Source organism: Methylonatrum kenyense (genome assembly GCF_023195885.1).
In the GTDB taxonomy this organism is placed as follows: Bacteria; Pseudomonadota; Gammaproteobacteria; order Nitrococcales; family Aquisalimonadaceae; genus Methylonatrum; species Methylonatrum kenyense.
On the sequence record NZ_JALPKO010000003.1, the window covers coordinates 1 to 400101 of the forward strand.

At 63.2% G+C, this 400101-nt stretch carries 373 protein-coding genes, 16 tRNA genes, 2 other RNA genes and 1 pseudogene; 238 read left to right on the forward strand and 154 right to left on the reverse strand.

The window, feature by feature from the left end:
- Window positions 1–99 precede the first annotated feature (99 nt).
- Together M0534_RS04060 and folD are read right to left on the reverse strand one after the other, a co-directional pair.
- On the reverse strand, window positions 100–483 hold the full coding sequence (locus tag M0534_RS04060) for a PilZ domain-containing protein (protein ID WP_248567148.1): 384 nt from the start codon (window positions 481–483) through the stop codon (window positions 100–102).
- Window positions 484–522: 39 nt separating this feature from the next.
- The gene (gene folD, locus M0534_RS04065; RefSeq protein ID WP_248567149.1) at window positions 523–1389 is read right to left on the reverse strand and encodes a bifunctional methylenetetrahydrofolate dehydrogenase/methenyltetrahydrofolate cyclohydrolase FolD; all 867 of its coding nucleotides are present in this window, start codon (window positions 1387–1389) and stop codon (window positions 523–525) included.
- A gap of 200 nt (window positions 1390–1589) precedes the next feature.
- Here folD and M0534_RS04070 point away from each other — a divergent pair.
- From M0534_RS04070 to M0534_RS04130, 13 genes are all read left to right on the forward strand, one after another.
- Window positions 1590–1666 (forward strand) — tRNA-Pro (locus M0534_RS04070).
- Window positions 1667–1703: 37 nt separating this feature from the next.
- Window positions 1704–1780 (forward strand) — tRNA-Arg (locus M0534_RS04075).
- Window positions 1781–1820: 40 nt separating this feature from the next.
- Window positions 1821–1896, forward strand: a tRNA-His gene (locus tag M0534_RS04080).
- Window positions 1897–1955: 59 nt separating this feature from the next.
- A tRNA-Lys gene (locus M0534_RS04085) sits at window positions 1956–2031 on the forward strand.
- 185 nt (window positions 2032–2216) lie between these two features.
- A tRNA-Leu gene (locus M0534_RS04090) sits at window positions 2217–2304 on the forward strand.
- A 62-nt stretch (window positions 2305–2366) separates the two neighbouring features.
- On the forward strand, window positions 2367–3722 hold the full coding sequence (gene tig / locus M0534_RS04095; protein WP_248567150.1) for a trigger factor: 1356 nt from the start codon (window positions 2367–2369) through the stop codon (window positions 3720–3722).
- Complete coding sequence (clpP, locus tag M0534_RS04100; protein WP_282571288.1) at window positions 3722–4363, forward strand: ATP-dependent Clp endopeptidase proteolytic subunit ClpP; 642 nt, start codon at window positions 3722–3724, stop codon at window positions 4361–4363. Before tig ends, clpP begins: the two co-directional genes overlap by 1 nt.
- A gap of 267 nt (window positions 4364–4630) precedes the next feature.
- Entirely contained in the window at window positions 4631–5908 is a 1278-nt protein-coding gene (gene clpX / locus M0534_RS04105; RefSeq protein WP_248567151.1) for an ATP-dependent Clp protease ATP-binding subunit ClpX, read from the forward strand.
- Between the two features lie 159 nt (window positions 5909–6067).
- Window positions 6068–8518, forward strand: a complete 2451-nt coding sequence (gene lon / locus M0534_RS04110; RefSeq protein WP_248567152.1) for an endopeptidase La — start codon at window positions 6068–6070, stop codon at window positions 8516–8518.
- Between the two features lie 277 nt (window positions 8519–8795).
- On the forward strand, window positions 8796–9068 hold the full coding sequence (locus M0534_RS04115) for an HU family DNA-binding protein (protein ID WP_248567153.1): 273 nt from the start codon (window positions 8796–8798) through the stop codon (window positions 9066–9068).
- A 19-nt stretch (window positions 9069–9087) separates the two neighbouring features.
- A tRNA-Val gene (locus M0534_RS04120) sits at window positions 9088–9163 on the forward strand.
- A 12-nt stretch (window positions 9164–9175) separates the two neighbouring features.
- Window positions 9176–9252: transfer RNA gene (locus tag M0534_RS04125), tRNA-Asp, on the forward strand.
- 268 nt (window positions 9253–9520) lie between these two features.
- Window positions 9521–11440 (forward strand): SurA N-terminal domain-containing protein, encoded by a 1920-nt coding sequence (locus M0534_RS04130; protein ID WP_248567154.1) that lies wholly within the window; start codon window positions 9521–9523, stop codon window positions 11438–11440.
- Between the two features lie 105 nt (window positions 11441–11545).
- Here the strand turns inward: M0534_RS04130 and M0534_RS04135 are convergent, their stop codons facing one another.
- The gene (locus tag M0534_RS04135; protein ID WP_248567155.1) at window positions 11546–12346 is read right to left on the reverse strand and encodes an enoyl-ACP reductase FabI; all 801 of its coding nucleotides are present in this window, start codon (window positions 12344–12346) and stop codon (window positions 11546–11548) included.
- A 300-nt stretch (window positions 12347–12646) separates the two neighbouring features.
- Between M0534_RS04135 and M0534_RS04140 the strand changes: the two genes are divergently transcribed.
- The 4 genes from M0534_RS04140 to M0534_RS04155 are packed head-to-tail and all read left to right on the forward strand — an operon-like array spanning window position 12647 to window position 18231.
- Window positions 12647–14437, forward strand: coding sequence for an extracellular solute-binding protein (locus tag M0534_RS04140; RefSeq protein ID WP_248567156.1), 1791 nt, complete (start codon window positions 12647–12649; stop codon window positions 14435–14437).
- Between the two features lie 33 nt (window positions 14438–14470).
- Window positions 14471–15574 carry a microcin C ABC transporter permease YejB gene (locus tag M0534_RS04145; protein WP_248567157.1) on the forward strand — a complete coding sequence of 368 codons (1104 nt, stop codon included), beginning with the start codon at window positions 14471–14473 and terminating at the stop codon, window positions 15572–15574.
- Window positions 15575–15577: 3 nt separating this feature from the next.
- Window positions 15578–16615, forward strand: a complete 1038-nt coding sequence (locus tag M0534_RS04150; protein WP_248567158.1) for an ABC transporter permease — start codon at window positions 15578–15580, stop codon at window positions 16613–16615.
- Entirely contained in the window at window positions 16612–18231 is a 1620-nt protein-coding gene (locus tag M0534_RS04155) for an ABC transporter ATP-binding protein (RefSeq protein WP_248567159.1), read from the forward strand. The genes M0534_RS04150 and M0534_RS04155 overlap by 4 nt, the downstream gene beginning before the upstream one ends.
- Before the next feature lie 421 nt (window positions 18232–18652).
- On the opposite strand, the gene M0534_RS04160 is transcribed toward M0534_RS04155, so the two are convergent.
- A complete protein-coding gene (locus tag M0534_RS04160) occupies window positions 18653–18988 on the reverse strand; it encodes a putative 2OG-Fe(II) oxygenase (RefSeq protein ID WP_248567160.1) in 336 nt (111 codons plus the stop codon).
- Window positions 18989–19092: 104 nt separating this feature from the next.
- A complete protein-coding gene (locus M0534_RS04165; RefSeq protein ID WP_248567161.1) occupies window positions 19093–19437 on the reverse strand; it encodes a DsrE/DsrF/TusD sulfur relay family protein in 345 nt (114 codons plus the stop codon).
- A 103-nt stretch (window positions 19438–19540) separates the two neighbouring features.
- On the opposite strand from M0534_RS04165, the gene M0534_RS04170 reads away from it, so the two are divergent.
- Together M0534_RS04170 and M0534_RS04175 are read left to right on the forward strand one after the other, a co-directional pair.
- The gene (locus tag M0534_RS04170) at window positions 19541–20197 is read left to right on the forward strand and encodes an ArsR/SmtB family transcription factor (RefSeq protein WP_248567162.1); all 657 of its coding nucleotides are present in this window, start codon (window positions 19541–19543) and stop codon (window positions 20195–20197) included.
- A gap of 14 nt (window positions 20198–20211) precedes the next feature.
- Window positions 20212–21042: a sterol desaturase family protein gene (locus M0534_RS04175; protein ID WP_248567163.1), complete on the forward strand. Its 831-nt coding sequence runs from the start codon at window positions 20212–20214 to the stop codon at window positions 21040–21042.
- A 259-nt stretch (window positions 21043–21301) separates the two neighbouring features.
- Here M0534_RS04175 and M0534_RS04180 read toward each other — a convergent pair whose 3' ends face one another.
- Window positions 21302–22912, reverse strand: a complete 1611-nt coding sequence (locus M0534_RS04180; RefSeq protein WP_248567164.1) for a tetratricopeptide repeat protein — start codon at window positions 22910–22912, stop codon at window positions 21302–21304.
- Window positions 22913–23129: 217 nt separating this feature from the next.
- On the opposite strand from M0534_RS04180, the gene der reads away from it, so the two are divergent.
- Window positions 23130–24533 carry a ribosome biogenesis GTPase Der gene (gene der, locus M0534_RS04185; RefSeq protein WP_248567165.1) on the forward strand — a complete coding sequence of 468 codons (1404 nt, stop codon included), beginning with the start codon at window positions 23130–23132 and terminating at the stop codon, window positions 24531–24533.
- Window positions 24534–24580: 47 nt separating this feature from the next.
- On the opposite strand, the gene M0534_RS04190 is transcribed toward der, so the two are convergent.
- Window positions 24581–24667: transfer RNA gene (locus M0534_RS04190), tRNA-Leu, on the reverse strand.
- Between the two features lie 48 nt (window positions 24668–24715).
- On the opposite strand from M0534_RS04190, the gene queA reads away from it, so the two are divergent.
- The 5 genes from queA to secF all read left to right on the forward strand — a co-directional run bounded on the left by queA (window position 24716) and on the right by secF (window position 30591).
- On the forward strand, window positions 24716–25747 hold the full coding sequence (gene queA / locus M0534_RS04195) for a tRNA preQ1(34) S-adenosylmethionine ribosyltransferase-isomerase QueA (RefSeq protein WP_248567166.1): 1032 nt from the start codon (window positions 24716–24718) through the stop codon (window positions 25745–25747).
- A 5-nt stretch (window positions 25748–25752) separates the two neighbouring features.
- A complete protein-coding gene (gene tgt / locus M0534_RS04200) occupies window positions 25753–26859 on the forward strand; it encodes a tRNA guanosine(34) transglycosylase Tgt (RefSeq protein ID WP_248567496.1) in 1107 nt (368 codons plus the stop codon).
- A gap of 509 nt (window positions 26860–27368) precedes the next feature.
- Window positions 27369–27704, forward strand: a complete 336-nt coding sequence (yajC, locus tag M0534_RS04205; RefSeq protein WP_248567167.1) for a preprotein translocase subunit YajC — start codon at window positions 27369–27371, stop codon at window positions 27702–27704.
- Window positions 27705–27765: 61 nt separating this feature from the next.
- The gene (gene secD / locus M0534_RS04210) at window positions 27766–29628 is read left to right on the forward strand and encodes a protein translocase subunit SecD (RefSeq protein WP_248567168.1); all 1863 of its coding nucleotides are present in this window, start codon (window positions 27766–27768) and stop codon (window positions 29626–29628) included.
- A gap of 18 nt (window positions 29629–29646) precedes the next feature.
- Window positions 29647–30591, forward strand: coding sequence for a protein translocase subunit SecF (gene secF, locus M0534_RS04215; protein ID WP_248567169.1), 945 nt, complete (start codon window positions 29647–29649; stop codon window positions 30589–30591).
- A gap of 81 nt (window positions 30592–30672) precedes the next feature.
- Here the strand turns inward: secF and M0534_RS04220 are convergent, their stop codons facing one another.
- Entirely contained in the window at window positions 30673–31215 is a 543-nt protein-coding gene (locus M0534_RS04220) for a porin family protein (RefSeq protein ID WP_248567170.1), read from the reverse strand.
- 90 nt (window positions 31216–31305) lie between these two features.
- Here M0534_RS04220 and M0534_RS04225 point away from each other — a divergent pair, with 90 nt between their 5' ends.
- A complete protein-coding gene (locus M0534_RS04225) occupies window positions 31306–31560 on the forward strand; it encodes a Smr/MutS family protein (RefSeq protein WP_248567171.1) in 255 nt (84 codons plus the stop codon).
- A 98-nt stretch (window positions 31561–31658) separates the two neighbouring features.
- Here M0534_RS04225 and M0534_RS04230 read toward each other — a convergent pair whose 3' ends face one another.
- Entirely contained in the window at window positions 31659–31853 is a 195-nt protein-coding gene (locus tag M0534_RS04230; RefSeq protein WP_248567172.1) for a hypothetical protein, read from the reverse strand.
- 173 nt (window positions 31854–32026) lie between these two features.
- Between M0534_RS04230 and M0534_RS04235 the strand changes: the two genes are divergently transcribed.
- Window positions 32027–32371: a P-II family nitrogen regulator gene (locus M0534_RS04235; protein WP_248567173.1), complete on the forward strand. Its 345-nt coding sequence runs from the start codon at window positions 32027–32029 to the stop codon at window positions 32369–32371.
- Between the two features lie 12 nt (window positions 32372–32383).
- Here the strand turns inward: M0534_RS04235 and M0534_RS04240 are convergent, their stop codons facing one another.
- Window positions 32384–32938, reverse strand: a complete 555-nt coding sequence (locus M0534_RS04240; protein WP_248567174.1) for an acyloxyacyl hydrolase — start codon at window positions 32936–32938, stop codon at window positions 32384–32386.
- Window positions 32939–33299: 361 nt separating this feature from the next.
- On the opposite strand from M0534_RS04240, the gene M0534_RS04245 reads away from it, so the two are divergent.
- From M0534_RS04245 to M0534_RS04260, 4 genes are read left to right on the forward strand one after another with little or no spacing between them, the layout of a single operon-like run.
- Window positions 33300–33752: a GNAT family N-acetyltransferase gene (locus tag M0534_RS04245; protein ID WP_248567175.1), complete on the forward strand. Its 453-nt coding sequence runs from the start codon at window positions 33300–33302 to the stop codon at window positions 33750–33752.
- A 38-nt stretch (window positions 33753–33790) separates the two neighbouring features.
- A complete protein-coding gene (locus M0534_RS04250) occupies window positions 33791–35260 on the forward strand; it encodes a RimK family protein (RefSeq protein WP_248567176.1) in 1470 nt (489 codons plus the stop codon).
- A gap of 19 nt (window positions 35261–35279) precedes the next feature.
- On the forward strand, window positions 35280–36941 hold the full coding sequence (locus M0534_RS04255) for a L,D-transpeptidase family protein (RefSeq protein WP_248567177.1): 1662 nt from the start codon (window positions 35280–35282) through the stop codon (window positions 36939–36941).
- A gap of 25 nt (window positions 36942–36966) precedes the next feature.
- Entirely contained in the window at window positions 36967–37962 is a 996-nt protein-coding gene (locus tag M0534_RS04260) for a D-Ala-D-Ala carboxypeptidase family metallohydrolase (protein WP_248567178.1), read from the forward strand.
- A gap of 27 nt (window positions 37963–37989) precedes the next feature.
- Here the strand turns inward: M0534_RS04260 and suhB are convergent, their stop codons facing one another.
- On the reverse strand, window positions 37990–38787 hold the full coding sequence (gene suhB, locus M0534_RS04265; protein ID WP_248567179.1) for an inositol-1-monophosphatase: 798 nt from the start codon (window positions 38785–38787) through the stop codon (window positions 37990–37992).
- Window positions 38788–38942: 155 nt separating this feature from the next.
- Here suhB and M0534_RS04270 point away from each other — a divergent pair, with 155 nt between their 5' ends.
- The 12 genes from M0534_RS04270 (at window position 38943) to bamB (ending at window position 49300) form a co-directional block, all read left to right on the forward strand.
- The gene (locus tag M0534_RS04270; RefSeq protein ID WP_248567180.1) at window positions 38943–39707 is read left to right on the forward strand and encodes an RNA methyltransferase; all 765 of its coding nucleotides are present in this window, start codon (window positions 38943–38945) and stop codon (window positions 39705–39707) included.
- 55 nt (window positions 39708–39762) lie between these two features.
- On the forward strand, window positions 39763–40548 hold the full coding sequence (gene cysE, locus M0534_RS04275) for a serine O-acetyltransferase (RefSeq protein WP_248567181.1): 786 nt from the start codon (window positions 39763–39765) through the stop codon (window positions 40546–40548).
- A 1-nt stretch (window position 40549) separates the two neighbouring features.
- On the forward strand, window positions 40550–41740 hold the full coding sequence (locus tag M0534_RS04280; protein WP_248567182.1) for a cysteine desulfurase family protein: 1191 nt from the start codon (window positions 40550–40552) through the stop codon (window positions 41738–41740).
- A complete protein-coding gene (locus M0534_RS04285; protein ID WP_248567183.1) occupies window positions 41733–42125 on the forward strand; it encodes an iron-sulfur cluster assembly scaffold protein in 393 nt (130 codons plus the stop codon). The genes M0534_RS04280 and M0534_RS04285 overlap by 8 nt, the downstream gene beginning before the upstream one ends.
- Window positions 42126–42130: 5 nt before the next feature.
- Window positions 42131–42454 carry a HesB/IscA family protein gene (locus tag M0534_RS04290; protein WP_248567184.1) on the forward strand — a complete coding sequence of 108 codons (324 nt, stop codon included), beginning with the start codon at window positions 42131–42133 and terminating at the stop codon, window positions 42452–42454.
- A gap of 192 nt (window positions 42455–42646) precedes the next feature.
- Window positions 42647–43072 carry a nucleoside-diphosphate kinase gene (gene ndk / locus M0534_RS04295; protein WP_248567185.1) on the forward strand — a complete coding sequence of 142 codons (426 nt, stop codon included), beginning with the start codon at window positions 42647–42649 and terminating at the stop codon, window positions 43070–43072.
- Window positions 43053–44186: a dual-specificity RNA methyltransferase RlmN gene (gene rlmN / locus M0534_RS04300; RefSeq protein ID WP_248567186.1), complete on the forward strand. Its 1134-nt coding sequence runs from the start codon at window positions 43053–43055 to the stop codon at window positions 44184–44186. The genes ndk and rlmN overlap by 20 nt, the downstream gene beginning before the upstream one ends.
- A 2-nt stretch (window positions 44187–44188) precedes the next feature.
- Entirely contained in the window at window positions 44189–44953 is a 765-nt protein-coding gene (gene pilW, locus M0534_RS04305) for a type IV pilus biogenesis/stability protein PilW (RefSeq protein ID WP_248567187.1), read from the forward strand.
- The gene (locus tag M0534_RS04310; RefSeq protein WP_248567188.1) at window positions 44940–46013 is read left to right on the forward strand and encodes a RodZ domain-containing protein; all 1074 of its coding nucleotides are present in this window, start codon (window positions 44940–44942) and stop codon (window positions 46011–46013) included. The genes pilW and M0534_RS04310 overlap by 14 nt, the downstream gene beginning before the upstream one ends.
- A 186-nt stretch (window positions 46014–46199) precedes the next feature.
- A complete protein-coding gene (gene hisS / locus M0534_RS04315) occupies window positions 46200–47492 on the forward strand; it encodes a histidine--tRNA ligase (RefSeq protein WP_248567189.1) in 1293 nt (430 codons plus the stop codon).
- A 3-nt stretch (window positions 47493–47495) separates the two neighbouring features.
- A complete protein-coding gene (locus tag M0534_RS04320; protein ID WP_248567190.1) occupies window positions 47496–48140 on the forward strand; it encodes a YfgM family protein in 645 nt (214 codons plus the stop codon).
- Entirely contained in the window at window positions 48140–49300 is a 1161-nt protein-coding gene (gene bamB, locus M0534_RS04325; RefSeq protein ID WP_248567191.1) for an outer membrane protein assembly factor BamB, read from the forward strand. Before M0534_RS04320 ends, bamB begins: the two co-directional genes overlap by 1 nt.
- A gap of 93 nt (window positions 49301–49393) precedes the next feature.
- On the opposite strand, the gene M0534_RS04330 is transcribed toward bamB, so the two are convergent.
- Complete coding sequence (locus M0534_RS04330; protein ID WP_248567192.1) at window positions 49394–50074, reverse strand: pentapeptide repeat-containing protein; 681 nt, start codon at window positions 50072–50074, stop codon at window positions 49394–49396.
- 205 nt (window positions 50075–50279) lie between these two features.
- Here M0534_RS04330 and adk point away from each other — a divergent pair, with 205 nt between their 5' ends.
- From adk to pdxH, 3 genes are all read left to right on the forward strand, one after another.
- A complete protein-coding gene (gene adk, locus M0534_RS04335) occupies window positions 50280–50936 on the forward strand; it encodes an adenylate kinase (RefSeq protein ID WP_248567193.1) in 657 nt (218 codons plus the stop codon).
- A 106-nt stretch (window positions 50937–51042) separates the two neighbouring features.
- The gene (locus M0534_RS04340; protein ID WP_248567194.1) at window positions 51043–52509 is read left to right on the forward strand and encodes an NfeD family protein; all 1467 of its coding nucleotides are present in this window, start codon (window positions 51043–51045) and stop codon (window positions 52507–52509) included.
- A 69-nt stretch (window positions 52510–52578) separates the two neighbouring features.
- On the forward strand, window positions 52579–53172 hold the full coding sequence (pdxH, locus tag M0534_RS04345) for a pyridoxamine 5'-phosphate oxidase (protein ID WP_248567195.1): 594 nt from the start codon (window positions 52579–52581) through the stop codon (window positions 53170–53172).
- A 97-nt stretch (window positions 53173–53269) separates the two neighbouring features.
- Here the strand turns inward: pdxH and M0534_RS04350 are convergent, their stop codons facing one another.
- Window positions 53270–54475 carry a hypothetical protein gene (locus M0534_RS04350; RefSeq protein WP_248567196.1) on the reverse strand — a complete coding sequence of 402 codons (1206 nt, stop codon included), beginning with the start codon at window positions 54473–54475 and terminating at the stop codon, window positions 53270–53272.
- A gap of 375 nt (window positions 54476–54850) precedes the next feature.
- Here M0534_RS04350 and M0534_RS04355 point away from each other — a divergent pair, with 375 nt between their 5' ends.
- Window positions 54851–55165: an H-NS histone family protein gene (locus tag M0534_RS04355; protein WP_248567197.1), complete on the forward strand. Its 315-nt coding sequence runs from the start codon at window positions 54851–54853 to the stop codon at window positions 55163–55165.
- 136 nt (window positions 55166–55301) lie between these two features.
- Here M0534_RS04355 and M0534_RS04360 read toward each other — a convergent pair whose 3' ends face one another.
- Window positions 55302–56075: an ABC transporter permease gene (locus M0534_RS04360; RefSeq protein WP_248567198.1), complete on the reverse strand. Its 774-nt coding sequence runs from the start codon at window positions 56073–56075 to the stop codon at window positions 55302–55304.
- Window positions 56076–56080: 5 nt separating this feature from the next.
- The gene (locus tag M0534_RS04365; RefSeq protein ID WP_248567199.1) at window positions 56081–57079 is read right to left on the reverse strand and encodes an ABC transporter ATP-binding protein; all 999 of its coding nucleotides are present in this window, start codon (window positions 57077–57079) and stop codon (window positions 56081–56083) included.
- Between the two features lie 180 nt (window positions 57080–57259).
- Here M0534_RS04365 and M0534_RS04370 point away from each other — a divergent pair, with 180 nt between their 5' ends.
- From M0534_RS04370 to M0534_RS04380, 3 genes are all read left to right on the forward strand, one after another.
- On the forward strand, window positions 57260–57799 hold the full coding sequence (locus M0534_RS04370; protein ID WP_248567200.1) for a hypothetical protein: 540 nt from the start codon (window positions 57260–57262) through the stop codon (window positions 57797–57799).
- 106 nt (window positions 57800–57905) lie between these two features.
- A complete protein-coding gene (locus tag M0534_RS04375) occupies window positions 57906–58307 on the forward strand; it encodes a DUF2721 domain-containing protein (RefSeq protein ID WP_248567497.1) in 402 nt (133 codons plus the stop codon).
- A gap of 100 nt (window positions 58308–58407) precedes the next feature.
- Window positions 58408–59382, forward strand: coding sequence for a glutathione S-transferase family protein (locus M0534_RS04380; RefSeq protein WP_248567201.1), 975 nt, complete (start codon window positions 58408–58410; stop codon window positions 59380–59382).
- 122 nt (window positions 59383–59504) lie between these two features.
- Here the strand turns inward: M0534_RS04380 and M0534_RS04385 are convergent, their stop codons facing one another.
- Both M0534_RS04385 and xseA read right to left on the reverse strand, forming a co-directional pair.
- Window positions 59505–59702 (reverse strand): PA3496 family putative envelope integrity protein, encoded by a 198-nt coding sequence (locus tag M0534_RS04385; RefSeq protein WP_248567202.1) that lies wholly within the window; start codon window positions 59700–59702, stop codon window positions 59505–59507.
- A 158-nt stretch (window positions 59703–59860) separates the two neighbouring features.
- Complete coding sequence (xseA, locus tag M0534_RS04390) at window positions 59861–61234, reverse strand: exodeoxyribonuclease VII large subunit (protein ID WP_248567203.1); 1374 nt, start codon at window positions 61232–61234, stop codon at window positions 59861–59863.
- A gap of 146 nt (window positions 61235–61380) precedes the next feature.
- Between xseA and guaB the strand changes: the two genes are divergently transcribed.
- The 4 genes from guaB (at window position 61381) to tadA (ending at window position 65509) form a co-directional block, all read left to right on the forward strand.
- Complete coding sequence (guaB, locus tag M0534_RS04395) at window positions 61381–62841, forward strand: IMP dehydrogenase (protein ID WP_248567204.1); 1461 nt, start codon at window positions 61381–61383, stop codon at window positions 62839–62841.
- Between the two features lie 118 nt (window positions 62842–62959).
- Window positions 62960–64537: a glutamine-hydrolyzing GMP synthase gene (gene guaA / locus M0534_RS04400; RefSeq protein WP_248567205.1), complete on the forward strand. Its 1578-nt coding sequence runs from the start codon at window positions 62960–62962 to the stop codon at window positions 64535–64537.
- Window positions 64538–64575: 38 nt separating this feature from the next.
- On the forward strand, window positions 64576–65022 hold the full coding sequence (locus tag M0534_RS04405; protein ID WP_248567206.1) for a hypothetical protein: 447 nt from the start codon (window positions 64576–64578) through the stop codon (window positions 65020–65022).
- Between the two features lie 7 nt (window positions 65023–65029).
- Entirely contained in the window at window positions 65030–65509 is a 480-nt protein-coding gene (gene tadA / locus M0534_RS04410) for a tRNA adenosine(34) deaminase TadA (protein WP_248567207.1), read from the forward strand.
- Between the two features lie 102 nt (window positions 65510–65611).
- On the opposite strand, the gene mltF is transcribed toward tadA, so the two are convergent.
- Window positions 65612–67045: a membrane-bound lytic murein transglycosylase MltF gene (mltF, locus tag M0534_RS04415; protein ID WP_248567208.1), complete on the reverse strand. Its 1434-nt coding sequence runs from the start codon at window positions 67043–67045 to the stop codon at window positions 65612–65614.
- 85 nt (window positions 67046–67130) lie between these two features.
- Here mltF and M0534_RS04420 point away from each other — a divergent pair.
- Window positions 67131–67220 (forward strand) — tRNA-Ser (locus M0534_RS04420).
- Window positions 67221–67560: 340 nt separating this feature from the next.
- On the opposite strand, the gene M0534_RS04425 is transcribed toward M0534_RS04420, so the two are convergent.
- On the reverse strand, window positions 67561–67812 hold the full coding sequence (locus tag M0534_RS04425; RefSeq protein ID WP_345894698.1) for a metallothionein: 252 nt from the start codon (window positions 67810–67812) through the stop codon (window positions 67561–67563).
- Window positions 67813–67985: 173 nt separating this feature from the next.
- On the opposite strand from M0534_RS04425, the gene M0534_RS04430 reads away from it, so the two are divergent.
- The 5 genes from M0534_RS04430 to M0534_RS04450 all read left to right on the forward strand — a co-directional run bounded on the left by M0534_RS04430 (window position 67986) and on the right by M0534_RS04450 (window position 72334).
- A complete protein-coding gene (locus M0534_RS04430) occupies window positions 67986–68522 on the forward strand; it encodes a 4Fe-4S dicluster domain-containing protein (protein ID WP_248567210.1) in 537 nt (178 codons plus the stop codon).
- A gap of 2 nt (window positions 68523–68524) precedes the next feature.
- Entirely contained in the window at window positions 68525–70375 is a 1851-nt protein-coding gene (locus M0534_RS04435; protein WP_248567211.1) for an aldehyde ferredoxin oxidoreductase family protein, read from the forward strand.
- A gap of 34 nt (window positions 70376–70409) precedes the next feature.
- Window positions 70410–71687: an NAD(P)/FAD-dependent oxidoreductase gene (locus tag M0534_RS04440; protein ID WP_248567212.1), complete on the forward strand. Its 1278-nt coding sequence runs from the start codon at window positions 70410–70412 to the stop codon at window positions 71685–71687.
- An 87-nt stretch (window positions 71688–71774) separates the two neighbouring features.
- Window positions 71775–72029, forward strand: a complete 255-nt coding sequence (locus tag M0534_RS04445; protein WP_248567213.1) for a MoaD/ThiS family protein — start codon at window positions 71775–71777, stop codon at window positions 72027–72029.
- Window positions 72029–72334, forward strand: a complete 306-nt coding sequence (locus M0534_RS04450; protein WP_248567214.1) for a hypothetical protein — start codon at window positions 72029–72031, stop codon at window positions 72332–72334. Before M0534_RS04445 ends, M0534_RS04450 begins: the two co-directional genes overlap by 1 nt.
- A 45-nt stretch (window positions 72335–72379) precedes the next feature.
- Here the strand turns inward: M0534_RS04450 and M0534_RS04455 are convergent, their stop codons facing one another.
- From M0534_RS04455 to M0534_RS04465, 3 genes are read right to left on the reverse strand one after another with little or no spacing between them, the layout of a single operon-like run.
- Window positions 72380–73282 carry a DUF3299 domain-containing protein gene (locus M0534_RS04455; protein ID WP_248567215.1) on the reverse strand — a complete coding sequence of 301 codons (903 nt, stop codon included), beginning with the start codon at window positions 73280–73282 and terminating at the stop codon, window positions 72380–72382.
- A 9-nt stretch (window positions 73283–73291) separates the two neighbouring features.
- Window positions 73292–74542, reverse strand: a complete 1251-nt coding sequence (locus M0534_RS04460) for an FtsX-like permease family protein (protein WP_248567216.1) — start codon at window positions 74540–74542, stop codon at window positions 73292–73294.
- Window positions 74539–75189, reverse strand: a complete 651-nt coding sequence (locus M0534_RS04465; protein ID WP_248567217.1) for an ABC transporter ATP-binding protein — start codon at window positions 75187–75189, stop codon at window positions 74539–74541. Before M0534_RS04465 ends, M0534_RS04460 begins: the two co-directional genes overlap by 4 nt.
- Window positions 75190–75478: 289 nt before the next feature.
- Here M0534_RS04465 and M0534_RS04470 point away from each other — a divergent pair, with 289 nt between their 5' ends.
- The 3 genes from M0534_RS04470 (at window position 75479) to M0534_RS13715 (ending at window position 76658) form a co-directional block, all read left to right on the forward strand.
- Window positions 75479–75742, forward strand: coding sequence for a DUF3185 family protein (locus M0534_RS04470; protein ID WP_345894699.1), 264 nt, complete (start codon window positions 75479–75481; stop codon window positions 75740–75742).
- 160 nt (window positions 75743–75902) lie between these two features.
- Window positions 75903–76340, forward strand: coding sequence for a PAS domain-containing protein (locus M0534_RS04475; protein ID WP_248567218.1), 438 nt, complete (start codon window positions 75903–75905; stop codon window positions 76338–76340).
- A gap of 183 nt (window positions 76341–76523) precedes the next feature.
- Window positions 76524–76658, forward strand: a complete 135-nt coding sequence (locus M0534_RS13715) for a hypothetical protein (protein ID WP_282571290.1) — start codon at window positions 76524–76526, stop codon at window positions 76656–76658.
- A 40-nt stretch (window positions 76659–76698) separates the two neighbouring features.
- Here M0534_RS13715 and M0534_RS04480 read toward each other — a convergent pair whose 3' ends face one another.
- A complete protein-coding gene (locus tag M0534_RS04480) occupies window positions 76699–77079 on the reverse strand; it encodes a fluoride efflux transporter FluC (protein WP_248567219.1) in 381 nt (126 codons plus the stop codon).
- Window positions 77076–77447 carry a fluoride efflux transporter FluC gene (locus M0534_RS04485; protein WP_248567220.1) on the reverse strand — a complete coding sequence of 124 codons (372 nt, stop codon included), beginning with the start codon at window positions 77445–77447 and terminating at the stop codon, window positions 77076–77078. Before M0534_RS04485 ends, M0534_RS04480 begins: the two co-directional genes overlap by 4 nt.
- Window positions 77448–77717: 270 nt before the next feature.
- Between M0534_RS04485 and M0534_RS04490 the strand changes: the two genes are divergently transcribed.
- Window positions 77718–78128 (forward strand): PA2779 family protein, encoded by a 411-nt coding sequence (locus M0534_RS04490; protein ID WP_248567221.1) that lies wholly within the window; start codon window positions 77718–77720, stop codon window positions 78126–78128.
- A gap of 30 nt (window positions 78129–78158) precedes the next feature.
- On the opposite strand, the gene M0534_RS04495 is transcribed toward M0534_RS04490, so the two are convergent.
- Window positions 78159–78863 (reverse strand): GNAT family N-acetyltransferase, encoded by a 705-nt coding sequence (locus M0534_RS04495; protein ID WP_248567222.1) that lies wholly within the window; start codon window positions 78861–78863, stop codon window positions 78159–78161.
- Complete coding sequence (locus M0534_RS04500) at window positions 78805–80004, reverse strand: lytic murein transglycosylase (protein WP_248567223.1); 1200 nt, start codon at window positions 80002–80004, stop codon at window positions 78805–78807. The genes M0534_RS04495 and M0534_RS04500 overlap by 59 nt, the downstream gene beginning before the upstream one ends.
- A 346-nt stretch (window positions 80005–80350) precedes the next feature.
- On the opposite strand from M0534_RS04500, the gene M0534_RS04505 reads away from it, so the two are divergent.
- The 4 genes from M0534_RS04505 to M0534_RS04520 all read left to right on the forward strand — a co-directional run bounded on the left by M0534_RS04505 (window position 80351) and on the right by M0534_RS04520 (window position 83171).
- Window positions 80351–80683 (forward strand): hypothetical protein, encoded by a 333-nt coding sequence (locus M0534_RS04505; RefSeq protein ID WP_248567224.1) that lies wholly within the window; start codon window positions 80351–80353, stop codon window positions 80681–80683.
- Between the two features lie 122 nt (window positions 80684–80805).
- The gene (locus M0534_RS04510; RefSeq protein ID WP_248567225.1) at window positions 80806–81246 is read left to right on the forward strand and encodes a Fur family transcriptional regulator; all 441 of its coding nucleotides are present in this window, start codon (window positions 80806–80808) and stop codon (window positions 81244–81246) included.
- A gap of 15 nt (window positions 81247–81261) precedes the next feature.
- Entirely contained in the window at window positions 81262–81816 is a 555-nt protein-coding gene (locus M0534_RS04515; RefSeq protein WP_248567226.1) for a TRAP transporter small permease subunit, read from the forward strand.
- On the forward strand, window positions 81813–83171 hold the full coding sequence (locus M0534_RS04520) for a TRAP transporter large permease (RefSeq protein ID WP_248567227.1): 1359 nt from the start codon (window positions 81813–81815) through the stop codon (window positions 83169–83171). Before M0534_RS04515 ends, M0534_RS04520 begins: the two co-directional genes overlap by 4 nt.
- Before the next feature lie 69 nt (window positions 83172–83240).
- On the opposite strand, the gene M0534_RS04525 is transcribed toward M0534_RS04520, so the two are convergent.
- The 3 genes from M0534_RS04525 to M0534_RS04535 form a co-directional block, all read right to left on the reverse strand.
- Window positions 83241–84317, reverse strand: coding sequence for a TRAP transporter substrate-binding protein (locus M0534_RS04525; RefSeq protein WP_248567228.1), 1077 nt, complete (start codon window positions 84315–84317; stop codon window positions 83241–83243).
- A gap of 109 nt (window positions 84318–84426) precedes the next feature.
- Window positions 84427–85827: a dihydrolipoyl dehydrogenase gene (locus tag M0534_RS04530; protein ID WP_248567229.1), complete on the reverse strand. Its 1401-nt coding sequence runs from the start codon at window positions 85825–85827 to the stop codon at window positions 84427–84429.
- Between the two features lie 148 nt (window positions 85828–85975).
- On the reverse strand, window positions 85976–86719 hold the full coding sequence (locus M0534_RS04535; protein ID WP_248567230.1) for a glutathione peroxidase: 744 nt from the start codon (window positions 86717–86719) through the stop codon (window positions 85976–85978).
- Window positions 86720–86962: 243 nt separating this feature from the next.
- On the opposite strand from M0534_RS04535, the gene M0534_RS04540 reads away from it, so the two are divergent.
- Entirely contained in the window at window positions 86963–87778 is an 816-nt protein-coding gene (locus M0534_RS04540; RefSeq protein ID WP_248567231.1) for a hypothetical protein, read from the forward strand.
- A 31-nt stretch (window positions 87779–87809) separates the two neighbouring features.
- On the opposite strand, the gene M0534_RS04545 is transcribed toward M0534_RS04540, so the two are convergent.
- Genes M0534_RS04545 through M0534_RS04555 form a run of 3 tightly spaced genes read right to left on the reverse strand, consistent with a single transcriptional unit; the run spans window position 87810 to window position 91826 of the window.
- Window positions 87810–89702 (reverse strand): ATP-binding cassette domain-containing protein, encoded by a 1893-nt coding sequence (locus M0534_RS04545; protein ID WP_248567232.1) that lies wholly within the window; start codon window positions 89700–89702, stop codon window positions 87810–87812.
- Window position 89703: 1 nt separating this feature from the next.
- Window positions 89704–89916: a SlyX family protein gene (locus M0534_RS04550; RefSeq protein ID WP_248567233.1), complete on the reverse strand. Its 213-nt coding sequence runs from the start codon at window positions 89914–89916 to the stop codon at window positions 89704–89706.
- On the reverse strand, window positions 89913–91826 hold the full coding sequence (locus M0534_RS04555) for an ATP-binding cassette domain-containing protein (RefSeq protein WP_248567234.1): 1914 nt from the start codon (window positions 91824–91826) through the stop codon (window positions 89913–89915). The genes M0534_RS04550 and M0534_RS04555 overlap by 4 nt, the downstream gene beginning before the upstream one ends.
- Window positions 91827–91894: 68 nt before the next feature.
- Between M0534_RS04555 and recQ the strand changes: the two genes are divergently transcribed.
- The gene (gene recQ, locus M0534_RS04560) at window positions 91895–94090 is read left to right on the forward strand and encodes a DNA helicase RecQ (protein ID WP_248567235.1); all 2196 of its coding nucleotides are present in this window, start codon (window positions 91895–91897) and stop codon (window positions 94088–94090) included.
- Here the strand turns inward: recQ and M0534_RS04565 are convergent.
- Genes M0534_RS04565 through M0534_RS04580 form a run of 4 tightly spaced genes read right to left on the reverse strand, consistent with a single transcriptional unit; the run spans window position 94039 to window position 97536 of the window.
- Window positions 94039–94716, reverse strand: coding sequence for an ABC-type transport auxiliary lipoprotein family protein (locus tag M0534_RS04565; RefSeq protein ID WP_248567236.1), 678 nt, complete (start codon window positions 94714–94716; stop codon window positions 94039–94041). The genes recQ and M0534_RS04565 overlap by 52 nt on opposite strands.
- 2 nt (window positions 94717–94718) lie before the next feature.
- Window positions 94719–95657 carry an MlaD family protein gene (locus tag M0534_RS04570; RefSeq protein ID WP_248567237.1) on the reverse strand — a complete coding sequence of 313 codons (939 nt, stop codon included), beginning with the start codon at window positions 95655–95657 and terminating at the stop codon, window positions 94719–94721.
- Entirely contained in the window at window positions 95657–96421 is a 765-nt protein-coding gene (locus M0534_RS04575; protein WP_248567238.1) for an ABC transporter ATP-binding protein, read from the reverse strand. The genes M0534_RS04570 and M0534_RS04575 overlap by 1 nt, the downstream gene beginning before the upstream one ends.
- 5 nt (window positions 96422–96426) lie before the next feature.
- Window positions 96427–97536, reverse strand: coding sequence for an MlaE family ABC transporter permease (locus M0534_RS04580; RefSeq protein ID WP_248567239.1), 1110 nt, complete (start codon window positions 97534–97536; stop codon window positions 96427–96429).
- A 90-nt stretch (window positions 97537–97626) separates the two neighbouring features.
- Between M0534_RS04580 and M0534_RS04585 the strand changes: the two genes are divergently transcribed.
- Both M0534_RS04585 and M0534_RS04590 read left to right on the forward strand, forming a co-directional pair.
- Window positions 97627–98481 (forward strand): PHP domain-containing protein, encoded by an 855-nt coding sequence (locus M0534_RS04585; RefSeq protein WP_282571291.1) that lies wholly within the window; start codon window positions 97627–97629, stop codon window positions 98479–98481.
- A 56-nt stretch (window positions 98482–98537) separates the two neighbouring features.
- On the forward strand, window positions 98538–98918 hold the full coding sequence (locus tag M0534_RS04590; RefSeq protein WP_248567240.1) for a DUF2750 domain-containing protein: 381 nt from the start codon (window positions 98538–98540) through the stop codon (window positions 98916–98918).
- 1 nt (window position 98919) lies between these two features.
- On the opposite strand, the gene M0534_RS04595 is transcribed toward M0534_RS04590, so the two are convergent.
- Window positions 98920–99195: a hypothetical protein gene (locus M0534_RS04595; protein WP_248567241.1), complete on the reverse strand. Its 276-nt coding sequence runs from the start codon at window positions 99193–99195 to the stop codon at window positions 98920–98922.
- A 44-nt stretch (window positions 99196–99239) separates the two neighbouring features.
- Between M0534_RS04595 and M0534_RS04600 the strand changes: the two genes are divergently transcribed.
- Both M0534_RS04600 and M0534_RS04605 read left to right on the forward strand, forming a co-directional pair.
- Window positions 99240–100250: a TAXI family TRAP transporter solute-binding subunit gene (locus M0534_RS04600; RefSeq protein ID WP_345894700.1), complete on the forward strand. Its 1011-nt coding sequence runs from the start codon at window positions 99240–99242 to the stop codon at window positions 100248–100250.
- Window positions 100247–102979, forward strand: a complete 2733-nt coding sequence (locus M0534_RS04605; RefSeq protein WP_248567242.1) for a TRAP transporter permease — start codon at window positions 100247–100249, stop codon at window positions 102977–102979. The genes M0534_RS04600 and M0534_RS04605 overlap by 4 nt, the downstream gene beginning before the upstream one ends.
- On the opposite strand, the gene M0534_RS04610 is transcribed toward M0534_RS04605, so the two are convergent.
- The gene (locus tag M0534_RS04610) at window positions 102933–104744 is read right to left on the reverse strand and encodes a sensor domain-containing diguanylate cyclase (protein WP_248567243.1); all 1812 of its coding nucleotides are present in this window, start codon (window positions 104742–104744) and stop codon (window positions 102933–102935) included. The genes M0534_RS04605 and M0534_RS04610 overlap by 47 nt on opposite strands.
- A gap of 247 nt (window positions 104745–104991) precedes the next feature.
- Here M0534_RS04610 and M0534_RS04615 point away from each other — a divergent pair, with 247 nt between their 5' ends.
- Both M0534_RS04615 and M0534_RS04620 read left to right on the forward strand, forming a co-directional pair.
- Window positions 104992–108378, forward strand: a complete 3387-nt coding sequence (locus M0534_RS04615; protein WP_248567244.1) for a bifunctional diguanylate cyclase/phosphodiesterase — start codon at window positions 104992–104994, stop codon at window positions 108376–108378.
- Complete coding sequence (locus tag M0534_RS04620; protein WP_248567245.1) at window positions 108375–109169, forward strand: inositol monophosphatase family protein; 795 nt, start codon at window positions 108375–108377, stop codon at window positions 109167–109169. The genes M0534_RS04615 and M0534_RS04620 overlap by 4 nt, the downstream gene beginning before the upstream one ends.
- Here M0534_RS04620 and M0534_RS04625 read toward each other — a convergent pair.
- From M0534_RS04625 to M0534_RS04635, 3 genes are all read right to left on the reverse strand, one after another.
- Window positions 109151–110104 carry a substrate-binding periplasmic protein gene (locus M0534_RS04625; RefSeq protein WP_248567246.1) on the reverse strand — a complete coding sequence of 318 codons (954 nt, stop codon included), beginning with the start codon at window positions 110102–110104 and terminating at the stop codon, window positions 109151–109153. The genes M0534_RS04620 and M0534_RS04625 overlap by 19 nt on opposite strands.
- Window positions 110097–112499, reverse strand: a complete 2403-nt coding sequence (locus M0534_RS04630) for a bifunctional diguanylate cyclase/phosphodiesterase (RefSeq protein ID WP_248567247.1) — start codon at window positions 112497–112499, stop codon at window positions 110097–110099. Before M0534_RS04630 ends, M0534_RS04625 begins: the two co-directional genes overlap by 8 nt.
- 106 nt (window positions 112500–112605) lie before the next feature.
- Window positions 112606–113235 (reverse strand): hypothetical protein, encoded by a 630-nt coding sequence (locus tag M0534_RS04635; protein WP_248567248.1) that lies wholly within the window; start codon window positions 113233–113235, stop codon window positions 112606–112608.
- Between the two features lie 300 nt (window positions 113236–113535).
- Here M0534_RS04635 and M0534_RS04640 point away from each other — a divergent pair, with 300 nt between their 5' ends.
- Entirely contained in the window at window positions 113536–114636 is a 1101-nt protein-coding gene (locus M0534_RS04640) for a histone deacetylase family protein (protein WP_248567249.1), read from the forward strand.
- 98 nt (window positions 114637–114734) lie between these two features.
- On the opposite strand, the gene M0534_RS04645 is transcribed toward M0534_RS04640, so the two are convergent.
- Complete coding sequence (locus M0534_RS04645) at window positions 114735–115367, reverse strand: DUF3047 domain-containing protein (RefSeq protein ID WP_248567250.1); 633 nt, start codon at window positions 115365–115367, stop codon at window positions 114735–114737.
- A 168-nt stretch (window positions 115368–115535) separates the two neighbouring features.
- On the opposite strand from M0534_RS04645, the gene hemN reads away from it, so the two are divergent.
- On the forward strand, window positions 115536–116927 hold the full coding sequence (gene hemN / locus M0534_RS04650; RefSeq protein ID WP_248567500.1) for an oxygen-independent coproporphyrinogen III oxidase: 1392 nt from the start codon (window positions 115536–115538) through the stop codon (window positions 116925–116927).
- Between the two features lie 30 nt (window positions 116928–116957).
- Here the strand turns inward: hemN and fnr are convergent, their stop codons facing one another.
- From fnr to ccoN, 12 genes are all read right to left on the reverse strand, one after another.
- Complete coding sequence (gene fnr / locus M0534_RS04655) at window positions 116958–117716, reverse strand: fumarate/nitrate reduction transcriptional regulator Fnr (protein WP_248567251.1); 759 nt, start codon at window positions 117714–117716, stop codon at window positions 116958–116960.
- A 230-nt stretch (window positions 117717–117946) separates the two neighbouring features.
- Window positions 117947–120001, reverse strand: a complete 2055-nt coding sequence (locus M0534_RS04660; RefSeq protein WP_248567252.1) for a cytochrome c biogenesis protein ResB — start codon at window positions 119999–120001, stop codon at window positions 117947–117949.
- On the reverse strand, window positions 120001–120759 hold the full coding sequence (locus tag M0534_RS04665) for a sulfite exporter TauE/SafE family protein (protein ID WP_248567253.1): 759 nt from the start codon (window positions 120757–120759) through the stop codon (window positions 120001–120003). Before M0534_RS04665 ends, M0534_RS04660 begins: the two co-directional genes overlap by 1 nt.
- Window positions 120756–120929, reverse strand: a complete 174-nt coding sequence (gene ccoS / locus M0534_RS04670; protein ID WP_248567254.1) for a cbb3-type cytochrome oxidase assembly protein CcoS — start codon at window positions 120927–120929, stop codon at window positions 120756–120758. Before ccoS ends, M0534_RS04665 begins: the two co-directional genes overlap by 4 nt.
- A complete protein-coding gene (locus tag M0534_RS04675; protein ID WP_248567255.1) occupies window positions 120926–123391 on the reverse strand; it encodes a heavy metal translocating P-type ATPase in 2466 nt (821 codons plus the stop codon). Before M0534_RS04675 ends, ccoS begins: the two co-directional genes overlap by 4 nt.
- Entirely contained in the window at window positions 123388–123894 is a 507-nt protein-coding gene (locus tag M0534_RS04680; RefSeq protein WP_248567256.1) for a FixH family protein, read from the reverse strand. Before M0534_RS04680 ends, M0534_RS04675 begins: the two co-directional genes overlap by 4 nt.
- Before the next feature lie 32 nt (window positions 123895–123926).
- Window positions 123927–125303, reverse strand: a complete 1377-nt coding sequence (gene ccoG / locus M0534_RS04685; RefSeq protein WP_248567257.1) for a cytochrome c oxidase accessory protein CcoG — start codon at window positions 125301–125303, stop codon at window positions 123927–123929.
- Window positions 125303–125578: a hypothetical protein gene (locus tag M0534_RS04690; protein ID WP_248567258.1), complete on the reverse strand. Its 276-nt coding sequence runs from the start codon at window positions 125576–125578 to the stop codon at window positions 125303–125305. Before M0534_RS04690 ends, ccoG begins: the two co-directional genes overlap by 1 nt.
- Window positions 125579–125598: 20 nt before the next feature.
- Window positions 125599–126513 (reverse strand): cytochrome-c oxidase, cbb3-type subunit III, encoded by a 915-nt coding sequence (gene ccoP / locus M0534_RS04695; RefSeq protein ID WP_248567259.1) that lies wholly within the window; start codon window positions 126511–126513, stop codon window positions 125599–125601.
- Entirely contained in the window at window positions 126510–126692 is a 183-nt protein-coding gene (locus M0534_RS04700) for a cbb3-type cytochrome oxidase subunit 3 (protein WP_248567260.1), read from the reverse strand. The genes ccoP and M0534_RS04700 overlap by 4 nt, the downstream gene beginning before the upstream one ends.
- A gap of 13 nt (window positions 126693–126705) precedes the next feature.
- The gene (ccoO, locus tag M0534_RS04705; protein WP_248567261.1) at window positions 126706–127317 is read right to left on the reverse strand and encodes a cytochrome-c oxidase, cbb3-type subunit II; all 612 of its coding nucleotides are present in this window, start codon (window positions 127315–127317) and stop codon (window positions 126706–126708) included.
- A gap of 4 nt (window positions 127318–127321) precedes the next feature.
- The gene (ccoN, locus tag M0534_RS04710) at window positions 127322–128746 is read right to left on the reverse strand and encodes a cytochrome-c oxidase, cbb3-type subunit I (RefSeq protein WP_248567262.1); all 1425 of its coding nucleotides are present in this window, start codon (window positions 128744–128746) and stop codon (window positions 127322–127324) included.
- A 798-nt stretch (window positions 128747–129544) separates the two neighbouring features.
- Between ccoN and M0534_RS04715 the strand changes: the two genes are divergently transcribed.
- From M0534_RS04715 to M0534_RS04800, 18 genes are all read left to right on the forward strand, one after another.
- Complete coding sequence (locus tag M0534_RS04715) at window positions 129545–130966, forward strand: form I ribulose bisphosphate carboxylase large subunit (protein WP_248567263.1); 1422 nt, start codon at window positions 129545–129547, stop codon at window positions 130964–130966.
- 78 nt (window positions 130967–131044) lie between these two features.
- Entirely contained in the window at window positions 131045–131377 is a 333-nt protein-coding gene (locus M0534_RS04720) for a ribulose bisphosphate carboxylase small subunit (RefSeq protein ID WP_248567264.1), read from the forward strand.
- Between the two features lie 149 nt (window positions 131378–131526).
- Window positions 131527–134391 (forward strand): CsoS2 family carboxysome shell protein, encoded by a 2865-nt coding sequence (locus M0534_RS04725; RefSeq protein ID WP_248567501.1) that lies wholly within the window; start codon window positions 131527–131529, stop codon window positions 134389–134391.
- A gap of 23 nt (window positions 134392–134414) precedes the next feature.
- Complete coding sequence (locus M0534_RS04730; RefSeq protein WP_486875121.1) at window positions 134415–135959, forward strand: carboxysome shell carbonic anhydrase; 1545 nt, start codon at window positions 134415–134417, stop codon at window positions 135957–135959.
- Window positions 135960–135976: 17 nt separating this feature from the next.
- Entirely contained in the window at window positions 135977–136228 is a 252-nt protein-coding gene (csoS4, locus tag M0534_RS04735) for an alpha-carboxysome shell vertex protein CsoS4 (protein WP_248567265.1), read from the forward strand.
- Between the two features lie 3 nt (window positions 136229–136231).
- Window positions 136232–136564, forward strand: coding sequence for a carboxysome peptide B (locus M0534_RS04740; protein WP_248567266.1), 333 nt, complete (start codon window positions 136232–136234; stop codon window positions 136562–136564).
- A 47-nt stretch (window positions 136565–136611) separates the two neighbouring features.
- The gene (csoS1, locus tag M0534_RS04745) at window positions 136612–136905 is read left to right on the forward strand and encodes an alpha-carboxysome major shell protein CsoS1 (protein ID WP_248567267.1); all 294 of its coding nucleotides are present in this window, start codon (window positions 136612–136614) and stop codon (window positions 136903–136905) included.
- A gap of 66 nt (window positions 136906–136971) precedes the next feature.
- Window positions 136972–137286 (forward strand): alpha-carboxysome major shell protein CsoS1, encoded by a 315-nt coding sequence (gene csoS1 / locus M0534_RS04750; protein ID WP_248567268.1) that lies wholly within the window; start codon window positions 136972–136974, stop codon window positions 137284–137286.
- 10 nt (window positions 137287–137296) lie between these two features.
- Entirely contained in the window at window positions 137297–137740 is a 444-nt protein-coding gene (locus M0534_RS04755; RefSeq protein WP_248567269.1) for a ferritin-like domain-containing protein, read from the forward strand.
- The gene (locus M0534_RS04760) at window positions 137733–138014 is read left to right on the forward strand and encodes a 4a-hydroxytetrahydrobiopterin dehydratase (RefSeq protein WP_248567270.1); all 282 of its coding nucleotides are present in this window, start codon (window positions 137733–137735) and stop codon (window positions 138012–138014) included. Before M0534_RS04755 ends, M0534_RS04760 begins: the two co-directional genes overlap by 8 nt.
- Window positions 138015–138056: 42 nt before the next feature.
- Window positions 138057–138698 (forward strand): ParA family partition ATPase, encoded by a 642-nt coding sequence (parA, locus tag M0534_RS04765; protein WP_248567503.1) that lies wholly within the window; start codon window positions 138057–138059, stop codon window positions 138696–138698.
- Window positions 138695–138967, forward strand: coding sequence for a histone H1 protein (locus M0534_RS04770; protein ID WP_248567271.1), 273 nt, complete (start codon window positions 138695–138697; stop codon window positions 138965–138967). The genes parA and M0534_RS04770 overlap by 4 nt, the downstream gene beginning before the upstream one ends.
- An 81-nt stretch (window positions 138968–139048) precedes the next feature.
- Window positions 139049–139852 carry a CbbQ/NirQ/NorQ/GpvN family protein gene (locus M0534_RS04775; RefSeq protein WP_248567272.1) on the forward strand — a complete coding sequence of 268 codons (804 nt, stop codon included), beginning with the start codon at window positions 139049–139051 and terminating at the stop codon, window positions 139850–139852.
- Between the two features lie 36 nt (window positions 139853–139888).
- The gene (locus M0534_RS04780) at window positions 139889–142210 is read left to right on the forward strand and encodes a nitric oxide reductase activation protein NorD (protein ID WP_248567273.1); all 2322 of its coding nucleotides are present in this window, start codon (window positions 139889–139891) and stop codon (window positions 142208–142210) included.
- Between the two features lie 88 nt (window positions 142211–142298).
- Window positions 142299–143276: a LysR family transcriptional regulator gene (locus M0534_RS04785; RefSeq protein WP_248567504.1), complete on the forward strand. Its 978-nt coding sequence runs from the start codon at window positions 142299–142301 to the stop codon at window positions 143274–143276.
- A gap of 58 nt (window positions 143277–143334) precedes the next feature.
- Complete coding sequence (locus M0534_RS04790) at window positions 143335–143916, forward strand: SgcJ/EcaC family oxidoreductase (protein WP_248567274.1); 582 nt, start codon at window positions 143335–143337, stop codon at window positions 143914–143916.
- Window positions 143917–144167: 251 nt separating this feature from the next.
- Window positions 144168–145115, forward strand: coding sequence for a sodium-dependent bicarbonate transport family permease (locus tag M0534_RS04795; RefSeq protein WP_248567275.1), 948 nt, complete (start codon window positions 144168–144170; stop codon window positions 145113–145115).
- A 3-nt stretch (window positions 145116–145118) separates the two neighbouring features.
- Complete coding sequence (locus M0534_RS04800) at window positions 145119–145406, forward strand: P-II family nitrogen regulator (RefSeq protein WP_248567276.1); 288 nt, start codon at window positions 145119–145121, stop codon at window positions 145404–145406.
- Window positions 145407–145427: 21 nt separating this feature from the next.
- On the opposite strand, the gene M0534_RS04805 is transcribed toward M0534_RS04800, so the two are convergent.
- Entirely contained in the window at window positions 145428–146396 is a 969-nt protein-coding gene (locus M0534_RS04805; protein ID WP_248567277.1) for a threonine ammonia-lyase, read from the reverse strand.
- A complete protein-coding gene (locus M0534_RS04810) occupies window positions 146390–146803 on the reverse strand; it encodes a GIY-YIG nuclease family protein (protein ID WP_248567278.1) in 414 nt (137 codons plus the stop codon). The genes M0534_RS04805 and M0534_RS04810 overlap by 7 nt, the downstream gene beginning before the upstream one ends.
- 55 nt (window positions 146804–146858) lie before the next feature.
- Between M0534_RS04810 and M0534_RS04815 the strand changes: the two genes are divergently transcribed.
- Both M0534_RS04815 and M0534_RS04820 read left to right on the forward strand, forming a co-directional pair.
- Complete coding sequence (locus tag M0534_RS04815) at window positions 146859–147785, forward strand: META domain-containing protein (protein WP_248567279.1); 927 nt, start codon at window positions 146859–146861, stop codon at window positions 147783–147785.
- Between the two features lie 137 nt (window positions 147786–147922).
- Window positions 147923–148369 (forward strand): CopD family protein, encoded by a 447-nt coding sequence (locus M0534_RS04820; RefSeq protein WP_248567280.1) that lies wholly within the window; start codon window positions 147923–147925, stop codon window positions 148367–148369.
- A 14-nt stretch (window positions 148370–148383) separates the two neighbouring features.
- Here M0534_RS04820 and M0534_RS04825 read toward each other — a convergent pair whose 3' ends face one another.
- Window positions 148384–148896, reverse strand: coding sequence for a DUF2231 domain-containing protein (locus tag M0534_RS04825; protein ID WP_248567281.1), 513 nt, complete (start codon window positions 148894–148896; stop codon window positions 148384–148386).
- Window positions 148897–149034: 138 nt separating this feature from the next.
- Between M0534_RS04825 and coxB the strand changes: the two genes are divergently transcribed.
- Genes coxB through M0534_RS04845 form a run of 4 tightly spaced genes read left to right on the forward strand, consistent with a single transcriptional unit; the run spans window position 149035 to window position 153317 of the window.
- On the forward strand, window positions 149035–149628 hold the full coding sequence (coxB, locus tag M0534_RS04830; protein ID WP_248567282.1) for a cytochrome c oxidase subunit II: 594 nt from the start codon (window positions 149035–149037) through the stop codon (window positions 149626–149628).
- Window positions 149621–152140, forward strand: a complete 2520-nt coding sequence (ctaD, locus tag M0534_RS04835) for a cytochrome c oxidase subunit I (RefSeq protein ID WP_248567283.1) — start codon at window positions 149621–149623, stop codon at window positions 152138–152140. The genes coxB and ctaD overlap by 8 nt, the downstream gene beginning before the upstream one ends.
- Window positions 152140–152484, forward strand: coding sequence for a hypothetical protein (locus tag M0534_RS04840; RefSeq protein ID WP_248567284.1), 345 nt, complete (start codon window positions 152140–152142; stop codon window positions 152482–152484). Before ctaD ends, M0534_RS04840 begins: the two co-directional genes overlap by 1 nt.
- Before the next feature lie 17 nt (window positions 152485–152501).
- On the forward strand, window positions 152502–153317 hold the full coding sequence (locus M0534_RS04845) for a cytochrome c oxidase assembly protein (RefSeq protein ID WP_248567285.1): 816 nt from the start codon (window positions 152502–152504) through the stop codon (window positions 153315–153317).
- A gap of 12 nt (window positions 153318–153329) precedes the next feature.
- Here the strand turns inward: M0534_RS04845 and M0534_RS04850 are convergent.
- A tRNA-Val gene (locus tag M0534_RS04850) sits at window positions 153330–153404 on the reverse strand.
- A 104-nt stretch (window positions 153405–153508) separates the two neighbouring features.
- On the opposite strand from M0534_RS04850, the gene gltX reads away from it, so the two are divergent.
- From gltX to trxA, 6 genes are all read left to right on the forward strand, one after another.
- Window positions 153509–154933, forward strand: coding sequence for a glutamate--tRNA ligase (gene gltX, locus M0534_RS04855; RefSeq protein WP_248567286.1), 1425 nt, complete (start codon window positions 153509–153511; stop codon window positions 154931–154933).
- 49 nt (window positions 154934–154982) lie between these two features.
- A tRNA-Ala gene (locus M0534_RS04860) sits at window positions 154983–155058 on the forward strand.
- 104 nt (window positions 155059–155162) lie between these two features.
- Window positions 155163–155396 carry a hypothetical protein gene (locus tag M0534_RS04865; RefSeq protein WP_248567287.1) on the forward strand — a complete coding sequence of 78 codons (234 nt, stop codon included), beginning with the start codon at window positions 155163–155165 and terminating at the stop codon, window positions 155394–155396.
- A gap of 306 nt (window positions 155397–155702) precedes the next feature.
- Window positions 155703–155778, forward strand: a tRNA-Glu gene (locus M0534_RS04870).
- Window positions 155779–155815: 37 nt separating this feature from the next.
- The gene (locus M0534_RS04875; RefSeq protein ID WP_248567288.1) at window positions 155816–156220 is read left to right on the forward strand and encodes a gamma-glutamylcyclotransferase family protein; all 405 of its coding nucleotides are present in this window, start codon (window positions 155816–155818) and stop codon (window positions 156218–156220) included.
- A 64-nt stretch (window positions 156221–156284) separates the two neighbouring features.
- A complete protein-coding gene (gene trxA / locus M0534_RS04880) occupies window positions 156285–157148 on the forward strand; it encodes a thioredoxin (RefSeq protein ID WP_248567289.1) in 864 nt (287 codons plus the stop codon).
- Between the two features lie 207 nt (window positions 157149–157355).
- Here the strand turns inward: trxA and rrtA are convergent, their stop codons facing one another.
- Both rrtA and M0534_RS04890 read right to left on the reverse strand, forming a co-directional pair.
- The gene (gene rrtA, locus M0534_RS04885) at window positions 157356–157934 is read right to left on the reverse strand and encodes a rhombosortase (RefSeq protein WP_248567290.1); all 579 of its coding nucleotides are present in this window, start codon (window positions 157932–157934) and stop codon (window positions 157356–157358) included.
- The gene (locus tag M0534_RS04890; RefSeq protein WP_248567291.1) at window positions 157927–159318 is read right to left on the reverse strand and encodes a serine protease; all 1392 of its coding nucleotides are present in this window, start codon (window positions 159316–159318) and stop codon (window positions 157927–157929) included. Before M0534_RS04890 ends, rrtA begins: the two co-directional genes overlap by 8 nt.
- A 306-nt stretch (window positions 159319–159624) precedes the next feature.
- On the opposite strand from M0534_RS04890, the gene M0534_RS04895 reads away from it, so the two are divergent.
- Together M0534_RS04895 and M0534_RS04900 are read left to right on the forward strand one after the other, a co-directional pair.
- Window positions 159625–160095 carry an META domain-containing protein gene (locus M0534_RS04895; RefSeq protein ID WP_248567292.1) on the forward strand — a complete coding sequence of 157 codons (471 nt, stop codon included), beginning with the start codon at window positions 159625–159627 and terminating at the stop codon, window positions 160093–160095.
- Between the two features lie 5 nt (window positions 160096–160100).
- Complete coding sequence (locus tag M0534_RS04900) at window positions 160101–160559, forward strand: cryptochrome/photolyase family protein (protein WP_248567293.1); 459 nt, start codon at window positions 160101–160103, stop codon at window positions 160557–160559.
- A 1-nt stretch (window position 160560) separates the two neighbouring features.
- Here the strand turns inward: M0534_RS04900 and M0534_RS04905 are convergent, their stop codons facing one another.
- The 4 genes from M0534_RS04905 to M0534_RS04915 form a co-directional block, all read right to left on the reverse strand.
- Window positions 160561–161973 carry a serine protease gene (locus M0534_RS04905; RefSeq protein WP_248567294.1) on the reverse strand — a complete coding sequence of 471 codons (1413 nt, stop codon included), beginning with the start codon at window positions 161971–161973 and terminating at the stop codon, window positions 160561–160563.
- Window positions 161974–162054: 81 nt separating this feature from the next.
- Window positions 162055–162210: a DUF2256 domain-containing protein gene (locus M0534_RS04910; protein ID WP_248567295.1), complete on the reverse strand. Its 156-nt coding sequence runs from the start codon at window positions 162208–162210 to the stop codon at window positions 162055–162057.
- Window positions 162210–162335: a hypothetical protein gene (locus M0534_RS13720; RefSeq protein WP_282571292.1), complete on the reverse strand. Its 126-nt coding sequence runs from the start codon at window positions 162333–162335 to the stop codon at window positions 162210–162212. Before M0534_RS13720 ends, M0534_RS04910 begins: the two co-directional genes overlap by 1 nt.
- Window positions 162332–164155 (reverse strand): ABC transporter transmembrane domain-containing protein, encoded by a 1824-nt coding sequence (locus M0534_RS04915; RefSeq protein ID WP_248567296.1) that lies wholly within the window; start codon window positions 164153–164155, stop codon window positions 162332–162334. Before M0534_RS04915 ends, M0534_RS13720 begins: the two co-directional genes overlap by 4 nt.
- Window positions 164156–164179: 24 nt before the next feature.
- Between M0534_RS04915 and M0534_RS04920 the strand changes: the two genes are divergently transcribed.
- Window positions 164180–164578 carry an NfeD family protein gene (locus M0534_RS04920; protein WP_248567297.1) on the forward strand — a complete coding sequence of 133 codons (399 nt, stop codon included), beginning with the start codon at window positions 164180–164182 and terminating at the stop codon, window positions 164576–164578.
- Here the strand turns inward: M0534_RS04920 and M0534_RS04925 are convergent.
- Together M0534_RS04925 and M0534_RS04930 are read right to left on the reverse strand one after the other, a co-directional pair.
- Window positions 164544–165254 (reverse strand): histidine phosphatase family protein, encoded by a 711-nt coding sequence (locus M0534_RS04925; protein ID WP_248567298.1) that lies wholly within the window; start codon window positions 165252–165254, stop codon window positions 164544–164546. The genes M0534_RS04920 and M0534_RS04925 overlap by 35 nt on opposite strands.
- Window positions 165241–165915, reverse strand: coding sequence for a Bax inhibitor-1/YccA family protein (locus tag M0534_RS04930; protein ID WP_248567299.1), 675 nt, complete (start codon window positions 165913–165915; stop codon window positions 165241–165243). The genes M0534_RS04925 and M0534_RS04930 overlap by 14 nt, the downstream gene beginning before the upstream one ends.
- A 123-nt stretch (window positions 165916–166038) precedes the next feature.
- Between M0534_RS04930 and M0534_RS04935 the strand changes: the two genes are divergently transcribed.
- The 7 genes from M0534_RS04935 (at window position 166039) to M0534_RS04965 (ending at window position 176169) form a co-directional block, all read left to right on the forward strand.
- On the forward strand, window positions 166039–166959 hold the full coding sequence (locus M0534_RS04935; RefSeq protein ID WP_248567300.1) for a 5'-nucleotidase: 921 nt from the start codon (window positions 166039–166041) through the stop codon (window positions 166957–166959).
- A 155-nt stretch (window positions 166960–167114) separates the two neighbouring features.
- Entirely contained in the window at window positions 167115–167726 is a 612-nt protein-coding gene (thrH, locus tag M0534_RS04940; protein ID WP_248567301.1) for a bifunctional phosphoserine phosphatase/homoserine phosphotransferase ThrH, read from the forward strand.
- Between the two features lie 27 nt (window positions 167727–167753).
- Window positions 167754–168329 carry a metallophosphoesterase family protein gene (locus tag M0534_RS04945; protein WP_248567302.1) on the forward strand — a complete coding sequence of 192 codons (576 nt, stop codon included), beginning with the start codon at window positions 167754–167756 and terminating at the stop codon, window positions 168327–168329.
- A gap of 17 nt (window positions 168330–168346) precedes the next feature.
- A complete protein-coding gene (gene hrpA / locus M0534_RS04950; protein WP_248567303.1) occupies window positions 168347–172252 on the forward strand; it encodes an ATP-dependent RNA helicase HrpA in 3906 nt (1301 codons plus the stop codon).
- 458 nt (window positions 172253–172710) lie between these two features.
- Window positions 172711–173809, forward strand: a protein-coding gene (prfB, locus tag M0534_RS04955) for a peptide chain release factor 2 (RefSeq protein WP_248567304.1) whose coding sequence is annotated in 2 segments (ribosomal slippage) — window positions 172711–172785 and window positions 172787–173809 — 1098 coding nt in all. Because the reading frame shifts where the segments join, the coding sequence is not laid out codon by codon here.
- Window positions 173810–173874: 65 nt separating this feature from the next.
- A complete protein-coding gene (gene lysS / locus M0534_RS04960) occupies window positions 173875–175377 on the forward strand; it encodes a lysine--tRNA ligase (RefSeq protein ID WP_248567305.1) in 1503 nt (500 codons plus the stop codon).
- A gap of 30 nt (window positions 175378–175407) precedes the next feature.
- Window positions 175408–176169, forward strand: coding sequence for an IclR family transcriptional regulator (locus M0534_RS04965; protein WP_248567306.1), 762 nt, complete (start codon window positions 175408–175410; stop codon window positions 176167–176169).
- A gap of 37 nt (window positions 176170–176206) precedes the next feature.
- On the opposite strand, the gene M0534_RS04970 is transcribed toward M0534_RS04965, so the two are convergent.
- The 4 genes from M0534_RS04970 to moaC are packed head-to-tail and all read right to left on the reverse strand — an operon-like array spanning window position 176207 to window position 179541.
- Window positions 176207–176863: a LutC/YkgG family protein gene (locus tag M0534_RS04970; RefSeq protein WP_248567307.1), complete on the reverse strand. Its 657-nt coding sequence runs from the start codon at window positions 176861–176863 to the stop codon at window positions 176207–176209.
- Window positions 176860–178287 carry a LutB/LldF family L-lactate oxidation iron-sulfur protein gene (locus tag M0534_RS04975; RefSeq protein ID WP_248567308.1) on the reverse strand — a complete coding sequence of 476 codons (1428 nt, stop codon included), beginning with the start codon at window positions 178285–178287 and terminating at the stop codon, window positions 176860–176862. The genes M0534_RS04970 and M0534_RS04975 overlap by 4 nt, the downstream gene beginning before the upstream one ends.
- A complete protein-coding gene (locus M0534_RS04980; RefSeq protein ID WP_248567309.1) occupies window positions 178287–179057 on the reverse strand; it encodes a (Fe-S)-binding protein in 771 nt (256 codons plus the stop codon). The genes M0534_RS04975 and M0534_RS04980 overlap by 1 nt, the downstream gene beginning before the upstream one ends.
- Window positions 179047–179541, reverse strand: coding sequence for a cyclic pyranopterin monophosphate synthase MoaC (moaC, locus tag M0534_RS04985; RefSeq protein WP_248567310.1), 495 nt, complete (start codon window positions 179539–179541; stop codon window positions 179047–179049). Before moaC ends, M0534_RS04980 begins: the two co-directional genes overlap by 11 nt.
- A gap of 64 nt (window positions 179542–179605) precedes the next feature.
- On the opposite strand from moaC, the gene M0534_RS04990 reads away from it, so the two are divergent.
- Window positions 179606–181141 carry a hypothetical protein gene (locus tag M0534_RS04990; RefSeq protein ID WP_248567311.1) on the forward strand — a complete coding sequence of 512 codons (1536 nt, stop codon included), beginning with the start codon at window positions 179606–179608 and terminating at the stop codon, window positions 181139–181141.
- A gap of 62 nt (window positions 181142–181203) precedes the next feature.
- Entirely contained in the window at window positions 181204–181725 is a 522-nt protein-coding gene (locus M0534_RS04995; protein WP_248567312.1) for a C40 family peptidase, read from the forward strand.
- Between the two features lie 13 nt (window positions 181726–181738).
- Here M0534_RS04995 and arfB read toward each other — a convergent pair whose 3' ends face one another.
- The 4 genes from arfB to M0534_RS05015 all read right to left on the reverse strand — a co-directional run bounded on the left by arfB (window position 181739) and on the right by M0534_RS05015 (window position 184679).
- Window positions 181739–182149, reverse strand: coding sequence for an alternative ribosome rescue aminoacyl-tRNA hydrolase ArfB (arfB, locus tag M0534_RS05000; protein WP_248567313.1), 411 nt, complete (start codon window positions 182147–182149; stop codon window positions 181739–181741).
- Window positions 182146–182526 (reverse strand): MAPEG family protein, encoded by a 381-nt coding sequence (locus M0534_RS05005; RefSeq protein WP_248567314.1) that lies wholly within the window; start codon window positions 182524–182526, stop codon window positions 182146–182148. The genes arfB and M0534_RS05005 overlap by 4 nt, the downstream gene beginning before the upstream one ends.
- Window positions 182527–182602: 76 nt before the next feature.
- Entirely contained in the window at window positions 182603–183859 is a 1257-nt protein-coding gene (locus M0534_RS05010) for a DcaP family trimeric outer membrane transporter (protein ID WP_248567315.1), read from the reverse strand.
- A 262-nt stretch (window positions 183860–184121) separates the two neighbouring features.
- Window positions 184122–184679 carry a DUF2946 family protein gene (locus M0534_RS05015; RefSeq protein ID WP_248567316.1) on the reverse strand — a complete coding sequence of 186 codons (558 nt, stop codon included), beginning with the start codon at window positions 184677–184679 and terminating at the stop codon, window positions 184122–184124.
- A 156-nt stretch (window positions 184680–184835) separates the two neighbouring features.
- Between M0534_RS05015 and M0534_RS05020 the strand changes: the two genes are divergently transcribed.
- Window positions 184836–185420 (forward strand): Z-ring associated ZapG family protein, encoded by a 585-nt coding sequence (locus tag M0534_RS05020; protein ID WP_248567317.1) that lies wholly within the window; start codon window positions 184836–184838, stop codon window positions 185418–185420.
- A gap of 200 nt (window positions 185421–185620) precedes the next feature.
- Here M0534_RS05020 and M0534_RS05025 read toward each other — a convergent pair whose 3' ends face one another.
- On the reverse strand, window positions 185621–186466 hold the full coding sequence (locus M0534_RS05025) for a sulfurtransferase (protein WP_248567318.1): 846 nt from the start codon (window positions 186464–186466) through the stop codon (window positions 185621–185623).
- A gap of 148 nt (window positions 186467–186614) precedes the next feature.
- On the opposite strand from M0534_RS05025, the gene M0534_RS05030 reads away from it, so the two are divergent.
- Both M0534_RS05030 and M0534_RS05035 read left to right on the forward strand, forming a co-directional pair.
- On the forward strand, window positions 186615–187229 hold the full coding sequence (locus M0534_RS05030; protein ID WP_282571294.1) for a penicillin-binding protein activator LpoB: 615 nt from the start codon (window positions 186615–186617) through the stop codon (window positions 187227–187229).
- Window positions 187230–187255: 26 nt separating this feature from the next.
- Window positions 187256–187489 (forward strand): annotated as a pseudogene (locus M0534_RS05035) (hypothetical protein); the annotation flags it as partial.
- Window positions 187490–188539: 1050 nt separating this feature from the next.
- Here the strand turns inward: M0534_RS05035 and M0534_RS05040 are convergent.
- A complete protein-coding gene (locus M0534_RS05040) occupies window positions 188540–189016 on the reverse strand; it encodes a DUF1499 domain-containing protein (RefSeq protein WP_248567319.1) in 477 nt (158 codons plus the stop codon).
- 16 nt (window positions 189017–189032) lie between these two features.
- On the reverse strand, window positions 189033–189737 hold the full coding sequence (gpmA, locus tag M0534_RS05045; protein WP_248567320.1) for a 2,3-diphosphoglycerate-dependent phosphoglycerate mutase: 705 nt from the start codon (window positions 189735–189737) through the stop codon (window positions 189033–189035).
- Window positions 189738–189910: 173 nt separating this feature from the next.
- Here gpmA and M0534_RS05050 point away from each other — a divergent pair, with 173 nt between their 5' ends.
- The 7 genes from M0534_RS05050 (at window position 189911) to M0534_RS05080 (ending at window position 200369) form a co-directional block, all read left to right on the forward strand.
- Window positions 189911–190378, forward strand: a complete 468-nt coding sequence (locus M0534_RS05050) for a CYTH domain-containing protein (protein ID WP_248567321.1) — start codon at window positions 189911–189913, stop codon at window positions 190376–190378.
- Window positions 190379–190384: 6 nt separating this feature from the next.
- Complete coding sequence (locus tag M0534_RS05055; RefSeq protein ID WP_248567322.1) at window positions 190385–190903, forward strand: L,D-transpeptidase; 519 nt, start codon at window positions 190385–190387, stop codon at window positions 190901–190903.
- Window positions 190900–191937, forward strand: coding sequence for a beta-N-acetylhexosaminidase (nagZ, locus tag M0534_RS05060; protein WP_248567323.1), 1038 nt, complete (start codon window positions 190900–190902; stop codon window positions 191935–191937). The genes M0534_RS05055 and nagZ overlap by 4 nt, the downstream gene beginning before the upstream one ends.
- The gene (locus M0534_RS05065; protein WP_248567324.1) at window positions 191930–192925 is read left to right on the forward strand and encodes a serine/threonine protein kinase; all 996 of its coding nucleotides are present in this window, start codon (window positions 191930–191932) and stop codon (window positions 192923–192925) included. The genes nagZ and M0534_RS05065 overlap by 8 nt, the downstream gene beginning before the upstream one ends.
- Before the next feature lie 267 nt (window positions 192926–193192).
- Window positions 193193–194941, forward strand: coding sequence for an autotransporter assembly complex protein TamA (locus M0534_RS05070; RefSeq protein WP_248567325.1), 1749 nt, complete (start codon window positions 193193–193195; stop codon window positions 194939–194941).
- Window positions 194938–199653, forward strand: coding sequence for an autotransporter assembly complex protein TamB (gene tamB, locus M0534_RS05075; RefSeq protein WP_248567326.1), 4716 nt, complete (start codon window positions 194938–194940; stop codon window positions 199651–199653). The genes M0534_RS05070 and tamB overlap by 4 nt, the downstream gene beginning before the upstream one ends.
- Window positions 199653–200369, forward strand: a complete 717-nt coding sequence (locus tag M0534_RS05080) for a M48 family metallopeptidase (RefSeq protein ID WP_248567327.1) — start codon at window positions 199653–199655, stop codon at window positions 200367–200369. Before tamB ends, M0534_RS05080 begins: the two co-directional genes overlap by 1 nt.
- 35 nt (window positions 200370–200404) lie before the next feature.
- Here the strand turns inward: M0534_RS05080 and typA are convergent, their stop codons facing one another.
- Entirely contained in the window at window positions 200405–202228 is a 1824-nt protein-coding gene (typA, locus tag M0534_RS05085) for a translational GTPase TypA (protein ID WP_248567328.1), read from the reverse strand.
- Between the two features lie 224 nt (window positions 202229–202452).
- On the opposite strand from typA, the gene sixA reads away from it, so the two are divergent.
- Window positions 202453–202950, forward strand: coding sequence for a phosphohistidine phosphatase SixA (gene sixA / locus M0534_RS05090; protein WP_248567329.1), 498 nt, complete (start codon window positions 202453–202455; stop codon window positions 202948–202950).
- A complete protein-coding gene (ppx, locus tag M0534_RS05095; RefSeq protein WP_248567330.1) occupies window positions 202950–204476 on the forward strand; it encodes an exopolyphosphatase in 1527 nt (508 codons plus the stop codon). The genes sixA and ppx overlap by 1 nt, the downstream gene beginning before the upstream one ends.
- Before the next feature lie 18 nt (window positions 204477–204494).
- Here the strand turns inward: ppx and chrA are convergent, their stop codons facing one another.
- From chrA to ppk1, 3 genes are read right to left on the reverse strand one after another with little or no spacing between them, the layout of a single operon-like run.
- Window positions 204495–205670 (reverse strand): chromate efflux transporter, encoded by a 1176-nt coding sequence (gene chrA / locus M0534_RS05100; protein ID WP_248567331.1) that lies wholly within the window; start codon window positions 205668–205670, stop codon window positions 204495–204497.
- A complete protein-coding gene (locus M0534_RS05105; RefSeq protein WP_248567332.1) occupies window positions 205663–206532 on the reverse strand; it encodes a hypothetical protein in 870 nt (289 codons plus the stop codon). Before M0534_RS05105 ends, chrA begins: the two co-directional genes overlap by 8 nt.
- 16 nt (window positions 206533–206548) lie before the next feature.
- On the reverse strand, window positions 206549–208675 hold the full coding sequence (ppk1, locus tag M0534_RS05110) for a polyphosphate kinase 1 (RefSeq protein WP_248567333.1): 2127 nt from the start codon (window positions 208673–208675) through the stop codon (window positions 206549–206551).
- Window positions 208676–208855: 180 nt separating this feature from the next.
- Here ppk1 and M0534_RS05115 point away from each other — a divergent pair, with 180 nt between their 5' ends.
- A complete protein-coding gene (locus M0534_RS05115) occupies window positions 208856–210328 on the forward strand; it encodes a hypothetical protein (protein WP_248567334.1) in 1473 nt (490 codons plus the stop codon).
- A 214-nt stretch (window positions 210329–210542) separates the two neighbouring features.
- Complete coding sequence (locus M0534_RS05120; protein ID WP_428348352.1) at window positions 210543–212678, forward strand: TonB-dependent receptor domain-containing protein; 2136 nt, start codon at window positions 210543–210545, stop codon at window positions 212676–212678.
- 103 nt (window positions 212679–212781) lie between these two features.
- Here M0534_RS05120 and acnA read toward each other — a convergent pair whose 3' ends face one another.
- The 4 genes from acnA to M0534_RS05140 all read right to left on the reverse strand — a co-directional run bounded on the left by acnA (window position 212782) and on the right by M0534_RS05140 (window position 219198).
- A complete protein-coding gene (acnA, locus tag M0534_RS05125) occupies window positions 212782–215526 on the reverse strand; it encodes an aconitate hydratase AcnA (RefSeq protein WP_248567336.1) in 2745 nt (914 codons plus the stop codon).
- Window positions 215527–216339: 813 nt separating this feature from the next.
- Complete coding sequence (gene hflD / locus M0534_RS05130) at window positions 216340–216984, reverse strand: high frequency lysogenization protein HflD (RefSeq protein ID WP_248567337.1); 645 nt, start codon at window positions 216982–216984, stop codon at window positions 216340–216342.
- Window positions 216981–218117: a tRNA 2-thiouridine(34) synthase MnmA gene (gene mnmA / locus M0534_RS05135; protein WP_248567338.1), complete on the reverse strand. Its 1137-nt coding sequence runs from the start codon at window positions 218115–218117 to the stop codon at window positions 216981–216983. The genes hflD and mnmA overlap by 4 nt, the downstream gene beginning before the upstream one ends.
- A 61-nt stretch (window positions 218118–218178) precedes the next feature.
- Window positions 218179–219198 (reverse strand): LysR family transcriptional regulator, encoded by a 1020-nt coding sequence (locus M0534_RS05140; protein ID WP_248567339.1) that lies wholly within the window; start codon window positions 219196–219198, stop codon window positions 218179–218181.
- Window positions 219199–219792: 594 nt separating this feature from the next.
- Here M0534_RS05140 and aceA point away from each other — a divergent pair.
- The 3 genes from aceA to clpA all read left to right on the forward strand — a co-directional run bounded on the left by aceA (window position 219793) and on the right by clpA (window position 224106).
- A complete protein-coding gene (gene aceA / locus M0534_RS05145) occupies window positions 219793–221067 on the forward strand; it encodes an isocitrate lyase (RefSeq protein ID WP_248567340.1) in 1275 nt (424 codons plus the stop codon).
- Between the two features lie 261 nt (window positions 221068–221328).
- Window positions 221329–221649, forward strand: coding sequence for an ATP-dependent Clp protease adapter ClpS (gene clpS / locus M0534_RS05150; protein ID WP_248567341.1), 321 nt, complete (start codon window positions 221329–221331; stop codon window positions 221647–221649).
- A gap of 183 nt (window positions 221650–221832) precedes the next feature.
- Window positions 221833–224106 (forward strand): ATP-dependent Clp protease ATP-binding subunit ClpA, encoded by a 2274-nt coding sequence (clpA, locus tag M0534_RS05155; protein ID WP_248567342.1) that lies wholly within the window; start codon window positions 221833–221835, stop codon window positions 224104–224106.
- Window positions 224107–224150: 44 nt separating this feature from the next.
- Here clpA and infA read toward each other — a convergent pair whose 3' ends face one another.
- The 4 genes from infA to M0534_RS05175 form a co-directional block, all read right to left on the reverse strand.
- Window positions 224151–224369, reverse strand: coding sequence for a translation initiation factor IF-1 (gene infA, locus M0534_RS05160; protein WP_248567343.1), 219 nt, complete (start codon window positions 224367–224369; stop codon window positions 224151–224153).
- Between the two features lie 101 nt (window positions 224370–224470).
- Window positions 224471–225220: an arginyltransferase gene (locus tag M0534_RS05165; protein WP_248567344.1), complete on the reverse strand. Its 750-nt coding sequence runs from the start codon at window positions 225218–225220 to the stop codon at window positions 224471–224473.
- Window positions 225217–225915, reverse strand: a complete 699-nt coding sequence (gene aat, locus M0534_RS05170) for a leucyl/phenylalanyl-tRNA--protein transferase (RefSeq protein WP_248567345.1) — start codon at window positions 225913–225915, stop codon at window positions 225217–225219. Before aat ends, M0534_RS05165 begins: the two co-directional genes overlap by 4 nt.
- Window positions 225916–225932: 17 nt before the next feature.
- The gene (locus tag M0534_RS05175) at window positions 225933–227111 is read right to left on the reverse strand and encodes a GNAT family N-acetyltransferase (RefSeq protein ID WP_248567346.1); all 1179 of its coding nucleotides are present in this window, start codon (window positions 227109–227111) and stop codon (window positions 225933–225935) included.
- Window positions 227112–227711: 600 nt separating this feature from the next.
- Here M0534_RS05175 and M0534_RS05180 point away from each other — a divergent pair.
- The 4 genes from M0534_RS05180 to serS all read left to right on the forward strand — a co-directional run bounded on the left by M0534_RS05180 (window position 227712) and on the right by serS (window position 233472).
- Window positions 227712–230027 carry a DNA translocase FtsK gene (locus tag M0534_RS05180; RefSeq protein WP_345894701.1) on the forward strand — a complete coding sequence of 772 codons (2316 nt, stop codon included), beginning with the start codon at window positions 227712–227714 and terminating at the stop codon, window positions 230025–230027.
- A gap of 67 nt (window positions 230028–230094) precedes the next feature.
- Window positions 230095–230706 (forward strand): outer membrane lipoprotein periplasmic chaperone LolA, encoded by a 612-nt coding sequence (gene lolA / locus M0534_RS05185; protein WP_248567347.1) that lies wholly within the window; start codon window positions 230095–230097, stop codon window positions 230704–230706.
- A gap of 4 nt (window positions 230707–230710) precedes the next feature.
- The gene (locus tag M0534_RS05190; RefSeq protein ID WP_428348359.1) at window positions 230711–232051 is read left to right on the forward strand and encodes a replication-associated recombination protein A; all 1341 of its coding nucleotides are present in this window, start codon (window positions 230711–230713) and stop codon (window positions 232049–232051) included.
- Between the two features lie 143 nt (window positions 232052–232194).
- The gene (gene serS, locus M0534_RS05195) at window positions 232195–233472 is read left to right on the forward strand and encodes a serine--tRNA ligase (RefSeq protein WP_248567348.1); all 1278 of its coding nucleotides are present in this window, start codon (window positions 232195–232197) and stop codon (window positions 233470–233472) included.
- A 21-nt stretch (window positions 233473–233493) separates the two neighbouring features.
- Here the strand turns inward: serS and cysB are convergent, their stop codons facing one another.
- The gene (gene cysB, locus M0534_RS05200) at window positions 233494–234474 is read right to left on the reverse strand and encodes an HTH-type transcriptional regulator CysB (RefSeq protein WP_248567349.1); all 981 of its coding nucleotides are present in this window, start codon (window positions 234472–234474) and stop codon (window positions 233494–233496) included.
- Between the two features lie 128 nt (window positions 234475–234602).
- On the opposite strand from cysB, the gene cobA reads away from it, so the two are divergent.
- Window positions 234603–235700, forward strand: a complete 1098-nt coding sequence (cobA, locus tag M0534_RS05205) for a uroporphyrinogen-III C-methyltransferase (protein WP_248567350.1) — start codon at window positions 234603–234605, stop codon at window positions 235698–235700.
- Between the two features lie 12 nt (window positions 235701–235712).
- Here the strand turns inward: cobA and ribA are convergent, their stop codons facing one another.
- Window positions 235713–236864, reverse strand: coding sequence for a GTP cyclohydrolase II RibA (gene ribA / locus M0534_RS05210; RefSeq protein WP_248567351.1), 1152 nt, complete (start codon window positions 236862–236864; stop codon window positions 235713–235715).
- A gap of 165 nt (window positions 236865–237029) precedes the next feature.
- Between ribA and M0534_RS05215 the strand changes: the two genes are divergently transcribed.
- Window positions 237030–238835, forward strand: coding sequence for an ABCB family ABC transporter ATP-binding protein/permease (locus M0534_RS05215; RefSeq protein ID WP_248567352.1), 1806 nt, complete (start codon window positions 237030–237032; stop codon window positions 238833–238835).
- A complete protein-coding gene (locus M0534_RS05220; protein ID WP_248567353.1) occupies window positions 238832–239242 on the forward strand; it encodes an HIT family protein in 411 nt (136 codons plus the stop codon). The genes M0534_RS05215 and M0534_RS05220 overlap by 4 nt, the downstream gene beginning before the upstream one ends.
- 3 nt (window positions 239243–239245) lie before the next feature.
- Here the strand turns inward: M0534_RS05220 and M0534_RS05225 are convergent, their stop codons facing one another.
- Window positions 239246–239872 carry a hypothetical protein gene (locus M0534_RS05225; RefSeq protein ID WP_248567354.1) on the reverse strand — a complete coding sequence of 209 codons (627 nt, stop codon included), beginning with the start codon at window positions 239870–239872 and terminating at the stop codon, window positions 239246–239248.
- 94 nt (window positions 239873–239966) lie between these two features.
- Between M0534_RS05225 and M0534_RS05230 the strand changes: the two genes are divergently transcribed.
- The 12 genes from M0534_RS05230 to M0534_RS05285 all read left to right on the forward strand — a co-directional run bounded on the left by M0534_RS05230 (window position 239967) and on the right by M0534_RS05285 (window position 248840).
- On the forward strand, window positions 239967–240371 hold the full coding sequence (locus M0534_RS05230; RefSeq protein ID WP_248567355.1) for an SDR family NAD(P)-dependent oxidoreductase: 405 nt from the start codon (window positions 239967–239969) through the stop codon (window positions 240369–240371).
- 316 nt (window positions 240372–240687) lie between these two features.
- Entirely contained in the window at window positions 240688–241419 is a 732-nt protein-coding gene (locus M0534_RS05235; protein ID WP_248567356.1) for a hypothetical protein, read from the forward strand.
- Between the two features lie 84 nt (window positions 241420–241503).
- Complete coding sequence (locus tag M0534_RS05240) at window positions 241504–242352, forward strand: hypothetical protein (RefSeq protein WP_248567357.1); 849 nt, start codon at window positions 241504–241506, stop codon at window positions 242350–242352.
- A 100-nt stretch (window positions 242353–242452) separates the two neighbouring features.
- On the forward strand, window positions 242453–242647 hold the full coding sequence (locus M0534_RS05245) for a hypothetical protein (protein WP_248567358.1): 195 nt from the start codon (window positions 242453–242455) through the stop codon (window positions 242645–242647).
- Window positions 242648–242831: 184 nt separating this feature from the next.
- Complete coding sequence (locus M0534_RS05250; RefSeq protein WP_248567359.1) at window positions 242832–243374, forward strand: macro domain-containing protein; 543 nt, start codon at window positions 242832–242834, stop codon at window positions 243372–243374.
- Between the two features lie 728 nt (window positions 243375–244102).
- Window positions 244103–244585, forward strand: a complete 483-nt coding sequence (locus tag M0534_RS05255; protein WP_248567360.1) for a hypothetical protein — start codon at window positions 244103–244105, stop codon at window positions 244583–244585.
- 287 nt (window positions 244586–244872) lie between these two features.
- Window positions 244873–245271, forward strand: coding sequence for a hypothetical protein (locus M0534_RS05260; RefSeq protein ID WP_248567361.1), 399 nt, complete (start codon window positions 244873–244875; stop codon window positions 245269–245271).
- 324 nt (window positions 245272–245595) lie between these two features.
- Window positions 245596–246009 (forward strand): GFA family protein, encoded by a 414-nt coding sequence (locus M0534_RS05265; protein WP_248567362.1) that lies wholly within the window; start codon window positions 245596–245598, stop codon window positions 246007–246009.
- 61 nt (window positions 246010–246070) lie between these two features.
- Window positions 246071–246520, forward strand: a complete 450-nt coding sequence (locus tag M0534_RS05270; protein ID WP_248567363.1) for a GNAT family N-acetyltransferase — start codon at window positions 246071–246073, stop codon at window positions 246518–246520.
- Window positions 246521–247210: 690 nt separating this feature from the next.
- Window positions 247211–248167 carry a universal stress protein gene (locus M0534_RS05275; protein WP_248567364.1) on the forward strand — a complete coding sequence of 319 codons (957 nt, stop codon included), beginning with the start codon at window positions 247211–247213 and terminating at the stop codon, window positions 248165–248167.
- A gap of 170 nt (window positions 248168–248337) precedes the next feature.
- A complete protein-coding gene (locus tag M0534_RS05280) occupies window positions 248338–248580 on the forward strand; it encodes a type II toxin-antitoxin system Phd/YefM family antitoxin (protein ID WP_248567365.1) in 243 nt (80 codons plus the stop codon).
- Window positions 248577–248840 carry a Txe/YoeB family addiction module toxin gene (locus tag M0534_RS05285; protein WP_248567366.1) on the forward strand — a complete coding sequence of 88 codons (264 nt, stop codon included), beginning with the start codon at window positions 248577–248579 and terminating at the stop codon, window positions 248838–248840. Before M0534_RS05280 ends, M0534_RS05285 begins: the two co-directional genes overlap by 4 nt.
- Before the next feature lie 60 nt (window positions 248841–248900).
- Here the strand turns inward: M0534_RS05285 and M0534_RS05290 are convergent, their stop codons facing one another.
- From M0534_RS05290 to M0534_RS05300, 3 genes are read right to left on the reverse strand one after another with little or no spacing between them, the layout of a single operon-like run.
- Window positions 248901–249311, reverse strand: a complete 411-nt coding sequence (locus tag M0534_RS05290; RefSeq protein ID WP_248567367.1) for a secondary thiamine-phosphate synthase enzyme YjbQ — start codon at window positions 249309–249311, stop codon at window positions 248901–248903.
- Window positions 249312–249331: 20 nt separating this feature from the next.
- The gene (gene mnmM / locus M0534_RS05295; RefSeq protein WP_248567368.1) at window positions 249332–249919 is read right to left on the reverse strand and encodes a tRNA 5-(aminomethyl)-2-thiouridylate-methyltransferase MnmM; all 588 of its coding nucleotides are present in this window, start codon (window positions 249917–249919) and stop codon (window positions 249332–249334) included.
- Complete coding sequence (locus tag M0534_RS05300) at window positions 249916–250968, reverse strand: NAD(P)/FAD-dependent oxidoreductase (RefSeq protein WP_248567369.1); 1053 nt, start codon at window positions 250966–250968, stop codon at window positions 249916–249918. The genes mnmM and M0534_RS05300 overlap by 4 nt, the downstream gene beginning before the upstream one ends.
- A gap of 81 nt (window positions 250969–251049) precedes the next feature.
- Here M0534_RS05300 and rimO point away from each other — a divergent pair, with 81 nt between their 5' ends.
- Window positions 251050–252384 (forward strand): 30S ribosomal protein S12 methylthiotransferase RimO, encoded by a 1335-nt coding sequence (rimO, locus tag M0534_RS05305; RefSeq protein ID WP_248567370.1) that lies wholly within the window; start codon window positions 251050–251052, stop codon window positions 252382–252384.
- An 11-nt stretch (window positions 252385–252395) separates the two neighbouring features.
- On the opposite strand, the gene M0534_RS05310 is transcribed toward rimO, so the two are convergent.
- The 10 genes from M0534_RS05310 to M0534_RS05355 form a co-directional block, all read right to left on the reverse strand.
- Window positions 252396–252578: an NADPH-dependent FMN reductase family protein gene (locus M0534_RS05310; RefSeq protein ID WP_248567371.1), complete on the reverse strand. Its 183-nt coding sequence runs from the start codon at window positions 252576–252578 to the stop codon at window positions 252396–252398.
- Window positions 252579–252596: 18 nt separating this feature from the next.
- Entirely contained in the window at window positions 252597–253034 is a 438-nt protein-coding gene (locus tag M0534_RS05315; RefSeq protein ID WP_248567372.1) for a MarR family winged helix-turn-helix transcriptional regulator, read from the reverse strand.
- A gap of 129 nt (window positions 253035–253163) precedes the next feature.
- On the reverse strand, window positions 253164–253928 hold the full coding sequence (locus tag M0534_RS05320) for an alpha/beta fold hydrolase (protein ID WP_248567373.1): 765 nt from the start codon (window positions 253926–253928) through the stop codon (window positions 253164–253166).
- 90 nt (window positions 253929–254018) lie between these two features.
- Window positions 254019–254627, reverse strand: a complete 609-nt coding sequence (locus M0534_RS05325) for a histidine phosphatase family protein (RefSeq protein WP_248567374.1) — start codon at window positions 254625–254627, stop codon at window positions 254019–254021.
- Window positions 254624–256315: a thiol reductant ABC exporter subunit CydC gene (cydC, locus tag M0534_RS05330; RefSeq protein WP_248567375.1), complete on the reverse strand. Its 1692-nt coding sequence runs from the start codon at window positions 256313–256315 to the stop codon at window positions 254624–254626. Before cydC ends, M0534_RS05325 begins: the two co-directional genes overlap by 4 nt.
- On the reverse strand, window positions 256312–258021 hold the full coding sequence (gene cydD / locus M0534_RS05335) for a thiol reductant ABC exporter subunit CydD (RefSeq protein ID WP_248567376.1): 1710 nt from the start codon (window positions 258019–258021) through the stop codon (window positions 256312–256314). Before cydD ends, cydC begins: the two co-directional genes overlap by 4 nt.
- A gap of 58 nt (window positions 258022–258079) precedes the next feature.
- On the reverse strand, window positions 258080–259096 hold the full coding sequence (cydB, locus tag M0534_RS05340; protein WP_248567377.1) for a cytochrome d ubiquinol oxidase subunit II: 1017 nt from the start codon (window positions 259094–259096) through the stop codon (window positions 258080–258082).
- Window positions 259097–259154: 58 nt separating this feature from the next.
- A complete protein-coding gene (locus tag M0534_RS05345) occupies window positions 259155–260543 on the reverse strand; it encodes a cytochrome ubiquinol oxidase subunit I (protein ID WP_248567378.1) in 1389 nt (462 codons plus the stop codon).
- A 200-nt stretch (window positions 260544–260743) separates the two neighbouring features.
- Window positions 260744–260926 (reverse strand): hypothetical protein, encoded by a 183-nt coding sequence (locus tag M0534_RS05350; protein ID WP_248567379.1) that lies wholly within the window; start codon window positions 260924–260926, stop codon window positions 260744–260746.
- 135 nt (window positions 260927–261061) lie between these two features.
- Entirely contained in the window at window positions 261062–261574 is a 513-nt protein-coding gene (locus M0534_RS05355; RefSeq protein ID WP_248567380.1) for a hypothetical protein, read from the reverse strand.
- A 96-nt stretch (window positions 261575–261670) separates the two neighbouring features.
- Here M0534_RS05355 and M0534_RS05360 point away from each other — a divergent pair, with 96 nt between their 5' ends.
- Complete coding sequence (locus M0534_RS05360; protein WP_248567508.1) at window positions 261671–261997, forward strand: DUF1820 family protein; 327 nt, start codon at window positions 261671–261673, stop codon at window positions 261995–261997.
- Between the two features lie 92 nt (window positions 261998–262089).
- A tRNA-Ser gene (locus M0534_RS05365) sits at window positions 262090–262180 on the forward strand.
- 279 nt (window positions 262181–262459) lie between these two features.
- On the opposite strand, the gene M0534_RS05370 is transcribed toward M0534_RS05365, so the two are convergent.
- Window positions 262460–265177, reverse strand: a complete 2718-nt coding sequence (locus M0534_RS05370; RefSeq protein ID WP_248567381.1) for a cation-transporting P-type ATPase — start codon at window positions 265175–265177, stop codon at window positions 262460–262462.
- Between the two features lie 240 nt (window positions 265178–265417).
- Here M0534_RS05370 and ffs point away from each other — a divergent pair.
- The 4 genes from ffs to recR all read left to right on the forward strand — a co-directional run bounded on the left by ffs (window position 265418) and on the right by recR (window position 268353).
- An RNA gene (gene ffs, locus M0534_RS05375) (signal recognition particle sRNA small type) lies at window positions 265418–265514 on the forward strand.
- Between the two features lie 143 nt (window positions 265515–265657).
- A complete protein-coding gene (dnaX, locus tag M0534_RS05380; RefSeq protein WP_248567382.1) occupies window positions 265658–267349 on the forward strand; it encodes a DNA polymerase III subunit gamma/tau in 1692 nt (563 codons plus the stop codon).
- 70 nt (window positions 267350–267419) lie between these two features.
- On the forward strand, window positions 267420–267746 hold the full coding sequence (locus tag M0534_RS05385; RefSeq protein ID WP_248567383.1) for a YbaB/EbfC family nucleoid-associated protein: 327 nt from the start codon (window positions 267420–267422) through the stop codon (window positions 267744–267746).
- Between the two features lie 7 nt (window positions 267747–267753).
- A complete protein-coding gene (gene recR / locus M0534_RS05390) occupies window positions 267754–268353 on the forward strand; it encodes a recombination mediator RecR (protein ID WP_248567384.1) in 600 nt (199 codons plus the stop codon).
- Here the strand turns inward: recR and rsgA are convergent.
- Complete coding sequence (gene rsgA / locus M0534_RS05395; RefSeq protein ID WP_248567385.1) at window positions 268344–269231, reverse strand: ribosome small subunit-dependent GTPase A; 888 nt, start codon at window positions 269229–269231, stop codon at window positions 268344–268346. The two genes, recR and rsgA, sit on opposite strands and share 10 nt — an antisense overlap.
- A gap of 90 nt (window positions 269232–269321) precedes the next feature.
- Between rsgA and orn the strand changes: the two genes are divergently transcribed.
- Window positions 269322–269894 (forward strand): oligoribonuclease, encoded by a 573-nt coding sequence (gene orn, locus M0534_RS05400; protein ID WP_248567386.1) that lies wholly within the window; start codon window positions 269322–269324, stop codon window positions 269892–269894.
- 38 nt (window positions 269895–269932) lie between these two features.
- On the opposite strand, the gene M0534_RS05405 is transcribed toward orn, so the two are convergent.
- From M0534_RS05405 to ppsA, 5 genes are all read right to left on the reverse strand, one after another.
- Window positions 269933–270766, reverse strand: a complete 834-nt coding sequence (locus M0534_RS05405) for a sulfurtransferase (protein WP_248567387.1) — start codon at window positions 270764–270766, stop codon at window positions 269933–269935.
- Window positions 270763–271992 (reverse strand): glycolate oxidase subunit GlcF, encoded by a 1230-nt coding sequence (gene glcF, locus M0534_RS05410; protein WP_248567388.1) that lies wholly within the window; start codon window positions 271990–271992, stop codon window positions 270763–270765. Before glcF ends, M0534_RS05405 begins: the two co-directional genes overlap by 4 nt.
- Window positions 271993–272020: 28 nt before the next feature.
- Window positions 272021–273088, reverse strand: coding sequence for a glycolate oxidase subunit GlcE (gene glcE / locus M0534_RS05415; protein ID WP_248567389.1), 1068 nt, complete (start codon window positions 273086–273088; stop codon window positions 272021–272023).
- Window positions 273089–273172: 84 nt separating this feature from the next.
- On the reverse strand, window positions 273173–274666 hold the full coding sequence (locus M0534_RS05420; protein ID WP_248567390.1) for an FAD-linked oxidase C-terminal domain-containing protein: 1494 nt from the start codon (window positions 274664–274666) through the stop codon (window positions 273173–273175).
- 27 nt (window positions 274667–274693) lie between these two features.
- A complete protein-coding gene (gene ppsA / locus M0534_RS05425; RefSeq protein WP_248567391.1) occupies window positions 274694–277072 on the reverse strand; it encodes a phosphoenolpyruvate synthase in 2379 nt (792 codons plus the stop codon).
- Between the two features lie 262 nt (window positions 277073–277334).
- Between ppsA and ppsR the strand changes: the two genes are divergently transcribed.
- Both ppsR and M0534_RS05435 read left to right on the forward strand, forming a co-directional pair.
- A complete protein-coding gene (gene ppsR, locus M0534_RS05430) occupies window positions 277335–278162 on the forward strand; it encodes a posphoenolpyruvate synthetase regulatory kinase/phosphorylase PpsR (protein WP_248567392.1) in 828 nt (275 codons plus the stop codon).
- Window positions 278163–278196: 34 nt separating this feature from the next.
- A complete protein-coding gene (locus M0534_RS05435; protein WP_248567393.1) occupies window positions 278197–278673 on the forward strand; it encodes a DUF1249 domain-containing protein in 477 nt (158 codons plus the stop codon).
- 53 nt (window positions 278674–278726) lie between these two features.
- Here M0534_RS05435 and M0534_RS05440 read toward each other — a convergent pair whose 3' ends face one another.
- From M0534_RS05440 to M0534_RS05455, 4 genes are all read right to left on the reverse strand, one after another.
- Window positions 278727–280733 carry a transglutaminase TgpA family protein gene (locus tag M0534_RS05440; RefSeq protein ID WP_248567394.1) on the reverse strand — a complete coding sequence of 669 codons (2007 nt, stop codon included), beginning with the start codon at window positions 280731–280733 and terminating at the stop codon, window positions 278727–278729.
- Entirely contained in the window at window positions 280730–281701 is a 972-nt protein-coding gene (locus tag M0534_RS05445; RefSeq protein WP_248567395.1) for a DUF58 domain-containing protein, read from the reverse strand. Before M0534_RS05445 ends, M0534_RS05440 begins: the two co-directional genes overlap by 4 nt.
- Window positions 281701–282645 carry an AAA family ATPase gene (locus tag M0534_RS05450; protein WP_428348377.1) on the reverse strand — a complete coding sequence of 315 codons (945 nt, stop codon included), beginning with the start codon at window positions 282643–282645 and terminating at the stop codon, window positions 281701–281703. The genes M0534_RS05445 and M0534_RS05450 overlap by 1 nt, the downstream gene beginning before the upstream one ends.
- 105 nt (window positions 282646–282750) lie before the next feature.
- Window positions 282751–283530 carry a GNAT family N-acetyltransferase gene (locus tag M0534_RS05455; RefSeq protein ID WP_248567396.1) on the reverse strand — a complete coding sequence of 260 codons (780 nt, stop codon included), beginning with the start codon at window positions 283528–283530 and terminating at the stop codon, window positions 282751–282753.
- Window positions 283531–283852: 322 nt separating this feature from the next.
- Between M0534_RS05455 and M0534_RS05460 the strand changes: the two genes are divergently transcribed.
- Both M0534_RS05460 and M0534_RS05465 read left to right on the forward strand, forming a co-directional pair.
- Window positions 283853–285100: an efflux RND transporter periplasmic adaptor subunit gene (locus M0534_RS05460; protein ID WP_248567397.1), complete on the forward strand. Its 1248-nt coding sequence runs from the start codon at window positions 283853–283855 to the stop codon at window positions 285098–285100.
- Window positions 285101–285107: 7 nt separating this feature from the next.
- Window positions 285108–288254, forward strand: a complete 3147-nt coding sequence (locus tag M0534_RS05465; protein WP_248567398.1) for an efflux RND transporter permease subunit — start codon at window positions 285108–285110, stop codon at window positions 288252–288254.
- Between the two features lie 72 nt (window positions 288255–288326).
- Here M0534_RS05465 and ssrA read toward each other — a convergent pair.
- Both ssrA and smpB read right to left on the reverse strand, forming a co-directional pair.
- Window positions 288327–288696: a transfer-messenger RNA gene (gene ssrA, locus M0534_RS05470) on the reverse strand.
- Between the two features lie 90 nt (window positions 288697–288786).
- Window positions 288787–289272 carry an SsrA-binding protein SmpB gene (gene smpB / locus M0534_RS05475; protein ID WP_248567399.1) on the reverse strand — a complete coding sequence of 162 codons (486 nt, stop codon included), beginning with the start codon at window positions 289270–289272 and terminating at the stop codon, window positions 288787–288789.
- A 92-nt stretch (window positions 289273–289364) separates the two neighbouring features.
- Between smpB and M0534_RS05480 the strand changes: the two genes are divergently transcribed.
- From M0534_RS05480 to M0534_RS05490, 3 genes are read left to right on the forward strand one after another with little or no spacing between them, the layout of a single operon-like run.
- On the forward strand, window positions 289365–290735 hold the full coding sequence (locus M0534_RS05480) for an SLC5/6 family protein (RefSeq protein ID WP_248567400.1): 1371 nt from the start codon (window positions 289365–289367) through the stop codon (window positions 290733–290735).
- A 17-nt stretch (window positions 290736–290752) separates the two neighbouring features.
- The gene (locus M0534_RS05485) at window positions 290753–291190 is read left to right on the forward strand and encodes a type II toxin-antitoxin system RatA family toxin (protein WP_248567401.1); all 438 of its coding nucleotides are present in this window, start codon (window positions 290753–290755) and stop codon (window positions 291188–291190) included.
- The gene (locus M0534_RS05490) at window positions 291190–291474 is read left to right on the forward strand and encodes an RnfH family protein (protein ID WP_248567402.1); all 285 of its coding nucleotides are present in this window, start codon (window positions 291190–291192) and stop codon (window positions 291472–291474) included. The genes M0534_RS05485 and M0534_RS05490 overlap by 1 nt, the downstream gene beginning before the upstream one ends.
- An 11-nt stretch (window positions 291475–291485) precedes the next feature.
- Here M0534_RS05490 and M0534_RS05495 read toward each other — a convergent pair whose 3' ends face one another.
- The gene (locus M0534_RS05495) at window positions 291486–291833 is read right to left on the reverse strand and encodes an outer membrane protein assembly factor BamE (RefSeq protein ID WP_248567403.1); all 348 of its coding nucleotides are present in this window, start codon (window positions 291831–291833) and stop codon (window positions 291486–291488) included.
- Window positions 291834–291915: 82 nt separating this feature from the next.
- Between M0534_RS05495 and fur the strand changes: the two genes are divergently transcribed.
- Window positions 291916–292350 carry a ferric iron uptake transcriptional regulator gene (gene fur / locus M0534_RS05500; RefSeq protein ID WP_345894702.1) on the forward strand — a complete coding sequence of 145 codons (435 nt, stop codon included), beginning with the start codon at window positions 291916–291918 and terminating at the stop codon, window positions 292348–292350.
- Window positions 292351–292450: 100 nt separating this feature from the next.
- On the opposite strand, the gene recN is transcribed toward fur, so the two are convergent.
- Entirely contained in the window at window positions 292451–294124 is a 1674-nt protein-coding gene (gene recN, locus M0534_RS05505; protein ID WP_248567404.1) for a DNA repair protein RecN, read from the reverse strand.
- Between the two features lie 196 nt (window positions 294125–294320).
- Between recN and hrcA the strand changes: the two genes are divergently transcribed.
- The 5 genes from hrcA to dapB all read left to right on the forward strand — a co-directional run bounded on the left by hrcA (window position 294321) and on the right by dapB (window position 300291).
- Complete coding sequence (hrcA, locus tag M0534_RS05510) at window positions 294321–295373, forward strand: heat-inducible transcriptional repressor HrcA (RefSeq protein ID WP_248567405.1); 1053 nt, start codon at window positions 294321–294323, stop codon at window positions 295371–295373.
- A 129-nt stretch (window positions 295374–295502) separates the two neighbouring features.
- Entirely contained in the window at window positions 295503–296102 is a 600-nt protein-coding gene (gene grpE, locus M0534_RS05515; protein WP_248567406.1) for a nucleotide exchange factor GrpE, read from the forward strand.
- Between the two features lie 80 nt (window positions 296103–296182).
- Entirely contained in the window at window positions 296183–298108 is a 1926-nt protein-coding gene (gene dnaK / locus M0534_RS05520) for a molecular chaperone DnaK (protein WP_248567407.1), read from the forward strand.
- A gap of 225 nt (window positions 298109–298333) precedes the next feature.
- Window positions 298334–299464: a molecular chaperone DnaJ gene (gene dnaJ / locus M0534_RS05525; RefSeq protein WP_248567408.1), complete on the forward strand. Its 1131-nt coding sequence runs from the start codon at window positions 298334–298336 to the stop codon at window positions 299462–299464.
- Window positions 299465–299472: 8 nt separating this feature from the next.
- Window positions 299473–300291: a 4-hydroxy-tetrahydrodipicolinate reductase gene (dapB, locus tag M0534_RS05530; protein ID WP_248567409.1), complete on the forward strand. Its 819-nt coding sequence runs from the start codon at window positions 299473–299475 to the stop codon at window positions 300289–300291.
- A 6-nt stretch (window positions 300292–300297) separates the two neighbouring features.
- Here dapB and M0534_RS05535 read toward each other — a convergent pair whose 3' ends face one another.
- Window positions 300298–300645: an antibiotic biosynthesis monooxygenase family protein gene (locus M0534_RS05535; protein WP_248567410.1), complete on the reverse strand. Its 348-nt coding sequence runs from the start codon at window positions 300643–300645 to the stop codon at window positions 300298–300300.
- A 343-nt stretch (window positions 300646–300988) separates the two neighbouring features.
- Here M0534_RS05535 and M0534_RS05540 point away from each other — a divergent pair, with 343 nt between their 5' ends.
- A complete protein-coding gene (locus M0534_RS05540) occupies window positions 300989–301696 on the forward strand; it encodes an MgtC/SapB family protein (RefSeq protein WP_248567411.1) in 708 nt (235 codons plus the stop codon).
- Window positions 301697–301798: 102 nt separating this feature from the next.
- Here M0534_RS05540 and M0534_RS05545 read toward each other — a convergent pair whose 3' ends face one another.
- The 5 genes from M0534_RS05545 to purB form a co-directional block, all read right to left on the reverse strand.
- Window positions 301799–303964 (reverse strand): malate synthase G, encoded by a 2166-nt coding sequence (locus M0534_RS05545; protein WP_248567412.1) that lies wholly within the window; start codon window positions 303962–303964, stop codon window positions 301799–301801.
- Window positions 303965–304523: 559 nt separating this feature from the next.
- Window positions 304524–305021 carry a DUF7931 domain-containing protein gene (locus M0534_RS05550; RefSeq protein ID WP_248567413.1) on the reverse strand — a complete coding sequence of 166 codons (498 nt, stop codon included), beginning with the start codon at window positions 305019–305021 and terminating at the stop codon, window positions 304524–304526.
- 12 nt (window positions 305022–305033) lie between these two features.
- Entirely contained in the window at window positions 305034–305465 is a 432-nt protein-coding gene (locus tag M0534_RS05555; RefSeq protein WP_248567414.1) for a GNAT family N-acetyltransferase, read from the reverse strand.
- A complete protein-coding gene (locus M0534_RS05560; RefSeq protein WP_248567415.1) occupies window positions 305458–306585 on the reverse strand; it encodes a JmjC domain-containing protein in 1128 nt (375 codons plus the stop codon). The genes M0534_RS05555 and M0534_RS05560 overlap by 8 nt, the downstream gene beginning before the upstream one ends.
- Window positions 306586–306609: 24 nt before the next feature.
- The gene (gene purB / locus M0534_RS05565; protein WP_248567416.1) at window positions 306610–307977 is read right to left on the reverse strand and encodes an adenylosuccinate lyase; all 1368 of its coding nucleotides are present in this window, start codon (window positions 307975–307977) and stop codon (window positions 306610–306612) included.
- A gap of 135 nt (window positions 307978–308112) precedes the next feature.
- Between purB and M0534_RS05570 the strand changes: the two genes are divergently transcribed.
- A complete protein-coding gene (locus tag M0534_RS05570) occupies window positions 308113–309501 on the forward strand; it encodes a class II fumarate hydratase (protein WP_248567417.1) in 1389 nt (462 codons plus the stop codon).
- Between the two features lie 12 nt (window positions 309502–309513).
- Here M0534_RS05570 and M0534_RS05575 read toward each other — a convergent pair whose 3' ends face one another.
- A complete protein-coding gene (locus M0534_RS05575) occupies window positions 309514–310353 on the reverse strand; it encodes a RibD family protein (protein WP_248567418.1) in 840 nt (279 codons plus the stop codon).
- A 440-nt stretch (window positions 310354–310793) separates the two neighbouring features.
- Between M0534_RS05575 and M0534_RS05580 the strand changes: the two genes are divergently transcribed.
- The 7 genes from M0534_RS05580 (at window position 310794) to M0534_RS05610 (ending at window position 315817) form a co-directional block, all read left to right on the forward strand.
- Window positions 310794–312131 (forward strand): MFS transporter, encoded by a 1338-nt coding sequence (locus M0534_RS05580; RefSeq protein ID WP_248567419.1) that lies wholly within the window; start codon window positions 310794–310796, stop codon window positions 312129–312131.
- Window positions 312128–312796, forward strand: coding sequence for a uracil-DNA glycosylase (locus M0534_RS05585; RefSeq protein ID WP_248567420.1), 669 nt, complete (start codon window positions 312128–312130; stop codon window positions 312794–312796). Before M0534_RS05580 ends, M0534_RS05585 begins: the two co-directional genes overlap by 4 nt.
- On the forward strand, window positions 312793–314634 hold the full coding sequence (gene uvrC, locus M0534_RS05590; RefSeq protein WP_345894703.1) for an excinuclease ABC subunit UvrC: 1842 nt from the start codon (window positions 312793–312795) through the stop codon (window positions 314632–314634). Before M0534_RS05585 ends, uvrC begins: the two co-directional genes overlap by 4 nt.
- 18 nt (window positions 314635–314652) lie before the next feature.
- Window positions 314653–315225 (forward strand): CDP-diacylglycerol--glycerol-3-phosphate 3-phosphatidyltransferase, encoded by a 573-nt coding sequence (pgsA, locus tag M0534_RS05595; RefSeq protein ID WP_248567421.1) that lies wholly within the window; start codon window positions 314653–314655, stop codon window positions 315223–315225.
- A 57-nt stretch (window positions 315226–315282) separates the two neighbouring features.
- Window positions 315283–315358 (forward strand) — tRNA-Gly (locus M0534_RS05600).
- Between the two features lie 114 nt (window positions 315359–315472).
- A tRNA-Cys gene (locus tag M0534_RS05605) sits at window positions 315473–315546 on the forward strand.
- A gap of 184 nt (window positions 315547–315730) precedes the next feature.
- A tRNA-Leu gene (locus tag M0534_RS05610) sits at window positions 315731–315817 on the forward strand.
- A 74-nt stretch (window positions 315818–315891) separates the two neighbouring features.
- Here the strand turns inward: M0534_RS05610 and M0534_RS05615 are convergent.
- The gene (locus M0534_RS05615) at window positions 315892–316557 is read right to left on the reverse strand and encodes a CBS domain-containing protein (RefSeq protein WP_345894704.1); all 666 of its coding nucleotides are present in this window, start codon (window positions 316555–316557) and stop codon (window positions 315892–315894) included.
- A gap of 400 nt (window positions 316558–316957) precedes the next feature.
- On the opposite strand from M0534_RS05615, the gene M0534_RS05620 reads away from it, so the two are divergent.
- From M0534_RS05620 to M0534_RS05640, 5 genes are all read left to right on the forward strand, one after another.
- The gene (locus M0534_RS05620) at window positions 316958–317560 is read left to right on the forward strand and encodes a class I SAM-dependent methyltransferase (protein WP_248567423.1); all 603 of its coding nucleotides are present in this window, start codon (window positions 316958–316960) and stop codon (window positions 317558–317560) included.
- Window positions 317561–317667: 107 nt separating this feature from the next.
- Window positions 317668–319044, forward strand: a complete 1377-nt coding sequence (locus M0534_RS05625) for a sodium-dependent transporter (protein ID WP_248567424.1) — start codon at window positions 317668–317670, stop codon at window positions 319042–319044.
- Complete coding sequence (locus tag M0534_RS05630) at window positions 319044–319532, forward strand: DUF192 domain-containing protein (protein ID WP_248567425.1); 489 nt, start codon at window positions 319044–319046, stop codon at window positions 319530–319532. The genes M0534_RS05625 and M0534_RS05630 overlap by 1 nt, the downstream gene beginning before the upstream one ends.
- A gap of 45 nt (window positions 319533–319577) precedes the next feature.
- Window positions 319578–322010: a heavy metal translocating P-type ATPase gene (locus M0534_RS05635; protein WP_345894706.1), complete on the forward strand. Its 2433-nt coding sequence runs from the start codon at window positions 319578–319580 to the stop codon at window positions 322008–322010.
- Window positions 322011–322111: 101 nt separating this feature from the next.
- Entirely contained in the window at window positions 322112–322504 is a 393-nt protein-coding gene (locus tag M0534_RS05640; protein ID WP_248567426.1) for a hypothetical protein, read from the forward strand.
- Window positions 322505–322583: 79 nt separating this feature from the next.
- Here the strand turns inward: M0534_RS05640 and M0534_RS05645 are convergent, their stop codons facing one another.
- Together M0534_RS05645 and M0534_RS05650 are read right to left on the reverse strand one after the other, a co-directional pair.
- Window positions 322584–323267 carry a type 1 glutamine amidotransferase domain-containing protein gene (locus M0534_RS05645; protein WP_248567427.1) on the reverse strand — a complete coding sequence of 228 codons (684 nt, stop codon included), beginning with the start codon at window positions 323265–323267 and terminating at the stop codon, window positions 322584–322586.
- A 120-nt stretch (window positions 323268–323387) separates the two neighbouring features.
- Window positions 323388–324596: an NnrS family protein gene (locus M0534_RS05650; protein WP_248567428.1), complete on the reverse strand. Its 1209-nt coding sequence runs from the start codon at window positions 324594–324596 to the stop codon at window positions 323388–323390.
- Between the two features lie 142 nt (window positions 324597–324738).
- Between M0534_RS05650 and M0534_RS05655 the strand changes: the two genes are divergently transcribed.
- On the forward strand, window positions 324739–325059 hold the full coding sequence (locus tag M0534_RS05655) for a hexameric tyrosine-coordinated heme protein (RefSeq protein ID WP_345894705.1): 321 nt from the start codon (window positions 324739–324741) through the stop codon (window positions 325057–325059).
- 61 nt (window positions 325060–325120) lie between these two features.
- Here the strand turns inward: M0534_RS05655 and M0534_RS05660 are convergent, their stop codons facing one another.
- From M0534_RS05660 to M0534_RS05670, 3 genes are all read right to left on the reverse strand, one after another.
- Window positions 325121–325540: a hypothetical protein gene (locus tag M0534_RS05660; protein ID WP_248567429.1), complete on the reverse strand. Its 420-nt coding sequence runs from the start codon at window positions 325538–325540 to the stop codon at window positions 325121–325123.
- 50 nt (window positions 325541–325590) lie between these two features.
- The gene (gene fdxA / locus M0534_RS05665) at window positions 325591–325914 is read right to left on the reverse strand and encodes a ferredoxin FdxA (protein WP_248567430.1); all 324 of its coding nucleotides are present in this window, start codon (window positions 325912–325914) and stop codon (window positions 325591–325593) included.
- Between the two features lie 72 nt (window positions 325915–325986).
- The gene (locus M0534_RS05670) at window positions 325987–326373 is read right to left on the reverse strand and encodes a SirB2 family protein (protein WP_248567431.1); all 387 of its coding nucleotides are present in this window, start codon (window positions 326371–326373) and stop codon (window positions 325987–325989) included.
- 92 nt (window positions 326374–326465) lie between these two features.
- Between M0534_RS05670 and M0534_RS05675 the strand changes: the two genes are divergently transcribed.
- Genes M0534_RS05675 through M0534_RS05715 form a run of 9 tightly spaced genes read left to right on the forward strand, consistent with a single transcriptional unit; the run spans window position 326466 to window position 338350 of the window.
- Window positions 326466–327746 (forward strand): MFS transporter, encoded by a 1281-nt coding sequence (locus tag M0534_RS05675; protein WP_248567432.1) that lies wholly within the window; start codon window positions 326466–326468, stop codon window positions 327744–327746.
- Window positions 327743–329146: a NarK family nitrate/nitrite MFS transporter gene (locus M0534_RS05680; protein ID WP_248567433.1), complete on the forward strand. Its 1404-nt coding sequence runs from the start codon at window positions 327743–327745 to the stop codon at window positions 329144–329146. Before M0534_RS05675 ends, M0534_RS05680 begins: the two co-directional genes overlap by 4 nt.
- Before the next feature lie 27 nt (window positions 329147–329173).
- Window positions 329174–332929 carry a nitrate reductase subunit alpha gene (locus tag M0534_RS05685; RefSeq protein WP_248567434.1) on the forward strand — a complete coding sequence of 1252 codons (3756 nt, stop codon included), beginning with the start codon at window positions 329174–329176 and terminating at the stop codon, window positions 332927–332929.
- Window positions 332926–334497 (forward strand): nitrate reductase subunit beta, encoded by a 1572-nt coding sequence (gene narH, locus M0534_RS05690; protein ID WP_248567435.1) that lies wholly within the window; start codon window positions 332926–332928, stop codon window positions 334495–334497. Before M0534_RS05685 ends, narH begins: the two co-directional genes overlap by 4 nt.
- On the forward strand, window positions 334497–335189 hold the full coding sequence (gene narJ, locus M0534_RS05695) for a nitrate reductase molybdenum cofactor assembly chaperone (RefSeq protein ID WP_248567436.1): 693 nt from the start codon (window positions 334497–334499) through the stop codon (window positions 335187–335189). The genes narH and narJ overlap by 1 nt, the downstream gene beginning before the upstream one ends.
- A gap of 28 nt (window positions 335190–335217) precedes the next feature.
- A complete protein-coding gene (gene narI / locus M0534_RS05700; RefSeq protein ID WP_248567437.1) occupies window positions 335218–335910 on the forward strand; it encodes a respiratory nitrate reductase subunit gamma in 693 nt (230 codons plus the stop codon).
- 8 nt (window positions 335911–335918) lie between these two features.
- Window positions 335919–336683 (forward strand): peptidylprolyl isomerase, encoded by a 765-nt coding sequence (locus M0534_RS05705; protein WP_248567438.1) that lies wholly within the window; start codon window positions 335919–335921, stop codon window positions 336681–336683.
- 10 nt (window positions 336684–336693) lie between these two features.
- Window positions 336694–337104, forward strand: coding sequence for a hypothetical protein (locus M0534_RS05710; RefSeq protein ID WP_248567439.1), 411 nt, complete (start codon window positions 336694–336696; stop codon window positions 337102–337104).
- Complete coding sequence (locus M0534_RS05715) at window positions 337094–338350, forward strand: molybdopterin molybdotransferase MoeA (RefSeq protein WP_248567440.1); 1257 nt, start codon at window positions 337094–337096, stop codon at window positions 338348–338350. Before M0534_RS05710 ends, M0534_RS05715 begins: the two co-directional genes overlap by 11 nt.
- Window positions 338351–338415: 65 nt before the next feature.
- Here M0534_RS05715 and M0534_RS05720 read toward each other — a convergent pair whose 3' ends face one another.
- Window positions 338416–339099 carry a hemerythrin domain-containing protein gene (locus M0534_RS05720; protein WP_248567441.1) on the reverse strand — a complete coding sequence of 228 codons (684 nt, stop codon included), beginning with the start codon at window positions 339097–339099 and terminating at the stop codon, window positions 338416–338418.
- 219 nt (window positions 339100–339318) lie between these two features.
- On the opposite strand from M0534_RS05720, the gene M0534_RS05725 reads away from it, so the two are divergent.
- Window positions 339319–341352: a TonB-dependent receptor family protein gene (locus M0534_RS05725; RefSeq protein ID WP_248567442.1), complete on the forward strand. Its 2034-nt coding sequence runs from the start codon at window positions 339319–339321 to the stop codon at window positions 341350–341352.
- 133 nt (window positions 341353–341485) lie between these two features.
- On the opposite strand, the gene ubiT is transcribed toward M0534_RS05725, so the two are convergent.
- The 5 genes from ubiT to M0534_RS05750 all read right to left on the reverse strand — a co-directional run bounded on the left by ubiT (window position 341486) and on the right by M0534_RS05750 (window position 345887).
- Window positions 341486–341965: a ubiquinone anaerobic biosynthesis accessory factor UbiT gene (gene ubiT / locus M0534_RS05730; protein ID WP_248567443.1), complete on the reverse strand. Its 480-nt coding sequence runs from the start codon at window positions 341963–341965 to the stop codon at window positions 341486–341488.
- Complete coding sequence (locus M0534_RS05735; RefSeq protein WP_248567444.1) at window positions 341962–342882, reverse strand: U32 family peptidase; 921 nt, start codon at window positions 342880–342882, stop codon at window positions 341962–341964. Before M0534_RS05735 ends, ubiT begins: the two co-directional genes overlap by 4 nt.
- Before the next feature lie 23 nt (window positions 342883–342905).
- Complete coding sequence (gene ubiU / locus M0534_RS05740; protein ID WP_248567445.1) at window positions 342906–343904, reverse strand: ubiquinone anaerobic biosynthesis protein UbiU; 999 nt, start codon at window positions 343902–343904, stop codon at window positions 342906–342908.
- A 67-nt stretch (window positions 343905–343971) separates the two neighbouring features.
- On the reverse strand, window positions 343972–344706 hold the full coding sequence (locus tag M0534_RS05745) for a Crp/Fnr family transcriptional regulator (RefSeq protein WP_248567446.1): 735 nt from the start codon (window positions 344704–344706) through the stop codon (window positions 343972–343974).
- The gene (locus M0534_RS05750) at window positions 344703–345887 is read right to left on the reverse strand and encodes an NnrS family protein (RefSeq protein WP_248567447.1); all 1185 of its coding nucleotides are present in this window, start codon (window positions 345885–345887) and stop codon (window positions 344703–344705) included. Before M0534_RS05750 ends, M0534_RS05745 begins: the two co-directional genes overlap by 4 nt.
- Window positions 345888–346001: 114 nt before the next feature.
- Here M0534_RS05750 and M0534_RS05755 point away from each other — a divergent pair, with 114 nt between their 5' ends.
- The 8 genes from M0534_RS05755 to M0534_RS05790 all read left to right on the forward strand — a co-directional run bounded on the left by M0534_RS05755 (window position 346002) and on the right by M0534_RS05790 (window position 354679).
- Window positions 346002–346370, forward strand: a complete 369-nt coding sequence (locus M0534_RS05755) for a YbaN family protein (protein ID WP_248567514.1) — start codon at window positions 346002–346004, stop codon at window positions 346368–346370.
- A 217-nt stretch (window positions 346371–346587) separates the two neighbouring features.
- Window positions 346588–346908 (forward strand): c-type cytochrome, encoded by a 321-nt coding sequence (locus M0534_RS05760; protein ID WP_248567448.1) that lies wholly within the window; start codon window positions 346588–346590, stop codon window positions 346906–346908.
- Between the two features lie 6 nt (window positions 346909–346914).
- Entirely contained in the window at window positions 346915–349065 is a 2151-nt protein-coding gene (nosR, locus tag M0534_RS05765; RefSeq protein WP_248567449.1) for a transcriptional regulator NosR, read from the forward strand.
- 46 nt (window positions 349066–349111) lie between these two features.
- Entirely contained in the window at window positions 349112–351013 is a 1902-nt protein-coding gene (nosZ, locus tag M0534_RS05770) for a TAT-dependent nitrous-oxide reductase (protein WP_248567450.1), read from the forward strand.
- 54 nt (window positions 351014–351067) lie between these two features.
- The gene (locus M0534_RS05775; RefSeq protein ID WP_248567451.1) at window positions 351068–352372 is read left to right on the forward strand and encodes a nitrous oxide reductase family maturation protein NosD; all 1305 of its coding nucleotides are present in this window, start codon (window positions 351068–351070) and stop codon (window positions 352370–352372) included.
- Window positions 352369–353304, forward strand: a complete 936-nt coding sequence (locus tag M0534_RS05780) for an ABC transporter ATP-binding protein (protein WP_248567452.1) — start codon at window positions 352369–352371, stop codon at window positions 353302–353304. The genes M0534_RS05775 and M0534_RS05780 overlap by 4 nt, the downstream gene beginning before the upstream one ends.
- Window positions 353297–354121, forward strand: a complete 825-nt coding sequence (locus tag M0534_RS05785) for an ABC transporter permease (protein WP_248567453.1) — start codon at window positions 353297–353299, stop codon at window positions 354119–354121. Before M0534_RS05780 ends, M0534_RS05785 begins: the two co-directional genes overlap by 8 nt.
- 18 nt (window positions 354122–354139) lie before the next feature.
- Window positions 354140–354679: a nitrous oxide reductase accessory protein NosL gene (locus M0534_RS05790; RefSeq protein ID WP_248567454.1), complete on the forward strand. Its 540-nt coding sequence runs from the start codon at window positions 354140–354142 to the stop codon at window positions 354677–354679.
- 24 nt (window positions 354680–354703) lie between these two features.
- Here the strand turns inward: M0534_RS05790 and M0534_RS05795 are convergent, their stop codons facing one another.
- The 3 genes from M0534_RS05795 to M0534_RS05805 form a co-directional block, all read right to left on the reverse strand.
- Window positions 354704–355144, reverse strand: coding sequence for an RrF2 family transcriptional regulator (locus tag M0534_RS05795; RefSeq protein WP_248567455.1), 441 nt, complete (start codon window positions 355142–355144; stop codon window positions 354704–354706).
- Window positions 355145–355222: 78 nt separating this feature from the next.
- Complete coding sequence (locus M0534_RS05800) at window positions 355223–355795, reverse strand: hemerythrin domain-containing protein (protein ID WP_248567456.1); 573 nt, start codon at window positions 355793–355795, stop codon at window positions 355223–355225.
- Between the two features lie 183 nt (window positions 355796–355978).
- The gene (locus M0534_RS05805; RefSeq protein ID WP_248567515.1) at window positions 355979–356911 is read right to left on the reverse strand and encodes a LysR substrate-binding domain-containing protein; all 933 of its coding nucleotides are present in this window, start codon (window positions 356909–356911) and stop codon (window positions 355979–355981) included.
- Between the two features lie 115 nt (window positions 356912–357026).
- Between M0534_RS05805 and M0534_RS05810 the strand changes: the two genes are divergently transcribed.
- Together M0534_RS05810 and M0534_RS05815 are read left to right on the forward strand one after the other, a co-directional pair.
- Window positions 357027–357836: a DODA-type extradiol aromatic ring-opening family dioxygenase gene (locus M0534_RS05810; RefSeq protein ID WP_248567457.1), complete on the forward strand. Its 810-nt coding sequence runs from the start codon at window positions 357027–357029 to the stop codon at window positions 357834–357836.
- Window positions 357837–357853: 17 nt separating this feature from the next.
- Window positions 357854–358897 (forward strand): glutathione S-transferase family protein, encoded by a 1044-nt coding sequence (locus M0534_RS05815; protein ID WP_248567458.1) that lies wholly within the window; start codon window positions 357854–357856, stop codon window positions 358895–358897.
- Between the two features lie 184 nt (window positions 358898–359081).
- On the opposite strand, the gene gdhA is transcribed toward M0534_RS05815, so the two are convergent.
- Window positions 359082–360431 (reverse strand): NADP-specific glutamate dehydrogenase, encoded by a 1350-nt coding sequence (gene gdhA / locus M0534_RS05820; protein WP_248567459.1) that lies wholly within the window; start codon window positions 360429–360431, stop codon window positions 359082–359084.
- 482 nt (window positions 360432–360913) lie between these two features.
- The gene (locus M0534_RS05825) at window positions 360914–361669 is read right to left on the reverse strand and encodes a VIT1/CCC1 transporter family protein (RefSeq protein ID WP_248567460.1); all 756 of its coding nucleotides are present in this window, start codon (window positions 361667–361669) and stop codon (window positions 360914–360916) included.
- 156 nt (window positions 361670–361825) lie between these two features.
- Here M0534_RS05825 and M0534_RS05830 point away from each other — a divergent pair, with 156 nt between their 5' ends.
- The 4 genes from M0534_RS05830 to M0534_RS05845 all read left to right on the forward strand — a co-directional run bounded on the left by M0534_RS05830 (window position 361826) and on the right by M0534_RS05845 (window position 364043).
- Complete coding sequence (locus tag M0534_RS05830) at window positions 361826–362191, forward strand: DsrE family protein (protein ID WP_248567461.1); 366 nt, start codon at window positions 361826–361828, stop codon at window positions 362189–362191.
- Window positions 362192–362274: 83 nt separating this feature from the next.
- On the forward strand, window positions 362275–362739 hold the full coding sequence (gene bfr, locus M0534_RS05835) for a bacterioferritin (protein ID WP_248567462.1): 465 nt from the start codon (window positions 362275–362277) through the stop codon (window positions 362737–362739).
- 162 nt (window positions 362740–362901) lie between these two features.
- On the forward strand, window positions 362902–363504 hold the full coding sequence (locus tag M0534_RS05840) for a cysteine hydrolase family protein (protein ID WP_248567463.1): 603 nt from the start codon (window positions 362902–362904) through the stop codon (window positions 363502–363504).
- Between the two features lie 107 nt (window positions 363505–363611).
- Window positions 363612–364043, forward strand: coding sequence for a DUF488 domain-containing protein (locus tag M0534_RS05845; protein ID WP_248567464.1), 432 nt, complete (start codon window positions 363612–363614; stop codon window positions 364041–364043).
- Window positions 364044–364051: 8 nt separating this feature from the next.
- On the opposite strand, the gene M0534_RS05850 is transcribed toward M0534_RS05845, so the two are convergent.
- On the reverse strand, window positions 364052–365236 hold the full coding sequence (locus M0534_RS05850; protein ID WP_248567465.1) for a trans-sulfuration enzyme family protein: 1185 nt from the start codon (window positions 365234–365236) through the stop codon (window positions 364052–364054).
- Between the two features lie 521 nt (window positions 365237–365757).
- Here M0534_RS05850 and M0534_RS05855 point away from each other — a divergent pair.
- The gene (locus M0534_RS05855; RefSeq protein ID WP_248567466.1) at window positions 365758–367305 is read left to right on the forward strand and encodes an alpha/beta hydrolase family protein; all 1548 of its coding nucleotides are present in this window, start codon (window positions 365758–365760) and stop codon (window positions 367303–367305) included.
- A gap of 230 nt (window positions 367306–367535) precedes the next feature.
- On the opposite strand, the gene M0534_RS05860 is transcribed toward M0534_RS05855, so the two are convergent.
- The 6 genes from M0534_RS05860 to M0534_RS05885 all read right to left on the reverse strand — a co-directional run bounded on the left by M0534_RS05860 (window position 367536) and on the right by M0534_RS05885 (window position 374591).
- Window positions 367536–368636, reverse strand: coding sequence for an alpha/beta hydrolase family protein (locus M0534_RS05860; protein ID WP_248567467.1), 1101 nt, complete (start codon window positions 368634–368636; stop codon window positions 367536–367538).
- A gap of 183 nt (window positions 368637–368819) precedes the next feature.
- Window positions 368820–369398, reverse strand: a complete 579-nt coding sequence (locus M0534_RS05865) for a helix-turn-helix transcriptional regulator (RefSeq protein WP_248567468.1) — start codon at window positions 369396–369398, stop codon at window positions 368820–368822.
- 874 nt (window positions 369399–370272) lie between these two features.
- Window positions 370273–370695: a hypothetical protein gene (locus tag M0534_RS05870; RefSeq protein WP_248567469.1), complete on the reverse strand. Its 423-nt coding sequence runs from the start codon at window positions 370693–370695 to the stop codon at window positions 370273–370275.
- A 139-nt stretch (window positions 370696–370834) separates the two neighbouring features.
- Entirely contained in the window at window positions 370835–372601 is a 1767-nt protein-coding gene (locus M0534_RS05875) for an ATP-binding protein (protein ID WP_248567470.1), read from the reverse strand.
- Window positions 372598–373779 (reverse strand): SIR2 family protein, encoded by a 1182-nt coding sequence (locus tag M0534_RS05880; RefSeq protein WP_248567471.1) that lies wholly within the window; start codon window positions 373777–373779, stop codon window positions 372598–372600. Before M0534_RS05880 ends, M0534_RS05875 begins: the two co-directional genes overlap by 4 nt.
- A 233-nt stretch (window positions 373780–374012) precedes the next feature.
- Window positions 374013–374591, reverse strand: a complete 579-nt coding sequence (locus M0534_RS05885) for a hypothetical protein (protein WP_248567472.1) — start codon at window positions 374589–374591, stop codon at window positions 374013–374015.
- 257 nt (window positions 374592–374848) lie between these two features.
- Between M0534_RS05885 and M0534_RS05890 the strand changes: the two genes are divergently transcribed.
- From M0534_RS05890 to M0534_RS05955, 14 genes are all read left to right on the forward strand, one after another.
- Window positions 374849–377167, forward strand: coding sequence for a TerB N- and C- terminal domain-containing protein (locus M0534_RS05890; RefSeq protein WP_248567473.1), 2319 nt, complete (start codon window positions 374849–374851; stop codon window positions 377165–377167).
- Entirely contained in the window at window positions 377164–378594 is a 1431-nt protein-coding gene (locus M0534_RS05895) for an ATP-binding protein (RefSeq protein WP_248567474.1), read from the forward strand. The genes M0534_RS05890 and M0534_RS05895 overlap by 4 nt, the downstream gene beginning before the upstream one ends.
- 9 nt (window positions 378595–378603) lie before the next feature.
- A complete protein-coding gene (locus M0534_RS05900; RefSeq protein WP_248567475.1) occupies window positions 378604–380889 on the forward strand; it encodes a DEAD/DEAH box helicase in 2286 nt (761 codons plus the stop codon).
- A 336-nt stretch (window positions 380890–381225) separates the two neighbouring features.
- Window positions 381226–381855 carry a TnsA endonuclease N-terminal domain-containing protein gene (locus M0534_RS05905; protein ID WP_248567476.1) on the forward strand — a complete coding sequence of 210 codons (630 nt, stop codon included), beginning with the start codon at window positions 381226–381228 and terminating at the stop codon, window positions 381853–381855.
- On the forward strand, window positions 381852–383921 hold the full coding sequence (locus M0534_RS05910) for a Mu transposase C-terminal domain-containing protein (protein ID WP_248567477.1): 2070 nt from the start codon (window positions 381852–381854) through the stop codon (window positions 383919–383921). The genes M0534_RS05905 and M0534_RS05910 overlap by 4 nt, the downstream gene beginning before the upstream one ends.
- The gene (locus tag M0534_RS05915) at window positions 383921–384961 is read left to right on the forward strand and encodes a TniB family NTP-binding protein (protein WP_248567478.1); all 1041 of its coding nucleotides are present in this window, start codon (window positions 383921–383923) and stop codon (window positions 384959–384961) included. The genes M0534_RS05910 and M0534_RS05915 overlap by 1 nt, the downstream gene beginning before the upstream one ends.
- On the forward strand, window positions 384961–386622 hold the full coding sequence (locus M0534_RS05920) for a TniQ family protein (RefSeq protein WP_248567516.1): 1662 nt from the start codon (window positions 384961–384963) through the stop codon (window positions 386620–386622). Before M0534_RS05915 ends, M0534_RS05920 begins: the two co-directional genes overlap by 1 nt.
- 87 nt (window positions 386623–386709) lie before the next feature.
- A complete protein-coding gene (locus tag M0534_RS05925) occupies window positions 386710–387165 on the forward strand; it encodes a hypothetical protein (protein WP_248567479.1) in 456 nt (151 codons plus the stop codon).
- Between the two features lie 74 nt (window positions 387166–387239).
- Window positions 387240–388004 (forward strand): metallophosphoesterase, encoded by a 765-nt coding sequence (locus M0534_RS05930; RefSeq protein ID WP_248567480.1) that lies wholly within the window; start codon window positions 387240–387242, stop codon window positions 388002–388004.
- Between the two features lie 210 nt (window positions 388005–388214).
- Complete coding sequence (locus M0534_RS05935) at window positions 388215–388463, forward strand: type II toxin-antitoxin system Phd/YefM family antitoxin (protein ID WP_248567517.1); 249 nt, start codon at window positions 388215–388217, stop codon at window positions 388461–388463.
- A gap of 14 nt (window positions 388464–388477) precedes the next feature.
- Entirely contained in the window at window positions 388478–388681 is a 204-nt protein-coding gene (locus M0534_RS05940) for a hypothetical protein (protein WP_248567481.1), read from the forward strand.
- A gap of 153 nt (window positions 388682–388834) precedes the next feature.
- Complete coding sequence (locus M0534_RS05945; protein WP_248567482.1) at window positions 388835–389071, forward strand: type II toxin-antitoxin system Phd/YefM family antitoxin; 237 nt, start codon at window positions 388835–388837, stop codon at window positions 389069–389071.
- Between the two features lie 601 nt (window positions 389072–389672).
- On the forward strand, window positions 389673–390245 hold the full coding sequence (locus M0534_RS05950; RefSeq protein ID WP_248567483.1) for a hemerythrin domain-containing protein: 573 nt from the start codon (window positions 389673–389675) through the stop codon (window positions 390243–390245).
- A gap of 78 nt (window positions 390246–390323) precedes the next feature.
- Window positions 390324–390764 (forward strand): RrF2 family transcriptional regulator, encoded by a 441-nt coding sequence (locus M0534_RS05955; RefSeq protein ID WP_248567484.1) that lies wholly within the window; start codon window positions 390324–390326, stop codon window positions 390762–390764.
- Between the two features lie 73 nt (window positions 390765–390837).
- Here the strand turns inward: M0534_RS05955 and M0534_RS05960 are convergent, their stop codons facing one another.
- Window positions 390838–391209 carry a YbaN family protein gene (locus tag M0534_RS05960; protein WP_248567485.1) on the reverse strand — a complete coding sequence of 124 codons (372 nt, stop codon included), beginning with the start codon at window positions 391207–391209 and terminating at the stop codon, window positions 390838–390840.
- Between the two features lie 111 nt (window positions 391210–391320).
- Here M0534_RS05960 and M0534_RS05965 point away from each other — a divergent pair, with 111 nt between their 5' ends.
- From M0534_RS05965 to M0534_RS05995, 7 genes are all read left to right on the forward strand, one after another.
- Window positions 391321–392505, forward strand: coding sequence for an NnrS family protein (locus M0534_RS05965; protein WP_248567486.1), 1185 nt, complete (start codon window positions 391321–391323; stop codon window positions 392503–392505).
- Window positions 392502–393230 (forward strand): Crp/Fnr family transcriptional regulator, encoded by a 729-nt coding sequence (locus M0534_RS05970; RefSeq protein WP_248567487.1) that lies wholly within the window; start codon window positions 392502–392504, stop codon window positions 393228–393230. Before M0534_RS05965 ends, M0534_RS05970 begins: the two co-directional genes overlap by 4 nt.
- Window positions 393231–393332: 102 nt before the next feature.
- Window positions 393333–394016, forward strand: a complete 684-nt coding sequence (locus M0534_RS05975; protein ID WP_248567488.1) for a hemerythrin domain-containing protein — start codon at window positions 393333–393335, stop codon at window positions 394014–394016.
- 249 nt (window positions 394017–394265) lie between these two features.
- Window positions 394266–394652: a SirB2 family protein gene (locus M0534_RS05980; RefSeq protein ID WP_248567489.1), complete on the forward strand. Its 387-nt coding sequence runs from the start codon at window positions 394266–394268 to the stop codon at window positions 394650–394652.
- Window positions 394653–394735: 83 nt separating this feature from the next.
- Window positions 394736–395059: a ferredoxin FdxA gene (gene fdxA, locus M0534_RS05985; protein ID WP_248567490.1), complete on the forward strand. Its 324-nt coding sequence runs from the start codon at window positions 394736–394738 to the stop codon at window positions 395057–395059.
- A gap of 245 nt (window positions 395060–395304) precedes the next feature.
- Complete coding sequence (locus tag M0534_RS05990; RefSeq protein ID WP_248567491.1) at window positions 395305–395529, forward strand: hypothetical protein; 225 nt, start codon at window positions 395305–395307, stop codon at window positions 395527–395529.
- A gap of 98 nt (window positions 395530–395627) precedes the next feature.
- Window positions 395628–396836 (forward strand): NnrS family protein, encoded by a 1209-nt coding sequence (locus M0534_RS05995; protein ID WP_248567492.1) that lies wholly within the window; start codon window positions 395628–395630, stop codon window positions 396834–396836.
- Window positions 396837–396908: 72 nt separating this feature from the next.
- Here M0534_RS05995 and M0534_RS06000 read toward each other — a convergent pair whose 3' ends face one another.
- Window positions 396909–397241 carry a copper-binding protein gene (locus M0534_RS06000; protein ID WP_248567493.1) on the reverse strand — a complete coding sequence of 111 codons (333 nt, stop codon included), beginning with the start codon at window positions 397239–397241 and terminating at the stop codon, window positions 396909–396911.
- Between the two features lie 45 nt (window positions 397242–397286).
- Window positions 397287–400101 (reverse strand): efflux RND transporter permease subunit (locus M0534_RS06005; RefSeq protein ID WP_248567494.1); only part of this gene is annotated, 2815 nt, incomplete at its 5' end.

Consider the following 400101-nt stretch of genomic DNA (forward strand, 5'->3'; position numbering starts at 1 on the left):
CCACCGGCCCGGTAGCTACGGCTACCGAACCGGCACCGCGCCTTGCCAGATGACCAAAACCGGTCTCGGGCGCAGACGCGGGAATAAATCAGTGTTTCCCTAGTTGCCGACCCAGTCGTCCAGCAGTTGCTGCAGTTCGCGCTCGGTCAGATTCGGGTCCTGAAGGTTGAGCTCCAGCAGGCGTCTCAGATGCCCCAGGCTGTCGATGTCGATGCGGCGACAGTGGAAGCCGGCCCGGTCGGCGTGCCGATGCGCCAGTTCCACTTCCATGTCGATCTGCGCGGGTTCGCCCAGCCGCAGATGCAGGCGGCCGGCGTCGCCGGTATTTCCCTGCCAGTCGGCCGGCGGCTCCAGCAGTGCGCCCTTCAGGGACAGGTCCAGTAGTTGTACCAGGAATCGCTGGCCCTGCCAGTCCAGTTCTGCGCTTCCGTGGAAGTCGGCGCGCGAAAACCGACGCCGCTCGCTGTGCGAATTGCTTGGCATGACGGCGTCCTCCACAGGGCCCTCCGGCAGTATGACGCCTCAGCCGCCGATTGCGGAATCCCGTTGCTCGGCGGCGCGTAGCGTATTCCCCAGCAGCGTCGCAACGGTCATCGGGCCGACCCCGCCGGGTACCGGCGTAATCCAGGCCGCCTTTTCGGCCACCGGCTCGAAGTCGACATCGCCGCAAAGCTTGCCATCGTTGAGCCGGTTGATGCCGACATCGATCACGATGGCGCCGGGCTTGATCCAGTCCGCCTGGACGAAACGCGGTTTACCCACCGCCGCCACCACCAGGTCCGCCTGCCGCAACATGGCCGGCAGGTCCTGCGTGCGGCTGTGGCAAATGCTGACCGTGCAGCGTGCATTCAGCAGTTCCAGGGCCATCGGCCGGCCGACGATATTCGACTGGCCGATGATCACCGCGTGCAGGCCAGCCAGCGGAATCTCGGCCCGTTGCAACAGCGTCATGATGCCGTGGGGCGTGCAGGGCCGGAGACCCGGGAGTTTCAGCGCCAGTCGGCCCATGTTGACCGGGTGGAACCCGTCCACGTCCTTGTCCGGGTGAATGGCGTTAATGACCGCCTGGGCGTCGATTTGGTCCGGCAACGGCAACTGCACCAGGATGCCATCCACCGCGGCATCGGCATTCAGGGTTTCGATCAGTGCGAGCAGTTCCGCCTGCGGCACGTTGGCGGGCAGGTCGTGGCCGGTGGAGAGATAGCCGATCGCCTCGCAGGTTTGCCGCTTCTTGCGCACGTAGATCGACGAGGCCGGATTGTCGCCAACCAGGATGACCGCCAGCCCCGGCGCCCGGCCACCGGCCTCGCGTCGTGCCCGAACGGCGCTGGCAAGGTCCTCCTGGACCTGCCGTGCGCAGGCCTTGCCATCAAGTAAACGTGCTGCCATGGGGAACTCCTCTACCGAAAGCCGCCGGAGTGTCGCATGGGTTTCCGGGGTCGACAAGCCGCTTGCCGTAGTTAGGTGCCTGTTTCTGACCGGTTTTCCCATTGATCCTGGTGCCGGCCAGCCAGATTGACGGCTGCGGGTGCGCTGCGTAATATTGCGCTTCCGTCGCGGGGCCAGCGGATTAAGCACGCAGGCGGCAACGGGGTGTAGCGCAGCCTGGTAGCGCGCCAGCTTTGGGAGCTGGATGTCGGGGGTTCGAATCCCTCCACCCCGACCAAAGCGATTTGTGGCGCCCTGATTCGAAAGCGTATCATGCGCCCGTAGCTCAACCGGATAGAGCATCGGCCTTCTAAGCCGACGGTTGCAGGTTCGAGTCCTGCCGGGCGTGCCAGATCCGGATGCCCGTTGCAGGCGATAAAGCAGGTTCAATGGTGGGCGTAGCTCAGTTGGTAGAGCCCTGGATTGTGATTCCAGTCGTCGTGGGTTCGAGTCCCATCGTCCACCCCAGTTTTTAGGGAAACACCGAATTATCAGTGTTTCCTTAACGGGTGTATTGCGCCCGTGCCGGGCCGTTAGCTCAATTGGTAGAGCAGCTGACTCTTAATCAGTAGGTTCGGGGTTCGAGTCCCTGACGGCCCACCAGTTTCGATCCGCATGGGCGGGCAGGCGCGCTTGGTGCCGCTTCGCAGACATGCTGGAGGCAATGTCCGAGACGAGACCGGCAGCGTCACCAATGACTGGCTTACGGGCGATGTCCGTAGGCCATTTTCGTTTCTGGGAGCCGGTCTTGCGTCACCACGCGGTGCCGGCGTCGAGGGCCAGGACAGGCGAAAGTGGCGGAACTGGTAGACGCGCTGGATTTAGGTTCCAGTGGGGTAATCCCCCGTGAGAGTTCGAGTCTCTCCTTTCGCACCAACACCGGATTTCGGTCGATACCGCCGCAGGTGGCCGGACGATGACATGAAGAGGATGTTCAGATGCAAGTGACCGTTGAGACCACTGAAGGCCTGGAGCGCCGAATGAGCGTCCAGGTGCCGGCTGCCCGGCTTGACGACGAGGTGCGCAGTCGATTGCAGAACCTCGCCCGCACGGTGCGGCTGGATGGTTTCCGGCCGGGCAAGGTACCGCTGAAGGTCGTCGAGAAGCGCTACGGTGGCCAGGTTCGCAACGAGGTGCTGTCGGAGGTCGTGCAGCAGACCTATGGCGAGGCCTTGCAGGAACAGGCGCTGAATCCGGCGGGCGCGCCGCAGGTCGAGGTCAAGCAGGGGCTGGTGGAAGGCGACCTGCAGTACGAGGCGGTTTTCGAGGTCATGCCGGATATCGAGGTGCAGGGCATCGACAGCATGACCCTGGAACGCCCGCTGGCCGAGGTTACCGCGGCAGACGTCGACCGGGTGCTGGAGGACCTGCGCAAGCAACGGGCCGAATACGAGCCGGTGGAGCGCGCGGCCGACGAGGGTGACCGCGTGATCGTCGACTTCGAGGGCGCCGTCGACGGCGAGGACTTCCCGGGCAGCAGCGGCGAGGACCAGCCGGTGACCATCGGTTCCGGCACCATGCCGCCGGAGTTCGAGAATGCGCTGAAGGGACTCAAGGCGGGCGACGAGAAGGACATCGAATACAGCTTCGGCGAGGATTTCCCGACCCAGGAGATTGCCGGCAAGACCGCGGTGTTCAAGACGCGGGTCAAGGAAGTGCGGGAACCGCGCCCGCCGGAACTCAATGATGAACTGGCGGCCGCGATCGGCGTTCAGGAAGGAGGCCTGCAGGGCCTGCGTGACCTGATCCAGAAGAATCTGGAGAGCGAATCGGCACGGGCGACCCAGGCACGACTCAAGGAACAGGTCACGGAACACCTGGTGCAGTCGAATGAGCTGACGCTGCCGAAGGCGCTGGTCGACAGTGAAATCGAGGCGCTGCAGCAGCAGATGAAGCAGCGTCTGCAGCAGCAGACAGGCGCTGCAGATGACCGTGACCTGCCGGCCGAGATCTTCGAGGGACAGGCACGGCGCCGCGTGACCCTGGGGCTGATAATGAACCGGCTGATCGCCGACAACGATATCCGCCTGGATCACGAGCGGCTGAGCCAGCGCCTGCGGGAAATGGCGTCCGGTTACGAAAAGCCGGAAGAGGTGATCAAGCAATACACCCAGAATCGGCAACTGATGCAGGCGCTGGAGATCAACGTGCTGGAAGATCAGGTGGTGGACTGGGCCGTGGAACAGGCCAAGATCACCGATGTCTCCATGGAGCTTGAGGACCTTCTCAATCCGTCCAGGCGGCCGGACAGCGATGCCGCCACCGACGAAGCAGGCAGCGAGGACGACAAGTAATGAGTCAGAGCAGCGACGGCCAGGATCCCAACGCAGTGTTCGCCAACCTGGTGCCCATGGTGGTCGAGCAGACCTCCCGCGGCGAACGTGCCTACGACATTTTCTCGCGCCTGCTGAAGGAGCGGGTGGTGTTCCTGGTTGGTCCGGTGGAGGACCACATGGCGAACCTGCTGGTCGCCCAGCTGCTGTTCCTGGAGTCCGAGAACCCGGACAAGGACATCAACCTCTACATCAACTCGCCGGGTGGCTCGGTGACCGCAGGCATGGCCATTTATGACACCATGCAGTTCATCCGTCCGGATGTCAGCACCGTTTGTCTCGGCCAGGCGGCGAGCATGGGCGCGCTGTTGCTGGCGGGCGGTGCCGCCGGCAAGCGCTACTGCCTGCCCAACTCGCGGATGATGATTCACCAGCCACTGGGCGGCTACCAGGGGCAGGCCACGGACATCGATATCCATGCGCGGGAAATCCTCTCGATCCGCGATCGGCTGAACCGAATCCTGTCTCACCATACCGGCCAGGAGCTGGAGAAGGTCCAGCAGGACACCGACCGTGACAATTTCCTCAGCCCCGAGGCCGCGGTCGACTACGGCCTGGTCGATTCCGTACTCCAGGACCGCGCCTCGATGGCAGCAAGCTGAGGGGATCTCCGGCGCCCCGGCCGGGCCGCTTGCGCCCGGCCCTGCGACATGCTTCCGCCGGTCGGACCGGGCGGGCATATGCAGTTCGACCGAACGGTCAGCCGTGCCGCTTGTCTGATATCCGGAGTGTCCCGAAAGCGCGATGACGCGTGTTCCGGAACGTCGACCAATTCCTTGCGTGCCCCGGTAAATGCAGGCAAGGTTTGAATGACAGTGGGTGGCTCCGCGCCGCCATTGCAAGGCTCCGGAAACAACCGAGGATCGGTCATGAGCGACAGAGACAAGTCCAGAGGCGACGACAGTGGAAAGCTCCTCTATTGCTCCTTTTGTGGCAAGAGTCAGCATGAGGTTCGCAAGCTGATCGCCGGCCCGTCCGTCTTTGTTTGCGACGAGTGTGTCGAGCTGTGCAACGACATCATTCGTGAGGAAATGCAGGAAAAGGGCGGCACCGGGAACACCAAGCTGCCGAAGCCACAGGAAATCCATCGTGTCCTGGGCGAATACGTGATCGGTCAGGATCACGCCAAGAAGGTGTTGTCGGTTGCGGTCTACAACCATTACAAGCGGCTCGAGGCCAGCCAGGGCAAGGACGATGTCGAGCTTGCGAAAAGCAATATCCTGCTGATCGGGCCCACCGGTTCCGGCAAGACGCTGCTGGCCGAGACGTTGGCGCGCCTGCTCGATGTGCCGTTCACCATTGCCGATGCCACCACGCTGACCGAAGCGGGTTATGTGGGCGAGGATGTCGAGAACATCATTCAGAAGTTGCTGCAGAAGTGTGATTACGACGTCGAGAAGGCGCAGACCGGCATTGTCTACATCGATGAAATCGACAAGATCTCGCGCAAGGCGGACAACCCGAGCATTACCCGCGATGTGTCCGGCGAAGGCGTGCAGCAGGCACTGCTCAAGCTGATCGAAGGCACGATTGCCTCGGTTCCACCGCAGGGTGGCCGCAAGCACCCGCAGCAGGAGTTCCTGCAGGTGAATACCGCGGGCATCCTGTTCATCGTTGGCGGGGCCTTCGCCGGCCTGGACCGGGTGATTCAGGAACGCTCCGAGAAAGGCGGTATCGGCTTTTCTGCCCAGGTCAAGGGCGAGGAACAGCGCAAGAGTTTCGGCGAGACCCTGCAGGGGGTGGAACCGGAGGACCTGATCAAATACGGCCTGATCCCCGAGTTCGTCGGCCGTCTGCCAGTGGTGGCTACCCTCAACGAACTGGACGAGGATGCGCTGGTCGAGATCCTGACCCAGCCGAAGAATGCGGTGACCAAGCAGTACGCCAAGTTGTTTTCGATGGAGGGCTGTGAGCTCGAGTTTCGCGAGGATGCGTTGCGCGCCGTCGCCCAGAAGGCGATGGAGCGGAAGACTGGCGCTCGCGGCTTGCGCACGATCATCGAGAATGTGCTGCTCGACACCATGTACGAGATCCCGTCGATGGAGAACGTCAGCAAGGCCGTCGTCGATGACGCGGTGATCCGCGGTGAATCCGCTCCCTACCTGATCTACGACGGTCCGGAGCAGAGCAAGGCTGCCTCCGACTGAACGCAACGGAGTGATCCGGCGGCCGGGTTTGCCGTCGGGTCGCTCCGCCCCGGCTCCAAATCCAGCCCGCCCGCGTATTGAAAGGTCACAAGGCCGACCGCATATCACCCCTCAGACGCGGCTCCGACCGCAATCGCAGTCAAATGAGGAAGCTACTCCATGTCCCGGAACGAAGAGTCGTCCGACGTCCTTCAGGAATCGATGCACCATGCGCCAGTGCTGCCGCTGCGCGATGTCGTCGTCTACCCGCACATGGTGATCCCGCTGTTTGTCGGTCGCGACAAGTCGATCAAGGCGCTGGAAGCGGCGATGGAGGACGACAAGAAAATCCTGCTGGTGGCCCAGAAAAGCGCCGAGGTAGACGATCCGGCCGAGGATGATCTCTATGATCAGGGCACGGTGGCGACCATCCTGCAGATGCTGAAGCTGCCCGACGGTACGGTGAAAGTGCTGGTCGAAGGCCTGCACCGCGGGCGCCTGCTGAGCATGCACCAGGAGGGCGACTACTTCACCGCCAGCGTGGTGGTGCCGAACGAACGCGACTACAGCGCCGACCGCGAAGTCGAGGTGCTGGCCCGATCGGTGGTGAACCAGTTCGACCAGTACGTCAAGCTGAACAAGAAGGTGCCGCCGGAGATCCTGTCCTCGCTGGCCGGCATTGATGATCCGGGCCGCCTGGCCGATACCATCGCGGCGCACATGGCGCTGAAGATCGAGGGCAAGCAGAAGATCCTCGAGATCGAGGACGTACGCGACCGGCTCGAGCACCTGCTGGGCCTGATTGAGGGCGAAATCGATATCCTGCAGATCGAGAAGCGGATTCGCGGCCGCGTCAAGCAGCAGATGGAGAAGAGCCAGCGCGAGTATTACCTGAACGAACAGGCCAAGGCGATCCAGAAGGAACTGGGCGACCTGGAGGATGTGCCCAACGAGACCGAGGAACTCGAGCAGAAGATCGAGGACGCGGGCATGCCCAAGGAAGTGCATACCAAGGCCCGCAACGAGCTGAACAAGCTGCGCATGATGCAGCCGATGTCGGCCGAAGCCACCGTGGTCCGCAACTACATCGAATGGCTGACCTCGGTCCCCTGGAAGAAGCGGACCCGGGTCCGGCACGACCTGGACAAGGCCCAGAGCGTGCTCGATGCGGACCATTATGGCCTGGAGAAGGTCAAGGAGCGGATCGTCGAATACCTGGCCGTGCAGCAGCGGGTGCGCAAGCTGAAAGGCCCGATCCTGTGCCTGGTCGGTCCGCCGGGTGTCGGCAAGACCTCGCTGGGACAGTCCATCGCCAAGGCGACCAACCGGAAGTTCGTGCGCATGTCGCTGGGCGGTGTGCGCGACGAGGCCGAAATCCGGGGCCATCGCCGGACCTACATCGGTTCGCTGCCGGGCAAGATCGTGCAGAACATGGCCAAGGCCGCTGCACGCAATCCCCTGTTCCTGCTGGATGAAGTGGACAAGATGGCGATGGATTTCCGGGGCGATCCGGCATCGGCGCTGCTGGAAGTCCTCGACCCGGAGCAGAACGCCAGCTTCAACGACCATTACCTGGAAGTGGACATTGATCTGTCCCACGTGATGTTCGTGTGCACCGCCAATACCCTGAACATTCCCGCGCCGTTGCTGGATCGTATGGAGGTCATCCGCCTGCCGGGTTATACCGAGGATGAAAAGCTCAATATCGCCCAGCGCTACCTGATCCCGAAGCAGCTCAAGGCGAACGGGATTCGCGACGGCGAACTGGACATCAGTGAAGGTGCAGTGCGCGATATCGTGCGCTACTACACCCGCGAAGCCGGGGTCCGCAACCTGGAGCGCGAACTGGCCAAGATCTCGCGCAAGGTGGTCAAGGAACTGGTGACCAGCAAGCGGGCGAAGAAACTCAAGGTCACCGCGCAGAACCTGGACCAGTACCTGGGTGTGCGCCGCTTTCGCTACGGTATCGCCGAAGAGAAGGATCAGATCGGCCACGTCACGGGGCTGGCCTGGACCGAAGTCGGCGGCGAACTGCTGAACATCGAGTCGGCGGTGGTGCCGGGCAAGGGGCGTTCGACCCAGACCGGTCAGCTCGGCGACGTGATGAAGGAGTCGATCCAGGCAGCCATGACCGTGGTTCGCAGCCGGGCACGGCTGCTGGGGATCGATCCGGATTTCTATCACCAGAACGACGTGCACGTCCACGTGCCGGAGGGCGCGATCCCAAAAGACGGACCGAGTGCCGGTATCGGCATGTGCACGGCGCTGGTCTCTGCGCTGACCGGGATTCCGGTCAAGTCAACGGTGGCGATGACCGGGGAGATCACGCTGCGCGGTGAGGTCCTGCCGATTGGTGGACTCAAGGAGAAGCTGCTGGCCGCCCAGCGCGGTGGCATTCGCACCGTGATCATTCCGGAGGAAAACCGGAAGGATCTCACCGAGATACCGGATAACATTACCGGCAAGCTCGATATCCATCCCGTGCGCTGGATCGATCAGGTGCTTGAGCTTGCGCTGTTGCGGACGCCGACTCCGCTGCCGGAGAAAGCGGACGATGGCACGACGCCCGAGACCGACAAGAAGCGGGAAGGGCGCCGTGGCAAGAAGCAGGGCGGCGTGCGGGCGCATTGACACTGTTTCTGAGCGCTTGGTATAACGCCGGGACCGGTGGTTACGCTAAAAGGCGTACCACCGGTTGTTTACATTCAGACGGGGCAGGTCCGTGCTTGCCGACGTCCCTGAGGATCAAGGGACGCCACGCGGTCAGTCACCCTGGAAAATGCGGCGGATCCCACAGAATGGGCAAAACCTCCTTTCCGCGCGCAACCAAAGTTTGTACATTGGTCGAGTCGTCGACAACGGAACCGCAGTCGTTGTCCTTTCAGAACAACACCAAGGGGAATACAGGATGAATAAATCGGAACTGATCGAAGCCGTGGCACAGTCCGCTGATCTGTCGAAAGCCTCCGCCACCCGTGCGGTTGACGCGGTGCTCGAATCCATCACCGGCGCCCTGAAGGAGAACGACACCGTCAGTCTGGTGGGTTTCGGTACCTTTACCGTTCGCGAGCGCGCCGCTCGCTCCGGCCGCAATCCGCGAACCGGGGAAACCATCAAGATTCCGGCCAGCAAGGTGCCCGGTTTCAAGGCTGGCAAGGCGCTCAAGGATGCAGTAAACTAGCGCCCGCTCAGCAGGGGCAGGGTGGTTAGCTCAGCTGGTAGAGCGTCGCCCTTACAAGGCGAATGTCGGGGGTTCGATCCCCTCACCACCCACCAGCAACGCATTACGGAGCGGTAGTTCAGTTGGTTAGAATACCGGCCTGTCACGCCGGGGGTCGCGGGTTCGAGTCCCGTCCGCTCCGCCAGACATGAAGAAGGCGCCCAGCAGGGCGCCTTTTTTGTTTTCGGAAACCGGGACTGCCAGTCCGGGTCAAACAGGACGGGAAGCCCAGTGTTTCCTGACCGCCGAAAGCGAGCTTCCAGCTCGCGCGTGCGAATAAATCAGTGTTTCCTTAAACTGTTGCGCTTTACCGCGGTAGGCCCCACTTGGGGCTCTCCGGACAACTTTCATCATTGCTTTGCGCCCACGTCACAGCCTGAAGCGTGCCGGGGTAGCAGGAGACAGGACACGCCATGCTGCTTGCCATCAGAGAACGCGCCAAGGGGATCGTCGCCTGGGTAGTCATCATTCTGATCGCCGCGGCCTTCGCCGCCTTCGGTCTGGCCAATTACATGGAGCCGGCCGGCAGCCCGCGAGCGGTTGCGACCGTGGATGGCACGGACATCAGCCCGGATGAAGTGAATCGTGTCTACCGGCAGCAGCGCGCGGAGCTCGAGGAAATGCTCGGTGATCGCTTCGATCCCTCACTGTTCAGCGAGGAGGAGCTACGCCGGGATGCATTGGACCGGGTGATCGAGGAACGCCTGCTCGCCGAATTTATCGACAAGCACAAGCTTCGCCTCAGCGATGGGGATCTGGCAGTGGTCATTCGCAGCCAGGAGGTCTTTCACGAGAATGGACGTTTTTCCTCGGAACGCTACCAGCAGTTGCTGCAGGCCAACCGCCTGAGCAGCAGTCAGTATGAGCGCCAGGTGCGCCGCGGCGTGTTGATGGACCAGCTGCGGGGTGCCATCAGCGATACGGCCCTGGTGCCGGATCAGGAGCTGGATCGCCTGCTGGCGTTGCAGAACCAGGAGCGCGATCTTGCCTACCTGCGGATTTCCGGCGAGCGGCTGCTGGAGGGTGTGGAAATTGATGATGATGCGGTTCGCGGTCATTACGAGGCGAATCAGGACAACTATTTGTCGGATGAGCGGGTCCGGCTCGGCTACCTGGAGTTGCGCGAGGACCAGTTGCTGACGGACGTGGAAGTGGACGAGGAGGAGGTTCGTGCACGCTACGAGCAGTTCCGCGACACCCGCTTCACCGAAACCGAGACCCGCGAGGTGCGGCATATCCTGTTGAACGTTGATGCCGATGCCGACAGCGATACCGTGGAAGGGGCACGCGAGCGCCTGGAAGGGATCCGGCAGCGCATCGCGGATGGCGAATCGTTCGCCGAACTGGCCGAGGAATACTCCGAGGACAGTGGGACCGCTGGCCAGGGCGGGGACCTCGGTGAACTGGAAGCCGGCGATCTGCATGAGGACTTCGATGCGGTGGCGTTCGAGCTCGATGAGGGTGAGTTGAGCGACCTGGTCCGCACGCCCTTCGGCTTCCACCTGATCGAAGTCACTGCCATTCGTGGCGGTGAAACGCGGGATTTCGACGAGGTGCGCGATACGTTGGCGCGAGAACTGGCCGAGGAGCGGGTCGGTAACCTGTTCTTCGAACAGTCGTCGCTGCTTGATGAACTCATCTTTGACTGGCCGGATTCGCTGGAACCGGCGGCCGAGGAACTGGGCCTGGAGTTGCGCACGAGCGACTGGGTTACCCGTGACGGCGCCGAGGACGGTATCGGTGCGCATAGTGCGGTGGTCGAAGCCGCTTTCTCCGACGATGTGCTGGAGGCGCGGCAGAACAGTGAACTGCTGGAAATCGACGATGGCCACTATATCGTGGTGCGAATCGACGAACACGAACCGCCGGAGCAACTGGCCTTCGAGGAAGTCGAAGGCGAGATCCGCGAACAGCTTAAACGCCGCGCGGCGATGGACGAGGCACGGGAACTGGCTGATTCGCTGCGGCAGCGCTTGCAGGACGGGGAGGATCCGGAAAGCCTGGCGGACGAGTATGACGTGGTGCGCCTGGATGCGCCGGGTTTCGTGGACCGTGACAGCGGTGCGCCCTGGAGTGTGCTGGAAGCCGCGTTCACGCTGGAACGCCCGGTGGAGGGTGAGGTTCGCACCGGTCTCGCGGAGATGGGCGGTGGTGACCTGGCCGTGGTGATGGTCCGCGCCGTGCGCGACGGCGAAACCGAGGATCTGGACGCCGAAGACCGGGATCGCCTGAAGGATCAGCTGCGGATGGCCTATGGTGATGACGCATTGCTCGGGCTGGTACGCAGCCTGCGCGCCGAGGCGGATATCGAGATCTTCGAAGACAGGTTGTAGGCCTGCCGGCAAGGCGGCGCGGGCAGGATGGTTTGCGTCGTCTGAAAGGCTCGCATCTAAAAAAGCCCGGTCAATGGCCGGGCTTTTTTTCGGACAGGCGGATTCTCAGTCCGCGGCTTCTCCGCTATCCAGCCCGGGCAGGCCGACGATGTGGAAACCACCATCCACGTGGACTACCTCGCCGGTAATACCCCGCGCCAGGTCGGAGCAGAGGAAGGCGGCAACGTTTCCGACCTCGTCGATGGTGACATTCCGTTTCAGCGGCGCCGAACGGGCGTTGTAATCGAGCATCTTGCGGAAACTGCCGATGCCGGCGGCGGCCAGAGTCTTGATCGGGCCCGCGGACAGGCCGTTGACGCGGATGCCTGAGGGACCCAGGTCGTAGGCCATGTAGCGGACCCCGGCCTCCAGGCTTGCCTTGGCGAGGCCCATCACGTTGTAGGACGGCAAAGCGCGCTCGGCGCCCAGGTAGGTCATGGTCAGCAGGGCGCTTTCCTCCCGCATCAGCGGGCGCAGTGCCCTGGCCAGGGCGACGAAGCTGTAGCTGCTGATGTCGTGCGCGGTTCGGAAGCCCTCGCGCGAGGTGTTGTCGACAAACGAACCCTTGAGCTCTTCCTGCCCGGCGAAGGCGATGGAGTGAATCACCACGTCCACCCGGCCCCAGTGCTGTTCGAGCGAGGCCGCCAGGGCATCAAAATCCTCGTCCCGGGCCACGTCCAGTGGCAGCACCAGCTCGGAGCCGAGTTCGGCGGCGAGTTTCTCGACCCGCGGCTTGAGCTTGTCACCGACGTAGGTGAAGGCCAGTTCGGCGCCTTCGCGATGCATGGCCTGGGCAGTGCCCCAGGCGATGGAGCGGTTACCGGCAACACCGGTAACCAGTACCTTCTTGTTCGCGAGAAATCCCATCCCTTGCGTTCTCCCTGGTCGTTGGGGTTCATGACTGCCGGCTCTCGGGTCGACGATAACGGGCTGAATCGACGCAGAAAAGCATACCCCGTGCTGCCGTTGTGAAACCTGAGGCACTTTTGCCCGTCTAAGCCCCTGTCACTCGACGGCGGCCGGATTCCGAAATGCCCGGACAGAATGGCGCGGACTATAGCGTATTCTGTCTCGCCATGCGGCCGACCGGCGCTGTTATCGGGGCAGGGAGGGCCACCGCGACGTGGGCCTCTGCTGTCGCGGAATCATGGGGAAGGAGACGTCTGCATGCTTTTGTCCCGCGCAACGCGCGACCTGGCCCTGGTCGCCGGTCTGCTCGCACCACTGTCCGTCACTGCCGCCGATCACGGTCTTTCCCTCCACGGTGACCTCAAATACGGTCCCGACTTCACCCATTTTGACTACGTCAACCCGGATGCGCCCAAGGGTGGCAGCGTGCGGCTGTCGGCGCTGGGTACTTTCGATAACCTGAACCCGTACATCCTGCGCGGCACGTCACCGTCAGGCATGAGTGACGTGTTCGATACACTCACCGTGCAGTCGGCCGATGAACCGTTTTCCAGCTACGGTCTGATCGCGGAGACCATCGAGGTCGCGGATGACTCCAGCTGGGTCCGCTTCACCCTGCGCGAGGAAGCACGATTTCACGATGGCGAGCCGATCACCGTCGAGGATGTGATCTGGACCTTCGACACGCTGCAAAGCGACGGTCATCCGCAGTTCCGCATGTATTACAGCGAGGTGGAGCGGGCAGAGAAGGTCGGTGAGCGGGCGGTGAAATTCCATTTCACCAGCACCGAAAATGCCGAACTGCCATTGATTGTCGGCCAGATGCCGGTGCTGCCGAAGCATTACTGGGAGGACCGCGATTTCACCCGTACCACCACCGAACCGCCGCTTGGCAGCGGACCCTATCGTGTTTCGCGGGTGGATACCGGGCGTGCGATTGTCTACGAGCGGGTCGAGGACTACTGGGCCGCCGATCTGCCGGTAAACCGCGGCCGCTTCAATTTCGACCGCCTGCGCTTCGATTACTACCGTGACGCCACGGTGGCGGTTGAGGCCTTCAAGGCTGGCGAGTACGACCTTCGGCAGGAGAACATCGCCCGTAACTGGGCGACCCAGTACGACATCCCTGCCGTGCGTGACGGCCGCATCATCATGGAGGAGATCGACCACGAGATCCCCACCGGCATGCAGGCCTTCTTCTTCAATACCCGTAAGGACAAGTTCGCCGATCCGCGTGTTCGCAAGGCGCTGGGCTATGCCTTCGATTTCGAGTGGACCAATCGGACCCTGTTCAACGATTCCTACGCCCGCACCAAGAGCTTCTTCTCGAATTCGGAACTGGCCTCCGAAGGACTGCCGGAAGGCCGCGAGCTGGAGATCCTCGAGAATTATCGCGAGCAGTTGTCGGAGGCGGTATTCGACACGGTCTACGAACCGCCCACGACCGAGGGCCGTGGTGGCATGCGTGCCAATCTGCGGCGGGCACTGGAACTGCTGGGCGAGGCCGGCTGGGAGGTCGGCGACGACGGCCTCACTCACACCGAAACCGGTGAAGTGATGCGACTCACCGTATTGCTGGACAACCCGTCGTTCGAGCGCGTCACTTTGCCGTTCACCAACAATCTGGAGCGGCTCGGCATCGACGCCAACGTGCGAACCGTTGACAGCTCGCAGTACCAGAACCGGATGGACGAGTTCGATTTCGACATGACGGTGCAGCAGATCGGCCAGTCGATGTCGCCGGGCAACGAGCAGCGCAGCTACTGGAGCTGTGCCGCGGCCGAAACCGGTGGCAGCCGCAACTATGCCGGCATCTGCGACGAGGCTGTCGACAGCCTGATCGACCGGGTGATCTACGCCGCCGACCGCGATGAACTGGTGGCGGCCACACGCGCGCTGGACCGGGTGCTGCTGCACGGGCACTACGTGATCCCGCACTGGTACCTGCGCAGCTTCCGGCTGGTCTACTGGGACAAGTTTGAGCGCCCGGAGATCTCGCCCGACTTTTCGCTCGGCTTTGACACCTGGTGGAAGAAGGACACGGACTGACCGGCGCACCGTCAGCCGCCCGGTTCATCGCCCATGTACAACTACATACTGCGTCGCCTGCTGCTGATGATTCCGACCCTGCTCGGAATCATGCTGATCAATTTCGCCATCGTGCAGGTGGCGCCAGGCGGTCCGGTGGACCGGGCTATTGCCCAGTTACAGGGCCAGGCGGTGGACAGCACGGCCCGCTTTACCGGTACGGCCGCCGGCGACACCGGCGAGGCGGCCCGTTTTCTCGAGGCACGGGGAGATGACACCACGCGGGGCGCGCGGGGTCTGCCGCCGGACCTGATCGAGGAACTGGAGCGGATGTACGGCTTTGACCGGCCCGCCCATGAACGTTTCGGCATGATGCTGTGGAACTACCTGCGGCTCGATTTCGGCGAGAGCTTCTATCAGAGCCGCAGCGTCATGCAGCTGATCGGCGACAAGCTGCCGGTGTCCATCTCACTGGGCCTGTGGACCACGCTGCTGGTCTATCTGATCTCGATACCGCTGGGCATCCGCAAGGCGGTGCAGGACGGCAGTCGCTTCGATTTCTGGACCTCTGCGGTGGTCTTCGTCGGCTACGCGATACCGAGTTTCCTGTTCGCGATCCTGCTGATCGTGCTGTTCGCCGGTGGCAGTTTCTTCGACCTGTTCCCGCTGCGCGGGCTGGTCTCGGAAAACTGGGAGGAACTGTCCTGGCCCATGCGCATCGTCGATTACTTCTGGCACATTGCGCTGCCGGTGTTCTCGCTGGTGATCGGTGGTTTCGCCGGCCTGACCATGCTGACCAAGAATTCCTTCCTCGAGGAGATCAACAAGCAGTACGTGATGACGGCCCGCGCCAAGGGCGCCAGCGAACGCACCGTGCTCTACGGCCACGTATTCCGCAACGCCATGCTGGTGGTCATTGCCGGCTTCCCCGCAGCCTTCCTCGGCATCCTGTTCACCGGCGCATTGCTGATCGAGGTGATCTTCTCGCTGGACGGCCTCGGTCTGCTTGGCTTCGAGGCGGTGATCAACCGCGACTATCCGGTGGTTTTCGGCACGCTGTTCGTGTTCACCGTGCTGGGCCTGTTCCTGAACCTGATCGGTGACTTGATGTACGTGCTGATCGATCCACGCATCGATTTCGAGAAGCGGGAGGGCTGAGGTATGCAACTCAGCCCGATGAACCGTCGCCGGCTGCAGCAGTTTCGCGCCAATCGTCGTGGCTGGTGGTCGCTGTGGATCTTCCTGGTGTTGTTCACGCTGACCCTGTTCGCCGACATCCTGGCCAACGATCGGCCGATCCTGGTGCATTTTGACGGCGGCTGGTATTTCCCGATCGTGCAGGACTATCCGGAAACCACCTTCGGCGGCGATTTCCCGACCCGGACCGACTACCTCGACCCGTTCGTCCAGGAACTGATCGAGGAGGACGGCTGGATGCTCTGGCCGTTGATCCGCTACAACTACCGCACCGTGAACTACGACCTCGAGGTCCCGGCGCCGGCGCCGCCCTCGGCGGAACACTGGCTGGGTACCGACGACCAGGCCCGGGACGTGCTGGCGCGGCTGATCTACGGCTTTCGCATCTCGGTGCTGTTCGGGCTTGCCCTGACCATTGCCAGTTCCATCATCGGCGTGCTGGCCGGGGCAGTTCAGGGGTATTTCGGCGGTTGGCTGGATCTGCTGTTCCAGCGTTTCATCGAGATCTGGAACGGCCTGCCGGTGCTGTACCTGTTGATCATCATGGCCAGCTTCGTCGAGCCCAGCTTTGCCTGGCTGCTACTGATCATGCTGCTGTTCGCCTGGACACAACTGGTGGCCGTGGTCCGCGCCGAGTTTCTGAAGGTGCGCAACTTCGACTACGTGCGGGCGGCCCGGGCCCTGGGTGTGCCGGACCGCACCATCATGTTCCGTCACGTGCTGCCAAACGCCATGGTGGCGACGCTCACCTTCGTGCCGTTCATCCTCAGCGGCTCGATCACCACGCTGACCGCGCTGGATTTCCTCGGCTTCGGGCTGCCCCCGGGCTCTGCCTCGCTGGGGGAACTGCTGGCCCAGGCCAAGGCCAATCTGCACGCACCCTGGCTCGGAATCACGGTGTTCATGGTGCTGGCGGTGATGCTGACCCTGCTGATTTTCATCGGCGAGGCGATCCGTGATGCCTTTGACCCGCGCAAGACCTTCGGGAGCCAGATGCGATGAGCGAGCGGTTGCTGGAGGTCCGTGATCTGCAGGTTCGTTTCCGCACCGAGGCGGGTGAGGTGGAGGCGGTGAAGGGCGTCTCCTGGCGGGTGGAGCCGGGCCGCACGCTGGCCCTGGTGGGGGAAAGCGGCTCCGGCAAATCGGTGTCGGCCATGTCGGTGCTGCAGTTGTTGCCGTACCCGCGGGCCTACCATCCCGGTGGCAGTATCCGTTTTCGCGGCGAGGAGTTGCTGGGCGCGCCCGGCCCGATCATCCGGGCCTGCCGAGGCGGTCGCATCGGCACCGTGTTCCAGGAGCCGATGACCTCGTTGAACCCGCTGCACACCGTCGAAAAGCAGATCGCCGAGACCCTGCGGCTGCACAGCCGCCTGACCGGAGCCCGGGCCCGTGACCGCATCCTCGAACTGCTCAAGCTGGTGCGGCTGCCGGAGCCGGAGCGGCGCATGGGCAACCATCCGCATGAGCTCTCCGGTGGCCAGCGCCAGCGGGTCATGATTGCGATGGCGCTGGCGAACAACCCCGAATTGTTGATCGCCGACGAACCCACGACGGCGTTGGACGTCACGGTGCAGGCCCAGATCCTCGACCTGATCGGTGATCTGCGCGACCGCTTCCACATGGGCGTGCTGCTGATCAGCCACGACCTGAACGTGGTACGGCGCCTGGCCGATGACGTGGCGGTGATGCGCGACGGCCTGATCGTCGAGCAGGGGCCGGCGACGCAGGTGCTCGGCCAGCCGCAGCATGCCTACACCCGCAGCCTGATCGATGCCGAACCCTCGGGGCGGCCGCACCCGGCACCCGCCGATCGCGAACCGGTGCTGCATGCGGAGCAGATCAAGGTACATTTCCCGATCCGCGGTGGCTTCTTCCGCACCATCAAGGATCATGTGCGGGCCGTGGACGGGGTCTCGGTCAGGGTCGCACCGGGGCGCACCGTCGGCGTCGTCGGTGAGAGTGGCTCCGGCAAGACCACGCTGGCGCTGGCACTGCTGCGGCTGCAGGGTAGCCGGGGCAGAATCGTGTTCATGGGCCAGGACATCAGTCGGCTGGCACCGGCACGGTTGCGGCCATTGCGCAAGCAGATGCAGGTAGTGTTTCAGGACCCCTTCGGCAGTCTCAGTCCGCGAATGTCGGTGGAACAGGTGATTGCCGAGGGCCTGGAGGTGCATGCCCGCGAGATGCGCGGGCCGGAACGGCGTGCGCTCATTGCCGAGGCACTGCGCGAGGTGGGTCTGCCGGAGACGGTCATGGCCCGCTTCCCACACGAGCTCTCCGGCGGCCAGCGGCAGCGTGTGGCGGTGGCCCGCGCGCTAGTGCTGAAGCCGAAGCTGATCGTGCTGGACGAGCCGACATCGGCGCTCGACCGATCGGTGCAGGCCCAGCTGGTGAATCTGCTGCGCGAGCTGCAGGCCAGGCACCAACTGGCCTATCTGTTCATCAGCCACGACCTCGCCGTGGTTCGCGCCCTGGCCCACGAGATCATCGTGATGCGCGACGGCGTGGTGGTGGAGCAGGGCGAAGCTGACGCGATCTTCGACCGACCCCGCGAGCCCTACACCCAGCAACTCCTCGCCGCCGCCCTGGGTGGGCGGGAAAGCGCGATGTCGGATTGAGTACAAGCGGACGTCAATCGGGTGCGATGGTATTGGGGTTTTCTCAAGCCCGTGCCGGGTGAGGACAAGCAAGCTCGTTCCGTGAGTGCCCCCTTGGTCGGTTTCGAAAGGGTTGGGCCAGTGCAAGTTTTTGCTTGGCCTGACGTACCTTCGGTCCAACAGGGCCAAGCAAAATCTTCCACTGTCCCTGCCTCGCCGCTAATGCTGTCCCCTCGTCCGGACTTGAGCCACAGAGCCCGACTCCATCGGGACGACGAACGCCATCGAGTCTTGCGTTGAGTGCTGGGTGAGGACAAGTTTTTTCCGGACCTGTTGGACGAAGGTACGTCAGTCCGGAAAAAACTTGTCCTCACCCAGCACGGGGCTTGGCACCCGACACCCGGCGTCACCCGGTACCCGGCACTTATTCAGGTGCCGGTGATCAGTTCAGCGGTGCCGGCTTGACGTCGAAGGCGATGCAGATCCGCTCCTGGTCGGCCTGGAACGGGATGGTCCGGTGGAACACCGAGGACGGGAAGAAACACACATCGCCGACCTGCAGCGGTGCCAGCTTGGTGGGGAAGTCCTCGTGCTTCTGCGGATAGCGGTCGCCGTGCATGCTCAGTTCCATGCAGCCCTCTTCGCGGCTTGCCGAGCGCTCCGGGATCGCCAGGTAGACCGAGCCGCTGCTCCAGCCATCCTCGTGGATATGTGAATCCAGATAGCCGCCCTGGCGAATCGCCAGACGAAGGGTTGCCGAAGCAATTACGCAGCGCAATGGCCATCGCCTCGACCACCTCAGGCGCCACCGGGGTTGGGGGCGTTATGATCCAGATAAACAGGGGCTGGCATGGTGGAAGGCTCCTTATGACTCAGGTGGGACTAGAACACCAGCACCTTGTCGGCCTGCTTGGTGGCTTCAGCCAAGGCATCCATAGTGCTGCGCTCGGCGCCCTTCACCACCTCCTCATCGGTAAGCCCGCGGGCATCCATACAGGTGCCACACAGCAGCACGCGGCCCTTGGTAATAACGCGCCTGACCATGCGCTCGGCGTTGTAGAAGCCGTCCGGCGTCTTCTGTCCCGCCTTGGCACCGGACACCGCATCCCCCATCAGGAAGACGGTGACCTCTCCCTCGCGCTTCAGCAGCGCATGGGCCAGACGCAGGCCGTTGTACAGGCGTTCCGTACCGTAGGGGGGATCGTTGATGATGATGAGTGTCTGCATGGCATCTCCTTGCTAACAATCAATAAAACTATAGAATAATTGATAAAGAGATTATCGGCTGTCAAGTGGCATGCGTTCCGCTGACGCTCCTCGGAGAGACCTCATGACCTCGCAACAGGATCTTCTCGATACGCTGGCCCAGGTCGCCCGCGCTCTGGGTAACGGCCATCGACTGGCGTTGCTGGAGCGCCTGGCCCAGGGCGACGCCCCGGTCGAAACCCTGGCCAACACCACGGACCTGACCATCGGCAATGCCTCCCAGCACCTCCAACACCTGCGTCGGGCGGGGCTCGTCACTGCCCAGCGTTCCGGCAAGCAGATGATCTACCGCCTGACCGATGGGCGGATCATCAACCTGCTGGGCCTGCTCAGGCAGGTGGCCGAAACCAACCTGGCCGAGATGGAGCGGCTGGTCAGTCGGCTATTCCCGGAGAATGACGCCGATGGCGTTCTGGAGGCAGTCAGCCGGGACGAGCTGCTGGCCGGGCTTGCCAGCGGCGAGGTGGCACTGCTGGATGTGCGTCCCGAAGAGGAGTACGAGGCCGGCCACCTGCCCGAGGCGATCAATATCCCCCTGGCACAGCTGGAGGAAATGCTGTGCAAGCTGCCTCACGACAGGGAGATCGTCGCTTACTGCCGTGGCCCGTATTGCGTCCTGTCACACGAGGCCGTAAAGCGCCTGCGTCAACTCGGCTATCGAGTCCGACGCTTCGAGGAAGGGTATCCGGAGTGGAAAGCGGCGGGTCTTCCCATCGCATGACAGGAGGCGCCGCCATGTCCGATGCTCTCCTGGCTCATGAGCCGCTTATACGTGGGGGTGCCTTCGCCTTCGTTCTGCTGGCGATGGCACTGTGGGAGGTCGTTGCCAGGCGACGGTCCCAGAGGATTCACCGTCGTCAGCGCTGGCCAAGCAACCTGGCCATCGTGGTCCTCGATACCTTGGCGGTGCGTCTGTTCTTCCCGCTTGCCGCCGTGGGGGCTGCCCTGGTTGCCGCCGAGCAGTGCTGGGGCCTTTTTAACCTGGTTTCTGTCCCGATTTGGCTGGCCGTGGTCGTCTCCGTGGTCATGCTGGACGTGGCCATCTACTTCCAGCACCGCCTCTTCCATGCCGTTCCTTGGCTGTGGCGGTTGCATCGGATGCACCATGCGGACCTGGAATTCGATGTCACCACGGGGCTGCGTTTCCATCCCCTGGAAATCCTGATCTCGATGGGCATCAAGCTCGCCGTTGTGACCCTGCTTGGGGCGCCGGCGCTGGCAGTGCTGATCTTTGAGGTGTTGCTCAACGCCACCTCGATGTTCAACCACGGCAATGTCCGCCTTCCCGCCAGACTTGATCGCTGGCTACGCCTGGCCGTGGTGACACCCGACATGCATCGTGTCCACCACTCCATTGTCCGCTTGGAAACTGACAGCAACTTCGGCTTCAATCTGCCTTGGTGGGACCGACTGTTCGGTACATACCGGGACCAACCGGCCGCCGGACACCTCGGCATGACGATCGGCATAGAGGACTTCAGGGAAGCGCATGACCTGCGGCTGGATCGCATGTTGCTTCAGCCCTTCGTAAATCCTCGTCGGGACGCGAAGCGGCAGCGGCCCTGAGGCTTCTCCGTCGTCTCTGCCAACCAGAAAATTCGGATGGAACGATACGTGTGCAGGTGTTGGTAACACATCGGATACGCTACTAAATCCGGATGCCCGAAAAACTTCCACTGTCGCTACCTGGCTGCGCCTGGCCCAGCTTCGTCTGAACTGGGGGTGACGCGATCAGAAAACACCTGGCCCCGTGGCGGAGGAGCTCGCCGCCACGATCCGGCCGGAAAACCACCGGTCCGAGACCAAAGGAAAGGCCGGCGTGGCGTCAGCTCAACGGCGCCGGCTTGACGTCGAAGGCGATGCAGATGCGTTCCTGGTCGGCCTCGAACGGGATGGTCCGGTGGAAGACCGAGGACGGGAAGAAGCACACGTCGCCGACCTGCAGTGGTATCAGCTTGGTCGGGAAATCGTCGTGTTTCTGCGGGTAGCGGTCGCCGTGCATGCTCAGTTCGATGCAGCCCTCCTCAGGGCTTGCCGAGCGTTCCGGGATCGCCAGGTAGACCGAGCCGCTGATCCATCCGTCCTCGTGGATGTGCGAATCCAGATAGCCGCCCTGACGCATCTTCACATACCAGGAACTGCCGAACTCAATCTGCTCCGGGAACTGGCGAATGAATTCGCAATCCGCATCCGCATGCTTTGCGTAGTACTCGCGGATGGTCCGTTCCAGCAGGGTGGCCAATTGCTGGAACGAGGCCTCCGGTCGGCGCAGCAGATTGCCTGCCGACTGGGTGCCGTGGTGCAGCCGGCTCTGGCCGCGCTCGGCGATTTCGCGATGCCGGATATCCTGCAGCAGCTCCTGTAGCAGCGGATTGTCCGGATCGGCCAGCTCCGGGATTGCACCGTGATAGACGAAATCCAGCGGTGCTGGGCAGAAGCGGCAGGGATCCTCGACACCGAAGTTCAGCGCATGGTGGGAGGACAGAGTCGCCAGCAGCGGTGAGCGGCTGTTGTGTTGCAGCGCCTCGCCCAGTCCGGCGCGGAATTCATCGAAGCGTTCGCTCTTGTACAGGCAGTACAGGGCACGTTCGCGCCAGTCGTTCATCCGTGATGCCTGGAAGTGCGGGATGGCCTCCTCCAGCCGCTCGTTGTCATACAGGAATACGCCCAGATTGTAGTTGGCGAGCCGGTTGTCCGGTGCGATCTGCAGCGCCTGGCGGAAATGGGTTGCCGCCTCGTCCACCTTGCCCTGGTGCCAGAGCACATCGCCCAGGTTGCTCAGCGCCTCGGCGTGGCGCGGATCCAGGTCCAGGGCCTGGCGGAAACTCTCGGCGGCATCATCCAGCAGGCCGTGGTTGCGTTGTGCGGTGCCGAGGCTGAACCAGATCTTCGCGTCCGGACTGAGCTCCAGCGCCTGGCGGTAATGCCCGATGGCATCGTCGTATGCTCCCTGCTGCTGCAGCACCGTACCGATGCCTGCGTGGGCCTCGGCGAAGCGGGGTTCCCGGGCCAGCGCCTGGCGGAAACTGTCGACCGCCTCGGTCTGCTTGCCGGTATTTTGCAGCGCCAGCCCCAGGTTGACATGTGCCACCGCGAGCCCGGGCTTCAGGCGCACCGCCTTGCGGTAGTGGCGGATCGCCTCGTCCGGCTTGCCCTGCTGGTCGATGACCACGCCAAGGTTAAAATGGATCTCTGCGATGCTCGGATCGATTTCCAGAACGCGGCGATAGCTCTTGGCGGCCTCGGCGAAACGCTGCTGCCGTTCCAGCGCGACACCGAGCAGGTTCTGTGGCATCAGCGCCGCCGGATACTTTTTCGCCAGTTGTCGCGCCGCGACTTCGGCCTGTTCCGGGTAGCCGTCATTGAGTGCCTGAATCGCCAGCTGAACCTCGCCCTGGGTTGGCTGCGCCAGGGGATTACGCACCTTCTTTTTCATGCTGCCACCGGATTGTCATTCGTTTCTGGACACTGCGCCTGCGGGACGGGCAGGGCCCTTGACCGCGGCGGTGCTTGAGCGAGCCACCAAAGGTGCCTGCATGCGGTATGGCTTGCAAGGCGATGGACGGGGCCGGCCGGAGTCAATGCCATGTGCGTCAGTTTCCTGCAGCGCCGCGGCCGCGTATCATCGCGTCCTCTGACGGAGTCCAGACGCCATGCAGCCTGTGATCGCCCTGGTGGGGCGGCCCAATGTGGGCAAGTCCACCCTGTTCAATTACCTCACCCGTACCCGTGACGCCCTGGTTGCCGATTTTCCCGGCCTGACCCGCGACCGGCAGTACGGGCGTGGCCGTGTGGGCGACCGTCGCTACCTGGTGGTCGACACCGGCGGCCTGGGTGACGATCCGGATGGCGTCGAGGTGGGCATGGAACGGCAGGTGCTCGCCGCCATCGGCGAGGCCGACCTGGTGGTCTTTCTGGTTGATGCGCGTGACGGACTGAGTGCGGCCGACCAGGACATCGCCAGCCGTCTGCGGCGCCTCGGCAAACCGGTGTTGCTGGCGGTCAACAAGGTGGATGCCGTTGATCAGCGGCTGGCGACTGCCGAGTTCCATTCCCTTGGCCTGGGCCCGGCCCACGCCATTGCGGCCGCCAACGGCCGCGGCGTCGAAACGCTGTTGCAGGATGCCTTCGCCCGGCTGCCGGAGACGGACGGTGAGCCTGAGGACGCACCTGATCCGTCGCTGGGAGGGATTCGGGTGGCGGTCGTCGGGCGGCCGAATGTCGGCAAGTCGACGCTTGTGAATCGCATTCTGGGCGAGGATCGGGTGGTCGTGTTCGACATGCCGGGCACCACCCGCGACAGCATCTTCGTGCCGCTGGAGAAGGACGGCCAACGCTACACGCTGATCGACACCGCCGGCGTGCGCCGCCGTTCGCGGATCGAGGAAGCCGTGGAGAAATTCAGCATCATCAAGACCATGCAGGCGATCGAGGCGGCTAATGTGGTGATCATGGTGCTGGATGCGCGGGAGGGGATCACCGAGCAGGATGCGCATCTGGTCGGCCACATCATGGACGCCGGCCGGGGGCTGGTGCTGGCGGTCAACAAATGGGACGGCATGGATCCCTACGAACGGGATAACACCAAACGCCTGCTGGGCACCAAGCTCGGCTTCCTGGATTTCGCCAAGACCCATTTCATCTCCGCATTACACGGCTCCGGCGTCGGGCTGCTGTTCGAGGCGGTGCAGCAGGCCTACCACTCCGGCATGCGCGACCTGTCCACCGGTCGCCTGACCCAGATTCTGGAAGATGCCGTTGAGAGCCATCCGCCGCCGCTGGTGCGCGGACGGCGAATCAAGCTGCGCTATGCCCACCAGGGCGGCCGTAATCCGCCGATCATTGTCATTCACGGCAATCAGGCGGAGCGGGTGCCGAAGGACTACCGCCGCTATCTGGCGAATACCTTCCGCCGGGTGCTGCAGCTTGAGGGCACGCCGGTGCGGCTGGAGTTCCGTACCAGCGACAACCCCTACGCAGGCCGCGTCAACACGCTCAGCCAGCGCCAGATCCAGCGCAAGCGGCGCCTGATGAAGCATGTGAAAAGCAGGAAGTGACCGCCGGCCGGCAAACGGGGTGCCGGCAGGGCAAAGATAAGGAATGATGGTGCCGGGAGCGAGAATCGAACTCGCACTCCCTCGCGGGAACCGGATTTTGAGTCCGGCGCGTCTACCAGTTCCGCCATCCCGGCAACGGGACCCAGAGTATAAGGACGTGGCCTGCCCGCGCCAAGGATGTCATGCAACGCAGTGATTTCAGCTACCACCTGCCCGAGGACCTGATCGCCCAGGCTCCCCTGGACCGACGCAGCGATGCCCGCTTGCTGCACCTGGACCCGACCGGTGCCTGCGCCGACCGCCTGATTCGCGACTTGCCGGCCTTGCTTGATCCCAGGGACCTGCTGGTGTTCAACGACACCCGCGTGATCCCGGCGCGGCTGCATGGCGAGAAACGGGACACCGGTGGCCGTATCGAACTGTTGGTGGAACGGGTGCTGGACGATCATTGCGTGCTGGCCCATCTGCGTGCCAGCAAGGCGCCGGCGGCCGGCACATGGTTGCTGCTGGAAGGGCAGGTCAATGCCGAGGTCACTGGCCGACAGGAAGCCCTGTTCGAGGTCCGGTTCACCGAGCCGGTACTGTCGGTGCTGGATCGACACGGCCATATGCCGCTGCCGCCCTATATCCAGCGTGACGACACCACCGCCGATCGCGAACGCTACCAGACCGTTTTCGCCCGCGAACCCGGCGCCGTGGCGGCACCCACCGCCGGACTGCATTTCGATCAGGCGCTGCTGGATGCGCTGGCCGAGCGGGGTATCGCCCGCACCGCGGTAACCCTGCATGTGGGCGCCGGCACATTTCAGCCGGTGCGGGTGGAGCGCATCGAGGAGCATGTGATGCACGCCGAAATCGCCCAGGTCTCGGTCGAGACCTGCGAGGCGGTGGCGGCCTGCCGTGAACGCGGCGGGCGCGTGATCGCGGTTGGCACCACCAGCGTCCGCAGCCTGGAAACCGCGGCGGCGGGCGGCGTTCTGCAACCCTATTCCGGGGAAACCCGTCTGTTCATCACGCCCGGCTACCGCTTCCGGGTGGTGGACCGGCTTCTGACCAATTTCCATCTGCCGGAATCGACCCTGCTGATGCTGGTCAGCGCATTTTCCGGCCGCGAGGCCGTGCTGGCGGCCTACCGGCACGCGGTGGAACAGCGCTACCGCTTTTTCAGCTATGGCGATGCGATGCTGCTGGACCGGGTGGAGGCGCCGGCATGAGCTGCATGGGTTTCGATGTGCTGGCGCAGGATGGCGCCGCCCGGCGAGGCAGGCTGCAGTTCCCGCGGGGGAACGTCGAGACCCCGGCGTTCATGCCGGTGGGGACCTACGGTACGGTCAAGGCCCTGACGCCGGAGGAAGTGTCGGCCAGCGGCGCCGAGATCCTGCTCGGTAACACCTTTCACCTCTGGTTGCGTCCGGGGACGGACATCATCGCCGCGCACGGCGATCTGCACGATTTCATGCAGTGGCAGGGACCGATACTGACCGATTCAGGCGGCTTTCAGGTGTACAGCCTGGGCAAGCTGCGCAAGATCAGCGAGCAGGGCGTGACCTTTCGTTCGCCGGTGGATGGCAGCCGGGTGTTCATGGGGCCGGAGGAGTCCATGGCCGTGCAGCGGGCGCTGGGCAGCGACATCGTCATGATCTTCGATGAATGCACGCCCTATCCGGCGGATCATGACACGGCTCGGCAATCCATGGAGCTGTCCCTGCGCTGGGCGCAACGCAGCCGCAGCGCGCACGATAACAGCGATGCGGCGCTGTTCGGCATTGTCCAGGGCGGCATCTACCCGGACCTGCGCAGTCGTTCGCTGGACAGCCTGCAGGAGATCGGTTTCGACGGCTACGCGATTGGCGGCCTGGCGGTCGGCGAACCCGAGCATGAACGGGAAATGATCCTGGACCATCTGCAGGCGGCCCTGCCGGCGGACCATCCCCGGTACCTGATGGGTGTTGGCCGACCTCAGGACATCGTCGAGGCGGTGCGTCGCGGGGTCGACATGTTCGACTGCGTGATGCCGACCCGGAATGCCCGCAATGGCTACCTGTTCACGCGTAACGGCATGCTGCGCATCCGCAATGCCCGCTTTGCCGACGACACGCGTCCCATCGAGGAGGGCTGCGGTTGCTACACCTGCCGGCACTACAGCCGGGCTTACCTGAAGCATCTGGACAAGTGCAACGAGATGCTCGGCCCCCGGCTGGCGACTATCCACAATCTGCACCACTACCAGCAGTTGATGCAGGGGCTCCGCGAGGCGATCCGCGAACGACGGCTGGACGCCTTCGTCCGCGATTTCTACGAGGCGCTTGATACACCGGTGCCTTAAGGAAACACAGATTTATTCCCGCGCCCCGTGTTGACTGAGCAACACCAGACGCAGCCTTGCACTAGCCCTGATACTGTCGGACCAGTACCCGGCCCCGTGCCGAGGGAGGACAAGATTTTTCTCCGGACTGACGTACCTTCGGTCCAACAGGTCCGGAGAAAAACTTCTCCTCCCCCGGCACTCAGCGGCGACTGGCATGGTGGTGGTTGTCCGCAAAGCCACCGGCCGCGCGGTTTTGGCCCGAACGAAGCAACACAGTCTGCAGCCTGCTAGGGACAGTGGAAGCTTTCGGCCGGCCCTGTTGAACCGGAGGTTCGTCAGGCCGGGCGAAACCTTGCGCTGGCCCGAACACTCTCAGAAGGGCAACGGCCCATAGAACGGATCGGTTGGTCTGCGAGAGCGCGAGTCGGCGGAGCTATGCCATAATGCGCGCCGGACCGATTTGACCCCCCGCCCGCCGACAGGCATCGTCACGCGCCTTGGGTTGGCAGATTTAGAGAGGATGACTCATGGATTTCTTCATTTCGACTGCGCTGGCACAGTCCGGCGAACCGGCCGGTGCTGGCTGGACCGCGCTGATCTTCCCGATTGCCCTGATCGCCATCTTCTACTTCCTGCTGATCCGTCCGCAGGCCAAGCGCGCCAAGGAACACCGCAAGCTGGTGTCGGAGCTTGCCAAGGGTGATGAAATCGTCACTCAGGGCGGTCTGCTGGGCCGGATTACCGATGTGGGCGAGACCTTTGCCACCGTCGAAGTGGCCGACGGCATGAGTGTTCGCGTGCAGAAGAACGCCGTCATGCAGGTCGTTCCCAAAGGCACCATGAAGGGCAAGGACAACGGCTGAGAATCCGGGCCGGTCTCCTGCCGGCCCGTGAGTCGCGTTCCCCGCGGAGCAGTTTCAGGCAATGAACCGATATCCCCTCTGGAAGTACATCATTCTTGTCGTCGCCATCACGATTGGCGTGCTGTACGCACTGCCGAATGTGTTCGGTGAGGATCCCGCCATCCAGATCACCGCCAGCCGCGCCGCGGAATCGGTCGAGGATGTGCAGGACCGGGTCATGGCCCGGCTGGAGGAAGAGGGGATCGAGGCGCACTCGCCGGAGATCCTCGAGGATCGTTTGCTGATCCGGCTGACCAGTGATGACGACCAGCTTCGCGCCGCCGACCTGATGCGTGACTACCTGGGCAGCGACTTCGTGGTGGCGCTGAACCTGGCGCCGGCAACGCCGGACTGGCTGCGGGCAATCAATGCCGAGCCGATGTACCTGGGGCTGGACCTGCGTGGCGGGGTGCACTTCCTGATGCAGGTGGACCTGGATGCCTCGGTCAGTCAGACCCTGGAGCGCTACCAGAACGATTTCCGCACCCGGCTGCGACGGGAGCGCATCCGCTACAGCAATGTGGATGTCGAGGAAGGCCGCGTCCAGGCCCGCTTCAACGAAGCGGCGGATCGCGAGCAGGCGCTCAACCTGCTGCAGCCCGACTACCGTGGCGAGCTGGATTTCAGTCAGGAGGAACGCGACGACCAGTACTGGCTGATCGCCGAGATTCCGGACGACGTGATGCAGGAGATCCGGGTCGCCGCCCTGCAGCAGAACATCACCACCCTGCGTAACCGGGTCAACGAACTGGGCGTGGCCGAGCCGGTCATCCAGCGCCAGGGTTCTGACCGGATCGTGGTCCAGTTGCCGGGGGTGCAGGACACCGCCCGGGCGAAGGAGATCATCGGCGCCACCGCCACCCTCGAGTTCCGCATGGTGCACCGGGACAACGAAGAGTTCAGCGGCCAGGAGGACGCGCCGGTGCCACCGGGCACGGTCCGTTACCGGCACCGCGACGGTCACTATATGCTGCTGGAACGCGAGGTGATGCTGACCGGTGATTTCATCACCAGCGCCTCGTCGGGCATCGATCAGGATACCGGCGGCCCGCAGGTGAATATCCGGCTGAGCTCCGACGGCGGCAATATGTTCAACCGGGCGACGCGGGAGAACGTCGGCCGGCCGATGGCGGTGGTCTTCATCGAATCCCGCACCGAGACCCAGGAGCGGGACGGCGAGGAAGAACGCGTCCGGGTGGTCGAGGAAGAGGTGATCAACGTCGCCACCATCCGCGAGCCCTTGCACAGCCAGTTCCGGATCACCGGCCTGGACAGTACCACCGAGGCCCGGGACCTGGCGCTGCTGCTGCGTGCGGGCTCGCTGAGTGCGCCGATCGACATCATCGAGGAGCGCACCGTCGGCCCGAGCCTGGGCCAGGAGAACATCAACCAGGGCGTGATGGCGGTGATCATCGGTTTCGTGCTGGTGGTGCTGTTCATGGCGTTCTATTACAAGGTCTTCGGGCTGGTCGCCAACATGGCGCTGATGCTGAACCTGGTGTTCATCGTCGCCGTGCTGTCCATGCTGCAGGCCACGCTGACGCTGCCGGGCATCGCCGGGATCGTGCTGACAGTGGGTATGGCGGTTGACGCCAACGTGCTGATATTCCAGCGAATACGTGAGGAACTACATGCGGGGATGACACCGCAGAATGCGATCCACGCCGGCTATGCCAAGGCCCTGTCGACGATCGCGGATGCCAACATCACGACCCTGCTGGCGGCGCTGGTGCTGTTCCTGTTCGGCACCGGTCCGATCCAGGGCTTCGCCGTGACCCTGTCCATCGGCATCGTCACCTCCATGTTTACCGCGATCCTCGGCACCCGCGCCGTGGTGAATCTGATCTACGGTCGCCAGCGCCGCTTGCAGCGGCTGCCGATCTGAGGCGCGAGGGACTCTGTCATGTGGTTGTTCAAGAAAGATCCGAACATCGATTTCATGTCGCATCGGCGCCTGGCGCTGATTGCGTCCATCGTGCTGTTGTCGGTGGCTGTCGGTGCGCTGCTGATCCGTGGGCTGAACTTCGGGATCGACTTTACCGGCGGCACCGTGGTCGAGGTGGGCTATCAGGAAGCGGCTGAGTTGAGTTCCGTGCGCCAGGCGCTGAACGAGGGTGGCTTCGAGGATGCCGTGGTTCAGCATTTCGGCTCGGCGCGGGAGGTCATGATCCGGCTTGGTCCGCGTGATGACGTCGAAGCCGCCGAACTCAGCAATGAGGTGGTCGCCACGCTGCGCGAGCATGATTCCAGTGTCGATTTGCGGCGGGTGGAGTTCGTCGGCCCGCAGATCGGTGAGGAACTCACCCAGGACGGCATCCTGGCCATGCTCTATGCGCTCGGCGGGATCCTGATCTACGTCGCGTTCCGCTTCGAATACCGGTTTGCGGCCGGCTCGGTGGCCGCCCTGCTGCACGACATCACGCTGATCATGGGCGTGCTGGCCCTGTTCCAGATTACCTTCGATCTGACGGTGCTGGCGGCCCTGCTGGCGGTGGTGGGCTACTCGCTGAACGACACCATCGTGGTGTTCGACCGAATACGCGAGAACTTCCTGAAAATGCGCAAGGGCTCGACCGAGGAGGTGATGAATGCCTCGATCAACCAGACCCTGTCGCGAACCATCGTGACCTCGTTCACCACGCTGCTGGTGGTGGTCAGCCTCTATGTGCTGGGTGGTGAGCTTATCGCCGCGTTTGCCCTGACCCTGATCCTCGGCGTCCTGGTCGGTACCTATTCCTCGATTTTCGTGGCCAGCGCCTCGGCCCTGGCCCTGGGCGTCAGCAAATACGATCTGCAACCGCCGGAGAAGGAAGGCGCGGATCAGGACGAGGAACTGCAACGGCCCTGAGTCGGGCGCTTCACGCAGCCCACGAAAAAGCCCCCGCAGGCAAGGCCTGCGGGGGCTTTTTCTCGTCTGTCGCCGTCAAGCCTAGAAGCGCCAGCGGGCACCCACGTTGAAGGCGTCGTAATCGAAGTCCGAATCGCTGATATAGCGGATGTAGTCGGCCGACAGATAGGTGTTGCCGGTAATCTGGTAATCCACACCAAGGCCGAATGAAATGCTGGTTTCGTCCTCGCTGCTGCGGGCCACGGTATAGTCCAGGTAGCTCACGCCGAGCAGGCCGTACAGCGAAAAGTAGCGGGACAGCGGGATGTCACCGCGCAGGAATGCGCCAGCGAGAAAGTCCATTTCCAGCCGGACGCCGTTGGCCCGGTCCGAGCCGCCGGTGGCGAGATGGACTTCGGCCGCGATCTGATCCAGGAACTGATAGCCGGCGCGGCCGCGGATGCCGATATCCGACCAGCTGCTGCCGCGGTCCGGGTTGAAGCGCCAGCCATGCACATCAAGCCCCACGTAGACAGTGTCGGCCTTGCTCTGCTGGGCAAGCACCTGGCCGGGAGCGGCAGCCAGCGTGAGCGCGGCGGCAAGGCCCAGGCAGGTGATCGTGGGACGGTTCAGGTACTGGTTCATGGTTACCTCTCCTGTCGTTGTTTTTTCAAGTCTATTTCCTAGTATGACGGCTTGGCGAGGGAATTCGCAGCTGTCACCGGGAGGCGTCAGATGGCGAAACTGAAGCTGGACCTGCACCCGTTGTTCAACCAGGGACGGGGCATTGACGAGGCGCTGCAACAGATCATCGACGAGGCCTGCGAAAAGCGCATCAAGACCGTGGAAATCATCCCCGGGAAGGGTAGCGGGCAGCTGAAGAAACGTGTCCTGCGTTTCCTGCAGCAACCGGCGGTCAAGGCGCGATACCACCGGGTGGAGAAGGACAGCGATAACTTCGGCCGGCTGTTCGTCCATTTCAGGCATTGAGTGGCATGCAGGTCGACCCGTCCAGGCCCTGATGGCCACAAAAGGTACATACGGCGATGGCTGGCAGGCGGATGCGCAGTTGTCGCCCGGCAGGGCGGTCAGACCAGGCTGATCAGCAGAATCACGAACAGTGCCACCAGCGCCAGCGGGATCAACGCACCGCGCCAGTCCTTTTCCTCCTGCTCCTTCGCCCGCCGCATGGATTGCCGGATGCCGGGCATGAACAGCATCACGGCCAGAATCGCAATGCCGCCGAGAAGCAGGATTTCCCAGGTGGCCATGTCGCCGCCCATGCCGTTCTCCTTGTGCTCTGAATTGCCGAATAAGAACTGCGCTACCGTATCCCGGAATACCGGACATCGTCCATTCCGGGATCGGGCGTGACATGTCCGCTCACGGCGCCGTACCGTTCCCGGGTCTCTGGTACATTGACATTGGAGTCCTGGCAAATGCGGGCGGGGTGGAAGTGAAATTCAAGCTCATCATGGTGTTCGTCGATGAAGACAAGGCCGAGTCGGTCATCGATGCGGCGCGCCAGGCCGGTGCCTCCGGTGCCACGATTATCGGCAACGCCCAGGGGCAGGGCCTGAAACGGCGTTTTGGCCTGTTCGGACTTGAGGTGCTGGGGCTGCGGACTGTCCTGCTGTTTCTGGTGGAGGCACGCCGCGCCGGAGCGGTGATGGATGCGATTGCAGAAGCCGCAGGCCTGGACGAAACCGCGGAGACGGGTGTTGCGCTGGAACTCGACGTCAGCCGTGCAACGGGCCTCAAGGAGCACATTGCAATGCTGGCGCGCGAACACCCACTGTAACTGTAAGATTAGTTATAGGAATCGCCACTCCAGCATCAATGAGGCCACGTCGATGCCGGGGTTCGGTTTCTGTCGGCTGCCGTTCGAGGAATGCGAGATGCGGGCGATGACCGCGCCCTGGCGCGTTTCGCCGAGCCAGAAGCCGAGTCCGCCATGGGAGCGGAATTGCCAGCCGCTGCCCCAGGCATCGCCCCCAAGGCGCCGTTTGTCGATGACGATCAGGCCGGTGCCGATCTCGGCGAAGAACGGCCCATACGGGCCGAGGTCGGTGCGGGTAAAGCCTCTCAGGCCACCTTCCCAGACGCCCCCGCCACCGCCATCGGCGAAATAGCGGCCCACCGAAGCCTCTGCGTGCAGGCGCGTGGCGAAGCCCTGCTCAGCCAAAAAGGTGCGCCAGACCGGCACGGCCAGGTTCAGCCGGACCAGATTGGCCCGTCCTTTCCATTCTCGGCCCAGTTCCAGGCCGCCACGCAATTCGGTCTCTGCCCAGCTCGTGGTGCACAGGGCCAGCAGTAACAGCAGGCTGGCCAGGCGCAGCGGAAGGCGGGGGCTGATCGGTTTTTTCATCGGTCCATGATTCCTTGCAAGATGGCGGTGCACTCCATTGCTTAAGGAAACACTGATTTATTCCCGCGTCTGCGCCCGAGCCCGGTTGGGCCGCATTTTTCCCGACTGCTGTGTTGCGCTGCTTGACCGCAGAATGACTGCGGCGCTGCGCAGCGCGCCTTGCCTCGGAAAAAATGCGGACTCCAACGCAGGCGTGCGAATAAATCAGTGTTTCCTTAGGTCTGAAGTGCGGTTCTTTATCCTTGGGCCGGGTGAGTGCTGTCAAGCCGCGCCCATCCGAAACCACCCTGATGCCTGCTATTTCGCTACGTCCAGCTGACGCTTCGCGGTTATGATTCGGGGTGTGATACGAGCTGCCGCGATGCCCGATCTTGCCGCCCTGGTCGACCTGGAACAGCGTTGCTTCCCGGGGGATCGGATCAGTCGTCGGGGATTCCGCCATATGCTGACCCGCGGTAACGCCCATCTGCTGGTGGTGGATGAGGCGGGGCAGATGGTCGCCTGTCTGGTATTGCTTTTCCGGCGGGGGTCCTCGGTGGCGCGGCTGTATTCCATTGCCGTTCACCCGCGGCGCCGGGGAACCGGACTCGCCGCGCGTCTGGTACATGCGGCCGAGCGCGAGGCGCGTCGCCGTGGAGCCGGGGAAATGCGTCTGGAGGTTCGTGCCGACAACCAGCCTTCGCAAAAGCTGTTTTCCCGCCTGGGTTACGCTTGTGTTGCCCGCAGTGGCGGATACTATTCCGATGGAACGGCGGCGCTGCGCTTTCGGCGGCGACTGGAGGCCTTGAACGATGGCTGCGCCAATGTCCCCTGATTCCGATGTCCGTCAATCCCCCGCCTGCGGCGAACCCCATGCCTGACACCCTCATCGTGGTCGAGGATCGGCGCGACTGGCGCCCCTACCATGTCAGTGAGCAGTTGGTAACAGCCGACGAATACCTGTTCGGCAAGCAACTCGATGCGATGGCCGGGACCCGGGTCATCAATCTTTGCCGTAGTTACAAGTATCTGTCGCTGGGTTATTACTGCTCGCTGCTGGCAGAGGCGCGCGGCCATCGGGTCATCCCCACGGTGCGCACGATCAACGACCTAAGCCACCGTGCCATGTACCGCCTGGAAACCGAGGATCTGGACGCCCTGCTGCAGCGCGAACTGGAGCGGGCCGGTGCGCCGCGCGACAACCGCTTCATCCTCGACTGCTTCTTCGGCCAGCATCCGGATCCGGCGCTGGCCGATCTGGCAAGACAGTTTTTTGAAGCGCTCAGCGCGCCGCTGCTGCGGATCGAATTCCGCCACCAGGATCGGTGGCGTCTGCACAGCGTGCGCAGTCTGCCCTTGCACCGACTTGCCGCGGAGCAGGAAGGCCTCTTTGCCGCGGCGCTGGAACAGTTCAGCCGCAATGTCTGGCGCCAGCGCCGACGGCGCCGCCGTTATCGTTACGGCATGGCAATCCTGCATAACCCGCAGGAGCGTCTGCCGCCGTCCAATCCACGCGCCCTGCGCAAGTTCGTTCGCGTCGGCCGCCGCCTTGGCCTCGATACGGAGTTGATTACCCGCCGGGATTTCCCACGCCTGGGCGAATACGATGCCCTGTTGCTGCGGGAGACTACGGCGATCTCCGACCACACCTACCGTTTCGCCAAGAAGGCGGAGAGCGAGGGCCTGGTGGTGATGGATGACCCGGAATCGATCCTCCGCTGCACCAACAAGGTCTATCTGGCCGAACTACTGCGCACCAGCCAGTTGCCGACCCCGGCCGGACGCATCCTGCACCGGGGACGACCGGAGGATCTGCAGGCGGCGGCCGAGTTTCTGGGTTTTCCGCTGGTGCTGAAGATCCCTGATGGCTCCTTTTCACGCGGTGTAATCCGGGTCGAGCAGCAGGCGGACCTGACCCAGTCCGCGGCCGCGTTGTTCCGCCAATCGGACCTGATCGTGGCCCAGGAGTATCTGTACACCGACTACGACTGGCGGATTGGCATACTCGACCGCAAGCCGCTGTTCGCTTGTCAGTACTTCATGTCACGCGGCCACTGGCAGATCGTCGAGCATGGCGCAGGCGGCCGGGTGAAGGAGGGCGGTGCGCGTACGCTGGCCACAGCCGAGGCGCCAAGGTCCGTGATACAACTGGCAGTGAAGGCCGCCGGCCTGATCGGCGATGGTTTGTATGGCGTGGACATCAAACAGACCGGGAATCGCCAGGTGGTGATCGAGGTGAACGATAATCCGAATATCGATGCCGGCATCGAGGACGCCTGGCTGGGTGATGACCTGTATCGATTGATCCTGGAGTCGTTCCTGCGCCGTCTTGAGCGCCGCTAGGCCGGACGAGGAGAACGCCATGTTCACGACTGTGTGTCGATGCCTTCCGCTGGTGCTCCTGCTGGCCGCGCTGCCATTGTCGGCGGCTGATTTGCGTGAAGCGCTGCGCGACCGGCTTGAATCCATTCCGCCCGATCAGCCGCTGATGGCCGGCGAGCACCAGGTTCCCGGACCCGGTGCGGTGCGGCGGTTCTATCAGGAACGTCTGTTCGAGCCGCTCTGGATCGATGCCGGCGGCAGGGTCGAGAGAGCGGCGGAATTACTTGAGGTGCTGGTCGAGGCGGAGAGCCATGGACTGGACCGCGATGATTACGGCAACGGGCTTCTGGAGGCCCTGATCGACGAACTGCAGGCCGCCGATGGGAACCTGCCCGCCCGTGTCCAGGTGGATCTGGAGTTGTTGCTCAGCGGCACCTGGATGCAATACGGCAGTCATGCCCTGATGGGGCGTCTGAACCCGCAGACCATCGATCCGGAGTGGGGCATTGACCGGCGCGGTGGGGATCTGCCGGAGCTGCTGCAGGCGGCGGCAGACGAGGCGCGACTGGCCGACGGACTGCGTGAGCTGTTCCCGGGGGATCCGGGCTACCAGCGTCTCAGGGAGGCGCTCGGCTTCCATCGCCAGGTGCAGCAACGCGGTGGCTTTACCGAGGTGCCCGACGGGCCGACCTTGCGCCCTGGCGACAGTGAAGAGCAGGTGGCCCTGTTGCGCCAGCGCCTGCAGCAATCCGGCGATCTTTCGGCAAAGCCGGATGATCAGGCCCCGCCGGCGCTGTTCGATGACCGGCTGGAGGCAGCGGTGCGTGGCTTCCAGCAGCGGCATGGCCTGGAGGTGGACGCGGTGGTGGGGCCGGCGACGCGACGAGCGCTGAATGTGCCGGCGCATCGGCGTGTTCGGCAAATCAGCGTCAATCTGGAGCGCTGGCGCTGGATGCCCCGTGACCTGGGTGAGCGTTATGTGATGGTGAATATTGCCGGTTTCGACATGCAGGTGGTCGATCAGGGCGAGAAGATCATGCACCAGCGCGTGATTGTTGGTCGCGATTACCGGCAGACGCCGGTGTTCACCGGCCGCATGACCTACCTGGTGCTGAATCCTTACTGGGAGGTGCCAAACAGTATCGCCGTACGCGATATCCTGCCCCAGGTCCGGCGCGATCCATCGCATCTGCAGCGGCTGGGGTTTCAGGTGCTGCGCGGCTGGGGCGCCGAACAGCAACTGCTGGATCCGGAAACCATCGACTGGGCCACGGTGCCGTCGCGCGGGTTTCCGTACCGCCTGCGCCAGAAGCCGGGACCGCAGAACGCGCTCGGGCGGATCAAGTTCATGTTCCCCAACCGGCATGCGGTGTACCTGCATGACACACCGGCGCGGGAACTCTTTCGCCGCGCCGATCGGGCGTTCAGTTCCGGATGCATTCGCGTCGAGGAACCCGAGGCCCTGGCGGAGTTGCTGCTTGATGATCCACGCTGGAGCAGGGAGAGAATCGCCGAGGCAATCGGCAGCGGCCGGGAGCAGACTGTGATCCTGCAGCGGCCGGTACCGGTGCACCTGCAGTACATGACAGCCTGGGTGGATGCCGACGGTCTGGTGCATCTCAGAAATGATCTCTACAATCGCGACAGTCGGGTAGCCGACGCCTTGTCAACCTTGCCGGAGGGCACTTCCGGCGGGTCCTGACCGTTTCCGCTCGGAGGTAATCCGCTTGCGCCTGTTGCGACTGGTTCCGCTGCTTGCCGTTTTTCTTGTCCTTCCTGTCTTCGCCGTACACCTGCCGGGTTCCAGCAGCAGTCATGTGGCCATTGCCTCGGGCTACAGCCCCCAGACCCTGAGTTTTTCGCTGCGCCTGCGCGAGGATCTGATCGTGCCGCACCGGGTGTTTGCGGTCTTCCTGATGCCCGGTGAACGCCTGGATCTGGAGGTCTCCCGTGCCCGCGATGGCGAGTATCGTGTGCATGACCAGGCTGCGCGGATCTCCGGAACGGGTCGTCATCGCTGGCTTTTGCACGCGCCGGAGGAACCGGGGCTGTATCCGCTGCATGTTGAGCGCAGTGACACCGGTGAGCGCATGCAACTCAATCTGTTCGTGTTGACGCCGCGGGAGCAGAAGCAGGCCGGCGAATTGAACGGATACCGGGTCGGCAACTACCCGAGCGAGCCGTTCCGCGGACTGTCCGAGTACGAACCGCCGCCGGGCTTTGTCGAAATGGACGAGGACATGGCCGCGGTCCATGTGGCGCCGCATTTCAAGCTCGGCCAGTTTGCCTCGAAGCAGAGCGATGACTACCCCAAGTTCCTGATCCTGGATGAGCGCCTGCTGTTGCTGCTGGAAGAGATCCTCGAGGCGGTCAACGCCGAGGGTATCGAGGCCGGCACGTTGCAGGTGCTGAGCGGGTTCCGCACGCCCTGGTACAACGCAGCCATCGGCAACGGCGAAAACAGCCGTCACCAGTGGGGCGCGGCGGCCGATATCTACATCGACGAGCGCGCGCCGGCCGGCCGCATGGATGACCTGACCGGTGATGGTCGGAGTGACTTCCGGGATGCCGAGCGGCTGGCGGAAATTGTCGAGCGGGTAAAAAACCGCAGCGGTCCGATGAGTTACATCGGCGGCATCGGGCTGTACGGTCCGCGACCGCATCGCGGTCCGTTCGTACATGTCGATGTGCGCGGCTACGAGGCGCGCTGGGCCTTCAAGTAAGCCAGCCGGGACAGTCCGTTCAGGCTGTCAGCCCCGCATTGCCGGCGTGCAGTGGGGCTGGATCTCCTTCAGCAGGTCATGAAACAGCTTCGGGCTGCCGGCAACCATGTTGCCGTTCTTCAGATAGTTTTCACTGCCCTCGAAATCGCCGACCATGCCGCCGGCCTCACGGATCAGCAGTGCCCCGGCGGCCAGATCCCAGGCATTCAGGCCGATCTCCCAATAGCCGTCGAGGCGGCCACTGGCGACGTAGGCCAGGTCCAGCGCCGCAGAGCCGGCCCGACGCAGATCCCCGGCGCGCATGCACACGGACTGGAACATGTCCATGTAGGCGGGCATGTGCCGCGGATGGCGGAACGGAAAGCCGGTGCCGATCAGGCGTCCGTCGATGCTGCGTCGCGGGGGCATGCGCAGCCGGCGACCATCCAGCGTGGCGCCGGCGCCGCGACTGGCGGCGAACAATTCCTGCCGCACCGGATCGTAGATCACCCCGACTTCCAGTCGTCCCTTGACCTGCAGGGCGATGGACACGGCGAAATGCGGGAAGCCGTGCAGGAAGTTGGTGGTGCCGTCCAGCGGATCGATGATCCAGACGTGGTCGTGATCGCCCTGGCTGCCGCTCTCCTCACCGAGGAACTGGTGATCCGGGTAGGCCTTGCGGATCACGGTGATGATTTCCTGCTCGGCCATCCGATCGACATCGCTGACGTAATCGTTCAGGCCCTTGGCTTCGACCCGCAGGCGATCCAGACGGTCGATGTTGCGCGCAATCAGGTCGCCCGCCGCGCGGGCAGCGCGAACGGCAATGTTGGCCATGGGATTCATCGCGGCGGAGTTCCTTGTCGCAGCAGCAGAAAAGGGGCCGCGAATAGGCGGCCCCGCGAAGGCGCGCAAGAATAGCAGGAAGCCCGTCGCCGTGTGAAACGCCCGGCCTTGCCGTACACTGTGCGCCGTTCCGGCGCGGTATTCAGGTAATCGTCATGCGGCTCGACGCTGTCCACATTGTCATGGTCGAACCCCAGCTCGCGGGTAACGTGGGTGCCGCGGCACGGGCCATGAAGACCATGGGGCTTGCCCATCTGCATCTGGTCCGGCCGCGACAGTTCCCGCATGCGGATGCCCTGGCGCGTGCCGCGGGCGCCGATGATCTCCTGGAGCGGGCGCGGGTGCATGACTCCCTGGAGCAAGCGCTCGCCGGGATGGGATTTGTCGCCGGCCTGTCGGCAAGGTCCCGCCATTTGTCCTGTCCGGCGGAGTATCCCCGGCCGGCGATGGAGACCATTGCCGCGGAATCCGCGCGCCATCCGGTCGCCCTGTTGTTCGGCCGCGAACGTACCGGCCTGACCAATGAGGAACTGGATTGTTGTCATCGCCTGATCCATATTCCGGCGGATCCCGATTACGCCTCGCTCAACGTGGCGGCGGCGATCCAGGTGGTGTGCTACGAATTGCGCTGGCAACTGGTCCAGGGCGAGACGCCGCCGCAGCCAAGCGAGACCTGGCCGCTCGCGACGGCGGACCAGATGGAACAGTTTTATGTGCACCTTGAAAAGGTGCTCGGCCGCATCGATTTCCTGAGACAGGACAATCCACGGGCCCTGATGCGACGCCTCCGTGTGCTGTATAACCGGGCGCGGCCGGATCACAACGAAATGCAGATCCTGCGCGGAATCCTCGCGCATGTGGAAAAGGGCCTGGATGGCAGACTGGCGCCGTCCTTGCCACCGGGCAGCGAGAAAGTCTGACCGGACCTGCGATCTGCGCAATCCATTGCCACCGTCTGGAGCGGCGAGACAGGGCATGCTGAAACGCCTGAAAGAAGACATACGCTCGGTCATGGACCGGGACCCGGCCGCGCGCAATGCCTTCGAGGTGCTGAGTTGCTATCCCGGGTTGCACGCAATCCTCTGGCATCGCCTGAACCACCGGCTTTGGGGCTGGGGTTTGCGCTGGCTTGCCCGTTTCCTGTCCACCCTTGCCCGCTGGCTGACCGGAATCGAGATCCATCCGGGCGCACGCATCGGTCGTCGCTTTTTCATTGACCATGGCATGGGTGTCGTCATCGGCGAGACTGCCGAAATCGGCGACGACGTGACGCTGTATCACGGTGTCACCCTTGGCGGTACCAGCCTGGATGGCGGCAAGCGGCACCCGACCCTGGCAAATGACGTGGTGGTTGGCGCGGGAGCCAAGGTGCTGGGCCCGGTGTCCGTTGCCAGTGGTGCCCGCATCGGTTCCAACGCGGTGGTGCTGCGGGATGTGCCCGAGGGAGCGACGATGGTCGGTATTCCGGCACGGGTCGCTGGCCGGCGACCGGATGAAACCGCGCGTCGCCGCGAGGAAACCGCCCGCCGGCTGGGTTTTGACGCCTACGGCCAGACCGACATGCCGGACCCGGTCAGTCAGGCGATCAATTCGATGCTGGACCATATCCATGCCACCGATGAGCGACTGGTGGAGATGTGCCGCGTGATCCGCAAACTGGGCGGGCAATTGGAGGATGTGGAATTGCCCGAAATCGCCGATTGCGAGATCGAGAACGGTCATCGCCCGCGGCCGACGTCCGGTGATAGCGACAGGTCCTGACATGCCGCTGATCTACCTGGATCACGCGGCAACCACGCCACTGGATCCCGTCGTGCTGGAGGGCATGTTGCCGTGGATGGCGGCGGACAGCGGTTTCGGCAACCCCGCCTCGGCATCCCACGCCTTCGGTGCCGAGGCCGCGTCGGCGGTGGAGCGTGCCCGGCGGCAGGTCGCCAGCCTGCTGCAGGCCCCGCCTGAAGGCGCGATCTTCACTGGCAGTGCCACAGAGGCAATCAATCTGGCCATTCTGGGGCGCTTGCGTTTCGCCATGCAGCGGGGCCGTGGCCGCCACATCATTACCTGCGCCACCGAACACAGTGCGGTGCTCGCTGCCTGCGAGCAGGCCCAGCGTGAGGGTGCCGAACTCAGCGTGCTGCCAGTGGATGCGGCAGGACGGATTTCGCTGGCAGAACTGCGGTCGGAACTGCGGGACGACACCGCGCTGGTCTCGCTGATGCTGGTCAACAACGAAACCGGCGTGCTGCACGATATCCCGGCCGTCGCGACCGCCTTGCGGGAGCATTCGGCGATGCTTCATGTTGATGCCACCCAGGCCATCGGCAAACTCCCGGTCCAGGTGCCGGCGCTGGGTGCCGATCTGCTGTCGCTGTCGGCGCACAAGTTTCACGGCCCCAAGGGCGTTGGCGTGCTTTGGCGCTGTCCAAGACCGCGACTGCGTCTGCAGCCACTGCAGTTCGGAGGCGGGCAGGAAGGTGGGGAACGACCCGGTACCCAGGCCGTGCATCAGATCGTCGGCCTCGGCCTCGCCTGTGAGCAGGCCGGGCAATACCTTGGTAGCGAGGGGCCCCGGCTCAAAGCCTTGCGGGACCGTCTGGAGCAGGGCCTGTTCGACGCCGGGATTCCGGTGCAGTGCAACGGCGCGGGGCCCAGGGCTCCGCACATCAGCAATCTGAGCTTTCCCGGTGTCCACGGTGAGGCCCTGCTGGCCGAGGTGGGTGAGGAGCTTGCGATTGCCGCGGGCTCGGCCTGTACTTCGCGTTCCGGCCGCGGTTCGCATGTGCTGCGCGCCATGGGTGTCGGCGACGCTGCATTGCTGTCCGCGTTCCGGTTCAGTCTCGGGCGTGGCAGCAGGGAGGCCGATGTCGACCAAGCCGTGTCCGTGTTCAGCCGGGCGGTCAGGCGATTGCTTGCCATCTCGCCGGAGGCGGCCGGGGTGGCGCGGCGTGCCTGACTATTCGGCGGCGGTATTGGATCATTTCCGGCGGGCAACCGGGGCCGGCCTGCTGGACCCGGGCCAACCGCGATTCGGCACGGCCACGGTCGGTACGGTAAAATCCGGGGTCAAGGTGGTATTCCAGCTTGGTCTTTCCGCGGATGGCAGGGTGGACCGGGTTGGCTGGCTGGCTTTCGGTTGTCCGTCGACCATTGCCTGTTGCAGTTGGTTTGCCGAGGCACTGCCAGGCTGCGATGTCGCGACTGCCGAGGCCCTGCTGCATGACCAGGTGATGCAGGCGTTGGCCGTCGCCCGGGACGTTCGGGCACGCGTGCTGGTCGTGGAGGATGCCGCGCTTGCCGCGCTGCGAATGGCAGACCAGGAAAGTGAGAGAACGAGGTAATCGCAATGAGCATCAATCTGACGCAGAAGGCAGCCGACTATGTGCTGGCTCGGGCTGCGCGAGAAGGTCATAACAACAACCTCCGGCTTGGGGTCAAGACCAGCGGCTGCTCCGGCTTCTCGTACACTGTTGACTATGCGGACGCGGTGGCCGAGGACGATGTCGTGTTCGAGCAACATGGCGTCACTGTCGTCGTGGACCGCAAGAGCCTGCCTTTTCTGCAGGGCATGGAAGTGGATTTCATCCGCGAGGGCCTGAATCAGCGGCTCGATTTCCGCAATCCGAACGTCAAGGATCAGTGCGGTTGTGGCGAATCCTTCAACGTCTGACGGGGCGCCGAAGACTGCGACTGCGTTGCTGTAACCACCTGTTGACGTTAGACTCGCGACCGTTCCGGCGGATGCCGACGCTTTGACGGCTGCGCCGGTTGGAATGCCATGGAATGGCCGCCACGGGATTGGCGGCCATTCTGTTTTCGGCCCCCACCGGGCTAACCCATCAGCTAAGGAGCAACAAGGCGCATGGCGGTGCAACGGACTCTTTCGATTATCAAGCCTGACGGCGTGGCGCAGAACGTGATCGGCGAAATCTACAATCGCTTCGAGAAGGCCGGACTGAAGATCATCGCGGCGCGCATGGTGCAGCTCAGTCAGAGCGACGCCGAGGGCTTCTACGCCGTGCACAAGGAACGGCCGTTTTTCAAGGATCTGGTCGGCTTCATGACGTCCGGTCCGGTCATGGTTCAGGTGCTGGAAGGCGAGGAAGCGATTCGCAAGAATCGTGAGATCATGGGGGCAACCAACCCCAAGGATGCGGCGGCCGGTACGCTGCGCCACGACTATGCGAAGTCGATCGACGCCAATGCGGTGCATGGCTCCGATGGCGAGGATACGGCGAAGCAGGAGATTGCCTACTTCTTCAAGGATCATGAAATCTGTTCCCGTTGAGGTGACCGCGGCACCGGCGGTGGAGCCGGAACGCGTCAATCTGCTCGGCCTTGATCGCCGGGCGCTGGAAGGGTTTTTCGCCGAGCTGGGCGAGAAGCCCTTCCGTGTGTCTCAGGTTCTGAAATGGATCCATGCCCGGCGCGTTACCCGGTTCGAGGACATGACCGACCTGAGCAAGGCGCTGCGAACCAAGCTGGCCGCGATGGCCGAGGTGCGCGTGCCGGAAGCGGTGGCGGATCAGCGCTCCGCCGATGGAACCCGGAAATGGCTGCTGCGCCTCGACGGGGCGAACGCTGTGGAAACCGTGCTCATCCCGGAGAAGACGCGGGACACCCTGTGTGTCTCGTCACAGGTCGGCTGCGCCCTCGAGTGCAGCTTTTGCTCCACCGGCGTGCAGGGGTTCAACCGCAACCTCTCCACCGCGGAGATTGTCGGCCAGCTCTGGTTCGTCAACAGGGAGCTGGCGCGCGAGCAGCCGGAGCGTCAGGTCACCAACGTGGTGTTCATGGGCATGGGCGAGCCGCTGCTGAATTTCCGCAATGTGGTGCCCGCCGCCGAGTTGATGAAGGACGACCATGCCTACGGCCTGTCCAAGCGGCGTGTGACATTGAGCACATCCGGTGTGGTTCCCAACCTGTACAAACTGGCAGAGGTGACGGACATCAGCCTGGCGGTGTCCTTGCATGCACCGAATGACGGGCTGCGTGATGAATTGGTGCCGATCAACCAGCGGCACCCGCTGCGCGAGTTGATGGCGGCGTGCCGGCACTATATTGCCGACAAGCCGCATCGCCGCATCACCTGGGAATACGTGATGCTCGACGGCGTCAACGACAGTGATGCCCACGCCCATGAACTGGTCAGGCTGCTCGGCGATATACCGTCCAAGGTGAATCTGATTCCGTTCAACCCGTTTCCGGGGACGCAATACCAGTGTTCGCCGGCGGACAGGATCCAGGCGTTCAGCCACATCCTGTCCCGTGCCGGATTGACCAGTACCACCCGCAAGACGCGCGGGGACGATATCGATGGCGCCTGCGGGCAACTGGTCGGAAAGGTTGCCGACCGAACCCGGCGGCAGGAGAAACGGACGGCTGTGGACGGGGACGCCTAGGCATGCGAATGCGATCGATACCGGTTCTGTTGCTGACGCTGATCCTGCTCGGCTGTGCCACGCAGGAGGAACAGTATTCCGGGCGGGATCTGAGCGAGGCTTCACGGGTCAACACCGAATTGGGCATCAGCTACATGCAACAGGGCAGCCTGAACCTGGCCATGGATGCCCTGGAAAAGGCGGTGGAACAGGATCGCTCCAACGCCCAGGCGCATGCCGTGCTGGGCGTGTTGCATGAGCGTCTTGAGCAGTTCGACCGGGCCGATGCCTCGTTCCGTCGCTCGATCCGGCTCGAATCGGGCGTGTCCTGGGTGCACAACAATTATGGTCGCTTCCTCTGCAATCGCGACGACTATGACCGGGCGCAGCGGCAGTTCGAGCTTGCCATGCGGGACCCGCTCTACGAGCGCCGAGAACTGCCCCTGGCCAATGCCGGCACCTGCGCGCGGCGTGCGGGCAATTATCGTGAGGCGAGCGAATACCTGCGGCGCGCGCTGGAACATGCCCCCCGTTTCGGCCCGGCGCTGTTCGAAATGGCGCGGGTTCAATACGAACTCGAGGACTACTCCGCGGCCCGCAGTTACTATCAGCGGCTGCGGTCGGTGAGTGAGCTGGATGCCGATGCCCTGCTGCTCGGCGCCCGTATCGAATCGGCGCTGGGCAACCGGGACGAGGCGGCAAGCCTCGGCCTGCGGCTGCGCGCGGATTATCCCGACTCGGAAGCCCTCCGTGTTTTCAGGCAAATGGAACGTGATGGAACGCTCTGAAGATCCTGACCTGACTGCAGACAACCGTCCGGAACCGAATCCCCCGGGGCGGCAGCTGCGCAAGGCCCGCGAGGCCATGGGCATGGGTGTCGCTGACGTCGCCGCAACGCTGCGGCTGTCGGTGGCCACCATTGATAATCTTGAGCAGGACCGCTACGACCGCTTGCCGCCGGATACCTTCGTTCGGGGCTACCTTCGGGCCTACGGACGCCTGTTGCAGCTGGATGCCGAAGCACTGGTCCAGGCGTTCGATCAGGGGTCCGGCGGGCCGGCGCCGAGACCGCTGCGGGCAAGCAAGCCGGTGCAAACGGCGCCCGATCTCAGTCTCGGCATGAAGTACATGCTGCCACTGGCGCTGGTCGGCGGGGTGCTGGTGTTTGCCGCCATCTGGGGCGTCGAATTGTACCGTGGGCTGGGGCAGTCGGATTCCCCGGATCGTGTTGCCCTGGAGACCGTCGAGCAGGTCAATGACCGGCTCGAGCAACTGTTGCAGCGCACCGATCCCGAGGCCCGTGAGCGGCGCAGTCCGGGTCAGCGGGCCGACGAGCCGGAAGACCTCGCGGCACGCGGCGGCGACCTGGCAGGGGGTGGCGCGCATGAAACGGCTGCGGTCGAGGGGTCATTGTCACTTTCCGAATTCGGTGCACCGCCGGTGCCGGTGCGTATTTCCGCACTGGACAGTGAACTGGAGCGGCGTGCCGAGCTTGCCGATGAGGCTGCGGCGGAAGCAGGTGAGGCCGAGCAGGATCAGGCCGACGCAACAGACAACCAGACCGACGCCGCAGACAACAATGCCATGGAGGCCGCTGAGGCCAATGGCGCCGCGCTGGTCATTCGCTTCGATGGGCCGTCCTGGGTCGAGGTTCGCGACAACGACGGCGAGCGCCTGCTTTACGGTTTGGTCGAAAATCAGGAAACGCACCGACTGCGTGGCACACCCCCGTTTTCCCTGGTCTTCGGTGACGTCGGTCAGGTCAGTGTCGAACTCGACGGCGAAACAGTCGACCTGGGTGATCAGCGGCCCGGCCGCGTCGCCCGGCTGCGCGTTCCCTCGGATTGATCCTGGTGGGCGAATCCCTGTCCATGGCTGCGGTCGGGCCGTATGGTTTCCGACGCCGTCCTGCGCTGCCCCAAGCGCAGACTCGCCGCGGCATCGCACGGTCTGCAGGCGGTTGGAGAATGCGGATGCCCACGCAAACGCGCAGATATTTCGGCGTTTCCACAACGAACGGATAATGGAGTAATCGTGCCCTCGAACATACGGAGCGTTCGCGGCTTCAGCGATACCCTGCCGCCGGTGACCGCGACCTGGCAGGTGCTCGAGGCCAGGCTGCACCGGATACTTGATGGCTACGGCTATCAGGAGATCCGCCTGCCGCAGGTGGAAAAGACCGAGTTGTTCTCGCGGTCGATCGGTGAGGTCACCGACATCGTCGAGAAGGAGATGTACACCTTCGAGGACCGCAATGGCGACAGCCTGACCTTGCGGCCGGAAGGCACGGCCGGTTGTGTTCGCGCCTGCCTCGAGCACGGCCTGTTGCACAATCAGCAGCCGCGTCTCTGGTACGCCGGGGCGATGTTCCGGCACGAACGGCCGCAAAAGGGGCGACTGCGGCAGTTTCATCAGATCGGCGCCGAGGTTTTCGGGCTGGCCGGACCGGATATCGATGCCGAGATGATCCTGATGACCGCGCGCATGCTGGCGGCGATCGGGCTGAATGACGTCGAGCTGCAACTCAATTCCCTGGGTACACCGGAATCCCGGCAGGCATATCGGCAGGCGCTGGTGGACTACCTGTCCGAGTTCCGGGACCAGCTGGACGCCGACAGTCAACGGCGTCTGCAAACCAATCCGCTGCGGATCCTGGACTCCAAGGTTGCCGAGACACAGGCCTTGCTGGATCAGGCGCCAACCCTTGAGGACTACCTGGACCAGGCGTCCCGCGATCACTTTGCCGAGCTGCGCGAGCGCCTGGATGCCGTCGGCCAGCCGTATGTGATCAATCCGCGACTGGTGCGGGGTCTGGATTATTACGGGCGTACGGTGTTCGAGTGGGTTACCCACCGACTGGGTGCACAGGGCACGGTTTGCGCCGGCGGCCGCTACGATGGAGTGGTCGAGCAGCTCGGTGGCCGGTCAACGCCGGCGGTCGGCTTTGCCATGGGGCTGGAACGCCTGGTGGCCCTTATCGAGGAAAACCAGGGGCTGGTCCGGGCCGACCAGGCGGACGTCTACCTTGTCCTGCTGGGCAATGCGGCGGAACGGGAAGGGCTCCGGCTTGCCGAAAGGCTGCGTAACGACTTGCCCGGGTTGCGGCTGCTGATGCATTGTGGCGGCGGCAGTTTCAAGAGCCAGTTCAAGCGGGCCGATCGCAGCGGGGCGCAACTCGCGCTGGTGCTGGCCGATCAAGAACTGGCCGATGGCACCGTTGGTCTAAAGAATCTGCGTGAAAGCGGCGAACAGCGGAGCCATCCGCTGGACGGAATTGCTGCTGTGCTCGGCGAACATTTCGGAATCACGATACATTCGGAGGATTGAGCCTTGGCCCGGTATGACACTGATGAAGAGCAGATCGATGCGGTCAAGGCCTGGCTGAAGGAGAACGGCCGCTCGCTGGTTGCCGGTGCGGTACTGGCCGTCGGCGGCGTGGTCGGCTGGCAGCAGTGGGGTGCGCATCAGGAGCGCACCGCCGAGTCAGCCTCCGTGGCCTATGTGCAATTGCTCAATGCCCGGGAAACCGGAGAGACCTCGGACATGGTCGCCGAGCTCGGCTGGACGGTGATGGAGGATTACGGTCGCACTATCTACGCCACCATGGCAGGCATGCAACTGGCGGATTTTCATGTGCGCCAGGGTGATCTGGCGGAGGCCGCCGAGGCGCTTCGCTGGGTCCGGGACAATGGCGCCGAATCGGGATTGCGGCATCTGGCGCGACTGCGGCTTGCACAGGTGCTGATGGCCGCTGGCGACTATGATGAGGCGCTGGCTACCGTGGACGTGTCGGATATGGGCCAGTACCGCTCCCAGTATCTGGAGCGTCGTGGTGACGTGCTGGCCGCCCTGGGTGAGATCGATGACGCCCGCTCCGCCTATGAAGAGGCGCTGGACGTCGAGGATATCAGTGACACACGGCGCAGCCTGATCCGCTTGAAGCGGAATGATCTGGCTGGGGAGGCTTCGACCTGATGTCCCGGTATTTGCTGCTCGCTTTGATCGTGTCTGCGTTGCTGCTTAGCGCCTGCAGTGGCTCCTCCAAGCGCGTCATGCCTGCCGATGAGTTGTCGGATTCGCAGGACGGTGCAAGCGTTTCCACGGTCTGGTCCAGTAACGCCGGGCGTGGCATTCACTCGGTTGGTGATGGTCTCGACCCCTTGATCGAGGACGGACGCGTCTGGGTTGCCGACAGGCGTGGCGAATTGACTGCCTGGGATCTGGAATCCGGTGATCGCGTCTGGCGCAAGCGCCTCGGCAAGCCGGTTTCCGGCGGTCCTGCCCTGGCCGATGATCTGCTGGTTGTCGGTACCCGCGAGGGCGAACTTATCGCCCTGGATCGGGAGACCGAGGAGGAACGCTGGCGGAGCAAGCTGTCCAGCGAGATTGTCTCGGTGCCCGCGATCAGCGGTGATGCCGTTGTGGTGCTGAGCGGTGACGGCCGGCTGGTGGCCATGAGCAGGGAGTCAGGTTCCCGACGCTGGAGCTACGATCGCAGCATGCCGCCGCTGACACTGCGCGGTACCAGCAACCCGAAGCTGCTCGGCAGTACCGTGCTCGCCGGACTGCCCAACGGCCGGTTGGTGGCGGTCAACCTGGGTGATGGCAGCGAGGCATGGCAGGTGGACGTGGGCGTTGCCACGGGCAGCTCCGACCTGGATCGCATGCGTGACGTGGATGGCGACCCGGTGATCGCTGGCAGCCAGGTCTACGTGGTCGGATACCAGGGTCAGGCGATGGCGCTGGACCTGCAGCAGGGGCGTGTCGAGTGGGCCCGTGACCTGTCATCCTTTTCCGGCCTGGATGTCGATTCCGAGCGCGTCTACGTGACCGAAGCCAATGGCCGTGTCTGGGCTCTGGACCGGCGTTCGGGTGCCGCAATCTGGCGTCAGGATGAGCTGGAAGGAATCCGCGGTACCGCGCCGGTCGTGGTGGGAGACATGGTGGTGCTGGGCGATGACCGGGGGCGTCTGACGGTGCTTGATTCCTCGGATGGAGCCATTCTTGCCCGGGTGCGTATCGACCGCAGCAACGGAATCAGCCGGAATCCGGTGGTGGTGGACGACGATGTCGTCGTGCTCACGGACGGGGGCCGCTTGCAGCGGCTTCGTCTCTCCCGTGGTGGTGACGACTAGGGAAACGCTGAATTATTCGCACGTCTGCGTTGGTGTCCGCATTTTTCCGAGGCAAGACGCGGGAATAAATCCGTGTTTCCCTAGGTTCCGCTGCTAATCGCAGTTGCCAACCGAACGGGGTCGGCAGTGGCGCCGATCGATCCAGGTTGCATTACCCAGTTCCGCGTCGTCGAACAGCGTGGCGGTGATGTCGGCGTTGCGCAGGTCGGCGCGTTGCAGGTTGGCGCCGCTGAAATCGGCGCCAGCCAGCCGTGCGCCGTCAAGATTGGCGCCCTCCAGATTGGCCCCACGTAGATCCGCATCCTCAAGCCGGGCCCTTGCCAGGTCCACACCACGCAGATCCGCTTCGCGGAGATCCGCCCGGCTGAGGTCAGCATTTCCCATGCTGGCACCGGCCAGTGCAAGCCCCCGGCCACGGATTTCGCGCAGCTGCGTGTTATAGAGCCGACCATCGCTGATATCCGCCCGTTCCATCGACGCACCGTTGAGTCTGGCACCGTCAAACCGGCCGCCGCGAAGGTCGGCGCCTTCAAGATTGGCCCCGCTGAGGTCGGCCGAGGTGAAACGCACGCCCTGTGCCAGGGCTTCGCCGAGGTTTGCCTCCTGCAGGCTGCTGGAACCGAAATCGGTACGACGCAGGCGTGCCTGCCGCAGGTCGGCGCCGTCCAGCATCGCCTCGGTAACCACCGCACCCTCCAGGTTTGCCTGGCGCAGGATTACGCCTGCGGCCTGGATCCGCGACATCAGCGCACGTTCAAGATCGCTGTCCTGCAACTCGGCGTCACCGATTTCGCAGCCATGCCAGGAGATACCAGGCGCTGGTGCCGCGTTGCAGTCGGCATGGGCTGGTGATAGGCTCCCGGCCGCTAAAGTGGTCGCAAAAGCAAGAGCCACCAGGGTGCGAGCGGGGACGGTTCGCTTGACCTGCCCGTTCCGGAATCCTGTTACTGTCCGGCGACGCTGATAAGGAAAATACCGCATGCGGATCATTCTATTGGGCCCCCCGGGGGCTGGCAAAGGCACACAGGCCGGTTTCATTTGCGACACCTTCGGTATTCCCCAGATATCCACCGGCGACATGTTGCGAGCGGCGGTCAAGGAAGGCACGCCACTCGGTCTCGAAGCCGACAAGATAATGCGTTCCGGTGGTCTGGTCTCGGATGACATCATCCTTGGTATCGTCAAGGAACGCATCGCTGCCGCCGACTGTGCCAAGGGTTTTCTTTTCGACGGGTTTCCACGCACCATCGCCCAGGCGGAGGCACTCAGAGCTGAGGGTGTCGACCTGGATTTCGTGCTTGAGTTGCAGGTTGATGACGAGCAGATCGTTTCGCGCATGAGCGGTCGCCGGGTGCATCCGGGCTCCGGCCGGGTCTATCACATCGAGCATAATCCGCCGAAGGTCGATGGCCGGGACGATGTGACCGGTGAACCCCTGGTCCAGCGTGAGGACGACCAGGAGGATACGGTGCGCAAGCGGCTGCAGGTCTACCATGAGCAGACACGTCCGCTGGTCGACTATTACGGCCGCCTCGCCGCCAGTGGTGATTCTTCGGCGCCGCGTTATGTTGCCGTTGACGGGCTCGGCGACGTGCAGGATGTCAAGCAACGGATCCTGGCTGAATTGCAGGCTTGACGGTCCGCGGTCACCAACCCCGGGCTCTGTGCCCGGGGCGCCGCCAAGCTGGCGGGCCTTCGTGCCCCTGCCTGAACCCCGCCCCGGGCGCGCTGTCCGAATGAGCATGAACAGGACACTTCGCACCCCGTTCCGCTCGCAAGCCCGGCGACATTTCCTGCCGCGTCCGATTCTCTTCGTACTGCTTCTGCTGCTTGGCCTTGGCCTGAGCTCAAGCCATGCGGAAATCGATGGTGAGCACGGCATGCTGCTGCGGGTCGATGGTGCCATCGGCCCGGCCACCGTTGATTATCTCAGTCGCAATTTTGACCGGGCCCGGGATGAGGGCGCGGCGGTGATCATTCTGGAGTTGGACACGCCGGGCGGCCTGGATGCGTCAATGCGTGACATCATTCGGAGTATCGTTACCAGCTCGACCCCGGTTGCGATCTACGTGACGCCGGCCGGCGCGCGTGCGACCAGCGCCGGCACCTACATGATGTACGGTGCGCACGTTGCGGCGATGGCCCCCGGCACCAACCTCGGGGCGGCAACCCCGGTGCAAATGGGGGGCATGCCTGAATCGCCCGACGACGAGGCGGACGGCGACAACGGCAACGCGGAGAATGGTGACGACGAAAATGGCGACAGCGCGGCGCCACGTGGCGGCAGCGCGATGGAACGGAAGATGATCAACGATGCGGTCGCCTATATTCGCTCGCTGGCGGAGCTGCGAGACCGCAATGCCGACTGGGCCGAGAAGGCTGTGCGCGAGGCAGTCAGTATCGGGTCCCGCGAGGCGCTGGACCTGGAGGTTATCGACTACATTGCCGAAGATGTGGAGGATCTGCTCGCGCAGATGGACGGTCGCGAAGTCAAGGTTGCCGGCGGCACGCTGACGCTGCAGACGGAAGGCCTGGAACTGGTGCGGGTCGAGCCGGACTGGCGTAACGAGTTCCTCGCCATCATTACCAACCCGAACGTTGCCTACATCCTGATGCTGATCGGCATCTACGGCATTATTTTCGAGTTGGCCAACCCCGGCAGTATCGTCCCTGGTGTACTCGGCGGTATCGCGCTTCTGACGGCGCTGTTCGCATTCCAGGCCCTGCCAATCAACTATGCCGGGGCCGCTCTGATGGCGCTGGGTATCGCATTCATGATTGCCGAGGCCTTCATGCCCAGTTTCGGCGTGCTCGGGATCGGCGGCGTGGTGGCCTTCGCCCTGGGCTCGCTGTTGCTGGTGGATTCCGGTATCGAGGCCTATGAAATTTCCTTCACCGTGGTCATGGCGGTGTCGCTTTCCACCGCGCTTGTGGTGATCGGTATCGCGACCATGGCTCTGCGCGCGCACCGGCGTCGCATCGCTTCGGGCCGGGAACAACTGCTCTCCAGTACCGCGATAGCAGCTTCGGACTTCATCGACGGCCGGGGCAGGGTGCGCGTGGAAGGGGAGCTGTGGAATGCCCATGCGGCCGCGTCGATTCGTCGTGGTGACCACCTCCGTGTAACCGCAATGCATGGCCTGGAACTCGAGGTCGAGCCCATGTCCAAAACCGGCGATGACCCGCAGGGGCAGGTCAGGTCACGCTGAGTGCGCGGTTCCTGCGGCCCCGTCATTGCCTGCCAGCCGCCCCGGGCCACAAGAGCAAAGGAGTGAATCTTGTCGTACCCCCTGCGAGAGGAAGCCATTGATCGTTTCATTCAGCTTTTCCGGCGTGCCGAGCAGGAGAAGGTTCCAGAACACACGGCGATGACCCTGGCCACTGTGCGTGCAGACGGGCGTCCGGCGGCGCGAATCGTGCTTCTCAAGGATGTCGATCACCGGGGTTTCGTGTTCTATACCAATCAGCGCAGCCGCAAGGGCCAGGACCTGGCCGTGACACCGGCTGCGGCCTTGTGTTTCTACTGGCCACCGTTGGCCAGCCAGGTGCTGGTCGAGGGCGATGTTGTACCGGTCTCGGCCGCCGAAGCGGATGCGTACTTTGCCTCAAGGCCTCGCTTGAGTCAGATTGGGGCCTGGGCGTCTGAACAGTCGCGGCCGTTGCATGATCGTCAGCAGCTGGAGCAGCGTGTCGCCGACTTCGAACGCCAGTTTGCTGAGGGGCCCATTCCGCGGCCGCCCGACTGGTCCGGGTATCGGGTGATTCCCCGCCTGATGGAGTTCTGGTACGCCGGCGATGGCCGCTTGCACGAGCGTGAACGCTATGAGCTGCCGCTGGATGGCCCGGGGCGCCACTATCTGGTCAACCCCTGACCGGCGCTGGCCGCCCTGGTTTCCTGGCCGGCGCCGCGTCTTGCCAGATGATCAAGCCCGGTGTCGGGCGCAGACGCGAGAATAAATCGGCGTCTCCCTAGCCGCCCGGTTCGGCAGACATATCCATTGCCGGCAGTCCCTGGATTACTGCCTCCCCAAGGCTGATGTTTCTGGTTTCCGCATGGCGTCGCCATGACTCGGGGATCTCGTGGACCGCCGCGGGCGACAGCGGATAATCGTGGCGATGGAAAAGGCAGCGGCCGTTGGCGTCGAAACCGCGAACCGCGAACAGCACGGGACCCAGATCCGGCAGGTCATGTCGCTGCAGCTCCAGCCGCGTGGCCCGGTCGGGATCGCCATCCAACAGGTTGTCTTGCAAGACGTTCCGGTCCGGCATCAGGGCAGCAGTCTGGGCATAGGCGAAGGCGCGTTCCAGGTTGGCGTCCAGCATCGCCGCGTGATTCGCCGAGCCTGGTACGTGACAGACCGTCAGGCCGTGGGCGGCAAGGCCTGCAACATATTGTCTGAGCAGCCGTTGCCAGGCGGCGTACCCGTCTTCCAGTTCATCAGCCGCGCCTGGTCCCTGGTGTCTTGCCCAATGACGGCAGGTCTGATGAAGACTGTAGGCGACGTTGTGGTGCACCAGGAAACAATGGCCCGAATCGAGCACGCAGCGGTTCGGATCCGTCCTCGGATACAGTGCCGAATCGATCAGGTCCCACAGTCCATGAAAGCCGGCATTATCCAGCTGCACCCGCATCAACGCTCCCAGGTCATCAAGCGTTGTATAGAACAGGTTCAAAGGCTGGATCCCGGTTGCGTCCGAAATCACCTTGCCTGTTTCCGCCGAGCCCTGGCCGCGCTCCAGTAGTCGTGTTTCCATCTGCAGCCGCAGTGCTTCGGTATGCTCCCCTGTACCGAGGAGCGTGAACGGAATCAACAGCAGCGGACCCTTGCCGTGCGCCGGGCCGGGTTCCAGTCCGGCTAACGGAAAGTGATCGCCCTGGGCGCCGATTGTCATGATGGAAGGCTGGAAATCGCCTGCCGGCATGGCATGTCGGTAGAGATCCGCCATCGCCTGAAACACGGGCATGCCGGGTCGCAGCAGTTCCGTGCTGTCGTACAGGCCGCCCATGACAACCAGGCCATGCCGGGGCAGGTGGTCGAGCAGGCGCTGCAGATCATTGGCGATTGCCTGTCCCAGACGTTCGGCGTCGGCCTTTCCCAATGGCCCGGGCGTTTCCCCGGTAACGGCAGGGTCCACTTCCACCGTCAAAACGGCCGAGGCCGAATGAATCGACATAAAACCTCCGTCGGCTACCGGCAGGGAGCATCCTGTTCAAGTAATTTCCGGCAATTTCCCTGCTTCATTGTTGAAAACGTTGGCGAGGATTGACGATGTACTTGCAGGATGCAAGGAAATGCCATGTTGTTCGGTGTCGCAGGTTCCACGCGGATTCGATTGCAGAGCGATCGTGGCGTCGGCCGCTGTGCCTGACGCGGGGTCAAATCAGTGTTTCCATAATACGGCCCCCGATTCAATACTGTCGCCGTATGGCGTCGGTCGATAAATTCCTTTCCAGGCTTGAGCATGGAATTCGGGAATTGCCTAAATAGCGGTCTTGTCTTATCGTTCTCTACGAGATTTTTACCCTCAGTATCGAAAGCGAGGCATGGAATGGATATTTCCCGATATAGTGCGAAAGAATTGCAGCAGCTCAAGAAGGATATCGATAAAGAGCTGCGTGAACGTCGTAAGCAGGATGTCAAAGAGGCGCAGAAGGAGCTGAAGAATCTGGCCGACCGATTTGGCCTGACCGTTACCGACCTGGTGGCGGGTGCAGCCGGCAAGGGCCCGTCGCGCAAGGCACCGGTTCAATACCGTCACCCGGATGATCCAACCAAGGGTTGGTCTGGCCGCGGACGCAAGCCCGCGTGGATCAAGGAGTGGGAGGCCAAGGGTCGGTCGATCAAGGACCTGAAAATCAACTGATCAAACATGGTCGCCAAGGGGAACGCTGATTTATTCCCGCGTCTGCGCCCGAGAGCGGTTTTGATCATCTGGCGAGGCGTGGTACCGGTTCGTCAGTGTTTCCCAAGGCCCGGTGTCGATATGGCACCGGGCTTTTTTATGCCCGCAGGCCGGTGCCGCGGCGCAGCAGGAAAAGTGCAGTCGCGCCGAGTATCAGGATGCTCAGCAGGATTAGCGAATAGGCAACTCTGATATCGATATCCGACGAACCGAGAATGCCGTAACGGAATGCATTCACCATGTAGAGCACAGGGTTGAACATGGAAACGATACGCCAGGTATCCGGCAACAGGCTGACCGAATAGAACACACCACCCAGGTAGGTCAGGGGTGTGAGGATGAATGTCGGTACGATTGCGACATCATCGAACTTGCGGGCGAATATGCCGTTGATGAAGCCACCCAGCGAAAACAGAATCGACGTCAATAACACGACCGATACCGTAATCCAGATATTGTGGATCTGGATTTGGGTAAAGATCAGCGAGACCAGGGTCACAATCAGCCCGACCAGCAGGCCGCGACCCACACCGCCCGACACATAGCCCAGAAGAATCACCGCATTCGGCGCCGGGGACACCATCAGTTCCTCAATGTGGCGCTGGAACTTGGCGCTGAAGAATGACGACACCACGTTGGCATAGGAATTGGTGATCACGGCCATCATGATGATGCCGGGGACAATGAAATCCATGTAGCTGTATCCGTCCATTGGTCCGATTCGCGGACCAATGAGGTTGCCGAAAATCACGAAATACAGCGCCATCGTGATCGCCGGTGGGAACAGCGTTTGTACCCAGATGCGGAGATAGCGGGTGGTTTCCTTTCGCGACAGGGTCGCCAGGGCAATCAGTGATTCCTGCCAGTACATGCGATTCAGGCCTCCTGCCCATTGCCGGCCGAAGCGTCCTGCTGCAGCAGGTCGATGAACATCTCCTCCAGACGGTTGGCCTTGTTTTTCAGACTGCGCACGTAGATTCCCGCGCCAGCCAGGGCCTGCACCAGTTGGGTGATGGACTGGTCCCGCTGGACATCGGCTTCCAGTTGCTGCGGCCCGACCTGTCGCAGAACAAAGCCGTCGACCGTGGCCGGAGCGGCGTTGGCAAGCGGGTCCACGTCAAGGATGAAGGAGTGGGTGTTGAGCCTGTTGAGCAGCGCCGTGGTCGAGGTGTTTTCGACGATTCGGCCCTTGTTGATGATCGCAATGTTGCGGCAGAGGCTTTCCGCCTCCTCCAGATAATGCGTGGTCAGAATGACGGTGACGTCGCCCGTCCGATTCAATGCCTCAAGGAACCGCCACATGGAGCGCCGCAGCTCGATGTCGACGCCGGCCGTCGGTTCATCAAGTATCAGCAGCCGCGGCTCGTGCACCAGTGCGCGGGCAATCATCAGGCGCCGTTTCATGCCCCCCGACAGGGTCCTGGAAACGAGCTTGCGCCGGTCCCAAAGATCCAGCTCGCGCAGATAGCGTTCGCAGTTCTGGCGCGCTCTGCGACGCGGAATGCCGTAGTAGCCGGCCTGGTTGAGCACGATCTGCTCGACGGTCTCGAAGCCGTTGAAGTTGACCTCCTGGGGCACCACGCCGAGGCGGCGCTTCGCCTCCCACGGTTGCTTTTCGATATCGTGGCCGAAAATCTCGGCGCGGCCGGCGGTGCGGGTTACCAGGGAACTGATGATGCCGATCGCCGTGGACTTGCCGGCGCCATTTGGCCCGAGCAGGCCGAAAAAATCCCCCGGTTGCACGGTCAGGTCGATGCCGCGAAGGGCGATCAGGCCATTGCTGTAGGTCTTGCCGAGATTCTGAAGATGTAATGCAGGGACGCCCATGGCCGCGGAAAAAACCTCCATCAGTGTGGGGCGGCAATAGTACCGCATCCGGCGGATTCCGCCGGAAACAGGAAAAAATGGAACGCGATCAGATGCCGGTTGTCACAACCAGCGCGTGCAGGAATTTGACAGCACAGGGGCTGTCCCTGCTATTTTACGCGATTAAATTTACCGACTCAGCAACAGTTTACAGCCGGACGAGTCGCCGATCAGGAGAGAATCTAATCCATGATGCAAATCGCTAAGACATGCAAACGGCCTTTCATCGGCCTTGCCACGGCTCTGGCCTTTGTCTTCTCCGGGCTCGCTACTGCCCAGGAGATGGCGCCGCCGGACGGTGGTCAGCAGGGCGGCGGTGAAATGCAGGAAATGCAGCAGCGGTTGTCGGAGATCCAGCGCCAGGCATTCGAAAACAACCCGCAGTTGCAGGAGCAGGCGGAAGAGCTTGAGAACCTGTTCATCCGCACGATGGAAGATGCGGGCTACGATCCCGAAAACGGCCTCGACCGGCTGGATGCGATCCAGGCCCAGATGCAGGATGAAGGCGTCAGCGATGACGAGCGTCAGGCCATGCTGGAAGAAGCCCAGGAAATCCAGATGGAACTGCAGGAAGGGCAGCAGGTTGCCATGCAGGATCAGGCCGTGATCGATGCCCAGACGGAATTCGAGGAAGACCTGATGGATGCGATGCGCGCCGAAGATCCGGAAACCGATGATCTGATCAGCCGTTTCGAACAGATGCAGCAACAGCAGCAGCCGATGCAGTAAGCTGCCGAGGCCATTGTTGGTCACGACGGCGCTCTCCGCATGGTGGGCGCCGTTTTTTTTGCCCTGGAAAAAACCACTTGATCGCTGACCCGGGAGCGACTCCGTGATGGAACTGACCCTGTCGACGCCGGCCCTGCTGTTTCCGGCTGTATCCCTGCTGTTGCTTGCCTACACCAACCGTTTTCTGGCGCTTGCGGCACTGATTCGTGAGTTGCAGGCCCAGTACCGTGAGAATCCCGAACCGGTGATCAAGGGCCAGATCGATAATCTGCGCCGCCGGGTCAACCTGATCCGGTCCATGCAGGAAGCCGGGGTCGCCAGCCTGTTCCTGTGTGTGTTTTGCATGTTTCTGCTGTTCGCGGGATTCATCCTGCCTGGCAAGCTGGTGTTTGCCGTCAGCCTGGTATTGCTGATGGTTTCTCTCGGCTTGTCGGTCAAGGAGATTCACATTTCGGTGCGTGCCCTGAACCTGCAACTGCAGGATATCGAGGACGCGCCGGAACGCTGATCAGGCAGTCCATCGGCGTTGGCTGCTCTGGCAACTCTTGTCAGCAGAGCCGCCTGGCTGCAAACTATTAGTCCGATATCGAACTAAAGTTGGAGGTTGTATGGGTGGGCGCCTGGTCAACGGAACCTGGTACGCGGAAGGTTACGAGCCGGATGCGGACGGCCGGTTCGTCCGGCAATCATCGGTGTTTCGTGAGTGGACGCGGGATACCGGGGACGCGCGCTTCCGGCCGGAGGCGGGCCGTTTCCACCTGTTCGTATCGCTGGCCTGTCCCTGGGCACACCGAACCCTGATCATGCGCCGCCTGCGTGGGCTGGATCAGGCCTTGCCGGTTTCGGTGGTGCATCCGGACATGCTTGATGATGGCTGGGAATTCCGCGAATTTCCGGGCAGTACCGATGATCCGGTGCTGGGTGCCCGCTACATGCGGGAGATCTATCAGGCCGCTGACCCGGAATTCACCGGGCGTGTGACCGTTCCCGTGCTCTGGGACCGACGTGAACAGACCATCGTCAACAACGAATCGCGCGACATCCTGCGCATGCTCGACCATGACTGGCGGGCGCTTAGCCCGAATCCGGAGCCGGATTTCGCACCGGAGGAGCTGCGCGATCAGATTGAAGCGACGCTGGATGCGATCTACGAGCCGATCAACAACGGCGTCTACAAGTGCGGCTTCGCGCAGTCCCAGACCGCCTACGAAGAGGCGGCCGATGGGCTCTTCGGGGCGTTGGCTTACTGGGACGGAAAACTCGCCGAGCAGCGATTTCTTTGTGGTGACCGGCTGACCGAAGCGGATATCTGCCTGTATACGACGCTGGTTCGTTTCGATGCGGTCTATGCCGTGCACTTCAAATGCTCACAGAATCGGATCGTGGATTATCCGAACCTCTGGAACTACCTGCGGGATCTCTATCAGCGACCGGGCTTCGGCGAGACCACAGACTTGCGGCATATTCGCCGGCATTATTACGTCAGTCATCCGTTCATCAATCCGACGCAGCATATTGCACGCATGCCGGATATTGATTTCACGGCCAGCCACGACCGCTTCCGCCTGCCGGAATCTGCCTGAACCGCACCGCGCGGACACCGGTGACGCCCCTCATGGCCCGCAAGGTGAGCCATGGCGGCTGCAGTGCATTGCGACGACTCAGGTCACCGGCGTCGGTTTGGTCCCTGGCGCCGGTCGGTGCGTCATCCCAGCTCGGGGAAGTCCTGGTCCAGGTCTCGCAAGATGCCCCGCAGGGCACGTTCTTCGAGCAATTCCTCGATCGAGCGGCGCGCGTTTCTTGGCGACGCGCTTGGGTACCGTGAACCCGCGCGGTCCTCGTCCAGCATGTCGTCGTCGAAATGGGTGCCGGAATCCGGTTCGGCGTGCATCAATTCCTGCATGGTCGGTGTCTCCAGCTGACCGGTTGCGGGATCTGTATACAATGGCCCGCCGACCAGGGGAATTACCGTTCGTCGGCTAATGCGGACTCCAACGCAGGCGTGCGAATAAATCAGCGTTTCCTTCATTTGGCCGAGCGTGCATTGTGTGCACCCCGCGGTCAGCCGTCGCCGGCCTCGTCCGCCTTGCTTGCCGACCCGAGGACCTCCAGCCGCAGTTGTCCATCCGCCAGCCGGGCGCTGACCTGCTGCCCCTGGCTCACGTCACCGACACTGCGTACCACGCGGCCATCGTCGCGGGCCAGGATCGCGTAGCCGCGCGACACGGTTGCCAGCGGACTGATGTTCTCGAGTGCATGGCCGGCACGGCCGAAACGCTGCCGCAGGCGCTCAAGCTGCCCCCGCTGGCCCCGTAACAGTTGCCTGGACAGCGCCAGCAGACGTTCGCGCCCCTGGCGGATTGCGGAACCGGGATGGCGCAACTGCAGGCGCTGATCGACAGTTTGCAGGCGCCGCCGTCGATCCTGGATGCACTGGTGCATACGTCGCTGCAGGCTCAGTTCGAGCCTGTCGAGCCGCTGTGCGCGGTCGAGCAGCTGACGGCCCGGATGTTGTCTCTGGAGACGGCCATCGAGCGCGAGCAGGCGTTCGTGCTCGCGTGCCAGCCGGCGGCGCTGCTGCCCGGCAAGACGATCATGCAGCGCAGTCAGGTTGCGTAGCCAGTGCAGGCGATCCGGGCTCAGCAGCTCCGCTGCCGCCGATGGTGTTGGTGCGCGCACATCGGCCGCAAGATCAGAGATCGTTACGTCGATTTCATGGCCAACGGCACTGACCACCGGGAGTCGGCAGGCGACCATAGCTCGGGCAACCGACTCCTCGTTGAACGGCTGCAGATCCTCCAGCGAGCCGCCGCCCCGTGTCAGCAGCAGCACATCATTTTCCGGATCGGCGTCGGCAATCCGCAGCATGCGGACAATTTCTGTTGCCGCATCCTGGCCCTGCACCGGTACCGGATAAATGCGTACCGGAATACCCGGAAAGCGCCGGCGCAACACCTGCAGCACGTCGCGTATGGCGGCGCCACTGGGAGACGTCACTGCAGCGATTCGCCGGGACAGCCGCGGCAGCCGTCGCTTTCGCTCTTCCCGGAACAGGCCTTCCGCCTCGAGTTTCTGCCGGAGTTGCTCGAACCTGCGCCGCAGCAGCCCGTCACCGGCTGCTTCCATGCTGTCGATCAGCAACTGGTAGTCACCGCGGGGTTCGTACAGGCTGACGCGGGCCCGGACCAGGACCTGCTGGCCGTTCTCGGGGCGAAAACGCAGCAGGCCGGCACGCTGGCGGAACAGCGCGCAGCGGACCTGCGCCCGCGCATCCTTCAGGCTGAAGTAGACGTGTCCGGACGCAGGCCGTGCCAGGTTGGAGATTTCACCCTCGACCCAGAGCAGGGGCAGGGCACCATCCAGCAATTCGCGGATTTCACGATTCAATTGCGTGACCGTGAGTACGGCGCGACCTGTTCCGTTACCAGTATCCATTGTTGCTTTCATGCTCGGTGGAGGCCCGCTGGGCGAGCCGGATTTTCATGTTTCACCATCGGTTTGCGGTTTTCCTCGCGCCTGATCGAACCTATAATGCCCGGCTAACCCACGGCCACTGCTGGCTCAAGCAAGGTACCATTTTGATGCGCATCGCTCAGGAAGCCCTGACCTTCGATGATGTCCTACTGCTTCCCGCCTATTCGACCGTCCTGCCCCGGGACGCCGACCTGAAAACCCGCGTCACCCGCGATATCCAGCTGAATATCCCGCTCGTTTCCGCTGCCATGGACACGGTCACCGAGGCGCGACTGGCGATTACCCTTGCCGAGCAGGGCGGGATCGGCATCGTTCACAAGAACATGGGCCTTGAGCAGCAGGCGGCGCACGTCCATCGGGTCAAGAAGTTCGAGAGTGGCGTGATCAAGGAACCGATCACGGTGTCGCCCGCTACAACCATTGCCGAGGTTCTGAAACTGACCCGCGCCAACACCATTTCCGGCGTTCCGGTGGTTGATGGCGAGGAACTTGTCGGCATCGTTACCAGCAGGGATCTGCGCTTTGAGACCCGGCTGGATGAGCCGGTCAGCGTGGCCATGACCAGCAAGGACCGGCTGGTGACCGTCCGCGAGGGTGCCAGTCGGGAAGAGGTGCAGCAGCTGCTGCATGCCCACCGCATCGAGAAGGTGTTGGTGGTGAATGAGGATTTCCAGTTACGCGGGCTGATCACGGTCAAGGACATCCAGAAGGCCGAGGACTACCCGGATGCGGCCAAGGATGAGTTTGGCCGGCTCCGGGTCGGCGCAGCGGTCGGCACCGGTGGCGACACCGAGGAGCGTGTCGATGCGCTGGCCCGTGCCGGTGTCGATGTGGTTGTGGTCGATACCGCACATGGTCACTCCCAGGGGGTGCTGGATCGGGTTCGCTGGATCAAGGCGAATTACCCGGATGTCCAGGTCGTGGGTGGCAACATTGCCACCGGCGATGCGGCGCTGGCACTGGTCGAGGCCGGTGCCGATGGTGTCAAGGTCGGCATCGGGCCGGGGTCGATTTGCACCACCCGAATCGTGGCGGGCGTCGGCGTCCCGCAGATTACCGCGGTGTCCAATGTTGCTCAGGCCCTTGCCGGCACAGACGTACCGCTGATCGCCGATGGCGGCGTGCGTTTTTCAGGAGATGTCTCGAAAGCCGTGGTGGCGGGTGCCAGCACGGTGATGATCGGAGGCATGTTTGCCGGCACCGAAGAGGCCCCGGGCGAGGTCGAGTTGTTCCAGGGGCGTTCCTACAAATCCTACCGCGGCATGGGGTCGCTGGGCGCCATGGCCCAGGGTTCCAGTGACCGCTACTTCCAGGACACCGTCGATGAAGTCGAGAAGCTGGTGCCGGAGGGTATCGAGGGTCGGGTGCCCTACAAGGGCACCGTGGTTGCCATCGTGCATCAGCTGGTCGGTGGTCTGCGCGCCAGCATGGGCTATGTCGGTTGCCGTAACATGCTGGAAATGCGTACCCAGCCAAGTTTCGTTCGTGTCACCAATGCCGGCGTTCGCGAGAGCCATGTGCATGACGTCACGATCACCAAGGAAGCGCCGAATTACCGCACCGATTGATGGGCCGGCGTGCGCCGTTGACAGCGACGCCGTGCCAGGCTGAGATCGTTGCTCCCATGCCGCGTCGGCCCCGGGCGTGAACCCGGGACGGCGTTCCCGTTACAGACACTGGATTCCCATGCCTGATTCTATTCACGCCGAACGCCTGTTGATCCTGGATTTCGGATCCCAGTACACCCAGCTGATTGCCCGCCGCGTTCGAGAGGCTCGGGTGTATTGCGAGATCTATGCCTGTGATGTGGCCGATGCGGCGATCCGTGACTTCGCGCCGAGCGGCATCCTCCTGTCCGGAGGGCCGGAGTCGGTAACCTTCGGCGAGACGCCGCGGATCCCCGCCGCGGTACTGGAATTGGGCGTGCCGGTACTGGGTATCTGCTACGGCATGCAGGCCATGGCCAGCCAGCTCGGCGGTCAGGTTGAAGCCTCCGATCACAAGGAGTTCGGTTACGCCAGCGTGCGGGCCCGCGGCCACTCGCGCTTGCTGCGTGACATCGAGGATCACACCACGCCGGAAGGCTTCGGCATGCTTGATGTCTGGATGAGTCACGGTGATCGGGTCAGTGACCTGCCGCCGGGGTTCAAGGTGATTGCCAGTTCCGATGCGGCGCCGATTGCCGGAATCGGTGATGACGAACGGGGCTGGTACGGCCTGCAGTTCCATCCCGAGGTCACCCACACTGTGCAGGGCGCGCGAATCATTTCGCGTTTCGTGCACGAAATCTGCGGCTGCTCCGGCGCCTGGACATCGGGCAACATCATCGAAGACAGCATCCAGCGGATCCGCGCTCAGGTAGGCGATGGTCAGGTCCTGCTCGGACTCTCCGGTGGTGTCGATTCGTCGGTGGTGGCTGCCCTGTTGCACCGGGCAATCGGCGAGCAGCTGGTCTGCGTGTTCGTGGATAACGGTCTGCTGCGGCTCGACGAGGGCGATCAGGTGATGGCGACCTTCGCCCGCCACATGGGTGTGCGCGTGATCCGGGTCGATGCCGAGGATCGCTTCCTGGCGGCGCTGGGCGGGGTCGATGACCCGGAACAGAAGCGCAAGATCATCGGCCGGACTTTCATTGAGGTGTTCGACGAGGAGGCTGCCCGGCTGGATGACGTGGAATGGCTCGCTCAGGGCACGATATACCCCGATGTGATTGAATCCGCCGGTGCGGCCACCGGCAAGGCCCATGTGATCAAGTCTCATCACAATGTCGGTGGTTTGCCGGAGACCATGAGCCTGCGCCTGATCGAGCCGCTGCGCGAGTTGTTCAAGGACGAGGTTCGGCAGATTGGCCTGGAGCTGGGTCTACCATCGGAAATGGTGCAACGGCACCCGTTTCCCGGCCCGGGGCTTGGCGTGCGGATCCTGGGCGAGGTGCGCAAGGTGTACGCCGATTCCCTGCGCCGGGCCGATGCCATTTTCATCGACGAGCTTCGCCGGAACGGTCTCTATGATCAGGTCAGCCAGGCTTTCGCGGTGTTTCTGCCGGTGAAGTCCGTTGGGGTGACCGGTGATGGTCGGCGCTATGACTATGTTGTTGCCCTGCGTGCAGTCGAGACGGTGGATTTCATGACTGCGCGCTGGGCCCATCTGCCCTATGAATTTCTCGATCATGTCTCCCGTCGTATAATTAACGAAATCAGTACGATATCGCGCGTTGTTTATGATATTTCTGGCAAGCCGCCGGCAACTATCGAATGGGAATAAATCAGTGTTCCGCTTTGGGCTTGATGCGGGAGAGTGCCATGAGTGCTGAGGAAGTCGGCGATATCAATCCGCTGGGTGTGTCGGATGCCCTGGAGCTGGTGCTGGAGCTGGCGCGCCGGCGATTCCGCCACTTGCGACGCCAGCCCACACGCAGGGAAGCCTCCCGTCTGTACGACCAGGCGGCGCTTGAGCAACTCGATTACCTGCTGATGGAGCACTGGGAGGTCATCGACGCGATCGCCCGGCGGCGTGCCGCCGCCGATGCGGTTGGCGGCCGGCTGGTCTGGCGGGTTCGCAGTGGCGTTCTCGTCGAGCAGCGACCTGCCGAGGCTGTCGGCCGATGCCTGGACCTGGCCGACCAACAGCTGCGTGACGCCGGTCCCGGACGGGATGGCTCGGCTGCCGATGCGATCAGTCTCGGGCGCCGGTTTCTTGCCCGGCATGGCAATGAACTGGATGCCCGATTCGGTCGCAGCAGCGCCTGAACACCCGATGACCGAAAACGATCGGCGCGATCAGGACGTTCGCTGGATGCAACAGGCCCTGGAGCTGGCGCGCCAGGCGGCGGCAGAGGACGAGGTGCCTGTCGGTGCGGTGCTGGTAAGGGGCGGCGAGCTGCTGGCCAGTGGCTACAATCATCCGATCGCGGCGAGCGATCCGTCTGCCCATGCGGAAATGGCCTGCCTGCGCGACGCGGCCCGCCGCACGGGCAATTATCGGCTAACCGGAACCACGCTTTACGTGACGCTTGAACCCTGTGTGATGTGCGTCGGTGCGCTGGTGCACGCCCGTGTCCAGCGCCTGGTCTATGCGGCGCCGGAGCCGCGCACCGGTGCGGTGGAGAGCCGCTTCCAGCTGCTTGCCGATGGGCTGCACAACCATTTGGTTGAGGTCGAGAGTGGATTGCTGGCTGACGAGAGCGCCCGCCTGCTACGGGAGTTTTTTCGTGCCCGGCGGCAGGCGTCGTCATAGGCCAGGACTGCTTGACTTCAGAGCGACTGCGGCGTTGGGCAGCGCGCCTTGCGCGGAAAAAAGCGGCCTCCAACGCTGCCGTGTGAATAATCCGATGTTTCCCTAATAAATTGCGTTGCCGGTCCAGTCCAGACGCGGCCCAGGGCGGGTTTTGCCGTTGAACGGGACAATCTCCGGCTGCTCCAGCCCGACGGCCGGATCCTGCAGATCGGCATCGGTGATGCGGGTCAGCAAATCATGGTAGGCGCGCACCCTCGAGACATAGATGACCGGCTCGCGGCCGCGCGCCTGGCCATGCCGGGTCTGCGGGTACCATTCAGGATCCGACAGCAGCGGCAACGTCTCCTTGATATCCTGCCATGCGTTGGGATCGCCGCCGATCTGGGCGGTCAGCCGGCGGGCGTCGTGCACATGGCCCAGGCCGACGTTGTACGACGCGAGGGCCAGCCAGGTGCGCACCGGATCCGGGATCTCCTCGGGGATGCGGTCGATCAAACTCCGCAAGTACCTCGCTCCCCCTTCAATGCTCTCGGCCGGATCCAGTCGATCGACACCCAGTTGGGACGCGGTGGCGGTGGTCAGCATCATCAGGCCGCGGACACCGGTGTGGGAGACCGCGGATGGGTCCCAGAGCGATTCCTGGTAGCCAATCGCTGCCAGCAGGCGCCAGTCCAGGTCGTACGTTTCCGCCGCGCTCTGGAACATGCCGCGATATTCTGGCAGGCGGCCGGTGACATGGCGCAGGAAAGTGCGTGAATTGACGTAGTCGAAATCCCCGAGATCGCCCAGATGGTGCTCGACCATGGCATCCAGCCGGCCATCAGAGGCGATTGCACCGAGGAAGGTCTGGGCCTCGCGAAACAGGCTGACATCGTCCTGATCCAGGACGCTCCAACTCAGTTTCCGGGGTTCCCCCAGGGCCTTGTCCGCCTGAAGTTCCGGCAGATATCGCTGGTTGCGTTGCAGCATTCCGAGATCGGCAACCGTGTAGTCGTATTCGCCACGCCAGACCAGGTAGAGCAGATCCCGGACTGGCCTGTCGATTTCGTCCCAGAACGGTGCCTCGTCCCCGAAGCGGCCGCGCAGCAGCTGGCTTTGCAGGCTGTTCGACGGCACGACCAGCCGGCTGTCGTGATCGGCGAGCAGGGCAAGATCCTCCACAACGGCCCGGTCCTGGCGTCGAACCAAAACGGATTCCACCTCCAGGTAGGGGCGGGTATAACGCATGCCGGGCTGTCGCGGCTGGGCTGGAACCAGCACTGTGGCCGCCAGATCGGCCGCGCCCGCTGCCAGTGCGTCCGGGATCATGGACGGCGATTCCACGGCGACGAAACGCAGCCGGACCTCGAGATGGTCGGCGAATGCCTGCAGCAGCTCGTGTTCAAGTTCCACCTCCGAGGCCTGAGCGCCTTCCGTCTCCAGCGATGCGGCAGGCACCGCGACACGTAGTGAACCGCGGTCCCGGACCTGGTCGAGCAGGAACGGCTGGCCGTTGGCAACCATCATCGTCAGCAGGGCAGCGGCCGCCGTCAGCATCAGAACAGTTATCAATGGACCTCGGAGTGTTCGCACGCGGATCTCTTCGTTCGACCGTCGACTTCAGGTAGACTACGCCGCCCATGGAGAGGTGCCAGAGCGGTCGAATGGGCTCGACTCGAAATCGAGTGGCTCCTAACGGGGCCCGGGGGTTCGAATCCCTCCCTCTCCGCCAGTTCATTGAAAAAGGGGGTGTCCCGCAAGGGCATCCCCTTTTTCATTGAAACAGAGCAGGGGTTCGAACCCCCGGACAGACACGTTGGTTCGACTCCCGGAGCGCAGCGGAGGGAGCCCGCAGCCGCGGAGCGGCAAGCAATCCCTCCCTCTCCGCGAATTTGCCGAAGCACAATCCGCCCCGGCACTCGGTGCAAACCGGTATCTCGCAACCCTACCGGGCGGTGGATCTGTGGCGGCCCCCGTTGAGCTGAAGCGTCGTCAGATCAGACGGATAGCCGCATGGCTCCAGATGCAACCGGGACGGTGTCCGGGTAAAACGCGCCGGATCTGCCGGGCTCCTACTTTCCGGCGCATCCGCAGCCGCTGTGCCCGCATCCGGCGCCGTTATCGTGCCCCCGGGCGCAGCTCTCACCGCAGTACAGGCGTCCCTGGCGCTCGACGGCCTTGTCGCGGGGCATGGTGCAGACGCAGTCGCTGCAGGCACATTCAACACGTTCGGTCGCGGCATTCATGGCCTTGCCTCCTGGTTGCTCAGGTGAGGCCCCGGGCCGGCACAGAGCCGGGTTCGGGTCCCGCTGTCTGCTTTTCATCGACAGCCCGGACCGGTGCCTCGCAGTTTCACCGTTGTGATTGCTTTCCCGGGTTAGTGCTTGCGAGTACTATGTTCAGTGTAGCGGCTCAGAAGAAGACGCCAGGCGCCATTGACCGAAAGGACCGTTCAGAGTCCCGGCAGGCGCAACGACTTAATGAGGGAGGAAGTTTCATGCTCAAGGCGCTCAAGCTTGAGCCGGAGAAGTGTACCGGTTGTCTCCAGTGCGAGATGGCCTGTTCCTTCGAAAATACCGGCGCATTCAACCCCGCAAAGTCCCGCATCAAGGTCTTCACTTTCCACGATGAAGGGCGCTTCGCCCCCTACACGTGCACCCAATGTGACGAGGCCTGGTGCATGCACGCCTGTCCGGTCGAAGCGATCGTGCTCAACATGGCGACCGGCTCCAAGGACGTGCTTTCCGACGTCTGTGTCGGCTGCAAGGTCTGCACGATTGCCTGCCCGTTCGGCACGGTGAATTACGAGGCCGACAGCGGCAAGGTCGTGAAATGCGATCTTTGCGGTGGTGACCCGTGGTGCGCCAAGGCGTGCCCCACCGGCGCCATTACCTATGTGGCTGCCGATGACACCGGCATGGAACGGATGCGTGCCTGGGCGCAGCAGGCGCCGCGCGAGGCCGGTGCCCATGCGAACCCGCCGAAAGCGAAGGAAGTGCAGGTGTTCAACGTTCCCCAGCAGGGAGGACTCTGATCATGTCCTGGACTGGAAAAGTACTTCGCGTGAATTTGACCGAGGGGACCTGCAAGGCCGAGCCCCTGAACATGGAGTGGGCCCAGCAGTATCTTGGGCAGCGCGGTCTGGCGACCAAGTATCTGGTGGAAGAGACCGACCCGAAGGTCGATCCCCTGTCGCCGGAAAACAAGATGATCATGACCACCGGGCCGCTGACTGGTACGATGGCCTCCACCGGTGGTCGCTACTCCGTGGTCACCAAGAGCCCGCTGACCAACTGCATTGCCTGTTCCAACTCCGGTGGTTTCATCGGTGCCGAGATCAAGACGGCCGGCTGGGACATGATAATCTACGAGGGCAAGTCGCCAAAGCCGGTGTACCTGTATCTGGAGGATGACACCGCCGAACTCCGTCCGGCGGATCACCTGTGGGGCAAGTCGGTCTGGGACACCCACGAAATCCTGCACAAGGAGAATCAGGATCCCGAACTGAAGATTGCCTGTGTCGGCCGTGCGGCCGAGAAGGGCAACCTGTATGCGGCCATCGTCAACGATATGCACCGTGCCGCCGGTCGCTCCGGCGTCGGCACCGTGATGGCATCGAAGAACCTCAAGGCGCTGGCCTGCCGCGGTACCCGCGGCGTGGGCAACTTCAAGGATCCGATGCGCTTCATGCAGGCCACCGAGGAGGCCAAGAAGGTGCTGGCGGATCACGCCGTCACCGGCCAGGGCCTGCCCACCTACGGTACCCAGGTGTTGATGAACGTGATCAACGAAATGGGGGCGATGCCAACGCGCAACATGCGTGAGGTGCAGTTCGAGGGGGCGCACAAGATCTCCGGCGAGGCGATGCACGAGCCGCGTGCATCCGACCACCAGCCCAATCTCAGCACCAACGGCGCCTGCTTCGGCTGCACCATTGCCTGCGGCCGGATCTCCACCATCGATCCGCAGCATTTCACGGTCAAGGATCGGCCGGAATACCAGAAGGCCTCGGGTGGCCTGGAATACGAAGCCGCCTGGGCGCTGGGGTCCAATACCGGTGTCGATGACATGGATGCCCTGACCTATGCCAACTTCCTCTGCAACGAGGACGGCATGGACCCGATCTCCTTCGGCGCCACGGTCTCTGCGGCCATGGAGCTGTATGAGATGGGGGTCATTACCACCGAGCATACCGGCGGTCTGGAAATCCCGTTCGGTTCTGCCGAAGCGCTGGTGAAGCTGGCTGAATTGACTGCCAAGGGCGAAGGCTTTGGTCAGGAAATCGGCCTGGGTTCGCGTCGGCTGGCCGAGAAGTACGGCCATCCGGACATCTCGATGACAGTCAAGAGCCAGGAGTTCCCGGCCTACGATCCGCGTGGCATCCAGGGTATGGGTCTGGCCTATGCCACCTCGAACCGGGGCGCCTGCCACCTGCGCGGCTACACGGTATCCTCCGAAGTGCTGGGAATCCCCGAGAAGACCGATCCGCTGAGCACCGATGGCAAGGCCGAACTGGTCAAGGCCTTCCAGGATGCGACGGCCGCGGTCGATTCCGCCGGCCTCTGCGTGTTCACCACCTTTGCCTGGGGCATGGACGACATCGCACCGCAGATCGATGCCGCCTGCGAGGGTGACTGGACCACGGAAAAGCTGCTGGAAGTCGGTGAACGCATCTGGAACATGGAGCGCGACTACAACCTCAAGGCCGGCATGACCGCCGCCGACGACACGCTGCCCAAGCGTCTGCGCAAGGATGCGGCCAAGGTCGGTCCGGCGGAAGGTCGGGTCAACGACCTGGACGTAATGCTGCCCAAGTATTACGAAGTCCGGGGCTGGACGCCGACCGGTGAGCTGACGCCTGAAACCCGCGCGCGGCTGGGGCTCTGAGCCCCGCCGCCGCGGCTAGCGGAGAGGTTGAATCATGCGACATGTGATCATTGGCGCAGGTCCGGCCGGCGTTGTTGCCGCCGAAACCCTGCGCAAGCTCGATCCCGACAGCAACGTCACCATGCTCAGTCACGAGCCGGAGCCGCCGTACTCACGGATGGCGATTCCATATTATCTGGTGGAGCAGGTCGGTGAGCAGGGAACCTGGCTGCGCAAGGGCGACGGCTATTTCGAAAACAACGGCATCACCGTTCGGACAGGCGTCAAGGCCGAGGGGCTGGACACCCAGGCCAAGCAGGTAAAACTGGCTGGCGGGGACACGGTTCCCTACGACAAGCTGCTGATTGCCACCGGTTCTCATCCGATTGTGCCGCCCCTGCCGGGAGTCGACCGGGAGGGCGTGCATACCTGCTGGACCCTGGAGGACAGCCGACACATCATCGAGCGGGCAAAGGAAGGTTCGCGGGTGGTGCTGATCGGTGCCGGCTTCATTGGCTGCATCATTCTGGAATCCCTGGTCATGCGAAAGACGCGGCTCACGGTCATCGAGCAGCAGAACCGCATGGTGCCGCGGATGATGGATGATCGTGCCGGTGGCTTGATCAAGAAGTGGTGTCAGGACAAGGGCGTTACCGTGCATACCTCGACCACCGTTGAGAGCATCGACGAGGGTGGTGACGGGCATCCCCTGGCCGTGCGCATGGATAACGGCGAGTCTGCCCAGGCGGATCTGGTCATCGTCTGCGTCGGAGTGAAGGCGAATACGGCGTTTCTCGAAGGCTCCGGGGTCAAGGCTGATCAGGGAATCCTGGTCGATCGCCACTTGCAGACCTCGGTGGAGGACGTCTACGCGGCCGGCGACGTGGCCCAGGGACTGGATTTCAACACCGGGGAGTACACGGTGCAGGCCATCCAGCCGACGGCAGCGGATCACGGCCGGCTTGCAGCCAACAACATGGCCGGTTACCCGCTCAAGCACCAGGGCAGCGTCAACATGAACGTGCTCGATACCCTGGGGCTGATTTCGACGTCATTCGGCATGTGGATGGGCGTCGACGGCGGTGACTCCGCCGAGCTCTATGACGGCGACCGGTTCCGCTACATCAATCTGCAGTTCAAGGATGACGTGCTGGTCGGTGGCAGCAGTCTGGGCATGACCGACCATGTCGGTGTCATGCGCGGCCTGATTCAGAGCAAGGTGCGGCTGGGTAAATGGAAGGAGAGGCTGAAAAACGATCCGACCCGGATCATGGAAGCTTATATCGCCTGTACCCAGGCCATCGGCCACAACGCCCGCGTCCTGTCGGCCTGAGGCGTACTCGTGAACCGGGCGGTGGCCCCGCGCGCGCGGCCGCTGCCCGGTTTTTTTGTCAGCAGAAAAGCTTACGGGCATATTCCGATGCAGATTCGAATCAAGCTTTATGCCAGCCTGAGCAAGCTGTTACCCGAGGGCGTCAAGCCGCATGAAGGTTTCCTTTTGGACATTGATGATGCCATGACGCCAAACCAGTTGATTGACCTGCTCAAGATCCCGCGGCCGATGGCCCATCTGATTCTCTGCAATGGCACCTACATCAAGCCTGCGGATCGGGATAGCGCCGTATTCGAGCCGGACGATGTGTTTGCCGTCTGGCCGCCGGTAGCCGGCGGCTGATGGCGGTGACTGCCGAGCGGCATCGAATCAGCAAGACCATGGGCTTGGATCACGCGGATTTCTGGCGCGTGGCGCCGGCAGTGATGGAAGGTTTCGACTGGCGTCGACTGGGTGCTGACCGCCTGGTTGGGGAGCAGGGGAAAGGTCGGATCGAGATCCACCTGGCGCCGGAAACACGGCGCCGGATCGCCATGTTCGAGCTGCCGACGACCGAACTGACCATCGAATTTTTCAACCTGGATGCGACCGAGCGTCGCGCCTTTTTGGAGAATTTCGATCGCCGGTTCCGCCGCGGTGGCGGCTAGGGACTACATCAGTGTTTTCCTAGATCTCCCGCCCTCGCGAGCCCACTACTCCAGCGTGGCATTCTCCAGTCGGTAGAAAAGCCCCATCTCGCTGTCTTCCAGCAATGCCAGCCGACCTTTCAGGACCACCGGGTCAAAGCTGAATTCCAGTGGTTTCTCGGCCTTGATCTCGACGACGCTCTCCGGACCGCCCGGTAGACAGAAAAAACAGCTGGGCGGGCTGCGGGTGACGATGAAGTGACTGTGCTTGTCGTCATTCTCCAGCGGAAGCATGAACCCCTGGACTTTGACCTCGGTGCCATGCAGGGCGCGCAGATCGTCGTCAAACAGCGGCTTCAGCAGTCCGTAATCGCCTTCCTCGGTCGCGACCGCAGTGAGCCGATCCCAGGCAATCACGCCGTCCACCTCCGGCAGTTCCGTGGCCCGCTCCTCCATGTGTTCCATCGGATGGCCGTAGGCATCATCGGTGATGTAGAGCGTGACCTGACGGCTGACGCCATCGGCAAGGAAGGTCAGGACATCATCGCCGGGGAGTTGTGGCTTGATCCGCAGTTCGGCATTGCCATCCGCGTCGGTGGCAACCACGCTTTCGCTGAGCTCGTTGCCGACCAGCGAGCTGATTTCGATATCCGTTGCCGCCAGGGGCGTACCGTCGGCGGCTTCCATGCGCAGCGTCAGATCGACGAACTCGTCGGATGCCGCAGTGATACCCGCCACTTCGCCGTAATCCCGCAGGCGCGTGATGTAGACGCGCAGCGCCGGTTTGTCCGATTCCGCGGCAGCGGCTTCCGTCGGCTCCTGCGCCATTGCCGGCTCTGAATCCCTGACGGAGCTGCCGTATTCCGCATCGTCACTGCAGGCAACCAGGAGTCCGGCAAGCAAGATGACCATCAGGACCAGACGCATGCGCGACGGCAGGTGTGCAGAAAGCGGGCTGGAGCGAATCATCGTGCGATATTACCGTTTCGTCAGGGCGTTCGCGACCGGGATGCGATAGGCCTGCCAGGCCGGTATCAGCGCCGCCACGAGGCCGATCCCGAGGACCCCTAACAGCAGGTACAACTCCTCGATCAGGAGCAGACGCCCGGTCAGCGCCATCTGGCGCGCCTGCGCAAAGCCGTCAGCCAGCAGTTCCATTGCCAGGTGGCCGAGAGCCAGGCCGAGCAGGGCGCCGAGCAGACTGATCAGCAGTGCTTCCAGCAGGACTTGCCCAACCAGCACCCGTTTCGGCGCACCCATGGCACGTAGGAGCATCATGTCATGCCGTCGCTGGCGCAGTGCCGTGTAGAGGCCGACAAACAGGCCCAGCACCGCGGCCCCCAGCAGGACGCCGCCGAACAGTCGCAGGGCATCCAGCCCGACCCCGAGCAGCCCGATCAGGCGACTGGTCTCCTGCGCCGGGGAGGCCGCCTGCAGGCCGGGCCGGCTGTTGACCATCCGCGGTAGTGTCACCGCCGCCAGTGGCGAGCGATAGCTGATCAGCAGGGCGGTGATTTCCCGCGTTTTTCCGTCGTCGTCGGCAGCTTCGTCATGGCCGTGGCCATGATCATGGTCATGGTTGGCGTCTGACTCATGCAGGTGACCATGCACGTGCCAGACGCTTTCCACACTGCCCAGAATCAGGCGGTCCACGACCCGCCCGCGACGTTCCAGAATCCCGGCAACCTCGTAGTCATGGTCGTCGTGCAGCTCGCCGCGGACCGGGCCGTCGCCGCTGGCGATGCCATGCACGCCATGGAAGGTGTCACCGACCGCCAGCCCCGTCGCTGCCGCAACCTCGGCACCGATGGTGACCTGGTGATTACCTTCCCAAAGCTCTCCTTCGCGCAGTTCGGCGGCATAGTGTTCCACCAGTGAATGCTCGGTACCGATGATGCGAAAACCCTGGTAGCTGTCACCCATGGACAGCGGAATGGTGCCGGCCACGAGCGGGTGTTCGCGCAGCCAATCCACATCCCGGTCGCCGATGTTGCCGGTCGGCGCATCGACATGAAACACGCTGGACAGGATGATCTGCAGCGGACTGCCGTTGGCGCCGACCACCAGATCAATGCCCCGGGTCTCCGAGCGGCCGCGATCATCCAGTTGCTGGCCAAGCAGGAGCAGCACGGTGATCGTGGCGACCCCCAGTGCCAGTAATGCGACCTGCAGCGCCGTGCCGAGCGCGTTGCGTGCCAGGTAGGCGAGGGTCAGGCGCCAGATGTTCATGCCGGCTCCGGCTCAAGTTCCAGCACGGTTGGAAAGATACCGCGCAGGCGATGGTCATGCGTGGCAATGAGCAGGCTCGCGCCGCAGGTCCCCGCCTGCTCCAGCAGCAGCGATGCGGTCCGCTTGGCGCTTGCGTCGTCAAGGGCAGAGGTCGGCTCGTCCGCGAGGATCAGTTTCGGTCGCGTGACCAGCGCGCGGGCGATGGCGATGCGCTGTGCCTGTCCCTGGGACAGGGTTTCCGGCATGCGGTTGGTCATTGACTCCAGACCCATTGCTGCCAGCAGGTGTCGGATGCGTTGGCGGTCGATGGGCTGCCCTGCGGTGTACTGCGCCAGTGCAAGGTTGTTGGCGATGCTGAGGGCCGAGACCAGATGCAGTGTCTGGAACACCAGGCCAACCAGGCGGGCGCGACGTCGATCACGCTCCCCCTCGGTCAGGCCGGAGATGGTTTCACCGTTTAGGTCTATCGTGCCCCTTTCCGGGGTCAGCAGACCGCCGGCAAGCGCGAGAAGCGTGGACTTGCCGCAGCCGGACGGGCCCAGGACCAGGCCGTGGTTTCCCGCCGCAAGCCGCCAGTCCGGGAATCGGATGACTGGCCGGTCCGGGTACTGTTTTTGAACGCCATGGAAGGCGAGGATTTCAGACATGCCACTATCCTGGTGTCGGCGAGTTCCGGATGCGTCGCCGCTGGACGGATTCGCCCGATCCGCATGGTCCTGCACCTAAGGTCTGGTACATCGGTACCAGCCCGTTTGTGTGATGTTATAGAATAACACTCGCAGTTGTCCCGGTCGTTCCAGGAATTCATTGCGGCAGGCACCGTGGAAACTCCCGCCAACACCGCGCGAAGCAAGAGGTCATACTCGTCCTGATCGCTGCCGGTGTTGCGCCGCCGGCCCGGTCGCGTAGGCTACCGGAAGCTGCGGAGACACTGATTTGTCAGAGTTTCCGGAAGGTAGCCTGTGCATCGACATGGCAGGCAATCGCTTCAAGGGGGAGAAGATGCGTATCTTGGGATTCGTTCTGCTGGCTGTTGGCGTGGTCTTGCTCCTGTTCGGCTACAACGCCAGCGAATCAGTGGCCGACCAGGTCAGTGAAACCTTCACCGGCCGTTTTACCCAGGAAACCATGAATTACATCATCGCCGGCGTTGCATGCGTTGCGGCCGGGGCGGCAATGCTGCTTTTCGGTCGGCGCTGATGCGGGCTGCCGCGCTGTCGGGTGGCGGCCCATCTGGCCGCATGGTGTGCTCCGGCGGCATTGATGATTTCGGTTGGGGGAAGAGCTCGCGAATCCGGGGAATGGGCGCGCCGCAGCTTGTCGGATACAATGTGTGCTGGGGGAAACAGCAGATTACGTCATGAATGACCTGAACAATATCCCGCCACACCTGCTCCGCCTGTTGGTCGATTCGTCCAACGACGGCATCGTGATTGCCGAGCAGGAGGGTGATGACAATGTGCTCATCTACGTCAATCCCGCCTTCGAACGGCTGACGGGCTATGCGGCAGAGGAAATCCTCTACCAGGATTGCCGGTTTCTGCAGACCGGCGATAGGGACCAGGAAGGCCTGGGGGAGATCCGCAAGGCGATCCGCGAAGGGCGGGCCACTCGCCAGACGATCCGGAACTATCGCAAGGACGGTTCCATGTTCTGGAACGAGTTGAGCATTACGCCGGTCTACAACGACGAAGATCAGCTGACCTACTACATTGGCATCCAGAAGGATGTCACGGTGCAGAAGGAACTGGAGCTGCGCCTGCAGGATGTGCGCGGCCCCGACGTGCGCCCGCGCTGAAGGTAATTGCGGCGTATCCTGACTGCATCATCCGGATTACGGCTTCCGTATCCCGGCCGGCACCGGGTTCAAAGCTCGGCTGTCGCAGTGTCCAGCGACACTTCATGTCATTGAAACCCTGACGTCCCGACCACGTTCGGCCGCATGCCTCGGCCGCGCCATGACTGGATATTGATGCAATTCATGAATCTGAAAAAACTGAGCACGCAGCAGTTGCAGGATCTGCTGCTGCAGATTGAACGAGAACTCGAGAACAGGCAGTTCGAAGAACGACTCCGCTGGGAGATCCGGCGGCGCAGCCAACAGCCTTCGGCTTAAGGAAATGCTGATTTATTCGTACGTCTGCGCCCGGGGTTCCTCAAAACCATCGGCGTTCCTGCCCGGCCCAGGCACCCGCAATGGCGGCTGTCAGGCTCAGGGCGATGTAGGACAGCGCTGCGAGCAGGCGGCCATCCTCGAGCATGACAATGGTTTCCAGGCTGAAAATCGAGAAAGTGGTCAGGCCGCCACAGAACCCGGTGAGCACAAATGGGGCCAGCAGGGCCTTCTTGCCCGAGGCCGATTGCGATAAGCGACCGGCCAGATGCCCCATGAGGAAGGATCCCACCAGGTTCGCAACCAGGGTTGGCCACGGAAAGGCCGTGGACTGAAGCAGCGGCCAGGAGGAGAGCGCGAGCCGAAGACCGCCACCGAGGATGCTGCCGATCGCGACCGCGAGCATTTCCTGTGCCGTCTTCATGGCAGAGCCTGGCCCAGATTCATGCCCAGCACCACGGCCAACAGGGAGCCGAACAGGGACAGGCCCACATTCAGGGCGGCTGACTGTGGGGCGCCCAGTCGTGCCAGCCGCACTGTTTCCAGCGCGAACGTAGACACAGTCGTGTAACAGCCACAAAAGCCGATCAGCAGGAGCAGCCGTGCGGCGTCACCCGCGACGCCGGTGTAGAACAGCCCGGCGAGGAATGCCCCGCTCAGGTTGACAATCAGGGTCGGCAGGGGAAACGTGGCTTGACCCCGTTGCGCAACCAGTCGGGTCACCAGGAAGCGCGCGCTGCCGCCGACAGCGCAGGCGACGGCGAATCCAGCCAGGTTGCCGATCGTGATCAAAGTACCTTGTCCATCAGGTTTTCTGCTGGTCGCCGGCGCGGGCGAAACGTTGGGCAAACAAGCATTTCATGCCGACGCATCATGGCAGGCCCGTCTCCCTGAAGCTACAGCTTGAAATTCACTCAGGCGGCGGTGATAGTCATGCGGGAATGCGCTGAGTCAGCGCAGCAGCTGCGGACTTTGTGTGCAAACTCGAATTCCGGGCGTCCGTGCGTCATGCTCAGTGCCATATCTGAAAACCACACAACAACTGCCAAGGAGAAGCTGCAAATGTCCTTATCGAACCGGTTTCGTCAGACCATTGCCCTGGTTCTGGGCTGCGTGTTCCTGCTGACGTCCATCGCGGTGCCGGCGGCGCAGGCGACGATGATCGATACCCAGAGTTTCGCGGCCTCCGAGGAGGTTGAAACGCAACGCCAGGAAATCGCCGAGTTCCTCGCCCGGGACGGTATCCAGAGTCAGCTGGTTGCCTGGGGTGTTGATCCCGCCGACGCGGAGCAGCGTGTTTCCACGATGACTCCGGCCGAAGTGCAGGCGACCCATGAACGCATGAACGAGTTGCCCGCCGGCGCCGGACTGGGCACGGTTGTCGGTGCGGTCGTGCTGGTCTTCCTGATCCTGCTGATCACGGATCTGCTGGGTGCCACCAACGTCTTTCCGTTTACCAACCCGCAGCGCTAATTCCGGGAGCCGCACAGCGGCTTTCGGTTATCACTGGCCGGCGGTCCTCGGAAGAAGGCCGCCGGCTTTTTTTCGTAAACAGCTGTTCCGAGGTGCCTGACATGACCGGCCGTGTCCCTGCAAGGTCCGAATGACCAGCCCTTCGACCTCGGTTTGAGCGGTTTGCTCGAAGCCGGCATGCGTGAACAGCGCATGGCTTTCGGGATGGTCGACATGCGCTACCCAGGCGAGCGCCGGGTACTGCTCACGCAGCGCCCGCACCAGACTCATACCGATCCGTTGGCCTCGCCAGCGCGGATCAACCGCCAGCGCGGAAACGTAACCCTGGCGGCCAGGCGGGCGCGCGTAAGCCGGCGAGTCCAGTAGTCGCCGCAGTGAGGCGGGGAGGCGCGCTGGCGGCAGCCACAGCGACCGCCACAGCCTGGCAAGGCCGACCTTCGGCGCAGGGTCTGTCTCAGCCAGTAAAAGACCGATAAGGCGTGATTCGCTCCAGGCGGTCAGTCTGACGTCCGCCGTCCGCGGCAACGGCGACAGGATTCTTGACAGGCTGCGCATTGGTTGCCGCGCAGGCAGCAAGCTGGGCCAGCCCGGCGCATCGGTGTGGGCGATGACCAACAACTCCTGTTGTTCCCGGAACGATGGCGTGGTGCTGGAGCTGATGCAGATCCCGGTCCTGTTATCCATCGCGTGCCTGACGGCGCATGCGATCAAGCAGCGCCCGGTTGGGATGGCCATCAGTCGGCAACTCGGCCTGCCGCTGGTAGGCACGTACCGCATTGCGGGTCATGCGACCCGCAATACCGTCCGGCTGCCCACTGTCGTGTCCCAGGGCATTCAGCCGCCCCTGCAGTTCCCGCACCTCGTCACGTGACAGCGGTTGCTCATCGGGTGGCTGCCTCAGCAAGCCCTCGCCACCGGCGATCTGGTCGGCGAGCAGGCCGACCGACAGGGCATAGGCGGTGGAGGGGTTCCAGCGCATGATGATGCGGAAGTTCGGATACACCAGAAACGCCGGTCCGCGGTAGCCGGAGGGCAGCAGCAGCGCCGCCTGGATATCGGCCTCCGGCAGCGGGCCGCCATCCGCGCGACGAACGCCGAGGGCGGCCCAGTCCCGCAACGGTTTACGGGTGTCAATGCCGCTTTCCTGCAGCGGAAAGTCATCCGGCAGCCGGACCTCGCGGCCCCAGCGTTCACCTTCGTTCCAGCCCATCGCGCGCAGGTAGTTGGCTGCCGATGCCATTGCGTCGGGCAGGCTGTTCCAAAGGTCGATGCGGCCGTCGCCATCATAGTCAATGCCATGGCGGCGGGCGGTTTCGGGCAGAAACTGGGTATGGCCCATGGCGCCGGCCCAGGAGCCGCGCATTTGTTCGGGACGCATCTGATCACGGTCAATCAATGCCAGGGCTTCGACGAACTGGGCCGAGAAGAACTCGGAGCGCCGGGTGTCGCAGGCCAGGGTTGCCAGCGCGTCTAGGACCGGGAAATCGCCGAAGTAGCCGCCAAAGTTGGTTTCCAGGCCCCAGAACGCAACCAGATACTGTGCCGGTATGCCGAAATCCCGCTGAACTGAATGCAACAGCTCGGCATGTTCCTCCAACAGTTCACGACCACGTCGTACCCTCTGGCTGGTGAGCCGTGTCTCCAGGTAGCGGCCGAACGTCTGCAGGAACTCGGGCTGCTGGCGGTCCAGTTCCAGTACCCGGGCATTCTGGTTGACCGAGGCGGTGGTGCTGCTGATGGTGCTTTGGGATACGCCGGCCGCATTGGCCTCGGCAGCGAGACGATCCAGGCAGGCATCGAACTCGGCCGCGGCGTGGGGCGCCGCAATCAGGGCCAGGAAGGGCAGGCTAGCTGCCAGATGGCGGGTACGGTGCATGGGGCGGTTCTCCTCGGCGCGCCGGACATGGTGCGCTTAATGCTTTGGTTTTCCCGCGTACCCCGTCGGTACCCCGGGTATTGCTCGGCGATTTCGCCGAGACTCGATCTTTGACCGTTTGCGGTCGCAGGACAAGGGGTTGCCGGGCGACGTCAACGGCAAGCCCTGAGCCGCCGGTGCGCGTTTCCGGTGCAACCGTGCGTTGCCGGAATCCATCCTGGTGCATCACGGGTTGCGGTGTCCAGGTGGCCTGATTTCCACGCCGGCAGCGTTGGCGGTGACCGGCCCTGATCGGTGATCATGCGACAGGCAGCAGCCAGCGGCTGCCTGCAGGAGGCAAACGGCAATGAGCGAGGCGATGCACCTTTCCATGCGCACGCGCATGCAGGCTGCCAGATTGGCCCATCTGTACCGGAAATACGATCACCAGCGGACTGACCTCAAGGACGAGGGCGCAATTCTCGTATTGCTGCGACAGGCCTCGGCAGATGACCGGCTGGACATTGTTGCGCGCTACCAGGAGTTATTGGCCGGTCTGGAGCCCGGCGAGAGAACCTGGTTGCGAAATCATGGGCTGGGGGACGCCGGGAGTTCAGCGGCGGCTGATACCGACGATGCCGCGGAAAATCAGACGCGGAAGCCACTGATGGTGTATCGCGGCCAGGTCATTCGCAACTGATGGCGGGTAAGCGATTGCCGCGCGGCGGGAAAATCGGTTTGCCTCTGTAAAATCGGGCGTCGGCGTTGTATCCTTCTTGCAATCATTCAAATTTGCGATCGTCATAATAGGGACGAGCAATCATGGCATCGACCAGCGCGCGTGATGACGATGGTATGAAGGAGCGGCTTCGGCAACTCGGACTGCGGCCGACGCGGCAACGCGTTGCGCTGGCAAAGCTGCTGGCGTCGGGCGGACATCGCCACCTCAGTGCGGAGGACGTCTATGCCGAAGCGCGCCGGGCCGGCATCCAACTCGCATACACCACGGTTTACAACATCCTGCACCAGTTCACCGCGGCCGGGCTGTTGCGTGAAGTGGTGGTTGAATCCGGACGGACCTGGTTCGATACCAACACCGGGCCGCATCTGCATGTGCTGGACGAGGAGTCCGGCCATCTGCAGGATGTCGCGATCGACCCGAAAGCGTTACCGCTGCTCAACCATCTGCCGCTGGGCGACGATGTCGAGATCGCCGATGTGGAAGTCGTCGTGCGCGTGCGTCGACGCAACGATTCTGCCTGAGGAAACCCTGGTTCATTGACTGTCCTGCTGCGGCTTGGCGAACGCATCGACGCGCTGAGTGACTGCCTGGGGCGTCTGCTTGCCTGGCTCGCGGTGATTCTGGTCCTGGTTGGCGTGCTCAACGTCCTGGCCCGGTTCCTCGGCGCGCAGCTTGGTGTTGCCCTCGCCAGTAATGGCATGCTCGAGTTCCAGAGCATGCTGTTCAATCTGTTGATCCTGTTCGGTGCCGTCTGGGTGCTGCGTCTGGATGGGCACCTGCGGGTTGATGTGCTGCGCAGCCGCTGGTCGCCGCGCTGTCGGGCCTGGATTGACATCGTCGGCATCCTGTTTCTGCTGGCGCCGTTCTGCCTGTTCGTCGTGTTCTACAGCCTCGATTTTGTGGTCCGGTCATGGGCCCACCTGGAGCTCAGCGCCAATCCTGGCGGCTTGCCCCGCTACCCGGTCAAGACGCTGATCCCCGTTGCCTTCTCCCTGCTCTTGCTGCAGGGCGCCAGTGAGTTGATCAAGCGTTTGGCCTGGCTCAGGGGGCATACAGGCGCCTGGTCGGAGAGCAACCGGGGCCGCGCATGACGCTTTGGCCGGTCGCGATGCTGCCGGTTCTGCTGCTGTTAATGCTCAGCGGCTATCCGGCCGCCTTCGCGCTGGGTGCCACCGCCGTGCTGTTTACCCTGCTTGCCAGTGATCTGCTGCCGGGGATCGGCCTCGGCCTGCCCTGGCAGCCGGTGTTTCATGCGGCGGAGATGCATGCGGTGCCGCAGCGGCTTTACGGTTCGATCATGGAGAATTACACCCTGGTCGCGGTGCCGTTCTTCGTGTTCATGGGTGTCATGCTGGAACGCTCCGGCCTCGCCGAGGCGTTGCTGCGGACCATGGGCAGGCTGTTCGGCCGGTTGCGCGGCGGGCTTGCGATTTCGGTGGTGCTGGTGGGCGTGTTGCTCGGGGCATCCACCGGCGTGGTCGGTGCCTCGGTGGTGACGATGGCGGTACTCGCGCTGCCGGTGATGTTGCGTCAGGGCTACGATCCACGCCTTGCCGGCGGGACGATTGCCGCCAGTGGCACCATGGGCCAGTTGATTCCTCCCAGCCTGGTGCTGATCATCCTCGGTGACCAGATGGGCGTGAACGTGGGCCAGTTGTTCGTCGGTGCAATCGTGCCTGGTCTGTTACTGGCCGCGCTCTACGCCTGCTGGATCGCGCTGCTGGCTTGGCGGCGCCCGGCACTTGCTCCGGCAACGGATCATGCCGAAGGGTCGCCCTCCGGCGGCTCGTTCTACCTGGCCCTGGTGGTCAGCCTGGCGCCGCCGCTGCTACTGATGATCCTGGTGCTGGGCAGCATTCTGGCCGGGATCGCCAGTCCCACCGAGGCGGGAGCACTGGGCGCCATTGGCGCGACGCTGCTGGCGCTGGCCAATGGTCGGCTGACGCTCGAGACGCTGCGACAGGTGGGTGCCAGCACGGTCCGGCTGAGCAGCATCGTGTTCATGGTGCTGATTGGTGCTACGGCGTTTGCCGCGGTGTTCGGTGCACTCGATGGCCAGGCCCTGGTTACCGAGTCGCTGAGCGGGCTCCCTGGTGGCCAGTGGACCTTCATCCTGCTGGTTACGCTGATCGTCTTCCTGCTCGGCTTCTTCCTCGATTTCATCGAGATCAGTTTTATCGTCGTGCCGCTGATTGTGCCGGCGGCCCTGGCCCTGGGCGTGGATCCGCTCTGGCTGGGCATACTGATTGCTCTGAACCTGCAGGCCTCGTTTCTGACCCCGCCACTGGGGTTCTCGCTGTTCTATCTGCGCGGTGCCGCGGGTGATCTGCTGACGACGCTGGATATCTACCGCGGCGTGATGCCATTCATCGGATTGCAGTTGCTGTTGATCGTCCTGGTGATGGTCTTCCCCGGGCTGGTGTTGTGGCTACCGGAGCGGGTTTGACCGGTCAGCCGTGCTGCGGGCGCTAAGCGGTGAACGGGTGGCGGAGGTTGGGCTGCAATCCTGCCGCAGTCAGTTGTTGCCGCGCTGCCGGTAGGCCGCGAAACGCAGGCTTGTCTGCCGGTCCCAGCTGTCCATCTTTTCGCGGAATGCCTGCCAGTCGGCATGGATTTCCCGGTACAGGCCATCGCGGCGGGCATCCTCCTGGTGCACTGCGGCGGCGGCGTCGCGAAACGCGTCCAGCACCGCGTCAGGGAACTGGCGAATTCTGACCGCAGGGTCCTCTTCCAGCTCGCGCAAGGCCGGCGGATTCAGTGCCTGATAACGTGCCGACATCCGGGCATCGGCTTCGGCACAAAGGGCGGGAATGGCCGCACGCAGTGCCTCTGGCAGTGCCCGCAGCCGCTGTTTGTTGAAGTAAAAGCCAAGCATGGCACTGGGTTCGGCCCAGCTCGGCAGATACAGATAGCGGGACACCCGATGCATGCCGAGAATCCGGTCGTCGTGGGGTCCAACCCATTCGGCGGCGTCCAGCAGGCCCCTTGCCATTGCCGTATAGACCTCGCCCGCCGGGAGTTGCTGGATGGTCACGCCGGTCTTCGCCATGACACGGCCGCCATGGCCTGGAAAGCGCATGCGCAGGCCGCGTAGATCGGCCGGCGTGGCGATTTCCCTGTTGAACCAGCCGCCTGTCTGGGGGCCGGTGTTGCCGCCCGGGTAGGCGACCAGCCCGTCACGGTCATTCAGCGCATCCCAGAATGCCTGTCCATTGCCATGACGCAACCAGGCATTCTGCTGGTGCAGGTCGAGACCAAAGGGCAGGGCGGTGAAGAACCCGTGGGCCGGTGATTTGCCGATCTGGTAGTAGGGCGCGGTATGGCCGATCGGGTAGGCCCCGGAGGCCACCGCGTCGTACACCTCCATCGGACCGACTCGTGCCCCGGCCGGATGCACACGGCAGCGGACGGTGCCATCGCTGACAGCCTCAAGCCGCTCCGCGAAATGGCGAGCCGTGCCGAACAGGTTGTCCAGGGCTGCCGGCCAGGCCGTGACCAGTTCAAGCTGCAGCGGTCGACCGGCGGTGCGGCCAATCATCGGTGCGGCCAGCGGCGCTGCCGCTGCAGCGCCCAGTAGATGACGACGTTTCATGCACGGACTCTTTCAGGATAATTCTGGCGCGGCATGGACCGCCTCCGACGCCGACGCGGGATTCGCTCCCGTACGCCGCGAGTCTTGCATCAGCGGTTGCGGGCGTCCATCAGCTGGCCTGTTCGGCCTGCAGCTGGTCCTGCGCCTCTCTCAGCGCGGTGCGCAGTCCTTCCTCGATTACCGGGTGGTAGAACGGCATCGCCAGCATTTGCGGAATGGTCAATGCCTGTTGATGGGACCAGGCCAGCAAATGCGCCAGGTGTTCGGCTCGCGGCCCGATCATCTCCGCCCCCAGGAACCGTTGACTGGCACGATCCGCATAGACATGCAGCAGGCCCCGATTCTGCGCCATGACCCGGCTGCGGCCCTGGCCACCGAAATCGACGCTGCCGATCGCGATATTCCGCTCCTGCAGGGATTGCCAGCTTTCGCCCACGGTGGCGATCTGCGGTTCACTGAACAGTACCGTGATCCGTGAACGCCGCTGACCGGCCTGCGCGTCCGGCAGGCAGGCCGCGTTGCGACCGGCAATCCGGCCCTCATCGGATGCCTCGTGCAGCAACTGCAGATCATTGCTGACGTCACCGGCGATGAAGATCGGACTGTCGCCACACTGCATGCTGTTCCGGTCGAACAACGGAACGCCTCGGTCGTCCAGTTGCAGGCTGGTGGTGCCCAGGTCCAGTCGTTCGAGATTCGGGCTGCGCCCGGTCGCGGCAACCAGCAGCGAAAACCGTTCGTCCCGGGGACCTCCGTCACTGTCCTCGAAGTTGACGCATAGGCCGTCGCCGTCACGGCGCACGGCATGGATCCGGGCGCGGGCGCTGAGTGGCACCTCGGCGGCGATAATGGCTCGTGCGCTGTCGCTGACAGCCGGGTCGGTCAGCGGGCCCATTCGGCCGCTGCGACCGAACAGCCGCACCCGCACGCCCAGGCGATGCAGGGCCTGTCCCAGCTCCAGGGCGATGACTCCGGTGCCCAGAACCGCAGCGGAATCAGGAAGCCCCTGCCAGGAGAAAATGTCGTCATTGACCACTACCCGATCCATGACGTCGGCAGCGAGATCCGGAATCGACGGCCGTGATCCGGTGGCGATTACCGTCGCCGCGGCCTCGACCCGGGTGTGTTCATCCACTTGCAGCGTGTGGTCGTCGAGAAAGCGCGCGTATCCGTGCAGGCGGTCCTGCGCATCGATGGATTCGGTGGACGCGACCACGAACCCGACGAAGCGGTCCCGTTCCCGGCGCACCCGGGCCATGACCTCGGCACCGTCGACCCGCACCCGGTCCGCATGAACGCCGAAGACGGCCGCCTGGCGTGCATGATGCGCGGCCTCGGCGGCCGCAATCAGCAGCTTGCTCGGCATGCAGCCGACCCGTGCGCAGGTCGTACCGTAGGGGCCGCCCTCGATCAGCACCGCGGACTTGCCCTGGGCACGGGCCGCGCGATAGGCGCTGAGGCCGGCGGAGCCGGCGCCGATCACCGCAACATCGGTCGTTCGTGTCTGCATGCCTGGTACTCCGAATCGGACGGGATATGGAACGACAGCCCGAGCCGGCCGCGATGCGCGGCCTGGCGCGGGGCGTGGCTTGCATTGTGCACAGGTTGGCGGGCCCCTGCAGCGCACCGGCTGCGGTCTCGGCCCCCGGGGTGAGAGCTCAGGCGGCCCGGGACTGCCTCAGGTGTGCTTCCAGGGCGTCGGCACCGCCGATGTGGCGGCCGCCGATGAAGACCTGGGGCACCGTGGTGGCACCGGTGACGCCGCGCAGGGCCCGGGCGGTGATCCCCCGGCCCAGGGGTACTTCGTCGTAGACCATGCCGTTGGCGTCCAGCAGCTGCTTCGCCCGGGTGCAGAACGGGCAGCCCGCCTTGGTGAAAATGGTCACCGGCTCCGGCGCCACGGCGCGGGCATTGATGTAGCGCAACATGGTGTCGGCATCGGACACTTCGAACGGATCACCGGGTACATCGGGTTCGATGAACATCTTCTCGATGATGCCGTCGCGAACCAGCATAGAATACCGCCAGGAGCGCTTGCCGAATCCCAGCTCGTTCTTGTCGACCAGCATGCCCATGGCGGCGGTGAATTCACCATTGCCATCCGGCAGCAGGCGCACCTGATCGGCATTCTGCTGCAGGCCCCATTCACGCATGACGAAGGCGTCGTTCACCGACAGGCAGACGATCTCGTCGACGCCATTGGCGTGGAACACCGGTGCCAGCTCGTTGTACCGGGGCAGGTGGGTATCGGAGCAGGTGGGCGTGTAGGCACCAGGCAGGGCGAACAGCACCACGGTCCTGCCGCGGAAGATGTCCTCGCTGCTGACGTCCAGCCAGTCACTGTCAGTGCGGGTGCGGAAGGTCACGTTCGGGACCCGTTGTCCCTCGCAGTTTTCGGGCATGGAACCACCCTCCGATCAGAGTGCCAGATGACCAAATGGGTCTCGGGCGCAGGCGCGGGAATAAATCAGTGTTTCCTTAAAGGAGCGTTTCCTAAAGGATCCCCGGAACCGGCGGCATTGTATAATTGACGATTCAACCGCGATAAATAGACCATAATAAATGTTTTTCTCGGTGTGCGCGACAATCAGCAATAAAAGCCTGCCGCGCGCAGTCCCCTTGCCGACTCCGGAGCGGGGCCGCTGATGGATGCGCTTGGCCCCCGACAACTTGAACCGAATGCCTGGCGGCGGTGGATCACGGAAGCCCTTGCCCTGTTGGTCCGGCGGCCGCTGCGGTGGATTCTGTGGACGGCCGGGATCCTGCTGCTGGCATGGATCGCCCAGCAAAGCCACTGGGACTGGTTCCGGCAGGGTGCGCTGCTGTTCATTGCGCCGCTGAGTCTGACCATCTACGTCCGGCTTGCGTTGTTCGCTGACTACAGCCAGCCGGCGCAGAGCGGCGATTTCCTGCCGGACAATCGTGACTGCATGCTGGCTGTGGGCCTGGCCGCGGTGGTGTTTGCCCTGCTGGGGCTGTTTGCCGCCAGCTGGCAGCCGGCGGTGGCCGCATTCCAGGGCATGATGGTGGAGTTCGGCCTGTACGAGCCGATATCGCCTGAAGGACTGCCTGCCTCGCCGTTACTGGCCCATGCCCGCCTGGGCCCCGTTTTGCTCCTGGGTGGCCTGCTGGGCCTGGCGCTGCTCGCCGTGATGAGCCTGATGCTGCTTTTCGGTCAGTGGTTCCTGCTGCCCATGCTGGTGCTGCACCGGCCGCCGGTACCCCCCGCCTTTGCCGCGAGCATCCAGGGCTGCCGGCTGAACCCGGTGCCGCTGAGCGGCATGCTCGGTGTCATGCTGCTCGGCCTGGCCGCCGTGCTGCTCAGTCTCGGTTGGCTTGCGCCATTGCTGCTGCCGTATTTCGGCGCGCTGCTGTATGTCGCCTATCGCGATGTTTTCCTGGGGCGTTCCGAAAATCAGCCGGTGCGGGTCGAGGAGCCGGCGCCGGCCGGACTTGCCTGAGGTGTCCCTCCGGTCTCCGGGGCACCGCGGTTCAATCGCTGCTCAATGTCTCCCAGCGATCGAAGGCCGCGTCCAGTTCCCGCTCCAGATCCGCCAGTCGCCCGGTCACCGCGTTGATCTCCGCGACATCCTGCTGGTAGAAGGCTGGATCCGCCAGCTGTTCGCTGAGCTTTTGCTGCTCTGCCTCCAGCGCCTCGATCCGATCCGGCAGCCCGTCAAGCTCGCGCTGGTCCTTGTAGCTGAGCTTGCGGGTCGTTCGTCCCCCGCCCGTGGCAGCGCCCTTTTCCGGTGGCGCGGCAGGCTTCGCCGGCACCGTTGCCGGCGGGGTCGGCTCCGGGCGCTGCCGCAACCAGTCGCTGTAACCACCGACATACTCCCGCAAGCGGCCCTGACCCTCGAACACCAGGGAACTGGTCACCACGTTGTCGAGAAACTCGCGGTCATGGCTGACCAGCAGCACCGTACCGCTGTACTCCACCAGCCGGGCCTCCAGCAGTTCCAGCGTCTCCATGTCCAGGTCATTGGTTGGTTCGTCCAGCACCAGCAGGTTCGCTGGACGGCAGAACAGCGCCGCGAGGACCAGGCGGTTGCGTTCGCCGCCGGACAGTGCGGTGACTGGGCCGCGGCACTGGGCGGGACTGAACAGGAAGTCCTGCAGATAGCTGATCACGTGGCGGCTGACGCCATCCACGGTGACGTTTTCCGAGCCGCCGCTGACGTTGTCCATGACGCTGAGCGAGGGGTCCAGCGCACTGCGCAACTGATCGGCGTAGGCGATCTCCAGTCTGGTGCCATGACGCACCTCGCCGCTTTGCGGGGCGAGACGACCCAGCAGGATGCGCAGCAGCGTGGTCTTGCCGCAGCCGTTGGGGCCGATGATGCCGACCTTGTCGCCGCGCAGGACCACGGTGCTGAAACGGTCGAACAGTGGCTTGCCGTCATAACGCTGGCCGATGTCACGGGCCTCGATGACGAGCCGGCCGCTGCGTGCGGCCGCCTGCATCGTGAAATCGGCACGACCCTCCACCTGACGGCGTTCGCGGTAGGCCTGGCGCATGGCCTTGAGCGCCCGCACACGCCCCTCGTTCCGGGTCCGCCGGGCCTTGATGCCCTGGCGAATCCAGGCCTCTTCCTGCTGCAGTTTCTTGTCGAACCGTGCCTGCTGTTCCGATTCGGCATGCAGCGCCTGCTCCTTGCCGCGGAGGTAGGCGGCATAGTTACCTGGCCAGCTGCTGAGCTTGCCCCGGTCCAGATCCAGGATGCGTGTCGCCAGATGCCGGATCAGTGCGCGGTCATGGGTGATGAACAGTACGGTTCCGGCGTAGCCGGACAGAAAATCCTCCAGCCAGCCGATGGTCTCGATGTCCAGGTGGTTGGTGGGTTCATCGAGCAGCAGCAGATCAGGTTCGGTGACCAGGGCCTGGGCCAGCATGACGCGCCGTTTCATGCCGCCGGAGAGATTGCCGAACTCGAGATCCGGCTCCAGCCCCATGCGCGAGAGCACGGTGTCGACCCGCTGCTGCATGGACCAGCCGTCGCGAGCCTCCAGCTCCTGCTGCACTGTCTCCAGGCGCGACCAGTCCTCGGTATCACCCGATGCCATGGCCGCGGTCAGCGCATGGTAACGGCTGATCAGCGCGCCGATTTCGCCCAGGCCGTCAGCCACCACCTCCAGAATCCGGCGTCCGCTGGCATCCGGCACCGCCTGCACCAGACGCGCCACGCGCAGTCCGTCACGACGCACGATCTGGCCGTCGTCCGGCTGCAGGTCTCCGTTCAGGATCTTGAACAGGGTGGATTTTCCGGCCCCGTTGCGACCGACCAGGCAGACGCGTTCACCGGCCTCGATGGCAAAACTGGCCTGGTCAAGGATCGCGTGGCCGCCGTAACTGACAGTTATGTTGTCGCCGCGTAACAGGGCCATGTCAGTAGTGGGGCGGCGGTTCGTGGGCCATGGCATCGGCGCCGCCGCTACTGCGTTCCATGTCACGCAGGCGTTTCCGCAACTGCGTGTGCTCCCGCCGCAGGACCTCGAAGGCGCGGTCCCGTTCCAGCAACACACGGGTGATCTCGTCGAGTCCGGATTCCAGATGGGTCAGACGGATTTCGAGTTCGGTCACGCGTTCCTCGGTCTTCATATTTCGCCCTCAGCCTGTTCCAGGTGCTGCATGCGCTCCATCCACGCCTGTTCGATCTGCTCCAGGCGTTGCTGGAGCTCGCCCTGCTGTCGCAGCAGATCCTGCAGCTCCTCAGCGCGCTCGGCATCATACAGGGCGGTGTCGGCGAGTCGCGTATTCAACGCATTCTGCTGTTCGCTGAGTTTTTGCTGCTCCCGCTCCAGCTTCTGCACCGCCTGCCGCAGTGGTGCCAGCTCCTTGCGACGCTGCGCGGCCTGCTTGCGGCGCTCGCGCCGCTCGCCTGCGCTTGCCGTTGCCGGAACCTTGCCGGCGTTGGCATTGGCATTGGTCGAGGCGCCGCGGCGCGCATCCGCCAGCCAGCGGGCATAATCGTCGAGATCACCCTCGAACTCGGTCAGACGGCCCTCGCTGACCAGCAACAGGCGATCGGTAGTAGTCCGCAGCAGGTGGCGGTCATGGGCAATGACCACCAGTGCGCCGTCGAACTCCTGCAGGGCGACACTCAGGGCCTGGCGCATGTCCAGATCCAGGTGGTTGGTCGGCTCGTCGAGGAGCAGCAGATTGGGTCGCCGATAGACCAGTATGGCCAGCACCAGGCGCGCCTTCTCGCCGCCGGAGAATGGCGCGCAGGCCGTGGTCGCCATATCCCCCTGAAAACCGAAGCCGCCAAGGAAATTCCGTAACTCCTGGTCCCGCGCCCTCGGATCCAGCCGTTGCAAATGCAACAGGGGGCTGGCGGCCGGATCCAGTTGCTCGAGCTGATGCTGGGCGAAATAGCCCATCGCCAGTTGCTGGGCCGGGGTTCGCTCGCCGCCCAGCAGGGGCTGCTCACCGGCCAGCAATCGCATCAAGGTGGTCTTGCCGGCGCCGTTGCGTCCGAGCAGGCCGATGCGTTCACCCGGCTGCAGGTTCATGTTAAGACCACGCAACAGCGGTTTTTCGCCATAGCCGACGGCCGCATCACGCAGCACCATCAGCGGGCGCGGCAGGGCCGCCGGTGTGCGGAAGCCGAAGCGGAACGGCGAGTCGATGTGCGCGGCGGCGATGGTTTCCATGCGCTCCAGGGCCTTCAGTCGGCTCTGCGCCTGACGCGCCTTGGTTGCCTTGGCGCGGAAGCGGCGCACGAAATCCTGCATATGCGCCATCTCGCGCTGCTGCTTCTCGTGCGCGGCCTGCTGCTGGCGAAGCTGTTCGCCGCGCTGGCGTTCGAACTCGCTGTAATTGCCGCTGTAATCATGCAGGCGCTGGTGTTCAAGATGCAGGATTCGATCGCAGACCGCATCCAGCACATCCCGGTCGTGGGAGATCAGCAGCAGGGTGCCGGGGTAACCGCGCAGCCAGTCCTGCAGCCAGAGCACCGCATCCAGGTCCAGATGGTTGGTGGGTTCATCCAGCAGCAGGATATCGGAGCGGCACATCAGCGCCTGGCCCAGGTTGAGGCGCATGCGCCAGCCGCCGGAGAAGTCGGTGACCGGGCGGAACTCGTCCCCAGGTTCGAAGCCGAGACCATGAATCAACTGCGCGGCCCGCGCCCGGGCACTGTAGCCGCCGATCTGTTCCAGCCGCCCGTGCAGTTCACCGAGCCGGTTGCCGTCACCGTTCGCCTCGGCATCGGCGATCTGCTGCTCGATCCGGCGCAGCTCGGCATCACCGTCCAGAACGTAGTCCAGCGCGGGTCGGTCATCAGCCGGGGTGTGCTGGGCGACATGGGCGAGGACCAGCGAGTCCGGCAGGCTGCAATGGCCCTGATCGGCACTCAGTTCGCCACGGATCAGGGCGAACAGGCTTGATTTGCCGGTGCCATTGGCGCCCACAAGGCCGACCCGTTCGCCGGCATGGATGGTCACCGTGGCTTCGGCCAGCAGCAATTCGCGTCCGCGACGCAGTGACAGATCGACCAGATTGAGCATGGCGCGGAGTCTACCAGTGGCGGGCCGACGGTGGGACGGTTGACGTGCAAGCGGTATCCTCTGGCGGCATGAGTGATCAACCTGGATATCCGCCGTCGGAGGTTGCCACCGCACGCGGGGCTGCAAGCCCGTTGTCGGTCGCCGAGGGGCCGGACCCGCGGGAGGTGCTGCACCGGGTATTCGGCTATCGGGATTTCCGGCCGCTGCAGGGTGAGATAGTGGCCAGCCTGCTGCAGGGACGAGACGCCCTGGTGGTCATGCCTACCGGTGGCGGCAAGTCGCTCTGTTATCAGATACCGGCGCTGGTCCGGGACGGCACCACTATCGTGGTCTCGCCGCTGATCGCGCTGATGCAGGATCAGGTGGATGGCCTGGTGCAGGCCGGCGTTCGTGCCGCAGCGCTGAACTCGAGCATGCCGCCGGAGACCCAGCGGGGCATCGAGTCGGCCCTGCGCGCCGGCGAACTGGATCTGTTGTACATGGCACCGGAACGGCTCCTGACCGGACGGACCCTGGAGTTGCTTGGCGGGGTGCCGCTGTCACTGATTGCCATTGACGAGGCCCATTGCGTCTCGCAATGGGGCCACGATTTCCGGCCCGAGTACCTGAAGCTGGCGACGTTGGCGGAGAGGTTTCCCGGTGTGCCGAGGGTGGCACTCACGGCGACCGCGGACAGGCGTACCCGCGACGAGATCGCGCAGCGGCTCGCGCTGCGTGAGCCGGCCTGGTTTCTCGCCGGCTTCGACCGGCCGAACATCCATTACGCGGTGCAGGAGAAGAACAACCCCCGCGAGCAGTTGCTGCGCTTCATCCGCAGCCGGCATGCCGGCAACGCCGGCATCGTCTATTGCATGAGCCGCAAACGCGTCGACGAGACCGCGGCAGCGCTGGATGCCGCCGGCATTCAGGCGCTGCCCTATCATGCAGGGCTGGCTGCGGAGACCCGAGAGCATCATCAACAACGCTTCCTGGCCGAGGAAGGGCTGGTCATGGTCGCAACCATCGCCTTCGGCATGGGGATCGACAAGCCCAACGTCCGCTTCGTTGCCCATCTGGATCTGCCGCGCAGCCTGGAAGCCTATTATCAGGAAACCGGCCGCGCCGGCCGTGACGGTCTGCCGGCTGACGCCTGGATGGTCTATGGCTTCCAGGACGTGATCATGCTGCGGCAGATGCTGCAAGGCTCTACCGCCGAGGAAAACCAGAAACGCATCGAGGCCGGCAAACTGGAGGCCATGCTCGGTTTTTGTGAAATCACCGCCTGCCGGCGGCAGCACCTGCTGGCCTATTTCGGTGATTCCCTGGCCGAGCCCTGCGGCAACTGCGATACCTGCCTCGACCCGCCCAGGACCTGGGATGCCACCGAGGCCGCACGCAAGGCCCTGTCCTGCGCCTATCGCACGGGTCAGCGGTACGGCGTGAACTACCTGATCGACGTGCTCACCGGCAAGACCACCGAGCGCATCCGCGACCAGCGGCACGATCGGCTCAGCACCTTCGGTATCGGACGCGAACTGGACGCGCGCGGCTGGCGCTCGGTGTTCCGGCAGCTCGTGGCGCGCGGTCTGCTCACCGTCGATGCCGAAGGCCATGGCTCGCTGCGCCTGACCGACCAGTGCCGGCCGGTGTTGCGCGGTGAGCAGCCGCTGGAGTTGCGCGAGGATCGACGTTGGCGGGGTGGACGCCGCGACCGTGAGCGCGGCGTGGTCGATGCCCGCAGCCAGCAACTCTGGGATGCGCTGCGGGCCTGCCGGAAGCAACTGGCGGACACACAGGGCGTGCCCCCATACCGCATTTTCCACGATGCCACCCTGATGGAAATGCTCGCTGCCAGGCCCCGCAACGAAACCGAGCTGGCTGCGATCAGTGGTGTCGGCGAGACCAAGCTCGCCCACTACGGTGCCGCATTTCTGGAAGTGCTCGCAGCGCATGACGGTGAACGCGGCGGAAACTCGGCGACGATCGAGCAGACCCGGCAGTTGTTTTCGGTTGGTATGGACGCGACGGCAATCGCCCGCCGGCGCGGCTTGGCGACCGCGACCATCTACCAGCATCTGGCGACGCTGGTTCGGCGCGGCGAGATTACCGTGACGGATGCCACTGGACTCAGTGCGCAGCGGCTTGATCCGATCCGCGATCAGCTGCTGGCGGATGATGGCGAGACCAGGGGGCGTCTGAAGCGGGCCTATGAGGCCCTGGGTGGCGAGGTCGACTACGGCATTCTGCGTTGTGTTTCGGCCGATCTGGAGCGTCTGTCGGACTGATCCCGTTCCCTCATGTCGACATCGTCCAGGGTTGCCGTGAGTCGCTCGGAAAGCTGACGAACCACTGCCTCCAGTGCCCTGTTGGCCGCGGCTACGCCGCCTTTTGGGTCGTCTGATTCGGCGGGCTCGGTATGCACGATGCGCTCGCTGAGCAGGATGTCCCGCCCGCGGCGATCCAGCAGCCGCACACGCAGATCCAGACGGATCTCGCTGGGTTGCTGACGGAAATCCTGCTCCAGTCTCGCCAGTTCAACGTCCAGGCGGAAGCGCGTGGCGATACCGGCGGTGGCGTCGACCACATGCTCGAATGGACCCAGCGCCTGCAGGCCGTCGATCAGGGCCGGGTGCATCATGCGTGCAGGGCGGTCGGTCCAGCGGTTGAGCGCGAAATATTCCAGTTCGTGATCTGAACGGCGATAGGCCATGGCACTGGTGTCATAGCCCGGTTGCACGTCCAGCCGGGACACGCTGAGACTGCCCTGGCGGGAATCGCGCTGCGTCGTCTGCAGATCGTCCAGCACCAGCTGGTAGGTGCGTTGATGTTCGTCGCTGCGCTGCATCAGCGTGCAGCCGCCGAGGGCCAGACTGCCGATCAGCAGCAGAACAATGCTCAGGCGTCGATCCATCCTCATTCCTCGCCGGGTCCGGCCGGCCGCCGCGGTCGGCCGTACAACAGCACGCTCGGGTTTTCTGCCAGTTCCTCGGTCAGCGAACCCATGCCGTCGGCCAGGCTTTCCAGCTCCCGCAGCAACGCAGCGAGCTGGGGCAGGGTGGTCGCGGTAATGTCCTGCAGGCTGTCCGAGCCCTCCCGGGTTGCCAGGCCAATGTCCTCGCCGGCTCGAGCGATGACCTGGGCGGTCTCCTCGACCCCGGCCAGGGTGCGATTGAACTGCTGCATTGTCTTGGGCAATTCGGTGCTGATTTCGCGACTGAGTCGGCTGCCGTCCTCCATCATCACGGCGCCGCGTTCCATCATGCGGTCAATCTTCTCGGTGCTGTCCGCCAGTTGACGGCTCATGCGCTCCACATGGCTCAAAGTCGCGGTGAGTTGCTCGAGGTTGTCGTCCTCCAGCAGCTTCTCCACCTGGCTGCTGATCCGGTCCAGCGAGCCCAGGCCCTCCTGCAGGGCGGCTTCCAGTTGCACCATCAGCGACGGTGTGGTGTCGAGCACCGGATAGGGCTCACCCTCCGGCGTGTATGGAGGGGGCGCATCGGGCGAGCCCCCGGTCAGCTCCAGATGGGCAACGCCGGTCAGGCCCTGGCTGTTGAGCCGCGCCTTGGTGTCCGCACGCAACGGCGTGTCGGTGGCGATGTCGACGGTGACTCGGACGCGGTCCGGTCGTTCCTCGTCAAGACTGATGCGACGCACCTGGCCCACATTGACACCCCGGTAACGGACCGTCGCGTTGGGACTCAGACCGGTGACGGATTCGGTGGCGAATACCGTATAGCGGGCGTATTCCCGGCCGCTGATGTCGGCGCTCAGCCAGAGCCCGGCGGCCAGCACCGCGGCAGACAGGATAATGACGAAAAGGCCGACAACGGCGTAACCGACGCGGGTTTGCATCAGTGTGCTCTCCTGTCCTGGGTACGGGCACTGCTGAAGTAGCGCTGAATGTCAGTCTGCGGAGACTTGACCAGTTCGGCAACCGGTGCCACGGCAACAACCCGTTTCTCGGCCAGGAACGCAACGCGGTCGGTGGCCTGCCACAGGGTATCCGGATCATGCGTGATCATCACCACGGTCAGACCCAGCAATTCCTTCAATTCCATCACCAGTTCGTCGAATGCGGCGGCACCCACCGGGTCGAGCCCGGAGGTGGGCTCGTCAAGGAAAACGATTTCCGGATCCAGTGCCAGCGCGCGCGCCAGGGCAGCGCGTTTGACCATGCCGCCACTGAGTTCGTTCGGGTATTTGCCGGCCGCCGCCGAAGGCAGTCCGGCCATGCGAATACGCAACATGGCCAGTTCCTGAATCGTCGCCCGGGCCAGTCGGCTGTGCTCCAGCAACGGCAGCATGACGTTCTCCAGCACGGTCATGGCCGTGAACAGGGCCCCGTGCTGGAACAGCACACCGACTCGCTCCCGGATCCAGCGCAGGTCCCTTGCCCTCGGTCGCGTGCAATCCCGGCCCAGCAGTTCGATGCGCCCCACCCGCGGCGCATCGAGCAGGATCATCTGTCGCAGCAGCACGGTCTTGCCGGTACCGCTGCCGCCGACAATCGCCAGGATCTCGCCCCGATGGACGTCGAGGTCCAGCTGATCGTGCACCACAGTGTCGCCGAACTGGGTGCGCAGACCCTGGACCCGAATGATTGGCGGCTCAGACATGGCGGCTACAACCCCAGCAGGTTGAAGATGACCGAGAACGCGGCGTCGGCAACGATCACCAGGAAGATGCTCTGCACCACGCTCCGTGTCGTGGCCTTGCCCACCGCCTCGGTGCTGCCCTGGACCGCGAAGCCGTGGTGGCAGCTCACCGCCACGATGATGGCAGCAAACACCGGCGCCTTGATAATGCCGACCCAGAAGCTGCTGGGCGCGATCGCCTCCGGCATGCGGTTCAGGAAATCGGTGAAGCTGACATCGAACATGGTATGCGCCACCACCATGCCGCCGAGGATGCCGAGGACATCGGCAAACATGGTCAGCAGCGGCATCGCGATCAGCAGGGCCAGGAGTTTCGGCAGCGCCAGGATCTCCAGCGGACCGATTCCCAGGGTCCGCAGGGCATCGGTTTCCTCGGTGATCCGCATCGTGCCGATCTGCGCCGCGTAGGCGGAGCCGGTGCGGCCGGCGACGATGATCGCGGTCATCAGCGGTGCCATCTCGCGCAGCATGGTGATGGTCAGCAGGTCCACGATCAGGATGTTGGCGCCGTACTGCTCCAGCGGCGTGCCGCCCTGATAGGCGATCACGACGCCGGTCAGAAAGGAGAGCAGGCCGAGGATGGGAAGCGCATGCACCCCGGCCTGCTGGACTTCGCCCACCACCTGCTTCCAGCGGACGCCGAACGGCCGCAGTAGGCGGGGCAGGGCATCGCTGGCGAATTCGCCAAGAAAGGCAAGGAAAGCGACTGTCTGGGCCAGCACGTCCATCGTGGCCTTGCCCAGGGATGCCAGCGGACCGTAGCGTACCGGCCGCGGCGGTGGTTCCGGTTCACGGTGCTCCTCGACCAGCTTCAATAGCGCCGCGTGCCGCGCTTGCAGGCCGTCGAACGCGGGCTTGCCCGGCAGCTGGTCCTGCAGTTCCAGCAGCAGCATGGCGCCGGCCGTGTCCAGGCGGCGGATTGAGGACACGTCCAGCGTCCACTGCCGTCGTTGGTCACGGCGGCCGAGACGGGCCAGTCCACGGCGCAGGTGTTCCAGGCTCCAGTCGCCCTCGCAGCGTATGATCGACGCGTCGCTGTCTCTGGTTATCCGGGCAGGCAGAACGGGTTCGGGCACTGCTATCCTCTCGGGCTGGAGTAACGCCAGATTGGCAAACTAGCACACCGCAGGTGCAGCAAGCGTGCGGCACGGTGCGGCCCGGGAAGCATGCAAGGACCTCATTCAAAAATCGATCTGCATTGCCATTCGCGCGCCTCGGACGGACAGCTTACGCCGGCCGAGGTGGTTGCGCGCGCGGCTGCCAACGGCGTGCGCGTGCTCGCGCTGACGGATCATGACACCCTTGCCGGTGTTGCCGAGGCCGCGGCCGAAGCCGATCGGCGGGGAATGCACCTGGTTCCTGCGGTGGAGTGCTCCTGTGCCTGGCAGGGCCGCGAGTTGCATATCGTCGGCCTGGGGGTGAACCCGGCGGCGGCGGGGCTGCAGGCGCAACTGTGGCAGGCGCGTGACGCCCGCTGGCGGCGTATGCGGCGCATTGCGGACAAGCTGGAGGCCAGGCGGATAAACGAGGTTTTCGACAAGGTCTGCGCCGCGGTTGGGGACGGCATGCCGACCCGGGCCCATGTTGCCCGGGTCCTGCATGCGGCGGGCCATGTGCAGTCGGTGCAGCAGGCGTTCGATCGATATCTCGGACGCGGCAAACCGGCCTGGACCCGCGTGGAATGGCCGACCATGGAGGACTGCGTCGCTGCCATCCGTGATGCAGGTGGTCAGGCGGTGCTGGCGCATCCGCTGGCCTACGGGATGACCGGTGCCTGGTTGCGACGGACATTGGCGGCATTCCGGGACGCCGGCGGCGAGGCCGTGGAGGTGGTCTGCGGCAGCAGCGACAAGCAGGCCGTGCTGACCGCGACCGGCCAGGCATTGCGTGCGGGCCTGAAGGGGTCGGTCGGCTCGGACTTCCACAGTCCGGAGAATCCGTGGATCGAACTGGGTCGGTTGCGGTCCTTACCGCCGGCCGTGCCCCCCGTCTGGCAGGACTGGCCGCTGCCGCTCGAGTGACGGAGCCATCGGCCTTCGGCCCGATGTGCCTTCCGGTTTCGATGGAGGATGCAGACATGCAGCAACAGGATGACCTTGATCCGGCCGTGCGCCGTTTCATCGAGTCGGCGGTCGACCGCGGCCAGGTCTGGGGCCTGCTGGACGAGGAGGGCTGGGCACTGACACCGGCCGCCGATGACGAGACGGTGATGGTTCTGCCGCTCTGGTCCGACGAGGACGATGCCAGCGCAGCGGCGACGGATGCCTGGTCGGACTACCGCACCGAGTCGATCGCGGTGGATGAGCTGCTGGAGCACTGGTTGCCCGGCCTGGAAGCCGACGGGCATCGCGTCGGGCTGGACTGGACGCCGGACCTGGAGGGGGTCGAGGTGCCGCCGCTGGAGCTGCAACTCGATCTGGAGACTGCGATCAGCGCCCTCGATCCGGATCCCGACTGAATCACGGCTGTTCCCTCCCCTTGAGGAACAACACGCAGGCCGCCGGCACATGCACCAGGGCAACGCCGCTGATGAAGATCAGCACCGGATTGAGTTCCGTTGCCAGACCGTAAATTCGGGCCATGATCCAGCCGAAGCCGGCACCGGTGGCAAGCAGCACGATGCGCGCGACCCGCAAATGGCGCCTGTCCGGCGTATGGAACGGTAATCGCAGATGGGCATAGGCCATGGCCGGCACGGTGACCAGACAGACCAGCAACAGCCAGAGGTTGTACATATGACGGACTCCGTTCAGTCAGTGTTTCGGTCGAGGCAGGCGCAGTGACCCTGCGCGGTCATGGGCGCCGGTTGCTTGCTCTGGCAGCGATGGTGCTGCTGGTCCTGCCTGCCGCCTGGTACGTGCTGACCACGGAACCGCAAACCCGTTTCACCGCCCTGGGCACCGGTGGCGTCACCGGGGTCTACTATCCCACCGGCGGTGCCATCTGCCGCCTGCTCAACCAACAGCGTGAGCGCCACGGCATCCGTTGCTCGGTGGAATCCACAGCCGGCTCCATCTTCAATCTCAATGCCCTGCGCCGTGGCGACCTGGAATTCGGCATCGTGCAGTCGGACTGGCAGCACCATGCCTGGTCGGGCAGCAGTGTGTTCGCCTCACAGGGCGAGGATCGCGATCTGCGCGCGGTGTTCGCGCTGCATCCCGAACCGTTCACCGTCATGGCCCGTGCCGATGCAGAAGTCGCCGAGTTCCTGGACAGCCGTGGCAAGCGGGTCAATGTCGGCAACCCCGGTTCCGGGCAACGCGGCACTGTTGAACGCTTGATGCAGGAACTGGACTGGAGCATGGACGACTTTGCCCTGGCTTCCGAACTGCCGTCCAGGGAGCAGGGCTCCGCCCTGTGCGACAACCGCATCGACGTGATCCTGTTCACCGTCGGCCACCCCTCCGGCTCCATCCAGGAGCCCATTGCGACCTGCGATGCGCGCCTGGTTCCGGTGCGGGGCGAAGCGGTGGATCGCCTGATCGACGCCAGTCCCTACTACAGCCATGCAACTCTGCCGGCCGGCCTGTATCCGGGGCAGGAACAGGACATCGAGACCTTTGGCGTGCGCGCCACCCTGGTCACCCGGGCGGGTGTGCCGGACGAGGTGGTCTACGCACTGGTGCAGGCGGTGTTCGAGAATTTCGAGACCTTTCAGCGACTGCATCCGGCACTGCGCCTGCTGACACCGGAGGAAATGGCAACCACCGGCCTGACCGCGCCGCTGCACCCCGGGGCGAAGCGGTATTTCGCGGAGCACGGCCTGCTGGATAACGGGGACGGACAATGACGGACGCGGTCGGCGCGGGTCAGGCCTGGCGCGGCAATCCACTGAGCGTGCGATTGCTGACCCTGATTGCCCTGTGCTGGTCGCTGTTCCAGCTCTGGATCGCGAGCCCGCTGCCCTACGCCCTCGGCTGGGGAGTGGTGTCGGAAACCGAGGCCCGCTCGGTGCATCTGGCCTTTGCCCTGTTGCTGGCGTTCGCGCTGTACCCCGGCCGCCGCGGCCGTTCCGGACCCGCCACCGGCATGCCGCTGCTGTCGCTGCTGCTACTGGGTTCCGCACTGGTCCTGCTGCTTTTCAGCGCTTGGGCGTTGTTCGCCGGAACTGCCTGGATGCCCTGGCTGGCCCTGTCCGCCACATGCCTGCTGATCGGCTGTAGCCAGCTCACCTCGGGCGCCTCGCGTCTGCCACGGTTGGACGTGTTGCTGGGGCTGGTGGCCGCGCTGACCGCCCTGTATCTGTTCTGGCAGCATGCCGCGCTGGCCGACCGCCCGGGCCGCCCGCTGACCATGGATCTGGTGGTCTCGGTGGTGGGTCTGGCGCTGTTGCTGGAAGCCACCCGCCGCTCGCTCGGCCCGGCCCTCAGCCTGATCGCGGGCCTGTTTCTCGCATTCGCCTTCCTCGGTCCCTGGTTGCCCGACCTGCTGGCCCATCGTGGTGCCTCGCTGAGCCGCGCGGCGTCCCAGTACTGGTTGTCGGGCGAGGGCGTGTTCGGCATCGCGCTGGGCGTTTCCACCAGTTTCGTCTTCCTGTTCGTGCTGTTCGGCGCGCTGCTTGAACGCGCCGGCGCAGGGCGTTACTTCATCCAGGTTTCGTTTGCCTTGCTTGGCCACCTGCGGGGCGGCCCGGCCAAGGCCGCGGTGGTTGCCTCCGGTCTGACCGGGATGATTTCCGGGTCGTCGATTGCCAATACCGTGACCACCGGAACCTTCACCATTCCCCTGATGAAACGTGTCGGCCTGTCGGGCAACCGTGCCGGAGCGGTGGAGGTTGCCAGCTCGGTCAATGGCCAGTTGATGCCCCCGGTGATGGGCGCCGCCGCATTCCTGATGGTGGAATACGTGGGTATTCCCTACATCGAAGTGATTCGCCACGCCTTCCTGCCGGCAGCCATCGCCTACATCGCCTTGCTCTATATCGTCCATCTGGAAGCACTGAAGACTGGCGTTCGCGGCCTTCCCGCCAGACCGGAAGCCGACTGGCGCGGCCGCCTGATCGGCACCGGCCTGGTGGTCAGCGGGCTGATCGTGGTGGCGGGATTGTTGACCCTTTTATTGCGCTGGCTGGAGCCGATGGCGGCGGCGGTATCCACTCTGGTGCTTGCCGGCGGGCTGCTGCTGCTTTATCTCGGCCTGTTGTGGCTGGCGGCGAGGCAGCCGATGGTCGAATTCGACGAGGACAGGGAACTGCCGCCGCTGGGGCCAACAATCAAGCGCGGCCTGCATTTCCTGTTGCCGATCCTGGTGCTGGTCTGGGCGCTGGTGATCGAGCGCCTGTCACCGGCGGTATCCGCATTCTGGGCGGTGATGCTGCTGGTGCTGATCTGTCTCAGCCAGCGGCCGTTACTCGCCTTGATGGGGCGACAGCGCCAGCGCCTTGCAGCGTTGTCCCGTGCCGGGATGTGCGATCTGCATGACGGGCTGGTGCTCGGTGCGCGAAACATGGTCGGTATCGGGGTCGCGACCGCTACCGCCGGGATCATCGTCGGCACCGTGTCGATGACCGGTCTGGGACTCGGCCTCAGTCAGGTGGTGGAGGCCCTGTCCGGTGGCAATCTGTTCCTGATGCTGGTGCTGGTGGCGCTGCTCAGCCTGGTGCTGGGCCTTGGCCTGCCCACCACGGCAAACTACATCATCGTAGCCAGCCTGATGGCGCCGATCGTGGTCGAGTTGGGTGCCGACGCCGGTTTGATCGTGCCCCTGATCGCGGTCCATCTGTTCGTGTTCTATTTCGGCATCATGGCGGACCTGACTCCGCCTGTTGGTCTGGCGACCTTTGCCGCGGCCGGCATTTCCCGCGGTGATCCGGTCATGACCGGTGTTCACGCCTTGCGCTACAGCCTGCGCATGATCGTGTTGCCGTTCATCTTCATCTTCAATACCCAGTTGCTGCTGATCGGCATCGATTCGGGCCTCCAGTTGGCCCTCGTCGTGGTCTCGGCGACGGCAGCGATGCTGCTGTTTGCAGCCGCCTCACAGGGCTACTGGCTAGTGGCCAACCGATGGTACGAAACGCCCGCGCTGTTGCTTGTGGCCTTCACCTTGCTCTATCCCGGATTCTGGATGGATCGGCTGACGGAGCCCTGGGAGCAGCGGCCGGTCAGCGAGCTGACAGAGCAAATCGAACGCACCGCGGACGGTGATCACCTGCGGCTGCGGTTTCGCGGTCTCGATGCCGACGGCCGCGAGGTCGTTCGGCCGGCGATGTTGCCGCTGGGGGCCGGCGACGATGCTGCCGCCCGACTGCAAGGCGCGGGTCTAACCCTGGACCGCGAAAACGGCCCACTGGAGGTGATTGACGTCGAGCATGGCAGCGTCGCCGAGCGTGCCGGCATCGATTACGGCTGGCAGGTGGAGGCCGTTCTGGTGCCATCGGCGCGACCGTCGGAGAACTGGTTCCTGTTGCCCGCCATTGCCCTGCTGTCTGTCATCGGCTTCGCTCAGTGGCGCCGCCGACGGCAGGAGGCCGTCAGCGACCCGCAGAGCCGCCGGCGGCTTGATCCGGAGAGACGCTGAACTGGTCCCGGCCCTCGGCCTTGGCGGCATACATGGCGTCGTCGGCGGCGCGTTGCAACGCGTCCGGCGTACAGCCGTGGTCCGGATACAGGCTGATGCCAATGCTCACGCCGAGCCTGAAGCTCCTGCCGTTCGCCTCGATGGGGAGGGTCAGGGCTTGCAGTGTCTTCTCGGCCACCGCGGTTGCACCCCGGATGCCGTCGACCTTGCTGAGCAGAATCACGAATTCGTCGCCACCGTGACGAGCCACGGTGTCAGAGTCCCGCACCACGGTTTTCAGCCGTGCCGCGATTTCCTGCAGCACGAGATCTCCGCTGTCATGGCCATGGGCGTCATTGATGGCCTTGAAATGATCCAGATCGAGAAACAGCAGTCCCACCTGATGATTGTCCCGCTGGGCCATGTTCAGTGCTTTCTGCATCTGTTCCAGAAGGTAGGCGCGGTTGGCCAGGCCGGTGAGGTGGTCGTGCATGGCCAGATAACGGATCTGTTCTTCGTTGATCCGTGCCTGCTCTTCCACTCGCCTGCGTTCGGTAATGTTGTAGGCCAGCCATAGCGCCGAAGGCCGCCTTTCCAGGTTTGTCGGCAATGGATAGATGCGGGCTTGGAACCATTGGGTGCCGGAGGGGCCACCGATGGCGTTGAGCAGCGCGTTGTCCTCGGTCCGCAGGGGATACTCCAGGGTCACCAGCCGCTTCTCACTGATCGCCCGGCGAACCCCGGACAGCGCATGACGGCTCGTGTCGTCATCCATCACGTCCCGTAGATGGCGCCCCTTGAGCGCCGCGCCATCGTGGTACAGACGACGTTCCTGGCCGCCGAAGCTTTCCAGATACCGGCCTTGATCATCGATCACGAAGCCGCTGTCGGGGATCGCCGCGACCATGGCTTCCAGTTGGCGGGAAACCCGCCTGATGCGCTGTGACTGGGCGGTGAGAACGCCACCGACCAGGCCACCGGTCAGGGCGAGTGCCAGTCCCAGCGCCCGGTGTGATTGTGGCGTTGCGGCATGGGCCGCCCAACCCGCAGCTGGTGCCACCGCGAGCTGCCAGGACTGATCTTCGAAGCGGACATTCTTGAGGATCGGATCGGCGTCGAATACGGATGCATCACCGAAAAAGGTGTCACCGTCGGCTCCGAGACCGTCATGCCCGCGAATTGCGATGCTCAGTCCGTTGAACTGCGGTGCGTCGAGTCCGGCTGCCGCAAGCACGCTGTTGGAGTCAACCGGAACGCTTGCCGTTCCCCAGTAGCTGCCATCATCGAGATACACCGGGCTGCGGAAGATCAGCGCATTGCCGCCCTGGACCAGGTCAACCGGGCCTGTGACCACCGGTCGGCCGCTATCGATCATCCGGCGCAGGCTGTCGCCCTGCTGCGGGTGTTCAAGGATGCGCAAACCCAGGGCGTCTTCATTGCCCTCGCGTGGATAATTCCAGCGAATGATATTGTTCGGCGCCAACGTGATGTTGATGATATGGCTGCTGGCGTGGACCATCCGTTTAGCCACCGGTTTGTAGGCATCCCAGCCCAGGCCGGGGTTGGCTCCCACGAAATGGGTGAATCCGCTGACCACGAAAATCGTGCGGTTCATCTCGCTTTCCAGCCGCGACCGGAACGCGGCGGCCCGGTTTTCCAGCTGGGAGCGTGCTTCCTGTTCTGCGAACTCCTGGTTCATCCGTTCCAGCGCGAACAGCGCCAGCGCAATCAGCAGGAAGACAACCGAGCCTGCCAGGGCGGGAAGCGTTCGCGTTGAATGCGGCATGCAGCGACTCCATCCCATGCGGTCAGAGGATTGCGATCTGGAAACCGGTCGCCGCCATATCCGTTCCGTGGAATCGGCACCGGGCGGCGGTGGGTCCTGGAATTACGCGTTATTCTACGTTTCCTGATCTGGAAAACAGTAGAATACCTCACACGTCTCGTGCCGACGGTGGGTTCTGGTCGTGGCCTCGTGCCAACCTTTTCCACTGGGGGCAGAATATCTCTCGACAGCATCGTTAGGGCAGGCCTTGTCTCAGTCATTGAATGAGCCCCACGCGACGGCGCAACGTTCCCTGTCAGCGTTGCGTGACCTGGTCGCCGGCATCCCGGTTCCCGCGGTCATAACCCGTGGTGCTGAACAGGATCTGGTGTTTGCCAATGGCGCGTTCGTTGATCTGACCGGGTACTCGCTGGGCGACGTGGCGACGCTGGACCAGTGGTGGGCGAAGGCTTATCCGGATTCCCGCTATCGCCGTCGCGTCCGGGCCGAGTGGAATCGGCGCATCGCCAGGGCGAATGCCTATCGAACCCCGATCAGACCGATCGAGGCAAGGATTTCCGTTGCCTCGGGTGAGGAGCGTTACTGCCGGTTTCACGCGACCGCGTTCGGCGACTGCAACCTGGTGATCCTGACCGACCTGACCGCGTTGCGAAAGACCGAAGCCACCTTGATACAGCGCGAGCGCTACCTCTCCAGCCTGGTGGCTTCGATGCAGGACGTGCTGTTCGTGCTCGATGCGGAAGGCCGGTTCGTGGAATGTCATGCTGCCGACGAGGATGATCTGGCGGTGCCGCCGGATGTGCTGCGGGGGCGCCATTTCGCCGAGTACCTTCCCGAGGACTTGAGCCGGGAAATGCTGCGAGGGGTCGAACGGGTGCGAGGCGACGGGCTACCGTTCCGGCATAGCTTTGCGCTGGACGTGCCCAACGGGGAAAAGCATTTCATCGCAACAGTCAGCAGCCTCGACCCGGCAGGACCGGCGGCTGCGGGTTTTCTTGTGGTGGTCCAGGACATCACCGACCAGAAAACCAAGGAAGAGGCATTGCGCCAATCCGAGCAGCGGTTCCGCGATATCGTCGATACCGCGAACGGCATTGTCTGGGAGGCGGACGCGGGCTTCCAGTTCACGTTTATCAGCCGCCAGGCGGAAACCATGCTCGGCTATCCAAGGGAAGCCTGGAAGAGCAAGGATTTCTGGGTCGAGCACATGCATCCGGAGGACCGTCTCTGGGCGCCGGCCTACTGCGCCAGCGAGAGCAGGGCCCTGCGTCCACACGATTTCGAATACCGGTTTATCGCTGCGGATGGCGCCGTGCGCTGGTTGCGCGATCTGGTGACGGTGGTTGCGGAGGACGGCCAGCCCAAATGGTTGCGCGGCATCATGGTGGACATCACCGAACAGCGCGAGGCGCAGGACGTGTTGGCATTCCAGCAGCGCTTCCAGGGTCTGGTGGCACAGATCTCCACCCAGTTGATCAATGCCGGAGACACCAGCTTCGAGGCCACGCTGCAGGACGTGCTTCGCCAGCTTGGCGAGTTCTTCGCCGTCGACCGCTGTTACATCGCCGAATACGATGATGAAGCCGGGACCACCGCCTTGTTGTGCGAATGGTGTGCGCCCGGGGTGGCGGTGCAGGCCACCGAACTCCAGCAGTTCCGGACCGACGACTTTCCATGGTGGGAGGCGCGGGTTCGGGCTTTCGAACCGATCTCCATTGCCGACGTGCGGGCCCTGCCGGAGGAGGCCTACCCGGAACGGGCGGCGCTTCTGTCGCGTAACGTTCGCGCCCTGGTGTCGCTGCCGCTGATTTCGCGGGAGCGGGTGTTTGGCTACATGAACCTGGATATCCTGCGTTCCGACGAGCCCTTGCCGGAGCACCAGATCACATTGCTGCGGGTGGTGGCCAGCGCGATTGCCGGTGCCATCGAACGGAATGCCGCGGAACAGACACTGCGCATTGCCGCCACCGCGTTCGAATCCCAGGAAGGGATGTTCGTCATGGATTCCGCGCGCCGGATCCTGCAGGCCAACCGGGCCTTCACCCAGCTTACCGGGTATTCCGCCGATGATCTGGTCGGCAACCATGCGGAAGCCTTGCGATCACCCCGCCAGTCACGCCGGTTCTATGATGCCGTCTGGGCAAAAATTCGCCGGGACGGTGCCTGGCAGGGCGAAATGTGGTTTCGGCGCCAGAGCGGCGAGGAGTTCCTGGCCTGGGTCACGATGACCGCCGTGAACGGAGCCGATGCGCTAAACACCCATTACGTCGGCACCCTGAACGACATCACCCAGCGCAAGGCGGCCGAGGAGGAGATCGAGTATCTGGCCTTCTTCGACTCCCTGACCCAGTTGCCCAATCGCAGCCTGCTGCTGGATCGGATGCGCAAGGCCCTGTCTGTCAGTGCCCGCACTGGTCGGGGTGGGGCACTGCTGTTCATCGATCTCGACAACTTCAAGTTGCTGAACGACACCCTGGGCCATCCGATGGGGGACCTGTTCCTGCAGCATGTGGCGCGGCGCCTGCGGCGCTGCATTCGGGCCAACGACACCCTGGCTCGATTGGGTGGTGACGAGTTTGTCGTCATGCTGGAAAACCTGTCGGAGGAGCCCGGCGAGGCCGTGGAGGAGGCGCTCGGGGTGGCACGCGGTATTCGTGAGTCGCTGAGCCGGCCCTACGACCTGATCGGCCGGGAACAGAATGCCACGTCCAGCATCGGTGTGGCGATGTTCGAGCATCCCGCGGCCGGTATCGAGGAGTTGATGAAACGCGCCGACCTGGCCATGTACCAGGCGAAGGCAGAAGGGCGGGATACGATACGTTTCTTCGATCCAAAGCTGCAGGCCTCGGTGATGGAGCGGGCGGATCTGGAGACGGAGATGCATCAGGCGCTGCGCGAACAGCAGTACCTGTTGCACTATCAGCCCAAGGTGGATCATCAAGGCCGAGTGACCGGTGCCGAGGCCCTGGTCCGCTGGCAGCATCCGAGCCGCGGCCTTGTCGGACCCGGCGCCTTTGTGCCGGTTGCCGAGGAAATCGGGCTTATTCTGCCCATCGGCACGTGGGTGATTCGCGAGGCCTGTCTCCAACTCAGCTTGTGGCAGAAGGATCCGCAGATGGCGCCGTTGGACATCTCGGTGAACATCAGCGCAAGGCAGTTCAAGCAGCCCGGTTTCGTCGATGATGTGCTGGAGGCGTTGAAAGAGACCGGCGCGGATCCGCGGCGGCTGGTGCTGGAAATAACCGAGAGCCTGTTGCTTGAGGACCTGGGCGATATCGTGCGCAAGATGGAGCGTTTGAAACGCCATGGCGTCGGCTTCTCGCTTGACGATTTCGGCACCGGTTATTCCTCGCTGGTCTACTTGAAACGCCTGCCGCTGGACCAGCTGAAAATCGATTATTCCTTTGTTCGCGATGCACTGGTGGATCCCAATGATGCCGCCATCATCCATACCATCATGTCCCTGGGCGAGAGTCTGGAAATTGCGGTGATTGCCGAGGGCGTCGAGACCGAAGAGCAGCATGCCTGGCTCGCGGGACTCGGTTGCCAGGCCTTCCAGGGTTACCTGTTCGGTGCGCCGGTGCCTGCCGATGAGCTGTTTCCGTTCGCCGCCAAGCGGATCGAAAACGAATGACCGTGATGGAGCTTTCCCGGCTGCGGCAGCAGGTCCGGCGCGTGTCCGAAGAGGTCCTGCTGCCCCGTTTCAACCGTGTTGAACGCAGTTTCAAGGCTGACGGCAGCATTGTCACTGCCGCGGACCTGGCGATGCAGTCCGGATTGCAGGATGTACTCCGGCAGTATTGGCCGGATATCCCTCTGCTCGGCGAGGAGATGGCGCCGGAAGATCAGGCTGCCCTGCTGGCCGCGACCGGCCAGCCCGTCTGGGTACTTGATCCACTGGATGGCACCAGCAATTTCAGCGCCGGTATCCCGTTTTTTGCTGTGTCGCTGGCATTGATCCAGGGTGGTCGTCCGCTCATCGGGCTGGTGTACGATCCGGTTCGCGACGAGTGTTTCATGGCTGCCGAGGGACAGGGGGCCTGGTTGAACGAGCAGTCGCTGATGCCGGTGGAGGAAACGCTGCCTCTGGCACGGTGTACCGCCTGCGTCGATTTCAAGCGCCTGCAACCCCGTCTGGCGCGACGCCTGGCGGCAGAACCGCCGTACAGCTCGCAGCGCAGTTTCGGATCAGTGGCGCTGGACTGGTGCTGGACCGCCGCTGGCCGGGTACACCTGTACCTGCATGGCCGGCAGAAGCTCTGGGACTATGCCGCCGGCTGTCTGATTCTCTCGGAGGCCGGCGGCCGCAGCGCGACACTTTCCGGTGAGCCGGTGTTTCGGCCAAGCCTCGAACCCCGTTCCGCTGTCGCCGCCCTGTCGCCCGATCTGTTCAGGCAATGGCAAGGCTATCTGGCCGGTGATTGATCGTCCCGCGTCGGGCTGGTCGGGTGACCCTCGAACAACGGTTGGTGCCACAGTTCCTCGCGCTCCAGCGGCGTCTCGCCGGTGAGGTCTGGATTGCTCAGACGGATGATCCGCAGATTCTCCGTTGCCAGGAGGGCGAGGGCGGGCGCCGTCGCCGGGTGAGTCTGGAACAGTCTCTCGAAGCTGCCATCGGCGATCGCACGTTCCAGACCCATGCTGATACGTTGCTGCAGATCGGGACGTTCGGGCGACACAAAGAAGTAGTTGGGAGCGCGATAGAGCAGTAGCAGGTCCGGTTCCACGGTCAGCTGGAATCGCTCATGGAGGTCCTGCTCGGCCCAGATTTCCGTAATGCTCCGGGGCACGGCGGCAACGCGGCCCCTGGCCAGCATTCGGAACAGGCTGTGGAAATCCGAGCTGGTTTCCACATGCAGCGCATTGGCGCGCAGGATCGCCGAATCCGGCCAGTCATGGCCCTGTGCCAGCGGGTAACCGCGCAGGGCCATCAGGGACTCAACCTCGGCCATCCGCCCGCGCCTGTCCTTGGTCACCACCAGCACGCGGGCACCCATCAGCCCTCGCATCAGCGGAATCCTGACGGGCAGCAGCACCGCTTCGCGATCCCTGGATGTCATCGCCCAGAGGACATCGAGATAATCACCATCCCGGATCAGGCGTTCGGCACGCGCCTGACTCACGCGAAACGGGGCTGCCTCGAGCCGCGCCGGACCATGGTCCTCGGTGGTTTTTTCCAGCGCCAATTGCAGCAGCGCCAGCGCGTAGTCATCGCGTCGGTCGAAGCTGGTGTCCGACGGCATGTGACGAACCGTCACCGGCTCATCGGCCGGACTCGCGAGGCTGAAGCAAAGGCCAAGCAGGCCGAGGGCGACGGTGACAGGGCAGAGACGGGACCGACGGTGCGGACGCCTATACATCGGCCCTGCGCCCTTTCAGGAACGGCGTCAGTTCATCCACCGGCATCGGTCGTGCCAGCAGGAAACCCTGTAGGTACTCGCAGCCGATGAGTTGCAGATGGGCACGCTGTTCCTCGGTCTCCACACCTTCCGCCACAACCGCCATGCCGAGTCCGTGGGCAAGCGAGACCACCGCGCCGACCAGTTGCAGGTCGCGGTCCCGGAGGAACATGTCCCGAATGAAGGACTGGTCGATCTTCATGCAATCGATGGGCATGCGCTTGAAGTAGGACAAGGCCGAATACCCCGTACCGAAATCGTCCACGGCAAGCCTGATGCCCAGTGCGTGCAGTTCGGTCAGGGTGTCGCGGCTGGTGGCCAGGTCCTGCAGGAACACCTCCTCCGTGATTTCCAGCTGTAATGCAGAGGCTGCAAGGCCATGGTCATTCAGTGCCTGCCGGACCGTTTCGATGAACCCCGGATGCATGACCTGTTGCGCCGACACGTTCACCGACAGGCGCAGATCGGGTCGTTCGGTCCACCGACGCAGATCGACCAGGTCGACGAGGCCTTTGCGCAGGACCCATTCTCCGAGCGGGATGATCAATCCGGTTTCCTCGGCCAGCGGAATGAACGCAGCCGGGGAGACCAGGCCCAGTTTCGGATGATGCCAGCGGACCAGTGCCTCCACCGAGGCAATGGTTTCCCGCTGGCTGGTGAATATCGGCTGATAGAAGTTGTCGAGCTGACCCTCCGCCAGCGCCTTGCGCAGGTCCGACTCCATTGTCAATCGACGAAAGCTGAGTTGCGAGAACGCCGGTTCGAAGCTGCGAAGCCCGCCCCGGTTACCCTGTTTCGCCGAGTGCAGCGCCGCGTCCGCCGCACGGAACAGATCCTCGGCTTTGTTACCGGCCACGGTATTGATCGCAACGCCGGCCGAGGCGGAGACGAACAGTTCGCGATCAGCATGTTGAATGGGTTCGCGTATCCGCTCGAGCAATTCTCCGAGCTGGGCTTCGATGGTCGCAGGGCTCAGCCCGGCCGACGACACCAGGATGAATTCGTCCCCACTGAAGTGACCAAGCTTCCAGTGGTCCGGCAGCCACTGCGCGAGCCGGGCTGCCATTTCCCTGATCACCGTATCGCCGGCCTCATGGCCAAGCCCGTCGTTAACCAGCTTGAAGTTGTCGATGTCGAGAAAGGCGACTGCGATGGGACGGTCCGGATGCTGCCGTAAGGCATGGGACAGTTTCTCGAACATCGCGAGGCGATTCGGCAACTCGGTCAGCGGATGGAAGTAGGTCTGTACATCCAGTTGCGCCTGCGTCTGGTGCAGACGGGTCGTGTCCTCGAACAGACCGACAAATTGTTCACTGTTCTGCAAGGTAATTCGGCGCAGCGACAAATGCGCCCATCGAAATTGTCCGTCACGCCGGCGGAGCCGGATATCGCCATGCCACTCCCCGGTCTGCTGCAATTCCTGCCAGGGCTCGCGACTGCCGTGTAGCACGTGGATGCGGCTTTCCATGCTGTCTGCGCGACCGAATAGATGGCGTCCGTTCAGAGCTGCGGCGGAATCTCCGCTGATCTGTTCAAAGCGAGGGTTCGCGTACATCATGCGTCCGTGCGCGTCCATGAGTACGATGCCGGACGGGCATTGTTCCAGCGCCTCGGCGAGCAGCCGGCGTTGCCCCTCGATCTGCTCCCGTTCCACCAGGTCCTGCCCGATGCGTTCGCTCGCGAAATTGAGCGCCGCGGCCAGTTCATCCAACTCATCCGGCCGCAGCGGACCAGTGGCTGCCGGTCTGTTCAAGGCCACCCGGCGATCCAGATGGTGCAGCCGCAGACCCGAGGCAAATCCCGCAAGGGTCTGCAGGTGGCGGGTGACGAGGTAGAAGAACAGCGTCAGGAGGGCGGCCGAGACGAGGAAGGTCTTTATCGCCTGGGTGCCGACGATTACCAGCAGCCGGTCGATCAGGCGACGGTGAATCTGTTCCAGGCTGACATCCAGGCGAAGTGTGCCCAGCTCGTGGTGACGGCCATCGTAGGTCCGGTGCCGGATCGGAAAGGAAAAACTGCGGCGATGGTTGTATCGACTGCGTTCGCCAAGCCGCATGTTCAGGTCACCGGCAAGCTCTACCCGATCAACATGGGGCAACTCCAGCAAGCCCCTGAGCTGCAACCTGACCTGTTCCTGGTCAAGTCCCCACAGGCTCGCACCGAGGGTTCGGGCAAAGCTCTCCTCTGCGCTTTCGATACGTTGTTGCAGCAGGTCCACATCCCGACGGTAGTCGAGCATCAACTGCCAGGCGGTAATGACGATCGTGATTGCGGAGCTCACCAGCAGGATCGCCAGCACCAGGCGAACCGTCAGCCGACGGCTGTGCAGTCGATGACGCAGGGAATGACTCGCCATTACACGTCCTGTGCGGAGGTTCACCCCGGTGCCGAATCGGACGCGGGGATCGGTCAGCGTCTTGCTTCAAGGCCGACTTAAACCTTAGCAGAGGTTGCGTAAGCCGTTATGTGACGCGGTCTGCGCAAACCCGCACTGCAAGCCCGGCGGTCACGCCCGTTGTTGATCGCCCAGGTCGGCGTCGGGGGCGCAGGGACGAGTTGTCCGGCATGGGGTTGACGGTCAGGTAGCGCCCATCTGCAAGGAAGGAAAAAAGGTCGTTCAGCACCGACTGGGCCTGCCGGCAGGTGGTCTCGGACAGTGAGCCGGCAAACGGGCGCCAGCGGTGATCGCCGAGGGCATAGGTTCGATGATCGCAGGTGATCCACCGATCTGCCGGCATCGGCTGGCGCAGGAAAGTCAGGAATTCGATGAGTTCTTCAGGGCCCAGGTCACTGGGCGCCATCTGCTTTTCGGCGGCGGCCCAGAGCAGGGGGCGCCGCACGTGCCGCTGGTAGACGTCCCGCGAGGTGCTGGGTTGTCGACCCTTGTCGGCGAACCAGACCAGCAAGGCATCGCGATCAGTCTCGGCAACGATCCGCTGCGCCTTCTGGGTCCGCATGCGACCGCAGCGACCGTCGGGAATCAGCGGCCAGTGCCCGGGATGGCCCCAGGGTACCGGATAGATACCGGCAGCCAGCGGCGCAAACCGGGGCGGGCTGTCAGGGGCCCCGTTGTTGGGTCCGTTCGCATCCACATCACCTCCCCCCTCTCCAGGCAGACCTTTGGTCAACCCTTGGACGTAAAGGGTTCCGGTTGTTGCCGGTGTCATGGCGGGGACCACGGTGGCGCCCCCTGCGGAGGAACCGGCTGCAGAAACTTGTATGCTAGGAATCACTGATTTATTCCCGCGTCTGCGCCCGAGACCGGTTTTGATCATCCGGCAAGGCACGGTGCCGGTTCGGTCGCCATTATCTACTGGGTAGGTGGTGCAACGCAGCACTGCGAATAAATCAGGGTTTCCTAGAGCAGCGGCTCATCCGAAGGAGGGGAACAGGTGATTGGAGAGCGGTCGGTCGCGGTCTTCTATGACGAGCGTGTGCTGGAGCATCGTCCCGATGCAGAGTCACCCTTCCTGCCCGGGCGGCTGGATCGCCGCGTTCGCGAGATCCTGTCCGGGCTGACGATCAAGTGGGCCTACCCCGAGCACCCGGGGCGCATTACCGCGATTTGCGATCGACTGCAGCAGCATCCGATTGCCGGACTGGAATTCCGGTCCGGCGCGGTGGCCAGCCGTGAGCAGTTGGCGCGGGTCCATGGCACAAGTTACCTGAACCGGATTGATCGCCTTCGTGGACAGTCCGCCTGGCTTGATACTGACACCACGGCAGTTTCCCCGGGCAGCATCGAGGCGGCCGAAGTTGCGGCCGGCACCGCGGTTGCCGCGGTTGATGCGGTTTGTAATGGTGAGGCGCGGAGTTCCTTCGCCCTGACACGGCCACCCGGGCACCACGCCGAGCCGGTCCGCGCCCGCGGGTTCTGTCTGTTCAACAATGCGGCCATCGCCGCAACCCATGCCCAGGCCGTTCATGGCCTCGAGCGGGTGTTGATCATCGACTGGGATGCGCATCATGGTAACGGCACCCAGGATATCTTCTGGGCCGACCCGAGCGTCCTGTTTTTCGATATCCACCGCGGGGCGCCATTCTACCCTGGCTCCGGCGCACTTGAAGACGTGGGTGCCGGGCTCGGCGAGGGCTATACGGTGAACGTGCCGATGCCGGCCGGGAGTGGCAACCTCGCCTATATCAAGGCGTTCAACGAGATTCTCGTGCCGGCGGTGGATGCGTTTCGCCCGGAATTGATCCTGGTGTCGGCCGGTTTCGATGCCCACCGGCTGGACCTCGCGCTGAACGTCAGTTACGAGGGTTTTGCAGCCCTGACCGGGATCGTGCAGGGCCTGGCCGATCAGCATTGCCCGGGCCGTCTCGCATGCATCCTGGAGGGCGGTTATCACCTGGAGTCGCTTTCCGGAGGCGTGCATGCGGTGCTGGAGGTGCTGGCTGGTGGCGTGCCGCCAGAGCCTGGCGTCACCGGCCTCCGCGAGGTCGAAGCGGCAGCCGAATTCCACCGCAGTGCCTTTCGCGACGATCCCTGACAGGGCCTCGGCACATGATTTACCGGCTGTCGGTTGCGAATCCGCGCCAGTCGGCAGGGTGGTGTGGCGTCACTCAATGGCCGGCGGAGTTGCCGGCGTCAGTCTTCGGGCAGGAAGCGAATCCCACCGTACCAGGCCTCGGCAGTCTGCCCGGTGTCATCGCAGTCGGTCATGATGGCGATGGCATTGATCCGTTCCGGGCTGCGCCCGTGTAAGCGCTCAAAATCGTCACGAATGTGCCGCCGTTCTATCTGCCAGCCGTCACCGGCGTGCTCCGGTCCGCGGCTTGCAACCATCCGTGCCTGTGAGGCGTAGGCGTTCTCCCAGTCGCTGCCGGCCTCCTGGGTGCTGCTCCAGACGTAGTTCAGGGCGCGTGTGCGCCAGCGCAGCACACGATGTTCATCGACCACATAGATGCGGGCCGGGTAGTCGTCGCCAGCGCGTGTGGTTTCGTCGATGTCATCAAAGGTGTTGTCCACCCGCCAGCGCCACTCCATGACGGGCGTCTCGCGCAGATCGATGTCTTCCCGGTAGAAAAGCCCGGACGCCGAGGCCTGGTCGCAGACCGCATGGATCGCGGTCCGGCCGTCCAGGTCCACCAGCTCATAACGGGTCTCGCCCTCAAAGGAATGACGATCCCACTGCCGCATGATGTCCTGAGGCGAGAACTCCAGCGCCATTGCAAGCGGCGCCATGAGGAGGCACAACAGCGGAACCGAGAGAATGCGCATGGTACGGGCTCGACAGAGCCTGGATTGTTTACATGACCATCTGCGGCGGGCTTCGTTCGCTGGCGGCTCGCCGCGCGGTTACCCCTGTCCCTGCGGTTGTTGACTTGCGTCAATATGCCGGGCGTCCGCTTGCGTATCGTGTGATTGATCACACAGCACCGGGTTACACTGATGCCTGCACTACCGTTCGACGCTGCGCTTTACCGGAAATACGATATGCCCGGGCCGCGGTATACCTCCTATCCCACGGCGCCACATTTTCGTCCGGATTTCGATGAGGCGGCCTATCGGGAAGAGGCGCGGGCCAGCAACGAACGGCTGATCCCACGGCCGCTGTCCGTATACGTACACATCCCGTTCTGTCACAGCCTTTGTTATTACTGCGCCTGCAGCAAGATCATCACACGCCGGCCGGAGAAGGCGGGCATCTACCTGGATTATCTGGAACGGGAACTGGCCTTGCAGGGCGCGCTGTTCGATACCGACCGCCTGGTGACCCAGTTGCATCTCGGGGGCGGAACCCCAACCTATCTGGACGACCGGCAGCTACGCCGCCTGATGCACGCCATCGGCCACCATTTCCCGATCGCACCGGACAGGGCCCGTGAATTCTCGGTGGAACTGGATCCGCGGGCGCTGGGGCCGGAAACCGTCAGCGTGCTGCGCGATCTCGGCATGAACCGGGTCAGCCTTGGCGTGCAGGATGTCGATCCAGTGGTGCAACGCGCCATCAACCGGATTCAGCCGGAAGAGCAGGTCGAAGCGACCATCCATCAGGCGCGTGACGCGGGATTCCGTTCGATCAATCTGGATCTCATCTACGGTCTGCCGCACCAAACCCTGGCCGGTTTCGACGCCACGCTGGATGCGGTGCTGCGCTGGCGTCCGGAACGGCTGTCGGTCTACAACTACGCCCACCTGCCGTCGCGGGTCAAGGCGCAGAAACTGATTCGGGAGGGGGATCTGCCCTCGCCCGGGGAGAAGCTGGAGATCCTGCAGCATACTGTCGAACGGCTGACCGGGGCCGGATACCGGTTCATCGGCATGGACCATTTCGCGCTGCCCGAGGATGGCCTCAGCCGGGCCATGGAGGATGGATCCCTGCAACGCAATTTCCAGGGCTATTCAACCCATGCGGACTGCGACCTTGTGGCCCTGGGGGTAACCGGGATCGGCATGGTCGGCGACGCCTACAGCCAGAACCACGCCCACCTGAACGCCTATTATCGGGCCCTGGACGCTGGCCGGCTTCCGGTGGCGCGTGGTTACCGTCTGAGCGCGGATGACCTGCTGCGTCGCGCCGTGATCGAGGCCATAATGTGCCGCAGCAACATTGTCTTCGAGCCGTTCGAAGTCGAGTTCGAAATCGATTTCCGGTACTACTTCCGCGACGAGTTATCGATGCTCGAGCCCATGGAGCGCGACGGGTTGCTACGGCAACATGCGGACCGCCTGGAAATCCTGCCCACCGGGCGTTTGCTATTGCGCAATATTGCGATGATTTTCGATGCCTATCTCGGGCGAGAGCAGGTGGTCGTGCAGTATTCGAGAACGGTCTGATCGCCGACTCACCGTCACGCGGCGACGCAATCAACCATCCCGCCGCAGCGGCTGCTCCCGGTTGTTGGTCAGGGTTTGCAGTCCGTCGGGATCTTTGAGTGACACTTCGCGTCGGCTCACGGTGATCCAGCCGCTCTCCTGGAAGCGCTTGAAGAGTCGGCTCATCGTCTCCGGTGCGAGGCCGAGATAGTTGCTCAGGTCCTGTCTGGACATGGGCAACAGGAAACGGGTTGGGGACAGGCCTCGACGTCCGAAGCGGTCGCCCAGGCTCAGCAGCAGGATGGCCAGCCGCTGCTCAGCGGTTCGGCGTGCCAGGGCCTGAAGCATTTCCTGTTCCTGGAAGATCTCCTTGCTCATGACCCGTAGCAATTGACGCTGGAGACCCGGCACCTGTTCAGCCAGGCCCTCAAGTTCGCCGAACGGGATCTCGCAAACGCTGGACGTTTCGAGCGCAACCGCGGTTGACGGGTGGGTGCCGAAGCTGATGGCGTCCAGCCCGAGCATTTCGCCCGGGAGGTGAAATGCAGTGACTTGTTCCTCGCCATCCTCGGCCAGGACAGAGCTTTTCAGGGCCCCGGTGCGGACCGCATACACGGCCCCGAAGCTCGAACCCGCCCGATACAGGCGGTGGCCCTTTTCCAGGGGCCGTCGGCGCTCGACAATGCGGTCCAGCGCCTCCACATCCTCGCGCTCCAGTCCAACCGGCAGGCAAAGTTCATTCAGACTGCAGGTTTCGCAAACCGCCTTGATTTCCCGCAGGCGTAACGGCTGCGTACTGGATGCTTTCACGATTAGGACCACCTTTGCAGTACCCGGCTGGTTATTGTCTATAGGGTACTACGGCATCGGCCCGGCTTCAGTCCGGGAGTGCCTAGGGAAACGCTGATCTATTCCCGCGTCTGCGCCCGAGACCGGTTTTGGTCATCTGGCAAGGCGCGGTGCCGGTTCGGTAGCTTGAGCGACTTGCCTCGGAAAAAATGCGGACTCCAACGCAGGCGTGCGAATAAATCAACGTTTCCCTAGACGCCTTTTGTCGCGCCCTGGCGTGCCGTCCGCAGCCTGCTTTCCAGGTGACCTGCGAGTGATCGAAAGCGCTGTTCCTGTGCGGGGTTGTCCCGGGCGGAGGTGCTGGCGAGGAGCAATCGGCTGCCGCCGTCGGAATGTGGCTGGATCAGGCACCAGCTGCGGCGGTAGCTGACGAAAAAGGACAGGAACACACCGATCGTGAGCAGTGCGAATCCTGCATAGACTACCGGCTTGCCCGGCGCGCGCGTGATTTCCAACGTGCTGGCCTGGCGCAGATCGAAGTCGTCCAGCTGCAGGAAAAGTGGTGCGCCGAAGCGTTCCAGTGCCGGGATCGTGGCCAGGCTGTGGCTCAGGAATTCGGCGTCATCGGCGTCCAGCGTGCGTTCCGGGTCGTCGCCAGCCATGCCGAGGGCCTGGCGATAGGCCAGATCCAGGGCCTGGTCGACCGCGCGGTCCAGCAGGACTGCCGGCGGATTTTGCCGGTCCGTGGCCTCGGTTCGCGTCTGTATCAGGCGGTCCATGGCCGGCTGCCCTCCGTCCACCAGGGCGGTCAGCAATTCCGTGGTTCGCGCCGTCAGATGGCCCGCGCTGATCGGGAATTCCCGTGCCATTTCGCCAAGCACGTCGTGAACGGCACGCGATGCGATGCTGCCGCGTTGGTCCGCATCGCCAAGCAGGGCGGCCAGTGCCGAGAAGCGCCCCGGACTTCCGTTGTGGTCGGCGGGGATGTGCAGATAGCGAAAATCCGCGGTACCCGGGGCACGAACCCCGCTGACGAAGTAGGGCCGACCATCCAGCGTCATGGGCCGCATGTAGCTCTCGAACTCCAGGAGCCGCCCAGCGGCGTCGCGGAGTTCGTAGCGGACACGCGGCCCCACATCACGTACGGACCGGCGGCCGTGCTCGTCCAGTCCATCCGGCTGCGCGTTGACCGGTTCGAAATCGGTAACCCGTAACTGGTACTCCCGGTCACCGATCCGCAAGCCCTGCTCGCCGAAGGTTTGCAGATTGATTGCCCGTGCCCGCCCGGTGCCGTCGGCCAATGGCCAGGCCTTGAGGTTCAGGGCCGAGCCGCCATCGCCGAAGCCCGCCTGGAATATCGTGTAGCCGCCGTGCTGGAGTGGCTCATTGACGCGTATCGTCCGTTGCAGCGGCTGCTCCAGCCCTGGCGCATGGAGCACGACATCGGATTCGTAGGCCCGTGGTTCGCCGCTGGCGTAGTGCAGCACGCGAAACGCGTCCAGACGCAGCTCGAACGGCAGCTCCCGGACCACGTAGCCGTCACGCAATTGCAGGAAGGCGACGCTGGCGCGCTCGCCCTCCGGGATGGTGACGATACCGCGAAACGCATCCCGGCCGGGCGCCAGGCGGCTTTCAGCTCGCATTTCTGTGATCGGCAAGGCCCGGGTTTCGGTGATCACGTCACCCCGCCACTCGCGGAATTTCAGTGCCAGATTGCTATCCATCAGGCCGCCGATGGCGATGACCACAATGGCAAGATGCAGCGCAACGTAACCCAGCCGGTTACTGCGCCCGGCGAGCCCTGCGATCAGCAGGTTGTCGCCCTGGCGCTTGGCTCGCGTGCGGTAGCCGTGGTGCCGCAGGACCTGCTCGGCAATGGCGGCACTCTCGGGCGCTGGCTGCAGGACCTGCAATTGCCGATGGTGCCGCAGGCGGCGCAGGGAGCTGGCTTGCTGGTGGGTCTGGTACTGCCGCATCTGACGCAGCATTCCCGGGCTCCGACGCCACAGGCAGACGCTGGTCGACAGCAGCATGGCGGACAGAATGGCCAGGAACCAGGCCGCCGAGTAGACGTCGAATAGGCCCATCCGCTGGAAGACCCCGAACCAGAAAGGGCCGAACGTTTCCAGGTAATCCGGATAAGGTTGGTTCTGCTGCAGGACAGTGCCGATCACCGATGCAATACCCAGCACCACCAGCAGTGTCACGGCCAGCCGCATCGAGCCGAGGAACGACAGAATTGCCCGCAACCGGTGGCTGCGGGTGAGCAGGGCCGGCCCAGGCCATCGGGTCGAAATCCTGTCCATTATCGTGGCGGGGCAGAGGGCTCGTGGGCCGCCGCTGCGTGGTGATGGCCATGATGCCCGTCGCCCGACGGATGCTGCAGCAGGTGCATCAGCGGCGAGGCCATGGTCCACACGCCAAAAGCGAGCAGCAGTGCTCCGCCCAGCCGGCGGGTCCCTAGCCCGCCGCGCCATTGCACCAGGCGTTGCCCGAGGATGACGACGCCGGTCATCGCCGGCAATGTGCCCAGTCCAAACGCAAGCATGATGCCTGCGCCCCGGGCCGGATCACCGGAGGCGGCGGCCGCCAGCAGCGCCGTGTAGACCAGGCCACAGGGCAGCCAGCCCCAAAGCGCTCCCAGCGCGAGCGCATGCAGTGGCGAGCGTACCGGCAACAGGCGACGGGCCAGCGGTGCAAGATGACGCCAGACTCGTCCGCCCAGTGCCTCGATTCGCCGCAGTCCGGACCAGTCGAACAGCAGGTAGGCGGCTACCGCGATCAGCACCGCTCCGGTGGCGATGCGCAACGCTGCGCTCCAGCCGGTGCCGGGCAGTCCAAGCCCGATCACGGCCACCAGCAGCCCGGCCAGGGCCCCGAGCAGCGTATAGCTGCCGACACGCCCCAGGTTGTAGGCGATGGTCGTCAGCCATCGCCGGCCGGTGCGGTCCGCGGCCATGCCGGTGCCAAGGCTGCCGGCAATCCCGCCGCACATCCCCAGGCAGTGCGTACTGCCGGCAAAGCCGATCAGGAAGGCGGCAACAAGCGTGAGTTCGGCCGTCACCGGTTGTCCTTCTTGCGCGGGCGTTTCTTATCGTCGTCGTCGCTGAGCACGGTGTAGGCCGGCGAGTCCAGATCGTCGTATTGACCACTTCGTACCGCCCAGAAGAATGCCCAGACGGCGACACCGACAAGGATCAGGCTGATCGGAATGGAGATGAAGATCACGTTCATGGCTGCAGCACTCCCTGGGAGCGGGTGTTTGCCGGTGGCAATACACAGCGTCCGACCGCATGGTCGCGGCCACAAAGCCGGCGGGCGTTCATCACCACGACCACGGAACTCAGGGTCATGCCGATGGCGGCAAGCCAGGGCGGCACCAGGCCCATGGCAGCCAGCGGCAGTACGCTGGCATTGTAGCTGGCCGACAACGCCAGGTTCTGGCGGATCACGCGCAGGGTGCGGCGGGCGGTGGCAAGGCCATCGGCCAGGTGGCGCAGGCGTCCGCCGAGCAGCACCATGGCGGCACTGGTCTGGGCCAGGGCAGTCCCTTCGTTCAGGGCCGCCGATACGTTGGCGCCAGCCAGCACCGGGGCATCGTTGATACCATCCCCGACCATCAGGACCACTGCGCCCTCGGCCTGGATCTGACGCAGCCGCGCCAGCTTTTGCTCGGGGCTCATGCGCGCCTGCCAACGCCGGATCGACAGCCGTTCCGCAACACCCTCGACCGCGGAAGGTGCATCGCCGCTTGCGATCTCCACATCGATGCCGGCTGCCTGCAGCGCGGCGACAGTTTCCGCGGCGTCAGATCGCAGCCGGTCGGCCAGGCGGTAGGCAGCGAGAAGGCCGTGTTCGTTGCCGAGCACCACCCAGGCACCGCGGGCAAGTTCGTCGGAGACCCCGGCGCCGGACAGGTCGGCAACCCAGTCCGGCCGGCCGATGCGGTAGCGCTGGCCGGCAATGCTGCCGTCGACACCGGCGCCCCGCACCACCTCCGCGTTTTCCGCCGGTGCCCCGGCAGGGTCGCGCGGGAACGCGCGTGCCAGCGGATGCTCCGAGTGATGTTCCAGGGCGCTGGCAATTGCCAGTGCCTGGCGGTCGCTGCAGTCGGACAGGCGTCTGACCTCGACCACGCCGAGCCGTCCTTCGGTCAGGGTTCCGGTCTTGTCCAGCACGACATGGTTGACCTTGGCCAGGGTTTCCAGTGCGTCGCCCCGGGTGACCAGCAGGCCATTGGAAGCCATGCGGTTGGTGCCTGCCGCCAATGCCGTGGGAGTGGCCAGCGACAGGGCGCAGGGACAGGTTGCGACCAGCATGGCCAGGGTTACCGGAAACGCCATGGCGGGGTCGATCCGCCACCAGACAGCGAATACGGTAAGCGCGGCGACCAGTACGACACTGACGAAATAACGGGCAACGGTATCCGCCAGTCGGGCAAGTCCCGGCCGTTCCGCCTGGGCCCGGCGCAGCAGCCGACTGATGTGCGAGACCACGGTGTCCTGGCCCAGCCGGTCGACGCGGATCTCGATGCTGTCGCCCAGGTTCACACTGCCGCCGACAACCGAACTGCCGGCGTAGCGGACCTGCGGATCCGATTCGCCGGTGAGCATGGATTCATCGACCCTGCCATGGCCCCGGAGCACGGTGCCATCGGCGGGGATCGTCGCGCCGGGGCGCACCAGCAGCCGGTCGCCGAGGCTCAGGTCACGCAGCGGCACTTCTTCCTCGCCGCCGTCGCCGCCGAGGCGGATGGCGGTGTCGGGAACCAGTCGCGCGAGCGCATCGTTGGTGGCGTTGGCACGATGTCTGGCTGCCATTTCCACGTAACGGGCCACCAGCAGGAAAAAGGTGAACATGGAAATCGAGTCGAAGTAGATCTCCGGGCCGCCCATGAAGGTGACCCAGACGCTGGCGAAATAGCCGGCGCCGATCGCCAGCGATACGGGCACGTCCATCCCCGGTCGCAGATTGCGCAGATCACGGATTGCGCCAAGGAAGATGGGCAGACCGGCATACAGCACCACCGGGGTCGCCACCAGCATGCTCACCAGCCGCAGGAACTGCATGTGGTCGGGATCCATGCCATGGTACTGGCCGAAGTACAGGGCAACGGCGAACATCATGGCCTGCATCATGCCGAGACCGGCGACGATCAGGCGGCGCATGGCGCTGCGACGTTCCCGGTTGGCCTGCGTTGCCATGGCATCGGCAAGGACGGGGTGCGGCTGATAGCCGAGGCGGCCCATATGTGCCATGAGCTGACTCAGGTGTACCTGGTCCGGATCCCAGCGCAGCATGGCCCGTCCGGTGGCGGGATTGACCCGGATCTCACGGATCCCCGGGACGCCATCAAGACTGCGTTCGATCAGCCAGCCGCAGGCGGTGCAGTACAGGCCTTCGATGAGCAGGGAGGCCTCGCAGATGCCGTCGTTGTCCCGAAACACGAAATCCTGCTGCACCCGGTCCTCGTCGAAGCGCGCGTAGCGATCCACGCGACCGGCGGAAATATCTTCCGGTCGGCCGGTCGGGGCCGGGCGGAATTTGTAGAAGTCGTCCAGCCCGGCGCCGAAGATCATCGACGCCACCGCATGGCAACCGCTGCAGCAGATCGGCTGCGGCGCATCGTCGACGGTGATCTCGAGCGTGCAGTCCGCAGGCACCGCATCACCGCAGTGATAACAGGTCGTGGTCATGCGTCGTGCTCGCCACCGTTCAGGGACAGTTCCCGGTCTTCCGGATCCATGTCACGGATGATGAGCCAGCCGTCCGTCTCGGAAGTCAGTCTCAGGTAATAGCGTCCGTGGATCGGCCGCTGGGCGTCCGCGCGATACAGGCCGCTGCTGTCCCGCTGCAGGTCCAGTTCCAGGTCCCGCGATGCGTGGGTGGCGTGCGACAGGGCCAGATGCAGTGTCTCCGGTAGTTCCTGCTTCCCTTCGAGACGCAGCGTGATGGCGCCATGCTCCCGGTCCATGACCAGTTGCCCACGGAGCCCCAGCTCCTCGGCGCGCACCTCCTTTTCCTGGACACGGTGCAGGGCCCGACCGACCTGATAGTAGTCATCCACGACCACGCTGTCGGCATTGATCACGGCGGTCGCCAGCAGGCTCAGTCCCAGCACGATGGAGGCCATCGGCGGCGCCAGCACGAACCAGAGCCAGAATTCACGATACCAGGGGCGTTTTTCGGCATCAGCCATGGCAGGGCTCCTTGATCCACCGCAGCTGCGGCTTAGTCACGCGGTCCATTGAACCGCGCCGTGTTGGTGACATGCACATCCGGGTCCTGCAGCGATTCCAGTCGAAGCTGGAAGGGCTGGCCCGGTCCGTCGATCTTGTCGCGCGGGACCTGAACACGGACCACCACCGAGTCGGTGCTGCCGGCACCCACCCGGATGCGATCGTCTTGGACGAAGGCCTCGATGCCCTCCAGTCCGTCGACGCGCAGGGCGTAGTCGTGGGCGATCCGATCCTTGTTCAGGATGCGCACGGTGAAGACATTCTCGATGGTGGCCCAGTCCACTTCGCGGTAAACCACGTTGCGATCCGCCAGCACCTCGATCGACAGGGGAACGCGCTGACTGATGCTGTAGCCCATGCCGGCGAGGACCGCCAGGAGAAGCACTGCGTAGACCACCACCCTGGGTCTGAGTACCCGAGCCGGTTTGCCGGCGATTGCGTTCTCGGTGGAGTAACGGATCAGGCCGCGGGGGTAATTCATCTTGTCCATGACACCGTTGCAGGCATCAATGCACGCGGCGCAGGCAATGCACTCGTATTGCAGCCCCTCGCGGATGTCGATGCCGGTGGGGCAGGCCTGCACGCAGAGGTTGCAATCAATGCAGTCGCCGAGCCCCTGGGCTTTCGGGTCTGCCTTGCGCGCGCGGCCGCCGCGTGGCTCGCCGCGTTCCTCGTCGTAGGAAATGATCAGGGTGTTGCGGTCGAACATGGCGCTCTGAAAGCGCGCGTAGGGACACATGTAGATGCAGACCTGCTCACGCAGGAAGCCGGCATTGCCCCAGGTGGCAACGCTGTAGAACAGCAGCCAGAACCACTCCCAGAAGCCCAGCGACAGCTGCATGACCCCCTGGCCCAGTTCAAGGATCGGCGTGAAGTAGCCGACAAACGTGAAACCGGTGAACAGGGCGAACACGATCCATAACAGATGCTTGCCGCCGCGACGCAGGATCTTCTTCCGTGTCCAGGGAGCCTTGTCCAGGCGCAGCCGTTTCTGCCGGTTGCCCTCGGTCAGACGCTCCATCCAGATGAAGGCCTCGGTCCAGACCGTTTGCGGACAGGCATAGCCGCACCACAGGCGGCCGGCCAGCGCGGTGAAGAAGAACAGTGACAGGGCGGCGACAATCAGCAGCAGCGCCAGATAGACGAAATCCTGGGGCCAGAATGTCAGTGCGAACAGATGGAACTGACGTGATGGCAGGTCGAACAGCACGGCCTGCCGATCATCCCATTGCAGCCACGGCAGGCCGTAGTAGATGCCGAGCAGCACCACCACCGCCAGATTGCGCAGGTGCTGGAACGGTCCCTTGACCTCGCGCGGATGGATCTTTTCCCGCGCGACGTACATTTCTGACTGCTGTTGCTCGCTCATCAGGTCGGCCTGTTGCCCATCTTTTGAAGGATCAGACACAGGATGCTGGAGGCCAGGCCGACTCCCCAGAACATGAAGAAGCCGATGGTGTAGCCGCCCAGGCGACTGATGTTCCATTCGGGCAGTGTTTGCACCTGCAGGGTTTCCGGATCGATGTTGCCGAAGAACACGACGCTGGCGACCGCGGCGACCAGGAATGACGGCCAGACCGTGGTGCCGTAGCGCTGCAGCAGCCGGCGCTTGCGTTCATCCTGCCCATTGCTGAGGCTTGCCATGCGTTGACTGCGGACGGCGCCTACTCGGCGTCGCCCGCATCCTCCCGTTCGTCCGCCGACAGGCTGTAGACATAGGCAGCGAGCACATGCACCCGGTCCTCGCCAAGCAGGTCCTTCTGCGCCGGCATGCGGCCGCGCCGACCATCACGGATGGTGGTCATGATGGAGTCCATGCCGCCCCCGTAGGTCCACTCGTCGCGGGTCAGCTTGGGCGCCCCCATGGCCTTGTTTCCCTCGCCGCCTGGTCCGTGGCAGGCTGCGCAGAAGTTGCCGAACGTCTCCTCTCCCCGCTGGATCAGGTCCTCCGGTGCGTCCCGGCCGCTCAGGTGGAACACGAAGGCCGCGGTCGCTTCCACGTCCTCGTCGTCCATGGCGCCGCCAAAGCCGGGCATGACGGCCTCGCGCCCGTTGAGGATGCTGGCGTAGATCTCCTCCGGTTCGCCGCCCCATTGCCAGGTGTCGTTGGCGATATTCGGGAAGCCGATCCGGCCGCCACCGTCCGCGCCATGGCAGACCGCGCAGTTGTTGCCAAACAGGCGGCGACCGGTCTGCATGGCTTCGTCGTTGCGCGCGAGTTCCGGGATCGGGATCTTCGCGTACTCCGCGAATAGCGGCGCCGTGCGCTCTTCCATGGACGCCACTTCCTCTTCCCAGGCGCCGTACTGGGACCAGCCAAGCAGGCCGTCGAAACGGCCGAGTCCCGGATAGAGGACCAGGTAGATCAGCCCGAAAACGATGGTGATGTAGAACAGCCACAGCCACCAACGCGGCATCGGCCGGTTCAGTTCGCTCAGGCCGTCCCACTCGTGGCCAGTGGTCTCGTGCTCGGCGGCCTCGCCGGGGCGTTTTCGCGCCGTCCATCGAATCAGCCAGACGCAGGCAAGGATGTTGGCCAGGGCGATCAGGGTGATCCACCAGCTCCAGAACGCACTCATGACCGATCTCCTTTCCGCTGGTTGCGGTCATCGTCCAGTGGTTTCTCTTCCTCGAAGGGCAGGTTCGCTGCCTCTTCGAAGTGCTTCTTGCGCTTGCTGCTGTAGGCCCACAGCACGATGCCGATGAACAGCACCAGCATCAGCAGGGTGAGCAGGCCGTAAAACGTGTTGATGTCCATGCTCCGCTCTCCTTTACCGGTTGCGCTCGACGGCGGTGCCGAGACCCTGCAGATAGGCGATGATTGCCTCCATTTCGGTCTTGCCGTCGACTTTCTCGGCGGCGTTCTCGATCTGCTCGTCGGTGTAGGGCACGTTCAGCCAGCGTTGCTGGGCGCGCATCCGCCGCGCGATCTGCTCGCCGTCGATGGTCCGGTCGGCCAGCCAGGGGTAGGCGGGCATATTGGATTCCGGCACCACGTCACGCGGATTGAGCAAGTGGATTTCGTGCCAGAGGTCGGTGTACAGACCGCCCACACGGGCCAGGTCGGGGCCGGTGCGCTTGGAACCCCACTGGAACGGGCGGTCGTAGACGAATTCACCGGCCAGCGAGTAGTGGCCGTAGCGCTCCGTTTCGGCGCGGAACGGACGAATCATCTGCGAATGGCAGTTGTAGCAGCCCTCCCGCACGTAGATATCGCGTCCGGCGAACTCCAGTGGTGCATAGGGCTCGACGCCTTCAGTCGGTTCCGTGGTCTCGCTCAGGAACAGCAGCGGTACGATTTGCACCAGCCCGGCAACGCTGATGACAAGTGCGATCAGCACGGCCATCAGCCCGATGTTCTTTTCAATGACGGAATGGTCCATGCGCTCAGCCCTCCTGCGGCACGGTGTTGGTGGTGGTGACGCGGGCGGTCTCCGGACGCGTGGTCATCCAGACGTTCCAGGTCATGATCAGCATGCCGGCCAGGAACAGGACACCACCGAGCAGACGCACCATGTAGTAGGGGTAGGTCGCGACCAGGGACTCGATGAAGGTGTAGGTGAGCGTGCCGTCCTCATTGACAGCGCGCCACATCAGGCCCTGCATGACGCCGGCGATCCACATGGCGGCGATGTACAGGACCACGCCGATGGTTGCGATCCAGAAATGCAACTCGATGGCCTTGACGCTGTGCATCTGCTCGCGGCCGTACAGTCGCGGAATCAGGTGATAGATCGCGCCGAAGGTGATGAACGCGACCCAGCCCAGGGCCCCGGCATGGACATGACCCACGGTCCAGTCGGTGTAGTGGGACAGGGCGTTGACTGTCTTGATCGACATCATCGGCCCCTCGAAGGTGGCCATGCCGTAGAACGACAGCGAGACGATCAGGAACTTGAGGATCGGGTCGGTGCGCAGCTTATGCCAGGCCCCGGACAGGGTCATGATGCCGTTGATCATGCCGCCCCAGCTCGGCGCCAGCAGGATCAGCGAGAACACCATGCCCAGCGACTGGGCCCATTCCGGCAGCGCGGTGTAATGCAGGTGGTGCGGGCCGGCCCACATGTAGATGGAGATCAGCGCCCAGAAGTGCACGATCGACAGCCGGTAGGAGTAGATCGGCCGGTTGGCCTGCTTGGGCACGAAGTAGTACATCATGCCGAGGAAGCCGGCGGTCAGGAAAAAGCCCACCGCGTTATGGCCGTACCACCACTGCACCATGGCATCCACGGCCCCGGCGTAGATCGGGTAGGACTTGGTCAGCGACACCGGGATCACCAGATTGTTGACCACGTGCAGCACGGCCACGGTGATGATGAAGGCACCGTAGAACCAGTTAGCCACGTAGATGTGCCGGACCCGGCGCTTGACGATGGTGCCGAAGAAGACGACGGCGTAGCTGATCCAGACCACTGCGATCAACAGGGCGATCGGCCATTCCAGCTCGGCGTATTCCTTGCTCTGGGTGATGCCCAGCGGCAGCGTGATGGCGGCCAGCACGATCACGGTCTGCCAGCCCCAGAAGGTGAACGATGCCAGTTTCGGCGCGAACAGGGGCGTCTGGCAGGTACGCTGGACGACCCAGTAGGAGGTTGCGAAAAGTGCCGAACCGCCGAACGCGAAGATCACGGCATTGGTGTGCAGCGGACGCAGCCGTCCGTAACTGAACCAGGGAAATTCCGTGTTCAGGGCGGGCCAGATCAGCTGTGCGGCAATCAATACGCCCACTGCCATGCCGACCACGCCCCAGACCACGGTCGCCAGCGCGAACTGGCGGACCACGTTTTCGTTGTATTTGATTGTGCCGTCCATCAATGGAGCCCCATCGCCAGGATAAGAATGGTTTATGAGCGCATGGCCCATCCGGCTGGATGGTCCAACGTTCCGCGCGTGCATGTTTTGATCTGGATCAATCCGCGGCCTGGGAGGCACCACAAGCCGTACCCGAGCGTGTAGCAGTGGATCCGCGCGGTGGCGAAGCAGGCTCGGGCGCATAAGCGCCCTGGCGTTGTGACCGCTGCCTCCAAGTTATTCACAGAAGCTGTGGATAACGCTGTGGACGAATGGCAGGGAAAAGACGCTTAACCTTGTCAGACAAGGCCTTGTGTCAGTTTGCTTAAGATTTGGCCAAGGGCATAAAAAATCAAAGTAAACAAGTTGTTATGGAGTCTTTGTCAGGAACCGCTTTGGCAAAATCGGGGAAGTTGCCGTGAGATGCGTTGCTTTGTGGGCAACTCCATGGATGAGGTCGCGCGGCCAGGCGGATGTCAAGCCCTGATTTCGCGGGTTTGGTCGCGGTCAGCCATTGACAACCTTCTAAGAAAGCATGGGCGTAGGGCAGGTCCGTCGCGACTCGATAGGCGGGCGATTTTTGTGCACTGCGTATGTGCCAGGAGCGAAAATTGAGCTATGGTTGCGGACCAGTTTTTTGGATACCGCGGGATTCGGGCACCAGACGCAGAACAAAAAATGGTCCGGCGGTTGCAGCACCCATAAAAATACATAGATAGAAGTAAATCTATCCTATCTAAATTATTTATTTGTTATAAGGATTCCGCCTTCCTAATCTAGCGGACCATCACGATCAACCAACGCGTAGGAGAAAGCCAAATGGCCGGGAAGAAGTACTCCGCGGGCGTCAAGGATTACCGCGAAACATACTGGATGCCGGAATACACGCCGCTCGATACCGATATTCTGGCGTGTTTCAAGATCACCCCGCAGCCGGGTATTGATCGTGAGGAAGCCGCCGCCGCCGTTGCCGCTGAATCCTCCACCGGCACATGGACCACTGTCTGGACCGATCTGCTGACCGACCTCGATTACTACAAGGGTCGTGCGTACGCCATTGAGGATGTGCCGGGTGACGACGAGTCCTTCTACGCGTTTATCGCCTACCCGATCGACCTGTTCGAAGAAGGCTCGATGGTCAATGTGTTCACTTCGCTGGTCGGTAACGTGTTCGGTTTCAAGGCGATTCGGATGCTGCGCCTCGAAGACGTGCGTTTCCCGATTGCCTACGTCAAGACCTGTGGTGGTCCGCCGCAGGGCATCCAGGTCGAGCGGGACGTGATGAACAAGTACGGCCGGCCGCTGCTCGGCTGCACCATCAAGCCGAAGCTGGGCCTGTCCGGCAAAAACTACGGTCGTGCAGTGTACGAATGCCTGCGTGGTGGCCTCGACTTCACCAAGGATGACGAGAACATCAACTCGCAGCCCTTCATGCGCTGGCGGCAGCGGTTCGACTTCGTGATGGAAGCGATCCACAAGGCCGAGGCCGAGACCGGTGAGCGCAAGGGTCATTACCTGAACGTGACCGCCCCGACCCCGGAAGAAATGTACAAGCGTGCCGAGTACGCCAAGGAAATTGGCGCACCGATCATCATGCACGACTACATCACCGGCGGTTTCTGTGCCAACACGGGTCTGGCCAACTGGTGCCGAGACAACGGTGTGCTGTTGCACATCCACCGCGCCATGCATGCCGTGCTCGACCGCCATCCGAAGCACGGTATCCACTTCCGCGTGCTGGCCAAGATCCTGCGCCTGTCGGGTGGTGACCATCTGCATACCGGCACCGTGGTCGGCAAGCTGGAAGGCGATCGCGCGGCGACTCTGGGTTGGATCGACCTGCTGCGTGAATCCTTCGTCCCGGAAGATCGCTCGCGCGGCATCTTCTTCGATCAGGACTGGGGCTCCATGCCGGGCGTCTTCGCAGTCGCCTCCGGTGGCATCCACGTCTGGCACATGCCGGCGCTGGTCAACATCTTCGGCGACGACTCCGTGCTGCAGTTCGGCGGCGGCACCCTGGGCCATCCCTGGGGCAATGCGCCGGGTGCCACGGCGAACCGTGTCGCTCTGGAGGCCTGTGTCCAGGCACGCAACGAGGGTCGCGAGATCGAGAAGGAAGGCAAGGAAATCCTGACCGAGGCTGCCAATAGCAGCCCCGAACTCAAGATCGCCATGGAAACCTGGAAAGAGATCAAGTTCGAGTTCGACACCGTCGACAAGCTGGACGTGCAGCACAAGTAATGGCGCGGCCCGGCGGGCGCCACGGGGGCTGCCCGCCATTCAGGCCTACCGAGAGAACCAACACACAGGATGACCGACATGTCCGACGTTCAGAGTTTCAAGCAGTCGCAGAAGTACGAGACGTTTTCCTATCTGCCGGAGATGACCGCTGATCAGGTGCGGCGCCAGATTCAGTATTGCATCGCCCAGGGCTGGAGCCCGTCGATCGAGCACAGCGAGAAGGAAAACGCCTTCGGCCACTACTGGTACATGTGGAAGCTGCCGCTGTTCGGCGAGCAGTCGGTGGAAGCCGTGCTGGCCGAGATCGACGAGTGCCGTCGCGCCAACCCGGGCCACCTGGTGCGCTTCGTCGCCTACGACAACTATGCCCAGAGCCAGGGCATGGCTTTCGTGGTCGATCGCGGCCGCTGATCCACGGGCGGTTGGTCCCGGGACCAACCGCCGCATCCAGTTCCATCCGGATTCGCTGACGCCAAGCGGAAGGAAGTGCCATGAGTAATCCGACATCGGGGTCCGAACGTCTGTCGGGGCGCGAGCTCGCCCTCGCACGACGCAAGGCCATGTCAAAGGGCGGGAAGGCGGCCCTGCAGACGAACGCGAAGCAGGGCGGTGACAGCCGTGCCGGTCGCGTGCGACCTGCTGCCGAGCCGCAGGCACCGGCGACCTCGCTGGTGCCACAGGAGCGGCAGGCTGCACCTTCGCCGGAGTCGCTGGCAACCGCCTCGCCGCAGCGCCCGGCACCCGAGCGTACGCCGGAGCCCGGGATCAGCAGTGGTGCTTCCAACGGGCGTCAGATTGCCCTGGAACGTCGCCGCGACGCAGCCCGTCGTGGCAAGAAAGCGCTCAAGGGGGCCAATGCCCGGGCGGAAGGCATGGCGCGAATGGGGTCGGCCCGGTCGCGTCAGCTCGAGGCCCTGGCCAGGTCGCAGAATGTAGACTGCTCGAACATGAGTGGGCGCGAAATTTGCCGCCTGCGGCGTCATGCGCTGGCCAATGAGGGCAAGGCGGCAGTGGCGTCCGAGACGCGCCGTCAGGACCTGTTGAAAGGCCGCGCGGCATCGCCAGCGAGTCGACCCGGCAACGGCCGGTCCGCTCCGGCGGTTGAGGAACGCGTCGCGGAAGAAGCCGTTGAAGCCGGATTCCAGGCCTTGTGTGACCAGGTCGAGTCGACGCCGGCCGACGCCGGTGGCGTCACCGAGCCACTGGTTTCGTCGGTCCGTGCGCTGTGCATGGCCCGGCGCGAGGCCATGGCGCATCGCGGCAAACGCGGCCTGCGTCAGCGCCGTAACGGCGGTGGGTTTGGCCGTGGCGTGATGCCCCAGGAAGGCACCTGGAAGGCGGCGCAGCGCAAGGGGTATTCAACCCGCGAAATTGCCCGTCAGCGGCGTGAGGAACTGTGCCAGATCGGGCGCGGCTCATCCGAGCCGGCACGTCCCTGCGGTCGACCGAAGGTGGAGTCGGCGGCGCCGGTCAAGGTCGAGGAGAGCGAGACGCTGTCCGGTGGTCGCGTGACCGGCACCCAGGTTCAGCGGGCAGCGGCTGTAACCGGGACCGAGGCTGGTAGCTGCAGCGCCATCACCGGCACCGAATACCTCAGTCTCGAACACTACGACCGGTATTGCGGGCAGCGCCCCGTTGGCGGACCCGGCAAGGTGGGCCAGTCGCATACTGCCAGTGGCCAGGCCGTCAGCGGTACCGAAGTGGGCCGCTCGCCGCGGGTCACCGGAGACGAGGCCGGTACCTGTGGCGCCGTGACCGGAACGGAATACCTGGCTTCCGAGCAGTTCGAGGGCTTCTGTGGTACGCGGCCGGAGGTCGGCCCGCGAAAGGTCAACGCGATGCCGACCCGCGGTGGCGAAGTGGTCTCTGGCACCAGCGTCGGTCGCAGTCCGGTGGTCACTGGCGACGAATCCGGTTCCTGCCGCAGCATTACCGGCACCGAGTACCTGAACGAAGCCGCGAGCGAGGTTCCCTGTGGCACACCGTCGGCGGACGGTGTGCCGAAGGTGGGTGTCATGCACACCCTGAAGGGCCGCGAGTTGACCGGTACCGAGGTGGGCCGCTCGGTCCATGTGACCGGTGACGAATACGGCAGCTGCAAGCCGGTGACCGGTACCGAGTATCTGGGTCAGGAGCAGTTTGACAGCTTCTGCGGCAGTCAGCCGGCAGCGACTCCCGAGAAGGTGCACGAGCTGCGCACGCTCGGTGACCAGACCATTACCGGTACTGCGATCGGGCGCAGCCCGCGTGTCACCGGTGATGAGAACGGATCCTGCGGACACCTGACCGGAACGCCGTACTACAACAAGGCGGATTTCGGTGAGCTGTGCCGTGAGCCCGCGGCGGGTGGCGTGCCCAAGGTGGGTGTGATGCACACCCTGCGTGGCAAGGAAGTCTCGGGCACCCAGGTCGGGCGCTCGTTCAATGTCACCGGCGATGAATACGGGGGCTGCAAGCCGATCACCGGTACGGAATATGTGGGCTCGGACCACTATCAGGCATTCTGCGGCTCCAGCCCGGAAGCGCCTCCGGGCAAGGTCACCGTTGGCCGGACCTGGAACCAGCAGTCGGTGTCCGGCACCCCGGTTGGTCGATCCAGCCGTGTGACCGGCGACGAATACGGGGCCTGCAAGCCCGTGAGTGGTACGCCGTATATCGGGCCCGATCAGTACGATGCTTTCTGCGAGGCGCCGGAGACGGATGTCGCCGGTCAGCGCGTGGCCGATCGCCACGCCACCCCGGGTCACCCCGTGTCAGGCAGTCAGCCCGGCTATGACGAGCGCGTGACCGGTACCGAGCGCGGTGCTTGCCAGAATGTATCGGGTGCTCCTTATGTCGGGTCGGACGAGTTCGGCCAGGCATGCCCGCCGGATGCGTCAGGCCTGCATCCGAGGTTCCGGCCCGAGGGCATGCAGCCGGCAGCCGCGGCACCGGCGTCCCGGCCGATGCCGAACGGTGGTTTCAGCGTCGAGACGCCGGCGCGTACCGCGCAGCAGCGGCGCGAACGCCGTGTGACCGGAACCGCCTATGGCAGTGCCAGCGGTATCACCGGCCCGATCAACAAGGCGATGGGTCTGGTGTCGGGCACCGAGGAATTCCGTTACCGGGACCAGCGCGATCAGCCGGTGGTTGCAGAAGCCGAGGGGCCGGTGTCGGCCGCCGACCGGGTGACCGTCAATGGCAGCAGCAACGGTGTGACCATCACCGGTGATGACTGGCAGCGCGGCAACAACATTACCGGGACCGAGGGTTTTTCGACGCGTCGCAACCTCACCCAGCGCGGAAATCCGCGTGGTGAAGGCCGCAGCGCCTATGTCAATCGGGAGCTGGAACGCAAGGACGTGCCGCCCAGCAGGATCACCGGTTCGTCCGGGAACAGTGACGCCGGCTCGCTGGTGACGCTGTCCGGCGGTGCCCGGGGCTGAGCGGATAGAGGTGCCGAAAGGCCATGAGTCTCGGACGGCGTAGCAAGACGCCATTGGGTTCGCGTTACGCGATGCCGTCTGGCACGCCGGCCCCGCAACAGCCGCGGGAAGCGCCGCAGGAGCGTTCCCGCATGGATGCCGAGGCGCCACCGGAGCAGCCGGAACGGCTGCTGCAGCCGGGGCATCCGCTGGCGGACCGGGCGGCAAACGAGACGCTGCACGGCTTCGAGCAGGCGTTTCGGCAACGCTTCGAAAGGCTGGTGCCGGTGCTCAAGGAGCTGCATGCGACGCAACATGCGTTGTCGTTCCCGGAGCGGGCCAGGGAGTTGATTGCGGAGTCGCTTGGTTTCGCGGCCCCGGCAGCCTTGCTGGACGACGCCTGGATCAATGGACTGGATACGCGGGCCCTGTACCTGCACGGCATTTTCGAGTTGTTCGAGCAGGTGGTGAATGGCTACTGGGCAGGTCGGGACGATCTGGTGAGTGAGGCGGAACGCGCAACGGCCTACTTCCTGGATTGCGATTTCCACGAAGTGGATATCTCGCCATGTTCCGACGGCCGGTTGCTCGGCTTGCGCCGCTTCATCCTGCGGCTGCCGGATCTGGCGGTCCGGACCAGGAGCCATGCCGGGGCCCTGTTTGATGTTGAGGAGGATGTCAGGTACTGGACACGGCGCGAGCTATTGCGCTTTCGCGAAGGGCAGCCGACCACGGCGGATGTGCCAAGCCGCTACCTGAAGATCGCCGTGTACCACTTCAGCAGCCGGGATCCGGCGCACGAGGGTTGCATGGCGCACGGCAGCAACGAACGCGATGCGGCGGACGCGGCACTGAGGCAGTTGCGCAGCTTCAGGCAGGCGATAGAGAACACGTTTTGCTGCGGTGCCTCGGTGGACACCCTGCTGATCGGGGTCGATACCGACACGGACGCGATCAAGCTGCATGTGCCGGATGGCGAGACGCGGATGAGCCTGTACCGCTATGTCGACACGGCGGTGTTGTATCGGCAGACCCGCGAGCTGCCGGAACAGGAAGCATCGCTGCGGGTATACCAAGCGCTGCAGCAGGCCATCGCCCAGCAGGGCTGGGGGCGTGGCAAGGGCGAGCCGCATGAGGGAATGTTGCGGCTGATTACCCGGCTGCTGCTGAACAACCTGTCGCAGCTCGATTACGTGGCGCGGTACCACGATGGCCGGTACGCGGACGGGGGACATCGGGAACGGCTGATTCTGGTCGGCCACGAGGTGGAAGAGATGCAGGTGCGGAACTTCGCCTACTTCGCCCACCTGGAAACGCTGGAAGAGGGCGGGCCTGGGCTGGATGTCGGGGTCGAGAAGATTTTTCGCAAGCTCAACACAGAGCGCGGCCTGCCGATTCCCGTGGTGGTGCATTACCGCTACGACCGGCATGTGCCGGGGTCGCGGGAACGGGTGGAAAAACGCTGCCGGCGAATCCGGCGGGTGATTCTGGAACGGTACAGGGAACTGGTGGACCAGGGCCTGCTTGGCTGCCACATGGTAATTCGGGACAAGCAAAGCGGCAGTCAGCTGGAACGGCTTGCTGCCTGAGGGATGACGGAACGGCGATGAAGATCTGCAAGGTGGAAAAGACCCTGGTGTCGACCAACCGTATCAGCACGCTCGGCCATCGGCCGTTGCTGGTGGTGCGGGAGAAGAAGGGCGGTGCACGCACCGTTGCGGTCGATGCCGTCGGCTGCGTGCCGGGGGACTGGGTCATCGTGGTTGGCAGTTCGGCTGCCCGCGAAGCCGCCGGCAGCAAGGAATACCCCAGCGATGCGACGATCGTCGGCATCATCGACTACTGGGAGGATGAATAGTCCATGGAGATCATGCAGGTGAAGGATGAGCTCACCGTGACCCGCCGGGTCGACGGTTTGAAGACCACTTCCCTGCGCGTGCTCGTCGACCACCAGGGTGGCCAGGTGGTGGCGGTGGATCCGGTCGGAGCGCACCCGGGCAACTGGGTGTTCACCGTCAGCGGTTCTGCGGCACGGCATGCATTGGACGACAAGGCAATCACGACCGATCTGACCATCGCCGGCATCATCGATCATTGGGATGACGATGGTGACCGGCAGGGCAGGCCGGAGGAACGGGCTGGACACGACCAGACCAAGGCACAGCGCTCTGCCAGTAACCGCAAGGCGGCTTGAGCGTCATTTTTGAAGTAACTGTCAATCCAGGAGCAGGAGAAAGAGCAATGGCTACTGAACGTTTTGGTGTTGCGCTGGGCATGATCGAAACCCGCGGTCTGGTGCCGGCAATTGAAGCCGCTGATGCGATGACCAAGGCCTCCGAGGTGCGTCTGATCGGACGTCAGTTCGTCGGCGGTGGTTACGTGACCGTGCTGGTCCGTGGCGAAACCGGTGCCGTGAACGCCGCGGTGCGTGCGGGTGCGGATTCCTGCGAGCGAGTGGGTGACGGCCTGGTGGCCGCGCACATCATCGCCCGCGTGCATTCCGAAGTGGAATCCATCCTGCCGGAAAAGCCGTAAGGCGAAACCGGTAATTATGCCGCCGCGGCATCCTGCCCGGCGGCCCGAAGAGTGAAGAGGTAGACAATGGCGAGCGAAATTTCTGGTGTTGCGCTGGGCATGATCGAGACCCGCGGTCTGGTGCCGGCAATCGAAGCGGCTGACGCGATGACCAAGGCCTCCGAGGTGCGGCTGATCGGACGTCAGTTCGTCGGTGGCGGTTACGTGACCGTGCTGGTCCGCGGCGAAACCGGCGCCGTGAATGCTGCAGTGCGTGCCGGCGCGGATTCCTGTGAGCGAGTCGGTGACGGCCTGGTGGCTGCACACATCATCGCCCGCGTGCATTCCGAAGTGGAAAGCATTCTGCCGATGGCCCCGAGCGCCAACGGTTCTGCCAGCTGAGGCAGTCGCCATGTCTGATCCGCGGATCATCGGGTATCTGAGCCGCGCGGTAGCCCACGAGCTGTCCGCGGTTCAGCACTACCTGAGCCAGGCACGCCTGACGGCGTTTTGGGGCATGGAAGCGTTCAGCCGTGAACTTCGGCAGGAGGCGGACGAGGAGCTGGTGCATGCGGACCGGTTCATCACCCGTCTGCTGCAGTACGGGGTCAGCCCCAAGGGCGGTTCCCTGTCACCGGCCAGGCTGGGTCGGTCGCAGTCCGAGCTGCTGCTGCAGAACATCGAGCTGGAGCGGGATGCAGTGCGGCTTTACGAGGAAGCCGCGGACTACTGTCGCCGGCGCGGTGCCCTGGCGGATGCCGAGTTGTTCGAAGCGGTTCGCGACGAGGAACTCGATCACCTCCGCGGCATGGAGCAGCAATTGTACGACGCAGCGGATGGAGGCCGTCATGGCTGATACGCATTCTGTCGCACCTGCAGGCTGGGAGTCGACCAAGGGTTCGGCGGCACCGTCCATGAGCAAGAAATTCACGTTCGAGCGCTACGGCGTAACGCGGGAATTTCTTGACCGGTTGGCCGATCTCTCGGAAGAGGATGGCTATCACCCGAACATCAGTTTCGGTACGACCTACGTCAGCATCACGATCGACGCGCGGGACGGCGAGACCCTTGGCGAGGCTGACCGGGCCTTTGCCGAGGCGGTGGATCGTCTGGCAATCATCGAGGACTGACGCGTCGTGGGCAGGCAGATTCGTCGTCCGGATGGCAGAAAAATGGATGGAGCGGCCACGGTCATCGCGGTCGTCAACCAGAAGGGCGGTACCGGCAAGACCACGGTGACAATGAATCTGGCCGCCGGGCTTGCGCGACGCGGCCGGACGCTTGTGGTTGACGGCGATCCGCAGGGTTCGGCCGGTCAATGGGCGCGTATGGCGCCGGAGGAGCGGCCGTTTCCCGCATCGGTGTTCGCGGTCGCCGGCCCGCTCGACCGTGAACTCAAGGCGCTGCGGCGGGATTTCGAGTTTATTGTCGTGGACTGCCCACCAACGCTGGAAGGGGGGACGGTGTCAGGGGCGCTTGCGGCTGCGGACCAGGTACTGATTCCGGTACTGCCCTCGCCAATGGACCTCTGGGGCAGCGTGCGCATGGGGCGCCAACTGGATGATGCGAAGGCGGCCAACCCCAAGCTCAAGCCCTGCATTGTGGTCAACCAGGTGGAAGTGCGCAGCGCGCTTTCCAGGGCGATGAAAAGTGCCCTGATGGAGATCGACATTCCGGCCCTGGAACAGCATCTGCGACGGCGCGCAATCTATCGGCGTGCCGCCCTTGAGGGGGGCTCCGTCTATGACCTGGGCAAACCGGGGCTGGCGGCGGCCGCCGAAATCGACGCGATCATCGACGAGGTGTTGGCATGAGCAACCTGGAAAAGAAACTGGCCGCCGGCGTGCGCGCGGCGCGCGAGGAGCAGGACGAGGGCAAGCAGACGGCAAAGCCCGAGTCCGAGAAACCGGATTCGGCCAAGGCGGCGCCGAAAAAGGCCTCCGCCGCATCGAAGCCCCGGTCTGCCGCGGCGCGCAAGACAACGCCGCGCAAGCCTGCGGCCAAGACGCAAGCCACCGAGGCCAAGGCCACCGCCGACGAACCCTGGACCAATCTCCACCCGGACCATATCTGGCCGGATTGAGCGGCGACGTCGCCGGGTCCGCGATAGCGCCGGCAGCAATGCGCCGGCGCCGCGGTCGGCTGACGGCCTGAGGAGTCGAGAATGCAGGACGAACTGCGTGATCACCTGATCACCAAAGAACCGTATTATCAGCCGGTTGGCGACGAGGTCGAGCTCTACGAGGCGGCCTATTCGGTGCGTCTGCCGATGATGCTCAAGGGGCCGACCGGCAGCGGCAAGACCCGTTTCGTCGAGTACATGGCCTGGCGCCTGGGCAAGCCGCTGATCACGGTGGCCTGTAACGAGGACATGACCGCCTCGGACCTGGTCGGTCGGTTTTTGCTTGATGCCGAAGGGACCCGCTGGCAGGACGGCCCGCTGACACTGGCCGCTCGGCACGGTGCAATCTGCTACCTCGATGAAGTCGTCGAGGCCCGCCAGGACACGACGGTTGTGATTCACCCGCTGACGGATAACCGGCGCGTGCTGCCGCTGGAGAAGAAGGGCGAGCTGGTGGAGGCGCATCCGGACTTCCAGGTTGTGATTTCCTACAACCCTGGCTATCAGAGCCTGATGAAGGATCTGAAGCAGTCCACCAAGCAGCGTTTCGGCGCCCTGGATTTCGATTACCCGGATCACGACACCGAGGCCCGGATCGTGGCCCATGAGGGTGGCGTCAGTGAGGAACTCGCCGGCAATCTGGTCAGCGTTGCGGAGCGGGCCCGGAACCTGAAGGGGCACGGCCTGGACGAGGGCATTTCGACCCGCATGCTGGTTTATGCGGCGTCATTGATTGCCAAGGGCGTGCAGCCGCTCGGCGCCTGCCGCATGGCCCTGGTGCGGCCGATTACCGACGATCCGGACATGCGCGATGCGCTCGATTCCGCAGTCACCACGTTCTTCTAACAGGGTGCGGCGTCACGACGTTGCCTGGCCACGCTCATGAGTATCACCCTGGATGATTACAGCGATCTGCTCGAGGATCTGGGGCAACACGCCTCCGAAGTGCTCAAGTCGTCCTGGCAGGAAGCGAGCCGTGCATTCAGCGTCCAGGGGCTGAAGCGCTACTACCTGGAAGGTGCGCGCAGCCTGCATTCGCTGGGCCGCGGCAACGAGCTGGTCATCGCCTTCATCCAGGAGGCTCCGGATCTGGCGCATGAACTGGGCGAGGATGCGGTTGGCGAGCTGGTGAGTTCCGCCATCCGCATGTATTCCAAGACCAGCGCCGCGGTCATCACCCTGCTGATCTCCGTCAGCCCCACGGCAGCCCGCAAGCTCGGCGACCTGTCGCTGTTCCAGGGTTTTCTTCGCCTGCTGGACAATCTGCTCGGCCAGGCCCCTCGCGGTGTGCGGCCGATGCTCGAACACCTGGACGAACTGCTTGCACACCTGACCCTGGGCGGGCTGCGGCGCTGGGCGACTTGGGGCGCGGAGGCACACCGCACCGATCTGGAGGCGCAGCAGGCCTATTTCTCGCTCGGGTCTCCCGAAGCACGATCGGTGTTCCAGAAGGAACGTCGCGGCACACTGTTCGTCAACGTCCAGCGGCGGATCAACATGTACCTGCGGGCACTCTGGGCGCGCGACTTCTTCATGCGGCCGACCAGTGGCGACTTCGAGTCCAAGGAGGGCTATCGCCCGTTCATCGAAGGCTTCACGATTTTTTTGCCGGATGCCTATGACGATGAGGCGGGGCTGACCGGCCTGGATCTGTATCGCGCGGCGGCCGCGCATGCGGCGGCGCATATGGTCTACACCCGGGAGATGCAGGAGGACGAAAAGCCGCTGGCGCTGTTCGGGGTGCTTACCGAGCTGATCGAGGATGCCCGGGTCGAGACACTGGCGATCCGTGCGTTTCCCGGTCTGCGCCAGATCTGGAAGCCCCTGCACCATGCCGGACCCGAGGATGGCAATGAGGCGGCCGCGTTGATCGCGCGCACCGCCCGTGCACTGCTGGACCCGGACTACGAGGATGACGAGTATTTCGTGCATGCGGCGCGGACGCTGTTCAATGAACGTCTGGACCGTCTGGAGGAGCCGGGATTCAGCCGCCAGCTCGCCGCCGAGCTGGCCTCCCATTTTCCTTGGCAGAGCCACATCAATCCACGCAACGTCATGCCCGATGTGCGCTACCGGGACGACAACCGCTACATGTGGGCCTTCGGTCGCGAGGACGAGGATGCGGAGCTGGTGGCCGGCTCCAAGGGGCAGCAGGAGCGCCGTGACGTCACCATCATGGAGATGATCAACGAGCTCGATGTCCCCGGGGCCGGCGACGATGCGCAGCAGGTCTGGGTCCTGTCCACCGAGTTCTTCCGCGACTCCGAGGACGTCAGCATCAACCAGCAGGAAGGGCGCGAGCCCTTGTCCTTGCCATACCACTACCACGAGTGGGATTACCAGATGCAGCTGGAGCGGCCGCACTGGGTTACCTTGCTCGAGCGGCGGCCGCCGCTGGGTGAGCTGGAGGAGATCGAGGAACTTGCCAGCAAGCACCGGCCGATCATCTCGCGGTTGAAGTTCCTGATCGAGGCAATGCAGCCCCAGGGCGTGCAGCGCCAGCGCCGGCAGCCCGATGGTGACGAATTCGACCTCAATGCGCTGGTCGAGTCGCAGGTGGACCTGCGCATGCGGCGACAGCCCGATGAGCGTGTCTACATGCGTTCCATCCGCAAGGTCCGCGACCTGTCCGTGCTGGTGCTGCTCGACCTGTCCGAATCCACCAACGAGTACGTGCGCGGCACCGAGAACACCGTGGTCGGCCTGGCCCGTGAGGCAGCGGCGCTGCTGGCCGACGCGATCAACCGCATCGGTGATCCGTTTGCGATCCACGGTTTTTCCTCGGACGGACGCCACGACGTGGAGTACTTCCGGTTCAAAGATTTCGATGCCCCTTACGACGACTACGCCAAGGCCCGCCTGGCCGGCATGACCGGGCAGTTGTCGACCCGCATGGGCGCCGCGATTCGCCATGCCGGAGAGATGCTGCACCGGCAGGGGACGCAGAAAAAGCTGTTGCTGGTGCTGACCGACGGCGAACCGTCGGACACCGATGTGCGGGATCCCCAGTACCTGCGGCAGGATGCCAAACGTGCGGTCGAGGAGGCCGCCAAAAAGGGCGTGTTCACCTTCTGCATGAGCCTGGATCCCTATGCCGATGAATACGTCGAGCGGATTTTCGGTGCCCAGCATTACATGGTGCTGGATAACGTCGAACGACTGCCCGAGAAACTGCCGATGCTGTACGCGGGACTGACGCGTTGACCCGGTCCGTCGCGGCTTGTAATGCCCGTCGAACCGCCAAGGAGCCCACGTGACCACCCAGCCACGCGAGCCGGCACTGCCGCAGGTGATGCTGAAGTCGGAGCTGCCCGAGCACCTGATTCGGCACGCAACGCTGCGCCAACTTCAGGTCTTCGAGGCCATTGTCCGTCTGGGCAGTTTCACCCGCGCGGCGGAAGAGCTGCATCTGACCCAGCCGACGGTCTCGATCCAGATCAAGAAACTGTCGACGGCTCTCGGGTTGCCATTGTTCGAGCATGTCGGTCGCCGTGCCGAGCCAACGGAAGTCGGCCTGCTGCTGTATGACACCTGTCGTGAAATGCTGGGTGCGCTGACCAATCTGGAAATGAAACTGGCGGAACTACATGGGCTGCAGCGTGGCCGGCTGCAACTGGCGGTTATCACCACGGCGCAGTATTTCGCGCCCAGCCTGTTGGGTCAGTTCGCGCGGCGCTATCCGGAAATCGAACTGGCGCTGGAAGTCAGCAACTTTGACCGGGTCCTGGATCGGCTGGCCAACAACCTGGACGACCTTTACATCATCGGCCATGTCCCGGAGCGGCTGCGCGACGTCGCGATCTACCCGTTCGCGCCCAACCCGCTGGTGGTGATGGCGAGCCGTGATCATCCGCTGGTCCGCCGGCGGCAGATCCCGCTGCAGGAACTGGAGAAGGAAACCTTCCTGATGCGGGAGCCGGGATCCGGTATCCGCGAGGCAACGCTGCGCCTGTTCGAGGCCCACGGCATCAGCCCCAGGGTGCGAATGGAGCTTGGCAGCAACGAGGCCATCAAGCAGGCGGTGATCGGCGGGCTCGGCGTGGCGGTGCTGTCGCTGCACACCCTGAGTGCAGAGGGTGCGGAAGGACCGGTGGCGCTGCTCGATGTGCAGCATTTCCCGATCCACCGCCAGTGGCACATCGTGCATCCCAAGAAAAAGGTGCTGTCCGTGGTGGCGCGCGCCTTTCTTGATTTCGCGATTCAGGACGAGGCGCGGCTGCGAGCCCAGATCGACGGCATGCTGGCCGCCTTCAAGGCGCAGACGGACTGAGACCGTCGACCGAACAGAAACCGGGGCCGCCTTGTGCGGCCATGCAGAGGAAACAGCCATGAGCGAACGACAGGCAAGCGGCCATTCAGCGATTACCGGCACGCAGTTCATCGATGCAAATGAGGCGATGCGTGGGCGCATGAGCCTGAGCGCGGCGCATCGGGATCAACGCCATCCGGTGACCGGCACGGGCATGGGGGCCGGACCCGCTCCGGTGGATACCCCCGCCAACGAGACCTGCGTGGTCTGCGCTCCGGCCACGCTGCGGCTGGCCGAGGAATTGTTCGAGCGCTGGAACGCGGCCCTGCAGACCGGCGATGCCGATCGGGTCGTCGCCAATTACGCCGACGATGCGGTGCTGTTGCCGACCGTGTCGAATGTGCCGCGTACCTCGCCGGCGGAGATCCGCGATTACTTCCTGCATTTCCTGCAGAAACAGCCGGTGGGCAGGATCAACCAGCGCAATGTCAAGTTCGGCTGCAACAAGCTGACCGATGCGGGCACCTACACCTTTCGGGTACGCGAGGGGACCGAGGTGCGGGAGGTCCCGGCCCGTTACACCTTCGTCTACGAACATCGGGATGGTGACTGGACGATCGTCCATCACCATTCGTCGATGATGCCGGCGGATGACGGCTGAGCGTCAGTGAGCCGCCCGGCGCCCCGGGTTTCCGGTCGGAAGGGCCGGCGATCCTGGCGGCGGCCCGCAGCCAGCGACCACTGGGAAGATGGGTGCAAGGTGCGCGAGATCGGGCAGACAAATAAGGCTTTGCTGATGTATTGTTGGATAAATATAAGTCTTCAGTAATATATAACTCTGCGGTGATGTGCGCTGCGCCATGGCGCCGGGTGCTCCACATCCCGCGGGCCTGTACCGGAGGTTGAGGAATCATGGCATTTGAACCGGTCGTTCTGTTTTTCCTGCTCGGGGTTATTGCCGGTCTCGCCAAGTCGGATTTGAAGATTCCGACTGCGGTCTACGAAGCCTTGTCCGTGTACCTGCTTCTGGCCATCGGTATCACCGGCGGCGTGAAACTGGCGGAAAGCAGCCTGGTGCCGCTTATCCTGCCCGGTCTCGCCATTTTGGTGGTGGGCTGCCTGATTCCCCTTATCTGCTATCCGGTGTTGCTGTTTTTCGGCGGCATGAAACGGGCCGACTCGGCCTCGCTGGCGGCGCACTATGGGTCGGTCAGTGTGGTCACCTTCTCCGTTGCAGTTGCCTTCCTCGCGCAGGCCGGGATCGACTACGAGGGCCATATGGTCGTGTTTCTGGTGCTGCTGGAAATCCCGGCACTGGTGGTGGGGATCCTGCTGGCGCGCGCGGGCCTGCCGGGCAAGACGCGCTGGGGCATGACCCTTCGCGAGGTCTTCTTCGGCAAGAGTATCTTTCTGCTGATCGGCGGCCTGATCATCGGCTACGCTGCGGGGCCGGAACACATTGGCCCGATGGAGCCGTTGTTCTTTGATCTGTTCAAGGGCTTGCTGGCGTTTTTCCTGCTGGAGATGGGCCTGGTGGCGGCCAGCAAGATCGCGGATTTTCGGTATTACGGAAAATTCCTTTTGGGCTTCGCGGTGATCATGCCGATCTTTTCGGCGATTCTCGGTACCCTGCTCGGCTGGGGGCTCGGCATGAGCCTCGGTGGCACCCTGCTGTTGGCCACGCTTTATGCCAGTGCGTCTTATATCGCGGCGCCCGCGGCCATGCGTATTGCAGTACCGGAGGCCAATCCCGCACTATCCATCGGTGCAGCCTTGGGCGTGACGTTCCCGTTCAATATATTCGTGGGTGTGCCGCTGTATTTCTGGATGGCGGAAACGCTCTATTCGATGGGAGGTTAAGCAGTGGAAGCCGACAACTACCTGCTGACGGTAGTCAGTGAATCCATCCTCGAGGATCGCCTGATCGACGAGATTCGCGAACTCGGTGCCACTGGTTACACCGTCACCGATGCCCGGGGTTGGGGGAAGCATGGCAAGCGTCGGGGCAAGTGGCAGCAGGATAGCAACGTCCAGATCCAGGTTGTGGGCCCCCGCGAGCTGTGCGAGGCCATCTGCGCCCGATTCAAGGAAGAGTACCAGACGGATTTCGGCCTGCTGCTGTTGATCTCACCGGTGGAAGTCAAGAACTGATCGGACTGGTCTCCGATTGGCTCAGGCCTCCGCACCATGGGCCAGCGAAGTCGCAAGTTCCTCCGGGTCCGCGTTGCCACCCGTCACAACCACCACGATATCGCCGGATCCCGGAATTTCTCCGGGGTCCATCTGCCGAAGCAACGCCACTCCGGCAACGCCGCCCGGTTCGGCCACAATGTGGTCGTCCATCAGCAGGCCGGCAACGGCGTTTTGCAGGGCTGCGTCGCCAATCTGCAGCAGCTGGTCCGTGGTCGCACGGCAGTAGCTGTAACTGTGTTGGCCAACCTCCGCCGCCGCCAGGCTTTTTGCCCAACTGCGGACGGATGGCAGGCGTCGTGGCCCACCGAGGCTCCAGGCATGGGCCATGCTGGCCGCTCCCTGCGGTTCGACGCCGATCAGTGCAGCGCCGGGCCGCGAAGCCTTCAGCGCCAGTCCGATCCCGCTGATCAGGCCGCCACCGCCGATGGGGCAGATCACGGTATCGGCTTGCGGTGCCTGCGCCAGGATCTCGAGCCCGACCGTTCCCTGTCCGGCAATGATGCGTTCATCATCATAGGGATGCACCAGAGTCAGGCCCTGCTGTTTCACCAGTCGGTGCATCCGCTCCCATGCGGCATTGATGTCGCCATGCAGGATGACTTCGGCGCCCAGTGCCCGGCTGTTGCGCACCTTTGTCGGACTCGCGTTTTCCGGCATGACGATGGTCACCGGCACCTGCCGCCGACGTGCTGCCCAGGCCAGTCCCAGGGCGTGATTGCCGGCGGAAACGGCGCCGAGACCCGGCCGCAGTTCGGCATCGCTGGCGCTCAGCAACCAGTTCAATGCGCCACGTGGCTTGAATGAGCCGGTCGTCTGTAACGACTCCAGCTTCAGCCAGACAGGCCGCTGCAACCGCTCGGACAACTGTCGGGCCGGAATCAGCGGCGTTGTCGGCAGGGTATCTGCGAGGCGCATCGCCGCAGCATGGACGTCGTCGGCGGTCAACATCCCGGTTCAACTCCCGCACCACGCCCGATCTTGAACGTAGCCCATGGGCAGAACGGCGTCCCGCCAAGAAATCGCAGGTGGCTGCCGCAGCCCTTGCGGCAATCCGATGCACCAAAGCCGTGTATCGGCAGGGATCCGCCAAGGCTTTGATGGAGTGTACATTCCGGCAAAGTCGAGAGGCGCAGGTCGATGATCCGGGCATCCGTGCTCGACAGCAGGTAATCGATATGCCAACGCTGTCGCTTGTCCTGGCGCAGATGGCGCAGCAGGCGCGCCTGCATGCCCCGTCTGGCGCTGCCGGTGTAGAGGTACAAGCCGCGGCAAAACACGTATTCTCCAAGAGCACCGATGCGCAGTTGATCGGGTTGTTCGAGCCAGATCAGCAGTTGATAGCTCTGTGCGGGCATTGCGTCCCTGTCACGCTGGGGCCGAAAATCGGGATGAATTGGCGGGAGAAGCGAGATGCACCATCGTCTCATAATTGTTGCCCTGGCAGTGTCCCTGCTGGCCGCCTGCGCGTCTCAGCCCGAGTTTGACAAGCAGGCCAGCGAGACCCGCAGCTATCTTTGCGGTGATCGCGAGGTCAGCGTTGCCATCTTCGACGATCATGTACGGATCCTGTCGGATGAGGAGACGCGGCTCTTGCCGGAGCCGGCGGCTTTCGGCTCTCGCTATCAGGCAATGGGCGAGCCGCCTGCCGCGACGTACTGGTCGCGTGGTGATCGTGCGCTGGTGCAGAAGGCGGGTGAGCAGTTACCCGAATGTCGCCGCCTGCATCCGCTGCCGGAGACCCTGAAGGCCAGTGGCAACGAGCCCTTCTGGAACCTGATTCTGGAACAGGATGCCCTCGCCTTCCGTACCTTTGATCAGGAGCAGATGCTGGAAAGCGACACCGTCATCCGGCAGGGAGAGACGGTGCATGCAGCATCGGGTGATGCCCGCCTGCGCGCCCATTTCGAGCGGACCATCTGCAAGGACAACATGACCGGCATGCCGTATCCCTATCGGGTCAAGGTCCTGTTTGCGGATCGGGATTACGCCGGCTGCGGCGGTGACCCGCTGGACCTGCTGCGCGGCCGATGGCGCATTACCGCCGTCGACGGCCGAACCGTGGACGGCGATGCACGCGCGGATATCCGCTTTGACGACGAGGGACGTGTCTCCGGTCGCGCCGCCTGCAACAGCTTTCATGGTCCGTTCGAGATCACCGGCGAATCCCTCCGGATCGGCTCGCTGGCAACCACGATGATGGCCTGCGAGCCGGAGCTGATGCGGCTCGAGTCGCGCATACTGCGGGAACTGGAGCAGGTAACGCGGTTCGGTATCGACGACGGCGGCAGGCTGCGCTTGTACAGTGCCGGGGGCCGGCTGATCGAAGCGCGGCGGTAGCAACGCCGCGATCCGGTCCCGCCGGCCTGCGTGCGGGGGGCGGGCTTCGTCGCTTTGCAACGCCGCTGCGGACCGATACGCTGGGGCGTGGTCTTGTCCGGCTGTTCCCCGAACACGGACGCCGTTCGGGAGTATGCATGGCCTGGCTGCTGGCGCTGCACATCATTTTCCTGCTTTTCTGGGCTGCAGCGCTTCTCTACCTGCCGGTCCTTCTGGCCGCAGCGGCGACGAACCGGCTGGAATTCGTCGCCACGCCGCCGGCACGGCAGGCGTCCCTTCACCGGTTCGTCTACACCCATGTCGCGACGCCGGCCGCACTGCTTGCGATCATCAGCGGAACGGCGGTGTTCCTCTGGGATCGCAACGTTGAACTCTGGCTGATCCTGAAGCTGGCTGTCGTCTCGTTGCTGGTGCTCGGGCATGCCGCTCTCGGGCTGATGATCCTGCGGCGGGAATCCGGACAGGGCAGTCACGGTGCGCTGGGACCGTGGCTGTTCACCGCTTTTGCCAGCCTGTTGATGCTGGTCATCATCTGGCTGGTGCTTGCCAAGCCGGTGCTTGATACCGGGGCCTGGGCGGTTTGATGTTGCCGCGATTGCTACAGCGAACCACGGGCCCGCGCATGCTTGTCGGCCGCCTCTTCCGTGTCGACGCCGACCGCATGCTCGTAAACCAGTTGCCCGCCCAGGTAGCCGGCCAGCGACATCAGCCCGGCGGTAAGCAGGCTGAGCAACAGACCCCAGGGCAGCACGGCCTCCACGGGCTGGCCGAGGCGCAGCAACCAGTTCAGGCTGGCCAGCGACAGCAGCATCACCGCGATGATGGAATGGCACCAGGCGGTGATCAGGCGCCGAACCTGACGCACGGTCACAAGATCGATCAGCCCGGCGGCGCCGGAAATCCAGCCGCCAAGGGCGCCAACGCCCGCCAGCCACAGTCCGGCCCGGGCCCAGAAGGGGTCGGCAGTCCACCAGTAGGCAAGATCGGTGGCCACCAGCATCAGCAGCGCGGCCACCGGAAAATGGATCAGCATGGGGTGCAGCGGATGACCGTTGATGGCGGCGCGGCTCCGAATCGGGGCAGGGCGTCTGGCAGGGGCATGTTCGCTCATCGGCGATTATGGTCCGCGGTTGCCTGGCTGACCCGGCCAAGGGTAGCCGTTCTGGCCGGGTTGGCGCACGTTTGCCTGCTGACCGGTTGCGCGGGGGAGTATTCCACCCTGGATCCGGCGGGCCCCTCGGCGCTGGCTGTGAGCTGGCTCTGGTGGGGTATGCTGCTCGCCTTCGGACTGGTCTGGTTCGCGGTGATCGGGCTCTGGCTGCTCGCGGTGCGACGTGATCCCGGTGATGTCAGCGATGCACAGGCGCAACGGCTGCAGAATCGCTGGATTATCGGTGGTGGCCTGGTTCTGCCGGGCGTCAGTATCGCCGTGCTGTTGGCATTCGGTATTCCGGTTGGCCACGGCATGCTGCCGCTCTCGGCCGACGAGGACGTGTTGCGGATCGAGGTCACCGGGTATCAGTGGTACTGGCAGGTGGAGTATCCGGATGCCGGCGTGTCGCTGGAGGACGAACTCCACATCCCGGCTGGCGAACCGGTGCATATCCATCTGCGCAGCAATGATGTGATCCGTTCCTTCTGGGTGCCCCGCCTGGCCGGCAAGCTCGATGCCATCCCCGGCCATGAAAACGTGCTCAAGCTGCAGGCCGACCAGGCGGGCGTCTACCGCGGGCTCTGCGCGGAGTTCTGTGGCCTGCTGCACGCCGACATGGGCTTTACCGTGGAAGCACACGAACGGGAAGACTTTGAACAGTGGTTGAGCGATGCCGCCCGCGATGACTGACTCGCAAGGACACGACGGCGGTGCCCAGCACAGGCGGTTGGACGCGGTCTGGGCCAACTGGCCGGGCTGGCGCACGCTGGCCGCGGTGAACCACACCTCCATCGGCCTGCGCTTCATGCTTACCGGGGTGTTCTTCTTCCTGGTCGGCGGTGTACTCGCCATGCTGGCCCGGACGCAGCTGGCCCTGCCTGCGCAGGACATCCTCAGCGCCGATGTCTACAACCAGGTCTTCACCATGCACGGCACGGTGATGATGTTCCTGTTCGCCATCCCGGTGCTGGAAGGCCTCGCGCTGTACATGATCCCGAAGATGATCGGGGCGAGGGATCTGGTGTTCCCGCGAATCAGTTCGCTGGGCTACTACTGCTACCTGTTCGGCGGACTGATCATCCTCTCCAGCCTGTTTGTCGGCCAGGCGCCGGATTCCGGCTGGTTCATGTACACGCCGCTCAGCAGTGCCGAGCACGCACCGGGCATGGGCTCCGACTTCTGGCTGCTGGGTATCACCTTCGTCGAAATTTCGGCAATGGCGGCCGGCATCGAGTTGACGGTGTCGATCCTGCGCAGCCGCGCCCCCGGGATGACACTACGCCACATGCCCATCTTCTGCTGGTACATCCTGGCGATGGCGCTGATGATCGTGTTCGGCTTTCCGCCGCTGATCCTGGCCAGCGTGCTGCTCGAACTCGAGCGCGCCGCCGGCATGCCGTTCTTCGAGGTCGCCGCGGGTGGCGATCCAATCCTCTGGCAGCACCTGTTCTGGCTGTTCGGCCACCCCGAGGTCTACATCATCTTTCTGCCGGCTGCGGCGGTGGTGTCGACACTGATACCAGTGTTCGCGCAGCGCCCCATCGTCGGTTACCGATGGCTGGTGCTGGCAATCATCGTCACCGGCTTCATCAGTTTCGGGCTGTGGGTCCACCACATGTTCACCATTGGCATCCCGAAACTGGCCCAGGCGTTCTTCTCGGTGGCCAGCATGCTGGTGGCGGTGCCAACCGCAATCCAGTTGTTCGCCTGGCTGGCGACGCTGTGGACCGGCCGCGTCATCCGCAGTCTGCCGATGCTGTGGATTTTCGGCTTTCTGGTGATCTTCGTCTGCGGCGGGCTGACCGGCGTGATGCTGGCCCTGGTGCCGTTCAACTGGCAAGTGCATGACACGCACTTCGTGGTCGCCCATCTGCATTACGTGGTCGTGGGCGGCATGCTGTTCCCGTTGATCGCCGGTTTCTATTACTGGCTGCCGCATTTCTCCGGGCGCATGTCGACGCCGGTGCTGGGGGCGTTGGGTTTCTGGCTCACCTTCATCGGCTTCAACGCGACCTTCCTGCTGATGCATTTGACCGGTCTGCTGGGCATGCCGCGACGTGTCTACACCTATGAGGCCGGGCTGGGCTGGGACTGGCTGAACCTGTTGTCCTCGGTGGGTGGTTTCGTGATGGCCGCCGGCATCGCCCTGGTGCTGCTTGATATTGCGTTGCATTTCCGTTTCGGCCGGCCGGCGGGGCGTAATCCCTGGAATGCGGACACGCTGGAATGGGCGACCAACACGCCGCCGGCGCCCTACAACTTCGCCAGTCTGCCGGCGCTGGATACGCGGCATCCACTCTGGCGACAGCCGGAACTGCTGCAGTCCATCCCGGCTGGTGAACACGGCCTGACCGACATCCGTCACGGTCGTCGCGAGACCTACGGCACCGAGGCCGTCAGTGGCCGTCTGCGGGAAGTCATCCATCTGCCGGGCAATTCCTGGTTGCCGCTGCTCGGCGCACTGATGCTGGCGGTGGTTTGCGTCAGTCTGCTGGTTCGGATTTATCCGATGGCTTTGCTTGGCGTTGTCGGCGCCGCTGTGTTTCTGCTGCGCTGGGGTTGGGAGAACGGCGCGCACCCGCGGGCCGCGCCGCTGACCGCGAATGAGCCGGACAATCCGCCATTGCATTCACGCACCTGTGACGGGCCAGGCCTCTGGGGCATGTGGGTCACACTGATGGCCAATGGCACGCTCTACCTGTCCTTGCTGTTCGGCTGGTTTTACCTGTGGACTGCCGCGCCGCAGTGGACGACGCCCGAGACGCTGTCGGTGGATCGCGTGGCGATGGTCGCCGCCGGCCTCGTGCTGACCGGTGCGGTGGTAGCCTACGGTCGCCTCGTCCGCGCCCTGTGCAAGGGCAGGGCGACCTTCCTGGCCGGTGGCCTGTTGCTGGTCACGACGCTGGGTTGCTTGCATCTGGCCGTCGTCCTCTGGGCCCTGCTCGGTGCCGGGCTGACGCCCACCGAACACGCGCATGACGCGATGTTGCTGGTGATGTTCCTGTACCTGCTGTTCCATGCCGGTCTGGCCACGGTGCTGAGCCTGTTGCAGGCGCTGCGGGTGCGTCTTGGCTACGTCGGTGTGCGCCTGCCCTATGAACCCGTGGTGTTGCGGCCCTTATGGCTGTATACGCTGGCCGTGTACTGGCTGAGTGTGGCTCTCTTCCTGTTCCTGCCCGCTGCATGGGGGGCCGGAGGCTGATGTTGCAGGCGACGCATCCGTTCCAGCTCGTTGCCGGCCTGCTGGTCTGGGCCATCTGGTTCGTGGTGCTGTATGCCGGCCTCTCGGTTGGTTGCGCGGTGGCGCCACCGGCCGCGGAGCAGGGCGACCTCAACTGGCTGAATGGGGGACTGGGAGCGATCAGTCTGGCGACAACGCTGCTGCTGGTGCTGGCAGCCTGGCGTTGCTGGCAGGCTGCAGCAGTACCATCGGTAGATCGGCAAGGCGCCTTCTTCGCCAGGCTTGGTGCGGCGATCCACGGCGTGTCTGCGCTGGCAACGGCCGCAATCGCGATACCGGTTGTCGCCTACCCACCGTGCGTCTGAGCGGAACGTCTTCGGCCTTGTTGCTCGCTGCGGCCTGGGCCGGACCGGCCGCAGCGCACAATCCGCTGACCAGCAGTGGCCAGGACCAGCTTGCCGCTATTCTCGCTGCGGTCATGCTGGCCGTGGTCTGGCTGTTCTACCTGCGTGGTCTTCGGGCACGTCCGGCCGGGGCGGGCCCCGCCGGGACGTTCCACTTTGCCCTGCTGCTTTGTGTACTCAGCCTTTTCGGTCCGCTGGATGACTGGGCCAAGACCAGCACCGCGGCGCACATGACACAGCACATGGCGCTGATGGTGGTGGTTGCGCCGATCTGGGTTCTCAGTCGGCCGATGCCGCAATTGCTGCTTGGCAGCGGGCGCGTGCTCCGGCGCGGCTGGATTCTGCTGCTGCGACTGGGCGCGCGGCCAATGCTCTGTGCCTACCTGCACGCGGCGGCCATCTGGTTCTGGCACACGCCGCAGTTCTACATGCTAGCCGTCGAGGATCCCTGGTGGCACGGCGTCGAGCACGCCTGCTTCCTGCTCACGGCCCTGCTGTTCTGGTGGGCCGTGCTGGCCGGCGCGGCAAAGCGCGCGCCCTGGGCACTGCTGGCACTGCTTTTCACGCTGATGCATACCGGCTTTCTCGGCGCCGTGCTGACCTTCGCCGACAGCCCGCTGTATGGCGAGGCCCGTAGCTTGGCCGATCAGCAACTGGCCGGATTGATCATGTGGGTGGTGGGTGGAATTCCGTACCTGGTGGCCAGCGCCTGGGTCGGCTGGCGCTGGTACCGCCACCTGCTGCGGCGGATGATCGGTTCCGGGATACAAAAAGGGGACCTACCCGGCAGGTAGGTCCCCGATGCCTGGTGGGCGCGGCTGGGATTGAACCAGCGACCCCTGCCGTGTGAAGGCAGTGCTCTCCCGCTGAGCTACGCGCCCGGAGGAAGCGAAGTTTAGGTAGCGCGGATGATGCTGTCAACGAAGGTCATGCGCTCTGCTACCATACGCGGCCCGTTTTCTGATTGCCGCGGAGGCCCATAGCCATGACCCTGAAGACCCGGTTTGCCCCCAGTCCCACGGGCTACCTGCATATCGGCGGTGCGCGCACTGCCCTGTTTTCATGGCTCTATGCGCGCCGGCATGGCGGCAGTTTCGTGTTGCGGATCGAGGACACCGACCTGGAGCGGTCAACGCCGGAGTCGGTAAATGCCATTCTCGAGGGCATGGCCTGGCTGGGTCTGGACTACGACGAAGGACCGTTCTACCAGACCAGGCGTTTCGATCGCTACCGCGAGGTCCTGGACCAATTGCTGGCCGAGGGCAAGGCCTACCGCTGCTTCTGCAGCCGCGAGCGGCTGGACAAGCTGCGCGAGGAACAGCAGGCGCGCAAGGAGAAGCCACGCTACGACGGCTGCTGTCGCGATCGCACCGAGGCGCCATCCCCCGATGCGCCATTCGTGGTGCGATTCAGGAACCCCCAGGACGGGCAGGTGGTGGTCAACGACCGGGTACGCGGCCGGGTCGTGTTCAGCAACGCCGAGCTTGATGACCTGATCATCGCCCGCACCGATGGTTCACCGACCTACAACTTTACCGTCGTGGTCGACGATATGGACATGGAGATCACCCATGTCGTGCGGGGTGACGACCATCTGAACAACACGCCGCGCCAGATCAATATCCTCCAGGCCCTGGGTGTCGAACCCCCGATCTATGCCCACGTTCCGATGATCCTCGGCGAGGACGGCAAGCGCCTGTCCAAGCGGCATGGCGCTGTCGGTGTCATGAGCTATCGGGATCAGGGCTATCTGCCGGAGGCGATGCTGAATTACCTGGTGCGGCTGGGCTGGTCACATGGCGACCAGGAAGTGTTTTCGCTCGATGAACTGGTCCAGCTGTTCGACATCGAAGACATCAATACCTCGGCATCCAGTCTCAACATCTCGAAACTTGACTGGCTCAACCAGCACTACATGAAGACCGCCGAACCGGCCCATGTCGCGCGGCACCTGAGCTGGCATATCGGCCAGCTCGGTATCGATCCTGCGGCCCATGGGCCGGCGTTGGACGACGTGGTTGTCGCCCAGCGGGAGCGGGCCAGGAATCTGGCGGACATGGCGGCAGCGAGCCGCTTTTTCTACAGCGAACCCGAGGGCTACGACGAGAAGGCGGCCCGCAAGAACCTGAAGACCGAGACACGACCGACCCTGCTGGCCTTGCGCGAAGCGCTGGAGGCCGTCTCCGACTGGAATGCCGACGTGCTGCATGCCGCGGTGATTGGCGTCAGCGAAGCGCTGGAACTCAAGTTGGGCAAGGTCGCGCAACCCTTGCGGGTCGCTCTTGCCGGGGTGCCGGTCTCACCGCCGATCGATGTCACGCTGGAGCTGCTGGGGCGGGACACGGTGCTGGCGCGAATCGACCGCGCGGTGCGCTGGATCGATGCGAACACCGAGATCGAGAAGGCCTGAGCCTGGTTGACAAGGGTAGGGGGCGTCACTACTATTTGGCGTCCTTCACGGGGCCATAGCTCAGCTGGGAGAGCGCCTGCATGGCATGCAGGAGGTCGGCGGTTCGATCCCGCCTGGCTCCACCAGATTTCCGAAACCCCCGGCGGCTGCCGGGGGTTTTCTGTTTCCGGAGCGGAGTTTCTGCGGCCCCGGGGGCTGTGTACCGAAAACGGGTGACGCCGGGGGCGTTATGAATCTGGCTGGTCTGAGTTGGTGGCAGACGCTGTTGCTGACCCCCGGCATGCTGGTCATGGACTGGCTTGCCAGGACCTGGCCGCTGGTCGTCATTCGCCATGATTTCGGCTTTTCCGTCCAATCCTATCTGTTCTGGTCCGCGGTGATCTCCGCGTTGTTCTGGACCATCGTCGTTTGCCTCGCCGCGGTCGCCTGGCGTCGTTTCTGGCGCTGGTTCCGATACGGCTGATCCCCGCGCGGTCCGCGGTCCGTGCCAATGTTGTACAAAAAATCGATACAACACTTGCGTGCGAAGCATGATTGTACTAACCTTGTACACAACTTCTGGTTAATTGTGTTTCTCCGCTGTGCTGTTGTTCGTCCCTGTATTGGCGCATACCTGTCCCCTTGAGTGCGCCATCCCGGCCCATCCCCCCCAGGCGGCCGGGTTTTTTTTGTCTGGCGGTCTCGCCTGCAAGGCTCCATTATCGGTCGGATTGGCTTGACACCCCTGGGGGGGCTCCGTATTATCCGCCCTGCCTTTCGGAGGCTCAACGTCCCCTTCGTCTAGAGGCCTAGGACACCGCCCTTTCACGGCGGCGACAGGGGTTCGAATCCCCTAGGGGACGCCATATTCAGGTGATTGCGATCGCCCAAGAAAACCCGCCCATGGCGGGTTTTTTGTTATCCGGGGTCAGCATCGACGGAGCCGGAGCCGTGCGGGTTTTCGTTTACGGTACGCTGCGCAAGGGGCAGGCCAACCACGGTCAGTTGCGCTCCGCAGAGTTTCTTGGGCGGCACCGCACCGAGCCGGAATTTCGAATGCTTGATCTTGGTCCCTATCCGGGTGTTGCGCGTGGCGGCAGAACCGCGATCACTGGCGAGGTCTACGCGATCAACCAGACCATCCTTGTCCGGCTGGACCGCCTTGAGGATTACCCCCAGACCTATGATCGGGAGCGCCTGGCCACGCCGTGGGGGCCGGCATTCATTTATCTGTACCGCTGGCCTACGCTCGATTCGCCGACGGTTGCCTCCGGTGACTGGCCCAGCCACCGAGCAAGGCGGTCTTGATCCGGCCGGGAAATGGCACAATAGATTCCGCTACCGAGGCGCAACCACAAGGAGCAGTCGCGTCATGAGTCAGTCCGCATATGTCAGTGAGGCTACCCTGGAAACCTTCGGCGAAGTGGTCATGGAGGCCTCCTTTCGCCAACCGGTGCTGGTGGATTTCTGGGCTGACTGGTGCGAACCGTGCAAACAGCTCACGCCGGTGCTGGAAAAGCTCACCGAGGAATTCCGCGGTGGCTTCCAGTTGGTCAAGGTCAACTGCGAGGAACAGCAGGAACTGGCGGCCCAGATCGGTGTTCGGAGTCTGCCCACGGTGCTGCTGGTCAAGGACGGCCAACCCGCGGACCAGTTCCAGGGTGTGTTGCCGGAATCCCAGGTTCGGCAATTCCTCGAACAGCATGTCAAGGCCCCGGAGGCCAGCCCGCAGGAGCAGATCCAGGCTTTCCTGGAGCAGGGTGACTTTGGTGCGGCCCTGCCGTTGCTGGTGGATGAGCATCGGGCGAAACCCGACGACAGTGACATCGCGATCGACCTGGCGCGGGCCTTGTTTCATTCCGGCGATGTCGAGCAGGCCGAGTCGGTGCTCGAACGTCTTCCGGATGCCGCACGTCACGATGACCGGGTAAAGGGGATGCAGGCGCAGCGTGCCTTTGCCGAACGGGTTCAGGCCTTGCCCGATGTCGCCGAACTGCAAGCCCGACTGCAACGGGACGCAGGCGACGCCGAGGCCCGATACCAGCTCGCCTTGCATCTGGTGGTGCAGGGGGCCTACCAGGAGGCAATGGATCATCTGCTGCAACTGGTGCGGACGGCATCGGACTGGAATGATGGGCAGGCTCGGCAGACCCTGTTGGAGGTGTTCAATCTGCTGGGGCCGGAGCATCCACTGGCGCGACCCTATCGCCAGAAGCTGTTTCAGCTCATGTATTGATCAGCTCGTCCATCAAGCGCGGGATGGCTTTGCGGAAGCGAAAGAATCCGGCCCGGAGTCGTGGTTGCGGCTGCGGCGGTAGGCGTCGCCCACCCGTGGCAGAAAGGCATCCAGTTGCTCCGGGGCTGTCCGTCGGTTCGCTTGCCAGTCGGGGTTCAAAAGCAAGCATCTCCATGTGTTCAAAGCGGGCAGGCACCCGGTCCGGTATCAATCCGCAGTCCTCCAGAGCCGCGCCAGCGGCACGGCAAGCAGTCCCCCCAGCATGCCGTAGAGATGGGCATCGACGATGACCGCGTCGCTCATTTCCTCGGTCAACGATACGGGGGCGCCTTGCACCTGTTCCCAGGCAAGTTTCGCGGCAAGGAGTGCGATTGCGGCGAAACCGAGCCAGTCGCGGCGCAGGCTGCCATGCAGCGCGGCCGCCGCCCAGATACCCGAGACCACTCCGGACAGGCCGACATACCAGTCCAGTTGCGGCGCTAGCAGAAACAGACCGAGGGACACGGCGATGCCGCCCAGGGCGGTTGCCAGCAGCAGGCGAACCGGTGACAGGAATCGCCCAAGAACCAGTACGACCGCGGCGAGACCGGCCATGTTGATCAGCAGATGGGTCGTGTCCAGGTGCACCCAGTGGGCGGTAAGAGTACGCCAGAGCTCACCGTCCAGAATGGCTTCGCGCTGGTATATGAGTGCATCAGTGACGGCGCCGGGAAGCGCGGTAACGGCCAAGGCTGGCGCAACGATGGCGCCGGCCGTGGCCGCGGTCGAGGGCCAGGCTCTAGGCATCGTGCTGTCGCCAGCGCCACGACGTGGCCTTCAGGCCAAGCAGCAGCAGGATCCAGGCGGGCGAAAGGTTGCCGCCACCGCCGCCACTGCTGCCGGAGCCGCTTGCGGACCGGGATTCACCGGAAACCGTGCAGCTTTCGCCGGAGACATCAACCGACATGTCCAGCACCTCCAGGTTGCCGTGGTTATCGTAGAAGAACAGCTTTATCGCCGATTGGCGCGGCTCATCGCCGCTGGCTGTCAGTTTCAGGGCAATACGACCGTGGTCCTGATCGATATCTGCCGCAGCGGCCAGTTGCAAGCCGTTCCCGTCGACATGGGGCGCGAACACATGACGATTGCTATGTGCGAGGAAATCGAGATGCACCGTGCCGCTTTCGCAAAAGGTTAATTCCTGCCGTGCCGCATCCTCGTCGGCAAAGCGCAGTTGCATGCTGTCCACCGAACTGTTTGCGGTCGCCGTCTCGACCCAGTCACGCAGACGCGACACGTCCGTGTAGACGGCTGGTCGGCGCCGTTGCTCGCCGTTGACGGTCAGCGGCTCGCCGCAGGGGCTGCGGCCGAAGCTGACGATGCCGGTCTGGACGTCCCGGTTGCCGTCGTTGAAGAACAGCGGACCACCGCTGTCTCCGAAACAGGCTTCGCCGACCTCCTCGGTGCTGACCGCCCCTGTGGTGCCGGCGCAAAGCATCCGGGCGGTGATCGTGCCGTTGCCCCAGACCGCGCGGCACTCGCGGCGCGGAATCAGTGGATGCGCCTCCAGGCGCTGAAGTACCGTCTCGCGGGGTGTGGGTGCCGGGTCCTCCGTCCAGCCCCAACCCAGCAGGCTCATCGGGTGGTCCTCCGGCGCATTCAGCGCCTGATCTACGGCACTAGGGTCCGCAAGCGCCACCGGATCTCCCAAGTCGTCAGGGCCCCCGTTCAGTATGCCGGAACTCCGGGTTTCCAGCTTCAGCACGGCGATATCGTTGTCGAAACCGCCGCTGCCGTTGGCAAAGCCGGCATGGATCACGTAGCGCTCGACACTGACCCGGATGCCGGTTTCGCTGTAATCGCGCTCACCGAAGCGCAACTCCAGGTCCGATGGTGCCAGCGGCACGGCGCCATCCTGGTTTCGCTGGCTGCTTGCGAACAGGCAATGGGCTGCGGTCATCACCCAGCCATCGCTTATCAGGGTTGCAGCGCAGAATGGACGTTGGCCGTTCCGAAGCCGCAGGTTGGCCAGCCAGTCGGGTACGTCCTCGTCGGCGGTTACATCCTCGCCGCCAATGATGAACGGGGTCACCGTGTCGCCTGCGATGGCGGTTGCATGGGTCAGGCTCAGCGCCACCGTTGCAGCGGCAACGAGCGCCAGAAAATGCGAGATCGGGGAGACGGTGTACATGGTGCGCGGCATCCTTGATTGCGGTAAGCAGTGACGAAATCTGGTCCGCGAACGGACGCGCCAACGCCATGCAGCAAGGTTATCGCGACTAAAGGCGTACGTCTTTAGACGGAGACAGTAGTACTTTGAGGAAACCCCTCAGTCGGCAATCCGAAGCTTGCGGTGCGCCCGTGACGGGGATTTTCACTGACGTGGGGAACATCGGCGGATTGACGGGTTCTGACAGACACGAGAGCAACAACGGGTCACCTGTCCGAAGCCGGACACCGGGGCAGGCAAACTGGTACTGATTGAGGAGGACGTTTGATGATGGATCGCTACTGGACGTGGATAGCCGCGGCAATTGCGACACTCCTGCTAACGGGTATCGCCAAGGCGGGCGAGGCAGACCCGGCAGTATTGGATGATGACTGGCACATGGTTGCGTTCGCCGTTGCCGGTGATGAAGAAGACCGCGAAATGGTGCCGATCTTCTCGATTCGGGTGAACGAGGAGGGCACCGCCGAAGGCATCGCTGCCTGCAACCGCTGGAATGCCGAGGCCGACTTCTTCGCCGATGGCCGTGTGCGGTTCAAGGATTTCTCGCAGACGCGTTCGGTCTGCCGGTTCAATGACATTGTCGCGCGGACGATGGATGCCCGGTACACCGACCATCTCCGCAACCAGGATATGGATTACAAGATCGAGGACGACCAGCTGATCCTGGAATTTGATGACGGCGAGCGCTGGACCTTCCAGGTCATCGAACAGGACGCAACCGAGCCGGCGCCGAACTAATTTGAGTGACTGGTAACGTACGCCGTCTGCTGCTGGTACTTGGCGATCAGCTCGATGCCGGCAGCACGATGCTGCGGATCGCGAGCAGGATGGCGGAGGTGTCCCACGAGGCCCACGCGGCCACCCATGTCTGGTCCCACAAGGCGCGCCTCACCCTGTTTCTCTCTGCGATGCGGCATTCCTGCGGCCTGCGCGGGGAGCAGGGCTTCGATATCACCTACCATGCACTGGAATCGCATGAAAATAGCCGGCTCGCTGAACTGCTCAAGCAGGATCTGAAGCAGTTACAGCCGTCGGCGGTGCGTCTCGTGCTGCCCCGCGACTTCCGGGTCCATCAGGAACTCAGTGCCGTGTGCAAGGCTGCGGGCGTGCCGCTGGAGACGGTTGCCGACGGCCATTTCATCGATTCGCCGGAGAACGTTGCCGACTGGGCCAGCGGCCGCCAGCAGTTGCGGCTGGAATAGATCAGTGTTTCCTTGGTCTCCGTCGCCGCAGCCAGTCGGTCAGACCCAGCAGCAGAAGCGTGGCCCAGGGCCAGGACAGCGCGCCGCCACCGCCACCGCTGCTGCTGCTGCTACTCGTCCGCGGCGTTGGTCCGGCGGGTGCGCCAGGCACCAGATCATCCATGATGCCCGGGTCGGCCCCGATGTCGGGCGAGCCTTCGTCCCCGGTGCACCGGGAGCCTGCCACCGTTAATCCGAGTACGGCGTCCTGAATATTCAGGAACTCGTCGAAGACGACAAAGGTGAGATTGAATCGCTCGCTCTCGCTTCGGGGAGTGAGGGTCAAATCGATGCTGCCGTTGGTCAAGTCGATGTCCAGCGAATTGACGTCGAGCGCCACATTGGAAAAGTAGCGCGGATCGAAAATCCGGTTACGCCGTGAGTCCGGATCGAAGGTCAGCTTAACGTCGAACGCCTCGCATTCCTCGACCGTGACGTTGGATGAGCTTCCTACCTGCAGGTCCAGCGCGCCAGCCCGCTCGGATCCCACGGTCGTGTTGATCCACTGGCCGAAGGTCGCCACGTTCGTATACACCGAGGGCATTCGACTCCCGTCCGAGCGTTCGCCGCATCCGCTACCGAAGCTGACGATGCCAAACTGCTCTGCGAATTCGTTGCCGGCGTCGAACAGGGGACCGCCACTGTCGCCGAAGCAAGGGCTCTGGTCGTCTTCCTCGGGGTCTAGCACACCGGCACAGATCATGTTCTCGGTGATCACGCCGCTGGCGTAGAAATCGGCACATTCATCCCTGGCCACCACTGGATGGTCATCCAGCCGTTGCAGCACGGATTCCCGCTCGGAGGCGTTGCCGGATCTTTCCGTGAGGCCCCAGCCAAGCAGCGACAGCGGATCGCCGGCCGCCGGTTCCTCCATCGGCAGGTTGACCGGCTCGCGGTTGTCACCGGCATCGCCGGCCAGCTTCAGCAGGGCCACGTCGCTGTCGAACTGGGTGCTTGTGTCCGAATAGTCGGGATGGAGCACCACCCGTTCCGCGAAGGCGCCAGCCGAATTGGGATAGCTGCGATCATCATCGAAATCCGCCTGATCGAACTGGACGTAGATGTCCCGCGGTGGCATCGGGAATAGCTGACCGAATTCTGACTTCAGGAAGAAGATGCAATGGGCGGCCGTCATTGCCCAGCCCTCGGCCACCAGGGTCGCTGCGCAGACCGGCTGGCTGATCGAGTCGTCCGGCAGTACCAGCCGGTAATTGGCCAGCCAGGACGGCACATCGCCGTCGTCCACCGGCTCGCCTCCGATGATCAGCGGCTGAAAGCCGGTGTCGTCTGCCTGGATTGGAGTTGCCAGCGCCACTGACGCCAGCAGTACACCGACGGCCGTGAGGCCGGCCGTTGGCCCGCTGCTCTTTCGCATCGCCCACCCTCCCCTGTTTCCTGTAAGTAATACTCCAGGTTGGCGGATTCCGCCAGCAGGTTATTCCGGTCCGGCCCATCTTTATGCGTTGCTCGGAGCTGCATTCCTGTGCCGTTGGCAACGCTCCGAGCAGAATTTCACGTGATCCCAGTCCCGCGCCCATTTCTTTCTCCAACTGAACGGACGGCCGCAGAGCGCGCAGGTCTTATCCGGAAGATGGGGTTTGCGGTGGGCCATCAGTCCTCGGCCTGGAATAACAAGAGCCGGAGGCGGCCAGCCGAGTTATCGGGGGCGACGACCGGGCCCTTCCCGTCGATGCGCAGCTCCGGTTTGAACCAGAACGGTTCGACGCCGGAGGTCATGGTCCCTGACTTCCGGCGAAATCCCGAACCACACCGGGCCCGGAGGGTGCGCCGAACTGTAATCGGGCCAGACGGGCATACAGCGGGCTGGTGCGCAGCAGTTCGGTGTGGTTGCCCACCGCCTGCAAGCGGCCCTGGTCCAGTACCGCAATGCGATCCGCGGCGACCACAGTGGCCAGCCGGTGGGCGATGACCAGACTAGTGCGGTTCTGCATCAGCTTCTCCAAAGCCTGCTGGACCTGCTGTTCGCTCTCCGCGTCCAGGCTGGATGTGGCCTCGTCCAGCAGCAGCAGGCTCGGATTCCGCAGGATGGCACGGGCAATGGCAATGCGCTGGCGCTGGCCGCCCGACAGGCGGATGCCGCCGCTGCCCAATTGCGTGTCGAAACCGTCCGGCAGGCGGCTCAGGAACTCGGTACACCAGGCGGCCTCTGCCGCGGCAAGCACCTCGGCATCGGTGGCCGAGGGGCGGCCATAGCGGATGTTCTCGCGCGCGCTGCCGGTAAACAGCACCGGTTCCTGGGACACCAGGCCAATGCGCTCGCGCAGGGCGACCGGATCCAGTTCCCGCAGGTCAATGCCGTCAAGCAGGATTCGGCCGGACTGCGGGTCATGGAAACGCAACAGCAGGGCGAGCAGCGTGCTTTTGCCGGCGCCGCTTGGACCGACCAGCGCCAGGCGTTCGCCGGGCCGCAGTTCCAGACTGACATCGTGCAGTGCCGGTTGGCCCGGGCGGGACGCATAGTGAAAGGATACGGCCTCCAGGCTTACCCGCCCGGCCGTTGCCGGCGGCAGTTGGCGTGCCGCTGCCGGTGCCTTGATCCGCGGATCGGTGTTGAGCAGTTCCAGCAGCCGTTCGGTGGCCCCGGCCGCTCGATACAGATCGCCGATGACTTCCGAGATCGCTCCGGTGGCGCCGGCGGCAAGCACGGCGTAAAAGACAAAGGCCGAGAGTTCGCCGGCACTCATGCGGCCGGCAAGCACGTCATGTCCGCCTTGCCAGAGGATCACGCCCACCGCGGTGAACACCAGCAGCAGCACCGCCCCGGTCAGCAGTGCGCGCTGCAGGATACGTCGCCGGGCGGTGCCGAAGGCGGCCTCCACATGCTCGGCAAAGCGCTGCCGGTCGGTCTCTTCATGGCCGAAGGCCTGCACCGTCTGGATGGCGTGCAGCGACTCTCCTGCGTAGCTGCCGACGTCGGCCACCTTCTGTTGCGAATCCCGGGAAAGGCGCCGTACCCGCCGGCCGTAGACCAGGATCGGCACCATCACCAGCGGCAGGCCGATCAGCACCAGCGCAGTCAGCCTGGGGCTGGTCACGAACAGCATGATCAGCGCGCCGATCAGCAACAGCCCGTTGCGCACCGCAATCGAGAACGAGGAGCCGAGAATGCTCTGCAGCAGCGTGGTATCAGTGGTGATCCGGGACTGGATCTCGCCCACGCCGTTGTCTTCGAAAAAGGCCGGTTCCAGGCGCAGCACGTGGCTGTAGACCGCCTGCCGCAGGTCCGCGGCCACCCGCTCACCGATCCAGGAGACGTAGTAGAAGCGTAGCGCCGAGGCGCTGGCCATGATCAGGATGATGCCGAGTACCAGCAACAGCATCCGATCCAGCGCTGCCGGGTCGCCGGCAAGAAATCCCTGGTCAATCACCAGCCGCAGACCCTGGCCGATGGCGAGCACACTGCCGGCGGCGATGACCAGCAGAATGGCGGCGCTCAACACCTGCCTGCGATAGGGTGCCAGGAACCGGAGCAGGTGTTTCAGGTCTTCCAGATGGCGGCCGCGGGGCCGCTGTAGCAGATCGGAGTCTCTCGCCATGCGTCTTCCAGGATCAAACCGGCAATGGCCTTGTTGACCATGTCGCCGGGCATTCGTTACACGCTGCTGCAGGTGCCGGGGCTGGTGTTCCTCGGTACCTTACTCTGGATTGCCTGGGACCGTGGCTGGCTCGGTAGCGAAACGGCCGGCTTGCTTCTGCTGATCTGGGTCGTGAAGGACGTCCTGCTCTATCCGCTCTACCGGCCGGCCCTGCGCGGCCCGGCACCAAGTGGCGGTTCGGCCCTGGTGGGCATGCAGGCCAGGGTGCGCAGGCGGCTCGCACCGGTGGGGCAGGTCACCTTGTTTGGCGAGGTCTGGCGTGCCCGCAGCTCCGATGACGCACCGATTGAGTCTGGTGAACGGGTCACCGTGGTCGCGGCAAAAGGCCTCACGCTGATGGTGGTTCCTGTTCGCAAACACTGAAATCGCCGGGCGATTCCCCGGTCTTAGTATCCGCCTCTGCCAGACCCCAGTGCGGGGGCAGATTGCCGACATGGGTGAATCGCCCGTCGCCCTCCGGCAGGAATACGGCCATCGTACCCACCGGCAGATCATCGCCACCGAACGGGGTGTCCAGTGCCATCACCAGCGGCGTGATGTGTCCGATCAGCCAGCGGTTGCCGCCATCCGTTGGCCTGGCCAGCAACTCGCGCAGGGCGGCGACCAGGGTGCCGCGCGTCTCGGCGTCGGTGAAACGCTCCATGTCGAGCTTGTCCTCGGAGCGGATCTCGGCCTCCGGAAACAGCAGCCGGGCGGACTGCATGGTCCGTGTGGTGGGGCTGCTCAGCACTGTTTCGGCACCGATATCCGCCTCCTCCAGGGCCGCTGCGGTTGCCGCGAGTTGCTCGCAGCCACCCTCGGTGAGGCGCGTGGTGTCGTCCTCTTCCGTTTCCGCCTCGCCATGACGGACATAGATCACGAGGCCGCCGTCCTGTAGCGCCTGCAACAGATTCTCGGTGTCGGCGTGATGCCAGCTTGTCGGCAGGGCAAGGACCGATGCGGTGAACAGCAGCCCGGAGAAAAACGACAGGGCCCCGCCGAGGCGGGGCCCTGTAAGCACCCAGGCGATTTCCCGTCGCCGGGTACTAGTTATCCCCACCAAACACGCCCAGCAGGTGCAGCAGGCTGGTGAAGATGTTGTAGATCGCCACGTACAGCCCGACCGTTGCCATGATGTAGTTGGTCTCGCCGCCGCCATGCACCATCTCGCTGGTCTGGTAAAGGATGTAGCCGGCCATCAGCATGATGAACATCGCACTCACGGCCAGCATCAGCCCGGGCAGGCTGAAGACCACGGCACCCAGGCCGGCCAGGAAGGCCACCAGAATGCCGGCGAACAGGAAACCACCCATGAAGCTGAAATTCTTGCGGGTGGTCAGCGCGTAGCCGGACAGCCCCAGGAAGATGGCCGCCGTGCCGCCGAACGCGGTCATGACCAGCTGGCCGCCATTGGAGAAGGCAGTCAGGTAGAAGGTCAGCATCGGGCCGAGGGTGAAACCCATGAAGCCGGTCAGGGCGAAAACCGAGGCCAGGCCCCAGACACTGTTACGCAGGTAGCTGGTCAGGAAGAGCAGGCCAAAATAGCCCGCAAGCAGCAGAACGAAATTCATCGGCGGCGCATTGATCGCCATCGACACACCGGCCATTACCGCGCTGAACGCCAAAGTCAGCGACAATAGCGTGTAGGTATTGCGGATGACCTTGTTGGTTTCCAGTGCCCGTTGTTGTCCGGCACTGATGACGCGCTCATTCGTTGCCATCGTCCAGTCTCCTTGCGGCCTGTCGCGAATCCCTGACAGGTGTTGGTTTTGATATTGCGCCAGTCTAACGCGATGCGATCCGGACGTCTCCCTCTGCCCGGATTGTCCGCGTAAACTAAACGCATGCCGGTAAAGTTTGACAATAAACTTGTCGTTGCGATCTCCTCGCGTGCGCTCTTTGATATGGATGACAGTCATCGTCTGTTCATGGAGCAGGGCGTTGACGCCTATTGCCGCTTCCAGATCGAACACGAGGACGAGATCCTGGCGCCGGGTGTCGCGTTCCCGCTGGTGCAGAAGCTGCTGGCCCTGAATAACGATGCCGGTGGCACCGGGGTCGAGGTGATTCTGTTATCCCGCAACAGCGCCGACACCGGACTGCGGGTGTTCAATTCCATCGAGCACTACGGCCTTGATATCACCCGCGCGGCGTTCACCAACGGCGAGCGGCCGTGGCGTTATGTGCCGGCATTCGGCGCGCATTTGTTCCTGTCCGCGGACCCCAGTGATGTGGTCCAGGCGCTGAGCCTCGGTTACGCTGCGGCGACTATCCTGCCGGCGGTGGGTCAGACGGGTGACGGGGTCCGGGACGGCGACAGCGGTCAACTGCGCATCGCCTTCGATGGCGACGCGGTGCTGTTTTCGGACAGTGCCGAACGGGTCTTCCGCAGTGAAGGCCTCGAGGGCTTTTCCGCCAGCGAGCGGGCCCAGGCCCGGGACCCACTGCCGGGGGGGCCGTTCAAGAGTTTCCTCGCCGCACTGCATGCGCTGCAGAAGCAGCACCCCGGCGAGGCCTGTCCGATCCGCACGGCACTGGTCACCGCCCGCAGTGCCCCGGCCCATGAACGGGTGATCCGCACGCTGCGCGACTGGGATATCCGCATCGACGAGGCGCTGTTCCTGGGTGGGCTGAGCAAGGCGGCATTTCTCAAGGCCTTCGCCGCGGATATCTTCTTCGATGACCAACAGGGTCATTGCGAGTCGGCAACGCCGCATGTCGCCACCGGTCACGTGCCCCACGGCGTTGCCAACGAATCGGGCTGAACCCAGGTCCGCGCGAGCTTGCCTCAGCCAGCCAAACGGTCTACCTTTGGCGCCCGTCGCGCGGCTGCAGGCAGCCGGTACGCCGCAGAAGACGGCGCCATTGATCCTGCCAGCACCGCTCTCGTTTCCGCACTTCAAGCCACTGCGAGGTTTCCGTGGAGATTGTTTGCCTCGATCTGGAAGGCGTTCTCGTCCCTGAAATCTGGGTCAATTTCGCGGATCTCACCGGTATCAAGGAACTGCGAGCCACGACGCGGGATGTACCGGATTACGACGAACTCATGCGCATGCGGCTGGATATCCTGCAACGCGAGGGGCTGGGTCTGCCGGATATCGAGCAGGTGATTGCCAAGTTGCGGCCGCTATCCGGCGCACCGGAATTCGTCGCCTCGCTGCGGGAGCGCTACCAGCTCGTGATCCTCTCCGACACCTTCTACGAGTTTGCGCGTCCGCTGATGCAGCAACTCGCCTGGCCGACGCTGTTCTGCCATCGGCTGGGCGTCGCGGATGATGGCCGGATTACCGACTACCACCTGCGGATGCAGGACCACAAGCGCGCGGCGGTCACTGCATTTCGGGGGCTTAACTTCCGTACGGTGGCTGCAGGCGATTCCTACAACGACACCCGCATGCTGGCCGAGGCGGACAAGGGCATTCTGTTCTGTCCGCCGCAGCGCGTGATCGACGAGTTCCCGCAGTATCCGGTAACCCGTGATTACGTGGCGCTGCGCCGGGCCATCGACCAGGGGTTCGCCGCGACCGCCTGAGCGGGCGCCGGCAGTCAGGCAAAGGTTATGAAAAATCATGGCAGTACCGTCCGTGTTGCGATCATCGCGGACACACATGGCTTTCTTGATCCGCGTATTGCCAAGCGCGTGGCCGATTGTGACTACGCGGTGCACGCGGGTGATGTCGGTGGTGCCGACGTGCTCTGCGCGCTGAATCCGCGACAGCAGGTGGTGGCAGTGCGCGGCAATAACGATACGCCGCAGCGCTGGTCCGATTCGGAAACCAATTTGCTCGAGAACCTGCCGGCCCAGGCCACCCTGGACTTACCGGGTGGCACACTGGTGGTCCTGCATGGGGATGATCACCGGTCCCTGGCCGAGCGCCATCGCTTCCTGCGGAGGCAGTTTCCCGAGGCTCGGGCCGTGGTCTGTGGTCACAGCCATCAACTGGCCATGGACTGCGACGACCGCCCCTGGGTACTGAACCCGGGTGCGGCGGGCCGGACCCGAACCAACGGTGGGCCGTCCTGTCTGATTCTGTCGTGCACCGAGACGAACTGGGACATCGAAGCCCTGCAACTGCCGAACCGGAAATATCCCAATCGCGACGGCCAGCGTCGCCTGCGCCAGGCCGACGGCTGAGCCCGCGCGACGCGTCCATGGCATCCGCCGGCACCGATCCCGATACGCTGCCCACACCGAAGGACCTGGAAGCCCTGATCCCTGCCTGCCCACCGGTCCTGCGGTCCGGTTTTCAGCGACGGCTGCGGGGCTTGTTGCGGCGAGTCAATCAGAAAAAGCCCGCCGACCGGGGCCTGAAGGCCCTGGCGCGCGATGTGCAGCGTGCCGCCGAGCGCCGGCGGCAGCGGGCCGCATCGCTGCCGGTGCCGGACTTCGGCCAGGACCTGCCGGTCAACGAACGCCGCGCCGACATCGCCGAACTGATCCGGCGGCACCAGGTGGTGGTTGTCTGCGGCGAGACCGGTTCCGGCAAGAGCACCCAGTTGCCGAAGATCTGCCTCGATCTTGGTCGTGGGGTCGACGGCATGATCGCCCATACCCAGCCACGCCGGCTGGCTGCCCGGACACTCGCGAACCGGGTAGCCGATGAGCTGGGCGCCGAAGTCGGGCAGGCCGTGGGCTACAAGGTCCGGTTTACCGATCAGGTCAGTGACAACACCCACGTCAAGCTGCTGACCGATGGCATGCTGCTGGCGGAAATGCAGGGTGACCGGGAGCTCGCGGCCTACGACACGATCATCATCGACGAGGCCCATGAGCGCAGCCTCAACATCGATTTCCTGCTCGGTTACCTGAAGCGGTTGCTGCCGCGACGGCCGGACCTGAAGGTCATCATCACCTCGGCGACCATCGATCCGGACCGCTTCGCCCGCCATTTCGACGATGCCCCGGTGATCGAGGTCTCGGGCCGCACCTACCCGGTGGAGGTCCGCTACCGGCCACTGGTTTCGGAGGACGATGACAGTCGCGACCTGAATCAGCGGGAAGGGATCGTGCGCGCGGTGGAGGAACTGAGCCGGGAGGGCCCGGGCGACATCCTGGTCTTCCTCAGCGGCGAGCGCGAGATCCGCGAGGCGGCCGAGGCGCTGCGCCGACGGCAACTGCGGCACGCTGAGATCCTGCCCCTGTATGCACGGCTGTCCGCGGCCGAGCAGCAGCGCATATTCGCCCAACACTCCGGTCGCCGTGTCGTGCTCTCGACCAATGTGGCCGAAACCTCTGTGACGGTGCCGGGAATCCGCTACGTGGTGGATACCGGCACCGCCCGGATCAGCCGCTACAGCGTTCGCACCAAGGTCCAGCGGCTGCCGATCGAACCCGTGTCACAAGCCTCGGCCAACCAGCGGGCCGGACGTTGTGGCCGCGTCGCCCCAGGCATCTGCATCCGACTGTATTCGGAGGAGGATTTCCTCGGCCGCCCGGCGTTTACCGATCCGGAGATCGCGCGCACCAACCTGGCCTCGGTGATCCTGCAGATGGAGCACCTGAAACTGGGTGCGGTGGAGCATTTTCCGTTTGTCGAGCCACCGGACCCGCGCTATATCAACGACGGCTACAAGCTGCTGTTCGAATTGCAGGCGGTGGATGACCGGCGCCGCCTGACCCGGCTCGGGGAGCGGCTTGCCCGGCTGCCGGTGGATCCGGCCATCGGCCGCATGCTGCTGGCCGGCGCCGAGCGCGGTGCCTTGCGGGAACTGCTGGTCATCTGTGCCGCACTGACCATCCAGGATCCGCGGGAACGGCCGTTGGAGGCACAGCAGGCGGCCGACCAGGCGCATGCCCGCTGGCGCGACAAGCGTTCCGATTTTCTTGCCTTCCTGCAGCTCTGGAACGACTGGCATACCGCGCGCGAGGAACTGTCCAACAGCCGACGCCGGGCCTGGGCGCGGGAGCATTTCCTGTCCTTTGTCCGGCTGCGCGACTGGGGCGATGTCTACCGCCAGTTGCGCGAGTTGATGCAGGGCATGGGCTTGCAACTGAACACCTCGCCGGCTGACGAACAGGCCGTCCATCGGGCGCTGCTCAGCGGCATGCTGGCCAGTATCGCGACCCGCAATGAGGACGGGGACTACACCGGCGCACGCAACCTGAAACTGCACCTGTTTCCCGGTTCCGGTGTCGCCAAGCGCCGGCCGCGCTGGATCATGGCCGCCGAGCTGGTGGAGACCAGCCGGGTCTTTGCGCGAACCGTTGCCGAGGTCAATCCGGTGGAGGTGGCGGATGCGGCCTCCCATCTGGTGTCACGCAGCTTCTCCGACCCGCACTGGGATGAACAGCGCGGTCAGGTCCGGGCCTATGAAACCGTAACCCTCTACGGCCTGGTGCTGCGCGCCCGGCGGCCGGTCAACTATGGCCCGATCCAGCCCGCGGAGGCCCGTGAGGTGTTTTTGCGCCAGGGCCTGGCCGAGGACCGGGTGCCGTCGAAGGGCCGTTTTCTGGCCCATAACCGGGATTTGATCGCGCGGATTCGGGAACTGGAGGACAAGTCCCGGCGGCGTGACGTGCTGGTCGATGTGGATGTGCTGCATGCCTTTTACGCCCAACGGGTGCCGGAGCATGTGGTTGACCTGAAGAGCTTCGAGGCCTGGCGCCGCAAGGCCGAAAAGGACAGCCCGCGCCTGTTGTTCATGGAGCAGACGGAGCTGATGCGACATGAGGCGGATTCCGTCACCGGCCGCCGCTTCCCCGACCAGTTCGAACTGGGCGCGCTGCGACTGCCACTGGAATACTACTTCGAACCCGGTCATCCGGATGACGGCGTCAGCCTGCGCGTACCGATCGCGGCATTGAACCAGCTCGACCCCGAGCCCTTCGAGTGGCTGGTCCCGGGACTGCTGGAGGAGAAGATCACGGCACTGATCCGCGGTCTGCCCAAGTCGCTGCGGCGCAATTTCGTGCCGGCGCCGGATTTTGCCCGCGCGGTGCAGGATGCCCTGCCACGCGGCCAGGGCTCTCTGCTCGACGGCGTGCGGCGGGAGCTGCGACGCATGACGGGTGTCGACGTGCCGCCGGAGCAGTGGGACGACCTGAACCTGGATCCGCATTACCGGATGAATTTCCGGGTGGTCGATGCCGACGGCGAGCTGATCGCTCGCGGCCGTGATCTGCGCGACCTGCAACGACAACTGGCCGGCAAGGCGGATCGGGGCTTCGCGATGCCGCCGTCCGAGACTGCGGCCTGGGAGCGCAGCGGCATACGGCGCTGGGATTTCGGCGAACTGCCCGAGAACCTGGTGCTGGAACAGCAGGGCATCCGCCTGCAGGCCTATCCGGCGGTGGTCGATCAGGGCCAGAGCGTCGCGCTGCAGGTGCTGGATTCGCCGGACAAGGCCGCCCGTGCCAGCCATGCGGGCATTCGCCGCCTGTACCTACTGCAATTGGCCGACCAGGCCAGGTATCTGCGGCAGAAGCTGCCGGCAGCGAACAATATGGAATTGCTATACCGGGGCCTGGGCAGCAGCGACCAGCTTGCCCGTGACCTGGTGGCCGCGGTTTTCGATCGCGTGTTTCTGCGCGACGGCCTGCCGCGGGACGAAGCGCAGTTTCGCAAGCGATTGGACCAGGGGCGTGGCCGTCTGGTGGAGGAGGGCGAGCGGCTGGCGGCCGCCATCGCCCGCGTGCTGCAGCGCTATCAGACAATCCAGAAGGCGCTGAAGAAGCCGCGCGGCCTGGACGGCATGGAGAGCTACCGCGATATCGCCGAACACCTGCAGAGCCTAGTCTATCCCGGTTTCATGGAATCGCAGCCGCTGCTGCTGCTGGACGGCCTGCCGCGCTACCTGGAAGGGCTGCAGTACCGGCTCGACAAGCTGGCCGCGGACCCCCGGCGCGACAGTCAACGCACCCGCGAGATCCGTCCCTACTGGGAACAGTACCGTCAGCGCGCCGAGCGGCACGCCCGGGAAGGTATCGATGACCCCGCGCTGCTGGACTACCGCCGCATGCTGGAAGAATTCCGCATCTCGCTATTCGCCCAGCCGGTGGGCACTGCCGTGCCGGTTTCCGAAAAACGGCTGCAGGCCCAGTGGAAGGAAGTCCGGTAGGGAAACCCTGATTTATTCGCACTTCTGCGTTGGAGTCCGCATTTTTTCCGAGGCAAGGCGCGATGAACACGACGCGTAGGGCGCATTAAGCGCAGCGAATGCACGCGGTGTGACCCGTCATGATCGTGGCAACGCGCTCGTGGTGACTACCACGGCCACCCCGGTTTTGTTTAGTCCGACCACCTTCCTTGTCCGAAAACCTTTTTTGTCCCGCTAAAACACCACACCGCGCGGGTCCGCTACGCTTGACCCGCCCTACGCATCTGGCCAGAAACAGGTTGCCCTGGTTAGTGGGCTACCGAACCGGCACCGCGCCTTGCCAGATGACCAATACTGGTCTCGGGCGCAGACGCGGGAATAAATTCAGGGTTTCCCTACCGGACTTCCTTCCATGGCCGAAGGCAGTCCCACTGCTGTACCATGCCCGCTTTTCCGGGATCTGGGATCAACTGCCGAACATGACGGAAATCAACGCCCTGCTGAACCTTTCCGCTGACCTCCGCGAGCGTGTCGATGCGCTGAGGGGGTATCTTTGACTATCCGGCCAAGAAGGAACGCCTGGAGGAAGTGCTGCGGACCCTCGAAGACCCCGATGTCTGGAACGAGCCGGAGAAGGCGCAGGCGCTGAACCGGGAGCGTTCCTCGCTGGAGGACACGGTGTCGATGCTGGACACGCTGTCCGCCAACCTGGACGGCGTCGCCGAACTGGTGGAGATGGCTGCCGAGGAAGACGATGCCGAGACCCTGGCATCCATCGAATCGGACCTCGCCGCCGCCCAGCGCCAGGTGGAGAGCCTCGAGTTCCGGCGCATGTTCGCCGGCGAGATGGACAGCGCCAACTGTTTCGTCGATATCCAGGCCGGGTCCGGCGGCACCGAGGCCCAGGACTGGGCCGAAATGCTGCTGCGCATGTATCTGCGCTGGGGCGAGCGGCGCGGCTTCAACACCGAATTGATCGAGGTCTCCGCCGGCGAGGTGGCCGGTATCAAGAGTGCCACCATCCGCTTCGAGGGCGATCACGCCTTTGGCTGGCTGCGCACGGAGACCGGCGTGCACCGGCTGGTGCGGAAGTCACCGTTCGATTCCGGTAATCGCCGGCATACCTCTTTCGCCGCCGTGTTCGTGTCACCGGAGATCGACGACTCGGTGGACGTGGAGATCAATCCGGCGGATCTGCGCATCGATGTCTACCGCGCCAGCGGCGCCGGCGGGCAGCACGTCAACCGGACCGAGTCCGCGGTACGCATCACCCACGAGCCCACCGGCACCGTCGTGCAGTGCCAGAATGACCGCTCGCAGCACAAGAACAAGGCCACCGCGATGAACCAGCTGCGCGCCAAGCTCTACGAGCTGGAGATGCTGAAGCGGCGGGAGACCGCCGAAGCGGTGGAGGATTCGAAATCCGATATCGGCTGGGGCAGCCAGATCCGTTCCTATGTGCTGGACCAGTCGCGGATCAAGGATCTGCGCACCGCCGTCGAGGTGGGCAATACCCAGGCGGTGCTGGACGGCGATCTGGACCGTTTCATCGAGGCCAGCCTGAAAGCCGGGCTGTAGAGGGCCGATCGATTCACCCGTCTTGCGGGCCTGTCACCGCATCACCCTGAACCCGTGGAAACCGCATGAGCAATACGCCGCAGGATACCGACGACAACAAGCTGATCGCGCAACGCCGGGAGAAACTCGCCGCGCTGCGTGAAGCCGGCAACCCGTTCCCGAACGGCTTCCGTCGCGATGCCTTTGCCGAGGATCTGCAAAAGACCTTCGCCGAGTACGACATCGATCAACTGGAGACGGCCGACGTCCGGGTCCGGGTCGCCGGCCGGATGCTGGCCAAGCGGGTCATGGGCAAGGCCAGTTTCACCAGCATCCAGGACATGAGTGGTCGTATCCAGTTGTTTCTCGCCCGCGACGAACTGCCCGAAGGGCAGTATCCGGCGTTCAAGACCTGGGACGTGGGCGATATCGTCGGCGCCGAAGGCGTGCTTTTCCGCACCCGCAAGGGAGAGCTGTCGGTGCGTTGCGACTCGGTGCAGCTGCTGACCAAGTCCCTGCGGCCGTTGCCCGAGAAGTACCATGGTCTCAGCGACCAGGAGGTGCGATACCGGCAGCGCTACGTGGACCTGATCGTCAACCCGGAAGTGCGGGACGTGTTCGTGGTCCGCAGCCGCTTGATCCAGCAGATCCGAGATTTCCTCAACGAGCGGCGTTTCCTGGAGGTGGAAACGCCGATGATGCAGGTGATCCCGGGCGGTGCCACGGCACGGCCCTTCGTCACGCATCACAACGCGCTGGACATGCCGCTGTACCTGCGGGTCGCGCCGGAACTCTATCTCAAGCGGCTGGTGGTCGGCGGTTTCGACCGCGTCTACGAGATCAACCGCAATTTCCGCAACGAGGGTGTGTCGACCCGGCACAACCCGGAATTCACGATGCTTGAGTTTTATCAGGCCTATGCCGATTACCATGACCTGATGGACCTGACCGAGGAACTGCTGCGTGGGCTGGCAGGGGCGACCTGTGGTGGGACGACGATCAGCTACCAGGGCGAAACGCTGGACTTCGGTCCGCGGTTCCGGCGGTTGACCGTCCGCGAGGCCATCCTGGAATACAACGACGGCCTGACGCCGGAACACATTGACACGCTGGAGGCGGCACGGGCCACCGCCCAGTCGCTGAAGGTGCCGTTCAAGGACAGCGACGGTCTCGGCGCCATCCAGGTGGCCCTGTTCGAGGAGACCGCCGAGGACCAGTTGCGCTCGCCGACCTTCATTACCGAATATCCGCTGGAGGTCTCGCCGCTGGCCCGTCCCTGTGACCATGATCCCACGGTGACCGATCGCTTCGAGCTATTCGTCGCCGGCCGCGAGATTGCCAACGGCTTTTCCGAGCTGAACGACGCCGAGGATCAGGCCGAGCGCTTCCGCCAGCAGGCCGCAAGCAAGGATGCCGGCGACAAGGAGGCGATGCACTACGATGCGGACTACATCCGCGCGCTGGAGTACGGCCTGCCGCCGACCGCGGGGGAGGGCATCGGCATTGATCGCCTGGTGATGCTGTTCACCGACCAGGCCTCGATCCGCGATGTGCTGCTGTTCCCGACCATGCGGCCCGAGGCTCCCTAGGGCTCGCAAGAACCCGGCTGGCTCTTGTCCATGACTGATGGATCCGGCAGTGAACGCAATGCGATCCAGGTGCTGCAGCGGGCGGATCGCCTGCTGGGCCTGCTGGCGGAACGTGATGGGCCATGGTCGCTCGGCGAACTGGCTGCAACCAGCGGCCTGCACCGCTCCACGGTCCACCGGATTCTGGCCAGCCTGACGGAGCTCGGCTACGTGGATCGTCAGGCGGCCGGCCATTACGCGCTCGGCAGCCGGGTGCTGGCCCTGGCGTCACGCATGCATGGCCGGCTTGATCTGCGGCTGGAGGCCCTGGTCGTGATGCAGCATTTGCGTGATCGCCTGGGCGAGACCGTTAGCCTGATGCTGCGCGAGGGTGATGAAGTCGTTTGTCTGGAACGATCCCCCGGCCGCCTGCAACTCCGCGTGGAGTGTGCGCCCGGCGAGCGCGAGGCGCTGCATCTGAGCGCCGCCGGCAAACTCTACCTGGCCGATGGTGGCTTCGAGGCCTGTGCCGAGTATGCCGAGCGTACCGGCCTGGCAGGCGGCACAACACAGGCAATTCGTGACGTACCCCGCCTCTACCGGGAGCTGGAACGGGCCAGGCGAACCGGCTATGCGCTGGACAGCGAGGAGCGCGAGGCAGGGGTGACGGCCATTGCCGTGCCGGTGCGCGGTCCGGGCAAGCGCCTGTTGGCGGCCGTGGTACTGGCGTCGCCCAGCTCGCGCTACCGGGATACCTGGATTCCTCGCGTGCTGGAGGCGGGGCGGGCGCTGTCACGCCGGCTTGGCGGCTGAGTCGTGAACTGACCGGGTCCCGGCCAGCAGGGGCAGTTCAGGGTGCCGGATCGGGTGCCAGCAACAGGACATGCAGCCGCCGGGGTCCATGCGCGCCGAGCTGGATGGTCTGTTCCACATCGGCGGTACGTGATGGCCCGGAGATCGCGTTGATCGAACGCGCCGGAAAGGCGGGGTCCGGTTGCAAGTGCCGCCAGACTGCCTCCATGTCCGGCAGGATGGTTTCGGTCCGCAGGACAACCACGTGTGTCTCCGGCAGCAGTTCCAGTGTGGTTGGGGACTGCGGTCCGGAGCACAGCACCAGCGTGCCGGTTTCGGCGATCGCCGCATCGGCGACCGAAACCGCAAGCTGGCAGTCCGCCGGGTGCCGGTGCTCCCGCGCCAGGTCCTGCGGCCAGTCCAGTTGCTGCAGTAACGGATGCGCTGCGACGGCCAGCGCATCGCCCTCGGCCAGCAAGGGCTGGACCGCGGCCGGAATGGCGCTGGCATCCGGGACTCTCTGCCAGGTCCCGGCCCAGGCCTCGAAACGCTGGCAGAAGCGGTCCACGGAATCGCCGTCCCATGGCTGCCGCGGCGAGGCTGCCGCGGCATAGGCCTGCTCGCGGGCCGCATGCGCAGCAGCCGGTCCCCGCGATGCAGGAACACCCAGCCCGCGCCGGACTTTCCCGAGGATGCGTTCGCGAGCGCTGCTCATGACTGCGCATCCTTCTGACGTTGCTTCCACAGTTGCTGGAACGTGGTTCCCTGCGGCGCCGGCATGTCGCGGCTTGCAGTCCAGCCCGCAGCCAGCGGCAGCCGCCGAAATGCGCCCTTGCGTTTGCCCAGGCGTCCAAGGACGGCCACACCCAGGCGCGCGAGCAGATGGTACAGCCGGGGTCGGCGGGCGATGAGGCCCCACGCGGCCAGGCCCCAGCGCGTTCGCCGCGCCGCCAGGCCCCGTTCGAACTGCTGCCGACGCAGGTCACGCAGCAGCTCCGGCAATGGGATCCTTACCGGACAGACGGTCTGGCAGCGACCATTCAGGGTGCAGGCGTTGGGCAGGTCGCGGCTGCCGTCCAGGCCGGTGAACAGCGGCGTCAGCACCGAGCCCATCGGGCCAGGATAGACCCAGCCGTAGGCATGCCCGCCGACGGCGCCGTATACCGGGCAATGGTTCATGCAGGCGCCGCAACGGATACAGCGCAGCATCTCCCGGTAGCGGTTGCCGAGCATGCGGCTGCGGCCGTTGTCCAGCAGCACGATGTGGAAGGCTTCCGGGCCATCCGGGTCGGAGGCCCGCTTCGGGCCGGTCACGAATGTGGTGTAGGTCGAGGTGTCCTGGCCGGTGGCGCTGCGGGCCAGCAGCCGCAGCATGCAGGCCGCATCGTCCAGCGTCGGCACCAGTTTCTCGATGCCGGCAATCGCGATGTGCACCCGGGGCAGGGTGTGCGTCAGGTCGGCATTGCCCTCGTTGGTCACCAGCGCGATCGAGCCGCTCTCGGCGACCAGGAAGTTGGCACCGGTGATGCCGACATCGGCGGTCAGGAATTTCTCACGCAGCCGCTGCCGCGCCTCGTCGACGAGTTCCGGCACCTCGCGCAAGGCGGACTGTAGGCGGCCACCGTGGTGATGGGTGTTGAACAGATCGCTGATCTGCTGCCGCGTCTTGTGCACCGCCGGGGCGATGATGTGACTGGGCGGCTCCTTCGCCAACTGGATGATGTATTCACCCAGATCCGTTTCCACGGCTTCGAACCCGGCCGTTTCCAGTGCCTCGTTCAGGCCGACCTCCTCGCCCGCCATGGTCTTGGCCTTGGTGACCCGCGAGGCACCGGCCTGCCGGCAGATGTCGCTCACGATATCCTGGGCATCCTCGGCCGATTCGGCCCAGTGGACCTGGCCGCCGGCATCCTGCACGGCACGTTCGAACTGTTCCAGGTAGACGTCGAGATAGGCCAGCGTGTGGTCCTTGATGGCCGTGCCGCGGTCGCGCAGCGCTTCGAACTGGGGGAAGGCGTCGATGGCTGTCTGCCGTTTGCCGACGAAGCCGTCCTGGGCCTTGGCCAGCGCCTGGCGCAGCGATTGGTCGTCGAGTGCCTGGCGTGCCCGCAGCGGAAATTCCCGGGCCCTGGACTGCATCAGTCGCCTCCCTCGCCGATGGCCGGCTGATCGCCCATGCCGGCCAGGATCTCGGCCACGTGGTAGGCGCGGATCGTGTCGCCGTTGCGCTTCAGTCGCCCGGCGAGCTGCAGCAGGCAGCCCAGGTCGCCGGCCAGCACGGTCTCGGCGCCGGTATTGCGAATGGCCTGCAGCTTGTCGTCCGCCAGGCGGGTGGAGATTTCCGGATACTTCACGCAGAAGGTGCCGCCGAAGCCACAGCAGACCTCGCTATCCTCGATCTCGTGCAATTCCAGGCCGTCCACGGCGGCAAGCAGTTGCCGGGGCTGCCGCCTGATGCCGAGCCCGCGAAGTCCGGAGCAGGCGTCGTGATAACAGGCGCTATGCCGGAAGCTCGCGTCCAGGTCTTCCACGGCCGCGACCTCGACCAGAAAACGGGTCAATTCCCAGGTCCGGCCCGCGAGGTCCTCGGCCGCACCGAGATCCTCCGGATCGTTGGCAAACAGCCGCGGATAATCATGAATCAGCGTGCCGGCACAGGATCCGGACGGTATCACCACGTAGTCGAAGCCGGCGAGGGCATTGATGGTCTGCCGGGCGAGGATCTTCGCTCGCCGGTTATCACCGCTGTTCCAGGCCGGCTGGCCGCAGCAGGTCTGGGTTTCCGGAACCTCGACGCGAAACCCTGCACGTTCCAGCAGTTCGGCACTGGCCAGGCCGACTGAAGGCCGGTACAGGTCCACCAGGCAGGTGGCGAACAGTGCGACGCGGTTCGTGGTCTCAGCCAACATGGGGGCTGGCGTCACGGTTCCATTCACCGGAGCGGCCGCCGCTCTTGTGCAACAGCCGGATTCCACTGATCTCCATGCCCCGGTCCATGGCCTTGCACATGTCGTAGACCGTAAGCAGGGCGGCCTGCACGGCATGGATGGCTTCCATTTCCACGCCGGTGCGTTCCACGGTGACTGCCTCCGCCCGGCAGTCGAGACCGGCACCATCGGTTCTCGGCGTGATTACGACTTCGGCGTGGGTGAGGGCGATGGGATGACAGAGCGGTACGATTTCCGAGGTCTTCTTTGCCGCCATCAGGCCGGCAATCCGGGCCACGGCCAGCACATCGCCCTTCTTGATCTGCTGGTCGCGTATTGCCTGCAGGGTTTCCGGCTGCATCAGGATGCTTCCTTCGGCGATGGCCACGCGGCGCGTGGCCGCCTTGTCACCCACATCGACAATATGCACTTCGCCGCTTGCGGTGAGGTGGGGGAGTTGGGACATGCATGATCTCCGGATTCGGGGCTGACGCAGGGTGCGCCGGTCTGCAGCCAAAGGGCGTTGTGTCGTGCCCGGGCAGTATACGGTGCCGGCACGGGCGGCCGCGAATCTGCGCCTGCTGCCGGTCGCGATGGCACTGGTTGGTCTGGCCGCCTGCGCCGGCACCGTTACTGCGCCCGAGTTTACGGATCAGGACAAGCGCGTGCAGGCCTGCCAGGCCTATTTCCAGCAAATCGATGCGGCGGTCTCGGATGCCGGTGTCCGCGACGGGGTTGGCGCCCCGGTGGATGGCTATCCCTGGTTCCGGAGTTCTCGCCGGATCGCGCATCTGGCGCCGGGTCTGGAGGGAGAGTCGCTTGCCGCGGCGCTGCGGCAGCATGATCTGCGGGCGCGCCTGCTCGAACTCGGTAACCTGGACGCCACGCGGCGCGCGCGCCTGGCGGCCGCTAGCGGCGTAGACGACCTGGAGTCGAAAACCGACCGTTGCGGATCCATCCTTGCTGCGGCAAGCCTGGCGCATGATCCGGAGCTTGCCGAGCTGCGCGACCGGCTCGCGGTGCGCGATGACTACATTGGCTGGCACCGCTGGGCAGGGCTGTACCCCGTCAGTCGCTGGGGTATCCGCGCGGGCGTCGCCGTCTGGCAGCGTGGTACACGGGCGGAATTCAGCACCCGGCCACCGGCGGAAGCGCAGCCATTACGCTACGCGCCTGCCTGGCCGGGCGAATCCCTGACGCCCGAGGCGGCGGCGCAGCGCGTTCGCAACGCACCGCGGGACGCGCTGGGTGACTTGCTGCTGGGCGAGTCCGAACGCGATGCCATTGTTGCCGCGTTTGCCCCGGTCATCGAACTGGAACGTGATGTTGCACACAACCGCATCGGCACGCCGGTCTGGACCGGGGAGGGGAGGCCGAACGTCAACACCGCGCAGCCGCGGGTTTTTCATGCCATGGACAGTGTCCGTTTCGGTGGGCAGGTGTTGCCACGGATCTACTATGTCTACTGGTTCAACTCCCGACCGAAATCGAATCCGCTGGACATACTCGGTGGCCGCCTGGACGGCATGATCTTGCGCCTGACCCTGGCCGAGGACGGCCGGCCGCTGTTACTGGAATCACTGCATAACTGTGGTTGCTACCATCAGTACTATCCCCTCCAGGCTCTGCAGGAGCATGCTCGCGCCACTTACGCCGAACCACCGCTGGTGTTGTCCGGTCCCGGGCTTCCGGGCGAGCGGCAAAGATTGACCGTGGTACTCCGCGACCGCTCGCATCACCTGCGACGGCTCTATCTCGGCGTGGCCGGGCAGGAGTCGTCTGGCAGCGGCACGCAGCAATACCTGCTGGCCGACTATGACAGCTTGCGCAGCGTGTACGGGGACGGCCAGGAGCGGCGCAGCCTGTTCGATGCCGATGGCCTGGTTCCGGGCACGCGGCGTGATGAGCAGGTGCTGTTCTGGGTCTCCGGTGTGCCGGCACCCGGTGCCATGCGCCAGCTTGGCCGGCATCCCACGGCCTTTGTCGGTCGCCGCCATTTTGATGATCCGGATCTGCTGGACCGTGTCTTCGTGCCGCATGGTGGGCCGGATGCCGATGAGGAATAACTTGTCAGCAAGATCAGCTCAGTGGAAACTAAAGCAAATCTGCACTCTCAGGACTGAGTTGCATGTTGCTGATAATAAGAAGCAGGACCTGTTTTTTGATTGGCTGCCTGGCTTTGCTGTTGGTTGGCTGCGCCAGCAGCCCGCCGGCGCCGGTATCCGATCGGCAGCCGGAGCGCCCGCGGCCGCCGCCGGCCGATGCGCCCTCGCTGGCGGATCAGATCCTGCAGACGGCGCAAAACCAGCGCGGTGTGCCGTACCGCTTCGGTGGTGATCGGCCGGAACGCGGTTTCGATTGCAGCGGCCTGGTGGCATTCAGCCATGCGCAACATGGTGTCCGTGTGCCGCGAACGGCCTCCGCGCAGGCGCGAAAGGCTTCCGATGTCCCGGTTCGGGAGTTGCGCCGTGGCGACCTGGTGTTCTTCCGGGTCAACGGCCGCAAGGTCGATCATGTTGGAATCTATGCCGGCGGTGGCCGCTTCCTGCATGCCCCATCCAGTGGCGGCGAGGTGTCCTACGCCGAATTGCGCAATCCCTACTGGCGGCAGCGGTTCTCGGGTGCCGGCCGTTTCGTCGCGATGGAATGACCCCAGCGGAACGTTAATCAATCGGCCGTCGCCGGAGTGATTTCTTGCCCGCCCGCTTTTTCTTCGCGTCCAGTCGCCGGCGTTTTGCCCCCAGCCCCGGACGCGTCGGGATGCGCGGTTTCGGCTTCTGGGCGGCCTTCGCCAGCAAGCCGACCAGTCGTTCGCGGACCTGGCGGCGATTCTGTTCCTGACTCCGGTGTTCGCTGCATTCCAGGATCAGCACATCGTCCCGGCTCAGGCGGCTGCCGGCGAGCTTGCGCAGGCGCTCGTGCACAGGCCGTGACAACGGTGGCCGGGCCCGCCTGAGATCATAGCGTAGCTGCACCGCAGTGGCGGTCTTGTTGACATGCTGACCGCCGGGACCCGAGGCCCGGACGAAGTTTTCCTCGACCACCGACCAGTCCGGTTCCAGCGGGCGGCTCATGCGAGCGCGGCAACCACGAACAGGGCGATGACGCAGGCCAGTCCGGCGAGCCAGACCAGACTGCGCGCCAGGTGGTGATCCTGGATGTAGCAGTAGCCGTACACAATCCGGATCGCGATGAAGCTCACGGCCAGCGCATTGATCGCAGCCTGTGGCGCGGCAGCCAGGTGGGCAATGATCACGGCGGCCGCGAATGGCGGGAAGGCCTCGATGGTGTTCTGCTGCGCCCAGTTGGCCCGCTGGCGCCAGCCCGCCTGACGTGATAGCCAGGCGCGGGGGTTGCGGTTGTCGTAGCTGTCGCCGCCCGCCTTGGCGATGCCGGCAAAGACGATGGGCATCAGGGCGGCTATCAGGACGCACCAGAACGCGAAGGTCATGCGGAAGGCTCCATAACCGGAAATGAAAACGGCCGGCGAATGCCGGCCGTCGTACAGTACCGCGATTGCCCGCTGCTCAGAAGTCGTAGATCAGCGAGGTCATGATGCGGTAGGCGTCATCGTCGCTGGAGCGGTTGATTGCTCCATCGTCGCCAAAGCTGCGAGGACGATCAACGCGGTGCCAGCCCAGCTCGATGCCGTAAGTCACACGCTCGATTGGCTCCCAGAGGTAGTTCACGAAAATGCTCTGGAACTTGTTGCCGGCAAAGAACAGATTGTCGGGATCTGTGCCGTCCAGTTGGGTGTCCTCGAAGAAGTCGTCAGTGTCTGCGTATGCATAAGCATAGGCAAGTGTTGCCCGACCCGGTCCGATCTCTTGAGTGATGCTGAAACTACCGCCGATTGCCTCGATGGTCTCGATGTTCTCCCGATTCGGGTCGTAGTAGGCGGCAGGTGCCGGCTGGAAGTAGAGGTAGTTGCCGATACCATCACCACCAGCAACGATCCCGCGCACCGTGGTGCCCGGCGCCACTTCCATGGCTGCGGCCCCGAACAGACCCCAGCCGGTCTCCGAGTCGCTGCTTATGGTGTTGCCATCTTCATCCTCCACCCGGCCGACGCGCAGCTGGCGGACCATGGCGCCAACCGCATAGTCTACTTGGCCGGCCCGACCGTGGTAGTTAGCGGTGAGGTCAGGCAGCCGGCTCTGATTTCGGGCACCAAAAGTGCTGGAACGCTCCCCACCTGCATTTGCGATTGCGCTGCCGTTCAACGAGCTTACCAGGTCATCCGGCGCTTCCAGCGCGATCGAAAAGCCGTTCACCGTGTAACGCAGCTGCGTCTGCAGATCGAGGCCGGCCTGGCCCACCGCATTGGTGAAGTCCAGGATTTCCGGTGTGCCGACAAAGGTGTTGAACGTGGTCCAGGTGCGGCCGGCAGTAATGCCATTCCACTGACCATATACCTCCCGGAGGCGGGGATTACCGCCGCTATTGGAGCCCGTACGCGCTGCGTCCCCATCAAAGAAGTCCATGTTCGCGAACAACACCAGGGGACCCTGATCCGTCTCGGTTTGGGAGCGGAACCCGATACGGCTTTGGCCGGCCTGCATGCGGAAATGGCCGGAATCGCTGGAATCGGCGCCGATCTGGTCATGGAAGGTGAACCGGCCCAGCCGGTCGTCGAAATCGTAGATCATGTCCAGCTTGGCATAACCCTCCACGCTGAAGGTCGTGTTGCCAGCCTGGAACTCGACCGCATGGGCCAGCCCGGAGGCCAGAAGCAGTGCAGGGGTCGATGCGATGACTGCAGAACGCAACGTCTTCTTCATCATGGATCGCTACCTCAATCTTTTTCGTTCGTGGTCTAGCGGTGAATACCGCCTGAGAGACGACCCCGGAGGGGACGGGGTCGAGAGCCTTCTGCGCCAGTATAACCGGCTAATTTCTGAGTTCCAGCCGTGACGAGGGTTTTACGCAACAGTCGTTGCAAAAAAAAGACACGGCCAGGGGCGTGCGAAGGGCGTTAAACAAAGCTCTCGGCGAATGTTTCGGCCGATGTTGCTTTTTCGCACTATTGCGGCATTGGGGCTTCGGCTATTGAGGCACGAAGCCGAAACGTTCCGGTACCTCGGCGGAGTGAATTGTCCGGATCGTCAATTGCCGGTCGTGCAGGTCCAGGATCCCGCTGACCGCGGGATCCTGGACCTGGCTGGTGTCCGGCGCACGGACCCGGTCCGCGATCGCCGGCAGGTCCCGGTCGTCGATCAGTCCGATGCCGTATTCGGTTTCAAGCAGCAGGTTGCCGTCCTCGTCCAGCCAGGCGGCCTTCGGCATGACAACCCGGTGGCCGGTGTGGGTCTCGAGCCCGTCAGCGGGGTTCCAGCGATAGATCCAGGGGGTGTAGGCGAGCTGCACCCGGACCCGCTGCGGACCATTCTGGAACCACCAGCGTCCGTCCTCTCCGGCGTGGTAATGCCGGTTGATGAAGTCGATGGTTCGGCGATGCTCGATCGGCCTGCCGTGCAGCAGCCAGCGACCACGCCGGTCCAGACTCAGATGATCGCTGACGTCCGGCACGTCCGGCCATCGCCGCATCGCTCGCCTGACGGCCTCGTCCATGCCCTCGTGTCCCGGTTGACCTGATTCCTGCATTCACCCATCTTACTACTTTCGGCAGCCCGGCCGATCCCGGAGGCTCGCCGCCGCGCCGCAAGGGGAACGGCGAGCATTCTGACGGCGCTGCCGGACTGCCTTTCCTTCCAATGCGCACGCCGGGCGGCGTACCAACGAGTTTCGGGAGTACCGTCTATGTCCATGACCGTGGTCTGGTTTCTGATAGTGATCGCCGCGGCGATTGCCGCATTCGTCATCGGTCGGTACACGGCACCGGGGTCGGCCCGCGTGCGGGAGCTGGAAGAACAGCGTGACGAATCCAGCCGCGAGCTGCGCTTTTACCGCGAGCAGGTCAACAGCCACTTCCAGACCACGGCGCAGCTGTTCAATGATGTCACTGCCAGCTACCGCTCGCTCTATGAACATCTGGCCGATGGTTCGGAGAAGCTCGGGCAAGGTCCGGATTCGCCGCTGTTGGCAACACCACCGGAGCAACGTCAGCTTGATGAGCAGTTGTCGTCTTCGGAGTCGGCGCCGGAGTCAGGTAAAGATACGTCGGCCGGGGAAGAAGCTAAGGCAGGTAAGTCGGATCCGACTGACCCCGCTGGCGGGGGCGATGAAGCACCCGACGACAAGCCGGAGGCCGAAGAGGGTGGCGAGGAGCGGCAGAAAGCCGAGGCTGAGCGGTGGTCGCTGGACGATATGAAGCCGCGAGCCGAGGCGGAAACCGAGCCCGCCAGCGAGCAGTCCTCCGACGAGGAGCCCCGCAAGACGCCGTAGTTTCGCGTTCTGTTTCAGCCCTGGATAAAGAGAGCGCCGCAGGTAACGGCCTGCGGCGACTGGAACGTGCGTCCTGGCCGACGGGAGGATTGACCAGGTCGCGAGCCGGGAGGCTCAATCTCAAGGCTCACCGGAACTATAAGCCCTGGCCCGCAGCTTGTAAATAAAAATGATTCGCATTACCGCATTGGCTGTCCAGCTTACGCCTCCCGCGCCACAGGCCGTGCCGGGTCCGTAATCCATTCGCTCCAGGAACCGACGTACAGACGCCCCCTGGCCAGCCCTGCATGCTCCAGCGCAAGCAGGGTGTGACAGGCCGTAATCCCCGATCCGCACATGGCGATGGGCACCCGGGTCGAGTCCATCAGCGGTTGGTACATCTCCCGCAGTGACTCGACGGGTTTGAATCGGCCATCCGCCGCCAGGTTGCTGGCGAACGGTACGTTGACCGCACCGGGGATGTGCCCGGCCACCGGATCGTAGGGCTCGCTGGCGCCGCTGAATCGTTCCTCGGCGCGCGCATCGATCAGGGTTATATCCTGCGCCTGCAAGGCCTCTTCCAGTTGTTGCGGATCAATCCATTGCACCAGCGGCTTGCCAAGCACGAAGTTGCCCGGGGGGTGCGCGCGCACGCCGTCTTCCAGGTCTCCGCCGGATTCCGTCCAGGCTTGCAGTCCGCCGTCGAGCACTGCCACTTGTGCATGGCCGGCCCAGCGAGCCATCCACCAGAGCCGGGCGGCCATTGCGCCACCCTGGTCGTCATAGACCACCAGTTGCTGATCCGCGTCCAGGCCCAGGGCGGCCAGAGCCGCCGCCAGCGTATCCCGTTCCGGCAGCGGGTGTCGGCCGGTCTTCGGCGTCCGTTTTCCGACCAGGCGTGTCTCCAGGTCGGCATGTGCCGAGCCGGGGATATGCCCCTGCTGAAACAGGGCAAGACCGGCTTCGGGCTGGCCCAGCCGCATGCGACAATCGAGGATGCAGGGCGGTGAATCCGAACGCATCAGCGTCGTGAGCCGCTCGGCGGAGATCAGCGTGGTGTAGGGCATGGGAAATTTTCCTTTTGCCGCAGATCGCGCTTCCATGGTACCCCGATCCGGGGATTCGGGCTGGAACCGCAACGATGCATAGAGAGTCTATGGCAGCACATGAGTGGACCGCCGGTCACTACCGCGTCCGCCGCTACTGGAGGATTGGATGATGTTTCCCGTTTCGCAGGCGCTTGCCCGTTTTCTGATGATTTCGCTGCTCTCGCTCGGGCTTGTCGGTTGCGCAACCCAGGTGGATCGCGTGGACCGCGATACGCCGGGTGATCTCAGCGGACGCTGGAATGACACCGATTCGCGGCTGGTGTCCGAGGAAATGATTGACGACATGGTGTCGAGGGGCTGGATCCAGCGGCATCAGGGCCGCACCGGTAGCAACCCGACAGTGATCATCGGCGACGTCCGGAACCTCAGTCACGAACACATCAACGTCAACACCTTCGTTCGCGATATCGAGCGGGAACTGCTCAATTCCGGCGAGGTGACGTTCGTCGCCGGCGGCGTCGAGCGCGATGCGATCCGCAGCGAACGCGAGGACCAGCGGGGCAATGTGCGGGAGGAAACCCGCAGCCTGCCGGGACGGGAAATCGGCGCTGACTACGTGTTGACCGGTACTATCAACACCATCATGGATACCGAGGGCCGGACCGAAGTCGCGTATTACCAGGTCGATCTGGCGTTGACCAGTCTGGCCGATAACACCCGGGTCTGGGTCGGTCAGAAGGAAATCCGCAAGATCATCCGGCGCGGCCTGTTCCGTTCCTGACAGGTCATCCGATGCTTGTTCGGGTCATGGCGCGAGCCGCGCGGCCGGCGCTTCTCGGCGCGCTGGTGCTCGTCACCGGCTGCGCCAGCCAGGGGGCGTTGCTCGACCGGGTCGACGACGATGTCCAGCGTGGCCAGCCCGGGCGTGCACTGGAGAGTCTTGAGGCGTTGTCGGATTCCCGCCGCAACCAGAGCCTGTACTGGCTCAACCGCGGCATGCTGCTGCGGATGCAAGGTGACCTGGATGGCAGTATTGCCGCCTTCGAGCGTGCCAAGTCGGTGGTGGGCCAGCTACAACCGCTGAGTGTCAGTGAGACGCTTGCCGCCTGGGCCGTGGCGGAGGACAGCGGGTCCTACGTGCCGCCGACTCACGAACATCTTCTCCTGCATGTCTACCAGGCCCTCAATTTCCTTGAACGTGGCGATCTGGATGCGGCTCGCGTCGAGGCATTGCAGATTGACCTCGGGTTGCGCCGCATCGACCCGGTCAACGGCCAGGCGCCGCGGGGAGGGGATGCCTTCCCGCGCTACCTTAGCGGCATCATTTTCGAGGCGTCCGCCGATTGGTCCGATGCCCTGATTGCCTACCGCAAGGCCTTGCAGGCCTACGACCGCCAGGACAAGCCGGTGCCGCGGGACTTGCAGACCAGTCTGGTGCGCTTGACGGACTATCTGGACCTCGCTGATGAGCGGGATGCCTTTCTGCAGCGGTTCGGGATCGAGGCCTGGGAGCCGCTGGACCCGAACCGCCGTGACGCAACGCTGGTGCTGGTGCTGCATGATGGCCAGGCGCCACGCCTGCGCGAGGAGGGCGTGGTGCTGCCGCATCCCAGCGAAAACCGCCTACTGCGGGTCTCATTGCCGGCCCTGCAGCCGCGGCCGAGTTCGCTCAGCGGCGCCCGCCTGCGTGCTGCCGGGCGTGAGGCGGATGCGGATGTCGCCGAGCATGTTGCGGGCAATGCCGATCTCTGGCTGTCATCGCTGCTGCCCGGTCTGACGGCGCGGGTTGTATCGCGGAACGTGGCGCGGGATGTCGCGACCCGACGGTTGGAGCAGGAGAACGAACTGCTTGCCCTGGTTTTCAATGTCGCCGGGACCATCGCCGACAACGCCGATGTCCGCAGTTGGCGGTCCCTGCCGGACCGCCTGCTGATCACCCGGCTGACGGTGCCGGCCGGGCCGACGGACTGGCAGCTGGAGGTGTTGGGTCGTGGTGGGGCGGTGCTGGACGTGCTCGACGGCACGGTCAGCCTGAGACCCGGCGAGACCCGGGTCTTCGGGGCCCACTGGATCAATCGTTTCATCACCGGTTCAGTCGCGGACGCGTTGCCCGAGCACCTGCTTGAAATCCAGCAAATGCCGGGTATTGGCGCCGAAGTCGGCCTGACCGACGCGGGAGCTGGCGTGAATCTGGATGCGGCTGCCCGACGGCGCGGGCTCGACCCGGACCCGGAAATCGTCCCGGAAGCCGAGTAGCGGGGTGCGGACTTCCGCATGCAGCTTACGGGATGGTGCATGCTCGGCCAGCACATCCCATCCCAGGTCACGGATCGCCTCGCGCACTTCCTCATAGGCGGCATCCGGCGGCAGTCGCAGCAGGATTGGCTCGCGTTCCGGAAAGCGGCTGCCCTGGACGGTCTCCACCCGGTTGTTGCCCAGATAGGCGCGCAGACGTTCCGCGGTGCCCGGCTCTGCCTGCAGCGGCACCTGGTTCATGGCCAGCGTCGCCGCCACCAGCCCCAGGCCGATGAGTGCCAGCAGGATCAGCAGAATGAGCAGTCGGCGCATCGGCGCAGGCTCCGGGTCAACCCGCGGGACGATCCTTCAGGTAATAGCTGTCATGCAGGCTCAGATCGTCATTCAGTTCGAACAGCAGGGGTTCACCGGTCGGGATCTCGAGTTTCATGATGGCGTCGTCGTCCAGACCGCGCAGATGCTTGACCAGCGCGCGCAGGCTGTTGCCGTGGGCGGAGATGAGTACCGTGTCGAGATCGCGGATGGCCGGTACGATGCTGTCACGCCAGTAGGGCAGGACCCGGGCCAGCGTCGTCTCCAGCGATTCGGTGCCCGGAAGCTGGTCCGCCGGCAGGTGCCGATAGCGCGGATCGAAACGGGGATGCCGCGGGTCATCCGGTTCCAGCGCCGGTGGCGGCGTACCGTAGCTGCGGCGCCAGATATGCACCTGCTCGTCGCCGTATTTCTTGGCCGTCTCCGCCTTGTTCAGGCCGGTCAGCGCGCCATAGTGGCGCTCGTTCAGTTCCCAGGCCTTGGTGGTCGGCAGCCACATGCGGTCAAGTTCGTCCAGCGCAATCCAGAGTGTCCGGATGGCGCGTTTCAGGACGGACGTGAAGGCGATATCGAATTCCAGGCCGTGGGCGGCCATCAGGCGTCCGGCGTCCAGCGCTTCCTGGCGGCCCTTGTCGGTCAGGTCCACGTCATGCCAGCCGGTGAAGCGATTTTCCAGGTTCCAGGTGCTCTGGCCGTGGCGCAGCAGTACTACACGTTTCATTGGCGGTCCCAAGTCAGGGCGGATTGTCGACAATCCGCCGGAGCGGAAAAGTGATGCGGCCTGCGGCCGCGACGCGCGCATTCTAGCATTGGCCGCTGTATCGGCGTCGACGGTGCCGGGCCCGAGCCCGACCTCTGGCACAATGCCGGCAATGGAATCAGGCGAGGTGCCGCGTGGCAATCGAGATCGAACGCAAGTTTCTGGTGCGCAATGATGCCTGGCGTGACCAGGCACGGCCTGGCCAGCCCATGCGCCAGGGTTATATCGGTACCATGGACAAGGCATCGGTGCGGGTTCGGCAAACGACCGACCGGGCCTGGCTCAATATCAAGGGTGCAACCCTCGGCGTGCAACGCCGGGAGTACGAGTATCCGATTCCCGCCGCCGACGCCGAGGAGATTCTCACGGAACTCTGCAGCGGCGCATTGATCGAGAAAACACGATTCGAGGTACCGTTCGCCGGCCACCTTTGGGAGATCGACGTTTTCGAAGGCGCCAATGCCGGACTGGTGGTGGCGGAAATTGAACTGAGTTCACCGGACCAGCCGTTCCAGCGTCCGGACTGGCTTGGCGAGGAGGTCTCCGATGATCCGCGCTACTACAACGCCTGCCTGGTCGAGCATCCCTGGCGCGAGTGGTAGCGGGTCATGAACGGACATGCATCAGCCGGTGAGACATGGATACGTGTGTGTGCCCGGCGGCAGGAGCTGGAACTGCGCCGCGGTGAGCGCTGTGTGCTGCGGCTGCCGGTCTCGACGGCTCTGAACGGGCTTGGTGAGCAAAGCGGAAGCGGCATGACCCCCCGCGGCTGGCACTGTGTCCGCGCCAGAATCGGTGCCGGCTGCCCATCCGGTGCGGTCTTTGTCGGCCGCCGCTGGACCGGCGAGATCTGGACGCCGGAGTTGCAGGAGCAACAGTCGGAACGCGACTGGATTCTCAGCCGCATTCTCTGGCTGAGTGGCCTTGAACCCGGGTTCAACCGCCTGGGCGAGGTCGATACCATGCGTCGATTCATCTATTTCCATGGCTGTCCCGATACCGAGCCGATGGGGGTGCCCCTGTCCCATGGCTGTATCCGGCTTCGCAACGAATCGGTGATTTCACTATACGAGCGGGTGTCGGTGGGTACCCGGGTCTGGATTGGAGAGGGAGAACCAGCGCCATGAGTCAATCGGGACAGCTGATGGTCGGCATCGCCGGCCTGGAGCTCAGCGCAGAAGAGTGCCACCTGTTACGGCACCCGCAAATTGCCGGCGTGATCCTGTTCTCCCGCAACTACCAGGATCCGGAGCAGCTGGCGGCGCTGACGAACTCCATCCACCGGCTGCGCGATCCGGCGCTGCTGATTGCCGTGGATCAGGAAGGCGGCCGGGTCCAGCGCTTCCGCGACGGCTTTACACGCCTGCCGCCGATGGCGGCGCTGGGTCGCCTGTATGACGTGGACCCGGCGGCGGCCCGCGAACAAAGCTATGCCCTGGGCTGGCTGATGGCCGCGGAACTGCGTGCCCTGGGGGTGGATTTCAGTTTTGCACCGGTGGTCGATCTTGCCCGCGGCGTCAGCTCGGTGATCGGAGACCGTGGTTTCCATGCGCTGCCGGCCGTGGTCAGCGAACTGGCGGCTTGCTGGATCGACGGCATGCGCGAGGCGGGGATGCCGGCCACGGCCAAGCATTTCCCGGGCCATGGCAGCGTGGCGCCGGATTCGCACCTGGAATTGCCGGTCGACACCAGGCCGGAACCCTCGCTGCGCGACAGCGACCTGCTGCCGTTCGAGAGCCTGATCCGGCAACAGCGGGTCGATGCCATCATGACCGCTCATGTCGCCTATCCGAAGGCCGATAACCAGCCAGCCAGTTTCTCCCGCTACTGGATCGGTACCGTGTTGCGGGACGACCTGGGCTTTGACGGCGTCGTGGTCGCGGATGATCTGGACATGGAGGGTGCGGCCGCCCTGGGAGACCGCCCCGGGCGCGCCCGCGTTGCGCTGGAGGCCGGCAACGATCTGCTGTTGCTTTGCAACTCGCTGGATGCGCGTGAATCCGTGCTGGCGGCAATGCCGTCGCAACCTGACCCCGCTGCGTCGCGACGTATTGCCGCCATGCGGCGGCCCTTCGATACCAGGACACTGGCGCAGGTGCGGCAGGATCCGCGGGCCAGAACTGCGCTGCAAGCCTGTCGCGAGTTGCTCCCGGATGACTGACGCCCCGGCTGCTGCCGTTCCTCCGTACAAGGGCCTGAATCCCGACAGTATCCTGGCCGCAGTGGAGTCGACCGGGCTGTGCTGCGATGGCCGCATGCTTGCCCTGAACAGTTACGAGAACCGGGTCTACCAGATCGGCGTCGAGGATGACGAGCCGGTGGTGGTCAAGTTCTACCGGCCGAATCGCTGGTCGGATGACGCGATTCTTGAGGAGCATGCCTTCTCGCTGGAGCTTGCCGACCATGAGATCCCGGTGGTGCCGCCGCTGCGCTTCGGGGGGCGAACCTTGCACCATGCCGAGGGTTTCCGGCTGGCCGTCTTCCCACGCCGCGGCGGTCGGATGCCGGATCTGGATCAGGGTGATAACCGACTCTGGATGGGCCGTTACCTCGGGCGCCTGCATGCGGTCGGCGCGGCAAAGCCGTTTCATGCCCGTGGCGCACTGACGGTCGGCGAACGCGGACATGGGTCGCTGGCAACCATCCTCGACTGCGGCTACCTGCCGGCCGAGCTGTCCGCGACCTTCGAGTCGGTGGCCCGCGACGTACTGCAACGTGTCGAAGGGGCCTGGCAACGGGCTGGCGACTACGTGCCGATCCGTCTGCACGGCGACTGCCACCTGGGCAACATTCTCTGGACGGACCATGGGCCGCACATCGTGGACTTGGATGATGCTGTCTCGGGCCCGGCGATCCAGGACCTGTGGATGCTGTTGTCCGGCGATCGGAACGCGATGCAGGCCCAGATACTCGATATACTTGAAGGGTACGAGGAGTTTTTCGCCTTCGATCCGGTCCAATTGCACCTGCTAGAGGCGTTGCGCAGCCTGCGCATGCTGCACCATGCGGCGTGGCTCGCCCGGCGCTGGCACGACCCGGCCTTCCCGCTGGCATTCCCCTGGTTTGCCGAATCACGATACTGGGAAGAACAGATCCTCGCCCTGCGTGAGCAAATGGCCCTGCTCGATGAGCCGCCGCTGCAGATCTGATCAGGGTCTTCGGCCGTGGAAGCGCGGACGGCTGTCGTTCCGCCACGCAGTGGGCGAGCGCGTAAATTGGAACCTTCCGAATGAGGAGTCGGCAACGGCGCGTGGCGGCCAATCGGGCGGCAAATCGAAGAGTCTGCCCGATCATGGTCCCGGACGTCGTTGAAACTCAAATGGTGTATTCTGCAAAACATCAGAATCCCGGCCTTGCCCAGGGCCATAACCGACACGGTTGCAGCGCCCCGGTACGTGGTGACAGGCCCTAGTTACATGCCCCAGTTTTTTCATCCAGTCATTTCCCTGCGCCTGTCGTTCGTACTGCTGCTGCTGGGCCTGTTGTTGCCGTTAACGGCTCAGGCCGAGGTGCGCATCGTTGTCGAGGGCATCGATGGTGCGCTGCGTGAGAATGTCATCAACTACGTGGGCGAGCCGGCCAGTGATGATCCGAGGATGGTTCGACGGTTTATTGCCGGGATACCGGATGATGCGCGCAGCGGCATGGAGGCGCTGGGCTACTACCGCGCCGTGATCGACGTCGAGAGTCGTCGGGTCGACGACAGGCGCGAGGTGGTCATTCGTGTCGATCGGGGCGAACCTGTGCGGCTGCGCGATATTGATATCGCCTTCGGCGGAGATGCTGGCGTTGACCCGGAATTCCTGGCGCTGCGTGAGCGAGCACCGTTCACCGAGGGCAACACCCTGCACCATGGACGTTATGAGTCGTTCAAGCGTGCCGTCGAGAGCCTGGCCCTGGCACGCGGCTACTTCGATGGTCGCTTCGTCCAGAGCCAGGTGCTGGTCAACCCTGCCGAGGGTTGGGCGGATGTCACGATCAACTACGATGGCGGCCGCCGCTACCGTCTCGGTGACGTGCGATTCTCCGAGACGGTTCTTTCGGAAGGGCTGCTGCAGCGACACGTGCCGTTCAGCAGCGGAGATCACTTCACTGCGGACCGGATTACCGTGCTCAACCGGAACCTGCTGAACAGCGATTATTTCGAGAGCGTGCGGGTGCGGCCGCAGGTCCAGGAAGCCGACGAAGAGGGTCGGGTGCCCGTGGATGCGGAGGTCGAGCTGCGGCGCCGCAACCGGATTGGCACTGGTGTCGGTTTTGCCACCGACGTCGGTCCGCGGCTGCGGCTCAACTGGACCCGGCCGTGGGTCAATCCCGAGGGCCACTCGATGAGTGCCGAATCGGAGTTGTCCGCGGTCCGGCAAAGTGTCAGCGGTACTTACAGCATCCCGCTGGATCCGCCGCTTGAAGAAAAACTGCAGTTCCTGGGCGGTTACCAGCGCGAAGAGATCGAGGACACCCGAAGCCAGCGTTTGACCGCGGGCGTGCAGCGGCAGCGGATCATGCGCAGTGGCTGGACGCGTAACGTGTTCCTGCGCTGGGAGCGGGAGCGATTCAAGCAGGGCGCGGAAACCGGTCAGACCACGCTGACCCTTCCCGGCGTCAGTCTCAGTCGGTCACGCAGTCGTGGCGGCATCGATGTGACCTGGGGTGACAGGCAGTTCGCCTCGGTGGAGGCCACGGACCGGGAACTCGGTTCCAGTATCCGGTTGGCGCGTCTGCGCCTGTCCACCAAATGGCTGCGCAGTATCGGCCGGCATCGGGGTATCGCCCGGGCCGAATACGGGGCACTGGCTACCCAGAGCCTGGAACGCACGCCGCCATCGCTGCGCTTTTTTACCGGCGGTGATCAGAGCGTTCGCGGCTTCGCCTATCAGTCGCTGGCGCCGAAGGATGATGACGGCAACCTGATCGGTGGCCGTTACCTGGCGGTCGCCAGCCTGGAATACAACTACGAATTCATCGACCGGTGGCGCGCGGCAACGTTCTTTGACGTCGGCAACGCCTTCCGCCGTGCCGGCTTCAATGAAGGCTTCGAACGTGGCGTTGGTGCCGGTGTGCGCTGGCAATCCCCGGTGGGCCCGATACGACTCGATCTGGCCTTCGGTATCAGTGCGCCGGGCACACCGTGGCGTCTGCATTTCTCGATGGGTCCTGAAATATGAGCGATATCGAGAACCCCGCCCCGAATCGTGACGCCGTCGACAGGGAAACCGCGTCCCCGCAGCGCAGGCGCGGCATTGTGCGCCGCCTGCTGGCTGGTCTCTGGCTGGTGCTCGCCAAGTTCAGCCGCCTGATTTATATCCTGCTGCTGACCATCCTCGTGATTCTCGGCTGGTTCCTGTTCACCACCAGCGGTGCCCAGTGGCTGGCCGAGCGGGCAATGGACGAGGAACCTCGTCTCGCGGTGACGGTGAAGGGCGGCAGCCTGTTCGGCGGACTGCGGCTGGAGGCCATCAGCTGGCATGACGAGGATGCCGTCATCGCCATCGATTCGGCCGACACCCGCTGGAATCTGCTCTGCCTGATGCACCTGCGGGTCTGCCTGGATCGCCTGCACGTTGACGGTGTCAACGTGTCGCTGCAGACCGGTACGGCGGCGCGCGAGGAGGCCGACGCCACGGAGCCGGACGATGATGGCGCGTTCTCGCTGCCGGTGACCGCGAATTTCCCGGATATTCGGCTAACCGACGTGGAGATGACGATTGACGGTCAGAGCGTCCGCTGGGGGCGTCTGGACCTGGCGGGTGCCCTCGGCAGGGAACGCCTGCGCATCGACCGTTTCCACACCGAGGGACTGGATGTCCGCCTGCCGGAGTTGCCGGTGGCGGATGCCGCCAACGGCCACCAGGAACCGACCGACGCCCCCGCCGCCGGGGCCGACGCGGCGGAAGGGTTGCCGCTGCCGTTCGCGATCACTCTCGACGACATCCGGTTGCGTGACACACGATTTGATCTCGCCGGCGACGTGCAGGAACTTCCCCGGCTGGACCTGGCGCTGGATCTGGAGACGGACCGTGTTCACCTCCGCAACCTGGAACTCGGCGGCCTGACCCTGCGGATCCCGGATTCCCTGCTCGAGGTCACGGAGCAGGAGCTTGCCGAACAGGCGGAGCCCGCGGGAACGCGCGACGCCGATGCTGCGCCGACCAACGATGCCGCGACCGAATTCAGGCTTCCGTTCGTCCTGCAGATAGATCATGTCGCGATCAGCGACACGCGGGTCTTCGTCGACGGTACCCGCCAGTCGCTGGGGCTGCTGCGGCTCTCCGGGCGGCTGGACCAGGACGGCCTGCTGTTGAGTGAACTGCGCACCGAGGACCTGCGGCTTAATATCCCGGACTGGGTGCTGGAGGCTGCCGAGGTGGCGCCAGCGGAGGTCGCCGGCACGGAGCCGTCGGCAGCGGAGCCGGAACCCAACGACGCGCCGCTGTTGCCGGAACGGATCGAACTGCCGTTCGCAGTCCGTGTTGACGACGTCAGCCTGCTGCGGAGCAGGGTGCTGATGCAGGGCGAGGAGCATCGGCTGGATGCACTCCGGCTGAAGTTCTCACTGGACGAGTCGCTGTTCCATCTACAACAACTGGATATCGAGGGTGGACGCCTGGCGCTGGCCGAGCCCGCGGAAACCGACGACGACGAGGTCATCACCGAGCAGGGCGAACTGGACCTCGTGGCCCTGCTCGATCCGGCTCTGCGCGAGGCGCTGGAATTGCCGGAGCTGGTCCTGCCGCTGGCGGTTCGCGTAGATGGCATCGGTATCCGCGATATCGAACTGCGCCTTGGCGAGGAGCTGCATCGACTGGACACGCTGGATCTGACGCTTCGTGGCGAGCAGTCGGCACTGGAGCTGGATCTGGCGCTGGTGATGCCGGACCTGCAGGCGGAGCTTGCTGCTGCCGTTGAGCTGGCCGGAGATTATCCGCTGGCCCTTGCCCTGGCCTTGCGTGCCGAAGCCATTCCCGGCCTGCCGGAGCTGGACCCGGCAGAGCTGGTCCTGAACCTGGATGGTGACCTTGCCGACCTGGGTATCGACCTGGAGCTGAGCGGGCCCGCCAATCTGCGCCTGGGCGGCCGGCTGAATGCGCTGGATCCGGCCTATCCGATGGATCTGGAACTCGCCTGGCGGGAGCTTGCCTGGCCGCTGGACGGCGACGAACTGCTTGCTGCCAGCGAACGGGGCCGAATCGCGTTGCGCGGTGATCTGAACGGCCTGCGCATCGAATCGGACCTGGCAGTCGACGGCGCGGATATCCCGAGCAGCGACTGGACGCTGGCCGCGGATGCCGATTATCGCGGCGTCGAGGCGCTTTCCCTGCAGGGCAATCTGCTCGACGGTCGGTTGTCGCTGGACGGCGCGGCCGGCTGGGACGATGGCTACCACTGGGATCTGGCGCTGGACTGGTCCGGTCTGAACATTGCCCAACTGGTTGATGGCGCGCCGGACACGGTTTCGGGTCTGCTGCGCAGTCAGGGCCGTCTGGACGGCGATGAGCTGAGCCTGGACGCGGAACTTGCCAGGCTGAGAACCGAACTGGAGGGGCAGGTGGTCACCGCCAGCGGACGGGTCAGCCATCGGTCGGGGCAGGATTGGCAGGTCCATGCCTTCCGCGCCGAGGCCGCGGATGGCCATCTGGCCCTGAGCGGTCGTGTCGGCGACGAACTGCGGCTCAGTGGCGAACTCGACCTGCCGGCCCTGGACGTCCTGCTGGCCGATCTGCGCGGCGGCATCAGCGGTAGTTTCGAGACACGCGGGCCGCTGGAGACGCCGGATATCGATCTGGCGCTGAGCGGCCGCGGTCTGGGCTGGGCGGAGCTGGCGGAACTGGACCGGCTTGAATTGAATGCGGGCATACGACGCCTGGGCGAGGCCGACAGCGAACTGCAACTGGAACTCGGTGGTATCGAGTTGCCGGAACAGGATGTCACCGTGGGTTCGCTGTCGCTGGCCCTGGAAGGGCGTCAGTCCGCACACCGGTTGCGGCTGGCGGTGACCGATGCGCCGGCGGAACTGGAACTGGCATTGCGCGGCGCGCTTGGTAGCGAGCTGCACTGGAATGGCAGCCTGGACGAGGTCGTGGTCCGTTCCGGTGACCTCGCGCTGATGCTGGAACAGGCGGTCGGTGTGCGCTGGGATCCCGCGCGCCAGCAGGCCCTGGTCGAGGCGCACTGCTGGCGTCATGCCAGTGCACGGCTCTGTGCCGAGGAGCGGCTGGAGTTGGGTGCCCGGGGCCAGGCAGCGCTGCAACTGCGTGACTACGACATGCGGGACCTCGAGCTCTGGCTGCCGGATGGTGTGACCACCGAGGGCCTGCTCGGGCTGCGGCTGCGGGCGAGCTGGAGTGATGATGGCTCTCTGCCGGTGGTTGACGCGCTGTTCCGGATCGTCGATGGCGGTGTCCGCTTCGAGTCCGATCTTGACGATGGTCTGGATCCGGAGACCCAGGAACTGCGTTTCCGGGAATTTTCGGTCGCGCTGGACCTGGACCGTGATCGCCTGAACAGCGGCCTGGTGCTCGATTCGGAGGACTTCGGCCAGGCACGGGTCAGCGCCCTGATCGATATCGACGAGAATGGCGAACTCGGCGCCATGGATGGCGAGTTGTCGCTGCGCGAGCTGAACCTTGCGGTGCTTGAACCGTTCTTCCTGGAACTGCGGACCCTGCGTGGCGAGATCACCGCCGACGGCCGGCTCGGCGGACATGTCCGGGACCCGCGGTTCAATGGTGAACTGCGCCTTCGCGACGGCATGGTGGAAACCCTGGCCGTCCCCGTTGCGCTGGAGGATATCGCGCTGCAACTGGATGTACGCGAGACCCGCGCCGATCTCAGCGGCGGCTTTCGCAGCGGCGACGGGCGTGCCGAGATCAACGGTGAGGCGGACTGGTCCGGTGACTCCTGGGGGGTGGATGTGACACTCCGTGGCGAGCGGCTGGACGTGGCCTACGACACCATTGCCTCGCTGAAGGCGAGTCCGGACCTGCGTCTGCGGGTGCGTCCGCAGGAAGTACGGCTCGGCGGCAGGATCGAGATTCCGGAAGGCGATATCACGATCCGCGAGTTGCCGGCCTCGGCGGTACGCGTCTCCGGCGACGTGATCGTCATCGACGACGAGCTGGAGCCGGAGGATGAACCTGATCCGGATGAACCCATCCCCACCGTCGAGGGCTGGGACATCAACACCAACATCGAGATCGTGCTCGGCAACCGGATTCACCTGTCCGGCTTCGGCCTGACCGGCCGGCTGACCGGCAATCTGCGGATCCTGCAGGAAGGCGAGGGCGCGCCCCAGGGCAACGGCGAGATCAATATCCTTGACGGCCAGTACCGCGCCTACGGCCAGCGGCTGGTGATTCGTCGTGGCCAGTTCGTGTTTGCCGGGCCGCTGGACCGGCCGCGCATCCTTGTCGAGGCCGTGCGCGAAGTGCCGCGCTATGACGTGGTCGCCGGTCTGCGGGTTGAGGGTGACCCGGACGACCCGCGGGCCAGCCTGTTCTCGGAACCGTCGCTGCCGGAGGAGGAGGTGCTGTCCTATCTGCTGCTCGGCAGGCCGCCGGGCCGCGGCGGCGAGGGCGACGATGTCATGGTGCGCGCGGCGTTGGCACTGGGCATGGCCGGTGGCGCCGGAACCGCGACTGCAATCGCCGAAGGCCTCGGTGTGCAGGATTTCCAGATCGACACGGCCGGCGATGGCGAAGACACCCAGGTCATGGTCGGCGGCTACATCGGCCCGAATCTGTTCCTCAGCTATGGGGTGGGGGTGTTCGTGCCGGTCAACGCCCTGACGCTGCGCTATGAGCTGACCAACAATCTGTACCTGGAGGCGGTAAGCAGTCTGGAGAATGCCCTCGACCTGTTCTACACGTTCCAGTTCTGATGGCTGAGGAACGGCTCGAGATCAATGGCAGGACCCACGCCGTGCGGGTCCGGCACAGCCGCCGGCGCACGGTCGGGCTGTATCTCAGCGCCAGCGGCAGCATCGAGGTCCGTGCGCCGCATCGCTATCCGCGCTATCTGATTCGTCGCTTCCTGGAGAGCCGCCGCGACTGGCTGGCCCGCAGCCTGCGGCGGATGGCGAGTCTGCCACCACCGTTGAGCTGGCAGCACGGCAGCCACTGTCCGTTGCTCGGTGAACCGCTGACGCTGGATGTGGTGCGCAGTGGCCGTCCCGGCGTGCAGCACCGGGGCGATTCGCTGCGGGTTGTGCTGGGGGATGGAGATGGCAGTTCCGAGCGGGTCGAGCGACTGGTCCGGGAGTGGTTCCGGCGGGCAGCGAGACCGGTGTTCGAGCAGGCGATTGCCGCCTGGTGGCCGCGCCTCGGCCTCGGCGACAGTCGCTATCCGCCGCTGAAACTGCGGGCCATGCGCCGCCGCTGGGGCAGCTGCGCCAGTCACGGCGGCATCAACCTGAATCTCTGGCTACTCGGCGCGCCCCGTGATTGCATCGACTACGTGGTGGCGCACGAACTCTGTCACCTCCGAGAATTCAACCACGGCCCCGGATTCCACCGTCTGATGGACCAGGTACAACCCGACTGGCGCAGCCGCGAACAACGCCTGCGTGAGCACGAGCGGCTGTATCCGCTGGCGTAACGTAAAACCTAAAACATAAAACGTAACACTTTGTTTTATGCCGATTCCCGCTGCTTATCGTAGCGCTTCCGCTCGTGCTCCTTGAGGAACTTCTTGCGCAGGCGGATCGCGGCCGGCGTGACCTCCACCAGTTCGTCGTCGTCGATGAACTCCAGCGCCTGTTCCAGGCTGAAGCGGATCGGTGGCGTCAGCAGCAGGTTGTCGTCGTTGCCGGCGGCGCGCACGTTGGTGAGCTGTTTCGCCTTCAGCGGATTGACCACCAGATCATTGTCCCGCGAGTGGATGCCGACGATCATGCCCTCGTAGACTTCCTCGCCGTGGCCCAGCAGCAGCTTGCCGCGTTCCTGCAGGTTGAACAGGGCATAGGCCAGCGCCTTGCCTGGCCCATTGGCAATCATCACGCCATTGATCCGGCGGCCGAAGCTGCCGGGCTTCATCGGCCCGTAGTGATCGAACACGTGGTACATCAGGCCGGTGCCCGAAGTGGCGGTCAGGAATTCGGTGCGGAAGCCGATCAGGCCCCGCGACGGGATGATGTAGTCCATGCGCACGCGGCCCTTGCCGTCGGGCTGCATGCCCTGCATTTCACCGCCGCGCTCGCCGAGCTTCTCCATCACCGCGCCCTGGGTGTTGTCCTCGACATCGACGGTGAGCTGTTCGAACGGCTCCTGTCGCACACCGCCTTCTTCGCGGATGATCACCTCGGGCCGGGATACGCCGAGTTCGTAGCCCTCGCGGCGCATGTTCTCGATCAGCACCGAGAGGTGCAGTTCGCCGCGGCCGGACACGCGGAAGCGGTCCGGGTCATCGGTCGGCTCGACGCGCAGCGCGACGTTGTGCACCAACTCCCGATCCAGCCGTTCGCGAATCTGGCGCGAGGTCACGTACTTGCCGTCCTTGCCGGCGAACGGTGAGGTGTTCACCTGGAAGGTCATGCTCACGGTGGGCTGATCCACGGTAAGCGGCGGCAAGGCCTCGACCCTGGCCGGATCACACAGCGTGTCGGAAATGTTCAGTCCATCGATGCCGGTGAACGCGATGATGTCACCGGCCTGGGCCTCGGCTACCTCGGTCCGGTCCAGGCCAAGGAAGCCCAGGACCTGCAGGATCCGGCCGTTGCGCTTGCCGCCCTCGGCATCGACCAGGGTCACCGGCAAATTGGTCCGCACGCGCCCGCGCTTAACCCGCCCGATTCCGATGACACCCACGTAACTGCTGTAGTCCAGTGAGCTAACCTGCAACTGGAACGGTCCTTCCGGGTCCACGTTCGGCGCCGGAACGTGGTCGACGATGGCCCGGAACAGCGGCTGCATATCGCCTTCACGCACATCGGAATCATCCGATGCATAGCCGTTCAGGGCGGAGGCGTAGATCACCGGAAAATCCAGTTGCTCGTCGCTGGCGCCCAGCCGGTCGAACAGATCGAAGGTCTGGTCCAGCACCCAGTCCGGGCGGGCCCCGGGACGGTCCACCTTGTTGATGCAGACCATTGGCAGCAGACCGGCCTCCAGGGCTTTCTGGGTCACAAAGCGGGTCTGCGGCATCGGGCCGTCAACGGCGTCGACCAGCAGCAGCACCGAGTCCACCATTGACATGACGCGCTCGACCTCGCCGCCGAAATCGGCGTGGCCCGGGGTGTCGACGATGTTGATGCGGTAGTCGTTCCAGCGGATCGCCGTGTTCTTGGCCAGGATCGTGATGCCGCGTTCTTTCTCGAGATCATTCGAATCCATGATCCGTTCGCCGGCGGCGGCCTTCCCTTCCAGGGTGCCGGACTGCTGCAGCAACCGGTCGACGAGCGTGGTCTTGCCATGGTCAACATGGGCGATGATGGCGATATTGCGTAGGTTCTGAATCACTGGGTTTCCACTGGTCTGTTGCGGCGCGACATGCGAGCCGCGCGCATTATCCGTTGTTCGACAGGCAGATACAAACTGGATTTCACGGCATTTTTTCCACCGTGGCAGGCGTTTCCGCGTGGCCGATGGAACAGGTTATAGTCCGTCGGGGGAACACCGAACGATAAAATGCCGGGCGGCCGCCGCAGGTCGACGCGCAACCGAGAGACTGGAGGGCAGGAGGCATGCAGCGGATCGTGCTATTTCGTCATGGACCGGCGGAGGAGCCCTCGGACGAGCTCGCCGATATGGCGCGCGCACTGACCGACAAGGGACGCAAAAAAACCGAGAAGGCTGCCCGTGGCCTGAGCACCCTGCTGGGCTCGGTGGATCTGTTGCTGAGTAGCCCGTTGCTGCGGGCGGTGCAGACCGCCGACATCGTGGATGAACACCTGCATGTGCCGCGCCGCGAGGAAACGGCCTTGCTGGAGCCGGCTGCCGATCCCCAGGGTCTGATTGACTGGCTGGCGGAGGATGGCTCCGAGCTGGCGGTGTTGATCGGCCATGAGCCCCACCTGAACCACCTGGCCGGGCTGTCGCTGACCGGAAATCCGGACGGTTTCCTGGTGTTCCGCAAGGCGGGTGCCGGGATGATCGAGTTTCCCGACCGGGCGGCCAGTGGCAGGGCGGAGTTGCGCTGGTTGCTGTCACCCTCCCACCTGACCCGCAAACCCGCCACCTGATGGCCTTATTGCCACTCCGCCGCCGTCGGACGCCGGAGATCGTGGCAGCGGTGGACCTGGGTTCGAACAGCTTCCACATGGTCGTCGCGCGCCAGGAACAGGGCACGCTCAAGGTGCTGGACCGGATCAAGGAGATGGTGCGGCTGGCTGCCGGTCTGGGGAACGATGGCCTGCTGGCGCCGGATGCTATCGAGCGGTCCATCGCCTGCCTCGAGCGGTTCGGCCAACGGCTGCGGGAATTGCCCCGTGGCAGCGTTCGCGCCGTTGGCACCAATACCCTGCGAAATGCGTGTAATGCACGTGAGTTCATGCAGCAGGCCGAGCAGGCGCTGGGTCATCCGATCGAGGTGGTTTCCGGCGTCGAGGAGGCGCGCCTGGTGTACCTGGGGGTGGCCGACGGCCTGGCCGATGACGGCCTGCGGCGCCTGGTGGTCGATATCGGTGGCGGAAGTACCGAGTTGATCGTCGGTGCAAGCCACGAACCCCGGATAATGGAGAGCCTGGAAATGGGCTGCGTCGCCATCAGCCAGCGCTACTTCGCCAACGGCAAGTTCGACAAGGCCTCGGTGGCGAAGGCCAGACAGGCGGTGCTGCAGGAACTGGAACCGGTTGAACGTCGCTATCGACGGGCGGGCTGGGAGCAGGTGGTCGGCACCGCCGGCACCATTCGCGCCGTGCAATCCGTGATCAGCAATCAGGGCTGGAGCGAGGGCCCGATTACTGCCGATGGCCTGGCGCAAGCGGTCAAGGCCGTGCTCAAGGCCGGTTCGGTCAAGAAGCTGGACCTCAAGGGCCTGGGTAACGATCGGGCGCCGGTGTTCATCGGCGGCGTGCTGGTGCTCGAGGGTGTCTTTCGCAGCCTCGGCATCGAGACCATGGAGGTGTCCGAAGGGGCGCTCCGCGAGGGCCTGCTGTACGACCTTCTCGGTCGTTTCACGGCGGCGGATATCCGCGACCAGTCGGTGTCTGCGCTGGCGAGCCGCTACCATGTGGATGGCGACCAGGCCGCGCATGTGCAGGCCACCGCCCTGGACTGCTTTGCCCAGCTTGCCGATGACTGGGAACTGGATCACGACACGGAGCAGTGGCTGTCCTGGGCCGCCCAGTTGCACGAGATCGGCCTGGATATCGCTCACAGCCAGTATCACAAGCACGGCGAATACATTGCCCGGCATGCCGATCTGGCCGGTTTTTCCCAGCGGGATCAACTCATTCTGTCGACCCTGATCCGTACCCACCGACGCAAGTTGAACGACAATCTGTTCAAGGAGTTGCCGGACAGCCTGCAGCGACCGGTCAGTCGCTTGGCCATTCTGCTCCGGCTGGCGGTGGTGCTGCATCGCGGGCGTCCGCAGGATGGCATTCCACCGGTGCGCCTCGAACTGGATGCCGACAACGGCAGTCTCGGCCTGGCCCTGGATGCTGGCTGGTATGCGGCGCATCCCCTGGCGCAGGCGGATCTGGACGAGGAGGCGCGCTACCTGAAGGGACTTGACATGAAACTGGATTTCCGGCCGGCGGACTGATGGTGTCTTTCTTGTCGCTCACAGAAACAGGCTGCCGGCGCCGGCCGACAGCAGGATAAGCAGCCAGACCGGGATGCGGCCCCAGGCCAGGGCTGCAATGACGCCGACGGCAACAAGGCCATCACGCCATTGCGACAAGCCGGCGGTCATGACCGGGTCGTAGAATGCCGCCGCCAGGATTCCTACCACCGCGGCGTTGACACCACCGAGCAGCAGGCGAATGCGGTGGTTGCCGCGAACGCGCTCCCAGAACGGCAGTATTGCGAGTACCAGCAGGCTGCCGGGCAGGAAGATCGCTACCACGGCCAGGATCCCCAGGCCAATGCCGCCGGCGCTGCTGCCAATCAGGCCAGCGAAGGAGAACAAGGGGCCCGGCATCGCCTGGGCCAGGCCGTATCCGGCGAGAAAGGTGTCCGAGGAGATCATCCCGGTCTGTACGGTTTCCGCGTGCAGCAGTGGCAGCACGATATGGCCGCCGCCGAAGACCAGGGCGCCGGCCCGGTACATGGAGTCGAGCACGGTCAGTGCCATCTGATTACCCAGGCCGGCAAGCAGCGGCAGACCCAGCAAGCCAGCAAGGAACAGAGCGCCGGCAATCAGGCCGCCACGCCGGCCGATTGAAAGCCGCAGACCACTGCCGGTTTGGGCTGCCGACGCAGGTACCAGCCAATGCGCCAGCACGGCCCCCAGCGCAATGCCCGCGAGCTGACCCAGTACCGTGGGTACGAACAGCGCTAGCAGGCAGGCGAGGGCGGCAATGAGCAGGCGATTGAAGTCCGGCGTCAGGCTGCGTGCCATGTTCCAGATGGCCCAGGCAACCACACCCACGGCGGCCGCCTTCAAGCCCTGCAACAGGCCGGCATGCTGGCTCAGGTCCGTGCCGCTCAGTGTCAGTCCCGCGGTGATCATCAGCAGCGCCGACGGCGCGGTGAAGGCCAGCCATGCGGCAACGGCACCCGCTGCGCCGGCGCGGTGCAGGCCGATGGCCATGCCGACCTGGCTGCTCGCCGGGCCCGGCAGGAACTGACACAGGGCAACCAGCTCCGCGTAGGCGCGGCTGTCGAGCCATTGCCGCTCGCGGACGAATACCGTCTGGAAGAATGCCAGGTGGGCCACCGGGCCGCCGAACGAGGTCAGCCCGAGTTTCAGGAAGGCGGTAAAGACCTCGCGGACCGTCCCCGGGCGTTCAGTCACCGGCAGTGTCGTAGGCGTGGAGTTTGCTCAACATGTGGTCGATGCGGTCGCGGGCCAGTCCGGTGACCAGAACCAGGTCCTGCCACTGCTCCTCTTCGCAGGCGCTAACCCGCTCTGCATAATTGGCCCAGCTCGAGGTGTTCATCCGCGATCCGAAATCCGGTGGCCGGCAGTCCCGTTCCAGCTTGCCCAGGCCGTACTGGGCAAGCTGCGTCATGACATCATCCATCATGCTGTCGAACACGGTGACTTTCTGCATCATTGCGTGGCGCAGCGGTTCCTCGAAGTCGGCAGTCCAGACGTGGCGGCGAAATTCGGTGCCAGCCATTCCGTTAACGGCTAGCGTGTCGGCAGCCGGTAGCGTGTCGGCCTGGTCATGTGGCGCGCGTTCCCCCAGCAGTTCCTCAAGATCCAGGTCGCGCTGGCGCGAGACCTGATCGTAGAAGACGGCGCTGACCATCATGTGGTGAACGCGGTCATGCATAATTTCGGTGATCTGCACCAGATCCCGCCATGGACCCTCGGTTTCCGCGTCTTCCAGCCCGGCACGGTAGTCACTCCATTGGCCGCCGGAAATCCGCGTCCCGAATGCCGGGACCTGGTCATCGCCGGTCTCGTCACGGGCATGCCGGGCGAAATCACTCATTATCTCGTGCATGTGGTTGTGCAGCACGCCAATCGTCTGCATCAGCTGCGCCCAGCCGTCATCCTCGCTGACGTGTTCCATGACGTAATCACGAAAGTCGCCGCCACCGATGCTGTTCATCTTGAAATCGTCCCGGTGCGGCAGTGTCTCGGCTGCGGCACCTCCGGCGAATAACAGCCCCAGCGACAGCGCAAGTGCAGTGCGTTTTCGCGACATCCGGTACTCCTCCGGTTCAGGCCCGTTCCGCCCAGCGTTCCAGCAGGGCACCCTGGGAGGAGAAGGCCTCCTCGTCGTCCGCCGTGACCGCGCGCCGGTACGTGCCGTCGTCGCGCATCAGCCAGGCCTGGGCCGTGTCCTTCAGGTAGTTCTCGAGGTCCTCGAGCACCTGGGCATGTATTTCAGGGTCGCAGATCGGGAATGCCGTCTCTACCCGCCGGAAGTAGTTGCGCTCCATGCAGTCGGCGCTGCTCAGGTAGGTGCGTGGCTCGCCGGCGTTGTTGAAGTGGTAGACCCGCGTGTGTTCCAGGAAGCGGCCGATAATGGACCGCACCCGAATGTTGTCGGAGATTCCGGCGACTCCCGGGCGCAGGCAGCACATGCCGCGCACGATCAGGTCGATTGAGACACCGGCGCAGGAGGCCGCATACAGCGCCTGGATGAAGCGTGGTTCGACCAGTGAGTTGACCTTGATGATGATGCGCCCCCCACGCCCCGCCTCGGCGTGCGCGGCTTCCTCTTCGATCATCCGCAGCAGGCCGTCATGCAGCGTGAAGGGCGATTCCAGCAGCTTGTTCAGGCGCGACACCTTGCCCAGGCTGGTGAGCTGCTGAAAGATCCGGTGCAAATCGGCGCCGAAGGCCGGGTCGCTGGTCAGCAGACCATAGTCGGTATACAGGCGGGCGGTACGCGAGTGGTAGTTGCCGGTGCCGAGGTGCACATAGTTGCGCAGCCCCTGCTCCTCGCGCCGTACGACCAGCACCATCTTGGCGTGGGTCTTGTGTCCGACCACGCCATACACAACATGGGCGCCGGCATCCTGCAGGCGGTTTGCCAGCTTGATGTTGGCCTCTTCGTCGAAGCGGGCGCGCAGTTCGATCACGACCATGACTTCCTTGCCGGCGCGGGCGGCGGAGACCAGTGCATCGACAATGGCCGAATCGGGGCCGGTCCGGTAAAGCGTCTGCTTGATCGCCAGCACATTCGGGTCCTTGGCCGATTGCCGCAGGAAATCGATCACCGGTGCGAAGGACTGGAACGGGTGATGCAACAGGACGTCGCGTGAACGCAGCAGCTTGAAAATACTGCTGCTGCGCGCGACCGCGCTGGGAATGCCCGGAGTGAACCCCGGAAAGATCAGGTCCGGCCGATCGGTGCCGTCGACCACGGCCATCAGGCGGTTGAGGTTGACCGGCCCGTCCACCTGGTACAGGTCATCCTCCTCCAGTTCGAACTCGTCGAGCAGGAAACGCGCAAGCTTGTCCGGGCAGTTTGCGGCCACTTCGAGACGCACCGCATCACCGTAGCGACGGGATTGCAGTTCGCCCTCCATGGCCACCAGCAGATCGTCGACTTCTTCCTCGTCGACGTACAGATCACTGTTGCGGGTCACCCGGAACTGGTAGCAGCCCTGTACCTCCATGCCCGGGAAAAGATCATCGACACAGGCATGAATCACCGAGGACAGGAACACGAACTCATGCTCGCCGTCCGCCAGTTCCCCCGGTAGCCGTATCAGGCGGGGCAGGGCCCGCGGTGCCTGGACCACGGCCATGCCGCTGTTGCGGCCGAAGGCATCCTTGCCATCCAGGCTGATGATGAAGTTCAGGCTCTTGTTCAGGATGCGCGGGAAAGGGTGGGCCGGATCCAGCCCCAGCGGACTCAGCATTGGCAGCAGGGAATCCTCGAAGTACTGACGCACCCACTGCCGCTGCGCATCTGTCCAGTCGCCGCGGCGGATGAAACGGATGTTCTGCTCCGCCAGCGCCGGCGTCAGTTCACCGTTGAGCACCTTGTACTGCAGGTCGACCAGTTCGTGGGCCCGGGCGCTGATCGCCCGCAGGACTTCCTGCGGCGTGCGGTTGTCGGCATCGGTCTGGGTCGAACCCAGTTCGAAGACCTGCTTCAGGCCGGCGACGCGGATCTCGAAGAACTCATCCAGGTTGGTGCTGGAGATACACAGGAAGCGCAACCGTTCGAGCAGCGGAACGGATGGGTCGCGGGCCTGCTCGAGCACGCGGGCATTGAACTCCAGCAGGCTGAGCTGCCGGTTGATGTACAGGTCCGGCTGCTTGAAATCGGGTTGCGCGGCCGCGCCGCTGGTGTTTGCACAGGCTGAACTGGTCGACCCTGCTGCATCCATTGCCGTCTCGTGCCTCCGCGCCCCTGGTCCGCTTCCCAGTTTACGCCTTCGGCGGTGACAGTCCCATGGCACCGGCGAGCGCCGGTTGATTTGCCGTCGCTTTGCCCGCGCCGTCAAGGCGACCCATAATGCGCAACGAAGCCAGCCCTCTCACGTGCCGCCGTTTCGCGGGAATCCGTCATGAACCAGCTGCTCGCCATCACCCCATATCCGGTCCTGTCAGGGTCCCTGCTGCTGCTGGTGGTGACGCTGCTTGGCTATCTGGCCCGGCGACCGGTACATCAGCTTATTGCGCTTGTTTTCAGGGAATTACAGCGCGTTTTTCGCCTTTTTTCCAGCTACGCCGGCCGGAACGCGGAGCGTGCCGGGGGCTGGACCGCGGATCTTGCTCTGGACGAAATGCGACGCCGCCTGAACCGCATCGTGCACTGGGACCACGACCGTCTGGTGAGTCGGGCGGAACAGGATCTGGCGGACCTGCCGCGGCTGCGCCAGAGGTTCCTGACCCAGATATCCGCGCTCGAGGAAAGCCTGGATCGGAGCATGGATACACCAACCGAGCCGCCGGCATGGGGGCGAATCAGTCATGCCCTGGCGATGGCGGAGAACGACCAGACCGGGGAGACGCAACGGATTCTGGCCGATATACGGGATACGATGGCGCAGTACCGTGCCGATGCGCGGCAGACGCAGCGCGAGGCGGCGCACCGGCGGTTCCTGCTGCTCTATCGCATGTTGCCGCGCTGGCGTCAGGTCCACGACCTGATGGACGATATCCAGCAGCGGCTCGGTCGCCTGCAGTCCCGCGTTGACTTGCTGCGCCGCCGTCTGGTCGAGTTCGGCAGCCTCCGGAACGCCAGTCGGCGCCAGGTGGTGACGCTGGTTGCCCGGGCTGTCTGGCATTTCGGGCTGGCAGTGGTGGGCCTGGTCCTGATCGCCGCCGCCGTGGCGGTGTTTTTCAGTCTGGTTGCCGGACCCATGCAGTCGTTGCTGGGTGGGGCGGTGCTGGTCGCCGAGATTCCAACCTATCTGGTGACCAGCGGCATCCTGGTGGGTTTCCAGTTGCTGCTCGGCTTCGTGATGCTGTCGGCGTTGCGCGGCACCGATTTGCTGCCGCTGGTCTCGGGCCAGGAGGCGGCAATCCGCCGGCTGGTATTCGCCTGCAGCTTCGGCCTGATGCTGTTGCTGTCCGCGACCGGTGCCGCGCTGTATTACCTGCTGGGCCAGGCGACGGCGATCAGTGTTGCCTCGGCCAGCCTGTTTCCGGAGAACAGTACGCTGATGCTGGTTCTCGGCACGGCAAGCAATGCCATCATGGTGTTCCTGCTGCCGTTCGTGCTGGCGCTGGCGGGATTTCCGTTGACCTGGCTGGTTCGGCATTGCGGGACGGCACTGGGTGTGTTCCTGACCCTCGCGCTGCATTTGCTGGCGACCGTATCCCGCTTTGCCGGTGTGGTCAGCCAGGTGGCGGGGCGTCTGCTGATCCAGCTCTACGATGTGCTGATCTTCATCCCGCTGTGGCTGGAGCGCGAGTTACCACGTCTTCGACGGGGCGACCGGACGCCAACCAGGCAGGCGCAATTGCCTTCGCCCGCGCCCGAGAGTGAGAATCCGCTGTCACGTGCCGTGGGGCTCTCCGACAGGTCCCGCTGATCCCCCCCCTCGAACTGTACCCCGGGCCCCGGTCCGTCTGATCCCGCTATCCCTGTCTGCACCGCCTGCCCCGGAAGGGTGGGTCTGACAGCAGGCCAAGCGTTTTCACGATTGCAAACAAGAACGATTCGCATTACTGTTTCATGCCAAGAATACGGGTGCATCGATGGCATTCGACCGCTATCGAGTGGCTTCGAAAATTGTTGAGGGTGAAATGCGAAAAAAAAGAAGGTGTTCGGCTGGGCACACGGTTGCGGTAGCGGTCGGCGCTGTTTTCGGCGCCGGTGTTGCGAGTGCGAATGACGGTAACGAGTTGCGACTGCAGGAGATGGTGATCACTGCAACCGGATTCGAGCAGGAGATTCGGGACGCGCCAGCCAGCATTTCGGTCATTACCCGGGAAGAACTGGAGCAGCGCCAGGTCAGCAATATCGCCGACGCCATTCGCGGCACCGAAGGCATCGATGTTGATGGACTGGACGCCCGCAGCAACAAGACTGGCAACCGCGAAATCAGCCTGCGCGGCCTGCCGCCGGAATACACGCTGATTCTGATCGATGGCCGTCGCCAGAACGTGCCCGGTACTGTGGCACCCAATGCCTTCACTGATGCGTCATCGGCCTTCCTGGCACCGGTGGCGGCGATTGAGCGGATCGAGGTCATCCGCGGACCGATGTCCACCCTGTACGGCTCCGATGCCCTCGGTGGCGTGATCAACATCATTACCCGGCGGCCTGGGGAGGAATGGGGCGGATCGGTCAACCTCACCAGCACGTTCCAGGAGGATTCCGACTTCGGTGGCAGAACGCAGGGCGAAATTTATGCGGCCGGACCGATGGTGGAGGACCGGCTGGCGCTCAGCGTCTACGGGCGTGCCTTCGAACGCTCCGCATCCAATATCGACTTTCCGGGTCGCCTGGATGGTCCGGAAGATACTCGGACCATGGGCCAGGATCCGGTCAAGGCGAATATCCGGACAGCGGGAGCCGAATTGCTGTTCACGCCGGATGCCGATAACGACATCACGCTTGGCTTCGATGTGACCCGCCAGCGTTATGACAACCGACGGGGGCAGATGGGGCGGATTGGCTCGGGTCGAGGCTATGACACCGAACTCGGCTTCGAACGCCGTCAATATCATATTGCTCATGAAGGGCGTTATGCCCCCGGGATTCTGAATACGCGGATCTACCGGAACGAGAATGAGAACACGGGCCGCCTCATTCCCGGTGCGGCAGTGCCGGCGGACTCGCCTCGCCTCGATTCGGACCGGAAGCTTGAGAGTGCCACCGACGTGGTGGACAGCAGCTTCACCTTCTTTCCGCATGATGCCCACGCGGTCACCGTCGGGGGGCAGTACCTGCAAGCGCAACTCACGGATGGCATCCCGGATCGGACCTTTCGCAACAAGCAATGGGCGCTGTTCGTCGAAGACGAATGGAGCCTGCGTCGCGACCTGACGCTGACCACGGGCGTACGTTATGAGGATAACGATGCCGCCGGCAGCGCTGTTGCGCCGCGTGGCTATCTGGTCTGGAACACCACCGACCAATGGACGTTGAAGGGCGGGGTGGCCCGTGGCTTCCGTTCGCCGTTCCTGGAGCAACTGGAGGATGGCGTCATCGGTTTCGGCGACCAGGGCCAGACCGCACTGTTCGGGAATCCGGATCTGCGGCCGGAGAAGAGCACCAACTACGAAGTATCGGTGGTCTACGACAACCTTCAGAATTTCTTCGGCCAGTTGACACTGTTCTATATCGATCTGGACAACCGCATCGAGCGGCCGACAGCGGCTGACGGCACCTCGCAGGATTTCGATAATGTCGGCGAAACCGCCATCCGCGGCGTCGAGTTGAGCGCTCGCTACCAGTTCGTCGAAGACTGGGTCCTGTCCGGCAACTACACCTTCATCGACAGCAAGGTGCGGACCGGCAACGTCGAGGGGTTCGAGCGCGGTGATCCGCTGTTCCCGGTGCCGGAGCACAGCGTGAATGCGCGCTTGTCATGGCAGGCGACGCCGGCGCTGGAGACATTCATGACAATGGAGTATCGGAGCAGCCGTTTCCGGCCGGACAGCTTCCATGAACCACACCTCGGCGGTAGCGCGCAGGGTGCCTCGGAAGCCCTCGGGGATTTCCGCAGCTTCACGGTGTTCAGCCTCGGTGCCAACTACCGCTTCAGCCCGAATGTGCGGCTCGGTGCGGAGGTCCAGAACCTGTTCGACAAGGATTTCAATCGGTTCAGGGAATATCCGCTGCGCAACGATCCCGACACGACGGCGTTCAGCAATGTCTACAACAATATCTACGAGCCACGCCGGTTGACGGTGTCAATGACGGTCGACTTCTGACGCGACGCCAGGCTGCTGTCCAATCCACCATGAAAAAGGCCGACCGGAAGCCGGTCGGCCTTTTTTTTGGCTCGCCACAGAGCGGGGTGACGATAAGCCGTCGTCAGGCCGCTTCCGGCTGTGCCGCCAGATTGCGCAGCACGTAGTGCAGGATGCCGCCGTTGCGGAAGTACTCCCATTCCTTCGGCGTATCGATCCGGACCACGGCATCGAAGCTCTTGTCCTTGCCGTCCTTGCCCGTGGCGGTTACCCGGATTTCACCCGGTTCTCCGTCCAGCGAGCCGAAGCTGAAGGTCTCGCTGCCGTCCAGCCCCAGGCTCTGGGCGCTTTCGCCGGACTTGAACTGCAGGGGCAGGACGCCGAAGCCAACCAGGTTGGAGCGGTGGATGCGCTCGAAGCTCTCGGCAATCACGGCACGAATGCCGAGCAGGTTGGTGCCCTTGGCCGCCCAGTCGCGGCTGGAGCCGGTGCCGTATTCCTTGCCGGCCAGCACCACCAGCGGCGTGTTCTCGGCGCGGTATTTTTCCGCCGCGTCGAAGATCGTCATGACGTCGCCGCTGGGAACATGGGTGGTCCAGCCGCCCTCGGTGCCCGGCGCCATCTTGTTGCGCAGCCGCACATTGGCGAAGGTGCCGCGCATCATCACCTCGTGGTTGCCACGACGGGAGCCGTAGGAGTTGAAGTCCTTCGGTGACACGCCCTGTTCCTGCAGGTACTTGCCGGCCGGGCTGTCCGGCTTGATCGCGCCGGCGGGCGAGATGTGGTCGGTGGTGATCGAGTCACCGACGAACACCAGGCAGCGCGCATCGCTGATTTCCTGCACGCCGGGTTCGTCCATGCTCATGCCCTCGAAGTAGGGCGGATTGGCGATGTAGGTGGACGGGGCCCAGTCGTAGTTTTCGCTCTCGGTGGTCTCGATGCCCTGCCAGTTGCTGTCGCCGGCAAAGACGTCGGCATACTGCTGCTGGAACATCGCGCGACTGATGTTGGCGCCGACCACATCGGCAATTTCCTGCTGGCTGGGCCAGATATCCTTGAGGAATACGTCATTGCCGTCCGCATCCTGACCCACGGCTTCGCTGGTCAGGTCGATGGTCATGCTGCCGGCCAGGGCGTAGGCCACCACCAGCGGCGGCGAGGCCAGCCAGTTGGTGCGCACGTCCGGGTGCACGCGGCCCTCGAAGTTGCGGTTGCCGGAAAGGACCGAGGCCACCATCAGGTTGCCGTCGCGGATGGCATCGCCAACGGCTTCCGGCAGCGGGCCGGAGTTGCCGATGCAGGTGGTGCAGCCAAAGCCGGCCACATTGAAGCCGAGCGCGTCCAGGTGCTGCAGCAGGTCGGCGTTTTCCAGATAGGCCGGCACCACCTGCGAACCCGGTGCGAACGAGGTCTTGACCCAGGGCTTGACCTGCATGCCGCGTTCGCGGGCCTTCTTCGCCACCAGGGCTGCCGCCACCAGCACCGCCGGATTCGAGGTGTTGGTGCAGCTGGTGATCGCGGCAATGACCACGGCGCCGTGGCACAGCAGTTCCTTTTTGCCATTCAGTTCGATCTCGACAGCGCCCTTCTCGTAGTCGATCTGGCCGCCGATCGCGGTGTCGCCGCCTTCGCTGAGGAAGCGTTCCTCGTCGTCGGTGTGGTGCTCGTCGAGGAAGGCATTCAGGTTGCTGGTGAAGGTCTGTTTGGCATTCTTCAGCGCAACCCGGTCCTGCGGCCGCTTCGGGCCGGCCAGGCTCGGCTCGACACGGCTCATGTCGAGTTCAAGCACATCGGTGTAGTCCGCTTCGCGGGCACCGTCCTCACGCCACATGCCCTGAGCCTTGGCGTAGGCCTCGACGAGCGCCAGGGTCTCCTCGCTGCGGCCGGACAGTTCCAGGTAGCGAATGGTCTCGCCGTCCACCGGGAAGATGCCGCAGGTCGCGCCGTATTCCGGCGCCATATTGGCGATCGTGGCGCGGTCCGCCAGCGGCAGATTGGCCAGGCCGTCGCCGAAGAATTCGACAAACTTGCCGACCACGCCATGGGCGCGCAGCAGTTCAGTGACGGTCAGCACCAGGTCGGTGGCGGTAGCGCCTTCGGGCAGCTTGCCGGTCAGGCGCATGCCGATGACTTCCGGAATCAGCATGGAGACCGGCTGGCCCAGCATGGCCGCTTCTGCCTCGATGCCGCCGACGCCCCAGCCCAGTACGCCGACACCGTTGATCATCGTGGTGTGGGAATCGGTACCCACCAGGGTGTCCGGATAGGCCTGGGTCTTGCCGTCGCTGTCGCGGGTGAACACCACGTCGGCCAGGTATTCCAGATTCACCTGGTGAACGATGCCGGTACCCGGCGGCACCACGCGGAAGTTGGAGAACGCGGACTGGCCCCAGCGCAGGAACTTGTAGCGCTCGCGGTTGCGGTGATACTCAAGCTTGGTGTTCAGGTCCAGCGAGTCGGCCTTGCCGAAATGGTCGATCATGACCGAGTGGTCGATCACCAGGTCGGCCGGTGACAGCGGGTTGATCTTGTTCGGATCACCGCCCAGGTTCTGCATCGCATCGCGCATGGCGGCCAGGTCGACTACCGCCGGCACGCCGGTGAAGTCCTGCATCACGACCCGCGCCGGGGTGAAGGCGATCTCGTCCTCGGGCTTTTTCTTCGGGTCCCAGTTCAGCAGGGCCTTGATGCTGGTGTCGGTGACGTTGACGCCATCTTCGGTGCGCAACAGGTTTTCCAGCAGGACCTTCAGGGAGTAGGGCAGACGGTCCACGTCATAGCCTTTCTCGCGCAGGGCATCAAAGCGAAAGATTTCGTACTGCTTGCCGCCCACGTCCAGGGTTGCGCGTGTGTTGAAGCTGTTAGTCATCCTACCTCCCGTATTTACGCTTAACGGGTAACGGCCAAAGCGGACTCCGAGTCCGTCCGGGCTGTACCGAATAGATTAGATCGGCAACGTCGAAAATGGCTGTCCGGCGCAAATATTCCGTCAGACTTTCTAGACAACGTTCCCTTTTAGCGCGCGCCAGTCTACACGATAGGAGGCGTTTTGCGGCAGTGCAACGTAACTGGTCCGAGAGTGGTACTAGCCGGCCGCGTCGGAACAGCTCCAGGCCCCGTGCCGCGTGAGGACAAGTTTTTTGCTGGCCTGACGAACTTTCGGTTCAACAGGTCCGGCAAAAATCTTCTCCTCCCCCGGCACTCAACGGCTCTCCGCGATGGCTCCCCAGGCACGACCGTCGAGCCAGTTAATCCTGGTTTCAACGAAGCAACAACATTTCCGGTTGGAAGGGACAGTGGAAGCTTTTTGCTGGCCCTGTTGGGCCCGAGGAAACACTGAGCAATTCCCACGTTCGCGCTCGAGTCCGATTTCGGCAACCTGGCAAGGCGCGGTGCCGGTTCGGTAGCTCTAGGCTACCGGGCCGGTGGCGCAACACAGCCAGGGGCCGAAATCGGCCGAGCCCTTCGGGTTGGGCTGGCATTTTCCCCGATTGCGGCGTTGCGCTGCTTGGCCGCAGAGCGACTGCGGCACGGCGCTGCGCGCCTTGCCTCGGAAAAAATGTCAGCCCAACGCGAGCGCGGGAATTGCTCAGTGTTTCCTCCCAGCACGTCAGGCCAGCAAAAAACTTGCACTGGCCCCGACGCCATCGGACCTTCACGTACCGACCCGAAAGGCAAGGGTTCAGATATCAGAATCCTGCGCGGGCATCCGTTCGCTGCGTTCCAACAGAGAGTCGATGGTGCCGAGCAGGCGGTTGCGGCTGAAGATCAGCTTCAGCCGGCTGCCGCCGTTGTTGCGCCAGAACGTGGCGGCGCGGATGGCCGACAGCAGCAGGGCGCGGATCAGGCGGGCGTTTCGCGGGTCCTCGAGCCATTCCCGCTTGCCGGGTACCAGGATGCGCGGCTTCAGCGTGCTGACTGTCTCCGCGTAGAGGTCGCCCAGCCGGGCGGTGACGTTTTCATGGGTTGTGCCGAAGTGCTCCGCCTGGCTGCGGGCGAGGTCGAGGCCCTGTGCCAGGGTCTGCAGCATGTCCCGGCGCTTGAGCAGTTTGCGCTCTATCGTCACCGCACCGATCAGCAGGCGGGTCTGGTCCATGTTCTGCGGGTTGGACAACTGGGTCCGCAATTCCTGCAGGCCGGGCTTGAGCGGCACCAGGCCACCGTAGATCTGCTCCAGGTCTCCCTCGTAGGCGTTCAGCAGCCCGGCATAGCAGTTGCTGACCTGGTCCGTGTCGTAACGTCCGGTGTTGGCAATGCGCCGTACCTCGGCCAGGGCCATGGTCATGACCGCCAACGCCAGCACCTGTTGTTCCAGTTGGCGATTCATGCGCCTGTCACCTGTTGTTCTGCCGTTTCGTTCCTGCGAACCGCCGCGTTGATGATGCCGCCGCCGAGGCACTGGCTGTCGCGATAGAACACGACTGACTGTCCCGGCGTGACCGCGCGCTGCGGACTGGTGAATGCAACATGGCAGCAGCCATCCGTGCCTTGCGTGACGGTACAGGCCTGGGCCGGTTGCCGATAACGGATCTGCGCCGTGCAATCGAACCGTGTTTCCGGCGGCGGTCCGTTGATCCAGCTCACAGGCTCGGTTCGCAGTGCCGGGGCAAACAGCGCCGGGTGCTGATGACCCTCGGCCACGATCAGGCGGTTGCCGGCGATGTCCTTGTCGACCACGTACCAGGGCCCGCTGCTGCCCGGGCGGCCACCGATGCCCAGGCCCTGGCGTTGCCCCAGGGTGTAGAAACTCAGGCCACGATGCTCGCCTACTGTCTCGCCGGCCACGGTGACCATGGGGCCGGGATCCGCCTGCAGGTAATGGCTGAGAAACTCGGCGAAATCACGTTCGCCGATGAAGCAGATGCCGGTGCTGTCCTTCTTCTCGAAATTATCGAAACCGGCGTCCTCGGCCATGGACCTGACCTCGGACTTTTCCAGCTCGCCGAGGGGAAACAGCGTGCGCTCGAGAGCTGCCTGCGGCACCAGGTGCAGAAAGTAGCTCTGGTCCTTGCCCGCATCCACGCCCCGGTGCAGCTCCGCGCCCAAGCGGCCGCGCCGGATCCGGGCGTAGTGGCCGGTGGCTACCAGGTCGGCGCCAAGCCGTAGCGCGTGGTCGAGAAAGGCGTTGAACTTGATTTCCCGATTGCATAGCACGTCGGGGTTCGGCGTGCGGCCGGCCGCGAACTCGCGCAGGCAGTCATCGAAAACCTGCTGCTTGTAGCGGGCCGCGAAATTCACCTGATGCAGCGGGATATCCAGCGTGTCACAGACCTGCGCCGCATCAGCCAGGTCCGCCTCCGCCGTGCAATGCGTTTCGCTGTCGTCATCTTCCCAGTTACGCATGAACAGGCCTTCGACCCGGTAGCCCTGCTGCTGCAGCAGCAAGGCCGTCACTGCCGAGTCGACGCCACCCGACAGGCCGACGATCACGGAGGTGTTTGCAGGGTCTGGATTCGACATTAGGGGTAAACCCGTTTGCGGTCCTATTGGCTCTCGGTAATCGGGGCGTGCACCGGCCCGTTCAAGTCGGATCGCCGCCGCGAACCCCACGGGGGCGACCACCGGCTGCCACGAAAACCTGGTTGCCGCTGGGTTCATGGTTATGATCGAACTGGCTGTCGCCCGCCGCGCTGAAGAAATCCGGATTCATCAGCTCGATGAAGCGACGGGCCGGTTGCGAAAGGTATTTGCCGCGACGCCACATCACGCCGTAGGTTCGGCGGGGAAAGACGTCCGGAAGTGGCTTCACCGCCAGGTTCTCGCGTCCGGTCAGGCAGATGTTGCTGGCAATACCGATGCCGAAGCCGCGCTCCACGTACGCCTTCATGATCTCCCAGCCCCCCACCTCCAGCCGGATCTGATAGGGGATATCGTGTTGTTGCAGCACCATGTGCACCAGGCGCCAGGTAGTGAGGTGGCGCGGCGGCAGAATCAGCGCGTCGGAGGCCAGGTCGTCCAGCGTGATCGCAACGCGTTGGGCCAGCGGGTGGTCGGTCGGGGTGATCAGCGAGGTGGCAAAGGAATAGACCGGGCGATAATTGATGTCGTCGGGCAGGTCCAGCATCGAGCCGATCGCGAAGTCCACTTCGTCGTGGCGCAGGGCGTTGAGCATCTCCGCGCCAATCAGGTTATGCAGTTTCACCGGGCTGTCCGGATAAAGGCCCATGAACTGCTGCAACAGGTCCGGGATCAGGTAGAGGGTGCTGGATTCGCCGGCGGCAATATCCAGCCGACCGCTCTGCATCTGTTCGTTACGGGCCGCGAAGCGGGCGGGCAGGGCATCGATGCCCTCCACCAGGGGAAGCGCCAGTTCGTACAGTGTCTTGCCATCCGGGGTGAGCGTGATCTTGGGCCCGCGGCGCTCGAACAGCGTGATCTCCATCTCGCGCTCCAGCGCCTGGATCTGCAGCGAGACCGAAGGTTGACTTAGCTTGAGGCGTTCGGCTGCGCGCGAGATGCTGCCCGACTGAGACGTGTAGCAGAACGCACGGAGCTGCTTGATCCGGTTGTTTCGATAATACAAACGGCCACTGTTGCCCATGCTGGTCACCTGTTTGTGCGGGTTTTTGCTATGCGGCTCGGATGAGAATCGCCTATTACATTAAAAAGTCAATAATCAGGATTGACCGCTCCCCATTGTCAAATGCTGCGCCGCGGCAATACAATCCGATCCTTGTCACAGCAGGGCGCCGCAGGCGTTCGGCTGTCACGACTTTTTGACCCAGGCAACGCTGTCACATCGATTAACTGTCGGTGCTCGTCCTCTTTTCGGCTTTGGTCGCAGGACTGACAGCATTGCCAAGCCGGTGGGTGTCCCGACGTTCCGCAGCAGCGGTCCTCGTCGGAAGGCATTCCTGGCGGAGGGGTGGCATCGCAGTGGCGATGCGTGGTCCAAGGCGAATCGATCGGTGTCAGCCGCCTCAAGAGGGTGGTTCACCAAGCGGGTCTGCGTAACAACGCGTGGATCGGTCCGTCGCGGCCCAGCCCGGCAGTACTGCCGGCGCTCACCACCCACTTCGTCTTGCTCCGTCCACGGTGGGCGGAACATGGAATCCTGCGGCATCCCGTTCCCAGTACGTGGTGCCGTGACAAACAGGCAGGTGGCGTGTTGTCGCCTGAAACGGGAGAACAGGCAATGAACAATCAGCAGGCAATTGATCAGCTGAAGAAGGATTGGGCGGAAAACCCCCGGTGGAAAGGCGTCGAGCGCGGTTACACCGCCGAAGAGGTGGTGCGTCTGCGTGGTTCGGTCGAAATCGAATACTCGCTGGCCCGCATGGGTGCCGAAAAGCTCTGGAAGCACATGCACGAAATGGATTACGTCAACGCGCTGGGCGCGCTGACCGGTAACCAGGCAGTGCAGCAGATCCGCGCCGGCCTCAAGGCCATCTACCTGTCCGGCTGGCAGGTGGCGGCGGATGCCAATACCGGGTCCACCATGTACCCGGACCAGTCGCTGTACCCGGTCAACTCGGTTCCGGCCGTGGTCGAACGGATCAACAACGCGCTGCTGCGGGCCGACCAGATCAACCATGCCGAAGGCAATCACGATATCGACTGGATGCAGCCGATCGTGGCTGACGCCGAGGCCGGCTTCGGCGGCGTACTGAATGCCTATGAATTGATGAAGGGCATGATCAAGGCGGGCGCCGCCGGCGTGCATTTCGAGGACCAGCTGGCCGCGGTGAAGAAGTGCGGCCACATGGGTGGCAAGGTGCTGGTGCCGACCCAGGAAGCCGTGCAGAAGCTGATCGCTGCGCGTCTGGCCGCCGACACCATGGGCGTGCCGACCATCCTGGTTGCCCGTACCGACGCGCTGGCCGCCGACCTGTTGACCTCCGACATCGACGAGCGTGACCATCCGTTCCTGACCGGCGAGCGTACTGCGGAAGGCTTCTATCGGACCAAGGCCGGCGACGATCAGGCCATTGCCCGTGGTCTTGCCTATGCGCCGTACGCCGACCTGATCTGGTGCGAGACCGGCAAGCCGGACCTCGAGTTCGCGAAGAAGTTTGCCGACGCGATCCACAAGGAATACCCGGATCAGATGCTGGCTTACAATTGCTCGCCGTCCTTCAACTGGAAGAAGAACCTGGACGACGCCACCATCGCGAAGTACCAGAACGAGCTGGGTGCGATGGGCTACAAGTTCCAGTTCATCACCCTGGCTGGCTTCCATGCGCTGAACTACTCCATGTTCACACTGGCGAAGGGCTACAAGGCACGGCAGATGGCGGCGTACTCGGAACTGCAGGAAGCCGAGTTCGCGTCCGAGAAGGACGGCTACACCGCAACGCGTCACCAGCGCGAAGTCGGTGCCGGCTACTTCGACGCCCTGACCAACGTGATCCAGGGCGGCGAGTCCTCGGTCACGGCGATGACCGGTTCCACCGAAGAAGAGCAGTTCTGAGGTAGACCCGCCGCGCCATCGCGGATCCGTCCGCATGCGCCGAACGCCCGCCCGGGATTCCGGGCGGGCGTTTTTTATTGGCGTCAATCGCTTGAAAGTCGCGACCACCGCCCCGACCTCCCGATTCGGTGGGTCGGGCTGGAATCCGGCCCGCGTGCGCTCTTAAAATAGCCTCTCGGGCCATGCGGAACGCCTGGCCCCCGCCTAAACTTCAGGGCACGAAAGCCGGTTATTTCGTGGCCTTTCCCGGATACGCAGCGAATGAGCCAGGATCACGACAAACGGCATGATGACGGCCTCGCCGTACAGGAGGCGAGGCCGAAAACGAAGCGGCCACCATTGTTCAAGGTGTTGTTGTTGAACGATGACTACACACCGATGGAGTTTGTGGTCGAGATTCTGGAGACTTACTTCTCAATGGACCGGTCGCAGGCCACACAGGTCATGTTGCAGGTGCACACACGTGGTAGCGGTGTTTGCGGGGTTTTCAGCCGCGATGTGGCCGAAACGAAGGTGGAACAGGTGAACAGTCATGCGCGGCAGCAGCAGCATCCTTTGCTCTGTACCATGGAGGAAGCGTAAGGCTTCGGGCAGGAATGCCGAAATCGGGGCTTTCCGGTTGGAACCACCGGCTCCGGTGACCAGTCCGATGGAAGGACAAGTGAGGTTCACGGTGGGGCATGATGTCACTTGCCAGAATGAACCCGTGGGGGGCGTTCACAACGACGCGTCAGTCCGGTCCGCAGGCAACCGAGGTACCAGTGCATGCTGAGCAAGGAATTGGAATTTACGCTGAACCTGGCCTTCAAGGAGGCGCGGGAGAAGCGGCATGAATTCCTCACGGTGGAGCACCTGCTGCTCGCACTGACCGATAATCCGACCGCCGTGGGCGTACTCAAGGCCTGCGGCGCGGATCTCGAGCGGCTGAAAAAGGATCTGGAAACCTTCCTGGATGAAACCACGCCCCTGCTGCCACCGGATGACAGCCGCGAGACGCAGCCGACACTCGGTTTCCAGCGGGTTTTGCAGCGCGCGATCCTGCATGTGCAGTCGGCCGGCATCAAGGAAGTGACCGGTGCCAATGTGCTGGTGGCGATCTTCAGCGAGCAGGAATCCCAGTCGGTCTACTTCCTGCACAAGCAGAGCATCACCCGTCTGGACGTCGTCAACTACGTCAGCCACGGCATCTCGAAGGTGTCCGGCGACGAGGAGCCGGGCAACTCGGTGGGCGGTGCCCAGGAGGGCGAGGACGATAGCGAGGAATCCGGGGCCGGCAAGTCGCCGCTGGAGCAGTTTGCCACGAACCTGAACGAGCGTGCCCGGCGTGGCCGGATCGATCCGCTGATCGGCCGCCGTGCCGAGGTCGACCGGACCATCCAGGTGCTTTGCCGCCGGCGCAAGAACAACGCGCTCTACGTGGGAGAGGCCGGTGTCGGCAAGACCGCCATTGCCGAGGGTCTGGCCAAGCAGATCGTGGACGGTGATGTGCCCGAGGTGCTTCGCAGCAGCACGATTTACGCGCTGGATCTGGGCGCCCTGGTGGCCGGCACCAAGTACCGCGGTGATTTCGAGAAGCGGCTCAAGGGTCTGCTCAAGCAGTTGCAGAAGACCCAGGGGGCAATCCTGTTCATCGATGAAATTCACACCATCATCGGTGCGGGCTCGGCCTCCGGCGGGGTCATGGATGCCAGCAATCTGATCAAGCCGATGCTCGCCAATGGCGAACTCAAGTGCATCGGCTCGACCACCTACCAGGAATACCGCGGCATTTTCGAAAAGGACCGCGCGCTGGCACGTCGTTTCCAGAAGATCGACGTGCCGGAACCCAGCATCGAGGACACGGTGCAGATCCTCCGTGGCCTGAAGAGCCGGTTCGAGTCGCATCACGGCGTCAAGTACACGGCTCCGGCCCTGCGTGCGGCGGCCGAACTGGCGGGCAAGCACATCACCGACCGTCGGTTGCCGGACAAGGCGATTGACGTGATCGACGAGGCCGGTGCCCGGCTCAAGCTGCTGCCGCCGTCGAAGCAGAAGAAGACCATCGGCGTGGCCGACATCGAAACGGTGGTCTCCAGCATGGCGCGGATCCCGCCGAAGCGGGTGTCCAGCTCCGACATGAAGGTGCTGGAGACGCTGGAACGGGACCTTGGCGCGCTGATCTACGGTCAGGACAAGGCGATCGCCACGCTGGCATCGACCATCAAGATGTCACGGGCCGGTCTGGCGGTACCCAACAAGCCCACGGGGTCGTTCCTGTTCGCCGGGCCGACCGGTGTCGGCAAGACCGAAGTCACCCGGCAGCTGGCCATGCACCTTGGCGTCGAATTGATCCGCTTCGACATGTCGGAATACATGGAACGGCACACCGTGTCGCGCCTGATCGGGGCGCCGCCCGGTTATGTCGGCTTCGATCAGGGTGGGCTGCTGACCGAGGAAGTGATCAAGCACCCGTATTCGGTGGTGCTGCTGGACGAGATCGAGAAGGCACATCCGGATGTGTTCAACCTGCTGTTGCAGGTGATGGATCACGGCACGCTGACCGATAACAATGGTCGCAAGGCGGATTTCCGCAACGTCATCCTGGTCATGACCACCAACGCCGGTGCCGAGGAAATGAGCCGGCCGTCGATCGGTTTCCGCAACCAGGACCATGCCACCGACGGTATGGAAGCGATCCGCAAGGGATTCTCGCCGGAATTCCGTAACCGGCTGGATGCGATCATTCAGTTCGATGGCCTGGATACCGCCACCGTGCGCCGCGTGGTCGACAAGTTCATCGACGAACTGACCATGCAGCTGATGGAAAAGAACGTCACCCTGCGCTTCGACGAAGAAGCGCGTGATTGGCTGGCCGACCGCGGCCATGATCCGAAGATGGGCGCGCGGCCGATGGCCCGGGTGCTGCAGGAGTCGGTGCGCAAGCCACTGGCCGAAGAACTACTGTTCGGCAGGCTCGCGCAGGGCGGCGAGGTCGTCGTGCGCGTCAAGGACGGGGAACTGACCTTCAGCTTCCGCGAGGAACCGGAAGCGGTCACCTGACTCTGACTGGCAGGCAAGGTCTGGGCGCGGTGAGTCCGTGTGGTTCAGCGCGCCCGGTAGGTGATGCGACCCTTGCTCAGATCGTACGGGGTCAATTCCACGGTGACCGTGTCACCGGTGAGAATGCGGATGTAATGCTTGCGCATCTTGCCGGAAATATGGGCGGTCACCACATGACCGTTTTCCAGTTCCACCCGAAACATCGTATTCGGCAGCGTATCCACAACCTTGCCGTTCATCTTGATGTGGTCTTCTCGAGCCATTCGGCAATCGTCTCCTTGGCTTTGCAATAGCAATCGGACCGGTGGCGGCAGCATGCCCCCAGCGGAAAACGCGGTAGTTTAGCAGAAAAGGCCCGTGGCGCTCAGTCTTCCGCAGCCCCGTTCGGCGCTGGATTGTAGACCTGCCAGCGTCCGCCGCTGTGGATTTCGCAGGGCCGGAAGGCCGTCTTGTAGCGCATCCGTGGGCTTTCCGCGATCCAGTAGCCGAGATAGACGTGCGCCAGCCCGGCGGCGCGGGCTTCACTGATCTGCCAGAGAATCGCCCAGGTGCCCAGGCTGCGGGCTCCCTCCTGTGGATCGAAAAAGGTGTAGACGGCCGACAGTCCGTCCGGGAGATAGTCGGTGACCGCCACGCCGAGAAGTTCATCACCCCGGCGGATCTCATTGAAACGGGTCTGCGACCAGTCCGCGACCAGGAACTCCATGTAACGCCGCCGGTCCGCATCTGCCATGCTGCTGCCCGGATGCCGTTGATCGACATAGTCGAGATAAAGCTGGAAATGCCGCTCATTGAACGCCGGCGGCCGACTGACGATTCGCAGGTCATCATTGCGCCGCAGGCAACGACGCTGGCTGCGGTTGGGGCGGAACGCCATGGCATCGACCCGCAGGCTCTTGCAGGCCTGACAGGCCGCACAGTTCGGCTGGTACACGTAGCTGCCGCTGCGGCGCATGCCCTGGCGGGCAAGGGTGCCGTACTGGGTGGCTGTCAGCTGGTGCCGTGGATCGACAAACACCGTCCGAGCCCTGCGGTCCGGCAGATAGGAGCACTCGTGCTCGCCGGTGGAATACAGCCAGAGCAGCTGCTGGTCCCGCGAGGCATCCCCGCTCATCCCGGCGGCCCTCCGACTGCTATTGATGCAAGCTCCTCGGCCTGTGCCTGTTCCAGCAGGCGCTGGAAATCCGGGCGCGGGATTTCCTCGGCACCAAGCCGACGCAGGTGGTCGGATGGAACCTGGCAGTCGATCAGGCGCAACCCGCGCGGCAGCAGGGTGCGCACCAGCCAGGCCAGTGCGACCTTCGAGGCGTCCCGCTCGTGGCTGAACATCGATTCGCCGAAGAACACGGTGCCAAGCAGCACACCATAGAGTCCGCCGACCAGGGTCTGGTCCCTCCAGACCTCGACGCTGTGGGCAACGCCGGTGTGGTGCAGATCCAGGTAGGCCGCCCGCATTGCCGAGGTGATCCAGGTGCCCGGTTCACCCGCACGTGGTGCGGCACAGGCATCGATCACCGCAGCGAAGTCGGTATCCCAGGTGACCCGGAAGCCGCCGTTTCGCAGCCGTTTCCGCAAGCTCCTGGAGACGTGCAATCGTTCCGGGAAAAGCACTGCGCGCGGATTCGGCGTCCACCACAACAACGGCTGGCCATCGCTGTACCAGGGGAAGATGCCGCGGCGATAGGCTGCCAGCAGGCGGTGCCGGGATAGCGAGCCGCCGATTGCCAGCAGACCGTCGGGATCGTCCAGCGCCTGCTCGGCCGGCGGAAACCAGTCTTCCGGGCGGCCGTCCAGAAACGCGGGTCGCATGCCGGGATATTGCATAATCATCGCGAAATGGCCCGCATTGCCGGTTCGACAACCTTGCTGGAAGTATCCCGGAACGGTGCATGGCCGTCCATGGTGGCCATGTAGCGGCGTACCAGTGGCGTCTCGCGATCCAGGAAATCGGCGACGGCCGCCCGCAGGCCGGGGTGCTCGAGCCAGTGGCAGGAATGGGTCGCCGTGGGCAGGAAACCGCGTGCGATCTTGTGCTCGCCCTGGGCGCCGGGCTCGAACCGCCGCAGACCGTGGCGTATGCAGTAATCGATGCCCTGGTAGAAGCAGGTCTCGAAATGCACGCCCTGCCTTTCCTCCCGGCAGCCCCAGTAGCGCCCGTAGAGCGTCGAGTCGCTGCGGAACAGCAGGGCGCCGGCGAGCAGTCCATCCGCATCCAGCGCCTGGGCCATCAGCACCTGCTCACCCATCGACTCGCTGACGGCATGCAGGAAATCGAGGTTCAGCGGCGGCAGGTTGCCATACAGATGAAAGGTGTCGCTGTAATAGCGGTGGAACTGCTGCCAGTGTCCGGCGCTGACCTGGTCACCGCGCAGGATCCGGAAATCGGTGGCCTGCTCGCGTGCCAGCCGCCGTTCCCGTTTTACATTCTTGCGCTTCTTGCTGGAAAAGGTCACAAGAAACTCCTCGAAATCCCGGTAGCCCGGATTGGTCCAGTGAAACTGGCAGCCCAGGCGACGGAGCAGTCCCTGCGCCTGCTGCTCTTCGGCCTCGCCTTCCTCGCAGAACAGGCAGTGCATGGATGACAGGCCCTGATGCTGGCAGAAATCCCTGGCGGCCTCGGTCAGCGCCCGGATTGCCAGGGGTCGATCGATTTCACCGCCGGCCAGTACACGCGGGCCGGTCGCCGGCGTGAACGGAACGGCGATCACCAGTTTCGGATAGTAGCGGCCGCCGGCGCGGGCAAAGGCCTCCGCCCAGCCCCAGTCGAATACGAACTCGCCCCGCGAGTGGGTCTTCAGGTAGGCCGGCATGGCGCCGAGCAGGGCGCCGTTGTCGTCGCGCAGCAGGAAATGGTTCGGATGCCAGCCGGTTCCGCCACCGACGCAACCGGTCTGTTCCAGGGCCTGCAGGAAGGCGTGTCGCAGGAACGGATTGTCATCGAGGGCCAGCGCATCCCAGTCGGCTGCGGCAATGCTGTCGATCCGGCCGGTAATCTCAATCTGCATGTCGTGGAATCCAGGAAGCGTGTGCGCTCGGTTGAGGAAACGCTGGTTTATTCCCGCGTCTGCGCCCGAGACCGCTTTTGGTCATCTGGCAAGGCGCGGTGCCGGTTCGGTAGCCCCACTACCCCAAGGCAACTTGCTTCTGGCCGGATGCGTAGGGCGGGTCAAGCGTAGCGGACCCGCGCGGTGTGATCCGTTATCGAATTGGCTTGGCCGGCCGGTCTGCCCGGGTTTCCCGTTGCCTAACTTCTGCTGGGAGGCCCTGCTGCACCGGGATGCCTGACACCGCGTGCATTCGCTGCGCTTAATGCACCCTGCGCGTCGTGTTCAGCGCGCCGTGCCTCGGAGAAAAATGCGGACGCTTACGCACGCGTGCGAATTAACCAGCGTTTCCTTAAACGACATCCTCGCGGCCGGAATGCTCCGTCGTCGACAGGTCGACCGCTGCACCGGAGAACAATCCGACGGCCAAACCCCATGCTATCGGCAAGCCGGTCCGGAGGGCTATACTGCGCCCCTGAGTTGGCGCTTCACTTGCGTTATGTTCTACGGCAATATAATGACTTAGGTTAGACATTTCATAATTGAGGTTAACAGTCCGGCGTGGCAGGTCCTGACACCAAGCAGAAATTCCCATCGCTTCTGGGCAATCATGTGGCGCGCGGCCTGCGCGAGGGTTCGCTGTTCCTGCTGCTTGCTCTTGCCTTGTATCTGTTCGCCGCGCTCGCCACCTATTCGCCGGCGGATCCCGGGTGGACCTATAGCGGTGACAGCGGCCCGGTGCAGAACGTCGGCGGTGTCGCCGGCGCCTGGTTCGCCGATGTGTTCCTGTTCCTGTTCGGCTATATCGCCTTCCTGTTTCCGGTCATGGTCGCCTTTTCCGGTGCCCTGGCCTGGCGCTGGCAGCGCCGGGATAACGCGTTTCACTGGGGTACCTTCGGTTTCCGGGCCACGGGTTTCCTGTTCACCGTGCTGTCTGGTGCGGCCCTCGCCGCCATGCATGTGGAACCGGTGGCGGGCACCGTGCCGCTGCATTCCGGCGGCCTGCTTGGCGAACTGATCAGCAACGGCGTCACCGCGCTGTTCAACTTCCTTGGCGCGACACTGCTGCTGCTGGCGGTGTTTCTGGCCAGTGTCACGCTGTTCACCGGACTGTCCTGGCTGGCGCTGATGGACATGGTGGGCAAGTTCTGTTTGCTGGGTGCCGCCAAATTGTACGAGCTCGCGCTGCGGCTGCGCGATCGCCGCGAGGGCCGGCGTGCGGCCCGCGGCCGGGCCGAGACCCGCGCCAGGGACGCGGCGGCACGCAAGACCCGCAAGGCACCCCAGATCGAGGCCAATCAGCCGGCGCTCAAGGCGAGTTCCCGGGTTGCCAAGGAAAAGCAGATCCCGTTGTTCGACCGGGGCCCCAGCGCCGACGGCCTGCCGCCGGTGAGCCTGCTGGACCCGCCACCGCCGCAGCAGGCCTCGTATTCCCGTGAAGCGCTGGAGGCGATGTCCCGGCAGCTGGAGCTCAAGCTGGCGGATTTCGGTGTCGAGATCGAAGTGGTTGCGGTCCAGCCCGGTCCGGTGATCACGCGTTTCGAAGCGCAGCCCGCGGCTGGGGTCAAGGTCAGCCAGATTTCCAATCTGGCCAAGGATCTTGCCCGTGCATTGTCGGTGATCAGCGTGCGCGTTGTCGAAGTCATTCCCGGCAAGTCCGTCATCGGCCTGGAGATTCCCAACGAGAACCGGCAGATCATCGCCTTCAGCGAGATCGTGCGCTCGGAGAACTGGGACAAGGCGAGTTCCGCCCTGTCCATGGCCCTGGGCAAGGACATTGGCGGCGCGCCGGTGGTGGTGGATCTGGCGAAGATGCCGCACCTGTTGGTTGCCGGCACCACCGGCTCCGGCAAGTCGGTGGGCGTCAACGCCATGATCCTGAGCCTGTTGTACAAGAATCAGCCGGACGATGTGCGGCTGATCATGATCGACCCGAAGATGCTGGAGCTGTCCATCTACGATGGTATTCCGCATCTGCTGGCGCCGGTGGTTACCGACATGAAGGAGGCGGCCAACGCGCTGCGCTGGTGTGTCGGCGAGATGGAACGCCGCTATCGGCTGATGGCGGCCATGGGCGTGCGCAACATCTCCGGTTTCAACCGCAAGGTGCGCGAAGCGGCCGCCGCCGGCCAGCCGCTGCAGGACCCCCTCTGGACGGCGCCGGATGGCGAGGCCACGGCCGACGAGGCGCCGCTGCTTGAGCCCTTGCCGTACATCGTCGTGGTGGTCGACGAGTTCGCCGACATGATGATGATCGTCGGCAAGAAGGTGGAAGAGCTGATCGCGCGGCTGGCGCAGAAGGCCCGGGCCGCCGGCCTGCACCTGATCCTGGCCACGCAGCGGCCGTCGGTGGATGTCATTACCGGCCTGATCAAGGCCAACATCCCGACCCGCATCGCCTTCCAGGTCTCGTCCAAGGTCGATTCGCGAACCATTCTCGACCAGCAGGGTGCCGAGGCCCTGCTGGGCCACGGCGACATGCTCTATCTGCCGCCCGGGTCCGGGCTGCCGGTGCGCGTGCACGGCGCCTTCGTGTCCGACGGTGATGTGCACAAGGTGGTCGAGCATCTGCAGCAGACGGGGCAGCCGGATTATGTCGATGGTCTGCTGGAGGAATCGGCCGAGACCACGCCGATTCCGGGCCTACCGGGCGAGTCCGCCGGCGGCGGAGATGAATCCGATCCGCTGTATGATCAGGCGGTCCGGATCGTCACCGAGACCCGCCGCGCCTCTATTTCCGGCGTCCAGCGCCGGCTGAAGATCGGCTATAACCGGGCGGCCCGGCTGGTCGAGGAGATGGAAGCGGCCGGCATCGTCGGACCCTTACAGGGCAATGGTGGCCGCGAGGTCATCGCGCCACCGCCGCCGAAGGACTGATTCAGGTCCGGTTAACCCTCGACCCCTGACGCTAGGCGAATCGCCTGCCATGCGTATGGAGGATCTCTTGAAGAAAATCATCATGCTGTTCGTTGTTCTGACGCTGGCCACGGTCTCGGCACAGGCCGACAACCGGGCGCAACTTGAAGCCTATTACACCGAGGTACAGAGCCTCTCGGGCCGTTTCATTCAGGAAACCGTGGATGACCGAGGGGAGCTGGTGGAACGCACCGAGGGTGCGATGTACATCCAGCGGCCGAACCGCTTCCGCTGGGAGTACGAGGCACCCTACGAGCAGGACATCGTGGCCGATGGCCGTGATCTCTGGGTGCACGACGCGGACCTGTTCCAGGTCACCGTGCGTCCGCTGGAGGAGGTTCTGGGCAGCGGCCCGGCCCTGATGCTCAGCGGCGAGCTGGAGGACCTGGAGTCCCAGTTCGAGATCGGCAGCGATGGCGACTGGGTAACCCTGACGCCGCGGGACGAGGGCTGGGAAGTCACCGGCGTGCGCCTGCGTTTCGTCGACGGCGTGCCGGAAACCGTCGTGGTCAAGGACGGCATGGGTCAGGAAAACCGGCTGGAACTCAGTGAGGTGGAGAAAAATCCTGAGCTTTCAAGCGAGCTGTTCGACTACCAGGTGCCGGACGATGCGGACCTGATTGGCGAGCCCTCGGAGTAGCCGCGTGGATCTGTTCCAAGGCCAGGCTGAAGCGGCCCAGCAGCCGCTGGCGGCGCGCATGCGCCCGCGCACACTGGACGACTATGTCGGACAGGAAGCGGTACTCGGCCCGGGCAAGCCGCTGCGGCGCATGGTCGAGGCCGGCGCGGTGCGCTCGCTGGTGCTGTGGGGGCCGCCCGGTGTCGGCAAGACCACACTGGCGGAGATCCTGGCCCGCGCGGTGGATGCGCGGCTGGTCCAGTTGTCGGCGGTTTCCGCCGGGGTCAAGGATATCCGCAAGGTGGCGGCCGACGCCGAGGAGGCAAAGCGACTTGGTCAACGCACCGTCCTGTTCCTGGACGAAATCCACCGCTTCAACAAATCCCAGCAGGATGCACTGCTGCCGCATGTGGAGTCCGGCCTGCTGACCCTGCTCGGCGCCAGCACCGAGAACATCTCCTTCGAACTCAATTCCGCGTTGCTGTCACGGCTGCGGGTGTATGTGCTGAAGCCGCTGGACGAGGCGGCAATGGTCGAGATCCTGCGCCGTGCGCTGACCGACAGCGAGCGCGGCTTGGGCGCGCGCCGGATCCAGGTGGACGACGAGACCCTGGCGCGACTGGCCCGGGTGTCCGGTGGCGACGCCCGCCGGGCCCTGGGACTGCTGGAGACGGCCAGTGATTTCGCCGAGTCGGACGGCGACCGGGACGTGCTGTCGCAGGCGGCGGTGGACGAGGTCATCGGTCATGTCGGCGGCGCGATGGACAAGTCCGGCGACGCGTACTACGACCTGCTGTCGGCAATCCACAAGTCGATTCGCTCCTCGCGGGTGGATGCCTCGCTGTATTACATCGCGCGCTTCATCAGTGGTGGCGGTGATCCGCTGGATGTCATCCGGCGCTTGACCGCGATTGCCTCTGAAGACGTGGGCAACGCCGATCCCCGGGCGCTGCCGCTGGTCATCGCCGCCTGGGATGCCTATCTGCGGCTTGGCCAGTACGAGGGAGAACGGGCCATCGCCCATGCCGCCATTCACCTCGCCATCGCACCCAAGAGCAATGCCATCGATCAGGCCTGGAAGGCGGCCAGCGCCGCGGTCCGAAAGCATCCGCACGGAACGGTGCCGCCGTATCTGCGCAACGCGCCGACGTCGCTGATGAAGGAGCTTGGTCACGGCCAGGGTTATCGTTATGCGCACAGCGAGCCGAACGCCTATCCGGCCGGCAGCGCCCACGATTGCTGGCCCGACGGTGTGCCGCAACAGGTGTTCTACCAGCCCAGCGATTTCGGCCAGGAAAAGCGTTTCCGCGAGATGCTGGACTACCGTGCCACGCTGGACCGGCAGGAGGACGAGCGGCAGCCGTGATACCGCGACCGGGGTCACCCTCCCGATCCCGCCTTATCCTGTCCGGCCGCAGCGGTTACAATCGCCATCCTTCGGCAAACACCGATTCATTCGCACGCCTGCGCAGGCTGTCCACGCCGTGCTGAACAAGGGAATGTCGTTTCATGCTCGATCCGAGACTGCTCCGTAGCGACCCGGAAACCGTCGCCAAGGCCCTGGATACACGTGGTTATGAGCTGGATGTGGCGCGCTACCGTCGGCAGGACGAGCGCCGCCGCGAGCTGCAGATCGTGGTCCAGGACCTGCAGAACGAACGCAACACGCGCTCGAAGTCCATCGGCAAGGCCAAGGCCGCCGGCGAGGATATCCAGCCGCTGCTTGCGGCGGTGGCCGATCTGGGCGAGAAGCTCGACGGCGCCAAGGCGGAGCTCGATGCGATTCAGGCCGAGCTGTCCGACTGGCATCTGCAGATGCCGAACCTGCCGGACCCGAACGTGCCCGAGGGCGAGAGCGAGGAGGACAACCTCACCTTGCGGCACTGGGGCACGCCGGCGGAATTGGACTTCCGTGCCCGTGACCATATCGAGCTGGGCGAGGGTGGCGGCCTGGATTTCGAGGCCGGCAGCCTGCTGGCCGGCTCGCGTTTCGTGGTCATGCGCGGCCAGCTTGCCCGCCTGCATCGGGCGCTGGGCCAGTTCATGATCGACTGGCATGTGCAGCAGCACGGCTACACCGAGGTCAACGTGCCGTTCCTGGTCAACAGCGCGGCCATGCAGGGCACCGGCCAGTTGCCGAAGTTCGGCGACGATCTGTTCGAGATCGCCGGAGATCCCGACTTTTTCCTGATTCCCACCGCGGAGGTTCCGGTGACCAACCTGGCCCGCGGGCAGATTCTGGAAGCGGAGTCCCTACCGCAGAAGATGGTCTGCCACAGCCCGGCCTTCCGTGCCGAGGCCGGTTCCTACGGCAAGGACGTGCGCGGCATGATCCGCCAGCACCAGTTCGAGAAGGTGGAGCTGGTGCAACTGGTGCGGCCCGAGAATTCCGCCGAGGCCCTGGAGCAGCTCACCGGCCACGCCGAGGTGATCCTGCAGCAACTCGAGCTGCCGTACCGGGTCCTGCACCTGTGCACCGGCGACATGGGCTTTGCCGCAGCCTCGACCTATGACCTGGAGGTCTGGCTGCCGGGCCAGCAGCGCTACCGGGAAATTTCCTCCTGCAGCAACTGCCGGGATTTCCAGGCGCGGCGCATGCAGGCCCGCTGGCGCAACCCGGAAACCGGCAAGCCGGAACTGCTGCACACGCTGAACGGCTCCGGCCTGGCCGTCGGCCGCTGCCTGATCGCGGTGATGGAGAATTACCAGGAGGCCGACGGCAGCATCCGCGTACCGGAGGTGCTGCGTGGCTACATGGGTGGAACGGAGCGGATCAAGGCCGGGTAACCGTCCTGCGCGGGGACGGAATCAGTGCTCGCCGAGCAAGGGTTCCAGATCGGCGACCAGGGCGGCGCGTTCCTCGCGGCTGCGTGCCGCAATACCCCGCTCGATGGTCTCCTCGGTGATGTGCGGCGCGAACAGCTGGATGAAATCCCGCATGTAGCCGCGCAGATAGGCGCCGCGGCGAAAGCCGATATTGGTGATGCTGGGATCGAACAGGTGGCTGGCGTCGATCGCGGTCAGGCCCGGGTCCCGCACCGGATCGAACGCCATGCTGGCGATGATGCCGACGCCGAGGCCCAGTTGTACGTAGGTCTTGATCACCTCGGAATCCGTGGCCGTGAACACCACCTCCGGCTCCAGCCCCTGCTCGCGATAGGCCTTGTCCAGCTTGGACCGGCCAGTGAAGCCGAACACATAGGTGACCAGCGGATAGGCCGCCAGACTCTTCAGTGTCAGCGGTGATTCCTGCGCCAGCGGGTGGTCGTGGGGTACGACGACACTGCGGTTCCAGCGGTAGCAGGGCAGCATCACCAGGTCTTCGAACAGTTCGATGGCCTCGGTGGCGATGGCGAAATCCACGGTACCCCGGGCGGCCAGGTCGGAAATCTGCATCGGCGTCCCCTGATGCATGTGCAGGCTGACGTTGGGGTAGCGCTCACGGAAGGTTTTCACCACATGGGGCAGCGCGTGCCGCGCCTGGGTGTGGGTGGTGGCGATGGACAGGCTGCCGCGGGACTCGTCCACGTGTTCTTCGGCGATACTGGTGATATTGCGGATGTCGCCGAGCACACGCTCGGCCACCGGCAGGATTTCCTTGCCGGCGGGGGTCACCTGGGTCAGATGCTTGCCGCTGCGCTCGAAGATCTGCACACCCAGTTCGCTTTCCAGTAGCCGGATCTGCTTGCTGACCCCGGGCTGCGAGGTGAACAGGGCCTCGGCGGCGGCAGAGACATTCAGGTCGCGGCGTGCGACTTCACAGATGTAACGCAACTGATTGAGTTTCATGGTGCGGCCCTGATTCCGGCTTGCGGCTAAGTTGACCCTATATAACCATTGAGCATAACCGCTATGGCAGGCTCGTGGTCAAGCCGTGGCTGGCTACACCGGGCCGTGCCGGACAATGAGGGGGGCGTGTGAGCGGATTACCACTGGAGCTGAGGCCGGAGGCAGGGGCCTGCCTTGTGTACGGCAGCGGCCCGGAAGCGGAGGCCCGGATGGCGGCCATGCGGGTAGCGGGCATGCCTTGCCGAACGGTCGCTCGCCTTGCCGACGCCGCCACCGAGGACGTGGTCCTCCTGCTGGCCGTGGATCCCGATCCGGCGGTGAACGCGCGGGCGCTGCAGTGGGCGCAGCGGCATGGCATCCGATTGCGTTACGGCGCGGGCTGTGAGGCCGAATCGACGCTGCAGCTGCCACCCGTGGAAGCTGATCAACTGCCGGAAAACGGTGCGGAACCCCGGGCCTCGACCGAGGGTGAGGTCTACCTGATCGGTGCCGGTCCCGGCGATCCGGAACTGCTGACGCGCCGCGCCCTGCGACTGCTACAGGCGGCTGATGTGGTGCTGTATGACCGGCTGGTGGCGCCGGCGATTCTCGCCCTGATCCCGCCGCACTGCGAGCGAATCAATGTCGGCAAGCAGCGTGACCGGCACCCGGTGCCCCAGGAGGAGATCAATGGCCTGCTGCGCGACCTGGCGCGGCAGGGGCGGCGGGTTGCGCGCCTCAAGGGCGGGGATCCCTTTATCTTCGGCCGCGGCGGCGAGGAACTGGACCGCCTGCTGGAATGGGGCATTCGGTTCCAGGTGGTGCCTGGCATCACCGCGGCCAGCGGCTGCGCCGCCTATGCCGGCATTCCGCTGACCCACCGGGATCATGCCCAGTCCTGCATTTTCGTCACCGGCCACCGGCGGGAAGGCGGTGTCGAGGTGGATTTTCCGGCCCTGGTTCGGGCCGGCCAGACCGTCGTCTGCTACATGGGCCTGCATACTCTGCCGGCCCTGTGTGCCGGGATGCTGGAACACGGCATGGATCCGCAGATGCCCGCAGCGCTGGTGGAGCAGGGCACGACCGAGCGGCAGCAGGTGATTGTCGGCACGGTCAGCGATCTGCCGCAAAAGGTCGCGCAACAGGAGGTGCATGCGCCGACGCTTTTGATTGTTGGCAGCGTGGTGACACTGCGATCCCGGCTGGAGTGGTTTCAGGGTCGGCCGGACGGCCGCGGCTTCGGCTGAATTGCGCTGCTCCTAGGAGCTGCGACCCGGCGGTTCCTCGTCGCGGTCTGTTTCATCCAGCAGGTCTTCCAGCATGTGCCCGGCGCGGGCCGCCTTGGTGCGCAGATACCCGCGGTTATGGTCATGCACGCGGCCGTGCATGGCACGCCGTTCCAATACCTGGATGCCGCCGGTTTCCAGCGCGCGGACCTTCTCGGGGTTGTTGGTGAACAGGGCGATCCGGTCGACCCCGAGTTCCTGCAGCATGAACACGGCGCTGTCGTAGCGCCGTTCATCGTCGCGGAAGCCGAGTACGCGATCGGCATCCACGGTGTCCAGGCCGCTACTTTGCAGCGTGTAGGCCCGCAGCTTGTTGGCCAGGCCGATACCGCGGCCTTCCTGGGCCATGTACAGCAGCACACCGCCGCCAGCCTCGCGGATCATGCGCACACTGCGGCGCAGTTGCTCCCCACAGTCGCAGCGCAGGCTGCCGAACAGGTCGCCGGTCAGGCAGGCGGAATGCACCCGGACCGGCACCGGGTCCGGCCACTGGTCCTGGTGACCGATCAGGATTGCCACGTGCTCCAGCATGCCGTTGCTTTCGCGGAACAGCACGAAACGGGTATGCCCGGCATCCTCCAGCGGCACCTCGGCGGTGCTGATCCAGCTCATTCGCAGCCGTGGCGTGCTGATCAGCCGTTGCGCCTCACGCAACGGAACCGTCAGGACCGACTGCGACCGCAGCTGTTCGGCCAACGGTGCTTCACTGTCCGTACGCGCGCGCACCGCGAGCACCGCCGGCAGCAGCCGGGCGCTGCGCGTCAGGTCCACGGCGACGGTCTCCAGGCCGGCCGCGTCCGACACGTTCATGTGGCCGAGTTCCTCCGGCGGCATGATGTCCTCGCCACAGACCAGCGCGAGGATCTGCTCGGCGGTCACTGTCTCCGGCAGTTCCACGCAGACGGCCGGTGCATCGGGGTCCACCGGCGGCAGGCCAAGCGCTTCCGCCCGGCGGGCGCTGAGAACCAGCCGCAATGGTCCGCCGCCGAGCTCCCGCAGCTCTTCGGCCTGCACGTCCGTCATGGTTTCCACGGCGGCGATCACGGCGCCGTCGGCGGCGGTTTCCTGGAGGAACACCGGGTGTCCACGGCGTAGGTCGAAGATTGCGCGTTCTGCCTGCTGCATGAGGTTCCGGTTCGTCTCGAGACTGCTGATTCCGTGCCGCTGCCGGTCCGTGTTGCGGTGTCGCTTTCAGTCCGGGCGTGTGGCTCGGTATGATGCCGGCGGCAAGAATACCATTGTGTGCGGCAAATCGCCTCGCGCCGCCAGCCTTTGATCACGGTGCCCGCCTTGCGCCCAAGCAGCTTCATCAGCGAACCCGGTGTCCGCCCCAACTGGCGGGTGGTCCTCAGCCTGCTGCCGTACCTGAAGGAGTTTCGCGGCCGGGTGATGCTGGCGTTCGCCTTCCTGACCATCGCCAAACTGGCCACGGTGCTGGTGCCGCTGTCGCTGAAGTACATCGTCGACTACCTGGACGAGACCCCGGAGGCGCTGCTGACCATCCCGCTGGCACTGTTGCTCGGCTACGGCCTGCTGCGATTCAGTTCCACATTCTTCGGTGAGTTGCGCGACGCGGTGTTCGCCCGGGTCGCCGAGCGGGCCATGCGGCGGGTCTCGTTGCGGGTGTTCGAGCATCTGCACCGGCTGGATCTCAACTTTCACCTGTCCCGCCGCACCGGCGGCCTGGCGCGAGATATCGAACGCGGCACCAATGGCATCAGCTTCCTGCTGCGCTTCATGGTGTTCAACATCCTGCCGACCCTGCTCGAGATCGGCATGGTCGCCGTAGTGCTGTTCATCGCCTTCAGCCCCGGTTTCGTGCTGACGGTGATCGGCGCCGTGGTGGTGTACATCGCGTTTTCGGTCTGGGTGACCGAATGGCGTACGCGCTTCGTGCGCGAGGCCAACACCATGGACAACCGCTCCAACACCCGCGCCGTCGACAGCCTGCTGAACTTTGAGACCGTGAAGTATTTCGGCAACGAGGGCTTCGAGGCGGAACGCTACGATCGCGACCTGGAAGCCTGGGAGGCGGCGCGAATGAAGAACCGCCTGTCGCTGGCGGCGCTCAATTCCGGCCAGGCCTTCATCATCGCCGCCGCGGTCACGGTGCTGATGATCATGGCCGCCTCCCAGGTGGTGTCCGGCGACATGTCGCTGGGCGACCTGGTGATGATCAATGCCTACATGATCCAGCTCTTCATGCCGCTGAACTTCCTCGGCTTCGTCTACCGGGAGATCCGCGAGGCGCTGATCAACATCGAGCGCATGTTCGGCCTGTTGGAGCAGCCGGCCCGGGTCGAGGATGCACCGCATGCGCGCGAACTGCGCTGCCACTGGCCGCGTGTGGAATTCGACAATGTGGACTTCGGCTACAAGCCGGACCGCCAGATCCTGCACGGCGTGAGCTTCACAATCGAGCCCGGCGAGAAGGTGGCGGTGGTGGGCGCCAGCGGCGCCGGCAAGTCGACCCTGGCACGGCTGCTGTTCCGCTTCTACGACGTCACCGGCGGTCGCATCCTGATCGATGGCCAGGACATCCGCGACCTGACCCAGCAGAGCCTGCGCGCCGCCATTGGCGTGGTGCCGCAGGACACTGTGCTGTTTAACGACAGCATCCACTACAACATCGCCTACGGCCGGCCCGGGGCCAGCAATGACGAGGTGCGTGAGGCCGCGCGCCTGGCCCAGCTCAGTGACTTCATCCATCGACTGCCGGATGGCTTCGAGACCGTTGTCGGCGAACGCGGCCTGAAGGTTTCGGGCGGCGAGAAACAGCGCATCGCCATTGCCCGCATGCTGCTCAAGGATCCGCCGATCCTTATCTTCGACGAGGCCACTTCGTCGCTGGATTCAGCCTCGGAGCAGGCGATTCTTGAGGCGCTGAACGCGGTAGCGGCGCGACGCACCACCCTGGTGATTGCGCACCGGCTGTCGACCATCATGGATGCCGACCGGATTGTCGTGCTGGACCACGGCAGGGTGGTGGAGTCGGGCCGGCACACCGCACTGCTGGCCGCCGACGGCTCCTATGCGGCGCTCTGGCAACGGCAGCAGCAGTCGTCCAGCGCCGACCGGGACGGAGCATCGGAATGACGTTTCAGGTTCACCAGCAGTTGGCGGCGGATTTCCACCCGATGCTGGACTTGCACGCCTGCCACATCCTGCTGCGCCGGAACGCACTGATTCCCTGGTACATCATCGTTCCGGAAACCACGGTGTCGGAGCTGGACCGCCTGAAACCGGAACTGCGCCGCACCGTTGAATCGCTGTCGGACCAGCTCGCGCGTTTCATCCGGGCGGAGCATGGCTCGGAGCGTGTGAATATCGCCGCCATCGGCAACATCGTGCCGCAATTGCACCTGCACGTGACCGGGCGGCGGACCGGCGATGCCTGCTGGCCCGGTGTGGTCTGGGGCCAGTTACCCGAGGGTCCGGACTGGAGCGAGCCGGAGCTCGCAAAGCTTCGCTTGGAACTGGCGCAGGCGCTCACCGGCGATTGAGGTCTACCAGCGACGCTCGACGCCGACCATGCCGCCGCCCGGAAGCGGTGCCACCCGAACCGAGGACAGGCCGCCCAGTTCGCCGCGTTCCGAGGCCCGATTCACGGTTCGCGGACGCGTTGCCCACTGCAGCGTGGTGCTGACCATGCCGGTGGCGAAGCTGATCGCGCCGTCGTCGGCACGATTATCACCCAGTGCAATGGCCAGCCCACCGACCAGGTTCAGTGCCACCCCCGGCAGCAACTGCATCGGATGCCGCGCGTGATCCTCGGCGGCACGGGCCTGACGGGCGACCGCCGCGGGCTCGTCACCCCCGGCAAGCCGACTCCGGGCCTGGCCGTACGGGCCTTCGGTACCCACGACCGCTGCCAGTGCCATTGCCGATTTGGCGGCACCAACACGGGAATCGAAGCGATCGGCGCTGCGGCTGGCCTCGCTGCTTTGATACAGGCTGTAGCCAAGTGCGCCGGTGTAGAACGCGCCCCAGCCTGCTTTCCACAACCGATGCTCGCGCTCACCACGTTCCAGCGCCCGGTCCAGCGCAGCACTCGGATCGCCCGCCTGCACGGCGGTGCCGACCAGCAGCAGGCACAGGAACAGGATCAGCGGGGCAGGGCGAAGCCGGGGCATGGGTGGTCTCCAGGTGGATGGTCAACCGCGCAATGAACCATTGCCTCGCACGGCTGCCGGAAATCTCTCAATAGCGACCGGAGCACTGTACCGCATGATCGCAATGGAGCGTTTTCCGGAGGGGTTCCACGCGCTGGCGCCATTGCTGACCCACCGCGAACACGCTGTCCTCGCAAACATCTCGGTCCGGGTCGGGAGCATCGGCGACAATCACCTGGGTGGCTGGTATGCCTACCGCGGCGCCAAGGCCGCACAGAACATGTTCACCCGCGGCATCGCCGTCGAACTCGGACGCCGGGCCAGGAAACTGGTCTGCGTCGCCCTACACCCCGGAACCACCGACACCGGCCTGTCCGAACCCTTTCAGCAACGTGTTCCTGAACACAAGCTGTTTCCGGTCTCGCGCACTGTCGACCAACTGCTGGCGGTGATCGACACCCTTGGGCCGGAACATAGCGGTCACTTTTACGCCTGGGATGGGCAGGAGATTCCTTGGTAGCGGGGAGTTACCTGTCCTGGCAACCTCCCGCCCTGCGATTCCTCAGCCCGCAGTATCCATGCCCTACCCGCGGCGCCAGGGCCGCTGCCTCTTTAGGTCGCGCCCTAGCCCATACTCGATACTGTAATTTTGTACAGTTACATTTAAATCATGAAAACGAGAGGTCAAGCGATTACGTGGCCCCAGTGCGAACCATGGTGTAAGTTCTTGGTTTTACGAACCATGTTGATATTAAGGTGACATCAGGACCGCGGAGTTATCGAGAGGTCACGAATATGCAATATCGGGGAACGCGGTCTAATCACTGTTGGGTGTCATGAACTCTGACCATTCACGCTGCTGGGCGCGCTATCGTGCTGACTGTGATCGCGGCATGTCGAAAGAGCATCTGCTTTCGAAGTGTCTGTTTCACGATCAGACTGTTCACGTGTCTGGCTTCGATTGGTGCATGGGCGAAGAGAAGTGCGTTGGCATCAACTCTCTTCAAAGAAGGTTCCTATGCGAGAAGCACAACAACGACCTTTCAGACGCAGATGCTGCCTCTAAGCAAGCGATTGATGCCTTTGAGGCAGGCGGCAGTGAGTTTCTCTTGAATGGCATTCTCTTGGAGCGGTGGCTCGTGAAAACCGCCGTGAACCTCAGCGTTGGCGGCAACCTTCACATCGGCTATGGCATGAGTAACTCCAAACCGGGATGGCCGAGCCCGTACATGCTCGCAGTAGCGTTTGGAGACGAGATCCTCTGCGCAAAGATGGGTGCCTACTTTCTTTTCCCTGCAACTCAGTATAAACACCGCACCAGCGAGATTTCGATCGTACCAATTCATCGTGATGGACAGATCGGAGGGTTCGTGTTTGGTCTCAGAGGGCAGTTCATATTCCTCAGCCTCTATCCCGGGCACGCTCCTCCTTCAGTTGATACGCTCGCGCCAGGGCTCCTGCCACCGCCAATAGGAGCCGCCGCACTTCATTACCGCCCCGCATCTTTTCGAGTTCAAGTTGCCGGTGGCTCAGAGGGAAAAATTCAGTTGCGGTGGCCGCACACATGACTCCCAACCAATCAATCGAGCGGACCTCGCGCACAAGCCGCGCGAGGCCGCTCATTGCAAACGTTAGGGATAAATGGAATCGTCATGTCCGGAAATATTTTCAATAAGCTGTGGGTTATAGAATCTTTACCATCAGGTGAGCTTAGAACTGGGAAAAATCTCTTCGACAATCAGCTGGACAAGGCTAAGCAGGTCCAGCAAGACCTTGTCGTCGAATTCGCTGAGCCAATAACTAAGCCCGAGCTGTTTGACGTATTAGAAAAAATACGAAATGAGGCTTTGAGCGGAATATATCCAATGATCCACTTTGAGTGCCATGGGTGTGAAGACCGCTTGGGAACTGCTAGCGGAGAACTGGTTGAATGGGATGAAATCAGAGAGATCCTTATTGAGATTAACCGAGGGACTAAGCTAAATCTGATGATTGTAATTGCAGCCTGTAACGGTGCCCATCTAATAAAAGTATCTACAAAGCTAGATGCAGCTCCTTTCTGGGCAATAATTGGTCCAGAGGTCGAAGTAACTGCTGGGCATATTCAGGATAATTTTGGTCGGTTTTATGAGTCCTTCTTTTCAGACCTCGATGGTGATAAAGCCATAGATATCCTTAATGAAGGGGTAGAGCATCAAGACCGAACCTATCATTTTTTAAGCGCTGCTGGACTATTTTCAAGGGCTTACCGAGCCTACCATAAAAGTCACTGTGTCGGGAAAGGGAAGAAAGAAAGGATAGAACGCCTCGTTTCTGAGGTGATGAAAAACCCCGATGTGAAGAGACGTGGTGTAGCATGGGCCAGTCAGCAAGTAAATAAAGGCCTTGCATCTGAAGATCAGCACTTTGATAAACTCAGAAAAAGGTTCTTCTTCATTGCTGATTTTCCAGAAAATGATGCACGTTTCCCTTTATCTAAGGGTGATATCGTTGCCACGTAAAATCCCTAACAATGCGCTGCTGTCGGACAAATTCTCCGCTGCGCTCCAAATTTTCCGCAGAGCGCGGCGTTAGCGAGCCAAATCAACCTGAGGAGCACGCATGATGTCTGATATGAAATTGACGACTGAAGAGAGTGTCTATCTGGCATATAGAGACGGTGGTGGTGAGTCGGTTTTGCCTGGTCATTGTGAAGAGCTGGGGATATCGCTGGAAGAAGGCAAGGAGATGATCCGCCGTCAGTACAAGATTCGGGAGCAAGAAGGAAGCTTGCAGCCCTATGATAAAAGCATTTGAGGTCATCGAGATGCCAGATCAAGTGGTAACGTTCTGATTAAAAGATGGGTCACGGTGAAGTCTGGGCGAAGTCTGGGACACCCACAAACTTTCACAGACTTTTCCTCAGTGAAGGCCGTGTGCAGTCTGAGGGTGTCCTAGACGTTCTTGAACGCCTGTTCTCCGCCAGAGGAGGCGAAAACTGATGAAGACGCGGACAGCACATGGCGTGACAATCGAGTGTGTCCAGGGGGACATTACGGACCAGCCGGATATGGACGCTGTGGTTAACGCGGCCAATGCGGCGTTGCGAACCGGTGGTGGGGTCGCGGGCGCGATTCATCGGGCTGCGGGACCAGGTTTGGAAGCGGAGTGCCGGCCACTTGCACCGATTCGACCGGGCGAGGCGGTGATAACCGGTGCGCACAAGCTGCCGAACCGCCACGTGATCCACTGCCTTGGCCCGGTCTACGGAGTGGATGCGCCGTCAGATCGGCTGCTGGCGTCCTGTTATCAACAGGTCCTGCGTCTGGCAGAGGACCATGGCCTCAATGCCATCGCCTTTCCCGCCCTCTCGACCGGTGCGTTTGGGTATCCGCCGGAACCCGCGACCCGGATTGCGCTGACCACGGTGCTCGAAGCGCTGCCTGACCTTTCGGCCGTCAAGCACGTTCGCTTCGCGTTGTTCAGCAGCGCCGACCAACAACGATACGAAGACGTTCTTACAGAATTATCGGGAGCGGAATAGCCCGGCGGAAAACCGGTAGCCGTATGGACACCCATAACCGCGGGCGTGGACATCCAAAACCCGGCGCGGGCTGTTGGCTCTCGCAAAGGCCGGGTGAATCTGGCTGGCCGGGGTAAAGTCTGGGACACCCTCAGATTTTGGAGCTTGGTCCGGACTGGAGTGGAGAGTCGGACGCGCGGCTTGGCGGCTTTATGAGGTGCCTTCCAAGTGGTTATGCCGTCGACAAGGGGTGATTTGTGTGTGAGATTTCACCGGAAATCGCACTTTTTTTAAAGCCTTTGCTTCTTTCATTTTGTTTGGAGTGTGTTGTCTTTAGTAAAAGGAAAAAGTGATTCTGGCGTGTCATTGACAAGCGCGATGAGCCATTCCGATTCAGGAGCAATACCGTAAGTCTTTTTGTTTTATAGAGGGAAGTTTGGGGATATCTCGGATTTTATCGGCTAGTTGTTGCGACGTCCTCGTTTATTTTCGCGAGGTGACCCTGGCGGCGATTGAGTTATCGAGGGGCTCATGAGTATGGAAAATCGCCGAAGGCGATCTAATCTTTGCTATACGGCCTCGGCTGGCGGCATTCTTGGCGTGCGGAACGTCTTGGACACCCACAGATTTTCGGTGCCAGAAGGTCATGTTGCTGCGTGAGTCACTGCGCTGGGGTCCACGTGCCAAACAGAGAAACCGCACTATATAGCGAGTCGGTTGCACTCGTATGTTGGTGGTGGAGGGGCATCATGGTAGGCCATCAAAGGATCCGTCCAGCAGATCACAAATCCATCGTACGGTCTTGGTCGGCCTTCGTTGCGGCGCTCGCGGTGACGAGTTGCGGAGGCACCGCCGATGATGGAGACATTGAAGAGCTGAGTGCCGCGATTGTCGAGGCCACGGTCAACATCCCCTCACGAAGCTTCGCTGACTCGATTGGCTCGATCACGTGTGATGCGTTCTTCGAGCTAATGTTACGCGACGAGCTGTATAGGGCACAGACGCTGGTGCCCTTAGAGCAGCGGTACTTGGAGCTGGCTGGCGCAGTGGAACTAAACGCCATTTTCGAGGAGTTAGGTCGAGTATCCGACTGGGACTGGTTAGAGGAGGTTTTTACGCGCGCAGAGGACTGCGATATCTCAACACGGTTTGATACCGCGGGGATCGAACCCAGCCCAACTCCGCTTGCCGATGCGCTCGCAGCCCAAATGATCGAGCAACTGAGTCGCTAGCTGTACACGTAACAATCGAGCAATCGAGGACATCCTCAGGTTTTTCGCTAGTCGTGTCCCTAGCTTGACCGAGTCTGGGACACCCTCAGATTTTTCCTCAGTGAATCTCCTGTTTCCTACAGTCCGAAATTTGAGGGTGTCCCAGACTTCCCAGACTTCCGTTCCAATCTATGTCGGTATTACGGCGACAGGCAGATCGCGGAGTTATCTGGAGGTCACGAATATGCAATATCGCGGAACGCGGTCTAATTACTGGTAGCCGCCGTAAGGAGAAGATCTAGGCTGTTATGGATAAGAAATCACTTCGGGAACGCATTACGGAAGAAGATACGCTGCTGTCAAGCAGAACGCTTGCGTTCTTGCTTGCCAATGGTTTCTTGATTGCAGCGCTTGGTATAAGCGGCGTGGAATTCGAGCGAAAGGCTATCGGAATCCTTGGAATCTCTCTGACCATAATTTGGTTTTGTATAGGGTGGCAGGTTCGGAGAGCTATTACAGCTCTTCATGAGATATATCATGAAAATTTTCCTGATGATGAAGTCAATAGGGCCGTCTTTTCTCGGATATTTTGGAAGCGGAAGCTATTGGGTACGGTGCTTGGCCCCACAGAACTTATAACGGCTTGGCTTCCCTTGGTTGTTCTTCTTGTTTGGCTTTCCATAAATGCAAACATGCATTTCGGCTAACAAAGGCATGGATCGGACGCGCTAAAGCGCACCGCTCATGCCCGGCGTTAGCGGAAGTCTGGAACATATCTGGACGCCTCCCCGGACGCAACGGGTGCGAGGTGATGAAGCAGTTGGTTCGTAGACATATATCCGGCGTCTTTCGAAGGGACCATGTTCAGTAGTCGATTCTGAATAAGGCATTCACGCCGTGATTGGGTGGCTGGTTGCGCGGCCGGTGGCCGGTATCGGCGCTGATGTGGTCTCCGGCAGGCGCTGGACGATGCGCCAGAGCTGGTGAAGTCTGGGACACCCTCAAAGTCCTTTCGATCAGGAGTGACACTAATGAGTGGCAGTTCAAAAGGTAGCTGTTTGTGTGGTGAGGTCGCCTACAAGATCACCGGAAATATTGGAATTTTTCAATATTGTCATTGCTCACGTTGCCGCAAGTTTACCGGTAGCGCACATGCGTCAAATCTATTTGTCGCTCCTGATCAGTTTTCTTGGCTTAAGGGGGAGGCGCTGGTGGGTTATTATTCGCCAGAAGACGCGAAGCATTTTGCCAGCTCATTTTGCAAGCTGTGCGGCTCATCATTGCCGTGGCGATCGAAAAGCGGAAAAGTGGTGGTTGTTCCGGCTGGGACCCTCGATGAGCACCCAGGCATAGAGCCAGTTCAAAACATATTCTGTGCATCAAAAGCTGAATGGTATGTACCTCCAAGTGAATTGCCTGAATATGATGAATTGCCAAATAAATGATGCGCAGAAAGTCTAGGACACCCACAGGTTTTCAACGAAAACCGAAAGGGAGGCGCATGCGATGGGCGTAACACTGAGGAGGATCACCCGGGAAAACTTCGAGGCGGTCATCGCGCTTGAGGTAGAGACGTCACAGCGTGGCTATGTCGCTGACAACGTGTACTCCATTGCTGAATCGAGCTTTCATCCGACCTATCAGCCACGGGCTATCTGTTGCGGAGGAGAAGTCGTCGGCTTTCTCATGTACGAATGCTTTCATCAGGACGACCGGCCGCCTGCCTACAATATCTTCCGTCTCATGGTCGACCGACGGCACCAGGGAAGAGGCATAGGGTACAAGGCGATGCGGTGCCTGCTGGACGAGATCAGGGCACGCGGTCCCTTCGAGAGGATTGCAATCTGCTACGTGCCCAGTAACCAGGTCGCTCGGGACTTCTACGCCAGTTTCGGTTTCCAGGAGACGACGCTGAATGAGGACACCGGAGAAGTCATCGCGGAGATCCGAGGGTGAAAAGTCTAGAACGCTTAGAACACCCACAGATTTTTGGAGCTTGGTCCGCCCTGGTATCGAGGGCCTGGTATGCAGCTTCGTGTCCGCATAAGAGGTCCTTGAAGTGATGGTGCCGTTGGCAAGGGGTAGCGTGTGTGCGAAGTTTCGCCGGAAAATGTGCCTCTGTTGAAAGCCTTTGCTTCCCTCATGCCGCTTGGCGGCGTGTTGTCTTTGGTTAAGGAAACACTGATCTATTCCCGCGTCTGCGCCCGAGACCGGTTTTGGTCATCTGGCAAGGCGCGGTGCCGGTTCGGTAGCCGTCGCTACCGGGCCGGTGACGCAACACAGCCAGGGGCCAAAACCGGCCGGGCCCTTCGGGTTGGGCCGCATTTTCCCCGAATGCTGCGTTGCGCTGCTTGACCGCAGAATCACTGCGGCGCTGCGCAGCGCGCCGTGCCTCGGAAAAAATGCGAACTCCAACGCAGGCGCGCGAATAGATCAGTGTTTCCTTAAAGGAAAAACGTATTTCAGGCGTGTCATTGACAAGCGCGATGAGGCATTCGGGTTCTGGAGCAATACCGTCGGTCTTTTTGTTATAGGGATATCGTGCTGGGTTGGGATGGTTCTTTGTCAGGCATGACTACGGGCGGGAAGAAATCTTCGGCACTTTCAGATCTTTGAATGGTAGTTTCGTTGGCATGCTAGGACTTTGTGGATAAGCGAGCAGTTTTTGGAACCTGGCAGATTGACGAGCCCGCGACTCCGGCCGACGCTTATAGCGACCGGGGTTTTTCGGAGGCTCAGATGACTGGCGAAGCGCACACCATTGTCGTTCCGGTCGATGGCTCGGAACATTCGGACAGAGCCATCGACGTCGCTGCACAGCTCTCGCAAAGCTTCGGCGCTGGCGTGCAACTGCTCCATGTGATGCCGGCCGGACCGGCGGAGTTCTCAGATATTCCGGGAAATCGCAGTGTCGCATCCGACGGTGACCTGGCGGCGAAACGTTCCGCGGCCGAGCAGGTGATCCAGCGTGCTAAAAACCATCTGGCGGAGAAGCTGACTTGCAAGGTGGAAACCCGTGTTTTGGAGGATCCCGAGCACCAGCATGATCCAGCAAACGCCATCATCCAGGAGGTCGACGCAAACCCCGGGGCAATCGTGGTCATGGGCAGCCGCGGACTGGGAGGGATTGGCCGGTTTCTGCTGGGTAGTGTCGGCGACGCGGTGGTCCATAAGGCACACCCGCCTGTCACTTTGGTTCATGCCGATGAACATCCGGCGAACACCGGCGAATTCAAGCAAATTCTGGTGCCGGTCGATGGCTCCGAGCATAGCCTTCGCGCCACCCGACTTGCCGGAGATATCGCCCGGAGCAACAACATACCCGTGCAACTCGTGTTCTGCCGCGAGGGCGACGCCACGGGCAGTTTCCCCGCCCTGATCGAATCGCAGGAAAGTCTTGGTGAGGTGCCGGCAGGAGTCAGTACGCGGGAGCTGTCCGGGGCACCTGAAACGGTGCTGCTCGACTACGTCAACGATCAGGCACAACCGACCCTCGTGATCATGGGGCGTCGCGGCATGAGTGGTTGGCAGGAGGCGCTGCTCGGCAGCATCAGCCGAAATCTGCTGAGCAAGGCATGTTGCCCTGTGATGGTCGTTCGATAGTGGCGGATGGTTTTTCGCTCTTCGTTAGCAGTACGCGAGCCATGGCCTTAACTCTCTGCGCATCAGGGATTTCCTGGACGTCACAGTGCGGGTTACACATAACGTCCGTTTTGGCGAACGTACGGTATGGCGTACAATCTGCTTGGAGTTGATCATGCAAGAGGTGCGTCATGACCGGAATCACAGCAACTGAGGCGCGCAGTAAGCTATATCGGCTGATTGATGAAACCGCGGAGTCCCATCAACCGATCGTCATCATGGGTAAGCGGAACAGAGCCGTTTTGGTGTCAGAAGAGGATTGGTCGGCAATTCAGGAAACACTCTATCTGCTCTCTGTACCAGGTATGCGAGAGTCCATTCGTGAGGGTATGGATACCCCCGCGGGGGAATGCGATGAGGAGTTGGATTGGTGACATGGACGTTGGTTTACACGAAACAAGCCCAGAAGGACGCAAAGAAACTGGCCTCCAGCGGCCTGAAGCCAAAAGCCGAGGAATTGCTGGCGCTGATTGCAGAAGACCCGTACCGCAAACCACCTCCGTTTGAGAAGCTCATTGGCGACCTTGCGGGGGCCTGTTCACGCCGCATCAACATTCAGCACCGTCTGGTCTATCAGGTCCTCGAAGAAGAAAAAGTGGTCAAGGTTTTGCGGCTTTGGAGCCACTACGAGTGATCCGTGACCGACTGCTACGTTACGCTAACCGATCACCTCACCCAGAACCGCCGAACCGTCTTACCCCGCAACCGTCACGATCAGCTTCCGCGCATGCGGCGCGTGACGGTGCTCCCAGAGCCATATGCCTTGCCAGGTGCCGAGATCGAGGCGTCCTTCATCCACCGGCACCGTGACCTCGGTCTGGGTGAGGATCGTGCGGATGTGCGCTGCCATGTCGTCAGGTCCTTCCTCGGCATGCTCGAACATCGGGTCGCCGTCCTGGACCAGGCGGCTGATGAACCGCTCCAGATCCCGGCCAACGGCCGGATCGGCGTTTTCCGAGATGATCAGCGAGGCGCTGGTGTGCTGCAGGAACACGTGGCAGAGCCCGATGCGGACCCCGGAGTCGGTAACCACCCTGGCGATCTGCGCGGTGATATCGGTCTGGCTGCGTCCGTTGTTGCGGATGGTCAGGGTTTCGCGATGCATGGGTAGTGGTCCTCCTGTTGTCAGGCAGTCGGTTTCAGACCCATCAGTTTCAGATCCAGCAGAAACAGTTGCGGTGCGGCTGCCGGTATTCCGTCCGGGTTCGCCCGTTGCCAGCGCCAGTTGTCGCCGAGTTCTTTGAGGAATGCCAGCACGGCGTCGTGTTCCTCGCCGCCACCGGGGTGACCGGTGTAGACCATGACACTGATGCGCCCGCCGGGAGCGAGCAAGCGGCAGGCCGCATCCAGGCCGCGCAGGCTGGTGTCCGTCCGCGTGGTGACGGTCTTGTCGCCACCGGGCAGATAGCCGAGGTTGAACATCGCTGCCCGGATCGGCGCCTTGATGTGTTCTTCCATGGTTTCATGGCCAGCGGCGACCAGGCGGACGGGCGCCAACAGGTCCTGTTCCTGCAGTCGGCGCCGGGTGGCGTCCAGTGCCACCGGTTGGATATCGAACGCCGTAACACGGCCTGCCGGGCCGACGGTTTGTGCCAGGAACAGGGTGTCGTGGCCATTGCCGGCGGTGGCATCCACGGCATGGTCGCCGGTTCCAAGCACCTCGGCAATCGACTCCTGCGCCAGCCTGACCAGTGAGATGCGCGGTCGACTCATGGTTTCAGCGGTATCAGGGACTTGTTCATGAAACCCTGGACGAAGCGGTCCACATGCCAGGGGCCGAGGAGGGTGCCGCGGGAGCCGAAGCCGTCCAGCAGTGCCAGCGCCGGCTGATCGCTGGCGAGGCCGGCGAACGGCGGGCCCGGGCGGGAGCCGGCGCGGATGCCGCCGATATGGTCCAGCACCTCGGGCGACGGTGCCTCCGGAAACAGGCTTCGATAGTCGTCCAGCAATGCCTGTCGCGTCTCCGGATCCGAATCACGCCGATCCAGGTCATGCTGGTAGGTGGCACCGAACCAGGCGCGGTTGTCGTCCAGCGCTGCGAGCGTGCGCCCGGCATGCACGACCTCGTCCGGCATGGCGGAATCGCGCCGCAGGACCAGGGCCTGGCCGCGACTGAGGCGCCAGGGAAGGGCGCGAAAGGCGTCCCAGTGTCGTGCCTGATGGCCGGTGCACAGTACGCAGAGACGCGCCGTGTGCCCGTTCCAGTGGCAACCCGCTGTCTCCAGTTCCAGTGCATCCGGTTCCAGTCGTGTTTGCCGGAGGCGTCCGCTGGCCTCGAGCCAGGCGCGGGTTCGTTGCAGCAGGGTCGCGACGTCCACCTGACCGCCGCCGTCGATCCGGCAGGAGCCCAACGGGTCGGGCATGCCGGCCGGGCCATGGCCGGGTAGTTGAAGCGGGCCGAGCAGCCGGGCGCCGGTGGCGGTCTGCCGTTGCCGGGCATGACGGCGGAGTTCCTCGTCCAGCGTGAAGATGCGGATCATCGGCTGCGGTCGGTAGAGCGGGGCATCCAGCCGTTCGGACAGGCTGGCGTAGCGTCGTTTCGCGGTCTCCAGCAGGGTGTCGAGATTCTCCGGGGCGCTGAAGCGGCGGCCGGTATACGGCGTCATCAAGCCGGCGGCGGCCAGGCTAGCCGCATCCTGGTGGCCGTCGTCGACGAGCAGGAAGTCGAGGCCTGCATCTGCCGCCGCATGGGCAAGCAGGCTGCCGATCAATCCCTGGCCGACGATGAGCAGGTCGAGTGATGATGAAGCGGCGTGACGCAACGGGGAATCAATCCTGAATCAGCAGTTTGTGGATGGCGACGCAGCCCAGTAGCATACGCGATCCTGCAGTGAGGGCCGGCCATGCAACACGCCACTGAATCATCCCACCGTATCGGTTTTGTCAGCCTGGGCTGCCCCAAGGCGCTGGTGGATTCCGAGCGCATCCTGACCCAGCTCCGCGGCGAGGGCTACCAGCTGGTCAGCGGCTATGACGAGGCCGACCTGGTGGTGGTGAACACCTGCGGCTTCATCGAATCGGCACGCGAGGAATCGCTGGATGCCATCGGCGAGGCCCTGGCCGAGAACGGCAAGGTGGTGGTCACCGGCTGCCTGGGGGCCACCGAGGACCTGATTCGCGAGCGGCACCCGGATGTGCTGAACATCACCGGGCCGCATGATTACGAGGCGGTGATGCGGGCAGTGCATGCGCAACTGCCCCCGCCCGCACGCAATCCGTTCACCGACCTGCTGCCGGCCAGCGGCGTGAAGCTGACGCCGCGGCATTACGCATATCTAAAGATTTCAGAAGGTTGTAACCACAAGTGCAGTTTCTGCATTATCCCGAAGCTGCGCGGCAAGCTGGTCAGCCGGCCGCTGCCGGAGATCCTGCGCGAGGCGGAACGGCTGGTGGCCGATGGCGTCCGCGAACTGCTGGTGGTCAGCCAGGACACCTCGGCCTATGGCGTTGATCGGCGGTTCGAGACGGTGGACTGGAAGGGTGAGCAACTGCGCACCAACATGACGGATCTGTGCAAGGCGCTGGGTGATCTCGGTGTCTGGGTACGCCTGCATTACGTCTATCCGTATCCCCATGTCGACGAAACCATGCCGTTGCTGGCCGACGGTCACATCCTGCCGTACCTGGACATCCCGCTGCAGCACGCCAACCATCGCATCCTCAAGGCGATGAAACGGCCGGCCAATGGTGAGAAGGTGCTCGAGCGCATCCGCAACTGGCGGGCACAGGCGCCGGACCTGACCATTCGCTCCAGTTTCATTGTCGGTTTCCCCGGCGAGACCGAGGCGGATTTCGACGAGCTGGTGGACTTTCTGCGCGAGGCGAAGCTGGACCGGGTCGGCTGCTTTACCTATTCGCCGGTGGACGGCGCCGATGCCAATGCGCTGCCGGACTGGGTGCCTGCCGAGGTGGCGGAGGAGCGTCGGCGCCGGCTGATGGAGGTGCAGGCGGAAATCAGCGCCGAGCGGCTGCAGCGTTTCGTGGGTCAGACCATGCAGGTGCTACTGGACGGTTTCGATGATCAGGGCGTTGCCGTGGCGCGGAGTTTCGCCGATGCGCCGGAGATCGATGGCGTGGTCTACATGGATGAGGCGGACGGCCTGCAGGCCGGTGATTATGCGGACGTACAGATCACCCAGGCCGATGCCCATGATCTGTACGCCCGCCATTTGCGGTAAAACTCGAACAACTATGCCTGCAGCTTCTGGCCAATCGTCGCCAGCCGCTTGCCGAGCACGCTGTCCGGCATCAACTCCGGCAGCTTGCGGATCACGGCAGTGGCGCCGGAAACACTCTCCACACCTTCAGCGACCAGTTTCGCCATCTGGTAGACATTGCCAAAGGTGCTGTAGTACACGATCAGGACGTTCATCGGACCTCCCTGGGTTCTCTAGTCGAAGACATTGCGAAGGCGGGCCAGACTGGCCCGCACTTCCTGCATTTCCGCTTCCGACAGTTGCTCCAGCTTTCGCCGTAGGTGTTCGCTGTGCGCGGGGAAGACCTCCGCGAACAGGCGGTGGCCCTCGTCGGTCAGTTCCGCGACCGTGCTGCGGCGATCGTTGTCCGCCGGCCGCCGCCGGACCAGGCCGCGGGCCTCCAGCCGGTCAACGACGCTGGTCAGCGTGGTCTTGTAGATCAGCGTGCGTTGCCCCAGCACCTTGAACGTCAAACCGTCGGTGTTGCCGAGCGTGGCCAGCACGTCGAACTGCGCCGGTGTCAGCCCCTGGGCCTTGATATGCGGCTGGGCATAAGCCTCGAAGGCCTGATAGGCCTCCACCAGATCGCGTAGCAGCCGCATGAATAGCGGGCGGGGCCGTTGATCTTGCATATTGTTCATATTCGAAATGTCTATATTCGTACAAAAAGTGCAAGCCAGATTTCTCCGGCGTTCGAACGGATAAAAGTGTCCTTGGCGTCAGACAGGGCGTCCGCGTCGTACCGGCGGTTGGCGCGGCGGTCAGACAAAGTGCCGTCTGATGAAATCGTCCATCAGGCGCGTCACGTCGGTCGGTTGTTCCACAGGCAACATGTGACCTGCTGGCGCCACCACGGCGAGTCGGGCGTTGGGTAGGCCGTCCTCCAGCCGCTGCGCCTCGCCCAGTGGCGTCATGCGGTCGCTATCGCCGCTCAGCAACAGGGTTCGCTGGGGGATGGCATCCAGGCAATCGCGAATGTCGAAGTGATTGCAGGCGTTGAAATCCCGCAACCAGACATCTGCCGGCACGTGCCTGGAGGTTTCCCGGAAGCGTTCGGCGAGGCTGGGGCTGGCCATCGGGGAGAAGATGGCGCGGGACATCTCGTCGATTGCCTCTTCGGGATCATCGACGAACAGGTCCAGTAGTCGTTCGGAGATGCGCAGCGTGGGTCCACAGCCGAGGATGATCAGACCCTGCAGCCATGACGGCTGCTCCTGGCCAAGCGTCAGCGCAATACCGCCGCCCATGGAGTGTCCGGCAAGCACCACGCGATCGGCATCCAGGAAATCGATGAACTCGGCGACCAGTTCCGCGTGGTCGTCGATGGTGGCAAGTGTCTCGCCATCGGACCGGCCATGCCCGGGTAGGTCGAGGCCGTAGATATTGCAGTTCTCGAGCTGGAACAGTGCCGGCGGCCAGATGCTGTGGTCGCAGCCGGCGCCGTGAATGCAGATCAGCGTGACTGGCGCATCAAGATCGTGGCCTGTGTAAAAGCAAGAAATGCCGTCAAGTGTGACTTCTGGCATCGAACGCCCCCCGAGCCGTCTGTCTGTCAGCTTTGCCCATGCGCCCCGGATTTACCAGTACGCCAGCCGCCGTCCGCCGGCCACGCGACGTTACGGGCTCGAGGGCCGGAAAGCCCTGGTCCCTACCGCGGCGCTGATTCTGCCAACGATCTCCGGCGGTTCCGCATCCCGCGGACGGATGATCAGCATATCGGCGGGGTTGAGTGCGGTGTCGGTCAGCCCGACGATGTTCAGCCGATGGGTCACCAGGATGACCGACGGACCGTCCGCCAGCGCCGCGATCAATTCGCGCATGTCGGCCAAGCGCTGCTCGCGTTGCTCACGGGCATAGAAGAAACTGTCCAGCGCGGGCTGCCGGGTCACCGGACCCAGGCCCAGGGCTTCCGCGGTCTGCCAGCAGCGGCAGTAGCGGCTGGTGTGAACCGGGGTCTCGCCCAATCCATGCTCCCGGAACAGCAGTCCGAGGCGCTGCGCCTCCTCCCGACCGCGGTCCGAAAGTTCGCGCTGCCGGGAACAGTCGTCAAGGTCGATGTCGTCGACCATGTCGGCCCCGGGAGCGGAGGCATGCCGCATCAGCACGATGTAGCCGCCGTCGTGGAGCTGTGCAAGCAGGGGAGGCAGGTCCGCCGGTTCGGTGTGCAGCGGCAGTGGCGGCAGGCAGGCCGCCAGCAGGCCCAGAAGAAACCGTATCCGTGTCATCTGCCGTCCCCCCGGGGCTGGAGGTGTCCGTCGATCAGCTGCAGCCGTCGAAACGTGTCGGGGATGACTGCGCTGGCATGGCTGACCATGACGATCACGCGCTGTGATTCGCTGGCACTCAGCCGTTCGAGTATACGTCGCCCCTGGTCCATGGGCAGTCCCTCGGTGGGTTCGTCCAGCAGCAGGAGATTGCCAGGGGCGAGCAGGGTCCGTGCCCATGCCAGGCGTCGCGCCTGTCCTCCCGAAAGTCCGCCACCGCCGGGGCCGAGTTGGCTGTCGAGTCCATCCGGCATGCCATCAATGAATTCGGCCAGCTCGACCAGTTCCAGCACATCCCAGAGCATCGCATCGCTGGCGTCCGGTCGCGCCAGTAGCAGATTGTCCGCAATGCTGCCCTGGAACAGCACGGTACGTTGCTCCAGCAAGGCCAGCTGCCGGGCCCGGCGGGTCGGGGGAATGGCGTTCACCATCGTGTCGCCGAGCATCACGCGGCCATTGAGGGGTTCGAGCTCGCCCATCAGCAGGTCCAGCAACGCCGACTTGCCGGTGCCGCTGGGGCCGACAATCGCCAGCCTGTCGCCCGGGTGCAAACTCAGGCTGACCGCGTCAAGGCACAGCGGCTGGCCGTCGCGATACCGGAACGATACCTGTTCCATACGCAGCGGCTGCTCTGCCGGCGCGTCGCTGCCGGATTCGTCCGGCACAGGCCCGGAATCACTCTGGCGCAGGCCGAAAAGGCGCACCGCGCTCCATTGCAGGCGGCCGAGTTGCTGCCAAGCGGTGGGCAGCGGACGCAGGATCTCGCCAAGGGCGAATACCGTTAGTACCAGCATGACCAGAATCGGGCCGCTGATGGCGCCATCGCCATACAACGCGATGCCGAACAGGGCGGTCAGCCAGACCGCCAGTTGCGAGAGCACGGTCAGCAGGCTGTCGCCCAGCGCTGTCTGTTGGCCGAGCTGCAGCCGCAGGCGTGCGGTATGTCGCCCCGTATCGAGCAATGCGGTGCCGTAACGCCCATCGCTGTCGAAGAACCGCAGCTCGGTCATGGCGTTGAGACTGGCGATCAGTTGCTGGCGGAAGTGACTCTGGGCGGCGGCCAGCTCGGTACCGGGTCGATGCCCGCGCCAGATCAGCCAGCCGATGCAGCAGAGACTGCCGGCCAGCAGCAGGACAACGATCAGGAACCCTGTCAGGGGCGCCCAGATGGCCATCAGTAGTCCCGCCGCCAGCAGACCGAGCGCGGCAACGATGCTGGGCGCGAGCAGCCGCAGAAACAGTTGGTCCAGGGTGTCGACGTCGGTGGTGATTCGGTTCAGCAGCTCACCGTCGCGCAGCTGAGCCAGGTCCTGCCGCCGTTTCGGCAGCAAGCCATTCACCACCCAGAGCCGGAGGTCCGCCAGGGTGCGCAGCACCGCCTCGTGGTTCAGAAGGCGTTCGCCGTAGCGGAACACGGCCCGGCCGACGGCAAAGGCCCGAATGCCGGCGCCGGGGCGGTAGATGTCCAGGCTGACGCTGGCGCCGGCGGCCATCAACAGGCCGGTGAGCCCGGTGGCGGTGACAAACCACCCGGATAGCGCGAGCAGGCCGATGCCTGACAGTACGGCCAGCAGCATCAACAGCAGGCCACCGGCGAGCCAGCGCCAGCGGCGTGCGTGCAGCCGGATGAAGTAGCCCAGCACGCTCATGACGCCGCGTAGTCCCGCAGGTCCAGGTGTTGCCGGATCCAGTCGAACTGCTCCGGCTGGTGACTCGCCACCAACAGGGTGCATTGACCAGTGAGTCGGCGCAGGGCGTCGAGCACCAGCTGCCGACTCTCCGGATCCAGCCTTGCCGTCGGCTCATCCAGAATCACCAGCGGAGGCCGTTTCAGGAGCAGGCGGGCCAGCGCCACCCGCTGTGCCTCGCCACCGGAAATGCCGGCGCCTCGCTCGCCGATCTCGGTGTCGAATCCGTCGGGCAGGGCATCGGCAAAGCGCGAGACGCCGGCAGCATCCGCTGCCCGCCGGATTGCCGCCTCACTGGCGTCAGGTGCCGCCAGGCAGATGTTGTCCCGCAGGCTGCCGGGAAGCAGCTGGGGGTTCTGGCCGAGCCAGCCGATTCCGGCTTCCAGTCCACCGGGCCGGAACGCGCCGACCGTTTGGCCGGCGATATGAATGCTGCCGCCAGCCGGGGCCAGCAACCCCATCACCGCCTGCAGCACGCTGCTTTTGCCGCTGCCGCTGGGTCCGGTCAGGATCAGGCTGGAGCGGGCGTCCAGTTGGAAACTCAGGCCGGAGAGGAAACATTTGCTGTCGCCATAAGCGAGACGCAGATCGCGCACCGCCACCGGCGCCGGTTCAGGCGGCATCACCGCGCCGCCCGCTGACCGCGGCGGTTCCCGCGATGGCTGTTCCAGCAGTTCGCGGATGCCCCGGCTGGCGCCCAGCGCGGCGGCGCGGTCGTGGTAATGCTGTGCCAGCTCGCGCAGGGGCGCGAACACGTCCGGCGCCAGCAGCAGGATGAACAGGCCGCTGAACAGGGTCAGCTCGGGGGCCGGGCCGATGGTCAGGTAACCGAGCAGCCCCAGGCCGACGTAGATGGCAACCATGGCGATGGCGGCCGCACTGAAGAACTCGAGCACCGCCGAGGACAGGAATGCCACCCGCAGGACCGACATGGTGCGGCGGCGGTAGGAATCGGTGGTGCTGCGCATCTCGGCGGCCGTGTCCGCCCCGCGACCGAGCTGGCGCAACGTGGCGAGGCCCTGCAACCGGTCCAGGAAGAAGCCGCTCAGCCGCTCCAGGGCGACGAACTGGCGGCGGTTGACTGCATCGGCACCCATGCCCACCAATGCCATGAACAGGGGGATCAGGGGTAATGCCAGGAACAGCAGTGCCGCTGCCAGCCAGTCAAGGAACGCGGCGACCGCGATGATGCTAAGCGGCAGGATCACTGCCAGCACGCATTGCGGCAGAAACCGGGCGTAGTACCCCTCCAGCGCGTCCAGCTGGTCGAGCAGGGCGGCGCTGGCGCGGCCGGTACCGATATGAGCGAGACCCACCGGTCCAAGGTCGATGGCCTGCCGCATCAGCCGTTGTCGGAGGTGTTCGCGGATACCGAGTGCCGCCTTCAGCGCAAGCTGGTCCCGCACGGCCAGCCCGGCGCTTCGCAAGGGGATGGTCAATAGCCAGACGCCGAAGGCCGTGGTCAGCCGTTCCGCATCGGTGCCGGCGACAAGCAGGGCATGAACCAGCCAGGCGATGATGCCGACCTGCACGATGGCCAGCCAGCCGGCAAGGACACCCGCCGCCGTTGCCAGCAGCAAGCGACGTCTGGCACCCGGGGTAATCTGCGAAGACAGCCAGGCTGCGTCCTCGTGCCCGGGTCTTGATGTCGTACTGTCCGCCTGCATCGGATGATCAGATGTCCCGCGCGGTCCTGCTGCCGCGGGACCGCCTGTTGTGCCGATGTCAGTGATAGCCCACCGAATCGCGTGTGACCTTGCCGCGGAACACCCAGTAGGTCCAGGCCGTGTACATCAGGATCAGCGGAATGATGAACAGCACGCCCAGCAGCAGGAACAGCTGCGAGCCAGGTGATGCCGCGGCGTCCCAGAGGCTGATGTCCGGCTGGATCACGTTCGGCCACAGGCTGATCGCCAGGCCCGAATAGCACAGCAGGAACAGACCCAGCGAGCAAAGGAAGGGCAGATAGTCCGTCCGGTCGCGCAGCGCCTTGATCATCAGCAGGGTAATCAGCCCGGTGACGACCGGCACCGGGAGGAAATAGTAGAGATTCGGTGTCGAGAACCAGCGTTCGGCAATGGCCTCGCGCATCAGCGGCGTCCAGAGGCTGACCAGCGAGATGAACAGCAGCACCAGGATTAGCAGCACAGGCGCCACGCGGTACGCCCAGTCGCGGACCTCGCCCTCGGTCTTCATGATGATCCAGCAGCCGCCGATCAGGGCATAGCCGGCCATCAGGCCGAATCCGGTCATGATCGCGAACGGCGTGGCCCAGTCGAACGCGCCGCCGACGAAACGGGTGCCGTCCACATCGAAGCCCTGGATGAAGCTGCCGAGGACCAGCCCCTGGGCAAACGTGGCGACAACCGAGCCGACAGTGAACGACACGTCCCAGAGCCATTTCGAGTCCTTGGCCTTGAACCGGAACTCGAAGGCGACGCCGCGGAAGATCAGCCCTGCCAGCATGATCAGGATCGGCAGGTAGACGGCCGGAAGTACGATCGAATAGACCAGTGGGAAGGCACCGAGCAAGCCGGCCCCGCCCAGGACCAGCCAGGTTTCGTTGCCGTCCCAGACCGGCGCGACCGTGTTCATCATGATGTCGCGGGCTTCCTCGTTCGGCGCGAACGGGAAGAGAATCCCGACGCCGAGGTCGAAACCGTCCATCAGGACGTACATGAACACGCCGAAGGCGATGATCAGCGCCCAGATCAGTGTCAGGTCAATGAGCTGGCCTTCCATGCTCGATCATCCTCCGTATGCGTAATGGCAAAAGTTCAACGACACCCTGGCCGATTCACTAGCCGTCGGCCGCCGACATCGGGCGTGCCGGACGCCGCATGTGCCGTGTAACGGCATCGTCCTCCGGCGTCGTTTCCTGCTCGGGCCCGGCCTTCAGGATCCGGCTGATGTAATAGCCACCGGCAATAAAGATCAGCGCGTAGACGACGACGAAGACGATCAGGGACGTCAGTGCCACGCCGCCGGTCAGGGACGGGGTAACGGCGTCCTCGGTGCGCATGATCTCGTACAACACCCACGGCTGCCGCCCCATTTCCGTGGTAATCCAGCCGGCAAGCACCGCAATAAAGGGCAGTGGCATCATGCAGGTGCACAGGCGCAGGAAACCGCGATTGACGAACAGCGTGCCGCGGTAGCGCAACAGCAGACTGAGTGCTGCCACCAGAATCATCAGCATGCCAATCCCCACCATGACGCGGAACGACCAGAACACCGTCGCGACATGGGGGCGGTCCTCGGGAGCCCATTCCTTCAGGCCCGGGACCACGCCGTCCAGATCGTGCTTCAGGATCAGGCTGGCAAGCCCGGGAATGCCGACCTCGAAGTGGTTCATCTCCGCTTCCTGGTCCGGGATCGCGAACAGCAGCAACGGCACCCGGCTTTGCGTCTCCCAGTTGCCTTCCATGGCCGCCACCTTGGCCGGCTGATGTTCCAGCGTGTCCAGGCCGTGCAGGTCGCCGACGAAAAGTTGCAGCGGTGCCATGATCGTGACCAGCCAGAGCGTCATCGAGAACATCACCTTGGCGTATTCCCGCGACTTGTTGATCAGCAGGTACCAGGCGCTGACAGCAATCACGAAGAAACCCGTGGTCAGGAATGCGGCCAGCACCATGTGTGCAAACCGGTACGGGAAGGAGGGATTGAAGATCGCCTCGAGCCAGCTCACCACCTCGACCCGGCCATTGATGATCTCGATGCCGGCCGGTGTCTGCATCCAGCTATTGGCCGACAGGATCCAGAATGAGGAAATGAACGTGCCCACGGCCACCATGATGGCGGCAAACAGGTGCATGCCCTGGGGCACCTTGTCCCGGCCGAACAGCAGAACGCCGAGGAAGGTGGCCTCCAGGAAGAAGGCGGTGACCACCTCGTAGCTTAGTACCGGACCGAGGAAATTGGCCGATGCATAGGACAGTTCACTCCAGTTGGTGCCGAACTGGAACGACATGACGATGCCCGACACCACGCCCATGCCGAAGGACACGGCGAAGACCTTGATCCACATCTTCGAAAGCTGCAGGTAGACCGGGTTGCCGGTCCTGAACCAGAGGCCTTCGAGTACGGCAATGAAGGCCGCAAGCCCGATCGTGAAGGCCGGGAAAATGATGTGGAACGAGACGACAAAGGCAAACTGAATGCGGGACAGAAGAAGCGGATCGAACTCCATTACAGCCTTCCCATGGTCGGCCCGGCCGGGCAGTGCGCCGAATCAGGCGACAAGCCCTTGCCGGGCGGCGATGCCGGGATCGGGCCTGTCAGCGAACGTGTTTGGGCCAGTATATAGAAGCTGCGTGCCGTGACCACCCGGAGGAGCCCGGGTTCAGGATGCCCGCGGCAGCGGGGTTGAGCTGATCCCGGCGGATGCCGTCAGGGGCGTTGAATGCCAGGGCGGGAGCGCTCGCCGAAGCCGATGCAGGACTGGCTGGCCAGCCAGCCGCGCAGTGCTCCCGGATGCAGGCCGAGCATATCGGCAATCAGGGACGGCGCATGGCCCCTGTGGTGCATGGTCAGGGCGATGCGGTGCAGTTCGACCGGTGACTTTCGTGCCATGATGGATTCCTCCGTATGTCTTCGTTCACGGCAGGATCGTAGTTCCGGTAGATGGCCGGCTCATGGCAGCCAGATGTCATTTCAATGACAGGCAGGGCCTGCGCCCGTGCAATGTCCATTGAGGCCGGTGGGGAATCAGTCAGCGTTTCCCTGGCCCAGTGCCTGCGGCGGCGGATAGTCCCGCCGCAACAGTTCCAGCAGCTCCGGGGTGCGTGCGTTGGGCAGCGGGGCGGTGGCCTGCAGCTTTGCCAATACCGCCCGGGGCCAGGCGGTCTCCCCGCTTTTCAGGCTTTCCAGGCTGCCCCACCAGTGCACACCGAAACCTGGTGCACTGATTTCGTTGAACTGCTGCCGGAGGTCTTCATTCAATCCGGCAACCTCCATCGCCGTGATGACCGGCATGGCCGCTGTCTTGAAGCCGATGAAGTCGGCGCCGCGCAGCCCGGCCCGGCGCGGTTCCACGCGCAACAGAAACTGGGCCAGCTCGGTGTGACGCACGAACCATTGCAGCGCACAGGCCGGGCCATCCGGCCAGGGCCCGACGGTCAGCAGACCGATTCGGTAATGCCGCGGGTCGCGGCCGGAGACAATACGGCAGGCCTCGTCCACCGCAGCGCCTTCCCACTCGAACATCGTGCCAATGGCCATGGAACCTTGTCTTAAAGCGTTATGATGGTCGAAGGGTAGGGAAATACGGCATGCTTCGCATCTTTTCGGGCGGGAGGACAGTCGGTTCCGATGGGTATGACGCGAGAACGCATTTACCGGGTGATTTTTCACAACCAGGGGCAGGTCTACGAGATCTATGCCAGCGAGGTCCAGCAGACCGAGTTGATGGGATTCGTCGAAGTGGCCGGATTGCGCTTCGGTGAACGCAGCCAGGTGGTTGTGGATCCCTCCGAGGAACGGCTCAAGGCTGAGTTCGAGGGGGTGAAGCGGATGCATATCCCGATGCATGCGGTGGTTCGTATTGACGAGGTGGAAAAGGCCGGGCCGGGCAAGATCAGCGAGGCGCAGGGCAACATCGCCCAGTTTCCAAGCGGCAGCTACAGCCCCGGCCGCAAGACTTAGCGTTTTCCGCGCCCCTGGCTAAATTGCACAGCACCCCCAGTTGGTTTAACCTCGCTCCCGCATTGGGTCGGCGACCCAATGCAACAGCTTCAGGAGAGGTGTCCGAGCGGTCGAAGGAGCACGCCTGGAAAGTGTGTGTACGGTAACCCCGTACCGTGGGTTCGAATCCCACCCTCTCCGCCATACGAACAAAAATGGGGTGCCCAGCCGGGCACCCCATTTTTGTTCGTAAAGACAAAGGCGGGAATCGAACCCACGTTTCAACAAGTCGGGTTCGACTCCCGAAGCGAAGCGCAGGGAGCCCGTTGGCGCGGAGCGCCAACGACAATCCCACCTCCTCAGTTTGACCATGTTGACGATCGAGGCCGCCACGGAATCAAACAAGTCGGGTTCGATTACCGAAGCGACTGCGACAATCCCACCCCCGGCATTTGCCGCAGTCCGTCCGAAAAGGCTTCCCGCCTAACTCGTCCTGACCCATGACAGCCGACGCAGCACCAGTTTTTCCAGTTCCACGACAACAAACACGGCAGCACCGAAGGTCAGAATCCGCGCCCAGTCGTTCAAGCCGATCGGTGCGGTGCCGAAAAGGGCATGTGCCACTGGCGTATAGGTAAACGCGAGTTGCAGCAGGATCAGGATACCGATCGCCGTCCACATGGCGCGGCTCTGGAAAAGCGCGAAGCCTGCCAGTACCGGCTGGTAGATCAGCCGCAGGTTCAGCAAGTAGAACGCCTGTCCCGCCACCAGGGTATTGATCGCCACGGTCCGCGCGATTTCGTCCGGCGCATCGACGACGGTTTCCATCCAGACGAAATGGCCGAAGGTGCCCAGCCACAGCAGCACCGCGACGAACGGGATTCGCCAGAGCAGGAAACCCGATAGCAGCGGTGCGGCGGGATCACGTGGCGGGCGCTGCATCACGCCGGGCTCGCTGGGCTCGAACGCCAGCGCCATGGCCAGCGTGACCGAGGTCACCATGTTGACCCACAGTACCTGGACCGGAGTGAGTGGCAGGGCCAGGCCCATCAGGATCGCCATCATGATGGTCAGGGACTGCCCGGCGTTGGTGGGCAGCATGTGCAGGATGGCCTTGCGGATGTTGTCGTAGACGGTGCGGCCTTCTTCCACCGCATGGGCGATGGAGGCGAAATTGTCGTCGGCCAGCACCATCTCCGAGGCTTCCTTGGCGGCCTCGGTGCCCTTGTTGCCCATGGCGACGCCGACGTCGGCACGTTTCAGTGCTGGTGCGTCGTTGACCCCATCCCCGGTCATGGCAATCACGCTGCCGGTTGCCTGCAGGGCCTTGACCAGACGCAGCTTGTGCTCCGGCGTCGTACGCGCGAACACATCCGTTTCGCTGGCAACGCGACGCAGTTCGTCGTCGTTCAGGTCATCGAGTTCGTGGCCGGCCATGGCCCGGCCGTTGTGTTCGCCGCCGATCCCCAACTCCCGGCCCACCGCACAGGCCGTAATCAGATGATCGCCGGTGATCATCTTCACGCGGATGCCGGCCTCGTGACATTCGGCCACCGCGCTGATTGCCTCGTCGCGCGGCGGGTCGATGATCCCGAGCACCGCGAGGAGCGTGAAACCGCCGCGCTCGGCGTCTTCGTAGTTCAGGCTCTGGTGCTCCACATCCGCCGACCGTTTTGCAACGGCCAGCAAGCGTTGCCCGCGGTCGGCGATGCGATCCATGACCTCTTTCAGTCGGGTCTGGTCCAGCTCGGTTTCACCGTCGGCGGTGGCCTGTGAGTCGCACAACTCCAGGACCCGTTCCGGGGCGCCCTTGAGATAGACGACCCCATGGCCTTTATGGTCATGGTGCAGGGTGGCCATGTATTTGTGGGCCGATTCGAACGGAATCACGTCTGTTCGCGGATAGTCGCGATGGACTTCGTCCAGTTCCAGCCCGGCCTTGAAGGCGAGGGTAAGCAGGGCACCCTCGGTCGGGTCGCCTTCGAGGACCCAGTTTCCGTCCCGGTGATGCAGCTGCGCGTCGTTGCACAGCAGCGCCGCCAGAAAGGCCTCCGACAGGACGGGTTCCGATTCCGGATCAATCGTGCTGCCGTCGCGGTTGAAGCCGCCTTCCGGCGCGTAACCAACACCATCCACATCCACCAGGCCATCGGCCATGGCCAAGGTCTGGACGGTCATTTCGTTTCGGGTCAGGGTGCCGGTCTTGTCCGAACAGATCACCGACACCGAGCCCAGCGTTTCGACGCCGGGGAGGCGCCGGATGATGGCATTGCGCCTGGCCATCTTCTGCACGCCGATGGCCAGGGCGATGGTCATGATCGCCGGCAGGCCCTCCGGGATGGTGGAAACGGCAAGGCTGGCCGCCGCCAGAAACATCTCGTCCAGCGGGTAGTCGCGGATCCAGTAGCCGAAGGCGAAGGTCAGTGCCGAGATCGCGATGATCACGCCCGCCAGCCAGCGGCCGAATTGCTCGATCTGGCGGACCAGCGGGGTTTCCAGGCCTTCGACCTCGCCGAGCATGCCCGAGATCCGGCCAATCTCCGTGTGCTCGCCGGTGGCAACGACCAGGCCGGACGCCCGCCCGAAGGTCACCAGGGTGCCTGAATAGGCCATGCAGCCACGGTCGCCCAGGTCCGCTTCGGCCGGGACCGGCTCGGTGCCTTTCTCCACCGGCACGGATTCGCCGGTCAGCACCGCCTCGTCGATCTGGAGGTTCTTGGCCTGCAGGAGACGCAGGTCTGCGGGCACCTTGTCGCCGGCCTGCAGCAGTACCACGTCGCCGGGAACGATCTGGTCCGCGCTGACTTCGCGGCGCTTGCCGCCGCGCATGACCAGGGCGGACGGCGACAACATCTGGCGGATCGCATCCAGCGCCTTTTCCGCGCGGCCTTCCTGGACGAAGCCGATCAGGGTATTGATCAGCACAACGGCAAGGATGACGCCGGTATCCACCCAATGCCCCAGCAGCGCCGTGCCGATAGCCGCCGCGATCAGGATGTAGATCAGGATGTTGTGGAAGTGGCGCAGGAAACGAACCACGGGCCCCGCCTTGCGGGGTGGGTTCAGCTGGTTTTTTCCGTAGCGTTCCAGTCTCTCGCTGATGTCTTCCTCGGTCAGTCCCTGTTTTCCACTGGCCAGCCTCTCGATGACCTCCTCGGTCTCACATGCGTGCCAGTCGCTGCGTTGTTCGCCGTTTTCCATACGGTAGTCTGTGTTCCTGGTTGATTATTCTTCGACCAAACGGGCAGTTCAGTGGGTATGAACCTACCATTGGATCATCGCCTCGCCGCTTGATCCACATCAGCCACGGGACTGCCAGGCGACCGGCTCAGGGCTTCGCCTCCGGATTTCATGTCCCCGCCGCCGAATGCTAGACTCCGCTCCACCTGACAGCCCACGCGGCTTGTCAGGGGGTCAAGCGGCCCGCTTCAATGGCGGCGCCGCCGGTCCCCTCGCGACGATATGTTGTGAATCCGGTCAGGCCCGGAAGGGAGCAGCCGTAGCAGCAGATTCGGGCGCCGGGGTGTGGCTGGTGGTTGCCGCCTCCAATATCGCGGAGCAGTTCGGGTTCCGCGCGCCTTTGCCCCGGGTTCGGGGTCCATCAAAGACTCCTGCATGTCCGTCGCGGTGTTACACTTCGGCTTTGTTTCAGCCCGGGGTCAGCCGTACCACGTCCACGCCATGAGTCATCAGGTTCTCGCTCGAAAATACCGGCCGCGCAGCTTTGACGAGCTGGTCGGACAGCAACATGTGCTGCGCGCCCTGGCCAATGGCATGGCGCAGTCGCGGCTGCATCATGCCTACCTGTTTACCGGTACCCGGGGAGTCGGCAAGACCACACTGGCGCGTATCCTTGCGCGCTGCCTGAATTGCGAACAGGGCGTCAGCAGCACGCCCTGCGGCGCGTGTGGCGCCTGCCGCGAGATCGATGAAGGCCGCTTTGTCGATCTGATCGAGGTGGATGCGGCCTCGCGGACCAAGGTCGAGGACACCCGCGAACTGCTCGACAATGTGCAATACGCGCCGACGCGTGGGCGCTACAAGATCTACCTGGTGGACGAAGTCCACATGCTGTCCGGTCACAGTTTCAATGCCCTGTTGAAGACGCTGGAAGAACCGCCACCGCACGTGGTGTTTCTGCTCGCCACCACCGATCCGCAGAAACTGCCGGCGACGGTGTTGTCGCGTTGCCTGCAGTTCAACCTGAAACGCTTGCCGCCGGACCTCATCGCCAGCCATCTGCGTGCCTTGCTCGACCAGGAACAGGTCGAGGCCGAGGAGCGGGCGCTGCAACGCCTGGCGCGGGCGGCCGATGGCTCGATGCGTGACGCGCTAAGCCTGACCGATCAGGCGCTGGCATTTGGCTCCGGCGCACTGCGTGACGACGATGTCGCGAGCATGCTCGGTTCCATCGATACCCGCTGGGTGCTGGATATATTGCAGGCCCTGCAGGCGGGCGATGGTCCGGCGCTGATGCAGGCGGCGGACGGGCTTGCAGAACAGGCGCCGGATTTCAGCGATGTACTGGCGGCCATGCTGGAAACGCTGCACGGGCTGGCCGTGTTGCAGACGGTGCCGGAGGCCGCGGATCAGGATGACCCGGAGTTCGAGCAACTGCAGCAACTGGCCGAGGCCCTGGCGCCGGAAGACGTGCAGTTGTTCTACCAGATCGCGCTGAACGGACGCCGGGATTTGGCGCTGGCACCTGATCCGCGCCTCGGCTTTGACATGGTGTTGTTGCGCCTGCTGGCGTTTCGTCCCGATGCCGGCGAGACGCCTGATCCGTCGTCCGGTGCGGGCCGGCAACCGAAGCCACGGTCGGCGGCGGCTTCGCCGCGACCGAAAAAACCGGAACCAACGGCCACCGCGCCGGCACCGCAGACAGCCACGGCCGTGCCGGAACCGGCGGTCGAGGAAGCCCTACCCGGTGATCGTGGTGATTCGACGACGCAGGAGGCGCCCGACTCGCAAGCCGCAGCTTCGAAGTCGGTGCCACCGTGGCCGCAACTGCTGGAACAACTCGGCTTGTCCGGCATGTCCCAGGAACTGGCGATGCAATGCCACTGGGGTCGGCAGGATCAGGATCTGGTTGTACTTCACCTGGACCGGGCGCATATCCACCTGTGTATGCCACCGCTGGAAAAGCGACTCCGTGAGGCACTGTCGGACTGGTTCGGTCGACCGGTTACCTTGCGTATCGAGCCGGTGGAGGCAGCGGCAACGCAGACGCCTGCGGCAATGGCCGATGAACAGCGCCGGCAACGGCAGCGGTTGGCGGAGCAGGCCATTGACGGTGATCCGACCGTGTCCGCGCTGCGCGAGACGTTCGGCGCCGAGATTGTTCCCGATTCGGTCCAGCCACGCGGGCACTGAGGCGCGTCGTAGCGGTCCGAACTGGAAATCATCAAGATATTGATCAGTTATCAAGTGACGGAGGCAGACCATGCGTGGTGGTGGATTGGGCAACCTGATGAAGCAGGCCCAGAAGATGCAGGCGGACATGCAGAAGGCGCAGGAAGAGCTGGCCAATCTGGAAATCACCGGACAGGCCGGCGGCGGCCTGGTGTCGGTGATCATGAACGGCAAGCATGAGGTGCGCCGCGTTGATATCGACGATTCGCTGTTCGAGGACGACAAGGACATGATCGCGGATCTGGTGGCAGCGGCTATCAACGATGCAGTGCGCAAGGTGCAGGAAACCAGTCAGGAACGGATGTCGAAGATGACCGCGGGCATGGGTCTGCCGCCGGGCATGAAGCTGCCTTTCTGATCGCACCGTGGCATTTTCACCACTGATTCGTGATCTGATCGACAGCCTTCGCTGCCTGCCCGGCGTCGGGCCGCGCAGCGCCCAGCGCATGGCCTTTCATCTGCTGCAGCGGGACCGTGCCGGTGGCGAGCGGCTGGCGACGCTGCTGGAGCGGGCCATGCGCGAAATCGGTCAATGCGAACAGTGTCGCCAGCCGACCGAGGAACCGGTCTGCAGTGTTTGCCGCGAGAATGGACGTGACCCGGCGCTGCTGTGTCTGGTGGAAAACCCGGCCGATGTGTTTGCGCTGGAGCAGGCCACCGATTACCGGGGGTTGTATTTCGTGCTCATGGGGCGGCTTTCGCCGCTGGATGGCATCGGTCCGGAGGCACTCGGTCTGGACAGACTGGAGCAGCGCTTTCGCGACGGCGTGGTGCGCGAGGTGATTCTCGCCACCAGCCCGACCGTTGAAGGCGAAGCCACCTCGCATTATGTTGCCGAAATGGGCCGCGAGTACGGCGTGCGCTGCAGCCGCATCGCGCATGGCGTGCCGGTAGGCGGTGAGCTGGAATTCGTGGACAGCGGGACCTTGTCCCACGCATTCGCCGGCCGCCGCGACTACGGCTGAACGGCTTTCCGCTCGCGGAGCAGGGCCTGGTAACTGGCCAGCCGCCGCGCGGAGATCCCGCCCTGGTCCGCGGCTGCCAGCACCGCGCAGTCCGGCTCATCCTCATGCCGGCAATCCCGGTAATGGCAGTGCTCGGCCAAGGCCCCGATTTCACTGAAGCCCGCTGCCAGCGCCGGTGGGTCCAGGTGCGCCAGCCGGAGGATCCGGATGCCCGGTGAATCCATCAAGGCACCGCCGGATTCCAGCGGGTACAGCGTGGTCTCGGTGGTGGTGTGACGGCCCTGACCTGATGTCCTGGACAGTGCCTGGGTGCGGGCCGGCAGGTCGGGTATCAGGGCGTTGATCAGGGACGATTTCCCGACCCCGGACTGGCCCAGCAGAATCGCGGTGCCGCCGGCCATGGTTCGCGCCAGGGAATCCAGTCCACGACCGGTCTTCGCGCTCAGTTGGCGGGTTTCAACGCCCAACTGCTGCCATTCCCCCAGCAGGCGGGTTTCCGCCGCGCCGCCGTCGGCGACCAGATCGACCTTGTTCAGCAGCAGCACCGGTTTGACCGACAGATCGTGGGCCAGCACAAGATACCGGTCCACCAGTTCCGGGTCCGGTGCCGGTTCCGGTGCCAGCACCACCATCATGCAATCGATATTCGCCGCCAGCGGCCGTACCTGACCGCGGTAGTTGGTCCGGCTCAGCGTGTTGCGCCGGGGCAGGATCTCCTCGATCACGCCCTCGTTGGGCTGCGGCAGGCTGAAGCGCACGTGGTCGCCGCAGATGGCGCGCCCTGTGCGGCGCCGGGATACGCAGCGGTACAAGCGGTCGTCCGCCTCGTGCACCACCGAGGTGGGGCCGTAGCCGACCAGCACCCGTCCGCTCAGCACCGGAGGCCGTCCGTCGCTCTGTTACACTTTGCGGCCGCCGGTCTGTTGCCGAGGCGGCGTTCTGCTTCAACCATACAAGGTAGCCTGCTCATGCCCGAAGTCAGTGACGCGAATCTGATCTGGATCGATCTGGAAATGACCGGCCTCGACACGGACCGGGATGCCATCATCGAGATCGCGACGGTCATTACCGACAGCCAGCTCAATGTCCTTGCCGAGGGGCCGGTGCTGGCCATCCATCAGCCGGACAAGGTCCTGAACGGCATGGATGACTGGAACACGAAGCAGCACACCCAATCCGGGCTGGTTGACCGGATCCGCCGCAGCAAGCACGACTACGCCAGTGCCGAGGCACAGACACTGGCCTTCCTGCGGCAATGGGTGCCGGCCCGCAAATCCCCGATGTGCGGCAACAGCATCTGTCAGGACCGGCGGTTTCTGCATCGCCTGATGCCGGAACTGGAGCGCTATTTCCATTACCGGCACATCGATGTCAGCACCCTCAAGGAACTGGCCAGTCGCTGGATTCCCGACATGGCCCGGGAATTCAAGAAACGGTCCAGCCATCTGGCGATGGATGACATCAAGGATTCCATCCGTGAACTGCGCTTCTATCGCGAACGCTTCCTGAAAGTGCCGGAAGAACTCATCTCCGGTTCCTGAGCGATTCGACCCGCCGGTCGGCCCGGATTCGAGCCGGTCTATTCGCCATGGTCCACCGGCGTATCGGGCCGGTTGCCCCAATCGGACCAGGAACCATCGTAGCCGCGGGCATCCGGGTAGCCCAGCAAGTGCAGCACGAACCAGCTCAGGGCCGAGCGATGGTGCGTCTGGCAGTGGGTGACCACCGTGTGTTCGGGACGCAGGTCGCGCTGTTCCAGCATGCGGCGCAGTGTCTCGGTGTCCTTGAGTCGTCCGTGATTGTCCGGATCGAGAAACGCGGTCCATTCCAGATGGCGTGCTCCGGGGATGTGCCCACCCCTGGCTGCCCGCACGTCCTCGCCGAGGAATTCCGCCCGCGAGCGCGCATCCAGGATGCGCAGGCCCGGATCATCCAGCCGCTGCAGGATCATGGCCCGGTCCGCGCGGGCCGCCGGTGCCGCAGGAATCTGCGCCGGATAGGGTGCGGCAGCGGACTGTTCGGTATTGCCGCGTTCCAAGGGCAGGCCTGCGGCCCGCCAGGCGGCAAGACCACCGTTCAGCAGGGAATAGCCGCCGCCGTGGCCGATCACATCCAGCGTCCACAGCAGACGACTGGCACGGCCGCCACCGGTGTTGTCATAGGCGACCACATGGTGCTCGGGGCGCAGGCCGATGGCGCCCAGCGCTTGTGACAGGTCGGCTGCATCCGGCAGCAGGCCCATGGCCGGCGGCTCCTTCCGTAGCAGGGCACTGAATGGCAGCGGCAGGGCGCCCGGAATATGGCCGGCCTGGTGCACCTCGGTATCGCAGAGGTCGACGATGCGCAGGTCCTGCTGGTCCACGCGAGCGGCGAGGTCCGTCGGTTCGAGCAGCAGGGGAAGTGATTCGCTCATGGGTTTGTTCCGTCCTTGACCTGCAGCAGTTCCAGCCAGTGTCGCACCGGGATGTCGGCCGCTGCACCCAGGTGGGTGATGCAGCCGATGTTCGCGCTGGCAATCAGCGCCGGACTGCCCGCCTTGAGATTGGCGAGCTTGTTCTGCCGCAGGCGCCTGGACAATTCCGGTTGCAGGACCGAATAGGTCCCGGCGGAACCACAGCACAGATGGGCGTCGGCGACCGGGGTCAGGCTGAAGCCGATGCGCGACAGCAGCGCTTCCACGCGTCCCCCCAGCTTCTGGCCATGCTGCAGGGTGCAGGGCGACTGAAAGGCGATCGCACGCGGCATGTCCGGCGCCGGTTCGAGCCGCGCCTCTTCCTCCAGCAGCAGCTCCACCGGGTCCTTGCACAGTGTGGTCACCCGCTCGGCCTTGTCGGCGTATTTCGGGTCGTCGGCCATCAGGTGTGCATAGTCCTTGACCTGCACGCCGCAGCCGCTGGCATTGACGATGATCGCCTCGGCACCTGCCTCGATCGCAGGCCACCAGGCATCGATGTTCCGGCGGATCCGCTGTCGTGCCGTCTCCGGATGTCCCAGGTGCTGGTCGATGGCGCCACAACAGCCGCTGGCCGGCGTGCGCACCACGCCGATGCCGAGTTGATCCAGCAGGCGGGCGGTCTGCGGGTTGATGACCGGATCCATGGCCGGCTGCACGCAGCCTTCCAGCATCAGGACCTGGCGCCGGTGCCTGCCATCGGCAGGCCAGGCGGGAGCCTGCCGCCGGGGCGGAATCTTGTCCCGCAATGCGGACGGCACCAGTGGCTGGAACTGCTGACCGAGGCGGAGCAGGGCGCCGAACAGCCGCCGGCGAGGCAGCAGCCAGCGCAGGGTCAGCCGTTGCAGGCCAGCCGCGCGACTGCGCGGTACCTGCTGCTCGACCAGTTCGCGACCGATGTCGGCAAGCCGGCCGTACTGCACCCCGGACGGGCAGGTCGTTTCACAGGCCCGGCAGGTCAGGCAGCGGTCCAGGTGCAACTGGGTCTGTGCGCTGGGCTCGCGGCCTTCCAGCACCTGCTTGATCAGGTAGATGCGGCCGCGCGGACTGTCGCGCTCATCGCCCAGCAGCTGATAGGTCGGGCAGGTGGCAAGACAGAAACCGCAATGCGTGCAACTGCGCAGGATGCGATCTGCTTCCTGTCCCTGGGCGGTCTGCTGGATGTCGTCGCGAAGCCAGGTCTGCATCGGAAAGTCCTAGGGGAGCGCTGATGAGTCAGAAGTCGGCATACATCCGGCCAGGGTTCAGGATACCGGCAGGATCGAAGGCCTGCTTGAGGCGGCGGTGGAAGGTCTGCAGCGGTGCGGCCAGCGGATGGAACACGGCGTCTTCCTGATCGCCACCGCGGAAGCATACGGCATGACCGCCAAGAGAGGCGGCCTGTTCCCGCAGCGCTGCGGCATCCCGCGCACCACGCAGCCAGAGTTGCTGGCCGTTCCAGTCGTGCAGGACCGGTCCGTCAAAACCGCTGCTGTCGGTCAATGGCGGCAGCGAGACCCGCCACAGGGGCGTGTCAGCGTCTTCGAAGAACGGCAGCGCCTGATCCCGCAGTGCCGACCACCAGTTGGCGACCTCGGCCACATGTTCGCCGCCAATGGTCTGGCCGGCGGCCTGTAGCGCGCTTTGCGAACCCGACAGCCTGAGATGCAGGTGGCTGCCGTCATGGGCAGCGCCGGTGACCGGAAAGCCCTGACGGAACCAGTCCTCCACCTGGCTGAACCCCTCCATGACGGGTAGGTTCAGACGCAGACCCAGCTCGGCCTCGGGACGCGGTAGAACCTTCAGCGACACCTCGGTGAGCACACCCAGGGTGCCGAGCGCGCCCGCCATCAAGCGGCTGACATCGTAACCGGCCACATTCTTCATCACCTCACCGCCGAAGCGCATGTGTTCGCCGCGGCCGTTGATCAGGCGCAGGCCCAGCACCTGATCGCGGGCCGCGCCGAGCCAGGGACGGCCGGGGCCGGACAGGCCGGTGGCGATGGCGCCGCCCAGCGTGCCACCGCCGAAGCGCGGCGGATCGAAGGGCATCTGCTGGCCTTCGGCGGCCAGGGCCTCATCCAGTTCCGCCAGCGGCGTGCCGGCACGTGCGGTCAGCACCAGCTCCGTTGGCTCGTAGTTGACGATGCCAGTGTGGCCGTCAACAGCCAGCGTTTCACCGCGGCTTGCGCGTCCGTAGAAGGTCTTGCTGCCGCTGCCGTGGATGGTCAGCGCCGTTCCCGACTGCGAGGCCTCGGCCACGCGCGCTGCCAGGTCGTGGCTAATGTCCTGTCCGCTCATCATGCTCCCGGGGCCCGGTCTGATTCTCGCGCCCGCTGCGGCGCACGGCTGCGTCTCGCGTCAGTCATGTCCGGCACGTGCACCTCCTTAAAATCTCGGGATATCGGGGTGTGGCAATTGCCCGTCATGCACGTGCATGCCGCCGAACTCGGCGCAGCGGCTCAGCGTCGGAATGGCCTTGCCGGGGTTCAGCAGGCCATGCGGGTCGAAAGCGGCCTTCAGCGCATGGAACTGGGTGATCTCCGCCTCCGGAAACTGCACGCACATCTGGTTGATCTTCTCCATGCCGACGCCGTGCTCGCCGGTCACGGTGCCGCCGACCTCGACGCAGAGCTCCAGGATCTTGCCGCCCAGTTCCTCGGTACGATCAAACTCGCCCGGCACGTTGCCGTCGTACAGCACCAGCGGATGCAGGTTGCCGTCCCCGGCGTGGAAGACATTGACCACCCGCTGGCCGTACTGATCGCTGAGCTCCTGCATGCGCCGGAGAACCTCGGCCAGGCGCTTTCTCGGAATCGTGCCGTCGATGCAGTAGTAGTCCGGCGAGATGCGGCCCACGGCCGGGAAGGCGGCCTTGCGCCCGGCCCAGAAGCTGGCCTGTTCCTCCGGCGTCTTAGCGACCCGGATGTCGTTCGAGCCAAGTCGGTCAAGCAGGATGCGAAGCTTGTCCAACTGGTCCTGCAGTTCCGCCGGGTTGCCATCCAGCTCGCAGATCAGGATGGCCGCGGCGTCCACCGGGTAGCCGGCATGCACGAAATCCTCGGCGGCGCGAATGGCCGGGTTGTCCATCATCTCCAGGCCGCCGGGGATGATGCCCGCCGCGATGATGCCGGCGACCGCATTGCCGGCGGTTTCGACATCGGCGAACCCGGCCAGCAGCACTTCCTTGGCCGGTGGATGCGGCAGCAGCTTGACGGTGACGTCGACGATCACGCCGAGCATGCCCTCGGAACCGGTGATGGCCGCCATCAGGTCGAAGCCCGGGCTGTCCAGGGCTTCACTGCCCAGGGTCACCAGTTCGCCTTCCATGGTCACCATGGTCACCGACAGCACGTTGTGCACGGTCAGGCCGTATTTCAGGCAGTGCACCCCGCCGGCGTTCTCGGCGACATTGCCGCCGATGGAGCAGGTGATCTGGGAGGAGGGGTCCGGCGCGTAGTACAGGCCGTAGGGCGCGGCGGCCTCGCTGATCGCCAGATTGCGGACACCGGGCTGGACCCTGGCCAGCCGGCGCCGCTCATCGATGGACAGGATCTGGTTGAAACGTGACAGGCTGAGCAGCACGCCCTGCGGATGGGGCAGGGCGCCGGCGGACAGGCTGGTGCCGGCGCCACGGGCCACCACCGGGACGCGTAACCGTGAACAGAGGGCGAGTACTGCCTGCACTTCGTCGATGCTGGAGGGCAGTGCCACCACCAGCGGCATTTGCCGGTAGGCGGACAGGCCGTCGCACTCGAACGGCCGCATCGCCTCGTCATCCACCAGCAGGTTATCCGGAGCCAGCACCTCGCGCAGGCCCTGGATCAGCGTCTCCCGGTCGACCTCGAAGGCGTGATCTTCCTGACGATAGACGCTGACCATCGGATGTTCTCCCGGCTGTGTTTCGGCTCAGGACTCCGCTTCCCGCCCGGCCAGATAGAGCCAGGTTTCAACCACGGTGTCCGGATTCAGCGAAACGCTCTCGATGCCTTCATCCATCAACCAGCGTGCCAGATCCGGATGATCGGACGGTCCCTGGCCGCAGATGCCGATGTACTTGTCGGCCTTGCGGCAGGCCTGGATCGCCTGGTGCAGCAAGGCCTTGACCGCGTCGTTCCGCTCGTCGAACAGATGCGCGATGGTGCCCGAATCCCGATCCAGGCCAAGCGTCAGCTGGGTCAGGTCGTTGGAACCGATGGAGAAGCCGTCAAAGTACTCCAGGAACTGATCAGCCAGCAGGGCGTTGGAAGGCAGCTCACACATCATGATGAGCTTGAGGCCGTTCTCACCGCGTTTGAGGCCGTTCTGTTCCAGCAGTTCCACCACCTGGCGCGCCTCGTCCACGGTGCGGACGAACGGGATCATGATCCAGGTGTTGCTCAGGCCCATGTCGTCACGCACCTTGCGCAGGGCGCGGCACTCCAGCTCGAAGCACGGGCGGAAGCTCTCGTCGATATAGCGCGAGGCACCGCGGAAACCGAGCATCGGGTTTTCCTCGTCCGGCTCGTACTGCTCGCCGCCGATCAGGTTGGCGTATTCGTTGGACTTGAAGTCCGACATGCGGACGATCACCGGTTTCGGCGAAAACGCGGCCGACAGCGTGGAAATGCCCTCGGCCAGGCGGTCGACGTAGAACTGCACCGGATCCTTGTAGCCGGCGATCTGGGTATCGATCACCTTGCGCAGATCGTCGGGCTGCTGGTCGTATTCCAGCAGGGCCTTGGGGTGGATCCCGATCATGCGGTTGATGATGAATTCGAGCCGCGCCAGACCGATGCCGGCATTCGGCAGGTTGGCAAAGTCGAATGCCCGGTCCGGGTTGCCGACGTTCATCATGATCTTGAACGGCAGATCCGGCATGTCGTGCAGGCTGATTTCCCGCACTTCGTAATCCTGCAGTCCGGCGAAGATGTAACCGGTATCGCCTTCGGCGCAGGACACGGTGACCTCATCACCGTCGTTAATGTGGTCGGTGGCGTTGCCACAGCCCACCACCGCCGGAATACCCAGTTCGCGGGCAATGATCGCCGCATGACAGGTGCGGCCGCCGCGGTTGGTGACGATGGCCGAGGCCTTCTTCATTACCGGCTCCCAGTCCGGGTCGGTCATGTCGGTGACCAGCACGTCGCCGGCGTTGATCCGGTTCATCTCGCTGATGTCGGAGACCACCTTGGCCGGCCCGGCGCCGATGCGCTGGCCGATGGCGCGGCCGGTAACCTTCACATCGCCACGATTCTTCAGGTGGTAGCGCTGCAGAGTCTGGCTGCCGTCCCGGCTTTTCACCGTCTCCGGGCGTGCCTGCAGGATGTAGAGCCGACCGTCGTTGCCATCCTTGCCCCATTCGATGTCCATCGGCCGACCGTAGTGCTTCTCGATGATCAGCGCCTGCCGGGCCAGGGACTCGATTTCCTCGTTGCTCAGGCTGAAGCGCTGGCTGTCCTCGGGCGCGACGTCCACGGTCTGCACCGATTTGCCGTGGCCGGACTCGTCGCTGTAGACCATCTTGATGGCCTTGCTGCCGAGCACCCGTCGCAGTACTGCGGGGCGGTCGGATTCCAGCGCCGGCTTGTAGCAGTAGAACTCGTCCGGGTTGACCGAGCCCTGGACCACGGTCTCGCCCAGGCCGTAGCTGGAGGTAATGAACACCACGTCGCGGAAGCCGGACTCGGTGTCCATCGTGAACATCACGCCGGCCGCACCGATATCGGAACGCACCATGCGCTGGATGCCCGCCGAGAGGGCGACCTCGCCGTGGTCAAAGCCCTGGTGCACCCGGTAGGAAATCGCGCGGTCATTGAACAGCGATGCGAAGACGTGCTTGATCGCCAGCAGCACGGCATCCAGTCCGCGCACGTTGAGGAACGTTTCCTGCTGCCCGGCGAAGGAGGCATCCGGCAGGTCCTCGGCGGTGGCCGAGGACCGGATGGCAAACGATGCTTCACCTGAGGTTTCGTTCTCAAGCTTCTGGTAGGCATCTTTTATTTCCCGATCGAGTCGTTCAGGGAAGGGCGTGTCGATAATCATCTGGCGGAGGCTTTCGCCCGTCTTCGCAAGCTGTTCGACGTCATCGACATCAAGCCCTTCAAGCGCCTCGGCGATGCGTTCGCGGAGGCCGCTTTCGTCCAGAAAGTCCCAGTAAGCGGCAGCGGTGGTGGCGAAACCGCCGGGTACCTGCACGCCGGCGTTGGCAAGGTTGGAGATCATTTCGCCGAGGGACGCGTTCTTGCCCCCGACCCGACCGACATCGTCCATGCCCAGTGAATCAAACCAGATGACGTAGTCCTGCAAGGTTCTGTCCCCCTGTTGCCCGCGCCGCGCCGCGGCGCGCCGTGCTGCCGGTGGGTGGGCAGCGTCTGGATACCATGACGCATTCGTGACCGAGCCGCGCCGATGCGCGCGTATGGTACGAAATGCCGCAACGCAGCGTAACCCCCAGCGAAGCGTAGATCGATACCTGCGCAAGCCACGATCGCGGGGCCGGTCGCGTATCTGCCGCCTGTCTTTTCCGCTAGCATGCCGTATTTCGCGACATGGCAGGGGCAGTGTGCTTATGGCGGAATTGTCGAAACGGACCGTGTTCTTTGTCTCGGATCGAACCGGTATTACCGCCGAGACTCTGGGGCACAGCCTGATGACCCAGTTCGATCTGGAATACGAGCAGGTGACGCTGCCCTTCGTCGACAATGCGGAGCGCGCGCAGAAGGTCGTCGAGCAGGTCAATCACATCAATAACAATGGCGGGCCGCGGCCAATCATCTTCAGCACGGTGATCCAGGACGATGTGCGTGAAATCCTGAAAGACGGCAATGCCGCATTCTTCGATTTCTTCGATACCTTCATTTCACCGCTGGAGTCGGAACTGGGCACGGTCTCGTCCCACGCGGTGGGACGCTCCCACGGTATGGGCACGCCGCAGACCTACGATGTGCGGATCGACGCCATCAATTTTGCACTGAACCATGATGACGGGGTGACCACGCATCACTACGATCACGCGGACATCATTCTGGTCGGCGTGTCGCGTACCGGAAAGACGCCGGTTTGCCTGTATCTGGCGCTGCAGTACGGGGTGTTCGCGGCCAATTATCCGCTGACCGAGGACGACCTGATGGGGACCCGGCTGCCAAAGCGGTTGCATCCCCATCGCGGCAAGCTCTACGGATTGTCCATCGAGCCCGAACGCCTGCAGTCAATCCGTCAGGAGCGGCGACCGAACAGTCGCTACGCGGCATTGGCCCAGTGCCAGATGGAGGTGATGCGGGCTGAAACCCTGTTCAAGCGGGAGAAGCTGCCCTTCGTCAACTCGACCACCGTATCGATCGAGGAGATTGCCACCATGATCATGCATGAACGCAAACTGGTCCGCCGCGTTCACTGACAGCGGCCGGGATCTGCTGTGATATTCTCGCGGGATGAAGATAACGCTGCGAGATCATCCGCTACTGCAGGACTTGCCGAACCGTTCGTTCGCGACACTGATGGAGCTCTACGAGAGCAATTACATCCTGATGCGTCGCCTGGCGCCCGAGCTCGACGCCCTGCCACGGGACAACCGGTCGATTGGCCGGGACGGGGTTGATCTTTACCTGCACCTGCTGGATCGCACCCGCTACACGACGGGTCTGCGCCTGACCCATTACTTTGATCCCGAGTCGCAGCCGGGCAATGAACCGGACCTGATGATTCGCGTTTACCATGATGCGCGCCTTGCCGAAGTGATGCCCGAGACGCCGGTGGATCGATTCCACTTCTGGAGCGGCGAGCGGCCGGAGCAGAAGAGCCTGCCCTGGCGCTGGGAACTCAATCGCTTCCTCAACCGCTGGCTGCGTTATTGCCTCGGCCGCGGCCACGTCTTCCTGCCCGACCGGCAGCACGCCTCCAACGGCTGACCCGGCTGCACTTTACCTGGTGCTGGTCAGTCGCGCGGGGAGCCGGGAAGCGATCAAGCCTTCTGTCGTTTTGCCCGCGGCCGGAATGCGGCCACGGCGCGTTCCAGTGCGGCCTGATGATTGGCGTCCCGGTCCGGCGCCTGGTAGCGGCTGGCAACATAACGTTGTGCGATCCGCTGGACCTCTTCTGCCAGTTCCGGACGGGCCTCGGCCACCCGCCTGGCGTAGTCGATCGGTCCCTCCTGCGGCTGCCTAGGTAAACCGCGGGCCGCCAGCTTGCCGCAGAATCGGTTCCAGGCGCGCACGGCCGGATCAGCCGTGCGGCCCGTCCGGGGCCAGAACAGCAGCAGTGCAATCAGGACCAGAAGCAGCACGATGGCTCCGGTCATGGCGAGCAGGGCATCGCGCCAGCCGGCGAGGCCGAGGCGCTGCAGCAGTTCCTGCTGCAGATTCGGCCCATAGCCGAGCACCCACCGATCCCAGGCAGCGTTGAGCGCGTCCCAGCGCAGTTGCAGCGTGCGCGTCCAGCCGGCTTCGCGGCGTGACAGGGCACTCAGTCCGGTGGTGTCCTCCAGCGCCTCCGCCAGACCCAGTTCGATGCGTTCCGGCGCCACCCAGGCGGTCGGGTCCACGCGCCGCCAGCCCTCGCCCTCGATGAACACCTCGGACCAGGCATGGGCATCGGACTGGCGCACGATCATGTAGCCGCCGCTGGGGTTGATTTCGCCGCCCTGGTAACCGGTGACGACCCGAGCCGGGATCCCGGCGGCGCGCATCAGCACCGTGAAGGCCCCGGCATAGTGTTCGCAGAAGCCGCGCTGGTGATCGAACAGGAACTCGTCCACGGCGTCATCCGGCATCAGGGGCGGTTGCAGCGTGTAGTGAAAGGGCTGTTCGGCGAAATGCTCCAGGACCGCCTGAATCACCGCGTCCGGGGCATCGTCCTGTTGTTGCCAGTCGCGGGCCAACTCCCGGGCGCGGGGGTGACTGTCGTCGGGCAACTCCCGGTACCGCGCCAGTGTGTCGTCACGCAGTTCCGCGCCAAGGCGGTAATTGCGCGCGGAAGTCGCGGTGTAGCGCAGACGGCTGCTGATCCGCTGCTCGCTGGTGACATGGTATTCACTGTTGACCCGCGCGCTGACATCCATCTGCAGCGGCATGTCCAGGGCAATCAGCCAATGGCGGTTGTGCGGCTCCAGCGTCACCGTGTAGCGAATTTCACCGGCCAGGGGTTCCATGACCGGCAACGCGGGGTCGCTTTCCTCGGGCTGGCGCCATTGGCGACCGTCGTAATCCGGTAGCACCGGTCCGCGCCAATAGCGTTCGCGGGGTTGTGGCGGCGCGTCCTCGAATTCCACGCGAAAGGCCACCGCATCGGAAAGACTGAGCTCGCTGATGCTGCCCGGCTCCATTTCCTCGCTCAGGCCACTGGTAGCGGTTTGGTCCGTATCAGGCATGCTCCAGAGTGGTCCGGGCAGGCGCGGGAACAGCAGGAATATCACCAGCATGATCGGCATGGCCTGCAACAGCATGGTTGCGGCAAGCCGGCCGTGCTCCAGCGGTGCGGCACCGCCGCCGGGTCGATTGGCACTGATAAGCAGTGTGGTCATTGCCCAGACCAGCAGCAGCATGTAACCGAACATGGGCAGCGACTGCACATACAGCAGTTGCGTGACGATCAGGAAATAGCCGAGATAGATCGCAACATTGGTGTCACGCCGCCGGCGCAACTCCAGCAGTTTCAGGCCCAGCATCGCAGACAGGATCGCAACGCCGGCATCGAGGCCGAGCAGGGTGCCGTACTCCAGGTAGATCCCGCCGGTTGCAGCCACGGTCGCCAGCAGCAGCAAGCCGCGGTGGGGTAGTCGCAGGCCCCGGCGGGCGACCAGGTAACGCCACAGGGCGCAGGCGACGAAGCCGGCGGTGATCCAGACCGGCAGGCGGACGGCATGGGGCAGGGCGACAGCCGAAAGCGTCAGCAGCAGCAGGGCCAGCGTCCGGTGCGGCAACAGGTGCGTGACCGCGGCCGGGTGCGCACTGTCTGAGCGTCGCCAGATCATCCGGCCCCCGCTTCCGGATGCCTCGCCAGGGCTTCCAGGCAGGCGCGGCGGTGTGCGGGGCCCAGGGCCGGCTCCAGCGTGCTGCCGGGAACACGCAGTCCATAGGGAATCGCGGCCTGGTGCAGGTCCAGCACCCAGCGGCAGAGGCGCGATAGCCGTGCCTCGGGATCAAGTCCGTGCAGTTGCTGCCAGTCCAGCCAGATCTCGCCCTGATCATCGCTGCCGAACTGCTTGGTCTGCAGTTCCATGCCCCGCGCCCAGTTGCGCCAGGCAAGCTGGCGCAACGGGTCGCCGGCCTGGTAACGCCTGAGGCCGGAAAAATCCTCTTCGCCGGTGCTTGTGTTCAGGCCCTCGCCGTCGCCCGCGCCGCCGGATGGTGGCGGTACATGGCCGGTCTCGGGCCGCGGGTAGACCAGCCCCTGGCAGCGAAAACGCGGCCAGGACCAGGCACGAAACAATCCGCCGGGAAATTCGCTGTGCAGGCGCATCATCGGCATCGGCAGTACGCCGCGCCGTTCGGCGGCAACGGGGAGGGAGACCCGAGTTGCCCCGTCGGCGGGAACGTCGACGGCACGCGTCTCGCCGCGACCGAGCCTGCAGATCAGACCGTAGCGCGAGCGTGGTGCCGGACAGGACAACTCGATCGGGAAATACAGGGATTCACCGGCGAACACGGCTTCGGGCTGTTCGACGCGCAACTCCAGGCCCAGCAGATTGCGAACCGCGTGAATCATCGCCACGGTGCCGAGCCCGGTGAGCAGGAAGGCCAGCAGGTAGGCCATGTTGTTCATGTAGTTGACGGCACCGAGCCAGATGGCCGCAACCATTGCGACGAACAGCAGCCCGCCAGGGCTTGGCAGAATGAAGATTCGACGATACCCCAGGCGCATGCTCCGGTCGGGAGCGCCGAGGCGGTGATCAAGCCAGCGATCCGCCAGGCCCCTCGCTGCTGTGGCGAGTCCCGGCATCAGGGCACGGGGACGGCCGCCAGCAGGTGATCCGCGGCCGCCTTGCGATCATCGCCATTGCCGACCGAGACGGCGAGCCGATGGCTGGCGACCGGCGGCAAGACGGCCTGGATGTCCTCCGGCAGCACGGCGGAGCGGCCGTTCAGTAGCGCCCAGGCACGGCCGGCACGAAGCAGCGCGAGACCGGCCCGGGGTGAGAGTCCGGTGCCGTAATCGCCACTGCTGCGGGTATGCGCCAGCAAGGCCTGGACATAATCGATCAGCGCCTCGGACACGAAGACGTCCTGCGCCTGGCGCTGCAGATCCTGCAACTGTTCCAGGTCCAGTACCGGTTCCATCTCCGCAAGCAGCTGCCTTCGATCGCGGCCGCGCAGCAACTCGTGCTCCGCTTCGCGGTCGGGAAACCCCAGGTGGATGCGCATCAGAAAGCGGTCCAACTGGGACTCCGGCAAGTCAAAGGTGCCGAGCTGGCTGACCGGGTTCTGGGTGGCGACCACGAAAAACGGTTCCGGCAGCGGCCGGGTCCTGCCGTCCACGGTGACCTGGCGTTCTTCCATGGCCTCGAGCAGCGCGCTTTGCGTCTTCGGCGTTGCGCGGTTGACCTCGTCGGCCAGCAGGAGCTGGGTGAAAACCGGACCAGGATGGAAGCTGAAGGTGCCGGATTCCCGTTCGAAGACACTGGCCCCGGTAATATCGGCGGGCAGCAGGTCGCTGGTGAACTGCACCCGCTGGAACTGCAGTCCGAACAGGGTCGACAGTAGATGCGCAAGGGTGGTTTTGCCGACGCCGGGCAGGTCTTCGATCAGCAAATGGCCGCCGGCCAGCAGACAGGTCACGGCCAGGCGTAGCTGGTGCTGCTTGCCGAGAATGACGGCTTCGCCCTGGCGGAACACGCGGGCAAGTGGGGTCGATGGATGCGGCTGCAGGACGTTCCTGGTCGCCAAGGGTGGGTCTCCGGTCGCTGAGAGTGTCGCGAGTCATGCCGAAAAGGCATGCCGCCGGTGGCGCCCCCAATCATACATGCAGTGACCGGTTGGTCGGGAAACCGTTCAGGCGGCGACTGGATGGCCTCCGGCCGAATGCAGAAACCGCCTGGCAGGCCGCAGCTCGAGCTGGCGCAGGTCGAGCAGCAAAAACAGGTCGGCAACCCGGAAGTCCGGGTCGAGACAGGGTTCGCCGCACACCCGGGCGCCGAGGGCCAAGTAGGTGCGGATCAGTGACGGCAATTCCACCGGCGTGGTCGGATCAAAGTCGCTTTCCGGTAGCGGGAGGCGCGGGCTGACCCGCAGCGGCTCCGGAGTCATGTGGCGGTTGCGAAGCTGGTGCATGATTGCTGCGGCGCGCGCGCCATGATCGCGGACCGAAATGCTTGCGCAACCGATCAGGTAATCGTAACGGTGGTGACGAACGAAATCGGCCAGCGCTGCCCACAACAGCGCAAGTGCCGGGCCGGAGCGATAATCCGGATCAACACAGGTCCGGCCGATCTCCAGCTTGCGGCCGGGCAGGGCGTTGATCGCGTCCATGCGGAATTCTCCGGCCGCGTAAAAGCCGCCGGCACGCGTTGCCTGCCAGCCTTCGAGGATGCGGGTGCAGGCGACAACGCGCCGTTCGACGCAATCCTGCACCACCAGGTGTCGGCAATACGCATCAAATGCATCGACATCCCTTTCGGCTCGCAGCGTGTGCAGATTGGCACCCATTTCGGTAGCGAACACGCGGAATCGCAGCGCCTGCGAGGCATCAATCTCCGCAGGCGATCGGGCCAGGCCCGCACAGAGACATCCCTCGGTCCGGTCGATGGTCGGAACGTGGTTGAGCGTGTTCATGGCCTCGTACCTCGTGATTTCGCTGATATCGACAGGCATGATGCGGCGATCTGATGTCCGGTTGATGGTGTAAGTATGACGGTTCCGGGACGAATTTCAGCGGCCGCCGGGTGTTCCGGAATGCCTGGTTCGCGTCGATCGTGACCGGGATCGGTTGGACTGAATTGATGAAGGGGTTGGGCTCCCAGGACCGCGGTCAGGATTATGTCCTCGCTGGTCCTGAGCCCTCCGGTCATCGCTCACCGAGGCCGAGCCATAACCGTGGCCGGAGACCAGCCTGTTCGGGTAGCGTGTTGCGAGTCATACCAGTGGAGACCATTCAATGCGTCGGCTGAGGACGGTGCTGCGCCTGTTTTTCCCGTTCGTGATCCTGGGCCTGGCGGCGGCATTGACTGCCTTGCTCTGGGTGACCCGAACCGAGGTTCCGGCAGAGCCGGCGGAAGAACGGGCCTGGCCGGTCAGCATCACCACCGTGGCGGTCTCCGCGAACCGACCGGTGCTGCGCCTCCAGGGCTTTGTCGAATCCCCGCGCGTCGCCACGCTCACATCAGCGGTCACGGCGGATGTCGCGGCAGTGCCGGCCCGGGAAGGGGATCAGGTGGTCTCCGGGCAGGGGCTGGTGCGGCTGGACCATCGGGAATTGCGCCTGACCCTGGATGAACGTGAGGCCGACCTGGCGGAACTGCGTGCCCAGCGCGAGGTGGAGGAACGCCGTATCGGCGTCGACCGGGAGGAGGTCGGGCGCGAACAGGAGCTTCTGGAACTGCTGGAGCGCGAAGTGGCGCGGCTGCGGGATTTGTCCCGGGAGCAGTTTGCCTCGCCGTCTGACCTGGAACGGGCCGAGCAGGAGCGCACCCGGCAGCGACAGGCACTGGCCGAGAGACGCTTTGCGGTCGATACCGCGGCGCAGCGGCTGGAGCAACTCGATGCGCGGCTGGAGCGTGCGCGTGCACTGCGCGATCGATCCGCCCTCGACCTCGCGCGGATCGAGGTGAAGGCACCTTTCGATGGCCGCGTGGCTGAGCTGCTGGTGTCTCCCGGTGACAGGGTGACTGCCGGGGAACCACTGGTTCGCCTGTACGACCTGGATGCGCTGGAAATCCGTTCCACGGTGCCAAGCCAGGCGCTCGCTGCATTACGCCTGGCCCTAGCCTCTGATCAGGTGCAGGCCCGCGGCGAAGTGGATGGGCAGCCCCTCACACTGGTCCTGTCCCGTTTCTCGGGACAGTCCACCCGGGGACAGGGCGGCGTCGATGCGCTGTTCCAGGTGACGACTGGTGCCGAGGAGCTGGTGATCGGCCGGTTCGCCAGCCTGGAAGTGGTGTTGCCTGCCGAACCTGACAGTGTTGTCTTGCCGTTTGAAGCCCTTTACGACGCGGGACGGATCTACCGGGTCGTCGACGACCGCATGCAGGCCATTGACGTGCAACGACTGGGGCAGGCCTACCAACTGAACGGCGAACGGGGTGTGCTGGTCCGCGCCGAGGGGCTGCAGTCGGGGGATCAGGTGGTCAGTACCCAGATCCCCCAGGCCATGAACGGGCTGCGGGTCCAGGTCATTGAGCGCTGATCCGGCAATGACTGCCTCGTCAGGCGATTCCTGGCTGGCCTGGGTTGCCCGCCATCCGGTGGCGGCGAACCTGATCATGCTGCTGATGATGGTTTCGGGCCTCTGGTCGCTGCAGCAGCTCAACACCCAGTTCTTTCCCACCTTCGAACTGGACTTCGTCACCGTGCAGGTCGAGTGGCGTGGTGCCACCGCGGAAGAGGTGGCGGAGTCGATAACCGGGCCGTTGGAGGAAGAGCTGCGCGGCCTCGACGGCCTGCGCGAACTGACCTCCACCTCCGCCGAGGGCAGCGCCACCATTGTCCTCGAATTTCGCGAAGGCACGGACATCACCGAGGCCACCGACCAGGTCAAGGACCGGGTCGCCGGCGTGCGTGGCCTGCCCGAGGAATCCAGGGAACCCACGATCCGGCGCGTGCTCCGCTATGACACGGTGGCGCGGGTGCTCGTCAGCGGTGATGAGCTGACCGTCCGCGAGGTGCGGGAACTGGCTCGCTGGCTGGAAGAGGAACTGCTGGAGCGGGGCGCGACCCGGGTCGAGTTGCAGGGGCTCGCAGAGCAGGAAATAAGCATCGAAGTCGACCAGCGCCGGCTCAACGACCTGGGGCTGGGGTTCAGCGAGCTTGCCGCCCGGGTGGATAGCCAGAGCCAGGATGTCCCAGGCGGCGAAGTGGGTGAACGGGATGTGGCCCGTCAGTTGCGCGGCGTTGATCAGGCGCGTTCGGTCCAGGCCTTCGAGAACCTGCCGATCCCGCTGGACGATGGCAGAAGCGTGCCGCTGGGTGCGCTGGCCACGATCCGCCAGCAGGCCCGTGACAAGGAAGTGCAGCTGCGGACCGCCCGGCGTGACGCGGTGGAACTGGTGGTCGAGCGTGCCGAGCAGGAGGATTCGCTGGCTGCCGCGCGGTTGCTGGACGGCTATCTGCAGGAACGCGTGCCGACGCTGCCGGATGGCGTATCCATCGAGGTGTTCGATGAGTTCTGGCAGTTCATCAGCGAACGGATCGCATTGTTGCTGAAGAACGGTGCTGGCGGGCTGTTGCTGGTGATCGGCATCCTGCTGGCTTTTCTGTCTGCCCGCATGGCCTTCTGGGTGACGCTGGGCATCCCGATTTCCTTCCTGGCCGCGCTGACCGTGCTGTTCTTCACCGGCGGCAGCATCAACATGATGAGCCTGTTCGCCTTCATCATGGCGCTGGGCATCATCGTCGACAACGCCGTGGTGGTTGGCGAGAACGCCTACAGCCGCTTTCAGGCCGGCGAGGGGTCGGCGGAGGCCGCGGTCAACGGCGCGCGCCGCATGTTTGCCCCGGTGATGGCGGCGTCATTGACTACGATTGCCGCCTTCCTGCCGCTGATGATCATCGGCGGGCCCATCGGCAATATCCTGTTCGACATACCGTTGGTGGTGGTGTGTGTGATCCTGGCCGCCATCATTCAGGCGTTCTTCATCCTTCCCGGGCATCTGCGGCGTTCTTTCGAGCGTGCCGCGCGTACCCGGCCGAATCGCTTTCGGCAGCGCCTCGACGCGGGCTTCAACCGCTTCCGCGACGGTCCCTTCTGCAGCGCGGTTGCCCTGGCCATTCACAATCCCTGGGCGACGATGGCGGTACCCGTGGCCTTGCTGGTGCTGGCGCTGGCCCTGGTCGCCTCCGGTCGCCTGGCATTTACCTTCTTCCCCAGCGTGGAAGGGGAAACCCTGTACGCCAACGTCAGCTTCGCACCGGGCACCCCGCGGGAGCGTGTTGAGGAGTATCTGGAGCGGCTCGAGGAAACGCTGGTTGCAACGGATGAGGAGTTGGGTGGCGGCATTCTGCGGACCCGCGTCAGCCGCACCGGGAGCACGGTCGCCACGGATCCCGCCGATACGCGCCTGGGCGAGAACTACGGCGGCATGTTCATTCAACTGAGCCCCCCGGATCAGCGCGACATACTCAACCGGGCATTCATTCGTGCCGTTGAGGAAAACGCGCCCGACGCACCGGGTCTGGAGAGCCTGGTGGTGCGCGAGCGCGGCCAGGGTCCCCCGGGCGCAGACATCGACCTGCGGCTCACCGGTGCGCCGGCGGAACAACTCAAGGCAGCATCGCTGGCGGTGCAGGACGATCTGCGCCAGCGGCCCGGGGTCTCCGGTGTGACCGACGACCTGCCCTACGGACCGGAGCAGTGGATTTATCGGCTGAATGATCAGGGGCGTGCCCTGGGCCTGTCTTCGGCAGAGCTCGGCAACCAGCTCCGGCAGGCGTACAGCGGTGCGCTGGCGCAGATCTTCCAGCAGGGTCGCGATGAAGTGGAAGTGCGTGTGCGTTTGGCGCGGGAGGAACGCCACCACCTGGCCAGTCTGGAGGATTTCAGGGTCCGCACCCCGGACGGCCGGCTGGTGCCGCTGGAAAATGTTGCCGATGTTGAAACCCGGCGCGGTTTCGCCTCGCTGCGACACTACGAGGGCAGGTTGGCCGTGCGCCCCACGGCGGACGTCGACTCACAGGTGGCCAATGCCAACCGGATTATTGACGACCTGGAAAGCAAGCTGCTGCCGGAGCTGCGGGAGACATACGGGGTACAGACCGCGTTTGGCGGCCGGGCGGAAGACCAGGAGGAGACGCTCGGAGACATGCGGGCAGGACTGCTGTTGGCCCTGGCATTGATTTACCTGGTTCTCGCCTTCGTCTTTTCCTCCTATGGCTGGCCACTGCTGGTTATGGCGGTGATTCCCTTCGGTATCGTCGGTGCCTTTTTCGGCCATTTCCTGTTCGGCCTGGACCTGACGATTCTGTCCCTGTTCGGCCTGTTCGGCTTGTCCGGGATCGTGGTCAACAACAGCATCATCCTTGTGACCTTCTACCGCGAGATCCGTGACCAGAATCCGGATGCGCCGGTGGAGGAGGCGCTGCTGGAGGCCTCGCGCCTGCGCCTGCGACCGGTCCTGGTGACCACGCTGACCACCATTGGCGGCCTGACTCCGCTGTTGTTCGAGACCTCGGTACAGGCGCAGTTCCTGATTCCCATGGCCATCGCCATTGCTTTCGGTCTGGCCAAGGCGTCCCTGATCGTGCTGTTCCTGGTGCCGGCGATGCTGGCCGTCTACGAGAACGTGGTCAGGCGGTGGCAGGGAGGTCACCGTCAGACCGCCGACCGGCGTCGAGCGTATCGGTGAGGTGTCCGCGGCAAGGCAATGAAATCAATAATAATAAAAAAAGCCGCCCCGGGGCGGCTTCGGATGTTGAATTGGTGGAGGCGGCGGGAATCGAACCCGCGTCCGCAGATGATCCACCGTCGGATCTACATGCTTAGCTCACTATTGACATTCGCCGATCGCTACCCAGCGAGCAAGGGAACGCGATCAACTAGCCCGATTGGATTTAACAGGATCGTGTGCGGGCGGAACCCGATACTGCGAGCTTGTGCTCTACGACTGTCGACTCGGGACCACAAGCATTCACCGAGTAGACAGCTGGCGGGGTTTTTAGGCCGCCAGGGCGTAGTTTTCGTCGTTGGCAACTATATTTAAGTTGGTCGCTTTTATTTTACGAGGAGGAAACGACATCCTCGGCATGCACCTCAGGTTTCACTATCCACGTCGAGACCATGTCGCCCCCGGATAGTCGGTTCAGTATACACCGCTTACTCGGAACAGTTATGGGGTTCGTGTCTGCCTGGATCAAGGCACTCCACGCCGGTCCCAGTAATCAGACTCGGTTTTTCAGCAGGCGTTCCTTCTGCCGCTTCCAGTCCTGCTGTTTCTTCGTTTCCCGCTTGTCGTAGTTCTTCTTGCCCTTGGCCAGGCCGATATCGAGCTTGGCGCGTCCATGCCGCCAGTGCATATTGAGGGGCACCAGGGTATAGCCTTCGCGATCCGCGGCTCCGGCGAGGCGGCTGATTTCCTTGTCGTGCAACAGCAGCTTGCGGGTGCGTATCGGGTCTGCGGCGACATGCGTCGATGCCGAGCTCAGCGGCTGGATGTTGCTGCCGATCAGCCACGGCTCGCCCCGCCGCATGACCACGTAACCTTCGGCCAGGCTCGCGCGGCCGGCGCGCAGGCTTTTCACCTCCCAGCCTTCCAGCACAAGCCCGGCCTCGACTGTTTCCTCGATGAAATAGTCGTGCCTGGCCTTGCGGTTGACCGCGATCACATTGGAACTGTCTTTTGCTTTCTTCTTGCTCACGGCGCGCATTGTAGCGATAGGCCAGGTCGAGCACTACCGGGCTTGCCCCGGCATGCGGCTATCGCGAAGATTGAAAACTGAAAACAATCAGAGGACCCGCCTTGGCCATTCCCCGGAGATCGCTGCAGGGTGACTGGACGTCACCGTGGATCGCTTTATTCGCTTTGGTTGGCGCCGGGGTGGGTATTGCCAGCCTGTGGCGCTTTCCGGTGCTGCTGGCAGAACACGGGGCAGCATTGCTGATCTGGTACGGTGTGGCGTTGCTGATCCTGGGCTTGCCGCTGCTGACCCTGGAACTGCTTGCCGGCCGAATCAGCCGGCAGCCCCCTATGCAGGCGTTCGCCGCCCTGGCCGAGGTGCATGGCTTGAGCCGCCATTGGCGATGGCTCGGCCTCGGTCTGCTTGCTTCCGCGTTCATGGTGTTGTCCGGTCTGGCGGTGGTCGCGGCATGGCTGTCGGGCTTCTCGTTTCGCATGATCGTCGCCGGTGGCGGGGCGCTGGAAGGGCCGGTACTCAGTCGGGCGCTCAGTGACCTGGTGGGTGAACCGGAGCGCGCAATGGGCTGGATGACGCTGTTCCTGCTGGCGGTGGCGCTGCCGGTGGCCGGAGGCCGGCGCAGTCTGGAGCGGTTTCTGTGCGTGGCAGTGCCATTCATGCTGGTGCTGCTGCTGGCGCTGAGCGTTTCGGTTGCCGCTGAGGATCATCCGGGCGCGGCATTGCCACCGCTCTCCCCGGAGTCGCTGTTTTCCGCGGAGGTCGTACTGGCCGGCGTCCAGCAGGCATTTTTCGGTCTCGCCCTGGCCTCCGGCGTCGCGATTACCTTCGGAATGGGCGTCAGCCGCGGCAAATCGGTTCTATGGCTGGCGCCTGTCACGGTGCTGATTCACGGCCTGGCCGCGGTTGTCGCCGCGCAATTGGTCATCGGGGTCGTGGGAACCTCGACGGCGGCAGCCAACAGGGGCGGTCTGGATCTTTTGTTTCATGCGCTTCCACCAGCATTGATCGGCCTGCCTCATGGCGCCTTGCTGATGGCCGGCGTCGCGGTGCTGGTCCTGCTGGTGTTGTTGACCAGTGGTGTTGCCTTCCTGCAGGTGCTGGTGGCGAGCCTGCGCGCTTCAGGCCTCAGTCCGGCCCGATCAGTCAGCCTGGCCACTTCGGCTTCCTGGCTGCTCGCCATGCTGCTGCTTCTGGCCTACAGCCTGTGGTCGGACTGGCAACCCGTCGCATTCTGGGGCGGTTTGTCGCTGGCGGATTTGCTGAATCGGTTTACCGCGCTTATCTTGCTGCCCGTTACGGCGTTGGCGTTGAGTCTGTTCATGGCTTGGCGCCTGCCCCGGGAGACCGTGTTGCTCGGCCTGACCCTGGTTGATCGCACGGCGGCACGGCTCGGCTATCTTGCGGTCCGGGTTATCCTGCCCCTGTCGCTGCTGGCCCTGTTCCTGGCCGGCCTGGGCTTCCCGATGAATCTCTAGGACGCGAAAATTTCAGCATGGCAAGCATTTCCCGCAGCGCACTGGTCCCGCATTCGGCCACACAGATGTTCGACCTGGTGGAAGACGTGGACCGGTACAAGGAGTTTCTGCCCTGGTGTTCCGACAGTGCCGTGCTGGAACGCAGGGGTGATGAGGTCAAGGCATCGGTCACCATCAGCAAGGGCGGACTCAGCCGCTCATTCACGACCCTGAACCGGTCGCAACGCGGAAAGATGCTGGAAATCCGCCTGCTGGAAGGGCCATTCCGTCGGCTGGACGGGTACTGGCGTTTCCAGCAGCTGGCCGACGACGCCAGCAAGGTTTCACTGGATCTCGAGTTCGAGTTTTCCAATACGCTGGTGCGGCTGGCGTTCGGCAAGGTGTTCGATGAGCTGGCCAACCGGCTGGTGGACTCGTTCGTCAAGCGGGCACGGGCCGTTTACGGCGTGCCGTGATGGTTGGGATGCTGGAGGTGGAGGTGGCCTACGCCTTGCCCAGCCGTCAGACCCTGCTGCGGATCGAGGTGGCACCCGGCACCACGGTGGCAGCGGCCATCGCGCAGTCGGCGATCCAGCGGCATCATCCGGAGATCGACCTTGCCAAGCAGGCGGTCGGGATTTTCGGCGAGCAGGTCCCGCTGGACCGGGTTCTGGAACAGGGCGATCGTGTGGAAATCTACCGGCCATTGCTGGCCGACCCCAAGGAGCACCGGCGTCAGCGTGCACGAAGGGGGCGCTGAACGCCGACCAGTCAGGCGCCCCAGTCGCTCGGGGCGAGATTGCCCTGCAACTCCTGCAGGGTGCCATCTTCGCCGAAAATCACGGTCAGGCGATCAGGATCGCCGCCGCCGCCGGCACGTTCCGTGTGGACGTAATCCCAGCGGTTCATGCGAAAGGTGTCCTCGATTGCGGGTGTGCCGAGGATAAACCGAACCTGTCGTTGCGACATGCCGGGCTGCAGTTGCGAGATCTGTTCTTCAGTGATCACGTTGCCCTGCTGCACCGGCACCTGGTAGGTGAAGGGGATATGGGGCAAGGCGCAGCCGCTGAGGGAGACGCTGCCGAGCGAGAGTAATACAATGAGAAAAATGCGTTGCATGTAGGGCTCTTCTGCCGGGATAAATCTGGCAGGGATCATAACCTACTCATGCGCCGATGCACACGATGGACAGGGGACAAGCGTGGAGTCGAAGGATCTCAAGAAAGCCGGACTCAAGGTCACATTACCCAGAATGAAGATCCTGGAAATGCTTGAGACCAGCGATAACCGGCATCTGTCGGCCGAGGATGTCTACAAGCGGCTGCTGGACTCGGGCGAGGATATCGGTCTTGCCACTGTTTATCGTGTGTTGACCCAGTTCGAATCCGCCGGCCTGGTGCAACGCCACCATTTCGAGGGCAACCAGTCGGTCTTCGAACTGGACGAGCAGGGGCATCACGATCACATCGTCTGCGTCGAGTGTGGCTCGATCGAGGAATTCATCGATCCGCTGATCGAGGGTCGGCAAAAGATCATTGCCGAGGAGATGGGTTTTGTCATGCGCGATCATTCACTGATCATCTACGGCACTTGCCCGGCCTGCAGGGATCCGGAAACGGGCGGTCGCAAGAACTGAGCTGCCTGGCGCGGCCGGCCCGGTCGCTGCGGCTACCGAACCGGCACCGCGCCTTGCCAGGTGACAAAAACCGGTCTCGGGCGCAGGCCGAGCCCGTGGCTTATCCCGGAAGGGCACGTTCGAGCATTTCCCGCGCATGCTCCAGCGTTGTATCGGTCAGTTTCATGCCGCCGAGCATGCGCGCGACCTCCTGCAGGCGGTCATCATCCGCCAGCAGTGTCACGTCGCTGACCGTGTTGTCCTTTTCACTGTGTTTGCTGACGCGCAGGTGCCAGTTTGCCTGCGCGGCGACCTGGGGCAGGTGGGTCACGCAGAGCACCTGATGCTGCCGGCCCAATTGGCGCAGGTGCCGACCCACGACTTCTGCAACGCCGCCGCCGATGCCCGAGTCCGCCTCGTCGAAGATCAGCACCGGGATATTCGTGCCATGGCTGGCGACCACCTGGATCGCCAGACTCAGCCGCGACAGTTCGCCGCCGGAGGCAATCCGATGCATCGGTGCGAAGGCCTGGCCGGGATTGGTCCGCACCTCGAACAGGACGTCATCCAGTCCGTGCCGGCTTATGGACCCGTCCGCGCGTGGGATGACCTGGATGCGAAGCGCCGCACCGCCCATTCCAAGATCGGCAAGCTGCGCGGTCACTGCCTCTGCCAGCGACTCCGCGGCTGACTCCCGCCTTTGCCGCAGCGCGAGTGCGCTTTTCCGGTAAGCCTGCAGCAGGGCCTCACGCTCGGCGTTGATGGCCTGCAGGCGTTCACCGGCCTGGTCCAGCGCCTCCCTTTCCTGGTGCAGGGAATCCCGCACCTCGATCAGTTGGTCCACGTTGCAGCGGTGTTTGCGGGCAAGATCGGATAGCGTCTGGATCTTCTGGTTCAGTGCTTCCAGATGGGCCGGATCCAGATCCAGTCCCTCTGCATGGCGACGCAGGCTGTCGACGGCCTCGTCAAGCTGGATGGAGGCACTGGCAAGCAGTTCATGGCATTCACCGAGGCCTGGATCGACCGCCAGTTGCTCGTCAAGTGCCCGGACCGCCTGGCCGAGTCGGGACTGCGCCGAGTCCTCGTCCTCGCTGAGCTGGGTCAGCAGCGCCTGGCTGAGCTGCAGCAGGTCACCGGCGTTAGCCAGGCGCTTGTGCTCGGCTTCGAGCTTGGCGATGGACTCCGGTGCCAGATCCAGGGCATCCAGTTCCTGCAACTGGAAATCCACGTAATCACGGCGGGATTCCTGGTCGGCGTGTCCGCCACGCAGCCGATTCTGCTCCGCATCCAGTTCCGCCAGCCGGTCCGCCTGTCTCGCCAGGTCGGCAAGCATCGTGTCGTTTTCGGCGATGTTGTCCAGCGTCGAACGCTGGATGTCACGCCGCAGCAGGCTCTGGTGTTCATGCTGGCCGTGCAGGTCGACGAGTTGCTCACCCAGTTCCCGCAGCAGGCTCACCGGCACCGGACTGCCGTTGATGAAGCCGCGGGATCGGCCGCCCGCCTGGACAACCCGTCGGATCAGGCACTCGTCATCGGCTTCCAGCTCCTGCTGTTCGAGCCAGTGGCGCACGGCGGGCAGGCCGGCAAGATCAAAGTCCAGGTGGATTTCCGCCTTGTCGCCGCCCGCCCGCACGGCGTCCGCACTGGCGCGGTCGCCCAGGGCGAGGCCCATGGCATCCAGCAGGATGGACTTGCCGGCACCGGTCTCGCCGGTGAGCACGGTCATCCCACCGTGCAGCTCCAGCTCCAGCCGGTCGACCAGCGCGAAATCGCGGATCGTGATGTGTCTCAGCATGATGGCGCTCCCTGCCAACAGTCAGAGCCGTCACGAGCGACGGTGTGATTGTACCGAAGAAAAATGGGAAAAATTTCCAAGTGGTTGTTTTTCCTGATTATGAGTCAGTCTGCCATTTGACGCTGATAGGCCTTGTTGATACCGTTTAGCACTCCCTTAAAAGAGTGCTAAACGGTACTGAGCACAGGGTACAGGTATGACAGACGGCGATCTGAACGAACGCGCACGTCACTTGTTGCGGGTTATGGTACAGCGCCACATCCGCGATGGGCAGCCGGTCGGCTCACGCACACTGACGCGCGAATCGGGTCTGGACGTCAGTCCGGCCACGGTGCGCAATGTCATGTCCGATCTGGAGGAGCTTGGCTACGTCCGGGCGCCGCACACCTCGGCGGGCCGAGTGCCCACCGACAAGGGTTACCGCTTCTTTGTCGACAGCCTGCTGACCGTGCAGTCCCTCAGCCATGAACACCTGAAGGATCGGATCATTCGGCTGGATGCGGATGAGGACGCCGGTTCCGATGCGCTGATCGATTCCGCCTCCAACCTGTTGTCCGGGCTGACGCGCCTCGCCGGTGTGGTAACGCTGCCGCGTCGCTCCGCGGTTTCATTGCGGCATGTGGAATTCCTGCCGCTGACTGATCGCCGCGTCCTCGCGATCCTGGTGCTCAATGAGCACGAGGTGCAGAACCGCATTGTGCACACCGACCGGGATTACAGTCCCGAGGAATTGCAGATGGTGGCCAATTTCCTGAATCAGGAATTTGCGGGCCGCGAGGTCAATTCCGTGCGCAGTGCGCTGCTGGAACGCATGCAGACCGACCGCGAACGCATGAACGCCCTGATGGCTTCCGTGATCGAGGTGGGCGGCAAGGTTTTCGGCGAGGATGGCACGGGCCGTGACGAAGGCTACGTAGTGGCCGGGCAGACCAATCTGATGGAATTCGACGAGCTGTCGAACGTCGAGAAGCTCCGCGGCCTGTTCGAGGCCTTCACCCAGAAGCGGGACATCCTGCATATCCTCGATCAGTGCCTGGCCGCGGACGGCATTCAGATCTTCATCGGCGAGGAATCCGGCTATCACGTGTTCGACGGCTGCAGCCTGGTGACCTCGCCGTACTCCGCTGAAGGCGAGGTTCTCGGTGTCGTTGGTGTTATCGGTCCCACCCGGATGGAATACGACCGCGTCATTCCCATCGTCGACATGACGGCGCGGCTTCTGGGCGCCGCCTTGAATAAAAAGCACTGAACCCCACTAACAGAACAGGTGGGCAGCGCGCGCTCGCGTGCTCCGCTCGCATGGTATCGAGTTATCGGCAACGGATTCGTCAGCGCGAGGCGTGTATGACGCTTGTGGCGCTATTCAACGGGAGCAGTCATGGCCGAGGAAGATCGCAGGACGGAGGACGAAGTGGCAGCGCAGGAAGCAGAGGCTTCAGAGGCCACCGAGCGTCCGGAGGAGAACGGCGCGGTGGAGAATGACGCCGAGCTGGAGGCGGCGTTGGAAGAGGCGCAGGCCAAGGCAGAGGAAAACTGGAATCAGTTCCTGCGTGCCCGCGCCGAACTGGAGAACATCCGGCGCCGGGCCGAGCGTGACGTGCAGCAGGCGCGAAAATACAGCATCGAGAAGCTCGCCGGCGATCTGCTGCCGGTCAAGGACAGCCTCGAGATGGGGCTGCAGGCCGCGCAGGAGGAAGGCGCCAGCGTGGCCAGCCTGCGTGAGGGGTCCGAGTTGACGCTGAAGATGCTGGAGCAGGTGCTGGAACGATTCGATATCAAGCTGGTGGACCCGGTGGGCGAGAAGTTCGATCCCGAGCTGCACGAAGCCATGGCCATGCAGCCAAGCCGGGAGCATGCGCCGAACACGGTGATCCAGGTGGTGCAGAAGGGCTACGCCCTGCACGACCGCTTGTTGCGGCCGGCCATGGTCATCGTGGCCCGGGCCGCTGACGAGGACGGAATTGATTCCCGGGCTTGAAATGCCCGGGGCTGCCCAAATGTAGAGGGCATTGACGATTCACGGCGACGAGGTCGCAGGAAAGAACGGGAGCAAGACTTATGGGCAAGATCATCGGGATTGACCTGGGCACCACGAACTCGTGTGTGGCCATCATGGAGGGTGGCAAGGCACGCGTGCTCGAAAACGCCGAGGGCGATCGGACGACACCGTCGGTGGTGGCCTTCACCGAGGACGGTGAAGTGCTGGTGGGTGCCCCGGCCAAGCGCCAGGCAGTCACCAACGCCGAGAACACCCTGCACGCGGTGAAGCGCCTGATCGGCCGGCGTTTCGAAGAAGATGTGGTGCAGCGGGATGTGAAGGAAATGCCGTATCACATTGTCAAGGCAGACAATGGTGATGCCTGGGTCGAGGTGCGGGGCAAGAAGATGGCGGCTCCCGAGATCTCCGCCCGGGTGCTGCAGAAAATGAAGCAGACGGCCGAGGACTACCTCGGTGAGGATGTGACCGAGGCGGTCATTACCGTGCCGGCCTACTTCAACGACTCGCAGCGTCAGGCGACCAAGGACGCCGGCAAGATCGCGGGCCTTGAGGTCAAGCGGATCATCAACGAGCCGACTGCTGCGGCACTGGCCTACGGCATGGACAAGAAGAGCGGCGACCGCAAGGTGGCTGTCTATGACCTGGGTGGGGGTACCTTCGATATCTCCATCATCGAAATTGCCGAAGTGGATGGCGAGCACCAGTTCGAGGTGCTGTCCACCAACGGTGACACCTTCCTGGGTGGCGAGGATTTCGACCGTGCCGTGATCGATTACCTGATTGCCGAGTTCAAGAAGGATCAGGGCATGGATCTCGGCAAGGACAAGCTGGCGTTGCAGCGGCTCAAGGAAGCCGCCGAGAAGGCCAAGATCGAGCTCTCGTCCAGCCAGCAGACCGAGATCAACCTGCCGTATATCACTGCAGACCAGAGCGGTCCGAAGCATCTGGCCATCAAGCTGACCCGGGCGAAGCTCGAATCGCTGGTCGAGGGTCTGGTCAAGCGCACCATCGAGCCGTGTAAGGTCGCGCTGAAGGACGCGGGCCTCAGCGCCTCGGAGGTTGACGAAATCATCCTGGTCGGCGGTCAGACCCGCATGCCCAAGGTGCAGGAGGCGGTCAAGCAGTTCTTCGGCAAGGATCCGCGCAAGGACGTGAACCCGGATGAGGCGGTGGCCGTGGGCGCCGCGATCCAGGGCGGTGTGCTTGGCGGTGACGTCAAGGACGTGCTGCTGCTGGATGTGACGCCGCTGTCGCTCGGCATCGAGACCATGGGCGGCGTGATGACCAAGCTGATCGAGAAGAACACCACGATCCCGACCAAGGCGAACCAGGTGTTCTCGACCGCCGAGGACAACCAGACGGCGGTAACCGTGCATGTGCTGCAGGGCGAACGCGAGATCGCGTCCGGCAACAAGTCGCTGGGCAAGTTCGACCTCAGCGACATCCCGCCGGCGCCGCGCGGTGTGCCGCAGATCGAAGTCAATTTCGATATCGATGCCAACGGCATCCTGCATGTGTCGGCCAAGGACAAGGCGACCGGCAAGGAACAGTCCATCGTGATCAAGGCCTCCTCGGGTCTGTCCGAGGAAGAGATCGAGGCGATGGTCCGTGATGCCGAGACCCATGCCGACGAGGACCGCAAGGCGCGGGAACTGGTCGATGCCCGCAACCAGGGTGAAAACATGGTGCACGCGACCCGCAAGTCGCTCACCGACCTGGGTGACAAGGTGTCCGACGATGAACGCAAGACCGTCGAGTCGGCCATCGAGGAACTCGAAACCGCGCTCAAGGGCGACAACAAGGACGAGATCGAGGCCAAGACCCAGGCCCTGGCGGAGCATTCCGGCAAACTTGCCGAGAAGCTCTACAGCCAGGATCAGGGCGAGGCAGCGGCCGAGGCAGCCCAGACTGCGGATGCCAACGCTGAAGGCGACGATGTGGTTGATGCCGAGTTCGAGGAAGTGAAGGACGACGAGCAGAAGTAACGGGGTGCAATCCGGCGATTGCTAACCGTGCCGCGGCATGGCGCCGCGCTCTTCGGGCGCAGGATGCGGTATCATCCTGCGCCCTTGTCGTTGCGGTGACCCCTCGGAAAGCCGGCGGCGCCGGATCCGGACTCGCGCAGGCTGCAGCGCCGCTGGTCCGGCATCAGGGGCGTCGCGGCCCCGCGTCACCCCGCGGCACTCGACATGGACAGGATGTAGACAAGCATGGCGAACCGGGACTACTACGAAATCCTCGGGGTACAGAAGACCGCCTCCGAGTCGGACCTGAAAAAAGCCTACCGCCGCCTGGCAATGAAATTCCATCCGGACCGGAACCCGGGTGATCAGGAAGCCGAGGCCCGCTTCAAGGAAGTCAAAACCGCCTACGAGGTGCTCAGCGACCCGCGCAAGCGCGCCGCCTATGACCAGTTCGGTCATGCCGGAGTGGATGGCGCGGCCGGTATGGGCGGTGGCCCGCGTGGCAGCGGAAACTTCTCCGATATCTTTTCCGATGTCTTCGGTGACATCTTCGGCGGCCGCCGCGGTGGCGGTGCCGGCATGTTCCGTGGCGCGGACCTGCGCTATAACCTCGATCTGAGCCTGGAAGAGGCGGTCAACGGCACCGAAACCACGATCCGGATCCCGAGCTGGACGCCGTGCGGGACCTGCGACGGTAAGGGGCAGCGGGACGGCAAGGCGCCGGACATCTGCCCGACCTGCAAGGGTCATGGCGATGTTCGGGTCCAGCAGGGCTTCTTCTCGATCCAGCAGTCCTGCCCGCAATGCGGTGGTACCGGCGCCGTGGTCACCGACCCCTGCCCGGATTGCAGCGGCCAGGGCCGCACCGAACACACGAAGGAAATCTCGGTAAAGATTCCGGCCGGTGTCGACACCGGCGACCGGATCCGGCTGGCCGGCGAAGGCGAGCCCGGTGAGCGGGGCGGTCCGCCCGGGGATCTCTATGTGCAGGTGATGGTGCGGGAGCATCCGATATTCACCCGCGACGGCGAACACCTGCGCTGTCAGATGCCGATTGGTTTCGTTACCGCCTGCCTGGGCGGCGAGCTTGAGGTGCCGACCCTGTCCGGACGGGTGACGCTGCGCATCCCGGAAGGTACGCAAAGCGGCAAGGTGTTCCGCGTCCGTGGCAAGGGTGTGAAGCCGGTCCGGGGTGGGCCGCAGGGGGATCTGCTCTGCCGCGTGGTGGTGGAAACGCCGGTCAACCTGACCCGTGCCCAGCGCGAGCTCCTGGATCAGTTGGGTGAGACCCTGGAGGAGGGCGGCAAGCGGCACAATCCCGAGACCTCGTCCTGGCTGGACAAGGCCAAGCGCTTTTTCGAAGACTTGAAGTTCTAGGAGATCAGATGCCGCAGCCGATCCGCACCGCGATTGTTGGCGCCGCCGGACGTATGGGCCGCCAGCTCATTCAGGCAACCCTGGAACACCCCGGCTCGCAGCTTGTCGCCGCCGTGGCCCGGCCCGGGAACGCCGCCATCGGCATGGATGCGGGTGCGCTGGCCGGCGTCGAGGCGTGTGGCGTGGAGATTGTCCCGGATCTCGAGGCGGCGCTGTCGGCAGCGGACGTCGACGCAGTGATCGATTTCACCCTGCCGGAGGCGCTGTCCGGGAACCTTGGCGTCTGCCGCAAGGCAGGCGTTCCGATGGTGATCGGCACCACCGGTCTCAGCGCGGAGCAGAAGGCAGAACTGGATGGCGCGGCGGCGGAACTGCCGATCGTGTTCGCCGCCAATTACAGCGCCGGCATCACCCTGTCGCTGAAGCTGCTGGACATGGCGGCGCGGGCGCTGGGCGATGACTTCGATGTGGAGGTGATCGAGGCCCACCACCGGCACAAGATCGACGCACCGTCCGGCACCGCCCTGCGCATGGGCGAGGTTCTGGCCGGGGCACTGGGCAGGGACCTGTCCGACTGTGCCGTTTTCGGTCGCGAGGGTCGCACCGGCGAACGGGACCGCAAGACCATCGGCTTCGAGACCATTCGTGGCGGCGACGTGGTGGGCGAACACACAGTGATGTTCTTGGGGCTGGGTGAACGCATGGAGATCACCCACCGGGCCAGCAGCCGCATGACCTTCGCCCGTGGTGCGGTGCGCGCTGCCAACTGGCTGGTTGCTCAATCGGCCGGTCTTTACGACATGGAAGACGTGCTCGGCCTGCGCTGATCGCGGTCAGCCCTCCAGGGCGGCGCGGTTGTCCGCCGGCGCCTGCTCCCGCTCGGACATGCCGTAATCACGGATCACGCCGGCCACCCGCAGACGGTAATTGGCGAACAGCTCGCGCCGCCCCCTGGCCTGGGCCACGCGGTGTTCCGCCAGGGCCCGCCATTGCTGTACGGCCTGTTCGTCGCGCCAGACCGACAGCGACAGGATCTTTCCTGGCTGCACCAGGCTCTCGAAACGTTCCACCGAAATGAAGCCGTCGATCTCCTCAAGTAATGGCTTGAGGCTTTCAGCCAAGTTCAGGTAACTCTCCCGGCATCCGGGTTTGGGTTCCACTTCGAAAATCACCGCAATCATTGCCACGTCCCTCTGTCTCTAAACGGGATGGCTTCAGTGAAACACATCCTGGCCGGGGAAGCGCCGGGGTGACCGCGATTCGTCGTCGGCGAGGGAAGGGATTGCTTATTTAATTCTTTTGGGTATGGTCATGGAAATTAATTAAAAAAAGGCGGCATTTTTGTGCCGCCTTTTTTACGGATCAGTGTTTCCTCAAGAAATCAGTTTTTTTTATTGAATATTTAAAAATACCCCGAGTTGTTTTTCCCGCGTTTCCTGAGGCTTTGCCTCGCATTTTTGTGCGGATCAGTTACTCGGATTGGTGTGCGGATACTGCCAATCCCATTTTCTTATGGTGAGATTGATGTTGTCGTACATGATCGAGCATCTCGCATCCGAGGTGACGCTCCACTTGTTTGCAGCCTTGGTCATTGGTGGGCTGATCGGGATGGAGCGGACCTTCAGCGGTCGGCCGGCCGGATTCAGGACACATGTACTTGTCTGCATGGCGTCGGCCCTTTTAATGATGATTACTGTGTATCAACCGCTTTGGCTCGGCACATTGCCCCTGGAAATGGTGCGTACCGACCCGACCCGCATGGCGCAGGGAATCATGACCGGAATCGGGTTTCTGGGCGCTGGTGTCATTTTCAAGGAAGGCTTGACGGTTCGAGGCCTGACGACGGCCGCATCAATTTGGATAACGGCAGCCATCGGCACATTGCTGGGTATTGGCTTCTACATGCCGGCGATTGTTGCTGCCGCTTTAACCCTCGTGACGCTTTCCATGCTGCGGCTTATCGAAGGCTGGCTGCCGAGTCGGCACCATGCGGAACACACCCTGCGTTTCTCTCGCGAGCAGGTGCTCCCGGAGCAGCAAGTCAGGGATCTGCTGGAGCACTACGGGTTTCATGTGCTGAAGGTGGGATACAGTCTGACCCAGGGGGGCGAGGTGTTCGAGTATCGCATGGTGGTACGCGCGATTGAGCCTGCGAGTTTTCAGCGCCTGGTACGGGAGCTGTTGTCGAAGCCCGAGGTGCTCGAATTCCGGATTTCGCTGATGGCCGACTGAGTTTCCGGAGGTATCTGGTGGGTCGGGGCTGGACGATGGGAAGGCGATGAGCAAGAAAGCCCTGCGAGGCAGGGCTTTGCAATGATGTTGCCCTCCGGTTTGTCAGTTTCGCTTCGCGTCCTGACGGCGACGATGCAGGACCGGTTCGGTGTAGCCGCTGGGCTGCTCACGGCCCTTGAACACCAGCTCACAGGCGGCCTGGTAGGCGACGCCGTCGAATCCGGGGGCCATCGGCGTGTAGTTGGGGTCACCGGCGTTCTGCCGGTCCACCACCTCGGCCATCCGTTTCATGGTTTCCATCACCTGTTGTTCATCGGCGATGCCGTGATGCAGCCAGTTGGCGATGTGCTGGCTGGAGATGCGCAGCGTCGCACGGTCTTCCATCAGGCCGATGTCGTTGATGTCCGGCACCTTGGAACAACCCACACCCTGGTCGATCCAGCGCACCACGTAGCCGAGGATGCCCTGGGCATTGTTGTCGAGCTCCTGCTGGATCTCCTCGGCCGACCACTGCGGATCCGCCTCGACCGGGATGGTCAGGATGTCGTCCAGACTGGCCCGTCCGCGTTTTTTCAGCTCTTTCTGAACCGCCTTCACGTCCACCTGGTAATAGTGGGTGGCATGCAGCGTCGCGGCGGTGGGCGAGGGGACCCAGGCGGTGTTGGCGCCCGCCTTCGGATGGCCGAGCTTGGCTTCCATCATCTCTGCCATGCGGTCCGGCTTCGGCCACATGCCCTTGCCGATCTGCGCATGGCCCTGCAGGCCGCATTCCAGCCCGACGTCGACGTTCCAGTCTTCGTAGGCCTTGATCCAGGGTTCGCCTTTGATCGCATCCTTGCGCTTGAACGGTCCCAGTTCCATCGAGGTGTGGATTTCATCGCCGGTGCGGTCGAGGAAGCCGGTGTTGATGAAGATCACCCGTTCGCGGGCCGCACGCAGGCATTCCTTCAGGTTGACCGTGGTGCGGCGTTCCTCGTCCATGACCCCGATCTTCAGGGTGTTGCGTTCCACCCCCAGTGCATCCTCGACCCGGTTCAGGATTTCACAGCCGAAGGCCACTTCCTCCGGGCCGTGCATCTTCGGCTTGACGATGTACATGCTGCCGGTCCGGGAATTGCTGTGCTTGCCCAGTCCCTTCAGGTCATGCAGCGCGCAAAGGGTGGTCAGCATGCCATCGAGCATGCCTTCCGGAATCTCGTTGCCGGAGGAGGCGTCGAGCACCGCCGGCGTGGTCATCAGGTGGCCAACATTCCGCACCAGCATCAGGGCACGACCCGGCAGCGTCAGCTCGGCACCGTCCGGTGTGGTGTAGTGACGGTCCGCGTTCAGGCGGCGGGTGAAGGTCTTGCCACCCTTGCTCACCTGTTCCTCCAGATCGCCCTTCATCAGACCCAGCCAGTTGCGGTAGACGCCAACCTTGTCCTCGCCGTCGACCGCGGCCACCGAGTCCTCGCAGTCCATGATGGCGGTAACCGCCGATTCGATCAGCAGGTCCTTGACCCCGGCCGCATGCTTGCTGCCGATGGCATCGGCCTTGTCGATCTGGATTTCCAGGTGCAGCCCGTTGCAACGCAGCAGCACGGCATCCGGGGTGTCGGCGTCGCCGTTGTAACCGGCGAACTGTGCGGTATCCTTCAGCCCGGCCTCGCCGCTGTTCAGGCGGACCACCAGCTTGCCACCGGTCACCGAATAGCCGGTGGCATCGGCGTGACTGCCCAGTGTAAGCGGCGCGGCCTGATCGAGGATGGCCGCTGCGCGGCGGACCACCTCGGCGGCGCGCTTCTCGTTGAAGCCGTCGGTGATTGCCAGGTCGCCGTCCTGGGGAATGACATCGGTGCCGTAAAGCGCATCGTACAGGCTGCCCCAGCGGGCGTTTCCGGCGTTCAGTGCAAAGCGGGCATTATTGGTCGGCACCACCAACTGCGGGCCGGCGATCTCGGCGATCTCGGGATCGACATTGCGGGTGCTGACAGAAAACGCATCACCTTCAGGCAGCAGGTAACCGATTTCCTTGAGGAAGTCCTTGTATGCTGCCGCGTCGTGCGGCTGGCCCCGGCGGGCCAGGTGCCAGTCGTCGATCTGCCGCTGCATCCGGTCGCGGATTTCCAGCAGTTCGCGATTCCGCGGTCCCAGGTCCCGCACCATGTCGCCCAGTGCCTGCCAGACATGATCCGGCTTGATGTCCAGGCCCGGAACGATCTCGTTGGCGACCAGATCATGCAGTTCCTTCGCAACCTGCAGACCACCTGTTTCAATGCGTTCGACCATCGGAACCTCCATGCTGAAGGGCACGTGACGGCACGTACCACTTGAATGGGAGCGCAGCAGGCGACACGGCGCGCCTACTGATCTGGCCCGTCAGTCTAGCCGATGTTGCAGTGCGATGCACAAAAATGGAAACGGTTTCCATTATAAGGAAACGCTGACTTATTCCCGCGCCTGCGATCAAGACCGGTTTTGCTCATCTGGCAAGGCGCGGTGCCGGTTCCGTGGCTCCCCTGACCCAAGGCGACGTGCTTCTGCCCAGAGGCGTAGGGTGGGTCAAGCGAAGCGGACCCACGCGGTGTGATCGGGTAGGGGACACCAAAGATTTTCGCACAAGGAAGGTTCAGGACGAACCAGGGCGCGGTGAGTATTAGCGGTGGCGGTCGTGGTGAGCGAGAGCCCGTTGCCACGATCATGGCGGATCACACCGCGTGCATTCGCTGCGCTTAATACACCCTACGCGGCGTGTTCGGTGCGCCTTGCCTCGGAAAAAATGCGGACTCCAACGCAGGCGCGAGAATTAGTCAGTGTTTCCTGGCGCCGTATTCCAGGTTGTGGGCTTTTAGAGTGCCAGTCGGCGCAGTTCCGGATCGTCGATGGAGTGGTCCCAACGCCGGTCGAACTGTTGTCCTTCGGCGATTGCTGCGCCCCGGTCACCACGGCCATCCACCGCAAAGCTGGCCTTGTTGCGATCCCAGCGCAGCAGGCCGTTGCGGTCCGCGATAACCAGATTGCCGACATCGCCCCTGTCTTCGGCGGCAAGCCGTCGGAAATCCATCGCCGTCGTCAGCCGGTGGCCCAGCCCGAGTATCTGATGACCGCCATGGCTCACGCCGGCGGCGTCCTCGACCAGGATGCGGATCCGCGCCTGGGGGCCGGCGCGGACCACGAGCTCACGAATCGCGTCGGCGACGTCGCTATTGTCGAACAGCGCACGATCGAGATCCGGCGAGAGTATGTCCAGGTGGCGGCTGGCGCCTGCGATCAGCTCCAGCAGGGCGGTTCGGGTTTCGGTCAGCGAATCCAGCCGCGTCGGGCTTTCCGGTGGCTTGGCGGGCATGGCCTGTCTCCATCAATCGGGCAGCCGCATGGCGCGATGCGGAATGCCGGCGTCATCAAAACCCGGGCCTTCGGCAATGAACCCCTGGCGTTCGTAGAAACCCAGCGCCTGTTCCTGGGCATGCAGGTGAGGCGTCGGCAGACCGGCTTCCCTGGCGTAATCGACCATGGCGCGCAACAACGCGCTGCCGATGCCGCGGCCCCGCCAGTCCGGCATTACCGCCATCCGGCCAATCTGGCCGTCCGGAGCCAGTCGCGCGGTGGCAATGGCATCGCCATCGGCAGCGCGGACCAGCCAGTGGACGCAGTCGGGATCATGCAGATCGAGTTCCAGCTCTTCGGGCACCTGTTGTTCGAGTACGAACACCCCGAAACGGATCACCACCGCTTCCGAACGGAGACTGTCCCAGTCACCATGCTCTATCTGGAAATCCCGATCAGTCATCCAGCAACCACCAGTGTTCCTCCCGCAACAGGCCGAACAGCAGTGCTTCTCCCTCCTTACCGTAGCGTGCCAGCGCCAGCTCGGATACGCGCACCTGGCTGCTGCTGGCGAGTTGGCGCAACAGCGGCAGGCATCCCGGTGGCAGCGGTTGCAGACTGCCGTTGAGGTAAAAGCCGTCGTCCTGTCCCGGCAGCAGCAGGATACGACAGACCGGGTTGCGCAGCAGGACGGCGTCTGCCGGAAGCACCTCGGGCAGATCGGGTACGGGCTGGTCCGCAGGATCCGGCAGCCCGGGTTTCGGCGTACTGAGTGCGCGGGCTATGGCCTGATCGAGCAGTTCGGGCGTGGTCTGGAGCGCCTGCCGCAGGGCTTCGCGCAGGCTGGCCAGGCTGTCCGGATCAAGTTCCGCCCGGTGCCGTGCGGGCCCGCCCAGTCGGTCGGTAAGGACAGAGTCCGGGCATTGCACGACCAGGATCTGGAACAGCTCGGCCAGCAACTCATCCAGTTTGGGGCCTCGGAAACCGATCGACCAGGTCTGGCAGAGGCCATCCGCGATGCCGTGATGCGGAAGGCCGGCGGGCAGATAGAGCATGTCGCCCGGGTGCAGCAGCATGTCGTCGCTCGGCGCGAAACCTCTTAGCAGACGCAGCGGGCCGCTGGCGTCGTCCTGCAGGTCGGCAAGCGGATCCCGGTCGATCAACCAGCGCCGGCGGCCCTCGGCCTGCAGCAGGAAGACGTCGTAGCGGTCGCGGTGGGCGCCGACCGAACCGCCATCGCCGGCGATGCTGATCATCAGGTCATCCACCCGCCAGTCCGGCAGGAAGGCGAAGCGGTCCAGAACTCCGGCCAGCTCCGGCAGGTGCTTGTCCACGTCCTGGACCAGCAGGGTCCAGTCCTGCGGCGGCAGGCTGCTCAGCGTTGCCTCGTCGAACGGCCCATGCTGCAGCGACCAGCCGGCATCGGTGGAGCCCAGGATCAGGCGTGACTCGATGTCCGCGTCAAGCGCCAGGCCGCCGACCTCGTCCACCGACAGCGGACAGTCGAAGTCGGCAAACGCCGAGCGGATCAGCAGGGGGCGTTGCTGCCAGTAACGACCGATGAAGGTCACGGCGTCGGGCATGCCCCGGACCTCGTCCACGCCCATTCAGACTGCCCGGGCCTGGTCGGCCGCATTGCCGGTGTAATCCGCGGGGGTCATTGCCTTGAGCCGTGCCTTGGCGTCTTCGGGCAAGTCGAGGTTATCGATGAACGCGCGCATGGCCGGCCCGTCCACCCGCTTGCCACGGGTCAGGGCCTTGAGTTTCTCGTAGGGCTCGTCGATGCCATGCCGGCGCATCACGGTCTGGATCGCCTCGCCCAGTACCTCCCAGTTGCCGTCCAGATCCTCGGCCAGGCGCTGATTGTTGACGGCCAGCTTGCCGAGGCCCTTGGCCAGCGAGTCCAGTGCGATCATCGTGTGTGCCATGCCGACACCCAGGTTGCGCAGCACCGTGGAATCGGTCAGGTCCCGCTGCCAGCGCGAGATGGGCAGCTTGCTCGCCAGGTGGCCATAGACCGCATTGGCGATGCCCAGGTTGCCCTCGGCGTTCTCGAAATCGATCGGGTTGACCTTGTGCGGCATGGTCGAGGAGCCCACTTCGCCTTCGACCAGGTTCTGACGGAAATAGCCCAGCGAGATGTAGCCCCAGACGTCCCGACTGAAGTCCAGCAGCACCGTGTTGGCGCGCGCGCAGGCATCGAATAGCTCGGCAACGCAGTCATGCGGCTCGATCTGGGTGGTATAGGGGTTCCAGCTGAGTCCCAGGCCTTCGACGTAGGCGCGGGCGAAGCCGGGCCAGTCCATCTCCGGATAACTCGCGAGGTGCGCGTTGTAGTTTCCGACCGCACCGTTGATCTTGCCCAGAATCTCCACCGCGGCGATCTGGTCGCGGCTGCGCTGCAGCCGGTGGCAGACATTCGCCACTTCCTTGCCCAGCGTGGTGGGTGATGCGGTCTGGCCGTGAGTCCGGGACAACATCGGCGTTGCGGCCTCGGCATGGGCCATTTGCCGCAGGCTGCGGATGATGCCATCCAGCGCCGGCAGCAAGACATCCTCCCGCGCCACCTGCAGCATCAGGCCGTAGGCGAGATTGTTGATGTCCTCCGAGGTGCAGGCAAAGTGCACGAATTCGCGAATGGCGGCCAGCTCCGGCTGCTCGACCATGCGTTCCTTGAGGAAGTATTCCACCGCCTTCACATCATGATTGGTGGTGCTCTCGATGGCCTTGACGCGTTCGGCATCGGCCACCGAGAAGTTGCTGATGATGTGATCGAGGTACCGCCGCGCCTCGTCCGACAGTGTGGGTACTTCGGCGATGTCAGGGCTGGCAGCCAGGGCCTGGAACCAGCGGATCTCGACGATCACGCGATGCCGGATCAGGCCGTATTCGCTGAAAATCCCGCGCAGGGTTTTGGTCTTGGCGGCATAGCGGCCATCCACCGGTGATATGGCGGTGAGCGAGGTCAGATCCATGTCGGTCTCCAGGCTGAATCGGAAATGCCCGCTATTGTAGGGAAACGACCGGCGAATCACATCGGCCGGGCGGGTGTACGGACGATGCCGGAACCGGCGGGGACGGCGCGAGCATAGATCGTGAGGAGGTGCGGTATGCACGGGTTTCGCACTGAACGGGACAGCATGGGTGAACTGCAGGTGCCGGCCGACGCGCTCTACGGGGCGCAGACTCAGCGCGCCGTGCAGAACTTCCAGATCAGCGGGCGTGCGATGCCGGCGGGTTTCGTACGGGCGCTGGGCCTGGTCAAGGCGGCGGCGGCCGTGGCCAACCGGGATTTGGGCTTGCTGGATGGCGTGCGCGCGGCGGCGATCGAGAATGCCGCCCGCGCCATTGCCAATGGGGAGCATGCCGGTGCATTTCCGGTAGATGTCTACCAGACCGGTTCCGGCACCAGCAGCAATATGAACGCCAACGAGGTGATTGCCCGGCTGGCCAGCGAGGCATCGGGTACCAGCTGTCACCCCAACGATCACGTCAACATGGGCCAGAGCAGCAATGACGTGATACCGACCGCCCTGCACGTCAGTGCCGCGCTGGCCTGGCACCGGGAGCTACGGACGGCGCTTGATCGCCTGCATGGGAGCCTGCAGCGGCGGGCGCAGGAGTTTGCCGACGTCGCCAAGACCGGACGCACGCATCTGATGGATGCCATGCCGGTCACGCTGGGGCAGGAGATCGGTGCCTGGGCCGCGCAGATCGATGCCGCGCGGCAGCGCCTGCAGCAGTCTGCCGACGGCCTGCTGGCGCTGGCTATCGGCGGTACCGCGGTGGGCACCGGCATCAATGCCCATCCCGAGTTTGCCGAGCGGGTTGCGGCCGACCTTTCCGCCCAGACCAGTCTGGCGTTTTGCGTCGCCCCGGACCGGTTTCAGGCGCTGAGCTGTCAGGACGCCGCAGTGGCATTTTCGGGTCAGTTGCGCGCCCTGGCGGTCGCGTTGATGAAGATCGCCAACGATCTGCGCTGGATGAACAGTGGACCGCTGGCCGGTCTGGGAGAGATTTCCCTGCCGGCCCTGCAGCCGGGTTCCAGCATCATGCCCGGCAAGGTCAATCCGGTGATTCCCGAGGCCGTGACCATGGTCTGTGCCAGGGTGATGGGCAACGATGCCACGATCGGTGTAGCCGGTCAGTCAGGAAACTTTCAATTAAACGTGATGTTGCCAGTTATTTCTGAGACATTGCTTGAAAGTATTGGCTTGCTTGCCAATGGTGCAACGGCGTTGGCAACCCAGGCCGTGGACGGTTTTACCGTGAATCAGGTACAGCTCGACGGGGTACTCGCACGCAATCCGATCCTGGTTACCGCATTGAACGCGGTCATCGGCTATGAGGCCGGTGCGGCGATCGCCAAGAAAGCCTATGCGGAAGGCCGTCCGGTGCTCGATGTTGCCGAGGAATCCTGTAGCCTGAGTCGCGCCGAGCTGGAGCGGCTGCTGGATCCGCGGAGCCTCACGCGCGGGGGTATCGTCGGTGGCGACTGAGTCAGCCTTTGATCAGCTGCCGGGCGGCGCCAGCACCTGGTACCGGGCATAAAGCTGGCCCACCGCCGCGCCCTGATCGAGAAACAGGGTTTCCAGTTTCAGGTCGGCGGGTGGCTCCAGCGTCGCGCCGGCAATGAAGCTGCCCCCGTTGCCCGCCACCAGACGATGCCGTGTGGTCAGGAAAAGGGTGTCCAGCACGCCGTCCGCGGCCAGGGTATGGAACACCCAGGGGCCCGTCGCACAGTAGGCCCGGCGATATCCCAGACCGCTCAGGATCGACGCAATGGCGGTGCCACTGACCCGTTCGCCGGTGCCAAGCTGGTGTACCCTTGCCCCCTCATCCTTGCGCCGATGCAGGCGTTCGGAATCGGCATCCGCGGTGGTCAGGACGTGGATGGTGCGTCCCTGCTCCAGCAGCAGTTGCGGGACCACGAAATCGAGGCTGGCACTGATCACCAGCACGTCCGGCTGCAGCGCCTGGCCGCGATCGCGCCGCGCCGCGTGCAGATCCAGGAAATCGGTGTCGCTGCCCAGCGGCAGGATGTCCTGCGCGGTGCCGGCCCGCAGGTCGCGCAGGTAGCGTCCGCTGGAGAGCAGCACGTCTGCATGCGAGGCCAGTTCCTGGAACAGCCGCCAGTCCCGCGGGTCGGCGATGCTGCCTGCGACGCCCTCGATACCGGTCTGCGCGTCGATCAGGGAAATACGGCCGTCCAGGGTCTGTACGAAGTTGGCGTAGATCCACGGGCCGGCGCGGCCCCGGTCGGGTAGCACCTGGTCACGATAGAGGCCTTTCAGCGGGCGGGAAACCAGCGGGCCGGGACCGAACAGCGGTAAAACGCGATCTTGGTACATGACATCCTTTGCAACACGGGGAGGGGTTTCGTTGGGCCGGCAGTGGCCTTTCGCTGATAGGCTTGGCGCCGACACTCACAGCAACATAAGGAAATACTGATTCATTCGCACGCCTGCGTTGGAGTCCGCAATTTCTCCGGGGCAAGGCGCGCTTAAGGAAACACTGATTTATTCGCACGCCTGCGTTGGCGTCCGCATTTTTCCGAGGCAAGGCGCGCTGCGCAGCGCCGCAGTCGTTCTGCGGTCAAGCAGCGCAACGCAGCAGTCGGGAAAAATGCGGCCCAACCCAAGGGGCCCGGCCGGTTTTGGCCCCTGGCGGCGTTGCGCCACCGGCCCGGTCGCTACCGCTACCGAACCGGCACCGCGCCTTGCCAGATGACCAAAACCGGTCTCGGGCGCAGACGCGGGAATGAATCAGTGTTTCCTTACCGGGGAACGCCATGGCGCTGATCAGACCGACCGATGATGTCGTCGAACGCAGTTATCGAATACTCAGTGGCGATGACAGCGACGAGCGCAGCTGCGAGGCCATTCCCGACAGCGCCTGCTCGGATGTGCCCCGAAACTTCCTGCTGAATATCGGCAACGGCGCCTCGACCAAGCTGGCGGAACAGCTGGCCGGGCCGAATCTGGTGCTGCCCTGGCTGCTGTCTGCGCTGGGTGCACCGGCCGCTATCATCGGCTTCCTGATGCCGGCCAAGCAGGTCGGTTCGCTGGCGCCGCAGTTGCTGGTGTCCGGGCAGATCCGGCGGCTTGCACGACGCAAGTGGGCCTGGGTTGCTGCCGGGCTGTGCCAGGCCGCCTTGCTGCTGTTGATTGTCGTTGCTGTTCTCGTGCTGCCGCCAGTGGCCGCGGGGCTTGTGATCCTGGCGCTGTTCCTGTTGTTCGCGATCTGCAGCGGGGTCGGCTCGGTAGCCTTTCAGGATGTCACCGGCAAGACCATTCCCAAGGGCCGGCGGGGACGGCTGCTGTCGGCACGGGCGGCGATCGGTGGTGGACTGACCCTGGCGGCCGGGTTTGTGCTGCACCTGTTTTTCGGCGGGGCCGACGCCATCGGCGTCTACCTGGGGCTGGTGGTCGTCGCGGCGGCGCTCTGGGGGCTGGCGGCGCTGCTGTTCCTGCTAGTGGACGAAACCCCGGGTGCCACGGACGGGGGCCGCAATCCGGTGCAGGAGTTGCGCCGGGGGTTGGCGGTGACGCGCGATGTGCCGGGTTATCGGCGCTACATCACCACCCGCGGGCTGTTGCTGTCGGTGGAACTCGCGATGCCGTTCTATGCCTTGCACGGCGAGAACGTGTTTGGCGGTGAAGTGGCCGCCCTGGGTGTATTTGTCATCACCCTGGGGCTGGCCAGTGTTGTCAGCAGCCCGTTCTGGGGGTATTTCGCGGACCAGTCGAGTCGCACGGTGTTGCTCCTGAGCGGCCTGTTCGGTGCCCTGGCAGGCGTGCTTGCACTGATCATCGCGCTGGGTCCGGAGCCGCTGCAGCAGGCCTGGATCTACACCAGCGTATTCCTGGTGCTCGGCATTGCCGAGGCCGGGGTGCGGCTGGGGCGCAAGACCTACCTGGTCGACGCCGCGCCCAGCGGCGAGCGGCCGCTTTACGTGGCCTTCAGCAATACCTCGATCGGTCTGCTTGCGATCGCCGGCGGTGGGCTGGGCTTCATTGCCCAGTTTTTCGGTGCCGACGTGCTTGTGGCCGTGCTGGTCCTGCTGGGCCTTGCCGGGGCGATGGCGGCCTGGCGCATGCCGGAGGCGGAACGGATGATGGCGCAATGAGCGATAACAGGAGAACGTTGCAGCAGGCTGCGAAACCCTTCGATCCGGCGTGTCGCGCCTGCCCGCGGTTGGCCGGATTCCTGGATGCCATTGCCGCCGAGAGGCCGGACTACCACGCCGCGCCGGTGCCCGATTTCGGCGATTCCCGGGCACGATTCCTGATCGTTGGCCTGGCGCCCGGCATGCATGGTGCGAACCGCACCGGACGGCCGTTTACCGGCGATCATGCCGGCATCCTGCTGTATCAGACGCTGTACGACTTCGGCTTTGCCAGTGCGCCGGAGAGCCATTCCGCCGACGACGGTCTCCAATTGATGGATGCGCGGGTCAGCAACGCGGTGCGATGCCTGCCGCCCCAGAACAAGCCAACGCCGGCCGAGGTTCGGAGCTGCTCGCCGTACCTGCGGCATGACCTTGAGCACCTGCCGGAGAAAGCCGTGGTGCTGGCCCTGGGCCGTATTGCGCACGATGCAGTGCTTGCGGCCCTGGGTGAGCGGCGCAGCCGGTTCGCTTTCGGCCATGCGGCCGAACACCGGCCGGCGGCGGGATTCACCCTGCTGGATTCCTATCACTGCAGTCGGTACAACACGCAGACCCGGCGCCTGACGCCGGCCATGTTCCAGGCCGTATTCCGGCGCGTCCGCGAGCTATTGGATCAGTCGTGAAGTCACCCAGTGCCTCCGAGTTCGACGCCAGGGCAGTGATTCGGCATCTGCCGGAGAAACCCGGTGTTTACCGCATGATCGACGCCAGCGGCACGGTACTGTACGTGGGCAAGGCGCGTCGACTGAAGCGTCGTGTGGCCAGCTACTTCAACCGCAGCAACCGGGGCAGCCGGATTGACGCCATGGTGCGCCAGATCCGCGATATCGAGATCACGGTGACCCATACCGAGGCCGAGGCCCTGATCCTCGAGAACAACCTGATCAAGCAGCACAGCCCGCGCTACAACGTCCTGTTGCGGGATGACAAGAGCTATCCGTTCATCGTGCTCAGCGACCACAGTGATTTTCCACGACTGGGGTTCTATCGCGGCAGCCGGCGCAAGGGCGGTCGTTACTTCGGTCCGTTTCCGAGCGCCACGGCAGTGCGCAACACGCTGAGCCATCTGCAGAAGGTGTTTCCGGTCCGGCAATGCGAGGACAGCTTTTTCCGCAATCGTTCGCGCCCGTGCCTGCAATACCAGATCGAGCGCTGCACGGCGCCCTGCGTGGGATACATCAGCCCCGCGGACTACGCCCGCGATGTCAGCCATGCAGTGAAGTTTCTCGAAGGCCGCAGCGGCGAGGTCATTGACGAGCTGGCAGCTGCGATGGAAAAGGCAGCGGAGGCACTGGATTTCGAACAGGCCGCGCGCCTGCGTGACCGGATCAGCAGCCTGCGCCAGATCCAGGAAAAACAGTACATCAGCGGCGAGAAGGGCGATCTGGACGTGGTTGCCTGTGTGCATGAGGGACGTCAGGCCTGTGTCCAGGTGTTCTATATCCGCGGAGGTCAAAACCTGGGCAATCGCAGCTACTTCCCGCGCATTCCCGAGGAAACCGATGAAGACGAGGTGCTGACCGCCTTTCTCGCCCGCTACTACCTGGGGCGCCAGGCGCCACGCGAGATCCTGGTCAATGGTGCGGTGCCGGAGAAGGACCTGCTGGAGGAAGCGCTGAGTCGCGAAAGCGGTCTGCAGGTCAGCATCCGGCAGCGGGTGCGTGCCGAGCGCCGGCGCTGGCTGGACATGGCGGTGACCAATGCACGTGCAGCGCTCGCTGCACGCCTGGCCAGTCATGCCGGCATGCAGCAGCGCTTCGAAGGGCTGCAGCAGGCGCTGAGCCTGGCGGAGGTGCCGGAACGCATCGAGTGTTTCGATATCAGTCACACGGCGGGTGAGGCGACGGTGGCGTCCTGTGTTGTGTTCGATACCGAGGGTGCACGCAAATCGGATTATCGTCGCTTCAATATCCGCGACATTACGGCCGGCGACGACTACGCAGCGATGCGTCAGGCCCTGACCCGGCGGTACAAGCGCCTGCGGGAGGGCGAGGGCCGTTTGCCGGACCTGTTGCTGATCGACGGCGGTCGGGGCCAGTTGAAGCAGGCCATGGAAGCGCTCGAGGAGCTCCAGGTCACCGGCGTGGAGCTGGTCGGTATCGCCAAGGGGCCGGACCGGCGTCCGGGCGAGGAAACCCTGTTTCGTGCGGGCCAGGAGGATGTCGTTATACTGCCGCCAGATTCGCCGGCACTGCACCTGTTGCAGCAGGTGCGGGACGAGGCGCACCGCTTCGCCATCACCGGACATCGGGCTCGCCGGGACAAGACCCGGCGCACCTCGCGGCTTGAGGATGTTCCCGGTCTTGGGCCCAAGCGCCGACAGATTTTATTAAAACAATTCGGTGGCCTGCGCGGCATATCTCGTGCTGGTGTTGAAGACTTGGCCAGTGTCAAGGGGATCAGCCGAGAGCTGGCCCAGCGGGTCTACGACACCTTCCACGACGATGGCCCGGCGCCATAGATAATTGGGGAGATGGCGATGCCACTCAATCTGCCAAATGCCCTGACACTGGGGCGGATCGTCCTGATTCCGGTGTTTGGCCTGGTGTTCCTGCTGCCGGTGGGCTGGGCGAATCTGGCTGCGGCGTTCATCTTCGCATTGGCGGCAGTGACCGACTGGCTGGATGGCTATCTGGCTCGCCGGCTTGGTCAGACATCCGCCTTCGGCGCCTTTCTCGATCCGGTGGCGGACAAGCTGATGGTGGCAGTGGCGCTGGTGGCCCTGGTGGCGGTCAATCCCTCGCCATTGTTCGCATTGCCGGCGGCGATCATCATCTGCCGCGAAATTGCCGTCTCGGCACTGCGCGAATGGATGGCAGAGCTCGGCGAACGGGCCCATGTCGCCGTCAACATGCTGGGCAAGGTGAAGACCGCGCTGCAGATGGTGTCGATCACCATGCTGCTGTACCGGGAACCGGTGCTCGGCGTATCCATGCACGCGGTCGGTCTGTTGTTGCTGTTTGCTGCCGCAGCACTGACTCTCTGGTCGATGGTTCTCTACCTGATGGCCGCCTGGAAGGTGCTCGCGCGCGAGCCGCAATCCAACCGTTGAAAACACGGAGTCAGGCTTGACAGGGAGGGCGCCCGGATTAGAATAGGCGCCACTCAAGCGGGAATAGCTCAGTTGGTAGAGCACAACCTTGCCAAGGTTGGGGTCGCGAGTTCGAGTCTCGTTTCCCGCTCCAGATTCCTGCAAGCCCCGGCTCCGCCGGGGCTTTGTGTATCCGGATGACGGTCTCGCGGTTTCGCCCGCGGCGCATCGTCACTGGTACCATGCGCGGAAAGCGCAGTTCGCCTCCGGCTCGGTGGCAGAGTGGTGATGCAGCGGCCTGCAAAGCCGTGTACGTCGGTTCGATTCCGGCCCGAGCCTCCATACCCTTCGACCCGCGAGTTCGCCGATTGACGGCGGAGGCAGTCGCGGGCACTGTCTTTTCCGGGCCATCTGCCCGGGTGGCGGAATTCCCGGCCGGCGGGCCCTTTAAATCAGAGTTTCCTTAATATTGTGGAAAAACAATAAATTATATTGAATTTATCAAGCGATATGTGACGGCCATATAGCGGGTGTGGTGGAATTGGTAGACACATCAGACTTAAAATCTGAAGGCTGAAAAGCCGTGCCGGTTCGAGTCCGGCCACCCGCACCAGTCACATGCGCCCGCACGCCAGAGGTTCTCTACTCTCGAGCCTTGAGATCAGGGCCTAACCCGTACTGAGCCAATCAGATGCCGCCGAAACCCGGCGGAGTGAATCCGAGGTTGTTATCCACGGCCTTGACGCCCGCGGTGTTCTCGGCCGCCACCTGCACCGCCATCTTCTCCTGTGGATTCTCCACCATACCCCACAGCTGGACCCGGCCTTCGGAAACGATGACGTTGATGCGGTCGGCCCGCACGCCGGTATTCTCGTCAACTTCCCTGACGATCGCCTTGCGGATCTCTCGGTCGTCACTGGTCACCTCGGCGTCGGGTTCGGACACCGAGAAGCCGCGCAGCAGGTTCGCTCGGCTAACGATGCCGACCAGCTTGCCTGCGCTCACCACCGGCACGCGCTTGATCTGGTGCCGCTCGAGCAGGGTGGAAATCTTGTGCAAGGGCATCTCCTCACCGATGGTGATCGGGTCAGGGGTCATCACCTGGTGGGCCCGATGGCCGTGGGACTTGACGTAATCGGCGGGGTCACGGCCGGCCACCAGCCTCAGCCACCATGACTCGCGGCGGTCGCCGCCATTCTCGACGCGGCGCACCAGGTCTCCTTCGCTGACAATACCCAGCACCCTGGCGTTGGCATCCACCACGGGCACGGCACTGATGCCGCTATCGAGCAGCAGGGAGGCGATCGCGCGCACCTCGCTGTCGGGCCCTACGGTGATGACATTGCGAGTCATGATGTCTCTGGCTTGCATGGAGCGTCCTCTAAGCGTCTTGGACAGGCGACGCGCGAATCACGGGCCACCGCCTCATTCTTCGATTGCCGGCAGGTTCCGCATCGGGCTTTGCCTCCCGTCAGAAGATAGCAAGGCCCGGCAAAGCCTGCCTTGCCCCGGGAAAAATGCGGACTCCAACCTGGGCGGGAATAAATCAGAGTTTTCCCGGGTGTTAACCTGTCCTTTGACCAAGCGGGAGCCGATCGGAGATCATGGCAAGTTCGCCATGGCCCGTCAGGCGGTGACCTAAGGTACGCGCTGGCGAAGAAAAGCCTATCCCGTGCCTCAAGGGCCGTTTGGGTCCGGCCCCGGGCACCATCCTGTCGCGCGCCGCGCAAGGCGCCACAATCGGAACCTCGCCGTGTCCGAGCAACCTGTTCATGCCCGCTGGAACGCCCGCTACCGGGGGCGGGAGCCCGACGAGACCGGGCCCGCTGAAGTGCTGGCCTGGCACAGCCACCTGCTGCCGCGCGAGGGCCGCGCGCTGGACGTCGCCGCCGGGCTCGCTGCCAACGGGATCTGCCTTTCCGGCCTTGGCCTCGACACCGAGGCCTGGGATATCTCCGATGTCGCGGTCTCTGCCGTCAACCGTTTTGCCCGCAAGCGCTTCCTGCCGTTGACCGCTCGCATCCGGGATGTGCAGACGCGGCCTCCCGAAAAAAACAGTTTCGACGTCATCGTGGTCAGCCGCTTTTTGCATCGGCCGCTTTGTGCGGCACTGGTCGACGCGCTGCGGCCCGGGGGCCTGCTGCTGTATCAGACCTTCACCCGGCTCAAGGTTTATGGGCGCGGCCCCTCGAACCCGGACTTTCTGCTGGATTCGGGAGAATTGCTGCACCTGTTCGCGCCGTTGCAGCCCGTCGTGTACCGCGAAGAGGGCGACCTCGGTGACGTGTCATCGGGGTTTCGCGACGAGGCGATGCTGATCGCGCGCAAGCCGACGCCGGAACCGCAGGCCAATTGACCGTCTGCCCTGTCATGGCAGACTGACGCACGGTTTGCATGAATGTCGGGCGGTCCACGGGCGGTCGCCGCGCAGAAGAATTCCAACGGCTCAGGCAGGGGAGAGTGATGGCGGCACCACGAGCATCCGTCCACGGAGAATGGTCGAGCAGCCTGTTTTTCATCCTCGCCGCCACCGGTTCCGCGGTGGGTCTCGGCAATCTCTGGCGGTTTCCGTACCTGGTGGGTGATAACGGCGGCGGTGCCTTCGTTGTCATCTACCTGCTGTGCATTCTGCTGGTCGGTCTGCCGATCATGATGGCGGAGATCATGATCGGGCGTCGGGGACGGCACAGTCCGATCAACAGTCTGCGCCTGATCGCCCGCGATGAGGGACTGAATCCGGCCTGGCAGGGCCTTGGCTGGCTCGGCGTCGCCGCCGGCTTCATGATCCTGTCGTTTTACAGCGTGGTCGGTGGCTGGGCGCTGTATTACGGTTTCGAGGCCTTTCAGGGCGGTTTCCGGGGCATCGACACCGACACCGCCGGGACCCTGTTCGAGGGGGTGCTCGCGAGTCCGGGGCTGGTCGTGTTGTGGCACAGCATCTTCCTGCTGCTGCTGTTCGGTATTGTCGCCGCTGGCGTCAGACGGGGCCTGCAACGCGCCGTCACCTTGCTGATGCCGTTGCTGTTCCTGCTGCTGTTGTTCCTCGTGCTGTACGGCGCGCTGACCGGCGGGTTCGCCGAGACCCTGGCGTTCATGTTCCGGCCTGATTTCTCCGCGGTGGATGGAGGAACCATTCTGACCGCGTTGGGTCAGGCGTTCTTCACTCTCAGCCTGGGGATGGGGGCGATCATGGTCTATGGCGCCTACCTGCCATCGCGCGCCTCCATTCCCGGCAATACGGTCTGGATCGTGGGCATGGACACGTTGACGGCGATCATTGCCGGGCTGGCCATATTCCCGGTGGTCTTTTCGGCGGGGATGGAACCGGCCCAGGGGCCGGGGCTGGTGTTCGTGACCCTGCCCGTGGTGTTTGGCGAAATCACGCTGGGAACGCTGCTCGGGATGGTATTCTTCGTGCTGTTGTCGGTGGCCGCGATCACTTCGGGGATTTCCCTGCTGGAACCGGCCGTCGCCTATCTCACCGAACGCGGGCCGCTGAGCCGGGCGGGCGCCGCCGCGATCATCACGCTTGCCATCTGGTTGCTGGGTATTGCAGCCGGCCTGTCGCTGAATGTCTGGGCGGACGTGCGCATCCTGCCGTTTGCCGATCTCGGGATATTCGATCTGCTTGAGTTCGTCTCCAATGACATCATGCTGCCGCTGGGTGGCTTGCTGATCGCCGTGTTCGCCGCCTGGCGGATCCGCTCGAAGACGCGCCTGGTGGAGCTTGGCATGCCGCCCGATAGCCTGCGTTTCCGGCTCTGGTTGCTGGTGACCCGGTTTGTTGCACCGCTGGCGGTCGTGCTGGTGTTCATGAACGCCCTTGGCCTGTTTGGCTGATGAACAGGCGGGCCTGGTGCTGGTACCGGGGCGTGTTGCTCCTGTCGCTACTGGTGATGGCGGGCGCGGCACAGGCTGCCTGTGTTGAGAGCACGGCGGCGCTGGAATCCATGGAAAGGCGGCCGGTGCAGTTTTCCAGCCGCAATGGCGAGGATGTCCGGTTCACGGTCAGGATCGCGGCGAACCGTCGGCAGCGTGCGGCGGGCATGCAGCATCTCTGCGAGCAGGCGGTGCGCGACAATCCGATGCTGTTTCGTTTTCCGCGACCGGTGCAGCACGCCTTTCACATGCAGAATGTGCATGTGCCGCTGGACATTCTGTTCATTGACCGACACGGAGTGATTCGCAGCCGGCAACGCATGATTCCGGGCGAGGCCCTGTACCGGCCGGATCATCCATTCCATTATGCGCTGGAAATGCTGGCCGGCGAGGCTGAGCGGCTTGGTCTCGCGGAAGGCATGCAGCTCCGTTCGCTGCGTTCAGACTGAGGTCCGGTAGTGGCGTCCGTCGAATCCCGTTCCATTCAACTCCCCGTGCAGGGTATGCATTGTGCGTCCTGCGTTGGACGCGTGGAAAAGGCGTTGGGCAGTGTGCCCGGTGTCACGGAGGCCACGGTCCAGCTGGTGACCGGGCAGGCCCGGCTACAGGTCGATCCCGCCGCGTTTCAACTCGATCAGGCAGTACAGGCGCTTGATACGGCCGGATACCCGGTACCGTCGCGCAGGCTGCGGCTGGACGTCGACGAGATGCATTGTGGCAGTTGTGTCGCGCGCGTCGAGGCGGCAGCGCGCGCGGTCGAAGGCGTTACCGAGGCGTCGGCCAATCTGGCCGATGGCAGCCTGCGGCTGGAGCTGATTGCCGATGATGGCTTGGTCCCCGGGCTGCTGCGCGCCCTGGCGCAGGCAGGTTATCCGGCACGACTTGCTGATGTCGGGAGCTCGTCCCGGCGGCAGCGTGAACAGCGGGACCAACAGGATCTGGAACGGTTGCAGCGCGCGACGCTGCTGGCCGCGGCGCTGACCCTGCCGATCTTCGTCACCGAGATGGGCAGCCACCTGGTACCCGGATTCGCAGGCTGGTTGCAGGCGACAGCTGGCACCACGGCGATCCTCTACATGCAGATGCTGCTGGCCACCGTGGTGCAGTTCGGGCCGGGTTGGCGGTTCTACAGGCTTGGCGGCCCAGCGCTGTGGCGGGGCGCACCGGATATGCATTCGCTTGTCATGTTGGGCACCAGCGCCGCCTACGGTTACTCGGTGATCGCCACGCTGGCACCCGGGGTGCTGCCGGCGGCCGCGGTACACGTTTATTTCGAACCGGCGGCGGTGATCATCACCCTGGTGCTGCTGGGTCGTTATATCGAGGGTCGGGCCAAGGGCAGGACCGGCGATGCAATCCGGCATTTGCTGGAACTCCAGGCGCCGGAGGCGCTGGTCCGCCGGGGCCCCGATTGGCAGCTCCAGCCGATTGAAAACCTTGTTCCGGGGGATCACCTGCTGGTGCGCCCGGGTGAGCGAATCCCGCTCGATGGCACGGTGCTGAGCGGCGAATCCTGGGTGGACGAATCCATGCTCAGTGGCGAACCGGAGCCAGTCCGGCGGGGCACGGAACAGGCCGTTGTCGGCGGCAGTGTCAACGGTAACGCCAGCTTGGAGATCCGCGTTGATCGCACCGGCGAGGACACGGTGCTGGCGAACATCATACGCATGGTGCAGGACGCGCAGGCCGCGAAACTGCCCATTCAGGCCGTGGTGGACCGGGTCACCGCCCGGTTCGTACCTGCCGTGCTGGTGGTGGCGGCAATCACCTTCCTGGCCTGGCTGGTGCTGGGTGGTGAATCCGCGTTGAGCCTGGCGCTGGTCAACGCGGTTGCCGTACTGATCATCGCCTGTCCCTGTGCCATGGGCCTGGCAACACCGGTGTCCATCATGGTGGGTACCGGCAGGGCGGCAGAGCTGGGAATCCTGTTCCGCGGTGGCGAGGCGCTGCAAACCCTGCGTGAGGTGGATCTGGTGGCCTTCGACAAGACCGGAACGCTGACCGTGGGCAGGCCACAATTGACGCATCTGGAACTCGCCCCCGGTGTTGCCCTGGACCGGGAGGCGACGCTGCGGTTGCTGGCTTCCGTCGAACGCCAATCGGAACATCCCCTGGCGGCAGCCATTGTTGCCGCGGCCCCTGCAGGCCTGGCCGATGCCAGTGAGGTTGAAATAACGGCGGGCCAGGGCATTTCGGCGACCGTCGAGGGCCGTCGCCTGCATATCGGCTCGGATCGTTTCCTTGCCGCGCAAGGCGTGGATCTCGTGGCGTTGGCCGCGACGGCCGGGGCGCTTTCCGCCGGGGGCCGAACCGTAATCTTCGCCGCCGAGGGCAATCAGCTGCTGGCGCTGCTGGCCGTTGCGGATCCGATTCGTGACGGCATGCGCGAGGCAATCCGCGGCCTGCGGGCACAGGGCTTGCGCTGCGTCATGGTAACGGGGGATGGTCGCAGCACCGCTGAAGCCGTTGCCGCAATCCTCGGCATTGCCGAGGTCCGCGCCGAGACCCTGCCCGGTGACAAGGCTGCCGTGGTTCGCGAACTGCAGGAGCAGGGCGGTGCCGTGGCGTTTGTCGGCGACGGTATCAACGACGCACCGGCGCTGGCCCAGGCGGATATCGGTATCGCCGTCGGCAGTGGCACCGACGTTGCCATCGAGTCGGCGGATGTGGTGTTGATGGGCAATGATCTGCGCCGGCTGGACGCCGCCATACGGCTGTCGACGGCGACCTTGCGCAACATCCACCAGAATCTGGTCTGGGCCTTCGGCTACAACACGCTGCTGATTCCGGTGGCCGCTGGATTGCTGTTCCCGCTGTTCGGACTTTTGCTGTCACCCATGCTGGCCGCCGTTGCCATGGGTCTGTCCAGCATCAGCGTCCTGGGCAATGCCTTGCGGTTGAAGCGGCAGCGCCTAGGGAAACACTGAGATCCGAGCCACTCCGAATGATAGAGTGGCGACGAGCGGCTTGTGATTGGCGATCACTGCCCTCAGGTAATCCCCAGAGGCAACAGTATGGAGCGGAGTCCATGAGCAGACAGGAAAATGTCGGCCAGGTCGGAAGTGACGATACGGTGATGCTGCGGGGCAATACCGATATCGGGAATCAGGAACAAACCCGCAGAATCATTCGGTATTTGCTGGACAAGCTGCCTGATGGCGGCTCCTTCGATGGCTCTGACGTCCTGCTGCAGACCCAGGAAACGGGTCTTCAGGTTTCCCAGGAACTCATCGCCGGCTCGCTGATGGACATGGCCCAGCGCGGCGAAGCCACCCTTACCGTCTACGACTTCGAGAACGGCGAAACACCAATCTACAACTGCGCGTCAACGGACCTGCTGCGTGAGCGTGACGGGGTGATGATTCACGAACTGGTGATGACCCGCCGCGGCGAAGTGCCGCTGAGTCCAGGGACGGCCTGAGACTTCGTTTGCCCACGGTGATCGAAGTGGCCGGGCGCCGCCAGGGGCCTTGCCCCGGGCGTGCCCGGCTGCTGGCTGTCTAACCCTGCTGCAGGGCCAGAATGACTGCCCTGGCCGTATCCTCCGACGAGGCCGGGTTCTGGCCGGTGACGAGCTTGCCGTCCGTGACCACATGGGCTTGCCAATCGTCGGCCCTGCTGTAGTTCCCGCCTCTTTCCTTCAGCATGTCTTCCACCAGAAACGGGACCACATCGGTCAATTGCACTGCGTCTTCCTCGGTGTTGCTGAACCCGGTGACATTCCGTCCGGCGACCAATGCGCGGCCGGAATCAAGCTCGACATGGCGAAATACCGCTGGGGCATGGCACACCGCGCCGATGACCTTGCCCTGGTCGTGGGCACGGCGGATCAGGGAAATGGAATCCCTGTTTTCGGCCAGATCCCACAACGGCCCGTGACCGCCCGGATAGAACACTGCGTCGAAATCGTCGATGTCGACGTCGGCCAGGCGCCGGGTGGCAGCAAGTTGCTCCCGCGCGTCTGCATCGTTCATGAAACGCCGCGTGCTCTCCGTGAGTGCTTCCTCTGCCTCGCTATTCGGGTCCACCGGTGGCTGACCACCTTTCGGGGAGGCCAACGTAATTTCCGCGCCGGCGTCGCGAAAGGCATAAAAGGGCGAGGTGAACTCTTCCAGCCAGAATCCGGTGGGATATCCGGAATCACCCAGTCGATCGTGGGAGGTCAGCACCATCAGGATCTTCATGTTCCTTGCCCTCCAAAGGCGGGGTTGCGTTCGACTCGGTCAGAGGGGTTGTGCCGGCGGCATCGCCTTTCAAGCCCGTGACGGGCGACCGGCCGCCCTGCGTCCGGCGGCGCGGCGATTTCAGGTGGGTTTGCTGACCCGCTGCATGGCGGGGTCCTCGTCTGGTCGGGGCAGGGTCAGGGTGTCGGCATAGGCCAGCAGAAACAGAACGAAGCCAAGCACCCAGAATATGCCCGCAACTGCGAGCAGGCCCTGTGACTGGGGCATAAGCCCCCAGAGCAGTCGGAGTACCGCCGCGCCAATGATCGCGACGAAGGCGGCAATGGCCAGCGGTGGCGCCTGCAAGGGGCGACCCGTGTGACCGAGCGAGACCCGCGCCATCATGCCGATCACGAGAAGGCCCATGGCACCGACCGTCAGGGCATGGCTGCCAGCCGACCAGTTAACTGGCGCGCCAAGCAGGTGGAGGCCGAGCAGGGCGAGGCCGATACAGATCCACAGGTAGCCGAAGTGGAGCACCCAAAGCAGTGCATCACCGAGGGTTTTGCGTGGCTGCCAGCGTGCCCAACGAATCAGGTTCAGTAACGAGGCCAGCAGCAGGAGTGGTCCCGCCGCGGTGTGCCTGCCGAACAGGAGCACGACCACCGCGCAGGCAAGCGTGGTGACCGTCGCCGACCAGTTGAGAACCACGTTCTGGCGTACGTCGACGTCCGGCAGACGTCGACCGGTGAAGAACGGAATAACCCGCCCACCCATGAATACCAGCAGCACGGTAACAAGCAGCACCGTGGCATCCAGGCTCCTCAGACCCCAGTGCAACGGAATCAGGCCGTGCAGAGACAGATGACTGGTCGCATTGAGTAGTGTCAGTGCGCCGAAAAACGGCAGGAACGCGTAATTTCGTTGATTGCGGGAGGCAAGCAGGACGCGGCCGAGAAGCAATGCGACCAGCGGAAAAAGCAGCAGGTCCATGACCGAAGTCAGGGCAAGCGGGATCGCCTGCGGAAACAGAAACCCGAGCCGTGCGACCAGCCAGAGCAGTACCAGACCAAGCAGTTGCGTGGGACGGGTCGTGGCAAGCCCTGTCCAGTTGCCGGCAGCTGTCAGCACGAAGCCCACGATGATCGCGCCGAGGAATCCGAACAGCATTTCGCGACCATGCCAAAGCAGCGGGTTGAGCTCCGCTGGCAGATTCGTCATGCCCTGCAGAAACAGGATCCAGATCAGGATCAGTAGGGCACCAAACAGGGCGCCCAGCAGGAAGAACGGACGGAAACCGATGGAAAAAGTTGCCGCCCAGCGTGTGGCAATCTCGGAACGTGAACGCATTTCCCTTACCTTGGACCTGATGCCCAGTTGTTGTCTAAAAGAAATAAACCATATACTACTAATTAGCTGGGCCCATGACCATACGGATCGGCCTGTTCGGCCCGGCCTTCGGTGCCAGAAAACGTCAAACGGGAGAAAAATCATGCGTCAGAAGACTTATCTGCTTGCCGGTGTCCTGTTCGCAATGCTCATCTTAATTCATGGCCCGGCGGTGGCCGCGGAGGAACAGGCCGCAGAGGAAGACTGGTTTCAGAGCCTGGTAACGGACACTCCGGCGGAAGGGTTTGCGCTGGCGGTTCGGCTGTCTCGCCGCAGTGTGACCACAACCCAGACCAATCTGGATGTGGTGCGTCAGTTGCGGCCGACCTACGCCAATGATGCCGAGCAACTGATCATGGCATCCGCCGTGATCGCCGCCTATTTCCAGACGGTTGCCGAGGCGAACGATTACTGGCGCGATTGAGTCAGCGTTTCCTTAACGGGTCCGCCGCGGCCTTTCAAGCCCGCGGCGCCGGGTCGCGGTGTCATTCCGGCGCGTGTACCACGCAGCGGTGCCACGGTGAGTAATAGCGCACGTAGGCCGGTGCGTGGGAGAACACGCCGGAAAGGACGATGACCAGCAGGAAGATTGTCGGCGCGAACGCCGGCAAGAGTAGCAGCACCGCCAAGAGGCCCAGTTTGAGCAGCACTGCCAGGCCGCGCATCTGGAACAGCCAGATGCCGTGATTCCATACCGCCAGTGCCATCATCAGCCCGCCAGAGATCAGGGTGAGCCAGGCATAGGGCAGCCAGGCGCCTTCCGCCGGGTTCGAATAGAGGAATGCGCCGCCGAGTCCGGCAACGCCCACCAGATGCACCGAACGAAGGGCGATACTGATCCAGCGTTGACCGGGGCATCGGCGGCTCCGCGCTGGCAGAAGTCGGTCCGTTACCGCTCCTGCCATTGCGGGCCTCCGATTGGTGATGGCCGGGGCGGGTTTCCGCAGGGGGTCCATCAACGCTCAAGCAGCTCGAGTTTGTTCGGCTTGCCGTCCCATTCCTCGGCGTCGGCCGGCGGGTCCTTCTGCTCGGTAATCACTGGCCACTCCCGTGACAGTTCGGCGTTGAGCTCGAGGAAGTGCATCTGGTCCTCCGGCAGGTCGTCTTCCGAGAGGATGGCCTCGGCCGGGCATTCCGGCTCGCACAGGGTGCAATCGATGCATTCATCCGGGTCGATGACCAGGTAGTTCGGGCCTTCATGGAAGCAGTCCACCGGGCAGACTTCCACGCAATCGGTGTATTTGCACTTGATGCAGTTCTCAGTGACGACAAAGGTCACGACGACCTCTCCGATAGCCTGTTGAACAAGTATTCATAATACTGTAATAGTAATGCGCATGCCAGGGATCAGTTACAGCCATGGTGCCGGATTCTTGGTGAATGCGACCCACACGATGTATCCGAAGGTTGCCAGGGCCAGGCTAAGGGACAGCAGGCGGCCGGCGAGCGTCCGTGCACGTTTCAGCGCCAGGCTCCCCAGTGCGATATACACCAGCAGGGCAACGACCTTGGCTGTGAGCCAGTGGTCGACGAACGGCGCTTGCCGCGCCATGACCGCCAGCGCGACGGCGCTGGTCAACAGGATGGTGTCGACAACATGCGGGATGACCTGGATCAAGTTGTTACCCGTCGAAACAGGTATTTTGCAGTTCAGCAATGCAGCACGCAGGACAAACAGGGACAGGCTGAGGGCCGCACTTGACTGGTGAATCAATTTGATAAGCCCGTAGTGTTCCATGCTCCAGTCCTTTGAAAAACCAATACGCTGTTGACTACAGTTAGGGTCAGTGTCCTACAGGTCAACGCTCGAAGCAGGCAAGGAGAAGGCCAGTGACCCCGGACAGACGCACGCAGATCACGGTCCTGGGGGCCAACACTTTTGCCTTCACCATCTGCTTTGCCGTCTGGGTCGTCTTTAGCGTTATCGGCAACCCCATCGCCGATGAACTCGGCCTGACAGAAACGCAGTTCGGCATCCTGACCGCCGTTCCTATCCTCACCGGTTCGCTCGCCCGCATGCCGCTCGGCATGCTGGCTGATCGATTCGGGGGGCGTTCGGTGTTCGCCCTTTTGATGGTTGCCACCATCATCCCGATCTACCTGTTGCAGTTCGCGACCACCTATTCCCAGTTTCTGGTCCTCGGTGCCGTCGTGGGCCTGGCCGGCGGTTCCTTCTCGGTGGGTATTGCCTATACCGCACGTTTTTTCGAACGGAAACGACAAGGTTTGGCAATGGGCATTTTCGGCGCCGGCAATGCGGGCGCCGCACTGACCAAATTCGTCGCACCCACCGTGGTGGTGGTCTGGGGCTGGCAGGCCGTCCCCGCCATCTATGCCGTGGCAATGACGGTCACCGTGGTGGTGTTCTGGCTGCTGACCTGTCCCGAGCCGGAGCGCGATCGTAGCAACACGCCCAGCCTGCGCGAACAGCTCCTGGCACTGCGCGATCCGCGTGTATGGAAGTACTGCCAGTACTACTCGGTGGTCTTCGGCGGCTACGTCGGTCTGTCCCTGTACCTGACCCGCTACTACATCATGGAATACGGCGTCGGTCTGCAACTGGCGGCACTGGTGGCGACCATCTTCGTGCTGCCATCGGGCGTCATCCGTGCATTCGGTGGCTGGCTATCGGACCGTTTCGGCGCGCATACGGTGACCTGGTGGTGCATGTGGTCCAGCTTCATCTGCCTGTTCGTCATGTCCTACCCGGAAACGCACTACGCCATTACCCAGCGCGATGGTTCGACGCTGGAGTTCTCTTTCGGCGTCAACATCTGGCTGTTCACGTTCCTGCTGTTCATCGTCGGTCTCGCCTGGGGTGTCGGCAAGGCCTCGGTATTCAAGTACATCTCCGATGATTTCGATCGTGACATCGGTCTTGTCTCCGGCGTCGTCGGCCTTGTCGGCGGTCTGGCCGGATTCCTGCTCCCCATTATGTTCGGAGCTCTGGTGGACACCACCGGTGTGTCCAGCACGGTCTTCATGCTGCTGTTCGGCGTAACCGGCGTGTCGCTGATCTGGATGTGGTGGACCGAGCGGCGCAACCCCGTTCTGCGTGACAGCGACTCAAGGTCAACCGACGGCTTTCAGCAAGGAGTGTCCGAATCATGAGCAAGCCAGGCATGGCGACGCCCTACCGCGAAGGGTATGTGCTGCATAACTGGAATCCGGAAGACAACGACTTCTGGCAGGCGGAGGGGCGCCGCATCGCCTACCGGAACCTGTGGATCTCGATCCCCTGTCTGCTGCTGGCCTTCGCGGTCTGGATGATCTGGAGCGTGACTGCGGTGATGCTGCCGCAGGCGGGGTTCGACTACACCACCAACCAGTTGTTCTGGCTCGCGGCTCTGCCGTCACTGTCCGGTGCCACGCTTCGGGTGTTCTATTCCTTCATGGTGCCGATCTTCGGCGGTCGCCGCTGGACGGCGATCAGCACCGCGAGTCTGCTGATTCCGGCCGTGGGCATCGGTTTCGCGGTGCAGAATCCGGATACCCCCTACTGGGTCATGATCACGCTGGCGATCCTTTGTGGCTTTGGTGGCGGCAACTTCGCCTCCAGCATGTCCAACATTTCGTTTTTCTTCCCGAAGCAGGAAAAGGGTACGGCGCTCGGGTTGAATGCCGGGCTGGGTAATCTGGGCGTCAGCCTGATGCAGTTCGTGGTGCCACTGGTCATTACCATCAGCGTCTTCGGTGCCTTTGGCGATGCCTCAGCGACTCGGGCCGACGGTTCGTCCCTCTGGTTGCAGAATGCCGGTTTCGTCTGGGTGCCGTTCATTCTTCTGGCGACCGCTGCCGCCTGGTTTGGCATGAATGACGTTGCCAACGCCAGAGCATCATTCGCCGAGCAGGCAGTGATCTTCCGGCGCAAGCACAACTGGCTGATGTGCTGGCTGTACATCGGCACCTTCGGTTCCTTTATCGGCTACTCGGCGGCGTTTCCGATGCTGATCAATAATCAGTTTCCGGATATCGATGGCACCCAGTACGCATTCCTTGGACCCCTGATCGGTGCCCTGATCCGCCCGGTTGGCGGCTGGCTGGCCGACAAACTGGGCGGGGCGCGCGTGACGCTCTGGAACTTTGTGGTGATGGGCTTGGCAGTGCTGGCGGTCATGCTGTTCCTGCCGGGCGAGGGTGGCAGCGGCAATTTCTGGGGCTTTCTGCTGGCCTTCCTGGTGCTGTTCGCAACCACCGGGGTTGGAAACGGTTCCACGTTCCGCATGATTCCGGTGATCTTCACCAATCAGGCGCAGGCCGCGGCGGGCAGCGACCCTGCTGCCCAGCGACAGGCTGTCGCGGATGGCAACAAGGAAGGCGCCGCCGTGCTGGGCTTCAGTTCCGCCATCGGTGCCTACGGTGGCTTCTTCATTCCCCGGGGCTTCGGCAGCTCCATCGCCCTGACCGGCACGGTCAGTCTGGCACTGTGGATATTCATTGTTTTCTACCTGAGCTGTATCGCCGTCACCTGGTGGTACTACGCACGTCGCGGCGCCGAGGCCCCTTGCTAGGGGCTGATTCCGAACGGGAGGCATGTCATGAGTTACTTTCTGGATCGATTGACCTTTTTTCAGCGCGTGAAAGAGGGGTTTTCCGATGATCACGGCGTCACGACCTCGGACACCCGGCGCTGGGAGGACGCGTACCGGCACCGTTGGCAGCACGATAAAGTGGTGCGCTCCACCCATGGGGTCAACTGTACGGGTTCCTGCAGCTGGAAGATTTACGTGAAGAACGGGTTGGTGACCTGGGAAACCCAGCAGACCGACTATCCGCGTACGCGACCGGATTTGCCGAACCACGAGCCCCGAGGCTGTGCGCGGGGCGCGAGCTACTCCTGGTACATCTACAGCGCGAACCGCCTGAAGTATCCGATGATTCGCGGTTCGTTGCTGCGTCTCTGGCAGGAGGCGAAAAAACAGCATGCCGATCCCGTGGCGGCCTGGGCCTCCATTGCCGACAACCGTGAAGTGGCCGCCCGCTACAAGGCGCGCCGTGGGCTTGGCGGCCTTGTGCGGTGCAGTTGGGATGAGGTCAACGAGCTGATCGCGGCCGCTAATGTCCATACCGTGCGGCAGTACGGGCCGGACAGGGTTATCGGCTTTTCGCCCATTCCGGCGATGTCCATGGTTTCCTATGCGGCCGGCGCCCGCTATCTATCCCTGATCGGCGGTGCTTGTCTGAGTTTCTACGATTGGTACTGCGATTTGCCGCCGAGTTCCCCGCAGACCTGGGGCGAGCAGACCGACGTTCCCGAATCAGCGGACTGGTACAACTCCGGGTTCATCATGATGTGGGGGTCGAACGTGCCCCAGACACGAACGCCGGATGCCCATTTCATGACCGAAGTCCGGTACAAGGGCACCAAAATCGTCACCGTGACGCCAGACTACTCCGAAGCCTCGAAATTCGGCGATATCTGGCTCAATCCCAAGCAGGGTACGGATTCGGCGCTGGCAATGGCTTTCGGGCACGTCATCCTGAAGGAATTCCACGTCGACAAACCGAGTGACTATTTCACCGACTACGCCCGGAAATACACCGATTTCCCGATGCTGGTGCGGCTTGATGCTGCGGAAAAAGGCTATCAGGCGGGGCGTTTCCTGCGTGCCTCTGATTTCGACGAGGGCCTGGGACAGGACAACAACCCGGAATGGAAGACGGTCGCCTACGACGAGAGCAGCGGGCAGGTGGTGGTCCCGAACGGGTCGGTGGGCTTCCGCTGGGGGGAAAACGGGCGCTGGAATCTCGAGGAAAAGGAGGCTGGTGGCCAGGACACGACGCTGCAACTGTCCGTGCTGGAACAGCGTGATGATGTTGCGGCGGTCGGTTTCCCCTATTTCGGCGGCAAGGAACACGAACTGGGACGTTTCCAGCCCAATCCCCAGGATGAGGTCATCTACCGCAAGGTTCCCGTGCGCAAGATCAAACTGGCGGATGGCGACGAGGCGCTCGTCGCAACGGTCTATGACCTGATTACCGCGCATTATGGTGTCGACCGCGGACTGGAATGCGACAACACGCCCGCCGGATACGATGACAACAAGCCCTACACGCCCGCCTGGCAGGAGCAGATCACCGGTGTCCCGAGGGACAGGGTGATTGCCGTGGCACGGGAGTTCGCAGAAAACGCCGACAAGACGAAGGGCCGCTCCATGGTCATTCTCGGCGCCGGTCTCAACCATTGGTACCACATGGACATGAACTACCGCGGCATCATCAACATGCTGGTGTTCTGTGGTTGCATCGGTCAGAGCGGCGGTGGTTGGGCGCATTATGTGGGGCAGGAAAAGCTGCGGCCGCAGACTGGCTGGCAGCCGCTCGCGTTCGGCCTCGACTGGGCGCGGCCGCCGCGGCACATGAACGGCACCTCGTTCTTCTACGGCCACACCGATCAATGGCGCTACGAAAAGCTCAACATGGCGGACATGCTGTCGCCACTGGCCCGGCCGGAAGACTTCAAGGGTAGCGCGATTGATTTCAACGTGCGTGCAGAGCGCATGGGCTGGTTGCCTTCGGCGCCCCAACTGGCGGCGAACCCCTTGCAGATTGCCAGGGACGCGGCGGCGGCCGGCAAGGACGTCAAGGACTACGTGGTCGAAAAGCTCAAGAGCGGCGAATTGACCATGGCCTGCGAGGATCCGGACAACCCGGTGAACTTCCCTCGCAACATGTTCATCTGGCGCTCCAACCTGCTCGGTTCCAGCGGCAAGGGCCATGAATATTTTCTCAAGCACCTGCTCGGAACCAGCCACGGTGTGCAGGGCAAGGACCTGGGCGAAGAGGGTGGCGAAAAACCCATGGAAGTCACTTGGCGTGACTCCGTAACGGACGGCAAGCTGGATCTTCTGGTGACGCTGGATTTCCGCATGTCCACCACCTGCTTGTACTCGGATATCGTGCTGCCCACGGCCACCTGGTACGAGAAGAATGACCTCAACACCTCGGACATGCACCCGTTCATCCATCCGCTTTGCGAGGCGGTGAACCCGTGCTGGGAATCGAGATCGGACTGGGATATCTACAAGGGGCTGGCGAAAACCTTCTCCCGCCTCGCGGAACCGCATCTGGGCAAGGAAACGGACGTCGTCACTTTGCCGATCCTTCACGATACGCCCGGAGAGATTGCGCAGCCCTTTGACGTCAAGGAGTGGCGGAAAGGGGAATGCGAGCCCATTCCGGGCAAGACCATGCCCAACATCATTGCTGTCGAGCGGGATTACCTGAATACCTACGCGCGGTTCACCGCCGTCGGTCCGCTGTTGAACAAGCTCGGTAACGGTGGCAAGGGCATCAGCTGGAACACCGAGCATGAGGTTGACCTGCTGGGCGATCTGAACGGACGCCACCGTGGCGAGGGCGCGAACAAGGGCTTGCCGAAAATCGAGACGGCAATCGACGCGGCGGAGGTCATTCTCACTCTGGCGCCGGAGACGAACGGCGAGGTGGCGGTAAAGGCCTGGGCCGCGCTGTCGGAGCAGACCGGGCGGGACCACACGCATCTTGCGCTGAACAAGGAAGAGGAGAAGATCCGGTTCCGTGATCTGGTGGCACAGCCCCGCAAAATCATCTCATCTCCCACCTGGTCCGGCCTGGAGTCCGAACATGTCTCCTATAACGCCGGTTACACCAACGTTCATGAACTAATCCCGTGGCGCACCCTGACCGGGCGCCAACAGCTTTACCAGGATCACGCCTGGATGCGCGCCTTCGGCGAGGGCTTCACCAGCTACAAGCCGCCGGTGAACATGCGCACAACCCAGGAGATCATCGGCGTCCGCGGCAATGGCAACGAGGAAATCGCCCTTAACTGGATTACCCCGCATCAGAAGTGGGGTATTCACAGCACCTACAGCGAGAACCTGCTGATGCTGACCCTGTCCCGGGGCGGGCCATGTGTCTGGATCTCGGAGACGGATGCGAAGAAGGTGGGCATCGTCGACAACGACTGGATCGAATGCTTCAACAGCAACGGTGCGCTGGTTGCCCGGGCAGTTGTCAGTCAGCGGGTCAACGAGGGAATGGTGATGATGTACCACGCCCAGGAGAAGCTGGTGAACACTCCGGGATCGGAGATCAGCGGCGAGCGCGGCGGCATCCACAACTCGGTGACCCGCGCGGTCCTCAAGCCGACCCACATGATCGGCGGCTACGCCCAGCAGAGTTACGGCTTCAACTATTACGGGACAGTCGGTTCCAACCGGGACGAGTTCGTGGTGGTCAGGAAGATGAATCGCGTCAACTGGCTGGAAGGCGATGACGAGAGCATTTATCAGGCGGAGGAGCAGGCATGAAGGTCCGCGCACAAATCGGCAAAGTTTTGAATCTGGACAAATGTATCGGCTGCCACACTTGCTCGGTGACTTGCAAGAATGTCTGGACGTCGCGCGAGGGCATGGAATACGCGTGGTTCAACAACGTGGAATCCAAACCCGGGATCGGTTACCCGAAGGACTGGGAGAACCAGGACCGCTGGAACGGCGGCTGGTCGATGAAAGGCGGAAAACTGCAGCCCAAGGCGGGCGGCAAGTGGCGCTTGCTGGCGAAAATCTTCGCCAATCCGGATCTGCCCGGCATCGACGATTATTACGAGCCGTTCAATTACGACTACCAGCGTCTGCACAACGCGGCGGACTCCAAGCACCAACCGGTTGCCAAGCCCTTCTCGGCGCTGACCGGACGACCGATGGACAAGATCGAATGGGGTCCGAACTGGGAGGAGATTCTGGGCGGCGAGTTCGAAAAGCGCTCGAAGGACTACAACTTCCAGAATATTCAGAAGGAAATGTATGGCCAGTTCGAGAATACATTCCTGATGTATCTGCCCCGACTCTGCGAGCACTGCCTGAACCCGACCTGTGTCGCTTCCTGCCCATCGGGTGCCATCTACAAGCGCGAGGAGGACGGCATTGTCCTGATCGACCAGGACAAGTGCCGGGGCTGGCGCATGTGCATCTCTGGCTGCCCGTACAAGAAGATCTACTACAACTGGCAGGCTGGAAAATCCGAGAAATGCACGTTCTGTTTCCCGCGCATTGAGGTCGGGCAACCGACCGTTTGCTCGGAGACCTGTGTCGGACGGATCCGCTATCTCGGCGTGATCCTCTACGATGCCGACCGGATCAAGGAGGCGGCTTCGTCCGCCTCGGAGCAGGATCTCTACGAGGAGCAACTCAAGGTCTTTCTGGACCCGAATGATCCGGAGGTGCTTGCGGCGGCCAGAAAGGAAGGCATTCCCGAGGATTGGCTCGAGGCGGCCCAGCGCTCGCCGGTCTACAAGATGGCGATGGACTGGAAGGTCGCGTTTCCCCTGCATCCCGAATACCGGACGCTGCCCATGGTGTGGTACATCCCGCCGCTGTCGCCGATTCAGTCGGCCGCCGACGCTGGCGTCCTGGAGACGGACGGGCTGATCCCGAAAGTGGAGAACCTCCGTATTCCGGTGAAATACCTGGCGAATATGCTGACTGCCGGGGACGAGCGGCCGGTTATTCATGCGCTGGAACGGATGCTGGCAATGCGGCATTTCAAGCGCAGCCAGACCGTCGACGGCACACCCAATCACCAGGTGCTCGAGCAGGTGGGGTTGGACGAGGAGACTGTCGAGGACATGTACCAGATCATGGCGATTGCGAATTACGAGCATCGTTTCGATATTCCCACCGCGAAACGCGAACTGTCTCTCGAAGACCCTTACGGTGAGCGCTCCGGCTGCGGGTTCAGCTTCGGCGACGGTTGCCACACAACCAGCGGTGGCACCACCCGCACCGACATTTTCGGTGGCAAGCCGTCGCGCAGGCGTGGCTTCCCGGCCCGGGTCGAATTCCGGACCGGGAGCAACGACAAGGCGGAGGAAAGCTGATGCGCGAGATCAAACTCCTGTCCGCACTGCTGGACTACCCGAGCGGGGAGTTACAGCAACATGCTGGCGAGTTGTTGGATGTGGTCGAGCAGAGTCCGAACCTCTGCAAGAGATCGCGGCATCGGCTTGCCGCGCTGATTGTGTTCATCCGCGATGCGGACCTGATTGAGCTGCAATCGACCTACGTGGGCCTGTTTGATCGAAGTCGCACCCTGTCGCTGCATCTGTTCGAGCATGTTCATGGTGAGGCGCGTGATCGTGGACAGGCGATGGTGGAACTGATGGAGATCTATCAGAACGAGGGATTCGAGATCTCCTCGCGGGAACTGCCCGATTATCTCCCGCTGTTTCTCGAATTCTGCTCACGACAAGCGCCTGATACGGCAATCGACTGGATGCAGCGGTCGGGGCATTTGTTGCAGGAAATGGAGGCCCGCCTCAGTGCCCGCAACAGTCCTTATGCCGCCGCTTTTCAGGCATTGCTCGACTTGACCGGATTACCGGAGGCCGGCAGTGATTTCCACGACAAAATTCATCGAGAGCCTGCTGATGATACGCCGGATGCGCTGGACCGCGCATGGGAGGAGGAGCCTGTGACATTCGGTCCCGGGGCAGCGGCCTGTGGCAGCGTCAAGACCGATTCCGGCCAGGCTGTCCCAGTCGACGTGTCGAATCTGGGCAGACCGGTTTGAACCGCACGGTTTCTGGAGAAAAATGGCAATGTACCAATACCTCAATGAGTTCTTCTTCGGCGTATTCCCTTACATCGCTGGTTCCGTGTTTATTCTTGGAAGCCTGGTCCGCTTTGACAAGAGCCAGTACACCTGGCGGACCGGTTCAAGTCAGATGTTATCCAACGATCGCAAGTTCTTGATCGGAAACAATCTGTTTCACATCGGCGTGATCGCCCTGTTCTTCGGTCATCTGTTCGGCCTGCTGACGCCAACCGCCGTCTACACCAGCCTCGGCATGAGCACAGGCGCCAAGCAGCTGATCGCGATAATCGCCGGGGGTATCTTTGGCCTGATCTGTCTGGCCGGCATCGCTATTCTTGCCCATCGGCGGACGACGGATCCCAGGGTGCGGCGGACCGGAAGTCGCATGGACATGTTCATTCTGTACCTGCTGTTTGCACAGTTGCTCACAGGATTGCTGACGATCCCGGTATCCACCGGCCACCTGGACGGCGAGGTCATGTTGCAGATCACCGCCTGGGCGCAATCGCTGGTGACATTCCGTCCGGATGCGGCAAGCCACATCCTGGACATTCACTGGATCTACAAGCTGCACATGTTCCTCGGCATGATCATGTTCCTGATCTTCCCGTTCACGCGGCTGGTGCACATCTGGAGCGTGCCGTTGGGCTATGCCTTTCGCGCGTACCAGATCGTCCGCCGCCGGCCGGTGGTGTGAGGTTGAAAATGAGCATTCAGGTCAACGACGTCACCATCAGCAGCAAAGCCATCAATGTGGAATCGGCCTATCACCAGGAGCCGGGCGGCGATCCCCGCTATGCACTGCGCCGCGCCGCCATGGCCCTGGCCGTGCGAGAGTTGTTGCGGCAGCGTGCCAGCGAACTCGATTTGCCCATTGATGACGACGAGGATGCGGCCATCGATACCCTGCTGGAGCGCGAGGTGTCGGTGCCGGGTGCCGATGAGGAAACTTGTCGCCGCTGGTACCTGGCCAATCCCGGCCAGTTTCGCAGCCCGGACATGAGCGAGGTCCGGCACATCCTGCTGGCGGCTCCGCCTGATGACCTCCCGGCGCGGGAGGAGGCCCGCCAGACCGCCGAAGCCCTGATCCAGCGGCTGACGGAGGAGCCCGGAGTTTTCCCTGAGTTGGCCAGAACCCACTCCCGTTGTCCTTCCGCGGAAGAGGGTGGGCATCTGGGGCAGATTACCCGAGGCGAGACGGTACCGGAGTTCGAGGACGCCGTGCACCGTCTCCCCAAGGGGCTGGCGGCAACACCGATCAAGACTCGCTATGGCTTCCATGTGGTGGAAATCCTGCAGCGGGTGCCCGGCGAACTGCTTCCCTTTGATGCGGTGAAGGAGCGGGTTGCCGCCTATCTGGAAGAGCAGTCACGCCGGCGTGCCTTGAGCCAGTACATCCGATTATTGGCCGGTGCCGCGGAGATTCGGGGTGTCGACCTGGAACAGGCCGGTTCGCTGCTGGTGCAGTAGGGAGTAGCCGATGGAAATCGAGTCCTTTGACGATCTTCGGGATGCCGCACTGCGCGAGACTTGCCCGCAACGGCTGTTGGTGGTTCTGCTTCGGGCCGAGGAGGATGCCGAGGCGGATATGACGGAAGAGGCGATTCAGGGGCGAGGCACCTTGACGCCGGTGATGGCCACGGATCTTGAGATTACGGAGAATCTTCGGTTGGACGCGCTGGCTGAGGAGGCCGATGGTCTCGGGCATCAATGGGATCTGTTATTGATGTCCGTTCTGCAGGGCAATCCCGGGCAACCGCTTACCAGCGAGCAGGCCGGTCCCTACATCAAGCAAATGGTCGAATCCGTGATGTCCGGAACGGGGCTTGATCGCTACGCGGTGTTCGACCGCGCCGGTTGCCCGGTGCGGCTCAGTCGAAATGTCGCATAGGGTGAATGAAGCCGCGCGCGCCAGTGCCGGCCATGGCGGGACGTCCATGTTGTCGGTGGAACAGGCCCAGGAACTGATTCTTGCGGCCGCTCGAGCCAGTCCAGAAGCCGTGACCGTGCCGTTGGGGGAAGCACTCGGGCGGGTGGCGGCCGAGGGGCTGGCGGCCCGTGTCGCGGTGCCCCCGACGGATAATTCGGCGATGGACGGGTATGCAATCCGCGCCGAGGATGCCATGGCAGGGGGGCGGATCCTGCCGGTCAGTGCCGTGATTCCCGCAGGGACGGCACCGGGAAAACTGGCAGCGGGTACTGCGGCGCGGATTTTCACCGGCGCTCCAGTACCCGATGGTGCGGACACGGTGGTGGTCCAGGAACTCTGCAGGCGCGATGGCGATTCGGTCCAGCTACCGACGGATCTTCATGCAGGCAGCAACATTCGGCGCGCAGGCGAGGATCTCCAGCGCGATGACCTGGTGCTGGCCGCCGGCACGCGGTTGCGACCCCAGCACCTCGCCCTGGCGGCGTCCGCTGGCTACGCTGCCATCGCGGTTCGGCCGCGACTGCGGGTGGCCATACTGGTCACCGGTGATGAACTGGTCGAGCCCGGCAAACCACTGCCACCCGGGAAAATCTACAATTCCAACGGTTTTGCGCTGGCCGGGTTGCTGCAGGCGCTCGGCTGCGAGACGCGGGATTGCCGAATCGTCGCTGATACCCTTTCGGAAACCATGGAGGCCCTGCGCGAGGCAGCTGCACATTCCGATCTGGTCATCACCAGTGGTGGTGTCTCGGTGGGAGACGAGGACCATGTTCGCGAGGCGGTCCAGCGGCTCGGCAGCGTGGACTTCTGGCGTGTCGCATTACGCCCAGGAAAACCGGTGGCGATGGGGCAAATCGGGGGAACACCGTTCTTTGGCCTGCCGGGCAACCCGGTATCCCTGTTCGTGACGTTCTGTCTGTTCGCGCGGCCATTCATCCTCAAGGCCCAGGGGTTGGCGGAGCCGTTGCCAGGGCATCTGCCTGCAACCGCGGACTTCAATCTCCATGCGGAGAGCCGAAGCCGTTATCTGCGCGGTCGACTGGACGTGGATGGGCACCGGCTCCTGGCCACGCTTTTTTCCAACCAGGGATCCGGTGTCATGCGATCGACGACCTGGGCGAATGCACTGGTACGCATTCCACCGGAAACCGCAATATCTCCCGGGGATAGCGTGTCCGCGCTTTACTATCCGGACATCGACGGTTGATATCCCGGCGGCCGAACTGTCGCGTCAAGGGCTTGGCCCATCACCGCATTTGTGTCCCCGGGTTGCTAATGTTCGTTGGTGCCCTCGAAGTGGGGAAACAGGATGGTGTCCTCCAGGTGCGTATGCACGATGAGGTCGTCCATGAACTTCGCCAGCCCCTGATACAGGAGGCGCCAGGAACCGCAAGCGTCTTCGGGCACCTTCAACCCGCCAGTCAGGGTTTCAAGCTCCTGCAGCAGTTCATGATGATCGTCGTGATCTTCACGCATGCACGCGAGCGGGTCCGCCAAGCTTGCCAGGGGCTGTTGCTGCATCATGCGAAAAAGTACCTGCTCTTCCTTGCGCATGTGCGTATCCAGATCCGCGGCCAGCGTTTCCAGAGCAGTGGACAAACCCCTTGGGCACTGCGGATGGTTGCGGTGTGCCTCCTCGACGCGCTCGGCCAGCCGGATCAGGCGCGGCAATTCGTACCGGTGCACGTCGTGATAGCGCGTGATGATGTGCTGGATCAGTTTGCCAGGGTGCTCCGGAATATCCACGGCATGAAAGGGCAGTATCGCTGAAAGTCGGCTCTCAAGTGCCTGAACATCGGCCTGCTGGTTGGCGGCGGCTTGGGCCAGGGTGAGATTGCTGTCACGCCAGATGCTCAGGCCGAAATCCCTCAGGATTGACGTTGCCCCCGGCATGGTCGCACTAATGCGGTGCAGCGTGCAGTGGCGCAGTACGGAAGGTTCATGATGATGTTGCATGGTTCCTGGTCTCCTTGCAGACGGGGATGCACGCCAAAGGAAGGCAATCGACATCCAAAACAAGTATATAAAATAAATGTCATTTGTTTTGATTGATCTGGATCAAGGTGCGGCACCCGTTCGGCTGGGATTCTTTCTCCCGCGTTTGTCGGGCGGTCCCCCGGTTCACCGGAAGGCCCCCCGCGCAGAGGATTGATCGGATCTTACTGGAGGGCTGTCATGGAAAGGTTGGGCCAGGTGTTCGGGGCAGTACTGCTAGGCACGGGTATCGGCAGCAGTGGAGTAGCCCTCGCAGAATCGGTTCGCCTGGACCCGATCACGGTGACCTCACCTCGGGTGGAGCGTGACATCACCGAGACCGCGCAGGCGGTCAGCCTGGTGGAGCCGGAGGACATTCAGGATGGCCGGCAGGCCCTGCAACTCGACGAGTCCTTGAACCGCGTGCCGGGTGTCTTCATGCAGAACCGATACAATTTCGCGCAGAACCTGCGGGTCTCGATCCGGGGTTTTGGCGCGCGGGCACCGTTCGGGATTCGTGGCATTCGTATTCTCGTGGATGGTATTCCGGAGACCCTGCCGGACGGGCAATCGCAGGTGGACGCTATCGACCTGGAGTCGGTTGACCGGATCGAGGTGATTCGGGGTCCGTCTTCGGCGCTCTACGGTAACGCAACCGGGGGGGTGCTCGACATCAGGACAATGGAGGGGCCCGAACAACGGTATGTCGAGCTTCGGGGCACGGCCGGGGCCGACGACTTCCGACGCTACGGGATCCGAGGTGGTGGTCAGGGAGGGGGGCTGAATTACCACTACAGTGCCTGGGAACTGGCCCACGATGGATTTCGTGAGCAGAGCGAGACCCGCAAGCAGATGTTCAATGGCAAGCTGCGCTACGACGTCACCTCGACGCGGAGCCTGACCACGGTATTTACCGCGTATAACCAGCCTTTGGGCGAGGATCCGGGCGGCGTCACTCGTGAAGAGGTCCGCGGCAATCGTCGCGCCGCCGCTCCGAACGCGGTCAATCTGGATGCCGGTCAGACCATCCAGCAACGGCGCCTCGGTCTGACATACCGGGACACCGATCTCGGCGGCGGAACACTGCAGACCCGGGTTTTTTACACCACACGGGACTTCGAGCAGCAGCTGCCTTTTCCGGGCGACAGCCTGGTGGGTTTCGAACGCGACTTTTACGGCATTGGGATCGATTACTCCAACCGCCTTTCGATTGCCGGGATGCCGCTGCGCTACATCATCGGTGGTGAGGTGGATGAGCAACGGGATGATCGGTACCGTTTCAACACCTTTTCCGGTAACCAGGTACAGGACGAACGGCAGAAGGCCACGGCGGCAGGGGCGTTTGCCCAGGGCGAACTCGGACTGACCGAACGGCTGGACCTGACACTTGCCTCCAGGCTGGATCGGGTTCGCTTGCGGATCGATGATCGGGGCGATGGACCGGACGTCTCGGGCAGTGAAACCTTCGACGAGGCCAGTGCCTCCGCCGGACTGAGCTTCCAGGCCCTGCCGGAGCACCGGATCTACGCAACGGTGGGTTCCTCGTACCAGACGCCGACGTTTACCGAGTTCGCCCGAATTGACGACAGCGGCAACCTGACCGGTGGTTTCAATCCGGATCTCGATTCGCAGCGCGCGGTGAACTACGAGCTCGGTGCCAAGGGATTCCTGGGTGATCGAACCCGCTATGAACTGGCGGTGTTTCAGGTGCGCACGCGGGACGAGATCGTTAACACCGGTACTGACCCGAACCAGTACGAAAACGCCGGCCGAACCCGTCGGAGCGGAGTCGAGCTCGGGCTCGAACACTTCCTGATGTCGCGTCTGAGTGTCTCCGGTGCGTATACCTATTCGGACTTCAAGTTTCGGGACTTCGAGGCTCAGGGCGAGAATTTCCGGGGAAATCGACTTGGTGGTCTGCCCCGTCATGCCTTTTTCGGTGAGCTGGCCTGGCGCGAACCAGGCGGATCGTATGCGATTCTCGACACGCTGCTGGTCGGTAGGGTGTATGCGGATAATGCCAACAACGAAAAGGTGGCCGGCTACGGGCTGATCAATGCCCGGGTCGGGACGGTGCAGCGTCTCGGTGTTTCCGAGCTTGAAACCTTCGTGGCCGTGAACAATCTGCTGGACAAGGATTACTTCAGTAATGTGCGCGTCGATGCCGCCGGTGGCCGGTTTTTCGAGCCTGCCCCGGGGCGCAACGCCTATGCCGGGGTGCGTGCGCGATTCTGACGGCGTCAATCAACGTCTTCCATCCCTCCCGTGGGACCCCCTTGCGGCACCTTTTCAGGTGCCGCTTTTTTTTGACTTATCGTCCTCGCCGGAAAAGCTGTTCACTGGGGGCGCGACCGCCTGGAATGTGCCGTCATCGCCCGTCGGAATCACCGACCGGCAATGCCCGAAGGAACGCGGTTAGCAGTCGGGGAAGGCGGTCGACCGTTACGGTGTCAAGCAGATTCTTGACCGCCAGCCCGAGTTCCGTATTCCCGGAAAGCCGCAATCGGCGCTGGAAGAACAGCGAGTCGGGGTCGCTGCGCCGAAGCAGGAGCAAAAGCAGATCCTCCGCGGTCGCCGCGATCGTGACGTCCGCCGGGCCGGACGCGGGCAGACCGCGCAGTCGTCCGCGGCGTTGGGTGAAACGCAACTCAAGTCCTGAGTCGAGGACGCATACCGCGAGCACCTGTTCGCATAGCAGATCAAGATCGCCGTCATCCAGAGCATCCCGCAGTACTTGCCCGGCAACGCCGGCCACCAGGTGAGCGGGTAGTGGAGAGGGCAGCAGGGAGGCCAGTTGCGCCAGGCGGCCGGCTGTTGGCATGAGAGAGGAAGTGGGCAAGGCAGTCATCGCCGAGCGTCTCCCATGGTGACCTCGTGATGCCGATGCATACCTGGTTCGCCAAACCAGTAGCCGTCGCAGGTCTCCGCAGTTTCGGCATCGACGCTTGCCAGTGCTTTGCCGTCGCCGGCGAAGGCATTCGCTACTGCATGCAGCAGGGCGGTCGTGCCACGAGGCCGGGGGCTGAGCCGAAGGATGTCGGCGCCCGCGGCCCGGAGATCGCGCCAATGGGGCAGAAGGTTACAGATGCGGCCGGATTGGGTCTGGATGCCATTGATGGTAAGAAAACGGTCGCCTTCCTGCGTTTCCACGGACAGGCCTTCCGGGTGCTCCATGCAGCGAAGGCCGCAGTGATCCTTGGGCAGGTCATGGTAACGCGCGGTGAAGCAGCGAGCCGACCAGGCCAGCGGTAGTCGGCCGTGGGCAAAAATCTCGGTCTCGGGTCGGTTCGGCCCGGTGGCCTCGAGGATGCCGGTCAAAGCCCGGCGGTCGAGTTCCAGAGGCATGACCCAGCGCTGCAAGCCCAGCTGGCGATAAATGCCCAGTGTCGCAGCGTTGTAGATATTCACCGAAGGGCCGGTAACGAACGGAATCCCCAATTGCTGCATCAACTGGATCGCCGCCACGTCATTGGCCTCCACCAGGAACTCGCCGTTCTCGCAAAGCCGCCTTAACATTCCCATTTCCGAGCGTGATTCCAGCAGCGTCAGCGTGGAGAGCACCACTTCCTTACCCGCCGCGCGCAGTTCGCGCCCCAACCCGGCCCAGTCTTCAGGACGAAACTCACGGCGTTTGGCGCAGACTGTCTCGCCCAGGTAGACGATATCTACCGGGCTATCCGCGACATCGGCGTAGAAGCGTTCCAGTTCGGTACGCGGCCAGAAGTACTGGCAGGGGCCAAGCGATAGCCTGAGCTTGTCAAGCATGCGGTCTCCGTTGGTTGCTATCCTCATTGCCAGGGACGATGGTAGGCGCCGAGGGTTGTCTGGCTACCTTCGGATAAATCGGCCAGTGCCTCCTGCCACGACCAGGCCGACCGGTAGCCACGGGGGTTGTCCGTGCAGGCGTTGATGGCGGCACGCCAGACGGCGGTAACCTGGGCCACATAACCGGGACTGCGTTGCCGTCCTTCGAGCTTCACGGCGGTGATCCCGGCGGTGTGCAACTCCGGAAGCAGATCCAGGGTGTTCAGACTGGTGGGCTCTTCAAGAATATGACCCATGCGGCCGCCGACGTGGAAACGCCCCTTGCAAAGCGTGGGATAACCGGCCCGTTCTCCATCCTGGAAACGGTCAATCAGGGCACCATTCAGGCGGGTTTCGAGCGTTCCGTTGCCCTGCTCCTCCCAGCGCACATGGGCGGCGGGGGAGCAGGCACCACAGGTGTTGGGGGACTCACCGGTCACATAGGACGACAAAAAGCAGCGGCCTTCAGCCATGATGCACAGCGAACCGAATCCGAAGACCTCCAGCTCAACCGGGCTGTTTTCTGCCAATTGCGTAACCTGGGCCAGTGACAGGACGCGCGGCAGCACTGCTCGCCGGATCCCGAACTGCTCGCGGTAGAAGGTCAAGGCCTCGACGCTTGTTGCCGAGGCCTGGACGGACAGGTGACGGTCCAGCCGCGGATAGGTTCTGGCGGCGTACTCCAGAACACCTGGATCCGCGACGATTATGCCATTCACCCCGAGGTCGGCCGCCTGGTCGATCGCTGACGTCCATTGGGACCAGCCATGCGGCCCCGGGTAGGTGTTAATGGCCAAAAGCACTCGACGACCCCGGCCATGGGCGTAGGCAATACCCTCCGCCAGGCGTTCGGCGGAGAAGTTCAGTCCGACGAAGTGCCGGGCATTGGTGGCGTTACGCAGTCCCGCGTAGATTGTGTCGGCTCCTGCATCCACGGCCGCACTCAGGGCGGGCAGGCTTCCTGCGGGACAGACCAGTTCCATGGGCGCGTCTCTCTGACGGGTGGCGCCACAGTCTGCTAGGAAGGGCGGGTTTCGGCCTTGACCCCGATCAAGGTCCTCCGGGCGCCTGTTTGGCCCGGGCAGAGGCCGGCCCCGGCCCGCCGGGAAATTCTTGCCGTAGGCGGTGTATTTCAAGCAATTCGATTTTGCGGCCGCGGATTCGGATCAGACCCTTGGCGGCAAGACCATGCAGGATTCTGGACAGTGTTTCCGGGGTAACCGACAGACGAGACGCGAGGACATGCTTTGGCGCCGTTAGCGTAATGGTGGCGTCTTCCGGACGCTCCCGATTTGCCTGGGCCAGCAGGAAATGCACAACCCGTGGAGTCGCCTGTTGCAACGTGAGTTGATCGATGTCGTGAAGGCGCAGGTGGAGGCGCGCACTGAGGTCGGCGAGTAATCGAAAGCAGGCCTGCGGACTGGTGCGAAGCGCTTCCCGATAGGGTGCGCTGGGAATGGCAATCAGTTCGCAGTCGGCGGTCGCCTCCGCCGTCACCGGGTACTGACGCGCCTCCATGAACATGACTGCCTCGGCAAAGGTTTCCCCGGGACCGATCAAGTGGATTACTTTCTCGACCCCGCTTGGGCTGGTGCGGAAGAGTTTGATTAGGCCAGCGAGTACCAGGAAAAAGCGGTCTGCCGGATCGTCCTGGTGGAACAGAATGGTTCCGCTGCTAAGAGTAAGGCGCTTGCACCGCTCGGCGATCGCCCTGCGGTTGCCCGGCTGCAGGCTCGCGAACAATGGTGAGGTCGACAGGGAGTCGGCGATATCTGTTTCGGTCACGACAACCTCCTTCCTTTCGGGCCGACAGTTCCGGAAATGGGCTGGCGAAGGGAGGCCGGGAGCAGGCCGGTCAGATCAGAATGACGCAGCAGCAAGACGAGCAGCAACGTGAACGCAAGGCTCCAGAGCGCAGCCGAGAGCCAGAGCGCGGTGACCGATCCGGGCAGGGCGATGCGCAGCATGGCCGCGCCGGACAGCGCCAGGACCATTATCGGCAGCAACGGCTGGTTGGCCGGTGACCGCTTGCGGCGGTTGAGGCGAACCCGAGCCATGACGGTGGCGGTCAAGGTTCCAAGGCCGCCAATGGTCAGCGCATGCAGTGCCGCACCGGCGGACAGTGCGGCGGTCAGCCAGTGGGTGCCGAGCAGGGCCATTCCAGCGGCCAGCCAGGCGTACCCCAGCAGGAGGCAGAGCAGGTCGGGCCGCTGTCGGTAACGCCAGGGTTGCCAGCGCCAGAGTCGAGCGGCTGCGAGCATCGCAGCGATGAGCAGCAGCACACCCGCCAGCGGCCTGGCGAAGGGCAGGGACTGGACCAGTAGGGTTGCCAGCAAAAGCAGTATCAAGCCACCTTCCATACGCGGCTGAAGCCTTGCTTGGAGGGTGCCACCGGCGCGTTCGGTTGCGTTGGCCACGGCCGGTGCGATGATTCGCCCGCCCATGATCACCAGCAGCAGGGCGAACAACAGCATTCCCTGGTACATCACGGTGCGTTGCCAGTCTGTGCCGAGCGGCTGCAGCAGGTGGAAGGCGGCGACGGCGAGTCCGACGGCGATCAGCAAGGGACCGAAGATTTTGTTGCGTGGCTTTTTTGCTGCTCGCAGAAACGGCGGCGCGGTCAGGCCCACCAGGGCCGCGGCGAACGACAGATTGGCGACCACTGCCGGGAGGCTTCCGGGCATGACCAGAAACAGCCCGCGGGCCAGCAGCCAGAGGCCTGCGAGCAGCATCAGGTAACGGGAATCGATGCGGTTGACCAGATATCCGGTGACCACCGCCAGGGCAAAGCCGAACAGCAGTTCGTGCGCATGAAATAGTGAATGGGCAAAGCCTGGCAGCAGTGGCGCGGCGCCAAGCATGCCATGCAGTGTCAGCGGGACCGTCAGCAGCGAATAGGCCGCAGCCAGCGGGAAGAACAGTTGTTCCGCCGCCACCGTGTGCGCGGCCCTGGTGTGCGCGTTCATACGCGGTGTTATAACATGTAAACAACTTGCATGTTAAACGCGGTATGGCGTAAACCTGTCTGTGTCACGCTTCCGGACGGTGGCCTGCACATTCCTTTGCACGGTAAGAGAGTGATGGGAGACCTTCTGGCGCGTTACTGCTGGTGTCTTTTCGGTACGGCCTGCGTCGGGGTTGGTGCCGTCGGCGTGATTGTGCCGCTTTTGCCGACGACGCCGTTTCTGCTTCTCGCGGCGTGGGCTTATGCCCGTGGTTCGGAGCGGTGGCGGCTGTGGCTGGTCAATCACCCCCGCCTTGGTCCCTGCATCCGGGCTTGGCAGCAATCCCGGGCGATACCGCGGCGGGCCAAGGGCCTTGCCATTGTCTCCCTGCTGTTCAGTCTGGTGGTTGCTCTGTGGCTGGCGTTGCCGCCGGTCGCGCTGGCTGCGCAAGCTGCGGCCTTGCTGGCAGTTGCCATTTTCCTTCTCAGCAGGCCCACCGCATAGCGAAATCCGTCTCCGGTAACGGCTCCGCGGGTCGTAACGCTGCCGAATACCAAATCCGGGGCCGATGGAACCAAAACAAGTAAAAACTTTACTTGTTTTGAGCGACTTCTTGACAGGGATCAAGTCGGCTTTCGCCTGTGCTTCCTAGCATTGCCACCAGGGCCGGCTTCTTTCCCTGTCCGCCGAGTTCGGCAATCACTCACGGAGGCAATACACCATGAACAGCAGATCCTTTGCCCTTACCGCCATGTTGACCCTGGTATTCGGCATGGCCGGCACAGCAACGGCAGGTGACATCTCGCGCGGCGAGGGCATCTCAAGTACCTGCATCGCCTGCCACGGACCGGGAGGCAACAGCACAATGCCGGCCATGTACCCGAGCATCGCCGGTCGTGATGCGGACGAGCTTGCTGCTCTGCTCCACGGCTACCGGGATGGTGATATCCAGGATTCCCAGATGGCGCCGCAGGCCGCCCACCTTACGGACCAGGATATCGAGGATCTGGCAGCCTACTTCGCGGCTCAGGAGGCCAAGTAGTCCGGCATGCGCCAATTGGTCCGGTCACTGCTGTTGGTCCTCCTTGGGCTCGTTCCTGTCGCGGCAGCAGAATCCGCTGGCGCGACATTGGAACGGTTCTTCCCGGAGGCGGATCGGCTGGGCGAGGTCAGGGGTGATCCGCCGGCGGCAATCGCCTACCGGGCTGACGAACCCCTGGGTCTGCTGTTCGAAACCAACGATGTTGCACCGATTCCGGCCTATTCCGGCGAGCCGGTGAACATGCGTGTGGGGCTGGATCAGGCGGGCCGCATCACCGGCGTCCAGGTGCTGGAGCACAGCGAACCGATCATGCTGGTGGGTATTCCGGAATCGAGGCTTGTGGATTTCGTCGAGCAGTACCTGGGCCGCTCCATCCAGGATCGGGTTCGCGTTGGCTTGTCTCCGAGAAAGCGAGAAGGTTACGAGTACGTCGATGCAGTCTCCGGCGCGACGGTGACCGTTGTAGTGATGGCCGAGGCCATCATGCGCGGCGCACGGGAGGTTGCCCTTGCTCATGGCCTGGTGGATGCCGGTTCGTTACAGGTCATGCGGTCGGCGACAGTCCGAGACGAACTGTTCGAGACGAAGGACTGGTCGAGCCTGCGGGAGGTCGGCGCCGTGGGGCATATGCACCTAACGCGAGGAGACGTGGACCAGGCCTTCTCGGGAACGGCAGCAGAGAACGTCGACACGGCCGCTGCCGAGTCGGTAGACGAGACTTTCATTGACTTATATGCCGCGCACCTGAATCCGCCCACTGTCGGCCGAAACCTGTTGGGTGAGGACGCCTATCAGCGGCTGATGGATCGTCTGGATGAAGACGAACACGCACTTCTGCTGATGGCTTCGGGCGTTTACTCCTTCAAGGGATCGGGTTTCGTTCGTGGCGGAATTTTCGATCGCTTCCAGTTGCTTCAGGAAGATCGCTCCATCCAGTTCCTTGATCGCGACCTGGTACGTGCTCCGCCGCTGCAAGTGGAGGGAAGCCCGACTGTCAGCGAGCGCGATATCTTCATTGTCCGCGCAGAACACGGTTTCGATCCCGGTCGTCCCTGGGAGGTTGAGTTGCTGGTCCGTCGGCAGGTGGGTGCGCTGGACTCGGCCTTTGTCAACTTTCACCTCGAGGTCACACCGCCGGAGGCCTTCTTCGACTACCCCGAACAAGGATTCCCGGACGATGACCGCCCCCTTTGGGTGTCGGTCTGGGAGGACAGGGTCGTACACGTGGTCGTGCTCGGTGCGGGACTCGTCGTGCTGACGCTGATTCTGCTGTTTCAGGACGTGCTGGCGCGACGACCGACGCTGCTGCATTGGCTGCGCACGGGCTTTCTGATTTACACGGTGGTGTTTATCGGTTGGTACGCCCTGGCCCAGCTTTCGGTGGTGAACATCTTCACTTTTACCAACGCCATTTTCACCGACTTCCAGTGGTCCACCTTCCTGATGGACCCGATGCTTTTCATCCTCTGGAGTTTCGTTGCGGCAACGCTGCTGCTCTGGGGACGCGGTGTTTACTGCGGCTGGTTGTGTCCGTTCGGAGCCGCCCAGGAGTTGATCAACGAAGTCTCGCGCAAGTTTCGAGTTCCCCAGTTCGAGTTGCCCTGGGCGGTGCATGAGCGGCTCTGGGCCTTGAAGTATCTGATTTTGATTGGGCTTTTCGGTGTTTCCCTGCACAGCCTGTCTACCGCCGAAGTCTACGCCGAGGTCGAGCCATTCAAGACCGCCGTGACCATGCAGTTCCAGCGGGAATGGGGTTTCGTGCTCTATGCCGCAGGCCTGCTGGTCGTCTCGGCATTCAATCGTAAATTCTTCTGCCGCTACGTCTGCCCCCTCGGCGCGGGTCTGGCGATTCCCGCCCGAATCCGTCTGTTCGACTGGCTCAAACGCCACAGAAATGACTGTGGCAGCCCCTGCCAGATCTGCGCCAATGAGTGTGAGGTACGCGCCATTCACCCGGACGGTCGGATCAATGCAAACGAATGCCATCACTGCCTGGACTGCCAGGTGACCTACTGGAACGACAGGAAATGCCCGCCGATGGTCAAGCAGCGCAAACGGCGGGAAAGGTCGGCCCGGACGGCGTCAGGCGCCGGTTCCGGCAATCAATTCCCGGTAATTCGGGTGCAAAAGCGGGTGCCCACTGAAACCGCCGTTTGAGCCGGTGCGGTCCCGTCAGGTTCCTACCCACTGTAGAGGTGATCTCATGAGTGACGACAAAGACGACAACACCCGGGTGGAAAACCCCGGACGCCGCCGATTCCTCGGCACCACGGCCGCTGCCGGCATTGTCGGTGCCGCTGGCGCCACTGGTACGGGGCTGCTGATGCGTAGCGGCAGAAGCCTGGCCGCTTCGGCAGACGGCAACGCACACAAGGTGGGGCCAGGGGAGCTTGACGACTACTACGGCTTCTGGAGCGGAGGCCATTCGGGCGAGGTGCGCATCTTCGGCGTGCCGTCGATGCGCGAACTGGTACGCATTCCGGTTTTCAACTACGACAGCGCGACGGGCTGGGGCCAGACCAACGAAAGCAAGCGGGTGCTGGGCGACAGCGGAGCTTTCCTCAACGGTGACACGCATCACCCCAAGGTGAGTTACACCGACGCCCGCTACGACGGTCGCTGGTGCTTCATCAACGACAAGGCCAATACACGGGTGGCGCGCATCCGGCTCGACATCATGCGCACGGACAAGATCACCACCATTCCCAATGTCCAGTCCATTCATGGCTTGACCCTGCAGCGGGTGCCGTCCACCGAACGCGTATTCGCCGCTGGCGAGATGATCATCCCCACCCCCAACGACGGTCGCAACCTGGACGATCCGTCCGAGTATTGGACACTGATGTCCTGCCTGGATGCCGAGACAATGGAGCTCAAGTGGCAGGTGATCGTTGACGGCAACATGGACAACTGCGACACCGACTACGGTGGAAAATATGTCGGGGCGACCTGCTACAACTCGCCCCGCGGTGTCACGCTGCAGGAGATGATGGGGCCGGAGCGGGACTGGGCGGTGATTTTCAATATCGCCCGGATCGAGGAGGCAGTGGCCGCAGGGAACACCTTCACGATCGGCGATTCTGACGTCCCGGTGGTGGACGGACGCGGCGCGGAACGGCATGGCTCGGAATTCACGGTCTATATCCCCGTGCCACGCAGTCCTCACGGTTTCAACACCAGTCCGCCGGACGGCAAGTATTTCGTCTGCAGTGGCAAGCTGTCGCCCACCTGCACAGTGGTGGAGTGGTCACGGGTTGACGACTGGTTCGACGGCAAGCTGGAGGATCCGCGTGAGACGGTGGTCGCCGAACCGGAGGTGGGTCTCGGCCCGCTGCACACCACCTTCGATGGTCGTGGCAATGCCTATACATCCCTGTTTCTGGACAGTCAGGTGGTGAAGTGGAACCTGGCAGACTCCATCCGCCACTACAACGGCGACGACGTGAATTACATCCGTGACCGGGTGGATGTGCATTACCAGATCGGGCATCTGAAGGCTTCGCTGGCCTGCAGCCGCGACGCCGACGGCAAGTACCTGGCTTCGCTCAGCAAGTTTTCGAAGGATCGGTTCCTCTCGGTGGGGCCGCTGCACCCAGAGAATGACCAGCTGATTGATATCTCCGGCGAGCGCATGGAGTTGGTGCATGATGGTCCCACCTATGCCGAACCCCATGACGCGCTCATGGTGCGCGCTGATCAGCTCAATCCGATCAAGGTCTACGAACGGGACGATCCGTACTTTGCTGAAACGGTGGCAATGGCCAAGGGCGATGGGGTGACGCTGGAGCGGGACAACAAGGTGGTCCGCGATGGCAACAAGGTGCGCGTCTACATGACCTCGGTTGCACCCAACTTCGGCATGACCGAGTTCAAGGTCAAGCAGGGTGACGAGGTCACCGTTGTGGTAACCAACCTGGACAGGATCGAGGACGTTACCCACGGCTTCTCCATCATCAACTACGGCATCAACTTCGAGATCAACCCGCAGCAGACCTCGTCGGTGACATTCGTCGCGAATAAACCGGGCGTGTACTGGTACTACTGCAGCTGGTTCTGCCACGCCCTGCATATGGAAATGGCAGGACGCATGTTGGTTGAAGCGTAGCCGGAGGGGCGGCTCCGGAAGCGGAGCCGCCCATTCCATTCAAGGAGAATCGCGGTGTACCTAGGTCCAATTCGTTGTCTGCTGCTGGCCGTTTTCCTGGCCGGATCGCCGGTACTTGCTGGTCAGGGCATCGACCCGGAACAGGGGCCCCTTCAGGCGCACATCGACGCCGCTTCGGCGGGTAGCACCCTGGTATTGGGGCCGGGTATTCACGCCGGCGGAGTGGTTATTGACAGACCGCTTACCCTGCGTGGCGAACCGGGGGCAGTGATCGATGCTGGAGGCCAGGGCGATGTGATCCGGGTGCAGGCCGAGGACGTCAGCATCCAGGAGGTGATATTGCGCAACTCCGGTTTCGATCTCACGGCCATGAATGCCGCGATCCATGCGGAGCGCGGTGCGCATCGGCTCCACGTCGAGGGCACCGTAATGGAGGACGTCGCTTTCGGATTATGGCTCTGGCATCTGCGGGGGCCTCGGGTGATCGGCAATCGCATCTCCGGCAGCGAGGCGATTCGTTCCCAGGACCGGGGTGACGGTATCCGGCTGTTCAACGTCGAGGACGGCCTGTTCGCTGACAACGAGGTACGGCACACCCGTGACGGCGTGTACATCGATACAAGCAGCGAGGTGGAGTTTCGTGGAAATCGCTTCTCCGATTTACGGTACGGCATCCACTACATGTACTCGCATCACGGGCGAATCATCGATAACCGCACGACGCGGACCCGCAGCGGTTTTGCACTGATGATGTCGAATCATCTGGAGGTGCGTGGCAATCGCTCGGAGCGGGACCGCAACTACGGATTCCTGCTCAATTTCGTGAATTACAGCGAACTCGCTGACAACGTGGTTGACGGTGTTACCGGTTGGGCCGGCGCCGCGAACACCGAGCACGGCGTGACCCTCGGGGCGGAGGGCAAGGGCTTGTTCATCTATAACGCCCAGTCTAATGAGGTCCGGGACAATCGGATTGCCAACAGCGAGATCGGGGTCCACCTCACTGCTGGTTCCGAGGGAAACCGTATCCACGGCAACAGCTTTGTCAATAACCGCACCCAGGCAATGTACGTTTCTACTCGGCCGCAGGAATGGTCACACGAAGGGCGGGGCAACTACTGGAGCGATTACCTGGGCTGGGACCTCGGCGGCGACGGAATCGGTGACCGTCCGCATGAACCCAATGATGCAGTGGACCGGTTGTTGTGGACCTATCCGATGGCGCGGCTGCTGATGAACAGTCCGGCAGTGCAGTTGATTCGCTGGGTGCAGCAGCAGTTTCCGGTGTTTCGGCCGTCCGGACTGCGGGACAGCGCACCGCTGATGCGGCCGGGCCATGCACTGGAGGGAACGGGATGAACCACGCGGTGTTGCTGGAAGGGGTGGGCCGGCGCTTCGGCCAGGTGCACGCCCTTGACGGAATCGATCTGGCCTTGGCCCAGGGGGAGGTTCTTGGCTTGCTGGGCCACAACGGTGCAGGCAAATCCACGCTGATCAAGCTGGTGCTCGGCGTACTGGCTCCCGGATCGGGGCATGTCTCGGTACTGGGTCAGGATCCGCGCGGATCCCGGGCTCGTCACCTGCGGCTACAACTCGGCTATCTGCCGGAAAACGTCAGTTTTTACGACAATCTCAGCGGTCGCGAAGTATTGCGCTATTTCGCCCGCCTCAAGCGGGTTTCAGCCGCCGAGGCAGAGCGCCTGCTGGAGCGGGTGGGGCTGGGGCAAGCTGCGGGGCGGCGGGTGCGCACCTATTCAAAAGGCATGCGTCAGCGTCTCGGGTTGGCCCAGGCATTGCTCGGCCAGCCGCGCTTGCTGTTGCTGGACGAACCGACCGTGGGTCTCGACCCGATGGCGGTACGCGACGTCTACGGAATGATCGACGCCCTGCGTGGAGCAGGCACGAGCGTGATTGTCTGCTCACACGTTCTGCCGGGAGTGGAACCCCACCTGGATCGGGTGGCGATCCTCTCCGCCGGACGCCTGCTCGCCGCAGGCACCATCACTGGTCTTCGACGGGAGGCCGGACTTCCCCTGCGGGTTTACGCCCGGGGTGGAGCGCTCAACGGCGCCCTGCGGCAACGGCTGGGCGGCCTGATCCTCGGTGTTGATGGCGAGGCATCCGGGGGCATTCACTTTACTGCCCCGGCGGACGGGAAGCTTGAGGTGCTGCGCGCCTTGCTCGCCGAGCCCGGCTTGCAAGACGTCTCGATCGAGGCCCCGGGACTCGACGCGCTGTACGCTCACTTCGATGGCAAGGGGCATGATGGCAAGGGGAAGTGCCATGCGTGAACTTCTGGTAGTCGCAGGCAAGGAATTCCGGGATGGATTGCGAAATCGCTGGGTGCTTTCCATCAGCCTAACGTTTGCCGCCCTGGCGGTGGGACTGGCCTGGTTTGGTGCCGCCGCCTCCGGTAGTCCCGGCCTTAGTCCAGTATCCACCACCATCGCCAGTCTGGCCAGCCTGGCCGTGCTGCTGGTTCCGCTGATCGCGTTGATGCTGGCCTATGACAGCATTGTGGGCGAGGAGGAGCAGGGTACGCTGCTGCTATTGTTGAGTTACCCGCTGGGACGCACCGAGTTGATCATCGGCAAGTTTCTGGGACACGGGGCCATCATGGCGCTGTCCACAGGCCTTGGTTTCGGTTCTGCGGGTCTGGTGATCGCCGTGCTGACCGGTCAGGCTGCCGCTATGGCCGCACCGTTCGCGGTGTTCATGCTCAGCGCGACGCTACTGGCTTGGGTGTTTCTGGCCCTGGCGTACCTGATCAGCGTGCTGGTTCGCGAGAAGGCCAGGGCAGCCGGTCTGGCACTACTGGTCTGGTTCCTGTTCGTGTTGGCTTATGATCTGGTTTTGCTGGGTATTCTGGTTGGCAGCGAGGGCCGACTGGACGATGGCCTGTTCCGGAGCCTGCTGCTGCTGAATCCTACCGACGTTTTCCGGTTGGTTAACCTCACCAGCTTCGAGGTAGTCGCCGCCGGCAGCGGTCTGCTCAGCGTGTTCAGTGAGGCTGCCTACCCGGTCCCACTGCTGCTCGGAATCCTCGTCGTCTGGATCGTTCTTCCACTTGGCGCCGCCGCGGGCCTGTTCGCCCGCCGCCGGGCTTGACCACCGGAGCGTATTGCCATGTTCAAACGTCGCCAGCTGCTGCACCTGATGGCTGCCCTGCCGATTCTGGGGCTGGCCGCTTGCCGCGGGGGGCAGGAAACGTCCTCGGATGACTGTTCCCCGCTGCTACTTACGGAGGATCATGATTGCGCCCTGTGCGGCATGAGCGTGACCCACCACACGGGTCCCAAGGGGCAGGCTTGCCTACGTGACGGTCGGGTACTGCCATTTTGTTCCGTCACGGATATGTTGTCCTGGGCTTGGCAGCCGGAATCCGCCAATGCCGTTCGCGGTTTGCGGGTGCATGATTTGTCGCGCACCGACTGGGATCAGCCGTCCGAGGACGCCTGGATGGACGCGGTCGAGGCAGTTTATGTTGTGGGGCATGGGCGCCGCGGCGCGATGGGGCATTCGCCGGCACCGTTCTCGTCCCGCGCCGACGCCGAGCGCTTTGCCTCACGGCATGGTGGCCGGTTACTGGCGTTTGATGAACTGGACTGGGAAATCCACAAAGGTGCCGAGCCGACGGGGTACGAGGCCCATCCGCACGCTCATTGACCCGGGCGTCGCCCGGCCACCTTCTCAGGTGGTGACCCCCAGCATTTGCCGCAGGGACTGCCGGTTATCAAGGATGTCGGCCAATGTGTAACGGTCGAGCACGTCCATGAATGCATCAAGCGCCTCTTTCAGCATTCCTTGCAGGCGGCAATCCGGTGCCAGTCGACAACGGCCCGAACTGCTGAAACATTCGACGATGGCCATATCGGCCTCGGTTTGCCGTACCAGGACGCCGACATTGATGTCCTCGGGCCGCATCTGCATCCGCAGACCACCACCCTTGCCGCGGACGGTCTCGATATAACCCAGCTTGCCGAGCTGATAGACCACCTTCATGACGTGGTTTCGGGAGATCGCGTAGCGCTCGGCGATTTCGGTGATGGTTGCACGTTCCCCGTCGTCGCCACGCACGCCAAGATAGATCAGCACGCGAAGTGCATAGTCGGTATAGAGAGTCAGCCGCATGGCAGAAAGGGACCAGTTGCGTGAGAAACAAAAAGTTTGCCACAGCCGGGCGGAATCCGATATCGGCGACTCAGGGATTTACGCATTCCCCATTCCCATTGTTTCCAATTCCCGATTGGTGTTGGGCCAGATCATGCGATCCAGGTCCGCGTAGGCCTCCTCGGCGCGGCGGCGCGTGCCGTGGTCCGTCACGCGTTCATGGAAGCGACGCAGAGTCTGCCAATCAGCAGTTGTCAGTGCCTTCTCCAGGTGCCGGAAGATATGAAGCTCCTCCAGGTCCATTTGCAGCCGAAAGCGGGAAATGTAGCTGGTTCCAGCCTCGATCAGGGTGGAGCGCCTATGGATTTGGCCGTTGATGATGTCGTCCAGCAATGCGGCGAGTCGCCTGCCGTCGCGATGCAGTTCAGTAAACTCTTGGGCAAGCGCCCGGACGGCCGGTTCGGCTGCCGGCATGCGAATCCGCAGGCGATCGAACAACATGGCTTCGAGCCGGTGATGATAGCCATCCGGAAACGTTGTCAGGAAATTCAGCACGCGCTCCATCAGCGGGTAATCGGCATGCCCGACGCGTTGCGCAGCAACAAGCTGAGTTTCAAGTGCTGATAGTAGCGTTCGCAGCTTCCCGTGATCACGACGGAGTTCTTCAAGCATTCGATTTCCCTCGTCAGAGCCAACCGGCCTGACATGCCGGCAATCAGCAATGAAAGAAGTATAGAAAATAACTGTTAATGATTCCAGAAATCTCGTGCTGATGGCCGACGAACAATGGGAAGACGGAATCGGGCCAGGTCGGGCCGTGCGGGGAAGCGTGATATCCGACGCCGAATCTTGATTTTACAGCGGATGCGAAGCCCGGAGATTTTCCCGCACGAATTCCCGGAACACCCGGACCCGGGCCGGTGCGTCGCGCCCACCGAGGGTGATGGCGTACAGCGTGCCCTCGGCCGCGTGCCACTCGGGGAGCACGCGCCGGACAGCGCCGGTCGCAATGGAGCCGGCAGCGACAAGGTCGGGAACCGGAGCGATGCCTCCCCCGGCCGCGGCGATACGCAGGATGCTGGCATAGTCGTTCGCCTGGACCACCGGCCGCACGGCCACTTCCCGACGCTTTCGCCGATCGCCGGTCAGCGTTAATTGCACGGTGCCGGAAAATTCCCGGGCGACCACCAGATCATGCGCTTTGAGGTCCGCCGGCGTGACTGGAGCACCACCTGCAGCTGCCAGATAGCTCGGCGATGCGTAAAGCCCGATCCTGAACTCGCCCACTGTGGATGCGCGATAGCCCATGTCCGGAAGGTCATCTACCGCAGCCCGAAGGGCCAGATCCACGCGGTGAGCGGCGAGATCGATGGGCGCGTTCGCGAGGACGAGTTCCATGGTGATCTGCGGGTGCCGCGCCCGGAATTGAACCAATAGGTCCGGCAGGGCAGTCATGCCGAAGTCCATCGGCGCGGTGATCCGCAGGTGCCCCCGCGGCACGGTCTTGGACTGACGAGCAGCCTCCGCGGCTTCGTCCAACCAATTAAGGGCCTCTCTGGCCCTTGCGTGAAATGCAAGGCCCTCATCGGTCGGTGTTACCGCCCTGGGCGTGCGCGCCAGCAGCTGTACCCCCAGGCGCCGCTCCAGACGCGACAGACGCCGACTCACGCTGCCTTTGGTCTCGCCGAGTTGCCGGGCCGCCGCGGAGACGGTACCGAATTCCGTGACGGCACAGAAAGCCCGCACATCGTCCAGGGAACCACCGAGAGTTTCCAAAATGTCAACCATGTGTTCCATGTTGGCTGTCTTCCGCCAAAAAGGAAACCTCTCCATCCTGAGGGCGGATGGGCACGACAAATCACCACGACGTCCGATAGTCAGACCGCAGCCGGAGGTTCCCGTAATGACGACACAAGATTTGCCGGTGCTGTTCGTGCCACATGGCGCGGGCCCATGCTTCTTCATGGACTGGGAGCCGCCCGGGACCTGGGCCCGGATGGAACAGTGGCTGCGATCCGTACCGGAGCTTGTCGGTGTCCGGCCGAGGGCGCTGCTGGTGGTTTCCGGACACTGGGAGGCACCCGTGTTCACGTTAAATGCGCAACGGCAACCGCCGTTGCTTTACGACTATGGTGGTTTCCCGCCGCATACCTACGAATTGCAGTACCCGGCCGCCGGATCCCCCGCGCTCGCGGCACGGGTCGAGTCGCTGCTTGGGGAGCCTGGTATGGATGTTGCGCTTGAGCACGAACGGGGGTTGGACCACGGGGTATTCATCCCGCTGAAGGTGATGTATCCGGACGCGGATGTGCCGGTCGTGCAACTGTCCCTGAAACGCGGGCTGGATCCCGCGGACCATCTGGCGATGGGCCGTGCGCTTGCGCCTCTGCGGCGAGAGGGTGTGCTGATTATCGGTAGCGGTATGAGTTATCACAACATGCAGCGGTTTCGCTTCGACGATGCCGAACTCGATCCGGACTCGGTGGCGTTCGACGCCTGGTTGAGAGACACCGTCCCGTTGCCGGCAGCCGAGCGAGAGCAGCGGCTCGCGGCCTGGGTCCGAGCACCCGGCGGCCGCGCTGCGCACCCGAGGGAGGAGCATCTGCTGCCCCTGCATGTGGCCGCCGGGGCCGCCAACCAGGACACCGGCCGCCAGGCGTTTCAGGATCGTGTCCTGGGCAGCGTGCAATCCGCGTACATATTCGGTGGATAAGGAAAGGGGAGGCAATCATGCCGGGACTGGTTAATGGCAAGTGGGTCAAGGGCAGCGTCGCGGAAGGCGAGATCGACGACGGCGCCTTCCGGCGCGAGCCCACTCGATTCCGTGACTGGATCACGCCCGACGGTTCACCCGGGCCGGACGATCGCCGTGCCTTCCCGGCGGAACCCGGCCGATACCAATTGTTCGTCGCGTACCTGTGCCCCTGGGCATCGCGCGCGCTGATCCTGCGCAAGCTCAAGGGGCTGGGGGCATTGATCCCCGTCTCTGTGGCCGACGCCGTACTCGGCGAGGAGGGCTGGACCTATGCCAAGGTGGAGGACGCGGGCCCCAGGCTTGGGGCCATCGATCGCCACTACCAGCTCTACACCGCCACCGATCCGGGCTATAGCGGAAAGGTGTCAGTGCCGGTGCTGTGGGACCGCGAGCAGGGGCGAATCGTGAACAACGAATCCGCCGATATCGTACGCATCCTGAACACGGCGTTTGATCACCTGACCGGCAATGATCTGGACTTCTACCCGGAGCCGCTGCGTCACGAGATCGACGCCTGGAACGCGCTGATCTACGAGACACTCAACAATGGCGTCTACCGCGCGGGCTTTGCGAAATCCCAGGCGCACTACGATGCGGCTGTCAGCGATGTGTTCGAGACGCTGGACCGGCTGGAATGTCAGCTGAACAATCAGCGTTACCTGGCCGGCCATTACCTGACCGAGGCGGACTGGCGGCTGTTCGTGACCCTGGTGCGTTTTGATGCCGCCTATCATGGCGCTTTCAAGTGCAATATCCGGCGTCTCGAGGATTATCCGAATCTCTCCAATTACCTGCGGGAACTCTATCAGTGGCCCGGGGTGCGCGAGACCGTCAATCTGCAGCACATCAAGAAAGGCTACTACTCGATCACTGCCATCAACCCCACGCGGATCGTGCCTAGCGGACCGGTACTCGACTTTGATCGTCCGCATGATCGTGACCGGCTGGAAGGGCAGGGTGTCTGGCGGCGTTCATCGACGTGCGTCCACGGCGCCCGACGTTCATCGTTCAGTCAATGAGCCCATGCACCATCACCGGCAAGCCGAACCCGGGGGCAGGGCGGTGCTGCACCGAAAACCGGCAGCTTGCCGGTGTGCGGTCAGGAACAGGAGGTGCTGGGAGACCGCTCGCCTAACCGGAACTGGCTGGCCTGACGGGTTTTTCAGGCCAATCCGGTTGTTCGCAGCGGCTGTAGAATCCGAATCAAATGAGGCCCAGTGCCACCATGGCATGGCCGACCTTCAGGAATCCCGCGATGTTGGCACCGGTCACATAGTCGCCGGGTGCACCGAATTCCACCGCAGTGTCGTGGCAGTTTCGGTGGATGTTGCAGATGATCTCTTCCAGCCGCTGTTCCGTGTATTGGAATGTCCAGGAATCGCGGCTCGCGTTCTGTTGCATCTCCAGGGCACTTGTAGCCACACCGCCCGCATTGGCCGCCTTGCCCGGGCCATAGGCGATGCCCGCATCCCGGAATAGCCTGATACCCTCCGGCGTTGTGGGCATATTGGCGCCTTCAGCCACTGCAATGCAGCCGTTTTCCACCAGACGCCGGGCATCCTCGCCGTTAAGTTCGTTCTGGGTGGCACAGGGCAGGGCGACTTCGCAGGGCACCGTCCACACGGTGCCACCCTTGATGTAGCGGGCGCGTGACTGTTCCTCTGCGTAGACGTGGATACGTCGGCGTTCGACTTCCTTGATACGACGGATGCGATCAAGCTCCAGGCCATGTTCGTCAACGATCATGCCGCCGGAGTCGGAACAGGCGATCACCCGCGCACCGAGAGCCTGCAATTTCTCGATGGCGTGGATGGCCACGTCACCTGCACCGGACACGACGCAGGTCTTGCCTTCCAGATCCATGTTGCGAGCACGCAGCATCTCGCGCACGAAATACACCGCGCCAAACCCGGTTGCCTCCTTGCGGGCGCGGCTGCCACCCCAGTCGAGGCCCTTCCCGGTGAATACGCCCGACTCATAGCGATTGGTCATGCGTTTGTACTGGCCGAACAGGTATCCCACCTCCCGCTGGCCGACCCCGATGTCACCTGCGGGCACGTCGGTGTACTCGCCAAGGTGGCGGTACATCTCGGTCATGAGGCTCTGGCAAAATCGCATGACCTCGGCGTCCGAACGACCCTTCGGGTTGAAATCACTGCCGCCTTTGCCGCCGCCAATTGGCAGTCCGGTGAGCGCGTTCTTGAAGACCTGCTCGAAACCGAGGAACTTGACGATGCCGAGGTACACGGAAGGGTGAAATCGCATACCTCCCTTGTAGGGACCCAGCGCGCTGTTGAACTGCACGCGAAAGGCGCGGTTGATGTGCGTCTCGCCCTTGTCGTCCTGCCATGGCACGCGAAAGATGATTTGACGCTCCGGTTCGCAGATGCGCTGGATGATCTTGTGTTCGGCGAATTCCGGGTGTTTGACCAGCACCGGGCCCAGTGACTCCAGAACCTCCCGCACTGCCTGATGGAACTCCGCCTCGCCAGGGTTTCGATGCAGGACGTCCTGGAAAATGGGTTCAAGTGTGTCGTCAAGTGTCCGTACCATCGCGATGGCCTCAGTCGATTGGGTGATATGCGCTGTTAAGGAAACACTGAATTATTCCCACGCCTGCGTTGGAGTCCGCATTTTTTCCGAGGCAAGGCGCGCTGTGCCGTGCCGCAGTCGTTCTGCGGTCAAGCAGCGCAACGCAGCAATCGGGAAAAATGCGGCCCAACCGGAGGCAAGCATGCGCCGTCCCACGCCGCCGTGCGATAGTGCATGCTTGCCTAAGCCCCGGCCGGTTTTGGCCCCTGGTGGCGTTGGGTCTCCGGCGCGGTAGCTACGGCTACCGAACCGGCACCGCGCCTTGCCAGATGACCAAACCGGTCGCGGGCGCAGACGCCAGAATCGCTCAGCGTTTGCTAAAGGGTGTCAGGTCTGGCTCCGGAAGGAAATCCGCGTTGCGCTCGAAAGGGAGTGTACCGGATAGCAACTGGATGGACGCATGCCGAGGGCCGGGCCGTCCGGGGAGGCCTTGGTATCGACGCCTAATCAAGTAACGGCAGATCCGCCAGCATGGGTTCCAGCACGGTGCCGATAAGGAAGGCGACAATGGCGGCGCCACCGCCCATGAGCAGTGTTTCGAAACCAGCGCGCCAGCGTTTCATGGACAGAATGACACCCTTCGCGTAGCCGATACCAAACAAGGCCATGGCCGTTATGATCGCGCTTGCCACGAAATACTCGGCGCCGGTGAATACCGGCACCAGGAAGGGGAGCAGCGGGATGGAACCCACCGCCATGAAGGTCGCGAAGGTGGCCAGGCCAGCTTTGCTTGCGGACGGGCCCGTCAAGGCTACACCGTATTCCTCCATCAGCATGGTATCCACCCACAGGCGGCGGTCACTGGTGATGGTCTCGACAATATTCTCCAGCGCCCCGCCCCGGAAACCCTTTGCCTCGAAAATGGCGCGGATCTCCTCCTGTTCACCGTCGGGGTCGACGGCCACATGGTGTATTTCCTGCGCGCGGAGCCGGCGACGTTCATCGTCCGAGGCCTTGACTGCCTGATAGTTACTCACTCCCATGCTGAAGGCGTCGGCGATCAGGCTGGCAACACCAAGTACGAATGCCACCACGCCGGGCAGCCCGGCGCCCGCCACACTGGCAACCACCGCCAGGGTCGTGATGCAGCCGTCAATACCTCCGAGAATGGCATCTGGCAGATAGCTTGGCCGGTTGCCTTCAGCCAGGCGCCGTCGGATGGCAACAGGATCGTGACTGTGGTTTAACTCCGGATTCATGGGTCTGTCCTGATTCAGGTAATCATTGAAGTGCGGATGTTTTTTGCGGAGATGCGGTCAGCATCCCACAATGCACGGCGTGGGTCCGCTAACCGGGTTTGTACGGTCTAGTTGGCCTGTCATATGCCGAACTGTTCGCCAACCAGGAGATCCGTTATGCATCTCGCCATTGCCTCGACCTACGGCCCAACCGACCCGACACGAGCGACCGTCCCGTTTTTGCACGCGCGTGCCGCGCGGGAGCAGGGTGACGCGGTGACCATCATGTTGCTGCACGATGCCGTGCTGCTGGCGCACGGGGATTCGGCCCAGGATATTCGTGCGTTCGGTCCACCGCCGCTCGGAGCTATCTTCGAGGAGCTGGCGGCGGACCCCAACGTAACGTTGCTGGTGTGCAAGCCATGCCATACCGTGCGTCGCCTCGAGGAATCCCGTTTACATGCTGGTGCCCGGTTGGCAACGATGGGGGACTTTCATCGAGCCATACGGGAGAATGGAGCGACCGTGTCTAACTACGGCTAGGACAACGCTGTCCGCGCTTTGGTAAATTCGGGCGTTTCAAGGGACAATCTTCGTAGCGTTGTCATGGACTATCAGGAGGTGGCATGAAGGGTGACAAGAAGGTCATTGAGTATCTCAACCGCGGCGTGCGCAGCGAGCTTACGGCCGTCCACCAATACGTCCTGAATGCGCGACTCCTTGAACACTGGGGCCTGAATAGCCTGGCGAGCAAACAGGAAGAGGAAGCGCGGGAGGAGATGCAGCACGCTGATCGTCTCATCCGCCGCATCCTGTTCCTGGGTGGTAGCCCGAACGTGCAGGACATGGATACGGTTCGTGTCGGCAATGACGTCAGGGAAATCCTGGAGAATGATCTGGCAGCCGAGTCAGAGGCACTGGCCCTTTACCGGGAAGCGATGGAGTACTGCGAGAAAGCGCGGGATTACCAGAGCCGTGACATCTTCGGCGCCTTGTTGGCCGACGAGGAAGGTCACTACGATTTCCTGGAGACTCAGCTGGAACTGATGGAGCGCATCGGCCGGAAGAACTTCGAACAGTCCGGTACGTAAGCGTCCAGCGAGAATGGCCGATGGGAGCGGCTGCGCGTTCTCTGTATTTGTATGTCCTGGCCCGGAAGATTGTCCACGTGATCTCTCGGACGGATGTTGCGTTCCCTCGAACACCCGGGTTCCAGACTGTCGATTCCCTGCAAAATCACGCCGGAGGTCTACATGACGACACCGTCAACTACTCTTCGTACCCTTCTCAGCCTGGGGCAGGCGCCCTCGGCCTTGTCGGATTCGGCGCTGATCCTCATTGATTGCCAGAACACCTACCGTGAAGGCGTCATGAAGCTTGAGGGAGTGGAGGAGGCGCTGACGGAATGTCAAACGCTGCTCGAACGGGCTCGGGGCGCCGGCATCCCGATCTTCCACATTCAACACGACGCGGGGCCCGGGTCACCGTACGACATCCGCGCTGACATTGGGGCGATTGCTGATCCGGTTGCTCCGAAGAACGGCGAACCGGTCATTACCAAGCATTTGCCCAACTCGTTCGTGGATACGGACTTGCATGATTCTCTTCAGCAGGTCGGGGTCCGGAACATCATTCTTGCGGGTTTCATGACCCACATGTGCGTTAACTCCACGGCCCACGGCGGTTTCAATCTCGGATACGCACCGACCGTTGTGGCCAGTGCCACGGCGAGCCGGCCATTGGAAGCGAGGGATGGGCAGGTTCTGTCTGCGGAGGCCGTACGAGACGGTGCCTTGGCCTCCACGCGCGACCTTTATGCGATCATCGTGAACACTGCGGCGGACATTCCGGATTGAGCGCAAACCCACCACGGCCCTTGCGGTAGGTCTGAGCGACGGTTCCCTAGCCTGCGGCAGACGTACTGACTCGAAGGACGGCGCCATTGGCGGATTATACGATCCGAATGAAGCGCGTGTACGACACGCCGGAGCCGGAGGACGGAGCCCGGCTCCTGGTGGATCGGGTCTGGCCTCGTGGTGTGCGGCGCGAGGCGCTTGAGCTCACCGACTGGCCCCGACAGATCACCCCTTCCGCCGCGTTACGCAAGCGCTGGCACGCCGGCGAGCTCGACTACGAAGGCTTTGCTGGTGCCTTCCGGGATGAGCTCACGGAGCGTGCTGATGATCTGATCCCCTTGATGCGCCGCGCCCGTGAGGGCCCCCTCACGTTGCTCAGCGCGGTGCGCCGCATGGAGCGATCCCACGTTCCGGTGCTTCGGGCGGTGCTCCTGGAGCAACTGACCACGGAGGATCGCGAGGCGGGGGATTACGAGACGAGCTCCCCGCCGTGCTACGCGGAAGAGTTTTACGGGCCGGACTACAAACCGCCCTCGTGAAGCCCGTACTACAGTTTGTCGAGCGCTTGCTTGAGGTCGGCCCGTAGATCGTCGACGTCCTCCAGCCCGATGGAGAGCCGGACGAGCTGCTCCCGAATGCCGCGCCGCTCCCGCTCCGCGGGGCTTAGGTCCGTGTGGCTGGTCACCGCTGGTTGCGTTACCAGGCTCTCCACGCCGCCTAGGCTTGGCGCGTTGAGGAACAGTTCCAAGGCGTCCACGAACCGGGTGGCTTCGTCGACACCGCCGTCGATCTCGACGCCCAACATGCCGCCGAAGCCGGTCATCTGGCGCGTGGCCACGGAGTGGCCGGGGCTCGAAGGCAGGCCGGGGTAGTGCACGCGCGCCACGTGCGGGTGCGCCTCCAGGACTTCGGCGAGTTGCGCGGCGCTGGCGTTGTGGCGCTCGACCCGGATGAACAGCGTCTTTAGGCTGCGCGAGAGCAGGGCGGCGGTCTCTGGCGCGGGAGCCTGGCCGAACTGCTTGCGCCAGCCGCGCAACGGAGCCATCCCCTGGGCCGTCCCGAGGGCCACGCCGGCGGTCAGGTCGCTGTGGCCGCCAAGGTACTTGGTGGCGCTGTGCAGCACGATGTCAGCGCCCCACTTCATTGGCTGTTGGTTCACGGGGGTCGCGAAGGTGTTGTCCACCGCGAGCAGGGCGCCGAAGCGGTGTGCGGTCCCGGCCAGGTGCTCCAGGTCGTGGACGGCCAGGTCGGGGTTGCTCGGGGTCTCGGTCAGGACAAGACCGAAACCTTCCGCCAATACGTCGGGCAATTCCGCGACGGCGTCGGAACCGAGCAGACGGGTGGGAATACCGAGCTGTGGGAGCTGTCGTTCCAGTAACTCCTGCGTGCCGCCATACAGGTTGCCGAACCCCGCGACCCCGGCGCGACCGACCCCGAGGCATGCCGCGGTGATGGCTGCCATCCCGGAGCTGAAGACCACGGCCTCTTCAGCGTCCTCCAGCTCCGCCAGCTGCTCCTCCACTGCGAGCAGCGTCGGGTTTTGGCCGTATCGGGTGTAGAGTCCCCGCGCCTCGCCGCTGCCGACCGCTGCAGCGAGCTGGGCGGTCCGCTCGAAGGCGAAGGTAGTCGCGGTGTAGATTGGGCCATGGGCCGCGCCGTGGGGGTCCCTAAGATCGGCACCATGAATGACCCTTGTGGCGCGGCTGCGCCGGGTGGCGTTTGAATCACGCATTGCTTCATTCCCCTTTCAAGACCAGGCACAGCGTGCCTGTCTACCCAACCGATGGAAACGTGGGTTGACGGGGGATCATGCTCGAAAAAAGTACTATCTCCAATATTGCAAAAAGAATTTGTATTGGTTCGTCATGGCTCCGGTCTCTCAGGCCGTGGAGCCTCCTCAAAACCCGGGGGTGGTTCAGCCATCTTTTGGTTGGCAACACACACCGTCCGCGACGTGGAGCCGAATTTCTGGTGGCCGGCTACCGTGAGCCCAGGTAAGGCCCTGCGCTGCCAACTTTCGGGGCACGGGCCGTCGTCCAATTTTTAATCTTCGCCTCGCTGGTTTATTCCGTTAAGAATTCGACAAGAGGGAATATTTTTTGGAAGAATGGACTGCTTTGCCCCGTTATGATTAGCGAATAAAGAAAAAACATGAATTAATATTATCCACCGTTGTTCTTAAAATAATATGTAGCTCCCTGGCGGGTAAAGGGTGAGGACACCTCAGATGATAAAAAGCGGAGTGCAAAGCCCATGTTTAATAAAAACCCTTCTCGCAGCCCACCAAACTGTTTTTGCGCTGAGTCGTCGACCCGATCGCGAAAAAATTTAAACGTAATTTCCCACTTTAATTCCACTCTCCTGCGATCAACAGCCTATAGTCTGCTAACTGCGGCCTTGGTTTCAGGCACCATGGCGGGAGGACTTGCGTGGGCCGACCCGGCAGAGCCCGTTAACCCGCTGGAACGACGATTCCTCTCCGGGCCGCCGCTGAGCATTTGTGATCAGGGGTCGTTTTTTGTCGGTGGCGTCCCCAAGATTACCAATTTCGCTGGCGCGAGTGAGGGGCCACCGCAGCAAATCATTATTGGTCAGGCCTACGTTCAGTTCCAGATCCCGTCCGTAAGACGGCAATGGCCATTAATCATGGTGCATGGGTCAACGCACACCGGCGCCGCGCTGGATTCGACGCCGGACGGAAACGAGGGTTGGTTGCCACAAGCTGTGCGCAACAACCTTGCGACCTTCATCGTTGATCAGCCGGGACGTGGACGCTCCGGCTTTGACCATTCCGTCCTCCACGAAGCGCGGGAGACAGGTAACCTGGATTTAATCCCAACATTCGGCAGGATCACCGATAATCAGGCATGGACAATCTGGTTTGGCCACTTGCTTCCGTCGGGTTCAACGATCCTCGATGGCACGATGATTCCCCATGGCGGGCCAGGTGATCCTGATCCACCAGAAACGGATCCGCCATCCGAGGCCCATGGAGATTATCCACCGGCTTATCCGATTCCACCGGTACCCAGATCAATTGATTCAGACCTTGAAATGCGTGCGGGCGCCATCGGCCCGGCCCCGAATCCCGATAACAACCCCTACCTGGCGCTCAACTACAATAAGCAGCTGGTGCCGAATGCAGAGGCCACTTTGCCGCGGTCCACTTGCGCGGCATGCGATCCCATGGACGTTGCCCCAGACAGCACGTGGTCATCCCGAGCCATGGCGGACCTGGTTGAACATCTTGGTGGCGCGATCGTCTCGCCCCACTCACAGTCCGGCATCCATTTATTGCATATGATCCGGATATTGAAGGAGAGGGGGACGTTACACCTCGTGCAGGGAATAATTATTCCCGAGTCCAATATCGGACTGTCCAACTTGGTGAATGCTGGCATTACACCAGGGGATTTCGATCACATTCCGTTCCTGCTTATGAATGGAGACTACCGCACTGGAGCCGCACGTGATAGGCAACGTGAAATGGTTGCTGCGATAAATGCAAGTCCTACTCGTTCGGTGGGGCCGGCGGTCTATGTGGACCTGGATCACCCGGACTTTGAAGGGCGATTCCACGGCACAACTCACATGATGATGCTGGGTACTAACGCCAGCGACATATTCGATTTTGCCTTGGAGTGGGCAGATGAGAATATACCCAACCCCACGGGGATTCCTTGCCCTGCGGGCCCGGGAGATCGTGGTGCTCCACCGCCCCATGCCGGCACTCAGGGTCCACCGCCTCATGCCGGCACCCAGGGCCCACCTCCCCATGCTCGGGGGCGCCAGGACCGCTAGATCAAACGGCCAGGGCGATTCACCTTCTTAATCACGGCGCCTGCTATCTGCGGGCGCCGTGTTTCTTTTGATCGAACTATATTGACCTTAAGCGGTCGGGCCTGAGACCCAATTACCGTTGGCACCGCGAGCGAGGGTGGAGGAGAGAGGCCGTCAGGAGAGGGCTGAAAGATGAAGCCCTGCGGCCCATTGGGCGCAGGGCTGCAAAAGCCAATGCGTTTAACGATAGTTCAACGATTACGACCGACGCCGCGCCCTCGACGTTCTACATTTTCACTAATCCAGTCGATGATCAGGTCCGCAATCTGATCGCTATTCAAGTCGTTCATTAGCATATGACTGTTACCGAAGATTCCCATCGCTGGTGGGTACAGCATTTCCGCGTTACCACCTGCCGAGTTGACACGCTCGATGAATATATTGCAGTTATCAAATGCAGCTTGCCAGGTTGTACCGGCAAGATGGTCGCCGAAAACGACTTGAATTGGCACTGTTGCGAGTGTCGCAATCTCGTCGTCGGTGTAGATATTGGCGTTACACCCACCTGCGGGTTCAAGCAGCACCGCGCCGCGAATCCCGGCAGGGTCAATAAGTGCGGCTTCAAGTGGAAATCTTCCTGACTGGGAAAATCCGGCAAGTACCGCTCCGTCCAGCTTTGCGGCCAGCTCGGCCATTGCTTGCCAGTTGGGATCCGGGCTGGGCAGGAGTGCGTTCAATGTTGTTGTTTGTTGCTTGGCGAATTCGTCCAAGGCTTCAATTGGAAACTGCGTGTCCGGAAAAGGAATGCCGGGTTGTGGTCCAAATCGAAACGCCGTCCATGCGAACTCATTGCTCGTCCTGTTCATCAGAGGCAACTCGTCTGGAGGAAGCAGGCCTGCGCGGACTTGGTTGAACAACGAAACATCGTGCGTAGAACGACCACGCGCAGCTTGATCAGGAATGTATGTGGGGTAGCCCTCTCGAACAAAGTACTCGAACCAGCCCATGCGACCATCAGGTTGCGTATCGTAGTTTTTCCCGCTTAAGCCTCCGCCGTGAACCAGTACCACAGGGACCTTCTGGCGCCCCTGAGGTACCATGTACTGAACGTACATTTGATTGACCATGGTGTGACCGGTTCGCGAGTCCGTTCCCAGAGCATCTGAGAAGATTAGGTCGCCGCCGACATAGAAGCTGCCAACAGACTCGAGAACTAGTGGTGGTTTGCTTTCTTCAAGGGTTTCGAATTGCTGCGCGCTCGCCACGCCGGCGACGCTCAGGCTCCCGGCCATTGCAAGAGCGATGGCTATTGAGGTTTTTTTGCTTATAGAATCTGTGTTTCCGCTTTTCATAACGACCTCGGCGATTACTGACGATTAGGATGGTTCACTGTTTGGTGCGCAAGCATTTGCTCGCGTCGATCAGAGTGACGCCGAAGTAAAAAAAATTCTATCAGATTAAATTTGACATTTTTCAAAAAAATTTTTCTAAAACACAGGGCTGTGCAATATAGATAAAATATCTTTTTTCGTCGTTCAGTTTGTCCCCGATGCCCTGTATTTTTTTGGTGTAACTCCCGTCATCCTTTTGAAAACAGAGGTGAAGTGACTCTGGCTCGAGAACCCGAGATCTAAGGCAATTTCAACAATGCATGAACTCCTTAACGTCAGGAGGCGTTTGGCTTTCTCAATACGCCTCTGAATGACGTACTGATGAGGTGTTGTGCCAACCGATTCATGGAACATGAGGCAAAAGCGCTGTGCACTCATGTTTTTTAAGGCAGCGATCCTCTTAAGCGATAAATCACCGCCAAGGTTTCGTTCGATGTAATCTAGAATTTCCTTGAGTGCCTGTTGGCATAACTCATTGCGAGAAGGTATCGGCCGTCGATTTTCTCGCCGATATCGATGGATGAGCAAGCATATGAGGGCCGTGGATAACGATTGTCCGTACAGATGGCCCGATAGGCATCCGGTACTGATCTCGGCGGCAATGCTTCGAAGGAGCGTTTCAATACGCTCGTCGTTAAATGCCGGATGATGTTGGAGGTTTACGTTGGCGATGGTCTCATGATTGTCGAGGTGTTCCATTAGCCAAACGTCTTCAAGTTCCACCAGTAAAACCTCGGTGGAACCGACCCATGTTATCGGGGATGCCTCGTAGGCGCGGGGCCAGATGCCAATACATCCAGGTCTGGTCGTGATTTTGTGACTGACTCCTGATGACCGATACCTAAGCGAGACTGTTCCCTGGAGGGTAAGCGCGATGTAAGTCCGGGGCCACCGCAGGTAATCAATCGGCAACGTCGTTGTGAATCGGGCCCAACGGGCAGGCAGTCCACCCCAGCGAAGCCCAGAAGTTGAGACCAATGTCTGACCAAGTTCTACCGGTGACGACAACGCGCCTTTCGAGGCAGGTTGGGCGATCATGGTTTCCCCCAGCTTACATGATCGTTGATTGTTGACCTGCCAGTTGAAGCGCCGTGGCGCGACCGACAGTGGGCACGTCAGTGATTCGGCGTTACTGTCATGCAGAGGATTCCCGGACGGCAATGGGCCGGACAAGCGAATCCCAATTTCCCCGAGTGAGTATAGACAAAAGTCGTAGGGCGATGGTCGACAAAACTTAACATAATATACAATATACGCAGTAACAAAAGCCCTATTCGTTTCAACCACTTATTGGTATTGGTAATTCCAGTTCAAAAGTGAATTTTGACGACAAGTGCCGCAAGAGACTGAAATCGCGGTCACCTTACTAAGAGGTTGCGCCCGCGCGTAGCGCGCCACCCCACCGCGAGGTGTACCAGCAGCCTCGTCTTCATTCACCCGGCTCTCCTAAGAACCAGAAGTCGAGGCCGAACTCCTTTGCTTTTTTTCAGCTTCTCATCGGCGCTCTCGGCGGCGATATCGATTGTGCGCGTATTCTTTTGTGAACGAGCTTGTTCCTTACCTGGACCAACCCCTGCGTCTGGTTCGCAGTTTGAAGTCAGGCAATCTCAATAACACCAACCGAGACATACGCAAGGCAAAACATTCCGGTCACGAACGCAGCTATACCTAGAACACCAAGCCCCCAGATCAAGGTGTCGGCAATGCCTGGTGTCCCCGAGGTGTCTAGATCTTCGCCATCAAGCTTTTTGCGCCATCGTTCGGCGAAGGAGTAATCGCGCCAGATGATGGTGAGAAGGCAGAGCACAAGGGAGATTATTGCTAGAAACAAGGCAACCCATCCCCATTTGAGCACATCCAGAAGTACAGAGGTGAGTGTTGGCGCTGTTTGGCTGGTGAATATGCCGATGGAGACGGTCAATGCCCCACCGCTCAAAACAAAGACGGCTTTTGCTAACGAGTCCGCCCGCTTACGAGTGTCCTCGGTTAGCGCATTGAATAGTTCAAGATCATCTGCCATGAGTTTGTTTACGCTCTTCCTTGCCTCACACCCAGCTTCGGTGGCGTCGCACATCCTGTCGCTGCATGCTGCAGTTATGTCGGGCCATTTCCATCGTTGGCTTCGCCAATCATCTCCCAGGCCCAAGATATTGCCGCACTCACCTCTCCACTTTTGACGGCTTGACTGCCCAATGCTCCTGATATTTTGGGCCATCTGATCTTGGCTTGACGCCGGGCGCACGGATCTGGATCGTCAGCGGGATCGGGAAATCCGTACCGATGATTGCCGCCTCGCCGGGACGGAGATTTGGCAGGAATGCCGAAGCCGCCCGGTCGATCTCACCGCAGGCTCGCTCCACCACTTCACGGTCACGGTCGTTGGTAAGCCGGTGCACGATCAGAGTGCCCATCTGGCTCAGAACGCCTTCGGTGACATCACGCGGCCGTTGGCTGGCCAGACAAATATTCAGGCCGTACTTGCGGCCCTCCTTGGCTATCACTTCGAAGGCATCGAGCCTAGAGGCATAGTCTTCAGCGCCGATCTGACGACCGAGAAAATTATGTGCTTCGTCCACCAGAAGCACCGTTGGGCGATTCTGAAACGATCCAGCGCGAGCCTTGGTCAACAGGTGCCGACCGATGACATTGGCGATTATTTCACGGGCGTGAAATTCATAGGCAATCCCGCTGAGGCAGATTCTGAGTAGGTTGTGGCCCCCATCGATGAAGTCATCGATCTGTTGGGTTAACGCAATTCCCGTGTCCGGCTGGAACACGCACTTGAATGCGGGGGATGCCAAGACCCCGTTGATGCGTGCCACGAGTGACAGGCAGTAGGAAAAATTGCCGTCCTCACGTCCCCATTTTGTGGGATCCTTCTCCCCTTGCCTGGCACCAAAACCTTCCGGATAGACGCACTCCTGCTCTATCTGTTTGACCAGTAATCTCACATCGAAGGGCTGGCGCGGATCGTCCAGCCTGCTCGACACATCTTGCTCCATCTCCGCCGCTTCAATATCCGTCTTCGATTTATTGATCTTCTCGATGACGCCATCCGTTGCAAGACCGGGTCTCAGGTTGGCAAGCCGCAGACTTCTAATCGCCGCTCGGAGTTTCGGCCCCTGAACTTTGCCTGCTGGCTCGAACAGCGCAGTGAAGTCCGACTCCAGAAAAGATGTCGGTGGCAACGAGCAAGAAGTGGATGCAGCCGCCTTCTCTATGGGGTGGCCCAGATGGCAGTGGACGACATTATCTCCTGCGAAGTTCCGGTACTCACCGGTGGCGTCGATCAAAATCAGCTTCGCTTGGGATCGCAGGCATTCCTCGATGATTCGCGCTGTCGTCCAGCTTTTACCGCCTCCGGTTGCGCCGAGAATCGCGCAATGACGGCCGAACAGCCGCTCAGGCTTTACGGTGACAGCACTCCTCTGCGCCACATCGATCGCGCCGAGGTTCAGGACCACGGGCTCCCTGTCATCAGCATCGTGTTCCATCAGGCGGGGCAGCAGTGCGAGAAACCGATGCGGGGCAGCGTAGATCCGATCTCCGAGGCGCGGGTAGGCGTCGACGCCTGCGGTGACTTGCAGGTCATCCATGGCAACACAGCCTAGTAACTGAATCTGGCCCAGTGCGTCCAGATCACTATTTCCTGAGAAGTCGCGCCGGATATTGCGCCGCTCTGGTTCCCGCAGGCGGACTTCAGCGATGCGCCCCAGCAGAAGGCTTTGTTGGCCCTCGATAAGAACAAACTCGCTGACTTCGCCCAGGCCGTAGCGGGCACCGGCAAAATGAGAACCACTCGGATTGCCAGCTACGCTGAGATTGACGCCCACTCTTTGGGCAGTAATCGAGGAGGCCACCCCAAGAAATAGTTCAGGCCGCAGCAATCCGTTTGGGAAGGTCTCATCGATGCACAACTTGCTCACAGCTCTCTCGTCACGCCCTTGATGGCTTTCATTAGGGCGTCCGCCGGCGTCAACGATTTCAGGTCGGGGATCATCTCAGCGAATTCACAAAACGATGCGGTGATAAACCACACATCTTCACCACGATGACTCAGTCGGAACAGCCTTTTCCAGTGCGCATTATCTCCCGTTTCATTCGTGCGAGCCCCGGGATCTACCACGATTAAACGCAAGTGGGGGTTCGACTCTACGGCACCTAGGAGTGGCTCGGCCAGATGATCGTCATTGAAGCCAAAGCCCACGGTCAGTAAACATGTATTCGGTTCGCGCACGGCGGCAAGATACTGAGCCATTGATTCGAGATGGGGTTGGGCGAAGCTCTGCTGGTACTTGCCCCGTGCGGGGTAGATCAGACAAGCCTCGTCAGGGGTCGGCTTGTCTTTCTCGCAAATAGTGCCGTCTTCGCCCTTCGCCCAGTTGACTGATCCGTGGAGCTTGTAGAGCAGGAACACGCCTTCCAGGTACTGGCCAAGGTCGTCGCCGCTTCGCGGTCGCCGGATGATGTCGTAGCCGAAGAACCTAGGGTCATAATGGCGAGGAGCCGTAAACGAGAATCCGTCGAGAGCTACGCCGCCAAGCGCGGCGGCAGCCCGTTCGTAACAGAGGTCATAGTTGGTCGTGAACACCTTCAGGCGTTGATCACGAACGCGCCGACGGGAGAGGCGATGCAGAAAAGTCTTGTGATCGTGTAGGTCCCCGGTGTCCAGGAATGTCGAGCATTCGTTTAGGATCACTTCCTTGCTGAAGTTCAAGAAGTTGCTGACGTGTTCATCCTGGTTCACCAGCAAGAAGGCCTCGACCCTGGATAGGAAGGCCTCAATATCCTTGTTCGCAAGGTCATGATTGACCTTCTCCGCGGTCCGCTTGGCGTCATCCGTCGGTTCTTCACCAACAGCGCGCTCCCAAAGGTCAAGCATGGATGGCCCGCCGGCTGATCGCGAACATCCGGATCCAGCGAGAATCACAAGATGCTGCATTTGTAAGGACGCAAGCAGCGAATTCTTCAGCTCGTCCTTGGCTTTCCGCACCTCCTCTGGCTGATGACTCTCGTCGTGTGAGTTCCCAGCACCCAGCGCCTGCCAATCGTCCGAACCAGGTGTCCGTAAGGCAGGAACGGCTCTCTGCTCGTGCCTGATCATTTGGCCTATGACCTCCTTCTCGGACAGCTAGGTTTCTCCGACGTAGTTAACCCGCGGCGCAGTCTCGACGGCGGGGCTGTCGGTGTCGGATTGAGCGCCCGGTTGGGTTTCCGGGCCAGAATTTACTTTTTGTCCTTCGGACGATGATCTTCACGGACATCTCTGAGCGGCGGTCCTTCTGGTTTTGGCGGGGCAGTCGGTCGCTGCGAAGGAGGGTTTTTCTCTTCAGACATCTACTCATCCTCCTCGAGGTGTTTGGACTGCGTCGTCTCAGCAATGTGTACGAGTACCGGAGCTTGTTCTTGATAGTGGGACGCGTATGCAAACGGAAGAAAGGCAGCTCCGGCGAATACCGCAGCAAAAATCATTGCGCGATGAGCTCTGAACAAATCGGCGGAGCGAGCCTCATTTAGCTGAGCATTATGGTCACCCGCTCTAGCATAGGATTGCTCAAGATAATCATCAAAGTCTTTATCTGCAGCAGCCTTGCCGTCACCGTATTTGGTGTGCCAATTGCCTAGAGCTTGATGATACTCGCGCAGTCTCATCGCGCATTCAATGTGCTTGTATGTGTGCCCGTGAATGGCTCGAGCTAAGAAGAATGCTCCTACGCCTATCGCGAGGCCCGAAGCTAGCGACAGCAGTCCGAAAAACGCACTGCCTAGATCAAGACCAAGCCTGTAATTCTGGAACATAAAGGCAAGAAGCGAGCCCATAAGCGCCAAAATACCTACAGGCGTGTTCACTGCGGCCCGCAGGTCATTTCGACGTGCTAGCTCTCGATGATAGTTGTCTCGATAGTCGTACGGCATCGAGTCGCTTCCTTATGATTAGTGATTCTAGTGTACGGTCGAACTCCTTCTCAGCGACAAAGCGTTGGACATTCGCAGGTTCACGAATCCAGTCTCTCAGGTTGTGGGGCCTCTTCAAAGCTTGCGACTGTTCGCTCCGGTATCCGACTCGTTTTCTCACTAAAGTCATGCGTTCGACCTTCACTGTCTGCGGTCACTAGACTCGGGGGCAGCAAGGGGCGAGGCTTGTCGAAAACCAAGCTGCGGGGTGGGATGGTGTGGAAGCATTAATCGTTCTTCTATTGATCGCTGGGGCGTTGTACGTCGTATTTTCAAGTATTGGCTCCTCCCGCAAGGATAAGAGACGCAGTCGGGCTGATCGCGCTGAACACAATGATGGATTTTCCGTCACGATCAGATCCTCTTTCGATGGCTCACCGAGTGGCGAGCGCCGTAACCCGTCGGTTACAAGTGATGACTGCTGGGTGCCGCAGGGAGAGACTGTTGAGATCAAGGGGCTCACGATACACCGCGGCTTCCTATATGTAGGGCGTGGACTTGGCGGACCGGAGAGCTATCCAGAGATTACCCCTGCTCTGATCAACCCCACTCTGCCGGTTGACTTTGCTAACCCGGACACGGCCGGCGACACCATGGGTTACTGGCCGAGCTATGACACCATCACACCGCAGGCGCGGGCCGCCTATTTGCACTTTCTCGCGGCTGGCGGTTGGCCAGCTCATGCCAATCCTGGCTATGTCTTTCTTTACTTCTACGGACTGGAACGTCGGGTCATGGTTGATGCCTTGGGCGGCGACGAGCGTGCCCGTGCAGAGGGTCCTGCGATTATTGAGGTGGCACGCCAGCTGCGAGATGTTTATGGCAGCGACTCCCAGAGCATCCGGAATTACCTGACTCAGTTCATCGACACTGCCAGCATTCTTCTCAAACTCCCCATTGACCTCGATCAGATCGCCTCAGATCGCACCAGTCCGTCGTTGCAACTTAAGGTTGCCCTTGGCCAGGCCGTATCGGCGGGTAAGCCGATTGACGCGAGGCTCGCACGCGCAATGGTGCGTTCCGACCCATTGATTCGCTCGAAAGTCGCAATGGAACGCTGTTCTGAAGAGTTCGATGCCCTCTTCCCCCTGGTTTTCAAGGAGCTCCATGGCGATGGCATAAAGGCCCGGGTGAACAAGAGCCGCATTCTCATACGGTATCAGCCTGCAGCGCGCGGCACCCCGGGTGTAAACGCACGCCTCGATTTGCCCGATATCACCGCTGTCAGTGGCCCGAGGAACAAGATCCAGAAGGTGGTCGATGACTGCTGTGAGCAGCTTGCCCCACTCTCGCGGCACCGGCTCAACAATCCCGATGACACGGATTCCCCGAAGGCCCGTGCCCTACTTCCTCATGCGCTTGCCAGTAGTGCAGGTTGGAGCGATACGGGGGGCGCGATCGACGCGCTTCGAAGCCGCGTTGAGGCGAGGCTTGAGGAGACGACCTTCGCCCGCTTGCCGGCAAGCGAACTGCTCGAGCTTTTCGGAGCGGAAGCGTCACGTACCGGCAAAGTCAGCGTCGAGACCAGGCGGCTTATCGAGCGGCTCTTCGCAGGTTGGTCGCTTGGCGTTGCCCCTGGTCTTGGTTTTACACGCGGCACACTGAACCGCACTGACAAAGTCGTCATATTCCGTCAGACGGATCCGGGTAGCGATACCGCCGGTATCGCCTTCGAGCGCGCGCTCATCCACATGCGCGTACTAGGGCTCGCCTACGCGCATACCGCCCATGCCATAACGCCTGCGCAGACGGCATTGGTGCGCCGGTATATCAACGGACTTAATGGGCTAAGCAGTGATGAGCGGCTGCGCCTTGAGGGGGTGCTGCACTGGCTGCTTGAGAGTCGCACACGGCATCTTGCGGGCGTGCGGAAAGGGCTCGCGGAGATGACCGCGACCGAGATCAGCGCCTTACGGGAGTTTTTGCTTCGATTTGTGAGTATCGATGGCGCAGTGAGTGCGGACTGCGTCCGCGACCTGAAAGCGTTAATGCCTCTGCTCGGTGCCGAGCCGGAGACACTTTATGAGCGCTTGCATCAATTAATTGCTGAACCGCAGGAGGTGCGCCCTTCCAAGTCTGGAACGCCAGGTGGCCGTATCCCGCCATTCCCCAGCAAGACCGATGCCCCGGAAAACGAGCCGACCGAGGCTCCACCGCTAACTCTCGACCAGGATGCAATCGCCAAGCGAGAGGCCGAAAGTGCCGCTGTCTCAAAGACACTCAAGGAGATTTTCGCCGAGGAGGAAGAGGTTCGCGAAGCCGAAGTGGAGCCAGAGCAGGCCCCATCGGCCTCGGCGGGTCTGCTTCCGGCGCTTGATTCCGCGCACCGCGAGTTTTTGACTGCCCTGCTTGCCCACGACGGGACCTTATCGATGAGTGAGGCGCGCGCCCATGCGGAATCGCATAGTCTTTTGCTCGATGGCGCCATCGACCAGATCAACGAAGCAACGCTCGACATGACGGGGGCTGCACTGCTTGAACCAGACGATGAGGAGCTTCTCATCGACCAGGACATCCTTGAGGAGGTGCGGACATGAGCCGCCTGCGGGAAAAAGAACGCTCAGCGATACTCTCATCGCTACGCGCTGGGGTCGTACCTCGCGTTGGCCAGCATCACATTCAAGTTGGTCGCCAAGGGGAGATTGAGGCGCTCATCCAGGATATCGAAACCATCGCCGACGGCGGTGGCAGCGTCCGCTTCATTATCGGGCAGTACGGCTCTGGCAAGACTTTCTTCCTGAATCTGATTCGCGCAATCGCAATGGAGAAGAAGCTCGTAACGGTCTCGGCCGACCTAAGCCCGGACCGCCGGCTGCACGCGACTGGAGGGCAGGCCCGGTCGCTCTACTCCGAACTGATGCGAAACTTGGCTACACGTGCGAAGCCCGAGGGCGGTGCGGTGGCCTCCGTCACAGAGCGCTTCGTGTCGAGCGCGCTACAGCGCGCCAAGGCAACGGGGATATCCCCCGAGTCAGCGATCCGCGAGGGGTTGGATAGCTTGACCGAGTTGACTGGTGGTTACGCGTTCAGCGAGGTCGTTGAGGCCTATTGGCATGGTCATGACCGTGATGATGTTGCTCTGAAGCAGGCCGCCGTGCGCTGGCTCCGTGGGGAGTACCAGACGCGCACTGATGCGCGCCGCGACCTCGGTGTGCGGGGGATCATTGATGATGAGAATTTCTATGACAGCCTGAAACTAATGGCGCGCTTTACCAGGTTGGCCGGCTTCGAAGGCCTAATGGTCACGCTCGATGAGATGGTTAATCTCTACAAGCTTTCAAGCACGCAGGCGCGTCGCTCGAACTATGAGCAGATCCTTCGGATGGTCAATGACGCGCTACAGGGCAATGCGGTCGGGTTGGGCTTTCTCTTTGGTGGGACGCCGGAGTTTCTCATGAGTGAGCGTCGTGGGCTTTACAGCTACGAGGCGCTACACGGCCGATTAGCCGAGAACCGGTTCGCGGCTGAAGGGCTCCGAGACCTCTCAGGACCGGTCATTCATCTTACGAATCTCCAGCCTGAGGATTTATACGTGCTCCTGAAGAAAATCCGCAGCGTGTATGCAGGCGATGCCGCGGATCCGGTTGAGATGCTTCCCGATGAGGGGATTCAGGCGTTTCTACATCACTGCCATGCCAAGGTCGGTTCGGCATATTTCAAGACTCCGCGGAATGCGATTCGCGAGTTCGTTCATCTGCTGTCCGTCATCGAGCAGAACCCTGGGGTGAATTGGGGGGATCTCGTCGGACGGGTGCGTATCGAGGCTGAGCGTCCTGACCAAATCCCAGAACAAGCAGACGCGCAGGGTGCCGCCCGAGCGGATCGTGATCCTGTTCGCGAGGCCGCTCAGCAGGGGAAGCCCGCTGCGCATCCTCACGCGCACGACAATCCGGACCGCAAGACAGTCGTTGGGGACGAATCCGACGGCGCTGATGATGACGACCTTGAGGACTTTCGTCTCTAGGCGCCGCCGATGAGCGATGAGTCCTATTCAACGGTCTTCGAACGTCTTGCTCCAGCAATGCAGCGCTGGATCTGGCGCCAGGGTTGGGAACAGCTTCGCCCAACGCAGGAAGCGGCCGCTCCGCTGATCCTGGCAGGTGACAGCGATGTGCTGATCAGTGCGGCAACAGCGGCCGGCAAGACCGAAGCGGCTTTTCTCCCTGCGCTCTCGAACGCGGTTTCCGCGCTCGCGCGTGGTGAATCTCCCTTGCTTCTCTATGTCGCACCACTGAAAGCTCTGATCAACGACCAGCGATTCCGCCTCGAGGGCATGCTCGAGGGTGTTGATCTCATGCTGACGCCTTGGCACGGAGACGTAGGCGAAACCGCGCGCAAGCGCTTTCGCGCGCAGCCCGGCGGCGTACTTTTGATTACGCCTGAGTCTCTTGAGGCGTTTTTCGTGCATCAGGGTAACCGCCTCCTCACCTTCTTTGGCGGCGTACAGCATGTCATCGTCGATGAACTTCACGCTTTTCCGGGTAGTGAGCGTGGTCGCCAGCTCCAGTCGCTGTTGGACCGCTTAGAGCTTGTAGTCGGACGGCGCATTCCCCGGATAGGGCTCTCGGCAACCATGGGGAACCTTGAGCTTGCGGCAGAGTATCTGCGCCCGCATGACGGGTCGTCCGTTGCGATCATCAAGGCTGACGAAGGCGAACAGGCGCTGCGCGTGCAACTCCGGGGCTACGAACACACCCCTGCCCGTCTTTCGGAAAAGGAAGCCATAGCGATCGAGGCTACCGGAAGCGAGGTGGCTATCGAGGACGTGACAGACGGCGATACGCTTGCCGTACGTGATGATCTCTTTCGAGTTCTGCGCGGCAGCAACCATTTGGTGTTCGCCAACGCCCGTCACACCGTGGAGCTTTTCGCGGATTTGTTGCGTCGTAAGTGTCAATCCGAAAAGGTGCCTCAGGAGTTTTTCCCGCACCATGGCTCGCTGTCGAAGCAGCTCCGACAGGACACGGAGGCGAGGCTCAAGGAGGGACTAAAGCCGACGACGGCGATTTGTACATCGACGCTTGAGATGGGAATCGACATCGGCTCAGTGGAGAGCATCGCGCAGATCGGTGCACCGTACCAAGTCTCCGCTCTGCGGCAGCGCCTCGGACGGTCGGGTCGCCGCGGTGAGCCTGCAGTCCTTAGAATTTATATCAATGAGGATGCGATTACCCCACAGACGCCCCTACTCGATCGGTTGCGCGGTGAGCTCTTCCAGGCGACAGCTATGGTCGAGCTTCTACTCCAGGGCTGGTGCGAGGCTCCCAGAGCGGGACGTCTGCACCTCTCAACCTGCCTTCAGCAGGTTCTCTCGCTGATTTGCCAATACGGCGGAGTGACGGCTCGTGACCTTTGGCGAGCTCTCGCGGAGCGCGGACCTTTCGGTAGAACGCTGACTAAACCCATGTTGGTCGAGCTATTACGTGTGATGGGCGAGCACGATCTCATCATTCAAGCGGATGACGGGCTGCTCCTGCACGGTGAGCGCGGCGAGCAGATTGTTAATCACTACGATTTTTACGTGACGTTCCCTACCAGCGAGGAATTCACGCTCTACTACAAAGGGCGCCCGATGGGCATGCTGCCCATCGACGGGCCGCTCGCGGTTGGTCAGCTTCTGATTTTTGCTGGCCGGCGTTGGCGGGTTGATGAGATCGACCCAACGGCGAAGGCCATCATGCTCTCGCCCTCCAGTGGAGGCACTCCACCGCTTTTCAGCGGTGCAGGTGGTCAAGTCGACGGTAAGGTGCGCGAAGCGATGCGAACCCTTTACCTATCAGGCATCGCACCGCGCTATCTCAGTCGCGGGGCGAAGCTCCTCTTCGAACAGGGAGTAGCCTCTTTCCGTACCCATGAACTCGGCTCAATACCAGTTATTCTCGATGGCGAGCAGTTGCTTTGCCTTCCCTGGGCCGCCGACAGGGTTATCGACACGCTGGCCCTTGCGCTTCTTCGACAGGGAATTGGTGCGACTCGCGAGCAGTTTGCCTTGGCGATCCAGAGTCGGGATGTAGACCGCGTGCGGGACGCGCTTGTCGCGTTCATTAACGCGCCGCCCGCTAGCGCTGAGGTGCTGGCCGAGCTGGTCCCTACTCAGGTGCAGGAGAAGTACGACCCGTATCTGCCGCCTGAGCTCCTCAATGCCGACTATGCAGCTCGGGCCTTAGATTTACCTGGCGCTTTGCGCATCGCCGAAGAACTCCTCCCAGCGTTCAAGGCTGTTATCCCACAAGCTCAGGGTAAGCCGGAAAACGTGTGACAGAACCAAGGCGCACGCGGCATCGCTCCATGGACACGTTTCCATCTCGTTCGCCTAGGCTACCGATTATTTATACCGATTTGTCATACAGAAGGGTTGATGTGATTAATTGCGTTCTTAAAAACCCGGGTATATTTAATATTAGGTAAATTAAATCAATCACTTAAAAGCCTTTTCTAGCAACTGCTTAGCCCTGCTCTCTCGCGCTGACTCGACGATTTTCGCTGAACGGGTGTTGACACCCTCTTCGAAAGGGTATTAGATACGGCTAATCTGCTGGACTTGCGCTCGCAAAAAAGCTGAGTATGATGCTGGTCTCTACCAAGGAGATCAGTCATGTTGCGTGCGCTCGATCGTTGCTCCCCCATCAAACCCACGATCTCGTACTCGTCCCCCAAGAACGGGCGCTGGCTCTATTGTGAGAGCACATCCGAGCGTGATGCCCTCCTCGGGCATGAGTTCGACCCGACCGTCATTGCCTTCGTCACGCAGCCGGTCACCTACAGCTACGTCATTGGTGGGAAGCCGCGTGTCTACACGCCGGATACCTTGGTCATTCGGCACCCTGATGCAGACGGGCCCAAGGTCTTCTTCGAAGAGATCAAACCCGAGGGTACGCAGGGCGGGCCAGACTTTGACGCCAAGTTCAACCTGCTCGGCCATCTGTTCGTGCATAAAGTGCGCGCGCCGCTGGTGGTCCGCTTCATGCCGCCGGCATGGGCGCCGGCCACGCGTACCAACAACCAGCGCTATCTCTATCCAGCGCTCGGGGCATCCCCGAACATCGATTTGCTCCACCGGCTCCAGGAGACGTCTGATTCCCTGACGTTCGGCGAGGCGAAGTCCATTGCCATGAAGGAATGCGGGACGGCGTCTGCTGTTCTGCCGCTGCTCGCCCATCAGCTGCTCGCCTTCGATTGGGACGCAACGATCAACGACGCCACCCGTCTCGAGGTGTCGCGATGAGCGGTGTGGGATGTCTGGCGCACGCGGGAACGCGAACGCGCTTTTTCAACCAGATGGCGTCGGTGCATAGCGTCGACGGCTTCAACGTGAAGCTCCAGCTCGATGCGCCCGGGGCTTTCCCGATTCCTGAAGAGATTGCCCGATACCAGAATCCGGAAGATCTCGAGGACGGCTTTGTGCGGATCAGCCATAGGCTCGCAAAGCGGTTCCTGCGGCGTGGTGCCATCGAGGTTGTTCCCACCGTCTACGCGCCTGACCAGGACATCAAACTGACACCGACGGCTGGTGAGAAGCAGCGGCTCGACTTTTTCGAACAACTGCTGCAGACGCTGGATCGCTGCGACAGCCCCTGTTCGGTGAAGGCACGCAGGGAGACCATCGCTGCGGTAAGCGACCTCTTCGGCATCCCGGAGATGGATCGGAAATCCGTGACCTGGTTGTACAACAACTACAAGAAATGGGTCGACGACTTCGGACGGGACACCCGGCGAATGCTCGGCGTCTCCGGCCGGCGGCAAGGCGCGAGCCCGATCAGTGATGAGATCCGGGAACTCATCGTCACGATCATGAACGACCACTATCTCGTTCCGGGGAAAGTGACCATTGCCGAGTGCTACCGCCGGTTTCAACAGCAGGTCAAAGACAAGGGCCTCGGTAAATATCGTTTGCCGAGCAAGTCGACGTTCTACGCAATGTTCCACGCCATCGATCCGTACGAACTTGCTCGATTCAGGAAAGGCCCCTGGGCGGCGCGGAACGAGTACGGGACAGTCGGGAAGCGTCACTTTGTCCCGCATGCGTTGGCGCGCGTTGAACTGGACGCCGTCGCGCTCGACGTTGGGATTCTTGATGAGGACGGCGAATATCTCGGGACGGTCCGGCTCTTCCTCCTGATTGACGTCTACACCCGTGCGATTCTCGGGTTCGACTACATCGTCGAGGAAAAGCCTCCCGAGCGGGCCGAGTCCGTGCTGGCCTGCCTGCAGCATGCCTTCCTGCCGAAGGATGCCAGCGTGCGGTATCCCTACCTCACGAATGACTGGGAGATGCACGGGCGCCCGAGCAATCTGGTGCTGGACGCGGGGCCTGGCTGCAACAACGAGCACGTGCAGCAAGCGCTGCAGCATCTTGGGATTACGCGGGAGGTCACGCCGAGCCAAAACCCGAAGTGCAAGCCGTTCATCGAGAGCTTCAACAAGACGCTTCGGAGCCGTTTCGCGTACAAGCTCCCGGGTTATAGCGGATCGAGGAAGGAAAAGAACACCTACGTGAAGCCTGGAACCAGCAAGAAACTCGCAGTGCTCGAACGCCATGAGTTCGAAGAGATGCTGGTGCGGTTCATCGTCGACGACTATCACCAGACCGGACACGCCGGTCTCTCGGGACTCTCGCCGGCCGAAATGTGGCGGAACGCCGTGGCTTCGCATCCGGTGCTTGAGATGGACGAAAACGCCCGAGAATTTCTCAACGCGTTCGGCACCCGACGCATCCGGGACAAACTCGTTCGGAAGGCACGCGGCATTCGCCTGAACGGCGTCCAGTACAACAGCGACGCGCTACAGCGACTCTATCGGCAGGAAGCCGGTCGGAGTGATCGCGAAGTCCGGCTCGACGTGCTCTACAACGAACGGGACATCTCGCGGATTTCAGTCGTCGGACCTGATCGCGAGAGGCTCTACGTCGTCGAGACGATCGATCACATTCCGCCGGGACGCACGCTCAGTGAGCACCAGCGACTTCAGGCCGCGTTGAAGCGGAACGCGACGCCAGAACCGGATCGATCGGCCTACTACGCAGCGCAAGCCGCGACGGTCCGTGAAGCGGAGCGCCGCAAAGCATCCCGAGCGCGGGAGCCTGTGGTCAACAATCGCCCTGCCGTGCCGATGGAACCTCTGTCGGTGGAAGATGCGTTGGAGTACGCAGGCGCGAGTCATTCGATCCGTCCTCCGCGTCGAACCAAAAAGCCGTCGTCTGCCGAGACGAAGCCTGCTGCTGCGCGTGCGCCGCGCAGGAAGAAAAAGAAACGGGCGCGCAGTACGCGCTTCACGAGCGAGGAGACGTCCTGATGGCCAAGTCGTCCAGACCGATGGAAGAGTTTTTGGCCCAGTTCGACGGACGGGAGCGTAGTCCGCTCGACAATCCCCGGCTGAGGCGCGAAACCGACGCGTTCCTGAAGACCTTCATCAAGCACGATCGCCTGGAGGAAATCCTCGAGGCGATTCGGCGCTGCCATAACACTGTCGGCACGAACCCGGAGAGTCTCATCCTCTATGGGGAATCCGGTGTCGGGAAGACTTTCCTCATTCGGTATTACGCGCGTCTCGACGCTGAGAAGCGTGCGCGGGAGCGCGCCGAGGCGGGGCTTGAAGCAGATCCGCGGGATCTCCCGATCGTCTTCTTCGAAATCCCGGCGCAGAGCGATCTCGGCGGCTTTCTGCGCAACATGCTGAAAGCGTTGGGGGCACCAATGGTCGGACCGAACACGCGATTGGCGGTCCTGCAGGAAGGCATCATCGATCTGTTGCGGGCGCGTCGTTGCGAACTGGTCATCGTCGACGAAATCCACGATGTGCTGAGCAAGCGGAACCGAAACGCGAAGCACCTTCAGAAAGTGATCAAACACATCATGAACGAGACGGGGGTTCCCTGGCTTGCCGTCGGCTTGCCCGAGTCCCTGGAACTCATTGAGCTCCAGAACGACGGGCAAATGCGCCGGCGCTTCGCCGCGTGTGCCCATCTCGAGGAATTTGACGTCAGCGCGGGGGACGGCTTCGCCGAGTTCGAGGGGTTCGTCAGGCAGGTCGAGAAGAACCTGAAGGTTGCCGGGCTCAACACCATCCAACTCACATCGAAGGAATTCCTGTACCGGCTGTTCGCCGCATCGCGAGGCCTGCCGGCGTTGATCGCGCGGCTGTGCACACGGGTCATTGAGGAGTTTGCGGGCACGGATGAGAAGCGAATGTCCTACCCCCACTTCGCAATGGCGTACAGCTACGCGCTCGAGGAAGTGGAGGACATCGACGATGGCATGCCGCCATTCAACCCGTTCGATACGTCGATCAAGCTCCCGCAGATCCAGCGCTACATCGTTGGGCTCGCGCGATGATGTCCCCTCCGACTCCCCTCCCGATCACCCTCGCCCCCATCGACGGCGAGGGGCTGGGCGGCTTTGTGCTGCGCCTCGCGAGGCTCACTGTCCGTGGGACGCCCACGGCGTTTTTTCGGGACTTCTGTGACATGCCGGCGACGCAGCCCTTTCGTCCCTGGGAGCGTCGAGCGATTACGACACTGGCGCCGAGGCTTGCCCCCTTTGCCGAGTGCTCGGCCGACGCTCTGGTTGACCGGTGGCAGGTGCTGCGAGAGACACACCATGCCGTGAATCCGCATCGAATCATCGAAAACGGTGAGCTGCCGCGTCCAAAGCTCTGCACGAGTTGCCTGACCGAGGAGTCCTTCCTCCCCTACTCCTGGCAACTCGCACACACCACGCATTGCGCGCGGCATGAGACGGTGTTGAAAACCGCCTGCCCGGCGTGCGGAGCCGCGTTTACCTGGCACTCACTGATTCTGAGTCAGTGTCCGAGGTGTGACGTCGCCTGGCGGGATCTGGATAAAGACCGCGATGACGAAGGCAACATTTGCGAGAGCGTTCTGGAACCGTCCCCGGATGATGTCGACAGGCTTTATCGGGCCTACCTGCACTGTGCCTCTCCTCACGCGCTCCTCCTCTGGGGAAGCGAACATTTCCCGGAAGAGGCAACAACGGTGACGCGCCGGATGTTGGCAGCGCAGGCCGTGGTATTCACCGATGCCGGGAATCAACACCTGCGCGAGCAAGCGAGCCGTGCCTTGCAGACGCATGTCCCGGCATGGGAAGGACTTCGTGAGGATGTGGACGGCAGAATCGTCGCGCTTCGATCGGATCGGACACTGGCGGTCGACCTCGCGCCGCTTGTCGGCCCCGATATTCCAGCGTCCAACAGGATTTTTCCGAAACGGATGCGGACCATATCTCTCCGCGCCGAGTCGCTGCCGTTTGTTGTTGAATCCGGCCCATGCTCGAACCTTCTTGGCCTTCGCGGCGATGCGTCAGCGCAACTCGCAGATCTTGGTGTTTTTGAGCCACTGAACCCCTTGAGCCGGGCTGATCTACGGCTTTTCGACATGGAAGTCGTCTATCAAACGATGGCCGACTGGCACGCCCGCCAAACCGGCCCTCTGCCGGAGGATGCGATCGACCTGGATGAAGCCGCGCGTCTCGGACGGCTGTGGCGCCTCTCCAGGTGCGACATCATCAAGGCCGCCCATGACGGACTCGTCCGGCACCACCTCGGCGACTCACTCGATTTCACGCCCGAGGTGTTCTGCGTGTCTCGGAGTGATGTGATTGCGCATGGACAAGAGGCATTCGAGGCCAACCCAGAGGAAACCCTCCTCCGGGTGAACATCCTCAGGATGCTCGATATCTCGGAGCGCATTCTCGCCGCCCTTTGTCGCGAAGGGTTGCTTCAAAGCGCTCGTCGAGCAGCGCCCGGCGAGGTCGTGACGCATGGGGCAATTACAACGCTGCTCCAGCACGTCAGGTTTGCGAAGCGCGAGGCCGCATTGAATGGGACATCCGTTGAAGAGGCTTGGGATCGAATACTCGCCGATGGCGCGAAGCCACTGGATTTGCCCAGAAACAAAGGTGGCGGGGAGAGGCGTGTCGCAGTTTCCAGTGACTGGTTTGACCAGCCGAAGCGGAGCTGGCGAGATCTGGCGGCGTAATCAGCCAAAGCCACGAACGCCGACGTCTCGTCACCGGTTGTTCCATTGCGTCCGCCAATCACCCGCAAAAACGCGAGGCACCTGACAATGGCAAGAAGTACGGGACGAGACCCGCTCGACGGGCGGCCGACGATCTTCGTTGAGGACGGCGACACCACAGACGATCTGCGCGCCGCAGCGGAGGCCGCCGGGATCTGGAAGGTCTCCTCGGTCGAGGACGAGCCATCCATTCGCGCGACACATTGGAAAATCTACGGCGTCCGCGGCGTTGAGACCGCGATGCTTCTCGCTTGTTACAACCCGGCTGGGCGTGAAGGTCGTGTGTCGACGCGCATCACCGAGATCGACGAGGGACAAATGCGCATCCGGACCAAGAGCGGACGGGTCTATGAGCTTCACGGGCCGCCGGCCGTGCAGCCGCACCCGGATACCGCTTGGGTGCTGGAGGTGTATTTCCGACGACTCGGGATTGATCGAGACAGGATGATTGATGTGACACCCCGGCTCTTTCCGGATCTCTACAGCCCATCCGAGAAGATGTGATCCGTGAACGGATTACGGGTTAGTCATGCCCATCCTCTCCAGCCGTTTGGAGGTGCTCCGTGCGGATCCGGTTCATGAGCGATCTGCATCTCGAATTCCAAGGCCGAGGCACGTTTGAAGTGCCTGCCTTGCCCGGGGACACGGACAGCGTGCTCGTACTCGCTGGGGATATCGATGTCGATACGCTCGCGACCGACCTTGCGCGCCGTACGGCTGACAGGTTTCGGGCGATCATCCAGATTGCCGGCAATCACGAATACTACAAAGGCGGCTCGCCGCAGCGGCTCCCCGCGAAACTTCGGGCTTCGTTCGACGGATACGAGAACCTGCATTTCCTGGACGATTCGGTAGTCGATGTCGACGATGTGCGGTTTATTGGCGGGACCCTCTGGTCCGATTTCAACAAGGGCGACGAAATCGCGATGCAGGAAGCCCAACTGACAATGCGGGATTTCCGTCGGATTCGCGTCGGGACGCCTCGCTCGCCTTACCGACGGAAATTCACGCCCCGCGACGCGATCGCACTGCATACCCGAACCAGGCGCTTTATCGTTACTGAGATCGAGAACGCCCATGCGCTGGGCTTAACGCCGGTGGTCGTCACTCATCATGCGCCCATACTTCCGGAGGGCCAGGACGGTTCGCTGATTTCGTTCGCATACGGCTCTGACCTGACGTCCGAAATGACAACCACGAAGCCGGCGCTGTGGATCCATGGACACGTGCATGAATCGATGGACTGCCAAATCGGTAATACCCGATTGGTTTGTAATCCGCGTGGCTACGTCCCTGAAGAGCCGAACGAGGTCTTCGATCCACTTGCTGTTGTGGACATCTGATTAGGCCGGCTGTCTCGGCCGATCGGTGATCGACGAATGGAGGCATTCCAGGCGCTGCCTGCGGGACGAGTTGTTCACCTAGCCAGGACCGGCATCTTCAAACGCCCTCCCACGGCCAGGAATCATGGATTGGGAAAGCGCTACGATCACCGAGCCGTTCCGCAGGGTGATGTCCACCGGCGGAGCCCCGCGATGCAGACGGAGGGGGTGATGAAAACGTTCTCAGCCAGTGAAGCGAAACAACGGTTTGGTGCGTTGATCGAGGCTGCCAACAGAGAGCCAGTGAAGATCCAAAGGCATCAGCGCGATGTCGCCGTTGTGCTCTCGATGGACGAGTACGAACGCTTGATACGGTTTAACGTCAACGAGTTTCAGCGATTCTGCGATCAGATCGGAACGTCGGCAAGGCGCGCGGGTGTCTCAGAGGAAGAGCTCAACAAGCTGTTGAACGATAGCTGAGGAGCAGGAACGATATGGTGACGAGGGAGGAGCAGGAAAAAGTCGTTCTGGCCAGGATTCAGAACTGGGCAGGATCCCGGGAGGCCGCCGAGGACTGGCTCGTGAATTTTCGAATTACCTCTCTTGGCGGTCTGACTGCTCAGCAGCTGCTCGCAAGTGGGCGAGCGGAGGAACTGCAGCATTTCTTGGATCATATCGAGCTGGGCGGTTTTGCCTGACGGGAGGTGTGTCCCCGGCACCGGGGAAAGTCCAGCTTTTGGGTGTATCGCAAGACGGTAGAGCTTTGAGCGCGCCAACATTCTCAATGACTACTTGCCCTGGTCATTCACTTGAATGAGCTTGGTGACTACGCAGCCTGACTAGGGGGTGCCATGCACAGTGAAGAAGTCTCGAAATCACAATTCAAGGCACGAGCGTTGGAATATTTCCGCGAAATAGAGGCTACAGATCAGGCGATCATTGTGACTGACAATGGGCGCCCTGCTATCGAGGTGCGCCGGTACAAGGCCGATAAGCGCTCTCCGCTTGAGCGCCTCCGCGGCAGCGTCATAGAGCTAACTGATCCCTTCGAGCCAGTGGGCGAGGACGACTGGGCGGCGCGGAGTTGATCGTCATGGAGACCAAGCTCATCTGTGGCGGGTCAACGGTCAATAAGCCGCTGAGAGATGACTGATAACCCCCCTAAGTAGCGAGCATTGTGGATTACCTATTATGCGTGGCGCACTACGCAGCAGCGTCCACTGCACCGGGGGAAGTCCAAATCATAGCGGCGGAGTGTCCACTGCACCGGGGGAAGTCCACGCACTACGCAGGAGTGTCCAGCGCACTGGGGGAAGTCCACCGAATACATATGCGGATTGCACACTGCCCAGGGCGCGATCCCGAAACGCCTTGTAGCCGATGTCCTGGCCGGCAAGTCTTGTCTCGTCATAGCGGGAAGCTCCGGGTGCGGTCCAACTATCGACATCGTGGTGGTTTGTCGTGCCCACCAATCCTCAAGATGGAGACGTTTCCTTTCCGCTGCAAAATCAGGATTCGACATCGGATATCACGCGTCTCGGCACTGCCCGATCTGGCCCCGTGCCGTCTTCCCAACGTTTGTCCACCATCAGAAAGAGATTTCCCGAATCGTTAACAAATAAATGTTATACTTGTTCGAGTGCTGATTGCCGGCAGGTCAGACCGGTTCGCTCTGACGAGGGAAATCAAATGCTTGAAGAACTCCGTCGTGATCACAGGAAGCTGCGAACGCTATTATCAGCACTTGAGACTCAGCTTGTTGCTGCGCAACGCGTCGGGCATGCCGATTACCCGCTGATGGAACGCGTGCTGAATTACCTGACAACGTTTCCGGATGCCTATCACCACAGGGTCGAGGCCATGTTGTTTGACCGCCTACGGATCCGCATGCCTGCAGCCGAACCCGCAGTACGCGCGCTTGCCCAGGAGTTCACCGAACTGCATCACGATGGCAGGCGACTTGCCGCTTTGCTGGACGGCATCATCAACGGGCAGATGCATAGGCGCTTCACCCTGATCGAGGCCGGCACCAGCTACATTTCCCGTTTTCGGCTGCAAATGGACCTGGAGGAGCTTCACATCTTCCGACACCTGGAAAAGTCATTGACAAGTGTCGATTGGCAGAGTCTCCGTTGCTCCTATGAACGTATGACGGACAGCAGCGCACTCGGCCGCGCGAAAGACGCGTACGCGGATCTTGATCGCATGATCTGGCGAAACACCCATCAGGGGGATCGAGCAACCGGGATCGCGGATGTATAAATCATTGAATTTACGTTATCGGATTCCGTCCGGCTGTGGCAAAATTTTCGGCTTCCTCACAACCGGTCCCTTCCTCCCATGCGGCTGACTCTGTATACCGACTACGCACTTCGCGTACTGATCTATCTTGGCGTACGCGGTGGCGATGGGGATCGTGCAACCATCACCGAAATAGCCGAGCGCTACGCGATCTCCCGAAACCACGTCATGAAAGTGGTCTATCAGCTCGGCAAGCTGGGGTATATCGAGACGGTGCGCGGCAAGGGTGGTGGTTTGCGGATGAAAATGCGGCCGGAGAACATCAATGTCGGCGTGCTGGTGCGGCAGACCGAAACCGATATGGCCATCGTCGAATGTTTCGGTAGCTCGGGACGTTGTCGTCTGGCTCCGGACTGTCGGCTGCAAGGCATGCTGAAAGAGGCGCTCGACGCGTTCATGGGCGTGCTGGACCAATACACACTTGCAGACATACTCGACAATCGGCAGTCCCTGCGGCAGATGCTTGGGCTGACCGTTTAAGGAAACGCTGATTTATTCCCGCATCTGCGCCCAAAACCGTCCTTTTTCATCTGGTAAGGCGCGTAATTCGGGATCACGACGCCGTGGGCCTGGTAAGGATAAAGGCCGAGACAGCCAGCAGCGCTGCGGCCTGCGCGCCGAGAACCAGCGGCGGCAACGCCAACCACACAGCAATCACCACGCTTGATAGCAGGGACAGCATGGCGACGCCCTTGGCCCGCCGCGGGATGGCGCGCGATTGCTGCCACGCCCGGATGCAGGGTCCAAGGCGTGGATGATTGACAAGCCACAGCCGCCACCGCTCCGAACCACGCGCATAGGCCCACGCCGCAAGCAAGAGAAATGGTGTTGTCGGCAGTAGCGGCACAAGCACGCCGACCGCCCCAACCCCGACACAAGCCGTGCCGAAAAAACGCCAGCAATAGCGCGTAAGGGGGTCTCCCATCACTCTCCACCTTCCCAGGGCATAAACGCCCAATGGAGCCGGAAAAGCTCCACCGCAGTTCGGCAAAACGCACATAACATGTAAACATAATCCATGTTATAACAATTAATCATGACCGGTCATGCCAGGGTTGTGGAAAGACTGCCGGCGGAACAATTGTTCTTTCCGCTGGCTGCGGCCTATGCGTTGCTGTCAGTCCCGCTGTCATTGCATGGCATGCTTGACGCCTCGCCACTGCTTCCAGGCTTTGCCCATCCACTATTTCATGCGCACGAACTGCTTTTCGGCTTTGCCCTGGCGGTTGTCACAGGGTACCTGGTCAACCGTATCCAATACCGGTACCTGATGCTGCTCGCAGGCGTCTGGCTGCTGGCCCGCGGGCTGTTTTTATTCATGCCCGTGAGCCTCCCGGCAATGGTTGCCAATCTGTCGTTTGCCGCGGCCCTGGTCGGCCTGACAGCACCGCCGTTTTTGCGAGCAGCGAAAAAGCCACGCAATAAACTCTTTGGTCCTCTGCTGATCGCCATCGGGCTGGCCGTCGCCGCCTTCCACCTTCTGCAGCCGCTTGGCGCAGCCTGGCAACGCGCCGCGATTTACCAGGGACTCCTGTTGCTCGCCCTGCTGCTGGTGGTAATGGGGGGACGAATCATCGCGCCGGCCGTGGCAAACGCAACGGAACGCGCCGGTGGCACCCTCGAAGCAAGACTTCAGCCTCGTACGGAAGGTGCCTTGATACTGCTTTTGCTGGCAGCCCTGCTGGTCCAGCCCCTGCCCTTCGCCAGGCCGCTGGCGGGTGTGCTGCTGCTCATCGCCGCGACCCTCGCAGCCGCTCGACTCTGGCGCTGGCAACCCTGGCATTACCGACAGCGGCCCGACCTGCTCTGCCTTCTGTTGGGGTACGCCTGGCTGGTCGCTGGGTTGGCCCTGCTCGGCATCCACTGGCTAACCGCCGTCCTGTCCACCGGTGCGGCACTGCATGCCCTAACCATTGGCGGCCTTGGGACCTTGACCGCGACCGTTATGGCACGGGTTCGCCTCAACCGCCGCAAGCTGTCACCGGCCAACCACCCGTTGCTGCCGATAATGGTGCTGGCGCTGTCCGGCGCGGCCATGCTGCGTATCGCCCTGCCGGGATCGATCACCACACTCTGGCTCTCTGCCGCGCTCTGGAGCCTCGCGTTCACGCTGCTGCTCGTCTTGCTGCTGCGTCATTCTGATCTGCCCGGCCTGCTCCCGTCCTCCCTTCGCCAACGCCTTTCCGAAAATGTCAGCCCGAGAAAAAGGAGGTTGTCATGACCGAAACGGATATTTCCGGGGCCCTGTCGACCTCACCATTGTTCAGGAGTCTGCAGCCGGACAAGCGCAAGGCGATCGCCGAGCGGTGCAAGCGCCTTCCACTTCGCAGCGGAACCATTCTGTTCCACCAAGATGATCCGGCAGACCGCTTTTTCCTGGTGCTCAGTGGCCTGATCAAACTTTTCCGCACGAGCCCAAGCGGCGTCGAGAAAGTAATTCACCTGATCGGTCCCGGGGAAACCTTTGCCGAGGCAGTCATGTTCATGGAGGCGCGTCAGTACCCGGTCACGGCGGAGGCCACCGCCGACTGCGAACTGATTGCCATTCCCAGCGCGCCCTATCGGGAAGCGCTTCGCACCAGTCCACAGGCCTGCTTTCGACTACTCGCCGACCTGAGTGCGCGCCTCCACCTGCGCCTTCACGATATCGATCAACTCACGTTGCAGCAGGCAACTCCCCGGGTTGTGCATTTCCTGCTGGCCCAGGCGGACCGGGAACACCGGGAAGACGCCATCATTACGCTAACGGCGCCCAAGCATGTCCTCGCATCCCGTCTGTCGGTTACCCCGGAGACACTGTCCAGAATCCTGCACGGTCTTGCCGCCCGGGGACTGGTGCGAATCCAGGGCCGGCGGATCGAACTGCTTGAGATTCAGCGCCTGCGGCAGGAGTTTCCCGGCGGAGTCTCGGCGGAGAACCCCAGCCGAGGATGCGACGCGCCTTGATCGAGATCAATCACATGATCGGACATTTATTGTATTTACATGTTTCATGCGTCGGTCGCCACCTTTAACTGTGCATCCGTGCCTGCGAGGAGATCACGTCCCATGCAACATCATCAGGAATCATCCGTACTTCGCCACTGCACGCTTCATCGCATCAGCGCGACGATGCCCGGGGCGACATCAATTCTAAGAGACTTCGGGCTCGACATCTGGCGTGACAGCAATCTCACACTGGCCCAGGCAGCGGAGAATAACCGCGCCGACGTCGAGGCTCTGGAAACTCGGCTGTCGGGACTATTACCGTTCCGTACCAGGGATATTCCGGAGCATCCGGGCAAGCTGATCCAGCACATCATCACGCACTACCATGACGTTCATCGCTACGAGTTGCCGCGGCTTATTCAGCTGGCTGAGCGCGTCGAGCAAACACACCGCCATCATCCGCAGTGCCCGCAGGGCTTGTCGATTGCCCTTGAAACCCTGGGGGTGGATCTCGATACGCACATGCGTCAGGAGGAGCAAGTCCTGTTCCGCATGATGCAGCAACAGCCTCCCCGAAGCCTTGCGGCAGCCATCGCGTGCATGCGCGAGGATCATGACGAGCACAATGAATTGTTGCAGAAACTGGAGACTCTGACCGACGGGTTGCGACTTCCCGAAGACGCGTGTGGTTCCTGGAACCTCCTCTATCGAGGCTTGGCAAAGTTCCTGGACGACCTCATCGTGCACACCCATCTGGAGGAGGCAATCCTGTTTCCGCACTTCGAAGGCGCACCAACGCATTAGGGAAAGGCTGATCTGTGCGAAGGAGCCGCCATGGCAGCCCGCGCAATGGTGTGGGTCGGACCTCGGCCATGGGCTAGCGCTCGCGCGGGCGAGTTCACTGATCCTCTATGTTGGCCCCGAGGACTTTGATCTGCGTGCGTCTGTCCGGGGTCACTAGCCTTTCCCCCCCTGCCCGCCTCGAGCGTTGACCTGCAGGACGTTTTCCCTAAGGGGAGTTAACGGTGTACTGGTTTTTCAAAGGACTGGAGCGTGGAGCACTACGGACTTATAAAATCGATTCATCAGTTATCTGCGGCTCTCAGCCTGTTCCTTTTCATCCTGCGTGGGTCATTAGCAATATTCCAAACCCCTGGTTTTCCCAATAAACACTTGATCCATGTCATACCGCATGTTGTCGACACCATCCTGTTGACCAGCGCCATCGTGCTGGCGGTCATGGCGCGGCAAACGCCGTTCGTCGACCACTGGCTCACAGCCAAGGTCATTGCCCTGCTTGTGTATATCGCATTGGGGAGCCTGGCGCTGAAACGTGCACGGACGCTGGCTGGCCGCCTGGTGTCCCTTAGCCTGGCCCTTGCAACCTTCGGATACATCGTGTGGGTCGCATTCACCAAGAATCCGGCACCATGGCTCTAGCACCATGGCTCTAACTGATCCCTGGCATGCACACTATTAATAAAGTATTCTATATACGGCTTAAAAAGCTAACAGGGGTCGCCGTGACCTTCGTCGTTACCGAGAACTGCATCAAGTGCAAATACACCGATTGCGTGGAAGTCTGCCCGGTGGACTGCTTCCATGAAGGGCCGAACTACCTGGTCATCGACCCGGGTGAATGCATCGATTGCACTCTGTGCGAGCCGGAGTGCCCGGCCGAGGCCATCCTCTCGGAAGACGACCTGCCGGAGGACCAGATGCACTTCCTCGAGCTCAACGCCGAACTCTCCCGGGAATGGCCGGTAATTACCGAGCAGAGAGAACCGGCGGCCGACGCCGAGGAATGGGACGGCAAGCCGAACAAGCTCGAGCTGCTTGAGCGTTGATGGACCACTTGAGATATCCCGTCCCGTCCGTGACCAATCGAAGGCCCGCAATGGCAGGAGCAGTAACGGACCGACTTCTGCCAGCGCGGAGCCGCCGATGCCCCGGCCAACGCTGGATCAGTATCGCCTTTCGCTCGGTCCATCTCGTGGGGGTAGCAGGGCTCGGCGGCACATTCCTTTATGCAAATCCGGCAGAAGGGGCCTGGCTGCCCTATGCCTGGCTTACCCTAATCTCTGGCGGGCTGATGATGGTACTGGCGATCTGGAATCACGGTATCTGGCTGTTTCAGATGCGTGGCCTGGCAGTGCTGCTCAAACTGGGGCTTTTGGCGGTTCTGCTGCTCTTGCCGGCGTTCGCGCCGACAATCTTCCTGCTGATCATCGTCCTGTCCGGCGTGTTCTCCCACGCACCGGCTTATGTGCGCTATTACTCACCGTGGCACCGCCGCGTGGTACACGCGCCGGAATGACCCCCGACCTGGCGCCACGGACTTACGGTCAAGCGTTATTGAAGTATTCGTGAGTTCGGTAATGACAGCTATTGAGCGTCATTTCACAGGTAAAGGAAATGCTTTCACGTTCCGAAATTGCCACGCGATGGGCGGCCACGTTCTCCATCGGTTTCCGTCCGTTCTTCCTGCTGGGTGCCCTGGCCGGAGCAGTGCTGATCCTGGTCTGGATTTTGTTTCTGCGAGGCATGACGGACCTGCCACCACAGATGCATCCCCTGCTCTGGCACGGTCGGGAAATGCTGTTCGGCTTCATCGGTGCGGTCATCGTGGGCTTCGTGTTGACAGCCGCCGGCAACTGGACCGGGCTTGCCACGACCCGTCCCACGCAACTGCTTGGCCTGGTACTGCTCTGGCTGGTCGCACGGCTCGGGTTTCTGTTTCCCCAGGCGATCCCGCTTGTGCTCAGCTCGGTAACGGACCTGCTGCTTTTTCCATTGGTCGCATTGCTTCTCGGCCGCGTTCTGCTTGCCTCGCGGAATCGCCGAAACTATGCGTTCCTGCCGTTTTTCGCCGCGCTTACGCTGCTCAATGCGACAAATCACCTGTCACTGCACGGCCTGATCCCGTTCGCCTGGGGGCTGAGGAGCTTGGACGCCACCGTGCTGCTTGTCACCGTGCTTCTGGTATTCATGGGTGGGCGCGTCATCCCGTTTTTCACCGATCGGCGCCTGCCGGACGTCAAGGTGCGCCAGAGCGTTGTCCTCAACTGGTCGGCGACTCTTGCCACGCTTGCCTGCGCGGTGGTCGTGCTTCTGTTCGGCAGGCACGCGATGGGGGGACCACTACTGCTGCTTGCCTCGGTTCTCAACCTGATCCGATGGGCATGCTGGCAACCGCAAAAAACCCTGGGCGACGCGCTGCTTTGGGTGCTTCACTTTGGCTACCTGTGGATCTGTATCGGTCTCGCCCTGCTCGGCCTTCACCTGTTTGGCGCGCCAATCAACTGGTCAGCTGGCAGCCATGCCCTGACTGTCGGCGCCATGGGCCTTCTCGTGATCGGCATGATGGCGCGGGTCTCGCTCGGCCACACGGGTCGCCCGTTGCAGGCGCCGCCCCTTGGCATCGCCGCCTTCGTCGCGATCAGCGGCGCCGCCGTACTCCGGCTGCTCTGGGGGTTCATACCCCAGGCGCAGGGCCTGCTCGCAGTTGCCGGCATATTCTGGGTACTTGGTTTCGCTCTGTTCCTGCTGGCCTATGCGGATACCTTGACCAGGCCACGACCAGACGAACATGGCACTACGGTGCGGGCCGGAAAATCTGGCTGAACCACTCGAGGCCGCATTGCAGCACGGAAGGTGCCTCAACACAGCTGAATGCGGATCACCGAAACCGCTCACTCAGTCCAGAGACTGCAGCTCAATGATCTCATAGTCAGTCTCCCCAACCTGTTCCAGGGTGAAGCGCACGGCATCGCCGGCCTCGAAACCGCTCGCCAGTTCCGCATCCCGAAGGGACAGATCCATCTCCATGGCCGGCCAGCGCAGTTCGGGGATAGGCTCGTGGCTCAGGGTAACCGTGCTGGCCTCAGTGTCGATCCCCTTCAGAATCCCCTGCCCTTTAGCCGTCATTGCGCCGCCGCCATGGTGGGCTTCATGCGCCATTACCGGCATGACGGCAAACATCAATGCCAACATTAGAAAAAGAACGTAAGTGTATATTCTAAATTTCATTGCAATTACTCCTCTATAGGTCCGATTGAAACACCGGGCGGGCGCTCAAGCACCCACCATTCCCTGATGAGTCGCAGGAAGACGGTAACGGTGCCAGAGCCAGTAGAGCACCGGGATCAGCAGCAGGGAGACCAACGGCGCCGTGATCATTCCGCCGATCATTGGAGCAGCGATACGCTGCATTGCCTCGGAACCGGGGCCGCTGTCCATCAGCAATGGCGACAAGCCCAATACCACGGTCAACGAGGTCATCGCCTTGGGCCGGACGCGCATGACGGCGCCCTCAACGATCGCTTCCTGGAGTTCTTGGCGGTCGCGGGGCTGGCGTTGAACCACCGCGTTCCGCACGTACATCAGCATGACCACCGCGAATTCGGTGGCCAGCCCGATGAGCAGAATGAAGCCGGCCGCCACGGCGACCGACACCTCGTAGCCCAGGCCGTAGAGCAGCCAGACCCCACCCACGGCGGCGAACGGCAGTGCCCCCATAAGCATCAGGGCCTCGGGGCCGCTGCGGAAGCAGAGGTAGAGCAGGATGAAGATCAACACCACGGTGACCGGAATCACGTACGTCAAGCGCTCCTGCGCCCGCTCCATATGCTCATACTGCCCTGACCAGTGGATGGAGTACCCCGGCGGCAGGTCCACTTGTTCGGCCACCACCTGACGGGCCTCGTTCACGTAGGAGCCCAGGTCGCGGTCGCGGATGTCCACCACCACCCAGCCGTTGAGCCGGGCGTTTTCCGTGCGGATCATCGCCGGTCCGTCGACGATCTCCACCGACGCCAGTGACTCGAGCGGTAGGTGGGCGCCGTTGGGGGTGACCACTGGCAGTTCCCGCAGCCGCTCCAGGGAGTCGCGCCAATCCTGGGGATAACGCAGATTCACCGGATAGCGCTCCAGCCCCTCCACCGTATTGGTGACATTCATTCCCCCCACCGCCGCCTGGATAACCGACTGCAGTTCCATCACGCTCACCCCATGGCGTGCCGCCCGCTCGCGGTGAATGTCCACCTCCACGTAACGGCCCGTGGCGGTTCGGTCGGCATAGGCGGAGGCCGTGCCCGGTACGGTTTCCAGTGCTTGCTCCACCTGCTGGCCGACGCGTTCGATTTCGGCGAGGTCGGGCCCGGCGATTTTCACCCCGACCGGGGACCGAATGCCGGTCGCGAGCATATCGATACGGGTCTTGATTGGCGGAACCCAGACGTTGGCCACGCCCGGAAACTGCACCGCTTCATCCAGTTCGCGAATAATGTCCTGCTTGGTCATCCCGTCGCGCCATTCCTCCTGCGGCTTGAAGCGGATGACCGTCTCCAACATGCCAAGCGGTGCAGGGTCTGTGGCGGTGTCGGCCCGTCCGGCCTTGCCGAACACGCGTTCCACCTCGGGTACCGAGGCAATCAGGCGATCGGTCTGCTGCAGGAACTCCCGCACCTTGTCGATGGAGACGCCCGGCTCCAGCGAGGGCATGTACATCAGGTCACCCTCGTCCAACTCGGGCATGAACTCGGTGCCCAGCTTGGAGGCTGGATAGACCATGGTGGCGGCCAGCAGCACGGCCACCCCCACAGTCACCCAGGGGTAGCGCAACAGGCCGCGAAGCACCGGCCGATAGCCGGCAATCAGCAGCCGGCTGATGGGGTGACGGGTCTCCGGGCGGATCCGTCCGCGCACCAGGTAACCCATCAGCACCGGCACCAGTGTAATCCCCAACCCGGCGGCCGCAGCCATGGCATAGGTGCCGGTAAAGGCCAGGGGCTTGAACATCCGCCCCTCCTGCCCCTCCAATGCGAAGAGCGGCAGGAAGCTCACGGTGATGATCAGCAATGCGAAGAACAGGGGCCTCCCCGTTTCTCTGGCAGCCAGGGAGACGGTTTCCCAACGGTCAGCGTTGGGAGACGCACGCTCCAGCCGTTTATGCAGGTTCTCCACCATGACGATGGCCGCATCCACCATTGCCCCGATGGTCACGGCGATACCGCCCAGGGACATGATGTTTGCGTTGATCCCCTGCTGCTGCATGATCAGCAGCGCAGCCAGGATGCCGATGGGCAGGCTGACAATGGCCACAAGCGCCGAGCGCAGATGTAACAGGAAAACCAGGGACACCGCCGCGATGATCAGGAACTCCTGCACCAGCTTGACGGAGAGGTTCCGGACCGATGTCTCGATCAGCGTGGAGCGGTCGTAGGTCTCCACGATTTCCACGCCCTCCGGCAAGCTGCCCCTGAGATCGTCCAGCCGCTCCTTCACCCGCTCGATGGTGGCCAGGGCGTTCTCGCCGTGGCGCATGACCACCAGGGCACCGACCGTCTCGCCCTCGCCGTCCAGTTCGGCGAGCCCGCGTCGGGCCTCCGGGCCTTTGCGGATCTCCGCGACGTCCTCCAGCAGCAGCGGTGTCCCGTCCTCGCTGGCTCCCACCGGGATGTGCCCCAGGTCGTTCAGGCCGGTGAGGTACCCGCGGGAGCGCACCATGTACTCGGCCTCAGCCATCTCCACCACCGAGCCGCCCGCCTCGCGATTGCCGTCCTGAATGGCCTGTCGGATCTCGCTCAGAGTCAGGCCGTAGGCACGTGCACGGTTGGGGTCCAGAACCACCTGGTACTGGTTGACCATGCCGCCAAGCGTGGCCACCTCGGAGACGCCGGAGACCGACTGAAGCTCGAATTTCAGGAACCAGTCCTGAATGGAGCGCAACTGGGCCAGGTCATGCTCCCCGGTGCGGTCGACCAGGGCGTACTGGTAAACCCAGCCCACCCCGGTGGCATCCGGCCCCAGCGCCGGGCGGGCCTCGCTGGGCAGGTCCGGCGCCACCTGGCTGAGGTATTCCAGCACCCGCGAGCGGGCCCAATAGGGG

Excerpts from the sequence above, each read along its gene's own strand:
- M0534_RS04060 (WP_248567148.1), bottom strand. The coding sequence starts at position 483 with ATGCCAAGCAATTCGCACAGCGAGCGGCGTCGGTTTTCGCGCGCCGAC.
- folD (WP_248567149.1), bottom strand. The coding sequence starts at position 1,389 with ATGGCAGCACGTTTACTTGATGGCAAGGCCTGCGCACGGCAGGTCCAG.
- tig (WP_248567150.1), top strand. The coding sequence starts at position 2,367 with ATGCAAGTGACCGTTGAGACCACTGAAGGCCTGGAGCGCCGAATGAGC.
- clpP (WP_282571288.1), top strand. The coding sequence starts at position 3,722 with ATGAGTCAGAGCAGCGACGGCCAGGATCCCAACGCAGTGTTCGCCAAC.
- clpX (WP_248567151.1), top strand. The coding sequence starts at position 4,631 with ATGAGCGACAGAGACAAGTCCAGAGGCGACGACAGTGGAAAGCTCCTC.
- lon (WP_248567152.1), top strand. The coding sequence starts at position 6,068 with ATGTCCCGGAACGAAGAGTCGTCCGACGTCCTTCAGGAATCGATGCAC.
- M0534_RS04115 (WP_248567153.1), top strand. The coding sequence starts at position 8,796 with ATGAATAAATCGGAACTGATCGAAGCCGTGGCACAGTCCGCTGATCTG.
- M0534_RS04130 (WP_248567154.1), top strand. The coding sequence starts at position 9,521 with ATGCTGCTTGCCATCAGAGAACGCGCCAAGGGGATCGTCGCCTGGGTA.
- M0534_RS04135 (WP_248567155.1), bottom strand. The coding sequence starts at position 12,346 with ATGGGATTTCTCGCGAACAAGAAGGTACTGGTTACCGGTGTTGCCGGT.
- M0534_RS04140 (WP_248567156.1), top strand. The coding sequence starts at position 12,647 with ATGCTTTTGTCCCGCGCAACGCGCGACCTGGCCCTGGTCGCCGGTCTG.
- M0534_RS04145 (WP_248567157.1), top strand. The coding sequence starts at position 14,471 with ATGTACAACTACATACTGCGTCGCCTGCTGCTGATGATTCCGACCCTG.
- M0534_RS04150 (WP_248567158.1), top strand. The coding sequence starts at position 15,578 with ATGCAACTCAGCCCGATGAACCGTCGCCGGCTGCAGCAGTTTCGCGCC.
- M0534_RS04155 (WP_248567159.1), top strand. The coding sequence starts at position 16,612 with ATGAGCGAGCGGTTGCTGGAGGTCCGTGATCTGCAGGTTCGTTTCCGC.
- M0534_RS04165 (WP_248567161.1), bottom strand. The coding sequence starts at position 19,437 with ATGCAGACACTCATCATCATCAACGATCCCCCCTACGGTACGGAACGC.
- M0534_RS04170 (WP_248567162.1), top strand. The coding sequence starts at position 19,541 with ATGACCTCGCAACAGGATCTTCTCGATACGCTGGCCCAGGTCGCCCGC.
- M0534_RS04175 (WP_248567163.1), top strand. The coding sequence starts at position 20,212 with ATGTCCGATGCTCTCCTGGCTCATGAGCCGCTTATACGTGGGGGTGCC.
- M0534_RS04180 (WP_248567164.1), bottom strand. The coding sequence starts at position 22,912 with ATGAAAAAGAAGGTGCGTAATCCCCTGGCGCAGCCAACCCAGGGCGAG.
- der (WP_248567165.1), top strand. The coding sequence starts at position 23,130 with ATGCAGCCTGTGATCGCCCTGGTGGGGCGGCCCAATGTGGGCAAGTCC.
- queA (WP_248567166.1), top strand. The coding sequence starts at position 24,716 with ATGCAACGCAGTGATTTCAGCTACCACCTGCCCGAGGACCTGATCGCC.
- tgt (WP_248567496.1), top strand. The coding sequence starts at position 25,753 with ATGGGTTTCGATGTGCTGGCGCAGGATGGCGCCGCCCGGCGAGGCAGG.
- yajC (WP_248567167.1), top strand. The coding sequence starts at position 27,369 with ATGGATTTCTTCATTTCGACTGCGCTGGCACAGTCCGGCGAACCGGCC.
- secD (WP_248567168.1), top strand. The coding sequence starts at position 27,766 with ATGAACCGATATCCCCTCTGGAAGTACATCATTCTTGTCGTCGCCATC.
- secF (WP_248567169.1), top strand. The coding sequence starts at position 29,647 with ATGTGGTTGTTCAAGAAAGATCCGAACATCGATTTCATGTCGCATCGG.
- M0534_RS04220 (WP_248567170.1), bottom strand. The coding sequence starts at position 31,215 with ATGAACCAGTACCTGAACCGTCCCACGATCACCTGCCTGGGCCTTGCC.
- M0534_RS04225 (WP_248567171.1), top strand. The coding sequence starts at position 31,306 with ATGGCGAAACTGAAGCTGGACCTGCACCCGTTGTTCAACCAGGGACGG.
- M0534_RS04230 (WP_248567172.1), bottom strand. The coding sequence starts at position 31,853 with ATGGGCGGCGACATGGCCACCTGGGAAATCCTGCTTCTCGGCGGCATT.
- M0534_RS04240 (WP_248567174.1), bottom strand. The coding sequence starts at position 32,938 with ATGAAAAAACCGATCAGCCCCCGCCTTCCGCTGCGCCTGGCCAGCCTG.
- M0534_RS04245 (WP_248567175.1), top strand. The coding sequence starts at position 33,300 with ATGCCCGATCTTGCCGCCCTGGTCGACCTGGAACAGCGTTGCTTCCCG.
- M0534_RS04250 (WP_248567176.1), top strand. The coding sequence starts at position 33,791 with ATGCCTGACACCCTCATCGTGGTCGAGGATCGGCGCGACTGGCGCCCC.
- M0534_RS04255 (WP_248567177.1), top strand. The coding sequence starts at position 35,280 with ATGTTCACGACTGTGTGTCGATGCCTTCCGCTGGTGCTCCTGCTGGCC.
- suhB (WP_248567179.1), bottom strand. The coding sequence starts at position 38,787 with ATGAATCCCATGGCCAACATTGCCGTTCGCGCTGCCCGCGCGGCGGGC.
- M0534_RS04270 (WP_248567180.1), top strand. The coding sequence starts at position 38,943 with ATGCGGCTCGACGCTGTCCACATTGTCATGGTCGAACCCCAGCTCGCG.
- cysE (WP_248567181.1), top strand. The coding sequence starts at position 39,763 with ATGCTGAAACGCCTGAAAGAAGACATACGCTCGGTCATGGACCGGGAC.
- M0534_RS04280 (WP_248567182.1), top strand. The coding sequence starts at position 40,550 with ATGCCGCTGATCTACCTGGATCACGCGGCAACCACGCCACTGGATCCC.
- M0534_RS04290 (WP_248567184.1), top strand. The coding sequence starts at position 42,131 with ATGAGCATCAATCTGACGCAGAAGGCAGCCGACTATGTGCTGGCTCGG.
- ndk (WP_248567185.1), top strand. The coding sequence starts at position 42,647 with ATGGCGGTGCAACGGACTCTTTCGATTATCAAGCCTGACGGCGTGGCG.
- rlmN (WP_248567186.1), top strand. The coding sequence starts at position 43,053 with ATGAAATCTGTTCCCGTTGAGGTGACCGCGGCACCGGCGGTGGAGCCG.
- pilW (WP_248567187.1), top strand. The coding sequence starts at position 44,189 with ATGCGAATGCGATCGATACCGGTTCTGTTGCTGACGCTGATCCTGCTC.
- M0534_RS04310 (WP_248567188.1), top strand. The coding sequence starts at position 44,940 with ATGGAACGCTCTGAAGATCCTGACCTGACTGCAGACAACCGTCCGGAA.
- bamB (WP_248567191.1), top strand. The coding sequence starts at position 48,140 with ATGTCCCGGTATTTGCTGCTCGCTTTGATCGTGTCTGCGTTGCTGCTT.
- adk (WP_248567193.1), top strand. The coding sequence starts at position 50,280 with ATGCGGATCATTCTATTGGGCCCCCCGGGGGCTGGCAAAGGCACACAG.
- M0534_RS04340 (WP_248567194.1), top strand. The coding sequence starts at position 51,043 with ATGAACAGGACACTTCGCACCCCGTTCCGCTCGCAAGCCCGGCGACAT.
- M0534_RS04350 (WP_248567196.1), bottom strand. The coding sequence starts at position 54,475 with ATGTCGATTCATTCGGCCTCGGCCGTTTTGACGGTGGAAGTGGACCCT.
- M0534_RS04355 (WP_248567197.1), top strand. The coding sequence starts at position 54,851 with ATGGATATTTCCCGATATAGTGCGAAAGAATTGCAGCAGCTCAAGAAG.
- M0534_RS04360 (WP_248567198.1), bottom strand. The coding sequence starts at position 56,075 with ATGTACTGGCAGGAATCACTGATTGCCCTGGCGACCCTGTCGCGAAAG.
- M0534_RS04365 (WP_248567199.1), bottom strand. The coding sequence starts at position 57,079 with ATGCGGTACTATTGCCGCCCCACACTGATGGAGGTTTTTTCCGCGGCC.
- M0534_RS04370 (WP_248567200.1), top strand. The coding sequence starts at position 57,260 with ATGATGCAAATCGCTAAGACATGCAAACGGCCTTTCATCGGCCTTGCC.
- M0534_RS04375 (WP_248567497.1), top strand. The coding sequence starts at position 57,906 with ATGGAACTGACCCTGTCGACGCCGGCCCTGCTGTTTCCGGCTGTATCC.
- M0534_RS04380 (WP_248567201.1), top strand. The coding sequence starts at position 58,408 with ATGGGTGGGCGCCTGGTCAACGGAACCTGGTACGCGGAAGGTTACGAG.
- M0534_RS04385 (WP_248567202.1), bottom strand. The coding sequence starts at position 59,702 with ATGCAGGAATTGATGCACGCCGAACCGGATTCCGGCACCCATTTCGAC.
- xseA (WP_248567203.1), bottom strand. The coding sequence starts at position 61,234 with ATGGATACTGGTAACGGAACAGGTCGCGCCGTACTCACGGTCACGCAA.
- guaB (WP_248567204.1), top strand. The coding sequence starts at position 61,381 with ATGCGCATCGCTCAGGAAGCCCTGACCTTCGATGATGTCCTACTGCTT.
- guaA (WP_248567205.1), top strand. The coding sequence starts at position 62,960 with ATGCCTGATTCTATTCACGCCGAACGCCTGTTGATCCTGGATTTCGGA.
- M0534_RS04405 (WP_248567206.1), top strand. The coding sequence starts at position 64,576 with ATGAGTGCTGAGGAAGTCGGCGATATCAATCCGCTGGGTGTGTCGGAT.
- tadA (WP_248567207.1), top strand. The coding sequence starts at position 65,030 with ATGACCGAAAACGATCGGCGCGATCAGGACGTTCGCTGGATGCAACAG.
- mltF (WP_248567208.1), bottom strand. The coding sequence starts at position 67,045 with ATGCTGACGGCGGCCGCTGCCCTGCTGACGATGATGGTTGCCAACGGC.
- M0534_RS04425 (WP_345894698.1), bottom strand. The coding sequence starts at position 67,812 with ATGAAAAGCAGACAGCGGGACCCGAACCCGGCTCTGTGCCGGCCCGGG.
- M0534_RS04430 (WP_248567210.1), top strand. The coding sequence starts at position 67,986 with ATGCTCAAGGCGCTCAAGCTTGAGCCGGAGAAGTGTACCGGTTGTCTC.
- M0534_RS04435 (WP_248567211.1), top strand. The coding sequence starts at position 68,525 with ATGTCCTGGACTGGAAAAGTACTTCGCGTGAATTTGACCGAGGGGACC.
- M0534_RS04440 (WP_248567212.1), top strand. The coding sequence starts at position 70,410 with ATGCGACATGTGATCATTGGCGCAGGTCCGGCCGGCGTTGTTGCCGCC.
- M0534_RS04445 (WP_248567213.1), top strand. The coding sequence starts at position 71,775 with ATGCAGATTCGAATCAAGCTTTATGCCAGCCTGAGCAAGCTGTTACCC.
- M0534_RS04450 (WP_248567214.1), top strand. The coding sequence starts at position 72,029 with ATGGCGGTGACTGCCGAGCGGCATCGAATCAGCAAGACCATGGGCTTG.
- M0534_RS04455 (WP_248567215.1), bottom strand. The coding sequence starts at position 73,282 with ATGATTCGCTCCAGCCCGCTTTCTGCACACCTGCCGTCGCGCATGCGT.
- M0534_RS04460 (WP_248567216.1), bottom strand. The coding sequence starts at position 74,542 with ATGAACATCTGGCGCCTGACCCTCGCCTACCTGGCACGCAACGCGCTC.
- M0534_RS04465 (WP_248567217.1), bottom strand. The coding sequence starts at position 75,189 with ATGTCTGAAATCCTCGCCTTCCATGGCGTTCAAAAACAGTACCCGGAC.
- M0534_RS04475 (WP_248567218.1), top strand. The coding sequence starts at position 75,903 with ATGAATGACCTGAACAATATCCCGCCACACCTGCTCCGCCTGTTGGTC.
- M0534_RS13715 (WP_282571290.1), top strand. The coding sequence starts at position 76,524 with ATGAATCTGAAAAAACTGAGCACGCAGCAGTTGCAGGATCTGCTGCTG.
- M0534_RS04480 (WP_248567219.1), bottom strand. The coding sequence starts at position 77,079 with ATGAAGACGGCACAGGAAATGCTCGCGGTCGCGATCGGCAGCATCCTC.
- M0534_RS04490 (WP_248567221.1), top strand. The coding sequence starts at position 77,718 with ATGTCCTTATCGAACCGGTTTCGTCAGACCATTGCCCTGGTTCTGGGC.
- M0534_RS04495 (WP_248567222.1), bottom strand. The coding sequence starts at position 78,863 with ATGGCCATCCCAACCGGGCGCTGCTTGATCGCATGCGCCGTCAGGCAC.
- M0534_RS04500 (WP_248567223.1), bottom strand. The coding sequence starts at position 80,004 with ATGCACCGTACCCGCCATCTGGCAGCTAGCCTGCCCTTCCTGGCCCTG.
- M0534_RS04505 (WP_248567224.1), top strand. The coding sequence starts at position 80,351 with ATGAGCGAGGCGATGCACCTTTCCATGCGCACGCGCATGCAGGCTGCC.
- M0534_RS04510 (WP_248567225.1), top strand. The coding sequence starts at position 80,806 with ATGGCATCGACCAGCGCGCGTGATGACGATGGTATGAAGGAGCGGCTT.
- M0534_RS04520 (WP_248567227.1), top strand. The coding sequence starts at position 81,813 with ATGACGCTTTGGCCGGTCGCGATGCTGCCGGTTCTGCTGCTGTTAATG.
- M0534_RS04525 (WP_248567228.1), bottom strand. The coding sequence starts at position 84,317 with ATGAAACGTCGTCATCTACTGGGCGCTGCAGCGGCAGCGCCGCTGGCC.
- M0534_RS04530 (WP_248567229.1), bottom strand. The coding sequence starts at position 85,827 with ATGCAGACACGAACGACCGATGTTGCGGTGATCGGCGCCGGCTCCGCC.
- M0534_RS04535 (WP_248567230.1), bottom strand. The coding sequence starts at position 86,719 with ATGCCCGAAAACTGCGAGGGACAACGGGTCCCGAACGTGACCTTCCGC.
- M0534_RS04540 (WP_248567231.1), top strand. The coding sequence starts at position 86,963 with ATGGATGCGCTTGGCCCCCGACAACTTGAACCGAATGCCTGGCGGCGG.
- M0534_RS04545 (WP_248567232.1), bottom strand. The coding sequence starts at position 89,702 with ATGGCCCTGTTACGCGGCGACAACATAACTGTCAGTTACGGCGGCCAC.
- M0534_RS04550 (WP_248567233.1), bottom strand. The coding sequence starts at position 89,916 with ATGAAGACCGAGGAACGCGTGACCGAACTCGAAATCCGTCTGACCCAT.
- M0534_RS04555 (WP_248567234.1), bottom strand. The coding sequence starts at position 91,826 with ATGCTCAATCTGGTCGATCTGTCACTGCGTCGCGGACGCGAATTGCTG.
- recQ (WP_248567235.1), top strand. The coding sequence starts at position 91,895 with ATGAGTGATCAACCTGGATATCCGCCGTCGGAGGTTGCCACCGCACGC.
- M0534_RS04565 (WP_248567236.1), bottom strand. The coding sequence starts at position 94,716 with ATGGATCGACGCCTGAGCATTGTTCTGCTGCTGATCGGCAGTCTGGCC.
- M0534_RS04570 (WP_248567237.1), bottom strand. The coding sequence starts at position 95,657 with ATGCAAACCCGCGTCGGTTACGCCGTTGTCGGCCTTTTCGTCATTATC.
- M0534_RS04575 (WP_248567238.1), bottom strand. The coding sequence starts at position 96,421 with ATGTCTGAGCCGCCAATCATTCGGGTCCAGGGTCTGCGCACCCAGTTC.
- M0534_RS04585 (WP_282571291.1), top strand. The coding sequence starts at position 97,627 with ATGCAAGGACCTCATTCAAAAATCGATCTGCATTGCCATTCGCGCGCC.
- M0534_RS04590 (WP_248567240.1), top strand. The coding sequence starts at position 98,538 with ATGCAGCAACAGGATGACCTTGATCCGGCCGTGCGCCGTTTCATCGAG.
- M0534_RS04595 (WP_248567241.1), bottom strand. The coding sequence starts at position 99,195 with ATGTACAACCTCTGGCTGTTGCTGGTCTGTCTGGTCACCGTGCCGGCC.
- M0534_RS04605 (WP_248567242.1), top strand. The coding sequence starts at position 100,247 with ATGACGGACGCGGTCGGCGCGGGTCAGGCCTGGCGCGGCAATCCACTG.
- M0534_RS04610 (WP_248567243.1), bottom strand. The coding sequence starts at position 104,744 with ATGCCGCATTCAACGCGAACGCTTCCCGCCCTGGCAGGCTCGGTTGTC.
- M0534_RS04620 (WP_248567245.1), top strand. The coding sequence starts at position 108,375 with ATGACCGTGATGGAGCTTTCCCGGCTGCGGCAGCAGGTCCGGCGCGTG.
- M0534_RS04625 (WP_248567246.1), bottom strand. The coding sequence starts at position 110,104 with ATGTATAGGCGTCCGCACCGTCGGTCCCGTCTCTGCCCTGTCACCGTC.
- M0534_RS04630 (WP_248567247.1), bottom strand. The coding sequence starts at position 112,499 with ATGGCGAGTCATTCCCTGCGTCATCGACTGCACAGCCGTCGGCTGACG.
- M0534_RS04645 (WP_248567250.1), bottom strand. The coding sequence starts at position 115,367 with ATGCGCATTCTCTCGGTTCCGCTGTTGTGCCTCCTCATGGCGCCGCTT.
- M0534_RS04660 (WP_248567252.1), bottom strand. The coding sequence starts at position 120,001 with ATGGACAGGATTTCGACCCGATGGCCTGGGCCGGCCCTGCTCACCCGC.
- ccoS (WP_248567254.1), bottom strand. The coding sequence starts at position 120,929 with ATGAACGTGATCTTCATCTCCATTCCGATCAGCCTGATCCTTGTCGGT.
- M0534_RS04675 (WP_248567255.1), bottom strand. The coding sequence starts at position 123,391 with ATGACCACGACCTGTTATCACTGCGGTGATGCGGTGCCTGCGGACTGC.
- M0534_RS04680 (WP_248567256.1), bottom strand. The coding sequence starts at position 123,894 with ATGGCTGATGCCGAAAAACGCCCCTGGTATCGTGAATTCTGGCTCTGG.
- ccoG (WP_248567257.1), bottom strand. The coding sequence starts at position 125,303 with ATGAGCGAGCAACAGCAGTCAGAAATGTACGTCGCGCGGGAAAAGATC.
- M0534_RS04690 (WP_248567258.1), bottom strand. The coding sequence starts at position 125,578 with ATGGCAAGCCTCAGCAATGGGCAGGATGAACGCAAGCGCCGGCTGCTG.
- ccoP (WP_248567259.1), bottom strand. The coding sequence starts at position 126,513 with ATGAGTGCGTTCTGGAGCTGGTGGATCACCCTGATCGCCCTGGCCAAC.
- M0534_RS04700 (WP_248567260.1), bottom strand. The coding sequence starts at position 126,692 with ATGGACATCAACACGTTTTACGGCCTGCTCACCCTGCTGATGCTGGTG.
- ccoO (WP_248567261.1), bottom strand. The coding sequence starts at position 127,317 with ATGGACCATTCCGTCATTGAAAAGAACATCGGGCTGATGGCCGTGCTG.
- ccoN (WP_248567262.1), bottom strand. The coding sequence starts at position 128,746 with ATGGACGGCACAATCAAATACAACGAAAACGTGGTCCGCCAGTTCGCG.
- M0534_RS04715 (WP_248567263.1), top strand. The coding sequence starts at position 129,545 with ATGGCCGGGAAGAAGTACTCCGCGGGCGTCAAGGATTACCGCGAAACA.
- M0534_RS04720 (WP_248567264.1), top strand. The coding sequence starts at position 131,045 with ATGTCCGACGTTCAGAGTTTCAAGCAGTCGCAGAAGTACGAGACGTTT.
- M0534_RS04725 (WP_248567501.1), top strand. The coding sequence starts at position 131,527 with ATGTCAAAGGGCGGGAAGGCGGCCCTGCAGACGAACGCGAAGCAGGGC.
- M0534_RS04730 (WP_486875121.1), top strand. The coding sequence starts at position 134,415 with ATGAGTCTCGGACGGCGTAGCAAGACGCCATTGGGTTCGCGTTACGCG.
- csoS4 (WP_248567265.1), top strand. The coding sequence starts at position 135,977 with ATGAAGATCTGCAAGGTGGAAAAGACCCTGGTGTCGACCAACCGTATC.
- M0534_RS04740 (WP_248567266.1), top strand. The coding sequence starts at position 136,232 with ATGGAGATCATGCAGGTGAAGGATGAGCTCACCGTGACCCGCCGGGTC.
- csoS1 (WP_248567267.1), top strand. The coding sequence starts at position 136,612 with ATGGCTACTGAACGTTTTGGTGTTGCGCTGGGCATGATCGAAACCCGC.
- csoS1 (WP_248567268.1), top strand. The coding sequence starts at position 136,972 with ATGGCGAGCGAAATTTCTGGTGTTGCGCTGGGCATGATCGAGACCCGC.
- M0534_RS04755 (WP_248567269.1), top strand. The coding sequence starts at position 137,297 with ATGTCTGATCCGCGGATCATCGGGTATCTGAGCCGCGCGGTAGCCCAC.
- M0534_RS04760 (WP_248567270.1), top strand. The coding sequence starts at position 137,733 with ATGGCTGATACGCATTCTGTCGCACCTGCAGGCTGGGAGTCGACCAAG.
- parA (WP_248567503.1), top strand. The coding sequence starts at position 138,057 with ATGGATGGAGCGGCCACGGTCATCGCGGTCGTCAACCAGAAGGGCGGT.
- M0534_RS04770 (WP_248567271.1), top strand. The coding sequence starts at position 138,695 with ATGAGCAACCTGGAAAAGAAACTGGCCGCCGGCGTGCGCGCGGCGCGC.
- M0534_RS04775 (WP_248567272.1), top strand. The coding sequence starts at position 139,049 with ATGCAGGACGAACTGCGTGATCACCTGATCACCAAAGAACCGTATTAT.
- M0534_RS04780 (WP_248567273.1), top strand. The coding sequence starts at position 139,889 with ATGAGTATCACCCTGGATGATTACAGCGATCTGCTCGAGGATCTGGGG.
- M0534_RS04785 (WP_248567504.1), top strand. The coding sequence starts at position 142,299 with ATGCTGAAGTCGGAGCTGCCCGAGCACCTGATTCGGCACGCAACGCTG.
- M0534_RS04790 (WP_248567274.1), top strand. The coding sequence starts at position 143,335 with ATGAGCGAACGACAGGCAAGCGGCCATTCAGCGATTACCGGCACGCAG.
- M0534_RS04795 (WP_248567275.1), top strand. The coding sequence starts at position 144,168 with ATGGCATTTGAACCGGTCGTTCTGTTTTTCCTGCTCGGGGTTATTGCC.
- M0534_RS04805 (WP_248567277.1), bottom strand. The coding sequence starts at position 146,396 with ATGTTGACCGCCGACGACGTCCATGCTGCGGCGATGCGCCTCGCAGAT.
- M0534_RS04810 (WP_248567278.1), bottom strand. The coding sequence starts at position 146,803 with ATGCCCGCACAGAGCTATCAACTGCTGATCTGGCTCGAACAACCCGAT.
- M0534_RS04815 (WP_248567279.1), top strand. The coding sequence starts at position 146,859 with ATGCACCATCGTCTCATAATTGTTGCCCTGGCAGTGTCCCTGCTGGCC.
- M0534_RS04820 (WP_248567280.1), top strand. The coding sequence starts at position 147,923 with ATGGCCTGGCTGCTGGCGCTGCACATCATTTTCCTGCTTTTCTGGGCT.
- M0534_RS04825 (WP_248567281.1), bottom strand. The coding sequence starts at position 148,896 with ATGAGCGAACATGCCCCTGCCAGACGCCCTGCCCCGATTCGGAGCCGC.
- ctaD (WP_248567283.1), top strand. The coding sequence starts at position 149,621 with ATGACTGACTCGCAAGGACACGACGGCGGTGCCCAGCACAGGCGGTTG.
- M0534_RS04840 (WP_248567284.1), top strand. The coding sequence starts at position 152,140 with ATGTTGCAGGCGACGCATCCGTTCCAGCTCGTTGCCGGCCTGCTGGTC.
- gltX (WP_248567286.1), top strand. The coding sequence starts at position 153,509 with ATGACCCTGAAGACCCGGTTTGCCCCCAGTCCCACGGGCTACCTGCAT.
- M0534_RS04865 (WP_248567287.1), top strand. The coding sequence starts at position 155,163 with ATGAATCTGGCTGGTCTGAGTTGGTGGCAGACGCTGTTGCTGACCCCC.
- M0534_RS04875 (WP_248567288.1), top strand. The coding sequence starts at position 155,816 with ATGGCGGGTTTTTTGTTATCCGGGGTCAGCATCGACGGAGCCGGAGCC.
- trxA (WP_248567289.1), top strand. The coding sequence starts at position 156,285 with ATGAGTCAGTCCGCATATGTCAGTGAGGCTACCCTGGAAACCTTCGGC.
- rrtA (WP_248567290.1), bottom strand. The coding sequence starts at position 157,934 with ATGCCTAGAGCCTGGCCCTCGACCGCGGCCACGGCCGGCGCCATCGTT.
- M0534_RS04890 (WP_248567291.1), bottom strand. The coding sequence starts at position 159,318 with ATGTACACCGTCTCCCCGATCTCGCATTTTCTGGCGCTCGTTGCCGCT.
- M0534_RS04895 (WP_248567292.1), top strand. The coding sequence starts at position 159,625 with ATGATGGATCGCTACTGGACGTGGATAGCCGCGGCAATTGCGACACTC.
- M0534_RS04905 (WP_248567294.1), bottom strand. The coding sequence starts at position 161,973 with ATGCGAAAGAGCAGCGGGCCAACGGCCGGCCTCACGGCCGTCGGTGTA.
- M0534_RS04910 (WP_248567295.1), bottom strand. The coding sequence starts at position 162,210 with ATGGCCCACCGCAAACCCCATCTTCCGGATAAGACCTGCGCGCTCTGC.
- M0534_RS13720 (WP_282571292.1), bottom strand. The coding sequence starts at position 162,335 with ATGACCTCCGGCGTCGAACCGTTCTGGTTCAAACCGGAGCTGCGCATC.
- M0534_RS04915 (WP_248567296.1), bottom strand. The coding sequence starts at position 164,155 with ATGGCGAGAGACTCCGATCTGCTACAGCGGCCCCGCGGCCGCCATCTG.
- M0534_RS04920 (WP_248567297.1), top strand. The coding sequence starts at position 164,180 with ATGGCCTTGTTGACCATGTCGCCGGGCATTCGTTACACGCTGCTGCAG.
- M0534_RS04930 (WP_248567299.1), bottom strand. The coding sequence starts at position 165,915 with ATGGCAACGAATGAGCGCGTCATCAGTGCCGGACAACAACGGGCACTG.
- M0534_RS04935 (WP_248567300.1), top strand. The coding sequence starts at position 166,039 with ATGCCGGTAAAGTTTGACAATAAACTTGTCGTTGCGATCTCCTCGCGT.
- M0534_RS04945 (WP_248567302.1), top strand. The coding sequence starts at position 167,754 with ATGAAAAATCATGGCAGTACCGTCCGTGTTGCGATCATCGCGGACACA.
- hrpA (WP_248567303.1), top strand. The coding sequence starts at position 168,347 with ATGGCATCCGCCGGCACCGATCCCGATACGCTGCCCACACCGAAGGAC.
- lysS (WP_248567305.1), top strand. The coding sequence starts at position 173,875 with ATGAGCAATACGCCGCAGGATACCGACGACAACAAGCTGATCGCGCAA.
- M0534_RS04965 (WP_248567306.1), top strand. The coding sequence starts at position 175,408 with ATGACTGATGGATCCGGCAGTGAACGCAATGCGATCCAGGTGCTGCAG.
- M0534_RS04970 (WP_248567307.1), bottom strand. The coding sequence starts at position 176,863 with ATGAGCAGCGCTCGCGAACGCATCCTCGGGAAAGTCCGGCGCGGGCTG.
- M0534_RS04975 (WP_248567308.1), bottom strand. The coding sequence starts at position 178,287 with ATGCAGTCCAGGGCCCGGGAATTTCCGCTGCGGGCACGCCAGGCACTC.
- M0534_RS04980 (WP_248567309.1), bottom strand. The coding sequence starts at position 179,057 with ATGTTGGCTGAGACCACGAACCGCGTCGCACTGTTCGCCACCTGCCTG.
- moaC (WP_248567310.1), bottom strand. The coding sequence starts at position 179,541 with ATGTCCCAACTCCCCCACCTCACCGCAAGCGGCGAAGTGCATATTGTC.
- M0534_RS04995 (WP_248567312.1), top strand. The coding sequence starts at position 181,204 with ATGTTGCTGATAATAAGAAGCAGGACCTGTTTTTTGATTGGCTGCCTG.
- arfB (WP_248567313.1), bottom strand. The coding sequence starts at position 182,149 with ATGAGCCGCCCGCTGGAACCGGACTGGTCGGTGGTCGAGGAAAACTTC.
- M0534_RS05005 (WP_248567314.1), bottom strand. The coding sequence starts at position 182,526 with ATGACCTTCGCGTTCTGGTGCGTCCTGATAGCCGCCCTGATGCCCATC.
- M0534_RS05010 (WP_248567315.1), bottom strand. The coding sequence starts at position 183,859 with ATGATGAAGAAGACGTTGCGTTCTGCAGTCATCGCATCGACCCCTGCA.
- M0534_RS05015 (WP_248567316.1), bottom strand. The coding sequence starts at position 184,679 with ATGCAGGAATCAGGTCAACCGGGACACGAGGGCATGGACGAGGCCGTC.
- M0534_RS05020 (WP_248567317.1), top strand. The coding sequence starts at position 184,836 with ATGTCCATGACCGTGGTCTGGTTTCTGATAGTGATCGCCGCGGCGATT.
- M0534_RS05025 (WP_248567318.1), bottom strand. The coding sequence starts at position 186,466 with ATGCCCTACACCACGCTGATCTCCGCCGAGCGGCTCACGACGCTGATG.
- M0534_RS05030 (WP_282571294.1), top strand. The coding sequence starts at position 186,615 with ATGATGTTTCCCGTTTCGCAGGCGCTTGCCCGTTTTCTGATGATTTCG.
- M0534_RS05040 (WP_248567319.1), bottom strand. The coding sequence starts at position 189,016 with ATGCGCCGACTGCTCATTCTGCTGATCCTGCTGGCACTCATCGGCCTG.
- gpmA (WP_248567320.1), bottom strand. The coding sequence starts at position 189,737 with ATGAAACGTGTAGTACTGCTGCGCCACGGCCAGAGCACCTGGAACCTG.
- M0534_RS05055 (WP_248567322.1), top strand. The coding sequence starts at position 190,385 with ATGAACGGACATGCATCAGCCGGTGAGACATGGATACGTGTGTGTGCC.
- nagZ (WP_248567323.1), top strand. The coding sequence starts at position 190,900 with ATGAGTCAATCGGGACAGCTGATGGTCGGCATCGCCGGCCTGGAGCTC.
- M0534_RS05065 (WP_248567324.1), top strand. The coding sequence starts at position 191,930 with ATGACTGACGCCCCGGCTGCTGCCGTTCCTCCGTACAAGGGCCTGAAT.
- M0534_RS05070 (WP_248567325.1), top strand. The coding sequence starts at position 193,193 with ATGCCCCAGTTTTTTCATCCAGTCATTTCCCTGCGCCTGTCGTTCGTA.
- tamB (WP_248567326.1), top strand. The coding sequence starts at position 194,938 with ATGAGCGATATCGAGAACCCCGCCCCGAATCGTGACGCCGTCGACAGG.
- M0534_RS05080 (WP_248567327.1), top strand. The coding sequence starts at position 199,653 with ATGGCTGAGGAACGGCTCGAGATCAATGGCAGGACCCACGCCGTGCGG.
- sixA (WP_248567329.1), top strand. The coding sequence starts at position 202,453 with ATGCAGCGGATCGTGCTATTTCGTCATGGACCGGCGGAGGAGCCCTCG.
- ppx (WP_248567330.1), top strand. The coding sequence starts at position 202,950 with ATGGCCTTATTGCCACTCCGCCGCCGTCGGACGCCGGAGATCGTGGCA.
- M0534_RS05105 (WP_248567332.1), bottom strand. The coding sequence starts at position 206,532 with ATGTCGCGAAAACGCACTGCACTTGCGCTGTCGCTGGGGCTGTTATTC.
- ppk1 (WP_248567333.1), bottom strand. The coding sequence starts at position 208,675 with ATGGATGCAGCAGGGTCGACCAGTTCAGCCTGTGCAAACACCAGCGGC.
- M0534_RS05115 (WP_248567334.1), top strand. The coding sequence starts at position 208,856 with ATGAACCAGCTGCTCGCCATCACCCCATATCCGGTCCTGTCAGGGTCC.
- M0534_RS05120 (WP_428348352.1), top strand. The coding sequence starts at position 210,543 with ATGCGAAAAAAAAGAAGGTGTTCGGCTGGGCACACGGTTGCGGTAGCG.
- acnA (WP_248567336.1), bottom strand. The coding sequence starts at position 215,526 with ATGACTAACAGCTTCAACACACGCGCAACCCTGGACGTGGGCGGCAAG.
- hflD (WP_248567337.1), bottom strand. The coding sequence starts at position 216,984 with ATGAATCGCCAACTGGAACAACAGGTGCTGGCGTTGGCGGTCATGACC.
- mnmA (WP_248567338.1), bottom strand. The coding sequence starts at position 218,117 with ATGTCGAATCCAGACCCTGCAAACACCTCCGTGATCGTCGGCCTGTCG.
- M0534_RS05140 (WP_248567339.1), bottom strand. The coding sequence starts at position 219,198 with ATGGGCAACAGTGGCCGTTTGTATTATCGAAACAACCGGATCAAGCAG.
- aceA (WP_248567340.1), top strand. The coding sequence starts at position 219,793 with ATGAACAATCAGCAGGCAATTGATCAGCTGAAGAAGGATTGGGCGGAA.
- clpS (WP_248567341.1), top strand. The coding sequence starts at position 221,329 with ATGAGCCAGGATCACGACAAACGGCATGATGACGGCCTCGCCGTACAG.
- clpA (WP_248567342.1), top strand. The coding sequence starts at position 221,833 with ATGCTGAGCAAGGAATTGGAATTTACGCTGAACCTGGCCTTCAAGGAG.
- infA (WP_248567343.1), bottom strand. The coding sequence starts at position 224,369 with ATGGCTCGAGAAGACCACATCAAGATGAACGGCAAGGTTGTGGATACG.
- M0534_RS05165 (WP_248567344.1), bottom strand. The coding sequence starts at position 225,220 with ATGAGCGGGGATGCCTCGCGGGACCAGCAGCTGCTCTGGCTGTATTCC.
- aat (WP_248567345.1), bottom strand. The coding sequence starts at position 225,915 with ATGCGACCCGCGTTTCTGGACGGCCGCCCGGAAGACTGGTTTCCGCCG.
- M0534_RS05175 (WP_248567346.1), bottom strand. The coding sequence starts at position 227,111 with ATGCAGATTGAGATTACCGGCCGGATCGACAGCATTGCCGCAGCCGAC.
- serS (WP_248567348.1), top strand. The coding sequence starts at position 232,195 with ATGCTCGATCCGAGACTGCTCCGTAGCGACCCGGAAACCGTCGCCAAG.
- cysB (WP_248567349.1), bottom strand. The coding sequence starts at position 234,474 with ATGAAACTCAATCAGTTGCGTTACATCTGTGAAGTCGCACGCCGCGAC.
- ribA (WP_248567351.1), bottom strand. The coding sequence starts at position 236,864 with ATGCAGCAGGCAGAACGCGCAATCTTCGACCTACGCCGTGGACACCCG.
- M0534_RS05220 (WP_248567353.1), top strand. The coding sequence starts at position 238,832 with ATGACGTTTCAGGTTCACCAGCAGTTGGCGGCGGATTTCCACCCGATG.
- M0534_RS05225 (WP_248567354.1), bottom strand. The coding sequence starts at position 239,872 with ATGCCCCGGCTTCGCCCTGCCCCGCTGATCCTGTTCCTGTGCCTGCTG.
- M0534_RS05230 (WP_248567355.1), top strand. The coding sequence starts at position 239,967 with ATGATCGCAATGGAGCGTTTTCCGGAGGGGTTCCACGCGCTGGCGCCA.
- M0534_RS05235 (WP_248567356.1), top strand. The coding sequence starts at position 240,688 with ATGAACTCTGACCATTCACGCTGCTGGGCGCGCTATCGTGCTGACTGT.
- M0534_RS05240 (WP_248567357.1), top strand. The coding sequence starts at position 241,504 with ATGTCCGGAAATATTTTCAATAAGCTGTGGGTTATAGAATCTTTACCA.
- M0534_RS05245 (WP_248567358.1), top strand. The coding sequence starts at position 242,453 with ATGATGTCTGATATGAAATTGACGACTGAAGAGAGTGTCTATCTGGCA.
- M0534_RS05250 (WP_248567359.1), top strand. The coding sequence starts at position 242,832 with ATGAAGACGCGGACAGCACATGGCGTGACAATCGAGTGTGTCCAGGGG.
- M0534_RS05255 (WP_248567360.1), top strand. The coding sequence starts at position 244,103 with ATGGTAGGCCATCAAAGGATCCGTCCAGCAGATCACAAATCCATCGTA.
- M0534_RS05260 (WP_248567361.1), top strand. The coding sequence starts at position 244,873 with ATGGATAAGAAATCACTTCGGGAACGCATTACGGAAGAAGATACGCTG.
- M0534_RS05265 (WP_248567362.1), top strand. The coding sequence starts at position 245,596 with ATGAGTGGCAGTTCAAAAGGTAGCTGTTTGTGTGGTGAGGTCGCCTAC.
- M0534_RS05270 (WP_248567363.1), top strand. The coding sequence starts at position 246,071 with ATGGGCGTAACACTGAGGAGGATCACCCGGGAAAACTTCGAGGCGGTC.
- M0534_RS05280 (WP_248567365.1), top strand. The coding sequence starts at position 248,338 with ATGACCGGAATCACAGCAACTGAGGCGCGCAGTAAGCTATATCGGCTG.
- M0534_RS05290 (WP_248567367.1), bottom strand. The coding sequence starts at position 249,311 with ATGCATCGCGAAACCCTGACCATCCGCAACAACGGACGCAGCCAGACC.
- mnmM (WP_248567368.1), bottom strand. The coding sequence starts at position 249,919 with ATGAGTCGACCGCGCATCTCACTGGTCAGGCTGGCGCAGGAGTCGATT.
- rimO (WP_248567370.1), top strand. The coding sequence starts at position 251,050 with ATGCAACACGCCACTGAATCATCCCACCGTATCGGTTTTGTCAGCCTG.
- M0534_RS05310 (WP_248567371.1), bottom strand. The coding sequence starts at position 252,578 with ATGAACGTCCTGATCGTGTACTACAGCACCTTTGGCAATGTCTACCAG.
- M0534_RS05315 (WP_248567372.1), bottom strand. The coding sequence starts at position 253,034 with ATGCAAGATCAACGGCCCCGCCCGCTATTCATGCGGCTGCTACGCGAT.
- M0534_RS05320 (WP_248567373.1), bottom strand. The coding sequence starts at position 253,928 with ATGCCAGAAGTCACACTTGACGGCATTTCTTGCTTTTACACAGGCCAC.
- M0534_RS05325 (WP_248567374.1), bottom strand. The coding sequence starts at position 254,627 with ATGACACGGATACGGTTTCTTCTGGGCCTGCTGGCGGCCTGCCTGCCG.
- cydC (WP_248567375.1), bottom strand. The coding sequence starts at position 256,315 with ATGAGCGTGCTGGGCTACTTCATCCGGCTGCACGCACGCCGCTGGCGC.
- cydD (WP_248567376.1), bottom strand. The coding sequence starts at position 258,021 with ATGCAGGCGGACAGTACGACATCAAGACCCGGGCACGAGGACGCAGCC.
- cydB (WP_248567377.1), bottom strand. The coding sequence starts at position 259,096 with ATGGAAGGCCAGCTCATTGACCTGACACTGATCTGGGCGCTGATCATC.
- M0534_RS05345 (WP_248567378.1), bottom strand. The coding sequence starts at position 260,543 with ATGGAGTTCGATCCGCTTCTTCTGTCCCGCATTCAGTTTGCCTTTGTC.
- M0534_RS05350 (WP_248567379.1), bottom strand. The coding sequence starts at position 260,926 with ATGGCACGAAAGTCACCGGTCGAACTGCACCGCATCGCCCTGACCATG.
- M0534_RS05355 (WP_248567380.1), bottom strand. The coding sequence starts at position 261,574 with ATGGCCATTGGCACGATGTTCGAGTGGGAAGGCGCTGCGGTGGACGAG.
- M0534_RS05360 (WP_248567508.1), top strand. The coding sequence starts at position 261,671 with ATGACGCGAGAACGCATTTACCGGGTGATTTTTCACAACCAGGGGCAG.
- M0534_RS05370 (WP_248567381.1), bottom strand. The coding sequence starts at position 265,177 with ATGGAAAACGGCGAACAACGCAGCGACTGGCACGCATGTGAGACCGAG.
- dnaX (WP_248567382.1), top strand. The coding sequence starts at position 265,658 with ATGAGTCATCAGGTTCTCGCTCGAAAATACCGGCCGCGCAGCTTTGAC.
- M0534_RS05385 (WP_248567383.1), top strand. The coding sequence starts at position 267,420 with ATGCGTGGTGGTGGATTGGGCAACCTGATGAAGCAGGCCCAGAAGATG.
- orn (WP_248567386.1), top strand. The coding sequence starts at position 269,322 with ATGCCCGAAGTCAGTGACGCGAATCTGATCTGGATCGATCTGGAAATG.
- M0534_RS05405 (WP_248567387.1), bottom strand. The coding sequence starts at position 270,766 with ATGAGCGAATCACTTCCCCTGCTGCTCGAACCGACGGACCTCGCCGCT.
- glcF (WP_248567388.1), bottom strand. The coding sequence starts at position 271,992 with ATGCAGACCTGGCTTCGCGACGACATCCAGCAGACCGCCCAGGGACAG.
- glcE (WP_248567389.1), bottom strand. The coding sequence starts at position 273,088 with ATGATGAGCGGACAGGACATTAGCCACGACCTGGCAGCGCGCGTGGCC.
- M0534_RS05420 (WP_248567390.1), bottom strand. The coding sequence starts at position 274,666 with ATGGTCAGCGTCTATCGTCAGGAAGATCACGCCTTCGAGGTCGACCGG.
- ppsR (WP_248567392.1), top strand. The coding sequence starts at position 277,335 with ATGGCGGAATTGTCGAAACGGACCGTGTTCTTTGTCTCGGATCGAACC.
- M0534_RS05435 (WP_248567393.1), top strand. The coding sequence starts at position 278,197 with ATGAAGATAACGCTGCGAGATCATCCGCTACTGCAGGACTTGCCGAAC.
- M0534_RS05440 (WP_248567394.1), bottom strand. The coding sequence starts at position 280,733 with ATGATCTGGCGACGCTCAGACAGTGCGCACCCGGCCGCGGTCACGCAC.
- M0534_RS05445 (WP_248567395.1), bottom strand. The coding sequence starts at position 281,701 with ATGCCGGGACTCGCCACAGCAGCGAGGGGCCTGGCGGATCGCTGGCTT.
- M0534_RS05455 (WP_248567396.1), bottom strand. The coding sequence starts at position 283,530 with ATGAACACGCTCAACCACGTTCCGACCATCGACCGGACCGAGGGATGT.
- M0534_RS05460 (WP_248567397.1), top strand. The coding sequence starts at position 283,853 with ATGCGTCGGCTGAGGACGGTGCTGCGCCTGTTTTTCCCGTTCGTGATC.
- M0534_RS05465 (WP_248567398.1), top strand. The coding sequence starts at position 285,108 with ATGACTGCCTCGTCAGGCGATTCCTGGCTGGCCTGGGTTGCCCGCCAT.
- smpB (WP_248567399.1), bottom strand. The coding sequence starts at position 289,272 with ATGCGCGCCGTGAGCAAGAAGAAAGCAAAAGACAGTTCCAATGTGATC.
- M0534_RS05485 (WP_248567401.1), top strand. The coding sequence starts at position 290,753 with ATGGCAAGCATTTCCCGCAGCGCACTGGTCCCGCATTCGGCCACACAG.
- M0534_RS05490 (WP_248567402.1), top strand. The coding sequence starts at position 291,190 with ATGGTTGGGATGCTGGAGGTGGAGGTGGCCTACGCCTTGCCCAGCCGT.
- M0534_RS05495 (WP_248567403.1), bottom strand. The coding sequence starts at position 291,833 with ATGCAACGCATTTTTCTCATTGTATTACTCTCGCTCGGCAGCGTCTCC.
- recN (WP_248567404.1), bottom strand. The coding sequence starts at position 294,124 with ATGCTGAGACACATCACGATCCGCGATTTCGCGCTGGTCGACCGGCTG.
- hrcA (WP_248567405.1), top strand. The coding sequence starts at position 294,321 with ATGACAGACGGCGATCTGAACGAACGCGCACGTCACTTGTTGCGGGTT.
- grpE (WP_248567406.1), top strand. The coding sequence starts at position 295,503 with ATGGCCGAGGAAGATCGCAGGACGGAGGACGAAGTGGCAGCGCAGGAA.
- dnaK (WP_248567407.1), top strand. The coding sequence starts at position 296,183 with ATGGGCAAGATCATCGGGATTGACCTGGGCACCACGAACTCGTGTGTG.
- dnaJ (WP_248567408.1), top strand. The coding sequence starts at position 298,334 with ATGGCGAACCGGGACTACTACGAAATCCTCGGGGTACAGAAGACCGCC.
- dapB (WP_248567409.1), top strand. The coding sequence starts at position 299,473 with ATGCCGCAGCCGATCCGCACCGCGATTGTTGGCGCCGCCGGACGTATG.
- M0534_RS05535 (WP_248567410.1), bottom strand. The coding sequence starts at position 300,645 with ATGATTGCGGTGATTTTCGAAGTGGAACCCAAACCCGGATGCCGGGAG.
- M0534_RS05540 (WP_248567411.1), top strand. The coding sequence starts at position 300,989 with ATGTTGTCGTACATGATCGAGCATCTCGCATCCGAGGTGACGCTCCAC.
- M0534_RS05545 (WP_248567412.1), bottom strand. The coding sequence starts at position 303,964 with ATGGTCGAACGCATTGAAACAGGTGGTCTGCAGGTTGCGAAGGAACTG.
- M0534_RS05550 (WP_248567413.1), bottom strand. The coding sequence starts at position 305,021 with ATGCCCGCCAAGCCACCGGAAAGCCCGACGCGGCTGGATTCGCTGACC.
- M0534_RS05555 (WP_248567414.1), bottom strand. The coding sequence starts at position 305,465 with ATGACTGATCGGGATTTCCAGATAGAGCATGGTGACTGGGACAGTCTC.
- M0534_RS05560 (WP_248567415.1), bottom strand. The coding sequence starts at position 306,585 with ATGCCCGACGCCGTGACCTTCATCGGTCGTTACTGGCAGCAACGCCCC.
- purB (WP_248567416.1), bottom strand. The coding sequence starts at position 307,977 with ATGGATCTGACCTCGCTCACCGCCATATCACCGGTGGATGGCCGCTAT.
- M0534_RS05570 (WP_248567417.1), top strand. The coding sequence starts at position 308,113 with ATGCACGGGTTTCGCACTGAACGGGACAGCATGGGTGAACTGCAGGTG.
- M0534_RS05575 (WP_248567418.1), bottom strand. The coding sequence starts at position 310,353 with ATGTACCAAGATCGCGTTTTACCGCTGTTCGGTCCCGGCCCGCTGGTT.
- M0534_RS05580 (WP_248567419.1), top strand. The coding sequence starts at position 310,794 with ATGGCGCTGATCAGACCGACCGATGATGTCGTCGAACGCAGTTATCGA.
- M0534_RS05585 (WP_248567420.1), top strand. The coding sequence starts at position 312,128 with ATGAGCGATAACAGGAGAACGTTGCAGCAGGCTGCGAAACCCTTCGAT.
- pgsA (WP_248567421.1), top strand. The coding sequence starts at position 314,653 with ATGCCACTCAATCTGCCAAATGCCCTGACACTGGGGCGGATCGTCCTG.
- M0534_RS05615 (WP_345894704.1), bottom strand. The coding sequence starts at position 316,557 with ATGACTCGCAATGTCATCACCGTAGGGCCCGACAGCGAGGTGCGCGCG.
- M0534_RS05625 (WP_248567424.1), top strand. The coding sequence starts at position 317,668 with ATGGCGGCACCACGAGCATCCGTCCACGGAGAATGGTCGAGCAGCCTG.
- M0534_RS05630 (WP_248567425.1), top strand. The coding sequence starts at position 319,044 with ATGAACAGGCGGGCCTGGTGCTGGTACCGGGGCGTGTTGCTCCTGTCG.
- M0534_RS05640 (WP_248567426.1), top strand. The coding sequence starts at position 322,112 with ATGAGCAGACAGGAAAATGTCGGCCAGGTCGGAAGTGACGATACGGTG.
- M0534_RS05645 (WP_248567427.1), bottom strand. The coding sequence starts at position 323,267 with ATGAAGATCCTGATGGTGCTGACCTCCCACGATCGACTGGGTGATTCC.
- M0534_RS05650 (WP_248567428.1), bottom strand. The coding sequence starts at position 324,596 with ATGCGTTCACGTTCCGAGATTGCCACACGCTGGGCGGCAACTTTTTCC.
- M0534_RS05655 (WP_345894705.1), top strand. The coding sequence starts at position 324,739 with ATGCGTCAGAAGACTTATCTGCTTGCCGGTGTCCTGTTCGCAATGCTC.
- M0534_RS05660 (WP_248567429.1), bottom strand. The coding sequence starts at position 325,540 with ATGGCAGGAGCGGTAACGGACCGACTTCTGCCAGCGCGGAGCCGCCGA.
- M0534_RS05670 (WP_248567431.1), bottom strand. The coding sequence starts at position 326,373 with ATGGAACACTACGGGCTTATCAAATTGATTCACCAGTCAAGTGCGGCC.
- M0534_RS05680 (WP_248567433.1), top strand. The coding sequence starts at position 327,743 with ATGAGCAAGCCAGGCATGGCGACGCCCTACCGCGAAGGGTATGTGCTG.
- M0534_RS05685 (WP_248567434.1), top strand. The coding sequence starts at position 329,174 with ATGAGTTACTTTCTGGATCGATTGACCTTTTTTCAGCGCGTGAAAGAG.
- narH (WP_248567435.1), top strand. The coding sequence starts at position 332,926 with ATGAAGGTCCGCGCACAAATCGGCAAAGTTTTGAATCTGGACAAATGT.
- narJ (WP_248567436.1), top strand. The coding sequence starts at position 334,497 with ATGCGCGAGATCAAACTCCTGTCCGCACTGCTGGACTACCCGAGCGGG.
- narI (WP_248567437.1), top strand. The coding sequence starts at position 335,218 with ATGTACCAATACCTCAATGAGTTCTTCTTCGGCGTATTCCCTTACATC.
- M0534_RS05705 (WP_248567438.1), top strand. The coding sequence starts at position 335,919 with ATGAGCATTCAGGTCAACGACGTCACCATCAGCAGCAAAGCCATCAAT.
- M0534_RS05710 (WP_248567439.1), top strand. The coding sequence starts at position 336,694 with ATGGAAATCGAGTCCTTTGACGATCTTCGGGATGCCGCACTGCGCGAG.
- M0534_RS05715 (WP_248567440.1), top strand. The coding sequence starts at position 337,094 with ATGTCGCATAGGGTGAATGAAGCCGCGCGCGCCAGTGCCGGCCATGGC.
- M0534_RS05720 (WP_248567441.1), bottom strand. The coding sequence starts at position 339,099 with ATGCAACATCATCATGAACCTTCCGTACTGCGCCACTGCACGCTGCAC.
- M0534_RS05725 (WP_248567442.1), top strand. The coding sequence starts at position 339,319 with ATGGAAAGGTTGGGCCAGGTGTTCGGGGCAGTACTGCTAGGCACGGGT.
- ubiT (WP_248567443.1), bottom strand. The coding sequence starts at position 341,965 with ATGACTGCCTTGCCCACTTCCTCTCTCATGCCAACAGCCGGCCGCCTG.
- M0534_RS05735 (WP_248567444.1), bottom strand. The coding sequence starts at position 342,882 with ATGCTTGACAAGCTCAGGCTATCGCTTGGCCCCTGCCAGTACTTCTGG.
- ubiU (WP_248567445.1), bottom strand. The coding sequence starts at position 343,904 with ATGGAACTGGTCTGTCCCGCAGGAAGCCTGCCCGCCCTGAGTGCGGCC.
- M0534_RS05750 (WP_248567447.1), bottom strand. The coding sequence starts at position 345,887 with ATGAACGCGCACACCAGGGCCGCGCACACGGTGGCGGCGGAACAACTG.
- M0534_RS05755 (WP_248567514.1), top strand. The coding sequence starts at position 346,002 with ATGGGAGACCTTCTGGCGCGTTACTGCTGGTGTCTTTTCGGTACGGCC.
- M0534_RS05760 (WP_248567448.1), top strand. The coding sequence starts at position 346,588 with ATGAACAGCAGATCCTTTGCCCTTACCGCCATGTTGACCCTGGTATTC.
- nosR (WP_248567449.1), top strand. The coding sequence starts at position 346,915 with ATGCGCCAATTGGTCCGGTCACTGCTGTTGGTCCTCCTTGGGCTCGTT.
- nosZ (WP_248567450.1), top strand. The coding sequence starts at position 349,112 with ATGAGTGACGACAAAGACGACAACACCCGGGTGGAAAACCCCGGACGC.
- M0534_RS05780 (WP_248567452.1), top strand. The coding sequence starts at position 352,369 with ATGAACCACGCGGTGTTGCTGGAAGGGGTGGGCCGGCGCTTCGGCCAG.
- M0534_RS05785 (WP_248567453.1), top strand. The coding sequence starts at position 353,297 with ATGCGTGAACTTCTGGTAGTCGCAGGCAAGGAATTCCGGGATGGATTG.
- M0534_RS05790 (WP_248567454.1), top strand. The coding sequence starts at position 354,140 with ATGTTCAAACGTCGCCAGCTGCTGCACCTGATGGCTGCCCTGCCGATT.
- M0534_RS05795 (WP_248567455.1), bottom strand. The coding sequence starts at position 355,144 with ATGCGGCTGACTCTCTATACCGACTATGCACTTCGCGTGCTGATCTAT.
- M0534_RS05800 (WP_248567456.1), bottom strand. The coding sequence starts at position 355,795 with ATGCTTGAAGAACTCCGTCGTGATCACGGGAAGCTGCGAACGCTACTA.
- M0534_RS05805 (WP_248567515.1), bottom strand. The coding sequence starts at position 356,911 with ATGGTTGACATTTTGGAAACTCTCGGTGGTTCCCTGGACGATGTGCGG.
- M0534_RS05810 (WP_248567457.1), top strand. The coding sequence starts at position 357,027 with ATGACGACACAAGATTTGCCGGTGCTGTTCGTGCCACATGGCGCGGGC.
- M0534_RS05815 (WP_248567458.1), top strand. The coding sequence starts at position 357,854 with ATGCCGGGACTGGTTAATGGCAAGTGGGTCAAGGGCAGCGTCGCGGAA.
- gdhA (WP_248567459.1), bottom strand. The coding sequence starts at position 360,431 with ATGGTACGGACACTTGACGACACACTTGAACCCATTTTCCAGGACGTC.
- M0534_RS05825 (WP_248567460.1), bottom strand. The coding sequence starts at position 361,669 with ATGAATCCGGAGTTAAACCACAGTCACGATCCTGTTGCCATCCGACGG.
- M0534_RS05830 (WP_248567461.1), top strand. The coding sequence starts at position 361,826 with ATGCATCTCGCCATTGCCTCGACCTACGGCCCAACCGACCCGACACGA.
- bfr (WP_248567462.1), top strand. The coding sequence starts at position 362,275 with ATGAAGGGTGACAAGAAGGTCATTGAGTATCTCAACCGCGGCGTGCGC.
- M0534_RS05840 (WP_248567463.1), top strand. The coding sequence starts at position 362,902 with ATGACGACACCGTCAACTACTCTTCGTACCCTTCTCAGCCTGGGGCAG.
- M0534_RS05845 (WP_248567464.1), top strand. The coding sequence starts at position 363,612 with ATGAAGCGCGTGTACGACACGCCGGAGCCGGAGGACGGAGCCCGGCTC.
- M0534_RS05850 (WP_248567465.1), bottom strand. The coding sequence starts at position 365,236 with ATGCGTGATTCAAACGCCACCCGGCGCAGCCGCGCCACAAGGGTCATT.
- M0534_RS05855 (WP_248567466.1), top strand. The coding sequence starts at position 365,758 with ATGTTTAATAAAAACCCTTCTCGCAGCCCACCAAACTGTTTTTGCGCT.
- M0534_RS05860 (WP_248567467.1), bottom strand. The coding sequence starts at position 368,636 with ATGAAAAGCGGAAACACAGATTCTATAAGCAAAAAAACCTCAATAGCC.
- M0534_RS05870 (WP_248567469.1), bottom strand. The coding sequence starts at position 370,695 with ATGGCAGATGATCTTGAACTATTCAATGCGCTAACCGAGGACACTCGT.
- M0534_RS05880 (WP_248567471.1), bottom strand. The coding sequence starts at position 373,779 with ATGATCAGGCACGAGCAGAGAGCCGTTCCTGCCTTACGGACACCTGGT.
- M0534_RS05885 (WP_248567472.1), bottom strand. The coding sequence starts at position 374,591 with ATGCCGTACGACTATCGAGACAACTATCATCGAGAGCTAGCACGTCGA.
- M0534_RS05895 (WP_248567474.1), top strand. The coding sequence starts at position 377,164 with ATGAGCCGCCTGCGGGAAAAAGAACGCTCAGCGATACTCTCATCGCTA.
- M0534_RS05900 (WP_248567475.1), top strand. The coding sequence starts at position 378,604 with ATGAGCGATGAGTCCTATTCAACGGTCTTCGAACGTCTTGCTCCAGCA.
- M0534_RS05905 (WP_248567476.1), top strand. The coding sequence starts at position 381,226 with ATGTTGCGTGCGCTCGATCGTTGCTCCCCCATCAAACCCACGATCTCG.
- M0534_RS05910 (WP_248567477.1), top strand. The coding sequence starts at position 381,852 with ATGAGCGGTGTGGGATGTCTGGCGCACGCGGGAACGCGAACGCGCTTT.
- M0534_RS05915 (WP_248567478.1), top strand. The coding sequence starts at position 383,921 with ATGGCCAAGTCGTCCAGACCGATGGAAGAGTTTTTGGCCCAGTTCGAC.
- M0534_RS05920 (WP_248567516.1), top strand. The coding sequence starts at position 384,961 with ATGTCCCCTCCGACTCCCCTCCCGATCACCCTCGCCCCCATCGACGGC.
- M0534_RS05925 (WP_248567479.1), top strand. The coding sequence starts at position 386,710 with ATGGCAAGAAGTACGGGACGAGACCCGCTCGACGGGCGGCCGACGATC.
- M0534_RS05930 (WP_248567480.1), top strand. The coding sequence starts at position 387,240 with ATGAGCGATCTGCATCTCGAATTCCAAGGCCGAGGCACGTTTGAAGTG.
- M0534_RS05935 (WP_248567517.1), top strand. The coding sequence starts at position 388,215 with ATGAAAACGTTCTCAGCCAGTGAAGCGAAACAACGGTTTGGTGCGTTG.
- M0534_RS05940 (WP_248567481.1), top strand. The coding sequence starts at position 388,478 with ATGGTGACGAGGGAGGAGCAGGAAAAAGTCGTTCTGGCCAGGATTCAG.
- M0534_RS05945 (WP_248567482.1), top strand. The coding sequence starts at position 388,835 with ATGCACAGTGAAGAAGTCTCGAAATCACAATTCAAGGCACGAGCGTTG.
- M0534_RS05950 (WP_248567483.1), top strand. The coding sequence starts at position 389,673 with ATGCTTGAAGAACTCCGTCGTGATCACAGGAAGCTGCGAACGCTATTA.
- M0534_RS05955 (WP_248567484.1), top strand. The coding sequence starts at position 390,324 with ATGCGGCTGACTCTGTATACCGACTACGCACTTCGCGTACTGATCTAT.
- M0534_RS05960 (WP_248567485.1), bottom strand. The coding sequence starts at position 391,209 with ATGGGAGACCCCCTTACGCGCTATTGCTGGCGTTTTTTCGGCACGGCT.
- M0534_RS05965 (WP_248567486.1), top strand. The coding sequence starts at position 391,321 with ATGACCGGTCATGCCAGGGTTGTGGAAAGACTGCCGGCGGAACAATTG.
- M0534_RS05970 (WP_248567487.1), top strand. The coding sequence starts at position 392,502 with ATGACCGAAACGGATATTTCCGGGGCCCTGTCGACCTCACCATTGTTC.
- M0534_RS05975 (WP_248567488.1), top strand. The coding sequence starts at position 393,333 with ATGCAACATCATCAGGAATCATCCGTACTTCGCCACTGCACGCTTCAT.
- M0534_RS05990 (WP_248567491.1), top strand. The coding sequence starts at position 395,305 with ATGATGGTACTGGCGATCTGGAATCACGGTATCTGGCTGTTTCAGATG.
- M0534_RS05995 (WP_248567492.1), top strand. The coding sequence starts at position 395,628 with ATGCTTTCACGTTCCGAAATTGCCACGCGATGGGCGGCCACGTTCTCC.
- M0534_RS06000 (WP_248567493.1), bottom strand. The coding sequence starts at position 397,241 with ATGAAATTTAGAATATACACTTACGTTCTTTTTCTAATGTTGGCATTG.